The organism is Cupriavidus sp. Agwp_2 (assembly GCF_040784895.1).
Lineage (GTDB): Bacteria > Pseudomonadota > Gammaproteobacteria > Burkholderiales > Burkholderiaceae > Cupriavidus.
In genome coordinates this window covers 458,487-916,866 of the sequence record NZ_CP088084.1, presented here as the reverse complement: position 1 = coordinate 916,866, position 458,380 = coordinate 458,487, and the positions used below count along the sequence as shown (strand labels likewise).

Annotated in this window: 399 protein-coding genes and 14 pseudogenes (1 of these 413 running past the window's edge); 206 read left to right on the top strand and 207 right to left on the bottom strand. The window is 65.1% G+C overall.

The annotated features are described in order from the left end of the window. Positions 1-30: 30 nt before the first annotated feature. Both LPA45_RS21920 and LPA45_RS21915 read right to left on the bottom strand, forming a co-directional pair. Positions 31-441: a carboxymuconolactone decarboxylase family protein gene (locus LPA45_RS21920; RefSeq protein ID WP_116323429.1), complete on the bottom strand. Its 411-nt coding sequence runs from the start codon at positions 439-441 to the stop codon at positions 31-33. 5 nt (positions 442-446) lie between these two features. Continuing rightward, positions 447-1,445 carry a tripartite tricarboxylate transporter substrate binding protein gene (locus LPA45_RS21915; RefSeq protein WP_317925050.1) on the bottom strand — a complete coding sequence of 333 codons (999 nt, stop codon included), beginning with the start codon at positions 1,443-1,445 and terminating at the stop codon, positions 447-449. Between the two features lie 480 nt (positions 1,446-1,925). Between LPA45_RS21915 and LPA45_RS21910 the strand changes: the two genes are divergently transcribed. Next, positions 1,926-2,291 carry a VOC family protein gene (locus LPA45_RS21910; RefSeq protein ID WP_116323431.1) on the top strand — a complete coding sequence of 122 codons (366 nt, stop codon included), beginning with the start codon at positions 1,926-1,928 and terminating at the stop codon, positions 2,289-2,291. A gap of 54 nt (positions 2,292-2,345) precedes the next feature. On the opposite strand, the gene LPA45_RS21905 is transcribed toward LPA45_RS21910, so the two are convergent. Beyond that, complete coding sequence (locus LPA45_RS21905; RefSeq protein WP_116323460.1) at positions 2,346-3,245, bottom strand: LysR family transcriptional regulator; 900 nt, start codon at positions 3,243-3,245, stop codon at positions 2,346-2,348. Between the two features lie 161 nt (positions 3,246-3,406). Here LPA45_RS21905 and LPA45_RS21900 point away from each other — a divergent pair, with 161 nt between their 5' ends. The 7 genes from LPA45_RS21900 to LPA45_RS21870 all read left to right on the top strand — a co-directional run bounded on the left by LPA45_RS21900 (position 3,407) and on the right by LPA45_RS21870 (position 9,377). Next, on the top strand, positions 3,407-4,648 hold the full coding sequence (locus tag LPA45_RS21900; RefSeq protein ID WP_317925051.1) for an aconitase X catalytic domain-containing protein: 1,242 nt from the start codon (positions 3,407-3,409) through the stop codon (positions 4,646-4,648). A gap of 5 nt (positions 4,649-4,653) precedes the next feature. Next, positions 4,654-5,106, top strand: a complete 453-nt coding sequence (locus LPA45_RS21895) for an aconitase X swivel domain-containing protein (RefSeq protein ID WP_116323433.1) — start codon at positions 4,654-4,656, stop codon at positions 5,104-5,106. Positions 5,107-5,171: 65 nt separating this feature from the next. Continuing rightward, the gene (locus tag LPA45_RS21890) at positions 5,172-6,140 is read left to right on the top strand and encodes a tripartite tricarboxylate transporter substrate binding protein (RefSeq protein WP_116323434.1); all 969 of its coding nucleotides are present in this window, start codon (positions 5,172-5,174) and stop codon (positions 6,138-6,140) included. 17 nt (positions 6,141-6,157) lie between these two features. Then, positions 6,158-7,336 carry a YncE family protein gene (locus LPA45_RS21885; RefSeq protein WP_158577754.1) on the top strand — a complete coding sequence of 393 codons (1,179 nt, stop codon included), beginning with the start codon at positions 6,158-6,160 and terminating at the stop codon, positions 7,334-7,336. 51 nt (positions 7,337-7,387) lie between these two features. Beyond that, positions 7,388-8,056 carry an RraA family protein gene (locus LPA45_RS21880; RefSeq protein WP_116323436.1) on the top strand — a complete coding sequence of 223 codons (669 nt, stop codon included), beginning with the start codon at positions 7,388-7,390 and terminating at the stop codon, positions 8,054-8,056. An 11-nt stretch (positions 8,057-8,067) separates the two neighbouring features. Further along, on the top strand, positions 8,068-8,730 hold the full coding sequence (locus tag LPA45_RS21875) for an RraA family protein (protein WP_317925048.1): 663 nt from the start codon (positions 8,068-8,070) through the stop codon (positions 8,728-8,730). Continuing rightward, positions 8,727-9,377, top strand: a complete 651-nt coding sequence (locus LPA45_RS21870) for an RraA family protein (protein ID WP_116323437.1) — start codon at positions 8,727-8,729, stop codon at positions 9,375-9,377. Before LPA45_RS21875 ends, LPA45_RS21870 begins: the two co-directional genes overlap by 4 nt. 89 nt (positions 9,378-9,466) lie before the next feature. Here LPA45_RS21870 and LPA45_RS21865 read toward each other — a convergent pair whose 3' ends face one another. Further along, positions 9,467-10,585, bottom strand: coding sequence for an AI-2E family transporter (locus tag LPA45_RS21865; RefSeq protein WP_199414730.1), 1,119 nt, complete (start codon positions 10,583-10,585; stop codon positions 9,467-9,469). 256 nt (positions 10,586-10,841) lie between these two features. On the opposite strand from LPA45_RS21865, the gene LPA45_RS21860 reads away from it, so the two are divergent. Then, the gene (locus LPA45_RS21860) at positions 10,842-11,744 is read left to right on the top strand and encodes a PHB depolymerase family esterase (protein WP_158577755.1); all 903 of its coding nucleotides are present in this window, start codon (positions 10,842-10,844) and stop codon (positions 11,742-11,744) included. Between the two features lie 93 nt (positions 11,745-11,837). Here the strand turns inward: LPA45_RS21860 and LPA45_RS21855 are convergent, their stop codons facing one another. Then, positions 11,838-12,695 (bottom strand): transglutaminase family protein, encoded by an 858-nt coding sequence (locus tag LPA45_RS21855; RefSeq protein WP_116323440.1) that lies wholly within the window; start codon positions 12,693-12,695, stop codon positions 11,838-11,840. Between the two features lie 216 nt (positions 12,696-12,911). Here LPA45_RS21855 and LPA45_RS21850 point away from each other — a divergent pair, with 216 nt between their 5' ends. The 3 genes from LPA45_RS21850 to LPA45_RS21840 all read left to right on the top strand — a co-directional run bounded on the left by LPA45_RS21850 (position 12,912) and on the right by LPA45_RS21840 (position 14,961). Beyond that, complete coding sequence (locus LPA45_RS21850; RefSeq protein WP_116323441.1) at positions 12,912-13,181, top strand: GTP cyclohydrolase; 270 nt, start codon at positions 12,912-12,914, stop codon at positions 13,179-13,181. 565 nt (positions 13,182-13,746) lie between these two features. Then, positions 13,747-14,349, top strand: coding sequence for an isochorismatase family cysteine hydrolase (locus LPA45_RS21845; protein WP_317925041.1), 603 nt, complete (start codon positions 13,747-13,749; stop codon positions 14,347-14,349). A 180-nt stretch (positions 14,350-14,529) separates the two neighbouring features. Next, entirely contained in the window at positions 14,530-14,961 is a 432-nt protein-coding gene (locus LPA45_RS21840; protein ID WP_116323443.1) for a hypothetical protein, read from the top strand. Here LPA45_RS21840 and LPA45_RS21835 read toward each other — a convergent pair. From LPA45_RS21835 to LPA45_RS21800, 8 genes are all read right to left on the bottom strand, one after another. After that, complete coding sequence (locus tag LPA45_RS21835) at positions 14,931-15,353, bottom strand: VOC family protein (protein ID WP_116323444.1); 423 nt, start codon at positions 15,351-15,353, stop codon at positions 14,931-14,933. The genes LPA45_RS21840 and LPA45_RS21835 overlap by 31 nt on opposite strands. Positions 15,354-15,501: 148 nt before the next feature. Then, the gene (locus LPA45_RS21830; protein ID WP_116323445.1) at positions 15,502-17,595 is read right to left on the bottom strand and encodes an acetate--CoA ligase family protein; all 2,094 of its coding nucleotides are present in this window, start codon (positions 17,593-17,595) and stop codon (positions 15,502-15,504) included. A gap of 26 nt (positions 17,596-17,621) precedes the next feature. Beyond that, positions 17,622-18,608 (bottom strand): tripartite tricarboxylate transporter substrate binding protein, encoded by a 987-nt coding sequence (locus LPA45_RS21825; RefSeq protein ID WP_116323446.1) that lies wholly within the window; start codon positions 18,606-18,608, stop codon positions 17,622-17,624. A gap of 67 nt (positions 18,609-18,675) precedes the next feature. Beyond that, on the bottom strand, positions 18,676-19,041 hold the full coding sequence (locus LPA45_RS21820) for a Zn-ribbon domain-containing OB-fold protein (RefSeq protein ID WP_116323462.1): 366 nt from the start codon (positions 19,039-19,041) through the stop codon (positions 18,676-18,678). An 11-nt stretch (positions 19,042-19,052) separates the two neighbouring features. Further along, complete coding sequence (locus LPA45_RS21815; RefSeq protein ID WP_116323447.1) at positions 19,053-20,192, bottom strand: thiolase family protein; 1,140 nt, start codon at positions 20,190-20,192, stop codon at positions 19,053-19,055. 1 nt (position 20,193) lies between these two features. Then, the gene (locus LPA45_RS21810) at positions 20,194-21,435 is read right to left on the bottom strand and encodes an ABC transporter substrate-binding protein (RefSeq protein WP_116323448.1); all 1,242 of its coding nucleotides are present in this window, start codon (positions 21,433-21,435) and stop codon (positions 20,194-20,196) included. Positions 21,436-21,481: 46 nt separating this feature from the next. After that, positions 21,482-22,537: a cyclase family protein gene (locus LPA45_RS21805; protein WP_116323449.1), complete on the bottom strand. Its 1,056-nt coding sequence runs from the start codon at positions 22,535-22,537 to the stop codon at positions 21,482-21,484. A gap of 1 nt (position 22,538) precedes the next feature. Then, positions 22,539-23,375 (bottom strand): IclR family transcriptional regulator, encoded by an 837-nt coding sequence (locus LPA45_RS21800; protein ID WP_116323450.1) that lies wholly within the window; start codon positions 23,373-23,375, stop codon positions 22,539-22,541. A 514-nt stretch (positions 23,376-23,889) separates the two neighbouring features. Between LPA45_RS21800 and LPA45_RS21795 the strand changes: the two are divergent. The 3 genes and pseudogenes from LPA45_RS21795 to LPA45_RS21785 form a co-directional block, all read left to right on the top strand. Then, a pseudogene (locus LPA45_RS21795) lies at positions 23,890-24,033 on the top strand (MFS transporter); the annotation flags it as partial. 19 nt (positions 24,034-24,052) lie between these two features. Beyond that, positions 24,053-25,612, top strand: coding sequence for a galactarate dehydratase (garD, locus tag LPA45_RS21790; RefSeq protein WP_116323451.1), 1,560 nt, complete (start codon positions 24,053-24,055; stop codon positions 25,610-25,612). Positions 25,613-25,859: 247 nt separating this feature from the next. Beyond that, on the top strand, positions 25,860-26,546 hold the full coding sequence (locus LPA45_RS21785) for a hydrolase (RefSeq protein WP_116323452.1): 687 nt from the start codon (positions 25,860-25,862) through the stop codon (positions 26,544-26,546). A 167-nt stretch (positions 26,547-26,713) separates the two neighbouring features. On the opposite strand, the gene LPA45_RS21780 is transcribed toward LPA45_RS21785, so the two are convergent. Further along, positions 26,714-27,394 (bottom strand): hypothetical protein, encoded by a 681-nt coding sequence (locus tag LPA45_RS21780; protein ID WP_116323453.1) that lies wholly within the window; start codon positions 27,392-27,394, stop codon positions 26,714-26,716. Next, on the bottom strand, positions 27,391-28,797 hold the full coding sequence (locus LPA45_RS21775; RefSeq protein ID WP_116323454.1) for a selenium-binding protein SBP56-related protein: 1,407 nt from the start codon (positions 28,795-28,797) through the stop codon (positions 27,391-27,393). Before LPA45_RS21775 ends, LPA45_RS21780 begins: the two co-directional genes overlap by 4 nt. 317 nt (positions 28,798-29,114) lie before the next feature. On the opposite strand from LPA45_RS21775, the gene LPA45_RS21770 reads away from it, so the two are divergent. Then, a complete protein-coding gene (locus LPA45_RS21770) occupies positions 29,115-30,104 on the top strand; it encodes a fatty acid desaturase (protein WP_116323463.1) in 990 nt (329 codons plus the stop codon). Further along, positions 30,091-30,912, top strand: a complete 822-nt coding sequence (locus LPA45_RS21765; RefSeq protein WP_233528442.1) for a phosphate/phosphite/phosphonate ABC transporter substrate-binding protein — start codon at positions 30,091-30,093, stop codon at positions 30,910-30,912. The genes LPA45_RS21770 and LPA45_RS21765 overlap by 14 nt, the downstream gene beginning before the upstream one ends. Before the next feature lie 25 nt (positions 30,913-30,937). Here LPA45_RS21765 and LPA45_RS21760 read toward each other — a convergent pair whose 3' ends face one another. Beyond that, positions 30,938-31,876 carry a LysR family transcriptional regulator gene (locus LPA45_RS21760; RefSeq protein WP_116323455.1) on the bottom strand — a complete coding sequence of 313 codons (939 nt, stop codon included), beginning with the start codon at positions 31,874-31,876 and terminating at the stop codon, positions 30,938-30,940. A 111-nt stretch (positions 31,877-31,987) separates the two neighbouring features. Between LPA45_RS21760 and LPA45_RS21755 the strand changes: the two genes are divergently transcribed. Continuing rightward, a complete protein-coding gene (locus tag LPA45_RS21755) occupies positions 31,988-32,728 on the top strand; it encodes an SDR family oxidoreductase (RefSeq protein WP_116323456.1) in 741 nt (246 codons plus the stop codon). Positions 32,729-32,884: 156 nt separating this feature from the next. Here the strand turns inward: LPA45_RS21755 and LPA45_RS21750 are convergent, their stop codons facing one another. Further along, positions 32,885-33,580 carry a TetR/AcrR family transcriptional regulator gene (locus LPA45_RS21750; protein ID WP_116323457.1) on the bottom strand — a complete coding sequence of 232 codons (696 nt, stop codon included), beginning with the start codon at positions 33,578-33,580 and terminating at the stop codon, positions 32,885-32,887. 288 nt (positions 33,581-33,868) lie between these two features. Between LPA45_RS21750 and LPA45_RS21745 the strand changes: the two genes are divergently transcribed. The 13 genes from LPA45_RS21745 (at position 33,869) to LPA45_RS21685 (ending at position 55,141) form a co-directional block, all read left to right on the top strand. After that, complete coding sequence (locus tag LPA45_RS21745) at positions 33,869-35,593, top strand: AMP-binding protein (protein ID WP_116323458.1); 1,725 nt, start codon at positions 33,869-33,871, stop codon at positions 35,591-35,593. A 45-nt stretch (positions 35,594-35,638) separates the two neighbouring features. Beyond that, on the top strand, positions 35,639-36,820 hold the full coding sequence (locus LPA45_RS21740) for an isovaleryl-CoA dehydrogenase (protein ID WP_271815881.1): 1,182 nt from the start codon (positions 35,639-35,641) through the stop codon (positions 36,818-36,820). Between the two features lie 52 nt (positions 36,821-36,872). Next, the gene (locus LPA45_RS21735) at positions 36,873-38,480 is read left to right on the top strand and encodes a carboxyl transferase domain-containing protein (protein WP_271815882.1); all 1,608 of its coding nucleotides are present in this window, start codon (positions 36,873-36,875) and stop codon (positions 38,478-38,480) included. A 79-nt stretch (positions 38,481-38,559) separates the two neighbouring features. Then, the gene (locus LPA45_RS21730; RefSeq protein ID WP_271815883.1) at positions 38,560-40,575 is read left to right on the top strand and encodes an acetyl/propionyl/methylcrotonyl-CoA carboxylase subunit alpha; all 2,016 of its coding nucleotides are present in this window, start codon (positions 38,560-38,562) and stop codon (positions 40,573-40,575) included. A 20-nt stretch (positions 40,576-40,595) separates the two neighbouring features. Then, entirely contained in the window at positions 40,596-41,465 is an 870-nt protein-coding gene (locus LPA45_RS21725; RefSeq protein WP_116323837.1) for a hydroxymethylglutaryl-CoA lyase, read from the top strand. 345 nt (positions 41,466-41,810) lie between these two features. After that, on the top strand, positions 41,811-43,700 hold the full coding sequence (locus LPA45_RS21720) for a sigma-54-dependent Fis family transcriptional regulator (protein WP_116323838.1): 1,890 nt from the start codon (positions 41,811-41,813) through the stop codon (positions 43,698-43,700). Positions 43,701-43,968: 268 nt separating this feature from the next. Continuing rightward, positions 43,969-45,387: an aldehyde dehydrogenase family protein gene (locus tag LPA45_RS21715; protein WP_116323839.1), complete on the top strand. Its 1,419-nt coding sequence runs from the start codon at positions 43,969-43,971 to the stop codon at positions 45,385-45,387. 54 nt (positions 45,388-45,441) lie between these two features. Beyond that, positions 45,442-46,362, top strand: coding sequence for a transporter (locus LPA45_RS21710; protein ID WP_116323840.1), 921 nt, complete (start codon positions 45,442-45,444; stop codon positions 46,360-46,362). A 36-nt stretch (positions 46,363-46,398) separates the two neighbouring features. Continuing rightward, positions 46,399-48,540, top strand: a complete 2,142-nt coding sequence (locus LPA45_RS21705) for a PQQ-dependent dehydrogenase, methanol/ethanol family (RefSeq protein ID WP_116323841.1) — start codon at positions 46,399-46,401, stop codon at positions 48,538-48,540. A gap of 137 nt (positions 48,541-48,677) precedes the next feature. Further along, complete coding sequence (locus LPA45_RS21700) at positions 48,678-49,118, top strand: PaaI family thioesterase (protein ID WP_233528479.1); 441 nt, start codon at positions 48,678-48,680, stop codon at positions 49,116-49,118. A gap of 191 nt (positions 49,119-49,309) precedes the next feature. Next, complete coding sequence (imuA, locus tag LPA45_RS21695; RefSeq protein ID WP_199414758.1) at positions 49,310-50,242, top strand: translesion DNA synthesis-associated protein ImuA; 933 nt, start codon at positions 49,310-49,312, stop codon at positions 50,240-50,242. Next, entirely contained in the window at positions 50,175-51,743 is a 1,569-nt protein-coding gene (locus LPA45_RS21690) for a DNA polymerase Y family protein (RefSeq protein ID WP_317925300.1), read from the top strand. Before imuA ends, LPA45_RS21690 begins: the two co-directional genes overlap by 68 nt. Continuing rightward, complete coding sequence (locus LPA45_RS21685; RefSeq protein ID WP_116323844.1) at positions 51,740-55,141, top strand: error-prone DNA polymerase; 3,402 nt, start codon at positions 51,740-51,742, stop codon at positions 55,139-55,141. Before LPA45_RS21690 ends, LPA45_RS21685 begins: the two co-directional genes overlap by 4 nt. Before the next feature lie 35 nt (positions 55,142-55,176). On the opposite strand, the gene LPA45_RS21680 is transcribed toward LPA45_RS21685, so the two are convergent. From LPA45_RS21680 to hppD, 6 genes are all read right to left on the bottom strand, one after another. Further along, positions 55,177-57,390 (bottom strand): xanthine dehydrogenase family protein molybdopterin-binding subunit, encoded by a 2,214-nt coding sequence (locus tag LPA45_RS21680; protein WP_116323845.1) that lies wholly within the window; start codon positions 57,388-57,390, stop codon positions 55,177-55,179. A gap of 12 nt (positions 57,391-57,402) precedes the next feature. After that, complete coding sequence (locus LPA45_RS21675; RefSeq protein WP_116323846.1) at positions 57,403-58,395, bottom strand: xanthine dehydrogenase family protein subunit M; 993 nt, start codon at positions 58,393-58,395, stop codon at positions 57,403-57,405. A gap of 9 nt (positions 58,396-58,404) precedes the next feature. After that, positions 58,405-59,055, bottom strand: coding sequence for a (2Fe-2S)-binding protein (locus tag LPA45_RS21670; protein ID WP_376790691.1), 651 nt, complete (start codon positions 59,053-59,055; stop codon positions 58,405-58,407). Between the two features lie 187 nt (positions 59,056-59,242). Further along, a complete protein-coding gene (locus tag LPA45_RS21665) occupies positions 59,243-60,439 on the bottom strand; it encodes an amino acid aminotransferase (protein WP_116323848.1) in 1,197 nt (398 codons plus the stop codon). A gap of 118 nt (positions 60,440-60,557) precedes the next feature. Beyond that, positions 60,558-61,952, bottom strand: coding sequence for an amino acid permease (locus tag LPA45_RS21660; protein ID WP_116323849.1), 1,395 nt, complete (start codon positions 61,950-61,952; stop codon positions 60,558-60,560). A 184-nt stretch (positions 61,953-62,136) separates the two neighbouring features. Further along, on the bottom strand, positions 62,137-63,216 hold the full coding sequence (hppD, locus tag LPA45_RS21655) for a 4-hydroxyphenylpyruvate dioxygenase (RefSeq protein ID WP_116323850.1): 1,080 nt from the start codon (positions 63,214-63,216) through the stop codon (positions 62,137-62,139). A 400-nt stretch (positions 63,217-63,616) separates the two neighbouring features. Here hppD and LPA45_RS21650 point away from each other — a divergent pair, with 400 nt between their 5' ends. Then, positions 63,617-64,090 (top strand): Lrp/AsnC family transcriptional regulator, encoded by a 474-nt coding sequence (locus LPA45_RS21650; protein WP_116323851.1) that lies wholly within the window; start codon positions 63,617-63,619, stop codon positions 64,088-64,090. A 21-nt stretch (positions 64,091-64,111) separates the two neighbouring features. On the opposite strand, the gene LPA45_RS21645 is transcribed toward LPA45_RS21650, so the two are convergent. Continuing rightward, complete coding sequence (locus LPA45_RS21645) at positions 64,112-66,004, bottom strand: PAS domain-containing sensor histidine kinase (RefSeq protein WP_233528480.1); 1,893 nt, start codon at positions 66,002-66,004, stop codon at positions 64,112-64,114. Positions 66,005-66,247: 243 nt separating this feature from the next. Between LPA45_RS21645 and LPA45_RS21640 the strand changes: the two genes are divergently transcribed. From LPA45_RS21640 to LPA45_RS21625, 4 genes are all read left to right on the top strand, one after another. Beyond that, on the top strand, positions 66,248-67,396 hold the full coding sequence (locus tag LPA45_RS21640; RefSeq protein ID WP_116324088.1) for an IS110 family transposase: 1,149 nt from the start codon (positions 66,248-66,250) through the stop codon (positions 67,394-67,396). A gap of 768 nt (positions 67,397-68,164) precedes the next feature. Further along, positions 68,165-68,788, top strand: a complete 624-nt coding sequence (locus LPA45_RS21635; RefSeq protein ID WP_116321217.1) for a response regulator transcription factor — start codon at positions 68,165-68,167, stop codon at positions 68,786-68,788. Between the two features lie 45 nt (positions 68,789-68,833). Next, positions 68,834-69,517 carry an Hpt domain-containing protein gene (locus tag LPA45_RS21630; protein WP_116321216.1) on the top strand — a complete coding sequence of 228 codons (684 nt, stop codon included), beginning with the start codon at positions 68,834-68,836 and terminating at the stop codon, positions 69,515-69,517. 217 nt (positions 69,518-69,734) lie between these two features. Continuing rightward, on the top strand, positions 69,735-70,265 hold the full coding sequence (locus LPA45_RS21625) for a hypothetical protein (RefSeq protein WP_116321215.1): 531 nt from the start codon (positions 69,735-69,737) through the stop codon (positions 70,263-70,265). 41 nt (positions 70,266-70,306) lie between these two features. On the opposite strand, the gene LPA45_RS21620 is transcribed toward LPA45_RS21625, so the two are convergent. Together LPA45_RS21620 and LPA45_RS21615 are read right to left on the bottom strand one after the other, a co-directional pair. Then, a complete protein-coding gene (locus LPA45_RS21620; protein ID WP_116321214.1) occupies positions 70,307-71,209 on the bottom strand; it encodes a patatin-like phospholipase family protein in 903 nt (300 codons plus the stop codon). A 409-nt stretch (positions 71,210-71,618) separates the two neighbouring features. Then, positions 71,619-72,362 (bottom strand): YceH family protein, encoded by a 744-nt coding sequence (locus LPA45_RS21615; RefSeq protein ID WP_116321213.1) that lies wholly within the window; start codon positions 72,360-72,362, stop codon positions 71,619-71,621. A 213-nt stretch (positions 72,363-72,575) separates the two neighbouring features. On the opposite strand from LPA45_RS21615, the gene LPA45_RS21610 reads away from it, so the two are divergent. Continuing rightward, positions 72,576-74,333: an FAD-dependent oxidoreductase gene (locus LPA45_RS21610; protein WP_116321212.1), complete on the top strand. Its 1,758-nt coding sequence runs from the start codon at positions 72,576-72,578 to the stop codon at positions 74,331-74,333. Between the two features lie 22 nt (positions 74,334-74,355). Here LPA45_RS21610 and ada read toward each other — a convergent pair whose 3' ends face one another. Further along, the gene (gene ada, locus LPA45_RS21605; RefSeq protein WP_271815884.1) at positions 74,356-75,441 is read right to left on the bottom strand and encodes a bifunctional DNA-binding transcriptional regulator/O6-methylguanine-DNA methyltransferase Ada; all 1,086 of its coding nucleotides are present in this window, start codon (positions 75,439-75,441) and stop codon (positions 74,356-74,358) included. Positions 75,442-75,449: 8 nt separating this feature from the next. After that, a complete protein-coding gene (locus LPA45_RS21600) occupies positions 75,450-76,190 on the bottom strand; it encodes a 2OG-Fe(II) oxygenase (protein WP_317919814.1) in 741 nt (246 codons plus the stop codon). 280 nt (positions 76,191-76,470) lie between these two features. Between LPA45_RS21600 and LPA45_RS21595 the strand changes: the two genes are divergently transcribed. Continuing rightward, positions 76,471-76,950 carry a nuclear transport factor 2 family protein gene (locus LPA45_RS21595; RefSeq protein ID WP_116321210.1) on the top strand — a complete coding sequence of 160 codons (480 nt, stop codon included), beginning with the start codon at positions 76,471-76,473 and terminating at the stop codon, positions 76,948-76,950. A gap of 82 nt (positions 76,951-77,032) precedes the next feature. On the opposite strand, the gene LPA45_RS21590 is transcribed toward LPA45_RS21595, so the two are convergent. Beyond that, the gene (locus LPA45_RS21590; protein ID WP_317919723.1) at positions 77,033-78,805 is read right to left on the bottom strand and encodes a dipeptidase; all 1,773 of its coding nucleotides are present in this window, start codon (positions 78,803-78,805) and stop codon (positions 77,033-77,035) included. Between the two features lie 258 nt (positions 78,806-79,063). Here LPA45_RS21590 and LPA45_RS21585 point away from each other — a divergent pair, with 258 nt between their 5' ends. The 3 genes from LPA45_RS21585 to LPA45_RS21575 all read left to right on the top strand — a co-directional run bounded on the left by LPA45_RS21585 (position 79,064) and on the right by LPA45_RS21575 (position 82,025). Next, positions 79,064-79,795, top strand: coding sequence for a glutathione peroxidase (locus LPA45_RS21585; protein ID WP_116321208.1), 732 nt, complete (start codon positions 79,064-79,066; stop codon positions 79,793-79,795). A gap of 169 nt (positions 79,796-79,964) precedes the next feature. Continuing rightward, positions 79,965-81,356 (top strand): dihydrolipoyl dehydrogenase, encoded by a 1,392-nt coding sequence (locus tag LPA45_RS21580; RefSeq protein ID WP_317919724.1) that lies wholly within the window; start codon positions 79,965-79,967, stop codon positions 81,354-81,356. A gap of 120 nt (positions 81,357-81,476) precedes the next feature. Further along, entirely contained in the window at positions 81,477-82,025 is a 549-nt protein-coding gene (locus tag LPA45_RS21575; protein WP_317919725.1) for a TetR/AcrR family transcriptional regulator, read from the top strand. 7 nt (positions 82,026-82,032) lie between these two features. Here the strand turns inward: LPA45_RS21575 and LPA45_RS21570 are convergent, their stop codons facing one another. Both LPA45_RS21570 and LPA45_RS21565 read right to left on the bottom strand, forming a co-directional pair. After that, positions 82,033-82,383 (bottom strand): BrnA antitoxin family protein, encoded by a 351-nt coding sequence (locus tag LPA45_RS21570; protein WP_116321205.1) that lies wholly within the window; start codon positions 82,381-82,383, stop codon positions 82,033-82,035. Continuing rightward, a complete protein-coding gene (locus LPA45_RS21565; protein WP_116321204.1) occupies positions 82,367-82,636 on the bottom strand; it encodes a BrnT family toxin in 270 nt (89 codons plus the stop codon). The genes LPA45_RS21570 and LPA45_RS21565 overlap by 17 nt, the downstream gene beginning before the upstream one ends. 259 nt (positions 82,637-82,895) lie before the next feature. Between LPA45_RS21565 and LPA45_RS21560 the strand changes: the two genes are divergently transcribed. After that, a complete protein-coding gene (locus LPA45_RS21560) occupies positions 82,896-85,100 on the top strand; it encodes a TonB-dependent siderophore receptor (protein ID WP_317919726.1) in 2,205 nt (734 codons plus the stop codon). Positions 85,101-85,109: 9 nt separating this feature from the next. Here LPA45_RS21560 and LPA45_RS21555 read toward each other — a convergent pair whose 3' ends face one another. The 4 genes from LPA45_RS21555 to LPA45_RS21540 all read right to left on the bottom strand — a co-directional run bounded on the left by LPA45_RS21555 (position 85,110) and on the right by LPA45_RS21540 (position 88,097). Then, positions 85,110-85,631 (bottom strand): thioredoxin domain-containing protein, encoded by a 522-nt coding sequence (locus tag LPA45_RS21555; protein ID WP_317919728.1) that lies wholly within the window; start codon positions 85,629-85,631, stop codon positions 85,110-85,112. Between the two features lie 140 nt (positions 85,632-85,771). Continuing rightward, the gene (locus LPA45_RS21550) at positions 85,772-86,857 is read right to left on the bottom strand and encodes a calcium:proton antiporter (protein ID WP_317919730.1); all 1,086 of its coding nucleotides are present in this window, start codon (positions 86,855-86,857) and stop codon (positions 85,772-85,774) included. Between the two features lie 223 nt (positions 86,858-87,080). Beyond that, positions 87,081-87,299, bottom strand: a complete 219-nt coding sequence (locus LPA45_RS21545; protein ID WP_317919732.1) for a hypothetical protein — start codon at positions 87,297-87,299, stop codon at positions 87,081-87,083. 123 nt (positions 87,300-87,422) lie between these two features. Beyond that, a complete protein-coding gene (locus LPA45_RS21540) occupies positions 87,423-88,097 on the bottom strand; it encodes an SOS response-associated peptidase (RefSeq protein ID WP_317919734.1) in 675 nt (224 codons plus the stop codon). Between the two features lie 241 nt (positions 88,098-88,338). Here LPA45_RS21540 and LPA45_RS21535 point away from each other — a divergent pair, with 241 nt between their 5' ends. Both LPA45_RS21535 and LPA45_RS21530 read left to right on the top strand, forming a co-directional pair. Continuing rightward, a complete protein-coding gene (locus LPA45_RS21535) occupies positions 88,339-89,997 on the top strand; it encodes an AMP-binding protein (protein WP_317919736.1) in 1,659 nt (552 codons plus the stop codon). A gap of 148 nt (positions 89,998-90,145) precedes the next feature. Beyond that, entirely contained in the window at positions 90,146-90,877 is a 732-nt protein-coding gene (locus tag LPA45_RS21530) for a BON domain-containing protein (protein WP_116321197.1), read from the top strand. Here LPA45_RS21530 and LPA45_RS21525 read toward each other — a convergent pair whose 3' ends face one another. Beyond that, positions 90,878-91,978, bottom strand: coding sequence for a GlxA family transcriptional regulator (locus tag LPA45_RS21525; RefSeq protein ID WP_317919738.1), 1,101 nt, complete (start codon positions 91,976-91,978; stop codon positions 90,878-90,880). Between the two features lie 212 nt (positions 91,979-92,190). Here LPA45_RS21525 and LPA45_RS21520 point away from each other — a divergent pair, with 212 nt between their 5' ends. Together LPA45_RS21520 and LPA45_RS21515 are read left to right on the top strand one after the other, a co-directional pair. Continuing rightward, positions 92,191-93,450, top strand: a complete 1,260-nt coding sequence (locus LPA45_RS21520; RefSeq protein ID WP_317919740.1) for a M20/M25/M40 family metallo-hydrolase — start codon at positions 92,191-92,193, stop codon at positions 93,448-93,450. 175 nt (positions 93,451-93,625) lie between these two features. Next, positions 93,626-93,889: a hypothetical protein gene (locus tag LPA45_RS21515; RefSeq protein WP_116321194.1), complete on the top strand. Its 264-nt coding sequence runs from the start codon at positions 93,626-93,628 to the stop codon at positions 93,887-93,889. Between the two features lie 9 nt (positions 93,890-93,898). Here LPA45_RS21515 and LPA45_RS21510 read toward each other — a convergent pair whose 3' ends face one another. The 3 genes from LPA45_RS21510 to LPA45_RS21500 all read right to left on the bottom strand — a co-directional run bounded on the left by LPA45_RS21510 (position 93,899) and on the right by LPA45_RS21500 (position 97,382). Further along, complete coding sequence (locus LPA45_RS21510) at positions 93,899-95,479, bottom strand: phospholipase D family protein (RefSeq protein ID WP_116321227.1); 1,581 nt, start codon at positions 95,477-95,479, stop codon at positions 93,899-93,901. A 227-nt stretch (positions 95,480-95,706) separates the two neighbouring features. Then, the gene (locus LPA45_RS21505) at positions 95,707-96,303 is read right to left on the bottom strand and encodes a superoxide dismutase family protein (protein WP_116321193.1); all 597 of its coding nucleotides are present in this window, start codon (positions 96,301-96,303) and stop codon (positions 95,707-95,709) included. Positions 96,304-96,446: 143 nt separating this feature from the next. After that, complete coding sequence (locus tag LPA45_RS21500; RefSeq protein ID WP_116321192.1) at positions 96,447-97,382, bottom strand: LysR family transcriptional regulator; 936 nt, start codon at positions 97,380-97,382, stop codon at positions 96,447-96,449. 400 nt (positions 97,383-97,782) lie between these two features. Here LPA45_RS21500 and LPA45_RS21495 point away from each other — a divergent pair, with 400 nt between their 5' ends. The 7 genes from LPA45_RS21495 (at position 97,783) to LPA45_RS21465 (ending at position 106,857) form a co-directional block, all read left to right on the top strand. After that, positions 97,783-98,733, top strand: a complete 951-nt coding sequence (locus LPA45_RS21495) for an alpha/beta hydrolase (RefSeq protein WP_317919745.1) — start codon at positions 97,783-97,785, stop codon at positions 98,731-98,733. Positions 98,734-98,915: 182 nt separating this feature from the next. Continuing rightward, positions 98,916-100,160 (top strand): efflux RND transporter periplasmic adaptor subunit, encoded by a 1,245-nt coding sequence (locus LPA45_RS21490; protein WP_116321190.1) that lies wholly within the window; start codon positions 98,916-98,918, stop codon positions 100,158-100,160. Positions 100,161-100,279: 119 nt separating this feature from the next. Continuing rightward, positions 100,280-103,465, top strand: coding sequence for an efflux RND transporter permease subunit (locus tag LPA45_RS21485; protein WP_116321189.1), 3,186 nt, complete (start codon positions 100,280-100,282; stop codon positions 103,463-103,465). A 101-nt stretch (positions 103,466-103,566) separates the two neighbouring features. After that, positions 103,567-105,078, top strand: a complete 1,512-nt coding sequence (locus tag LPA45_RS21480) for an efflux transporter outer membrane subunit (protein WP_317919749.1) — start codon at positions 103,567-103,569, stop codon at positions 105,076-105,078. A 152-nt stretch (positions 105,079-105,230) separates the two neighbouring features. Continuing rightward, a complete protein-coding gene (locus LPA45_RS21475) occupies positions 105,231-105,797 on the top strand; it encodes an SRPBCC family protein (protein ID WP_116321187.1) in 567 nt (188 codons plus the stop codon). Positions 105,798-105,870: 73 nt separating this feature from the next. After that, entirely contained in the window at positions 105,871-106,308 is a 438-nt protein-coding gene (locus tag LPA45_RS21470; RefSeq protein ID WP_116321186.1) for a polymer-forming cytoskeletal protein, read from the top strand. Between the two features lie 78 nt (positions 106,309-106,386). Next, the gene (locus tag LPA45_RS21465) at positions 106,387-106,857 is read left to right on the top strand and encodes a DUF2127 domain-containing protein (RefSeq protein WP_317919752.1); all 471 of its coding nucleotides are present in this window, start codon (positions 106,387-106,389) and stop codon (positions 106,855-106,857) included. On the opposite strand, the gene LPA45_RS21460 is transcribed toward LPA45_RS21465, so the two are convergent. Then, entirely contained in the window at positions 106,854-108,653 is a 1,800-nt protein-coding gene (locus LPA45_RS21460) for an ExeM/NucH family extracellular endonuclease (RefSeq protein ID WP_376790675.1), read from the bottom strand. The two genes, LPA45_RS21465 and LPA45_RS21460, sit on opposite strands and share 4 nt — an antisense overlap. A 151-nt stretch (positions 108,654-108,804) precedes the next feature. Between LPA45_RS21460 and LPA45_RS21455 the strand changes: the two genes are divergently transcribed. Continuing rightward, on the top strand, positions 108,805-109,095 hold the full coding sequence (locus LPA45_RS21455; RefSeq protein WP_116321184.1) for an antibiotic biosynthesis monooxygenase: 291 nt from the start codon (positions 108,805-108,807) through the stop codon (positions 109,093-109,095). Positions 109,096-109,104: 9 nt separating this feature from the next. Then, positions 109,105-109,743: a phosphatidylcholine/phosphatidylserine synthase gene (locus LPA45_RS21450; RefSeq protein ID WP_116321183.1), complete on the top strand. Its 639-nt coding sequence runs from the start codon at positions 109,105-109,107 to the stop codon at positions 109,741-109,743. A 255-nt stretch (positions 109,744-109,998) separates the two neighbouring features. On the opposite strand, the gene LPA45_RS21445 is transcribed toward LPA45_RS21450, so the two are convergent. Both LPA45_RS21445 and LPA45_RS21440 read right to left on the bottom strand, forming a co-directional pair. After that, complete coding sequence (locus LPA45_RS21445; protein ID WP_116321182.1) at positions 109,999-111,300, bottom strand: MFS transporter; 1,302 nt, start codon at positions 111,298-111,300, stop codon at positions 109,999-110,001. A 110-nt stretch (positions 111,301-111,410) separates the two neighbouring features. Further along, positions 111,411-112,004 (bottom strand): TetR/AcrR family transcriptional regulator, encoded by a 594-nt coding sequence (locus LPA45_RS21440; protein ID WP_317919759.1) that lies wholly within the window; start codon positions 112,002-112,004, stop codon positions 111,411-111,413. A gap of 132 nt (positions 112,005-112,136) precedes the next feature. Here LPA45_RS21440 and LPA45_RS21435 point away from each other — a divergent pair, with 132 nt between their 5' ends. After that, positions 112,137-112,904 (top strand): SDR family NAD(P)-dependent oxidoreductase, encoded by a 768-nt coding sequence (locus LPA45_RS21435; RefSeq protein ID WP_317919760.1) that lies wholly within the window; start codon positions 112,137-112,139, stop codon positions 112,902-112,904. Positions 112,905-113,083: 179 nt separating this feature from the next. After that, positions 113,084-113,533: a cupin domain-containing protein gene (locus tag LPA45_RS21430; RefSeq protein WP_116321179.1), complete on the top strand. Its 450-nt coding sequence runs from the start codon at positions 113,084-113,086 to the stop codon at positions 113,531-113,533. On the opposite strand, the gene LPA45_RS21425 is transcribed toward LPA45_RS21430, so the two are convergent. Genes LPA45_RS21425 through LPA45_RS21415 form a run of 3 tightly spaced genes read right to left on the bottom strand, consistent with a single transcriptional unit; the run spans position 113,517 to position 117,079 of the window. Further along, positions 113,517-114,509: a tripartite tricarboxylate transporter substrate-binding protein gene (locus LPA45_RS21425; RefSeq protein ID WP_317919763.1), complete on the bottom strand. Its 993-nt coding sequence runs from the start codon at positions 114,507-114,509 to the stop codon at positions 113,517-113,519. The two genes, LPA45_RS21430 and LPA45_RS21425, sit on opposite strands and share 17 nt — an antisense overlap. 35 nt (positions 114,510-114,544) lie before the next feature. Next, complete coding sequence (locus LPA45_RS21420) at positions 114,545-116,047, bottom strand: M81 family metallopeptidase (protein WP_317919765.1); 1,503 nt, start codon at positions 116,045-116,047, stop codon at positions 114,545-114,547. 33 nt (positions 116,048-116,080) lie between these two features. Further along, positions 116,081-117,079 carry a tripartite tricarboxylate transporter substrate binding protein gene (locus tag LPA45_RS21415; protein WP_116321176.1) on the bottom strand — a complete coding sequence of 333 codons (999 nt, stop codon included), beginning with the start codon at positions 117,077-117,079 and terminating at the stop codon, positions 116,081-116,083. A 206-nt stretch (positions 117,080-117,285) separates the two neighbouring features. Here LPA45_RS21415 and LPA45_RS21410 point away from each other — a divergent pair, with 206 nt between their 5' ends. The 5 genes from LPA45_RS21410 (at position 117,286) to LPA45_RS21390 (ending at position 122,611) form a co-directional block, all read left to right on the top strand. Continuing rightward, positions 117,286-118,293, top strand: a complete 1,008-nt coding sequence (locus tag LPA45_RS21410) for a LysR family transcriptional regulator (RefSeq protein WP_233528211.1) — start codon at positions 117,286-117,288, stop codon at positions 118,291-118,293. Positions 118,294-118,611: 318 nt separating this feature from the next. Then, positions 118,612-119,646, top strand: a complete 1,035-nt coding sequence (locus LPA45_RS21405; RefSeq protein ID WP_116321174.1) for an acetamidase/formamidase family protein — start codon at positions 118,612-118,614, stop codon at positions 119,644-119,646. Between the two features lie 90 nt (positions 119,647-119,736). Beyond that, positions 119,737-119,964: a XapX domain-containing protein gene (locus LPA45_RS21400; RefSeq protein WP_317919769.1), complete on the top strand. Its 228-nt coding sequence runs from the start codon at positions 119,737-119,739 to the stop codon at positions 119,962-119,964. A gap of 16 nt (positions 119,965-119,980) precedes the next feature. Beyond that, positions 119,981-120,172, top strand: a complete 192-nt coding sequence (locus LPA45_RS21395; RefSeq protein ID WP_116321172.1) for a DUF1427 family protein — start codon at positions 119,981-119,983, stop codon at positions 120,170-120,172. A 99-nt stretch (positions 120,173-120,271) separates the two neighbouring features. After that, entirely contained in the window at positions 120,272-122,611 is a 2,340-nt protein-coding gene (locus LPA45_RS21390; RefSeq protein WP_376790690.1) for an acetamidase/formamidase family protein, read from the top strand. Between the two features lie 23 nt (positions 122,612-122,634). On the opposite strand, the gene LPA45_RS21385 is transcribed toward LPA45_RS21390, so the two are convergent. From LPA45_RS21385 to LPA45_RS21350, 8 genes and pseudogenes are all read right to left on the bottom strand, one after another. Next, positions 122,635-123,735 (bottom strand): porin, encoded by a 1,101-nt coding sequence (locus tag LPA45_RS21385; RefSeq protein WP_317919772.1) that lies wholly within the window; start codon positions 123,733-123,735, stop codon positions 122,635-122,637. A gap of 165 nt (positions 123,736-123,900) precedes the next feature. Then, complete coding sequence (locus LPA45_RS21380) at positions 123,901-124,578, bottom strand: orotate phosphoribosyltransferase (protein ID WP_317919773.1); 678 nt, start codon at positions 124,576-124,578, stop codon at positions 123,901-123,903. Positions 124,579-124,592: 14 nt separating this feature from the next. Then, on the bottom strand, positions 124,593-126,014 hold the full coding sequence (gene aspA, locus LPA45_RS21375; protein WP_376790674.1) for an aspartate ammonia-lyase: 1,422 nt from the start codon (positions 126,012-126,014) through the stop codon (positions 124,593-124,595). Positions 126,015-126,042: 28 nt separating this feature from the next. Then, positions 126,043-127,086: a dihydroorotase gene (gene pyrC, locus LPA45_RS21370; protein ID WP_317919774.1), complete on the bottom strand. Its 1,044-nt coding sequence runs from the start codon at positions 127,084-127,086 to the stop codon at positions 126,043-126,045. Beyond that, positions 127,083-128,354 carry a hydantoinase/carbamoylase family amidase gene (locus tag LPA45_RS21365; RefSeq protein ID WP_317919776.1) on the bottom strand — a complete coding sequence of 424 codons (1,272 nt, stop codon included), beginning with the start codon at positions 128,352-128,354 and terminating at the stop codon, positions 127,083-127,085. Before LPA45_RS21365 ends, pyrC begins: the two co-directional genes overlap by 4 nt. Before the next feature lie 7 nt (positions 128,355-128,361). Then, a complete protein-coding gene (locus LPA45_RS21360) occupies positions 128,362-129,312 on the bottom strand; it encodes a dihydroorotate dehydrogenase (protein WP_317919778.1) in 951 nt (316 codons plus the stop codon). After that, positions 129,305-130,153: a dihydroorotate dehydrogenase electron transfer subunit gene (locus LPA45_RS21355; protein WP_116321166.1), complete on the bottom strand. Its 849-nt coding sequence runs from the start codon at positions 130,151-130,153 to the stop codon at positions 129,305-129,307. The genes LPA45_RS21360 and LPA45_RS21355 overlap by 8 nt, the downstream gene beginning before the upstream one ends. Positions 130,154-130,221: 68 nt before the next feature. Next, positions 130,222-131,459, bottom strand: a pseudogene (locus LPA45_RS21350) (MFS transporter). 242 nt (positions 131,460-131,701) lie between these two features. On the opposite strand from LPA45_RS21350, the gene LPA45_RS21345 reads away from it, so the two are divergent. Further along, on the top strand, positions 131,702-132,583 hold the full coding sequence (locus tag LPA45_RS21345; RefSeq protein WP_317919780.1) for a helix-turn-helix domain-containing protein: 882 nt from the start codon (positions 131,702-131,704) through the stop codon (positions 132,581-132,583). A 32-nt stretch (positions 132,584-132,615) separates the two neighbouring features. Further along, on the top strand, positions 132,616-132,942 hold the full coding sequence (locus tag LPA45_RS21340) for a hypothetical protein (protein ID WP_317919781.1): 327 nt from the start codon (positions 132,616-132,618) through the stop codon (positions 132,940-132,942). A gap of 46 nt (positions 132,943-132,988) precedes the next feature. Here LPA45_RS21340 and LPA45_RS21335 read toward each other — a convergent pair whose 3' ends face one another. Further along, positions 132,989-133,999, bottom strand: a complete 1,011-nt coding sequence (locus tag LPA45_RS21335) for an MBL fold metallo-hydrolase (RefSeq protein ID WP_317919782.1) — start codon at positions 133,997-133,999, stop codon at positions 132,989-132,991. Positions 134,000-134,136: 137 nt separating this feature from the next. Then, entirely contained in the window at positions 134,137-134,430 is a 294-nt protein-coding gene (locus LPA45_RS21330; protein WP_317919783.1) for an aldehyde dehydrogenase family protein, read from the bottom strand. Between the two features lie 18 nt (positions 134,431-134,448). On the opposite strand from LPA45_RS21330, the pseudogene LPA45_RS21325 reads away from it, so the two are divergent. The 6 genes and pseudogenes from LPA45_RS21325 to LPA45_RS21300 all read left to right on the top strand — a co-directional run. Next, positions 134,449-134,628, top strand: a pseudogene (locus LPA45_RS21325) (methylmalonate-semialdehyde dehydrogenase (CoA acylating)); the annotation flags it as partial. Between the two features lie 262 nt (positions 134,629-134,890). Continuing rightward, positions 134,891-135,205, top strand: coding sequence for a DUF485 domain-containing protein (locus LPA45_RS21320; RefSeq protein WP_116321161.1), 315 nt, complete (start codon positions 134,891-134,893; stop codon positions 135,203-135,205). After that, the gene (gene actP / locus LPA45_RS21315) at positions 135,202-136,875 is read left to right on the top strand and encodes a cation/acetate symporter ActP (RefSeq protein WP_317919785.1); all 1,674 of its coding nucleotides are present in this window, start codon (positions 135,202-135,204) and stop codon (positions 136,873-136,875) included. Before LPA45_RS21320 ends, actP begins: the two co-directional genes overlap by 4 nt. A gap of 86 nt (positions 136,876-136,961) precedes the next feature. After that, entirely contained in the window at positions 136,962-137,516 is a 555-nt protein-coding gene (locus LPA45_RS21310) for a cytochrome b (protein ID WP_317919786.1), read from the top strand. Continuing rightward, positions 137,516-138,511, top strand: a complete 996-nt coding sequence (locus LPA45_RS21305) for a nitronate monooxygenase family protein (RefSeq protein WP_317919787.1) — start codon at positions 137,516-137,518, stop codon at positions 138,509-138,511. Before LPA45_RS21310 ends, LPA45_RS21305 begins: the two co-directional genes overlap by 1 nt. Further along, positions 138,512-138,937, top strand: a complete 426-nt coding sequence (locus tag LPA45_RS21300; RefSeq protein ID WP_147316228.1) for a hypothetical protein — start codon at positions 138,512-138,514, stop codon at positions 138,935-138,937. Between the two features lie 12 nt (positions 138,938-138,949). Here the strand turns inward: LPA45_RS21300 and LPA45_RS21295 are convergent, their stop codons facing one another. Then, positions 138,950-139,831 (bottom strand): LysR family transcriptional regulator, encoded by an 882-nt coding sequence (locus LPA45_RS21295; protein WP_317919790.1) that lies wholly within the window; start codon positions 139,829-139,831, stop codon positions 138,950-138,952. Between the two features lie 139 nt (positions 139,832-139,970). On the opposite strand from LPA45_RS21295, the gene LPA45_RS21290 reads away from it, so the two are divergent. Continuing rightward, positions 139,971-140,669 carry an MOSC domain-containing protein gene (locus LPA45_RS21290; RefSeq protein WP_367395108.1) on the top strand — a complete coding sequence of 233 codons (699 nt, stop codon included), beginning with the start codon at positions 139,971-139,973 and terminating at the stop codon, positions 140,667-140,669. A 22-nt stretch (positions 140,670-140,691) separates the two neighbouring features. Here LPA45_RS21290 and LPA45_RS21285 read toward each other — a convergent pair whose 3' ends face one another. The 6 genes from LPA45_RS21285 to LPA45_RS21260 form a co-directional block, all read right to left on the bottom strand. Then, positions 140,692-141,810, bottom strand: a complete 1,119-nt coding sequence (locus tag LPA45_RS21285) for a nitronate monooxygenase family protein (RefSeq protein WP_317919793.1) — start codon at positions 141,808-141,810, stop codon at positions 140,692-140,694. An 89-nt stretch (positions 141,811-141,899) separates the two neighbouring features. Further along, positions 141,900-142,787, bottom strand: coding sequence for a LysR substrate-binding domain-containing protein (locus LPA45_RS21280; protein ID WP_116321154.1), 888 nt, complete (start codon positions 142,785-142,787; stop codon positions 141,900-141,902). A gap of 214 nt (positions 142,788-143,001) precedes the next feature. Continuing rightward, positions 143,002-143,553, bottom strand: coding sequence for a substrate binding domain-containing protein (locus LPA45_RS21275; protein WP_317919818.1), 552 nt, complete (start codon positions 143,551-143,553; stop codon positions 143,002-143,004). Next, on the bottom strand, positions 143,550-143,801 hold the full coding sequence (locus tag LPA45_RS21270) for a hypothetical protein (protein WP_317919794.1): 252 nt from the start codon (positions 143,799-143,801) through the stop codon (positions 143,550-143,552). Before LPA45_RS21270 ends, LPA45_RS21275 begins: the two co-directional genes overlap by 4 nt. A gap of 4 nt (positions 143,802-143,805) precedes the next feature. Next, positions 143,806-144,120, bottom strand: coding sequence for a cupin domain-containing protein (locus tag LPA45_RS21265; protein WP_317919795.1), 315 nt, complete (start codon positions 144,118-144,120; stop codon positions 143,806-143,808). Between the two features lie 203 nt (positions 144,121-144,323). Next, positions 144,324-146,042 (bottom strand): sigma 54-interacting transcriptional regulator, encoded by a 1,719-nt coding sequence (locus LPA45_RS21260; RefSeq protein ID WP_317919820.1) that lies wholly within the window; start codon positions 146,040-146,042, stop codon positions 144,324-144,326. A gap of 205 nt (positions 146,043-146,247) precedes the next feature. Between LPA45_RS21260 and LPA45_RS21255 the strand changes: the two genes are divergently transcribed. The 4 genes from LPA45_RS21255 to LPA45_RS21240 all read left to right on the top strand — a co-directional run bounded on the left by LPA45_RS21255 (position 146,248) and on the right by LPA45_RS21240 (position 154,771). Next, on the top strand, positions 146,248-147,798 hold the full coding sequence (locus tag LPA45_RS21255; RefSeq protein ID WP_116321150.1) for an acyl-CoA carboxylase subunit beta: 1,551 nt from the start codon (positions 146,248-146,250) through the stop codon (positions 147,796-147,798). A 65-nt stretch (positions 147,799-147,863) separates the two neighbouring features. Continuing rightward, the gene (locus tag LPA45_RS21250; protein ID WP_317919796.1) at positions 147,864-151,181 is read left to right on the top strand and encodes a carboxyl transferase domain-containing protein; all 3,318 of its coding nucleotides are present in this window, start codon (positions 147,864-147,866) and stop codon (positions 151,179-151,181) included. A 44-nt stretch (positions 151,182-151,225) separates the two neighbouring features. After that, positions 151,226-153,697: a CoA transferase gene (locus tag LPA45_RS21245; RefSeq protein ID WP_317919797.1), complete on the top strand. Its 2,472-nt coding sequence runs from the start codon at positions 151,226-151,228 to the stop codon at positions 153,695-153,697. Between the two features lie 105 nt (positions 153,698-153,802). After that, on the top strand, positions 153,803-154,771 hold the full coding sequence (locus tag LPA45_RS21240; RefSeq protein ID WP_376790673.1) for a tripartite tricarboxylate transporter substrate binding protein: 969 nt from the start codon (positions 153,803-153,805) through the stop codon (positions 154,769-154,771). 33 nt (positions 154,772-154,804) lie between these two features. Here the strand turns inward: LPA45_RS21240 and LPA45_RS21235 are convergent, their stop codons facing one another. From LPA45_RS21235 to LPA45_RS21220, 4 genes are read right to left on the bottom strand one after another with little or no spacing between them, the layout of a single operon-like run. Next, on the bottom strand, positions 154,805-156,142 hold the full coding sequence (locus LPA45_RS21235; RefSeq protein ID WP_317919800.1) for an LLM class flavin-dependent oxidoreductase: 1,338 nt from the start codon (positions 156,140-156,142) through the stop codon (positions 154,805-154,807). A 46-nt stretch (positions 156,143-156,188) separates the two neighbouring features. After that, complete coding sequence (locus tag LPA45_RS21230) at positions 156,189-156,899, bottom strand: ABC transporter ATP-binding protein (protein ID WP_317919801.1); 711 nt, start codon at positions 156,897-156,899, stop codon at positions 156,189-156,191. Then, positions 156,896-157,777: an ABC transporter permease gene (locus LPA45_RS21225; protein ID WP_317919802.1), complete on the bottom strand. Its 882-nt coding sequence runs from the start codon at positions 157,775-157,777 to the stop codon at positions 156,896-156,898. The genes LPA45_RS21230 and LPA45_RS21225 overlap by 4 nt, the downstream gene beginning before the upstream one ends. Before the next feature lie 9 nt (positions 157,778-157,786). Continuing rightward, the gene (locus LPA45_RS21220; protein WP_317919804.1) at positions 157,787-158,965 is read right to left on the bottom strand and encodes an ABC transporter substrate-binding protein; all 1,179 of its coding nucleotides are present in this window, start codon (positions 158,963-158,965) and stop codon (positions 157,787-157,789) included. A gap of 135 nt (positions 158,966-159,100) precedes the next feature. On the opposite strand from LPA45_RS21220, the gene LPA45_RS21215 reads away from it, so the two are divergent. The 9 genes from LPA45_RS21215 (at position 159,101) to LPA45_RS21175 (ending at position 168,487) form a co-directional block, all read left to right on the top strand. Further along, complete coding sequence (locus LPA45_RS21215) at positions 159,101-160,087, top strand: tripartite tricarboxylate transporter substrate binding protein (protein ID WP_116321143.1); 987 nt, start codon at positions 159,101-159,103, stop codon at positions 160,085-160,087. Positions 160,088-160,130: 43 nt separating this feature from the next. Then, the gene (locus LPA45_RS21210; protein WP_116321142.1) at positions 160,131-161,414 is read left to right on the top strand and encodes an LLM class flavin-dependent oxidoreductase; all 1,284 of its coding nucleotides are present in this window, start codon (positions 160,131-160,133) and stop codon (positions 161,412-161,414) included. A 177-nt stretch (positions 161,415-161,591) separates the two neighbouring features. Then, positions 161,592-162,938 carry an MFS transporter gene (locus LPA45_RS21205; protein WP_317919805.1) on the top strand — a complete coding sequence of 449 codons (1,347 nt, stop codon included), beginning with the start codon at positions 161,592-161,594 and terminating at the stop codon, positions 162,936-162,938. An 82-nt stretch (positions 162,939-163,020) separates the two neighbouring features. Continuing rightward, the gene (locus tag LPA45_RS21200; RefSeq protein ID WP_317919807.1) at positions 163,021-163,641 is read left to right on the top strand and encodes a TetR/AcrR family transcriptional regulator; all 621 of its coding nucleotides are present in this window, start codon (positions 163,021-163,023) and stop codon (positions 163,639-163,641) included. Between the two features lie 157 nt (positions 163,642-163,798). Then, a complete protein-coding gene (locus LPA45_RS21195; protein WP_317919808.1) occupies positions 163,799-165,019 on the top strand; it encodes a YbfB/YjiJ family MFS transporter in 1,221 nt (406 codons plus the stop codon). A 90-nt stretch (positions 165,020-165,109) separates the two neighbouring features. After that, positions 165,110-166,225 carry an NADH:flavin oxidoreductase/NADH oxidase gene (locus tag LPA45_RS21190; RefSeq protein WP_116321139.1) on the top strand — a complete coding sequence of 372 codons (1,116 nt, stop codon included), beginning with the start codon at positions 165,110-165,112 and terminating at the stop codon, positions 166,223-166,225. 117 nt (positions 166,226-166,342) lie between these two features. Then, positions 166,343-167,677 (top strand): RNA-guided endonuclease TnpB family protein, encoded by a 1,335-nt coding sequence (locus LPA45_RS21185; RefSeq protein WP_317919809.1) that lies wholly within the window; start codon positions 166,343-166,345, stop codon positions 167,675-167,677. 12 nt (positions 167,678-167,689) lie between these two features. Beyond that, the gene (locus tag LPA45_RS21180) at positions 167,690-168,112 is read left to right on the top strand and encodes a VOC family protein (RefSeq protein WP_317919810.1); all 423 of its coding nucleotides are present in this window, start codon (positions 167,690-167,692) and stop codon (positions 168,110-168,112) included. 207 nt (positions 168,113-168,319) lie between these two features. Then, positions 168,320-168,487, top strand: a complete 168-nt coding sequence (locus LPA45_RS21175; protein WP_165971435.1) for a hypothetical protein — start codon at positions 168,320-168,322, stop codon at positions 168,485-168,487. Between the two features lie 44 nt (positions 168,488-168,531). On the opposite strand, the gene LPA45_RS21170 is transcribed toward LPA45_RS21175, so the two are convergent. From LPA45_RS21170 to LPA45_RS21150, 5 genes are all read right to left on the bottom strand, one after another. After that, entirely contained in the window at positions 168,532-170,388 is a 1,857-nt protein-coding gene (locus tag LPA45_RS21170; protein WP_317919811.1) for a hybrid sensor histidine kinase/response regulator, read from the bottom strand. After that, positions 170,385-171,023, bottom strand: a complete 639-nt coding sequence (locus LPA45_RS21165) for a response regulator transcription factor (RefSeq protein ID WP_317919812.1) — start codon at positions 171,021-171,023, stop codon at positions 170,385-170,387. The genes LPA45_RS21170 and LPA45_RS21165 overlap by 4 nt, the downstream gene beginning before the upstream one ends. A gap of 313 nt (positions 171,024-171,336) precedes the next feature. After that, a protein-coding gene (locus LPA45_RS21160) for an IS3 family transposase (RefSeq protein ID WP_317924294.1) occupies positions 171,337-172,580 on the bottom strand; the annotation gives its coding sequence in 2 pieces (ribosomal slippage) (positions 171,337-172,224 and positions 172,227-172,580; 1,242 coding nt in all). Positions 172,581-172,720: 140 nt separating this feature from the next. Further along, a complete protein-coding gene (locus tag LPA45_RS21155; protein WP_317925347.1) occupies positions 172,721-174,385 on the bottom strand; it encodes a hypothetical protein in 1,665 nt (554 codons plus the stop codon). 205 nt (positions 174,386-174,590) lie between these two features. Continuing rightward, complete coding sequence (locus LPA45_RS21150) at positions 174,591-175,295, bottom strand: Crp/Fnr family transcriptional regulator (RefSeq protein WP_116321134.1); 705 nt, start codon at positions 175,293-175,295, stop codon at positions 174,591-174,593. 156 nt (positions 175,296-175,451) lie between these two features. Between LPA45_RS21150 and LPA45_RS21145 the strand changes: the two genes are divergently transcribed. Continuing rightward, the gene (locus LPA45_RS21145; RefSeq protein WP_317925348.1) at positions 175,452-177,086 is read left to right on the top strand and encodes an acyl-CoA synthetase; all 1,635 of its coding nucleotides are present in this window, start codon (positions 175,452-175,454) and stop codon (positions 177,084-177,086) included. A gap of 19 nt (positions 177,087-177,105) precedes the next feature. Here the strand turns inward: LPA45_RS21145 and LPA45_RS21140 are convergent, their stop codons facing one another. The 3 genes from LPA45_RS21140 to LPA45_RS21130 all read right to left on the bottom strand — a co-directional run bounded on the left by LPA45_RS21140 (position 177,106) and on the right by LPA45_RS21130 (position 178,188). Further along, positions 177,106-177,378, bottom strand: coding sequence for a hypothetical protein (locus LPA45_RS21140; RefSeq protein ID WP_116321132.1), 273 nt, complete (start codon positions 177,376-177,378; stop codon positions 177,106-177,108). Between the two features lie 14 nt (positions 177,379-177,392). Then, on the bottom strand, positions 177,393-177,671 hold the full coding sequence (locus tag LPA45_RS21135; protein ID WP_116321131.1) for a hypothetical protein: 279 nt from the start codon (positions 177,669-177,671) through the stop codon (positions 177,393-177,395). A gap of 268 nt (positions 177,672-177,939) precedes the next feature. Next, a complete protein-coding gene (locus LPA45_RS21130; protein ID WP_116321130.1) occupies positions 177,940-178,188 on the bottom strand; it encodes a hypothetical protein in 249 nt (82 codons plus the stop codon). Between the two features lie 178 nt (positions 178,189-178,366). Here LPA45_RS21130 and LPA45_RS21125 point away from each other — a divergent pair, with 178 nt between their 5' ends. Continuing rightward, complete coding sequence (locus tag LPA45_RS21125) at positions 178,367-179,488, top strand: AGE family epimerase/isomerase (protein ID WP_317925350.1); 1,122 nt, start codon at positions 178,367-178,369, stop codon at positions 179,486-179,488. A gap of 88 nt (positions 179,489-179,576) precedes the next feature. Here LPA45_RS21125 and LPA45_RS21120 read toward each other — a convergent pair whose 3' ends face one another. From LPA45_RS21120 to LPA45_RS21100, 5 genes are all read right to left on the bottom strand, one after another. Beyond that, entirely contained in the window at positions 179,577-179,783 is a 207-nt protein-coding gene (locus LPA45_RS21120) for a hypothetical protein (RefSeq protein ID WP_116321128.1), read from the bottom strand. A gap of 180 nt (positions 179,784-179,963) precedes the next feature. After that, entirely contained in the window at positions 179,964-180,332 is a 369-nt protein-coding gene (locus tag LPA45_RS21115; RefSeq protein WP_116321127.1) for a hypothetical protein, read from the bottom strand. A 67-nt stretch (positions 180,333-180,399) separates the two neighbouring features. Beyond that, a complete protein-coding gene (locus LPA45_RS21110) occupies positions 180,400-181,083 on the bottom strand; it encodes an alpha/beta hydrolase (RefSeq protein ID WP_317925351.1) in 684 nt (227 codons plus the stop codon). Positions 181,084-181,228: 145 nt separating this feature from the next. Beyond that, positions 181,229-181,528: a hypothetical protein gene (locus LPA45_RS21105; RefSeq protein WP_116321125.1), complete on the bottom strand. Its 300-nt coding sequence runs from the start codon at positions 181,526-181,528 to the stop codon at positions 181,229-181,231. A gap of 177 nt (positions 181,529-181,705) precedes the next feature. Continuing rightward, a complete protein-coding gene (locus LPA45_RS21100; RefSeq protein WP_317925353.1) occupies positions 181,706-182,740 on the bottom strand; it encodes an alpha/beta hydrolase in 1,035 nt (344 codons plus the stop codon). A gap of 364 nt (positions 182,741-183,104) precedes the next feature. Between LPA45_RS21100 and LPA45_RS21095 the strand changes: the two genes are divergently transcribed. The 4 genes from LPA45_RS21095 (at position 183,105) to LPA45_RS21080 (ending at position 186,327) form a co-directional block, all read left to right on the top strand. Beyond that, the gene (locus LPA45_RS21095) at positions 183,105-183,533 is read left to right on the top strand and encodes a hypothetical protein (RefSeq protein WP_116321123.1); all 429 of its coding nucleotides are present in this window, start codon (positions 183,105-183,107) and stop codon (positions 183,531-183,533) included. Between the two features lie 266 nt (positions 183,534-183,799). Next, positions 183,800-184,366: a TetR/AcrR family transcriptional regulator gene (locus tag LPA45_RS21090; protein WP_116321122.1), complete on the top strand. Its 567-nt coding sequence runs from the start codon at positions 183,800-183,802 to the stop codon at positions 184,364-184,366. Positions 184,367-184,788: 422 nt separating this feature from the next. Continuing rightward, positions 184,789-185,523 carry a copper resistance protein CopQ gene (locus LPA45_RS21085; protein ID WP_116321121.1) on the top strand — a complete coding sequence of 245 codons (735 nt, stop codon included), beginning with the start codon at positions 184,789-184,791 and terminating at the stop codon, positions 185,521-185,523. A 216-nt stretch (positions 185,524-185,739) separates the two neighbouring features. Beyond that, positions 185,740-186,327 (top strand): TetR/AcrR family transcriptional regulator, encoded by a 588-nt coding sequence (locus tag LPA45_RS21080; RefSeq protein WP_317924640.1) that lies wholly within the window; start codon positions 185,740-185,742, stop codon positions 186,325-186,327. Here the strand turns inward: LPA45_RS21080 and LPA45_RS21075 are convergent. The 10 genes from LPA45_RS21075 to LPA45_RS21030 all read right to left on the bottom strand — a co-directional run bounded on the left by LPA45_RS21075 (position 186,313) and on the right by LPA45_RS21030 (position 198,460). Beyond that, positions 186,313-187,065 carry an alpha/beta fold hydrolase gene (locus LPA45_RS21075; RefSeq protein WP_116321119.1) on the bottom strand — a complete coding sequence of 251 codons (753 nt, stop codon included), beginning with the start codon at positions 187,063-187,065 and terminating at the stop codon, positions 186,313-186,315. The genes LPA45_RS21080 and LPA45_RS21075 overlap by 15 nt on opposite strands. A gap of 16 nt (positions 187,066-187,081) precedes the next feature. Further along, positions 187,082-188,107: a M14 family zinc carboxypeptidase gene (locus LPA45_RS21070; protein WP_317924641.1), complete on the bottom strand. Its 1,026-nt coding sequence runs from the start codon at positions 188,105-188,107 to the stop codon at positions 187,082-187,084. Next, positions 188,104-188,991, bottom strand: a complete 888-nt coding sequence (locus tag LPA45_RS21065) for a LysR substrate-binding domain-containing protein (RefSeq protein WP_116321220.1) — start codon at positions 188,989-188,991, stop codon at positions 188,104-188,106. Before LPA45_RS21065 ends, LPA45_RS21070 begins: the two co-directional genes overlap by 4 nt. Positions 188,992-189,198: 207 nt before the next feature. Beyond that, the gene (locus LPA45_RS21060) at positions 189,199-190,875 is read right to left on the bottom strand and encodes a hypothetical protein (RefSeq protein ID WP_317924644.1); all 1,677 of its coding nucleotides are present in this window, start codon (positions 190,873-190,875) and stop codon (positions 189,199-189,201) included. 219 nt (positions 190,876-191,094) lie between these two features. Further along, on the bottom strand, positions 191,095-193,248 hold the full coding sequence (locus LPA45_RS21055; protein ID WP_317924646.1) for a phosphocholine-specific phospholipase C: 2,154 nt from the start codon (positions 193,246-193,248) through the stop codon (positions 191,095-191,097). Between the two features lie 83 nt (positions 193,249-193,331). Beyond that, positions 193,332-193,520, bottom strand: a complete 189-nt coding sequence (locus LPA45_RS21050) for a hypothetical protein (RefSeq protein WP_116321115.1) — start codon at positions 193,518-193,520, stop codon at positions 193,332-193,334. Between the two features lie 74 nt (positions 193,521-193,594). Further along, positions 193,595-195,649: a LamG-like jellyroll fold domain-containing protein gene (locus LPA45_RS21045; RefSeq protein ID WP_317924649.1), complete on the bottom strand. Its 2,055-nt coding sequence runs from the start codon at positions 195,647-195,649 to the stop codon at positions 193,595-193,597. A gap of 237 nt (positions 195,650-195,886) precedes the next feature. Continuing rightward, positions 195,887-196,015: a DUF2474 domain-containing protein gene (locus LPA45_RS21040; RefSeq protein WP_116321113.1), complete on the bottom strand. Its 129-nt coding sequence runs from the start codon at positions 196,013-196,015 to the stop codon at positions 195,887-195,889. Continuing rightward, positions 196,015-197,022 carry a cytochrome d ubiquinol oxidase subunit II gene (cydB, locus tag LPA45_RS21035; protein WP_317924652.1) on the bottom strand — a complete coding sequence of 336 codons (1,008 nt, stop codon included), beginning with the start codon at positions 197,020-197,022 and terminating at the stop codon, positions 196,015-196,017. Before cydB ends, LPA45_RS21040 begins: the two co-directional genes overlap by 1 nt. A gap of 4 nt (positions 197,023-197,026) precedes the next feature. Further along, a complete protein-coding gene (locus LPA45_RS21030) occupies positions 197,027-198,460 on the bottom strand; it encodes a cytochrome ubiquinol oxidase subunit I (protein WP_317924654.1) in 1,434 nt (477 codons plus the stop codon). Positions 198,461-198,854: 394 nt separating this feature from the next. On the opposite strand from LPA45_RS21030, the gene LPA45_RS21025 reads away from it, so the two are divergent. Further along, entirely contained in the window at positions 198,855-199,607 is a 753-nt protein-coding gene (locus LPA45_RS21025; protein ID WP_367395107.1) for a sulfite exporter TauE/SafE family protein, read from the top strand. On the opposite strand, the gene LPA45_RS21020 is transcribed toward LPA45_RS21025, so the two are convergent. Beyond that, positions 199,604-200,539 (bottom strand): LysR substrate-binding domain-containing protein, encoded by a 936-nt coding sequence (locus tag LPA45_RS21020; RefSeq protein WP_116321109.1) that lies wholly within the window; start codon positions 200,537-200,539, stop codon positions 199,604-199,606. The two genes, LPA45_RS21025 and LPA45_RS21020, sit on opposite strands and share 4 nt — an antisense overlap. 143 nt (positions 200,540-200,682) lie before the next feature. Between LPA45_RS21020 and LPA45_RS21015 the strand changes: the two genes are divergently transcribed. The 18 genes from LPA45_RS21015 (at position 200,683) to alaC (ending at position 223,327) form a co-directional block, all read left to right on the top strand. Further along, positions 200,683-201,699, top strand: a complete 1,017-nt coding sequence (locus LPA45_RS21015) for a tripartite tricarboxylate transporter substrate binding protein (protein ID WP_116321108.1) — start codon at positions 200,683-200,685, stop codon at positions 201,697-201,699. Positions 201,700-201,764: 65 nt separating this feature from the next. Continuing rightward, positions 201,765-203,288, top strand: a complete 1,524-nt coding sequence (locus tag LPA45_RS21010; protein ID WP_317923906.1) for a UxaA family hydrolase — start codon at positions 201,765-201,767, stop codon at positions 203,286-203,288. A 36-nt stretch (positions 203,289-203,324) separates the two neighbouring features. After that, complete coding sequence (locus LPA45_RS21005) at positions 203,325-204,800, top strand: NAD-dependent succinate-semialdehyde dehydrogenase (RefSeq protein ID WP_116321106.1); 1,476 nt, start codon at positions 203,325-203,327, stop codon at positions 204,798-204,800. Positions 204,801-204,839: 39 nt separating this feature from the next. Continuing rightward, the gene (gene hpaI, locus LPA45_RS21000) at positions 204,840-205,649 is read left to right on the top strand and encodes a 4-hydroxy-2-oxoheptanedioate aldolase (protein WP_317923903.1); all 810 of its coding nucleotides are present in this window, start codon (positions 204,840-204,842) and stop codon (positions 205,647-205,649) included. A gap of 60 nt (positions 205,650-205,709) precedes the next feature. Continuing rightward, complete coding sequence (locus tag LPA45_RS20995) at positions 205,710-207,113, top strand: FAD-binding oxidoreductase (protein ID WP_376790689.1); 1,404 nt, start codon at positions 205,710-205,712, stop codon at positions 207,111-207,113. A gap of 150 nt (positions 207,114-207,263) precedes the next feature. Further along, positions 207,264-208,337, top strand: coding sequence for an MBL fold metallo-hydrolase (locus tag LPA45_RS20990; protein ID WP_317923899.1), 1,074 nt, complete (start codon positions 207,264-207,266; stop codon positions 208,335-208,337). Between the two features lie 516 nt (positions 208,338-208,853). Then, the gene (locus tag LPA45_RS20985) at positions 208,854-209,747 is read left to right on the top strand and encodes an SIS domain-containing protein (protein WP_367395106.1); all 894 of its coding nucleotides are present in this window, start codon (positions 208,854-208,856) and stop codon (positions 209,745-209,747) included. Further along, positions 209,744-210,538: an ABC transporter permease gene (locus LPA45_RS20980; protein WP_317923894.1), complete on the top strand. Its 795-nt coding sequence runs from the start codon at positions 209,744-209,746 to the stop codon at positions 210,536-210,538. The genes LPA45_RS20985 and LPA45_RS20980 overlap by 4 nt, the downstream gene beginning before the upstream one ends. Before the next feature lie 14 nt (positions 210,539-210,552). Continuing rightward, positions 210,553-211,215, top strand: coding sequence for an ABC transporter ATP-binding protein (locus LPA45_RS20975; RefSeq protein WP_317923909.1), 663 nt, complete (start codon positions 210,553-210,555; stop codon positions 211,213-211,215). A gap of 29 nt (positions 211,216-211,244) precedes the next feature. Further along, the gene (locus LPA45_RS20970; protein ID WP_376790688.1) at positions 211,245-212,336 is read left to right on the top strand and encodes a chain-length determining protein; all 1,092 of its coding nucleotides are present in this window, start codon (positions 211,245-211,247) and stop codon (positions 212,334-212,336) included. 2 nt (positions 212,337-212,338) lie between these two features. Continuing rightward, positions 212,339-214,081, top strand: a complete 1,743-nt coding sequence (locus LPA45_RS20965; RefSeq protein ID WP_317923891.1) for an SLBB domain-containing protein — start codon at positions 212,339-212,341, stop codon at positions 214,079-214,081. A gap of 17 nt (positions 214,082-214,098) precedes the next feature. Beyond that, complete coding sequence (locus LPA45_RS20960) at positions 214,099-216,303, top strand: glycosyltransferase (protein WP_317923889.1); 2,205 nt, start codon at positions 214,099-214,101, stop codon at positions 216,301-216,303. 53 nt (positions 216,304-216,356) lie between these two features. Then, positions 216,357-218,378: a capsular polysaccharide biosynthesis protein gene (locus tag LPA45_RS20955; protein WP_317923888.1), complete on the top strand. Its 2,022-nt coding sequence runs from the start codon at positions 216,357-216,359 to the stop codon at positions 218,376-218,378. Positions 218,379-218,383: 5 nt separating this feature from the next. Further along, positions 218,384-219,802, top strand: coding sequence for a capsule biosynthesis protein (locus LPA45_RS20950; RefSeq protein WP_317923887.1), 1,419 nt, complete (start codon positions 218,384-218,386; stop codon positions 219,800-219,802). A gap of 114 nt (positions 219,803-219,916) precedes the next feature. Further along, positions 219,917-220,615 (top strand): PadR family transcriptional regulator, encoded by a 699-nt coding sequence (locus LPA45_RS20945; protein ID WP_317923885.1) that lies wholly within the window; start codon positions 219,917-219,919, stop codon positions 220,613-220,615. A 78-nt stretch (positions 220,616-220,693) separates the two neighbouring features. Continuing rightward, complete coding sequence (locus LPA45_RS20940) at positions 220,694-221,521, top strand: siderophore-interacting protein (protein ID WP_317923883.1); 828 nt, start codon at positions 220,694-220,696, stop codon at positions 221,519-221,521. 78 nt (positions 221,522-221,599) lie between these two features. Beyond that, positions 221,600-221,992 (top strand): hypothetical protein, encoded by a 393-nt coding sequence (locus LPA45_RS20935; RefSeq protein ID WP_317923882.1) that lies wholly within the window; start codon positions 221,600-221,602, stop codon positions 221,990-221,992. Between the two features lie 123 nt (positions 221,993-222,115). Then, on the top strand, positions 222,116-223,327 hold the full coding sequence (alaC, locus tag LPA45_RS20930) for an alanine transaminase (RefSeq protein WP_317923881.1): 1,212 nt from the start codon (positions 222,116-222,118) through the stop codon (positions 223,325-223,327). A 52-nt stretch (positions 223,328-223,379) separates the two neighbouring features. Here the strand turns inward: alaC and LPA45_RS20925 are convergent, their stop codons facing one another. From LPA45_RS20925 to LPA45_RS20905, 5 genes are all read right to left on the bottom strand, one after another. Next, entirely contained in the window at positions 223,380-224,522 is a 1,143-nt protein-coding gene (locus tag LPA45_RS20925; protein ID WP_317923880.1) for an enoyl-CoA hydratase/isomerase family protein, read from the bottom strand. 9 nt (positions 224,523-224,531) lie between these two features. Then, positions 224,532-225,302: an enoyl-CoA hydratase gene (locus LPA45_RS20920; RefSeq protein ID WP_317923877.1), complete on the bottom strand. Its 771-nt coding sequence runs from the start codon at positions 225,300-225,302 to the stop codon at positions 224,532-224,534. Beyond that, positions 225,299-226,204 (bottom strand): 3-hydroxyisobutyrate dehydrogenase, encoded by a 906-nt coding sequence (gene mmsB / locus LPA45_RS20915; protein WP_116322192.1) that lies wholly within the window; start codon positions 226,202-226,204, stop codon positions 225,299-225,301. The genes LPA45_RS20920 and mmsB overlap by 4 nt, the downstream gene beginning before the upstream one ends. 242 nt (positions 226,205-226,446) lie before the next feature. Beyond that, complete coding sequence (locus tag LPA45_RS20910) at positions 226,447-227,970, bottom strand: CoA-acylating methylmalonate-semialdehyde dehydrogenase (protein WP_317923874.1); 1,524 nt, start codon at positions 227,968-227,970, stop codon at positions 226,447-226,449. A 44-nt stretch (positions 227,971-228,014) separates the two neighbouring features. Then, complete coding sequence (locus tag LPA45_RS20905) at positions 228,015-229,148, bottom strand: acyl-CoA dehydrogenase family protein (RefSeq protein ID WP_317923872.1); 1,134 nt, start codon at positions 229,146-229,148, stop codon at positions 228,015-228,017. Positions 229,149-229,340: 192 nt separating this feature from the next. On the opposite strand from LPA45_RS20905, the gene LPA45_RS20900 reads away from it, so the two are divergent. Then, a complete protein-coding gene (locus tag LPA45_RS20900; protein WP_317923908.1) occupies positions 229,341-230,357 on the top strand; it encodes an AraC family transcriptional regulator in 1,017 nt (338 codons plus the stop codon). Positions 230,358-230,395: 38 nt separating this feature from the next. Here the strand turns inward: LPA45_RS20900 and LPA45_RS20895 are convergent, their stop codons facing one another. The 10 genes from LPA45_RS20895 to LPA45_RS20850 form a co-directional block, all read right to left on the bottom strand. Beyond that, a complete protein-coding gene (locus tag LPA45_RS20895) occupies positions 230,396-231,613 on the bottom strand; it encodes a GGDEF domain-containing protein (RefSeq protein WP_317923871.1) in 1,218 nt (405 codons plus the stop codon). A gap of 157 nt (positions 231,614-231,770) precedes the next feature. After that, positions 231,771-231,908, bottom strand: coding sequence for a hypothetical protein (locus tag LPA45_RS20890; protein WP_199414678.1), 138 nt, complete (start codon positions 231,906-231,908; stop codon positions 231,771-231,773). A 119-nt stretch (positions 231,909-232,027) separates the two neighbouring features. Further along, positions 232,028-232,870 carry an S-formylglutathione hydrolase gene (gene fghA / locus LPA45_RS20885; RefSeq protein ID WP_317923869.1) on the bottom strand — a complete coding sequence of 281 codons (843 nt, stop codon included), beginning with the start codon at positions 232,868-232,870 and terminating at the stop codon, positions 232,028-232,030. A gap of 10 nt (positions 232,871-232,880) precedes the next feature. Then, positions 232,881-233,987 carry an S-(hydroxymethyl)glutathione dehydrogenase/class III alcohol dehydrogenase gene (locus tag LPA45_RS20880; protein WP_367395105.1) on the bottom strand — a complete coding sequence of 369 codons (1,107 nt, stop codon included), beginning with the start codon at positions 233,985-233,987 and terminating at the stop codon, positions 232,881-232,883. Positions 233,988-234,117: 130 nt separating this feature from the next. Further along, positions 234,118-235,482: an NTP/NDP exchange transporter gene (locus LPA45_RS20875; protein ID WP_317920172.1), complete on the bottom strand. Its 1,365-nt coding sequence runs from the start codon at positions 235,480-235,482 to the stop codon at positions 234,118-234,120. 15 nt (positions 235,483-235,497) lie between these two features. Further along, positions 235,498-236,406 (bottom strand): aldo/keto reductase, encoded by a 909-nt coding sequence (locus LPA45_RS20870; RefSeq protein ID WP_317920173.1) that lies wholly within the window; start codon positions 236,404-236,406, stop codon positions 235,498-235,500. Between the two features lie 154 nt (positions 236,407-236,560). After that, entirely contained in the window at positions 236,561-237,922 is a 1,362-nt protein-coding gene (locus LPA45_RS20865) for a GntP family permease (RefSeq protein WP_116322184.1), read from the bottom strand. A 233-nt stretch (positions 237,923-238,155) separates the two neighbouring features. Beyond that, positions 238,156-238,548, bottom strand: coding sequence for a RidA family protein (locus LPA45_RS20860; protein ID WP_116322183.1), 393 nt, complete (start codon positions 238,546-238,548; stop codon positions 238,156-238,158). Positions 238,549-238,612: 64 nt separating this feature from the next. After that, entirely contained in the window at positions 238,613-240,067 is a 1,455-nt protein-coding gene (locus LPA45_RS20855) for an amidohydrolase family protein (RefSeq protein ID WP_116322182.1), read from the bottom strand. 2 nt (positions 240,068-240,069) lie between these two features. Next, positions 240,070-240,975: a MurR/RpiR family transcriptional regulator gene (locus LPA45_RS20850; protein WP_116322181.1), complete on the bottom strand. Its 906-nt coding sequence runs from the start codon at positions 240,973-240,975 to the stop codon at positions 240,070-240,072. Positions 240,976-241,180: 205 nt separating this feature from the next. Between LPA45_RS20850 and LPA45_RS20845 the strand changes: the two genes are divergently transcribed. Genes LPA45_RS20845 through LPA45_RS20835 form a run of 3 tightly spaced genes read left to right on the top strand, consistent with a single transcriptional unit; the run spans position 241,181 to position 244,099 of the window. Then, positions 241,181-242,449 (top strand): amino acid deaminase, encoded by a 1,269-nt coding sequence (locus LPA45_RS20845; protein ID WP_116322211.1) that lies wholly within the window; start codon positions 241,181-241,183, stop codon positions 242,447-242,449. Between the two features lie 13 nt (positions 242,450-242,462). Beyond that, positions 242,463-243,401: a sugar kinase gene (locus LPA45_RS20840; RefSeq protein WP_317920174.1), complete on the top strand. Its 939-nt coding sequence runs from the start codon at positions 242,463-242,465 to the stop codon at positions 243,399-243,401. A gap of 53 nt (positions 243,402-243,454) precedes the next feature. Further along, positions 243,455-244,099 carry a bifunctional 4-hydroxy-2-oxoglutarate aldolase/2-dehydro-3-deoxy-phosphogluconate aldolase gene (locus tag LPA45_RS20835; RefSeq protein ID WP_116322178.1) on the top strand — a complete coding sequence of 215 codons (645 nt, stop codon included), beginning with the start codon at positions 243,455-243,457 and terminating at the stop codon, positions 244,097-244,099. 112 nt (positions 244,100-244,211) lie between these two features. Here LPA45_RS20835 and LPA45_RS20830 read toward each other — a convergent pair whose 3' ends face one another. The 3 genes from LPA45_RS20830 to LPA45_RS20820 all read right to left on the bottom strand — a co-directional run bounded on the left by LPA45_RS20830 (position 244,212) and on the right by LPA45_RS20820 (position 247,430). Further along, positions 244,212-244,343 (bottom strand): entericidin A/B family lipoprotein, encoded by a 132-nt coding sequence (locus LPA45_RS20830; RefSeq protein WP_010814145.1) that lies wholly within the window; start codon positions 244,341-244,343, stop codon positions 244,212-244,214. A 140-nt stretch (positions 244,344-244,483) separates the two neighbouring features. Beyond that, positions 244,484-245,827, bottom strand: coding sequence for a GGDEF domain-containing protein (locus LPA45_RS20825; RefSeq protein WP_317920175.1), 1,344 nt, complete (start codon positions 245,825-245,827; stop codon positions 244,484-244,486). A 289-nt stretch (positions 245,828-246,116) separates the two neighbouring features. Continuing rightward, complete coding sequence (locus tag LPA45_RS20820; RefSeq protein WP_317920176.1) at positions 246,117-247,430, bottom strand: hemolysin family protein; 1,314 nt, start codon at positions 247,428-247,430, stop codon at positions 246,117-246,119. A 223-nt stretch (positions 247,431-247,653) separates the two neighbouring features. On the opposite strand from LPA45_RS20820, the gene LPA45_RS20815 reads away from it, so the two are divergent. Further along, entirely contained in the window at positions 247,654-248,565 is a 912-nt protein-coding gene (locus LPA45_RS20815) for a helix-turn-helix domain-containing protein (protein WP_116322174.1), read from the top strand. On the opposite strand, the gene LPA45_RS20810 is transcribed toward LPA45_RS20815, so the two are convergent. Beyond that, positions 248,540-249,136, bottom strand: coding sequence for an acyloxyacyl hydrolase (locus LPA45_RS20810; RefSeq protein WP_116322173.1), 597 nt, complete (start codon positions 249,134-249,136; stop codon positions 248,540-248,542). The genes LPA45_RS20815 and LPA45_RS20810 overlap by 26 nt on opposite strands. 308 nt (positions 249,137-249,444) lie before the next feature. Here LPA45_RS20810 and LPA45_RS20805 point away from each other — a divergent pair, with 308 nt between their 5' ends. Together LPA45_RS20805 and LPA45_RS20800 are read left to right on the top strand one after the other, a co-directional pair. After that, a complete protein-coding gene (locus LPA45_RS20805; protein WP_116322172.1) occupies positions 249,445-250,008 on the top strand; it encodes a surface-adhesin E family protein in 564 nt (187 codons plus the stop codon). Positions 250,009-250,162: 154 nt separating this feature from the next. Further along, positions 250,163-250,387: a hypothetical protein gene (locus tag LPA45_RS20800; RefSeq protein ID WP_317920177.1), complete on the top strand. Its 225-nt coding sequence runs from the start codon at positions 250,163-250,165 to the stop codon at positions 250,385-250,387. Between the two features lie 268 nt (positions 250,388-250,655). Here LPA45_RS20800 and LPA45_RS20795 read toward each other — a convergent pair whose 3' ends face one another. Beyond that, the gene (locus LPA45_RS20795) at positions 250,656-251,090 is read right to left on the bottom strand and encodes an RT0821/Lpp0805 family surface protein (RefSeq protein ID WP_317920178.1); all 435 of its coding nucleotides are present in this window, start codon (positions 251,088-251,090) and stop codon (positions 250,656-250,658) included. 274 nt (positions 251,091-251,364) lie between these two features. Here LPA45_RS20795 and LPA45_RS20790 point away from each other — a divergent pair, with 274 nt between their 5' ends. The 3 genes from LPA45_RS20790 to mdoH all read left to right on the top strand — a co-directional run bounded on the left by LPA45_RS20790 (position 251,365) and on the right by mdoH (position 256,307). Then, complete coding sequence (locus tag LPA45_RS20790) at positions 251,365-251,733, top strand: hypothetical protein (RefSeq protein ID WP_116322169.1); 369 nt, start codon at positions 251,365-251,367, stop codon at positions 251,731-251,733. Between the two features lie 402 nt (positions 251,734-252,135). Next, complete coding sequence (locus LPA45_RS20785) at positions 252,136-253,725, top strand: glucan biosynthesis protein G (protein WP_116322168.1); 1,590 nt, start codon at positions 252,136-252,138, stop codon at positions 253,723-253,725. Next, on the top strand, positions 253,698-256,307 hold the full coding sequence (gene mdoH, locus LPA45_RS20780) for a glucans biosynthesis glucosyltransferase MdoH (RefSeq protein WP_317920179.1): 2,610 nt from the start codon (positions 253,698-253,700) through the stop codon (positions 256,305-256,307). The genes LPA45_RS20785 and mdoH overlap by 28 nt, the downstream gene beginning before the upstream one ends. 157 nt (positions 256,308-256,464) lie before the next feature. Here the strand turns inward: mdoH and LPA45_RS20775 are convergent, their stop codons facing one another. After that, complete coding sequence (locus tag LPA45_RS20775; RefSeq protein ID WP_116322210.1) at positions 256,465-256,956, bottom strand: hypothetical protein; 492 nt, start codon at positions 256,954-256,956, stop codon at positions 256,465-256,467. Positions 256,957-257,473: 517 nt separating this feature from the next. Here LPA45_RS20775 and LPA45_RS20770 point away from each other — a divergent pair. Continuing rightward, positions 257,474-258,691, top strand: a complete 1,218-nt coding sequence (locus tag LPA45_RS20770; protein ID WP_116322166.1) for a Bcr/CflA family multidrug efflux MFS transporter — start codon at positions 257,474-257,476, stop codon at positions 258,689-258,691. 20 nt (positions 258,692-258,711) lie between these two features. On the opposite strand, the gene LPA45_RS20765 is transcribed toward LPA45_RS20770, so the two are convergent. Further along, positions 258,712-259,557 carry a mechanosensitive ion channel family protein gene (locus LPA45_RS20765; RefSeq protein ID WP_116322165.1) on the bottom strand — a complete coding sequence of 282 codons (846 nt, stop codon included), beginning with the start codon at positions 259,555-259,557 and terminating at the stop codon, positions 258,712-258,714. Between the two features lie 222 nt (positions 259,558-259,779). Then, positions 259,780-260,982 carry an ammonium transporter gene (locus LPA45_RS20760; RefSeq protein WP_317920180.1) on the bottom strand — a complete coding sequence of 401 codons (1,203 nt, stop codon included), beginning with the start codon at positions 260,980-260,982 and terminating at the stop codon, positions 259,780-259,782. A gap of 503 nt (positions 260,983-261,485) precedes the next feature. Between LPA45_RS20760 and LPA45_RS20755 the strand changes: the two genes are divergently transcribed. From LPA45_RS20755 to LPA45_RS20745, 3 genes are all read left to right on the top strand, one after another. Further along, positions 261,486-261,767 (top strand): HU family DNA-binding protein, encoded by a 282-nt coding sequence (locus tag LPA45_RS20755; protein ID WP_029047409.1) that lies wholly within the window; start codon positions 261,486-261,488, stop codon positions 261,765-261,767. A gap of 178 nt (positions 261,768-261,945) precedes the next feature. After that, positions 261,946-262,431 (top strand): acyl-CoA thioesterase, encoded by a 486-nt coding sequence (locus LPA45_RS20750; RefSeq protein ID WP_116322163.1) that lies wholly within the window; start codon positions 261,946-261,948, stop codon positions 262,429-262,431. 16 nt (positions 262,432-262,447) lie between these two features. Continuing rightward, complete coding sequence (locus LPA45_RS20745; RefSeq protein WP_376790672.1) at positions 262,448-262,924, top strand: CreA family protein; 477 nt, start codon at positions 262,448-262,450, stop codon at positions 262,922-262,924. Between the two features lie 12 nt (positions 262,925-262,936). On the opposite strand, the gene LPA45_RS20740 is transcribed toward LPA45_RS20745, so the two are convergent. The 5 genes from LPA45_RS20740 to LPA45_RS20720 all read right to left on the bottom strand — a co-directional run bounded on the left by LPA45_RS20740 (position 262,937) and on the right by LPA45_RS20720 (position 268,390). Continuing rightward, on the bottom strand, positions 262,937-263,779 hold the full coding sequence (locus LPA45_RS20740) for a phosphatase PAP2 family protein (RefSeq protein WP_317920181.1): 843 nt from the start codon (positions 263,777-263,779) through the stop codon (positions 262,937-262,939). A gap of 40 nt (positions 263,780-263,819) precedes the next feature. After that, positions 263,820-265,568: a class I adenylate-forming enzyme family protein gene (locus tag LPA45_RS20735; RefSeq protein ID WP_317920182.1), complete on the bottom strand. Its 1,749-nt coding sequence runs from the start codon at positions 265,566-265,568 to the stop codon at positions 263,820-263,822. 136 nt (positions 265,569-265,704) lie between these two features. Next, positions 265,705-266,469 (bottom strand): SDR family oxidoreductase, encoded by a 765-nt coding sequence (locus LPA45_RS20730; RefSeq protein WP_317920183.1) that lies wholly within the window; start codon positions 266,467-266,469, stop codon positions 265,705-265,707. Positions 266,470-266,734: 265 nt separating this feature from the next. Next, entirely contained in the window at positions 266,735-267,592 is an 858-nt protein-coding gene (locus LPA45_RS20725; RefSeq protein ID WP_116322160.1) for an arylamine N-acetyltransferase, read from the bottom strand. A gap of 27 nt (positions 267,593-267,619) precedes the next feature. Then, on the bottom strand, positions 267,620-268,390 hold the full coding sequence (locus LPA45_RS20720; RefSeq protein ID WP_233528305.1) for a Crp/Fnr family transcriptional regulator: 771 nt from the start codon (positions 268,388-268,390) through the stop codon (positions 267,620-267,622). A gap of 203 nt (positions 268,391-268,593) precedes the next feature. Between LPA45_RS20720 and LPA45_RS20715 the strand changes: the two genes are divergently transcribed. Then, complete coding sequence (locus LPA45_RS20715; protein WP_317920184.1) at positions 268,594-269,091, top strand: DUF962 domain-containing protein; 498 nt, start codon at positions 268,594-268,596, stop codon at positions 269,089-269,091. Positions 269,092-269,110: 19 nt separating this feature from the next. Here LPA45_RS20715 and LPA45_RS20710 read toward each other — a convergent pair whose 3' ends face one another. The 3 genes from LPA45_RS20710 to LPA45_RS20700 are packed head-to-tail and all read right to left on the bottom strand — an operon-like array spanning position 269,111 to position 271,561. Next, positions 269,111-270,451, bottom strand: coding sequence for a sensor histidine kinase (locus LPA45_RS20710; protein WP_317920185.1), 1,341 nt, complete (start codon positions 270,449-270,451; stop codon positions 269,111-269,113). Next, positions 270,452-271,159, bottom strand: coding sequence for a response regulator transcription factor (locus LPA45_RS20705; protein WP_317920186.1), 708 nt, complete (start codon positions 271,157-271,159; stop codon positions 270,452-270,454). It abuts the gene before it with no gap. 39 nt (positions 271,160-271,198) lie between these two features. Further along, on the bottom strand, positions 271,199-271,561 hold the full coding sequence (locus LPA45_RS20700; RefSeq protein ID WP_116322156.1) for a PepSY domain-containing protein: 363 nt from the start codon (positions 271,559-271,561) through the stop codon (positions 271,199-271,201). A 107-nt stretch (positions 271,562-271,668) separates the two neighbouring features. Here LPA45_RS20700 and LPA45_RS20695 point away from each other — a divergent pair, with 107 nt between their 5' ends. The 3 genes from LPA45_RS20695 to ltrA all read left to right on the top strand — a co-directional run bounded on the left by LPA45_RS20695 (position 271,669) and on the right by ltrA (position 274,665). After that, the gene (locus LPA45_RS20695) at positions 271,669-271,908 is read left to right on the top strand and encodes a hypothetical protein (protein ID WP_116322155.1); all 240 of its coding nucleotides are present in this window, start codon (positions 271,669-271,671) and stop codon (positions 271,906-271,908) included. 271 nt (positions 271,909-272,179) lie between these two features. Then, complete coding sequence (locus LPA45_RS20690) at positions 272,180-272,638, top strand: HU family DNA-binding protein (RefSeq protein WP_116322206.1); 459 nt, start codon at positions 272,180-272,182, stop codon at positions 272,636-272,638. 629 nt (positions 272,639-273,267) lie between these two features. Further along, positions 273,268-274,665 (top strand): group II intron reverse transcriptase/maturase, encoded by a 1,398-nt coding sequence (gene ltrA / locus LPA45_RS20685; protein WP_317925466.1) that lies wholly within the window; start codon positions 273,268-273,270, stop codon positions 274,663-274,665. 72 nt (positions 274,666-274,737) lie between these two features. On the opposite strand, the gene LPA45_RS20680 is transcribed toward ltrA, so the two are convergent. The 3 genes from LPA45_RS20680 to LPA45_RS20670 form a co-directional block, all read right to left on the bottom strand. Then, positions 274,738-275,106 carry a 5-carboxymethyl-2-hydroxymuconate Delta-isomerase gene (locus LPA45_RS20680; RefSeq protein WP_116322205.1) on the bottom strand — a complete coding sequence of 123 codons (369 nt, stop codon included), beginning with the start codon at positions 275,104-275,106 and terminating at the stop codon, positions 274,738-274,740. 156 nt (positions 275,107-275,262) lie between these two features. Continuing rightward, positions 275,263-275,859: an HAD domain-containing protein gene (locus tag LPA45_RS20675; RefSeq protein WP_317925481.1), complete on the bottom strand. Its 597-nt coding sequence runs from the start codon at positions 275,857-275,859 to the stop codon at positions 275,263-275,265. Between the two features lie 245 nt (positions 275,860-276,104). After that, complete coding sequence (locus LPA45_RS20670; RefSeq protein WP_317925479.1) at positions 276,105-277,724, bottom strand: methyl-accepting chemotaxis protein; 1,620 nt, start codon at positions 277,722-277,724, stop codon at positions 276,105-276,107. A gap of 296 nt (positions 277,725-278,020) precedes the next feature. Here LPA45_RS20670 and LPA45_RS20665 point away from each other — a divergent pair. Next, positions 278,021-279,217, top strand: a pseudogene (locus tag LPA45_RS20665) (EAL domain-containing protein). On the opposite strand, the gene LPA45_RS20660 reads toward LPA45_RS20665, so the two are convergent. After that, a complete protein-coding gene (locus LPA45_RS20660) occupies positions 279,214-279,969 on the bottom strand; it encodes a response regulator transcription factor (RefSeq protein ID WP_116322204.1) in 756 nt (251 codons plus the stop codon). The pseudogene LPA45_RS20665 and the gene LPA45_RS20660 overlap by 4 nt on opposite strands. A gap of 441 nt (positions 279,970-280,410) precedes the next feature. Between LPA45_RS20660 and cls the strand changes: the two genes are divergently transcribed. From cls to LPA45_RS20640, 4 genes are all read left to right on the top strand, one after another. Continuing rightward, the gene (cls, locus tag LPA45_RS20655; RefSeq protein ID WP_116322152.1) at positions 280,411-281,847 is read left to right on the top strand and encodes a cardiolipin synthase; all 1,437 of its coding nucleotides are present in this window, start codon (positions 280,411-280,413) and stop codon (positions 281,845-281,847) included. Positions 281,848-281,959: 112 nt separating this feature from the next. After that, positions 281,960-282,604, top strand: a complete 645-nt coding sequence (locus LPA45_RS20650; protein ID WP_116322151.1) for a TetR/AcrR family transcriptional regulator — start codon at positions 281,960-281,962, stop codon at positions 282,602-282,604. 305 nt (positions 282,605-282,909) lie between these two features. Next, positions 282,910-283,236, top strand: coding sequence for a hypothetical protein (locus LPA45_RS20645; RefSeq protein WP_317925473.1), 327 nt, complete (start codon positions 282,910-282,912; stop codon positions 283,234-283,236). 124 nt (positions 283,237-283,360) lie between these two features. Next, on the top strand, positions 283,361-283,867 hold the full coding sequence (locus tag LPA45_RS20640; RefSeq protein ID WP_317925471.1) for a GNAT family N-acetyltransferase: 507 nt from the start codon (positions 283,361-283,363) through the stop codon (positions 283,865-283,867). Positions 283,868-283,890: 23 nt separating this feature from the next. Here LPA45_RS20640 and LPA45_RS20635 read toward each other — a convergent pair whose 3' ends face one another. Both LPA45_RS20635 and LPA45_RS20630 read right to left on the bottom strand, forming a co-directional pair. Further along, positions 283,891-284,316 carry a hypothetical protein gene (locus tag LPA45_RS20635; protein ID WP_116322148.1) on the bottom strand — a complete coding sequence of 142 codons (426 nt, stop codon included), beginning with the start codon at positions 284,314-284,316 and terminating at the stop codon, positions 283,891-283,893. 233 nt (positions 284,317-284,549) lie between these two features. After that, entirely contained in the window at positions 284,550-285,659 is a 1,110-nt protein-coding gene (locus LPA45_RS20630) for a site-specific integrase (protein WP_116322147.1), read from the bottom strand. Between the two features lie 101 nt (positions 285,660-285,760). Between LPA45_RS20630 and LPA45_RS20625 the strand changes: the two genes are divergently transcribed. Next, on the top strand, positions 285,761-286,753 hold the full coding sequence (locus tag LPA45_RS20625) for a DNA-binding protein (protein ID WP_367395104.1): 993 nt from the start codon (positions 285,761-285,763) through the stop codon (positions 286,751-286,753). 15 nt (positions 286,754-286,768) lie between these two features. Here the strand turns inward: LPA45_RS20625 and LPA45_RS20620 are convergent, their stop codons facing one another. Next, positions 286,769-288,355: a fatty acid--CoA ligase gene (locus LPA45_RS20620; protein ID WP_376790671.1), complete on the bottom strand. Its 1,587-nt coding sequence runs from the start codon at positions 288,353-288,355 to the stop codon at positions 286,769-286,771. 270 nt (positions 288,356-288,625) lie between these two features. Here LPA45_RS20620 and LPA45_RS20615 point away from each other — a divergent pair, with 270 nt between their 5' ends. The 4 genes from LPA45_RS20615 to LPA45_RS20600 all read left to right on the top strand — a co-directional run bounded on the left by LPA45_RS20615 (position 288,626) and on the right by LPA45_RS20600 (position 296,523). After that, the gene (locus LPA45_RS20615; RefSeq protein WP_317925775.1) at positions 288,626-290,893 is read left to right on the top strand and encodes an ATP-dependent DNA helicase; all 2,268 of its coding nucleotides are present in this window, start codon (positions 288,626-288,628) and stop codon (positions 290,891-290,893) included. 134 nt (positions 290,894-291,027) lie between these two features. Continuing rightward, complete coding sequence (locus tag LPA45_RS20610; RefSeq protein ID WP_317925773.1) at positions 291,028-291,351, top strand: thioredoxin family protein; 324 nt, start codon at positions 291,028-291,030, stop codon at positions 291,349-291,351. Positions 291,352-291,568: 217 nt separating this feature from the next. Then, positions 291,569-292,702: a two-component system response regulator gene (locus LPA45_RS20605; protein WP_317925771.1), complete on the top strand. Its 1,134-nt coding sequence runs from the start codon at positions 291,569-291,571 to the stop codon at positions 292,700-292,702. A 17-nt stretch (positions 292,703-292,719) separates the two neighbouring features. After that, entirely contained in the window at positions 292,720-296,523 is a 3,804-nt protein-coding gene (locus LPA45_RS20600; RefSeq protein ID WP_367395103.1) for a response regulator, read from the top strand. Between the two features lie 25 nt (positions 296,524-296,548). Here the strand turns inward: LPA45_RS20600 and LPA45_RS20595 are convergent, their stop codons facing one another. From LPA45_RS20595 to LPA45_RS20565, 7 genes are all read right to left on the bottom strand, one after another. Then, on the bottom strand, positions 296,549-296,884 hold the full coding sequence (locus LPA45_RS20595; RefSeq protein WP_116322140.1) for a hypothetical protein: 336 nt from the start codon (positions 296,882-296,884) through the stop codon (positions 296,549-296,551). 113 nt (positions 296,885-296,997) lie between these two features. After that, positions 296,998-297,183 carry a hypothetical protein gene (locus LPA45_RS20590; protein WP_317924895.1) on the bottom strand — a complete coding sequence of 62 codons (186 nt, stop codon included), beginning with the start codon at positions 297,181-297,183 and terminating at the stop codon, positions 296,998-297,000. Positions 297,184-297,278: 95 nt separating this feature from the next. Beyond that, entirely contained in the window at positions 297,279-297,617 is a 339-nt protein-coding gene (locus LPA45_RS20585) for a hypothetical protein (protein ID WP_116322139.1), read from the bottom strand. Positions 297,618-297,818: 201 nt separating this feature from the next. Continuing rightward, on the bottom strand, positions 297,819-299,297 hold the full coding sequence (locus LPA45_RS20580) for an efflux transporter outer membrane subunit (RefSeq protein ID WP_317924893.1): 1,479 nt from the start codon (positions 299,295-299,297) through the stop codon (positions 297,819-297,821). Further along, complete coding sequence (locus LPA45_RS20575; RefSeq protein WP_317924891.1) at positions 299,294-300,184, bottom strand: HlyD family secretion protein; 891 nt, start codon at positions 300,182-300,184, stop codon at positions 299,294-299,296. Before LPA45_RS20575 ends, LPA45_RS20580 begins: the two co-directional genes overlap by 4 nt. After that, positions 300,181-300,399 (bottom strand): DUF1656 domain-containing protein, encoded by a 219-nt coding sequence (locus tag LPA45_RS20570; RefSeq protein ID WP_317924889.1) that lies wholly within the window; start codon positions 300,397-300,399, stop codon positions 300,181-300,183. The genes LPA45_RS20575 and LPA45_RS20570 overlap by 4 nt, the downstream gene beginning before the upstream one ends. 28 nt (positions 300,400-300,427) lie before the next feature. Further along, a complete protein-coding gene (locus tag LPA45_RS20565; protein WP_317924887.1) occupies positions 300,428-302,413 on the bottom strand; it encodes an FUSC family protein in 1,986 nt (661 codons plus the stop codon). Positions 302,414-302,630: 217 nt separating this feature from the next. On the opposite strand from LPA45_RS20565, the gene LPA45_RS20560 reads away from it, so the two are divergent. Further along, positions 302,631-303,536, top strand: a complete 906-nt coding sequence (locus LPA45_RS20560) for a LysR family transcriptional regulator (RefSeq protein WP_116322134.1) — start codon at positions 302,631-302,633, stop codon at positions 303,534-303,536. Between the two features lie 16 nt (positions 303,537-303,552). Here LPA45_RS20560 and LPA45_RS20555 read toward each other — a convergent pair whose 3' ends face one another. The 3 genes from LPA45_RS20555 to LPA45_RS20545 form a co-directional block, all read right to left on the bottom strand. Continuing rightward, positions 303,553-304,107, bottom strand: coding sequence for a hypothetical protein (locus LPA45_RS20555; protein WP_233528303.1), 555 nt, complete (start codon positions 304,105-304,107; stop codon positions 303,553-303,555). A gap of 135 nt (positions 304,108-304,242) precedes the next feature. Then, entirely contained in the window at positions 304,243-306,585 is a 2,343-nt protein-coding gene (locus LPA45_RS20550) for a cytochrome P450/oxidoreductase (protein ID WP_317924886.1), read from the bottom strand. A gap of 75 nt (positions 306,586-306,660) precedes the next feature. Next, complete coding sequence (locus LPA45_RS20545) at positions 306,661-307,599, bottom strand: tripartite tricarboxylate transporter substrate binding protein (RefSeq protein ID WP_317924899.1); 939 nt, start codon at positions 307,597-307,599, stop codon at positions 306,661-306,663. A gap of 206 nt (positions 307,600-307,805) precedes the next feature. Between LPA45_RS20545 and LPA45_RS20540 the strand changes: the two genes are divergently transcribed. Both LPA45_RS20540 and ampC read left to right on the top strand, forming a co-directional pair. Further along, positions 307,806-308,663: an IclR family transcriptional regulator gene (locus tag LPA45_RS20540; RefSeq protein WP_317924885.1), complete on the top strand. Its 858-nt coding sequence runs from the start codon at positions 307,806-307,808 to the stop codon at positions 308,661-308,663. 91 nt (positions 308,664-308,754) lie between these two features. Next, the gene (gene ampC, locus LPA45_RS20535; protein ID WP_317924884.1) at positions 308,755-309,939 is read left to right on the top strand and encodes a class C beta-lactamase; all 1,185 of its coding nucleotides are present in this window, start codon (positions 308,755-308,757) and stop codon (positions 309,937-309,939) included. A gap of 76 nt (positions 309,940-310,015) precedes the next feature. Here the strand turns inward: ampC and LPA45_RS20530 are convergent, their stop codons facing one another. From LPA45_RS20530 to LPA45_RS20520, 3 genes are all read right to left on the bottom strand, one after another. Further along, positions 310,016-311,800 (bottom strand): acyl-CoA dehydrogenase, encoded by a 1,785-nt coding sequence (locus LPA45_RS20530; protein WP_116322130.1) that lies wholly within the window; start codon positions 311,798-311,800, stop codon positions 310,016-310,018. Positions 311,801-312,019: 219 nt separating this feature from the next. Then, positions 312,020-312,955 carry an AraC family transcriptional regulator gene (locus tag LPA45_RS20525; RefSeq protein ID WP_116322202.1) on the bottom strand — a complete coding sequence of 312 codons (936 nt, stop codon included), beginning with the start codon at positions 312,953-312,955 and terminating at the stop codon, positions 312,020-312,022. A gap of 207 nt (positions 312,956-313,162) precedes the next feature. Beyond that, the gene (locus LPA45_RS20520; RefSeq protein ID WP_116322129.1) at positions 313,163-313,684 is read right to left on the bottom strand and encodes a MarR family winged helix-turn-helix transcriptional regulator; all 522 of its coding nucleotides are present in this window, start codon (positions 313,682-313,684) and stop codon (positions 313,163-313,165) included. A 305-nt stretch (positions 313,685-313,989) separates the two neighbouring features. On the opposite strand from LPA45_RS20520, the gene LPA45_RS20515 reads away from it, so the two are divergent. Together LPA45_RS20515 and LPA45_RS20510 are read left to right on the top strand one after the other, a co-directional pair. Further along, complete coding sequence (locus tag LPA45_RS20515; RefSeq protein WP_158577722.1) at positions 313,990-314,160, top strand: hypothetical protein; 171 nt, start codon at positions 313,990-313,992, stop codon at positions 314,158-314,160. 34 nt (positions 314,161-314,194) lie between these two features. Continuing rightward, positions 314,195-314,587 (top strand): hypothetical protein, encoded by a 393-nt coding sequence (locus LPA45_RS20510; protein WP_147316279.1) that lies wholly within the window; start codon positions 314,195-314,197, stop codon positions 314,585-314,587. 100 nt (positions 314,588-314,687) lie between these two features. Here LPA45_RS20510 and LPA45_RS20505 read toward each other — a convergent pair whose 3' ends face one another. Further along, positions 314,688-316,067 (bottom strand): MFS transporter, encoded by a 1,380-nt coding sequence (locus LPA45_RS20505; RefSeq protein ID WP_116322127.1) that lies wholly within the window; start codon positions 316,065-316,067, stop codon positions 314,688-314,690. 378 nt (positions 316,068-316,445) lie between these two features. On the opposite strand from LPA45_RS20505, the gene LPA45_RS20500 reads away from it, so the two are divergent. Continuing rightward, complete coding sequence (locus tag LPA45_RS20500; RefSeq protein ID WP_116322201.1) at positions 316,446-317,204, top strand: SDR family oxidoreductase; 759 nt, start codon at positions 316,446-316,448, stop codon at positions 317,202-317,204. Between the two features lie 82 nt (positions 317,205-317,286). Here LPA45_RS20500 and uraD read toward each other — a convergent pair whose 3' ends face one another. Together uraD and LPA45_RS20490 are read right to left on the bottom strand one after the other, a co-directional pair. After that, the gene (uraD, locus tag LPA45_RS20495) at positions 317,287-317,811 is read right to left on the bottom strand and encodes a 2-oxo-4-hydroxy-4-carboxy-5-ureidoimidazoline decarboxylase (RefSeq protein ID WP_116322126.1); all 525 of its coding nucleotides are present in this window, start codon (positions 317,809-317,811) and stop codon (positions 317,287-317,289) included. Between the two features lie 165 nt (positions 317,812-317,976). After that, complete coding sequence (locus LPA45_RS20490) at positions 317,977-318,933, bottom strand: LysR family transcriptional regulator (protein WP_116322125.1); 957 nt, start codon at positions 318,931-318,933, stop codon at positions 317,977-317,979. A gap of 400 nt (positions 318,934-319,333) precedes the next feature. Here LPA45_RS20490 and LPA45_RS20485 point away from each other — a divergent pair, with 400 nt between their 5' ends. Genes LPA45_RS20485 through uraH form a run of 3 tightly spaced genes read left to right on the top strand, consistent with a single transcriptional unit; the run spans position 319,334 to position 321,563 of the window. Beyond that, positions 319,334-320,674, top strand: a complete 1,341-nt coding sequence (locus tag LPA45_RS20485; protein WP_116322124.1) for an MFS transporter — start codon at positions 319,334-319,336, stop codon at positions 320,672-320,674. A 1-nt stretch (position 320,675) separates the two neighbouring features. After that, complete coding sequence (locus tag LPA45_RS20480; RefSeq protein ID WP_116322123.1) at positions 320,676-321,197, top strand: hydroxyisourate hydrolase; 522 nt, start codon at positions 320,676-320,678, stop codon at positions 321,195-321,197. 30 nt (positions 321,198-321,227) lie between these two features. Beyond that, a complete protein-coding gene (gene uraH / locus LPA45_RS20475) occupies positions 321,228-321,563 on the top strand; it encodes a hydroxyisourate hydrolase (protein ID WP_116322122.1) in 336 nt (111 codons plus the stop codon). 23 nt (positions 321,564-321,586) lie between these two features. Here the strand turns inward: uraH and LPA45_RS20470 are convergent, their stop codons facing one another. From LPA45_RS20470 to LPA45_RS20425, 10 genes are all read right to left on the bottom strand, one after another. After that, positions 321,587-322,975 (bottom strand): hypothetical protein, encoded by a 1,389-nt coding sequence (locus LPA45_RS20470; RefSeq protein WP_317924878.1) that lies wholly within the window; start codon positions 322,973-322,975, stop codon positions 321,587-321,589. 13 nt (positions 322,976-322,988) lie between these two features. Next, positions 322,989-323,435 (bottom strand): DUF305 domain-containing protein, encoded by a 447-nt coding sequence (locus LPA45_RS20465; RefSeq protein ID WP_317924877.1) that lies wholly within the window; start codon positions 323,433-323,435, stop codon positions 322,989-322,991. 514 nt (positions 323,436-323,949) lie between these two features. Further along, positions 323,950-325,476 (bottom strand): Fic family protein, encoded by a 1,527-nt coding sequence (locus LPA45_RS20460; RefSeq protein ID WP_116322119.1) that lies wholly within the window; start codon positions 325,474-325,476, stop codon positions 323,950-323,952. A gap of 220 nt (positions 325,477-325,696) precedes the next feature. Further along, positions 325,697-326,722 (bottom strand): tripartite tricarboxylate transporter substrate-binding protein, encoded by a 1,026-nt coding sequence (locus LPA45_RS20455; protein WP_317924875.1) that lies wholly within the window; start codon positions 326,720-326,722, stop codon positions 325,697-325,699. 127 nt (positions 326,723-326,849) lie between these two features. Then, on the bottom strand, positions 326,850-327,203 hold the full coding sequence (locus LPA45_RS20450) for a DUF4387 domain-containing protein (RefSeq protein WP_116322118.1): 354 nt from the start codon (positions 327,201-327,203) through the stop codon (positions 326,850-326,852). Between the two features lie 26 nt (positions 327,204-327,229). After that, complete coding sequence (locus tag LPA45_RS20445) at positions 327,230-328,591, bottom strand: acyclic terpene utilization AtuA family protein (protein ID WP_116322117.1); 1,362 nt, start codon at positions 328,589-328,591, stop codon at positions 327,230-327,232. Between the two features lie 210 nt (positions 328,592-328,801). Beyond that, positions 328,802-329,833 carry a sigma-54 dependent transcriptional regulator gene (locus LPA45_RS20440; RefSeq protein WP_317924898.1) on the bottom strand — a complete coding sequence of 344 codons (1,032 nt, stop codon included), beginning with the start codon at positions 329,831-329,833 and terminating at the stop codon, positions 328,802-328,804. Positions 329,834-329,924: 91 nt separating this feature from the next. Next, positions 329,925-331,160 (bottom strand): phosphatidylserine/phosphatidylglycerophosphate/cardiolipin synthase family protein, encoded by a 1,236-nt coding sequence (locus LPA45_RS20435; protein WP_317924874.1) that lies wholly within the window; start codon positions 331,158-331,160, stop codon positions 329,925-329,927. A 244-nt stretch (positions 331,161-331,404) separates the two neighbouring features. After that, entirely contained in the window at positions 331,405-331,590 is a 186-nt protein-coding gene (locus tag LPA45_RS20430) for a hypothetical protein (protein WP_199414676.1), read from the bottom strand. A gap of 266 nt (positions 331,591-331,856) precedes the next feature. Then, the gene (locus LPA45_RS20425; RefSeq protein WP_317924872.1) at positions 331,857-332,222 is read right to left on the bottom strand and encodes an EF-hand domain-containing protein; all 366 of its coding nucleotides are present in this window, start codon (positions 332,220-332,222) and stop codon (positions 331,857-331,859) included. A 192-nt stretch (positions 332,223-332,414) separates the two neighbouring features. Here LPA45_RS20425 and LPA45_RS20420 point away from each other — a divergent pair, with 192 nt between their 5' ends. From LPA45_RS20420 to LPA45_RS20405, 4 genes are all read left to right on the top strand, one after another. Further along, positions 332,415-332,951 carry a GNAT family N-acetyltransferase gene (locus LPA45_RS20420; protein ID WP_116322199.1) on the top strand — a complete coding sequence of 179 codons (537 nt, stop codon included), beginning with the start codon at positions 332,415-332,417 and terminating at the stop codon, positions 332,949-332,951. 95 nt (positions 332,952-333,046) lie between these two features. Then, entirely contained in the window at positions 333,047-333,397 is a 351-nt protein-coding gene (locus tag LPA45_RS20415; RefSeq protein WP_317924871.1) for a hypothetical protein, read from the top strand. A 142-nt stretch (positions 333,398-333,539) separates the two neighbouring features. Further along, on the top strand, positions 333,540-333,923 hold the full coding sequence (locus LPA45_RS20410) for a hypothetical protein (RefSeq protein WP_199414675.1): 384 nt from the start codon (positions 333,540-333,542) through the stop codon (positions 333,921-333,923). 9 nt (positions 333,924-333,932) lie between these two features. After that, entirely contained in the window at positions 333,933-334,166 is a 234-nt protein-coding gene (locus LPA45_RS20405) for a YMGG-like glycine zipper-containing protein (RefSeq protein WP_116322113.1), read from the top strand. A 253-nt stretch (positions 334,167-334,419) separates the two neighbouring features. Here LPA45_RS20405 and LPA45_RS20400 read toward each other — a convergent pair whose 3' ends face one another. Beyond that, positions 334,420-335,820: an ISNCY family transposase gene (locus LPA45_RS20400; protein ID WP_317925953.1), complete on the bottom strand. Its 1,401-nt coding sequence runs from the start codon at positions 335,818-335,820 to the stop codon at positions 334,420-334,422. A gap of 780 nt (positions 335,821-336,600) precedes the next feature. On the opposite strand from LPA45_RS20400, the gene LPA45_RS20395 reads away from it, so the two are divergent. After that, on the top strand, positions 336,601-337,236 hold the full coding sequence (locus LPA45_RS20395; protein ID WP_062799459.1) for a hypothetical protein: 636 nt from the start codon (positions 336,601-336,603) through the stop codon (positions 337,234-337,236). 88 nt (positions 337,237-337,324) lie between these two features. Beyond that, on the top strand, positions 337,325-337,615 hold the full coding sequence (locus tag LPA45_RS20390; protein WP_062799457.1) for a hypothetical protein: 291 nt from the start codon (positions 337,325-337,327) through the stop codon (positions 337,613-337,615). Positions 337,616-338,135: 520 nt separating this feature from the next. Here the strand turns inward: LPA45_RS20390 and LPA45_RS20385 are convergent. Both LPA45_RS20385 and LPA45_RS20380 read right to left on the bottom strand, forming a co-directional pair. Beyond that, complete coding sequence (locus tag LPA45_RS20385) at positions 338,136-340,892, bottom strand: pPIWI_RE module domain-containing protein (RefSeq protein WP_082818933.1); 2,757 nt, start codon at positions 340,890-340,892, stop codon at positions 338,136-338,138. After that, positions 340,889-344,347 carry an ATP-binding protein gene (locus LPA45_RS20380; RefSeq protein WP_147316266.1) on the bottom strand — a complete coding sequence of 1,153 codons (3,459 nt, stop codon included), beginning with the start codon at positions 344,345-344,347 and terminating at the stop codon, positions 340,889-340,891. Before LPA45_RS20380 ends, LPA45_RS20385 begins: the two co-directional genes overlap by 4 nt. A gap of 197 nt (positions 344,348-344,544) precedes the next feature. Here LPA45_RS20380 and LPA45_RS20375 point away from each other — a divergent pair, with 197 nt between their 5' ends. After that, complete coding sequence (locus LPA45_RS20375; protein WP_116322054.1) at positions 344,545-345,771, top strand: ISL3 family transposase; 1,227 nt, start codon at positions 344,545-344,547, stop codon at positions 345,769-345,771. Here the strand turns inward: LPA45_RS20375 and LPA45_RS20370 are convergent. Continuing rightward, on the bottom strand, positions 345,752-347,149 hold the full coding sequence (locus tag LPA45_RS20370) for a hypothetical protein (RefSeq protein ID WP_147316267.1): 1,398 nt from the start codon (positions 347,147-347,149) through the stop codon (positions 345,752-345,754). The genes LPA45_RS20375 and LPA45_RS20370 overlap by 20 nt on opposite strands. A gap of 627 nt (positions 347,150-347,776) precedes the next feature. Here LPA45_RS20370 and LPA45_RS20365 point away from each other — a divergent pair. The 4 genes and pseudogenes from LPA45_RS20365 to LPA45_RS20350 form a co-directional block, all read left to right on the top strand. Further along, entirely contained in the window at positions 347,777-348,406 is a 630-nt protein-coding gene (locus tag LPA45_RS20365; protein ID WP_116322056.1) for a hypothetical protein, read from the top strand. Continuing rightward, positions 348,403-350,364, top strand: coding sequence for a hypothetical protein (locus LPA45_RS20360; protein ID WP_147316268.1), 1,962 nt, complete (start codon positions 348,403-348,405; stop codon positions 350,362-350,364). Before LPA45_RS20365 ends, LPA45_RS20360 begins: the two co-directional genes overlap by 4 nt. Continuing rightward, positions 350,351-351,346, top strand: a complete 996-nt coding sequence (locus tag LPA45_RS20355) for an ATP-binding protein (protein WP_116322058.1) — start codon at positions 350,351-350,353, stop codon at positions 351,344-351,346. Before LPA45_RS20360 ends, LPA45_RS20355 begins: the two co-directional genes overlap by 14 nt. 1,589 nt (positions 351,347-352,935) lie before the next feature. After that, a pseudogene (locus LPA45_RS20350) lies at positions 352,936-353,136 on the top strand (hypothetical protein); the annotation flags it as partial. 757 nt (positions 353,137-353,893) lie between these two features. On the opposite strand, the gene LPA45_RS20345 reads toward LPA45_RS20350, so the two are convergent. After that, complete coding sequence (locus LPA45_RS20345; protein ID WP_147316269.1) at positions 353,894-354,202, bottom strand: hypothetical protein; 309 nt, start codon at positions 354,200-354,202, stop codon at positions 353,894-353,896. A 424-nt stretch (positions 354,203-354,626) separates the two neighbouring features. Beyond that, entirely contained in the window at positions 354,627-355,022 is a 396-nt protein-coding gene (locus tag LPA45_RS20340) for a DUF305 domain-containing protein (RefSeq protein ID WP_082818930.1), read from the bottom strand. 201 nt (positions 355,023-355,223) lie between these two features. Between LPA45_RS20340 and LPA45_RS20335 the strand changes: the two genes are divergently transcribed. From LPA45_RS20335 to LPA45_RS20325, 3 genes are all read left to right on the top strand, one after another. Further along, a complete protein-coding gene (locus LPA45_RS20335; protein WP_147316270.1) occupies positions 355,224-355,448 on the top strand; it encodes a hypothetical protein in 225 nt (74 codons plus the stop codon). Positions 355,449-356,187: 739 nt separating this feature from the next. After that, entirely contained in the window at positions 356,188-357,822 is a 1,635-nt protein-coding gene (locus LPA45_RS20330) for an FAD-dependent oxidoreductase (RefSeq protein ID WP_082819048.1), read from the top strand. Beyond that, a complete protein-coding gene (locus tag LPA45_RS20325) occupies positions 357,819-358,442 on the top strand; it encodes a cytochrome c (protein WP_062799437.1) in 624 nt (207 codons plus the stop codon). Before LPA45_RS20330 ends, LPA45_RS20325 begins: the two co-directional genes overlap by 4 nt. An 832-nt stretch (positions 358,443-359,274) precedes the next feature. Here LPA45_RS20325 and LPA45_RS20320 read toward each other — a convergent pair. The 7 genes from LPA45_RS20320 to LPA45_RS20290 all read right to left on the bottom strand — a co-directional run bounded on the left by LPA45_RS20320 (position 359,275) and on the right by LPA45_RS20290 (position 367,334). Beyond that, positions 359,275-359,613, bottom strand: coding sequence for a copper-binding protein (locus LPA45_RS20320; RefSeq protein WP_062799435.1), 339 nt, complete (start codon positions 359,611-359,613; stop codon positions 359,275-359,277). Next, the gene (locus LPA45_RS20315; protein WP_062799432.1) at positions 359,610-362,783 is read right to left on the bottom strand and encodes an efflux RND transporter permease subunit; all 3,174 of its coding nucleotides are present in this window, start codon (positions 362,781-362,783) and stop codon (positions 359,610-359,612) included. Before LPA45_RS20315 ends, LPA45_RS20320 begins: the two co-directional genes overlap by 4 nt. Then, a complete protein-coding gene (locus LPA45_RS20310) occupies positions 362,780-364,357 on the bottom strand; it encodes an efflux RND transporter periplasmic adaptor subunit (RefSeq protein WP_062799430.1) in 1,578 nt (525 codons plus the stop codon). Before LPA45_RS20310 ends, LPA45_RS20315 begins: the two co-directional genes overlap by 4 nt. Then, positions 364,354-365,661 (bottom strand): TolC family protein, encoded by a 1,308-nt coding sequence (locus tag LPA45_RS20305; protein ID WP_367395102.1) that lies wholly within the window; start codon positions 365,659-365,661, stop codon positions 364,354-364,356. Before LPA45_RS20305 ends, LPA45_RS20310 begins: the two co-directional genes overlap by 4 nt. Before the next feature lie 72 nt (positions 365,662-365,733). Continuing rightward, positions 365,734-366,132, bottom strand: coding sequence for a hypothetical protein (locus LPA45_RS20300; protein WP_062799425.1), 399 nt, complete (start codon positions 366,130-366,132; stop codon positions 365,734-365,736). Between the two features lie 160 nt (positions 366,133-366,292). Further along, complete coding sequence (locus LPA45_RS20295; protein WP_062799422.1) at positions 366,293-366,514, bottom strand: hypothetical protein; 222 nt, start codon at positions 366,512-366,514, stop codon at positions 366,293-366,295. A gap of 601 nt (positions 366,515-367,115) precedes the next feature. Beyond that, on the bottom strand, positions 367,116-367,334 hold the full coding sequence (locus LPA45_RS20290; RefSeq protein WP_145987315.1) for a hypothetical protein: 219 nt from the start codon (positions 367,332-367,334) through the stop codon (positions 367,116-367,118). A 986-nt stretch (positions 367,335-368,320) separates the two neighbouring features. Between LPA45_RS20290 and LPA45_RS20285 the strand changes: the two genes are divergently transcribed. The 7 genes from LPA45_RS20285 (at position 368,321) to LPA45_RS20255 (ending at position 374,377) form a co-directional block, all read left to right on the top strand. Beyond that, positions 368,321-368,623: a hypothetical protein gene (locus tag LPA45_RS20285; protein ID WP_116322061.1), complete on the top strand. Its 303-nt coding sequence runs from the start codon at positions 368,321-368,323 to the stop codon at positions 368,621-368,623. 247 nt (positions 368,624-368,870) lie between these two features. Next, the gene (locus tag LPA45_RS20280; RefSeq protein WP_062799417.1) at positions 368,871-369,269 is read left to right on the top strand and encodes a hypothetical protein; all 399 of its coding nucleotides are present in this window, start codon (positions 368,871-368,873) and stop codon (positions 369,267-369,269) included. 290 nt (positions 369,270-369,559) lie between these two features. Continuing rightward, positions 369,560-370,327, top strand: coding sequence for a bifunctional 2-polyprenyl-6-hydroxyphenol methylase/3-demethylubiquinol 3-O-methyltransferase UbiG (locus tag LPA45_RS20275; protein WP_231909555.1), 768 nt, complete (start codon positions 369,560-369,562; stop codon positions 370,325-370,327). Positions 370,328-370,674: 347 nt separating this feature from the next. Next, positions 370,675-371,151, top strand: a complete 477-nt coding sequence (locus LPA45_RS20270; RefSeq protein WP_082819047.1) for a CzcE family metal-binding protein — start codon at positions 370,675-370,677, stop codon at positions 371,149-371,151. Between the two features lie 129 nt (positions 371,152-371,280). Then, positions 371,281-371,517 carry a hypothetical protein gene (locus LPA45_RS20265; protein WP_062799411.1) on the top strand — a complete coding sequence of 79 codons (237 nt, stop codon included), beginning with the start codon at positions 371,281-371,283 and terminating at the stop codon, positions 371,515-371,517. 216 nt (positions 371,518-371,733) lie between these two features. Then, positions 371,734-373,557, top strand: coding sequence for a phosphoethanolamine transferase (locus LPA45_RS20260; RefSeq protein ID WP_231909554.1), 1,824 nt, complete (start codon positions 371,734-371,736; stop codon positions 373,555-373,557). A gap of 7 nt (positions 373,558-373,564) precedes the next feature. Further along, positions 373,565-374,377 (top strand): phosphatase PAP2 family protein, encoded by an 813-nt coding sequence (locus LPA45_RS20255; protein WP_082818929.1) that lies wholly within the window; start codon positions 373,565-373,567, stop codon positions 374,375-374,377. Here LPA45_RS20255 and LPA45_RS20250 read toward each other — a convergent pair. Beyond that, positions 374,342-375,607 (bottom strand): type II restriction endonuclease, encoded by a 1,266-nt coding sequence (locus LPA45_RS20250; RefSeq protein WP_367395101.1) that lies wholly within the window; start codon positions 375,605-375,607, stop codon positions 374,342-374,344. The two genes, LPA45_RS20255 and LPA45_RS20250, sit on opposite strands and share 36 nt — an antisense overlap. A 175-nt stretch (positions 375,608-375,782) precedes the next feature. On the opposite strand from LPA45_RS20250, the gene LPA45_RS20245 reads away from it, so the two are divergent. The 5 genes from LPA45_RS20245 (at position 375,783) to LPA45_RS20225 (ending at position 380,403) form a co-directional block, all read left to right on the top strand. Beyond that, positions 375,783-376,058: a DUF2933 domain-containing protein gene (locus tag LPA45_RS20245; protein WP_062799407.1), complete on the top strand. Its 276-nt coding sequence runs from the start codon at positions 375,783-375,785 to the stop codon at positions 376,056-376,058. A gap of 13 nt (positions 376,059-376,071) precedes the next feature. Continuing rightward, the gene (locus LPA45_RS20240; protein WP_082818928.1) at positions 376,072-378,513 is read left to right on the top strand and encodes a heavy metal translocating P-type ATPase; all 2,442 of its coding nucleotides are present in this window, start codon (positions 376,072-376,074) and stop codon (positions 378,511-378,513) included. 64 nt (positions 378,514-378,577) lie between these two features. Next, entirely contained in the window at positions 378,578-378,994 is a 417-nt protein-coding gene (locus LPA45_RS20235) for a DUF411 domain-containing protein (protein WP_053823085.1), read from the top strand. A 61-nt stretch (positions 378,995-379,055) separates the two neighbouring features. Beyond that, a complete protein-coding gene (locus LPA45_RS20230; RefSeq protein WP_062799403.1) occupies positions 379,056-379,586 on the top strand; it encodes a cytochrome c in 531 nt (176 codons plus the stop codon). A 619-nt stretch (positions 379,587-380,205) separates the two neighbouring features. Beyond that, entirely contained in the window at positions 380,206-380,403 is a 198-nt protein-coding gene (locus tag LPA45_RS20225) for a hypothetical protein (protein ID WP_062799402.1), read from the top strand. Between the two features lie 213 nt (positions 380,404-380,616). Here LPA45_RS20225 and LPA45_RS20220 read toward each other — a convergent pair whose 3' ends face one another. The 6 genes from LPA45_RS20220 to LPA45_RS20195 all read right to left on the bottom strand — a co-directional run bounded on the left by LPA45_RS20220 (position 380,617) and on the right by LPA45_RS20195 (position 386,411). After that, a complete protein-coding gene (locus LPA45_RS20220) occupies positions 380,617-380,913 on the bottom strand; it encodes a CzcE family metal-binding protein (RefSeq protein WP_257733711.1) in 297 nt (98 codons plus the stop codon). Between the two features lie 429 nt (positions 380,914-381,342). Then, entirely contained in the window at positions 381,343-381,819 is a 477-nt protein-coding gene (locus tag LPA45_RS20215; RefSeq protein ID WP_053821774.1) for a plastocyanin/azurin family copper-binding protein, read from the bottom strand. Between the two features lie 69 nt (positions 381,820-381,888). Beyond that, positions 381,889-382,806, bottom strand: coding sequence for a copper homeostasis membrane protein CopD (gene copD / locus LPA45_RS20210; protein WP_062799400.1), 918 nt, complete (start codon positions 382,804-382,806; stop codon positions 381,889-381,891). Between the two features lie 7 nt (positions 382,807-382,813). Next, on the bottom strand, positions 382,814-383,200 hold the full coding sequence (gene copC / locus LPA45_RS20205) for a copper homeostasis periplasmic binding protein CopC (protein ID WP_053823086.1): 387 nt from the start codon (positions 383,198-383,200) through the stop codon (positions 382,814-382,816). A gap of 38 nt (positions 383,201-383,238) precedes the next feature. Continuing rightward, the gene (locus LPA45_RS20200; RefSeq protein WP_231909553.1) at positions 383,239-384,507 is read right to left on the bottom strand and encodes a copper resistance protein B; all 1,269 of its coding nucleotides are present in this window, start codon (positions 384,505-384,507) and stop codon (positions 383,239-383,241) included. 17 nt (positions 384,508-384,524) lie between these two features. After that, entirely contained in the window at positions 384,525-386,411 is a 1,887-nt protein-coding gene (locus LPA45_RS20195) for a copper resistance system multicopper oxidase (protein WP_116322062.1), read from the bottom strand. A gap of 202 nt (positions 386,412-386,613) precedes the next feature. Here LPA45_RS20195 and LPA45_RS20190 point away from each other — a divergent pair, with 202 nt between their 5' ends. Both LPA45_RS20190 and LPA45_RS20185 read left to right on the top strand, forming a co-directional pair. Then, positions 386,614-387,300, top strand: a complete 687-nt coding sequence (locus LPA45_RS20190; protein WP_053821777.1) for a heavy metal response regulator transcription factor — start codon at positions 386,614-386,616, stop codon at positions 387,298-387,300. Beyond that, on the top strand, positions 387,297-388,691 hold the full coding sequence (locus LPA45_RS20185; protein WP_116322063.1) for a heavy metal sensor histidine kinase: 1,395 nt from the start codon (positions 387,297-387,299) through the stop codon (positions 388,689-388,691). Before LPA45_RS20190 ends, LPA45_RS20185 begins: the two co-directional genes overlap by 4 nt. A 118-nt stretch (positions 388,692-388,809) precedes the next feature. On the opposite strand, the pseudogene LPA45_RS20180 reads toward LPA45_RS20185, so the two are convergent. The 6 genes and pseudogenes from LPA45_RS20180 to LPA45_RS20155 all read right to left on the bottom strand — a co-directional run bounded on the left by LPA45_RS20180 (position 388,810) and on the right by LPA45_RS20155 (position 395,841). After that, positions 388,810-389,846 (bottom strand): annotated as a pseudogene (locus tag LPA45_RS20180) (IS630 family transposase). 70 nt (positions 389,847-389,916) lie between these two features. Beyond that, a complete protein-coding gene (locus tag LPA45_RS20175) occupies positions 389,917-390,990 on the bottom strand; it encodes a porin (protein WP_062799395.1) in 1,074 nt (357 codons plus the stop codon). Positions 390,991-391,907: 917 nt separating this feature from the next. After that, positions 391,908-392,192, bottom strand: a complete 285-nt coding sequence (gene copK, locus LPA45_RS20170) for a periplasmic Cu(I)/Cu(II)-binding protein CopK (RefSeq protein ID WP_053821780.1) — start codon at positions 392,190-392,192, stop codon at positions 391,908-391,910. A gap of 88 nt (positions 392,193-392,280) precedes the next feature. Beyond that, positions 392,281-392,667 (bottom strand): hypothetical protein, encoded by a 387-nt coding sequence (locus LPA45_RS20165; protein WP_116322066.1) that lies wholly within the window; start codon positions 392,665-392,667, stop codon positions 392,281-392,283. Positions 392,668-392,905: 238 nt separating this feature from the next. After that, the gene (locus tag LPA45_RS20160) at positions 392,906-393,898 is read right to left on the bottom strand and encodes a copper resistance protein B (RefSeq protein WP_233528293.1); all 993 of its coding nucleotides are present in this window, start codon (positions 393,896-393,898) and stop codon (positions 392,906-392,908) included. Then, on the bottom strand, positions 393,895-395,841 hold the full coding sequence (locus LPA45_RS20155; RefSeq protein WP_116322067.1) for a copper resistance system multicopper oxidase: 1,947 nt from the start codon (positions 395,839-395,841) through the stop codon (positions 393,895-393,897). The genes LPA45_RS20160 and LPA45_RS20155 overlap by 4 nt, the downstream gene beginning before the upstream one ends. Positions 395,842-396,210: 369 nt before the next feature. On the opposite strand from LPA45_RS20155, the gene LPA45_RS20150 reads away from it, so the two are divergent. From LPA45_RS20150 to LPA45_RS20135, 4 genes are all read left to right on the top strand, one after another. Then, complete coding sequence (locus LPA45_RS20150) at positions 396,211-396,432, top strand: four-helix bundle copper-binding protein (protein WP_259394605.1); 222 nt, start codon at positions 396,211-396,213, stop codon at positions 396,430-396,432. Between the two features lie 300 nt (positions 396,433-396,732). Next, positions 396,733-398,460, top strand: coding sequence for a glycoside hydrolase family 15 protein (locus tag LPA45_RS20145; protein WP_116322068.1), 1,728 nt, complete (start codon positions 396,733-396,735; stop codon positions 398,458-398,460). Beyond that, complete coding sequence (locus LPA45_RS20140) at positions 398,461-399,456, top strand: SDR family oxidoreductase (RefSeq protein WP_116322069.1); 996 nt, start codon at positions 398,461-398,463, stop codon at positions 399,454-399,456. It begins immediately after the preceding gene. 21 nt (positions 399,457-399,477) lie between these two features. Next, positions 399,478-402,045 carry a vitamin K epoxide reductase family protein gene (locus tag LPA45_RS20135; RefSeq protein WP_116322070.1) on the top strand — a complete coding sequence of 856 codons (2,568 nt, stop codon included), beginning with the start codon at positions 399,478-399,480 and terminating at the stop codon, positions 402,043-402,045. A gap of 705 nt (positions 402,046-402,750) precedes the next feature. Here LPA45_RS20135 and LPA45_RS20130 read toward each other — a convergent pair. From LPA45_RS20130 to LPA45_RS20115, 4 genes and pseudogenes are all read right to left on the bottom strand, one after another. Then, on the bottom strand, positions 402,751-402,984 hold the full coding sequence (locus tag LPA45_RS20130) for a hypothetical protein (RefSeq protein ID WP_306437367.1): 234 nt from the start codon (positions 402,982-402,984) through the stop codon (positions 402,751-402,753). Between the two features lie 171 nt (positions 402,985-403,155). After that, positions 403,156-403,377: pseudogene (locus LPA45_RS20125) on the bottom strand (IS630 family transposase); the annotation flags it as partial. Beyond that, positions 403,377-403,793: pseudogene (locus LPA45_RS20120) on the bottom strand (MFS transporter); the annotation flags it as partial. The pseudogenes LPA45_RS20120 and LPA45_RS20125, both read right to left, overlap by 1 nt. Positions 403,794-404,037: 244 nt before the next feature. Further along, positions 404,038-405,966, bottom strand: a complete 1,929-nt coding sequence (locus LPA45_RS20115) for a cytochrome c/FTR1 family iron permease (protein ID WP_116322071.1) — start codon at positions 405,964-405,966, stop codon at positions 404,038-404,040. A gap of 186 nt (positions 405,967-406,152) precedes the next feature. Between LPA45_RS20115 and LPA45_RS20110 the strand changes: the two genes are divergently transcribed. Together LPA45_RS20110 and LPA45_RS20105 are read left to right on the top strand one after the other, a co-directional pair. Then, positions 406,153-406,383 (top strand): DNA-binding protein, encoded by a 231-nt coding sequence (locus tag LPA45_RS20110; protein ID WP_158577719.1) that lies wholly within the window; start codon positions 406,153-406,155, stop codon positions 406,381-406,383. A gap of 103 nt (positions 406,384-406,486) precedes the next feature. Beyond that, complete coding sequence (locus tag LPA45_RS20105) at positions 406,487-406,747, top strand: hypothetical protein (protein WP_147316271.1); 261 nt, start codon at positions 406,487-406,489, stop codon at positions 406,745-406,747. A gap of 559 nt (positions 406,748-407,306) precedes the next feature. Here LPA45_RS20105 and LPA45_RS20100 read toward each other — a convergent pair. Beyond that, complete coding sequence (locus LPA45_RS20100) at positions 407,307-407,678, bottom strand: EamA family transporter (protein WP_116322074.1); 372 nt, start codon at positions 407,676-407,678, stop codon at positions 407,307-407,309. A gap of 768 nt (positions 407,679-408,446) precedes the next feature. Here LPA45_RS20100 and LPA45_RS20095 point away from each other — a divergent pair. Beyond that, the gene (locus LPA45_RS20095) at positions 408,447-408,719 is read left to right on the top strand and encodes a hypothetical protein (RefSeq protein ID WP_158577720.1); all 273 of its coding nucleotides are present in this window, start codon (positions 408,447-408,449) and stop codon (positions 408,717-408,719) included. A 171-nt stretch (positions 408,720-408,890) separates the two neighbouring features. On the opposite strand, the gene LPA45_RS20090 is transcribed toward LPA45_RS20095, so the two are convergent. The 5 genes from LPA45_RS20090 to LPA45_RS20070 all read right to left on the bottom strand — a co-directional run bounded on the left by LPA45_RS20090 (position 408,891) and on the right by LPA45_RS20070 (position 414,145). Next, the gene (locus LPA45_RS20090; protein ID WP_116322076.1) at positions 408,891-409,655 is read right to left on the bottom strand and encodes a class I SAM-dependent methyltransferase; all 765 of its coding nucleotides are present in this window, start codon (positions 409,653-409,655) and stop codon (positions 408,891-408,893) included. A gap of 44 nt (positions 409,656-409,699) precedes the next feature. After that, positions 409,700-411,055 (bottom strand): TolC family protein, encoded by a 1,356-nt coding sequence (locus tag LPA45_RS20085; protein ID WP_116322077.1) that lies wholly within the window; start codon positions 411,053-411,055, stop codon positions 409,700-409,702. Between the two features lie 479 nt (positions 411,056-411,534). Further along, complete coding sequence (locus tag LPA45_RS20080; RefSeq protein WP_116322078.1) at positions 411,535-412,788, bottom strand: oligosaccharide flippase family protein; 1,254 nt, start codon at positions 412,786-412,788, stop codon at positions 411,535-411,537. Positions 412,789-413,075: 287 nt separating this feature from the next. Then, on the bottom strand, positions 413,076-413,321 hold the full coding sequence (locus LPA45_RS20075; RefSeq protein ID WP_116322079.1) for a hypothetical protein: 246 nt from the start codon (positions 413,319-413,321) through the stop codon (positions 413,076-413,078). A 182-nt stretch (positions 413,322-413,503) separates the two neighbouring features. After that, complete coding sequence (locus LPA45_RS20070) at positions 413,504-414,145, bottom strand: hypothetical protein (protein ID WP_147316273.1); 642 nt, start codon at positions 414,143-414,145, stop codon at positions 413,504-413,506. Between the two features lie 842 nt (positions 414,146-414,987). On the opposite strand from LPA45_RS20070, the gene LPA45_RS20065 reads away from it, so the two are divergent. The 3 genes from LPA45_RS20065 (at position 414,988) to LPA45_RS20055 (ending at position 416,262) form a co-directional block, all read left to right on the top strand. Then, entirely contained in the window at positions 414,988-415,185 is a 198-nt protein-coding gene (locus tag LPA45_RS20065) for a hypothetical protein (protein WP_116322081.1), read from the top strand. An 84-nt stretch (positions 415,186-415,269) separates the two neighbouring features. Beyond that, a complete protein-coding gene (locus tag LPA45_RS20060; protein WP_116322104.1) occupies positions 415,270-415,836 on the top strand; it encodes a phasin family protein in 567 nt (188 codons plus the stop codon). Between the two features lie 81 nt (positions 415,837-415,917). After that, complete coding sequence (locus LPA45_RS20055) at positions 415,918-416,262, top strand: universal stress protein (protein WP_233528295.1); 345 nt, start codon at positions 415,918-415,920, stop codon at positions 416,260-416,262. A gap of 114 nt (positions 416,263-416,376) precedes the next feature. Here LPA45_RS20055 and LPA45_RS20050 read toward each other — a convergent pair whose 3' ends face one another. The 3 genes from LPA45_RS20050 to LPA45_RS20040 all read right to left on the bottom strand — a co-directional run bounded on the left by LPA45_RS20050 (position 416,377) and on the right by LPA45_RS20040 (position 419,851). Next, positions 416,377-416,721, bottom strand: coding sequence for a CzcE family metal-binding protein (locus LPA45_RS20050; protein ID WP_116322082.1), 345 nt, complete (start codon positions 416,719-416,721; stop codon positions 416,377-416,379). 509 nt (positions 416,722-417,230) lie between these two features. Beyond that, entirely contained in the window at positions 417,231-419,030 is a 1,800-nt protein-coding gene (locus LPA45_RS20045) for an alpha/beta hydrolase (protein WP_116322083.1), read from the bottom strand. Positions 419,031-419,542: 512 nt separating this feature from the next. Further along, positions 419,543-419,851 carry a hypothetical protein gene (locus LPA45_RS20040; protein WP_199414674.1) on the bottom strand — a complete coding sequence of 103 codons (309 nt, stop codon included), beginning with the start codon at positions 419,849-419,851 and terminating at the stop codon, positions 419,543-419,545. 744 nt (positions 419,852-420,595) lie between these two features. Here LPA45_RS20040 and LPA45_RS20035 point away from each other — a divergent pair. Both LPA45_RS20035 and LPA45_RS20030 read left to right on the top strand, forming a co-directional pair. After that, positions 420,596-420,967, top strand: coding sequence for a hypothetical protein (locus LPA45_RS20035; RefSeq protein ID WP_147316274.1), 372 nt, complete (start codon positions 420,596-420,598; stop codon positions 420,965-420,967). A gap of 142 nt (positions 420,968-421,109) precedes the next feature. Continuing rightward, positions 421,110-421,199 (top strand): annotated as a pseudogene (locus LPA45_RS20030) (H-NS family nucleoid-associated regulatory protein); the annotation flags it as partial. Positions 421,200-421,436: 237 nt separating this feature from the next. On the opposite strand, the gene LPA45_RS20025 reads toward LPA45_RS20030, so the two are convergent. Continuing rightward, positions 421,437-423,560 carry a TonB-dependent siderophore receptor gene (locus LPA45_RS20025; RefSeq protein ID WP_116322085.1) on the bottom strand — a complete coding sequence of 708 codons (2,124 nt, stop codon included), beginning with the start codon at positions 423,558-423,560 and terminating at the stop codon, positions 421,437-421,439. A 337-nt stretch (positions 423,561-423,897) separates the two neighbouring features. Between LPA45_RS20025 and LPA45_RS20020 the strand changes: the two genes are divergently transcribed. Beyond that, complete coding sequence (locus LPA45_RS20020) at positions 423,898-425,148, top strand: diguanylate cyclase (RefSeq protein WP_116322086.1); 1,251 nt, start codon at positions 423,898-423,900, stop codon at positions 425,146-425,148. Positions 425,149-426,415: 1,267 nt separating this feature from the next. On the opposite strand, the gene LPA45_RS20015 is transcribed toward LPA45_RS20020, so the two are convergent. Further along, positions 426,416-427,357, bottom strand: coding sequence for an NAD(P)/FAD-dependent oxidoreductase (locus LPA45_RS20015; RefSeq protein WP_116322107.1), 942 nt, complete (start codon positions 427,355-427,357; stop codon positions 426,416-426,418). A gap of 905 nt (positions 427,358-428,262) precedes the next feature. On the opposite strand from LPA45_RS20015, the gene LPA45_RS20010 reads away from it, so the two are divergent. Then, a complete protein-coding gene (locus tag LPA45_RS20010; RefSeq protein ID WP_116322087.1) occupies positions 428,263-429,372 on the top strand; it encodes an acyltransferase in 1,110 nt (369 codons plus the stop codon). 320 nt (positions 429,373-429,692) lie between these two features. Here LPA45_RS20010 and LPA45_RS20005 read toward each other — a convergent pair. Next, positions 429,693-429,860: pseudogene (locus tag LPA45_RS20005) on the bottom strand (transposase); the annotation flags it as partial. Positions 429,861-429,889: 29 nt separating this feature from the next. On the opposite strand from LPA45_RS20005, the pseudogene LPA45_RS20000 reads away from it, so the two are divergent. Further along, a pseudogene (locus tag LPA45_RS20000) lies at positions 429,890-430,332 on the top strand (phage integrase family protein); the annotation flags it as partial. 303 nt (positions 430,333-430,635) lie between these two features. On the opposite strand, the gene LPA45_RS19995 reads toward LPA45_RS20000, so the two are convergent. Continuing rightward, entirely contained in the window at positions 430,636-430,866 is a 231-nt protein-coding gene (locus tag LPA45_RS19995) for a hypothetical protein (RefSeq protein WP_147316275.1), read from the bottom strand. Positions 430,867-431,590: 724 nt separating this feature from the next. On the opposite strand from LPA45_RS19995, the pseudogene LPA45_RS19990 reads away from it, so the two are divergent. From LPA45_RS19990 to LPA45_RS19980, 3 genes and pseudogenes are all read left to right on the top strand, one after another. Next, positions 431,591-431,749 (top strand): annotated as a pseudogene (locus LPA45_RS19990) (Hsp20/alpha crystallin family protein); the annotation flags it as partial. A 326-nt stretch (positions 431,750-432,075) separates the two neighbouring features. Next, positions 432,076-432,441 carry a hypothetical protein gene (locus LPA45_RS19985; RefSeq protein ID WP_116322088.1) on the top strand — a complete coding sequence of 122 codons (366 nt, stop codon included), beginning with the start codon at positions 432,076-432,078 and terminating at the stop codon, positions 432,439-432,441. Between the two features lie 27 nt (positions 432,442-432,468). Next, positions 432,469-432,789: a sigma factor-like helix-turn-helix DNA-binding protein gene (locus LPA45_RS19980; RefSeq protein WP_147316276.1), complete on the top strand. Its 321-nt coding sequence runs from the start codon at positions 432,469-432,471 to the stop codon at positions 432,787-432,789. Between the two features lie 300 nt (positions 432,790-433,089). On the opposite strand, the gene LPA45_RS19975 is transcribed toward LPA45_RS19980, so the two are convergent. The 9 genes and pseudogenes from LPA45_RS19975 to LPA45_RS19935 form a co-directional block, all read right to left on the bottom strand. Next, entirely contained in the window at positions 433,090-434,142 is a 1,053-nt protein-coding gene (locus LPA45_RS19975) for an IS630 family transposase (protein ID WP_233528296.1), read from the bottom strand. A gap of 48 nt (positions 434,143-434,190) precedes the next feature. Further along, the gene (locus LPA45_RS19970) at positions 434,191-437,376 is read right to left on the bottom strand and encodes an efflux RND transporter permease subunit (protein WP_116322091.1); all 3,186 of its coding nucleotides are present in this window, start codon (positions 437,374-437,376) and stop codon (positions 434,191-434,193) included. A gap of 8 nt (positions 437,377-437,384) precedes the next feature. Further along, on the bottom strand, positions 437,385-438,860 hold the full coding sequence (locus LPA45_RS19965; RefSeq protein ID WP_116322092.1) for an efflux RND transporter periplasmic adaptor subunit: 1,476 nt from the start codon (positions 438,858-438,860) through the stop codon (positions 437,385-437,387). Continuing rightward, positions 438,857-440,179 carry a TolC family protein gene (locus LPA45_RS19960; protein WP_147316277.1) on the bottom strand — a complete coding sequence of 441 codons (1,323 nt, stop codon included), beginning with the start codon at positions 440,177-440,179 and terminating at the stop codon, positions 438,857-438,859. Before LPA45_RS19960 ends, LPA45_RS19965 begins: the two co-directional genes overlap by 4 nt. Positions 440,180-440,276: 97 nt before the next feature. Next, complete coding sequence (locus LPA45_RS19955) at positions 440,277-440,612, bottom strand: hypothetical protein (RefSeq protein WP_116322093.1); 336 nt, start codon at positions 440,610-440,612, stop codon at positions 440,277-440,279. Positions 440,613-440,878: 266 nt separating this feature from the next. Then, a pseudogene (locus tag LPA45_RS19950) lies at positions 440,879-441,032 on the bottom strand (MFS transporter); the annotation flags it as partial. Positions 441,033-441,311: 279 nt separating this feature from the next. Next, the gene (gene dmeF / locus LPA45_RS19945) at positions 441,312-442,271 is read right to left on the bottom strand and encodes a CDF family Co(II)/Ni(II) efflux transporter DmeF (protein ID WP_116322094.1); all 960 of its coding nucleotides are present in this window, start codon (positions 442,269-442,271) and stop codon (positions 441,312-441,314) included. A 62-nt stretch (positions 442,272-442,333) separates the two neighbouring features. Beyond that, the gene (locus tag LPA45_RS19940; RefSeq protein ID WP_116322109.1) at positions 442,334-442,606 is read right to left on the bottom strand and encodes a metal/formaldehyde-sensitive transcriptional repressor; all 273 of its coding nucleotides are present in this window, start codon (positions 442,604-442,606) and stop codon (positions 442,334-442,336) included. Positions 442,607-442,892: 286 nt separating this feature from the next. Next, a complete protein-coding gene (locus LPA45_RS19935) occupies positions 442,893-443,144 on the bottom strand; it encodes a hypothetical protein (RefSeq protein ID WP_376790697.1) in 252 nt (83 codons plus the stop codon). Between the two features lie 22 nt (positions 443,145-443,166). Here LPA45_RS19935 and LPA45_RS19930 point away from each other — a divergent pair. Continuing rightward, positions 443,167-443,512 (top strand): annotated as a pseudogene (locus LPA45_RS19930) (glycosyltransferase); the annotation flags it as partial. A 30-nt stretch (positions 443,513-443,542) separates the two neighbouring features. Here LPA45_RS19930 and LPA45_RS19925 read toward each other — a convergent pair. Further along, positions 443,543-444,625, bottom strand: coding sequence for a glycosyltransferase family 4 protein (locus LPA45_RS19925; protein ID WP_199414673.1), 1,083 nt, complete (start codon positions 444,623-444,625; stop codon positions 443,543-443,545). 320 nt (positions 444,626-444,945) lie between these two features. Here LPA45_RS19925 and LPA45_RS19920 point away from each other — a divergent pair, with 320 nt between their 5' ends. The 13 genes from LPA45_RS19920 to LPA45_RS19860 form a co-directional block, all read left to right on the top strand. After that, positions 444,946-446,652 (top strand): phage integrase family protein, encoded by a 1,707-nt coding sequence (locus tag LPA45_RS19920; RefSeq protein WP_116322095.1) that lies wholly within the window; start codon positions 444,946-444,948, stop codon positions 446,650-446,652. A 45-nt stretch (positions 446,653-446,697) separates the two neighbouring features. After that, positions 446,698-448,119, top strand: coding sequence for a Shedu immune nuclease family protein (locus LPA45_RS19915; protein ID WP_233528297.1), 1,422 nt, complete (start codon positions 446,698-446,700; stop codon positions 448,117-448,119). A 67-nt stretch (positions 448,120-448,186) separates the two neighbouring features. Next, positions 448,187-450,259, top strand: coding sequence for an ATP-dependent endonuclease (locus tag LPA45_RS19910; RefSeq protein ID WP_116322096.1), 2,073 nt, complete (start codon positions 448,187-448,189; stop codon positions 450,257-450,259). After that, positions 450,252-452,246, top strand: a complete 1,995-nt coding sequence (locus LPA45_RS19905; protein ID WP_116322097.1) for a UvrD-helicase domain-containing protein — start codon at positions 450,252-450,254, stop codon at positions 452,244-452,246. Before LPA45_RS19910 ends, LPA45_RS19905 begins: the two co-directional genes overlap by 8 nt. Positions 452,247-452,779: 533 nt before the next feature. Then, positions 452,780-453,028: a helix-turn-helix domain-containing protein gene (locus LPA45_RS19900; RefSeq protein WP_116322098.1), complete on the top strand. Its 249-nt coding sequence runs from the start codon at positions 452,780-452,782 to the stop codon at positions 453,026-453,028. 197 nt (positions 453,029-453,225) lie between these two features. Continuing rightward, on the top strand, positions 453,226-453,786 hold the full coding sequence (locus LPA45_RS19895) for a hypothetical protein (protein WP_116322099.1): 561 nt from the start codon (positions 453,226-453,228) through the stop codon (positions 453,784-453,786). A gap of 9 nt (positions 453,787-453,795) precedes the next feature. Continuing rightward, a complete protein-coding gene (locus tag LPA45_RS19890; RefSeq protein ID WP_116322100.1) occupies positions 453,796-454,302 on the top strand; it encodes a hypothetical protein in 507 nt (168 codons plus the stop codon). Positions 454,303-454,409: 107 nt separating this feature from the next. Further along, positions 454,410-454,979 (top strand): hypothetical protein, encoded by a 570-nt coding sequence (locus tag LPA45_RS19885; protein WP_233528298.1) that lies wholly within the window; start codon positions 454,410-454,412, stop codon positions 454,977-454,979. After that, entirely contained in the window at positions 454,976-455,329 is a 354-nt protein-coding gene (locus LPA45_RS19880) for a hypothetical protein (protein ID WP_367395100.1), read from the top strand. The genes LPA45_RS19885 and LPA45_RS19880 overlap by 4 nt, the downstream gene beginning before the upstream one ends. A gap of 367 nt (positions 455,330-455,696) precedes the next feature. Further along, positions 455,697-456,467, top strand: coding sequence for a hypothetical protein (locus LPA45_RS19875; RefSeq protein ID WP_271816356.1), 771 nt, complete (start codon positions 455,697-455,699; stop codon positions 456,465-456,467). Between the two features lie 16 nt (positions 456,468-456,483). Continuing rightward, positions 456,484-457,449, top strand: coding sequence for a DUF2971 domain-containing protein (locus tag LPA45_RS19870; RefSeq protein WP_271816359.1), 966 nt, complete (start codon positions 456,484-456,486; stop codon positions 457,447-457,449). Positions 457,450-457,804: 355 nt separating this feature from the next. Continuing rightward, positions 457,805-458,023, top strand: a complete 219-nt coding sequence (locus LPA45_RS19865; protein ID WP_271816435.1) for a ribbon-helix-helix protein, CopG family — start codon at positions 457,805-457,807, stop codon at positions 458,021-458,023. Between the two features lie 350 nt (positions 458,024-458,373). Further along, a protein-coding gene (locus tag LPA45_RS19860; RefSeq protein ID WP_367395099.1) for a substrate binding domain-containing protein crosses the window boundary here: on the top strand, positions 458,374-458,380 show its start. It continues 692 nt past the right edge of the window; 7 of the gene's 699 nt are visible here — the first part of the coding sequence; its start codon is at positions 458,374-458,376; the stop codon falls past the right edge of the window.

Genomic DNA, 458,380 nt, shown 5'->3' with positions numbered 1-458,380 from the left:
ACTGGCATGCTTTTCCTTGATGGAAGAGATTCACTTGTTGCCTTGAGCATGCGCGTCAAAGCGCGCGACTTCTTCGAGCAGCATCGGCGCACCCATGCTGTTCGCGTGCAAGCCCAGAACGCTAACGCCCTGAAGGACAGCGGCGATCTCTTCCTTGGTGGCGCCGAGCTCGAGTGCGCGGCGGATATGGCGCCGCGTACCAGGACCGTACATGTGCGTGCAGGATACATCGACGGCTATGGAGATGAACTCCCAGACCTTTGGCTCTATCAGCCCCTTGGTCATCGGATGCATGGCCATGTCGAGGAATTTCTCGGTCCAGACGGGGTCGAGCTCCGTGAAGCTGTTCCACTCCGGATTCCAATAGCCGCTCGCGCGCAAGCTGTCGCTGATGGGCGTGGCTGGCAGGGTGCTTGTGCCGGTGTACTTGTCGTCGTGCATGGCGGTCAGTTCAAGGAGGGCTTGTAGTTGATGGCACGCAGTGCCTGACCTGTCCGCTCGTTCTCCCGCTTGAGCATCTTCTCCAGGCCGGCGGTCGTCTGCGTGGGACTTCCTGCGTTCATTCCAAGTGCCGCAAGCTGGCTCTTCGCCGAAGGGGATGAGACGGCCTTGAGTAGCTCCTGCTGCAGCTTGCCGCGGATGGCAGCCGGCACGTCGGGCGTGGACCAGACGCTGGTGCCCATGATCTGGCTGAGATCGGGGTAGCCCGCTTCCGCCATTGTCGGCACATCGGGCAGGAACGGCGAACGCTCGGCCGATGTCACCGCCAGCGCCCGGACCTTGCCGGGTTTCACGAGCGCAAGCGCGGTGCCCATGCCGTCAAACATGAACTGAATCTGGCCGCCCATCAGGTCGGTGAGCGCAGGGGGCGAGCCTTTGTAGCCGACGTGCTCCATGTCCAGCCCGGCCGCCTTGTTGAACTGCATGCCTTTGATGTGAGAAAGCGTACCCGGACTGTAGGACGCGTAGGAGACCTTTCCCGGATGTGCCTTCACGTAGGCCACCATCTCGCTGACATTGGTGACCGGCAGGCGAGGGTCGGCGACCAGCACCAGCGGCACGCTGGCCACTTCAGCGACCGGTACCACATCCTTGAACGGATCGAAGCGGAATTTGTAGCTGTACGGGTTCTCCGTCACCAGCGAGTTGGGAGACAGCACGAATGTGTAGCCATCGCGTGGCGCGCCGAGCATGGCGTCCGTGGCAATGATGCCGCCCGCGCCGGGCTTGTTTTCAACCACCACGGATTGTCTGAGGTTCTGGCGCATGCTCTCCGCAATCGTACGTGCGATCATGTCGGATGCGCCTCCCGCCGGAGCCGGAACGAGGATGCGAATGGGGCGATTGGGCCAATCCCCTTCCGCCAGCGCGCTGGAGAGGGGCAGGGCGGACAACAGCGTTGCAATGCAGGTCCGGCGTGCGATTCGAATGATGTTCGAGGTCATTTTCGCCCTTTGCGTAGGTGTTGTTACGGCGTCGTATGCGGTGGAGGTGCGAATGACGGGACCACCGTGATCACGACCTTGTCCAGGTTCTCCGGGTGCAGCGAATCTTCCAGAAAATGCATTTCGTTCTCCTTGACAGGAGGGCTTGGCTATCGGCGCCGCGACGATGTTGTTGAGGTCGAGCCGGGATTAGTCTAGTAATCACGGGTCAGTTGGTTTCTCTCACTTCATGACGTTCATGTCTCATTTCATGACAGACTGTTGGAGGTGACCGGGTTTTCCCTGAAGGAACGGATCCGGGTTACTCCCCGGTGAAGGAGAAACGATGGGTTGATTCGTACGGGGGTGCTGAAGAACTATTTCAAGGTTGCGCAGCAATTCATCTACGATGGGGGCAGCGATGCTCACGGGGACGCGCTACACTCGGTGCAAGAGCTGAACTTCAAAATTTTTATCGGTAGTTCTCTATAAGGAAAGACCATGGGAATGGAAACCATAGAAATCAAGGCCTACGTCCCGGCACGGGACTTTGCGCTGTCGCGTCGCTTCTATTCCGATCTCGGGTTCAATGAGACCTTGCTTTCCGCTGAGATGGCTTACTTCAACGCAGGCAATTGCAGTTTCCTGCTACAGAACTTCTACGTGAAGGAGCACGCCGAAAACTTCATGATGCACATGCTGGTGGCGGACGTAGAAGCATGGTGGGAAAGGGTGGTTTCGCAAGAACTGGCCAGGCGCTACGGAGTGCGAGTCGAGCCGCCGCAGAATCAGCCCTGGGGCATTCGGGATTTCTGCATTGTCGATCCCACAAGCGTGTTGTGGCGCATTGGGCAAGACCTGGGTTAGTGTCGGCCTTGGGCCGAGGGCGAGTGATGGACGTCCGTCGACCCAGGAAGTCGTTCACCCGGTCTGGAACATCTGGCCAAAGTCGCAGGTCTCCTGAGCCAGCGTGACAATTGACGATACAAGCAGGCTCTTCCTGTCGCTCTTGCAGATGGCGGCATACGGCGCTGGCGGCAACGCGGGGCTTACAGAAAGAACCTCCAGCGCGCCAGCATCGACCATCGGCGCCAGGCACTTCCTGGGCAAATAGCTGATGCCCATACCCGAGACCGTCAGGCCGATGATGGCAACCACGCTGTTGCTGAACAGCGTGTTCTCCTGGTTCACGCCTATCGATCTCAGCCAGCGGTTGTAAAGCTGGCCGGTCCCCGACCGGTCATCCTGCGTCAGCAGCCGATGCGCAGCCAGCTCGTGCATGCGCAGCCGATGGCGACGGCCTGTCAGCCCGGGCTTGCACATCCACGCATTTTCGACGACCCCAACGCGCGTCGACAGGAAGCGCTGGTCGCTGAACACATCGGGGACGATCATCAGGTCTACTTCGTCGGCCAGCAGCTTGTCGCGAAGCACGACGCTGACGTCGACGTGCGGCTCGATGATCACTCGCGGATAGCTGGCCTGGATCGCGCTCACCAGGCGCGGCAGCCAGGTCATCGCCGTCAGTTCGGTGACGCCGATACGGACGTGACGCTCGAGTACCTCCGGGCGCTGGAACTGTTCGACCGCCGCGTCGCGCTGCTCGAGCAGCCGCTTGGCCAGCAGGAACATCTCCTCTCCCTTTTCAGTCAGCCGCGCCGATCGCAACGAGCGATCGAACAAGGGCGTCTCGAACAGTGCCTCCAGCTCCTGCACTCGCTTCGATACGGCCGATTGCGTGGTGTGCATCTTGTTCGCGGCTTGCGCGAAGCCGCCGAGTTGTACCACCCAGTAGACCGCCTCCAGTTGCTTGAACGTCATCACGGCGCTCACCTCCGACTTCCTATGTATCGATTCATGGAATGTGTACAGATTCCAATTTATCGCTTTTTTTGATCGAGATCGAGTACCAGAATGAGTGCATCGATTCCGCCCCAGTACCGCTCCAATGCGACTCGGGCTTCCAGCATGGAGACACAGGTATGTTGCTGACTGAAGAAGAAACCGGGATGTTGAACGGGGACAAGGGCCTCGCCGTCAAGAAGGCAATGGAGATCCTGGTTGCCCTCGGCGAAAGCTTTGGTGCCGCAAGGCTCGTTCCGGTCAACAACGTGCATATGGCGGGTTCCTCGGTGCTGGTCGCCGAGGAAGCCGGTACGAGGTTCGTTGAAGATATCCGCAAGCAGGGCGGTACGTTCGTTACCCGGGTCACAACCAATCCTACGGCTGTCGATCCCACGCAGTGGCAGCAGATCGGCATTCCCGAGTCGGACAGCGTCCTGCAGGCGCGGCTGACCGATGCCTATGCCGGGATGGGCGCCAATACCTGCAATACCTGCATTCCTTACCTGGTCGGGAACCTGCCGCGCTTTGGCGAGCATATGGCATGGGGAGAGTCGTCAGCCGTCGTGTTCGCCAACTCCGTTTGCGGCGCCCGGACCAATCGGGAAGGGGGGCCCAGCGGGCTTGCCTCGGCCCTTACCGGCCGCACACCTGAGTATGGATTCCACCTGAAGGAAAACCGTTACGGCAAGTTTCTGGTCAAGGTCGAGACGCCGCTCGATGACATGACCGACTACGGGACGCTCGGCTATTTCGCCGGCAAGATCGCGGGGCAGGATACGCCGGTGTTTACGGGCATTCCGTCGGACCCGACGGTGGAACAGTTCAAGGCACTGAGCGCTGCGCTGGCGGCCTCCGCTTCGGTGAGCATGTTTCATGCGGTCGGCGTGACACCGGAGGCGCCAACGCTCGAAGACGCATTCGGCGGCCGCGAGCCGGAGAAGGTGCTTGTGTTCGGCGAGGCAGAGAAGGCGCAGGCAGAGGCTGCCTTGAACAAGGAGCCATCCGACCATGTGGACTGGATCCTGGTCGGCTGTCCGAATGCTTCCGTGCAGGAGATTCGGGAAGTGGCGGAAGCCCTGGAGGGCAAGAAAGTCCATCCTGATGTCTCGCTCTGGGTCACCACGGCAGGCGCCATGTACGCCATGGCCGAACGGGTTGGCTACATCAAGACGATCGAGGATGCCGGCGGCACCGTGGTGCGGGAAACCTGCCCGTTCCTGGCCCGCAGCCGGGTCATTGCGCCGAACAAGGGATACAAGACCCTCACCACCAACTCGGCAAAGATGGCATTTTATGCGCCCGGCCAGTTTGGACTCCTTACCCACTATGGGAATCTGGATCGCGTAATAAAGGCCGCAGTTGCCGGCGTCTGGAGGTAATCAGCATGACGACCCATCAATTCGTTCTGAAGGGACGCAAGATCGTCACGGGCAAGGCCAGCGGAGAGGCTGTCGTCACCAAGGAAGCGATCAGCTTCAATGGCGGGGTCGACAACATGACCGGCATCGTCACCGAGCCCGGCCATGAACTGGAGGGTGTCAGTATTGCCGGCAAGGTGCTGGTGTTCCTGACGGGGAAGGGCTCCACCGGCGGCTCGTACAAGATTTACGACATGGTGTCGCGCGGCACCGCCCCGGTTGCCTTCGTACAGGTGACTCCCGAAGCGATCACCACGATCGGCGCGATTATCGGGAATATCCCGGTCGTCGCCGGACTGGATCAGGATCCCACGCTTGCCATTTCCACCGGGGATCTTGTCGAGATGGATGCGGATGCCGGCATCGTTTCGGTGACCACTAAAAAGAAGCACCAGGAAGCCACGCCCCCGGCGGCATAGCGCATCCAGTTCGATTGCGCTGACCGCACGCAGCAGCGCACATAAAACCATTACCGGAGACAACCATGACCCGACGTTTCGTCCACGTCGCTGTTGCCGCCTGCGCGGCGTTTGCGACTTTCACCGCCCAGGCCAGCGACTGGCCTTCGAAAAAGCCGATCACGCTGGTCGTGCCGCTTGCCCCCGGCGGCAGCACCGATTCCACCGCGCGCCTGCTTGCCGACAAACTTGGCAAGGAACTGAAGCAGCAGGTCATCGTGGAAAACCGGGCCGGTGCCGGCGGCAACATCGGCGCTGCCTACGTGGCGAAGGCGGCGCCGGACGGCTACACGCTGCTGATGGCCACCAGCACGATCGCCACCAACGTCACGCTCTACAAGAACATGGGTTTCGACCTGCGCAAGGACCTGGTTCCGGTATCGCAGGTGGCGTTGATCCCGAACGTGCTCACCATCAACAACGCTGTGCCGGCCAAGACACTGCAGGAGTTCGTTGAATATGTCCGGCAGAAGAAGGGACCCGTCAGCTATGGTTCCGCCGGTAACGGCACGGCGTCGCACCTGTCCGGAGCGCTGTTCAACAGCATGGCGCATGCCGAAATGCTTCATGTTCCCTACAAGGGCGGTGCGCCCGCCAATGCCGACCTGATCGGCGGGCAGATCCAGGCGGTGTTCTCGCCCATGGTGGAGGTGCTGCCGTTCATCGACAGCGGCAAGCTGCGCGCCCTCGGCGTCACGACCAAAAGCCGCTCGTCACGCCTGCCCAACGTGCCCGCGGTCGGCGAGGTGCTGCCGGGATTCGAGGTGACGCTCTGGAACGGCGTCTTCGCGTCCGCGGCTACGCCGCAGGCCGTGGTCGACAAGCTGGCCGCGGCGATCCAGAAGGTTGCGCAGGACCCGACCTTCCGCAAGACGCTGGCCGACCAGGGCTCCACGCCGGTGGGCAATACGCCGGCGGAGTTCAGGAAGATCCTCGACCAGGAAATCGACAAGTGGGGCAAGCTCGTCAAGCTCTCGGGCGCGAGCGTCGAATAAAGCGCAGGCGCATGACCATGACCAATGCTCAGTCATTCCTCCTGCGCTGCACGCTGGCCGCCGCCGTGGCCGGTACGCTCGCCGCGTGCGCCGGTACACCCGTAGCCCCCAAGCCGTCCGCTTACTTTCTCTCCGTGCAGGATGGCCGCGCCGGGCTGGTCGACGGCAAGCCCGTGGTGCGCAACGCGGGCGACACCCTGGCCGTCGTCGAGCTTGCCGATGGACGCCTGCGCGTGGCGCAGCAGATCGAGATGCCGACCTCGCTGGTCGGGCCGCCCAGCTCCATCGCCATCGCCCCCGGCGGGCGCCTGGCGCTGGTCAGCGCGGCGACGCGACGCGACCCTTCCGATGCGACCAAGGTGGCCACGTTCGACCTCGTGTCGGTGGTGGCGCTGGATCCCGGCGCCGGTCCGCGCGTCGTCGGCAACGTGCGGACCGGCGCCGGCGCATCCGGCATCTCGATCAACCGGGCCGGCACGCTGGCGTTGGTCGCCAATCGCACCGAGGGCTCCGTTTCCGTGCTCGCCATCGAGGGGGAGCAGGTACAGGCCGTCGGCAAGCTGCAGCTCGGTGACAAGTCTGGTCCGGCGCACGTCGCCTTTACACCAGATGGCCGCCGTGCCCTCGTGAGCCGCGATGGCGATAACCGCGTCAGCCTGCTGGCCATCGACGGCCGCTCGGTCACGCTCGACCCGCGCGAATTGTATGCCGGCCTGCGTCCTTATGGACTCGACGTGTCGCCGGACGGCGCGTGGGCCGCAGTGACCAACCTCGGCGCGGGGCAGGGCGACGCCGACACGATCAGCCTTATCGACCTGCGGGTGCAACCGCCGCGCGTGGTCGATACGGTCACCGTGGGGCAGACGCCGGAAGGCATCTTCTTTTCGCCCGACGGGCGCTTGGTCGGCGTGACCGTCATCGATGGCAGCAACAAGCCGCAGGCTTCTGCCTTCCATGGCACCGCGCGCTATCGCCTGTTCAGCATCGAAGGCGGCCGTCTGCGGCAGGCCGCGCAGCTGGCTGGCGGGCAATGGCTGCAAGGCCATGCCTTCACGCCGGACGGCAACGCGGTGCTGGTGCAGGACGCCGCCAACCGTCAGATACGCCTTTACCGGAACGTGGGCGGCACGCTGGCCGACAGCGGCGAGCGCGTGCAGCTCGATGGCGCCCCCGCCGCGCTCAAGCTCTGGCGCTGAAGCAACAGCGGCCTGCCGAATGTCATCACCAATCTTTGAGGGATTCATCAAATGAAACAGCCTTCCTTGCTTGAGCGCCTTGCCGCGCTCGACACCAATACGGTCTCCGACGCGCTTGATTTCCTGGGATTGCCCGGCGCCACGCATGGCCTGCTGCCGTTGTGGGACTGCCCGAAGATCGTGGGCCGCGCCAGCACGATCCAGCTCGGGCCCAAGACCGATGCCAGGCCCACGGTGCACCTGATTTCGCCGGTGATTGACGCGGTGGACACCGATGACCGCGTACTCGTGATCGCTGGCGGTGTCGATGGCATCTCGTGCTGGGGCGACATCCTCGCCAATGCGGCCTGTGCGAAGAAGATCAGGGGTTCCGTCATCGACGGCTACAGCCGCGACATCGAGGGCAGCGAGTCGATCGACTACCCGGTCTACGGCCGCGGCATCACCATGATCAGCGCGCGCAACCGCGTGATCCAGACCGGCTCGGGCGAGCCGGTGCAGGTCAGGGGCGTGACGGTGCGCCAGGACGACTACGTGATCGCCGACCGCTGCGGCGCGGTGTTCGTGCCGGCAGCGCGCATCGAAGAGGTGCTCGGCCTTGGCGAACGCATCGCGCGCCGCCAGGACGGCATGGTGGCCGCGGTGCGCACCGGCCGCCCGGTCGCGGAAGTCATGCACGACAAAGAGTTTGAAGCCATCAATCAAGGAGGCACGAAATGAACGCACCCGCCATGCGCGCAGAAGACAAGGAACTGGTAGCCCTGTTCGAAGGACTGGATACCCCAGGCGTATCCGATGCCATGGACAAGCTGGGCCTGCCCGGCCAATGCCTGGGCATCGCGCCGCTGGACAACTACAAGGGCACGGTCGTCGGTCCGGCATTTACTGTCAAGTATGTGTCGGCGACCACGCCGGCCGGGTCGGTCGGCGACTTTATCGATGAGGTGGCCGAGGGCGACGTCATCGTGATCGACAACGACGGCCGCACCGACTGCACCGTGTGGGGCGACATCATGACCCAGTACGCCGGCCTGCGCCGGATCGGCGCCACCGTCATCGACGGTGTCTGCCGCGACGTCTCCAAGGCGCTGGGCGATGGCTACCCGCTGTTCACCAAAGGCCGCTTCATGCGCACCGGCAAGGACCGTGTGCAGGTCGAGGCCGTGGGCGTGCCGGTGTCCATCGGCACCGCTCGCGTAGCCGCGCGCGACATCGTGGTGGCGGACGCCAACGGTGTCGTGGTGGTACCGCGTGAACGCGCCCGGGAAGTGGCGGACGTCACGCGGCAGATCGAAGGCGTAGAAGCCCAGATCCGCGCGCAGATCGCACAAGGCAAGACCCTGGGCGAGGCGCGCGAAGTGCTGGGCTACCACACGCTGCAAAGGAAAGCATGATGACCGCATCCCACACCCCATACAGCGGCGCCACCCTTGAGCTGGCGCGCAAGCTGGGCTCGTCCACGCTCTATGAGGCCTCGGGCCTGCCCACCAGCGCGGTCGATCCACTGGTCCGAACCATCTGGCCCGGCGCCTCGGTTGCCGGTCCCGCTTACCCGCTGGAATGCGCACCGGGCGACAACCTGGCCATTCACGTCGCGATGGAAAAAGCGCCGTGCGGCAGCATCCTGGTCGTGTCCACAGGCGGCTTCGTGGCAGGCTATTGGGGCGAAGTGCTGACGGTCGCGGCCGAGGCGGCCGGCATCGCCGCACTGGTGATCGACGGCGGCGTGCGCGATATCGCGGCACTGACCGCTCGGCGCTTCCCGGCGTTTTCGCGCGGGATCTCCGTGCGCGGAACAATCAAGGCCAGTGTCCCGTCGGTGGGGCAGCCCCTCAGCTTCACGGGTACCCCGGTAGCCGCCGGCGACCTGGTGGTGGCGGACGATGATGGCGTGGTTGTCATTCCGGCGGCGCATGTCGAGGCGACCCTGGCCCAGGGTCAGGCTCGCTTCGACAAGGAAGCAGGGATGATGGACGAACTGCGCCAGGGGCGTACGACGCTTGACCTGATGGGCTTGTCCCGCTGGCGGGAAGGTACGTGACGGCCCAGGCCCGCAGGGTTTGCCGGTGCAACTGCAGCTACCCTTGATTCGCAAGGGGTAGGTGCTGCGTAAGCAGAAAGGCACGAAACTCACTTATCTGGATGATGGTGGTCCGGGATGGGCATTGTTTCCGGCGGCGGGCATTCCGGTACCGTTGTGTCGTCGCGCTCTTCAATTACCGAAATATCCCAGCAGGAGATGAACAGAGCGGCGATCAGAGGACCTATCACAAAGCCGTTGATGCCGAAAACGGACATGCCGCCCAATGTCGAAATCAGGACGACCCAGTCCGGCAGCTTGGTGTCCTTGCCGACAAGGAGAGGGCGTAGCAAGTTGTCCACGGCGCCAATAACAAGGGTGCCGATGGCAATGAGCGCGATCCCTTTCCAAACCGGGCCTGCCAGCAAAAAATAAACCGCCGTCGGACCCCAGACCAGTGCAGCACCGATGGCCGGTAGCAGGGAGAGAAACGCCATCAGCGTGCCCCATAGCAACACCCCGTTGATTCCCAGCAGCAGGAAAGCCAGGCCGCCCAGTATTCCCTGGATTACGGCCACTGCGACGTTGCCCTTGACCGTTGCGCGGACTACCGTGGTGAACCGGCTGACCAGCCTGCGAGTATGCGCTTCATCTAGTGGCACGGCCTCGCGGATGCGGTGCGAAATGATCGTGCCATCACGCAGCAGGAAGAACACCAGGTAAAGCATGATGCCAAGGCCGGCAGCGAACTGCAGCGTGTTCTGCCCAATGGTGACAGCCTGGGCCGCCATGAACTGGCTGATCCGGGCGGCGCCTTCGGTCAGTTTCGCTTGCAACCCCGCTACGTCGGCCAATCCGATTTCGCCCAGCCAGTTCGCAACGGAAGCCGGCAAGGCCTGTACTGCCGTCCGGAAATACTGTCCGAAATTCCACTCGCCTGTCTTGATCTGGTTATAGGCAAACGCGACTTCCTGGGCGAGTGTGGCAATCATCAGGAAGACCGGAACAATGGCCATCAGCAGGCAGACAAGCAGGGTCGTCAGCGCAGCGACATTTTCCCGGTTGCCAAATCTCACCGTCAGTTTGCGGTGCATCGGATGAAATAGGATCGCGAGTATCGTGCCCCAGAGGATCGCACTGAAGAAGGGCAACAGGATCCAGATGAACGCAACGGAGACAGCGAACAGAAGGATGTAAAAGCCTTTCAGATTGCGCATTGGATTGTCCATGAATTCGGCAATACGGCATATGACGAGCAGCGCTGCGGAAGATCATAGCAGCCAGGGCAGGAATGACCACGAGTCTCCGGCATCCCGACACAGCTTAGTACGTGTCGGCGATTTCCTACCGGGCATGCTTCCTGTGCCCTACATCGTTGGGCGGTCCTATGTGGTCTAGTGATACGCAACAACGGAGTTGTCTCACTTCACCAAGGAGCGAGGAAGCGCCATGTCTAGCTCGTTAGCGGGATTCAGGGTTGACCCAATGCTGGTGACGATTTCAGGACTGTCGGCTGGAGCGTTCATGGCGCATCAGCTCCACGTTGCATACTCGGAGATGTTCAAGGGCGCTGCGTTTATAGCAGGCGGTCCATACTTTGCGTCAAAAGGTAGCTTGAGCCACGCTTTGTCCTCTGTACTCGGGCTGACTGGACTTCCGGATACTGCCTTCTCCATTTCGGTCGCGCGAGAGGCTGACGCCGAGGGGAAGATCGCACCGCTGGCTAACCTGCGTTCCTCGCGCGTTTGGGTGTTTCACGGTCGTGCCGACACGATTTCCTCCCGCTCGGCAGCGGAAGCATTGGTATCGTTCTATGACGAGTGCGGGAATCGCAGCGCATTGGAGTACGTGTACGACCTGGAGGTGGGGCATGCCATGCCTGTTGCATGTGAGGAAGAGTTGCCGCCGTACTTCTCCAATTGTGGTTTCGATGCTGCCGGTAGCTTGTTGGCCCATCTATACGGACCTCTGCGCAACCGAGCGTCTTCCGCGCCGGGCGAGTTGCGCGCGTTCTCTCAACTAGAATTCAATGATGCATCGCGGTGTTACGGCCTGGCGGAAAGAGGCCTGGTCTACCTTCCGATCGCGGCGTTGGCGGGGCGAAAGTGCGGCCTTCACGTCGCACTACATGGCTGCCAGCAAACGCTCGACGACATTGGCGACGGCTTCGCGAGGATGGCAGGCTACAACGAGTGGGCAGAAGCCAATGACCTGATCGTCCTGTATCCTCAAGTGTCGAGGTCATACAGTATGTCAGCCTTTAACCCATTAGGTGCCTGGGACTGGTGGGGATATAGTGACCCGGATTTCCATCTTCGTGCCGGTGGGCAGATGCAGAGCATAGCGTCGATGGTTCAGACTTTGTGCGGCACGTCCGGCCTTCACTGAGTTCCATGCGTGCGCGCAGCTTCATGCCGGCCGGGTTGAAGTTCTTGCCAGCACCGCGTGTAAATTAGCGCGATGGTGGCCGTCTGGTGCCTGCTACCAGGTCGAGATGGCGCTTGTCGTTGCCAGCGGCATGCCAATCCCGGCAGCGGGGTCGGGCATTGCCTGGATTTCGATATAGGGACGCTCCGACTCGACCTTGCCAAATATGGCGGCGAACGGAATGTCGCCGGCATCCCGGCCGGTGCCGATGCGCAGCAGGCCGGTCGGAATGGAAACGCCTGACGGATCGAGCAGATACCAGCCGCCCGAAAGATACACCTCGACCACCGCGTGAAAATCGGGTGCGCCCATCGCTGGATCCGCGCCGTAGTCCAGGCTGCTGGACATACGGGCGGGAATACTCAGGGCGCGGCAAATTGCGATCATCAGGTGGGAAAAATCCCGGCAAACTCCGGTGCGCTCGACAATCGTATCGATTGCCGAAGTGCGCTCATTGGTGGAGCGCGAGAGAAAGCGCACATGGTTGCGTACCCACTCCCGTATGGCATACACACGCGAATAGCCCCGCGGCATGCTGCCAAACTCGCGCAGGGCGAACTCCATCATGCGGTCAGATTCGCAATAGCGGCTGGGTGCCAGGTACGAAAGCACATCGAAGGGAAGCTCCGCAACCGGCACCTCGTTCAGCGACGCTCCATCGTCCAGGCGATGGTCGATGTCCACCACAGCTTCATAGCGGATGGCCAGTGGGCCCTGGCTCGCACGAATCCTGAGCATGCGGTTGCATAGCGGGTCAGTGTAGCGGGCAGCGTGGATCGGTGGCGTGAGCGTAAGGTGCTCGGAGACAACCGACTGCCTTCCGGTCTTGGCAGCTTCGACAATCAGCAGAAAGTCTGCCGTGGGATCCAGGATCTTATAGGACAGGTTCACCAAGTACCGAAGGCGGTTCATTGCTGATCTTGCGTCGACGTGGAGACGGTCCTGGCCGTGGGACTGACTCTGGCCATCCAGGTAAGTGTACTGCGACTCAGCGAGCAGCAAGGCCGTACTCCGACGTCTCTTGTTCGATACCTGTCATGGCGTATGGAAAGCGTTTGCTTCGTGGCGGAACGGAAATCGGACACATCCTGGCTTTCAGCGTATGCTCGGTGATGAAAGGAGACCAACATGTCTCAGAACAACGCAATCTACAAAGGCTTCCGGGTATCCGCGAACGTGCGTCGCGCACCCCGTGCGGTTCCCGATGGCGAGCCGCTTCAGCCGGGATTCCTCGCTACTGTGACGATCACGCAAGTCAGTACAGGAATGGGCTCCCAGAGACTGGTGCCACCGCTGATCCAGCATTTCGCAAACGCGCCGCACGCTGCCATCGCGCTGGCTTTGTCGTCCGCCAGGGAAGCGATCGACGCCATGTCCACCTTCGTCAAGGCGAAGTAGTCCGTCGGCAATGCCACAGGCGCTGATCGAAAGAGCATTCCGGCCACCTCGCGAGTGACCGGTACGGTGGTTGCCATTATTGCCGCGAATACTGTTCCAGGTTTTGTCGCAACAGGTTCCGGTGAATCAGGCACGCGCTTCCGGAACAAATAGGTCCAGACTCACTTGCGCGGCTCGCGAACTTGGCTTTCCGCTGTGCAGGAATCAAACACGGCTCGCACAACAGACAGGGGCGCGGCCCCGAGAAGCGCGGCTGCCTCTGCCTGGCAGTCGCGTGCGGGGCCAACTGGCACGCCAGGCGGCTCGCCCGCGGGTGTCTTGCCGGGCTGGCTACCGCCGTTCGTCGACGCGCAGGCGTTCAGCAGGGCCAGGGCGGCGAGCAATTGCACGGATCTGAGGCGCATATTGCAAGGTACTCCATGGCGAGCGTAGGGATGGCTTATTGCCCACCCGGAACGGTCGACCGATTGGTCGTGGTAGAGTCGATCATCATACTTTGTCGCGTAGCCTTATGTCGCCACCCGTTGAACGTGGATCCGTCGATTCAGCAGGCCATCAACAGGCCATGGAAAGCGCCGCGGATGCGGATAGCGTGAGCGTGCGGATTCCGGCCATCGTTCCAGCGCAAACCGCTCTGGTGGTCATGCATTATCAGACCGACATCCTTGCGTTGTTTCCATCGGTCGCGCCCACTTTGCTCTCCAATACGCGCAAGCTGTGTAACGCTGCGCGGGCCAAGGGCGTCAGCGTCTATTTCGCCAAGATCCACTTTCAGCCGGGCTATCCGGAAGTCAGTCCGTTGAACAGGAACGGGCAGGGAATCAAGCGACTTGGTCTTTTCGTCGACGACCAGATCTCGCCGGAACTCGGCCAGTTGGCCACGGAGCCGCTCATCATCGCGCATCGTGCCAGCGTGTTCTTTGGTACCGACCTGCAGGTGCGGCTTTCCGCGCAGGGTATCGATACCCTGCTCATGGTCGGCATTGCGTCAACCGGTGTAGTGCTGTCGTCGGTCGCGTACGCGAGCGATGCGGACTTCCGTTTATTTACCGTCAAGGATTGCTGCTACGACCCAGATCAGGTCGTGCACGATCATCTTTTTTCAACGGCGTTCGATTCGCGCACAACGGTGCTCACGCTCGCTGATGCCTTGCGGTTGCTTGCCTAGCATTTGCTGGCATTTCGACGGTTGGCAAGCAATGCGGGCGATCCCCGCGGCATGCCGGTAGCTAGCCGCCGTCATCCGAGCACGAGATGGCGTCCTATGGTAACTTCGGCAAATGAATTCATTGACTTCACCTGGTGCTGCATAGGCGGCACTTATGTGCTGTTGGGAGAGTGACGCAGTGTGAGCAATGCGAAACAGGACACGCGGCGTATGTTGCGGACTGAGAAGGTTTCAATCAGCAGGGCGTTGCGCCTGAGCGTGCCGCCAGAAGCCAGGCCTGCGCCGGTCAACAGGAGAGACTGGCTGCGGCAGAGGAAAGAGCAATTGCAGGCTGCCCGTGCCGCTGCCAAGCAAAGGCGCGATCTGCTGAAAGCCGAAATCATGTCGGCCGCGCAAGATGTTGCGCGTGAGGAACGCGTTGCTGCGCGGCTGGAAGCGGAACGCCTGAAGGCGGAAACCAAGGCCGCGCGAAGCAACGCGCGGGAAGACGCACGCGCTGCCGCCAAGTTCGAGCGCGGCCAACCAGCCCGCCCGGCGTCAAAACGAAAGGCACTGCCCGAGGAAAGAGGCAAGCTTGTCTCTTACGCCGATCTGTTGCGGATGCGCAGGTGATCTGGCGGAAGGTCGACGGGACTGACCGCTTCGTGGCAAACCACTTCGATGTTGTGCCCGTCCGGACCAATGACGAATGCTGCATAGTAGTTCGCGTGGTAGTGCGGGCGCAGACCAGGCGCACCATTGTCTTTGCCCCCCGCCTCCAGAGCCGCGCGATAGAACGCTTCGACCTGCTGGCGAGTCTCGGCCGTGAATGCCAGGTGAAGATGCGCCGGCTTCTCGTCGGTCTGGTACAGGCACAATGAAGCCTTGCCCTTTGGGCTAAGCTCGACACCGTACGCCGGCGGCCCCTCCGAGACAACCGCTACGCCGAGCGGTTCGAGTGCCTTGAGGAAGAACGCCTTGCTCGCTGCATAGTCGCTGACTCCGAATTTGACGTGGTCAAACATGAGCTCTCCTGAAGAGTTTCGGCCTGCGCGAGGATCCTAACCCTTTCATCGAGGGGACGTCCGCAAGCGGGCTTCGCCCACTTGCGGCCGCTTCTCATGTCAAACGTCGAGCGTCCGGCAACGGCCCGCTATGGTGGTAGGAATCGCTTCACACACCTGCCACCTCGATCAGCGCATCGACCACCACCACGCCGTCGGCGTTCGCCATGACCGGGTTGAGGTCGATCGAGCGGATCGCACCGCCGGCAGCATGGACCAGCTGGCCGACTTGCACCGCCAGTCGGCACAGCGCGGCGACATCGACCGCAGGCTCGTTGCGCACCCCATGCAGCAGCGGCGCGATGCGCAGGCCGTCCAGCGCACGGGCGACATCGGCTTGGCTGCACGGCGCCAGCAGCACGGCGGTGTCGCGCAGCACCTCGACATACTTGCCGCCGTCGCCGACCACCAGCACCGCGCCGAATACGGGATCCCAGTGCGCGCCGATCATGCATTCGCGCTGGCCGCGCACCATGCGCGCGACGACGATGCCTTCGCAATGGGCGTCCATGGCCTGCAGCGTGCGCGTCTGGGCGGTGAATGCGCTCGCTACCGCTTCCGGATCATTGCAGTGCAGGGCGACCAGCCCGTGCTCGCTCTTGTGCGGCACCTGGGGCGAGCTCGCCTTGACCGCCACCGGCGCGCCGATGCGCTGCCACGCGGCCACCACGGCGTCCACGTCGCGGCAAAGATAGTGTTCCACCACCGGCATGCCGGCCGCGGCGAGACGTGCCAGGCTGGCGGCTTCGCTCAGCGTCTTGCCTTTCGCCGGCGACGCGGGCAAGGCAGGTGCAGCGGGAGGTGGCGGCTCGCCGTCAGCCGCGATCTGCCGCAGCCGCTGCTGGTGCGAGACCAGCTGCGAGAACGCCGCCAGCGCTTCGGCAGCGCTGGCGTAGGTCGGTACGTTGGCTTGCCGGAAGGCTTCGGCCACCGGCGGCTGCCAGACGGCGACCGCGATGGGCTTGCCCGCGGTATCGGCAAATGCGGCGGCGTCGCGGGCAAAGCGCAGCACGTCATAGCCCATGCCGGACACCGGGATATCGAGCAGGAACAGGTCGGCGGCGGAATCGCGCGCGACCACTGGCAGCACCTCGCCGAACAGCGCGCTGTTGGTCAGCAGTGCGGCGGTGACATCGACCGGGTTGGCGGTAGCGGCAAAACCGGGCAGGCGCTCGGCCAGCGCGGCCTGCGTGGCACCGGACAGCGGCGCGAGCGTCAGGCCGCACGCGGGCGCTGCGTCGGCGGCCATCACGCAGCTTGCTCCGGAATTGCTGACGACCACCAGCCGCCGCCCCGTGGCTTGCCAGCCGCGCAGGTACATGGGCGCGCAGCGTGCCAGCGCGTGCGCATCGTCCACGCGCCAGATGCCATGGCGCTGCAGGAAGGCATCGACCGCGCGGTCCTCGTTGGCGATGGCACCGGTGTGCGACGCCGCGGCCCGCTGCCCGTCGTCTGAGCGGCCGGCCTTGACCGCCACCACCGGCACATTGCGCGCCCGCGCCACGCGCGCGGCCTCGGCCAGCACCTCGGGGTCGGTCAGGCTTTCCAGGTACAGCAGCACCAGCCGCACACCGGGATCGTGCGCTACCGCCAACGCCAGTTCGCTGACGGTGATATCGGCCTGGTTGCCGGTGGCATGCATGTGGCGCACGCCAATGCCCTGGCCGCGCAGCAGCCCGTAGACCATCGCCGCCACGCCGCCGCTCTGGCTGACCACGGCGACCGGGCCGTCCTGCGGCGGCACCTCGATGAACATGGTCGAAAAACTGGCGATCGCGCCACTCCCGAAGTTGGCCAGTCCCTGGCTGTTCGGGCCGACCAGCCGCAGCCCGGTGGCGCGGGCGGCGCGCACCATCTCGTCCTGCTGGCGCCGGCCTTCGGCCCCGGCTTCGCCGAAGCCCGATGCAATCACAATGGCCGCCGCCACGCCCAGCCGGGCGCAGTCCTGCACGGCCTGCACCGCGGCGTCGCCGGCGACGATGATGATCGCGAGCTCAGGGACTTCCGGCAGCGCGTCCAGCGTGGGATAGGCGCGCAGGCCCTGGATGGTGTCGCGCTGCGGGTTGACCGGGTAGAGCGTGCCGGCGTAGCCGTGCGTCCTCATGTAGTGGATGGGCCGGCCGCCGATCTTGTGGATGTTGTCAGAGGCGCCGATCACGGCGATGGAGCGGGGAGCGAGCAGGGACTGGAGCGAGTTGTTCATGACTGGGCGGGGGTGTGCGTGGGGAATCAGTCGACGGTGGCGCCGGAGGCCTTGACGACGCGGGCCCATTTGTCGATTTCCTGGTCGAGGAACTGCGCGGTGGCTGGTGGGGATGTCCATTCCGTGGCAAAGCCCTGCGTGGCGAAGCGCGCGCGCACGTCGGCGTCGTCGAGCACGGATTTCAGCGCCGTGCCGATCGTATTGAGCACCGCGGGCGGCGTGCCGGCGGGGGCCAGCAGCGCGTTCCAGGCGCTGGCCTCGTAGCCCGGCAATCCTGACTGCGCGATGGTCGGCGTGTCCGGCGCGGCCGGCGAACGCGCCGCGCCCGTGACCGCCAGCGCCTTGAGCTTGCCGTCGCGCACGAACGGCATGGCCGACAGCATGGTGTCGAACATCACCGTGGCCTGGCCGCCCATCACGTCGGTCAGCGCGGGCGCGCTGCCCTTGTACGGTACGTGCGTCATGCGCACGCCGGCCATGCTGTTGAACAGTTCCGCGGCAAGATGGGTGGACTGGCCATTGCCGGAGCTGGCAAAGGTGACCTCGCCGGGCCTGGTCCTGGCCAGCGCGATCAGCTCGGCGACATTGCCCGCGGGCATGGCGGGCGCGGTCACCAGCACCAGCGGGCCGCGCGTGAGCAGGCTTACCGGCGTGAAGTCCTTGCGCGTGTCGTAGCCGGGCTTGCGGAACAGCGTCATGTTGATGGCATGTGCGGTGGTGGCGACCAGCAGCGTGTAGCCGTCGGGCGCGGCCCTGGCCACGGCCTCGGCGCCGATGTTGCCGCCGGCGCCGGGACGGTTCTCCACCACCAGCGGCTGGCCGAGCTTGTCCGAGAGCTTCTGGCCGACCACGCGCGCGACGATGTCGGTGGGACCGCCGGGCGGGTACGGCACAACCAGCCGGATCGGCTTGACTGGGAAGGACTGGGCCAGAACTGTCGGCACGGCGGCCGCGGACAGGGCGAGGCAGGAAAGCAGGGCGAGCGCGTGCCGCCGGGATCGATTCGGTGCCAAGGGGTTTCTCCGGTTGTGGGTGCCGGCTGGGATGGAGACGGGCGCGCCGGCTGGCGCCGGAAGGCCGCTATTCGCGCAGGAAGCGCAGCAACGTCCCTTCCCCGAATCGCAGGAACCCTGCGCGCACGCGCTCGCCGATCGCCACGCCGGGCTCGGCATGGCCCATCACGCGCGGACCTTCGTCCAGCGTGGCCAGCACCAGCGTGTAGGGCGCGAGGGCACGGAAGGCCTCCGTCGGGGCGCGGCTGATCTCGGTGACCGCATACACCGTGGCCAGTCCGCTGGCATCGCGCCAGTGCAGTTGCACGCTGCCGCAGGTGCGGCAGGCGTGGCGCTCCAGCGGCTGCCACGCCCCGCAGCCGTCGCAGCACTGGTAGCGCACCACGCCGGAATCGAGTCCGTCGGCATAGGGATGGCTTATGGTATGGCTCATGGCATGGCTCATCACGTAGCCTCCAGCACCAGGCTGACATGCGACGACAGCACGCCGCCGTCGGCATGGAACAGCGCGCGGCGGCGCTTGCTCAGTTGGCGTTCCCCGGCGCGCCCGGCGAGCTGGCGCGCGGCTTCGGCAAGATGCATCAGCCCGCCCGCCACGCCGGAATGGCCGAAGGCAAGCAGCCCGCCATGCGTATTGAGCGGCAGCGCGCCGCCGCGGCTGAATTCGCCGGCTTGCAGCCGCGCATGCGCTTGCCCGCGCGGCGCCAGTCCGAGCTCTTCCAGCAGCATCACCAGGGTGATGGTGAACGAGTCATAGATTGCCAGGCAGTCAATGCCGTCCACGCCGCGGCCCGCCTCGGCAAAGGCGCGCCGCGCGGCGTCGGCGGCGCCGGTCTGCATCACGTCTTCGATCGCGCCCAGGTGCTGGTGCCGGTGCGCCTGCCCCGCGCCGGCGATGCGCACCGGCGTGCCGGCGCCGGGTTCCGCGGATACGATCACCGCCACCGCGCCATCGGAAATCGGGCAGCAGTCGGACAGCCGCAGCGGCGTGGCGATCGGGCGGGAGGCGCGTGCCTCTGCGAGCGACAGCGGCTCGCGCAGGTGCGCATCCGGATGGCCGGCGGCATGCTCGCGCATCAGCACCGCAAAGCCGGACAGCGCATCGGCATCCATGCCGGTCTCATGCAGGTAGCGCGACGCCAGCAGCGCGTAGTAGGCCGGCACCGAGGCGCCGTTGGGCACCTCGGCATGCGGCTCGCCCACCTGCGCCAGCGTCTGGATCGACTGGTCGCGGCTCTGGCCGCTGAGGCGGTTCTCGCCAGCCACCACCAGCACGTGGCGGCAGCGGCCGGCGCGCACCAGTTCGTGCGCCAGCATGGCCATCACGCCGCCGGTGGCGCCGCCCGCGGCCACGCCGTGGGCGTAGGCGGGAGTGAGCGAGGCGTATTCGCAGAAGCGGTCGGCCAACATCAGGTGCGGCAGCGTGGTGGCATAGCCGCACAGCACGCCGTCGATGTCGGCGCGCGCCAGCCCGGCATCGGCCAGCGCGGCATCGGCGGCCTGCGCCATCAGCGCCAGCGGCGTGCTGCCCTCGATGCGGCCGAAGCGGGTGTTGCCGCTGCCGCGCAGGTAGGTGGTGCGCATGTCAGTGTTTGAGCAGCGGGCATTGCGACTTCGATGCCGGCATGAAGGCCTGCTCGCCGGGCACCGTCGCCACGACCTTGTAGTAGTCCCATGGGTACTTTGATTCGGCCGGCGTCTTCACCTCGAACAGGTACATGTCGTGGATCATGCGGCCGTCCTCGCGGATGCGGCCGTTCCTGGCGAAGAAGTCGTTGACCGGCATGGCTTTCATCTTCTTCATCACCGCCGACGTCTCGTCGGTACCCGCCGCCTGCACCGCCTTCAGATAGTGCATCACCGACGAATACGCGCCGGCCTGGCTCATGTTGGGCATCTTCTTCAGCTTCTCGAAATAGCGGCGCGACCACGCGCGGGTGGCATCATTCATGTCCCAGTAGAAGGCTTCGGTCAGCACCAGGCCGCCCGCGGTCTTCAGGCCGATGGCATGGATGTCGTTGATGTAGAGCAGCAGTCCCGCCATGCGCTGCGCGCCGTTGCGCGTGAGGCCGAACTCCGACGCCGCCTTGATCGCGTTGATGGTGTCGCCGCCCGCATTGGCCAGTCCCACGACCTGCGCCTTGCTGGCCTGTGCCTGCAGCAGGTAAGAGGCAAAGTCGCTGGCGCCGATCGGGTGGCGCGCGGCGCCCAGCACCTTGCCGCCGGTTTCGTTGATGACCGACGTGGCGGAGTCCTGCAGCGTATGCCCGAAGGCGTAGTCGGCGGTCAGGAAGAACCAGGTCTTGCCGCCGCGCTGCACCGTGGCGCGCGCGGTGGTGTTGGCAAGCGCGTAGGTGTCGTAGGCGTAGTGCACCGACACTGGCGTGCACAGGTCGTTGGTAATGCGCTCGGTGCCTGGTCCCGAGAACACCACGATGCGGTTTTTCTGCTTCGCCACTTCCAGCACGGCCAGCGCCGGCGCCGAGGCGGCCACGTCGAGGATGGCGTCGACATTGCCGGTGTCGTACCACTCGCGCGCCTTGTTGGCGGCGATATCGGCCTTGTTCTGGTGATCGACCACCACCAGCTCGATCTTCTTGCCGAGCACCTTGCCGCCGAAATCGTCGATGGCCATCTGCGCCGCGGTGGCGCTGCCGCGGCCGGTGACGTCGGCGTACAGGCCGCTCATGTCGAGCAGCATGCCGAGCTTGACCACGTCGTCGGAGATCGCTGCCTTGGGCTGCGCGTGCGCGCTGCCGCAGGCAAGCGCCGCGGCCACGGCGAAGGCGCCGGCGGCCCGGCGGCGGATCGAATGGCGAAGCTTCATGTTGTCTCCTCTGGCTTGTTGTGGTTCTTGTTTTGGCTTTGCCTGGCTAGACCGTGGCGATCGGTGTCACCGGCGACCCGACTGCCCCCGGCAGCCGAAGCGGCGGCGCGGTCAGCTGGAAGCGGGTGCGGCCGCTGGCGCGCAGCCAGTCGGCCAGCTCGCGCAGGTACCACAGCTCGCCCAGCGGCAGGCCCAGCTTGAACAGGCAGTGGTGGTGCAGCGGCAGCAGCGGGTGGTGCTTGTCGCCATCGGGCGCGGGGCGGGCCGGGTAGCGCTCGACTGCGTAGTTGTCGGCGATCAGCGCGGCGATGCCGGCGTCGGTGATCCACTGCAACAGCTTGTCGTCGCGGCCGTCGAGCGCGCAGCAGCTGTGGTGCAGCACGGCTTCGTCGGGCTCGCGCTGCATCGACAGCACCACTTCGGCAAAGCCGGTGCGCAGCAGCAGCATGTCACCGGACTCGACCTCGGCCTTGCCGGCGTCCATCGCGCGCATCAGGTCGTCATAGCCGACGGTGCGGAAGTCCTTGCCATACACGTGCGCCAGGTCCACCAGCACGCCGCGACCCTGCATGCCCTTGACGGCAAAATTCTCGATGCCGAGCGCCTGCGCGGCGCTGTGGTCGTGGCCGCATGGATGGGCGGCGAAGTGGTCGTCGTCGGCGTAGTCCACCGGGCCGACGATATGCTCATTGGCACGGAAGCCGTTGTAGTAGACGCGCTCGGGCCGGCCGTCGCCGTCAGCATCGAACAGTGCGCCCACATGCGCCAGCGCATCCCACTGCGTGCTGTACTGCAGGCACATCAGGACCTGGTCGTCGCTGATTACATCGGTGGCGGCCGGATCGACCCTGGCCAGCGGGAAGTTGAGGTAGGGGCTGTCGTCGCGGAAGGTGGGGCGCAGTTGCGGCGGGTGGCGGCGCGGGTTGAGCTTGTTGCCGCCCGGGTAGTCCAGCGGCAGCGACAGGCAGAAGCTGATGCCGGCCTGCACCTCGCGCGCGCCCTTGACGACCTGCTCGGGGCCGATCAGGTTGACGCGGCCCAGCTGGTCGTCGGGGCCGAAATCACCCCAGTTGGAACCCTGCGGACGTTGCTTCCAGCGCATGTCATGCCTCCTCTTGCGTACGTGGCCGGGTGGCCGGTTTGTGTAGGTTGGGTCGTGGGTCGGGCCTGGTGTCCGGATGCGCGCCGGCGTGCGATCGCCAGTGCTGGCAGATGGCGTCGGCTTCGCGCCGCAGCGCGCGCGCCATGGCCGCCTCGCGGGTGGTGATGCGGTCATTGAGCGCGGCGATGCTGATCGCGCCCAGCGGGTAGCCGCCGGGGCCGGGCAGGGCGACGGCGATGCCGCCCATGCGCTCCACCACGACGTCCAGCAATACGGCGTAGCCGCGCTCGCGCGTGGCCTGCACATGGCCCAGCAGCATGTCCCGGCTGAAGCGCGGGTAGCGGCGCATGGCCGGCGCGATGCCGTCGAGCACGGCGTCGATCTCGGCATCGGGCAGCGCGGCCAGCAGCGCCAGGCTGCCCGCACCGATGCCCAGCGGCCGGCGGCTGCCGATGTCCAGGTAATTGGCGCGGATCGGGAAGGTGCCCAGGCGCAGCTCGATGCAGACCGATTCGCAGCCGCTCGGCACCGACAGGATGGCGCTGTCCTCGAAGGCATTGGCCAGCCGGATCAGTGCGGGGCGTACCAACGGGCGCAGGTCGGTGCGCTGCAGGGTGGCAGCATGCAGCGCGAGCCATTCAGGCCCCGGCGCAAAGGCCTTGGTGGCGGGATCGCGGTGTACCAGGCCCTCGGCCGCCAGCGTTTCCAGCAGGCGCAGCGCCGAGGCCTTGTCGACGCCTGCGGCCAGCGCCAGGTCGGTAAGGCGGCTGTTGCGGGCATCGGTCAGCGCGCGCAGCAGGCGGCAGGCTTTCTGCAGCGAGGTGCTCGGGGTGGTCACGCCGGTGGTCTCCTTGTCCGGTTTTCGTCACGTGAAACCGGTCAGGGGAGTTTATAGGCCATAGGAAAGGGCTGGTCATTCTGCGGTGCGGGAAAGTTTTGCCGGATGAAACTGGCCGTCAGGGCTTTGCGAAACCAGCGCCGAATTCGTCACATGAAAGCTTGTTGTAAGTCATCGTATGACATGGCGGATCGAAAATGTTATTCCGAAGGGAACCCGTCCAGTAGTACCGGCGGCGCCAGAGACGCGCACCAGCAGTGGGATTGCAGCCAGGAAGCCGTCACGCCGGTGGCGCGTTCCGTGTACCGACCTAGGGAAATCCCGGAGTCATTCGTCCGTATGACACATTACAATGTCATCAGACAACGTAACACTGGCAAGGCCCACATTGCCGATCCGGAGATGACATGGCAGTAAACGCGACAGCGGCGCGCACAGCGACCGCGGCAGCTGGTGGGCGTGGACCTCGGCCAGTACTGTATCAACGTGCTGGCGTGCCGGGCGGGCGCTTCTCCCGCTGGTGATCGGCTACATCCTCAGCGTTACGGGTTCGTTCAACGGCGCGCTGGTGTTCGTGGGCGTGAATGCACTGGTGACCGTGTTCTGCTACCTGGTCATCGTCAAGGATATCCGTCGGGTGGAACTGCAGCCCGCCTGAGCTTTCTGGAACAAGCAAAATGAGTGAAGCCAATTCCTCGCAAGCGGTGCGTCCGCTGTACATCACGATGCACCCCGACGACAACGTCGCCATCGTCGCCAACGACGGCGGGCTGCCTGCCGGCGCCACGTTCCCGTGCGGCCTTACGCTGGTCGAGGGCGTGCCCCAGGGCCACAAGGTCGCACTGGCCGACCTGCGCGAAGGCGACGAGGTGATCCGCTACAACGTGGTGATCGGCTACGCGCTGAAGGACCTGCCGCGCGGCAGCTGGATCAACGAACGCGTGATCCGCATGCCGGCCGCGCCTGAGCTGCACGACCTGCCGGTCGGCACGCGCGTCACGCCGCTGCCGCCGCTGGAGGGCTACACCTTCGAGGGCTACCGCAATGCCGACGGTTCGGTCGGTACGCGCAATATCCTCGGCATCACCACCACCGTGCAATGCGTGGAGGGCGTGGTCGAGTTTGCCGTGCGGCGCATCAAGGAAGAGCTGCTGCCGAAGTATCCCAACGTCGATGACGTGGTGGGCCTGGAGCACACCTACGGCTGCGGCGTGGCGATCGACGCGCCGGACGCCGGCATTCCCATCCGCACCATCCGCAATATCGCGCTAAACCCCAACTTCGGCGGCGAAGTGATGATCGTCAGCCTGGGCTGCGAAAAGCTGCAGCCCACGCGGCTGGTCAGCGCCGGCACCATCCCGATCCAGAAGGAAGGCGAGCCGGACGTGGTCTGCCTGCAGGACGAACAGCACGTGGGCTTTGCGTCGATGATCGATTCGATCATGACGACCGCCGAGAAACACCTGCAACGCCTGGATGCGCGCCGGCGCGAGACCTGCCCCGCATCCGACCTGGTGGTCGGCGTGCAGTGCGGCGGCAGCGATGCCTTCTCCGGCGTGACCGCCAACCCGGCGGTGGGCTTTGCCACCGACCTGCTGGTGCGCGCCGGCGGCACGGTGATGTTCTCCGAGGTGACCGAAGTCCGTGATGGCATCGATCAGCTCACCGCGCGCGCGGCCACGCCGGAAGTGGCCGAGGCCCTGATGAAGCAGATGGCCTGGTACGACGCCTACCTCGAAAAAGGCAAGGTCGACCGCAGCGCCAACACCACGCCCGGCAACAAGAAGGGCGGGCTGTCCAATATCGTGGAAAAGGCCATGGGCTCGATCGTCAAGTCCGGCACCGGCCCGATCCATGGCGTCAGCGGCCCGGGCGAGAAGGTGACGCAGAAGGGCCTGATCTATGCCGCCACGCCGGCTGGCGACTTTGTCTGCGGCACGCTGCAGCTGGCCGCCGGCATGAACCTGCACGTCTTCACCACCGGCCGCGGCACGCCGTACGGCCTGGCCGAGGTGCCGGTGATCAAGGTCTCGACGCGCAACGACCTGGCGCGCCGCTGGCACGACCTGATGGACGTCAACGCCGGCCGCATCGCCACCGGCGAAGCCACCATCGAAGAGGTGGGCTGGGAGCTGTTCCACACGCTGCTGGCGGTGGCCAGCGGCAAGAAGTCGTGGGCGGAACACTGGAAGATCAAGAACGCGCTGGTGCTGTTCAATCCGGCGCCGGTGACCTGAGGCCTCGGCTTCCGGTTCTTCTCGTCGCTCGTCGTCGTCGTCGAAGGATTATTCATGGCTCTTGAGTGGGCGGCCGAAAAGGCCGCTCTTTTTTGCTTGAAAACTATATTCAAAATATTTGAACAACTATGTGATGATTCGAGTAATTTTTCAGGCACTTCGTTACGTATAGTTCATCCCATCGCAGCGCCACAGGCACAGAGACGTTGCGGGAAATTAACCAATCTACTTAACGGAGCGCCCCATTATGTCGAACGCCAAACTGGAAGTCCTGACCCCGCAAAACAGCCAGCTGATCATCATCGACCACCAGCCGCAGATGGCGTTCGGCGTCCAGTCGATGGACCGCCAGCTGATGAAGAACAACGTGGTCGGGCTGGCCAAGGCGGCAAAGATCTTCGACATCCCGACCACGATCACCACGGTCGAGTCGGATTCGTTCTCCGGCTACACCTACCCCGAACTGCTCGACGTATTCCCCGGCAAGGAAACGCTGGAACGCACCTCGATGAACTCGTGGGACGACCAGAAGGTGCGCGACGCGCTGGCCGCCGCCGGCCGCAGGAAGATCATCGTCGCCGGACTGTGGACCGAGGTGTGCAACACCACCTTCGCGCTGTCGGCCATGCATGACAGCGACTACGAGATCTACATAGTTGCCGACGCCTCGGGCGGTACCAGCAAGGAAGCGCACGACTACGCCATGCAGCGCATGGTGCAGGCCGGCGTGGTGCCGGTGACCTGGCAGCAGGTGGTGCTGGAGTGGCAGCGCGACTGGGCCCGCCGCGACTCGTACGACGCCGTGATGGCGCTGGTCAAGGAACACTCCGGCGCCTACGGCATGGGCGTGGACTACGCCTACACCATGGTGCACAAGGCCGCGCAGCGCACCGCGTCGCAGCACGTGTCGCTGGCCCCCGTTCCCGCGGTCTGACCGATCGCTGTTGCACTGGCATCCCGGACAAGGAGAACAACATGAATATCGGTGCAAGGCTTGGCCGCGGCGCTTGCCTGCTGGGATGCTGGCTTGCAGTGATGATGGGCAGCGTCGGCGCCGCGGCGGTGGTGGCGCAGACGCTGGCGGTGTGAGGCGATCCGGGGCTAGCGCAGCCATGGAAGCTGGACGCCGCTGAACGCCAGCGCCAGCCCGCCGACCACGACCAGGCTGAGCGCCCACACCACGTCGAGGTTGAACCAGCTGCGCGACACGAATTTAAGCCCGACGTAGCGATAGACCAGCCACGCTACCACGCCGCCTGTCGCGATCATGGCCGCGGCATGCACGACGGACACGAGCAGCGCCATGGAAACATTAGCGCCCATCAGCGCGGCGGCGGCCTGGTGGCCGGCATCCTCGTCGGCGCGGCACAGCCCGAGATAGATCGGCACCAGCATCAGCCCAGCGCCGTGCGCGATCGCCACGGCGAAGGACCATAGCGCGAGGCGCGACGGCGGAATGCGCGCCAGTGCGCGCGGATGGCGGCGCCACACCAGCAGCGCCACGCCCCAGCCGATTACCAGCAGCCCCGCGGCAAACTGCAGCGGCGCCTGCCAGCGCACCAGCATGGCCAGCACGCCGAACGGCAGCATGACCGCGATCATCGCCAGCAGATGGCCCAGCGCCAGCGAACCGAGCGCCGACACCACCGCGCGATCCTGCTGCGCCAGCAAACCGTTCGATACAGCAAGCGGCCATCCCATCGCGGGATTCAGGCCGTGATAGATGCCGCTTGCCAGGACCGCCGACCACAGGCCGGCATGCTCCCAGGAGAGCGCGGTCAAGTCCGGACCGACGGGTAGCAGAACGAGTCAGTCGAGCAGTCGCCGCCTTCCAGCCGCACCTGGTGGGCGCGGTAGCCGTCGGGGAAGTCCACCCAGTAGTCGTCGGCCAGCGCCAGCCCGCCCTCCGGCTCGGCACGCCCCATCACCTGCACGCCGGGAACACCGTTGGGATAGAACTGGTTGTCCCAGGTGGAGTAGAGCGAATTGGTCCAGTAGACGCGCCTGCCGTCGCGGCTGATTTCGACCATCTGCGGGCCGCCGGCGAAGGTCTTGCCGTTCGGGTGCGGCGTGCGCCGCGCAATGCCGCCAAGATGGACCGAGCCCGACAGCCGGGGCTTGCGCGGGTCGCTGACGTCGTACTGGCGCATCTCGCCGGTGCCCCAGCAGGCCACGTAAAGAAACTTGTCGTCGATGGACAAATCGATATCGGTCACCAGCGGCGGCACCGCGCCGAAGCCTTGCAGCAAGGGCGGCAGCTGGTCGGCCGAAGCCGGCTCGGGCGGAATGGTCGCGGTCTTCTCCACATGGAACTTGCCGCCTTCGCGCCACCAGGTCCAGATCGAGCCTTCCAGGTTGGTGGTGTCGACCACCACGCCGACAAAGCCGTATTCGCGCACCGGATCGTGCGCGGGCCGGACTTCCAGCGCCATCTGGTGGTTGGCGCCGAGGTCGATGGTCTGCACGTTGCGGCGCCCGCGCAGGTCCCAGAAATGCAGCTTGTGGCCGTACTTGTTGGCAAGCAGGTCCTCGGCCACCAGGCCGTTCTCGAACTGCGGCGGCAATGCCCATTCGCTCGACACCATGTAGTCGCGCGGCAGGTTCCACCAGAAGTCGTAGTGCTTCTCCTGCTCGCCGCGGTCGATTTCCCAGCGCCCGAGCACCTCGAAGGTCTCGCAGTCCATGATGAAGATGCCGGGCAGCCCGTCGGTGCCGTCCTGGCCGGCGCCGCCGAGCGTGCTCACGTAGATCCCTTCCGGGCCGCAATGCACGGTGTGCGGCCGCGAGTAGCCGGTCTTGCTGATGATCTCGTCCGGCTCGATGATCTTGTGGATGCGCGCCTGCGTGGGATGCGGCTTGGTGTCTACGATATAAATGCGGGACGAGCGCATGCCCGGGATGATCAGGTAGCGCCGCTCCAGGAACGCGTGGCCGGTCAGCGGCGACAGCGCGGAGGAACAGGCATTCCAGCCGAAGTGATGCAGCTCGTCGCCCTTGTTGGTCATCGGCACGGTATGCACCACCGTGCTGTAGGTGGGCGAGCCGGGCTTGACGTCGATCACGGCCAGCGCGTCAGGGCGCGAGCCGTCGGGGCTCAGCAGCAGGGTGTAGGCAAATTCTTCCGGCGGCGCGCTCATCGCGAGCTGGGGCGACGGGTAAAACGTGGGATCCGGCCGCATGTTCATGGTTAGCCCTCCTTGTTCTACGCCGGTCACATGCCGCGAGATCGCGCAGGCCGGCATGGCAGCGTCCGCGCACGTAAGTGGAGTTCGAGCCTACTTAGCCTAGGTCGTTCTCCAACCCTAGTCAAACGCGGCCAGGGCGGCGGCGCAGGGCCGTTCTCGTCACGCTAAAGACGCCTGGCGCGTGAGCAAATGCGATGGTGCACCGCACGTGCGCTGCCCGTGCCGGCAGGCATATCGTTATCGGCAATCGTTCGTTCCGGCCGCGGGCATCGCGCCCGTATGCTTTGGCTTCGATTCCGACCGATGCCCCGCGAGCCATGGCCAACTATCTCGACGACCGACAGCGCAGCGAACTCGCGCACGCCGCGCGTCACTGGCTGTGGCGCACCGAACTGCCGACCTGGCTGCTGATCGTGGCGGTGTACGGCGCATGGTTCGGCGTAGCCACGCAGGCGAGCCGGTTGGGCCTGCCGCTGGCATGCGTGCTGCTGACGCTGTGCACCACCTGGTACCTGTCGCTGCAGCATGAACTGATGCATGGCCATCCGACCCGGCTGCCCTGGCTGAACGCGCTGATCGGCGCGGCGCCGCTGGGCGTGTGGCTGCCGTATGGCCTGTACCGGCGCTGGCACCTGCAGCACCATGAAGCCGAACTGACGCATCCCGGCGGCGATCCGGAGAGCTATTTTCTGTACGCGGCGGACTGGCATGCGTCGGGCCCGTTCGCACGCAGGCTCTATGCCGTGCGCAACACGCTGGCGGGCCGCGTGCTGCTGCAACCCGCATTTTCGATCCTGGCCATCGGTGCCGATGCGTGGAGCAAGCTGCGCGCCGGCGACTGGCGCGATGTGCCGATGTGGCTGGCGCACCTGCTGGCGCTGGGCGTGCTGCTGGCCTGGCTGCAGGTGTACTGCGGCATGCCGGCATGGCTGATGCTGGCGGGCGTTGCGTATCCCGCGCTGTCGCTGTCGGCGATCCGTTCCTTCCATGAGCATCGCGCCACCGGCCCGCAGGCGGCGCGCAGCGTGATCAACGACGCCGGGCTGGCCTGGCGCCTGCTGTTCCTGAACAACAACTATCACCTGGTGCACCACGATCTGCCGTCGGTGCCGTGGTTTGTGCTGGGCCGGGTCTATCGGCGCCGCGCCGACGATTACCTGGCGCGCAACGACGGCTTCCTGGTGCGCGGCTATGGCGAATGGCTGGTGCGGTATGCGCTGCGCGCGGCCGCGCCGGTGGTCCATCCCCTGTTCCACGGGCCGTCCGACGGACCCCACTACGCGGCGAGGCCCTATGGCGAAGCCTGAGCACTGGGTCGCGGCGCTGCCGATGTACAACGTGTCGGCGTCCTTGCGCGCTGACTGGATCACGCTGATCGAGCGCGTGGCGCAATCGCTGCAACGCGCGGGCGTCGTGCTTACCGCCGTCGACCCCGGCGACGATGCCGCCGCGCTGCACGCATTCTGGCGGCGCGACGACGTGCTGCTGTCGCAGGCATGCGGCTATCCGCTGGTGCAGGGGCTGGCGCCGCATGTGCGGCTGATCGGCACGCCGCGCTTCCGGGTGCCGGGCTGCCAGTGGCATACCTATCGCAGCGCGATCGTGGTACGGGCAGGCGACGGGCCCGGCACGCTCGATGCCTGCCGTGGCGCGCGGGCTGCCTGCAATGCGCCCGACTCACACAGCGGCATGAATGCGCTGCGCCATGCGGTGGCGCCGCTGGCGCGTGCAGGGCGCTTCTTTGGCGAGGTGGTCCACACCGGCTCGCACCTGGCGTCGTTGGCGGCCGTGACCGCCGGCGAGGCAGACGTGGCGGCGATCGATTGCGTGACGCTGGCCTATGCCGCCGAGCACCATCCCGATCTGGTGGCGGGCGTGCGGCAGATCGGCACCACGCGGGCGGTGGCGGGATTGCCGTTCATCGCATCGCGGCGGGCGGGTGCGCCGCTGGTGCAACGGGTGCGGGCGGCCATGCGGCAGGCCCTGCACGACGACGTGGCGCTGCGCGCCCGGCTGCGGCTGGAAGATGTGGTGCCCAGCGCGGTGGCGGACTACCAGCCGGTGTCCAGCATGGCGCTGGAGGCAAGCCTGCGGGGGTACAGCGCGCTCAACTGAGGCCGCGCCCGCCCTAATACCCGCCCTAATGCGCCGGCCCGATGCCGGCATCGAAGCGCGCGGCCAATCCCCGGTCGCGGAACGCCGCCACCACGAAGTCGATGAACACGCGCGTCTTGGGCGGCAGCAGCGTCTTGTTCGGGTAGTAGAGCGAGATCGGCCCGTTGTCGGCATGCCATTCCGGAAGCAGCCGCACCAGCGCACCGCTTTCCAGCCATTGCGCCGCATGCGGCGTCGGCAGCAGCGCCACGCCGTAGCCGAGCATGGCCGCGTGCGCCATTGCCTCGGGATCGTCAAAGATCATGCGCGTGCGCTGCGTGACCGGCGCCTCTTCGCCTGACTCGCTGCGCAGCGTCCATGCGCGCAGCCTGCCGGTCGGGCCGGAGCGCCGCACGATGCCGTCCATCGCGGCCAGCTCGCTGGGATGGCCCGGCATGGGCCTGCCTTCCATGTAGGACGGCGATGCCGCGGCCACGATGCAGGTCCGCGCCAGTTCGCGCGCGACCACGCCATCGGTCAGTTCGATCCCGCCGCCGATAGCCGCGTCAAAGCCGTCCTGGATCAGTTCCGCGGGGCGGTTGTCGAAATGCCAGTCCGGCACGATCGCCGGATAGCGCCGCAGGAATTCGCCCAGCATCGGCACCAGGTGTTCGCGGCCGAAGGCGAGCGCCATGCTGACCTTGAGCGTGCCCGCGGGTTTGCCGGCGTCTTGCGAGGCGCTGGCAAAGGCATCGCGCAAGGTCGAGAACGGATCCGAGACCTGCCGCAGGAACTGTTCGCCGCTGGCGGTCAGCGTCAGCTGGCGCGTGCTGCGCTGGAACAGCCGCAGGCCCAGGTGCGACTCCAGCCGCGCCACGTTCTTGCTGACCGCCGCCGGCGTCATGCCGAGCTGGCGCGCCGCTGCGGAAAAACTGCCGGCTTCGGCACTCCGGACAAAGGATTCGAGCAGATTGAGGGCCTCCATGGCCTCAGCTTATACCAATGGTTGAAAAAGCTGATGCCGATTTATGGCTACCGACGGGGTAATCCACGCACGATACTGCTTTCACCAACCAACCATTTCCCGGAGCAATCCATGGCCAACCTGACTGGAAAAACTGCATTCGTAACCGGCGGCGCCCGCGGCATCGGCGCGGCAATCGTGCGCCGGCTGGCGCGCGAGGGCGCCGCCGTCGCCTTCACCTACCAGAACTCCGCAGCGGGTGCCAACGCGCTGGCCGCGGAAGTGGAAGCCGCCGGCGGCCGCGCGCTGGCGCTGCAGGCCAACGCCGCCGATGCCGCCGCGCTGACCCGCGCCATTGACGGCGCCGCGCGCCAGTTCGGCAAGCTCGACATCCTGGTCAACAATGCCGGCGTGCTGCGGCTGGGATCGGTCGAGACCCTGTCGCTGGAAGACTTCGACGAGACCCTGGCCGTCAACGTGCGCGCGGTGTTCGTCGCGGCAAAGGCCGCTCTGGCGCACATGGGCGAAGGCGGCCGCATCATCAACATCGGCAGCACCAATGCCGAACGCATGCCGTTCCCCGGCGGCAGCGCGTATGCGATGAGCAAGTCCGCGCTGCTGGGGCTGGTGCAAGGCATGGCGCGCGACCTGGGGCCGCGCGGCATCACCGTGAACAACATCCAGCCGGGACCGACCAATACCGACATGAACCCGGAAGCCGGGGAATTCGGCGCGGCGCTGCATGGCCTGATGGCACTGCAGCGGCACGCCACGCCGGACGAGATTGCCGGCATGGTGGCTTATGTCGCGGGTCCGGAAGCGGGCTTTGTGACCGGTGCCAGCCTGATGATCGACGGCGGCTTCAGCGCCTGAGCGATGGCGGTGTGGGCGCCGGGCCATCCTCCCGTGACCACGCTGATGCTGGTCAAGCCGGATGGTATCGAGCCGCTGCCCGCCGGCCCGGCCGCCACGCCGAACAAGTAAGCCTTACGCTGCCCCGCCAGCACGCCGGCCCGGCGCCGGCGTGCCTCAGTCTTCCGCCGCCTTGCGCATCGCCGCGCTGACCTCGCCGTAAAAGCCCCGCAGCTTTTCCAGTTCCAGGTCTACCGGCTGCAGCGCCGGCCACAGCAGCGCCACCATGTCGCGGGCGGTCTTCTCGATATCGACCTCGCGCTGCCGCGCGATCGCATCCCACAGGATGTGCTCCATCGGCCCCAGGATGGCCGAGCGCAGCAGGCTCAGCGGCAGGTCGCCCCGGATCTCGCCATTGGTGCGCGCCCGCGCCAGCAGGTCCATCAGCGGCGCCGTGTAGCGGCGCTGCAGCGGCAGGAACATCTCGCCCAGCCCCGGCCCCTTGGCCCGGCCTTCCGACAGCACCAGCGCACACAGCCCGGTCCCCTGGATCAGGAACAGGCGCAGGTGCGTCTTCACGTAGAACTCAAGCTGCACCTTGGTGGGCTGGCCATGCGGCATGCCCTGTTCCAGCGTGCTGATGATCTCGTCGTACCAGTCCTCGATCACGCGCACGCACAGTTCGCGCTTGCCGTGGAAATAGGTAAAGACCGTCCCCTCGGAGACGCCCAGGCGCTGGGCGATCTCGGTGGTGGTGGCGCGCTCGTAGCCAAGCTCGGCGAACACGTCGCGGCTTACGCGCAGGATGTCGCGGATGCGCTGCTCGGCCTTGGCTCCGGCGGGTACGCGGCGCCGGGAACTGGTGTCTTCCATGCTGTCGGGGGTGTGGACGTCTCTCTCGTGGCGAGGATTATAGTGCGCCGTTAGTGAAAACTTGAGTAAAGCTCAAAATTATTATTGCGTTCTGCCTGCCGAGCGTGTACTTTTCACTCGTCGGCGCCACAGGCTGCGCCGGCGGGCGGGGAGCAGATGCGGCGGATTTAAGGGATTTCCCTGATGCAATTGCCCGCCAGCCCATCTAAGACAATGAACACGGCATGAATTGAGTGATACTCACAAAACGCCGGGCGCACGGAACGCCACCGAGCTTTGGAGACCAGTATGACGATGCAGGGCGAGTCCCAACCCACCATCCTGCCCCTGGGCGGGCTGTCGCATGTGCGAGGCGAAACCAATATCCCGCTGTCCGAGCAGACGGTGCCGGAGTTGCTGGCGCAGACCGTCGCCCGCTTTGCGCAGCGCGACGCGGTGGCTTTCCGCGAGCAGGGCGTGCGCTGGACCTGGCAGCAGTTCGCCGAGGCCATCGATGCGCTGGCAGCGGGGCTGCACGCGCTCGGCCTGGTGCGCGGCGATCGGGTCGGCATCTGGTCGCCCAACCGCGTGGAATGGGTGGTGACGCAGTTCGCCACCGCGCGGCTCGGGCTGGTGCTGGTCAATATCAACCCGGCCTACCGCTTGTCCGAGCTGGAGTACGCGCTGAACAAGGTCGGCGTCAAGGCGATCGTCGCGGCCGAGGCGTTCAAGACCTCGCGCTACCTGGAGATGCTGCAGGCGCTGGCCCCTGAACTCGCCACCAGCGAGCCTGGCGCACTGCAGGCCGCGCGGCTGCCGGCGCTGCGCTGGGTAATCCGCATGGGCGCGGGCGAGACGCCGGGCATGATCCGCTATGACGATGTGGTGGCGCGCGGCGCAGGCGTAGCGCGTGAAACGCTCGACGCCATCACCGTGCAGCTCGACCGCAACGACCCGATCAACGTGCAGTTCACCAGCGGCACCACGGGCGCGCCCAAGGGCGCCACGCTGACGCACCGGAATATCGTCAACAACGCGCGCTTTATCGCCATGGCGATGCGCTTTACCGAACAGGACAAGCTGTGCATCCCGGTGCCGTTCTACCACTGCTTCGGCATGGTGCTGGCGGTGCTGGCGTGCGTCTCCACGGGCGCCGCGATGGTGTTCCCGGGCGAAGCGTTCGATCCGGAAGCCACCATGCAGGCCGTCAGCGAAGAGCGCTGCACCGCGCTGCATGGCGTGCCGACCATGTTCATCGCGCAGCTCGACCATCCGCGCTTTGGCAACTATGACTTCTCGTCGCTGCGCACCGGCATCATGGCCGGCTCGCCGTGCCCGATCGAGACCATGAAGCGCGTGGTGTCGCAGATGCATATGTCGGAGGTGACGATCGCCTACGGCATGACCGAGACCAGCCCGGTCTCGTTCCAGAGCAGCACCACCGATCCGCTGGACAAGCGCACCACCACCGTCGGCCGCATCCAGCCGCACCTGGAGGTCAGGATCGTCGACGGCACCGGCGCCACGGTGCCGGTGGGCGAGAAGGGCGAGCTGTGCACGCGCGGCTACTCGGTCATGCTGGGCTACTGGGACGACGAGGCCCGCACCGCGGAGACCATCCGCGATGGCTGGATGCACACCGGCGATCTCGCCACCATCGACGAAGAGGGCTACTGCAATATCGTCGGCCGCGTGAAGGACATGCTGATCCGCGGTGGCGAGAACATCTATCCGCGCGAGATCGAGGAATTCCTGTTCCGCCATCCGAAGGTGCAGGCCGTGCAGGTGTTCGGCGTGCCGGACCAGAAGTACGGCGAGGAAGTGTGCGCGTGGATCGTGCTCAAGCCGGGCGAAAGCGCCACCGAGGAAGAGATCCGCGAGTTCTGCCGCAACCAGATCGCCCACTACAAGATTCCGCGCTACATCCGCTTCGTGGACGAAATGCCCCTGACCGTGACCGGCAAGGTGCAGAAATTCGTGATGCGCGACCAGATGGTGCGCGACCTGAACCTCAGCGAATCGAAGACGGCCTGAACGCGCCGCCCCCAGTACGACATTGATTACCAAGACGACACTGCCATGACTACCTTGCCCGGCCTGAAATTCGACCTCGGCGAAGACATCGAGATGCTGCGCGATTCCGTGCGTACGTGGGCCCAGGCCGAACTGGCCCCGCGCGCGGGCGAGATCGACCGCACCGACCAGTTCCCGATGGACGCCTGGAAGAAGATGGGCGACCTCGGCGTGCTCGGCATCACCGTGGCCGAGGAATACGGCGGCGCCAATATGGGCTACCTGGCGCACATGATCGCGATGGAAGAGATCAGCCGCGCGTCGGCGTCGGTCGGCCTGTCGTACGGCGCGCATTCCAACCTGTGCGTGAACCAGATCCACCGCAACGGCACGCCGGCGCAGAAGGCCAAATACCTGCCCAAGCTGGTGTCGGGCGAATGGATCGGCGCGCTGGCGATGAGCGAGCCCAACGCCGGCTCCGACGTGGTCAGCATGAAGCTGCGCGCGGAATTCAAGGGCGACCGCTACGTGCTCAACGGCACCAAGATGTGGATCACCAACGGCCCGGACTGCGACGTGCTGGTGGTGTACGCCAAGACCGAGCCCGAGCTGGGCGCGCGCGGCATGACCGCATTTATCGTCGAGAAGGGCATGAAGGGCTTCTCGGTGGCGCAGAAGCTAGACAAGCTGGGCATGCGCGGCTCGCACACCGGCGAGCTGGTGTTCGAGGACGTGGAAGTGCCGGCGGAAAACATCCTTGGTGCCGAGAACAGTGGCGCCAGGGTGCTGATGAGCGGGCTGGACTACGAGCGCGCGGTGCTGTCGGGCGGCCCGGTCGGCATCATGCAGGCGTGCATGGACGTGGTTACGCCGTATATCCATGACCGCAAGCAGTTCGGCCAGAGCATCGGCGAGTTCCAGCTGATCCAGGGCAAGGTGGCGGACATGTACACCACGCTGCAGGCGGCGCGCAGCTACCTGTACACGGTCGGCAAGAACCTGGACGCGCTCGGCAGCGGCCACGTGCGCCAGGTGCGCAAGGACTGCGCCGCGGTGATCCTGTACACGGCGGAAAAGGCCACCTGGATGGCGGGCGAGACCGTGCAGATCCTGGGCGGCAACGGCTATATCAACGAATACCCGGCCGGGCGCCTGTGGCGCGATGCCAAGCTGTACGAGATCGGCGCCGGCACGTCGGAGATCCGCCGCATGCTGATCGGCCGCGAGCTGTTCGCGGAAACGATGTAAGCACCCCACGCGATGGCTGCACCCTACAACGAACTGACTGGCCGAGGCTGATATGGCGGCAATTGAGACAAAGCTGAACGCACGCTCCGAAGCGTTCAAGACGAACGCGCAGGCAATGCAGGCACTGGTTGCCGACCTGGAAGCGAAGATCGCCAGGCTGGCGGAAGGCGGCGGCGAGGCCGCGCGCGACAAGCACCTGTCGCGCGGCAAGCTGCTGCCGCGCGACCGCGTGCAGCAACTGCTGGATCCGGGCACCCCGTTCCTGGAGCTGTCGCAGCTCGCGGCCTACGACATGTATGACGATGCCGCGCCGGGCGCCGGCATTATCACCGGCATCGGCCGCGTGGCCGGGCAGGAGTGCGTGATCGTCTGCAACGACGCCACCGTCAAGGGCGGCACGTATTATCCGATCACGGTCAAGAAGCATGTGCGCGCGCAGGAGATCGCCGAGCAGAACAACCTGCCGTGCATCTACCTGGTCGATTCCGGGGGCGCCAACCTGCCCAACCAGGACGACGTGTTCCCCGACCGCGACCACTTCGGCCGCATCTTCTACAACCAGGCCAACCTGTCCAAGCAGGGCATCCCGCAGATCGCGGTGGTGATGGGTTCCTGCACCGCAGGTGGCGCCTACGTGCCGGCGATGAGCGACGAGTCAATCATCGTCAAGAACCAGGGCACCATCTTCCTGGGCGGGCCGCCGCTGGTGAAGGCCGCCACCGGCGAGGAAGTCAGCGCCGAGGACCTGGGCGGCGCCGACGTGCATACGCGCCTGTCCGGCGTGGCCGACTACTTCGCGCAGAACGACCACCACGCGCTGAGCCTGGCGCGCAATATCGTGCAGCACCTGAACCGCCGCAAGCCGGACCAGATCCGCCTGCACGAGCCGGCCGAACCGCTGTACCCGGTGGAAGAACTGTACGGCGTGATCCCCACCGACACGCGCAAGCCCTATGACGTGCGCGAGGTGATCGCGCGCATCGTCGACGGCTCCGAGTTCGACGAGTTCAAGGCGCGCTACGGCACCACGCTGGTATGCGGCTTCGCGCGCATCTGGGGCTACCCGGTCGGCATCGTCGCCAACAACGGCATCCTGTTCTCCGAGTCGGCGCTGAAGGGCGCGCACTTTATCGAGCTGTGCTGCCAGCGCAAGATCCCGCTGGTGTTCCTGCAGAACATCACCGGCTTCATGGTGGGGCGCAAGTACGAGAACGAAGGCATCGCCCGCAACGGCGCCAAGATGGTGACCGCGGTGGCGACGGCGCAGGTGCCCAAGTTCACCGTGATCATCGGCGGCTCGTTCGGTGCCGGCAACTACGGCATGTGCGGCCGTGCCTATTCGCCGCGCTTCCTGTGGATGTGGCCGAACGCGCGCATCTCGGTGATGGGCGGCGAGCAGGCCGCGAGCGTGCTGGCGACGGTGCGCCGCGATGGCATCGAGGGCAAGGGCGGCAAGTGGAGCGCGGAAGAGGAAGACGCCTTCAAGCAGCCGATCCGCGACCAGTACGAGCACCAGGGCCACCCGTACTACGCCAGCGCGCGGCTGTGGGACGACGGCGTGATCGATCCCGCGCAGACGCGCACGGTGCTGGGGCTGGGCCTGTCGGCCAGCCTGAACGCGCCGATCGAGGACATGAAGTTCGGCGTCTTCCGTATGTAATTCGGCATGTAATCCTGCCCTCCAGGTATCCCAGAATCGTTGTCAAGAACGCTCCCCGCGAGGAGCGAAAGGCGAAGTCATGTTCACCAAAGTCCTGATCGCAAACCGCGGCGAGATCGCCTGCCGCGTGGCCGCCACCTGCCGCCGGCTCGGCATCCGCACCGTCGCGGTGTACTCGGATGCCGACGCCAATGCACGCCACGTCGCCTTCTGCGACGAGGCGGTCCATATCGGCGCCGCCGCCGCGCGCGACAGCTACCTGCGCGCCGACCACATCATCGAGATGGCGAAGGCGACCGGCGCCCAGGCGATCCACCCGGGCTACGGCTTCCTGTCCGAGAACGAAGCCTTCGCCGAGGCCTGCGCCGCGGCCGGGCTGGTCTTCATTGGCCCGCCGGCCTCCGCCATCCACGCCATGGGCAGCAAGAGCGCGGCCAAGCAGTTGATGGAAAAGGCGTCGGTGCCGCTGGTGCCGGGCTATCACGGCGAAGACCAGGACGCGGCGCTGCTGCGCCGCGAGGCCGACCGCATCGGCTACCCGGTGCTGCTCAAGGCCAGCGCGGGCGGCGGCGGCAAGGGCATGCGCGTGGTCGAGTCGGGCGATGGCTTCGAGGCCGCGCTGGCGTCGGTCAAGCGCGAGGCCAGCGCCAGCTTCGGCGACGACAAGGTGCTGGTCGAGAAGTACCTGACCCGCCCGCGCCATATCGAAATCCAGGTGTTCGCCGATACCCACGGCAACTGCGTCTACCTGTTCGAGCGCGACTGCTCGGTGCAGCGCCGCCACCAGAAGGTGCTGGAAGAGGCGCCCGCGCCGGGCATGACAGAAGAACGCCGCCGCGCCATGGGCGAAGCGGCAGTCGCCGCCGCCAAGGCGGTGGGCTATGTCGGCGCCGGCACCGTCGAGTTCATCGCCAACCAGGATGGCTCGTTCTATTTCATGGAGATGAACACGCGCCTGCAGGTCGAGCACCCGGTCACCGAGATGATCACCGGGCAGGACCTGGTCGAATGGCAACTGCGCGTCGCCGCCGGCGAGCCGCTGCCGCTCACGCAGCAGCAACTGCGCATCGACGGCCATGCGCTGGAAGCGCGCATCTACGCCGAGAACCCCGACAAGCAGTTCCTGCCCTCCACCGGCACGCTGCGCTTCCTGCGCACGCCGCCGGCGGTGCAGTTCATGCGTGGCGAAGATGCGCATGGCCCGGCCGGCATCCGCATCGATGCCGGCGTGCGCGAAGGCGACACCATCAGCCCGTACTACGACCCGATGATCGCCAAGCTGATCGTCTGGGGCAAGGACCGCGACGAGGCGCTGGCGCGCATGCGCCAGGCGCTGGCGGCATACCATGTGGTCGGCCTGTCGACCAACGTGGCGTTCCTGCAGCGGCTGGTGTCGTCGCAGGCGTTCCGCACCGCGGACCTCGATACCGGCCTGATCGAGCGCAACGAGAGCGAACTGTTCCCGCTGCCTGAGCCGGTCGGCATCGACACCGTCGCGCTGGCGGTGGCTGCGCTGCTGGACCGCGAAACGCGCGAGCGCCGCATCGACGCCGCCGACCAGCATTCGCCGTGGACCCACGGCGGTGCCTGGCGGCTGAACGGCAGCGCATCGCGGCAGCTGCGCTTTGGCTACGGCGACCAGGTGCTCGACGTGACGCTGCACGTCAACGCGCGCGGCAGCACCCTGGCCTACGCTGGCGAGTCTGTGCCATTCGCCGCGGTATGCAAGGCCGACGATATCCGCATCGATCTCGGCACGCGCCGCGTGCACGGGCACGTGCATGCGGAAGCGGACGACTTCCACGTCTTCGCCGCGGGCCGGCAGGTGCTGCTGGGCTGGATCGATCCGCTGTCCCACGCCGGCGAAGCCGAAGGCGAGGGCGGCAAGCTGACCGCGCCAATGCCGGGCAAGGTCATCGCGGTGATGGTCGAAGCCGGCAGCACCGTCACACGCGGCACGCCGCTGCTGGTGATGGAGGCGATGAAGATGGAGCACACCATCAGCGCACCGGCCGACGGCGTGATCAGCGAAGTGCTTTACGGCGTAGGCGAACAGGTGACCGAGGGCGCGCAACTGCTCGCGTTCGGTACCTGAAACACTGACGGAGACGACACATGCATGCGGACAAGGTCAAGGTCGTTGAAGTCGGCCCGCGCGATGGCTTGCAGAATGAGAAGAGCCTGATCCCCACCGAGACCAAGGTGGCGTTGATCGACCAACTCACCGACGCGGGCTTCCCCAATATCGAAGTGGCATCGTTCGTCTCGCCGAAGTGGGTGCCGCAGATGGCCGACGGTGCGCAGGTCATGGCTGCGATCAGGCGGCGGCCCGGCACCATCTACTCTGCGCTGACGCCGAACATGAAGGGCCTGGAAGGCGCGCTTGCGGCGGGCGCCGACGAGGTCGTGATTTTCGGCGCGGCCAGCGAGGCGTTCTCGCAGAAGAACATCAACTGCTCGATCGCCGAGTCGATGGCGCGCTTCGAGCCCGTTGCCGCGGCCGCCAAGGCGAAGGGCGTGCGGCTTCGCGCCAGCGTGTCGTGCGCGCTGGGCTGCCCTTACCAGGGCGAGGTGCCGATCGATGCCGTGGTCGACGTGGTGAGGCGCATGCGCGAACTGGGCTGCGACGAGATCGATATCGCAGACACCATCGGCGTTGGCACGCCAGACAAGGTAAAGGCCGTGATGCGTGCCGCGGCCACGGAATTCCCGCTGGCGCAGCTTTCCGGGCATTTCCACGACACGTATGGGCATGCGCTGGCCAATGTCGAGGCGAGCCTGGAAGCCGGCATCCGCATCTTCCATGCTTCGGTCGCCGGGCTTGGTGGGTGCCCGTATGCGAAGGGCGCGACCGGTAACGTGGCGACGGAGGCATTGCTGCAGCGCCTGGCGAGCCTGGGGATGGAGACCGGGGTTGATCTGGACAAGGTTATTGCGGCTGCCGGACTGATCTCCAGGGCCATCGGCAAGCCGGTACTGCAATAGTCCGAGCGCGGAGGTTGCGCCCTTCTCCCGCGTGCGGGAGGGGGGAGACCACATGTGCAATTCCAGCGTTGGAACGTACCGTCCTGCGTCGCTTTCGCAACCCACCTGTCTCATATTGAGACACCGCCCGCATTATCCTGAGACAGCCTCGCCAAACCTGCCACACAACGCTTGAATTCGCCCGGGGGCTCTCTTAAAGTACCTTTCCAGTTCGCGCCGCCCCAACTACAGCACAGGCAGCGCACATAGATGACCTGGCCGCAACGACGGCCGGGCGTGCCACCGGCATCGGCGCAATTAGCCCTCATACGGCAGCGCGCGACACCGACCACTGGAGACAAGGTAATGCCACCCGCACCGACAAGCCTGCTGTGCGATGCCAACGTTGCACGGCGGGAGTTCCTCGACGGAAAGGACGTGCCCGCCGGCGTCGTGTCCGACCTGATCGTGCGTTCGTGGCAACGTGCCGCGCGCGCGGGCGTGCGTCCCGAGCAGCGCATGCTGTTTTCGGATGTCATCACGCATAGCGAAGTCCGGCGCAGCGAAGAAGAGAACCGCACGCTGATCGAACTGGCCGGCGCCGACATGGAGGTGCTGGCCGGCGCCTTTCCGTCGCAGCAGTGGATCGTGCTGTGCACCAATGCCGAAGGCATGATCGTGTCATCCCACGGGCGCCTGGGCGCGGGGCCGGGCGGGCCGTCGCCGCTGCAGCATGGCCGGCGCATCTGCGAGACCGGCATCGGCACCAACGCGCCCGGCTGCCTGCTGGCTGAGGGCGGCAGCGCCGTCGAGATTCGCCGCGGCGAGCATTTCCTGCATGAACTGGTCGACGTGGTCTGTGCCGCCGCGCCGATCTACGATTGCCACGACCGCCTGATCGGCGTGCTCGATATCACTGGCTTCGGCGTCGACTTGCCGGCCTACGCGGTCAGCCACGTGCGCGCGGCGGCCACGTCGATCGGCAACCGCACCTTTGAGCGGCTGCCTGGCTGCTGCATCGTGCGCCTGCACCACGACCGGCGCATGCTGCATACACCGGCGGAAGGCATCGTCGCGGTCTCCGCCGACGGCGTGATCGTGGCGGCAAACCATACCGCGCGCGACATGCTGCGGCTCGGCAACGCCGAGATCGGCGCGATCGATATCGGCAGCGTCTTTGCCGAAGGCATGTATGGCCCGGGAGGCGCGGTGCAAAGCGTCGTGCGCACGGTCGCCGGCGGGCGCCTGCATGTGTCGGCAAGTGAAACCCAGCGTGCGCGTTCCCCCGGCGCCGCGCCGCGCGCCGACGACACCGGTCCGCTGGCTGGCCACCTGATTGCCGATGCCACGCTGGCGCGCGCCTTCGACAAGGCCAGCATGGCGGTCGGCGCGCAGGTGCCGGTGATCCTGCTGGGAGAGACCGGCACCGGCAAGACCATGCTGGCGCGCGCGCTGCACGAGGCCAGCCGGCCGGCCGGCAGCTTTGTCTCGATCAACTGCTCGGCCATTCCCGAAGGGCTGGCCGAAGCCGAGCTGTTCGGCTATGCCGACGGCGCCTTTACCGGCAGCCGCCGTGGCGGCAGCGCGGGCAAGATCGAGCAGGCCAACCATGGCACGCTGTTCCTGGACGAGATCGGCGACATGCCGCTGGCATTGCAGACGCGGCTGCTGAGCGTGCTGCAGGAGCGCTGCGTAACACGTGTGGGCGCGACCAAGGCGATCCCTGTCGACCTGTCGGTGATCTGCGCCACGCACCGCAGCCTGCCGGAACTGGTGCGGCAGGGCGCCTTCCGCGAAGACCTGTATTTCCGCATCAACGGCATGTCGGTGCGCGTTCCAGCGCTGCGCGACCGCACCGACCTGCCCGAGCTGATCGCGGCGATGCTGCAGACGCTGGCGCGCGGCCGGCGCAAGGCGCTCGACGCCGACGTGATGGCGCTGCTGATGTCGCATCCCTGGCCGGGCAACGTGCGCGAGCTGCACCAGGTGCTGCGCACCGCGGTGGCGCTGTCTGGCCTCAGCGAGGCAATCCGGCGCGAGCATCTCGACGAAAGCTGGCTGGATGCGGCAACACGCGCGACGGTGGCGGACCTGCTGCCCACGGCAGGCCAGCCGATGCTGCTGGCGCAGGCGCAGGACGCGCTGATCCAGCGCACCCTCGACGAACTCAGCGGCAACCGCTCCGAAGCCGCGCGCGCACTCGGCATCTCGCGCGCGACGCTGTACCGCAAGATGGCGCGCGCCAAGATCCGCTAGAACGGTTCTCCCACCTCCCATCCCTCCATCGAACCCCCGCTCGCCACGCCGTGGCAGCGGGGGTTTTTTATTGACCGCCTGTCTTGGCTGTATCGAGACATTGGCTCAGATTGCGACATCCCAGGCAGCCTCGCGACGACGTTGCAGGCGAAAACTGGCGCAAAAACACGCACCTGTGCGCGATTTGGGCGGCGGGCACGGCGCTTGCGTTGCAGGGCATCGCATACCAACAGGGTTCGACCCAAGGATCAACATGAGGAGACAGGCGATGCACGGCAATGCAGGACTGCTGATCAACGGAAAAATCGTGCAGGGCAGCACCACGCTCGACGTGGTCAACCCCGCCACCGGCAAGGTGTTCACCACGGTATCGCGCGCCACCGAGCGCGAGGCCGCCGCCGCGGTCGCTGCCGCCAAGGCCGCGCAACCCGCCTGGGCCGCGCTGGAACTGGCGCAGCGGCGCGCGTTGCTGCTGCGCTTTGCCGACGAGCTGCACGGCAACGCCGAAGACCTAGCCGCCACGCTGGTGCTGGAGCAGGGCAAGCCACTGGCCGAAGCGCGCCAGGAGCTGCAGTTCGCCGCAGCCTTCGTGCGCCATATCGCCGGGCTGGAGCTGCCGGTCTCGCTGGTGCAGGACGATGCCACCCACCGCATCGAACTGCACCACAAGCCGCTGGGCGTGGTGGCCGCGATCGCGGCTTGGAATTTCCCGGTGCTGATCGCCGCCTACAAGCTCGCGCCGGCGCTGCTGATGGGCAATGCCGTGGTGCTCAAGCCCGCGCCGACCACGCCGGTGGCAACGCTGCAACTCGGCGCGATCCTGTCCGACCTGCTGCCGCCGGGCGTGGTCAATGTCATCACCGATGCCAATGACCTGGGCAGCTACCTGACCTCGCATCCCGACGTGGCCAAGGTCTCGTTCACGGGCTCGACCGCGACCGGCAAGAAGGTGATGGCAAGTGCCGGCCCGGGGCTGAAGCGCATCACGCTGGAACTGGGCGGCAACGACGCGGCCATCGTGCTCGACGATGCCGACGTGGCGGACATCGCGCCGAAGATCTTTGGGAGCGCCTTCTACAACTGCGGGCAGGTATGCCTGGCACTGAAGCGGCTGTACGTGCATGCCTCGGTCCATGACGCGCTGTGCGACGCGCTGGCCGACCTGGCCGGGCGCGCGGTGGTCGGCAACGGCGCCGAAGCCGGCGTCACGATGGGGCCGCTGCAGAACGCCATGCAGTACGACAAGGCCGGCCGCTTTCTGGCCAGCGCGCGGCGCGACGGCAAGATCCTGGCGGGCGGTGCATTGCTCAAGGGCGATGGCTACTTCGTCGCCCCGACCATCGTGCGCGATCTGACTGACCGCAGCGAACTGGTGGCCGAGGAGCAGTTCGCCCCGATCCTGCCGGTGCTGAAGTTCGACAGCATCGACGAAGCTGTGGCGCGCGCCAACGGCACGCCCTACGGACTCGGTGGCTCGGTGTGGTCCCGCGACGAAGAGCGCGCCTGTGGGGTGGCGTGGCGTCTCGACGTGGGCACGGCATGGGTCAACCACCACCTGCATTTCGGCCCGCATATCCCGCTGGTGGGCGCCAAGGAGTCTGGCGTCGGCGTGGAATTCGGGCCGGAAGGGCTGGCCGAGTATGCGCAACTGAGCGTGATCAATATCGCGCGGGCACAGGCGGGCTGATGCCGCATGCCCGCCGCCCGGCGGGCCACAGACAAGAAGAAAACCGGAGGAGACATGCATCAAACCAGAACGGCCGGTGGCCGGGGACTGCGCTCGCCTGTACGCAGCGCTGCAGCGCCGGCGGCCGGCTTGGCATTGGCCCTGCTGCTCGGCGCATCCCCCGCGCGCGCCATTGACGTAGACGCGGGCGATTACACCGCATTGCCCGCGGGCACCAATCTCGGCCTGTTGTACTACCAGCATGCGCAGCGCGACCGCGTCTATGCCGGCGGCAACCGCGTCGCGGGCGGCAACCTGGATTCGGACGTGGGCATCGTGCGCTATGTGCGGTTCATGGAAGTCGGCGGCATCACCATCGACCCGCAGTTCCTGCTGCCGTTCGGCAAGCTGCGCGCCACCGACAACCTCAGCGCGCTGGGCAGTGCCAGCGGCGTGGGCGACCTGATCCTGGCGTCGACGGTGTGGCTGGTGAACCAGCCCGACAGGAAGCGCTATTTCGGCATCACGCCGTTCCTGTTCGTGCCGACCGGCAGCTACGACCAGAACCGTCCGCTGAACCTCGGCGAGCACCGCTGGAAGTTTGCGCTGCAGGCAGGCTATATCACGCCGATTACCGACAAGGTCACGCTCGACCTGGTGGCGGACGTCACGGTGTTCGGCAACAACAGCAAGTACGGCCCGAACTCGGCCACGCTCAGGCAGGACGCCCTGGTGCAGGGGCAGGGCTGGCTGCGCTACCACTTCACCGAACGCTTCGATGTGCGCGGCGGGCTGTCGTATGCCTTCGGCGGCGAGACCTCGGTCAACAACGTATCGCGCGACGACCGCACCAATACGTCGAAGTTCCTGGTCGGTTTCGCCTGGTTCCCGGCAGCGACGTTCCAGGTCCTCGGCACCTTCGGCCGCGATATCTCGGTGCGCAACGGGCCGATGGAGAACCTGCGCGCCAACCTGCGCCTGCTCAAGGTGTTCTGACACGCCATATCAAGAAAGAAGACAGAGGAGATCAAGATGCATAGCAACAAGCTACGCCTGTTAGTGAGCGTGATGGCCGCCGCCAGTGTGGCGCTGCCCGCGCCGATGGTATTCGGCGCCGACGGCATCGCCACCACTCGCTCGGCAAAAGCGAACAAGCCGGCCAACGCCGCCGCGCGCGTGGATGGCGCCGCCATCCGCGCCAACGAGGCCGGCACGCCGAACTGGCCCAGTTACGGCCTGGATTACGCCGAGACCCGCTTCAGCAAGCTTGAGCAGGTGAACGCGGGCAACGTCAAGGGCCTGGGGCTGGCGTGGTCCTACGACCTGGAATCAACGCGCGGCGTGGAAGCAACGCCGCTGGTGGTCGATGGCGTGATGTATGTCTCCGCGCCGTGGAGCGTGGTGCATGCCATCGACGCGCGTACCGGCAAGCGCCTGTGGACCTATGACCCGCAGGTGCCGCGCGACCAGGCCTACAAGGGTTGCTGCGACGTGGTCAACCGCGGCGTGGCGCTGTACAAGGGCAAGGTCTTCGTCGGCGCGTTCGATGGCCGGCTGGTGGCGATCGACGCCGCCACCGGCAAGAAGGTCTGGGAGCAGGACACCATTGTCGACCGCAGCAAGTCCTACACCATTACCGGCGCGCCGCGCGTCTACAACGGCAAGGTGATCATCGGCAACGGCGGCGCGGAATACGGCGTGCGCGGCTATATCACCGCCTACGATGCCGAGACCGGCAAGCAGCAATGGCGCTGGTACACGGTGCCGGGCGACCCCGCCAGGCCCTTCGAGAATGAAGCCATGGCAAAGGCCGCGGCCACCTGGGATCCCAGCGGCAAGTACTGGGTCAACGGCGGCGGCGGCACGGTGTGGAACACCATGGCGTTCGACCCCGAGCTGAACCTGATGTACATCGGCACCGGCAATGCCGGTCCGTGGAGCCGCAAGCTGCGCAGCCCGAAGGGCGGCGACAACCTCTACGCGGCCTCCGTGGTGGCGCTGAACCCCGACACCGGCGAATACGTCTGGCACTACCAGGAAACCCCGGGCGACAACTGGGACTACACTTCGACGCAGGACATCATCCTGGCCGACCTGAAGATCGACGGCCAGCCGCGCAAGGTGATCCTGCACGCGCCCAAGAACGGCTTCTTCTTCGTGATCGACCGGACCAACGGCAAGTTCATCTCGGCGAAGAACTTCGTCGACGTCAACTGGGCCTCGGGCTATGACAAGGACGGCCGGCCGATCGAGACGCCGCAGTCGGACACATCGGGCAAGCCGGCGGATATCGTGCCGGGGCCGTTCGGCGCGCACAACTGGCATTCGATGTCGTTCCACCCGAAGCTGGGGCTGGCCTTTATCCCGGCGCAGCACGTGCCGCTGACGCTGGCCGACAACAAGGAGTGGGCCCACAACCAGAAGGACTCGCCGGAGGCGCATCGCGGCGTGGGCTGGAACCTGGGCATGCTGGTCAATGCCGAGCCGCCCAGGAGCAAGCCGATGGGGCGGCTGATCGCCTGGGATCCGCTGGCGCAGAAGGCGGTATGGCACCAGGACCATGCCGGGCCGTGGAATGGCGGCACGCTCGCGACCGCTGGCAACCTGGTGTTCCAGGGCACCGCGGACGGGCGGCTGGTGGCGTATCACGCCGGCACCGGCGAGAAGCTGTGGCAGGCGCCGACCGGCTCCGGCGTGGTGGCGGCGCCGGTGACCTACCTGCTCGACGGCAAGCAGTACGTCTCGGTGGCGGTGGGCTGGGGCGGCGTGTATGGCCTGAGCCAGCGCGGCAGCGACAGGCAGGCGCCGGGGCGGGTCTACACCTTTGTGCTCAACGGCAAGAAGCCGATGCCAGAGTCGGCGCCGTACGCGATGGCGCCGCTGCTGAGCGGGGTGAAGTACGACCCGGCCAAGGTCGCCGACGGGCAGAAGCTCTACGTCAACAACTGCGTCTTCTGCCATGGCGTGCCAGGTGTCGACAAGGGTGGCAATATCCCCAACCTGGCTTATGTCGGCGCGCCGATGATCGAGCACCTGGACAAGATCCTGTTCAACGGGCCGTTCGTGCAGAAGGGCATGCCGGATTTCACCGGCAAGCTGACGGCCGAGGACGTGGTCAAGATCCAGGCGTTCATCCAGGGCACCGCGGACGCGGTGCGGCCTAAGAAGCCCTGACGGGGGCGCGCGCGGGCCGGCGCTGGCCCGCGCGCTTCATGCGTGCAAAAGTGGCTGTTCGCCAAATCGGAATTGCTCAGAGCCGCGAATCGCGAGGAAATACCGCCTGGACAATTTGAGTCGTGGTGAGCAGTGAAATGAAAATCCAATCAACGGAAACCGTGACGGAGGGTGGCGCCGGCGGCGCCCTCGACAACCTCTCCCTCGACAATCCCGCCCTCGAAAGCATCGGTGTCCGCATCACGCAGTGGCGCCCCGATTACGTCGAGCTTGAGCTGCCGGTCACATCCAGCATGCTGAACCGCAGCCGCGTGGTCCATGGCGGCACGATCTGCACGCTACTGGACGCCGCCACCGGCTATGCCGGCCTGTTCTCGGCACCGGGCGAGGCGGCGCGGCATGCGGTGACGCTGTCGCTGACTTCCAACTTCCTGAGCAATGGCACGGGCAGTGTGCTGACGGCGAAGGGCACCGTCGACCGGCGCGGGCGCTCGATCTTCTTCTCGCGCGCGGAGGTCTGGCTCGATGATGAATTGCTGGTGGCGACGGGCGTTGCCACGATGAAGTACCTGAAGTAAGGCGAGGGGGCGTGCCCCTTTCTCCTCGTAAGCGGACGCTCGTCCGCCCGATCCCTTCCTCCGGTGCCCCGCGCACCACCTCGGGTGTCCTTCGCGCGACTACCCCTTGCGCTCGCCTCGATACTGTATAAATATACAGTTATCGTAAATATCCTATGTCTCTCGCTTCCCGCGAGCGATCCCGACTTCACATGCCTGCGCAATCGTACGCAGCCCCGCCCATGGCGGCGGAGGGCCTTCTTTTCCCTGCGCCGACGCCGGCCAGGCCCGCAGCCCCGGCAGCCCACGCTACGCGGCAGCAGGCGCTGTCAGCGCTCGAGCAGCGCTATCCCGGCCTGTGGCGCGCCGGCCAGCTTGGCCGCGCCGGCAGCGCCGCGGTGTGCCCGACCGGGTATGACGCGCTCTCTGCCGAACTGCCCGGCGGGGGCTGGCCGGCCGGCGGCCTGACCGAACTGCTGACCACGCAGGCCGGCGCGGGCGAGTTGCGCCTGCTGCTGCCGGCGCTGCGCGCGCTGGCCGGGGCGGGGCGCCGCATTGCGCTGGTGGCGCCGCCTTGCCTGCCCAATGCGATGGGCCTGGCCGCGGCCGGCCTGCCGGCGCGCCAGCTGTACTGGCTGCGCCCGCCTGCAGGCGCGGCCAAGGGCGCGCAGCAGGCCGACATGCTGTGGGCGGCCGAGCAGGTGCTGCGCAGCCAGGCCTTCGGCGGCGTGCTGGTGTGGCTGCCCACGGCCCGGCCCGGGGCGCTGCGCCGGCTGCAGGTGCTGGCGCAGGCCGGCGACGCGGTGGTGTGGGCGCTGCGCCCGGCCGCGGCGTTGCGCGAGTCGTCGCCAGCGGTGCTGCGCCTGCTGCTGGCGCCGCAACCCGGCAATGCGCTGTCGATCACCTTCCACAAGCGGCGCGGGCCGGTGCGCGATACGCCGTTGCTGCTGCACCTGGGCGGGATGGAGGCAGCCACGCGCACGGCCGCCTGGCCCGTGCCCGCCGGCGCCCCGGCCGCCGCGCGTTCCGTTATGCCTTCGCCTTCTCAGTCTTCTCAGTCTTCTCAGTCTTCTCCCGATGCCGTACTGGATCGCGGTGCACCTGCCGCGCCTGCCCCTGGACGCACTGCAGCCCAACTGGCCTGAGCCCGCTGCTGCCGGCCCATCCTCCGCCACTGGCACGCTGCACCATGCGCTGCCGGTGGCGGTGATGGCGCAGGAGCAGGTGGTGCTGGCCAACGGTCCCGCGATGCAGCTGGGCGTGCGCTACGGCATGCGCCGCGGCGGCGTGCAGGCGCTGTCGGCGGACATCGTGCAGCTGGAGCGCGACCCGGTCGCGGAAGACGCGTTGATGGAAACGGTGGCGCTGGCGCTGCTGCGCTTCACGCCGGCCGTGACGTTCGACGAGGAGCCCGAATCGGCCACGGTGATGCTCGACGTCACCGCCAGCCTGCGCCTCTTCGGCGGCCACCGCGCAATGTGCCGCGCGGTGCGCGCCTGCGTGCGCCAGCTTGGCACCATTGCCCAGGTGGGCAGCGGCCCGACCGCGCACGGCGCCGCCTGGCTGGCGCGCCAGCCGCTGCGGCGCACCCGCCGCGGCGTGGTGCGGCCCGCGCGCCGGGCGGTGGGCATGGCGCGCCTGCACCGGCTGCTCGACCGCCTGCCGGTCGAGGCGCTGCACACGCTGGCCGACCCGGCCTGGCTCGAAGGCATCGGCTGCCGCACGCTGGGCGAGGTGCGGCGCCTGCCGCGCGCCGGCCTGACGCGGCGGCTGGGCCCGGCACTGCTGGCGCGGCTGGACCAGGCCTATGGCGAGATCCCGGCGCGCTTTGCCTGGTACGCGGCGCCGCCCACGTTCGCGCAGCGCATGGACCTGCCGGGGCGCATCGAATCCGCCGAAGGCGTGCTGGCGGGCGCGCAGCGCCTGCTGCTGGCGCTGGCCGGCTGGCTGGCGCTGCTGCAGGCCGGCGTCACGCGTTGCGTGCTGGTGCTGGAGCATGAGCGCTACCGGCGCGGCGTCGATACTGAAGGGACGCCGGTCGCGCTAGGCCTGGCCCAGCCCAGCCGCGATCCCGCGCACCTGTCGCGGCTGCTGCGGGAGAAGCTCGACAAGCTCAGCTTCCACGCCCCCGTCACCGGACTGGCGCTGCGGGTGGAGGCGATGCAGGCGTGCGTGCCGCAAAGCGATGCGCTGTTCCCCGAACCCGGCGGCACGCCGGAAGACCTGGGCCGCCTGCTCGATACGCTGATGGCGCGGCTGGGCCGCGACAACGTGCTGCAGCCGCGGCCGCTGGCGGACCACCGTCCAGAGCGCGCCAACCGCTGGATGCCGGTCGACGAACCCCAGCCCGGCGGCAAGGCGGCCGCCATGCCGGGCCCGCTGCCAGAGCGCCCGCTGTGGCTGCTGCCGCAACCGCTGCCGTTGCCGGTGCAGCAGCACCGCCCCAGCCACGGCGGGCCGCTGGCGCTGCTGAGCCGGCCCGAGCGCATCGAGGCCGGCTGGTGGGACGGCGCGCTGGCCACGCGCGATTACTTCATCGCCGAGCGCGCCGATGGCCTGCGCTGCTGGATCTATCGCGAGCGTCCCGGCCACGGCGCGGACGAGGGCAGCGAGTACCGCTGGTTCCTGCACGGGTTGTTCGCATGACGCCGGTGATCTCTTCGCTGCCCGGCCTGCTGCCGGCGCTGCCCGACTACGTGGAGCTGCACTGCATCTCCAACTTCACCTTCCTCACCGGCGCCTCGCACCCGGGCGAGCTGATCGAGCGCGCCTTCGGCCTGGGCTACCGCGGACTGGCGCTGACCGATGAATGCTCGGTGGCCGGCACCGCGCGCGCCCACGATGCGATCCAGACGCTGCGCAAGCGCCTGCACGATGCGGTGGCACGCAGCGCGGCGCGCGGCGCGGAGGCAGACATCGACGAGCCGCTGCTCGATCCCGAAGGCGACGCCGATACCGACGAGGACGACCCCGCCGCGCACGCCAGCCGCCACCAGCGGCTGCAGGCGCTGGTGGCCGCCGCCGACAGCTTCGCGCTGCTGATCGGCAGCCGCTTCAGCCTGCCGCCGGCCGATGGCGCCGATGATGCCGATGGTGCCGACCGGCCGCCGCTGCGGCTGGTGCTGATCGCCCAGCACCGCGACGGCTTCGGCAACCTGTCCGAGCTGATCACGCTGGGCCGCCGCCGCGCGCAGAAGGGCAGCTACCGGCTGCACCCCGAAGACATCGCCGCGCCGACCGGCGACGAAGCCCACCTGCGCGGCATGCCGGGCTGCCTGGCGCTGCTGCTGCCCGACTATTGCGCCGATCCCGAGTTGCTGCGCGAACAGGCGCAGTGGTGCCGTGACGTCTTCGGCGAGCGCGTATGGATCGCACTGGAGTTGCTGCAGGGCCATGCAGACGGGCTGCACCGCGCGCGCCTGGAAGCAGTGTCGGCACAGACCGGCGTGCCGTTGGCCGCCGCCGGCGCGGTCACCATGCACGTGCGCTCGCGCAAGCCGCTGTCCGACGTGATGTCCGCGATCCGGCTTGGCCAGCCGCTGGCCGAATGCGGCATGGCGCTGGCACCCAATGCCGAGCAGCACCTGCGCATGCGCCAGGTGCTGTCGCGCCTGTACCCGCGCGATGCGCTGGCGCAGACGCTGAAGATTGCCGCGCAGTGCGATTTTTCGCTGGGCATGCTGCGTTACGAATATCCCGAAGAGCTGGTGCCGCCGGGCTATACGCCGATCTCTTACCTGCGCGACGAAGTGAAGCGCGGCAAGGTGGAACGTTTTCCAAATGGCCTGAAGCCGGAATGGGAAGCGCAGCTGGAGGAAGAACTGCTACTGATCGAGGAAAAACAGTACGAGCCCTTTTTCCTCACCGTGCACGACATCGTGCGCTTTGCCCGCGCCAACGGCATCCTGTGCCAGGGCCGCGGCTCGGCCGCCAATTCGCTGGTGTGCTTCTGCCTGTATGTGACCGAGGTCAGCCCCGAGCAGGCCAACCTGCTGTTCGGCCGCTTCCTGTCGCGCGAGCGCGATGAGCCGCCCGATATCGACGTCGACTTCGAGCACCAGCGGCGCGAGGAGGTGATCCAGTACATCTACCAGAAGTACGGCCGCCACCGTGCCGCGCTGGCGGCGTCGCTGATCACCTACCGTTCGCGCAGCGCGCTGCGCGACGTGGGCCGCGCGCTGGGCATCGACGCGAGTGTGGTCGAGCAGGTGGTCAAGGGCCAGGCCTGGTGGGACGGCCCCGGCTTCGTGGAGAAGATCACGCGCTACGGGCTCGATCCCGACTCGCCCGCGGTGCAGCAGTGGGCCAGCCTGACTGCGCAGCTGCGTGGCTTTCCGCGCCATTTGTCGCAGCACGTCGGCGGCTTCGTGATCGCGCGACACAAGTTGTCGCGGCTGGTGCCGATCGAGAACGCGGCCATGGCGGACCGCAGCGTGATCCAGTGGGACAAGGATGACCTGGAATCGCTGGGCTTGCTCAAGGTCGATGTGCTGGCGCTTGGGATGTTGTCAGCGATCCGGCGGGCGTTGGAGATGATCCCCAATCCCGACGAAACGCGTGCGGGATTGCCTGCGCGCATGGAGGACATCCCCAAGGAGGATCCGGAAACTTACGACATGATCTGCAAGGCCGATACCATCGGCGTGTTCCAGATCGAGTCGAGGGCGCAGCAGTCGATGCTGCCAAGGCTGCAGCCGCGTGCGTACTACGACCTTGTGGTGGAAGTGGCGATCGTGCGCCCCGGCCCGATCCAGGGTGGCATGGTGCACCCTTACCTCAAGCGGCGCGAGGCGTTCCGTTTGACGAAGAAGCCGCCGGTCTTCTTCAACGCCGTGATCGAGAAAGTGCTGGGCCGCACGCTGGGCGTGCCGATCTTCCAGGAACAGGTGATGCAACTGGCCATCGACGCGGCGGGTTTCTCACCGGGGCAGGCCGACCAGCTGCGGCGCTCGATGGCGGCGTGGCGCAGGCGCGGCGATCTCCGCCAGCATCAGGACGCGCTGGTGCGTGCGCTGACCCGCAATGGCTATCCCGAATCGTTCGCGCTGGCGATCTGCAAGCAGATCGAGGGGTTTGGTGAATATGGCTTCCCGGAAAGCCATGCGGCCAGCTTCGCCAAGCTGGTGTATGTCAGCTCCTGGCTCAAGTGCCATCGTCCGTCGGCCTTCCTGTGCGCGCTGCTGAACAGCCAGCCGATGGGGTTCTATTCGCCATCGCAGCTGGTGCAGGATGCGCAGCGGCATGGGGTGGAGGTCTTGCCGGTGGACGTCACGTTGAGCCGGTGGGAAAGCACGCTGGAGCCGGTGGAGGCCGATGCCGCGCAAACGCATCCGCACGTGCGCCTCGGCCTGAGCCGCGTCAAGGGCATGCGCGAGGAGGCCGCGCTGCGGATCGAGGATGCGCGTGCGCAGCGTGCGTTCGACAGCGTGGAAGACCTGGCGCTGCGAGCCGCGCTGGACCGGCATGATATCGACGTGCTGGCCGCTTCAGACGCGCTGGCGCCGCTTGCGGGTCATCGCCGGCAGGCGCGATGGCAGGCACGCGCGGCGGCTGAACACGCGGCGCACCGCGATCTTCTGTATGAGGCGCCGCCGGCAGAAGATGCGCTCGTACTGCCTGCGCCGCGGCTGGGAGAGGATGTGACGGCGGACTACGCCAGCCTCGGGCTCTCGCTCAAATCTCATCCGCTGGCGTTGTTGCGGGACAGGTTGAAGGCGATGCGGTTTGCTACCGCCAGTCAGCTGCAGCGCTGTGGCAATGGGCGGCGGGTGCGGGCTTGCGGGATCGTCACGGTGCGGCAGCGGCCATCTACGGCCAGTGGGACTATTTTTGCGACGATCGAGGATGAGACTGGTACGGTCAATCTGATTTTATGGCCGGATCTGGTGGAGAGGCAGCGGAAGGAGGTGTTGGGGGCTACGTTGCTGGGGGTGGTGGGGACGTGGCAGCGGCAGGGGGACGTGCGGCATCTTGTGGCCAAGGAACTGGTGGATCTTAGTCCTTTGCTGGGGAGGTTGATGGTGGGGAGTCGGGATTTTCATTGAGATTTTTTGTTGTTTTGGTGTTGCTGCGGCTTACCTCAGTCCAGCAACTTGTCAACCGTCATCGGCAGATCGCGCACACGCCGTCCAGTCGCGTGATACACAGCATTGGCAATGGCCGCGGCCACCCCCACGATGCCGATTTCGCCGATACCCTTGGTGCCCAGCGCATTGATATGCGGATCGTGCCCGTCCAGCATGTCGACCTCGATCTCCCCCACGTCGGCGCTGACCGGCACATGGTATTCGGCAAGGTTGGCATTGGCCACGCGGCCGGTGGCCAGGTCCAGTTCGCTTTTCTCATGCAGCGCCATGCCGATGCCCCAGACGATGCCACCCACCAGCTGGCTATGCGCGGTCTTGCGGTTCAGCACGCGGCCCACGTCGTAGCAGCCGGCCACGCGATGCACGCGGACCTCGCCAAGGTCGGGATCGACATGCACTTCGGCAAAGACGGCGCCGAAGGCATGCATCGAGTATTGCTTGCGCTCGTCGCCCGGCGCGGCGCTGGCGTGGGCCTCGATGGGCTTGCCGCCAGCGCGCGTGATGGCCGCGCCGACCTGCTCCCGGCGCGACGGGTCGCTGCGCAGCCGCAACCAGCCGTCCACGACTTCCACATCATCCGGGCGCGCGCCTGACAGCGGCGAGGCGGGATCGGCCACGGACCGCGCCACCAGCTTCCCAAGTGCGGCGGCGGCTGCCTGTTGCACCGCCGGGGCGACGCTGGCCACCGATTGCGAGCCGCCCGACACCGGCGCCTCCGGGAAATCCGTATCGCCCAGCTCAAAGCGCACGCGCTCCGGCGGCAGGCCCAGCGCGTCGGCGGCCACCTGTGTCATCACGGTATAGGTGCCGGTGCCCAGGTCCTGCGACCCGCTGCGCACCAGCGCCGTGCCATCCGGCAGGATGCGCGCCATGGCGCTGGCGCCCGAGCGGTTGGCAGGGTAGGTGGCGGTGGCCATGCCCAGTCCGACCAGCATGCCGCCGGCCTGCATCGAGCGCGGCTTCGGATCGCGGCGCGACCAGCCAAAGCGCTCTGCCGCCACGCGATAGCATTCGCGCAGCGATTTGCTGGAGAAGGGCTTCTGCTTGTGCGGATCGGCATCGGCGTGGTTGCGCAAACGCAACTCGACCGGATCGATGCCGAGCCGATCGGCCAGTTCATCCAGCGCGCACTCCAATGCAAAGCTCCCCGGCGCTTCGCCCGGCGCACGCATGAAGGTCATGGTGCCGATCTGCAGCCGTGCCACCCGGTGGCTGGTTTGCAGGTTGGGGCATGCGTAGAGCGAGCGCGTCAGCACGGCGCAAGTCTCGAGCCATTCCTCGAGTTGCGCGCTGCCGATGATGACGTCGTGCCGCAGCGCCTGCAGGCGGCCATCGTCACCGCTGGCGGCGACCACGTGCTGCTCGGTGACTGGCCGCGCGCCGACCGGGCCGAACATCTGCACGCGGTCGACCACCAGCTTGACCGGCCTGCCGGCCGCTTGCGCCGCCATGGCCGCCAGCACCACGTGCGACCACATCGAACCCTTGCAGCCGAAGCCGCCGCCGACGAAGGGGCAGCGCACGCGTACCTTGTCGGCGGGGATGCCGAGGGTGGCCGCCACCGCCTTGCGCACGCCGGTGATGTACTGGGTCGAGTCATACAGCGTCAAGGCGTCGCCATCCCAGGCGGCGATGGTCGCGTGGGGCTCCATCGGGTTGTGGTGCTCCATCGGCGTGGTGTAGACCTCGTCGACGGTCGTGGACACTGAGCGCAGCGCGGCGTCGACATCGCCGCGATGGCTGTCGGCCTGGCCGGCGTCTTCGCCCTTCGGCTTGCCGGCGCGCGCGCGCGCCTGCGCGAAGTCCAGCACGGCTGCCTCCTCGCGGTAGCGGAACACCAGTCGCGTCGCTGCTTCACGCGCCTGCTCCAGCGTATCGGCCACGACCACGGCGATGGGCTGGTTGTTGTAATGCACCGAGGTGTCCTGCAGCAGCGCCATCACGTGGCCGGCGGTCGGCGTATCGGCCCCGGCCTTGCCGCCCTTGGGCAGTTTCGGTGCGTTGAAAGGTGTCATCACCAGCCGCACGCCGGGCAGCTGCTCGCATGCGGCGCTGTCGATCGATTCCACCTTGCCATGCGGGATGGTGCTGGTGACCATTACCGCGTGGACCATCCCTGGCACGACATGGTCGGCTGCGTAGCGTGCGCGGCCGGTGACCTTGAGCACGCCGTCGGTGCGGTCGATGGGGGCGCCGGTAACGCTCATTGCCATGCTCCTTCATGCGCCTTGCGGGCGGGCCGCGACCTGCAGCGCACGCACCACGGCGCGTTGCGCCAGCCCGACCTTGAAGGCGTTGTGCTCATAGGACCGGGCGCCATCTAGCAGCAGGCGGGCGGCCTCGGCCGCGCTGTGCGCGCTCAGCGGCCGGCCGGTCAGTGCCTGCTCGGCAGCGGGCACGCGCCACGGCTTGTGTGCCACGCCGCCGAGCGCCAGACGCGCGCTGCGCACGGTATGGTCGGCAAATTCGAGCGCCGCGGCCACCGAGACCAGCGCGAAGGCGAAACTGGCCCGGTCGCGCACCTTCAGGTAATGCGCATGGGCGGCATAGGGCGAGGGTGGCAGCTCCAGCGCCACGACCAGCTCGCCGGGCGCCAGCGTCGTGTCGATCTCCGGCTTGTCTTCCGGCAAGCGATGGAAGTCGGCGATCCGGATCCTGCGCTCGCCGCCTGGCGCACGCACGACAATAACGGCCTCCAGCGCGGCCAGCGCCACGCACATATCGGACGGATGCACGGCAATGCAATGCTCGCTGGCGCCAAGGATCGCGTGCATCCGGTTGATGCCGTCGCGCGCGCTGCAGCCCGAGCCAGGCTTGCGCTTGTTGCAGGCCGGGAAGCCGGTGTCGTAGAAGTAGTGGCAACGCGTGCGCTGCAGCAGATTGCCGCCCACGGTCGCCATATTGCGCAACTGCCCGGAAGCGCCGGACAGCAGCGCCTGCGCCAGCAGCGGATAGCGTTGGCGCACCAGCGGCTGGTTGGCGGCGTCGGTGTTGGTGAGCATCGCGCCGATGCGCAGGCCACCGTCGGGCAGCGCCTCGACCTGCGCCAGCGGCAGCCGGCTGACGTCGACCAGTTGCTGCGGCGATTCAACACCGGCCTTGACCAGGTCGAGCAGGTTGGTGCCGCCGCCAACATAGCGAGCGCCCGGCTGGCTGCCCAGTTGCAGGGCTTCGTCGACGGTATCGGGCCGCGCGTAGGAGAAGGGCTGCATGCCGCTGCCTCAGCGCGCGCCTTGCTTGCCGCCAACCTCGCGGATCGCGGCGACGATCCTGGGGTAGGCACCGCAGCGGCACAGGTTGCCGCTCATGCGCTCGCGGATCTCGTCGTCGCTGAGCGGAAGTGTGGGCGAGGCCAGCGGCTGCACCATGCTGGCCTCGCCGGCGCGCGCTTCGGCCAGCATGCCAACTGCCGAGCAGATCTGGCCTGGCGTGCAGAAGCCGCACTGCAGTGCGTCATGGGCGACAAAAGCGGCCTGCATGGGATGCAGCCTATCACCGTCGGCCAGGCCTTCGATGGTGGTCAGGTCGCGGTCTTCCTGCATCACAGCAAGTGTCAGGCAGGACTGGATGCGCCGCCCGTCGCTCAGCACGGTGCAGGCGCCGCACTGGCCGCGGTCGCAGCCCTTCTTGGTGCCCATCAGGTGCATCACTTCGCGCAATGCGTCGAGCAGGGTGGTGCGCGGCTCAAGCTGCAGGGTGTGGGTCTGGCCGTTGATACGGAGCGTGACGGGGCGCGCGGCGGCGCCCGCAGGCGCGGTGGCGTCGCGCCGGGTGGAGTCCTTGTGTTCGGACATTGTGCTGGCCTTTTGTGGAAGGGGCGGCACCGTGGGGAGAGCGCCGCGCCTGACAGTGCAGCAAGAAGGACAGCAAATTCGGTGCCCGGCAGCGAGGCGGGCCAGGAACGGGAGAGGGAGGGAAGAGGTGAGGGAACGGTGCCGCCGCGTGCGTCAGAACTCCACGGCGGCTTGTAGAAATTACGCTCGCGCCACGCGGGCCGCACAAAGAAAAGGCGGCGCACAATGGCGCCGCCCTGGCATTGACCGTAAGGCCGCAGAGGCCTTAGCCCTTCAGCACGCTGCCGATGGCCTTCGCCACGATTTCCACGTTGCGCTCGTTCAGGCCGGCCACGCACATGCGGCCCGAGCGCAGCAGGTAAACACCGTACTGCTCGCGCAGGCGCTCGGCCTGGTCGGCGGTCAGGCCGGTATAGGTAAACATGCCGCGCTGCGTCAGGTAGCGCGACAGCGCTTCGCCGCTGACATGGTCGCGCAGGTTGTGGTGGATCGCTTCACGCATGCGCGCGATGCGGCCGCACATCTGGGCCAGTTCTTCCTCCCACAGCTGGCGCAGCTCGGGCGTGGTCAGCACCTTGGCCACCACGCGCGCGCCGTGCGTCGGCGGGTTGCTGTAGTTGGCGCGCACCGCGCCGGTCAGCTGGCCGAGCACGTTGGCGGCTTCCCCCGCGGTGTTGCAGAACACGCTCAGGCCGCCGCAGCGCTCGCCGTACAGCGAGAAGTTCTTCGAGAACGAGTTCGCCACGAGGCAGGGCACGTCCTGCGCGACCAGCTCGCGGATCGCAAAGGCATCGTCTTCCAGTCCGGCGCCGAAGCCCTGGTAGGCCATGTCGACGAAGGGCAGCAGGTTGTTGGCATTGACCAGCGCGATCAGCTGGCGCCACTGGTCCTGGTTCAGGTCCACGCCGGTCGGGTTGTGGCAGCAGGCGTGCAGCAGCACGATGCTTTGCGCGGGGATGGTGCGCAGCGCGTCCATCATCGCGTCGAACTTCAGGCCGCCGGTGGCGTCGTCGTAGTACGGGTAGGTGTTGACCGTGAAGCCCGCGCGCTCGAACACCACGCGATGGTTTTCCCAGCTCGGGTCGCTGATCCACACCTGCGATTGTGGGTAGTAGCGCTTGAGGAAATCCGCGCCCACGCGCAGCGCGCCGGAGCCGCCCAGCGTCTGCAGCGTGGCGATGCGGCCGGCGGCGCGCGCCGGCGAGTCTTCGCCAAATACCAGCGCCTGCACCGCGCTGCGGTAGCCCACCAGGCCCGACATCGGCAGGTAGGGGCGCGGGCCCATGTCAGCCAGCAGCGCAGCCTCGGCCTTGGCGACGGCCTGCATCACCGGCAGGCGGCCGTCATCGTCAAAATAGATGCCGATGCTCAGGTTGACCTTGTCGGTGCGGGGATCTTTCTGGAAGTCCTCGTTGAGCGAGAGGATCGGGTCGCCGGGAAAGGCTTCGATGTGTGCGAACATGGGATGCGATGGAATCAGGTCGGAGGGGGCTGCTGCGTGGCGCAGGCAGGCGCCGGGCACCGCGCAGCAAGGATTCTAACCGGCGGCGCCCGCGGGCTGCGGGCGCCGCGCCGGCCGGTCAGCGCAGTTGCTGGGTGGCGACGCCGTCCTGCAGCGGGGCGGCCGCGTTCTTCTGGCGCACCAGGTAGCTGATGGCAAGGACCACCAGCCACACCGGGATCAGGTAGACCGAGAGGCGCAGGCCTTCGGTCAGGTACATCACCACCAGGATGCCGGCCAGGAACACCAGGCACAGGTAGTTGGTCAGCGGGTAGCCCCAGCTCTGGAACTTTGTGGCCTGGCCGGCCTTTCGCTTGTCGGCGCGGAATTTCAGGTGGATCAGGCTGATCATGGCCCAGTTGATGATCAGGGCCGACACCACCAGGCCCATCAGCAGCTCGAAAGCCTTGCCCGGCATGAAGTAGTTGATCACCACGCAGGCCGCGGTGGCCAGCGCCGAAAAGCCCAGTGCCGCCAGCGGGATGCCGCGCTTGTTGACCTTGAGCAGCGCCTTGGGCGCATTGCCTTGCTGGGCCAGGCCGTACAGCATGCGGCTGTTGCAGTACACACCGCTGTTGTAGACCGACAGCGCGGCGGTCAGCACCACCACGTTCAGCACGTTGGCAACCCAGTTGCTGTTCAGCGCATGGAAGATCAGTACGAACGGGCTGCCGCCGGTGACCACGTTTTCCCACGGGTACAGCGACAGCAGCACTGCCAGCGCGCCCACATAGAAGATCAGGATGCGGTAGATCACCTGGTTGGTGGCCTTGGGAATGGTCTTCTCGGGCGAATCGGCTTCCGCCGCGGTAATGCCCACCAGCTCCAGGCCGCCGAACGAGAACATGATGACAGCCATGGCCATCACCAGGCCGCCCATGCCGTTGGGGAAGAAGCCGCCGTGCTGCCACAGGTTGGCCACGCTGGCTTGCGGGCCGGCATTGCCGGACATCAGCAGGTAGCCGCCAAAGCCGATCATGCCGATGATGGCCACGACCTTGATGATCGAGAACCAGAATTCCATCTCGCCGAAGGACTTCACGCTCGACAGGTTGATCGCATTGATCACCAGGAAGAACACCAGCGCCGAGACCCACGTCGGGATTTCCGGCCACCAGTACTGCACGTAGATGCCGACGGCCGACAGCTCGGCCATGCTTACAAGGATGTACAGCACCCAGTAGTTCCAGCCGGAGAGAAAGCCGGCGAAGTGGCCGCAGTACTTGTCGGCGAAGTAGCTGAACGAACCGGCGACGGGCTCGTCCACCACCATCTCGCCGAGCTGGCGCATGATAAAGAACGCCACGATGCCGGCGATCGCGTAGCCCAGCAGGACCGACGGCCCCGCCATCTTGATGGTCTGGGCGATGCCCAGGAAAAGGCCGGTGCCGATGGCCCCGCCCAGCGCGATCAGCTGGATATGCCGGTTCTTCAGGCCACGCTTGAGCGTGCCGTCATTGCTGCTTGCATGCATTCAGTTGTTTCCTCTACCCATTCTCATGGAATGTGGGCCCGCGCCTCTGGCTGTTTTGAGTCGGACGCTTGGGCCGGGGGGACGCCACCACCCGCACGGCAGGGTGACTGCCGCGTGGGTGGTTCGCTTACCGGAACCGGCTGGTGCCTGTCACAGGCGGCCGGTCAGGGAAGGCCGATGCCGGTCAGGCCTCGACCTTGAGCGTGCCGCGCTCGATCTGGTCGCGTTCCAGCGACTCGAACAGCGCTTTGAAGTTGCCTTCGCCGAAGCCTTCGTCACCGCGGCGCTGGATGAACTCGAAGAACACCGGACCCAGTGCGGTCTTGGAGAAGATCTGCAGCAGCAGGCGGGGCTTGCCGCCTTCCGTGGTGCCGTCCAGCAAGATGCCGCGCGACTTCAGTTGCTCGACGGGCTGGCCGTGGCCGGGCAGGCGCGTTGCCAGCGCGTCGTAGTAATAGTCGTTCGGCGCGGTCATCAGCGGCACGCCTGCGAGTTGCAGGTTGTCGATGACTTCGATCAGGTTGTCGGTCAGGAAGGCGATGTGCTGGATACCCTCGCCATTGAAGGCCATCAGGAACTCTTCGATCTGGCCGGCGCCCTTGGACGATTCCTCGTTCAGCGGAATGCGGATTTTACCATCCGGCGCGGTCATGGCCTTGGAGGTCAGGCCGGTGTATTCGCCCTGGATGTCGAAGTAGCGGATTTCACGGAAGTTGAACAGCTTTTCGTAGAAGTTGGCCCAATAAGCCATGCGGCCACGGTAGACGTTGTGCGTCAGGTGGTCGATCAGCTTGAGGCCGTGGCCAACCGGGTGGCGGTCGACGCCTTCGACGAACTCGAAGTCGATGTCATAGATCGACTTGCCTTCCTCGAACCGGTCGATCAGGTACAGCGGCGCGCCGCCGATGCCCTTGATAGCAGGCAGGCGCAGTTCCATGGGGCCGGTCGGGATTTCAACCGGCTGGGCGCCCAGTTCCAGCGCGCGGGCGTAGGCCTTGTGCGAATCCTTGACGCGGAAAGCCATGCCGCAGGCGCTCGGGCCGTGTTCGGCGGCAAAGTAGGCGGCGTGGCTGTTCGGCTCGCGGTTGACGATGAAATTCACCTCGCCCTGGCGGTACAGCACCACATCCTTGGAGCGGTGCTTTGCCACCAGCGTAAAGCCCATCTGCTCGAACAGCGGCTCGAGCACGTTGGGGGTGGGCGAGGCGAATTCAACGAATTCAAATCCCATCAGCTGCATCGGGTTGTCAAACAGGTCGGCCATGGCTTTCTCACTAGAGGGGAGGTTAAGTGATTGGATCGGTGCGGCGCCGGCAGAGTGCCGTGAGGCAGGGCGGGCGCGCACCGGAGATCGGAATTCCGGTTCAGCACTCCGCGCCATCGGCGCTGGCGCCTGGCGTGCCAGGCAAGGAAGGCAGGTTCATGGTCATGGGGGCGTTCAGAACCGGTCAGTCGGGAAATATTATTGCAGTGGCGACTTTGCCCGGATCGGGTGCCGCCGCCGCCAGTCAGTGCCGCGCAAACTGTTTGCCGCGCTGGCTTTATGTCGCTGGCTTGGGATGCAGTGTATATTCTGGCCAGCAAAATTGGATTTCGTTAGCCACGCAGGGAAACCCTAGATTATGAAATTCAATTGCAAAAATCTTTGAAATGAGGAAATCAAAGTGCAAACGATCGACCTGGACCGTACCGATCGCCGCCTGCTGGCGGTATTGCAGGAGAACGCGCGCGCCTCGAACCTGGAGCTGGCGGAGGCAATTGCGCTGTCTCCGGCACAAACGCTGCGGCGTCACCGTCGCCTGGAAGAGGCCGGGCTGGTCAAGCGCTACGAAGCGCGGCTGGATGCCGCTGCACTTGGCCTGGGCGTGGTCGCCTTCATCCATGTGACGATGGAGCGTGGCCATATCCGCGAGCTGTCCAACTTCAAGCGGCTGGTGGCGGAGCTCGCGCAGATCCAGGAGTGCTTTTCCGTGACCGGAGATATCGACTACGTGCTGAAGGTGGTCGCCAGGGACCTGAAGGCGTTGTCTGACTTCCTGCTCGATACGCTGATGCGCATCCCGGGCGTCAGCGCGGTCAAATCCAGCGTCTGCCTGGACGAGATCAAGTGCACCAGCGCCGTGCCGGTGGAAGCCTGAAACCGCGCGTCGGTGTTTCCGTCACTCCGGGCCGTTGCCGGTCCGGTCGCATGCCACGTTCATCTCGCGGCATATGGCGCACCACGCGGGGCATGAGCCGGGTTTGTTGGCGTCCGGCGCATCCGTAGCGGGCAGGTCGGATGGCGCCACATGCACCGTCATCGCCGGCCGCGGCGGCCGGCAACCGCTGCAGGCGCGCGCCACTGCTTCGTACAGGGCTTGCAGCCCCACCGGCTTGACGATCACCGCATTCATGCCGGCAGCCAGCGCCGCGGCGTGGTCTTCCGCCACGGCACTGGCGGTGCAGCCGACGATCGGCACATCGCGGGCGGCGCCATCGCGGGCCCGCACCGCGCGCGCGAAGGCCAGGCCGTCCATCACCGGCATCGCGCAGTCGCAGACGACGACATCGAACACGGCGCCATCCAGCCTGGCCAGCCCGTCGCGGCCGTCCCCGGCGGTCGCCACATGGTGGCCCAGGTACTCCAGCTGGCGCTGCAGCAGCAGGCGGTTGGGCGCATGGTCGTCGATCACCAGGATGCGGGCGTGGCAACGCGCGCAGCCTGGCACCGGCACAGGCTGCGCCGGCGAGGCCGCGACGGCGTCGGCCAGCGCCAGCGCCAGCGACACCGTCACGCGCGTGCCGTGGCCCGGCTGGCTGGACAACGAGATCCGTCCGCCCATCGCGCTCGCCAGGCGCTGGCAGATCGCCAGGCCGAGCCCGGTGCCGCCTGCATGGGTGCGCGACTGGTCGTGTACCTGCACGAACGGCTCGAACAGCCGCGCCTGCGCTTCGGGTGGTATGCCGATGCCGGTATCCGCAACGGCCAGCGTCACGGCCTGCTTGCCGTCGGCGGCTGGCTCGGCTTCCAGCCGGACCCGGATCGCCCCGCGGTCGGTGAAGCGCACTGCGTTGGACACCAGGTTGCCCAGGATTTGCCGGAAGCGCAGGCCGTCGACCTGGTGCAGCGGCGCCACGCCAGTGCCAAGCTCGCTGGTCAGCGCCAGCCCCTTCTGCCCGGCCACAGGGCCAAAGATCAGCAAGGTGTCCTTGATCAGCGCCGGCAGCGACGCGGGTGCCGGGTGGATGCTGAACTTGCCGGCTTCCATCTTGGACAGGTCGAGGATGTCGTCGATCAGTGCCAGCAGGCCGAGCGCCGACTCATGCGCGGTCACCAGTTGCAGGCGTTGGTGGTCGGGCAACTGGCATTGCGCCAGCGTCAGTTCCAGCATGCCGGTGATGGCGTTCATCGGCGTGCGGATCTCATGGCTGACCGAAGCCAGGAAGGTGGACTTGGCGCGGTTGGCGGCCTCGGCCTCGGCCTTGGCGTGCGCCAGTTCGGCCAGCATGTCGTGGCGCTCGGTCAGGTCGACGCAGCCGCCCGCGAGGCCCTTGACCTTGCCGTCAGCGCCCCGCAGCGGGGTAACCCAGTTCAGGACATGATGGCTGCGCCCGTTGAGCAGCAGGCAACGGTCCTTGCGCAGCGGCTCGCCCTCGTCGAGGACCTTGCGGTAGTCGCGCGCCAGTTCGGCCATGTCGGTGACGATGGGATGCGCATGGCCTGGCGCATCGAGCGGCTGCCCGCGAAGCATGCTGCGCGTGGCGCCGACGAGTTCCTCATAGTTGCGGTTGCACGTGATGAGGCGCAGCGAGGCATCGCGCAGGTAGACCGGCTGCGGGATACCGTCGAGCAGCGCCGACTGGATCGCAATGTGGTCCTTCAGCGCGCTCTCGGCGGCGCGGCGCCGGCGCACCTCGCGGTGGAGCACGGCGATCCATGCCAGCAGGCATGCGCTGAGGCCGCAGAACAGCATCGCGGCCCAGCCGTACAGGCGTTCATGGGCCAACGGGGTGGCGTACACGGGCGCCATGGTCTGGCCCGTGGCACCAGTCGAGAAGGCGATCAGGAGCATCGCTGCCCAACGGTATAACGCGGCGCTTGCGTGGCGGGGTTGCGACCGGGCGAGGGGTGCCGTGCGGAGGGATTTCGAACGGACCGGCAAGCGAGACAGGCAGGACAGGCAGGACAGAGGGGGCAAGGTGAACCAGGAAAATACGGCTGGTATTCACTCTAGATCCTATGAGATAGAGGGAGCCATCGACAAGCGCCCATACCTAAAATCAGCGTGTCGTGCTTGGGCTCACAGGAGAGCATCATGCGTACAGATCAGACCACGGGTACCGAGGAGCGGGTGTTGGCGGTGTCGCTCGAACTGGCGGCCGCGAAGTGGAAAGTGGCGTTACACGACGGGCACCGCGAGAAGCCTGCGGTGCATACCGTCGCGCAGCCGCAAGCCTCAGCGCGTCTGCAGGCCGTCATGGAGCTAATCGAACAACACAAAGACAAGTGGTCGCTGCCAGCAGGTGTGCGCGTCGTCATAAGCTACGAGGCAGGCCAGGACGGGTTCTGGATCTGTCGCGCGCTTCAGGCACGCGGCATCGAGTGCTACGTCATCGATCCGGCCAGCATTCCGGTCGAACGCCACAAGCGGCGCGCGAAGACCGACCGGCTCGATGTCATCAAGCTGGTGATCAGCCTGCGCGCCTGGCTACGCGGCGAGCGCGACCGCATGCACGTCGTTCACGTGCCATCCCCGCAGGACGAAGCGTCGCGGCACCTGATGCGCGATCGCGGGCAACTGCAGAAGGAAGTGCTGCAGCACTGCGACCGCATGCGCAAACTGTTGGCCACCTTCGGCTGCTGGGATGAGGTGCATCACAGGCACTTCGCCGGCCGGCTCGCCCGTGACGAGGTGAAGTGTCACGACGGCGCGCCGTTGCCGCCCGAAATGCGCGAGCGGCTGCTGCGCGAGTGCGATCGGCTGGCGCTAGCGCAGCAGCAACTCGCGGCGCTGGAGAAGACGCGGCAGGCAAGCCTGCCCGCACCCGCGTGCCAGCGACGCGATAACCTGGCGCGCCTGAAAGGAATTGGCGAAGTGGGCGCGTCACGCCTCGCGCTCGAACTGTTCTGGAGGGAGTTCGGCAACCGGCGCCAAGTGGGTGCCTGTACGGGGCTGGTGCCCCAGCCTTACGACAGCGGCGAGAGCCAGGTCGACCAGGGCATTAGCAAACAGGGGAACCGACGAGTGCGCGCGTTACTGATCGAGATGGCATGGTGCTGGCTCCGCTACCAGCCCGACAGCGCACTCACGCGCTGGTTCAACGAGCGGACCCAGAGCACGGGACCAAACCGGCGCGCCCGGCGTATCGCGATCGTTGCAGTCGCACGGCGACTGGCCATTGCGCTGTGGCGCTATCTGAAAGACGGTGAGATTCCCGAAGGCGCACGGCTGAAGTCGGCATAGGCCTCCTAAAAGCTTGCAGGAAAGAGGTAACGCTCGGTCAGGGCAACTACGCAAGCACAAACGGTCTGAGGTGAACATGCCCGTTAGGCTCCTGGGTTGCTGAAGCAACCGATTTATCTAGATGGGGCATTTGTTCCTGGTTGATGATTCCGGCGTAATGCGCATGCAGGATGAGGCCGGCCAAGCGCCGGCGGATAGAAGGTGGTCGGACGTCACGTCTGACGCGCGCACACAAACGGACTTCAGACCTATGCACCTACCAAAGTAGGAATGTTCGATCGCCCGGTCGACTTAGCCAGTTCTGCAAAAGGATTTGACAAACCACTGTTCATAGAAGGAGCCTCGCTGCGCCACCTCATTCAGACGACTCCGAAAGTGCTTGTGGAAATTTCCGAATCGAATGGAGATATTGCCTAACGCGCTGCCATTACCTCACCTGCAGCGCGAGGTTTTGCCGCCCTCCAGCCGACGGAACGTATCGCGGGTGAGCCCTCGGTACATTTGCAAGCGCAACCGCGGCGCTATGATTCGCCTTGCGGATCGCGATGCATGTGCTCTCCATTAGCACTGCATCGGCCGCGGCCGATGCACGTGATTGCATGGGACAAATGGGACAGCTAATTGCCAGTTCAGGAATGTTGGGAAGATTCGTGGCGCACCTCGGAAGCTTCAGGTGTATTCGTGAGCAAATGCTGAGCACAATGCTGCAACGCCTGACTGCGTGCCGCTTCACGCGGGCACAAAAAAGTTTGCTATGGAGGGAATGCAGTGGCCACTATCCTGATCGTCGACGATCATCCGCCCGTGCGAATCGTCCTCAAGACCCACTTGTCCCAGGTGCTAGGCATCACGCATGTACTGGAAGCGGACAACGGCCAGGCCGCCGTGGAAATCGTGCGGCAGTATGCGCCGGACGTGGTGATCCTCGACCTGGACATACCGAAGATCAACGGCCTTGAAGTGATCCCCCGTCTGATGGCCGTGCATCCGGGCGTGCGCATCCTGGTGATCTCGGGCCAGGACCAGAATACCTTTGCCCCGCGCGCGCGCCAGGCCGGCGCGCATGGCTACGTGAGCAAGACCCAGGAACTGGCGGAAATCGTGCGCTGCGCCGAGTCGGTGCTGGCCGGCTATACCGTGATGCCCGAACTCGAACGCGGCAAATCTGAGTTCGGCGATGAGGCAGTGCGCCTGGCCAGCCTGTCGGACAAGGAGCTGATTATCATGCAAATGCTGGCCAAAGGCATGAGCAACAAGGAAATCGGCGAAGCCCTGTTTATTTCCAACAAGACCGTCAGTACCCACAAGACGCGGATCATGGAAAAACTCGGGGCGCGCTCGCTTGTGGATGTCATCGATTTTGCGCGGCGCCACCATATTGCAATCGGCTAGCATGGCGAACCTGGTTTCTTTTGCATCGTCCGGGGGCGCGCTGCCATGACCGGCGCGCTTCTGTTTGCCGCGCTCCACGACGGACAGTGGGCCGCCAGCCTGGCGGCGCTGCTGCAGCGGCTGGGATTTGCACCGCAGGCGGCCGCGCCGGCAGCGGCGCTTGCGCCGGCATCGGCTGGCAAGGTCGGGTTGGTGATCGCCGGGCCCGGCACGCCCGTGCCGCCAACGCTGCTGGAAGGCTGGCATGCCGTCGGCGCGTTGTGCGCGGTCGCGGTCCCGCCGGGGGAGCGCTCGGAACATGGTGCCTTCGTGGCCCGATTGCCGGTGCCGGCAACCGAGGCGGCGATTCTCGCGATGCTGGCCGAGCGCCACTACGTTGCGCTGCCCGCGTACGAGGCGGCCGCGATCCCCGCTGCGATTGCCGCGCAGACCTTCGGCGATGCGGCCTTCGCGGACGAATTGCTGCAGGCGCTGGTGATGTCGGCGCAGGCTGACCTGGCACAACTGCGCGGCGCCGGCACCAACCTGGAAACATGCGGCAGCATTGCGCATCGGATGAAATCGTCGGCGCATTATGTCGGTTGCGACACGTTGCGCGTGCTGGCACAACGCATTGAGGACGCTGCCCGCAGCGGCGATGCCGGCACGGTCGCGGCACTCCGCGCGATCTTCGAGCCGACCTGCGTGCGGCTGGTTGGACTGCTGACGGCACTGGCGGCCAGGACATAATGCCGGGCCAATTGGCGTGATTATCAGGCACGGTAATTTTCCGGATTGGCGCAAGCGCGCCGCTCGATTATTCTGGATTAACGGCGGCTGGGTATCCTGAATATCCGGTAATGAATGCTGCCGATTCATTCGGCGCGGTCATGGATGGATTTTGGCGCGGCAATTTTCCGCCAGGATTCCCCCGGGCACCGGCGCCGTCATTTTCCGGGAACGGGTCATGAACCATGCGTTGGCGGCATTGCCGGAATCGGCCTTCTACTTCCACCTGGCCGCGGTGGCGCTGCTGCTGCTGTCGTTTTTTACCGGCCGCGCCATCCTGCAGGTGCTGGCCACGCGCGAGGGGCGCCGCGAACGGGCGCAGCGCCTGGTGCGCGTCGCATTTGGCCGGCTGGTCGCGCTCGGCGCCATCTGGACCGCGATCGTCTACGGGCACGGCGCCTGGGAGCGTGCCGGTGCCCACAACTGCCGGCACCTGCCGGCGGTGGATGCGGCTGCGCGTTACGCCGCCGAATTCTGCTACCTGCGCCATGACCGGCTGCTGCTGCGCGTCTATGGCGACGGGCGCGGTACGGCACGCGGGGAAGGGCGCGAGGGCTTGCTGGCCCATCGCACCATCACCAGCGTCGGTCCGGTACACGTGAGCTGGGACGGCCACGCGCTGGTCTATGCATCCCAGGCGGGGGGCGCACAAGGCCGGCTGGCGCTGCCACCCACATGGCGCGACCGGCTGCTGGCGCGGTTGCCCTGAAGCCGGCCCCGGCTGGCCCTTTCTACGCCACGCGGGACGCGTCAGTGCGGGGCGGCCGCCGGAAGATCGGTGCTGCAGCTGGGCGCACCGTCATCGTGCGAGTGGACGTGCAGCGCGCCCGGGACATGGCGACTATCCAGGCCATTGCCCTGCAGCCATTGGGCGGTGGTGGCGGCGGCACGGTCGATCAGCTCGCCGCAGCGTGTGTAGTCGTAGGGCGAGATATCGAGCGGGCACAGCGGCGGCACCACGCTGATATACGCGCGGTCGGCAAAGTGCTGCAGGTCGTTCACCAACTGGCGTGCTACCAGCAGCGACAGCGCATTGAAGGCATGCTCGAGCGCGCCGCGCGGCGCCCGGCGCTCGGCGCAGGTAAAGCCGGCGGGCAGCACAATCACGCGGGTGGCGCCGAGGGCGACCGCGGTGGATACCGGTGTATTGTTGGCCACGCCGCCGTCGATCAGCGTGCGGCCTTCGAACTGCACCGGCGGGAACACGCCGGGAATGGCGGCGCTGGCCAGCACCGCATCGACGATATTGCCCTGGGATAGCAGCACCTCGTCCCCGCTTTGCATATCCGTGGCAACCACATGCAGCGGCAACTCCGCCGCTTCGAGCCGGCGCGGACCGAAATGGCGCGCCAGCAGCGCGCGCAGGCCCGCCGACTCGACCAGGTGGCCGCGGCTGCCTCCAACCATGCCAAGCACGCTGCGCCAGCCCCACGGCATGATGTCGGCGCGGCGGATGCCGCGCCACAGCTGGTCCAGGCGGCCAGCGCCGGCGACGCCAGGGTTGCAGGCGAAATAGGCCCCGTTGATGGCGCCCGCCGAGGCGCCGATGACGATGTCGGGCGTCACGCCCCATGCCACCAGCTCGCGCAGCATGCCGACCTGGATCGCACCGAGGCTGCCGCCGCCGGCGAATACGAAGGCTGTCTTGTCCATGGCTGTCGTAATGGCGCGGTGCGTCCGCGCCGTCTCCCCTTGCATGTTGGCTCGTGTGCCCCCGACCCTAGCAAAGCATAGGCGACACCGGGCCCGCTGGGCAGGATGGCTCCCCGCGCTGACATCATCCTGGCGCGCTTCAACGGCTCGGCGCGGCGGCCATGATGGCCGTTGCGCAAGCGGGCGAGATCGTCCAGACCATCCGGCACAAGCAGCATTGATCGAAGCCTGCCTGCGCACCGCGGGCCTGACGCTGCCGGGGACATGCTTCGCCAATAAAATGCAATTAACCGCCAAAAATTTTCCGCAACCTCCAAGTTGGGCTGGCAGTGGGGTGGGGCAGACCTTCTGGCAGTACCCTCGGCCGCGACACGGCATGCAGGGCCGCGGCGTAAGGTGTCGGGACGCGCTATTCGAGGAATTCGTCCGCGGAGATCCCCAGCTGGCCGGCCATATGCTCGACCAGCGCCTGCAGCCGGGCGACCTTTTCCGATAGCGCCTGGTGTTCCGCGCGCAGTTGCGCCAGTTCGGTGGAAGTCCCCGCACCCGCTTCGGCACCGCCCAGGCTGCCTCCGTAAGCAGACTCCTGCGCCGCTTCCAGTCCGGCGTCGCCGCTCAGCAGGTGCATCCAGCGATGCTCGCGCGCGCCGGGCGCACGCGCCAGACGCACCACGAAGGGCGGCTCGCGCTCCGCCAGTTCTTCCAGGAAAGCCTCCACCGACGAAATATCGGCAAACGCGTGCAGGCGCGCCGTATTCAGGCGCAACTCCGCCGCGGTCTGCGGCCCGCGCAGCAGCAGCATCGCCAGCAGCGCGACCGACTGGCTCGGTACACCGAGCCCGCGCTGCATATTGTGCTCGAAGCGTGGCACGCGGCTGCTGCTCCCCTCGAAGACCAGGCTCAGGTGCTTGAGCCCGTCGATGGCGTCGAGGATCTCGGGTTCGCTCACATTCATGACCGGGGCACGGGCGGTCTTCTGGTTGCAGCCGGACGCGAGGGCGTTGAGCGACAGCGGATAGGTATCGGGGACGGTGTGCTGTTTTTCCACCAGCACGCCGAGTACGCGGCCTTCCACTGCAGACAGGGGCCGCGGCGCGGGGCGGGCGGGGCGTTCGCCAGGCTGGCTGGCGTCGGAGACGGAATCGGGTTGCATCAAGACTCTGGTGTGGACTCGGGCCGCGCCTGCCGGCCTGGCGGCGCGCTCCCATTCAAGCGCAAGGCAGCGCCAGGCGCAACTATGCCATGCCGGGGCCGCCGCGCCGCTGCTTGCGACCCGTTCGCCCCTCGCATTCTGCGGCGTGCCGTCTACTATCGATAGGCCGCGCCGCCGCCGGCTGGCGCGCGCACCGACCACTGGGGGGCCGAAATGGCGATTTCGCAGGCGGAAGCGATGGCAACGGGCGCCACCGACGGCGAGGCTGGCAGCGCGGGCGCAGCGCCTGACGGTGGCGGACTGGAAGCGCCGTATTCCACGCTGGAGTCGCGCTGGCACCAGATGTTCCCGAAGCTCGGTGCCGAAGACATGGCACGGGTGCAGCGCTTCGGCACGCCGCAGCGCTGGCGCGCCGGAGAAAAACTGTTCTCGATCGGCCAGAGCGGGCGCGGCATGTACCTCGTGACCAGCGGCTGCGTGCGCCTTGTGCGTCGAGACGGACTGGGCCGCGAATCCACGATCACCGAGCAGGGGCCGGGCCACTTCCTGGCCGAGGTCGGCACGCTGAGCGGCCGGCCGGCACTGGTCGACGGCATTGCCGTGACCGACACCGACGGCTACGCCATCACGCCCGAGCGCCTGCGCGCGCTGCTGGTGGCCGAGGCCGAACTGGGCGAGCGCATCATGCGCGCCCTGATCCTGCGCCGCGTGGGCCTGATCGAGTTTGGCAGCGGGCCGGTGCTGGTCGGCCACGGCACCGAGCCGCTGCTGCTGGCGCTGCAGGCATTCCTGCGGCGCAACGGCTATCCCCACACCGTGATCGACATGGACGTGGATGGCGAGTGCTCGTTGCTGCTGGAGTACGCCAACGCGCCCGCCAGCGACTTCCCGCTGGTGATCTGCCCTGACGGCAGCGTGCTGCGCGCGCCCGATGAGGGCCAGCTGGCCTCATGCCTGGGGCTGTTGCCTGAGTTCGATCCGCACCATGTCTATGACGTGATCGTGGTGGGTGCAGGGCCGGCAGGCCTGGCGACGGCGGTGTATGCGGCGTCCGAAGGGCTGTCGGTCGCGGTGATCGACTGCCGCTCGCCCGGCGGCCAGGCCGGTGCCAGCGCGCGCATCGAGAACTACCTGGGCTTTCCCACCGGCATTTCCGGGCAGGCACTGGCCGGACGCGCCTTCGTGCAGGCGCTGAAGTTCGGCGCGCATATCGCCATCCCGCTGGAAGTGAAGGCCCTGCATTGCGGCGCCGATCCAATCCAGCTGGAGCTTGTCGACGGACGCATGATCCCGACCCATACCGTAGTGATCGCCACCGGCGCGCAATACCGCCGGCCCGGCATTGAAGCGCTGGAGCGCTTCGAGGGACGCGGCGTCTACTACTGGGCTTCGCCGGTGGAGGCCAAGCTGTGCCGCAACGAGCCCGCGATGCTGGTCGGCGGTGGCAATTCAGCCGGGCAGGCGGCGGTCTACCTGGCATCCAATGCCGCGCACGTGCATATGCTGGTGCGCGGGCCCGGGCTGGCCGCGACCATGTCGCGCTACCTGATCGACCGCATTGGTTCGCTGCGCAACGTCACGCTGCATACCCATGCGCACATCACCGCGCTGACGGGCAACGGCTGGCTGTCGCGGGTGCGCTACGACGCGCCGGGCGAAAGCCCGACGCCGGTGGAAATGAACGTGCGCCACCTGTTCCTGTTCATCGGCGCGGACCCCAACGCGGCCTGGCTACGCACCTGCCATGTCGAGGTCGACGACAAGGGCTTCGTGCGCACCGGAGGCGGCGACCTCGGTTGCGCCGCGGCGGTCCCGTATCCGCTGCAGACCAGCGTGCCGGGCGTGTTCGCCATCGGCGATGTGCGCTCGGGCTCGACCAAGCGCGTCGCGGCCGCAGTGGGCGAGGGCGCCGCGGTGGTGGCGCAGATCCACGATTACCTGGCGAAGGCCCAGCTGGCGGCGGCCCGATAGCGCAAGTACCCAGGGCACGCGCCTAGCCTTGCGCTTCGCGCTCAAGCAGTTCGCGCTTGCGCGCCACGCCCCAACGGTAGCCGGACAGGGCGCCATCGCTGCGTACCACGCGATGGCATGGAATCGCGACCGCCAGGTGATTGGCCGCGCAGGCCTGCGCCACTGCTCGCACCGCCCGCGGCGCGCCGATGCGGGCCGCGATCTCGGCATAGCTGGCGGTGCTGCCCGGCGGGATCTCTTGCAGCGCCTGCCAGACGCGCTGCTGGAAGGCGGTGCCGCGCACGTCCAGCGGCAGCGCCAGCCCGGTCGATGGCGCCTCGACAAAGCCGACCACCTGCGCCACCAGTTGCTCGAACCGCGCGTCGCCGCCGATCAGGTTGGCGCGCGGGAACTGGTCCTGCAGATCCTGCAGCAGTCCCTGCGGATCGTCGCCCAGCAGGATCGCGCAGACGCCGCGGTCGCTCTGCGCGACAAGGATCGCGCCCAGCGCCGATTGGCCGATGGCGAAGCGGATATCGGTGTCGGCACCGCCCGCGCGATAGCGCGACGGCGTCATGCCGAGCACCGCGTCCGCGGTTTCGTAGAAGCGGCTGTTGGAGCCAAAGCCGGCGTCGTAGATGGCTTCGGTTACCGATTCGCTGCTGCCCAGCTGCGTGCGCAGTTTGCTGGCACGGTGTGCGGCCGCGTAGGCGCGCGGGGTCAGGCCGGTGGCGGCCTTGAACAGCCGGTGGAAGTGATAGGGGCTGACGCCGGCGGCACGCGCCAACCCGGGCAGCGTAGGCAAGGTGTCGGCGGCCTCGATGCGGCGGCATGCGTCGGCCACGATGGCGGCGTGCTGCGCGGCCAGCGCGGGCGGCGCGGCGCGGCGGCTGGGCCGGTAACCGGCGGCTTCGGCCGCCGAGGCGTTGTCGAAGAACTCGACATTGGCCGGATGCGGCAGCCGCGACGGGCTGCTGGGCAGGCAATAGACGCCGGTGGTCTTGACCGCGTAGACGAAGCTGCCGTCGGCGGCGGGATCGCGCGCCAGCACGCGCGCCCAGCGCGGGTCGTTCTCGATGGCGGTGGCGCTGCCGGTATTGCGGCGCGGTCTTGGCATGGATACAGGCATGTCGTTGCTCAGCTGGCGTCGTGGAAGATGATGCCGAGCGTGTAGCGCTGGCCCGCGTGCAGCCGGCTGACGCCATGGCGCAGGTTTACCCGGTAGCTGCCGCGGCTGCCTTGCACCGGCCGCTGGCTGACGGCGAACACCACCGCGTCGCCCTGGCGCAGCGACACCACTTCGGCTCGAGACTGCATGCGCGGGCGCTGCTCGGTCATCACGAACTCGCCGCCGGTGAAATCGCGTCCGGGCTCGGACAGCAGCACCGCCACCTGCAGCGGAAAAACATGTTCGCCGTACAGGTCCTGGTGCAGGCAGTTGTAGTCGCCGGGGCCGTAACGCAGCAGCAGCGGCGTGGGACGCGACTGGCCTGCCTGGTGGCAACGCGCCAGGTAGTCCGCGTGCACCGCGGGGTAACGCGTGTCGATGCCCATCGCGGCGTTCCAGCGGTTGGCAACGGGCACGAGGTGCGGGTACAGCGCCGTGCGCAAGGCGCCGACGATGTCGGGCAAGGGATAGGCAAAGTACTTGTACTCGCCCTGGCCGAAGCCGTGCCGCGCCATCACGATGCGCGAGCGATACAGCCCCTCCTGCTCGTAGCGCGCAGCGAGCGCCCGGCATTCCGCTTCGGCCAGCAGGCCGCGGATGGCGGCGCAGCCGTAGTCATCAAGGCCGCGCTCCAGCGTGGGCCAGTCGACGCCATCGACGCGCACTCCGACGGGCGCATGCGCAGGCGGCTGGCGCCTGTCTTCCCGCAGGTCCGGCACGGGGCGGCGCGGTCCGCCTACCGCCGTCGCGTATGCCTGGGGGCGCTGTGCCTGCTTGATTGTCACTGCCGTTCTCCGGTTTTGGCTTGCATGGTGCCCACTTTAGGCCGCGTCGGTCGCCGTGGCACTCCGAGTCTTGCTTTTGAATTCTGCACAACAAATTGCCTTGACAAGACAGGTCTGTCTACAAATAATGAGACAGGTCTGTATCATTGTCGAGAGGCAAGCAGGCCGCCAACCCGAACATCCTTTGCCTTGCAGGAGAAACCCGATGTCCGCCCAACCCGAAATCCGCCCGCCACTGCCGCCGTTCACCCACGATTCCGCCATCGCCAAGGTCCGCGCCGCCGAGGACGGCTGGAACAGCCGCGACCCGGAGCGCGTGGCGCTGGCCTACACCGTCGACAGCGCCTGGCGCAACCGTGCCGAGTTCGTCAACGGCCGCGCCGATATCGTCGCGTTCCTGCAGCGCAAGTGGCAGAAGGAACTGGATTACCGCCTGATCAAGGAGTTATGGGCGCATGACGGCAACCGCATCGCGGTGCGCTTTGCCTATGAATGGCATGACGATTCCGGCAACTGGTACCGGTCGTATGGCAACGAGAACTGGGAATTCGATGAGGCGGGACTGATGCGGCGCCGCTTCGCCTGCATCAACGATGCGCCGATCCGCGAGGCGGACCGCAAGTTCCATTGGCCGCTGGGGCGGCGCCCGGACGGGCATTCGGGGTTGAGCGATTTGGGCCTGTAAGCGAAAAACCGCTGTTGCTTTTCTCCCCTCTCCCGCGCGCGGGAGAGGGGAGAAAGCCAGCGGCTTGCGGGTCTGCACAGCCTTACTGCATCTTGTCCAGGTTGCCGATCCGCACCAGCATTTCCGTGAACATCTGCATGTCGAGGTTCAGGTCGGCTACTTCCTTGTACTCGCGCGCATTGTGCGCGGTGTACTTCTTGCCCGGCATCGCCGGCCCGAAGTTGATCGCGTTGGGCATCAGCTTGGCGGTGGTGCTGCCCGCGGTGGCGACCGGCTTGGCTTCCAGCCCGGTGGTGTCGCCGAAGATATTGAGCAGCGTGGACAGCCAGGCGCCCTTGGGGTCGCGCGCCATCCAGTTGCCCTGGTCGTACTTGATCTCCACCGGCCCGTGCGTCGCGGCCCAGCCGAAGATGCGCTTGGTGATCCGGGCACCCAGCTCGTCGGGCGTGCGGCCGCGCGGCATGCGCACATTGGTGACCACGTCGACATACTCGCCGCGCTCGCGCACCAGCGTGGGCGACATCGTCAGCGGACCCATGAAGGCGTCGCGATATGCCACTTCCATCCTGGTGCCGAGGTAGTCCAGCCCATACAGGTCGTTCAGGTAGCGCACCGCGTTCAGGTAATGATTGTCGGCAAAGCGGACGCCGCTGGCCTGCAGGAACAGCGCCAGCCGCGGCAGCGGGTTGACGCCTTCTTCCGGGCGCGAGCCGTGCGCGGAAGCGCCGGTGACCTTAACCTCGACTTCATTGCCCTCGCGCTTCACGTCGATCGAGAACTTGCCGCGTGGCGCATTGCGGCGCACGAAATCCGCCTTGGCCTGCTCGAGCGCCGCGGCCACGGCGGCGGCATCGCCGCCGGCAATGCGCGCGGTGGCGGTCTCGGGAATGGCATTGGCCGAGGCTGCGCCGCGCATGGCCACGATAGCGGGGCCCTTGTCGTCTCCCTTGCCGCGTTCGGCCTTGCCGTCGGCGGACTTGATGCCGAACGAGACGGTCAGCGTGCCGGCGCCTTTCTCCGCGACCACGGCCGGGTACTTGCTGTCGAGCACGATGTTGTACTCCGGCAGCGTGGTGTGCTGGCGGTAGTACTTCATGCCGTCGCCGCCGGTCTCCTCGGTGGTTTCGATCATCAGGCGGATGGTGCGCTCCAGCGGCACGCCGCTTTCCTTGACGGTCTTCATCGCATACAGCACGGCCGCGATCGAGCCCTTGTCGTCGATGGTGCCGCGCCCGTAGAGCGTGTCGCCCACGCGCGTGAGCCGGAACGGATCGAGGCGGGTGCCGTCCTCCAGCACCCATTCCTCGGCCACGGCCGGAACCACGTCGGCGTGGGTCAGGATGCCGAAGGTATCCTTGCTGCCGCCAGGCAGCGTGACTTCGAACACGCGGTTGTCCACGTTGCGGTAGGCCAGCCCGAAGTCGCGCGCCATGCCTTCCACCATCTTGCCGAACTCCACGATGGCGGGGTTATCGTGCTGGGCGATCTTTTCATCGCGTACGGTGCGCAGCGCCACCATCTTGCCGATGGTGTCGATCACCGCGGCCTCGTTGCGGACGCGGTTGTAGACGCCCAGCAGGCGTCCGATATTGACCAGGTTCTCGCCAGCCAGCGGTGCCTTGGCCTGCCAGGCAGCCACGGCCGGGGCGACCGAAGGTTCCGCCCTGGCGGCGGCCGCCATGAAGGCCTGCAGGTCGGCCGGCGCGGCCGCGCGGGTGCTGCTGACCAGCGCATCGAGCGCCGGCTTCTTCAGGGTTTGCGCCTGCCCCGGGTGCGCGATCAGGAGCGATAGCGCAAGCAGGGCAGCCCACCGGCGAGGCGTCGGCCGGTGGTGCGGGCGGCAAGATCTGGTCATTGCGAAGCAGGGAGTCAGGTTGGATGCCGCATGATAGGGCACTCACAGGGGTTTGCCGAAGAAATATGCCGTGCAGTGCGCGCACGGGGTGTGTCCCAGGCCGCAATAGCGGATTCCTATGCCGTCATCATAGAGTAAGGCAATCGTTTCGGTTGAAGCGATGAATTGTACAAATCACATCGCGGTCGACAGAATGAGGCCTTCGCTGCAACACGCAGCCGAAACAACCGAATGAATCCAGACCAAGGAGTGATTCCGATGCTGCAATCCCGTGAAGGCCAACGCGTTCCCAATGTTTCGTTCCGCGTCCGTCAGGACAACGAGTGGAAGACCATCACCACCGGCGAACTGTTCAGCGGCAAGACCGTGGCCGTGTTTTCTCTGCCGGGCGCCTTCACGCCGACGTGTTCGTCCACCCACCTGCCGCGCTACAACGAACTGGCGCCGGTGTTCGCCAGGCACGGCGTCGACGACATCCTGTGCGTGTCGGTCAACGACACCTTCGTGATGAACGAATGGGCCAAGGACCAGGAGTCGGAAAACATCACCATGATCCCCGACGGCAACGGCGAATTCACCGAAGGCATGGGCATGCTGGTGGACAAGGCCGACCTGGGCTTCGGCAAGCGCAGCTGGCGCTATTCGATGCTGGTGCGCGACGGCGTGGTCGAGAAGATGTTCATCGAGCCGGAAGAGCCGGGCGACCCGTTCAAGGTCTCCGACGCCGACACCATGCTGAACCACATCGCTCCGGGCGCGCGCAAGCCTGACCAGGTGGTGGTGTTCTCGAAGGTGGGCTGCTCGTTTTGCGCCAAGGCCAAGCAGCTGCTCGACGACAACGGCTTCGACTACATCGACGTGCCGCTGGACAACAAGGTGCGCGGCAAGGTGCTGGGCGCCGTGTCGGGCGAGATGACCGCGCCGCAGGTCTTCATCAACGGCAAGCTGGTCGGCGGCGCCGAGGCGCTGCAGCAGTACCTGGCCAGCTGAGTGGCCAACTAAACCGCTCAAATCCCTTCTCTGCCGCTTGCGCGGACCGGCAGTCGCCGGAGCCGATGGCACCGCCTTGCCCGCAATTGCTGGCAAAGGGCAGGGCGGTGCCATCCAGCCCGCTGATTGATCCCTGATTCACGCCATGACAACCAAGGAACCGTACGCCATGACTACCATCCAGACCGACGTCGCCGTGATCGGCGCAGGCACTGCCGGCCTTGCTGCCTACCGGGCTGCGATCGCCGCCGGCAAGCGCGCCGTGATCATCGAAGGCGGCCAGTACGGCACCACCTGCGCCCGCGTGGGCTGCATGCCTTCGAAGCTGCTGATCGCTGCCGCCGAGGCCGCGCACGAACTGCGCCACACCGCGCCGTTCGGCGTGCACGTGGATGGCCAGGTTCGCATCGACGGCCGCGAGGTCATGGCCCGCGTGCGCAGCGAGCGGGACCGCTTTGTCGGCTTTGTCGTACGCGGCGTCGAGAATATCCCGGAAGCCGACCGGCTCCGCGGCTACGCCCGCTTTATCGACAACACCACGCTGGAGGTGGACGGCCACACGACCGTGCGCGCCAGCCGCGTGGTCATCGCCACCGGCTCCAAGCCTTCGCTGCCGGCACCGTTCCAGGCGTTTGGCGACCGCCTCATCGTCAATGACGATGTGTTCGCATGGGAAGACCTGCCGGGCAGCGTGGTGGTGTTCGGCCCGGGCGTGATCGGGCTGGAACTTGGCCAGGCGCTGTCGCGCCTTGGCGTGCGGGTGCGCGTGTTTGGCGTCAGCGGTTCGCTCGGGCCGCTGACCGATCCGGTGATCCGCGACTATGCGGCCAAGGCATTCAACGACGAGTTCTACCTCGACCCGCACGCCAGGGTGAGCGAAATGGGCCGCGACGGCGACCAGGTGGTGATGACCTATGCCGACCGCGAAGGGCGCAGGGTGACCGAGCGCTTCGACTACGCGCTGGCCGCCACCGGCCGCGAGCCGAACGTGCGCGGCCTCGGCCTGGAAAACACCGGCCTGGCGCTGGACCAGCGTGGTGTGCCTGTGTTCGACCCGGAAACGCTCCAGTGCGGCAACTCCCCGGTGTTTATCGCAGGCGATGCCAACAATATCCTGCCGCTGCTGCACGAAGCCGCGGACGAGGGCAAGGCCGCCGGCGAGAACGCCGCCAGCTATCCGCAGGTAAAGCGGCTGGCGCGCCGGGCGCCGCTGGCAGTGGTGTTCTCCGACCCGCAGATCGCGATGGTCGGCCAGCGCCACGCCGATCTGGCAGACGGCAGCTTCGTCACCGGCGAGGTCAGCTTCGAGGACCAGGGCCGCAGCCGCGTCATGCTGAAAAACCGCGGGCTGATGCATGTCTACGCGGACAAGGCGAGCGGCCGCTTCCTCGGGGCGGAATGGATCGGCCCGCGTGCGGAGAATATCGCGCACTTGCTGGCGTGGTCATACCAGCAGGGGCTGACCATCGAGCAGATGCTTGGCATGCCGTTCTACCACCCGGTGGTGGAAGAGGGGCTGCGCACGGCGCTGCGCGACGCGGCGGCCAGGCTTGCGGCGTGAACGTTACCTTGGTTGCTAGACAGGTCTGTCTGTCATAGTATTCCTTATGCAGGCCGGCTTGCGCTACCTCGCCGCCGGCCCTGCTATTGATTTCCCTCACTTGCCTTTCGCCGCGCCCCCATGGCCAACCCCTCCGCCCGCGACCGCATCCTGGACACCGCCGCCCGCCTGTTCTACCAGGAGGGGTATCGCGCCACCGGCATCGACCGGATCATTGCCGAGTCGGGTGTGGCCAAGATGTCGCTGTACCGGCATTTCGCCTCCAAGAACGACCTGATCTCCGCCTTCCTGGACCGGCGCCATGAGGAGTGGATGGTCTGGTTCCGCGGCGACGTCGAGGCACGCCTGGCCACTCGCCCGCATCTGGAGGTGATTGCCGATGCGCTGGCAGACTGGTTCGCCGCGGATTTCCGCGGCTGCGCCTTTATCAACGTGGTGGCCGAGGTCGGCGGTGATGCCCGCGCGGCCGATCAGGCTGCCGCGCACAAGGCAGAACTGGCGGCGTTCGTCGCCGATATCGCCGCGCGGCTCGGGCTGCGCCAGCCAGCACAGGTGGCGGAGGAAGCCATGCTGTGCATCGAAGGCATGATCGTGCGCTACCAGATGCACCGCGACCCGGCGGTGATCGAGGCTGGGCGGCGGTTGCTGGGGCGATTGCAGGGCGGCTGAGGGCAGCTTAACTCCGGGGCATCATACGATGCGCCGTGGCATAGTCGCGCAGCGCGTCGTTCATCAGCGTTTGCCAGCCGCTGCCGGTAGCCTTAAAGGCATCGAGCACATCCGGATCGATCCTGAGTGTCTGGTTTACCTTGCGCTCGCCTGCCGGTTTGGCCGGGCGGCCCCGGCGCCTAACCAGTGCCTCGGCCTTCTCCTTCCCCATCGCCTGCTCAAGCACCTCAATGGCCGGGCGCATCTGCCTGATCTGCTCTGTGGACAGCGACACAGCATCCGGATCGGCATCAATGCCGCGGGCGATCGCGGCGTCTTCCGCGGGTGTCGGGGTAATCAGCTTAGCTTTCCTGTTCATAGTCTCGCACCTCGCGGGAATTGGCTTTTCGAAGGCTGATCGCACGCAATGTGTTGCCGCGCATGGTGAAGACCAGGCAATACAGGCGAGATCCAATTGGCCCATACGCGATGTAGCGCGTCTCGCCATATTGCTTGCGTGTATCGGTCTTCAGCAGCGCGCGTCCAAATTCGAACAGGCCAGCAGCGGCCAGTGACAACCCATGTTGGTGTTGGTTGATGACGTCCTTCGCCAAGTCAAACTCGATGTCCATTTACTGTAGCAGCAAAAAATACCTCAGGCAAAATTTAATGCTGCAGCGTAAATTCTTAACCCGATATCGCAAAAATGCGGAAGTTAAGTCACTCCTTTCTAGTGCTCTCCATCAATTCCGCGAAAATGTATCGCCTCTGACACATTCAGGTTACAATCCAAATGTAATTACGAATTGTTCGCATTCGTAATCAGAAATTTCCACTGGCGATCCGTCACCGTTCCTGGTGCACGGCACGCTACATTTCCGTTCCTGAGTGATGTCCTTTCATCCGATCTCCCGGGCCAAGCCGCGCTTTGCCCGTTCCCGGCTGACGCCTCCCCGCGGCCTTTCGCTGACCACCCTGGCCCTGAGCCTGCACGCCGGGGGTGTGTTTGCCCAGCCGGCAGCCACGCCCCAGCCTGCTTCTGGCGCGGCAGCCGAACTGCCGGCCGTGACGGTGCGTGCGTCCGGCGCGGATGAAACCGCAACCGGGCCGGTGCACGGCTTCGTTGCCAAGCGCAGCGCCACCGCGACCAAGACCGATACGCCGGTGATGGAGACGCCGCAGTCGATCACGGTGATCACGCGCGACCGGATGGAAGCGCAGGGTGCGCAGTCGGTCCAGCAGGCCATCGGCTATACCGCCGGAGTCTATGCCGGGCCGTATGGCAATGACGCGCGCGGCGACTGGGGCAAGTTCCGCGGCACGGACTTCACGCAGTACCGCGACGGCCTGCTCAACCAGGTCGGCTTCTACAACAACGTGCGTGCCGACGTCTACGCGCTGGAGCGCATCGATGTGCTGCGCGGCCCGTCGTCGATGCTGTTCGGGCAGGGCGCCGTCGGTGGCATCTTGAACCTGGTCAGCAAGCGTCCGCAGGCCGAGGCTGCGCGCGAGGTTGGCGTGCAGTTCGGCAACTACAACCGCAAGCAGGTGCAGGCCGACCTGACCGGCCCGCTCGATGCCGAGGGCAAGTGGACGTACCGGCTGGTGGCGCTGGCGCGCGACAGCGACACGCAGGTGGACTACGTGCCCGACAACCGCTACCTGATCGCACCGTCGCTGACCTACCGTCCCAATGCCGATACCTCGTTCACGCTGCTGACCAATTTCCAGCGCGACGAAAGCGGGACCTCGGTCGGCTTCTTCCCGTGGCGCGGCACGCTCTATCCGAACCCGGGCGGGCAGATTCCCGACCACCTGTTCATCAGCGAGCCGGGCTACGACCGCTACAACGCCGAGCAGACTTCGGTGGGCTATGAGTTCCAGCACAAGGTCAACGATGCGCTCACGGTCCGCCAGAACCTGCGCTACTCGCACAGTACCGTGGACTACCGCAGCATCTATGCGGCCGGCTTCACCGGCGCGACGCACGGCTGGGTGCCGGGCAGCAGCACGCTGATGCGCCGCACGGTCTACCTGAACCAGCCGACGCTGAATGCCTTCGTGGTCGACACGCAGGCGCAAGGCAACTTCCGCACGGGCCCGGTCGATCATACGCTGCTGGCCGGGATGGACTACCAGCATGCCGAGATCACGGGCCGCGCCGGCGTAGGCGGCACCGCTGCGCCGCTGAATGTGTTCAACCCGGTCTACGGCAATTTCACCTTGCCGGGCACACGCGACCTGAACCCCAGCAAGCAGATCCAGACCGGCGTGTACCTGCAGGACCAGCTGTCATGGAACAAGTGGCTGCTGATGCTGGGCCTGCGCTATGACTGGTCGCGCGCAGCACAGGACAACACGCCTGCGGGCAGCCGCGAAGACAATGAGCTGACCAAGCGCGCCGGCCTGATGTACCGCTCGGACATCGGCCTGAACCCGTACGTCAGCTACACCGAGTCGTTCCAGGGCCTGCCCGGCTTCAACCGCTCCAACCAGGCGTTCAAGCCGCTGCGCGGTTCGCAGTGGGAAGCGGGGATCAAGTACCAGCCGCCGGGCAAGAACGCTTCGCTGACCGTGGCGGCGTTCGACATGCGCGAGAAGAACCGGAAGACCGCTGGCGTGGTGAACGGCATTCCTGACCAGGTGCAGGTGGGCGAGGCCCGCACGCGTGGCATCGAGGTCGAGGCACTGGCTTCGCTGACCAGCCGCCTGGACCTGATCGCGACCTATACCTACCTGGATGCGCGCGTGATCGAGGGCAGTGCCGCCGAGGTCGGCAAGCGCCTGGCCAGCACGCCGTCGAACATGGCGTCGCTGTGGGCCAACTACCGCTTCAAGATGTTCGGGCTGCCGGGCTTCGTTGCCGGCGGCGGCGTGCGCTATGTCGGCCCGAGCTATGACGGCACCGACCAGAACCGCGTCGGCGGAGTCACGCTGTACGACGCCATGATCGCCTACGATCACGGCCCGCTGCGCGTCGCGCTGAACGCCAACAACCTGTTCGACAAGCAGTACGTAACCACCTGCCTGTCACGTGGCGATTGCTACTTCGGCGCGCGCCGGACGGTGGTCGGCAGCGTGACGTACCGCTTCTGACGCGGCGGGCTAGGCTGCCAGCGCGGTATCGATGGCGCGCTGCAGCCGCTCCATGCCGAAGGTCACGTCCTGCACCGTGCCGTTGACGAAGAACGACGGCGTGCCGCGCACCCGGCAGCGCGTGCCGCCGTGCTGGTCGGCGCGGATGCGTGGCAGGTGCCGGTGGGTCCACATGTCGGTGTCGTAGCGGTCAAGATCCAGGCCGGCCATGCCGGCGTATTGGCGCAGGGCGTCGGGCTTCAGGCCTTGCGGGTGCTCGTAGAGCATGCGGTACATCTGCCAGAAGCGGTCCTGCGCCGCCGCGGCCTCGGCGCATTCGGCCGCCGGCTCGGCGGACGGGTGCCAGCTGGCCATCGGGTAGTGCCGGTAGACAAAGCGCACCTGCGGGCCATAGTGCTCCAGCAGGATCTTCATGGCTCCGTAGGCGATGCGGCAGTAGGAGCATTCGAAGTCGCCGTATTCGACGACGGTGACCCTGGCGGTATCGGGGCCGACGGCATGGTCGGCGGCGGTGACGGCGACTTCCAGCATTGGCGTTCTCCGGTGCGTGCGCGGCAAGCAAGCGCGGATTCCCGGTGGGGGAGGTTCCAGTGTAGTCGCCGCCGGCGCCAGGCAAAGGCCCCGGCACCTGCCCGGAATGCGCGGCGGTTGCGGACGGAAGGACCGGGGCGCTACGGCACGATCGACAGGAACAGGTAGGCCGCCAGGATCACCAGATGCACCACGCCTTGCAGGATGGTGGTGCGGCCCATGCCCAGCGTCAGCGACGACACCACCAGCGTCAGCATCAGCAGCACCATGTCCTTGGTGCCCAGCCCCAGTTCCAGCGGCTGGCCGATCCAGATAAAGACGGCGGCCACGGTGGGAATGGTCAGCCCGATGCTGGCCAGCGCCGAACCCAGGGCCAGGTTCAGGCTGGTCTGGATACGGTCGGCGCGCGCCGCGCGCAGCGCCGCCAGCCCCTCGGGCAATAGCACCATGGCGGCAATCACGATCCCGACCACCGCGGCCGGCGCACCGGCTTTCAGCACTGCCGCCTCGACCGACGGCGACAGCAGCTTGGCCAGCCCCACCACCAGCACCAGGCAAGCCACCAGCAGCACGCCGCTGGCGAGCGCCACGCGCGCGGGCGGTGGCGGCGCGTGCACGCTCTCGTCCGAACTGCCTTCGGCCAGGAAGTAATCGCGGTGGCGGATGGTCTGCACGAACACGAACGAGCCGTACAGCACCAGCGACATCACGCCCGAGAACGCCAGTTGCGCCGGCGTCAGCACCGGCCCCGGCGACGAACTGGTGTAGTTTGGCAGCACCATTGTCAGCACCAGCAGCGCCGCCAGCACCGCCATCGCGGCATTGGCGCCGGGCGCCTGGAACGCCTGCTCGCGGTGGTGCAGGCCGCCGACGAACAGGCACAGCCCGACAATGCCGTTGCAGATCAGCATGACCGCGGCAAATACCGTGTCACGCGCCAGGCCCGCTTTCTCCGGCCCGGACGACAACATCACGGAGACGATCAGCGCCACTTCGATCACGGTCACGGCAATCGCCAGCACCAGCGTGCCGAACGGTTCGCCCACCTTGTGCGCGACCACCTCGGCGTGGTGCACGGCGGCAAAGACCGCGCCGGCCAGCGCCACGGCCACCAGTGCGATCAGCCAGCCCTGCCCCGGCATCAGCCAGGCCACGCCCAGCGTCGCCGCTGCGGCGACTGGCGCCCCGATGGTCCATGGCGGCAGCTTGTTGGAAGTCAGTGCCATCCCTGTGTGTCCTTTCTTGTCGTTATGCCGTACCGGGTGGCACGGGCGTGCCATGCAGGCACGCATTGTAGCTTTGAGATATGACGCAAGCACCACTTTACAGGCTGCGGCGACAGGGATATGGCAAGCGTGAAGGCTATGAGTTCCCGCTAGTTGATAGATGTTGACGGAATTTGGTGCGGATTCTGCGGCATTGGCCGGCGCAATGTCGCGTCGGGAATGGTCAGCCAGGCCCCGGTGGGTCGTCGTGGGCAACGCACGGCGGCCGGGCGGGCGGCCGCTCGCGCAGCGCCGGATGATTACGCAGGATCCAGCGCGCAGCAACCAGCAAGGCGAGGAAGCACGCGAAAAAATACGCGCACAAGGCGACGACGTTTTGCATGATGAATTGACCCTGGATGTCGGCTCTTGCGGCCGGTGTGCGCGGCAGTATGCGCAGCATTCGTAACGCCTGACACCCTCATGAGGGAGGGCAGGACGCGCGCTTAAGCCAGTCTCGCCAGTCTCACCGGTCTCGCTGCTCTCGCCGGCAATCTGCCGGCCATCTGCCGGCTTCGCGGGCGGGTCAGTCCGCGTCCGGAATCGGTGCGCCGGTGATCTTGGGGGCCGGCTCGGCCTGCAGGGCATCGGCGGGAAGCAGCTTCAGGAAGGTGCGGGCAACTTCGGGGTCGCGGCAGGCGAGCCAGTCGTCCCATTGCTCGCGCGGCACGATGACCACGGAACGTTTTTCGTCGCCCGGCTTGTGGAAGCGGTCCATCACCGGGTGCCGCGCGGAGTTCACCGTCAGCATGGTGAAGGACAGCGCTTCGTCGGGCCAGCCACGCCACAGGCCGGCGATGCCGAAGGCGGGCTCGCCGGGCAGCCAGATGCGCCAGCGCACCGGCTTGCCGGGCGGGCCGCCCGGCATCGCGTCTTCGGGATAGGCGTACTCGTAGAACGCGGTGGCCGGAACCAGGCAAAGCTGTCCCTGCCGCCAGTAGCGGGCGAAGGCAGGGCGCTCGCCGACGGTCTCGCTGCGCGCGTTGGTGGTGTCATAGCGGCGTGTGCCGGGCGGGATGCGCGGCCGCGGCACCATGCCGAACGACGCCAGCGCGGCATGCCGCACGCCGTCGTCGGTGGCGCGCACGATCGGCGCCAGGTAATCGGGATAGGTTTCGGCCTTGAAGATGCCCGGCGGCGGCTCCACGCCGAAGATGTCGCGCAGGATCTGGCGCTGGACCGGGGCGTAGTTGGTGCACATGCGCTGATCTCCCTGGCGTGATGCCCGCCGTGTTCTGCGTATCGTCGGCGCCGGGCCGCATGGCGTCAAGCGCACCGCGCGTGATGTCCGGGCATGGCAAAAACAGTCAGGCGCGCTGGCGGATTCGGTTATTGCCCGCCGCCCCGGCACAGGCGCACACTCCTGCGACCATTACAGACGATAACAGGCACCATGACGCGGGCGGCGTCCGCGGCAGGCTGCCGGACATACAGGAGACACCATGCGCGACTACGCCCAGGCCTACGACGGCTTTTCCTATGACGAGACGGTGGCCCGGCAACTGCACGGCAGCCTCGATGCGATCAACGCCTGTGTCGAATGCTGCGACCGTCATGCCGGGCCCGGGCGCATCGCGCTGTTCTGGGAGGGCCGCGACGGCAACGCGCGCAGCTGGACGTTTGCCGAGCTGCAGGCGCTGTCGGCGCAGTTTGCCGGCTTCCTGAAAGCGCAGGGCGTGCAGCCGGGCGATCGCGTTGCCGGGCTGCTGCCGCGCACGGCCGAGCTGCTCGTGACCATCCTGGGCACCTGGCGCGCCGGCGCCGTGTACCAGCCGCTGTTCACGGCGTTCGGTCCCAAGGCCATCGAGCACCGGCTCAACAGCTCGGGCGCGAAAGTGGTGGTCACGGATACTGTCAACCGTCCCAAGCTGGATGATGTGGAGGGCGCGCCGCCCGTCGTCACCGTGGCCGGCACCAGCGAAGCGCCTGGCGACGCAGCCACCGGCGATTTCAGCTTCTGGGCCGAGCTGGCGCGCCAGCCCGCCACGTTCGAGCCGGTCATGCGCCGCGGCGACGATCCCTTCCTGATGATGTTCACCTCGGGCACCACCGGGCCGGCCAAGCCGCTGCTGGTGCCGCTCAAGGCCATCGCCGCGTTCGCCGGCTACATGCGCGACGCCGTCGACCTGCGCGACGAAGACGCGTTCTGGAACCTGGCTGACCCGGGCTGGGCCTACGGCCTCTACTACGCGGTGACGGGGCCGCTGTCGCTGGGGCATGCCACCACCTTCTACGACGGCCCGTTCACCGTGGAAAGCACGTGCCGCGTGATCCGCAAGTACGGCATCACCAACCTGGCCGGCTCGCCCACCGCCTACCGCCTGCTGATCGCCGCCGGCCAGGCCGTGTCGGAGCAGTTGCGCGGGCAGTTGCGCGCCGTCAGCAGCGCCGGTGAGCCGCTCAACCCCGAAGTGATCCGCTGGTTCGCCAGCGAGCTGGATGCGACCATCCACGACCACTATGGGCAGACCGAACTCGGCATGGTGCTGTGCAACCACCACGCGCTGTCGCACGCGGTGCGCATGGGTGCTGCGGGCTTTGCCAGCCCGGGGCACCGCGTGGTCGTGGTCGACGACGAGCAGCGCGAACTGCCCGCCGGACAGCCCGGCACGCTGGCGCTGGACCTGGAGCGCTCGCCGATGTGCTGGTTCGGCGGCTACCATGGCACGCCCACCAGCGCGTTCGCGGGCCACTATTACCTGACCGGCGATTCCGCCGAACTCAACGACGACGGCAGCATCAGCTTTATCGGCCGCGCCGACGATGTCATCACCACTTCGGGCTACCGCGTCGGGCCGTTCGACGTGGAAAGCGCGCTGATCGAGCACCCCGCCGTGGTCGAGGCCGCGGTGATCGGCAAGCCTGACCCCGAGCGCACCGAACTGATCAAGGCCTTCGTCGTGCTCGACCGGCAATACCCGGCCACGCCCGAACTCGCCGAGGCACTGCGCCAGCATGTGCGCAAGCGCCTGGCTGCCCACTCCTACCCGCGCGAGATCGAATTCGTCGCCGAACTGCCCAAGACCCCCAGCGGCAAGGTCCAGCGTTTCATCCTGCGCAACCAGGAGGTGGCGCGCGCCCGCGAATCGGCCTCGGCCTGAGTCCGAACGCCCCTGGCATGCTTCCTATAATGAGGAAGCGGATGCCAGGGCCCCCGGCGGTGATGGAGGCCGCGGCGCCGCGCCAGGCGCGCCCGCAGGCCGGGCGCACGTCTTTTCATCTCCAGACCATTCGGGCGAGGCGATCAAAATGCAGACTAGCGAAGCGGTGCTGACGCAGGCGCGCGCAGCCTTGGCGCATGTGCCTTATCAGGGGCATGTACTCCATCCCACCATCCAGTTGCGGCTGTCGGACGGCGCGCTGATCCTGGAAGGCGAGGTAGCCGATATCGTCGACAAGACCCGCGCGGCCACCGCGCTGAGGCGCGTGGACGGCGTGACCAGCGTGATCGACCACCTGCGCGTGACAAACGGTGGCGTGCCAGTCGGCGACGGCGAACTGCGCGACGCGGTATGCGAGCGCCTGCTCAATGCCATCGATTTCCGCAACTGCAGGATCTGCGCACGCGTCAAGGGCCAGCACGAGACCGTGCGCGAGGCCGTGGGCGAACGCAGCGGCTGGATCGAGGTCGAGGCGCACGACGGCGTGGTGACGCTGTGGGGCCAGGTGATCAGCCTGTCGCACATGCGCCTGGCCGGCGTGCTGGCCTGGTGGTCGGGCGGCTGCCGCTGCGTGGTCAACGAACTGGTGGTGGCGCCCGCCGAAGCCGACCGCGACGATGAGATCACCGAGGCGCTGATGCTGGTGCTGGAGACCGATCCCTTCGTCGACGCCGGCCAGGTCAGCGTGCATACCGAGAACCGCGTCGTCACGCTGGAAGGCTGCGTCGCCAGCGAGAACACGCGCCGGCAGGTCGAGCGCGACGCGTGGTACGTGCAGGGCGTGGAGGACGTGGTCAACCGCATCTCGCTGCGCGCCTGATTAGCCCGGCATGCCGCGCCGGGCCGCCGCATCCTCCATGCGCCAGTAACGCCGCCGCGCCCGCAGCGCAAAGCGGGCGCGATAGTCCGACATCGACATTCCCGTGATGCGCTGGAACAGCCGCCGGAACGCGGCCGCGTCGCTGTAGCCGCAGGCTTCGGCGATGGCCTGCGTGCCGTGCAGCGTCACTTCCAGCAGCATGCGCGCGCGCTCCACGCGCAGTGTGTGCAGGTAATCCAGCGGCGTCATGCCGGTAACCTGCCGGAAATGCCGCAGCAGGGTCCGCTCGCTGACCGCAGCAGCCTGCGCCACCGCGGCCAGCTGGTAGGGCTCGGCCACATGTTCCTGCAGCCACTGGATGGCCCGGTACACCGGGCTGTCCGCCGTGCGGCTGAGCCAGCGCTGCGAGACCAGCGCCGGCACGCTGCGCTGGCGTTCGGGCTGGTACAGCATCAGCTGCGCGGCAGCCTGAGCCAGGTCGGGGTCGTGCAGATGCCCCAGCACGCGCAGCATGAATTCCACCTGCAGCGCGGGGGCCACGCAAGAGAACACTTGCCCGTGCACGCTCATGGCCTGGTCGCCGGCCAGGTCGGCGTGCGGGAACTGGTGCGTCATCCAGCTCTGGTACATCCACGGCGCCCCGGTACGGGCCTGGTCCAGCAGGCCGAGCTGCAGCGGCAACACCATCCCCGACGAGCAGGCGGCGAGCCACCCGCCCGCGGCCACATGGCGCTCGACCATGCGCAGCGCGGCGGTATCGCGGCGGACGATATCGCCGAGCTGGTGCGCATTGCTGGCCAGCAGTGCCGGGATCACCAGCAGCGAGCGGCTGCCCGTCGCGCGGATGCGGCGCGTGGAGGCTTCCAGGCCCGGCAGGTCCGTCGTTAGCATGCGCCCGTTGGCGCCGCACAGTTGCCAGCTCAGCGTCGGCGCGGCATCCGGGCGCTGCAGGCTGGCCACGCCGGCGACGGTACGCAGCACGTCGAGCGTGGTGAAGAGGGTGCCGGGTATCGCATGGGGCAGCCAGAGCAGGCGGACATGTAATGGACTTGCGGGCGCGGTGGGGATGTCGGAAACCAGCGGATTAGTGGGGGCGCGCATATCAGGGACAGTTCGGGCATGGTCCGACCCCCGCCCCAGTCGTGGCGGGATCGGCATTGTGATTGGCGATATTGATCCTCCCCATGCCCGCTGGCAAGGGCTAGCATCGTGCCGTTGTGCCGTGGACGCCGGCGTTGCCGCACGGCATGGCCCCAACAAGACGCCAACAAGATCCCAACAAGATCCCAATAAATCCAGACCGAGGAGATTCCATGCCGTTTTCCGTTCGACAAGTTGCTGTCGCCGCCGCCCTGTCACTTGCCGGCGCCGGCCAGCTGGCCGCTGCCGCCCAGCCCGATGCCGCGCTGCTGGCCGCCGCCCGCACCGCCCAGCCGGCGGTGGTGCAGTCGCTCAAGGAGATGGTGTCGATCGAATCCGGCAGCGCCAACGCGCAGGGCCTGGCCCAGATGGCCAGCTACACCGAGAAGCGGCTGCAGGCGCTGGGCGCCAAGGTGGAGCGCGTGCCGGTCGCCAGGGGACCGGGCACCATGGTCAAGGGCACGTTTATCGGCAACGGCAAGCGCCGCATCATGCTGATCGCCCACATGGACACGGTCTATCCGGAAAACACGCTGGCGACCCAGCCGATCCGCGAGGAAGGCAACCGGCTCTACGGCCCCGGCATTGCCGACGACAAGGGCGGCATTGCGGTCATCCTGCATTCGCTGGAGATCCTGAAGAACAAGGGCTGGAGCGACTACGCGCAGATCACCGTGCTGTTCAACCCGGACGAGGAAGTGGGCTCGGTCGGCTCCGGCGAGACCATTGCCGCGCTGGCCGCGCAGCATGACGTGGTGCTGTCCTGCGAGCCCACCGCCGCCAAGGACGTGGTCAAGGCCGAGTCGCTGCTGCTGGGCGCGTCCGGCACCGCCACCGCCACCATGCAGGTCACGGGCCGCGCCTCGCATGCCGGCGCCGCGCCCGAGCGCGGCCGCAATGCGCTGGTCGAGCTGGCCTACCAGCTGCAGCAGACCCGCGACGTCGCCACGCAGGTGCCTGGCTCGCAGCTGAACTGGACCCAGGCGCAGGCCGGCACCGTGCGCAACCAGATCCCGGAAAGCGCGGTGGCCTACGGCGACGTCCGCACCACCGCCAGCGGCGCCGCCGAGAAGCTGAAGGTCGCGCTGCAGGACAAGGTCAGGTCGGGCCAGCTGGTGCCCGATACCCAGACCACGGTGACCATGGAAGAGGGGCGCCCGCCGTTCGTGGCCGACGCCCGCGGGCGCGCGCTGGCCAGGCGCGCGCAGGAAATCTACGCCGAGCTGGACGGCCGCACGCTGGCGCTGGCAGAAGGCACCGGCGGTGCCACCGACGCCAGCTATGCCGCACGCTCGGGCAAGCCGGCGGTGGTGGAGAGCTTCGGCCTCGCGGGCTTCGGCTACCACGCGCGTGACGAGTACATCGAGCTGGATTCGATCGTGCCGCGGCTGTACCTGATGACGCGGATCCTGGAGGATATCGGGCGCAACTGAGAACCTCGTGCCGGTGTGCCGCGGATGGCACCCGGGCTGCTCCGAAGCGGCGCTTCGCATACGCTCCGGACACCTCTCCCCGCGCGCGTGAAGGCCACTGGCCCCGGCATCCTGCTACAGTGTCAACGCCGCCCCAATGGCGGCCATGACAAAGACATAGTGGGGAGACCGCAGCATGAACCGCAAAGGCCTGGTCGATGCCGCCTCGGCATTGGAAGACCTGGCGGCCGGCAATGTGCCGGCTGCCGCGCAAGTGGCGGCAGGCGCCGCCGCGCTGGAAAAGATCCATACCGATTACCCGGGCTGGCGCGATGTCGGCGATGCCCTGTTCGGCCTCAAGGCCCTCGCCAGCGGCTGCGGCATGGAGCTGGACGCCAACGGCCGCCAGCGCGCGGGCCGGCTGGCCGACGTCGTGCGCAGCCTGATCGACCAGATCTGACGCAGTGGACTAGAGCATCGACTCGATCGGCAGGATCGACAGGAACCAGATGCCAAGCCGGCGCCACCAGCTGGTGTTGGGCTCGGTGTCGTGGCGCACAACCTCGTCGCCGCGCCGCTCCAGCCAGTAGAGCTTGCCTTGCTCGTCGAGCTTGACCTGGTAGGCCGCTTGCGGCACCACCGTGGCAAAGGTCGATTCGATGCGGCCGGCCAGCGTCGGGCTGTCGATCACGAAGCCGAGCTCGGTATTGAGGTTGGCCGAGCGCGGGTCGAAATTGAACGAGCCCACGAACACGCGGCTGGCATCGACGGCAAAGGTCTTGGCATGGAGGCTGGAGCCGGAACTGCCGAACGGGCCGGCGGCGCGGTCCTCCTTCCTGGCCGGTGCCGCCGACCGCCGCAGTTCGTACAGGTCCACGCCGGCCTCCAGCAGCGCCTTGCGGCGCTTGGCATAGCCGGAATGGACGGCGGCGACGTCGGTGGCCTCTAGCGCGTTGGTCAGCACGCGCACGGCAACGCCCTTTTCGGCCAGCTGCGAGAAGTAGGCGGTGCCGGCGGTGGACGGGACGAAGTAGGGCGAGACCAGGTCCAGCTCGCGCTGCGGCTCGCCCAGGATCTCGCGCAGCTGGTGCGCGACCAGCGTGTCGCGCGATGCTTCGCCGAGGGCCTTGACCGGGTCGTCGCTGACGATGCGTGTCGCGGCCCACTCGAACTCCAGCGTGCCGTTGAGCATGTGCTGCACGTCGGGCACCTCGCGCAGCGCGGCCACGTAGGTGCCGGCGGCGGGGTTCTGCTCGACCGCGCGGGCGCTGCCGGCCAGCTCGTGCAGGCGCTCCACGCTGACCGGTGGCACCAGCCGGTCCACCGGGTAGGCCGAGGCGCTGGTCCAGTAGCGGTCGAAATCGTGCGCCACGTCTGCGGCGGCGGGGCCGATCGCAATCACGTCGAGGTCGGCGAACAGCACGCCGTCGGTAGCGCCGAAGTACTCGTCGCCGACGTTGCGTCCGCCGATGATCGTGGCGACGCCATCGGCGGTAAACGACTTGTTGTGCATGCGCCGGTTCAGGCGCCGGAAATCGGTCAGGAAATTGAGCGCCTTGGGCTGGCGCAGCACGAACGGGTTGAAGATCCGCACTTCGACCTGCGGATGCGCGTCCATGGCCGCCAGCAGCTCGTCCATGCCCGAAAGGCCGTTGTCATCGAGCAGCAGGCGCACGCGTACGCCGCGGTCGGCGGCCTCGTGCAGCGCCTCTAGCAGCAGGGTGCCGGTCAGGTCGTTACGCCAGATGTAGTACTGCACGTCGAGCGTGCGCTGCGCCGTGCGCGCCAGGTGTATGCGCGCGGCGAAGGCGGCGTGGGCGTTGTTCAGCGGGTGGATGCCGCTGAGTCCGGGATGGCCGGCCAGCGCGGCGGCTACCGCGCGGCCCAGCGGCGTGGCCGCTGCCTCGGCGGGCGTGATGGCGGTGGATTCGGTGCGGTGGTCCAGCGGCGGCAGCGCACAGCCGCCCATCAGGGTGGCGCAGCACAGCAGCAGCGAACTGGCGTGCTGGCGGCGGTGGGGCACGAACGCGGCGTCTGTGGGCAATGGCATGGCGGTGGTCGGCGCGTCCCGCTGGCGGTCCGCGCGTTGCGTCAATGTACGCCATGTTGCCATGCCGGCGTGCATGACGGCATCAGCTGCCTGCGAATGACGCAGCGGGTGAATGCGAATTTCGAGGGGGATTGAAGAGCGGCGAGGTTTGCCGCTGCACAGGGCTTGCGTCCCTCTCCCGCGAGCGGGAGAGGGACAACACCAGCAGGATCCGAAACGCTTGCGACTTAGGAAGCCGCCGCCACCACCCCGCAAGCAATGCGCCCGCCCGCATTGCCCGTCGGCTGCGTCTTGTAGTCGTCCGGATCCTTGTGCACGACCACCGCGCGCCCGATCACGCTGTTGGCGCCGGTGCCGACCGACAGCGCCGGCAGCAGCATGCCGACGCGCACGTTGCCGTTGGCGTCCGCGGTGACGTTGTTCATGTCGCCGGCATGGTGCTCACCCGAGGTCATCTGGCCGTGCGGCTTGCCGCCCGGGTTGAAATGGCCGCCCGCGCTCATCGCGTCGGGCGCCGAGCAGTCGCCCTTTTCATGGACGTGGAAGCCATGGACGGTATTGGGCGGCAGGCCGGTGATCGAGGCGGTCATCAAGACTCCGCCCTGCTGCTGCTGGAAAGTCACGGTGCCGCCGGTGTTGGTGCCACTCTTGGGCTGCAGCTGCGCGGTGGCACGGGCCCCGCTCGTGCTGGCCGAGGCCGCGGTGGCAGCGGTAGCACCGCTGGCGCTGGACGAGGCCGAGGAGCTCATGCCGGAGCCGCCGCAGCCGGCCAGGAACACCGTTGCGGCAACGCAGGCAGCCAGGGGGGTAAGCACTTGTTTCATCGGAATCCTCTTCTGGTCGTGATTTCGGATGAAACAGTATAGGTCGGCCAACGCGCTTGCGGCTTCCGGTTTTGTCCTACTAGGCACGTTCCGGATGCGCCTGCGCTTGCTGCCTGCACTTGCCGGTCGCGCCAGGAGGGAAGTCAGGCCGCTACCGCGAGGCGCTGCTGTGCCGCACCAAAATGCGGGTGGCGCGAGAACTGGTCCGCCGCCCAGTTGACGAACACCCGCACCTTGGCCGACAGGTGCCGGTTCTGCGGATACATCGCCGAGATCGGCAGCTCGTCGGTCTGCCAGTCGGCCATGATCTCGACCAGCCGGCCGCTGGCCACGTAAGGCTCGGCCATGGCGCGCGAGATGCGGGCGATGCCGTGGCCTTCGAGTGTGCAGCCCACATAGACTTCGGGGTCGTTGGTCGAGATCGCCGAGGGCAGCAGTACCTCGCCGCGCTCCGTGCCGCGCGCCATCGGCCACGGCATCTCGCGCCCGGTGCGGTTGGACAGGTAGTTCACCGCCTTGTGCTGCGCCAGCTCGGCAAGGTCGCTCGGCGTGCCGGCGCGGTTCAGGTAGATCGGCGAGGCGTAGAACGCCAGCTTTACGTGGCCGATGCGGCGGGCCACCATCGATTCGTCCAGCGGAATCCCCACGCGCAACACCACGTCGACGCCTTCCTGCAGCAGGTCGATGGGCTTGCCGTTGATGGTCAGCTCGAGCTTCAGGTCGGGGTAGGCCTGCAGGAAGTCATTCAGGGCAGGCACCAGGACCATGTTGGCCAGCGGCGCGGTGGTGTCGACCGACAATGTGCCGCGCGGCGAATTGTTCTGCCGCGTCAGCGACTGTTCGGCTTCTTCCACGTCCGCGAGGATGCGCACGCAGCGTTCGTAATAGGCCGCGCCGTCGTTGGTCACGCTGATGCGGCGCGTGGTCCGGTGCAGCAGCTTGACGCCGAGGTGCGTCTCCAGGTTCTGGATCAGGCGGGTCAGCGTGGCCTTGGGCAGGTCCAGCGATTCGGCGGCGCGCGCAAAGCTGCCGACGTCCACGACCCGTGTGAATGCCTGCATTGATACGAGACGGTCCATGATGAGGTTCCGACGATAGATCCGAACGGCGTACCGCGCGCGCTCGTGACGCGCACGGCGTGGTTTGTTGTTGTGATTGGGGAAGTGCTGCCGGCTGGCTGGCGCCGGGGTGCGCGGGGGCGCTGGTCCGGCGTGGGTTTGTCAGGGCGTGCAGCGCCCGCAATGAATGAAAAGCAAGGTTGCGGATCGCCATGCGTGCCGAGAACCGGAGTGAATCACATTTCCGATGACCTTGTCACGCGTGGGGTTTCGGTTCCGTGCTTCCGTTGCACTGCGCCCGATTATTCCAATCCGGGAACAGTGCATTGGCGATCTCTCGCTTTATCCCATCCTCGTCAATCACCATAATCCGTTGCATCGCAACACTCAAGCGCATTGTTTTCCCCGTGCGCCGGACGCCATGCCAAACAAGCCAGGCCAACGCCAGAATGCCGCTTTCGCCGCCACCGGCCAGGGCGAGCCGCGCGTGGCCGAGCACACGGTAACGAGCGACGGCCGCGAGATCGCGGTGTGCGTGTGCTACCCGCCGGGCTATCCCGCGCCGGGCGCCGAGGCGGCCACGTGGTTGCCCTGGCTGGTGTACCTGCATGCCGGCGGCTTTGTCGATGGCGGCGTGGAGCGGGCGCGCAAGCTGGTGCAGGACCTGGCCCGCGCGGTGCCGGCCGTGGTGGTGACGCCGGCCTATTCGCTGGCGCCCGAAAACCCCTTCCCGGCGGCGCCCGAAGACGCGCACAGCACGGTGCAGTGGGTGCTGCGCAATGCCCGGCGCCTGAAGCTGGACAAGACCCGCTTCGCGCTGGTGGGCGAGGAAGCCGGCGGCAACCTGGCGATCGCGCTGGCGCAGATGCTGCGCGACCGCGGCACTGCGCAGCCACGCGGCCAGTGGCTGATCCGGCCGGTGACCGACCCATGCCTGCAGCACGCGTCGTGCGCGGGCTTCGGCAGCGGCCAGGTGCTGATGGAAACGTTGCGGCGCATGGCCTGCAACTATCGCGATTACTTGCCGACGCCGGCGGACAGCGTGCATCCCTATGCCGCGCCGGCCATGGCTTCGCGCCTGACCGGGCTGCCGCCCACGCTGGTCCAGGTCGCGGAACAGGATGCGCTGCGTGCCGAAGGCGAAGCCTTCGCGCAGCGGCTGGGCAAGGCCGGTGTGCCGGCCCAGGCCATGATCATGCCCGGCGCCTGTGGCGACGGCGTGGAAGAGGCCCATGACGCGTGTCAGGCATGGGTCGACGAAGGTGCGCGGTTCCTGCAGCGATGTCTGGCTGCGGCCGACGATACCTCACCCCTGACCGAACGCCAGGCTGGCGCAAGCGCCAGCCGGCCTGGAGCCAAGCCCGCCGGCTGAGCCGCTCCAGCCAATCGCCAGCCGGCTCTGTATCGGCCAGAGCCAGGTCCGCCGGTTTGCATGGGCGGCCCTAAGTCCGACTATCCAATCTGACCAGATTCCGGTCCGCCCCCGCGGACCGGCAGGCGGCGTTCGGCCATTTGCTTTTCCGGTTGAAGAAAACCCGAACAGGAGTTTGAGAAATGCAGCAGCAGAAGCGACGTACCCTGATTGCCCTTGCCATCGTCGTGGTGCTCGGTGCCGGCGTGGCCGGCTCGGTCCTGCGCCCGTGGCACAGCGGCGAGGCCCATGCCAACACCCCGCCGCCGGCCCCGTCGATCGAAGTGGCCGCCGCGGTGGGCCAGACCATCACCGAGTGGGATGAGTTTTCCGGGCGCCTGGAGGCGGTCGACCGCGTGGAGATCCGGCCGCGCGTGGGTGGCACCATCGATGCCGTCCATTTCCGCGAGGGCGCGCTGGTGAAGAAGGGCGATCCGCTCTTCACCATCGACCCGCGCCCCTACGCAGCGGAAGTGGCACGCGCCGAGGCCGCGCTGGCCGCCGCGCAGGTTCGCGCCGCGCACGCCAAGAGCGAAGGCGAACGCGCACAGCGGTTGCTGGACGACAACGCCATCTCGCGGCGCGAGTTCGACGAGCGCATCCACGCCGCGCGCGAAACCAGCGCCAACGTGCGCGCCGCGCAAGCGCAGCTGGAAACCGCGCGCCTGAACCTGGCCTACACCCGCATCACCGCGCCGGTGTCTGGCCGCGTATCGCGCGCCGAAATCACGGTGGGCAACCTGGTGGCGCCGGGCGTGGCGACGCCGCCGCTGACCACGGTAGTGTCGGTGTCGCCGATCTACGCGAGCTTTGAGATCGACGAGCAGAGCTACCTGCGCTACACCGCTCCCGGCGCCGGCGGCGGGCAGGCCAACCTGCCGGTCTACCTCGGCCTGGCCAACGAAGACGGCCATCCGCACCAGGGCAAGATCCAGTCGGTCGACAACCGGCTCGATACGCGCAGCGGCACCATCCGCGTGCGCGCCGTGTTCGACAACGACGACGGCCGCCTGCTGCCGGGCCTGTACGCCAAGGTCAAGATGGGCGGCGGCGCGCCGCATGCGGCGGTGCTGGTCAACGACCGCGCTGTCGGCACCGACCAGGGCAAGAAGTTCGTGCTGGTGGTCGACAAGACCAGCAAGCTGGTCTACCGCGAAGTCGAGCTCGGGCCCAACTACGAGGGCCTGCGCGTGATCCGCAAGGGGCTGAAGCCGGGCGAGAGCATCGTCGTCAACGGGCTGCAGCGCGTGCGCCCCGGCGACACGGTGCAGCCCAAGACGGTGGCGATGGCCTACCGCAGCGAGCTGGAGCCGCGCCAGGCAGCGCCTGACCGCAAGCAGGCCGCCAGCGGCAAGGGCGACGGCAACGAAGGCAAACCGGTGAGCTGATCCGCCTACCGACAGCAGAAAACCCCTGGCGCTCCCCTTCATTTGTGGATGGCGCCCGCCACGGCGGGCCGCCAGGGGGCGCGCTACGCCAACGCAGGCCAACGCAGGCAGAGACCAAGATGAATCTCTCTAAATTCTTTATCGACCGCCCCATCTTCGCGGGGGTGCTGTCGGTGCTGATCTTCCTGATTGGCGCCATCTCGATGTTCAAGTTGCCGATCTCGGAGTACCCGGAAGTCGTGCCGCCGTCGGTGGTGGTACGGGCCCAGTTCCCCGGCGCCAACCCGAAGGTGATCGCCGAGACGGTGGCCACGCCGCTTGAGGAACAGATCAACGGCGTCGAGGACATGCTCTACATGAACTCGCAGGCTAACAGTGACGGCACGCTGACGCTGACCGTGACCTTCAAGCTGGGTACCGACCCGGACAAGGCCCAGCAGCTGGTGCAGAACCGCGTCTCGCAGGCCGAGCCGCGCCTGCCCGAGGACGTGCGCCGGCTGGGCATCACCACCGTCAAGAGCTCGCCGGACCTGACCATGGTGGTGCACCTGGTCTCGCCGAACGACCGCTATGACATGACGTACCTGCGCAACTACGCGCTGATCAACGTGAAGGACCGCCTCGCGCGGATCCAGGGCGTGGGCCAGGTGCAGATGTTCGGCTCGGGTGACTACTCGATGCGCGTCTGGGTGAACCCGGAGAAGATCGCCGAGCGCGGCCTTGCCGCGTCCGACGTGGTGCGCGCGATCCGCGAGCAGAACGTGCAGGTGGCGGCCGGTGTGATCGGCCAGTCGCCGTCGCTGCCGGGCACCGACCTGCAGCTGTCGGTGAATGCGCAGGGCCGTCTGCAGACCGTGGAGGAGTTTGGCGACATCATCGTCAAGACCTCGCCCGACGGCGTGGTCACGTACCTGAAGGATATCGCCCGCATCGAACTGGGCGCGTCGGAGTACGCACTGCGCTCGCTGCTGGACAACAAGTCCGCCGTGGCGCTGCCGATCTTCCAGTCGCCGGGTTCGAACGCCATCCAGATCTCGGATGACGTGCGCAAGACCATGGCCGAGCTGAAGCAGAACATGCCGGAAGGCGTGGACTACAGCATCGTCTATGACCCGACGCAGTTCGTGCGCCACAGCATCGAGGCCGTGGTCCACACGCTGTTCGAGGCCATAGCGCTGGTGGTGCTGGTGGTGATCCTGTTCCTGCAGACGTGGCGCGCATCGATCATCCCGCTGCTGGCGGTGCCGGTGTCGATCGTCGGTACATTCGGCCTGATGTATGCATTCGGCTTCTCGATCAACGCGCTGAGCCTGTTCGGCCTGGTGCTGGCGATCGGTATCGTGGTGGACGATGCGATCGTGGTGGTGGAAAACGTCGAGCGGAACATCGAGGAAGGGCTGTCCCCGAAGGAGGCCACGTACAAGGCCATGCGCGAAGTGAGCGGCCCCATCATCGCCATCGCGCTGACGCTGATCGCCGTGTTCGTGCCGCTGGCCTTCATGACGGGCCTGACCGGCCAGTTCTACAAGCAGTTCGCGCTGACGATCTCGATCTCGACCATCATCTCGGCCTTCAACTCGCTGACGCTGTCGCCGGCCCTGTCCGCGTTGCTGCTTAAGCGCCACGATGCGCCCAAGGACTGGCTGACGCGTGGCATGGATCGTGTATTTGGCAAGTTCTTCGTGCGCTTCAACCGCTTCTTCGGCCGCAGCTCGGATAGCTATGGCCGTGGCGTGAAGGGTGTGATCCGACGCAAGGGCTCGGTGTTCGGCGTCTACGCCGTGATGCTGGTGGCCACGTGGGGCGTGTTCCAGCTGGTGCCCAAGGGTTTCGTGCCGGCGCAGGACAAGCAGTACCTGGTGAGCTTTGCCAAGCTGCCTGATGGCGCCACGCTGGACCGCACAGAGGACGTGATCCGCCGTATGTCGGAGATCGCACTCAAGCATCCGGGCGTGGAGTCCGCCGTGGCTTTCCCGGGCCTGTCGATCAACGGCTTCACCAACAGCCCGAGCGCCGGCATCGTGTTCGTCACGCTCGATCCGTTCGACAAGCGCAAGAGCGATGAGCTGTCCGGCAATGCGATTGCCGCGGACCTGAACAAGCAGTATGGCTCGATCCAGGATGCCTTCATCGCCGTGTTCCCGCCCCCGCCGGTGCAGGGCCTGGGTACGATCGGCGGGTTCAAGATGATGATCGAGGATCGCGCCGCGCTGGGCTATGACGCGCTGTTCGACGCCACCAACGCATTCATGACCAAGGCGCGCGCCACGCCGGAGCTCGCCGGCATCTTCAGCAACTACCAGGTGAACGTGCCGCAGCTGGACGTGCAGCTCGACCGCACCAAGGCCAAGCAGCTGGGCGTGCCGGTGACCGATGTGTTCGAGACGCTGCAGACCTATCTGGGCTCGTCGTACGTGAACGACTTCAACAAGTTCGGTCGTACGTACCAGGTCAAGGTGCAGGCCGACGCCCAGTTCCGCCAGCATGCCGAGGACATCCTGCAGCTGAAGGCGCGCAGCGCCAGCGGGGAAATGGTGCCGCTGTCGTCGCTGGTAAAGGTCAAGCAGAGCTTTGGTCCGGACAGCGTGATCCGCTACAACGCCTTCACGGCCGCGGACATGAACGGTGGGCCGGCGCCAGGGATCTCGTCGGGCCAGGCACAGGCCGCCGCCGAGCGCATTGCCGCCGAAACGCTGCCCAAGGGCATCGGCTTCGAATGGACCGAGCTGACGTACCAGGACATCCTGGCCGGCAACGCGGGGGTGTGGATCTTCCCGCTGTGCGTGCTGCTGGTGTTCCTGGTGCTGGCTGCGCAGTATGAAAGCCTGACGCTGCCGCTGGCGGTGATCCTGATCGTGCCGATGAGCCTGCTGGCGGCGATGACCGGGGTGTGGCTGACGCAAGGCGACAACAACATCTTCACGCAGATCGGTTTCATCGTGCTGGTGGGGCTATCCGCGAAGAACGCGATCCTGATCGTGGAGTTTGCGCGCGAGCTTGAACATCACGGCCGCACGGTGGTGCAGGCCGCGATCGAAGCCAGCCGCCTGCGCCTGCGCCCGATCCTGATGACGTCGTTCGCGTTCATCATGGGCGTGGTGCCGCTGGTGTTGTCCAGCGGTGCCGGCTCGGAGATGCGCCATGCGATGGGCGTGGCGGTGTTCGCGGGCATGCTCGGCGTGACGTTCTTCGGGCTGTTCCTGACGCCGGTGTTCTACGTGGCGCTGCGCTTGCTGGCCACCCGGGGCCAGCGCCGCGCGCAGACGGCGCAAGTCGGACACGAGGCTGTGGCATCGGCTGAATAACGCATGTTTGCTCCCCTCGCCCTCTGGGTCCCTCTGGGAGAGGGGAGCTACCTCGGCGGCATTGATTCCGCCGAAGCACAGAACAGTCAAGGAATGCACAAATGATTGCCCAGATGACAAGGCAGTTCCCCCGCATCGCTACGCTGGCCGCCGCGCTGATCCTGGCCGGCTGCTCGCTGGCCCCGACCTACAAGGTGCCGGAAACCGCCACGGTGCCGGCCTACAAGGAAGCCGAGGCCGCGCAGGCCGAAGGCGCGCCATGGAAGACCGCGACGCCCGCCGAAGGCCAGCATCGCGGCGAATGGTGGAAGATCTTCGGCGACGGCGAACTGGACCGGTTAATGGTTGCCTCCGGCGAATCCAACCAGGATCTCGCCATCGCCGCGGCCCGTCTGAAGCAGGCGCGCGCCTTCACCGGCGCGACCGAGGCGGATCTCTACCCGCAGCTCAGCGTGGGCTTCGATCCGACCCGCTCGCAGCCCTCGGCCGCGTCGCAAGGCCTGCCCGACGGCACGCGGGTCTCGCCGCAGACCGTGCTGAAGGCACGCGCCTTCGCCAGCTATGAGCTGGACCTGTTCGGCCGCGTCGCGTCCAGCGTCAATGCCGCGCGCGCCGAAGGCGAGGCCGCCGAGGACCTGTACCGCTCGGTGCAGCTCGCGTTGCAGGCCGACGTGGCGCAGGCGTATTTCGCGCTGCGCACGCTGGACAGCGAGCGCGACCTGCTGAATGCGACCATCCGGCTGCGTGAAGACGCGCTGAAGCTGCTGAAAAAGCGCTATGACGCTGGCGAGACGACCGACCTGGATCCGGCCCGCGCCGAGGCCGAGCTCGGCACCGCGCGCGCCGACCTGGCCGGCATCGAGCGCCGCCGCGCCAACCAGGAGCATGCGCTGGCGGTGCTGACCGGCGTGCCGCCCGCGGCGTTCTCGCTGCCGGCGCGGCCGTTCGATGCCGCGCCGATCGCGATCCCGGCCGGGCTGCCGTCCGAGCTGCTGGAGCGGCGCCCGGACATCGCTGCGGCTGAGCGCCAGATGGCTGCCGCCAACGCCCGCATCGGCGTGGCCAAGGCGGCGTTCTTCCCGCGCATCACGCTGACCGGGCTGTTCGGCTTTGAATCGGCCGACCTGTCGAACCTGTTCAAATGGTCGTCGCGTACGTGGATGCTGGGGCCGCTGATCGGCTCGACCATCGCGCAGACGGTGTTCGACGGTGGCCGCAACAGTTCCAACCTGGCCGGCGCGCGGGCCGCGCATGAGGAGAGCGTGGCCGCATACCGGCAGACCGTGCTGGTGGCCTTCCGCGAAGTCGAGGACAGCCTGGCCGACGTGCGCTGGCTGAGCCAGCAGGCGGGCGCGCTGGACGGCGCGCTGGGCGGCGCGCGCCGCGCGGCGCGGATCTCGCGCAGTCGCTACGATGCCGGCGCGGTTGACTACCTTACCGTGATCGACGCCGACCGCACCGTGCTGCAATCGCAGCGCGAGGCCAATGCCGTGGCCGGCTTGCGCGCTGCCGCAACGGTATCGCTGATCCGCCGGCTGGGTGGCGGCTGGGGTCCGTTGCCGGAGACGGTGGCGGCCACGCAGCCTGCGACGGCCACGGTGCCCGCGCAATGACGCGCTGCAGCGCCGCGCCATGACGCGCTGCAACCGCGCGCCATCAGCGCGGCGATGCTGGCGCGATGCCCCGGAATCACTACACTGGAAGCATCGCGCCACGCATCCCGGGCGCCCCCGGGCAGATTTGCGGGCGCCTGGGTTGCGTCGTCATGCTTCGCTTCAGGAAACCGGTCTGGGGATTGATCTTTGCCGCGCTTACGGTGGCGCTGCTGCTGGTGCCATTGCCGTGGGCGGACCGCACCAGCATCCATGACGAAGTAGTGATCGCCCGGACGCCGGCCGAGGTGTTCGACTACATTGCCACGCCGCAGCACTGGCCGGCTTGGTATCCCGCCTCGGGCGCGGTGGCAGGGGCGACGGACCATCCGCTGGGGCCTGGCGAGCGCGTGGCCGAGAGCTTCGTGGCAGGCGAGCGCAGCGCCGTGGTCATCTGGACCGTCACCATCAGCCAGCGGCCGCGCCTCTGGGCGATCGCCGGCGACGTGCCGGGCGGGCGCCGGGCCGGCACCATCACCTACAAGCTTACGCCGGCCATGACGCCGTCGCTGACACCGTCGGCGGAAAGCACGCGTTTCGAACGGGAATTCAGCTACCAGTCGCCCACGCTGCTCTTTGCGCTGATCAATCGCCTGATGCTGCGCTCGCGCCTGCAGTCAGAGTCCGGCGAGGCGCTCAGGCGCCTGAAGGCGAGGCTGGAAGCACCGCAGGCGCCATAGCCTTGCACGGCGGGTCGATCGGCACTAAGTTGGAAACAGCCGCCAGTGCGGCTGCAGGAGGTTTGCCATCACCATGACGCCCCATACCCTTGGCCTCGATCCCGCAGCATGGATGTGGCGGCTGGCATTGGGCGCCACGCTGGCGCTGGCGTTGCAGTTCGGCGCCGGGCCATCGCGCGCCCAGCCACATGAGTCGGGCTCGATCACGATCGGCGGATCGGCGCAAGTGCAGGGGCCGGTTCGGGTCCATGGCACGCTCACCGTCGCCGGCCATGTCTTTGCCAGCGGTCCGTTGACCGCGGCGTATTTCACCGGCCCGGTCAGCGCCCGCGCCGTGCCATATCGCGGCGGCTACCTGAAGGTATTCAATGGACCGTTGACGGTGCATGGCGACATGGTGGTCAAGGGCGACCTGACCGTTGCCGGGCCGCTGACCGTCGATGGCCCGCTTGCCGCCAGCGGCGGCATCGATGCCGACGGACCGATGCGCGAGCGCGACTACGGCCGCTGAGCCGAGCCCGGCTGCGCGGCGTTTCCCTGTTGCACAATACCGGCTTTGCAGTCGCTGCAATCCGGACGGGGAACACGCATGGCAAAGCAGGGCGAGGGCGCACTGGGCCTGAAGGGCATCGCAATGTTCGAGGCGGCCAAGGGCGTGCTGGTGATCGTCGCCGGCCTGGGGCTGGCCGCGCTGCTGCACCGCGATGCGCAGGCGCTGGCCGAAGCCATCATCCAGCGCCTGCACGTCAATCCCGCCAGCCGCTATCCCACCATCTTCCTGTCGCTGCTCGCGCATCCTGACAACGCGCGCCTGTGGGCGATCGGCGGGTCGGCGGCGGTCTATGCGCTGATGCGCTTTGCCGAAGCCTACGGGCTTTGGCGCGGGCTCGCGTGGGGCAACTGGATCGGCGTCTGGTCCGGCGGCATCTATATCCCGCTGGAGCTGTACGAGGCCTTGGTCCATCCGAGCTGGCTGCATGGCGGGCTGGCGGCGGCCAACCTGCTGGTGGTGCTATACCTTGCGCGGGGATTGCTGTTGCGGCGCGTGTCCGCCGGCTAGGGCGATCCGGCGGTCAGTGCGAGATCGATCAGCAGCGGGTCGTGGTCGGAAGACCGGTAGGCATCGGGGGCGTAGTAGGCAGGCACCGAAGGCGCCCCCGGGCCCGGCGCATACGAGAACGCAGCCGGCTCGTCGGCATTGATATGCCAGGCCTGCACGGCAATGACGTGCCTTGCGGCCGCGGCATCGGCCAGCACATGGTCAAGATATCCGGCCTGCCCGTTATAGACGTAGCTGTAGGCTTGCGGCCCCGCCAGCTTTGCCACCATGTCCGCGTAGCCGCGCCGTGCCAGCAATCGTACCGGATCTTCCATCGCATAGCTGTTCAGGTCGCCAATCACCAGCACGCCCGCGCCAGCCGCGCCGGTCGGCACCGTGGCAAGCCAGTCGGCCAGGGCGCCGGCGGCCTGTACGCGTGACGGGTTCCAGCATCCTTGCCCATCGCCCCGGTCGGCTTGTGCGCCACCGGCTTCCACGCAGTTCTTTGACTTGAGGTGGTTGACCACGAGCGTCACAGGCGCGCCGCCGGCCTTTGCCCGGAAGCTGGCGGCGAGTGGCTGCCGGCTGCGGGCGCCCAGCCACGTGGTGGCGGCACGGCCGACGATCTCCGCGGCGCGGGCGTTGTACAGCAGGCCCACCGCGATCGCATCGCCGCCGAGCGCGGGCGTTCCGGGATCGACGACGCGCCAGTCGGGCCCAAGCCGCGTCGCCAGTTGCCGCACCGCGCTGTCCGGGCCAAAGCCGTTGTTCTGCAGTTCCATCAGGCCGATCACGTCGGCATCCAGCGCGCGCAGTGCGGCGACCAGCTTGGCCTCCTGCCGGGCCAGCGCCGCGGCGCTCCGCGCACCGCGGTTGTCGGCCGCAGCGAGACCACCAGTGCCGTTGAAGTAGTTCTGCAGATTGAATGCCGCCACCCGCAGCGTTGCCGCGGGATGGCGCGCCGGCGCAACCGGGCGCGGATTGGCGGATTGGAACGCCGGTGCCTGCGCGCCGCGCACCGGCTGCAGGCGCCACTGACCGTGGCGCTTCTCCAGCACGCCAATGACGCCGCTGACGGTATCGCCCGCACGCAGCGGACGGGTGGCGGCAAGCTGCGGCGGCGGGTAGGGCACTACCTCGGGATACTGGCGCGTCGAGCCGTCATCGAGCAGCAGCCGGTTGCGCGAATTGGCGGCCGCGATCTGCGCTGCCGCCGCGCCAGGCAAGGCAGCTTGCGTCGGCGCGAGCGGCCGCCCGAAGCTCAGCGCAAGGGTGCCGTAGCGCGCCAGTTCATGGGTGTCGCTGACCGTCAGCGTCTGCGGCAGCCTGACCAGCATGCCAGCCCGGGCACGCAGGTCGGCATCGCCACGGACGGGCAGCGTCAGCGAGGCCGGCGTGACCGGGATGCCGCTGGCGCAGACCGTCGGCGCCTCTGACAGGGTCAGTTGCGTTTGTCCGAATTTGTCCTCGACCGTTCCGGACAGGCGCACGAGGTCGCCTGCGCGCGCCACGGCTCGCGGCGCGTAGACGAACAAGCCTTCGGAAATGCCCGGCCGGTGCTGGCGACTGGCGTCAGCCTGCTGCACAAAGAAACCGCGCAGGCCGCGCTCGCCGCTGAAATCCGCGGTGACGACCGCTTCAATTTCGACCATGCGCCCGGACAATGCACCGCCATCCTGGACCTGGGTAATGGCTGTCGCCGGCGCGCCACATGGCTGCACGGCGCCGAACGCCGGCGCGGCACCCGGTAGGCTAATCAGGACGGCGAGGGCACGGACGCAAAGGTTTCCGGTCAAGGGGCGCAAGCGTGTCGGCATGGCGGCTCTGGCAACGAAGTGGCAAGGTCCACGATGCTAGCCGAGCCGTGTAACGGAATGCTTTCCGCGGCATCTGGCGCCGCGATCGTGCTAAGGTAATAGGAACCCGCCGGCGCGCGCCGGCCTCCTACCCAAAGGTAATAGAACCGCCATGATCAAGGAAATCGCTCAACTCACCATCAAGCCCGGCATGGAGCAGCAGTTCGAACAGGGCGTCAGCGAGGCCAAGCCGCTGTTCCTGCGCTCGCGTGGCTGCCACGATGTGCAGCTGTTCCGCTCGATCGAGCAGCCCGAGCAGTACACGCTGGTGGTCGACTGGGAAACCGTCGAGGACCATATGGTCCACTTCCGCGAATCGCCCGAATTCCAGCAGTGGCGTGCGCTGGTGGGCGATACCTTCGCCGCGCCGCCGAATGTGCATCACGTAGCCAAGGCTCTGTAAGCGCGACCGATGAACACACGGCCCGAGCGTCCCCGCCATTTCTCGATGCTGCGCGAGCTGCAGCTTGCCGATGTGTTCACGCTCGGCAATGCGGCCTGCGGCATGGGGTCGGTATTCTTCGCCATGTTCTACGTGGCGGACCAGCAACTGTCGCACTTCTACACGGCCGCGGCGCTGGCGCCGCTGGCCTTTATCTTCGATGTGCTCGACGGCCGCATCGCGCGCTGGCGTCATGCGCATTCGGCGCTGGGGCGCGAGCTCGATTCGCTGGCCGACGTGATCTCGTTTGGCGTCGGCCCGGCCACGCTGGCGTTCGCCGCCGGCATGCGCGGCGGCTGGGATCTGGCCATCCTGATCTACTTTGTCTGCTGCGGCGTGAGCCGGCTGGCGCGCTTCAACGTCACCGCCGAAACGCTGGCCGCCGGCAGCGACAGCGGCAAGGTGGCGTATTTCGAAGGCACGCCGATCCCGACCAGCGTGCTGCTCACGGCCGTGCTGGCATGGTGTGCCTGGCAAGGACGGCTGGCCGGCGACCTGCCCGGCGGCGCCTGGGTGCTGGGGCCTGCCGTGCTGCATCCGCTCGCGTTGCTGTTCGCGCTGTCGGGCACGCTGATGGTCAGCAAGACGCTGCGCATCCCCAAGTTCTGAGTCCGCCGGCGCGCGAAGCGCCGTTTCGGATAAACGTCGGTCCTGCAGAATGGACCAGCGCCAGCGCGGAAACCCCGCGCTGGCGCTGCCTGGCTGTCCGGTTTTTATTGATGGTTTAAGCCGGTGCGCCAAGCCAGGATGGCGTGCCGCCGAGCGCACGGCGTTCTGTGAACACCCCGCACCATGCGCGAGGCGAAGTCTATCAATTGACAAGTCAAAAGAGAAACGCCGTGTGGACGACGTTTGCGCTCCGGCTCATGCGCGTGCCGGCTCCGCCACACCCGCGGCGCGCTTGCGGCTGACCATCAACGCCAGCAGCGCCGCCACCAGGCAGGCCGCGCCGGCGGCATACAGCGCCGGCGTATAGGTCAGCAGCAGCGTGCGAGTCATCCCCGCGCCGAAGGCTGCCACGGCCGCGCCGATCTGGTGGGCCGCGAAGATCCAGCCGAACACCATCGGCGCGCGCTCGCGCCCGAAGGTGGTTGCGGCCAGCTTGACCGTCGGCGGCACCGTGGCGATCCAGTCCAGCCCGTAGAACATGGCAAAGATCGACAGGCCGTAGAGCGTGAAGGTCGAATGCGGCAGCCAGAACAGCGACAGGCCGCGCAGCGCGTAGTACCAGAACAGCAGCTTGCGGCTGTCATAACGGTCCGACAGCCAGCCCGACAGGATGGTGCCGACAAAGTCGAAGGCGCCCATCATCGCCAGCGCCGACGCGGCCGGCACCGGACCCATGCCGAAGTCGCCGCACAGCGCGATGAAGTGCGTCTGGATCAGGCCGTTGGTGCTCAGGCCGCAGATAAAGAAGGTGCCGGCCAGGACCCAGAAGGCCTGCGTGCGCGCGGCGTCGCGCAACACCACGAAGGGGCCGCGCAGCGTCAGCGGTGCCGGGGGCGCGGGCGGCTGCACCGGCGTCGCGGCCGGAACTTCGCCGAACGCCGCCAGGCCCACATCGGCGGGGCGGTTGCGCATCAGGCTCAGCACCAGCACTGCCAGCAGCGCGCACGCGGCCAGCACGGGCAGCACCGCGACACGCCAGCCCATATGCTCGATCAGCCAGGCTGCCACCGGCAGGAACGCAAGCTGGCCGGTGGCCGAACTGGCGGTCAGGAGGCCGATGACCAGCCCGCGCCGGGCGCTGAACCAGCGGTTGGCAACCACGGCCGCCAGCACCAGCGCGGTCATCCCGGAGCCGACGCCCAGCATCAGCCCCCATGCGACGAAGAGCTGCCACAGTTCGGTCGACACCGTTGCCAGCGCCATGCCGCCCGCGATCAGCGCCAGCGCCGCGCAGACCACGTTGCGCACGCCGAAGCGCTCCATCAGGATGGCCGAGAACGGCGCCATCAGCCCGAACAGCGCAAAGCGGAAGGCCAGGATCGACGAGATCTCGTCGGTGTTCCAGCCCATCTCGCGTGCCAGCGGCGACAGGAACGCGCCGGGCAGGCCGAGCGCGGCCGAGGTGGTGAGCATCACCAGGAAAGTAAGGGCGGCGACCAGCCACGCGTAGTGGATGCCGCGCCGGTCGAGCCGGCTGGATAAGGCTTGCGCAAACATTGGATTTCTCTGACCTGGGTTGGGGTAGCGACAGGCGAAAGGGGGCCTGCCCGCCGGCCCCGAAGGCGGCAGGGAGAAGGCCCGGCACGTGGTTGAAAACGGGTTTGGGGCTAGGCGGAACTACCCAGCAGGCGGTTGCGGACGGCGTCGAGCATGGTGCCAGAGAGCGGATCGCCCTCGGTTGCGCGCGCCAGCGTCAGCGCGCCGACCAGCATGGCCATGCGGACCAGCGCTTCTTCCTCGCGCACCTGCGGGTCATCGCTGGGTACGGTCGTGGCCATGTCGTCGACCAGTACCTTGAAGCCGTCCAGGAAGGCCTGTCGCACCGGCTTGCCGGCGGGCTCGCGCGCCACGTCCACCGCCAGCGACGAGGCCGCGCAGCCAGCGCCCGGGTTGGCGCAGTGCGCAGCCGTCAGGTAAGGCTCGACCAGGTTGGCCAGCATCACGTGCCGGTCGCCGCCGGCGCGCGCCAGGCGGCGCTCCCAGCGCGCGGCGGACTCTTCAAAGGCGCGCTTGCAGGCCTGCGCGGCGAGGGCGTCCTTGGACGCGAAGTGGCCATAGAAGCCGCCGTGGGTCAGGCCGGCACCGGCCATCAGCTCGGCGACGCTGACGCCATTCAGCCCGCGCTCGCGGAACAGGCGGGACGACGCCTGCTCGATCGCTTCGCGGTTCTTGTCGACTTGTTCGCGTGATGCGCGTGCCATGTGAAGGACTCCTCGGATTTCTGCCTTGACCGCAGTTTAGATGATGGCCATACTTTATTCAATAGATGTCAGGCATCATCTATAAGCAAGCCGCAGGGCAAACTAACCGTCACCTTCAGGAGTCACCCCGTCATGCAAAACCTTTTCGATTTGAGCGGCCGCGTTGCCGTCGTCACCGGATCCACCCGCGGCATGGGCCTCGCCATGGCGCGGGCGCTGGGCAGCGCCGGCGCCGCGGTGGTGGTGTCGGGACGCGACGGCGAAGCGGCGCGCACCGTCGCCACCCAACTGGAAGCGGAAGGCATCCGTGCCACCGGCATCGCCTGTGACATTGCCGACGTCGACAGCGTGCGCGCCTTCGCCGAGCAGGCGCTGGCCGCCTACGGCCGGGTCGATGCGCTGGTCCTCAATGCGGCGGCCGGCGCCACGCCGGGTTCCATGCTGGCGCAAGGCCCTGAGTTGTTCGATGCGGCCATGGCCGGCAACGTGCGCGGCAACCTGATGCTGGTGAACGCGCTGGCGCCGCAGATGGCCGAGCGCCGCGATGGTTCGATCACTTTCATGTCGAGTATCGCGGCGAAGCGCGGCTCGGCGTTCCTTGGCCTGTACAGCGTGACCAAGGCAGCGATCGACCAGGCCATGCGCAGCCTGGCGCTGGAGCTTGGCCCGTCAGGCATCAACGTCAATGCGATCAACCCGGGCCCGGTGCGCACGGAATTCTCTCGTGAAGCCCTGTGGGGCGATCCCGAGCGCGAAGCGCGGCTGGCCGCGGGCGTGCCGATGCGGCGCATCGGCGAGGCGGAGGACGTGGCGGGGCTGACGGTGCTGCTGGCTGCGCCGGCCGGACGCTTTATCCACGGCCAGAGCATCGGGGTAGATGGGGGCTTGTCGGCACAATAAGGCGACGCGCGCCAGGCGAAGCGGCACGATTTGAACGGCCATCGGCAAATCACTATGATGAATTTCCCGATGGCCGTCAGAGTGCCGTCAGAGCGCGGTTAGGGCGCCGTTACAGCGCCGTTGGAGCCTGGAAATGCCGGCCTGGCGCCCAGCCTGCCGGGACAGCGGAGCATTGCATCATGCAGACAACCAGCCCGAGCGTTGCGTCGACCCTGGTGGCGGTGCGGCCCGACAGCGCAATTGCCACCAGCCAGAAGCTGCCGTATTTTGTTGGCATTTCCGCCACGACGACAGGCGCCAGGGCTTTGTCGATGCACCTGGTCGTGGTCCCGCCCGGCGCGCACGCGGAAGCCCATGTGCATTGCGAGCATGAGACTGCTATCTACGTGCTGGAGGGCAGGGTCGAAACCCGCTACGGCCCCGGCCTGCGAGACTCCGTGGTCACTGAAGCGGGTGACTTCCTGTTTATTCCACCCGGCGTTCCGCACCAGCCGTTCAATCTCAGTGCCACCGAGCCGGCCCGCGCCATCGTTGCCCGGAACAGTCCGGACGAGCAGGAGAGGGTACTGCCGTACGACCCGGCCGCGGACCACGAGGCCTCTGGCGATACAACTATTCGGTCGCCGTGAACCCGGAAGCCATGACCACAGGCCTCCATCGCGCCCGCTGGTCCTGGATCGTCTGACGCAGTGCCGTCGCCGGCTGGCCATTCAGTTCCATGCCCAACGTCGCCATCTTGTCGCGGATGTCGCGCGCACGGACCGCCTCCAGCAGCGCTTTCTCCAGTCGGGCAACGGTGGCGGGCGGGGTGCCCGCCGGCAAGAACGCCGAGTACCACCCGGAGGCAGTCTCAAAGCCGGGTGCCCCGGCTTCTGCCAGCGTCGGCACGTCAGGCAACAGTGATGAGCGCCTGGTGCCGGTAACGCCGAGGAAGCGGATCTTGCCGGCGCGATACAACTCCATCTGCCCGGCAATGGCGTCGATGCCAATAGGCAGCGTGCCACCGATTTCGTCGGTCAGCATCATCACCACGCCCCGGTACGCCGTCGGTGTCAGCGGCACACCGATTTCCTTGCTGAGGGTGACGACGCCGAAATGAATGCTGCCGCCGAGGGTAACCAGTCCGACTCCGCCTTTTGACGGATCGCGCTTCACCCACGCCAGGTATTCCTGCATGGTCCGGTACGGCTGGCTGACGCTGGTCGATGCCACCAGCGGAACATCGGCCAGGTAGGCGACAGGGACCAGGTCCTTGTCCGGATCGTAGGGCAGTTGCTTGTAGGTCAGCGGGAAGATCGTGAACGGGGGCGCCGGCGAAATCAGCAGCGTCTTGCCGTCAGGCGGCGAGCGCCGGACATTGTCCAGCGCCAGGCGGGCTGAAGCGCCCGGACGATTCTCCACCAGCACCGGCGTGTCGAGGGAGACGCGCAGCTTCTCCGCCAGCGCGCGGGCAAAGATGTCGAGTGCGCCGCCAGGCGCGAATCCAACCACGATGCGCAGCGGGGTATCGGTTGGGGCCGCGAGCGCGGTGGCCGGCAAGGTGCCCATGCCCAACGCGAGGGAAATGCCGACTGCAAGGTTGCGCAGTGCGAATCGGACCGGCATGGTGTCTCCTTTTGGAAGCAAGAATACTTCGATGGTCAGGCAGGCTGGATCGCGGCGTGTTTGTCCAGCGGATAGATAGGGCGGCGCAGGTTGCGGAAAGGGAACTGGCTGTAGTCCGAACTGCAGACGCCAGGGCCGGCCACCAGGACGATGTCCTTCGCAATCGGCTCGAAGCCGGCGCGGAAATGCTGGCGCGACTTGATCAGGACGTACTTTCGGCGTGACAAATCGATCCCGGCGTGGGTGAACACGCCCGTATCGAATGGCTCCTGCGGCTTCTCGCAGACGACGACCAGCGCGCCGTCCACGTCAAGCACGGCAGTACGGCCCAGGCTGAGCCGCATGCCGGTGAACATCGGCCCGGTCACCTGGTAGGCGCCATCGGTGATGCATCGAACCTGTCCCGTCAGGCGCAGCGGCTTGCCCTTGAGTCCGAGCGCAGGCATATCGGTCTTTCCGCCGACGTCGACCATTACCGTCTTGCCGACCCCCGCCTCGATCATCAGGGCCACGGCACCCGGATCCCAGAAGGGGCCGGCGACAACGTCCTTCAGCCCCTGCCGCAGCACTTCACCAAGGACCGTCATTTCGTCGGTCGGCCCACCCGCCCCGCAGTTGTCGCCGTGATCGACGAGGATCACGGGGCCCGCCTCGGCGTCTCGGGCGCGTGCGATGGACGTCTCCATGGGCTCGAGCGGAAAGACGAAGTCGGCGCGGCGCTCCCATGCGGCGGTGCAGAGTTCGTCGAGCAGTTGCGCGCCCGCGTCGGCATGGTCCGCATCGGCCACCACGACCACCGTGAGGCCGACATGCGGAATATCCGCAAGCGGGAAGCCGCCGAAAATGGAGACGTTCAGCACCTCGCCGTCGCGCTCCGCGGCGATGGCCCGATCCATGATGTCCTTCATCGGCTGCTCGCGCGGCGTCTGGCGCAGCATATGGGTAAGCATCGGCAGCGTCCGCCACAGCATGACCGGGCGGACTTCGTCACGAAGCGCCGCCATCAACGTCTGCGCCGCGCGCGCCCCGGTCTCGTACACGTCCACGTGCGGGTAGGTCCGATAGCCGGCAATGACGGTGGCGTTTTCCACCAGTGCCTTGCTGAAGTTGGCATGGAAATCGAGCGATACCGCGATCGGTACTTCCGGCGCGGCGGCGCGGATCCGTGCAAGCAGTTCGCCTTCGGCATCCGCAAGGCCCTCGGCCACCATCGCACCGTGCAGGTCGAGCATGACCGCGTCGCAGCCTTCGCGCACGGCCTCGACGATCGTGGCCGACATCGATTCGAAGGCTTCCCGCGTCACCACCCCGCTCGGTACGGCATTTGCCATCAGCGGCATCACGAACTCGTCGCCCTGGGCAACAACCAGGTCCATGAACGCCGCCGCGGCGCTGTTGGTGCCCTGGCAGGCGCGCACCGCGTCGTCGCCATAGAGCGGGCCATCGGTGCTGCTGCCGCGGCTGAAGGCAGAGAGCGGCGTGGGAATCGGCGAGAAGGTATTGGTCTCATGCCGCATCAGGGCGATGACGAAGCGCATTGGTGGGCTCCAGAAATTGAGTCGGACGTAATGTCAGTTGGATTCGAGATTGACCATGCGGGCGATGGCGCCATAGCGCACGGTTTCGGCATGGATCAGGCGCCGGCTTTCCGCGGGCGTGGTGAGGACCGGCTCGTAGGCGAGCGCCTGGAGCCGTTCGAGAAAATCAGGCTCCTGCACGCTGGCGCGCACTTCCCGGTACAGCCGTTCCACGATGGCATCCGGCGTGCCGGTCTTGGCCACGAGTGCCAGGTTGGCGCGCACGAGCAGGGCATCCTTGCTGTCGGCAGCCTGCCGCTCCAGCCTGGGGAACTGCGTGACCGTCGCCGCTTGCAGCACGGCCAGCGGCTTGACCTTGCCGTCACCGACATAGCTGATGGATGAGCCGATGACATCCACATGGGCATCGGTCTGGCCGCCAATCAGGTCCGACATGGCCGGCGGAGAGCCGCGATACGGCACGATGGTGAAGTCCAGCCCGTTGCGGCGCTTCCAGTCCGCAAGGCCGAGATGCGCCGCGCCGGCGACTGCATTGATGCTGATCGAGACCTTGCCCGGGTGCTTGACGATGTAGTCCCTGAGTTCGGTCAGGTTCATCTGCTTGCGGTCCGCCCGCGTGACGATCCAGTGCGGCACGGTGTTCACGATGGTGATGGGCGTGAAATCCCGATCGGGGTTGTAGCGCAATCCCTTGACGGTATGCGGATTGATGTTCAGCGTGCCATCGCTCGCGAGCAGCAGGGTATTGCCGTCGGCCTTCTCCTTCAGTACCGACATGACGCCCGGCACGGTAGCGCCGCCGGCGATGTTCTCCACCACCACCGGCTGCCCGAGCCGCTGTTCCAGCTTGCGAGCCAGGGTGCGGCCCACGATGTCGTAGGAACCGCCCGCGGGAAAGGGCACCACCAGCCGCAGCGGCCGATCCGGCCATGCCGCGGCAGCGGCGGGATGCATCGCGACAAGCATGGTGCCCATCATGGCGCCTGCCATCGCCCCGCGTACGATCCTGGCAAAAGTGTTCAGTGTGATCATCGGTCCTCCTCCTGGGGGTCTTGCGCCGCGCTTGTATTGATGGAATGGCGCCGACTATAAGGGATCGATGTCTCTACCAAAAGCGAATAAAAGTCTTTGTAGATCAACCAAATGGTTAACTCTTAGAATGCGGCTATCCCACTGCTACTTGTTGTCCAGCGATGCCCAATGATCCCGCCCGTACTGTCCAGGAATCCGCCCAGTCCATGCTTGGCCGCCTCAAGCTGCGTCATCTCCGCCTCGTTCTCGCACTCAGCGAAGCGGGTACGGCGGCGGCGGTGGCCGAGCGCCTGCATGTCAGTCCGGCTGCGGTGTCGAAGTCATTGGGGGAAATCGAGGACATCGTCGGCACGCCGCTCTATGTCAGGGGCCGGCGCGGCCTGGTGCTGACCGAGCCAGGCCGCGAGATGGCGGCGCACGCCAAGGTGATGCTGGCGCAGTTCGAGCGGCTGGCGGAATCGCTGCACGCGGTGCGTGCGGGCAGCCAGGGCGAATTGCGCATTGCCTTTCGGACGATCTCGGTGCAGCCGCTGCTGGCGCAGGCGATGACCGATTTCCACCGCGACAATCCGCGCGTCGAAATCAGCGTGATCGAGGGCGGCATCGGCGAAATGACGGAGCAGCTGATCGACGGCTCGCTCGACATGCTGTTCGCCTACGACGATCCTCGCCTGTCGCGGCCGGCATTGCGGACCACGCCGGTGGTCCCGGCCCAGAAGGTCGTCATCGTGGCCAGCCGCGACCACCCGTTGCTGGCGCGCCGGAAGATTGCGGCACAGGCATTGTCATCCGAGCGGTGGTGCATACCAGCGGCCGGTTCACGCATGCTCCACCTGCTTCACACGGCGTTCCACGCCTTTGGCGTCGCGCCGCCGGCATCGGGCATCCGCACCAGCGATGTCGCCGCTACCGCAAGCCTGATGCAGACCGGGCACTACCTTGCCGTCTTCCCCGAGCGGATCGCCGCGCAGCTCTGCGAGGCCAAGGTTGCGCGCATCCTCCGCTTCGACCTGTGCAGCCACGTGGAGCCGGTCGTCGTGGTCTGGAATGGCGATGTCACGCCGCGGCCGGCGGCGCAGCGTTTCCGTGACCTGGTCGTGGAGCGGGCCAACCTGGGCGCCTGGCAGCACGAAGACGTGCCGGTGCTGGGCGCGCGCGCCGTGGCTGCGGCGGGCATGGTGGACCGGAAACCGAAGCCGTCAGCGAAACCGTAAGCAACGCGGGTCCGATGCATGCCCCGATCGCTCCCGCCCCCGCGCAGGTTTACCCTGGTACGCACCAACACAAGTCATTGGGGCGTATCGCCCTATTGGTCCTGCACCGGCCATTTCTAGTATGGAGTCACCGCGCGGCACCGCAAGCACTGCGGCGCGGTATCCAGGCTTTCCTGCCCGGACGTGAATCGCCGAGTTCAATCATGGCGATTCATGAGAAACACGAATAGCCGATATCACCCCTCTGCCTGACCGGGTACAGCTGAGCACCGAGTGAGCGGCTGGGGATGCGGCTGCAAAAAATATCCAGGAGACAACATGCTGCATGACCTGCCCGCTCGCCCAGAGACCATCCATTGGGGCTACTTCGATGCCACCAAGGCGCCCGCCCTGACCGTGAAGAGCGGCGACCTCATTCGTGCCGAGGCCGTGACCCATCACGCGGGAGATGCGCCAGAGCTGATGATGGATGACGCCATCCGCGAGATCTACCAGAAGGTTCCCCATGACGACCGCAACCCGGGTGTGCACATCATGACCGGGCCGATCTATGTCGAGGGTGCCAGGCCCGGCGATGTGCTGGAGGTGCGCTATCTCCAGATGATCCCGCGCTTCCGCTTCGGCGCCAACGTTGCGGCGCACTGGGGGCAGCTCTACAGGGAGTTCGAGAAGGAGCGGGTCACGATCTATGAGCTGGACCAGGCTTCCAACACCGCGCATGCCCTCTATGCCTTCGACTACCCCGGCAAGCTGACCACGCCCGGCAAGGTGGTCGACGAACGCGAATGCTGCCGCCAGCCGGCGCTTGCCGGTGTGCGCGTGCCCGTGCGGCCCCATCTTGGCACCGCTGGGGTCGCGCCCGATAAACGCGGCCGGGTCACTACCGTGGAGCCAGGGCTGCATGGCGGCAATATCGACAACTGGCGCATCGGTGCGGGTGCCACCATGTACTACCCGGTCCAGGTCGACGGCGCCCTGTTCTCGATCGGCGACCCGCATATCTCGCAGGGCGACGGCGAAATCAGCGGTACGGCGATCGAAGCCTCGCTGAACGTGCTGTTCCAGGTCATCCTGCGCAAGGACTTCCACTTCCCGTCGCCGCTTCTGGAAACGCCCGATTGCTGGGTCGTGCACGGCTTCCATGAAGACCTTGATGAGGCCGGCAAGAACGCGGCCCGCGACATGATCCAGTTGCTGACCGAGCAGCAGGGCCTCTCGCGCGATGATGCCTACTCGCTGATGAGCGTCTCGGCCGACTTCGGTGTGACGCAGGTCGTCGATGGCACGCAGGGCATCCATTGCACCATGCCTCGCGCGATCTTCCCACCCAAAGGCGGCAAAGGCAAAGGCTGAGCTGGCATCATCATCGAATCCACGCACCGCCGGACGCCCGCCGCCGCAAGGCGGGGTGCCCCGCGCGGCTGCCGAACCGGAGAACGCGGCATGCAATACGTCTACGTAGGACGCAACGAATGGGTTGCCCTGATCGTCGGCCTGGTCACCGGCTCCCTGTATTCCTGGCTGAATTTGCCGATTCCCGCGCCCAATGTCACCGGCGGGATCTGCGCCATCCTTTTTACTTACCTCGGCTACCTGATCGTGCAAGCGTTGCGCAAGACCATCGCCTTCGGGCGCCCGCCGCAAGGCAGCCAGGGCAACGGAATTTCCTGAGAGCGGGGAGAACGACATGGTAGAAATTGCATTGGGGACGACCGAACTGCAGGCAGCCGCCGTCGGACTGGTCACCGGTATTGTCTACACTGCTGTCCGTGCACCGATACCGGCGCCTAACGTGCTTGGCGGCATTTTCGCCATCTTCGGCACATTTGCGGGTTTCGTGCTGGTTGCCGCCATGCGAGGCCAGTTGATGGTCGGATGACTTGACGGATTGATGGCCTTTGCATGAAATGCCTGGAGCGTTGGCGGACAGCCCTGTCCGCCAATTGCGCTGTTGCAGAATGCTGCCTGGGAGGCTGAATTGCACCTTTTGCGCTTTTCCACCGAAGCCTATCCGCACAACCGGCGGGGCGCCGCCTGGCGCGACGAACTCAGGATCGCGCGCCTGCATTGCGAAAGCCTGTGCGCGGATCACACCCTGCACGGCACGATCCAGTCGCGGACAACCCCGGCAGGGATAGAACTGGCCTGTGTCGCGTCGGTTCCCCAGACCCTGGGCGTTGCTGCGGGAGACGGACGAGGCATGACGCTGCTGATGCTGGCCGAAGGCAACGCCACCCTCGCCGCGCCAGAGCTGCGCGAGCCCCTACGGCCTGGCCAGCTGGTCTGCGTGCCGCAACAGGATTCCCGGAAGCTGGTGCTCAGCACTGGCTTCCGGCTGCTGGCGGTACACATCGGCCAGGCATTGCTCAGTGCACGGGTCACGGCACCGCTGCCAGGCGCCGCGCAGGTGCTTGCCGGCGACTCGGCCGAACTGTTCTCCCGGCTGCTGCAGTCGATGGTGCTCGGTTTCGATACCGTGGTGTCCGCTGACGGCAAGGCCATCCAGCCGTTCGAAAACACCATTCTGTCGTGCCTGGGCGCCGTCCTTGCGGAGAGCCGGGCTGCCCCGGCGGTGGACATGACGCGATCGCGTTCCGCCATTTTTTTCCGGGTTTGCAGCCGCATCAACGCTCGTCTCTCGGAACCGGATCTCAGCCTGGCCACCATCGCCGCGGACGAGCGCCTGTCGGCTCGCTATTTGCAGAAGCTGTTCGAGAAATCGGGCAGCAGCTTTTCATCCTTCCTGCGCACCAGCCGGCTTGACCGATGCCGGGCCGATCTGGCGAACGCGCAGTACGACAAGCTTTCCATTTCCGATATCTGCTATCGCTGGGGTTTCAACGATCCCTCCTATTTCAGCCACGCGTTTCGCGAACAGTTCGGGATTTCCCCGCGCGCATACCGCGACCAGATGGCGATCGCGCCGGCACCCCGGCCACCCCAGAATGTGTCGCGCGGACTTCCCGCTCACGCGAAACCCGCGCCTGTCATGCGCGCGGCGCCAGCCGACCAGCCCGCTGTCGTTTCCATTGCGCAGGCGCGATCGCATGCCGCACGCCACGAAGGCCAGCACCACTGGCTGCAAGCAACGGACAAGACCGTGCATTGGGGCTACCTGAGCCATGAGCTGCCGCCAGCGCTGGAGGTCAGGTCCGGCGACACGGTCACCATCGAGACGCTGACCCAACACGCGTCGGACGACCGCGAGCGCATGATTGACGGCGATCCCGGCGCGGAAAGCGTCTTCCACTGGACGGCCGAACAAAAGAACGTCAACCGGCGCGGCGCAGGGCCGATCGATGCTTCGGTCTATGGCCGGGGCGCGGGAGAAGGCTTCGGCGTCCATATCTGCACCGGTCCGATCGCGGTTCGTGGTGCCATGCCCGGCGATGTCCTTGAGGTGCGAATACTCGACGTACGCCCGCGGCCGTGCGCGAACCCGCGATTTGCCGGAAAGGCTTTCGGCAGCAACGCTTCGACCTGGTGGGGATTTCACTACCGCGACATGCTGACGGAACCGCGCGAGCGGGAGGTGGTGACCGTCTTCGAGATCGATTGCGAACGTGCCGACGGTTGCGCGCGCGCGGTCTACAGCTTTCGCTGGACGCCGCAGCGCGATCCCTTCGGCGTGCTGCATCCGACCATCGATTATCCCGGCGTGCCGGTCGACCATGCCACCATTACCAAAAACTACGACGTACTGCGGAATGTCTCCATACCGATCCGGCCGCACTTCGGTGTCATTGCCGTGGCGCCGGCGCAGGACGGGCTGATCGACTCCATCCCGCCATCAAGCTTCGCCGGGAACCTGGACAACTGGCGCGTCACGCGAGGTGCCACCGTTTACCTCAGGGTTGCCGTGCCGGGCGCGCTACTGTCGATCGGTGACCCCCATGCTTCACAAGGCGACTCCGAGCTGTGCGGAACCGCCATCGAATGCTCGCTCACCGGCGACTTCCAGCTGGTCCTGCACAAGAGCACCATGATCGAACGCGGTGCGCCCTTTGCCGACCTGAGCTACCCATTGGTGGAGACTGCCGGGGAGTGGATACTGCATGGCTTCAGTTCACCGAACCATCTGACCGAGCTGGGCAAGATGGCGCAGAGCGATATCTACCTGAAATCCACGCTCGACGATGCCATGCGCGATGCCTTCCGCAAAGCGCGCCGCTTCCTGATGACGGTCAAGGGACTGACCGAAGACGAGGCGGTCACCCTGATATCGGTCGCCGTGGATTTCGGGGTGACACAGGTCGTCAATGGCAACTGGGGCATTCACGCCATCATCAGGAAGTCCTTGTTTTCGGGTTCGGCGTAACGGTCCGACTCATTGGCGGCACGCTAGAACCGATGCCGCATGCCAGCACCCAGTGTCTCGGCATGCGGCCGCCCGGTCACGCGGTCGTAGAAATACGCGGCATACAGGTCAGTCCGCTTCGACAAGTTGTAGTCATAGGCAATGGCGGCCGTGTGCCGGCCCATTGCCGCCACGTCGTTGCGCGTATTCGCATAGGCGTACGAGGCCAGCACGCTGCCGGCGCCGGCAGGAATCGAAGTGCCAACCTGGCCGTTGGCATGGCGGATGTCGCCCTGCGCGCCATTGACCGCGGTACGGATGTACTGCGCCTGGCCGAACAGCTTGGCGACGCCCAGGTCGTAGCTCACGCCAAGCTGGGCCGCGGTCTGCTTGTCGAAGCCCGCGAGTGCCGCGGGTGCCGCCGGTGCCGTCACATCGCCGGGAACGGCGTTGAAACTGACCTGCTGGAACGCGGCGGTCGCGGCGAAGGCGCCGCTGAACCAGGTCACGTTGCCGCCCCATTTATTCTGGCCGGTGCTGCCCGCCTGCTCGCCGAACGCATAGGTCAGGTTTACCGTCAGGCCCCCGGCCGTAGGCGACGAATACACGACCGAGTTCGACCACCCGGAATCGCCGATGATGCCGGGATCGAACACGCGTCCATCGGTGGCCGTCTTGTAGGTGTGAAAGATCGACGGGCCGAAATTGTAGGAATCAACCAGCGGGTTGAACAGGATCGTCGACAGGAAATACGGCGTGGTATTGCGCCCGAGCCGCACCGTGCCGTACTTCGACGATTGCAGCCCGGCATAGGCGCTGCGCGTCAGGAAGCCGTCGGTGTCGGAGCGGCCGAAGCGCCCCGTGTCGACACGGTAGAACCCATTCAGGTCGAAGATGGCCTTGAGCCCGTTACCCAGGTCTTCGTTGCCGCGCATGCCCCAGTACGAGGTCTGCATGCCGCCCGCGCCGACGATTGCCGTGCGCTCGCCGCCCGAGGCGCGGGTGCTGCCGACGAAGGCGTCGACCTGGCCGTAAAGTGTGACGCCCGAGGTGACGCCCGGGGTGACGCCCGATTGCGCCAGGGCAGGCTGTGCAAGGCTCGCGGCCATGGCGGCCGCGGCCAGGGCCCGGTGTTTCAGATGCATGGTCTCCTCCGGTTTTTTTTCAGTGGGTATGGCGTGGAAAGGCTTGCAGGCGACGCGCGGGCCTGAAGGCGTCGTCCATGGCGGGTTTCAAGGAAAATCGGGCAAAAGGGGGCCACCGCCCGTGCATGACGGGCGAGAGGCCGGAACACAAAACGTCGTTGAGGGCTACGCGGCGATGCCGCCGTGCCGGCTGGACCAGCGCGGCGGGTCGGCCAGGAAGGCTTGCAATTCGGCCAGGTCGGCCTCGGCAACGTCGCCCGACTCGTGCAGCGCGTCGAGGATGTCGCGCCACGTGGCCAGCGCATGGATGGCTGGCTGCCAGCGGTACAGGGCCGCCTGCGTCGGGAACGTGGCGTAGTCGAACAGGACCAGGATGTCCTGCACGACTGCCCCGGCGTCGGACAGTGCCGCGCAGAAGGCGGCCTTGGACCGGCCCGCTGCCATCATGTCGTCGACCAGCAGCACGCGGTCGCCGGCGCGGATGTCGCCCACGACCTGCGCGGCAGGGCCGATGCCGCGCGCTTCCTTGCGCACGTAGACCAGCGGCAGGTCGAGCAGTTCGGCCACCCACGCGGCGAACGCGATCCCGCTGGATTCCGCGCCGGCGACCGCGTCGATGCCGGCCAAACGGCCGCGCTCGCGCAGCAGCTGCAGGCCACGCTGCACCAGCGCGCGGCGCAGTGCCGGGTACGAGATCAGCCGACGGCAATCGATATAGACCGGGCTGGCCCAGCCCGAGGGCAGCCGGAAGGGCTCGTCGCGGCGAAAGCGGACGCAGCCGGCCTCGATCAGCGCGCGGCCGACGGACGCCTGCAGCGTGAGTGCGGTGCGAGGGCGGGGCATGAAGACTCCCTCGTTCATGGCTTGCCGCCGAGCTTGTCGGCACGCGGCCGGATCAGCGTTTCGGGGCGCAGTGCTTCGTCCAGCGCCTCGGCGGTCATCAGGCCCCGTGCCAGCACCACTTCGCGGATGGTGGTGCCCTTGGCATGGGCCTCGGCGGCGACCGAGGTCGCGTTCTTGTAGCCGATCACGGGATTGAGCGCCGTCACCAGTGCGATCGAGCGCTCGATGGTCTCGCGCAGGCGTTCCGGGTTGGCGGTAATGCCGTCGACGCATTTCTGCGCCAGCGTCAGGCAGCCATTGGTCAGGTGCCGGAAGCTGCGCAGCAGGCTGGCGGCAATCACCGGCTCGAAGGCATTGAGCTGCAGCTGGCCGGCTTCCGCGGCAAAGGTGATGGTGATGTCGTTGCCGAACACTTCGAAGGCGATCTGGTTCACGACCTCCGGGATGACCGGGTTGACCTTGCCCGGCATGATCGACGACCCCGCCTGCATCGGCGGCAGGTTGATCTCGCCGAAGCCCGCGCGCGGCCCGCTCGACAGCAGGCGCAGGTCGTTGCAGGTCTTGGACAGCTTGACGGCGATGCGCTTGAGCACGCCGGAGATCTGCACGAAGGCGCCGCAATCCTGCGTGGCTTCCACCAGGTTGGGCGCGAGACACAGGTCGATGCCGGTGATGCGGCGCAATGCGGCCAGGGCCTTTGGCGCATAGTCGGGGTGCGCGGTGATGCCGGTGCCGATCGCGGTGGCGCCGAGGTTGATCTCGCGGATCAGCAACGCGGTTTCGCGCAGGCGTGCCATGTCTTCTTCGAGCATGACCGCGTACGTGGAGAATTCCTGGCCGAGCGTCATCGGCACGGCATCCTGCAACTGGGTGCGCCCGAGCTTGAGCAGGCCGGAAAACTCCGTCGACTTGCGGTCGAACGCGGCGTGCAGCACTTGCATGGCTTCAAGCAGGTGCTCGATGGCGAAGTACGTGGCAATGCGCAGCGCGGTCGGATAGACGTCGTTGGTGCTCTGCGCCATGTTGACGTGCTCGTTCGGGTGCAGGAACTGGTATTCGCCCTTGCTGTGCCCCATGTGCTCGAGCGCGCGGTTGCAGACGACCTCGTTGGCATTCATGTTCGTCGACGTGCCGGCTCCGCCCTGGATCGTGTCGACAATGAACTGGTCATGCAGCATGCCTTCGCTCACGTCATGGCAGGCGGCCAGGATGGCGTCGCGCAAGTTGGCCGGCAGCAGGCCGAGTTCGGCGTTAGCCTCGGCGGCAGCCTGCTTGACGGAGGCCAGCGCGATGATCAGTTCGGGCCATGAGGAGATCGGGGTGCCGCTGATCTGGAAGTTCTCCCAGGCCCGCAGGGTGTGGACGCCGTAGTAAGCGTCGGCCGGCACCTGGCGTTCGCCAAGCAGGTCGGCTTCGGTGCGATAGGTATTGGTCATGATGCGATCCGATAAGAGTTGGCGTCGGCTAGGCGAGCGTCCAGGGCAATGTCTCGCCGGCGAGGAACTGACGGATGTGCCGCCCGTCCGGCAGTTCGGTCTGCTCCGTCACGTGCATGGGGCTGCGGTGGAACGTGATCGTCTCCTGGTGCGGCGGCATGCCGTAGAAGCGCGCGCCGTGTTCGCTGGCGAAGGCTTCGAAGCGGTGTATGGCCTGTTCCTCGTCGAACACGGTCAGGTAGGCCTGCAATGCAACGGGCGCGCTGAAGATGCCGGCACAACCGCAGGCGGATTCCTTGGCGCCGGTATCGTGCGGCGCCGAATCGGTGCCGAGGAAGAACGCCGGCGAGCCCGAGGTGGCCGCGCGCCGCAGCGCCAGCCGGTGCCGCTCGCGCTTCAGTACCGGCAGGCAGTAGTAGTGCGGCCGGATGCCGCCCGCGAACATGGCATTGCGGTTGAACATCAGGTGCTGCGGCGTGATGGTGGCCGCCAGCCTGCCGCTCGCGTCGCGCATGACGAAGTCGGCCGCTTCGGCGGTGGTGATGTGTTCCAGCACCACTTTCAGGCGCGGGTAGCGGGCCAGCAGCGGCCGCAAGGTGGCCTGCAGGAATGCCGCCTCGCGGTCGAAGACATCGACCGCGGGATCGGTGCTTTCGCCATGGATCAGCAGCGGCATGCCGATGTCCTGCATGACGGCCAGCACGCCGGCAACGCGGCCGATCGACGTCACGCCATACTCGGAGTGGGTGGTGGCGCCGGCGGGATACAGCTTTGCGGCGGCAAAGGCACCGGCGTCAAAGCCGGCGCGGATGTCCGCCGGATCGGTGGTGTCGCACAGGTAGCAGGTCATCAGCGGCGTGAACGCGGACCCCGGCCGCAATGCGCCAAGGATACGTTCACGATAGGCCATGGCCGCCTCCGCCGTGGTGACCGGCGGCTTCAGATTGGGCATCACGATGGCCCGGCCGAACTGGCGGGCGGACGCCGGCAGCACCGCGCGCAGCAGGTCGCCGTCGCGCAGGTGCAGGTGCCAGTCGTCCGGGCGGCGGATGGTCAGGGTCTGCACGGTCATGCCTGCCTCCTGGCCGGGATGCCTTCGAGTGCCCGATACATGACTTGCGTGCCGAGCATGAAATCATCCAGGTCCATCGCCTCGTCCGGATTGTGCGAGCCGTTTTCGTTGCGGACAAAGAGCATGGCGGTGGGGATGCCGGCATTGGCGAACAGCGAGGCATCGTGCCCGGCGCCGCTCGGCACCATCTCGACCGGCAGTCCGGCGCCGGCACACGCCTCACGCAGCAGGTTTGACAGTGCAAGGTCCATCGTCGCCGGAGCCGATTCGATGCGGCGGTCGAACTCGAAATGCACCCCGCGATCGCGGCCGATGGCCTTGCATTCCGTACGCAGCAGCTGGTAGAAGCCTTCCAGCGTATCCACGCTCTTGCTGCGCGCCTCGAAGCTGAATTCGACCTTGCCCGGAATCCGTGAAATCGAATGCTCGGCGGGATCGGTGGACACCACCCCGGTGGTCACAACCAGGTCAATGCCGCGTTCGAGCAGCACCTTCCAGTGTTCGTCGAGCCGCGTGATCAGCTCCGCCACGGCAAACATCGCATCCTTGCGCAGCCAACGCGGCACCGCGCCGGAATGCCCGGGTTCGCCGAGGCAGGCGATGCGGTTGTGCCTGACGTTGCCGCGAATGCCGGGCACCACGGCCAGCGGCAGCTTGCGGGCCACCATCACCGGGCCCTGCTCGATATGCAGCTCCAGGTATGCCGCTGCGGCGGCACGGTCGAACAAGGGTTGCTGCGCGGCGATGGCCTCGACGTCGGCGCCGGCCGCCGCCATGCAATCGGCGAGCGTCTTGCCCGAACTGCGGTGCTTCAGCGCCAGATCGTCCGTGCCGAGCTTGCCCAGCGCCGCGCCCGATCCCATGTAGGCCTTGCCGAACCACGCGCTCTCCTCGCCGCGGAAGGCGATCACGCGCAGCGGCGCGGCACCGGACCCACCTTGCGCCTTTCGCGCGGCCAGGCACAGCAGCCCGGCGACGATCCCCGCGAGGCCGTCGAAGTTGCCGCCCTGCGGGACAGAATCGAGATGCGAGCCGACCCACGCGGCCGGTGCGCCGGCGTCCTCCTCGGGCAGGGTGAACACGAGGTTTGCCGCGCGATCGCTTTGCACGTGCAGCCCGTGCAGCGCGGCAAAGCGCCGCAGGTAATCGGCGGCGGCCGATTCGCCGGCGCCATAGCTGTCGCGGGTAATGCCGACGCCATCGAACGACAGCGCGCCGATGTCGGCGAACAACTGTTCGGCCAGCAGCCTGAGTTCCAGGATTTCCATAGACAAGTCAGCCGGATTGCTGGGCAAAGCGCAGCCAGCGGTCGCTGAGCTGGCGGTCGAGGATCACCTGCCCGGTCAGGTCGCGGATCGATGCGATGCCGGCCTGCTCGCAGTACGCATCGAGCCCGTCGATGATCTTCTGCATGACCGCCGGATCCCGGAACGAGGCCGTGCCGACCTGGATCGCCGACGCCCCCGCGAGCATGAACTCGACCGCGTCCTCGGCGCTCTGGATGCCGCCGCAGCCGATGATGGGGATGCGCACGGCGCGATAGCACTGATGCACCAGCCGCAGGGCAATCGGCTTGATCGCAGGCCCGGACAGGCCACCCATGACATTGCCGAGCCTGGGCTTGCGCGTGCGGATATCGATCGCCATGCCCAGCACGGTGTTGCCCATCACGATCGCATCGGCACCGGCTTCCTCGGCAGCGCGGGCGACGGCGGCGATGTTGCCGGCGTTGGGCGTCAGCTTGACCCAGAACGGGTGCCGGGTGCGGCGGCGAATCGCGGAGACTGCCTTGTAGGTGGTCTCGGGCAGCATGGCGAAGGCCATGCCGTCCGCTTCCAGGTTGGGGCAGGAGATATTGGCCTCGATCACGTCGACTTCGGGCAGCGACATCTCCTCGCAGGCGGTGCCGAACTCCTCGGCCGTATCGGCGGAAATCGATACCACCACCGGCGTGTCGTACTGTGTGTAGGCCGGCAGGACTTCCTTGCGGTAGTAGTCGAGTCCCTTGCTGGGGATGCCGATCGAGTTGAGCATGCCGCTGAAGGTTTCGGCCACGCGCGGGGTGGGGTTGCCCGCGCGCGACTTCGGCGAGACGCTCTTGATGACCAGCGCGCCAAGCCGGTTCAGATCCATCGCCTCGCGGTACTCGATGGCGAAGCATCCGGATGCGGGCATCACGGGGTTGCGCAACGTCAGGTCGCCAACCCGGACAGTCAGATTAGCCAAATTCCACCTCCCCAACCACTTCACTGATCTTGAAAACAGGACCCTCGCGGCAGACGCGCAGGAACTGCTTGTCGCCATCGCAATCGAACAGCCGCACGCACGACAGGCACACACCCATGCCGCATGCCATGCGCTGCTCCATCGCGACTTCCCCCTGGATGCCGGGGTGGTCCTCGAGTACGCGCTGGAGCAGCATCAGCAGGCGGTGCGAGCCGCAGGTGTAGATGGCATCAGGGCGTTGCGTGTCGATCAGGCGGCGGGTCAAGGCTTCGACCGCCTCGACCGACGATGTGCCGTCGGCATCGAACACGGCGTGCACCTCGGCGCTGGCGCCGCGCAGGAATTCCTTCTCCATCAGGTCGCCCGAGGTACGCGCCGACATGACCGCGGTGATGGCGGTGCCGGCCTCGGCAGCCTGGCGGATCAAGGGCGCCATCGTCGCCAGCCCGACGCCGCGCGCGACCACGAGGATGCGGCGGAACGACGGCTTGAACGTAAACGTATTGCCGAGCGGGCCGACGATGTCCAGCCGGCCGTCGACCGGCAGCGTGGCCATCGCCCGCGTGCCAACGCCGGTGACGTTGTAGAGGAATTCGATGCGCCCGCTTTCCGGACCGGCGCCATAGACGCTCATCGGCCGCAGCAGGAACGGCTGCGCTTCGGCCGTGGCGGGGCAACTGAGTTGATAGAACTGTCCGGGCCGCGTCATCGCCGCGATCGGGGCGTCCGATTCGAGCCGGATGTACTTGTAGCGCTGGTTGACCCAGTAGTGTTCAACGATTCGACAGCGATAGGAGGCTACGGTAGCCGCGGAATCCGCGCTACACACGGTGGCACACATGTTGGTGACTCCTGAGGATGGCGCTGCGCCGGACGGCGCAGCGAAGGAATGCCTGGAGGGCTCCGGCGTTATTCCAGTTCCACGCCCTTCAGTTCGGGGATGAGGAAGACGGTGGCGATCATGTCGATCACATAAATGCTCGCAAGCAGCGCGATGGCAAGCTGGAACGAATACGCTGCAGCGATGGCGCCGACCACGATCGGCCCCAGCCCGCCCACGGCACGGCCGATGTTGAACAGCACGTTCTGGGCCGTGGCGCGGGCCGCGGTCGGGTAAGCCTCGGAAATCAGCGCGCCGTAGCCGCCGATCATGCCGTTGACGAACATGCCCATGACGGCGCCGGCCCAGAGCATGGTCATGGGGTCGGACAACCTGGCATAGGTCAGCACCATCGCCACCGCGCCTGCCTGGAAGATCAGGAACGTCGGCTTGCGCCCGATGCGGTCGGCCAGGTGGCCAAAGACGTAGACGCCGATCATCATGCCCACGATGGTCACCGAGGTCCACAAGGCCGACTTGGTCAGCGAAAAGCCCAGCGCCCTGGACAGGTAGGTCGGCAGCCAGATCATGATGCCGTAGTAGCCGAAGTTCTGGACCGAGCACAGGATCACGATGCCCAGGCTGGTGCGCGTGGTCTTGCGATCCGCGACCAGCAGCTTGAATGCATTGGGCTTCTTTCCGTGCGCGCACTGCGCACGAACACTTCGGGCTCATGCAGGCGGTTGCGGATAAACCATGCCACCAGCGCCGGCAGCACCCCGATCACGAACATCCCGCGCCAACCCACCACGGGAAGCAGCAACGGCGTCAGCAACGCAGCCATCAGCACGCCCGATTGCCAGCCCAGCGCGACATAGGACGAAACGCGCGCGCGCTTGCTCGCTGGCCACGCCTCGGCGGCCAGCGCCATGCCGATGCCGAATTCGCCGCCGAGCCCGATGCCGGCAATGGTGCGGTAGACCAGCAGGTCCCAGAAGCCCTGGGCCAGGGCGCACATGCCGGTAAACACCGCGAACAGCACGATGGTCCACGTCAGCACCCGCACGCGGCCATAACGGTCGCTCAGCGCGCCGAAGATGATGCCGCCGGCGACGGCGCCGACCAGCGTCCACGTGACCAGCGCGCCAGACTGGCCGGTGGTGAGCGCAAGCGCGGCGCTGATCGCGGGCAGCATGAAGCCCAGGATCAGAAGGTCGAACCCGTCCATGGCGTAGCCGATGGCGGATCCGGCCAGGGCTTTCCACGCGTAGGGCGAAGTCGGCGCCTCCGTCGCGGCTACAGGTTGGGTCATTGGCTGGCTTGTCATGCTGTCTCCATTTTTAGACTGTAAGGGCCTCAGAAAGCACTGCATTACTTCCCTTGCCGTGCATGGCGGGTGGGGACTGTGCAGCGGTTCTTAGAATCTATTTTTTTAGACTATGCGGCGCATGGCGGGATGGCAAGTGTTTTTGCTGTCGCCCCGGGTTTTTCCCTAGCCCGTGTCAACAGGCGATGCGCACGCCGACCGCCCCATGCTATAGTGGCTTTGATCTAATTATTGAGACTGAAATGGAACGTCGCGCCACCGGCACAGGCGGAATCGACTTCGAGGCACTGGGCGCGCGGCTGCGGGCCTACCGGCTCGGGGCGCAACTGCGGGCCGAGCAGATTGCCGAAGTGCTGGGCATTTCCCGCGCGGCGGTCTATCGCATGGAGAAGGGCGAGATCGTCAAGATCGAGACGCTCGAGCGCCTGGCCGGCATCCTCGACACCTCGCTGGAATCGCTGCTCGGCGCCGGCACGGAATACTACCCATCGGCCATCGCCTACATCGAACGGATGCGCCAGCTCGAGCAGGGCGCCACCCGGATCCTTGCGCACTTCGAGCCGATTTCGTTCCTGCTGACCTCGCCGGACTACGACCGCTATCTTGAGCAGATGCTGAGGGAGAGCGGCGACAACGACGACGGCCGTATCCAGTCCATCATGGCCTTGCTGCGCGAGCGCAAGGATTCGTATGCATCGCATCCGGCGCCAATCCTGAGCCTGATCGGATTGCGCGAACTCGAACGCTTCGTCCATTTTGGGCTGATCGGCCGGATGGACCTGCCGCCCGCGACCCGCATGGAGCGATCGCTGGCGGCGCGCGCGGAAGTGGAGCGCATTGCGGTGTTGCTTGACGAACAGCGTGCCGGCATGCAGATCGGCATCGTCAACGAGAGCATGCCAAACGCCACGTTCCAGGTTTTCGAGCGGCCTACCGGCTCGTACGTGGCGATCAGTCCGTTCCGCTTCGGCGAGTTTCCCAATATTTCGGCGGGCATCGCCTCGGTGACTGCCGCGCCGGAGGCTGTGTCGCTTTACACAAACATGGTCGAGGCTCTCTGGCAGCGTGCCTACAAGGGTCCCGACGGCGCCAGCCTGTTGCGGCGCATGTTGCAGCAGGTCTGAACGGTTCGATTTTTTCCTCTGAGAGACACTCCATGGACTTCAAGACGGTTACCGAGCAGTTTGCCAACAGCGTTCCGGGAACGGACGCATTCCTCAAGGTCAAGCAGCAATCGCTGGCGCTGATGTCCGCCGATCCCGGCCACGCGGCGGCTTACTTCCTGATCTACGGCTTCGCGCGGTCGTACGTGATCCTGCACGATGACGAAGGGATTACCACCGAGGTAGCCAATGCCGCGCAGGCGCAGTTGCTGGGCTATATGCGCGCGATCGGGCAGTCGCTCGGCGGCGGCGATCCGGCGCTGCTGGGCGCGATGAACCAGATCGTTCTCGACTACGATGGCCGGCGCCAGCTTTTTTAAGTCAGCCGATCCAGGCAGCCAATCCAGGCAGCCGATCAAGGCAACGTCAGGGGTGCTCCCAGGCAGCCCGTACTTCACCAGCCAGCTCCGCCGCGCGGCCACGGTAGCGCGGCGAGAAGTGAAATGGCGTCACCGCACGGGCGCCGATGCAGCGCGCGATCCGGCCAGCCTGCGCGGCGGTAAGGTGGTTCTTGCGTAGCGCATGCGCGCGATCTTCATCCAGGAACACGCTCTCGATAAAGAGCTGGTCGACGCCTTGCATCAAGTTGGACAGCGCTTGCACGTTGTCGCTGGTATCGCGCAGGTCCGTCGCGTAGCCGATGCGCTGGCCGGGCTCGGCGTCGAGAATCAGGCGGCTTAATTCACCGACCGTTCGTGTCACCGCACGGTCGCCGCTTCTGTCGCGCCATTGCACGAGCATCGGCGTGTCCGGGGGGACACCGGTCAGGACCGCATGCTTCAGCTCGCGCAGCCAGGCGCCTTTTGTCATGCCCGATGCTTCCAGGCGCGCCTTGTTGATGCCGAGCCGCACCTTCTCCTCGACCAGGTAGGACAGGCACGGAATGCCATGGTCGACAAAGCCGGCGTGCACGCGGAACGTCGTCTCGTCGTGAACGATATCGTCGGTCTGTTCAGTCGTCGCGCCGGTCACGCCGGCGAATCGATCCCGGCTGGAAAACCGGGCGCTCCGCAGGTGCCCGTCCAGTGCAAGTTCAGTCGCCTCCACGACCAGTTCCATGTCGTAGCGATGCACGACATTCCAGGTATAGGCACGCAGCTTGTGCCCGACCTGCGCCAAGAACCCTGGCCCGCCATACAGGGCGATGGACGGCTTGCGCCCGAGCAGTACCCGCAACAAGTGGTCGAAGCCGGAAAAGTGATCCATATGCGCATGCGTGACGAACACGTGCGAGACGCGCATCAGCTCGCGCGGCATCAGCACGGGGATGTCGCCCAGGTCGAACAGCAGCGCGCGCCGTTCGTCCAAAAAGTCAATGAACAAGGCGGGGTCGCCGAAGACATCGTTGACGAGGCGGGCTTGCAGCAGGGGACGCATGGTCACTCGCGGTGCGGAAGGCAGCCGGGATTTCCGGCCCTTTCTATCGAGAAGTATAAAAGGCGACAATTTGCGGCGCGTCGCGCCTTCCCGAATCGTTGCCTCGCTGTGCCCTGGAAATCCAGCCTGCGCATTGTTTAAAACAGTGAATCGAGCCACAGCCTATTGTTCGCGACCAGGTCGCCGCGCGTTCCCAGCACGACCTGTCGCGACACGGCACCGGTCGCCGGATTGAAGACATCCTGTCGCCGCAGGGCTTCCCCATGGGTCTTGCTGCCGGCGATGATCATCAGCTGCAGGAAGCGCTGCATGATCCGCACGCGATGGATGGGAGGCGTCTCCGACCACGCCGGGAACGCCCTGGCGGCAGCGGCAACCGCGGCGTCCGAAGTGGACGACTTCACGCTCATCGTCATAGCGGTTCGGTGCACTCATGATTCGCTCCTGAACCGATCCCGGTGCCCATGGCCTGGCACGGCTTTGGCGGCTGGAAGCGCAGCCTGTTCGGCGACATGCATGCCTATGGCGAGGAAGGCGTCCGGTTCTACACGCGCCAGAAGTCCGTGATGCAGCGCTGGCCCGACAGCATTGCAAAGGGTGCGGAGTTCGCCATGCCGACGGCGAAGTAGCCGCTGCGGGCCGCACGGTCCTCGCCGTCCGCCCCGTCCGCCCCGTCCGCGCCATCGCGCGTCAATCCAAGCACCAGGCCGCATGTCTCTGACAGGCGGCCTTTTTTCGCATGCACCCGGCCGTTTCCGCAGGGTTTTATCCCTCACCGGCAGTGATGGAAGGCATCACCAAAGATCGTTTTACATGAGGGCTCCGGCCACCTAATTTAGGCGTACCCAACCTTATCTGCATCACTGCTGCACGATCAAAAAAGGAGGAGACATGCCCCATACAACCGCCTATTCCATCATTGGCGAACATCCACTCTTCGAGGAACTGGTCCGGCGACGAAAGCGGCTGGTGGTGGTGCTATCCGCCGTCACGCTGGTGCCGTACTACCTTTTCATTCTCGTCGCGGCGCTGAGCCCCGATACGCTGGCCGCACGGATCTCCGCGCAAAGCAGCGTCAGCGTCGGCTGGCTGGTCGGGGTGCTGATCATCCTCGGCGCGTGGCTGCTGACCGGCCTCTACGTAAGCCGTGCCAACAATGAGTTCGACGGCCTCACCAGCAAGCTGATCCGGGAGGCCTCGAAATGAAGTCCATCGCCACCCTGTTCCTGGCATCGGGCGCGTTGCTGGGCGCCGCCGGCGTCCATGCCGCCCCGGCTGCCCTGCAGTCGGGGCAGACCCAGCCGATCAACGTGGTCGCCATCGTCATGTTCCTGATGTTCGTGCTGGCGACACTGGGCATTACCTACTGGGCCGCGTCCCGGACCAAATCGCTGGAGGACTTCTACACCTGCAATGGCGGCATCACCGGCTTCCAGAATGGCCTGGCACTGGCCGGTGACTATATGTCGGCGGCCGCGCTGCTGGGTGTCACCAGCATGATCTTCGCCAAGGGCTACGACGGCTTCATCTATGCAATCAGCTTCTTCGTCGCATGGCCGCTGCTGCTGTTCCTGCTCGCGGAGAAGATCCGCAATCTCGGCAAGGTGACGATCGCCGATATCGCCTCCTACCGGTTGGACCAGGACAGGATCCGTACCTTCATGTCCTTCGGCTCGCTGACGATCGTGTGCTTCTACCTGGTCGTCCAGATGGTTGGGGCGGGGCAACTGATCCAGCTGCTGTTCGGGCTCGACTACAACTACGCCGTGATTGGCGTTGGCCTGCTGATGATGATCTATGTCACCTTCGGCGGCATGGTCGCGACTACCTGGGTGCAGATCATCAAGGCGGTCCTGCTGCTTGCCGGCGGCACGCTGCTGGCGATCCTTGCGCTGTGGCGGTTCGGCTTCTCGTTTGAAACGCTGCTGACGGAGGCGGTGGCCAGCCACAAGGACGGCGTGAAGATCCTCGCGCCCGGCGCGCTCGTCTCCGATCCGCTTTCGATGCTGTCGCTGTCGGTGGGCCTGGTGTTCGGCACGGCGGGGCTGCCGCACATCCTGATGCGCTTCTTCACGGTGCCCGATGCGCAGCAAGCCCGCAAGTCGGTCTTTATCGCGACCGGGTTCATCGGGTTCTTCTTTCTTATCGTCGCGGTGCTGGGGCTCTCTGCCATCGTCATCGTCGGACAGGATGCGGCGTTCTTCGAGGGGGGCGTGCCGGGCGGCAAGATGATCGGCGGCAGCAACATGGCGGTCATGCATCTGGCCAAGGCGCTCGGTGGCGACTTGTTCCTGGGCTTCCTGTCAGCGGTTGCCTTCGCCACCATCCTGGCGGTCGTCGCGGGCCTGACCATGGCCGGCACCTCTGCGATTTCCCACGACCTGTATGCCAGGGTGCTCAGGAAGAATACCGCCAGCCCTGCGCAAGAGATGCGTGTGTCGCGCGTGGCGTCGGTGTCGATCGGCGTGGTTGCGGTAGCGCTCGGGATCCTGTTCAAGGAGCAGAACATCGCCTTCCTGGTGGCGCTGACCTTCGGCGTGGCAGCTTCGGTCAATTTCCCGATCCTGGTGCTTTCCATCTACTGGAAGGGGCTGACCACGCGCGGGGCGCTCGCGGGCGGCATCGCCGGGCTGGTTTGCGCGGTCGGGCTGGTCGTTCTGTCGCCCGCGGTCTGGGTCAAGATCCTTGGCTTCAAGGCAGCCGTCTTTCCCTACGACTATCCCGCCATCGTCTCGATGAATGTAGCGCTGCTGTGCACCTGGCTGGTCTCGGTCACAGATCGCAGCGCGCGCAGCCGCCGCGAGCGGGATGCCTATGGCGACCAGTTCGTCCGTGCGCAAACCGGCATCGGCGCGTCCGGCGCGGTGAGCCACTGAGGCAGCGGGTCGGTGGCGCAGGCGCTTGCCTGTCACGATTCGCCGATCCGCACAGACATGGATTTGAGTTCATTTGGAGTGGAACGATGCAGATGAGAGACACAGGACTGGGCTTTTCGCCCATCACGATCGGCCTGCACTGGCTGATCGCAGCCGCGGTGTCGGTAATGGTCTGGCTTGGCCTGTCGGCGGGCCAGATGGACGCAGGCGCTGCCAAGGCAGAGCTGATCGCGATGCACAGCACGCTGGGCACGGTGCTCTTCGTCGTGGCGGCATACCGGCTGTGGGCGCGGCTCACGTCCTATCACCCGCTGCCGGTGGGCACCCCGAATCCCATCGAAGTGATGATCAGCCGCTCGGTCGCCGTCGCGCTGGCGTTGGCGCCCGTGCTGCTGCCGCTTGACGGCTGGCTGGCCATGTCGGCAGCCGGTGACGTGGTGCGGCTGCCGGGAGGGATCGCGCTGCCTGCCATCGTGGGGCGCAACCCGGAGGTGGAGTACGTAGCCAGGCTCCTGCACAAGATCGGCGCGTACGCGTTCCTGGCCGGACTGGCGCTCCATATTTTCGGGGCCATGAAGAATCATTTCGTTCTCAAGAATGACACGCTGAAGCGCATGCTCGGCAAGCGAGTGGAGCTCTGATGATGCAACCGATCCAACAAGACACCCTGCACGCCGCGCCGATGGGGCCGGCGGCAGCCCTGTGCGGCATCCGCTATCCCGTGTTCCAGGCTGGCATGGCCGGCATATCGGGGCCGGCGCTGACCGCTGCCGTGTCCAATGCGGGTGGCCTGGGGCATATCGGCGGGCTGCGGCTGCCGCCGCTGGCATTGCGCAGGTGGATCCGGGAGACCAAGGCACTTACCGACAAGCCGTTTGGCGTGAACATCGTCCCATCTTTTGGCGGCCCGGAGGTTTTCGAGGCGCAGTTCCGCGTGATCCTCGAAGAGAAGCCGCGGGTGGTCTCGCTGTTCTATGGCGACTTTGCCGAGATGATCCCCCGCGCGAAAGCGGTCGGCATCACGGTGATCGTGCAAGTGGGTTCGGTTGCGCTTGCCCGGCAGGCGATAGCCTGGGGCGCCGACATCCTGGTCGCGCAGGGCGCCGAAGGCGGTGGCCACCTCAACCGCGGCACCATCGGCGTGCTGTCGCTGGTACCTGCCTTCGTCGAAATTGCCGAGGGCCGGCCGGTGCTGGCTGCCGGCGGCATCACCGATCGTGCCGACGTGCGGGCCGTGCTGGAAGTGGGCGCCGCCGGGGTGTGGGTGGGCACCGCCTTTGTCGCCAGCAACGAGTCCCTGGCGCACGACCTCTATAAACAGAAGATCGTGGAGGCGACCATCGATGACACCGAGTATCGGACCGGCTATTCGTTCGGATGGAAGTTCGGCACGCCGCACCGGGTGATCCCCAACCGCAAGAAGTGGAATCCGATCAAGTACGTCGGCGGCGGCGCGCGCGTCATCGACAAGCCGGAGATGGCGGAGAAACTGTCGCTGTACGCGGGGCAGGGGGTAGGCAAGATCCACGGTATCGTTCCCGCCGCCGAGCGCGTCGTGGAGCTGGTGGCGGGGTTCTCGGGCTGGCATGCGGGCGAACACCGTACCGCAGCGCCGCTCCTGCAGGCCGTCGCCTGAATGGCGCCACTCCTCAGGGCATTGCTGGTCTGCACCCTCGGCATGCCGCTGGCCGCCGTGTGGGCATCGGAAGCGGCGGTGTTTCCGCTGGTGATCACTGCACTGACTGCCGGCGTCCCGGCGCGGGTCGGGGCAAGGCGCATCGCGGGCTTTGCCGCTTCCCACCTGGTAAGCAGTGCAGCCGCATTCATCGTCGGCGCGCTGATGACTTCCCTGCCGGCAGCCCAGATCAGTCACCAGCCACTGCTATGGCTGCCTGGATGCATCGTGCTGCTGGGCATCCAGGCAACGATGCTGCGCCATCCTCCCGCGCTGGCCAGCGGCGGCGCGGTCCTGCTGGGCCTGCCGCTGCCGGCCGTCGTTGCCTGTACGGTGCTGACCGCGATCTTGCTGGGACTGGAAAGCCGGCTGGCGCGCGCCGGCTGACCGGCCGGCACATCAACCGGACACTGCGAATTGCTCATGCGCCAGGCTAGCCATCGCCCGCAGCGCCGCCGTTTCGAACGAGTCCTTGCGCCGGATAAAAACCGTCGCCACCTTCGCAAATTCGTCGGGCAAGCGATGGCATGAAATCTGGTCGCGCGATTCATGGTGCTCGACCACCGCCTTGGGCAGGATCGTGACGCCCATGCCCGCCGCGGTGCAGGACAGGATGCCGTCAAGCGTTCCGAGTTCCAGGATCTGCCCCGGGATCAGCCCGGCCTGGTAGAGCCATTGTTCCAGCGTGGAGCGATAAAAGCAGCCGGAGCGAAACACCAGCACGGTCTGCTGGGTCATCTCGTTGGCCAGCGCGGCAAGCGAGACGTACCTGTTGCTGCTGACCAGCACCAGTTCCTCATTGAAGATCGCTTCCTGGTGGAGCGAGGGGTTCTGGTGAAAGCCGCCGACAAAGGCGCCATCCAGCCGATGCGCCTCGACGGCCTTGATCAGCTCCGCCGTGGTGCCGGTGGCCAGCGATAGCTGCACCTCGGGATAGCGCTCGCGATACCGTGCCAGCACCCTTGGCAACCGCACCGCGGCGGTCGTCTCCATGGAGCCGAGCCGCAACGGACCGGCGGGCACGGAGCTGTCCAGCAGCGCGCTGCGGCTTTCCTCCGTGAGCTGGAGGATCCGCTGTGCATAGCCAAGGAAGACCTGTCCGGCCGAGGTCAGCGTGATGCCGGTCTTGCGGCGGATAAAGAGCGGCTGCTGCAGTTCGGCCTCAAGCTCCTTGACGCGCATGGTGATGTTCGATTGCACGCAGTGCACCTTTTCCGCGGCAGCCGTGAAGCTGCCATACTCCGCAGCCGCGCAGAACATCTTCAGCTGGCGCAGTTCCATGTCGCCGGGCCTCCATCCATGATTGGTAGTGATGCATGGAATGCCTATAAAGCATTAGCCATGCTGGCTGCTGTGAATCTATAGTCCGACCAGATGCATGACGGAGTCACCAATGCCTGAGACGACAAGCAACGTACCCATGGACGCGATCTTTGCCGGCGGCATCGGCATACTCGGCGAAGAAGGGCATCGCAGCGGCATCTTCAAGCGGCGCATCGACGGCGAGGTCCGGGTCGCCGCGGATGGCATCGTTGGCGATCAGCATGCGGATAGGCGGGTGCATGGCGGGCCGGAGAAGGCCGTCCACCATTTCGCCACGGAAAACTATGCCATCCTGGCGAGCGGCTTTCCCCCGGTTGCCGATGCGCTGGTTCCCGGCAGCCTTGGCGAGAACATTGCCACGGTCGGGCTCGACGAGTGCAGCGTGCATATCGGCGATATCTATCGGGCCGGCAGCGTGGTGCTGCAGGTTTCGCAGCCGCGCAGTCCTTGCTGGAAGATCAATCATCGTTTCGCTGTCGAAGGGATGTCGTTGCTGGTGGCCAGGGAACGCATCACCGGGTGGTATTACCGCGTGCTCCGGCCGGGATCGATCCGGCAGGGAGATGTTCTGGAGCGCCTCGAACGCGCGACCGGCCGGTTTTCGATCAGCGAGTTCTGGCAGGTCGTGTCGGCGCACGTCCCGGAAGTCGATGACATGCTGGCGCTGATTGCCGTGGATGGACTGGCCGATGACTGGAAGCGGCGGCTGACCGAACGCGTGCGGTGGATACGCGAGCGCCGTGCCACTTGTGCCGCCGCTAGTGCCACTACGCAGGCCGGACCGCTGCATCGCTGACACAGCGTCTGGCCCGGCAAGGCTAGGCGGTCACGCGTTGCAGCGAGGCCAGGCGCGCGATCGCGTCCTGGAGTTCCGACCGCAGCTGTTCGACCAGCGCGGCAGCGGGCAGCGATCGGGCCAGCGGTACCGCCTGTCCTGCCCACTGGGCCGCGTAGTCGGCGCTTCCCGTGGCCTTGGCGGCAGCGTGGAGCGCTTTGCCGGCGTCATACGTGATGGGATAGTCGGGAATGGCCGGCGCGTCCGGATGCTCGCCGAGCGCCGTGAAGCGGTTCGTGAAGCCCCGGGCGGCGCGGCCGGAGATGGCGCGCGTGAGCGTGGTAGGGCGCTTGCTGTCCGCCGCGAGCGCGCTGCGATAGGCGGCATCGACCGATGTCTCGGGGCTGGCGACGAAAGCCGTGCCAAGTTGCGCCGCTTGCGCGCCGAGCGCCAGTACCGCCGCAATGCCCGCGCCGTCCATGATGCCGCCGGCTGCAATCACCGGCAAGCCGGTGTTCTGCACCAGGACACGCACGAGCGCCAGCGTACCGAGCCCTTCGTCGTAGGCGGCCGGATCGAACACGCCGCGATGGCCGCCCGCTTCGATGCCCTGCGCAACAACGGCGTCGATACCCGCGGCTTCGATCTGGCGAGCCTCCTGCAGCGACGTCGCGCTGGCCAGCAGCACGATGCCCGCGTCGCGCAGCGCATCGATCTTGTGCTGGGCGGGAAGGCCGAAATGGAAGCTCACGACCGCGGGCTTTTCTTCCAGCAGCATCCGGAACATGTCCTCGTCTTCGACGAAGCTCTTGTAGATCTCACGCAGCGTGGCAGGGGCCGTGCCGTCGTGCTCCGCGAAGTGCGGGGCGAGGTAGTCGAGCCAGGCCTTCTCGCGCGCGGGATCGGAATGGGCCGGCGCATGGCAGAACAGGTTGACGTTGAACGGCTTGCCGGTCAGGGCACGCGTGTCGCGGATCGCCTTGCGCGCGCCCTCGGCGTCCATGGCGCCGACGCCGAGCGAACCCAGGCCGCCGGCTTCGGACACGGCTGCCGCCAGCGCGGGCGTACCGACGCCTGCCATCGGCGCCTGGATGATCGGCGTGGAAATTTGCAGCCGTGCAAGCAGGTTGCGGCGGTTGTCCAGGGGCTTCGATGTTTCCATGATGCAGTTCCTTTGTTGAATTGCCGGGCGCCTAGGCGCACCGGGCAGAAAACAGTTGCAGCCTGCAATGGCGCGCAGGCAGGCGTCCGTCAGTCATGGCGCAGTTCCCGCAGGAAGGCTTCATATCCCGACGTGCTGAAGCCGGATCGCCTGACCAGGAAGGTATGGACCGGCCTGATCGGTACCGTGTGGAATTCCGCCGCATCCGGATGCAGTGCCAGCAGGGAGCGCGGCACGATGCCGACGGCGGATCCTGCGGAGACATAGGCAAAGATCGCATGATAGGAAGGCATTTCCACCACGGAGAGCCGGCGCCGCATCTCCTCGCCGCCTGCCTCCAGCCAGGCTTCCGCGCATTGCCGATAGGTGCAGCCCCTGGCGAAGGCCGCCAGATGCCGCAGCGTGACGTCCCTGGGCTGGCGTACCTTCGGGTGCGTGGCGGGCAGCACCAGTACAAGCTCTTCGGTGCGCAGGAAAACGCCGTCAAGCCCTTCACCCAGCGCGGCGACATCGAGGCTGCGCGGCGCGCCCGTGCCCGGATGCGCCACCACCGCGCAATCGAGACGGTGCGCCAGCACGGCGTCGACCAGGAATTGCGTGGTGCCCGTCGTGACGGTCAGTTCGACATCCGGCCAGGCCGCGTGATAACGCCCCAGCGGCTTTGGCAGCAGCGTTGCCGCCGAGCTTTCCATCGAGCCCAGGCGCAGCCTGCCGCTTGGCGCATTGGTGCGCATGGACTGGCGTGCCTCCTCGGCCAGCGCGAGCAATTGCTCGGCATAGCCCAGCAGGCGCTGGCCCTCGGGCGTCAGGATCATCTTCTTGCTGTCACGCTGGAACAGCGCCACGCCCAGGCTTTCCTCCAGCTGCTTGATGCGCGTGGTGACGTTGGATTGCACCCGTTCCAGGGTCTTGGCCGCACGCGTGATGCTTTGTTCGCGTGCGACGGCCTGGAAGATTTCAAGTTCAGCAAGTTCCACACCGGCTTCGGCACCTTGCGGTGACGTTCTCAAAAAAAGAATGAAAGGTTATTTAGTATTGTGGATAGAGAATATTATGTCAAGGCGGATTCAGCCCGGCGTTCCGCCGGGATTCCACCGGGGATTCCGCCGGCGAAGCAGCGGCTTGCCAGAAATGGGCGGTGTGCCTTTGGATCGGTGGCGCCGGTCGCCTGCCGCGCCGGCAGGGATGGCGCTACGTGCTGACGGTAAAGCCGTCCTTCATCGCCTGCCGCAGATAGTCCACGAAGCTGCGCACTGCACGGGGCACGAACGGGCTATAGGGCCGGATGGCGAAGATGAAGTCCCCGAAGGCGCCGGCGGCACGCCAACCCGGCAGGACGCGGATAAGCTTGCCGCTTGCCAGGTCGGCCTGGGCGGTGAAGTCCGGCACCAGCGCAATCCCCAGGTGGTTCAGGGCCGCATCGCGCAGCGCTTCGCTATTGTTGGCCGCAAAGCTGCGGCGAATGCCGACGCTTTGCCGGCTCGGCGCGCCACGGGTCGGCACAAAGCTCCAGCTCGGCTGTTCGCCGCGGCGGAAGTAGTGCAGGCAGTTGTGTACGGCCAGGTCGGCCGGGGCTTGCGGTGTGCCGGACTTGCGCAGGTAAGCGCGGGAAGCAACCAGCACGGCCTGGGTGCGGCACAGCGTCCAGGCAATATGCGTATCCGGCGCCGCCGAAGCATGCCGGACCGCGAGGTCGAAGCCCTCGCGGGCGAGCGACGCGAAGGCCGCCGGGCATGTGTTCAGTAGTCGCTGAGTTTGTTGCCGTCGACTTCGACCAGCCGGTCGAGCCGCACGGTCTCGCCAGAGCTAAGCAGTACGTATTCGGCGCCGCCGCGGTTGAACACGTCCTTGACGGTAGCATTGCGATGCTGCAGAACGCCGTTGTCGTCGAGGTAGCTGACGCTGGTCCGCTTGCGCAGTGTCGCGAGATCTTCGAGACGGTCGTGGAACTCGCAGCTGATCGGGCTGTAGTCGTTGTGTTGGCTGCTCATGGTCTTACTCCTGGATAATCGCGCCGCCGACGTGCGCGAGGAAGAACACGGAATCTTCGAGGGCCTCGGCATCATGCTGTTCGCCGTTGCCGATCTTCATAAAGTCACCCGCGGACAGCACCAGGTCGCCGAAGCGGATGCGTCCCGACAGCACGAGGATCTGTTCAGGGCCTTCATGGTCATGCAGCGGGAAGCGGGCGCCCGCCTTGAATTCGATGATGTCTGCACCTTCGCCGTTCTCTGCCCAGATCGTTGCCACCCGGATGCCGGGGAAGCCAGTTTCAACGAATTCGCGGGCGGCGTTGGTGAAGTGAAGCATGTGGATCTCCTGCAGTGTGACTGGATCAGGCCATGAAGGTAGGTGAATCAGGCCTTCGTACATCGCTTACGATTCAATCGCATGCGATGAATATAAGATGATTCATGCCGGCATCGAAGTCAAGGTTTTTTTGAGGAGGTTTGCTTGCTGTGCACGCGTGCGGCCAACGTCACCACCGGGTGATATTGCCCTTATTTCGATCGCTATGCGTGCGGCCCGCGCTCCAGGATCTTGTACAGGTGCGAGCGGGAGATCCGCAGTTGCTCGGCCGCGCGCTTCTTGTTGCCGCCATGTCGCGCGACGGCGTCCATCACCGCGGCATAGGCAAGCTCCTTCATCCCCGCGGCGGGCTCGCTGGTTGATCGAAGTGCGGGAGAGGTCGATGGCGGGTCGTCTGCCGAGGACGTTTCGTGCGGATACGCTGGTTCGGCCGCATGCACGGAGGCGTGGCTTTCCAGGCCCGAAAGCTGCCCGCGTGCGGATTCGCCACGTGCAAAATCCGCCACGCGCAGCGTACGGCCGTCGCAGAAGACCAACGCTTCCTCGATGCGCTGGCGCAACTGGCGCACATTGCCGGGCCATGGCTGGCCGGCAAGATGGCGCGCCACCTCGTGGTCGATGCCCGGCGCCGGCATGCCGTTGCGCGCGCAGAAGGCATCGACGAAATGCTGCAGCAGGGCGGGAATGTCCTCGCGCCGCTGGCGCAGGGCAGGGATGCGCAGCACCACGCCACTGAGCCGGTAGTACAAGTCGAGGCGGAACCGCCCGGCGTCGATCAGTTCGGGAATGTCGCGGTTGGTGGCCGAAACCAGCCGGAAGTCGACCCGCTGCGCGCGGCGGCTGCCAAGGCGTTCCACCATGTGGTCTTCGAGCACGCGCAACAGCTTGACCTGCATCTCCATCGGGATATCGGCGACCTCGTCCAGAAAGACCGTGCCGCCGGCTGCCTGTTCGAGCTTGCCCGCCTGCCCCTGGCGCTGGCTCCCGGTGAAGGCGCCGGGCGCGTGGCCGAACAGCTCGGATTCGATCAGCGTGGCGGGCAGCGCGGCCAGGTTCAGGCTGACCAGCGGCCGTTCGCTTGCCGGCTCGGGCCCGGCACCGTGGATGGCGCGGGCCACCAGTTCCTTGCCGGTGCCGCTTTCGCCCAGGATCAGCACCGGCACGTCAAGGCGTGCCACAGTCTGGATTTCGCGGCGCAGCCGCTGCATCGGCGCGCTTTCGCCGATCAGGCCGAACGCCGGTTGCCGCTCGCGCACGCCGTCGAACTCACGCTGGTAGCGCGCCACTTCCGAGCGCAATTCGACCAGCTCCTTGTGCATGCGCCCAATGGCTTCCGGCCCCTTGAACATGACCTGGCCGATGGCCCCCACCACTTCGCCATCCTGGCGGATTGGCATGCGGTTGACCACCCGTGTGGCGCCATCCAGCTGCTGCAACTGCCCGATCTCGGCCTTGCCGCTGGCCACCACCTGCGGCAGCCGCGAGTTGGGGATGACGTCCGCTGCCGGGCGGCCGGTGCCGGCACCGCGCGCCAGGCCCAGGAATTTCTCGTGGACAGGGCTGATGAAGCGCACCAGGCCATCCCTGTCGACCACGGTGATGGCCTGGTATGGGTCGTTCAGGAAATAGTCGAGGATCGCGCCGGCGAAAGGCACCGTGCCAAGGAAGTCGAACAGAACGGCCTGTGGGTCGGCGCGGTGCAGGAGGATCAACTGGTGGTCGCTGTCTTCCAGGCACACGCCGATGAATCGCCGCGCGCCGGCTTCGACGGGGAACAGCTTGCGTCCCTGGCTCGGCTCCGCGGCGCGGGCGCATGCGGAGAACGCCGCGTCGGCGATGGCGGGGTCGGCGCAGGCCCCTAACGCCGCCAGCCGGGCGCCCTCGCGCGAGCAAACCAGGGCGCCAAGCGCGGCCCTGTCCATGCCTTCCACTGGTGTCTTCAATGAGGACACTGCCGTCTCCGTGCGTGCCTGTGTTGCGGACACGTCTGTGTAGTCATGGCGGACATCCTAACGGCGCTCAGGAAATTGTTCAATGAAATCAATGTGTTTTCGAGCCTGGTGTGGCTGGCACGGCTCCTGCGGAGAGTTGGCGAGCATGTACCGCGAAAAGACACAGGAGAGGACAGTGAGCTGGCAGCCTGAAATCGACGAACTGGCCTACCGACGGCGGCTTGCCGCCCGGATGGGCGGCGAAGGCAAGGTGGAACGCCACAAGGCGGCTGGCAAGCTGACGGTGCGCGAGCGTATCGATGCACTTGCCGATCCCGGCTCGTTCCGCGAAGTGGGAGGCCTGAGCGGCAGCGGCCGCTATGACAGCAACGGGCGGCTGGTGGACCTCATTCCGTCGAACTTGGTGATGGGCCGCGCGCAGGTCGGCGGCCGGCCGGCCGTGCTGGTGGGCGACGACTTCACCGTGCGCGGCGGCGCCAACGAGGGCGCAGTGGGCGACAAGCTGATCCACGCCGAAAAGATGGCGCACGACCTGCGGCTGCCGATGATCCGGCTGGTCGACGGCACCGGTGGCGGCGGTTCGGTGCGCAATATCGAGATCAAGGGCCATACCCTGATTCCCACCATGAAGGTCTGGCAACACGTGGTGGAGAACATGTCCGTGGTGCCGGTGGTGTCGCTGGCATTGGGATCCGTGGCGGGCATGGGCGCGGCCCGCGTGGCCGCCAGCCACTATTCGGTGATGGTCAGGGAAACCTCGCAACTGTTCAACGAGGGTCCGCCATCGGTGGTGGCCCGCTTCGGCGAGGAACTGAGCAAGAACGAGCTGGGCGGCAGCCAGATCCACACCCGCAACGGCGTGGTGGACGACGAGGTCGGCACCGAGCAGGAGGCCTTCGCGCGCGCGCGGCGGTTCCTGTCCTATCTCCCGGCTTCCGTGTTTGAACTGCCGCCGCGGATCGAGCCCAGCGACGACCCGGCGCGCCGCGACGAATGGCTGCTGTCGGCGATTCCGCGGGATGGCCGGGCCGACTACAAGATCCGGCCCATCGTGCAGGCGCTGGTGGATGCCGATTCGTTTTTCGAGATCGGCATGCACTGGGGCTGCGCTGTCATCACCGCCCTGGCCCGGCTCGATGGCTGGCCGGTGGCCGTGATCGCCAGCGACCCGTCCTTCCATGGCGGCAGCTGGGACAGCGACAGCGCCGAGAAATTCACGCGCTTTGTCGACATGGCCCAGGCGTTTCACCTGCCCGTGGTCAACCTGGTCGATACGGCCGGGTTCCAGGTCGGCCTGGAGGCCGAGAAGGCAGGGATCATGCGCTACGGCGTACGCGCGCTGGCCGCCCTCTACCAGGCCACGGTGCCGTGGTGCTCGGTGATCCTGCGCCGTGCCTACGGCGTGTCGGCAGCGGGCCACCAGCACATGGGGCGCTTCAACTTCCGCTATGCCTGGCCATCGGCCAACTGGGGCGCATTGCCGATCGAAGGCGGCCTCGACGTCGCCTACAAGGCCGAGATCGAAGGCGCCGACGATCCGGTGCAGAAGCGTGCCGAGATCGAGCTGCGCGTGCGCAGCCTGACGTCACCGTTCCGCAGCGCGGAAGCCTTTGTCATCGAAGACATCATCGACCCGCGCGAGACCCGCACGCTGCTGTGCGAGTTCGCCAACCTCGCGGCACCGCTGCGCGAAGCCGGCACCAGCCGGTTTGGCATCCGGCCTTGAACGGGCCGCTGCTACAGCGCGTGCCTGCCCGGCACTGACATCCAAATACAAACGAGGAGACTGCATTGAAAAAGCTGTTGATTGCCAATCGCGGGGAGATCGCGCTGCGCGTCCTGCGCGCCGCACGCGATCTCGAGATCGGGACCGTCGCGGTCTATTCGCAGGACGACCAGGGCGCCTTGCACCGGATCTTGGCCGACGAGGCCGTCGCCCTCGACGGCGCCGGTCCGGCCGCGTACATCGACATCGCTGGCATCATCGCCGCGGCGAAGGCATCCGGCTGCGATGCGATCCACCCGGGCTATGGCTTCCTCAGCGAACGGGCGGATTTTGCGCAGGCCTGCCACGACGCCGGCATCCGCTTTATCGGTCCCACGGTCGAGCATCTTGCGCTGTTTGGCGACAAGGGGCGTGCGCTTGAGTTGGCGGCCGACAGCGACGTCCCGGTCATGCCGGCGACACGTGGCGCAGCGTCGCTCGATGAAATCACCAGCTTCTTCGACCAGCAAGGCGGCGCCGGCGTGGTGATCAAGGCGGTCGGCGGCGGCGGCGGCCGCGGCATGCGTGTGGTCCGCCGGCGTGAGGACCTGGCCGAGGCCTATGCGCGCTGCCGCTCCGAGGCGGGTTCGGCGTTCGGCATCGATGCGGTCTATGCCGAGCGGCTGGTGGCGCGCGCGCGCCATATCGAAGTACAGATCGCCGGCGACGGCGCGCACGTCATCGCCCTCGGCGAACGTGACTGCACCTTGCAGCGCCGCTTCCAGAAGCTGGTGGAAATCGCGCCCAGCCCGGTACTCAAGCCGCAACTGCGCGAGCAGATCATCAAGGCGGCGCTCAGGCTGGCGCGCCGCGTCAACTACCAGAGCCTGGGTACCTTCGAGTTCCTGGTCGAGGAAACCGAATCCGGCGAGCAGAAGGATTTTGTCTTTATCGAAGCCAATCCCCGCTTGCAGGTCGAGCACACCATCACCGAGCAGGTCACCGGCGTCGATCTCGTCGCGCTGCAGATCGGGCTCGCCGCGGGGCAGACGCTCGCCGAGCTCGGCCTGGATCCCGCTGCGCCGCCGCAGCCCAGGGGATACGCCATCCAGGTGCGCATCAACGCGGAAATGACCGATGCACAAGGCCTGGCACGTCCGGCGCACGGCCGCCTGGAGCGTTTCGACCCGCCCTCGGGTCCCGACGTCCGCGTCGATTCCCATGGCTACACCGGATATGAACCGTCGCCCAATTTCGACACCTTGCTGGCGAAACTGATCGTCAGCAGCGCAACACCCAGGTTCGAAGCGGCCGTGCGGCGCCTGCAGCGCAGCCTGGCAGAATTCCGCATCGCCGGCGTGCCGACCAACCTCAATTTGCTGCGTGCGCTGGTGCAGCGCGACGACTTCCTCACCCAGGACGTCCATACCCGGCACTTCGAGGCGATCATGCAGGAGCTGGCCGCATCGGCGGAGGCCATTGCGCAAGCCGGACGCGCGCAGGAAGCCTTGCTGGGCGGCGCGGCCCGTCCATCGCAGGCCCACACGCCCCATCATGCCGATCCGGAAGAGGAAATCAGCGAAGGGCTGGCGGCGATCCGCGCACCGCTGACCGGCCGGGTGGTAGAGATTGCCGTCGCGCTGGACGACATCGTCAAGCCCGGCCAGACCATCGCGGTGCTGGACGCCATGAAGATGGAGCACGCCATCGTCGCGGAGTGCGGCGGGCGCGTGGTCGACCTGCGGCTGGAGCCGGGCGCACTGGCCGCCGAAAACCAGGTGCTGATCGTGCTGGAGCAGCTCGAGGCCGATGGCATTTCCGTGGCTGCCGTGCAGCAGGTCGATCCGAATGCGATCCGCGCGGACCTGCAGCGCGTGCTGGACCGGCATGCCTACCTGGATGACGCCGCGCGTCCCGATGCCGTTGCCAGGCGCCGCTCGCGCGGGCAGCGCACGGCCCGTGAAAACCTCGCCGACCTGTGCGATCCGGATACCTTCGTCGAGTATGGCGCGCTGGCGCTGGCGGCACAGGCTTCACGCCGCAGCCAGCAGGACCTGATCGTCAACACCCCGGCGGATGGCCTGATCACGGGCATCGGCAATATCAATGGCGAACTGGTCGGCAAGGAGCGGGCCCGCAGTGCGGTGATGGCCTACGACGCCACGGTGATGGCCGGCACGCAGGGCAAGCGCAACCATATCAAGACCGACCGCATCGTGGAGGTCGCGCTGCGTGACGAACTGCCCCTGGTGCTGTTTGGTGAAGGCGGTGGCGGCCGGCCCGGTGACGTGGATTTCCCTTCGGTGTCGGGGTTGTACCAGCCGTCGTTCGCCGCCTTTGCGGAGTTGAGCGGCAATGTGCCGGTGGTGGGCATTGTCTCGGGGCGCTGCTTTGCCGGCAACGCGGCCTTCCTCGGCTGCTGCGACGTCATCATTGCCGACAAGTCGGCCAATATCGGCATGGCGGGACCGGCCATGATCGAAGGCGGCGGCCTTGGCATCTACAGCCCCGAAGAAGTCGGCCCGGCATCGGTGCAGCTTGCCAATGGCGTGATCGATGTCCTGGTCGACAACGAGGCTGAAGCCGTGCAGGCAGCCAAGCACTACCTGTCGATGTTCCAGGGCCGCGTGGCGCACTGGAGCGCGCCGCAAGCGCTGGCGCTGCGCCATGTCGTCCCCGAGAACCGGCTGCGCGTGTACGACACCCGCAAGGCCATCGAGGGCATCGCCGACGTCGGCAGCGTGCTGATGCTGCGCAGCGGCTTCGGCGCGGGTATCCACACCGCGCTGGCGCGCGTGGAAGGGCAGCCGGTCGGCATCATGGCCAACAACCCCTATCACCTTGGCGGAGCCATCGACGCGGATGCCGCGGACAAGGCGTCGCGCTTCATGCAGCTGTGCGATGCGCACGGGCTGCCGATCGTCTCGCTGATCGACACCCCCGGGTTCATGGTCGGGCCGGAGGTCGAGGCCCGCGCACAGGTGCGGCACGTGTCGCGCATGTTCCTGACGGCCGCCAAGCTGCGCGTCGCCTTGCTGGCGGTGACGCTGCGCAAGGGCTACGGCCTCGGCGCCATGGCCATGGCGGGCGGTGGCTTCCGCTCGGCGAGCTTCACCGTGTCGTGGCCGACCGGCGAGTTTGGCCCGATGGGACTGGAAGGCGCGGTCAGGCTGGGCTTCAAGAAAGAGCTGGAGGCGGTGCCGGATGGCCCCGAGCGCAAGGCGCTGTTCGACAGGCTGGTCGCCCAGTCCTATGAGCGCGGCCACGCGATCAACACGGCGGCTGCCGTCGAGATCGACGCGGTGATCGACCCTGCGCAGACACGGAAATGGATCGCACAGGGCATTGCGTCCGCTGACGTGCGCAGCCGCAGGGAACGCCGCGGCTTCATCGATGCGTGGTAAGCGCCGTACTCCGACGAGTCCATACACAGAGCCAGGAGGTTTGCATGATCAAGCATGGGTTTGACCCGGCGCAGCTGGCGCTGGGTGGGTTGCGCGTGCTGGAGGTCGGCAGCGGGCCGGCGCTGGCGTACGCGGGCAAGCTGTTTGCCGATTTCGGCGCCGAAGTCATCAAGGTGGAGAGCCCGGCTGGCGACGCGTGGCGGCAGATGCCGCCCATGGTCAGCGCCCCGGGTGCCGCGCAGCCGGAAAGCGCGCTGTTCGCCTGGCTGAACACCAACAAGCGCAGCGTCACCGCGGCGGACGGGAAGGCCGAGGATGGCGCATGGCTGGCCCAGCTGGCGCGGACGTGCGACGTTGTGCTGGATGCCCGTGCCCTGACTGAAGGCCCGGGCATTCTTGGCGCGCCGGTCTGGCAGGGTACGGCCGAAGATCCGCAGGAACACGAGCCGATCGAGGTGGCGCTGACCTGGTTCGGCGAGACCGGGCCGTACAGCCACCATGCAGGCGCCGAAGCGGTGTGCCGCGGGCTTGCCGGCGCCGTGCACGGCAGTGGCCCGGCAGATGGCCCGCCACACATGCCGCACGACGTGCAGACGGCGATCGTGGTCGGGCTGAGCGCATTCTCGGCCGCTGTCGCGGCGGTGATCGGTAGCGGGCAGGGGAGCCGCCGTTATGTGCTGAGTGCCCACGAAGCCATCTTCAGCGTGGTCGAGATGGAGGCCGGCATGGTGCAGGACAACCGCCACCCGCTCCGGCGTCTTGGCGTCAACCGGTTCTGCGGCACGCATCCGGCCGGCATTTATCGGACTGCCGAGGGGTGGATCGGCATCTTCACGCACACGCTGCCGCAGTGGACGGGGCTGTGCGAGGCCATCGGACGTCCGGACCTCGCCAGCGATCCTCGCTACGCGAACGGCCAGGAGCGGATGAACCGGGCGGACGAGATCGACGACCTGCTCGTTCCCGCGTTCCTGACACGCACGGCTGAGCAGTGGTTCGAGATCCTGGGTGACAAGAAGCATCCGGCAGTCATCGTGCCGACCATGGAAACGCTGCTTGGCCAGGCGGTGCATCGCCAGCGCGGTGCCTTCGTCCCGGTCGGCGTGGGCGGCGCTTCGTTCGAAGGCCCGGTCGTGCCGCTACCCCTCGATGCGGCGGGACCGCTGCCGGGCGGTGCTGCGCCGGCAAAGGGCGCGCACGACCTGCACTATCGGACGTCGGGACTGGATCATCGCCCGCGTTTGCAGCTTGCGCGAACGGCCAGCGAGCGCTTGCCGCTGCAAGGCATCCGCGTCGTCGACCTGACCATGGGCTGGGCGGGGCCGCTTGCGGCCAGGACGCTGGCCGACTTCGGCGCGGAGATCATCAAGGTGGAAAGCACCGGCTATCCCGACTGGTGGCGCGGCGCCAATTTCACCGAGGCGTTTTACCGGGACAGGTTGTACGAGAAGAACTCGAACTTCAACCTGATGAACCGCAACAAGCTGGGCATCACGCTGGACCTGACACGGCCGGAAGGCAAGCAACTGCTGCTGCAACTGGTCGAAGGCGCCGACGCGGTCATCGAGAATTACTCCGCCGAGGTCTTGCCCAAGCTGGGGCTGGACTACGAGGCATTGCGCGCCAGGAACGACCGGCTGGTCATGCTGTCGATGCCGGCATTCGGGCTCGGCAATGCGTGGAGCAATACCCGCGCTTATGGCGGCACGCTTGAGCAGGCCAGCGGGCTGCCGCTATACACGGGGCACCCCGATGGCCCGCCCGCCATGACGTCATACGCCTATGGCGACCCGATCGGCGGCCTGAACGGTGGCGCGGCGATCCTGCTGGCGCTGTTTGCCCAGCAAGCGACGGGGCAGGGGCGGCATATCAACCTGTCACAGGTCGAGGCCATGTTGCCGATGGCCGCACCGTTCATCCTGGAGCAATCCATCTCCGGCGCCGTGTCGCCTCGGCAGGGCAACCGGCATCCGATGTACGCGCCGCATGGCTGCTTCCGTTGCACGGGCGAGGACGCTTGGATCATGCTCACGGTGGCCGATGCGGACTGGCCCGCGCTGGGCCGGGCGATCGGCCGCGCAGACCTCGCTGCCGATCCACGGCTGGCGCAAGCAGCAGGGCGGCGGGTCGAGGAAGAACGAATCGACGAAGCCATCAAAGTCTGGTGCGCAGGCAGGGACCCTGAAGCGGCAATGCACCTGCTGCAACAGGCCGGGGTCGCTGCCGGCGTGGTCCGGCCCATGTCGCAGGTGCTGGAGGACATCCATCTGCGTGCGCGGGGATTCTGGCGTGAAGTGGAGCGCGCCCACATCGGCACTTACACGGCCAGCACACCCTGGTTTCGGACCGGTCCGCAGCCAACGCCAGTGCGGAATGTCGCGCCGACGCTGGGCGAACACACCGAAGCCGTGTTGAGTCGCGTGCTTGGACTGGGCGCGGACCAGATCGCAGACCTGGAGCGACAGGGCATCACCGGCACGGTCGCAAAGCCAAAGCGCGCGAAGGAAACGCCGTAGGCCCGGCAAGCATTCAGAACATCATTATTACGATACGGAGACGACGTGAATAAACCGACAGGGATGCCGCGCTGCCAGGCCAGCGCAAAGACCAGCAAGTTCAGCATGGCGGCAGTCACGCTGGCCGTGGTGGCCACGGCCATGGCCGCGCCGGCAGCGGCGCAGGGTACCGGCTGGCCCAACAAGCCAATCCGGATGATCGTTCCCTTCCCGGCGGGGTCGTTCACCGATACCGTGGCACGGGTGCTTTCGGAGCGCCTGACCAAGTCCCTCGGCCAGCCCGTGGTCGTGGAAAACAAGGCGGGCGCGAACGGACTGATCGGTGTCGGCGAGGCGGCCAGGGCAGCGCCGGACGGGTACACCTTGCTGGTCACCAACTCCAGCAGCATCACCATCAACCCGCAAATCTACAAGAAGGGCACTTACTCGCCGAAAGACTTTACGCCAGTCACCCTGGTCCTTGAAGCGCCATTTATCCTCGTCACGAATCCAGAATGGTCGCAGAAAAACGCTGTGGGTTCGGTACCGGAACTCATACGCTACGCCACGCAGCATCCCGGCAAGGTCAGCTATGGCTCGGCCGGACCGGGCAATATCGCGCATCTCAGCTTCGCCATGCTGAACAACCGGGCGAAGATCAAGACCACGCACATTCCGTACAAGTCGGCTGCACAGGCGCAATTGGCGGTGATCAGCGGCGAGCTGGATACGGCCTTCGACACCTGGACGGCGCTGCCTCAGATCAAGGCCGGCAAGCTGAAGCCCATCGCCGTCAGCGCATCGAAGCGCATGACGCAGTTGCCGGATGTGCCGACGCTGGAGGAGCTTGGCATCTCGCCGTTCAATGTGACCTTCTGGATCGGGATGCTGGCGCCGGCCGGCACGCCGCCGCAGATCGTACAGAAGCTCCATTCGGTCACGCAGGGGCTTCTCGAAGACGCGAAGGCAAAGGCAGCCTTGGGCCAGCAAGGCGATGTCGTGATGATCGATCCCGCAAACTTCGCGAAGCGCGTGGAGAAGGAAGAAAGCAGCTGGACGGCGGTGATCCAGCGTGAGGGCATCACGCTGGATTGACCCGGCAGGCGGCCCGGCCGGGACGTCGCCGCATCAGCGTGCGGAGACGCCCGGCCGTTCCAGGCCGTAGTGGCCGCGCAGCGTGCGCGCGTCATATTCGTACCGGAACAGCCCCTTGCGTTGCAGGATGGGAACCACATGCTCGACGAAATCGTCGAGGTGGGCGGGCAGCACAGGCGGCATCACGTTGAAGCCATCGGCGGCGCCGCTGGCAAACCAGTCCTCGATCGTATCGGCGATGCGTTGCGGCGAGCCTGCGATCGTGTAGTGGCCGCGCGCGCCGGCGAGCTTGTGGAGCAGTTCGCGCAAGGTCGGGCGTTCACGCTCCACCAGTGCGGTGATGACCACGGCGCGGCTCTGTGCCGCCTGTACCGTGGCCGGGTCGGGAAAGTCCTGCACCGACAAGGTCTTGTCCAGGTCGAGATGGGAGAAGTCGTGGCCGCCGAACCGGTTCGACAGGCGCGCCAGGCCGACGGAAGGCGCCGTGAGCGCGTTCAGCTCGTCCCAATGCCGCTGCGCTTCGTCGTCGGTCGATCCGATCACCGGGCTGATGCCCGGCAGGATGATGATCTGGCCGGGTTCGCGCCCGAGCAGCCGGGCCCTTTCCTTCAGCTCGCGATAGAAGCTGATGGCGGTGTCCTTTTGCAGATGGGCGGTGAATACGGCTTCCGCATGGCGGGCGGCAAAGGCCTTGCCCGCGTCGGACGAGCCGGCCTGGACCAGCACCGGTCGACCCTGGGGGCCGCGCGGCAGGTTCAGCGGGCCGGCAACGCGATGGAACGGGCCGACGTGGTCGACCGGGCGTACGCCTGCAGGCCGGACATACTGGCCGCCATGCGGATCGTCGATGACGGCGTCGTCGTCCCAGCTGTCCCACAGCTTCGTGACCGCTTCGAGGAAGTCATGCGAGCGGGCGTAGCGCTCCGCATGCGGCGGTTGCGTGTCCAGGCCGAAGTTGCGGTTTGCGCCCTGCACCCAGGAGGTCACGATATTCCAGCCAACCCGGCCGCCGCTGAGATGGTCGAGCGAAGCGAACTGGCGTGCCAGGTTGAACGGCTCGGAATAGGTTGTCGATGCGGTGGCGATCAGGCCGATCCGCTCGGTCGCTCCGGCCAGCGCGGCGACTGCCGTCAGCGGCTCCAGCGCGCCGCCGGCGACGTGCTCGATGCCGTCGCCCAGCGCGAGCGCATCGGCCAGGAATACCGAATCAAAGCAGCCTGCCTCGGCAGTGCGCGCCAGCTGCCTGAAATAACCGATATCCGTCAGTGCCTGGCGCGTCGCGCGCGGATGGCGCCAGCCGGCTTCGTGGTGGCCGCGGCCGTGGATGAAGAGGTTCAGGTGCAGGCGCCTGTTGTGCAGATTGTTCGACATGATCGGAGTGAGGCTGGCGAATGAGGCTCGGCTTGTGCCGGTGGATTTACGCGACGATCTCGACGCCGAGCGCGGCCAGCAGCGCGTCGCGCAGTTCGTTGCAGGCGTCCTTGTTGGCCTTGCGTGGATGGGAAAGCGAGATACGCTGGTCGACGCGGATGCGACCCGCGTCCATCACCATGACGCGGTCGGCGAGGGCGAGCGCCTCGTGGACATCGTGGGTGACAAAGACCACTGCCGGCCGGTGCTGGTGGACAAGCCCGTGCAGGAGTTGCTGCATCTTCAGCCGCGTCAGTGCATCCAGCGCGCCGAACGGCTCGTCGGCAAGCAGCAGCGCGGGCTTGCGTACCAGCGAGCGCGCCAACGCCACGCGCTGCTGCTCGCCGCCGGACAGCGCAACCGGCCAGGCATTCTCGCGGCCGGCAAGGCCGACGCTGGCCAGGGCGCTGCGTGCGCGGGCGGTGGCGTCCGCGTCATGCAGCCCCAGCGTGACGTTGGCCAGCACGGGTTCCCATGGCAGCAGCCGCGAGTCCTGGAACAGCACCGAACGCGCCTGCGGAACACGGATCCGGCCCTCGCCGGCAACGTCCGTGTCCAGTTCTGCCAGCGCGCGCAGCAGCGTGCTCTTGCCCGAGCCGCTCTTGCCGATCAGCGCGACGAATTCGCCGGGTTCGATGCGGAAGCTTAGGTCGTCCAGTACCTTGCGCTCGCCATAGCGGCGCGTGAGGTGCTCGACTTCGACGCCAACGTTGCTCATGATCCGATCACCCTGCGGTAGGACAAGGCCTTGCGTTGCCACAGGCGCACCAGCAGGTCGGAACTGAGGCCGAGCAGTGCGTAGATCAGCAGGCCTACCACGATGACATCGGTCTGGCCGTAGTCGCGTGCGCGATTCATCAGGTAGCCGATGCCTTCGGTGGTATTGATCTGCTCCAGCACCACCAGGGCAGCCCAGCAGGTGGTCACGGCGAGCCGCAGGCCGGTAAAGAAGCCGGGCAGGGCGCCCGGCAGCGCCACCCTGCGGATAAACTCGGCGCGCGACAGCCCCACGCTTTGCGCCAGCTCGACAAAGCGGATGTCGAGGCCGCGCAGGCCCGCATGGGTATTGATATAGACCGGCACCATCACGCTGGCGGCGATCAGCGTGACCTTCAGCGTTTCACCGATGCCGAGCCACAGGATGGCCAGTGGCAGCAGCGCCAGCGTCGGTACCGCACGCTTGATCTGGACCAGACCGTCAAAGCACGCCTCGCCCCAGCGGCTCAGGCCTGACAGCAGCGCCAGCGCCACGCCAACGGCCACGCCGGACAGCAGCCCCGCGTAGGCGCGCTGCGCGGAGGCCCACAGTTGCGGCAGCAGCGTGCCGTCGCCAAGCATCTGCAATCCGGTCTCGATTGCCGTCGAAGGCGCCGCGAGCAGCCGGGGGGGCAACAGGCCGGTACGGGACGCCAGTTCCCACGTGATCAGCAGGAGCAAGGGCCCGGTCAACAGGCCCAGGCCGCCCAGGCGGCCCGGTACCAGCCGGGGCGTGCGCGACCGGGACGGTTTGCCGGCGGGTGGCGCCGTGGTTCCGGGCGTGGATATCCAGGGCGCCTGCGCGCGCGTGTCGGCAGCGGAGGAAAGCGGGGCGGTCATGTCTGTCTCCTACTGTCGCGTGGCCGGCAGGCTTGCCACGGCCGCACGGATCACGGGATCGAAACGCAGGTCGAATTCCTGGCGTGCGTCGAGGCGCCGCGGAATATCGCCAGCCTCCTGGATCAAATCGATCAGTCCCTGCTGCGGAGCGATCGAATCGGCGAGCAACGGATAGGTGGCCTGGCCATCGGCGCGAACGATGGCCAGGCCGTCCTCCTCACGCAGCCCCTGTTGCTTCACGTAGTAGGCCTGGACCCATTGCTGGGGATGCTTTTCCGCCCAGTCGTTGGCCCGGATCCACGCCTCGACGAACTGGCGGATCGCCGCGGTCTTGCCCGGGTCCGACAGCGCCTTGGGGCTGGCGTACAGATAGGCGAGGCGCGTGGGCAACTGGCGGTGCTCGGAAGCCGGGATCGCGCTCGCCTTGCGGTCGGCGAAGTCGCGCAGGTAGCGGCTGAAGTGCGGTTCGTTCAGCGCAGCAACGTCTACCTGGCCGGCGCGGATCGCCGTGGGAAAGTCGCCGGCGCGCAGCGGCACCAGCTTCACGTCGCGCCGCGACAGGCCGGCCACCTTCAGCGCCGTCAGCACGAAGGGCTGGCGGCCGGTGCCTTCGGCGTAGGCGATCGACTTGCCTTTCAGGTCCTTCAGCGAAGCAATGGTCAGCCCCGGCCGCACCGCGAGCTGGTAGTCGGGCGCGCTGGTCTTGCGTACCGCGACGATCGGCAGGGGCTCGCCAGCTGCATGGGCCTGGATCGGCGGCGTGTTGCCCACGACGGCGAGATCGAGCGCGCCGGCCCGGAAGGCCTCAAGGATCGAAGGGCCGCCCAGGAAGTTGGCATAGCTGACCTGCGCGGTCAGTCTGGATTGCTCGCCGGAAACGCGCAGCAAGGTCTGCAGGGCTTCATTCTGGTCGGCGACGACGAGTTTGGTTCCGGCGGGCACGACAGTGGGCAGGGCGCCGGTTTGTGCCAGCGAAAGTCCCGGTGCGACCGTGCCGGCAAGGGCGGCAAGCCAGGTGAGCGCGCCCAGCGAACGGCGCAGGCGGGATACGTAACGAACGATCATGGAAACAACGTGGGGCGTCAGCAGAACCTGCATTATTTCGGTGGCGATCACGCCCCGATAAGGAATGTTTTCGGTGATCGTTATGCGCAAATCCGGCTGGCACCGTGCAAACGCTTTACGCATGCCGATATGAGGCGCCGGCGTCTATGCACATGCCGAATCGGCATTTCGTTCGTCAGTCGCGGCACCGTACGATGGCCGCTTGCCGCCCGCCAACCCTGCATCCGATTCATGGCGGCAGAAGCACCGACGATAACCATGCCCTCCGTAACGCCCTCCGCCCTGTCCCGCACCTTTGCTTCCCTTCTGCTTGCGTTCTGCGTAACGGCCCGCGCACTGGCCGAGCCGGGCTTTCCGCAGAAGCCCATCACCTACGTGGTGCCCTACACCCCGGGTGGCACGAACGACAACGTCGCGCGCATCATCACCAGGCGGCTGTCGGAGAAGACCGGCCAGCCGGTCGTGATCGAGTACAAGCCAGGAGCCGGTGGCACGCTGGGCGCGGGGTATGTCGCCGCGGCGGCACCGGACGGCTATACGCTGCTGAGCACGTCGATCGGCAACCTCGCCATCGCCCCGCAGCTGATGCAGGTGAAGTTCGACCCGTTCACCGACCTGGTGCCGGTGTCCTATATCGGCAATTCGTTGGCAACGGTGGCGGTCAATCCCGCCGTGCCGGCGCAGACGCTGCCACAACTGATCGCGTATGCCCGTGCCCATCCGGGGGCGTTGACGTACTCGAGCTCGGGTAACGGCACGCCCGGCCACCTCGCGGGCGAGCTGCTCAAGCGCGTGGCCAACATCGACATCCGCCATGTCCCGTACAAGGGCAGTGCGCCGGCGGTGGCCGATGTGGTGGCGGGCCATGTCGATATCGTTTTCGATCCGCTGAGCGCGTCGTATATCAAGGCGGGCAAGCTGCGCGCGCTGGCGTATTTCGGCGGCGCCAAGGCGCAGGGGCTGCCCAATGTGCCGTCGATTCGCGAAGCCGGCGTCAAGGGCTGGGAAGACGCGCTGGCCGGCGCCTTCTTTATCAGCGCGCCCAAGGGCGTGCCGCCGGAGGTGCTGGCGAACCTGCGCCGCCTGATTGGCGAGATCCTCAAGGAACCCGACACCATCTCCGCGCTGAACCGTGTGCAGGTGGACGTGCAGCCGTTGACGCCGGAGCAGGCGTCGCAGCGCATCCGCCAGGTCCATGACATTGCCGCACGCGTGGTCAAGGACGGCGCGCTGCAATCCAACTAAGAAAGAGTCCCGCCTTTCCTGCCTTTTCAGAGATTGTTCCCCCATGAAGCTTGGCCTGTTCCTGCTCGCCGCCGGCCACCATGCCGCCGGCTGGCGCTATCCCGACGCTGAATCCGGCACCGAAAATATCGACCTGGTCGTGCGCATGACGCAGGCCGCCGAGCGCGCGAAATTCGACATGGTGTTCTTCGGCGACCGCCTGCTGACATCGGCCGATGCGCATCCGTCGATGATCACGCGCCCGGATCCGCTGGCCATGCTCGCCGCCCTGTCGATGGTGACTTCGCATATCGGCCTGGCCGGTACGGCATCGACCACCTACAGCGAGCCGTTCAACCTGGCGCGCACGCTGGCCACGGTCGACAAGCTGTCACGGGGCCGTGCCGCCTGGAATATCGTCACGACCTTCGCCGACGGTTCAGTCAATTTCAGCCGCAGCCGGCATCCCGATCACGCCCAGCGCTATGAGATTGCCGACGAGTTTGTCTCGGTCGTCAAGGGCTTGTGGCGCTCCTGGGATGCCAATCCCTACGTGCAGGACAAGGAGGCCGGCATCTATGTCGATGTGGCCAGGATGCATGCGCTCAATCACCAGGGGAAGCATTTCTCCGTCGCGGGCCCGTTGAACGTCACCGGCAGCCAGCAGGGCCATCCGGTACTGATCCAGGCGGGATCGTCCGGGCCGGGGCAGGCCCTCGCGGCTCGCCATGCCGAGGTGGTGTTCACCGCGCAGCAGGACCTGGAGGCGGCGCGCGATTTTGCGCAGGGATTGAAGGCACAGGTCAGGGCCCAGGGCCGCAACCCGGCGCAATGCCTGATCATGCCCGGCCTGATGCCCATCATCGGGCGCACCGAGGCGGAAGCGCACGACAAGCTGGCGCAGCTGCAATCGTTTACCGACCAGTCCAATGCACTGGCCATCCTGAGCGAGCAGCTGACGATCGATGTATCGGGCCATGACCTGGACGAGCCGCTGCCGCCGCTGGCACCGCAACAGGTGGTGCACAGCCGCAGCGCGCTGCTGCTCAGGCTTGCCGAAGAGCGCGGGCTGACGCTGCGCCAGCTCTACCACCTCGTAGCCAGCGCCCGTGGCCACCAGATCGTGGTCGGGACAGCGGAGCAGGTTGCGCAACACATGATCCAGTGGGTCGCTGCGGGTGCTGCGGACGGGTTCAACATCATGCCGGCGTATTTTCCCGGCGGCTTAGAGGACTTCACGCGCGAGGTGGTGCCGATCCTGCAGGAGCGGAACGCTTTCCGGCGCGACTACGAGGCTGACACGTTGCGCGGCAACCTCGGTCTGCCGGTGCCAGGCGGGCTTGACTGAAGAGGGCGTGAGCGGTCGGCAAATGTGCATACATATGAAGCTGTCTTCAGCGCGCTGAAGGATTTTCCCGTATCGTGTCGGACGGATGCCGCCACTGGCGGCATCCGGTAACCGGTAACGACAGTGTCCAACACAGCGCCCCTCCCGTCCGCCCCTGCAGCCGCCGCAGACAACGCCATGACCGCGCGCGAGCGGCGCGGCATGGCCGCCATCCTGATCGCCGTCGCCCTGGCGACCCTCGATACCGCCATCGCCAATACGGCGCTGCCATCGATCGCCGCCGACCTGCACGCCACGCCGGCGGCGTCGGTCTGGGTGATCAATGCCTACCAGCTGGCCATGGTCGCCACGCTGCTGCCGTTTGCGGCACTCGGCGGCATCCTGGGGCACCGGCGCATTTATCTTGGCGGCGTCGCAGTGTTCACCGTTGCGTCGGTCGTGTGCGCGCTGGCGTGGTCATTGCCGACGCTGGCGGCGGCACGTGCGCTGCAAGGCATCGGCGCGGCCGCGATCATGAGCGTCAACACGGCGCTGATCAGTTCCATCTTCCCGATGCACCGGCTCGGGCGCGGGCTGGGATTGAATGCGCTGGTGGTGGGCGTGTCGTTCGCGGTCGGGCCGACGGTGGCGTCGGTGATCCTGTCGTTCGGCACCTGGCCATGGCTGTTTGCCGTCAACCTGCCGATCGGACTGCTGGCCCTGGGGATCGCGCGTGGCGCGCTGCCGCAGACGCCGCGCAGCACGCAGACGTTCGACCGTGTGGCGGCGCTGCTGAACGTGGTGGCGTTTGCTGCGCTGATCTTTGCACTTGGCGAGGGCGCGCAGCGCGCGCCGCTGCACGAGTCGCTGGCGGCCGCCGGGGTGTTCGTGGTGGCGTTCGGCCTGCTGGTCTGGCGCGAACGCGGGCGGGCCGCGCCGATGCTGCCGCTGGACCTGTTCCGGCGGCCCATGTTCGCGCTGTCGACGCTGACCGCGGTGTGCTCGTTCGCGGCGCAGGGGCTGGCGTTCGTGTCGTTGCCGTTCTACTTCCAGCATGTGCTGGGGCGAGGGCAGGTCGAGACCGGTTTCCTGCTGACGCCATGGTCGGTGGTGGTGGCGCTGATCGCGCCGCTGGCTGGCCGGCTCTCCGACCGCTATCCGCCGGGCCTGCTCGGTGGCGTGGGGCTGGCGGTGCTGAGCGCGGGCATGGTCTCGCTGGCGCTGCTGCCCGCCAATCCCAGTGCGCTCGATATTGGCATCCGCATGTGCATCTGCGGCGCCGGCTTCGGCTTCTTCCAGTCGCCCAACCTGAAAGCCTTGATGGCCAGCGCGCCGCGCGAACGCAGCGGCGGTGCCAGCGGGGTGATTGCCACCGCACGCCTGCTGGGCCAGGCCACCGGCGCCGCGCTGGTGGCGTTGTGCTTTGGCATTGGCGGGACGCACGGTCCGGGCCTGGCCCTGGCGCTGGGCGCCGGGTTTGCGGCCGTGGCGGCGGTCGCGAGCTGGCTGCGGCTGGTCGCGCCCGACCCGCTGGCGACGGCTTGACCCTTGCATAAGCATGGCCTTGTGTTTTGTATCGATCGATCTATAATTCGTTTCATAGCGAACGATACAAAATCGAGCGACCATGGCCAGACCCCGCAAATTCGATGAGCAGGCCGCGCTGACGGCAGCGCTGGACGCCTTCTGGGCGCGCGGCTATGAAGCCACTTCCACGCGCGACCTGACTAACGTGATGGGCCTGACCCAGCCCAGCCTGTACAACGCTTTCGGCGACAAGCGCACGCTGTTCCTGCTGGCGCTGGAGGGTTATCTCGAAGCCAGCATGCGCGAGCGGATCGCCCGGCTGGGCGCAACGCTGCCACCCGGCGCGGCCATTTCGGCATACCTGTCGGAGAGCCTGGAGCGCTCGCTGGCGGATCCGCTGCATCGCGGCTGCCTGCTGGTCAATACCGCATTGGAAGCCACGCCTGAAGCTCCCGACGTGCAGCAGAAGGTCGCGGACGCGTTCGCGGAAATCCGCGCGTTCTTCCGGGACCGGTTTGCCACGGCACAGCAGCAGGGCGCGGCCAACGCCGGCGTGTCGGCCGACGATGCTTCCGCACAGCTGCTGGCGACGCTGCTCGGCATGCGCGTGCTGGCCCGCGCTGCCCCGCAGCGCGCGTTGCTGGAGGCTGCTGTGCGGCCGACGCTGGCACTGCTCGGCTTGCCACCGTTGAGCACGGCTTCCGTGCCCGGCACCGGCTGATTCTCGCCATTCCTCCCTGACCTTTCCCGTTTGTAGTTCCCGGACACGCCGCCCCGGCAGCGTGACGGGCGGCTGCATGCCATTTTCCGGTGCCATGCCCGGCGCCGATGGCCCCGTTTTGCCCGGCGCAAGGGCAGGGGCCGAACCGGAGATTCCCATGTCCAGACCTGCCGGCCTCTGCGCCGCTCACACGGCGCCCGATCCTTTGGCATGGCGCGAGATCTACGCCGCGCTGTGCGGCCTCTGTGCAAGCCTCGTGGCCATCGGCCTCGCGCGCTTTGCCTACACCGCGCTGATTCCTCCGCTGATCCAGGCCCACTGGTTCCCGGCCTCGCAAACCGTCGCGCTGGGCGCGGCCAATTTCGCCGGCTACCTGGCCGGTGCGTTGCTGGGGCGGCCGCTGGTGTCGGTCTGGTCCAGCCGCACGGTGCTGCGTGCGTTGATGCTCGCCGCCACGCTGGCATTCTTTGCCTGCGCCTGGCCCCTGTCGGTGGCGTGGTTCTTTGGCTGGCGCTTTGTCTCCGGGCTGGCCGGGGGCGGGATCATGGTGCTGGTGGCGACCTCGATCCTGCCGCATATCCCGGCGCCGCGCCGCGGGCTGGCGATGGGCACGATCTTCGTCGGGCTCGGGCTGGGTATCGCCGCGTCGGGCACGCTGGTGCCGCGCTTGCTGCAGTTCGGCCTGCGCGAGACCTGGCTAGGCCTTGGCGCCGTAGCGCTGGCGCTGACCGCGTTCAGCTGGTTCGGCTGGCCCGGTCCGCTGCCGCAATCCGCCGCGGGCACGGCGGCCACGGCAGCACCGCCGGCAGGGGCGCGCCGCCGGCTGCAATGGCTTTATGCGCAATACGCCATCAACGCGTTCGGCCTGGTGCCGGCCATGATGCTGCTGGTCGACCTTGTCGCGCGTGGTCTTGGACGCGGCAGTGCCGTCGGCGCGTCCTACTGGGTGCTCTATGGCCTGGGCGCGATCGCCGGGCCGCTGGTGTGCGGCTTTGCCGGCGAACGCATCGGCTTCGGCGTGGCCTATCGCGTCGCGCTGCTGCTGCAGGGTCTCGCCACGGCGATGCTGGCATTGTGTGGCGATCCGCTGGCGCTTGGCGTGGCGGCGGTGGTGCTCGGCGCCTTCACGCCCGGCATTGCGCCGCTGGGACTGGGCGCGATCCAGGAGACGCTGCCGCACGACCCGGCCGCACAGCGCGCGGCGTGGAGCCATGCCACCAGTGCATTCGCGCTGTTCCAGGCGGTGGCCGGCTATGGCTATGCGTGGATGTTTGCGCATTCGCATGAAAACTACGCGCTGATCTTCGGCTGCGGCGCGGTGGCGCTGGTACTGGCGCTCGTGTTGAGCCTGGCCGGCGAACGCCGCGCGGCACCGTGAACGCCGCCGGCAGCAATCCCGGCATCGGCCTAGAATCCAGATTTCCCCGGCCCCGCTGCGGGCCAGCAAGACCTGCAAGGAACAGCACGCATGAGCCATCTGTTTGAACCTCTCGAAATCGGCAACCTCCGCCTCGCCAACCGCATCATGATTGCGCCGATGTGCCAGTACTCGGCGCACGACGGCAACGCCGGCGACTGGCACATGATCCACCTCGGCACGCTGGCGCTGTCCGGCGCCGGCATGCTGATCGTGGAAGCGACCGCGGTCTCGCCGGAAGGGCGCATCACGCCGCAGGACCTGGGCCTGTACTCGGACGACAACGAGGCGGCGCTGGGACGCGTGGTGCAGGCGATGCGCGCGCATTCGCCGATCGGCATCGCGATCCAGCTTGGCCATGCCGGGCGCAAGGCCTCGAGCCACGCGCCGTGGGATGGCGGGCAGCAGATCGCGCCGGACGCGCCCCGCGGCTGGCACGCCGTGGCGCCATCGGCGGTGCCGCATGGCGACGGCGAAGTGCCGCCGGCCGCGCTCGACCGCGCCGGCATGGACAAGGTGCGCGACGACTTTGTCGCTGCGGCACTGCGCGCGGCGCGGCTCGGGCTGGACGGCATCGAGATCCATGCGGCGCACGGCTACCTGCTGCACCAGTTCCTGTCGCCGCTGGCCAACCATCGCGACGACGAATACGGCGGCAGCCTGGAAAACCGCATGCGCTTCCCCATCGAAGTCTTCGACGCGGTGCGCGCCGCGTTTCCCGCGGAGCGGCCGGTGTGGATGCGCATCTCGGCCACCGACTGGGTGCCGGGCGGATGGGACATCGATGGCACCGTGGCCTTGTCCAGGGCAGTGAAGGCGCGCGGCTGCGCGGCCATCCACGTCACCACCGGCGGCGTCTCGCCGCAGCAGGCCATCAAGCTCGGCCCAGGCTACCAGGTGCCATACGCACAGCGCGTCAAGGCCGAAGTCGGGCTGCCGACGATCGCGGTCGGCCTGATCACCGAGCCCGAGCAGGCCGAAGCGATCATCGCCAACCAGGAGGCCGATGCCGTCTCGCTGGCGCGCGCGATGCTGTACGACCCGCGCTGGCCGTGGCATGCGGCCGCTCGGCTGGGCGCCAGCGTCCATGCGCCGAAGCAGTACTGGCGCTCGCAGCCGCGCGAGCTGAAGGACCTGTTTGCCGGCGCAGCGTTCGGGATGCGCTAGGCCCACGACATGTTCAGGAGATGCCTCTAGGTAGCATGAACGTGTCGATAGGTGCATAATCGTGCATGCCCAGCGTACGCTCTTAAGCCGCGATCTGGAACACAAAGGCCGCTGCCAATGCTGCTCGCCCATACGATCGAACTTGTGACCAGCCAGCGCGAAGTCGATTACTTCGCGAGGGCGGCTGGGTGTGCGCGTTTCGTATGGAACTGGGCGCTGGCAGAATGGAACCGCCAACGCGCAGCCGGCGGTAAGCCGAGCGCAATGGCGCTGAAGAAGTCCTTTAACGCCATCAAGTATCAACAGTACCCGTGGATGGCCGACATCCATCGTGACGCGCATGCCCAGCCATTCGCTAATCTATCCAAGGCTTGGTCGAAATTCTTCTCTGACATTAAGTCGGGGATAAAAGCGCATGCCCCGAGGTTCAAGAAGAAAGGTCAATGCAAGGACGGATTCTACGTCGCCAATGATAAGGTAAGGTTTGACGGACGGTCGGTTGTGCTGCCATTGATTGGGCGGGTTGCCATGCGGGAGGCGCTGCGGTTCCCCGGGCGAGTCATTGGCGCCACCGTGAGCCGACGCGCTGATCGTTGGTTCATCTCGGTCCAGGTAGAGGTGGCGGACGACGTGGCGTTCGTCCCTCGCACCGGCAATGGCGTGGTTGGCGTGGACCTTGGGATCAAATCGGCCGTCACGCTTTCGACGGGGGAAACGTTCGAGGGCCCAAAGCCATTGAAAGCAGCGCTACGGCGCCTGCGAATCCGGTCTCGACGCCTTTCCCGGAAGGTTGAGATGGCGAAGCCAGGGCGCGCGGCCTTCAGCCGAGATTTCATTGGGCCGCTACGTCCGAACACCAAACCACAGCCGGCGCGGTCTTCTGGCCAGATCGACAGTGCTGCACGGCTGGCACGCCTGCACGCCCGCGTCGCTAATATCAGGCAGGATTTCCTGCACAAGACAACCACCAGGCTATGCCGTGAAAACCAAGCGATTGGCCTGGAGGATCTCAACGTCGGCGGTATGCTCAAGAATGAGCGTCTTGCACGCTCACTATCAGACATGGGGCTGAGTGTGTTTCGCCGGCAAATGGAATACAAGGCGAAGAAATACGGCACGCACCTTGTGTTTGCCGATCGCTGGTTTCCCTCGAGTAAGCTGATGTCCTGCTGTGGCCATAAGCTCGACAGGCTTGCGCTTAGCGAGCGTCGTGTCGTGTGCCCGGCCTGCGGCATGAGTCATGACCGCGATTACAACGCAGCGATCAACCTTGAACGGCTCGCAACCGAAACTGCGCTACCCGTGGCGAGTGATTCGGCAACGAATCGCACTGCGAGAGGCATGTTGCCAATCGCAGGCGGGAAAGTTACGTCCGTCAGAGACGAGGTCGGCCAGCAAGGAGCCACGGGGCGGGAAGGAAACGGCGCGCACATTTGCGCGCGTTTTTCATAGCAGGGTAGTGCCATGAAGCCTCGCATCACACTCATCACGCTGGGCGTCGACGACCTTGAGCGCGCCGTGCGCTTCTATCGCGACGGTTTGGGATTGTCGACACCCGGCATTGTCGGCCAGCAGTTCGAGCACGGCGCGGTCGCGTTCTTCGACCTGCAGTCCGGGCTGAAGCTGGCGCTGTGGCCGCGCGCGAGCCTGGCGCACGATGCCGGCCTGACGGTGACACCGCGGGCGTCCACCGATTTTTCGCTGGCCCACAACGTTGGCGACAAGGCGGAAGTCGATGCCGTGATGGCGCAGGCCCTTGCAGCGGGCGCCACCGAGGTCAAGCCGGCGCAGGACACGTTCTGGGGCGGTTATGCCGGCTATTTCCAGGATCCCGACGGACACCTGTGGGAGGTCGCCTGGAACCCGGAAATGCCGCCTGCCAGCTGATTTGCCACGACTCCTTGTTGCGGCGCCGCACCAGCCGTGGTGCGGCGCCGCAAAGGGATTTCCATGATTGCCACGACCCCGCGAACTCCCGACTATCCTTGTAGACAGCCATAGCATGTCGGCGGAGCGCCCCCCACGCATTGCATCACGCTTCGTCGGCAGACCACCGAAGTAAAGCAATAAGAACAAATGGCAAGGGAGACATCCATGCAAGTCTATGACAGCCTGCTGTATGTGACTGCGATGGTGCTGGTGTGCTTATATGTGTACCTTGGCGTGCTGTCGCGCAGCGCCGCGATTCGCCTGGGTTCACCGGCGATCGTGGCGGGCCTGGTGCTCGCCTATTCGCTGTCCCCGCTGCATTCGGGCGGTTGACACCCGCAGCGGTGCGCGGCCTTCCTTGATGCGGAAGGGCCGTCCTACTCAGCCTCGGCCTGAGTCTGGCCGTGGTGTGTCTCGCCCTGCGTCTGCTGCGCTGGTGCCTCGCGCAGCAGCGTGTCGATCGCTGCATGCAATTCCTGCGGAACCACTGGCTTGTGCAGCAGCAAGGTGCCGGTTGCATGCGCGCTGCGCAGCCGGTCCGCCGCCGTATCGCCTGTGATGATGATCGCCGGCACATGGTGGCCCACCTGCTGCCGGATCGCGTCCAGCGCTTCCTGGCCGGTGCGGTGGCCGCGCAGGCGGTAGTCCGCAAGCACCAATGCGGGTTGAAAGGCCGCAAGCATGGCCAGTGCCTCGTCCTCGGATTCGGCCGTGCGGCACTCGCATTGCCATGCGCCCAGCAACTCCGACATGGCAGTGCGGATCGCTTCGTCATCGTCGATCACCAGTACGCGCAACCCGTCCAGGCCACGAGGCGCGAGGGGCCGTGGTACGTTTTCCGGCGTGCTCCAGGCCAGTGGCATGCTGAAGCGGAACACAGACCCGCGCCCGGGGCGCGAGCCCAGCGTCACGCGCGTGCGGATCGTGCGCGCCAGCCCGTCGACGATGGCCAGGCCCAGCCCCAGCCCCTTGCGCTGGTCGCGCTCCGGATTGCCGAGCTGGTGGAACTCGCGGAAGATCTCGCGATGCTGCGCGGCAGGGATGCCGATGCCGGTGTCCCACACCTCGATCACGGCATGCAGCCGGCGCCGGCGGCAGGCCACCAGCACGCCGCCGTGCCGGGTATAGCGGATCGCATTGGCGATCAGGTTGCGCAGCACCAGTTCGACCAGCGTGGGATCGCCATATAGCGTCGTGGTGGTATCGCGCGTGCGGTACACCAGCCCGCGCGCATCGGCCTGCGGCGCGAATTCGTTCTCCAGCTTGTGCAGCAGCGGCTGCAGGCGGAACGGCCGCAGCCGCGGCGTGATGACCCCGGCTTCGAGCTTGGAAAAGTCGAGCAGCGAGTTCAGCATCTCGCGCGCGGCGCCGGACGACGCCTCGATATGCGCCAGCAACTGGCGCTGGCGCGCATCCAGCGCGGTGCGGCCCAGCGACACCAGGAACAGCCCCATCGCATGCAGCGGCTGGCGCAGGTCATGACTGGCCGAGGCCAGGAACACCGACTTGGCGCGGCTCGCTTCCTCGGCCGCGTGCTGCGCCGCCTCGGCGCGCGCGGTCTGCTCGCGCAGCTGTGAAATCAGCTCGACATTCTCGAAGCGCAGCGCGATCGAATGCCGCGCCACGCGCGAATAGTTGCGCGCGAACATGATCAGCACGAACAGGTACAGCGGCGTGCCGAGGAACATCGGCAGGTATTCGATATCGCCGGTGGCCAGGAAGGCAATCCAGACCGGCACGATCGACGGGACAAAGAAGCCGATCGCCACCGGCAGGCAGGCGGAGAATACCGCCAGCGCTGCCGCGCTCATGCCGGCGATCAGCGACAGCACGCAGATCACCACCGCCGGCGTGCGCACGTCCAGGTACAACCACGCCACCCATCCCCACAGCGCGCCGATCAGCGCGAGCATGGCGGTCATGCCGCGCGCATAGCGGTACGCGCCGGATTCGGTCAGCCGCGCGGGCAACGCCAGCCGCCCGAAGTACGCCACCGCGCAGGCCGCTGCCATGGCGCAGGCCCAGGGCAGGGCGCCGGGGCGGTCGCCCGACAGCGTCAGGCCCGCGGCGAGGATAAAGGCCGCCAGCGAGCAGCCCAGCATGGCGATGCCGAAGCTCTGGTCGATCAGCTCCATCTGCGCGGCCAGCAGCCGGGGCGCATCGAAGCGCGGCAGCAGCCGCAGGCCTTGAGGGCAATCTTCCCTTACGCGCGGCGGCGCCTTGTCCGCGCTCATCGCGCCGCCTGCACCAGCCCGCGGCGCTGCGCTTCCAGGATGGCTTCGACACGGCTGACCACGCCGAGGTGGTCGAGGATGGCGGCCACGTGGACGCGCACGGTGTTTTCGGACAGGCCCATATGGTAGGCAATGACCTTGTTCGAGCGGCCCAGCGTCAACTGGTGCAGCACCTCCAGCTGGCGCGGCGTCAGTGCGCTGGCAGCATACGGTGCCTGCGCGACGGCCCGGCCGGCGGTATTGGCGTCATCGGAGAAATGGGTGCCGCCGGTCAGGCAGCAGGCGATCGCTTCCTCGATCTCGCGCGCATCGGCTGACTTGGGCAGGAAGCCGGCGATCTCGCGCCGGACATCGGCCGGAATGATTTCAAGGCCGGAGGTGCCGGACACGATCAGGATGCGCGCCGTCGGGAAATGCCGGCGCAGCACCTTGACGCCCTCGATGCCGTTCAGTCCGGGCATCTGGATATCGAGCAGCAGGATATCGACCACGGCGCCGCCGTGATCCTGTACCGCCTGCATCACGGATCCCGCTTCGATGATCTGCCCGACGCTCGGGCTGTCGGCCAGGACCAGGCGCAGGCCGGTGCGGAACAGGGTGTGGTCGTCGATCAGCAGCAGGCGGGCTTGTGGCATTGGGGGCAGGGCACCGCGTATGGCCGGTGCAGGACAGTGGATGCCGTCGCAGCCGGCACGGTGCGACAGGTATTGGACAAGAATCCGCCGCGCTTGTCCATGCAACAGACGCGTGAGCGCGACTAGTCCGGAAAGATTATTGGCCGTGCGCGCCGTCAGTGCGAAGATCCTCGGCGTGGACAGTTCCGCGACGTGTCCACAACCACTTTTCGTTACCCACTACCACCCGGCTGTGGGTATTTTTTTTGCCTGCGGTGTACAACGGGTGTCAAGTCCTGACATAGGTTGACAGGTTCTGCTGGGTCATTTGAACCTAGCAACCCATAGCAACGGACGCCCGATGAACCTCATCGGGCGTTTTGTATTTCAGGGCTTGATGGGGGCGTTCACGGTTATAGATCTCAACTGACTCCCTTACCATGCGAGCCGCTTGCTGCAGATCAGCCGGTCGGTTCAGCAGGAATTCGCTCTTGAGGATGCCGTTGATGCGCTCTGCCATGGCGTTCTGGTAGCAGTCGTAGCCGTCGGTCATGGAACAGGTCAGGCCATGCCGCTGATGGATGGCCTGGTAGTAGGTGGCGCAGTATTGAATTCCTCGGTCCGAATGGTGCACCAGCGCCTGCCGGGACTGGCGCGAGCGTAGCGCCATCTTCAGCGCCTGGCTTACTTGCTCGGTCTGCAGGCCGTCATGGACGTGGTAGCCCACGATCTTTCGCGACCAGGCATCCGTGACGAGGCTCAGATAGACCGTCTGCCCGGCGGTGGGAAGATACGTAATGTCAGCCACCCAGACCTGTTCGGCGGCGGTAGGCACCACCTTCTGCGGCCCGTCCTTGAGTAGGTTGGGATGGCGTCGGAAGCGGTGATGGCTGTTGGTGGTCTTGTGATACGCCCGATGCGGCTTCACAAGCAGCCGCGCCGCGCGCAGGACATCGAACAGCCGATCACGGCCCACTCGGATATCCGCCTTCTCCAACGGCACCTGCAGCACCCGCTGCAGTTTGCGAGTGCCTATGCGCGGCTGGCGCAGTCGCACCTCGGTGACCAGCGCGCAAATCCTGGCATCCCGGGCGGCCTGCCTAAGCTCACTGTCGCGGCGCTTGTAGTATGCCTGGCGGCTGATGCCGAAGTAACGGCAAGCCCTGCTAACGCTTAGCCCTTGGATGAGCTCTTGCGCGAGGACTTGCCCGAAGGCTTTTTTACGATGCGAACCCCGTGCTCCTTCTGAATCACGTCGATCACCGTCTCGAACAGCCGCGCTTTCTCCTGCGCTTCGCGCAACTGAGCCTCCAGCTCCTTGATCCGCTGCTCAGGGGTACGGGGCTTGGCTTTGTCTTGTTTTCCCATCGTGGCGTACCGGGTGCCCTGTGGCAACGTGCCGCTCCAGTCCTGTAGTCCGTGCTTGCGTAACCATACCAGCACCGTGGACCGGCCCTGGATTCCATACTTGCTTTGCGCCTGCTTGTACGTCAACTCGCCTCTTTCTACTTCCTCCACAACCGCCAGCTTAAAAGCCAGCGTGTAATCACGCTGGGTTCGCTTTCGATCCGTCTCCAAGGCACTCTCCTCGTCACAGCCAGAAAAGTGTCAACCTTATTCAGGACGGGTCAGGGAAAAGAAAAAAGGCCGGCGTCGCGGGGCGGCGCCGGCCTGGAGCGTCTCCGGACAACATTTGTCCGGATTCGCCATGCAGTCAATTACGGACGATTGACCGAGATGCTGTAGAAGTTGGCGTTGTTCACGCCGATCGACACGTTCACGCCGGTGTTGCCCAGCACCATCGCGATCGACTCGGATGCGGCGGTGCTCGGTTCGCGATAGCGCAGGCCAGGCGCCGGGACGTTTTGCTTCCAGCTGTCCAGGCGGCCGTCTTCGACGCGCTTGCGGGTATAGATGCCGGTTTGCGTGTCGGCCGATTCCACCACCGTGCTCCACTTCTCCGTACCGGTGAAGTTCAGCACAGGCGTGCCACCGCCCAGGGGCGGCAGGTACATCACCGCGTTATCCCAATAGGCGTTGCTGGTGCCGACTACCGGCAGCGCGCGGTCGGCCTGCTTGTTGAAGACCATGAAACCGTCTTCATGCGGGATTACCGCCATCACCTGGCCGTCGGTGCCCTTGAACGTGTAGACGGGCTGCGCGGTGGCATAGAGGTCGTTGAAGCCGAAGATGCCGTTGCCGATTGCGGAGAAGGTCGGCAGCTCGGCTGCCGGCCAGCTTTCGCAGCTGTTGAGGCCCGTGCAGTCGGCGCCCGCGGTCGCCTTGCCGGCGGCATCCAGGCTCAGCGTGACGCGGCTCGGCTTGAGCGGCGAGCCGGCGTCCTCGCGCTCGTAGCCAAGGCCGTTCCAGTTGCCGGCGAGGTCGGCCAGGGTCAGGGACTGGGCAGGAATCAGCATGCCCACCGCCACGCTGCTCGTGGCCACTGCCGGTACAACCAGGCCAACGCCGGACTTCGACATCAGCACAGTCGACGCACTGCCGCCTGACGCCACGGTGAAGCGGCAGGCTTCGGCGGCATCCGGGGTCAGCGTCAGCGACGGGCCGGAGGTCGCATCGGCGCCGAAGCTGGACTTCTGGGTGATCGTCAGCGCGCTGGCGTCGACCTCGGCAATCGTGCCGGACGGATAGCTCAGGCCCACCAGGTGGTACTTGCCCGTGCGCAGCCCCGCGCAGCTAGCCGCCGCCGGTTGCAGCGCAGTCTGGACCGCCGTTGCGCCCGCATTGGAAGCCACCGCCGAAGACAGCTCGTCGAGCGTGGTCTTCGACGATTCCAGCCGCTCGCCGAGCTGGTCGAGCAGCTTGTCCTGCGCGTTGCCCGCAGTGTTGCCGTTGGCCGCCACCAGCGCGCCCTTGAGCGGGTCGACGCCGGTCAGGTCGACCACGCCGGTCAGCACCAGCTTCACTGCCTCGGTGGCCGTGCTCAGGCCGCTGGGGGTCAGCCTGGCTTGGGCGCTGGCGTCGAACTGGTTGAAGAAGGCGTCGGTGTCGCCCTGTGCCAGCGAGGCGGTGATCAGCTCGGTCAGCGGCGTGATGTTGGCCGTGGCGGTGGTGCCGCTGCCGGCTTCCACGACCGAATGCAGCGTGGTGCCGTCCGGCGTCGTGACGCTCAGCACGCACGGGCGCGTGGCGTTCGGGATATCGATGGTGAAGGTGCCGTCCGCCGCGGTGGTGGCGGTGCCGCTGCCCGATGCGCACTTGGCCTGCACGCTGGCATTGCCCAGCGCTGCACCCACTGCGGCGGTGCCGCTGATCTTGGTGGTGGCCGGCGCCGAAGCCGCCGGAGCCTGGCTATCTCCTCCACCGCCGCATGCCGTCAGCACTGCAGCAGCCAGACCCGTCAGAAACAAGTTTGTGGTTTTCATCCCTGTATTTGCTTTGTGTGATGCTAGTTATGGCAGGGATTGCGCTGGTCGACCCGTGGCTCATGCGAGCCCTGCCAACAGGGTGGCTGGCCCGCCCTGCGGGCGCGAGTGTGCGCGAACGGCGGGGTGCAAGGTAACCCGTGTTCTGGTGATTGACACACAAATAAGACATGTGGCTGGCAGCCGGCGCCGCCAACCTCGGCGGCTACAGCTCTGACAGCCCGTAGCTGCGCAACCGCGGCAGGTCGGTCACGCGGATGCTCTGGTAGGACAGGTGAACCATGCCGGCCTCGGCCAGCCGGCGCAGCGCCTGGTTGACGCGTTGCCGTGACAGCCCGGTAAGCAGGCCAATTTCTTCCTGCGACAGCTCCAGCACGGGGCTGGTGCGCGGATACAGGTCGGGATGGAACAACTGTGCGATCGCCTGCGCCACGCGCGCATCGGCACCGAGCAGGCGGTCGTTCTGCACCGTGGCGATGAACTGGCCCATGCGCTCGTTGAGCTGGCGTACGACAAAGCTTGCAAACGGCAGGCTCTGCGCCAGCAGCGTGTTGAAGACCGGCTCGGGCACCAGCAGCACCTGCGAATCGCGGATGGCGATCACGTCGTAGCGGCGGTCTTCGCGCTTGATCACGCTGCCTTCGCCGCACCAGCCGCCGGCCGGCACGCCGGAAAAAGTGCAGCCGCGCCCGTCCGGCGTGTACACCGCCAGCTTGATCAGGCCGCTGTCGACCCCGATCCAGTAGCGCGATGGCTCGCCGCGCCGGGCAATGAAGGCGCCCGCGGCAAAGGCCTGCAGCAGCGTTTCGCGCGCGGCCAGCGCCTGGTGTTCAGCCGCCAGCGCGGCGTACCACGCATGGCTGGCCAGCGTGCTTTCCGGGGCGCGGGCAGGGTTCTGGGATGCGGTCATGACATCGGCGCGAGCGGCTGCGCGGCACTTTGTAAGATTTGCGTAAGCCTTGGCTGGCGCGGGTTTGCGGGGAGTTTGTCATCCGGACGACAGTGCGCCGGGCGTGTGCGATGATAGCCTTGCCCCAGAAAAAGTGCGACAAGCGGAGACACAGCAATGCCAACTGATTTCGACAGCGGCCTGGCCCGCAATGCGGCCAATTTCGTACCGCTCACTCCCATCGACTTCCTGGTCCGCGCCGCCGAGGTGTACGGCGACCGCCTGGCCATCGTGCACGGTCCGGTGCGCCAGAACTGGCGCGACACCTATGCGCGCGCGCGCCGCATGGCCAGCGCGCTGGCGCGTGCCGGCGTCGGCAAGGGCGACACCGTGGCCGCGCTGCTGCCCAACACGCCGGCCATGGTCGAGGCGCATTTCGGCGTGCCGATGGCGGGCGCCGTGCTCAATGCGCTCAACATCCGGCTCGATGCCGCCAACCTGGTCTTCATGCTGCGCCATGGCGAGGCGCGCGTGCTGCTCGCCGATACCGAGTTTGCCGACCTTGCGCGGCAGGTTGCGCTGGAAATTCCCGGGCTCAAGGTGATCGCGGTCCATGATGCGCTGGGCCCGCAGGCCGAGCCTTTCGGCGAAACCGACTACGAATCCTTCCTGGCTGCAGGCGACCCGGCCTACGCATGGCGCATGCCCGCCGACGAGTGGGAAGCGATCGCACTGAACTACACCTCCGGCACCACCGGCGATCCCAAGGGCGTGGTCTATCACCATCGCGGCGCGGCCATCAACGCGATCTCCAACATCCTGGAATGGGACCTGCCCAAGCATCCGGTCTACCTGTGGACGCTGCCGATGTTCCACTGCAATGGCTGGTGCTTTCCGTGGACCATCGCGGCGCGCGCGGGCGTCAACGTCTGCCTGCGCAAGTTCGAACCCGGCCTTGTCTTCGAGCTGATGCGCGCGGAAGGCGTGACGCACTACTGTGCCGCGCCGATCGTGCATACCGCGCTGGTCAACGCGCCCGCATCGTGGCGCGAGGGTGTGCGCGGCCCGGTGCGCGGCATGGTCGCCGGCGCGCCGCCCCCGGCAGCGGTGCTCGCGCAGATGGAGGCGATGGGCTTCGAACTCACGCACGTATACGGCCTGACCGAGGTCTATGGCCCGGCCGCGGTCTGTGCCGAGCAGGATGACTGGCGTGCGCTGTCGGAACAGGACCGCGCCGTGCGCAAGGCGCGCCAGGGCGTGCGCTATCACCTGCAGTCGCAGGTGGCCGTGCTCGACCCCGACTCGATGCAGCCCGTGCCCGCCGACGGCGAGACCATCGGCGAGATCATGTTCCGCGGCAATATCTGCATGAAGGGCTACCTGAAGAACGAGAAGGCCACGCGCGAGGCCTTCGCCGGCGGCTGGTTCCATACCGGCGACCTCGGTGTGTGCATGCCCGACGGCTATATCAAGATCAAGGACCGCAGCAAGGACATCATCATTTCCGGCGGCGAGAACATCTCCAGCGTGGAAGTGGAAGATGCGCTCTATCGCCATCCCGCGGTGCTTGCCGCGGCGGTGGTGGCGCAGCCTGATGCCAAGTGGGGCGAGACGCCGTGCGCCTTTGTCGAGTTGAAGGACGGTGCCAATGCTACCGCGGAGGATCTGATCGCGCATTGCCGCACGCTGCTGGCCGGCTTCAAGGTGCCCAGGGCGGTGTACTTCGGGCCGCTGCCCAAGACCTCGACCGGCAAGATCCAGAAGTTCGAGTTGCGCCGCAAGGTGAAGTCGGACTCCGCCATCGATGTCTGAACGCGGCGGTTGCCAGGGCCTAGGGCTGCACGGCTTCCTCGGCATCGCGCAGGCCGGCGATATAGGAGTCGATGGCTTCGCGGCCCCACGCCATGCCCGCGCGCGTGGCATCGCTGGCACAGCCAAAGCGCATCTGCATCACGGGGCACGGCCATGGCAGCCGCGCGCCGTGATGCCAGACCTCGGCACGCAGCGTCCACCAGCCGTCGTGCTGGCTGCCATAGCGCAGCGCCGCGACATGGATGCGATAGCCGCGGTAGCTGGCGTTCTCGTCATGGCATCCGCTGGGCATGCGCTATCGGGCGTTCAGCGTGCCCGTGTTTCGTGCGGACTTCCATGGATGCGTGGGCGATGCCAGTCCTGGGCAAGGTCCGGAAACACCTCGCATTCGCCACGCACGATGTTCTCGATGGTGGCGCACACGCATTCGGTACCGCGCGGCCCCACGCACACCAGGCTGCGCGGATGATCCGTGTGCTGCGGAATGGCATAGACGCGCATGCCCTCCTGGTACAACGGATGCTTGCTCAGGCGCTCGTTCATCAGCTCGACGAAGCGCTGCGGAGAGACGACCGGCTTTTCCATTTCATGCTCCTGCGGCCCTGCCCACCCCACCGATGGCAAGCGCGGCGAGGCGACCAGGTCAGTTAAGGCCAGGAAGATGACAGGCAGGTGGCAGGGAACCACCCGGGCCGCGGGACGGCCAGGGCGTGGCCGGAACGGAGAATCGCGGGCAAACAGCCAGCCCGCGTTGCCACTGCCACGATTCCAGACTAGGACATGCGTGGCAGCGCGCAAGGATTCGTGCCGCCCATACGCCCGCGCCTGCACATGGCAGCGCGGGCGGCGGGCTTCAGGTGGTGCGCAGTTCGCTCGCGGAGCGCGGGCCATCCAGCATGCCATTGCCGGCGGCCCAGCAGGCTGCCTCGGCCTCGGCATGCGAACCGTAAGTGGAGGGCGCTTCGACGGTGCAGTCGGCGTCCGCCGCGCCGCACAGTTCTTCCATGATGATGCGCCAGGTGTACTGGCCGGATGGCTCCTCCAGCACGTGCAGTACCAGCGTGCGGTGATGGTCCGAAAGCGTAAGGGGCAGGGTCGACATTGGCGCCTCCCGTAGGCAGGTGGGACGCATTGATGCTAGCAACTGCAAGCGCCCGGTGCCATCAGAGAATTGCAACCGCGGCATGGCAAGATAAGCGTGCCGCGGCTTCCCCCGCTGCACCGAATCCAGTAACCTTCTGCGCCTGACGCCACGTGCCGCCTGCTTCTCGCCACCGATCATGCAAAATTCGCCCGCGCTCAACCAACAGGTCGCCGCCCTGACGGCTCACTACGACGCCACGGTGTTGCCGCTGTGGACCGCCAGCGGCTGGAATGCCGGCCTGTTCCTGCCCTATGAGGCCCTTGACGGCGCCACGGCCACGGCGCTGCCGGCGGCACGCTACCGCGCCATGGCATGCGCGCGGCAGCTTTATGCATTTTCGGTGGCGGGCCAGCATGCGCATGCCGATACGCTGTTCGGCTCGCTGCAGGCGTATTTCGGCGACGGGGCGGGTGGCTGGATCTACAGCGTCGGCCCGGACGGCTCGCCACTGGACACCACGCGCGACCTCTATACGCATGCCTTCGTGGTCTTTGCATGCGCCAGCTACCACGCGCTGCGCGGCAATCCCGATGCACTGGAGGTGCTCGACGAAACCGTCGACATCGTCGAAGACCGCTTCGCCGAAGGTGGCGGGCTCTACCACGCCGCGCTCAGCGAGCACTTCCGCCCGAAAGGCGCAGGCGTGTTGCAGAACCCCGTGATGCACCTCACCGAGGCCTACCTGGCAGCGCTCGATGCCACCGGCGACGAATGGTATGCCGAACGCCTGCGTGAAATCGCGATGGCGGTGTACGAGCGCTTCGTCGATCCGGCCACGGGTTGCATTGCAGAACTGCCGCAGGGCACTGCGGACAACCGCATCGAACCGGGCCACCAGTTCGAATGGTTCTCGCTGGTCGCAAGCCGGCCGCAACTGTTCGGCGACTTGCCGCTGGAAGGCGCGCTGCGCCAGGCCTTCGACTTTGCGCAACGCCACGGTGTCACGCCTGGCACGCTGGGCGTCGGCGCGGCGCTGGATGCGCGTGGCGGGTTGCTGGACGGCACCCAGCGCATCTGGGCGCAGACCGAGTATGCACGCGCACTGGCGCTGCATGGACAATCCGAGTCGCTGGCCACGCTGGAAGCCTGGGCCGGGCAGTTCCGCAGCCGCTTCCTGCATGCGCAGGGTTGGCACGAATGCCTGGCACCGTCCGGCGACGTGGTGCGCGCCGAGATGCCGTCGACTTCGCCGTACCACCTGGCAACGTCCTACCTGGCGCTGGCACAAGTCGCCGGTGTGCCCTGGCCGACCAGATAACGCGACGCAATCGTTATCAATTCTTTGCAGTCGCGGCCGGGGGGCGCAAATAGACTCAAGCCCGCGCTCCGCCCGTGCCTTGTCCTTCTTAACTACCTGGTCGTCGTTCTGAAGTCGCGGGCCGGGGCGCATCCGCCGGCGATGATGGCTGCGCGCCTACGCGGACTTCCATCTGCCGTACCCTGGTGGCGGCGCGGGTTTCTGCGTGGTCATCGAGGATCAGGCAAAGCAGCGTCAGCAACGTCGCTGCGATCATGCTCAGCGCGATCCAGGCGAGGCAGTGCTTGCGTTCCATGGCGGAATGGATAGGGCATTATGGGAGCGCGCAGTGTAAGCGCCCGTCCGCAAAGCGATTGTCAACCTTTGCAAACGTAGCGCTTAGGCCATGTCTGGACACTTTGGGCCAATCGCTCCCTTCCACCAATTTGGCGTTTTCGCCAGTTCCGGCAATGCTGGCGAGAGTGGCGTATCAGCTTTATTCGGTCACGCCATGCTCGCGCAGCAGCCGTTCGCATTCATCGAGCATGTCGTGCGCAAAGGCTGACTGGTAATTGGGATCGAGCGCTTCCATCATTTCATGCGCGGCATACAGGCCCGCTTCGCGCGACAGCGTCTCGGCCAGCTGGCGTGCGAACTGGTCGCTGAGTTCGGACAGCAGGCGCCGCTCGGACAGCGGCAGCTGCAGCCGCGAACGCGACAGCCACTCGCCCGCGAGCGTCGCGCCCTGCGCGTCCGTCATCCACTGGCGGTGCTCGTAATAGGCCGACAGGCGCTCGGCGGCCAGCGCGAACAGCAGCGCCTTGCGGGTGTTGAAGTCGATGCGGGGCAGTGGGGCGAGGCTCATGGGTACGGCTTGCTGCCCGGCGCAAGGCCTGCAGCGATCTTGTCAGGGTGTCAGCGTTTTGGTGAGGTCAGGCAGCGGCAGGGCCGAAGCGTTCCGCCAGCCATGCGCCGATGGCAACGATTTCTTCCAGGCAGACCGAATGCCCCATCGGGTAGGTCTGCCATGTCAGCGGATGCTCGCGCGCCTGGATAAAGTCGCGTGCGGCAACACCCAGCTGCAACGACACCACATCGTCCTGGGTGCCGTGCGCGGCAAACACCGGCGTGGCGGCATTCGCCGTGCTGGCCTGCGCCGCCAGCGCGGCGGGCGCGGGAATATAGGTGGATAGCGCCACGATGCCGGCAAGCGGTTCGGGATGCGTCAGGCCCGCGGTGTACGCGATGGCCCCGCCTTGCGAAAACCCGGCCAGCACGATGCGGTGGCAGGGGATGCCGCGCGCATTCTCGCGCGCGACCAGCGCACGGATGGCGTTGCACGAGGCCTGGATGCCGGCCTCATCGGCACGGCGGCCTGCCTCATCGAGGGAGTAAATGTCATACCATGCCGGCATGACATAACCGCCGTTGCAGGTCACGGGAATCGCCGGCGCGTGCGGGAAAATAAAACGCACGCCAGGTGAGGCGGGCAGCCGCAATTCCGGCGCCACGGGGGCGAAGTCACTGCCGTCGGCACCCAGCCCGTGCATCCAGATCACGGCGCAGCGGGGATCGGGCGCGGTTTCGATTTCAATGGCAGGCAGCAGTTCGCTCATGGGCAGGTTCCTGTGTGACGGCGTGCCCGCGCGCCGGTGGGCGCGGCAGGCAGCGCGAGTATCGCACAGGTCAGGCCCGCTGATGGCGCAAGCAGCCGCAAGCCGCCCTGCGCCCGCTACGCGGGCAGGGCGGCGTACTGCCCGCTCAGGCAGCCGACGGAACGATCGGCACAGTAGTCAGGCCCGGCGCGCGCGCACTGTGCGCGGCGGCAGGCAACTCCGGCATTGCAGGCATGGCGGCGCGGCGCTTGTCCACCACGTCTTCCACGCCCTTGGCCGAGACATCTTCCAGGAACGCGACCATGTCGCGGTAGTAGGCCACCTGCATCTGCGCCTCCAGCATCCGCCGTTCGGCCTGGAATAGCGTCAGCCTCATGTCTTGCAGTTCCCTTTCGGCGATTTTTTCCGGGGTCGGCGGACTGAACAAGTTTGCAAGCCAACGCATGGCAGAACCTCCAGTGCTGTCAAAGCGAAATTGCGATGCTTGTGCGACGAGGACAAATATAGACAAGAAATCGACAAAAGGCCTCTTGGCCACTTTGCCGTGGCGCCTCGCCCACAAGGATGATTGCCGCTGGCGGAAGTCTGCGGTAGATTGTCCGGCGACTTCGTGGCGCCCCCCTCACTGCTTGCCTGGCACGCGCATCGAACCGCTGTTTTCGCGGGGATTTTCGTGCAAATTTTCGTGCAAATGCCCGCCCTGGCTGCCTTCCCTGCCTGCTTCCACCACGTCCACGCGCGCGCCGGTTTCGACTAGCGTGCCGCTGTCCATATCCTGCACGTAACGCACGATCGGCGCCCAGAATGCGGCGAGATGATCCGGCGCGATGGCCGCTCCATGCGGCATGGCGTCGTGCATGACCAATCGATGCAAGTGCCGCGCGGCAGCGGCCACGCGCTCTGCATGGCCGTGCGCGAACACGGCATCGGCACGGCTGTGCACCACCAGCAGCGGGCGTTCGAGGCGGCTGGCGCGCGCGACATTGTCCCAGGGATCGGGCAGCAACCACGCGGCCCATGCCGGCACGCGGCCGGTCTGGACCGCGGCGCGGCGCGCCGAACTGAAGCCGGCGGCGATGACGTAGCCATCGGGCTGCGGCGCGAAGAGCCGTGCCACATCCAGCAGGATGCCCGAGCCCAGCGAATGGCCCAATACCACGCGGCGCGACGCCGCGGGCGCGGCCGCAAGAAACTGCCGGTACGCAGTGATGGCGTCCTGGCGCAGGTGGCGCACGGAAGGGCGTCCGCTGCTGCGGCCATAGCCGCTGTAATCGAACACGAATGAAGCAATGCCGGACTCCACCAGCATGGCCTGTACCGGCAGCCAGTCGGCCAGGGTTTCGTTGTCGCCATGGCAGACCATCAGCGCGGGCGCGTCGGGCCACGCGGCGGGAACGAAGCGGGCATGCAGCTCGCGATCGCCGCTGGCGAACGTGGTATGCCGCACAGGCATGGATGACCACGGCACAGGAATCTCGGTGCTTGTTTCATCCATTCGCGTGACAAATGCATTGCGCTCCACCGCACGAAACAGTAGGTGGCGTGCAACTCCGGCGGCCAGCGCGACCCCGGCCGCCACGGCGAGCCAGCGCAGCGTGCCTGGCGCCGCCGGCGTGGGCGAGGGTGCGACGGGGTCGGGATGCGAAGTCTCGAACATGAGATAAGGGCGTGCCGTGGTGAGGGGCCTGTGTATTCAGGCTAGCAGGCGACTGTGAACATGTGAAGAAACGTCCATCCCGGGCAAGGGAATTGTCGGGCTGGGCCGATCGGCTATCGCGCCAATAGAAAAGTTTTACCTTGACTATCTACCTAGTAGTAGATAGCATTCTCTCCATGGAACCGCTGCACCGCCAGCAACAAGCAGGAAGGGCGGAGAAGTGGCGATCCCATTGCAATACCGCTAGGCGGTCTTTTTTTAACACAGGCTCTCTATCTACTAGTAGATGCGAGTCATGAAAGAGACCCCAGGAAGCCACTGACACCGATAGACGCGATCCGAAACATCGCCCCAGGAGCCCATCATGACCAAGTTTGCCAAGACTCTGATCACCGCCGCTACTCTTGCCGCCGCCTTCGCCGGTGGTGCCGCCCATGCTGCTGGCGTGCAGGACAGCAGCTTTGCCGGTGACAAGTACGGTTACCAGTTCCGCGTCGGCAAGACCGACGCCTTCACCGACGGTGCCCGCACCGGCAAGTTCGATCCGTTCACTGAAGGCGCCCGTACTGGCCAGTTCGACGTGTTCACCGAAGGCGCGCGTGTCGGCAAGACCGATCCCTACACCGAAGGCTTCCGCACGGTAGCGGGCCTGGACCGTAGCGGTGTGTCGTCCGAGCCGTCGCGCAGCATCGATCCGTACACGGACGGCGCGCGCGTTGGCAAGTTCGATCCGTACACCGACGGCAGGCGCGTGGGCAAGTTCGATCCGTACACCGACGGCGCGCGGGCCTGATCGCTGCCGGCCAGCGGGCCGGCGGCTTCACCACTTTTACGGCAAGCGGCCACTGAGGCCGCTGCCCGATGGAGTCCATCATGAGTTTGCGTGACAGCATCCTGCTGCTTGGCGGATGGCTGGTACTTTGCGTGACGAGTGGCTCGATGATCACCTTCGCCGCGCAGGTCTTGCCTGGCTAAAGCCGATGCCTCGGCGCTAGGGGATTACCCGGCGCCGGGGCATTTCAACTTGAGCGCCTATCTTCGCGTAGATAAACTGCTTTCATGAAAACGCAATCCGTACGCGAGCAGTTGCTCGAGCACACCCTTGTCCTGATCCGCCGCCGCGGCTTCAACGGCTTCAGCTATCGCGACCTGGCCGAGTTGGTGGGGGTAAAAACCTCCAGCATCCACTATTACTTCCCGACCAAGGACGACCTCGTCCTCGAGGCGGTGAAGGAATACAGCGCGCGCCTGAGCGAGCACCTGCGCGCCATCGACACCAAACTGCCGGTGACCGAGCAGGCCGCGATCTACCTGGCGCCGTTCCGCAACAGCTGCGGCTCTGACCAGATCTGCCTGTGCGGCATGCTGTCGACGGAGACCCTGTGCCTGCCTGAATCCGTGCACAAGCTGCTGCAGGGCTTCTACCAGATGCACGAGCAGTGGCTGACGGGGCTGCTGGAGCGGGCGCAGCCGCTGCGCAGCACGCCGTTCCCGGTGCCGCCGCCGCGGCTGGCGCAGGTCGTGTTTGGTTCGCTGCAAAGCGGCTTGATCGCGGCGCGCCTGTTTGGCACGTCCGACCGGGTCGAGGCTGCGGCCGATACGCTGATGGCAGCGGTGGCCGGCTAAGGATTTCATGTCGTATTTTTCGCGCAGTCAGTGGCGCGTCCGGAGCCGTCGTGTGGCGAAAGCTGCCCGACGGCTCTTTTCATTGACGAGGCACGACGTCGCATCGCGCTGCTCCATTCTTCCGTAACTCCTTGCAAATCAATGACTTGACTGCTGGATCCCGTTTCACTATCGGCCCGATAGAAATATTCTTCCTTGACTATCTACCTAGTAGTAGATAGTATTTGACTCATGGAAGCGCCGCAGCGCCAGCAGCAAGCAAGAAAGCAGGGCCCAGCGACGATCCCATTGCATGACCGGAGGCGGTCATTTTTTCAGGACCGGTTATCTATCTACTAGTAGATAACCGGCCCGGAAGAAAAAGCCGCAAGCCACTGACACCGATATACGCAATCCGAAACATCGCCCCCCAGGAGCCCATCATGACCAAGTTCGCCAAGACCCTGATCACCGCCGCTACCCTTGCTGCCGCCTTCGCCGGTGGCGCCGCCCACGCCGCAGGCGTGCAGGACAGCAGCTTTGCCGGTGACAAGTACGGCTACCAGTTCCGCGTCGGCAAGGCCGATGCCTTCACCGACGGTGCCCGCACCGGCAAGTTCGATCCGTTCACCGAAGGCGCCCGTGCCGGCAAGTTCGACCCGTTCACCGAAGGTGCGCGCGTCGGCAAGGCCGACCCCTACACCGACGGTGCCCGCATCGTCGCCGGCCTCGACCGCAGCGGTGTCTCGGCTTCTCCGGCACGCAGCGTCGACCCGTACACCGATGGCGCGCGCGTCGGCAAGCCTGATCCGTACACCGACGGCGCCCGCACCGTAGCCGGCCTGGACCGCAGCGGTGTCTCGGCTTCTCCGGCACGCAGCATCGACCCGTACACCGATGGCGCACGCGTCGGCAAGGCTGATCCGTACACCGACGGCGCCCGCACCGTAGCCGGCCTCGACCGCAGCGGTGTCTCGGCTTCTCCGGCACGCAGCATCGACCCGTACACCGATGGCGCACGCGTCGGCAAGGCTGATCCGTACACCGACGGTGCCCGCATCGTCGCCGGCCTGGATCGCAGCGGTGTCTCGGCTTCTCCGGCACGCAGCGTTGACCCGTACACCGATGGCGCACGTGTCGGCAAGGCTGACCCCTACACCGACGGCGCGCTCGCCTGAGGCAAGCGTCTGAAAAGCGGCCGGTAATTCGCCGGCCCCCTGTAACCGCCGGGCCGCCAGCGCGGCCCGGTACTTGGAGTCGATCATGCGTTGGCGTGACACTGCGCTGATTCTGGGCGGATGGGTAGGGCTTTGCCTTGTGAGCGGGTCTCTCATCACGCTCGTCGCACGCGCGACGGCCTGAGCCGCGCGGTACCGAAAGAAGGAGCTGAAACAATGAAAACCCGGTCTGTACGCGAAGAGCTGGTCGAACATGCACTGGTGCTAATCCGCCGTCGGGGGTTCAACGGGTTCAGCTACCGCGACCTGGCCGAACTGGTCGGGGTCAAGACCTCGAGCATCCACTACTACTTTCCGACGAAGGACGACCTGGTGCTGGAAGCGGTGCGCGAATACAGCACACGCAAGCAGGCGCGCCTGGACGGCATCGACAGCAGCCTGCCGACGGCCGAGCAGGCACGCCAATACCTGGCGCCGCTGCGAGCCGGCTCCGGCACTGAAGAGGCCTGCCTGGTCGGCATGCTGGCGGCGGATGTGCTGATGCTGCCGGAATCCGTGCGCAGCGCGATGCGCGACTTTGTCCGCCTCAACGAGCAATGGCTCGCGCGGCTGTTCGAGCGCGCGGCGTCGCAGCGGCAGGCGCCTTACCCGGCGTCGCCGCAGCAGTTGGCACAGATCGCATTCGGCGCGCTGCAGAACGGCCTGATCAGTGCGCGGTTGTTCGGCACCACCGAGCGGCTGGATGCCGCCGCCGCAATGCTGGCGAGCCTGATGCCGGCGGAGCAGGCGTTAGCGCTTGCCTGACGCCATCGTGGATACGGCCTCGCACAACCACTTCGGATCGTCGTGGGGCAGGTCGTGGCCGGCCCAGTGGTGCACCAGCACCGGCGCGTCCCAGGCCTGACCGATTTTTGTGGAACAGGCCGGGTCGACCAGCCGGTCCGATGACGACGCGATCAGCAGCACAGGGCAGTGAGGCGCGTTGGCCGGCGCGCAATAGCGCGCCGCGGCCACCAGTTGCGCCAGTGCGGCGCTGCGGCTGACCGGCGCATCGGCGGCAATGGCACGCCAGGCCGCGATGTCGGCCGCGAGCGTATCCGCGCGCGCGCAGGTGATGGCATGGATTGTGCGCTCGCAATAGGCGCGGTCGTGCCAGCGCTGCGCGATGCGCAGCAGCTTGCCCCAGTTGCGCGGCCGCAGCCGCTGCGTCGGCGTGCAGAAGGGCCGCATGCTGGTATTGACCAGCGCCAGTCCGGCGACTTCGTCCGGATAACTGCAGGCCCACTCGGTGGCGACCATAGCGCCCAGCGACATGGCCAGCACGCGGTACGGTCCGCGCGCTCCGGCGGTCGACAGCTGGCGCCGCACCGCGCTGACCATGTCGCGCACGCTCCAGGGCGCGGGCTGCACCGACAGCGCGCCATTGCCCGGCAGGTCGGGCAGCAGCGGCCGGCCCAGCCCGGCTGCTTCCCACTGCGCGGGCAGGTCCCCCCAATGGCGCGTCTCGCGCGTCAGGCCCCGCAGGAATACCCATCGGCTCATGCCATCCTCATCCAGCTCATGGCAACGCTTCCGTCTGCCAGTGCGCGCGCGCCTGCCGGAGCAGCGCCTCGCGCTGCGGCCCGCGCGGCAGCCAGCGTTCCGGCGCAAATGCGACGCGCCCGAGGAAATCGAACAGGCTCACGTGGCGGCGCAGCACGCGCGCGGTGCGGTGCGCCTTGATCGGGTTGAACATCCCCTCGCGCGAGAACAGCTGGCGGGGGTTCTTCTTGATCCACAGCCAGGAGCCCAGTTCCAGCGTCATCGGCAGGAACAGGCTGCCCGACGGCGCAAGGTCATACGCGTGGTCCCACAGGTCGCCATGCAGCAGGTACTGGTGGCTTTGCGGCTCGAAGGTGTAGCCGTGGTGCGGGTGCGCCTGCTCGAACAGGCTCTTGAGCAGGTACATCTCGGCCAGGTGCGCCATCGGCCGGCGCGTGCGCGCGTACGGGAACCAGATGCTGTCGCGCCAGCCGTAGCCGGAGTGGCAATCGACCGCAAAACTGAGCGGACGCGGCAGCAGTTCTTCCTGCACCACACGCAGCAGCGCGCGGCTCTCCAGCTCCATCGGCCCGCCTTCCGGGCCGCGATACCAGGGCAGCCAGGCGCCAACGCGCTGCCCGCCGGCCAGGAACGGCACGCGCGCGTCGGCTTCCTGCGGGCCGTTGCGCATCAGGTCGACGCCGTTGGGATTGGCCCGGGTGCCGGCCCACATGCCGCCGGGATTGACGATCGGCATGAACACCAGCCGCACCGCCTGCAGTTCGCGATGCAGCAACTCGTCCCACGCCAGCCGGCCCAGCACCGAGCGCAGGTAATCCAGCACCAGCTGCGTGCCGATGCGCTCCAGCCCATGGATGCCACCGAAGATGCCGATGGCCGGCGCCTGCGGGTCGCGGCTGCCGAGCGTGGCCACATGCACGCCGAAGCGGTGCCCCTGCACCGTGGTTTCGCACACCACGCGGCAGTCGAGCACATGGCTGCCGCTGTCGAGCAGCGCCAGCAGCTGGTCGTATTCAGGAAAGCCGGCGGCGCGGGCGATCATGCAGCCTGCGGCTCGGCGGCGGCATCGGCCGCCGTCACGCAGGCCAGGAAGGCACCCACCAGACGCGTGCCGTGCCGGCTCTGCAGGCAATAGAGATACTCGTTCAGCACCGGCGCGCCGTGCGCGAACGGCACCACCCGCAGCAGCGGGTCTTGCGGCACTTCGCCCAGCGGCACCACGCTCGCGCCCAGGTTCTGGCGGATCGCTTCGTAGATGGCCTCGCGGCTGCCGATCACGGTATGCCGCGGCAGCTTCTGCGCGCAGGCGGCGAGCGCATCCTCGGTCGCCTTGCGTGTCATCGAGCCGTGCTCGCGCACCAGCAGGTGGCAGCCGTGCAGCTGGGCCAGGTCCACCTGCGGCAGGCGCGCCAGCGCATGGTCCGGATGCACCACCAGCACCATCGGCGCCGAGGCCAGGCGGATGCGCGCAAGGCGGTCGTCTTCCACCGGATGAGACGACACGGCCGCGTCGATGCGGTACTCGAACAAGGCTTCGAGCATCTGCTGCGAGTTGCCGATGTCCAGGCTCACCTCGATCGCCGGATAGCGCTGCCGGAACGCGGCCACCGCGCGCAGGATGTAATAGGGCCCCGTGGCGCCGAGCCGCAGGTTGCCGAAGCGCAGGTCGCCGGCGTTGCGCAGCAGGTAGTCGGCCTGCCCTTCGTGCTGCATCAACTGCTCGACCACCGGCATCAGCGCCAGGCCCACGTCGCTCAGGTCGACCCGGCTGGCGCGGCGGTGGAACAGCTCGACGCCATACGACTCTTCAAGCTGGCGGATGCGGCCGGTGACGGTGGGCTGGCTCACGCGCAGCTGCCTGGCCGCCATGGTGATGCTGCCCTGGCGCGCCACTTCGAAAAAGGTCATCAGCAGGTCGCCGAGCATGGTCATCCGCGTAGAAGTTGGGGGAGGCGGACCGGACAGGTCCGGACGACCGCGCAGTCTAGCGGGGCAATATGACAAAACGGCGACGCCCGGTGAGGCCTGACCGTGTTCAACACCGGGGACCAAGACGTGCGCATGGCCAACGGCGCGGCTGATGTGCATGGCCAGGCCAGTGCGCCGGCGCGGCGGCACCACGGCCGCACGCCACTACACTTCCAACACGCATCGCAGCAAGGGATCGTTGCAATGCTGGTAGATGCCAACGCAAAGCAAGCGCTGCGCCGCGCGGGTGATGCGAGAGGTAATGCGAGATGTGATGCGCGACGTGATCCTGCGTCGCAGGACCCAATAGTTGATAACGGAGTGCTTGCCATCCACCAGCGTACGATCTCCCAAAGCCGACATCGTGTGGATACCATGTGGATTCAGTTGATCTCGTTCCGGGCTGACAGTTCGAATCACCTCCTCTCTATAGAGGGTTGGCGTGCAATGCAGTATTCGATTGACAGCGATCGCCTGCCCATATCCGCTCTTGCATACCTGCGCGACACGCAATAGCTCATCGCCGTCCTTGATGACGGCGCCCGCGGAGCGGGATGACTGGTGATCGATCTTCACCGGATTCTGTGGATGGGCGTGCCATGGCCCGAGAAGATCGGAGGCATAGCACAGGCAAAGGTTGTCGAACGCACCCAGTGATACGTCGGTGTACGCCAGCCAGAAGTATCCCTGGTGCCTGAAGATCGTGGGGTCGGCGACCTCGGTATTGTCAAGGATCACCGCGACCTGCGCCCAGCGCCCGCCTTCGTCGAGCCGGTTCAGCACGCAGCGACGGCTTTGCGCTGATTCCGCGACGCAATACAACGCGCCCTTGTGAGGGAACAGATACGGGTACGACAAGTGCCCCGCCAGCCCGAGGTCGACATGCTCCGGCGGATCCGGCTCGGCAGACCCGTTAAGCTTCAACCTGACAATGCGGCCAACGTTCCGCTTGAGATCGAACTCCTCGCAATAGATCTCATCCTTGCTGCCGGGCACGCCAAACGGGTCAGCCCAATACTGGGTCCCCCTGCGCTTGCCGATCCATCGTACCGGCAAGTGTTGCGAACGCATTGCTTCGGTCAGCCGCATGTCGACGATGCCCACCATCCAGTAGTCGACCAGCAGGCAGCCCCTGAGCAAGCGCAACAGGCGGTTGCTCAGTTCTCGCAATTTCCACATCATCCGTTGCACCAACGTCGCACGCTTGCCGTCTGGCTTCCATGCGGGACGCGGCTGCAGGGTGCCGAGCACAGCAATCTCGCGCGCTGCCGAAAGCAACAAGGTTGCCGCAAAACCGCACAATCGCTGCATCGATACGCGCTCGCCCGGACATGCAAAGGCGCCCGCCTTGTCGATCAGGGTGGTTCCCGCTGACGTGCTCGCAACCAGGTGCAGGTGAATGCCAACGCCCGCCGCTATGGTTTCGAGTCCGTGGTGCTCTTCACCCAGTACTACCCCTTGTCGATCGCAAATGCGCCATACACCCTCGGCGGCATCGCCGTGGCAGTCCGTGCCAAAGTGGCCGGTGAGGTCGACGATTGCAGTGATGTCGCGAACCTGGGGTGCAGCGTCATCGCGACTGGGACGCGCCGAGCCTGCGCAGCTGCCATGTTGCGCTGCAAGCTCCCAGACCAGGGTCTCGCAGATGCCGGACGCCCGCAGCCGATTGACCAACTCGTGCTCCCAGGACGTACCATGGCGTGAGTTGAGCACGAAAACCAGGACGGGGAGCACGGCAGCACCTGGCACTTCGCTCACGCTCCGGGAGCTATCCCTCCTCGGCTCGCGAACCAAAGCAGATTCTGTATGCATCACGTCGCTTTCTGTGGCGATTTCTTGCATGAGAACTCCTTCTTCCCTTGCAGTCAATTGTTGCTCATGCGCTCGCCGCAATCAAAACGCAAACGGGTGGTTGGTCTACCTGTTTTGTGCGCGGCCATACAAAGAATGCCGCCATGACAGCCGCGGGCCGCGTCTAACGCGGCCTCTCTGGAAAGTTGTCTTGTCAAGAAGGCGAGTGCGGCCCGCGTGGAAACTGCGGGGCCGCACCAGGGCCAGGCGTCAGCCGGCCACACCCATCGCCGGATCGGACACGCTGTCCTTGCCGGTCTCGATGCGCCCGGCAAAGCGCCGCGTGAAGCCGCCTTGCGCCGTGGTCACCGTGAAGTCGTACCAGTTGCCCTGCAGGCCCACTGGCCAGTGCTGCTGCAGTTGCTTTCCGGCCGGCACTTCGAAGCTCCATGGGCCGTCATTGCGATAGGCATTGGGCCGGACGGTGAAGGTGGTGGCCGCGCTGCCGGTGTTGATCAGGTCCAGGTAGACTGCCGCGTTGGCGATGTCATAGCAGACGCGGATCTCCGGCGCGCTGGCGCCAGCGGCGCCGGCCGCGGCAACGTCGCCGCTGAAGGCGCGATGGAAGCCGTTCGGTCCCAGTACCCACAGGTCGTACTTGCCGGCATCGCTGGCGAAGACGTCCCAGCTGCCGTGCAGTTCCTTGCCGGGCTCAACCATATAGCGGCGCGGCACGCGGTCCAGGTGCAGGCGGTCATAGACATGGAACACCGCGGCGGCCTTGCCGGTGTTGGCGAACAGCAGCCGCATCACGCGTTCGCGGGCGTCCTCGCGGGCGCTGACATGGAGTTCGTAGGGCAATGCGCGCGACGGACGCGTGCCGCGCTCCTGCGGCGGCAGCGGCTGGCTGCCTGCCGCGGGCAGCGGCACTTGCGGCAGCGCGCCCTGCGCGGTGCGGATCGCGTCGGCACTGACCTTGTCCCGGTTCGGTAGCGACGGCAGCGGATTCGCGTTCGGGCTGATGAAGTTGAACGCCGAGGTCAGGTCCCCCGCCACCGCGCGGCGGAAGCTGCTGATATTGGTCTCGGCGACGCCAAAGCGGGCTTCCAGGAAGCGCAGCACCGAAGTGTGGTCGAACACCTGCGAGCTGACCCAGCCGCCGCGGCTCCAGGGCGACACCACGTACATCGGCACGCGCGGGCCGGGGCCGTAGGGATGCTTGTCGACGTGGTATTCGGGCGCCAGTTCGCCAGCGTCCAGCGTGGTCGCGCCGGCCAGCGTATCGCCGTCGTAGGCGGGGGCGCACGGCGGCGGCACGTGGTCGAAGTAGCCGTCGTTCTCGTCGAAGTTGATCAGCAGTACGGTCTTGCTCCAGATGGCGGGGTTGGCGGTGAGCGCGTTGAGCACCTCCTGCGTATACCACGCGCCCTGCACCGGGCTGGACGGCCCGGGATGCTCCGAATAGGTGGCCGGAGCCACGATCCACGACACCTGCGGCAGCGTGCCGGCGGCAACGTCGTCGCGCAGTGCCTGCAGGAAGCCGCCGTCCGGCATGGTGTTGGCCACGCCCCTGAGCAGCGGGCTGATGGCGTCGTCGGCGCTGGTATACGGGGGGTAGGGGCTGCCGTTGGCGAGGTTGCCGCGTGCCGCGTTGGCGTCGCGGTATTGCTTGAAACCCGCGAGCGGGTTGTCGGTGAAATTGTCCGGCATGTTCTGGTAGACCTTCCAGTTGACGCCGGCCGCGTTCAGCCGCTCAGGGTAGGTGGTCCAGGTGTAGGGCGTGTTCGAGCCGGTGAACGAGTCGCCGCTGTTGTCGATCACCGGGCCCCCTTGCGTGCCGGCCGGATCGTTGGTGCCGGTCCAGTGGAACAGCCGGTTCGGATTGGTGCCGCCGTGGAAGCTGCAGTGGTAGGCATCGCACAGCGTAAAGGCATTGGCCAGCGCCACCTGGAAATCCAGCTCGGCCTCGGTGTAGTAGCCCATCGACTGGGTCTGCTTGTAGGTCGGCCACTTGTTCATGCGGCCCAGGTCCCAGGCGGCTTGCGCATCGGGATAGGAGTGCGGCGTGCCGCTGACGCGCTGCGCATTGCCGGCGCTGCTGTCGAGGTGGTAAGGCAGCACGGTGCGCGTGGTGCCGCCGTTGGTATAAGTCTGCTGCCAGACGTTGAGGCCGCCAGCCAGCGGGATCGGGAAGCGGTCGCCGAAGCCGCGCACGCCGCGCAGCGTGCCGAAGTAGTTGTCGAACGAGCGGTTCTCCTGCATCAGGATGACCACGTGCTCGACGTCGCGGATGGTGCCGGTGGCATTGTTGGCGGGGATCGCCAGCGCGCGGCGGATGGCCGGCGGGAACGCGGCCAGCGCGGCGGTCGCGGCGGCGCTGCTGCCGGCGAGCTTGAGGAAGTTGCGTCTGCTATGCGAATTCATTGGGTTCTGGGCCGGATGGGTTCAGGATAGACGGCGATGCGGGCGGCTGAGCTCGTTGGCCGCAGTCGTTGGCCGCAGTCGGTTCAGGGCGCGCAGCGCAGCTGCGGCGTGACGGCGGGCGGCTGGCCGGGTTCGTTGCCGCCACCGCCTGGGGTGCCGCCCGGTGTGCCGCCTGGCGTGCCGGGGGCCGGGCTGTCGCCGGAGTCGCCGCCGCAGGCGGCAAGCGCCAGGCACAGCAGCAGGGCGGCCAGCGTGGAAGATCGGAGAGTCATGGTGTCGTGCTCCTGCAGGGGGCGGGGCGGCGCTGCGCCCCGGAGAGTTGTCGGCGGTTCAGCGGTTCAGCGGTTCAGGGGTTGAGGCTGGACAGCGGCTGGCGCGCGCCGGTGATGGTCTTCAGCTCGTCGAGCGTCAGCACCCGCGTCCACATCGCCAGGTCGTTGAAGCCCATCACGCCCTTGAGCGCGCCGGGGTTGTTGCCCACGTAGTTGTGCGTGGCGTCGTCGTTCACGCCCCAGCCGGTGCCGAGCCCGGCCAGCTTGGTGACGTCGGTATTGGCGATGGCCTTGTTCTCTGTCTTCTGCAGGCCCAGCACCGGGTCGATGACATAGGCGCTGAAGCGTTTGGCGGCAGCATCGACCGACAGCGCCAGGTAGGCCCACTGGTTGGCCGATACCTTCATGCCGTTGATATCGTCGCGCTTGCCGCCGCTGCCAAGGTTGAAGCGGAGTTCGCAGCTGCCGAACAGGCCGATGGCGATGCCCGGGTTGCTGCCAGAGAAGTAGTTCTTGTTGGCCACTACCGGCGCACCGGTGCCGTTGCCCTGGGTGCAGTCGGTGCGGAACCAGAAGCCGATGGTGAATTGCGGGCTCAGCGCGATATCGGCGCCGTTATGCACCAGCTTGTAGGCGTCGACGTTGGAATCGACCCGCAGCGACTTGCCGGTGAAGTTGTCGTCGGCAAGCGAGCCGCCGTCGGTGCCGGCAACCCATGGGCCGAGCGTGGCGCCGCCCTTGCTGTCGACAAACGGCTTGCTGTCCATGCTGAAGTACGTGGCCAGGCCATCGCGCAGCGTCGCCGCCAGCGTGACGGGTTTGACGTAGTGGATCTGCGCCAGGTACGACACCGGCACGTCGTTGCGCACCAGCGTGTAGTTGAAGCGGTACAGGCCGGTGGGCATGTCGAAGGCGCTGTCGGTAAACTCGCGCGCACCCGGCGCCAGCGAAGCCACTACCACGCCGTCGCGCAGCACGCGCATGGTGCCGAAGGATTCGGTGGGGTTCTGCCAGCTCAGCGTGATGGCGTCGCCGTAGCGGCCCACGCTGGCGCCGATCGCCCGCACGCCGGCGGCGGCCGTCTGCAGCGGTGCGCCGTCGAGCCGGCTGGCTGCCGGATTGGCGGCAACGCCGGCATGCGCGAGCATCGTCGGGACCAGATCGGCCTCGGTCGGCAGCGCCGACAGTTCCGCCGCGGTGATGGGCATGGCTGCGCCGGGCCGGGCCAGCGCGGCGTTCAGCGTCTTGTTGGTGGCGAGGAATGCGGTGCGGTTTTCCACGGTCGGCGCGGCGGTTGTGACGCCGGTGGCATCGAGGCCGTGGCTGGTGGTGACCAGCACCAGCCAGTCTTCGCCCGGCTGCGCCTGGCGGCGCGCGGCGACGGCGGCCAGCAGTTCGCCCACCGCCTTGTCGGTGTCGGCCAGCGCGCGCGCATAGGCGCCACCGCCGAAACCGCCGGTCTCCGCGGCGGCTGCCGGTGCGCTGTACTGGGCAAACACCACGCCATAGCCGGATTGGAGCTGGCGCAGCGCGCTCTGCGTGACGCAGTTGTCCACGCCGATACAGTCGACCAGCGTATCGAGCGCGCCGGCTTCCTGTTCTGCCTTGAGCAGGGCCGGCAGTATCGTCGAGCTGGTCACGGCGCCTTGCTGCAGGCCGGGCTTGCCGGCGTCGCGCAGATGCCGGAAGACGGTGGGCGCCTGCAGCGGCGTGCTGCCGGTGTCGTCGTCGACGCCGTGGCGGTTTACCCAGGTGCCGGTGAGTACCGTGGCCCAGCTGGGCGCGTCCAGCGTCGGCTGTGCGGTGACGGTGCCGGGCGCGCCGCCGGTGGCGGCCGGCACCACATTCAGCTGGGCCAGGTTGGGCAGCTCGCGCCGCAGGATCGCGCCCTGGACTTGCGCGTAGGTGGCACCGTCGATGCCCACCAGCAGCACACGCGGCCCGCTCTGGCCGGCGGGCGCCGGGGCCGTGGTGACGGTGTCGGCCGGTGCGGGCCCGCTGGCCGCGGTGTCATCGCCGCCGCAAGCCGAAAGCGTAGCGGCCAGTGTCGCCGCCAGCGCGCTCAGCATCGCGCCGGCCCGCGCGCGCCCGTTGCCGTGTGCGCCACGCGCTGCATGGTTGCCTGCCATTTGTCATTCCCCTGTCTGTCTGCGTTGTTCTGCGCCGGCGACTGGTGTCGCGTGGCGGATTGCGCTTCCCGCAATGCGCTCGCAGAGTAAGAACCGGGGTTGTCACCGTGGTGACAGAGGGGGAAAGAATGCTGATGGGGCTATTCAGATTCTTGCAGGCATTGCAGACAATGCAGATGTGACAAGGCCGCGCGGAGGCCGGGAACCGCCGCGCGGCATCGGGGAAAAGAGGGGCCGTCAGCTACGGAAGCCGACGCCCTGCATGATGATGCGCAGCACCCACGCCGCCACGCCCAGCGCCGCCACGCTCGCGACCCAGATCAGCACCAGCCAGCCCAGCCGGCGCAGCCATGTCGGCGCGGCCATCAGTGATAGCCCTCGCCGTGGCGGACCTTGCCGCGGAACACGTAGTAGGCCCACACCGTGTACATCAGGATGAAGGGGATGATGAACAGCGCCCCGACCAGCGCAAAGCCCTGGCTCTGCGGCGGCGCGGCGGCGTCCCAGATCGAGATCCCGGGCGGGATGATATTGGGCCAGACGCTGATCGCCAGCCCGCTGTAGCCGAGGAACACCAGCCCCAGCGCATACAGGAACGGCGCCATGTTCGGCTCGTGGCGCAGCGCGCGCATCAGCATCAGCATGCACAGCGCCACCAGGATCGGCACCGGCGAGAACCAGAACAGGTTCGGCAGGCTGAACCAGCGCTCGGCGATTTCCGCGTGCGTCAGCGGCGTCCACAGGCTGATCACCGCGATCACCGCCAGCAGCAGCCACGCCAGCGCCCCAGTCAGCCTGATCATGCGCTGCTGAAGGTCGCCTTCGGTCTTCATGATCAGCCAGGTGCTGCCCAGCACGGTGTACGCCGCCACCAGCCCGACGCCGCAGAACAGCGGGAAGGGCGCCAGCCAGTCCAGCGGACCGCCGGCAAAACGGTGGCCTTCCATCTTGATGCCGTCGATAAAGGCGCCCAGCGCCACGCCCTGGAAGAAGCTGGCGGTGGCAGAGCCGAGGATAAAGGACGCGTCCCACACGGGGCGTTCGCGGTCGTTGGCCTTGAAGCGGAATTCGAACGCCACGCCGCGGAAGATCAGTCCCAGCAGCATCAGCATCAGCGGCAGGTAGAGCGCGCTCAGCACGACCGAGTACGCCAGCGGGAACGCTGCCAGCAGCCCGGCGCCGCCCAGCACCAGCCAGGTTTCATTGCCGTCCCAGACCGGCGCCACCGTGTTCATCATCACGTCGCGGTCATGGCGGTCGGGAACGAACGGAAAGAGCATGCCGATGCCCAGGTCAAAGCCGTCCATCACCACGTACATCATCACGCCAAAAAAGATGATGATGATCCAGAGAAGAGAGAGATCGATGCCCATGGTGTCAGCTCCGGGTGCGCGCGGTGGGGTTGGGGGCAAGGACTTCGTCGTCGTCCACGGCGGACAGCGGGCGCGCCGGCGTATGCTCGCGCCCCGGACCGCCTTCCGGCCTTGGCGCTTCCAGCACCGGCCCCTTGCGCACCAGCCGCATCATGTAGGCGATGCCGACGCCGAACACAAAGAAGTACGCGATCACGAAGATCCCCAGCGTCAGCGCCAGTTCGGGCACGCCGTGCGGCGAGACCGCGTCGGCGGTGCGCTGCAGGCCGTAGACCACCCACGGCTGGCGGCCGACTTCGGTGGTGTACCAGCCGGCCAGGATCGCGATCACGCCGGCCGGGCCCATCCACAGCGCCATGTGCAGGAAAGCGCGGGCGCGGTACAGCCGTTCGCGACGGCGCAACAGCAGGCTCCAGGCGCCCAGCGCGATCATCAGCAGCCCCAGCCCCACCATTACGCGGAAGGACCAGAACAGGATGGTCGAATTGGGCCGGTCCTCCGGGGCGAATTCCTTCAGGCCCTGGATCTGGCCGTCCCAGGTGTGCGTCAGGATCAGGCTGCCCAGGCGCGGCACTTCCACCGCGAAGCGGGTTTCCTCGCGCTGCATGTCGGGCCAGCCGAACAGCAGCAGCGGCAGCCCTTCGTTGCCGTGGTTTTCCCAGTGGCCTTCCAGTGCAGCGATCTTGGCGGGCTGGTGCTTGAGCGTGTTCAGGCCGTGCAGGTCGCCGATCACGGCCTGGATCGGCGCGACGATCAGCAGCATCCACATCGCCATCGACAGCATCTTGCGGATGGCCTGGTTGTCGCGGCCGCGCAGAAGGTGCCAGGCCGCCGAGGCGCCCACGAACAGCGCGGTGGCCAGGAACGCGGCCACGCTCATATGCAGCAGGCGGTAGGGGAAGGACGGGTTGAAGATGACCGCGAACCAGTCAGTCGGAACCACGCGGCCGTTGATGATCTCGAAGCCGGCCGGCGTCTGCATCCAGCTGTTCGACGCGAGGATCCACGTGGCGGAAATCAGCGTGCCCAGCGCCACCATCACCGTGGCAAAGAAATGCAGGCCGGGCCCGACGCGGTTCCAGCCGAACAGCATCACGCCCAGGAAACCGGCTTCCAGGAAGAAGGCGGTGAGCACTTCATAGGTCAGCAACGGCCCGGTGATGCTGCCGGCGAACTCGGAGAAGAAGCTCCAGTTGGTGCCGAACTGGTAGGCCATCACCAGCCCGGAGACGACCCCCATGCCGAAGTTGACGGCGAAGATCTTGGACCAGAAGTGGTAAAGGTCGCGGTAGTGCGGGCGCTTGGTGCGCAGCCAGCAGCCTTCCAGCACCGCCAGGTAGGCGGCAAGGCCGATGGTGATCGCGGGAAAGATGATGTGGAACGAAACGGTAAAGGCAAACTGGATGCGGGCGAGGTCTAGCGCGGTCAAACCAAACATAGTTGTTCTCCGTGGCGCTGGCCTGGCGCACGCCTGCGGACGGCGTGGCGCTGCGGGGGCAGGCCGGCCAGCCGGGGGGCGCGCCGGGGCGCGGGCCGTAGGCGCGTGCGGTGAGCGTAGTGTACGCCGCATACAGCGCGATGGGCAGCGGGGCGGGCGGGTGACATTTCGCCGCAGCGGGCGGCGCGGGCACTGCCTTTTGCCAACTGCCGGGGATCATCCTACCCATCGAGGCGCGGCAATAACAGCATCACTTTCAAGAGAAAAGACCGTATCAGTTTTGCGCGGTGCAGCAGCGTCCGCTACTGACATGCCAGGCAAAGAAGTGCATAGTGACGCGCTTGCCCCAATGCTCCTGTCTGGCGCCCACACCCGTGGCGCGCGTCCTGCCTCCATGGATTCCACCTTGCTGATCGTGATCACCGGCGCCGCCGTCGCCGGTTTTGTCCAGGGCCTGTCTGGCTTTGCCTTCGGCATGGTGGCGATGTCGTTCTGGGCCTGGGCCATCGAGCCCCGGCTGGCGGCGGCGATGACAGTGTTCGGCGCGCTCACCGGTCAGTTGCTGGCGGCGGCTTCGGTGCGGCGGGGGCTGTCGTGGCGGCGGCTGTGGCCGTTCGTGGCCGGCGGCGTGGCCGGCATTCCGCTGGGCGTGGCGGTCCTGCCAATGCTCGATGCCCTGTGGTTCAAGGTAGTGCTGGGCGGCTTCCTGACGCTGTGGTGCCCGGTCATGCTGATGGCGGGCCAGTTGCCGCGCATCGGCGTGGGCGGCCGCGTGGCCGACGGCGTGGCCGGCGCGGCAGGCGGCGTCATGGGCGGCATCGGCGGCTTCACCGGCGTGATCCCGACACTGTGGTGCACGCTGCGCGGCTTCGACAAGGATGAGCAGCGCGCGGTGATCCAGAACTTCAACCTCGCCACGCTGGCGGTGACGATGGCCGCCTACGTCGGCAAGGGCATCGTCACGCGCGAGATGCTGCCGATGTTCCTGGTGGTGGCGCCTGCCATGCTGGTGCCGACGCTGCTCGGCACGCGCCTGTACCTGGGTATCAGCGAGGCCACCTTCCGCAAGGTGGTGCTGACGCTGCTGACGGCTTCGGGCGTGGCCTTGCTCGCGACTTCCGTGCCGGCGCTGCTGGCGCGCGGCTAGGCGCCTTCCGCGGCGGCCTGGCGCAGGCAGGCCAGCAACTGCTCCGCGCTGAGCGACGGTGCGCGTTCGCGCAGCGTAATGATGCCGACCGGCGGCAGTTCCACTGGCACCTCCATCGCCAGCACCTGCAGCTTCCCTTCTGCCTGCATCGCACGCGCGACCGATTGCGCCATGAACCCGGCCGCGCCGCGCTGGGCGACGAAGGTCGTCATCGCCAGATAGGAAGACGTCTCGATCACGTCCTGCGGCGGATGCAGCCCGTAACGGTAGAACGCCTGCTCGATCTTCACCCGCAGCGATGCCCAGGGCGGCGGCAGCACGCAGGGCATTGCCGCCAGGTCGGACCAGCCGGGCCGGGTCTTGCGCCCGAGCTTGTGGCCGCGCTTGACCACCACCACCATCGGCTCTTCATACAAGGCTTCGGTCACGAGGTCAGGCGCCGCATAGCCGGGCTCCAGCCGGCCGAGGATCAGGTCCAGTTCGCGCAGGCGCAGCTTGGGCAGCAGGTGCGTCAGGTCGCCTTCCTCCACCAGCACGGTGGCACGCGCGTGGCGGTCCTTGAGCAGCCCCACCGCGCGCGCCAGCAGGACCGGCAGGGCGGCGCCCATCGAGCCCACCTGCACGCGCCCCGACGCGCCGCTCTGAACCGCCGCGATCTCATCGCGGGTCTGCTCGTACTGCGCCAGCACCGAGCGCGCGAAACGCACCAGCGATTCGCCGGCGGGCGTGGGCTCGGTGCCGCGCGTCGAGCGCGTGAACAGCGTCAGCCCCAGCATCTTCTCGACTTCGGTCAGCACCCGCGACACCGCGGGCTGGCTCACCGACAAAAACTCCGCGGTACGGCCGAGGTGGCGGAATTCATCCAGTGCCACCAGCAATTGCAGATGGCGCAGCTTGATATTGGAGCGCAGCGCGCGATCGATCTTGACCATGCCCGCAGTCTACCTAACGAAAACGTTATGAAGCAATGCTAGTTTTTGATTGGATTGTTATGTTCCGCAGCCACAAAATGCGTGACATGACAAAGCCGGCCATGCACCGGTCGCCCATAATCAAAACACGGAGACACCCGCAAATGACCCAAGGACTCCCCATCGACCTGAAGCGCCGCAACCTGCTCATCGGCGCTGCCGCCGGCGTGGCTGCCGGTGCCGCCGGCGTGCTGCTGCCGGGCTCGCGTGCGCTGGCCTCCGCGTATCCCGAGCGTCCCATCACCTTCATCTGCCCGTGGCCGGTCGGCGGCACCGCTGACCAGTCCATGCGCGCGCTGTGCCAGGTGGCCGGCGGCATCCTCAAGCAGTCGATCGTGGTGGAGAACCGTGCAGGCGCCTCCGGCATGATCGGCACCAAGGCGCTGGCGCGTGCCACGCCGGATGGCTACACCATCGGGCAGATCCCGATCTCGGTCACTCGCTTTGCCCAGCTCGGCATGCTGCAGCTGGACCCGCGCACCGAGCTGACCTACCTGGCGCGCACGTCGGGCCAGACCTTCGGCATCGCCGTGCCGGCCAACTCGCGCTACAAGACGCTGCAGGACGTGGTGGCGGCGGCCAAGGCTAGCCCGGGCAAGATCACCTATGCGCACGCCGGCATCGGCGGCGCGACCCATGTCGGCATGGAGCAGTTTGCGCTGGCCGCTGGCGTGCAGTTCAACGCGATCGCCTACAAGGGTGGCGCCGCCGCGCTGCAGGACGTGCTGGCGGGTCAGGTGGACCTGCTGGCCGATTCCAGCTCGTGGGCACCGCATGTGGAAGCCGGCAAGCTGCGCCTGCTGGCAACCTGGGGCGAGCAGCGCGCGTCGCGCTTCAAGGACACGCCCACGCTGAAGGAACTTGGCTACAACGTGGTGGTGGAAGCGCCCAATGGCATCGGCGCGCCCAAGGGCCTGCCGCCCGCGGTGGAGAAGACGCTGCGCGATGCCTTCCGCGCAGCGGTGGCGAGCAATGAATTCAAGCAGGTCGCGGCACGGCTGGATGCACCGCTGATGTACCTGGACGGCCCCGACTACAAGAAGTACGTGGCCAGCGTCTATGCCCAGGAAACCGAGCTGATCAAGCGCCTCAAGCTCAAGGAACTGCTGCAGCAAAGCTGAGCTTAGTTGCAACCCCAGCCGCCCCACCTGTCGCACCACCAGCCGTCCACCAAAGCGAAGCCCAAGTGAAGCCCAATCCCGTCATCCGCCTGCACGCCAACGACAACGTGCTGGTCGCCCGGCATGAACTGTCGCTGGGCCAGCAGCTTGTCGAACCCGCGGTGCGCGTGCGCGCGCAGGTGCCGGCCGGACACAAGATCGCGGCCTGCGCCATTGCCGCGGGCACGCCGGTGCGCAAGTTCGATACCGTGATCGGCGTGGCGGCGCGCGATATCGTGCCCGGCGAGCACGTGCATTCGCACAACCTGACATTGGTCGATTTCTATCGCGACCCGGCGTTCTGCCAGGACGTGCGCCCGGTCGACTACGTGCCCGAGGCGCAGCGCGCCACGTTCAACGGCTTCGTGCGCGCCGATGGCCGCGTCGGCACGCGCAATTTCATCGGCATCCTGTCTTCGGTCAATTGCTCGTCCACGGTGATCCGGCAGATTGCCGCGCATTTCACCCCGGAACGGCTGGCTGCCTATCCCAACGTCGATGGCGTGGTCGCATTCGCGCAGACCAGCGGCTGCGGCATGTCGTCGCCGAGCGAGCATTTCGACGTGCTGCGGCGCACGCTGGCCGGCTATGCGCGGCATCCCAACCTGGCGGGCGTGCTCATCGTCGGGCTGGGCTGCGAGCGCAACCAGGTCGCATCGCTGGTCGAGTCGCAGGGTCTCGAGCCCGGACCCGCGGTGCATACGCTGGTGATGCAGGACACCGGCGGCACGCGCGCCACCATCGCGGCGGGCATCCGCGCGGTCGAGGCGATGCTGCCCGCGGCCAATGCCGCGAAGCGCCAGCCGGTGCCGGCCAGCCATCTCAAGATCGGCCTGGAGTGCGGCGGCTCGGACGGTTTCTCGGGCATCAGCGCCAACCCGGCTCTGGGCGCGGCCATGGACCTCCTGGTGCGCCACGGCGGCACCGCCATCCTGTCGGAGACGCCTGAGATCCACGGCGTTGAATTCATGCTGACGCGCCGCGCTGTCTCGCCGGAAGTCGGGCAGAAGCTGCTCGACCGGCTGGCCTGGTGGGAGCGCTACACCGCCGGCCATAACGCGCAGTTCAACGGCGTGGTCGGCCACGGCAACCAGCAGGGCGGCCTGGCCAATATCTTCGAGAAGTCGCTGGGCTCCGCGATGAAGGGCGGCACCACGCCGCTGCAGGCGGTGTACGAGTATGCCGAACCGATCGACCGCGCCGGCTTTGTCTTCATGGACTCGCCCGGCTATGACCCGGTCGCCGTAACCGGCCAGATCGCCAGCGGCGCCAACCTGATCTGCTTCACCACCGGCCGCGGCTCGATGTTCGGCTCCAAGCCCGCCCCGACGATCAAGCTCGCGTCCAACTCCGCCATGTTCCAGCGGCTGGAAGAGGACATGGACATCAACTGCGGGCTGGTGCTCGATGGCGAGCTGACCGTGTCCCAGATGGGCGAGCGCATTTTCCAGCATATCCTGCGTGCCGCTTCCGGCGAGCCGACCAAGAGCGAGATGCTGGGTTTGGGCGACAACGAGTTCGTACCCTGGCACCTCGGCATCGTCAGCTGATTGCTGGCTTTCCCACCATTTTTGAATCGACATCCGATGGCCCTGAACCTTGCCGAGCCCGCGCTGCTGCGCAGCCAGAACCTGATCGACGACCACTGGCGCGATGCCGGCCTGGGCGGTCGCCTGTCCGTCACCGATCCCGCCACCTGCGAGGCCTTTGCCTTCGTGCCCGACAGTGATGCCGGCGATGCGCGCCTGGCGGTCGATGCGGCCGCCGCCGCATTCCCGGCCTGGAGCCGGCGCACCGCACGCGAGCGTGCGCAGCTGATCAAGCGCTGGCATGCACTGATCCTGCAGCACCAGGAAGACCTGGCCCGCATCATCTCCACCGAGCAAGGCAAGCCCCTCAAGGAAGCGCGCGGCGAAGTGCTGTACGGCGCGTCCTACGTCGAATGGTTCGCCGAGGAAGCGACCCGCATCTGCGGCGACATCGTCGCGGAAGCTGTGCCGGGCCGCAAACTGCTGGTTCTCAAGGAGCCGGTAGGCGTGGTCGCCGCGATCACGCCGTGGAATTTCCCGCTGGCAATGATCGCCCGCAAGATCGCTCCCGCGCTGGCCGCCGGCTGCACCGTGGTGGCCAAGCCCGCCGAAGACACGCCGCTGACGGCTCTGGCGCTGGCATGGCTGGCACAGCAGGCCGGCATTCCGGCGGGCGTGCTCAACATGGTCACCGCCTCGCGCGAGCATACGCCCGGCGTGGTCGATGCCTGGCTGGTCGACAGCCGTGTGCGCAAGGTCACGTTCACCGGCTCCACGCCGGTCGGCAAGCACCTGGCGCGCGAATCCGCCGCCACGCTGAAGAAGCTGTCGCTGGAACTGGGAGGCAACGCACCGTTCATCGTGTTCGAGGATGCCGACCTGGATGCCGCGGTCGACGGCCTGATGGCGTCGAAGTTCCGCAACGGCGGCCAGACCTGCGTTTGCCCGAACCGCGTCTATGTCCATGAGGCGGTCCACGACGACTTTGTCGGGCGGCTGGCTCAGCGCGTTGGCGCGCTCCACGTCGGCCCCGCGACGGAAGACGCCGCGCAGATCGGCCCGATGATCAATGCGCGCGCCGTCGACAAGATCGCCCGCCACGTCGATGACGCCGTCGCCCGCGGCGCGCGCGTGGTCACCGGTGGAAAGCGCGTGCGCACCGACGACGGCCCGAACTACTACGCGCCGACCGTGCTGGTCGATGCCACGCCGGCGATGGAGCTGTCGTGCGAAGAGACCTTCGGCCCGGTCGCGCCGATCTTCCGCTTCCGCGACGAAGCCGAGGTCATCCGCGACGCCAACGACACGCCGTTCGGACTGGCCGCCTATTTCTATTCCAACGATATCCGCCGCATCTGGCGCGTGGCGCAGGCGCTGGAAACCGGCATGGTCGGCATCAACGAAGGCGCGATCGCCGCGGAGGCAGCGCCGTTCGGCGGCGTCAAGGAGTCCGGCTACGGCCGTGAAGGCTCGCGCCATGGCCTGGACGACTACATGCACACCAAGTACCTTTGCCAGGGTCAGCTCGGCTGAAGCGCCGGGCAACCGTCAGATCGAACAGGAAGAATCCACATGCCCGCAGACAACCCCTTCAAGACCGCGCTGGCCGCGCGCCAGCCGCAGATCGGCCTGTGGCTGTCGATGGCCACGCCGTACCTGGCCGAAGTGTCGGCCACCGCCGGTTTCGACTGGCTGCTGATCGACGGCGAGCACGCGCCCAACGACCTGCAAACCACGCTGCAGGCGCTGCAGACGCTGGGCGCCTATCCGTCGCAGCCGGTGGTGCGCGCCGTGTCCGGCGACGTGGCACTGATCAAGCAACTGCTCGATATCGGCGCCAAGACGTTGCTGGTGCCGATGGTCGACACCGCCGAGCAGGCACGCACGCTGGTCAGCGCGACCCGCTACCCGCCGCAAGGCATCCGCGGCGTGGGCAGCGCGGTGGCACGGGCTTCGCGCTGGAGTTCGCGCACCGATTACCTCGACGTGGCCGATGACGAAGTCTGCCTGCTGGTGCAGGCCGAGACCGTCACCGCGCTGCAGAACCTGGAAGCCATCTGCGCGGTGGACGGCGTCGACGGCGTCTTTATCGGCCCCGCCGACCTCGCCGCATCGATGGGCCATCGCGGCCGCCCCGGCCATCCCGAAGTACAGGCTGCGATCGAAGGGGCGATGCGCACCATCATCGCCAGTGGCAAGGCCGCCGGCACGCTGACCTCCGATCCCGCGCTGGCGCGCCGCTACCTCGAACTCGGCTGCACCTTCGTGGCTACCGGCGTCGACGTGCTGGTCTATGCCAATGCCGCGCGCAAGCTGGCGGCATCGTTCCGCGAGCAACCGGCCGACGCTGCCGCCGACACCAAGCCCTCCGCCGCGTACTGACCCGCTTCAGGACTAACCATGCAAGCCGTCCCCCAGACTCACGAATCCACGCTGCGCGCGATGGAAGCCATCGTCGGCGCCAACGCCTGCCGCACCGGCGAGGCCGACACCCAGGCCTACGTCACCGACTACCGCGGCATCTACCGCGGCCAGGCGCAGGTGGTGGTGCTGCCGTCGTCGACGGAACAGGTCAGCCAGGTGCTGCAGTGGTGCCATGCCAACCGCGTGCCGGTGGTGCCGCAGGGCGGCAATACCTCGCTGATGGGCGGCGCGGTGCCCGACGACAGCGGTACCGCGGTGGTGGTCAACCTGGGCCGCATGAACCGCGTGCTGGAAGTCGACACCATCAACGACACCATGACCGTGCAGGCCGGCGTGACGCTGAGCGCCGCACGCGGTGCAGCCGAAGGGGAAGGGCGCCTGTTCCCGCTGCGCATCGGTTCTGAAGGCTCGTGCCAGATCGGCGGCAACCTGTCGACCAATGCCGGCGGCACCGCGGTGCTGCGCTACGGCAATATGCGCGACCTCGTGCTCGGCATCGAAGCGGTGCTGCCCGACGGGCGCATCTTCTCGTCGCTGCGAGGCCTGCGCAAGGACAACACCGGCTACGACCTCAAGCATTTGTTCATCGGCGCCGAAGGCACGCTTGGCATCATCACCGGTGCCGTGCTCAAGCTGATGCCGCAGCCGCGCAGCACCGCCGTGGCGCTGGTTGCGGTCAAGGACCCGGCTGCCGCCGTGGCGCTGCTCGGCGAAGCCAAGCGGCTCTCCGGCCAGGCCGTCAGCGCATTCGAGCTGATTTCGCGGCCCGCGCTGGAACTGGTGCTGGAATTCCTCGGCAACGTAGCCGCGCCGCTGCAGGACCGCCACGACTGGATGGTGCTGGTCGAACTGACTTCCGGCACCGACGCTGAAAGCCTCAACGCCACGCTGATGGAAATCCTCGAGTCCGGCTTCGGCCAGGGGCTTGTGCTGGATGCCGCCGTCGCCTCCAGCCTGTCCGACGTCCAGACCTTCTGGCGCATCCGCGAAGAGATCTCCGACGCGCAGACGCGCACCGGCGGCAGCATCAAGTGCGATGTCTCGGTGCCGCTGTCGCGCATCGCGGCCTTTGTCGAAGAGGCTTCGGCCAAGGTGCTGGAACTGGTGCCGGACGCGCGCATGGTGATCTACGGGCACATGGGCGACGGCAATGTCCACTTCAACCCGCTGCGGCCCAGGGAGCAGGCGGCCAAGGATTTCCTGGCGCGGTGGTATGAGCCGGTGTCGACGCTGGTGGATGGCCTGGCCTACGCCGGCAACGGCTCGGTGTCGGCCGAGCATGGCATCGGGGTGGCCAAGCGGGACGACCTGGTGCGGTACAAGTCGCAGGTGGAGCTGGAACTGATGTGGCAGGTGAAGCGGGCGCTTGATCCGATGAATCTGCTGAATCCGGGGAAGGTGCTGCCGGCGCCTCGCACATAAGGGGCGGCGCAACGCAAGCCCTGGCGGCGGGGGCGCGAGGGCTGGCCAGGCGGCCGTGGCAAGAATCGTCCATCTCGGCTAAGGTGTGTCCTATTGACAAGGTCCGGCCCGTGCGAGTGGCCGGCCCGCACAACACCGCCCCCGACCACCATGAGCGCCCACGCCAGCCCCAGCGTCCCCGCCATCGAGAAGCCCGAACTTCAGTATCCCTGTGGCGAACCGCCCGAACCAGGACGCGCCATCGAAGTCGCGCCCGGCGTGATGTGGCTGCGGATGCCGATGCCGCTCGGCCTGAACCATATCAACCTGTGGGCGATCCGCGACGAAGGCGGCTGGGCCGCGGTCGATTCCGGGCTGCAGACCCCCGAAACAGCGCAGGCCTGGCGCACGCTGTTTGGCACGGATGGCGCGCTGGCCGGTGGCCTGACGCGGTTGTTCGTCACCCACATGCATCCGGACCACGTCGGCATGGCCGGCTGGCTGACCAGCAAGTTCGGCTGCCAGTTGTGGATGACCCGGCTGGAATACCTGATGTGCCGGGTTCTTGCCGCGGACACCGGCAGGGCAGCCCCGGCCGACGCGATCGAGTTCTACCGGCGCGCCGGCTGGGACGACGAGGCCATCGAGGTCTATCGCGCCCGCTTCGGCGGTTTCGGCAAATATGTGCATGCCTTGCCGGAGAGTTTCCGCCGGCTGACCGATGGCGACACCGTTCGCATCGGCGCGCATGACTGGCAGGTCATTGTCGGCACCGGCCACTCTCCCGAGCACGCTTGCCTGTACTGTCCCGCGCTGAAGGTGCTGGTATCGGGCGACCAGGTGCTGCCGCGCATTTCCTCCAACGTTTCGGTGTTCCCGACCGAGCCGGATGGCGATCCGATGCAGGACTGGCTGGCTTCGCTAGAAAAGGTCAAGGCCGCCGTGCCGGATGATGTGCTGGTGTTGCCGGCGCATAACGAGCCATTCCGCGGCCTGCATGCCCGGCTGGACTACCTGCGCGCCAGCCAGCTGCAGGCGCTGGACCGGTTGCGTGCGGCGCTGGCCGAGCCGAAACGGGCGGTCGACGTGTTCGGCGAACTGTTCTCGCGTCCGATTACGGGCAGCGGCGGCTTGCTTGGCATGGCCACCGGGGAAAGCATCGCGCACCTGAATTACTTGCTTGAACGCAAGGAGGTTGTGCGCGAGCTTGGCAGCGACAATTGCTATCGGTATCGACTGAAGTAGGGGGCCTTTTCCCGTGCTCCTTTCAATGGACGCGGTCGGCTGTATGGGAAAGTTGCAGATTGGTTGCTGTGAAGCTTCTCATCGCACTTAGGAATTTTCTGAATTTTGTCGTGGCACCATGCGAATGGCTGGGCACGATGTGGTTTCTATTTTCGTCATTGCTGTTCGATTGCAATATTCTCAAAACAATCTGACCGATAAATCCCGGGAATAACGCGGATCAATTCCGAAAAATGCGTCACAGGCATGTGAGAATCGAAAAAAAGCGCGCATACGCGTCCGTTTAAGCGCCATTCCTGGGGGTGTCGCCGCCAGTAGTCACTCCCCATCGCCAAACCTTATTATTTGCGCTCGCAAGAATGTGCCCAACCGGGGCATCGCGGCGGGTCGGATAATAAGGGCACGATGGAAACAGGTTTTCGGGACGAAGTAGCGGGTGCGGTCAAAATCGGCGGGGAACGCCCCTCGGCCATCGCCCGGTCGGTACTCTGCCAACAGGCCGAGGCCGTCGGCGCAATGGCCCAGGCGGTCGGTCCAGAGCTGGATGTGGCGGTTGCGTTGCTGCTCGAATGCCGCGGTAACGTCATTGTCTGCGGCATGGGCAAATCGGGCCTCGTTGGCCGCAAGATGGCAGCGACCTTCAGTTCCACCGGCACGCCCAGCTATTTCCTCCACCCCGCCGAGGCCCTGCACGGCGACCTCGGCGTGGTCAGGCCGCAGGACATCCTGATCCTGATCTCCAACAGCGGCGAGACCGAAGAAATCCTGCGGCTGTTGCCCTCCCTGCAGGAGTTCGGCAACCGCATCATCGGCATTGGCAGCGCGAGGTCTTCGACGCTGGCGCGCCACAGCACGGTGTTCCTGCACCTGCCCATGGAGCGCGAGGTCTGCCCCAACAACCTGGCGCCGACCACGTCGACGCTGCTGACCATGGCGCTGGGCGATGCGCTGGCGGTGAGCCTGATCACCCTGCGCGGCTTCCAGCCATTGGATTTCGCGCGCTTCCATCCTGGCGGCAGCCTCGGCCGCAAGTTGCTGGCGCGCGTGCGCGACGCCATGCACCGGCACGTGCCGGCGGTAGCGCCGGCGACACCGCTGCGTGAGGCTATTGACGCCATGACGACCGGGCGGCTCGGGCTGACCGTGGTCCTGGAGGATGGCCGCTTGTGTGGGCTGTTCACCGACGGCGACCTGCGGCGCGCGATCGAACGCGACCGGCAGGCACTGGACCGGCCGGTGGCGGACTTCATGAGCCCGCATCCCGTGACGATCCGTGCCGATGCGCGCCTGGCCGAAGCCGAGCAGGCCATGCACGCGCGCGGCATCCGGGCACTGGTGGTGCTGGATGCGCAACGGCAGGTGGCCGGCATCCTCGACTTGTTCGATCGCCACGGCGTACCGCAGCAATGAGCGGGTCCGCGGTAGTCCGGTCTGATGTTTCCGTGGCGCTGTCGGTCTGGCGCGCGCTGTTCCTGCGCGAGGCCGGTGCCCGCCTTGCCGCCAGCCGTGCCGCGTGGCTCTGGATATTGCTGGAGCCCGCCGCGCATATCGTCTTCCTGATGGTGATGTTCGGCATGATCCGGCACCGGGTGATGGCGGGCGCGAACGTGGAGATCTTCATCCTGCTCGGCGTGTGGGGCTTCTTTCTGGTGCGCAATGTGGCCATCCGCTGCATGGAGGCGGTCAACGCCAACCAGGCGCTGTTCGCCTACCGGCAGGTGCGCCCGGTCGATACCGTGCTGGTACGCGCAGTCCTCGAAGCGTTTCTCTACCTGATGGTCGGCGTGGCGCTGCTGGCCGCGCTGGCGTTGTGCGGGATCGCGGTGCGTCCGGCCGACCCGCTCCGGGTGTTCCGTTCGGCATGCATGTTATGGACCCTCGGCCTGGGCCTAGGACTGGCCTTTTCGGTCGTTGGCACGCTGTTGCCGGAAGGCGTCAGGCTGGTACGGCTGGCCTTCACGCCGCTCTATTTCATGTCGGCCGTCATGTATCCGGTGTCGACGCTGCCACACGGCTTGCGCCAGGCGGTGCTGCTGAACCCGATCACGCACGGGCTTGAAGCCATGCGCAGCGGCTACTTCACGGGGTATCACGGCGATTCGCACGTCTGCCTGGGGTACCTGGCATTCTGGGCGCTGGCCGGCACCTGTCTCGGACTGGCGCTGCATGCACGCTTTGCTGCGAGGCTGCGCGCGCAATGAGCGCCTTGATTGCGATGATCGAAGTCCGGGACGTTTACAAGCGCTATCGCGCAGCGGCCAGCGCGGGATGGGTACTGGAGGGCGTGTCGTTCAGCATTCCCAAAAAGAGCAGGGTGGCGCTGATCGGCGCCAACGGTGCCGGCAAGTCCACGCTGCTGCGCCTGATCGGCGGTACCGACCAGCCCGATCGCGGGCAAGTTGCGCGCCATTGCCGGGTGTCCTGGCCGCTGGGCCTGGCGGGCGGCTTCCAGGGTTCGCTCAGCGGGCGCCAGAACACCAAGTTCGTGTGTCGGATCCACGGTGCAGGGGCCAGCATTTCGGCCGCGCAGGCGTTCGTGCGCGAATACTCCGGGCTGGACGGCGCGTTCGACGCGCCCGTGAAGACCTATTCGTCGGGCATGCGTTCCCGGCTGGCGTTCGCGCTCTCGCTCGCGTTCGACTTCGACATGTATCTTGTCGACGAACTGACCGCGGTCGGCGACACGGCCTTCCGGCGCAAATCACAGAAGGCGTTCGAGGACCTTGCCGGGCGTGCCGGGCTGGTCATGGTGTCGCACAGCGAATCGACGCTGCGTGGTTTCTGTGACGCCGCGGTATGGCTGCACCGTGGCCGCGCGCAATGGTTCGACTCCGTTGATGAAGCCTTGCGCCGCTACAGGGAAAGCATTCCGGCATGACCACGACGTTCAGGTCCGCGGCCCTGGCGATGCGCGGCAAGCTCTTCGATCTCAGTCCCGTCTGGCGCGCTGCACTCGGGGCGTGCCTGCTGGCGATCCTGTATTGGGGAGCGATTGCCTCTGACCTGTACGTGTCCGAGGCGCGCGTCGTGATCGAGCGCAGCGACGGTATCGGCGCCAATGCCGCGGACTTTTCCTCCTTGCTGAGCGGTAGTGCGGCGCCACAGGACTTGCTGCTGCTGCGTGAATACCTGCTCTCCACCGACATGCTCGCCAAGCTGGAATCCAGGCTCGGCCTGCGCAAGCACTATGCCGACAGCCGCCGTGACCCGCTGTCGCGGCTCTGGTTCGACGACGCTTCGCTGGAGCGGTTCCATGCCTACTATCTCAGCCGCGTCAGCGTCGAATATGACGATTTTTCGCGCGTGCTGGTGGTTAGCGCCGAGGCCTACAGCCCCGCGATGTCACACGCCATCGCCAGCGCACTGGTCAGCGAAGGGGAGCGCTTCATGAACGAGATGACGCACCGGATCGCCGCGGAGCAGGTGGTGTTCATCGAAAGACAGGTGCACGAGCAGGGCGAGCGGCTCGGCAGCGCACGCCAGGCACTGGTCGCCTACCAGGACGCCAACGGGCTGGTGTCGCCGCGGGGGGAAGTAGAAAGCCTGTCGAATGTGGTGGCCAATGCGGAAGGGACGCTGGCGGATCTGCAGGTCAAGCGCGATGCGCTCAGGGATGTCTTCACGCCGGAATCGCCCGCGATCCAGCAACTCGATGCGCAGATCGCCGCGGTGCAGCGGCAAATTGCCGGGCAGCGTGGGCGCATGGTGTCGACCCGCGGGCGGGGGCTGAACAAGGTGCTGGAGGAGCATGAACGCCTGCAGGCCGCCGCGGAGTTTGCGCAAGACCTCTACAAGACCGCGCTGGGCGCCCTGGAAAAGGCACGCATCGAATCGACCCGCAAGCTCAAGAACGTGGCGGTGGTGCAGAGCCCGACCCGGCCCGAATACCCGCTGCAACCCCGCCGCCTCTACAACATCGTGGTGTTCGTGCTGACGGCGCTGATGGCTGCCGGGGTGGTCGAACTGCTCCGCGCCATCATTCGCGATCACCGGGACTAATGATGCTCGCAAGACGCCTGATTGACTTCCTTGCATGCGCCGCCCTTGCCGCCATTGCCGCCATCGCCAATCCCGGCGTTGTCCATGCGCAGGGCGGCACCGGCTTGCCCGCTTTCCCGCGGGCAACGGCGCTCGTCCCGATGGAACTGCCCGCGCCGGCCGCACAGGGTGGAACCGTGACAGCGCCGGTATTGCCGGCGCAGACAGTGCAGCCGCTTCCCGACAACGCGCCGCAGAACAATGACTACGCCGCGAACATGGCCAGCGACGCCTTTGGCGCGCAACTGTTCACCGGCGCGTTCAGCCGCGACAGCGCCGCTGTGTTCAATCCGAGCCATGTGATCGCCGTTGGCGACCGCATCCAGTTGCGCATCTGGAACGGCTACAACGTCGACACCGTGCTGACGGTCGATGCCGGCGGCAACATCCTGCTGCCGGAAGTGGGACCATTCCGCGTGCAGGGCACCACCAATGGCGCGCTGCAGGCTGCCGTCAGCAATGCGTTGCGCCGGGTGTTCGCCAGCAAGGTGTCGATCTACGCCAGCTTGCTCGCGGCCCAGCCGGTGCGGGTCTACGTGACCGGGGCGGTGCGGCGGCCAGGCCTGTACGACGGCACGTCCAGCGACAGCGTGCTGCGCTACCTGGACCAGGCCGGCGGCATCGACCCGGAGCGCGGTTCGTTCCTGGATGTCGCCATCCGGCGCGGCAACCAGACCCTGGAGGTGGTCAACCTCTATGAGTTCCTGTTGCGGGGTGAGCTGCCCGCGCGCCAGCTGAACAACGGCGACGTCATCCTGGTCCGGTCGCGCAAGAAGACGGTCAAGGTCACGGGACTGGCCGATTACGCCCGGCGCTTCGAGTTTCCCGGCGAGCAGACGCGGCTGGCTGACCTGATGAGACTGGCGCGGCCGTTGCCGCAAGCGACCAATGTGCGCGTGGTGCGCAACACCGGCACCGTCAGGGATGTGGAGTACTTCCCCATCACGCACGAAACCCAGGTCGCCCTGTTCGACGGCGACGAGATCGAGTTCACGGCTGACAAGCGCCCGGGCACCATCACCGTGCGGGTGGAAGGCGCGCACGACGGGCCGCAGGAGTATGTCCTGCCTTACGGCAGCCGCATGGGCCAGTTGGTTGGCCGCCTGCGTTTCACCCCTGTGTCGGATGCGGACAGCATCCAGTTGTTCCGGCAGAGCGTCAAGGCGCGCCAGAAGGTGTTGCTGAGCACCACCCTGCAAAGCCTGGAAGCGAGCGTGCTGACCGCCCGCGCGGGTACCGCGGAAGAGGCGCAACTGCGGCGGGAAGAGGCCGCGCTGGTGCTGCAATGGGTGGAGCGCGCCCGCAAGATCGAGCCCAGCGGCCAGACCCTGATCGCGAAAGCGTCGGGACGCGACCGGCTGCTGCTGGAGAACGGCGACCTCCTGCGCGTGCCGGTCAAGGACGGCCTGGTGCTGATCAGCGGGGAGGTCCTGTTTCCGAACGCGGTCGCCTACGACCCAGGCATGGACCTGGACGAATTCATCCGACAGGCGGGCGGATTCTCTCAGAACGCCGACACCTCCCGCGTGCTGATCGCGCACCGGGACGGCAGCTTCTCCGACGGCAAGCGCGATGACACGGTGCGCCCGGGCGATGACATCATGGTGCTGCCCAGGGTGGATTTCAAGACGCGGCAGTTTGCCAAGGACGTTTTCCAGATTCTTTACCAGATTGCTATCAGCGCCAAGGTTGTCCTCGGCCTCTGAACGATAGGACCGGATCCATGCTGACCATCATCACACCCTTCTATGCCAGGCAGCGCGATGACTACCTCTATGAGCGGCTGCGACGTTTCGTTGCCTGCGAGCCGGTAGTTCCGGGCATACACAGGTTGATCGTCGACTTCGGGTCGCCGCAGCATATCGTCGATGATGTCGCGGCATCCTGTCAGGCGTCGGGTTATCGCCTGTTGAGGCTGGATCGGCTGGGCGAGCCGTTTTCCGCCGGCGCCTGCCGCAATCACGGGGCGCAGGTGGCATCCACCGAATTCATTGCGTTCCAGGACGTCGACCTGACGGCGCCGCCATCCGTGTACCAGCGGCTGGCGGAGAGCCTGCGGCTCGCGTCACCCAACTTCAATCACCTGGAATGTCTTCCATGCCTCTACCTGACGCCGGCGGGTACCGCCGAGTACGAATCGATGGCGCCCGAAGCGGCCAGGGCGCGCTTTCAGGAGTACTTCGCCGAGGGCGATGCCGAACGCATCCAGATGTATGCCCCGGCCACGTCGGCCATCGTCCTGCGACGGGCCTTTTATCTTTCGATGGGCGGCATGCGCCAGGAATTCTTTGGTCATGGCTACGAAGACTTCGAACTGATGAACCGGCTTGCCTGGAAAGCCCGGCGCTTTATCCGGTCGCACGACTACTATTCCCACGATTACAAGTACGGCGCGCTGGAGTACAAGGGCTATCGCAGCTTCTTTTCGCTGTTCGGGCGCCAGAATATGGCCTCGGGCATGTTCTTCTGCCATCTGTATCACCCGACGCCGTCGCTGCCGGGCTATGCAAAGCGCAATGCCGCTAACCGCATGCTGTTCGAACGCTTTGTCAAGGCGCTCGATACGGACCTGGAACTGCCGCCCGCGCTGTGCGATGGCGCCTCGGCGCAACGGACGCTGGCACTGTCGGGCCGGAACACGATACCGATGAAGAGCATTCGCATGGCGATCGCGCATCTTGGCAACGTGGCGTACATGGAGCCCGGCGACTTTGTCGATGCGCAGGCTTTCGTCAGCTACGTGCGAGAGCACCGCTTCAACCGGGTTCTTTTCCTGACGCCCTACGGGAACGATCAGCGGCTGGCGCTGTATCTCGCCTGCAAGGCCGCTGGCATCCCGTTGCTCGTTTTCGATCGTGGCGCATTGCCTGGCTCCTGGTTCTTCGACCCTTGCGGTTTCAACGCCGACAGCGCGTCGTATGCGCCATCGAAATGGAATTTCCCGCTGTCGGCAGAGGCGAAGGAGGCGGCCGAGCGCTATGTCGATGCACTGGTCTCATCCGAAGAGACCCTGGAAAAGAATGGCGACCGGATCGGCGCGGAAAATCTGCGCGCGAAATATAACCTGCAGGGCAAGAAGGTGCTGTTTGTTCCGATGCAGCGCCCGGGCGATTCGGTAATCCGTCATTTTGCCGGCCATGCGGAAAGCATGGAGAACTTCTGCTTCGTGTTGTCCCAGCTGTCGCTGCGGCTACCTCCGGACTGGCGCGTCGTGGTGAAGCGGCATCCGCTTGAAACAACCATGCCGCCGGTTCCTGGCGCCATCGAGCTGGCTCCGGCAACCCACGTCTACGATGCGTTGTCAGCGTGCGACGCGGTCCTGACGGTTAACTCCGGCGTCGGGTTGCTGTCGCTGTTGTTCGGCAAGCCTACCTACAACTTCGGATCCGCGTTCTATTGCCATGCCGGGCTGTCCACGCAGGTGCGCGGGCTGGAGGATATCGTGAACAGTGTGTCGGAGCTGCGGGTGCCATCGCAGGAGCACGCGCTGCGGTTTGTGCATTACCTCACCAATGCGTTCTATTCCTTCGCCGATACGCAATACCGCAAGGTCAACGACGGTGGGGCCACGCGCAATGTCGCAATGAACCTGGACTTCACCGAACTGAGGCTTCCGGGACAGCCGCTCCGCACATTCTTCTGGCGCACCGAGCCTGCCAGGAAGAACTCGCCGGTCTATGACTTTTACCGCGAGTACATCGCACGGATGGGCAAGCCCGCCGCGATACCGCCCAAGGTCGCCGCATCGAAAGCCGCGGCTACCCGGGCGCCGGTCAAGGCTGCAGTGACCGAAGTGCCGAAGGCAGGTACCGCCAGCAACGTACCCGCCGTCAGGCGGATGCCGGGCACGACCGCTCGCAAGCTGTCGAAGCTGATTCGCGATCCTCGGCGATTCTTCGTGGATGCCCTGAGGAACCGGGCTGGCTGAAGCCGCGGATGCCGGCGCACAGCCGTCCGCTTCGGCCGCCAACAGAGACAAGCATGCTTGCGATTCTGTCGAGGGGAATACTGCGTACGCCGCACCTGGACGCCTTCCTGGGCGAGGAATTTGTCTTTCTCCGGCCCGGAGCCAGGTCAGCTGGCGTTGACGGCGTGGTGGCCTGGGGCCGGCGTCCGAGCGCGCGCAGCGCCGAGTCGTATGCCGCCCGGCATGGCATCACGCGAGTGCTGTGGCTGGAAGATGGCTTTATCCGTTCGGTCGGCCCGGGACAAGGTTTCCCGGCCTGCTCGATGGTCATCGACGATCTCGGCATCTACTATGACGCCGCAAGTCCCTCCCGATTCGAGCACCTGGTGGCGATGCCGCTGTCAGGGCGGGAGCATGCACGGGCCCGCCAGCTGATCGCGCGATGGCGCGAAGCCGGCGTCTCCAAGTACAACCATGCGCCCGCTCCTGCCATGCTGCCGCAGTCGCCATACGTACTGGTGGTGGACCAGACGATCGATGATGCCTCGGTGCGCCATGGACTAGCCGATGCAGGCAGCTTTCAACGCATGTTGCACGCAGCGATCGAGAGCTATCCCGGCTGCCGGATCGTGGTCAAGGAGCATCCGGAAGTGTTTGCCGGCCGCAAGCGCGGCTATCTTGGCGAATTGCTGGACAAGTGCCCGGATGCGCGCGTGCAGCGCTTGGCCGAGGATGTCCACGTGGTGCCACTGCTGCGCGCGGCCACGGCGGTGTTCACCGTGACCTCGCAGGTCGGCTTCGAGGCATTGCTGCATGGCAAGCCCGTCCATACGTTTGGCATGCCGTTCTACGCCGGATGGGGACTGACCGCGGACTGCCTGCCGCGCCCGGAGCGGCGCCGCCCTGTATCGCTGGACCAGTTGAGCTATGCCGCCCTGGTGCGATATACCCGCTATGTACATCCCCACACCGCAGATCGGTGCGAAGCCGAAGACATCATCGATTATCTGGCGCTGCAACGCCGGATGCGCCAGCAGTTTCCTGTGCAGTTGCACGCCGTGGGCTTTTCCCGCTGGAAGCGGCCCATCCTGCGTGGCTTCCTGCAAGGCAGCCAGGTGCGGTTCCATCGCAGCATCCGTAATGTGCCGCGCGGAGCACAAGTACTCATCTGGGGCAGAACACATGACCTGGCAGGTCGGCATGACTTGTCCGCCATCACGGTGGAGGATGGCTTCCTGCGCTCGGTCGGGCTCGGCGCGCAGTGCGTTCGTCCGATCTCATGGGTATTCGATCGCAGCGGCATCTACTACGACGCCTCGATGCCGTCGGAACTGGAGCGGCTGCTGAACGAGGCGGAATTCGATAAAGCGATCCTGACGCGTGCGGCGCACCTGCGCGCGGCCATTGTCCAGGGCGGATTGACCAAATACAACGTCGGGCAAGGCAACTGGAGACGTCCCGCCGGCGGACGCGAGGTCATCCTCGTGGTAGGCCAGGTCGAGGCGGATGCCTCGTTGCGCTATGGTTCGCCCGGCATCCGCACCAACCGCGACTTGCTGGAAGCGGTTCGCGCGCACGCCCCCAACGCTTACCTTGCCTACAAGGCCCATCCCGACGTACATGGCGGTCTGCGCGGGAGACGTACCGCGGAGGCAGGCCTGCGCGCATGGTGTGATGAGATGGTGTCCGGCTATCCCATGCAGCAACTCATCGGAGAAGTCGACGAAGTCCATGTGATGACCTCGCTGGCCGGCTTCGAGGCGCTGCTGCGCGGCAAGCGGGTCACCGTGCATGGCGCGCCGTTCTATGCGGGATGGGGACTTACCGAGGACTGCTGCACACCGCCGCGGCGGCGCCGCAAGCTGTCGCTCGACATGCTGGTCGCGGCGGCACTGATCTTGTATCCGCGCTATCTCCTGCGCGATGCCGCTATGGGTTTCGCGACGCCAGAGGAAGCCATCGCCCACCTGCTGCGCTGGCGGCAGGAACCGGCTGCGCGCGGGCGGCGATTGCTGCGCCAGGTCGTCCATCCGTTCTGGCAGTGCTGGCACCGGTGGCGCGATGCGCGCGGCCAGTCGGCCAAGACACCGACATAGCCGCGATGCAAGCCATCGATTCATGCAAGCCACGGGCGGGCATGCTGTCGCCAGCCGATGACGAGGCAGCGGGCCCTGCAGCCGTCAGGACAATCGAAGCCAGCTTCGACAACATTGCCAGGCACCGGCGCATCCTGCTGCTCCAGGGCCCCAACGGCCCGTTTTTCGCCCGACTGCGCGACCTGTTAGTTGGGCGTGGGGGCCTGGTCACGAAGGTCAATTTCAACGGCGGCGATGACTTGTACTACCGCGGCGGAGATATCGTCCGTTTTTCTGATGCCATGCCGGCGTGGGAGGCATATCTGCGCGGGCTTTTGCAAGCGCGCCGGATCGATGCCATCGTGGTATTCGGCTCGGCCCGGCGACAGCATCGCATCGCTGCGCGTGTGGCGCGCGAGTTGGGCATTGCGTATTGGGTGTTCGAGGAGGGCTATGTCCGTCCTGACTACATTACGCTTGAGGCCGGCGGGGTCAACGCGGAGTCGCCGCTGGCGAGCGTGCAGCTCGGCGCGATCCCGCAGGCGGGGCGCACAACGCGGCCGTGCCGGTTTAAACATGCCTTCGGGCTGATGGCGTGGCATTCGTTCTGGTATTTCGTTGCCGGCAGGCTGGGTCGGGGCGGGTATCCGCACTACCGTCACCACAAGCCGTTCACCGTGCCGGAGCTGGGCCGGTGGCTGCGCGCCGGCTACCGCAAGATCCGGTTCCGCTGGCAGGAACGTGATTTGCGCCGCCGGCTGCTGGCCAGCGACCATCCGCATTTCTTCATGGTGGCGCTGCAGGTCAGCAGCGACAGCCAAATCCGGCAGCATAGCCCGTGGCGACGGATTGAAGACTTCATCGAAGCGACGATCCACTCGTTTGCCTGGCATGCGCCGCCGGACAGCCAGCTGGTGCTCAAGCACCACCCGATGGACCGGGGCCATACCGACTACGCTGTGACGATTGACGCGATCTGCGCGCGATATGGCGTGGCGGAGAGGGTGTTCTACCTGCATGACGCACGGCTGCCTTCGCTGCTGCATCGCTGCGTGGGCCTGGTGACCATCAATTCGACCACAGGCCTGCAGGCGCTCTTACATCGGGTACCGGTGATCGCGCTGGGGCGCTGCTTCTATGACAAGCCGGGACTGACCTTCCAGGGCTCGCTCGAGCTGTTCTGGAGCGATCCGCCGGCGGTGGACATGCGGGCGTTTTCGCGGTTCCGGCACTACCTGCTACGCGTGTCGCAAATCAACGCATCGTTCTATGCGGACCGTCCTGTGTCCTCCCGCGGCGTGCTGTCGCCCAGGCCAAGCCGGTTGCGGCAATTGCCGCGGCGCGTGCTTTCCGTCTTCTGCCTGGTGATGGCGGATGCCTACAGCGGGCGCGCCTGCAATATCGGCGCTGTGCTGGACTGGCTTGTGCAGATGGCTGCAGGCTGAGTTCGCTGGGGGTGCCTGGCGGGCACGGATCGCATCTGGTGCAGGCTTCTGCTTGACAATTCAAGTCCGCATTTATATCGTAAGATATGTTTTACGACATATCGGAGATCGTTCATGCGGCACCATCATCACTTGTCATCCATGTCAGGGCACGGTCGCCACATCCTGCGGCGGCTGGCCCCGCACCTCGCCCGCATTGCCATGAGCCGGCACCAGCGCGGAGGCTTCTGGGGCGGTGGCCCGTCAGACGGCTTCGGGCCGGGCGGGCCGGATGGCCCCGGCGGCTTCGACAACGAAGGCTGGCGCCGTGGCCGCAAGTTCAGCGCCGATGACCTGCAGCTGCTGCTGCTCAGCCTGCTCGAAGAAAAACCCAGCCACGGCTACGAGCTGATCAAGGCGCTCGAAACCCGCACCAACGGCTTTTACAAGCCGAGCCCTGGCGTGGTTTACCCCGCGCTGACTTACCTGGAAGAAGTTGGCTACGCCACCGTCGACACCGAAGGCAACAAGAAGCGCTACCAGCTGTCCGAAACCGGCAAAGCGCATCTCGCGGCAAATCGCGAGCGTGTCGATGTGATGGTGGCCAAGCTGCGTCACGTCGCCCGCAAGATGGAATGGATGCGCCGGGCCATGAGTGGCGAGCCGCAGCCCGAACCGGAGCAGGGCGGCTGGCTGCCCGAGCTGATGCAGGCGCGGGCCGCGATCAAGCGCGCGATGGTGATGCGCAGCGAAGCAGGCGCGGACGAGCAGCGCCGCATTGCCGCGATCCTGATGCGCGCCGCAGCCGAGATCGAAGCCGGCCCTCAGGCCTGAGCCGTGGCGCTGACGCTGGCATCTGCCATCGGCACCCGGGCCCGGCAGGTGCCGGACCCTCAACCAAGGAATTCCTCAATGACTGCAGACGCCCCTGAATCCAACCGCGATCTTTCCGTGCAGCGCGTGCGCCATCCGCTGAAGATGCGCCTGCTGCAAGTAGTGCGCACCACGCAGGTCACGCCGCAACTGCTGCGCGTCACGCTGGGCGGCGCCGAGCTGGAAGACTTTGTCTCCGCCTCGTTCGACGACCACGTCAAGCTGTTTTTCCCCGTGGATGGCGCCGACAAGCCGGTGCTGCCGCAGGTAGGCCCCGACGGCATCAGCTTCCCCGAAGGCCAGCCGCGTCCGGCCGCGCGTGACTACACGCCGCGCCGCTACGATGCCGCCGCGCAGGAGCTGGATATCGAGTTCGTGCTGCACGGCGACGGCCCTGCCTCGACGTGGGCGGCGCAGGCGCGGCCGGGCCAGTACCTGGGCGTGGGCGGGCCGCGCGGCTCGTTCGTGGTGCCGGCGGACTTCGACTGGCATCTGCTGATCGGCGACGATACGGCGCTGCCCGCAGTGGGACGCCGGCTGGAGGAGCTGGGCGCGGATTCGCGTGCCATCGTCGTCATGGAAGTTGGCGATGAGACCGCGCAGATCGCACTGCCGAGCCGGGCTGATGTCGAGGTGCATTGGCTGCATCGCGGCGATGCGCCCGAGGGCAGCCTGCTGGAGGGGGCGCTGCGCCGGGTCACGCTGCCGCAGGGCGAGGGCTATGTCTGGGCGGCGGGAGAAGCGGCGGCGATGAAGGCCGTGCGCTGGTATCTGGTCGGCGAGCGTGGCATCGACAAGAAGCGCATCCGCGCATCGGCCTATTGGAAGCGCGGCGACGCGGCGGTGCACGAGACGCTGGACGACTGAGCAACACGGGCGACATGGTGTACGCGGGCGATGCGTTGCCATAAGATGGCAGGCAACGTCAACGCCGGGAGGACTGCCGTGCTGCCTGCATCCAAGCCGTTGCGCATCATCGCCGCCGCCGCGGCATCTGTTGCCTTGCTCGCCGCCTGTGCGCCGGACGCCGTTCGCAACCGCGAGGCCACTGACTTCAATGCCTATCTCGATTCGCTGAAGACCGCGTGCCCGAACATGATCGTCGGAACGAACAATATCAGCGACTGGCTGCGCACCAGCGGCAGCCGCGGCGACGACGATTACGTCTACTGGCTGGATCAGACTTCGCGCCTGTACTACCAGCGCATCTCTGCCCAGCAGTACCGCGATTCGGTCAGCGCGGCGCTGGGTGGGCGCTCCGATTCTCCCGCGCTGGACTGCATTGTGCGCCATCTGCCCGCCAACCGGCCGACCGGTCTGCCGGGTGGCAGGCTCTAGGTATCTGCTCACACGCCCGTTGTGCAACGGCGGCATCCCCGCTAACATAAGTCCCCAGGCAACTGAGACAGCAGTTGCCGACGTCGCTCGGACGGTTCCGGGCGCTTACGTAAAGGACCCCACATGACTGCCGCTTCCTCCGGCAAGCGCCGCTTCGCGCGCATCGATCGCCTTCCCCCGTACGTTTTCAACATCACCGCTGAGCTGAAGATGGCCGCCCGCCGCCGTGGCGAGGACATCATCGACATGAGCATGGGCAATCCGGATGGCGCCACGCCGGCGCATATCGTGGCCAAGCTCACCGAGGCGGCGCAGCGGCCCGACACGCACGGCTATTCCGCATCGAAGGGCATTCCGCGGCTGCGGCGCGCGATCTCGCACTGGTATCGCGAGCGGTATGACGTCGAGATCGACCCGGATACCGAGGCCATCGTCACCATCGGCTCCAAGGAAGGCCTGGCGCACCTGATGCTGGCCACGCTGGATCGCGGCGACACGGTGCTGGTGCCCGATCCCAGCTACCCGATCCATATCTACGGCGCGGTGATTGCCGGCGCCGATATCCGTTCGGTGCCGCTGGTGCCGGGCATCGATTTCTTCGCCGAGCTGGAGCGCGCGATCCGGGGCAGCTATCCCAAGCCCAAGATGATCGTGCTGGGCTTTCCGTCGAATCCGACTGCGCAATGCGTGGAGCTGGATTTCTTCGAGCGCGTGATCGCGCTTGCGCGTAAGCACGACATTTTTGTGGTGCATGACCTCGCGTATGCGGACATCGTCTTTGACGGCTGGAAGGCGCCTTCTATCATGCAGGTGCCGGGCGCCAAGGATATCGCGGTGGAGTTCTTCACGCTGTCCAAGAGCTACAACATGGCGGGATGGCGCATCGGCTTCATGGTGGGCAACCCCGACCTGGTGGCGGCGCTGACGCGCATCAAGAGCTATCACGACTACGGCACCTTCACGCCGGTGCAGATCGCGGCCATCGCTGCACTGGAAGGCGACCAGCAATGCGTGCAGGAGATCGCCGCGCAATACCAGTCGCGTCGCGACGTGCTGGCGAAGGGGCTGATCGAGGCAGGCTGGCCGGTCGAGATTCCGAAGGCGTCGATGTATATCTGGGCGCGCATTCCCGAGCCTTACCGCGCGCTGGGCTCGCTGGAGTTCGCCAAGCAGCTGCTGGCCAAGGCCAAGGTATCGGTGTCGCCGGGCATCGGCTTTGGCGACTACGGCGACGAGTACGTGCGCTTTGCGCTGATCGAAAACGAATCGCGTATCCGGCAGGCCGTGCGGGGCATCAAGGCGATGTTCCGTGCGGACGGGCTGATCAAGGCCTGATGCCGAAGCGACCTGCGCCTGATGCGCGGCGCAGGTCTTGTGGCGCTTGCCTTCAGGCAGGCAAGTCCAGCGGCAACGGCTGCTCGCCGGGCGCCCACCATGGCCGGAACAGCGCCTGCACATCGTCCGGCGCCACGCCCTCGTAGCTGGTGACGCGCCAGCGCGGCGCGTTGTCCTTGTCGACGATCAGCGCGCGCACGCCTTCGATAAAGTCGCCTTGCGAGAACGTATTGACCACCACCGCCAGTTCCATGCGGAAGCAGTCGGCCAGGTCCATGCGCCGGCCGCGCAGCAACAGTTCGCGGGTCGCACAGGCCGATAGCGGCGAGCGCGTACGCAACACGTCGATGGTGCGCGTGGCCCAGGCGGTGTAGCGCGGATCGTCCTGGCACGCCAGGCTGGCCAGGATTTCCGGCAACGTTGCATGCGCGGGGAAGTGGCGCAGCAGCGCTGGCAGCACCTGCAGCAGCGGGGCGTCGGCGGCGCTGGCCACCGGCTCGCGCACCAGCGCATGACGCAGGTCGGCGAGCACGTCGCTGCCCCAGTTGATGCCGGCCAGCGCCTGCTCCAGTTCGGCCAGCGTGCCGCTGTCGACGGCGGCATCGGCCAGTCCGCATAGCAACGCGTCGGCGGCACCGATGGTGACACCGGTCAGGCCAAGATACAGCGCCAGCTGCACCGGCAACTTCGACAGGAAATGGCTGGCGCCGACATCCGGCACGAGTCCGATGCCGGTCTCGGGCATGGCCACCCGCGAGCGCTCGGTCACGATGCGCAGGTGCGCGGCCTGCGCCAGGCCCATGCCGCCGCCCATGACGACGCCGTCCATCAGCGCCACCAGCGGCTTAGGATAGCGATGCAGGCGGTAGTCCAGCGTGTATTCGTCGATGAAGAAGCGGCGGTGCAGCGGTGTGCCGTCGCGGTAGCTGTCGGTCAGCGCGCGGATATCGCCACCGGCACAGAACGCCTTGGGGCCGGCGCCACGCAGCACCACGGCGCGGATGGCGTCGTCGCGGGCCCAGGCTTCCAGTTGCGCGCCCAGCGCGACGATCATGGGGTACGACAGCGCATTGAGCTGGCGCGGCCGGTTCAGCGTGGCGATGCCGACGCCGTTGACGACGTCGAACAGGACCTCAGGCCCGGCACCCTGCGTGCCAGCATTGCCCGGTGAGATGGCCGATTCAGTCAGGCGCATAACAGGCTCCTAGGCGTTGCGCCATTGCGGCGCGCGTTTTTCGAGGAAGGCGTTGACGCCTTCGCGCTGGTCGGCACCGTCGAACAGGTCGACAAAGCGCTCGCGTTCCAGCGCCAGCGCGGCCTGGCGCGGCACGCCCTGGCGTGCGAGATGCACCAGTTGCTTGCTGTACGCCGCGGCGCGCGGGCTGACCTTGCCGGCGCGTTGCGCCATCTCCAGCGCAGTGGACAGCGCCTTTCCGCGCGGCACGACTTGCTCGACCAGTCCGATGTGCAGCGCGGTGGCCGCGTCGATGCGTTCGTTGGTCAGGATCATGCGCTTGGCCCAGCCTTCGCCGACCAGCCACGGCAGCGTCTGCGTGCCGCAGCCGCACGGCAGCAGGCCGACGGCGGCTTCGGGCAGCGCCATCTGCGCGTGTTCTTCGGCGATGCGGATATCGCAGGCCAGCGCGCATTCCAGGCCGCCACCCATGGCGTAGCCGTTGATGGCGGCGATCACGACCGGGCGCGCGTTCTGCAGCGCTTCAAAGGCGCTGCCGAACTGCTGGGCCATCGCGCGCGCATGGGCGCGGTCGCCTTCCGCGAAGCCGTTCAGGTCGGCGCCGGCGCTGAAGAATTTCTCGCCGGCACCGGTGACGACGACGGCGCGGATCTCGGGATTGGCATCGATCTTTGCCACCAGCTCGCGCAACTGCTGCAGGCCTTCGGCGGTGAAGGCGTTGGCGGGCGGGCGGCTCAGCGTCAGCGTGGCGACGTGGCCATCGAGTACGAATTCGATCATGGCTGGCGTTCCTTGTCGGTGGCGGACAGGTACTGGCGGATGACGCCGGAGAAATCGAGCTGGCCTTCGCCGGCGTGGCTCATGGCCTGGTAGACCTGCTGCGCCAGCGCGCCGAGGAACAACGGCTGCTTGACGCTGCGCGCGGCATCGGCGGCAAGGCCCAGGTCCTTGAGCATCAGGTCGGCGCCGAAGCCGCCGCTGTAGCCACGGCCGGCCGGGGCGGTTTCGATCACGCCGGGCCAGGGGTTGCAGGTATCCGACGCCCAGCAGCGCCCGGTCGAGGTATTGACGATGCCGGCCAGCACATTGGCGTCGATGCCCAGCTTCACGCCCAGCGCCATCGCCTCCGACACGCCGATCATCGAGATGCCGAGGATCAGGTTGTTGCAGATCTTGGCGACCTGGCCGGTGCCGGTGCCGCCGCAATGGACCAGGTTGCGGCCCATGCCGGCCAGCACCGGACGCACCTGCTCGAACAGCGCCTCGGTGGCGCCGACCATGAAGGTCAGCGTGCCCGCCTGCGCGCCTACGGTGCCGCCGGAAACGGGGGCGTCTGCCAGCGCATTGCCGTGGGCCTGCGCGGCGGCCGCGAGCTCGCGCACGGTGGCCGGATCGATGGTGCTGGAGTCGACCAGCGGCACGCCGGGGCGCACGCCGGCGAGCACGCCGTCTTCGCCAAGGTAGGCGCTGCGCACGTGCGCGGCGGCGGGCAGCATGGTGATGACAAAGTCGGCTTCCGCCACGGCCTTGCGCGCGGTATCCGCGCTGGCGGCGCCTTCTGCGCACAGCGCGGCCACGGCGGTGGCATTGAGGTCGAATACGGTCAGGGTATGGCCGGCCTTGAGCAGGTTGCGCGCCATGGGCGCGCCCATGTTGCCGAGGCCGATGAAGGCGATATGCATGGATGTCTCCTAGCTACGGTTGTTCGCGTCCCGCTTGTTTTCTCCCCTCTCCCGCTCGCGGGAGAGGGGCGGGGGAGAGGGCGGGAGCGTCAGTGGCTACTGCATTGGTCGAGTATGGCAAGCGTCGTGCGCGATTGGTTTACTGGGCAAATCGGTCCTGCAAGTGCCGGCCCTCTCCCCCAACCCCTCTCCCGCATGCGGGAGAGGGGAGCAAACCGTCGGCGGTTGCGACGCGCCACGCATCACTTCAGGCTGATCGTCGTATTCACCCCGTCATTCACCGTCGCGTCGTCGAACCACCGCGCCGTCACCGTCTTGGTCTGCGTATAGAACTGCACCACCTGCTTGCCGTACGGCCCCAGGTCGCCCAGCTTGGAGCCGCGCGAGCCGGTGAAGCTGAAATAGGGCACCGGCACCGGGATCGGGATATTGATGCCGACCTGGCCGACGTCGATTTCGCTCTGGAACTTGCGGGCCGCGGCGCCGCTCTGCGTGAACACGCCGGTGCCGTTGCCGAACGGGTTGCGGTTGACCAGCGCGATGGCGTCATCCAGCGTCTCGACGCCGATCACCACCAGCACCGGCCCGAAGATCTCTTCGGTGTAGATCGCCATGTCGGTGCCAACATCGGTGAAGATGGTCGGCCCGATGAAGTTGCCTTGCGGATAGCCCGGCACCTGCACGTCGCGGCCGTCGAGCACCAGCTTCGCGCCTTCGCGCTCGCCGGCGGCGATCAGGCCGAGGATGCGCTCCTTAGCCGCCATCGAGACCACCGGGCCGACATCTGTGCTAGGCTCCGCGCCGGCGCCGACCTTCAGGGTCTTGGCGCGCTCGACCAGGTCAGGCACCCAGTCGCGCGCCGCCCCGACCAGCACCACCACGGAGGTGGCCATGCAGCGCTGGCCGGCCGCGCCGAAGCCCGCGCCCGCCAGTGCGTTCAGCGTCTGTTCCTTGTGCGCGTCGGGCAGCACCACGGCGTGGTTCTTGGCGCCCATCATCGACTGCACGCGCTTGCCGTGCGCGCCCGCCAGGTTGTAGACGTGCGTGCCGACCGCGGTCGAGCCCACGAACGACACCGCCTTGATGTCCGGGTGCGTGCACAGGGCATCGACCACGTCCTTGGCGCCGTGCACCACGTTCAGCACGCCCGGCGGCACGCCGGCTTCCAGCGCCAGCTTGACCAGTTCCATGGTCGACAGCGGATCCTGTTCCGACGGCTTGAGCACGAAGGTGTTGCCGCACACGATCGCCATCGGGAACATCCACAGCGGGATCATCGCCGGGAAGTTGAACGGCGTGATGCCGGCGCAGACGCCGATCGGCTGCTGCAGCGTGTAGGTGTCGACGGTGGAGGCGACGTTTTCTGCGAAGCCGCCTTGCTGCAGCGTGCCGATCGAACAGGCATGCTCGACCACTTCCAGGCCGCGGAAGATATCGCCTTCGGCATCGGCCAGGGTCTTGCCCTGCTCGGCGGTCAGGATGGCGGCGATGCGCTTGCTGTGCTCGCGGATCAGTGCCTGGTAGCGCAGCATGATGCGCAGCCGCGCGCCGATGGGCGTGTGGCGCCACGTGGCAAAGGCGCGGTGCGCCGCGCCAACGGCGGCGGCGACTTCGCTGGCCGTGGCCAGCGGCACGCGTGCCAGCACTTCCTGGGTGGCGGGGTTGACCACCTGGCGGAACTCGGTGGCGGACGATTCCACCCATTCGCCGTTGATCAGCAGCGGTACGGTCGGCACGGCATTGTCGGTCTTGGGCACTGCGCTCATGGTTGTCTCCGGACGGTGTGGTTGTATGAGAAGCAATTGTTGGGTCACAGGCTGCGCGCGATCAGCATGCGCTGGATCTCGCTGGTGCCTTCGTAGATCTGGGTGATGCGGGCGTCGCGGTAGTGGCGCTCGACCGGGTAGTCCTCCAGGTAGCCATAGCCGCCGTGGATCTGCAGCGCCTTGGAGCAGACGCGCTCGGCCAGTTCGGACGCGTACAGCTTGGCCTGCGAGGCTTCGGACAGGCACGGCAGGCCCTCGCTGCGCATGCGCGCGGCGCGGTGCACCAGCAGGCGCGCGGCGTTCAGCTCGGTGGCCATGTCGGCCAGCATGTTGGCGATGGGCGGGTGCTCGCGCAGCGGGCGGCCGAACTGGATGCGTTCGGATGCGTAGCGGCAGGCGGCTTCGAACGCCGAACGCGCAATGCCGATCGCCTGCGCGGCAATGCCGATCCGGCCGCCTTCGAGGTTGGACAGCGCGATGCGCAGCCCCTCGCCAGGCTCGCCCAGCAACGCGTCGTGCGGCACGGTGCAGTCTTCCAGCGTGATGGCGCAGGTATCCGAGGCGCGGATGCCGAGCTTCTTCTCCGGCGCATGGACCAGGAATCCGGGCGTGTCGGTCGGTACCAGGAAGGCCGAGATGCCTTTCTTGCCGCGCTCGGGTTCGGTCGAGGCAAAGACCACCGCGACGCCGGCGCGCTGGCCGTTGGTGACGAACTGCTTGCTGCCGTTGAGCACCCAGCCGTTGTCGGTAAAGCGGGCGCGCGTGCGCAGGTTATGGGCTTCGGAACCGGCCTGCGGTTCGGTCAGGCAGAAGGCGCCGATCAGTTCGCCGCTGGCCAGCCGCGCCAAATAGCGCTCTTTCTGCGCATCGGTGCCGTAGTGCAGGATCGGGCCGCAGCCGACCGAGTTGTGCACGCTCATCAGCGTGGCGCAGGCCGCGCAGCCGGCGGCGACTTCTTCAATGGCGAGCGCATACGCGACATAGTCGGTGTAGGTGCCGCCCCAGTCTTCGGGCACGATCATGCCGAGCAGGCCCAGCGCGCCCATCTCGGCGACCACCTCGTCGGGCAGGCGGCCATCGCGGTCCCACTGGGCGGCGCCGGCGGCCAGCCGCTCGCTGGCGAAGGCGCGCGCGCTGTCGCGGATCATCTGTTGCTGTTCGGTGTAGTCGCTGTGCATGGCAGGTTGGCGGTGGTGTTCCGCGGTGGGATTCCGCAGGGGTATTCCTGTAAAGCGCGTTGGCGCGGCGCAGCATCTCAGGCAGAATGCGCGCTCGGCGTCTAGGCCTGCGGGCAGTGTAGGAACGCCGGGGGCGGGCTCCTATGCCAAAATCCGCCAATCTTCATGAACTCGTTTGCCACCCGCCGGACCATGGAAAAAGGCAGCGTCGCGCTTTGTTTTGTCCACCATGCCATCGCCGGGCTGCAGGCGCGCGGGATCGACCCGGGGCCGGTGCTGCGCAGCGCCGGCATCGCGCCGGAATTGCTGGCGGTGCCGCAGGCGCGCGTCTCGGCGGCCAGCTACAGCGAGCTGTGGCTGGGGGTGGCCGCCGCGCTGGATGACGAGTTCTTCGGCCAGGACTCGCGCAGCATGAAGTGCGGCAGCTTTGCCATGCTGTGCCACGCGGTGGTCGGCAGCCGCACGCTGGGGCAGGGGCTGGAGCGCATTACCCGGTATTTCCGCCTGCTGCTGGACGATATCGGCGTGCGCCTGGACCGCCACGGGGACGAGGCGGCGCTGGTGCTGACCGCGCCCAATGCGGCGCTGGGGCGGCAGCCCGGCGTGTTCGCCAAGGAAACCATGCTCATCATGCTGCACGGCCTGATGAGCTGGCTGCTGCGCCGGCGCGTGCCGGTACGGCTCGCGGCGTTTGACTACGCGGAGCCGCCTTACAGCGCCGAATACCGCGTGATGTACTCGCGCCAGCTCGCCTTTGACCAGCCGGCCACGGCGCTGGTGTTCGACGCCGCCCTGCTGGACCAGCCGGTGCGCCAGGACGAGCGCAGCCTGAAGGCTTTCCTGCGCGATGCCCCGCACAACGTGGTGGTGAAGTATTCCGACCGCAGCAGCGTGGGCGCGCGCGTGCGCCGGCTGCTGCGCAACCAGCAGCCCGAGCTGTGGCCGACGTTCGAGGCGCTGGCGGTCAGCCTGAACCTGTCGGCGTCATCGCTGCGGCGCCGGCTGATGGACGAGGGCGTGAGCTACCAGGACCTGAAGGACGGGCTGCGCCGGGACCTTGCCATCGAGGCGCTGAGCCACTCCGGTCGGCCCGTGGCGGATATCGCGGCGGAACTGGGTTTTGCCGAGCCCGGCGCTTTCCACCGGGCATTCCGGCGCTGGACCGGCTCGCGGCCCGGCGCGTACCGGCGCGTGGCGGACGAGGACTGACGGGGGCTGAGGAGGGCTGATGGGGGCTGACGGAGGCGTCAGGCATCGAGCGCTTGCGCGGCCTCCGGTGCCGCCTGCGTAGCCGAGGCAGGCCCGCTGTGCGCCACCACGCGGTTGCGCCCGCCCACCTTGGCGCGATACAGCGCCGCATCGGCAAGCGCGCTCAGTTGCGCCAGTGTCAGGCCCGGATGCCAGCCGGCCGTGCCGCCGCTAACGGTATAGCGCACGGTGTGGCTGTCGCCGTCCGACGCTACCGTCGTGACCGCATGACGCTGCACGCTGGCGCGGATGCGCTCCGCCACCGCACTGGCGCCGGCCTCGGCGGTTGCGGGCAACAGCACCATGAACTCTTCGCCGCCAAGACGGCCCAGCAGGTCGCCGGGCCGCAGCTGCGCCGCCGCCAGCTTTGCGAACGCCTGCAGCACGGCATCGCCGGCGGCATGCCCGTAGGTATCGTTGACTGACTTGAAATGGTCGATGTCGACGATCAGCAGCGCAGGGGCGGGCTTGCCGCCAGCAGCGCGCGCCAGCTCGCGCCGGGCACTTTCCTCGAACGCCTTGCGCGACAGCACGCCGGTCAGCGTGTCGGTATTGGCCACCGCTTCCAGCCGGCGCACGATGGCGTCATGGATCATCAGCACCGCGCCCATGGTCATCGCGGGCATCACCAGTGCCCCCAGCGTCAGGAACACCGTGTTGAGCAGCATGGATTCCTGCATGTAGGGGTTGCCCAGCCACTGCAGCGCCGACAGCGTGCCGCGCACCGCATGCCCGGTGGCGAAGAAGAGCGCAAAACAGGCGGTCGTGATGAAGAAGCGCGCGGACGTTCCGCGCGGTCGCCGGCGCAGCAAGGTCAGCCCGACCAGCGCGCAGAGCGCCGCGTGGAAGGCGGAGACGATCACGACGCGCGTGGTGAATTCGTCGACGGCATAGCGCCATACGATCACGCCGGCGGTGGTCACGGCCGTGGCCGCCACTAACCGCCGCCAGGGCGGCACGCCGCCGCAGAAGCGCACGCTGCCGGCATAGAACAGCGCCAGCGACCACGCCAGCGCAGCGTTGGCAACGCCGACCGACAACAGGTCCGGGATCATGCCGCGCATCGAGAACAGCACCAGCGCCCCGGTCGCGGTCAGGTTGGCGTTGCACCACTCACCGACGCCGGGCAGCCCGCAGCGCCGCAGCGACCACACGATGGCCAGCATCATGGCGCTGAGGGCGGTCGTGATGGTGAGCAGGGCAAATGGGACGGACATCGGACAGGGGCTGGGTACGCGGGGCTGGTGCGCCGGTCGGGCGCAAACCGCAATGATACGGGGCGAGCAGGGCCCGCGGGCACCGGCAAGGGTGCTCCGTCGCGCTGTCCGTGGGATGTAAGGCCGCCGCCGCCTGTGCAGGCGGCGCGGCGCAAGCCTAGTCGGTTCGCCGCTGCGGTTTCTGGGGCTCGTCGGCGCGCAGCACCGGGTCGTTGCGCAACAGCCATCGCGCCGCGAACAGCAGCGCTGCCAGGCAGCCGAGGATATAGGCGCCGAGGGAGACGACGTGGTTCATGATGTGACCCCATCTTGTTCCGGCTCTGAGGCCGGTCGAGCTGCCATTATGGGATCGGGCCCGGCACCGGGCATCCCCTGTTTGGGGGCCGGTGTCGGGTTGCGCTGGCGCGCCGAGCGCTAGAGCTGTCCGGCGTGGTGCCGGATATGGTCGGCGATAAAGGTCGTGATGAAGTAATAGCCGTGGTCGTAGCCGCTGTGACGGCGCAGCAGCAGCGGCTGGCCCACGGCCTGGCAGGCGGCCTCGAACGCATCCGGGTGCAACTGGGTCTGCAGGAACTGGTCATCCAGGCCCTGGTCGACCAGGATGCCGGCCGGGAACGGCGCGCCTTGCTGGCGCACCATCAGCTCGGTGGCGTCAAACTGGGCCCAGGCCGAACGCTCGCCGCCGAGATAACCGGTGAAGGCCTTTTCGCCCCACGGGCAGCGCGTCGGCGCGGCGATCGGCGCGAACGCCGACACCGAGCGGAAGCGCTCCGGATGGCGCTGCGCCAGCACCAGCGCGCCGTGGCCGCCCATCGAATGCCCGAAGATCCCCACGCGCGAGGCCTCGCCGGGCAGCGCGGTGGTGACCAGGTCGAACAGTTCTTCGGCGACGTAGCTCTCCATGCGCCAGTGCTTGTTCCAGGGCGCCTCGGTGGCATCGACGTAGAAGCCCGCACCCACGCCGAAGTCCCACGCATCGGCCTCGCCCGCCACGCCCGCGCCGCGCGGGCTGGTGTCGGGCGCCACCAGCATCAGGCCGTGCTCGGCGGCAAAGCGCTGCGCGCCGGCCTTGATCATGAAGGTCTCTTCAGTGCAGGTCAGGCCGGCCAGGTAGAACAGCACCGGCACCTTCGCGCCGCCCTGTGCCTGCGGCGGCAGGAACACCGAGAAGCGCATCGGCAGCCCGATCGCCGCCGAATCATGGCGGTAGAAGCGCTGCACGCCCCCATGACAGCCGTGTTGCGAGATCAGTTCCATGGCGAGCGCCTCAGTACAGCACTACCGAGCGGATCGACTCGCCGCGCTTCATCAGGTCGAAGCCTTCGTTGATGCGCTCCAGCGGCAGCGTGTGCGTGATCAGGTCGTCGATATTGAGCTTGCCTTCCATGTACCAGTCGACGATCTTCGGCACATCGGTGCGGCCGCGCGCGCCGCCGAAGGCCGAGCCTTTCCACTCGCGCCCGGTCACCAGCTGGAACGGACGCGTCGAGATCTCGGCGCCGGCCTCGGCCACGCCGATGATGATCGACTTGCCCCAGCCCTTGTGGCAGCACTCCAGCGCCTGGCGCATGACCTGCGTGTTGCCGATGCATTCGAACGAGTAGTCCGCACCGCCGTCGGTCAGCTGGATGATGTGGTCGACGACGTTCTCGACCTGCTTCGGGTTGATGAAATGCGTCATGCCGAACTTGCGTGCCATGGCTTCGCGCGCCGGGTTCAGGTCCACGCCGATGATCTTGTCGGCGCCAACCATTTTCGCTGCCTGGATCACGTTCAGGCCGATGCCGCCGAGGCCGAACACCACCACGTTGGCGCCGGCTTCCACCTTGGCGGTGAACAGTACCGCGCCCACGCCGGTGGTCACGCCGCAGCCGATGTAGCAGACCTTGTCGAACGGCGCATCGGGGCGGATCTTCGCCAGCGCGATCTCCGGCACCACGATGTGGTTGGCGAAGGTCGAGGTGCCCATGTAGTGGAAAATCGGCTTGCCGTCGATGGAGAAGCGCGAGGTGCCGTCCGGCATCAGGCCCTTGCCCTGCGTGGCGCGGATCGCCTGGCACAGGTTGGTCTTGCGCGACAGGCAGAACTTGCACTGGCGGCATTCTGGCGTGTACAGCGGAATCACGTGGTCGCCGGGCTTGAGCGAGGTCACGCCGGGGCCGACGTCGGTGACGATGCCGGCGCCTTCATGCCCCAGGATCGCCGGGAAAATGCCTTCCGGATCGGCGCCGGACAGCGTGTAGTAGTCGGTATGGCAGATACCGGTGGCCTTCACTTCCACCAGCACTTCCCCGGCGCGCGGGCCGTCCAGGTCCACGTCTTCGATGGTCAGCGGGGCGCCGGCTTTCCAGGCGATGGCGGCTTTGGTCTTCATGGGGTCCTCCGGGGAAAAGATGTACGGATGGGCTCGGTGGCGGGCAAAAGACACCGGCGACGCGGGCCCGAGCGCAAGACTATACGGCCATCCGGTGTCGGCAGGCCAGTGGCAGGCTTGAAAGCAGGGTTTAGCGCAAAGTCGTGGTCGCGCCTTCGGCCTCGGCGTGGAGGTTTGCCTCCCGCGGCGTCAGCTCGGTCTCGTGCCGCCGCCCCAGCCACCATCCCAGCGCCGCCCATGCCAGCGCCAGCGCGGCGCCGGCCAGCGCGACCGTGGCAGGATGGCCGGAGATTGCGTCGATCGCGGTTTTCACCCAGGCGCTGACCGCATCGCCGGCACGATAGACGGCGGTGTCGATCACGTTCTTGGCCTTGTACTTGGTCTCGGGATCGACCACCGTGAACAGCATCTCGCGCCCGGGCCGCAGCAGCGCATATTCGCCCACGCGCCGCAGGATCATGACCCCGGCGAGCACGCCGAAGGTCGGCATCAGCGCCAGCACCACGAAGCCGGCGGCGACCGCCAGCGGCACCGCGGTCAGCAGCAGCGTGACGCCATAGCGCCGCGCCATGCGGCCTGTGAAGAAGAGCTGGACCAGGATGGTCAGGGCCTGCACGGAGGCATCGAGCGCGCTGAAAACCTGGGTCTGCCGGGTGCGCTCGGGGAAGGCTTCGGCCACCAGCCGCGCCTGCTCGAAATACAGGAAGGTGCTGGCCGTGGCGAGCAGGATCACGAACAGCCCGATGCCGAGCAGATAGCGCGAGCGCAGCAGCAAGGCCAGCCCCGCCCACAGGCCGCCGCCGACCGGGTTGGCGGGGTCGCTGGCCGCATCGGCCGGCACTTCATGGCCCGCGCCGGCGCGGCGGCGCCAGCCGAACAGCCAGCCCACGCCTGGCAGCGTCGCCGCCAGCAGCGCGGCGGACAACAGCATCAGCCCGGTCAGCCCGATCTGCGGCACCAGCCAGCCGCCCAGCATCGGCCCGGCCAGCCCGCCCGCGCTGGCCCCGGCGGCCAGCAGCGCGAACAGGCGCCGCGCCTGCTCGGGCCGGAACACATCAGCCATCAGGCTCCATGCCACCGAGACCACGAACAGGTTGAACACCGACAGCCACACGTAGAACACGCGCGCCAGCCAGACATCGTCTGGCCACACACGCGTGGCGAAGGCGAAGGCGAGCAGGTTGGCGATAAAGAACGCGTAGACCCACGGCACGAAGCGCCGCCGCGGCAGCCGCGCGCATACGGCGCCGTATATCGGGATCGCGGCCAGCATGACCACGAAGGTGGCGGTGAACAGCCATTGCAGGTTCTTCACGCCGCCGGCGATGCCCATGGTCTCGCGCACCGGGCGCAGCATGAAATAGCTGGCGAACAGGCAGAAGAAGAACAGGAAGCCCGCCACTACCGCGCCAGACTCGCCGGGGCGGATGCCGAAGCCGCGCCGCAGCCGTGCCAGGCCGCCGCCGGCGGGTGTGTCGCGGCCGGGTTCGTCCATGCGGCCCGCCGCGCCTCAGGCCAGCAACGCGGCGATGCGCTCGCGCTGGCCCGGATCCGGCATGCGCCCCAGCGCGGCGCCGAGGTTGTCGGCCATGTTGCGCGGCTTGGAGGTAGCGGGGATGGCGGCGGTCACGGCGGGGTGGCTGACGATGAATTTCAGGAACAGCTGGCCCCAGGAGCCGCAGTCGATGTCGCCCGCCCACGGCGGCAGCGGCCGGTCCTTGACCGCGCGGAACAGCCGGCCGTCCTGGAACGGACGGTTGACCAGCACCGCCACGCCGCGCTCCTGGCACAGCGGCAGCAGCGTTCGCTCTGCATTGCGCTCGGCCACCGAGTAGTTGACCTGGACGAAATCGATGCGCTCGTTGCGCACGATGCGCTCCAGCGCCTCGTGCGCGTCTTCGCGGTAGTGGGTGATGCCCAGGTAGCGGGTGCGGCCTTGCTCCTTCAGCTCGCGCAGGAAGCGCAGGTTGCCTTGCCAGTCGATCAGGTTGTGCACCTGCAGCAGGTCGACCTTGTCGACGCGCAGGTCAGCCAGCGAGCGCCCCCACTGCGCCTGCGCGGGGGCGCCGGACTGGGCCGAGATCTTGGTTGCAAGGAACACGCGCTGCCGGGCGTTGGCCGCGCGCAGCAGGTCGCCGGTCACTGCCTCGGCGCTGCCATAGCTGGGCGCGGTGTCGATGACCGAGCCTTCGGTGCGCAACAGCATCGCCATGACTTCAGCCAGCGGCTTGCGCTCGGTGGCTTCGCTGCTGACGTTGAAGGTGTCGGCCGTGCCCATGCCCACGACGGGCAGGGCCTCGGTGGTGCCGGGTATGTTGCGGCGCAAAGGCACGGCCACGGTGGCGGCGCCGGCGGGCAGGGCGGCGGTGGCGGTCAGCCCGGCGGCCAGGGCCAGGAACGAGCGGCGGTCGATTGGCATGGAAACGGTTCGAGGCGGGTCACACACTGGTTGACCTTAGGCGCTCGCCGCACCCTTGTAAACCGTTGCTTCAGTGCGCTTTCCGGCACGCCGCGCAGTGCGGGCACCGCCGCGCGCACCCTGCGGACGGGGTGCGCGGTACGTCTTTCGCGCCTCAGACCACCGTGGCCAGCCCCAGCGTCAGCAGCAGCGCCACCACCGAGATGATGGTCTCGCACACCGACCAGGTCTGGAAGGTCTGGGTCACGGTCATGTTGAAGTACTCCTTGACCAGCCAGAAGCCACCGTCGTTCACGTGCGACAGGATCAGCGAGCCGGCGCCGGTCGTCAGCACCAGCAGCTCGGGGCGGGTGCCCGGCACGCTGGCGGCGATCGGTGCGACGATGCCGGCGGCGGTGGTCATGGCGACCGTGGCCGAGCCGGTGGCGATGCGGATCATCACGGCGACCAGCCAGCCCAGCACCAGCACCGACACCTGCGCGCTGGTGGCGACATCGACGATGGCGGTGGAGATCCCCGAGTCGCGCAGGATGCGGCCGAAGCCGCCGCCGGCGCCGACCACCAGCGTGATGATGGCGGTGGGCGCCACGCACTCGTTGGTGAACTTCAGGATGGTCTCGCGATTGAACCCGCGCGCCTTGCCGAAGGTGTAGAAGCTCACCAGCGCGGCGATCAGCAGCGCCATCACCGAGTTGCCGATCAGCTTGAGAAAGTCGTTGGCAAAGGTCTTGGGCGTGGTGAAGACGTCGGCCCAACTGCCGATCAGCATCAGCATCACCGGCAGCAGGATGGTGAACACCGTGATGCCGAAGCTCGGCAATTCGTGCGATTCCTTGACGCGCTCATCCTCTTCGGTGAACTGGTCGGCCAGCGGGTTGACCGCGGGCAGCTTGACATAGCGGTCCATCAGCTTGGCAAACAGCGGGCCGGCGATGGCGGCCGTGGGAATGCCCACGATCAGCGCGTACATGATGGTCTTGCCAATGTCCGCGCCGTACGCGGTCACAGCCAGCAGCGCGGCCGGATGCGGCGGGATCAGGCCGTGCACCACCGACAGGCCGGCCACCATCGGAATGCCGACCACTACCATGGACGTGCCGGTGCGCTTGGCTACGTTGAAGGCGATCGGCACCAGCAGCACGAAGCCGACCTCGAAGAACACCGGCAGGCCGACGATAAAGGCGATGGTCGCCATGGCCCAGTGCACATTCTTCGCGCCGAAGAAGTCGATCAGCGTGTTGGCGATGCGTTCGGCGCCGCCCGACTCGGCCATCATCTTGCCGAGCATCGTGCCCAGGCCCACCACCAGCGCGATATGGCCAAGGGTGCCGCCGACACCGGCTTCGAATGACTTGACGATGTCGCCCATCGGCATGCCCACGGCAAAGCCGAGCAGCACCGAGACGACGACCAGGGTAATGAAGGGGTTGAGCTTGTAGCGCGCGATCAGCACCACCAGGGCGATCACGGCGATCAGCGCATACACCAAGAGCGTGGTTCCGGTGACGGCACCCATATTGTCTCCTTGCGTGGAAAAAAGGCCGCCTGTGGCGGCAGCAGAGGTTCAGGCTTGTTGTTTTCTCCCCTCTCCCACTTGCGGGAGAGGGGTTGGGAGAGAGGGGCGGGCGCGTGGCAAGCACCGTGGCGGCTCACTTCGTGGTGACGCCGGCCCTCTTCCCCGGCCCCTCTCCCGCGCGCGGGAGAGGGGAGCAAACAGTCGGGAAGCAGTCAATCAAGCAGGCAGCAGGCTCAGGCCGCCGGCTTCTTGTAGGCGATGCAGTCGACTTCGACCTTGCAGTCCACCACCATGCTCGATTGCACGCAGGCGCGTGCGGGCGGGTTTGCGCCGAAATATTCCTTGAAGATCTTGTTGAAAGAGGAAAAGTCGCGCGCATCGTCCAGCCAGACGCCGCAGCGGACCACGTGCTCGGGGCCGTAGCCGGCCTCGGCGAGGATCGCCAGCACGTTCTTGATGGCCTGGTGGGTCTGCGGCACGATGCCGCCGTCGATCAGCTCGCCGTTGACCATCGGCACCTGGCCGGAAACGTAGAGCCAGCCGTCGGCCGCCACTGCGCGGGCAAAGGGCATGTGTGCGCCACCCTGGCCGGTGCCGCCTTCCACGCCGAATCGTTTGATGTCCATGGGTACTCCTGGAATTTGTTGCCTGGGAAAAATCGAAAGAATCGAAGAAAAAAGGGGGAGCGAATCAGTCCGCGCCGCGCGCCAGGAAACGTCCGGCACGGATCCCGGTCGACTGGCGCTGCTGCCATGACAGCTCGCCGTTCACCCAGACCGCGGCAATGCCTTCGGCCGGCTGCATCGGGTCGGTGAAGCTGGCGGCGTCGCGGATGGTGGCGGCGTCGAACAGCACCAGGTCGGCCCAGTAGCCTTCGCGCACAAAACCGCGGCCATGCAGGCCGAAGCGCTCGGCCGACAGGCCGGTCATCTTGTTCACGGCGACGGTGAGCGGGAACAGCTCGCGGTCGCGCGCATAGTGGCCCAGCACGCGCGGGAACGCGCCCCACAGCCGCGGATGCGGCAGCGGGTCGTTGGGCAGCCCATCCGAGCCGACTACCGTGGCGGGGTGGCTCAGGATGCGGTCGACGTCGGCATCTTCCATGCAGTGGTAGACGGCGCCGGCGGGCATCAGCCTGCGCGCGGCCTCGTGCAGGTCGACTTGCCATTCGGTGGCGATATCGGCCAGCAGCCGGCCGCCCATCTCGGGCGCGCCTTCGGACCACGTCACCATGATGTCGAAGTCGCTGGTGACCTGCTTCAGGTCCAGCGTCGACGAGCTGGCGGTATAGGGATAGCAGTCGCAGCCGACCGGCTGCCAGCGCTGGGCGCCGTCGAGCGCGTCGAGCACTTCGGTGCTGCGGCCCCAGTTGTCCACGCCGGCGCACTTCAGGTGCGAGATCACCACCGGCACGCGTGCATGGCGGCCGATGCGGAAGGCTTCGTCCATGGCGTCGAGGATCTCGGCGAACTCGCTGCGCAGGTGAGTGGCGTAGAGCGCGCCGGCATGGGCCAGCGGCTCGGCCAGCGCGAGCACTTCCTCGGTCGGCGCGTTGAAGGCATTGGCGTAGGCCAGTCCGGTGGACAGGCCCAGCGCGCCGTGCTGCAGCGATTCTTCCAGCTGCGCGCGCATGGCCGCGATTTCCGCGGGCGTGGCGGCGCGGTCGAGCCGGTCCATATGGTTGCTGCGCAGCGCAGTATGGCCAACCAGCGCGGCAACGTTGATCGCGGGCTGGGCGGCATCGACGGCGTCGACGTAGGCCTTGAAACTGGGGTAGCGGAACGCGTCGGCATGGCCGAGCAGGTTCATCGGGTCGGGCGGATCGCCCGAGAGCGTCACCGGCGCGGCGCTGATGCCGCAGTTGCCGACAATCACGGTGGTCACGCCCTGCGACAGCTTGGGCGTCATCTCGGGCTGGCGCACGACGTTGGTATCGTCGTGCGTATGCACGTCGATAAAGCCCGGCGCCAGCACCAGGCCGTGGCCTTCGACCACGTGCGCGGCGGCATCGGGATCGATCGCGCCGCCTTCATCGATGCGGGCAATGCGGCCGTCGCGCAGCGCCACGTCGGCCAGGCGCGCTGCGGCGCCGGAGCCGTCGATCAGCGTGACGAGGCGGATCAGGGTATCGAACAGGTGTGGCATGGTCAGTCTCCCAGCGGCTGGCGGCTGTCCGGGCCCAGGCTTGGACCGGCTTCGCCCCGGTGGCTGTCCAGCACGTACTTGAGCCGGCGCAGCCGCTCCTTGCTCAGGTCCGGCTGCAGCAACGCGCACTGGGTGGCCAGCACGTCCAGCACCATCAGCATCGCGTAGCGCGACGCCGACGGCTTGAAAATGAAATCCGTCTCCAGCGTGCGCACCGGCAGCAGCACGTCGGCGCGCGCGGCCAGCGGCGAGCCCAGCGCGGTCACCGCGACCAGCTTCGCGCCGTATTCGCGTGCGATCTCGCAGCTGGCCAGCATCTCCGGCACGCGGCCGCTGGCCGAGAATGCCAGCACCACGTCGTCGCGGCTCAGCGTGGCCGCCACCATCTTCTGCAGCAGCCCGTCCTGGTAGCTCGCCACCGGCTGGCCCAGCCGCGCGAGGCGGTGGCGCGCCTCGTCGGCCATGAATGACGAGCCGCCGCCCATGCCAAAAGCGTAGACCATGCGTGCGCCCAGCAACAGGCGCGCGGCGTCTTCGATCCGCTGCGCGTCCAGCAGGCCGCGGTTGACTTCAAGCGCGGTCAGGATGTCGGCATGGATGCTGTCGGCCAGCGTCGCCGGGGCTTCGGCGGCTGCATCGGCGCCGCCAGGTTGCAGGAATCGCGCGCCCACGGCGGTGGCCTGCGCCAGGCGCAGCTTCAGGTCGCGCACGTCGCGGCAGCCGATGGCCTTGGCAAAGCGGGTCACGCTGGCCTCGCTGACGCCGGCCTTGCGCGCCAGCTCGTTGATGCTCGCCGCGGCGGCGCCGGCCAGGTCTTCCAGCACCACCTGCGCGACCTTCTGCTCGGCCAGGCGCAGCGCGGGGCCGCGCTCGGCGATGCGGGTCAGGATGTCGAAGGGCGCGGTCATGGTCGGTAGCTGGGCGGGGGGCGGAGGCAAAGTGGCGCAGGCGGCAGATGCTGCCGGCAGGGGCTATAACAGTGACTGGCGCGGCCTTGCGCGTCGTCGCCGTAGCCGTGGCTGCCATCTGCGTGTTACTTTATAACAAGGATGAAATATCTTATTTTCAGGGCTATCATTACGTCAATCAGATTTTTTCAGGGTGATGACAAGCATGCGTGAAATAAAGTATCAGGCCGGCGTGATCGATCCGCTCAACAAGGCGCTGGGACGCCTGGAAGCCCCGCTGGCACCAGACGCCGCCCGCACCGGCTGGAGCCTGCTGCAGGAAGAGCTGAGCCTGCCGGCCGCGGTGCTTTATGAAGACCGGCTTGCGCATAACCTGGAATGGATGCGCCGCTTCATGGGCGAGTACGGCGTGCAGCTTGCGCCGCATGGCAAGACCACCATGGCGCCCAAGCTGTTCGCGCGCCAGCTCGGCGCCGGCGCGTGGGGCATCACGCTGGCGACCGCGCACCAGACCGCCGCGGCGCATGCGCACGGCGTCAAACGCGTGCTGATGGCCAACCAGCTGGTGGGCCGCCGCAACATGGAAATCATTGCGGACCTGCTGCGCGACGATCCTGGCTTCGAGTTCTTCGCGCTGGTCGATTCCGCCGCGCTGGTCGACCAGCTCGGCAAGTTTTTCCAGGAGCGCGAACAGACGCTGCAGGTGCTGCTCGAACTGGGCGTGGCCGGCGGCCGCACCGGCGTGCGCGACGACGCGCAACAACAGGCCGTGCTCGACGCGCTGGCGCGCTGGCCGCAGGCGCTGTCGCTGGCGGGCGTGGAGATCTATGAAGGCGTGCTGAAAGAAGAGGCCGATATCCGCAGCTTCCTGCAGCGTACCGTGGCGGTGACGCGGCAACTGGCGCAGCAGGGCCGCTTCGGCCGCAGCCCGGTGGTGATGTCGGGCGCCGGCTCGGCCTGGTATGACGTGGTGGCCGAGGAATTCGCGCGCACCGACATCGGCACGCCGATCGACATCGTGCTGCGCCCCGGCTGCTACCTGACCCATGATGTGGGCATCTACCGGGCCGCGCAGCAGCGCATCCTGGCCAGCAACCCGGTCGCGCAGAAAATGCGCGAGGGATTGCTGCCGGCGCTGCAGCTATGGGCCTACGTGCAGTCGATTCCGGAGCCGGACCGCGTCATCATCGGCATGGGCAAGCGCGACGCCGCCTTCGACGCAGGCATGCCGATCCCCGCGCGGCTGTACCGCCCGGGCAGCGAGGCGCCGGTCGACGTGCCCGCGCACTGGGAGGTGACCGGCATGATGGACCAGCACGCCTACCTGCAGGTCAAGCCGGGCGACGACATCCAGGTCGGCGACATGGTCGCCTTCGATATCTCGCACCCGTGCCTGACCTTCGACAAGTGGCGCCATATCCCGGTGCTGGATCGCGACCTGCGCGTGATCGACATCGTGCAAACCTTCTTCTGAGGCGGGCCGCCCCATGAGCATCGATATCCTGGCCTACGGCGAGCCGCTGGTCGAATTCAACCAGCAGCCCGACGATCCCGACCGCTACCTGCAGGGCTTTGGCGGCGATACCTCCAACTTCTGCATCGCCGCGGCCCGGCAGGGCGCGAGCACCGGCTATATCAGCGCGGTCGGCGCCGATACCTTCGGCGAGCGCCTGCGCGCGCTGTGGACGCACGAGCGGGTCGATACGCGCCACGTGCACGTGGACCCGTCCGCGCCCACCGGCGTCTATTTTGTCTCGCACGACAACCACGGCCACCGCTTCGACTACCTGCGCGAAGGGTCCGCCGCCAGCCGCTACCAGCATGAGCAGCTGCCGCTGGGCGCGATCGCCGCGGCGGGCTACCTGCACCTGTCGGGCATCAGCCTGGCCATCAGCACCAGCGCCTGCGATGCGGGCCTGGCGGCGATGGAACATGCGGGCAAGGCCGGCACCAAGGTCACGCTCGACACCAACCTGCGCCTGCGGCTGTGGTCGCTGGCGCGCGCGCGCGGCATCATGCGCGAAGCGTTCACGCTGACCGACGTGTGCCTGCCCAGCTGGGACGACATCACCGTGCTGACCGGGCTGGACGACCGCGATGCCATCGCCGATTACCTGCTCGGCTGCGGCATCGGCCTGGTGGCGCTGAAGCTGGGCGAGGAGGGCGCTTACGTGGCCACGCCCGAAGCGCGCACGCTGGTGGCGCCATATCCGGTCAAGCCGGTCGATGCCACGGGTGCCGGCGATTGCTTCGGCGGCAGCTTCGTCGCGCGCCTGGCGGCGGGCGCCGACCCGTTCGAGGCCGCGCGCTACGCCAACGTGGCGGCGGCGCTGTCCACCACCGGCTATGGCGCGGTGGCGCCGATCCCCGATGCGCAGACCGTCATGGCCCGGCTGGCCGAGTCGGTCTCGGTGATCGGCGGCTGAGCCGTCTGCATTCCCTGACTTTGCCTTCCTGAACCCTTCACCCCGAGACAGACATGCAAAACCAGACTTCCCCGCTGCTCCCCCTGCTGGCCGACGTGCCGGTGATCCCGGTGCTGGAATTCCACTCGGTCGACGAGGCCTTGCACGTGAGCGAGGCGCTGGTCACCGGCGGCCTGCCGCTGCTGGAGATCACGCTGCGCACGCCCGTGGCGATGGACGCCATCAAGGCCGTGGCGGCCGCGCTGCCGCAAGCGTGCGTGGGCGCGGGCACGGTGCTGACGGTCGAGCAGCTGCATGCCGTGCGCGATGCCGGCGCGCAGTTCGCCGTGTCGCCGGGCCTGACCCCGGCGCTGGCGGAGGGCGCGCAGGGCGCGGGGATCTCGCTGTTGCCGGGCGTGGCCACGGCCAGCGAGGCGATGCTGGCGCTGGAAGCCGGCTTTACCTTCCTGAAGTTCTTCCCGGCGCAGGCGGCCGGCGGAGTGCCGATGCTCAAGTCGCTGGGCGGACCGCTGCCGCAGTTGCGCTTCTGCCCGACCGGCGGCATCGATGCCGCGCTGGCGCCGACCTACCTGGCACTGCCTAACGTGGTGTGCGTGGGCGGGTCGTGGGTGGTGCCCAAGGACGCGGTGGCTGGAAAGGACTGGGGCCGCATCCGCTCGCTGGCCGAGCAGGCGCGGGCGCTGCGCAGCAAGGGCTGAGCGCGCGGGCTGGGCGCCCTGGCGCAAGTCAATGCAAAACGGCACGCAGGGCGTGCCGTTTTTTCCTGCCGATGCGGCCACGCCGCATCGTTGCGCGGTTTGGCGATCCGGCTTACTTGTGCCGGTCCGCCGAGCTTTCCAGCTTCTGGCCGCCGCGCTGAATGTCTTGTCCGAGTCCTGCCATCGTGTTGCAGCCAGCCAACAGGGTGGCAAACAGAACGCACCAGATCCAACCTTTCTTCACGCCGGGCTCCTTTCCATTCGGTTGAGGGTTTGACGCAGATTTTACCGTCGCTGTCAGCGCGGTTGATATCTGGTATGTGCCAATTTGTAAATCGTGCAATCGGTGCAACAGTTGCCGGTGGCCGGGCCGGCTGGATTTGTTCAGCCAGCCGGCGTCAGCAGATCGCGGGCGCGCTGCTGGATTGCGCCATGTGTCTGCATCAGCCATGCCGCCGGGAACGGCTGCGCCAGCAGGTAGCCTTGCACGCTGTGGCAGCCCCAGGCGCGCACCGCTTCCAGTTGCTGCCGGGTTTCCACGCCCTTGGCGCAAACCGCCGCGCCGGCACGGCGCGCCATGACGCAGGCGTCGCGCAGGCGCTCGGCCGGCCCCGGGTTGCCCCCGCGCGTGGCGGTGTGGCCCAGCCGGCGTACGTCAAGCGTGACGCTGTCGGGCCGCAGTGCCTCCAGGGCGAGCCGGTTGCCGAGGCTGTCGTCAAAGTCGCCCAGTGCCAGTTGCACCCCCAGCCGGCGCAAGCCGGCAAAGCGCCCGAGGATGCCGGCATCCTGGGGCACCGCGCTGGCAGGCAGCTCGATGGACAGCCGCTCCGGGGCAATGGCGCCGGCATCGAGGGCGCGCGCCAGGGCATCGACCATCTCCGGGCGGTGCAGCTGCGCACTGGACGCCAGCAGCGTAAATTGCAGCGGTGCGAGGGCCTCTGTACTACGTACCAGCGGCAGGACGCCGTCGAGCAGCCAGGCGCCGATACGCCCGACCAGCCCGAGCGCTTCAACCGCCGGCAGGAAGTCCTGCGGCGCCACCCGGCCGAGCACGGGGCTGTGCCAGCGCAGGCGCACGGTATAGCCGCTGACACGGGCGCCATCAAAGTGGGCGCGCGGTTGCAGCTGCAGGCTCAGTTCGCCGCGCTCCAGCGCCTCGGGCAGGGCCGCCAGCAGCGGGGCGGAGGGCGGGGCGGCGGGCTTGTCGGCGCGCGCAAGGCCAGCGCCGCCCTGGCGAACGACGCGCAGCATGGCATCGAAGGCCTGCTGCACCCTGCGCTCGGCGGGGATATCAGGGTGGTCGGTGGCGACACCGATGCTGCAGGAGATAAACAGCTCGAAGCCGTCCAGCAGGAACGGGCGGGACAGGTCGCCGGCAATGCGCTCGGCAACTGGCCCGGCATCGGCGCAGCCGGCCGGCAACGCCGTGACCACGCCCAGGTCGGACACAGCCACCCAGTGCATGACCGCTCCGGGCGGCAGCAGCGCGGCAATGCGGGCCTGCACCAGCGCCTGCAGGCGGGCGGCGCGGTGCGGGCCAAGGGTCTCGCATGCGCTGGCAAAGCGGTCGAGCCGGATCGCCAGCACGGCGGCCAGCGGCGCGCCATCGGCGCGTCGCGCGGCCAGCGCGGACAGCAGTCCGGCCGGGCGCGCCGGGACCATCGCATCGGGCGGCGCCTGCTCGTCCCCCGCTGGCGTCCCGCCGAGATCGTCGGCATCTGGATGCATGAATCGTATTGCGGGCGTCGCCGTGCTGGCAGCGCTGTCCCGCCTCTCCCCGTTGTCAGTGTTCCACGTCTGGCAGGACCGCTGGCGCGGGCCGGCTCCTATCGTCAGGCGTGGCGGCGCACGCCTGCTGCAGCCGCACAACGGGCTGCAAGGCCCGATCATAAGCCAAGCCAGGCGGCAGGGCCTTGCAAGTTGCGACAAGTTGCGGACTGCGCACCTGTTGCTTGACGGGAATCAACGCGGCGCCAAGTGGCCACGGGATGGGGTTTGACTGACCAGATGCGCGGCATCAGCCGGTCGTCTCTTCCTCCGGACCGTCTTCGGGCGGCAGGCGCGAGGCCAGCACCTTGTCGATGCGCTTGCCATCCATGTCGATGATCTCGAAGCGCCAGTCGCCCCATTGGACGTTGTCGGCGATCTGCGGCAGGCGTCCGAGCAGCAACAGCAACATGCCCGACAGCGTGTGATAGCGTTCCTTTTCTTCCTCCGGCACCTGGCGCAGCCCGATGCGGTCCTTCAGTTCGAGGATGGGGATCAGGCCATCGAGCAGCCATGAGCCATCCTCGCGCTGCACTGCCCATTCCTCGCCGGCGGCCTCCGCCTTGAACTCGCCGGTGATGGCCTCGATCAGGTCCTGCAGTGTCACCAGCCCCAGCACCTCGCCGTATTCGTCGATGACAAAGGCCACCTGGCCGCCGGATATGCGGAAATTTTCCAGCAACTCCATCCCGGTCACGCTTTCGGGCACGAACACCGCCGGCTGCACCACCGCCATCAGGTCGGCTTCTTCGCCGCGCAGCCGGCGTGCCAGCAGCTGGCGTGCGCTGACCACCCCGACGATGTCGTGCATGCCGCCGCGCACCGCCGGGAAGCGGGAGTGATCGGATTCCTCGATACGGCGCAGGTTTTCGTCCAGCGGCGCCTCGACGTCCAGGTAGACGACGTCGCCGCGCGGCACCATCAGCGAGGCAAGTTGGCGGTCGTCGAGGCGGAACACGTTACGCACCATGGTGTGCTCATGCTGCTCGATCACGCCCGCCTCGGAACCTTCCACCAGAAGTGCGTGGATTTCTTCCTGGGTCACGCCGGGGCCACGGTCGGTCTTGCTGCCAATCAGCCGCAGTACCAGCCGGGTGGAACTCGACAGCAGCTTGACGAACGGGGTGGATGCCACCGCCAGCCAGGAAATCGGGCGCGCCACCAGGCGCGCGATCGCTTCTGGGGCCATCTGGCCCAGGCGCTTGGGCACCAGTTCGCCCAGCACGATGGAAAAGTAAGTCAGGCCCGCCACCACGATCGCCGTGGCGACGTAGCCAGCGGTGGAAGATGCCATGCCAACGCTTTGCAGCCAAACGCCGAAAGGCTGTGCCAGCGTCGATTCGCCGACCACGCCGTTGAGCACGCCGATCGACGTGATGCCGATCTGCACCGTCGACAGGAAGCGCGTGGGATCTTCGCCCAGCTTGGCGGCTGCGATCGCCCCCCGGTCGCCGTTCTCGATCTGGCGTTGCAGGCGCGCCTTGCGCGCAGTGACCAGCGCGATCTCCGACATCGCGAACAGGCCGTTCAGCAAGATCAGCGCCAGTAATATGGCAATTTCCATCAAAGTGCGCGCCCTTTGCGCGCCCGGTGTTCCAAAAGATCAAGCATACCATTCGGCCGTTACAGGAAGCCTGCACAGTGACGCCCGCGCCGCAAAGCTGTCAACGCACTCCTGCAAGGCAGCAAACGCCGCACCACCGCACTACGCAACGAGGCGGCAGGGAATTGCGGTCATTACCTGGCAGGTAGTCGCTCCCGCCGTCCGACCATGCTGTAATAGGCGCATGGAAACGCTGACACCCGCCTCCGAAGCTACCCTCGACTTCCCCGGCCTGCTGCGCTACTGGCGCGGCAAGCGCGGCTACAGCCAGCTCGCGCTGTCGCTGGCCGCCGGGGTTTCGCAGCGCCATATCTCCTTCCTGGAATCCGGCCGTGCCCGGCCCAGCCGCGAAATGGTGCTGGCGCTGGCCGAGCGCCTGGGCGTGCCGCTGCGGCAGCGCAACCGCATGCTGCTGGCGGGCGGCTTCGCGCCGGCGTACAGCGAGCACGCGCTGGCGTCGCCGCCGCTGCAAATGGTGCAGCAGGCGATCGCGCTGATCCTGTCCAAGCAGGAGCCGTACCCGGCCGTGGTGCTGGACCGTTTCTGGAACCTGGTCGATGCCAACCATGCCTACCGGCGCATGCTTGATACGCTGCTCGACGGACGCGCGCCCGCGTCGCTGGCGGATGGCGACGGGCAGGCCGGCGGTCCGCGCCGCGTCAATCTGATGCTGTCGGTGTTCGACCCGAAGGGGCTGTGGCCGGTGATCGAGAACGCGCGCCAGGTCGGACGCTACCTGCTGCGGCGCGTCTGGCAGGAACTGCAAGTGCAGGCGCACGACCAGATCGCGCGCGAGATCTTTCGGCGCATCGCCGCGTGGCACCCCGACATGGTCGGCCCCGGTGGCGTGCTGCTGCCCGACGAAGACGGCGGCGAAGGACCACCGCCACCGGTACTGCCGGTGGTGCTGCACGCCGGCGCGTTCCGTGCGTCGCTGTTCTCGACGCTGACCACGCTTGGCATTCCGCAGGACATCACGCTGCAGGAGCTGCGCATCGAGTCCTTCTTCCCTGCCGACGAAGCGACGCGCGCCCTGTTCGAAACGCTGGGCGCCGCGCAGCCACCGGCGCTCAGAAGCGGTAGCGCAGGTAGATGACGTGGAAGGTGGTGCCAGGATTGGGCTCCTTGATGCCGCCGTTGGACAGGTGCTGGAAGCGGTAGCCGGCGGTAAAGCGCCGGTCCGAGCCGAAGGTCACGCCGACACCGGCGGATTCCGCGAACTGGAACGCAGTGGAAATGACATGGTCGTCCGAGGTTCGCGTCCCGGTCATCAGGCGCGGGCCGACAGACAGTTCCAGGAACGGCGCCCACGCGTGCTTCCACCAGCCGATCCGCACCACCGGCGAGGCACCGAACTCCCACAGGTCATGCGGATTGTTGTCGCTGCTGCTGTTCCAGCGCGCGATATTGACTTCCCATTGAAGATCGACCAGCCAGCCCTGCGGATTGCCCCACGCAAAGCCTGAATCCCACAGCATGGCCACTTCGGCCTTCTGCACGTGATGGGTTTCGTCGAAGCCGTACCCCAGCTGCACGGCCGGCGCGGCGTGGGCCGTGCCGTGAACCAGGTGCAAGGCCAGCAGACCCGCGGCGGCGGCCTGGCGCACCGCCTGCAGCGCTATGCGCCGCTGTCGATGCCATGGAGACCTCGCGCGTGCCGGTGACATGGGGTGGAGGTCGGCAAGACTGGCTCGGCGATCTTGTCCGGCTTCTTGGTCTTGTTGGCGCATGGAAAGCAAGCTTGGGTTGCTGCGTTGCTGTCGGACTTCGCATCGGGCGGCATCCGTCACGGGCGCCGCCATGCAAGGCCGGCCTCCATACCCTATTTGTAGTACACCGGCAGGCACATTGCTGGCGTGGGGTGCGGAGCTGCGCAATCCAGGCGCCTGTGCGCAACGCATGCAAAGCGACCAGATGGTACCTGTCGTGTGCGACAATGCGGCTCGCTTTTTCCCGTCTATACGAGGGCAATTCAATGATGTTCCGCATGTTTGGGCATGCTGCCGCGCTCGCCGGTTGCATGTTCGGTCTGGCCGTGCCGACCGCCCACGCTGAAGGCAGTGCCATGCCCGCCCAGCGTCCGGCCGCAGCGGCCGGCCTCTATGAGTGCCAGATGCCCGGCGCTGGCACCGTCTTCCGCGCCACGCCCAAGGAAGGCTGCCGCCAGGTCGCCGCGCCCGACGCCGGCGCACCCGACCCGCAGCGCTGGTTGCCGCTGATGGGCGCCAACGGCGTGATCTCGTATGTCGACCAGTCCGCGACCCGGCGCCAGGGTAGCCAGGTCGGCGTCGTGCTGATGCGCAATTCACCGTCCGGCGTCATCCGCACCGCCAGCGGCGAGCCGATCCGTTCTTCGCTCAGGCGCATGGTGCTTGACTGCGCCACCTCGATGTTCGCGGTGGTCGAGCAGACGCTGTACAGCAAGCGCTATGCGCGCGGCAACCCGCTCTATACGATCCGCGCGCCGCAGTCCGGCACCTTCCAGCCTGCCGGCCCCGGCACGATCGCGGGTGAACTGCTGCGCAGGTTGTGCCGCTGAGCTGAGTGGCCTGCGCCCGGTCACCGGCGCCCTTGTCAGGGTTTGTCCCGGTCAACCGCGTGCAAAGCGTCCTCGTTGATGCAAATGAACCGGCGCGATGGCGTGCCGGTCATTGCAGGCATTACCACACGCAGGGCTCAAGAGGAGACCGAAAATGAAGAAGTGGATCGTCATGCTGTCGCTGGCAATGTTCGGTGCAGGCGCGATGGCGCAGGCAACGCCGGCAACCCCCGCCACGCCGGCGGCACCGGCTGCCGACAAGGCCGCCCCGGCCAAGGCCGACAGCAAGAACAAGGCGAAGGCCAAGAAGACCAGCGCCAAGAAAAAGAAGAGCCACGCACCCGGAACCAAGGACCCGATGACGAACAAAGGCGCCTGAGCGCGCTGCCGATGGCGTGGGACGCCCGGCTCCCCGGCAAGCGGGGAAGCAGGCGGTGTCCGTAGCGCCATGCCGCCGCGCTGCGAGAGCGTGACACGCCAGGCGGGGATATGCGCCCGCCGCGCGCACGACAAACCTGTGGCACGCCATGCAGTGCCTTCCGGGGGGGAAAGGCAGGGTCGTCGCGGTGGATCGAGACAGGAGGCTACGGCCTCCTTCTTTTTATTCCGGCGCGCGGCGTTGCTGGCTCAGTCGCCGTTCGCGCCGCTCAGCCGTCGACGTGGCGCGCCTTCCATTGCCCGCTGGGCTGCTTGCAGAACCAGCCTTTCCAGTGCTCCTGCGAGCTGCCGCGCTTGAGTTCCGACTCCAGCCGCCGGCACTGCTGGCCCTTGTCGGTCTTGCTTTCAACGGGGGTGATGGTGCCATCGACCTGCGGGCGCCGGCCGTTGGCTGGATAGGTCCACGTCACCGACTGGCCGTCGGCAGTATCGTTCAGCGCCTTGCGCACCGATTGCGACAGCGAGGCGCCTTCCTTCTCGTTGAGCGTGCCGATGATGGATCCGCTCAGGTAGTTGTCGAAGTACGCGTGGGCCGGCGTGGCCATGGCGAGCAGCACCGTGGAGCCGAGCACGCTGGCGATGGCGGCGCGGATGGAGGGACGGGTGGCCGGGCGGGCAGTGCGGTCTGGTTGCCGAGGTAGCATGACGATTCCTTTGGCTTCGTGTTGGCATGCCGCGAGCCGCGGGGAGGGCATTGCGCGGGCAAGCCGGATGGGTCGTTTGGGTGGCATTGTAAGCGCAATGCCGCGCTGGCGACGACCACTTTGCCGCATTGCGGCGGCGCCGGCGCGGTTGACACCGGCATGGCGCTGACCTAGCGTTGATTGCTGCCCCAACGCTTGCCATCCCTTGTTCCGCAGCAGCTGTCAGCGGTGCCCGCCGCAATGAGCAAGCGCCTTTCCCCCGAGAGGAGACCTCATGAAGCTGCGCTATCTCATCATCGGTCTGGCCGGTGCCTGCGCCTTCGGCGCGCTGCACGCCCAGACCGGCAAGGCCGACAAGTTCAACCCCTACACCGACGGCGCCAGGCAGGACAAGTTCAGCACGTACACGGACGGGGCCAGGCAGGACAAGTTCAGTCCCTATTCGGATGGCGCAAAGAGCGACAACGTGACCTCGCTCAACCCCGGTGCTCGGCCGGACCAGATGGAACCGATCCAGGGCGGGGCGCAGAAGTCGTTTGATTCCTACAGCCAGGGCGGCATGAAGAGCGGCAAGTTCGATACGTACTCCGAAGGCGCCAAGAGCGGGAAGTTCGACCCCTACAGCGAAGGGGCCAAAAAGTAACACTGTATTAAAAGTGTGGAGCGCGGGGTGTCGGCGGGCACCCCGGTCAATCACGCTTGCCGCGAGGTCCGACGAGCTTAACGCTCGCCCGCACTCGAGGCGGTGTGACCCTAACGCCCGGAAACCCTTGCCCGGAGCGGCTTTCGGGCAACCTCACCAACATTTTGTTTCAAACCTTGCGTGATCGAAACGTGACTTTCGCGTCTCGAATTGTTATGGTTTATTTCGCATCGCAACAAACCGGACACAGTGCCCCGCGGGCGCCGAGACCCATGTCTGGGCCACGCCATGTTTGGCCGGGCCCGTCTCTTGCTGTGCCCTGCCTTGCTGCGCCGCCTGCAAGGTCCTTCGTCCCGACCGTCGATGCCGGTCACCCCGATTTAACCGTTCACCCTGGCATACATGTCACAGATCGCCACGCCACGCTTGTCCGTAATTTTCACCGTGCCTGCCTCGGGTCAGGCCCGTCGCCGCAGCGTGGGCGTACGGATCGCGGCATGGCTGGGCGGCGGCGTCCTGGCCCTATGCGCCATGACGGCGCAGGCGTTCGACTTCGATACCGTCGCGGCGCGCGCCAAGCAACTTGCCTCATCGCCGTACAAAGCCCCGCCGCAGAACCTGCCGCGCGAACTGCGCGAACTCACGTACGAGCGCTACCGCGAAATCGAATACAAGCCCGAGCGTTTCGCCTGGCGCGGCACGCGCTCGCCGTTCGAGCTGTCGTTCTTCCATGAGGGCATGGTGTTCGACCAGCCGGTGCGCATCCATGAAGTGGTGGGCAACAGCGTGCGTGAGTTCCGCTTCGATCCCGCCGCGTTCAACTATGGTCCGCACAAGGTCGACGCCGCCAAGCTCAAGGGGCTGGGCTTCGCCGGCTTCCGTATCCTGTATCCGCTGAACCAGGGCAAGCGCAAGGACGAACTGGCGTCGTTCCTCGGCGCCAGTTATTTCCGTGCGCTCGGCAAGGACCAGTGGTACGGCTTGTCGGCGCGTGGCCTGGCGGTGGACACCGCGCTCAATTCGGGCGAGGAATTCCCGCGCTTCGTTGAATACTGGATCGAACGGCCGGGCCCCAACGCCAAGGAAATCACCATCTACGCGCTGATGGATTCGCGCCGCATGAGCGGCGCCTACCGTTTCACCATCAAGCCGGGCGCGGAGACCGCGATGGAGGTCAAGTCGCGCCTGTTCCTGCGCGAGAACGTGACCAAGCTGGGCCTGGCACCGCTGACCAGCATGTATCTGTTCGGAGAAAACCAGCCGGCGCCGGCGCAGGATTTCCGTCCCGAGGTGCATGACTCGGACGGCCTGTCGATCCACCTGGGTACTGGCGAATGGGTCTGGCGCCCGCTGGTCAATCCCAAGCGCCTGCTGGTGACGTCCTTCTCCGCCACCAATCCGCAGGGCTTTGGACTGATGCAGCGCGACCGCAGCTTCAACAGCTACCAGGAACTGGGTGCATGGTATGAACGCCGCCCCAGCGGGTGGGTGCAGCCGCGCGGCAACTGGGGCTCGGGCCGGGTCGAGCTGGTGCAGATCCCGACGCCGGACGAGACCAACGACAACATTGTCGCGTACTGGGTGCCGGACAACCCGCCCAAGCCCAGGCAGCCCTTCGATTATGAGTACCGGTTGCTGTGGCAGAAGGACGGCGAACAACTGCCGCCGCTGTCGTGGGTGAGCCAGACCCGACTGGGCCAGGGCCAGTCAGCCAGCAAGGAGGACACGAGCTTTTCGCTGGTGGTGGACTTTGAAGGCCCGGGCTTCCGCAAGCTGCCCGCGGACGTTCGCATCGACCCGGTGGTTTCGGCCGATGCCAACGGTGAACTGCTCAAGACGTCGGTACAGCGCAATGAAGCGACCGGCGGCTGGCGCATGACCATGTTGATGCGCCGCAAGGATGAAACCAAGCCGGTAGAGTTGCGCGGCTATCTTCGCAACGGCAATACAACCCTATCCGAGACGTGGAGCTACATCTTACCCCCAGGCTAAAGCAGCGACCGGCCCAGGCAGCGGCATGCGAGCGCTATGTCGACCGCCTGCCCGTATCGCCTGAAATCCGCAACGAACTGCTGGCCGATGTGCCCGGTGCGGCCGTAGTGCCGGTGGCATCGCTGGCGCCGGTGAGTCCGGTCGTGCCGGTCGGCAGCGACGGCCGCGACGCGCAGGAAGCGATCTCGCGCCTGCAGTCGCGCCTTGCCGCCAAGGACGCGCCCGCCGCGCAGGGCGGCGGCGCCTACGCTTCGGTCGGCCGCCGTTTCACCATCGCTTACGGCAACCCGCAGGTTGGCGGCGAGCCGCTGCTGCAGCGGCGCGAAGATGGCACCGTCAAGGTCGATACCGGCCCGGAGCCCGAGCGCAGCTCGATGGTGCCGCGCCAGTGGCCGCCGCATATCGTCACCGGCTGGCTGCGCAATACCTGGCGCCGCATGCTGGGCCGCCCCCCCGTGCCCGAAACCTGGGACACGCTGCACGACGGCCCCGATGCCGAAGGCAAGTGGCACCCGGCCGGTTCGCATCGCCGCTGGTTCCTGCTGGCGCTGGTCGTGATCCAGACCGTGCTGGCCACCTACTTCATGACCAGCGTGCTGCCGTACCACGGCGCCGATCCGCTCGAGATCGCTATCCTGGGCCTGTTCGCCATCCTGTTCTCGTGGGTGTCGGCGGGCTTCTGGACCGCGATGATGGGTTTCCTGGTGCTGGCCAAGGGCGGCGACCGCCATCTGGTCTCGCGTTCCGCAGCGCCCGACGGGCCGCTCGCACCCGAGGCGCGCACCGCGATCATCATGCCGATCTGCAATGAGGACGTGACGCGGGTGTTCGCGGGGCTGCGCGCGACCTATGAATCGATGGCACGCACCAGCCACCTGTCCAATTTCGACTTCATCGTGCTATCGGACAGTGGCAACCCGGACCTGCGCACCGCCGAGCACGATGCGTGGATGGAACTGTGCCGCGCGGTCGGCGGCTTCGGCCGCATCTTCTATCGCTGGCGCCGCCACCGCGTGAAGCGCAAGACCGGCAACGTCGCCGACTTCTGCCGCCGCTGGGGCAGCAAGTACCGCTACATGGTGGTGCTCGATGCCGACAGCGTGATGAGCGGCGACTGCCTGGCCACGCTGGTGCGGCTGATGGAGGCCAACCCCGGTGCCGGCATCATCCAGACCGCGCCGCTGGCAGTGGGCCGCGAGACGCTCTATGCGCGCGTGCAGCAGTTCGCCACGCGCGTGTACGGGCCGCTGTTCACCGCGGGCCTGCACTACTGGCAGTTGGGCGAATCGCACTACTGGGGCCACAACGCCATCATCCGGGTCAAGCCGTTCATCGAGCATTGCGCGCTGGCGCCGCTGCCGGGCCGCGGCCCGCTGTCCGGCGAAATCCTGTCGCACGACTTCGTCGAAGCCGCGCTGATGCGCCGTGCCGGCTGGGGCGTGTGGATTGCCTACGACCTCGAAGGCTCGTACGAAGAACTGCCGCCCAACCTGCTCGACGAAGTCAAGCGCGACCGCCGCTGGTGCCAGGGCAACCTGATGAATTTCCGGCTGTGGCTCAAGCAGGGCTTCCACGTGGTGCACCGCGCGGTGTTCCTGACCGGCATCATGGCCTACCTGTCGGCGCCGCTGTGGCTGTTGTTCCTGCTGCTGTCCACCGCGATGCTGGCCAAGCATGCACTGGTGCCGCCGGAGTACTTCACGCAGCAGTACCAGCTGTTCCCGACCTGGCCCGAGTGGCATCCGGAGAAGGCGCTGGCGCTGTTCTCGGCGACCGCCACGCTGCTGTTCCTGCCCAAGCTCGCCAGCGTGGTGTTGCTGATGAAGCAGGCGCGGCGCTACGGCGGCGCGGTGCAGCTCTTTGCCAGCATGCTGGTCGAGGTGCTGCTGTCGGCGCTGCTGGCGCCGACGCGGATGCTGTTCCATACCAAGTTCGTGATCGCCGCCTATAGCGGCTGGGGTATCTCGTGGAAATCGCCGCCGCGCGAAGACGCCGAGACCACCTGGGGCGAGGCGTTCCGCCGCCACGGCTGGCATACCGCGCTGGGACTGGCGTGGGGCGGGCTGGTCTACTGGCTGAACCCGTCGTACGTGCTGTGGCTGTTGCCGATCGTCGGATCGCTGGCATTGTCGATCCCGTTGTCGGTGATGTTGTCGCGGGTGTCGCTGGGCCGCGCCTCCCGCAATGCGGGCCTGTTCATGATCCCGGAAGAAACGCTGGTGCCGCGCGAGATCGTCGAAACGCAGCAGCATGTCGAGAACGCCGCCGACACGCCTGACTTTGTCGATGCGGTGGTGGACCCGGTCACCAATGCGCTCATGTGCGCGACCGCGTCGGCGCGGCTGGTACAGCCGGAATCGGCAAGGCAGCGCCACCAGACGCTGGTCGAACACGCGCTGACCCACGGCCCGCGCGCGCTGACACCGGCGCAGAAACACCTGCTGCTGGGCAACCCGTTCGCGCTGGCCCGGCTGCATGAGCTGGTGTGGGGTTCGCCGCTGGCAGATGCCGGCTGGAAGGATACGCGCATGCTGGTGCGCAGGGCGGCCAATGTGCTGCCATTGCGGCCGCGCGCGGCGTGATGCCGATCGCCTGCTGAACAAAATCGGCCCGCTGCATGCGGGCCGATTTTCTTTGCGGACAGGGTGCCGGCATCTGCCAACATCTGCCAACATCAACCGGCACCGCCGAAGTGCCAGTTGCAACCGATTTTTGTTTCCCGGATGGTTGTTGCTTGCTTCAGCGCAGCGCCGACGTGCAGATCGGCGCGTTGATGTAGACATCGCCGATACGGCGCTCGCCGCGGTCCTTGCGCGTCATGTAGCGGAACATCAGGCTGACGCCGAGCTTGGTCAGGATTTCCACGTCGCGGTTGGCGCAGATATTGCGCTGCAACGGCGCGGCATAATTCACCTCGAAGCTGGCGAGGTCCAGCATCGGCCCGCGGTAGTTGGTCAGTTCCAGCTGGAACAGCACGTGCTTGCCCGGCACTGACTGGCAGCGTCGCAGCCGCGTCTCGCCGTCGATCTCGATCGGCAGGGCATCGTTGAGCTGGCGGCAGGCGCGCGCCAGCACGCTGTCGGGACGGGTGGTGTTGCGCAACAATTCGGGCACGCCGGCGGCGCCGGTATTCTGGCCCGTGGCCGCCCCCTTGAGCATGCGCGACAGGGCTTCGGCTTCGTCGATCACGGGCGCCGGCGCCGAAGCCGCGGTGGCATTGCGCGCCGGCATCGGTGTCGGTGCCGCATGCAGCTGCAGCGGCCACAGCAGCGCTGCCACCCATGCAAGGGTGGCCAGGCCAGGCGAAGCGGAATGCAGCGTATGTCGTGTTCTCATGCAGGCTAACGTTGCCGTGAGCGGTACTGTAGTCCGACTCTGCGAGGCCGGCGGCGCATGTCACGCGAGACTTACGCCGTCAGGCTGGCATTGTACCCTTCACCTTGCCACGCGTGAAAGGCGCGCCACACTTGTCATCCTGGCCAGCGTCAGCACAACGCATGTCAAGCATTTGGGGCAACGGCTCGCTTGATTCCACTATCTGGCAAGTTTGCCAATCCTGCCAGCTTCATCGAACTCGACCGTAACAGGGCAATATTCCTGAACGAGTGTTTCAAACCAGTGCAACCCACCGCGGCTTCGCTTTCGTTATGCTGTGCAACAATTGCGCCTTCCCAACGGCTTGCGAAGGCGCTCCCGGCATTGCCCCCGGCGGCCAGCGCCGCGCAACCCTGTTTTTCGGATCTGTTACATGTCCCGTTCCCCAAGCGCCGTGTCGACCGCGCGCTTTCCTGCCTGGCTCCTGATCTGCGGCTCGCTGATGGCGATCGCGCCGCTGTCGATCGACATGTACCTGCCGAGCTTTCCGGCGCTTGCGGGCGACCTTGGCGTCGATATCGGCCAGGTGCAGCTGACCCTCGGCACCTTCCTGGTCGGCCTTGCGCTGGGGCAGGCCTTCTACGGGCCGTTCAGCGACCGCTTCGGGCGCAAGCCGCCGCTGTATGTGGGGCTGGGACTCTATGTGGCTGCCGCGGTCGGATGTGCACTGGCGCGCAGCGCCGAATCGTTGATGCTGTGGCGCTTCCTGCAGGCGCTGGGCGGTTGCGCCGGCATGGTGATGGCGCGCGCCGTGATCCGCGACCGGCTTGAGGCGCATGAATCGGCGCGCGCGTTCTCGTCGCTGATGCTGGTGATGGGGCTGGCGCCGATCCTGGCGCCGATCATCGGCGGCGCAATCCTGACGGCGGCTGGCTGGCGCACGATCTTCTGGGTGCTGGCGGCGGCCGGCCTGGCCATCCTGCTGCTGGTGCACTGGCGCATGGAGGAATCGCTGGACCGCCGCCAGGCGGCGCCGCTGCGGCTGGGCACCGTAGCCAGGAGCTATGGCGAACTGCTGCGCGACCGTGAATTCGTCGGCTACTCGCTGTCGGCCGGCTTTGGTTCGGCGGGGATGTTCGCGTATATCTCGGGCTCGCCGTTCGTGCTGATCGAGTTGCACGGCATTGCGCCGTCGCACTATGGCTTTGTGTTTGGCGCCAACGCGCTGGGCCTGATCGCGATGTCGCAGCTTAACGGCAGGCTGGTGCGCGGCCGCACGCTCGACCACGTGCTGGGACGGGCGCTGCTGGCGCCCTGTGCGGCCGGCGTAGTGCTGGCCATGGCCGCATTGGCCGGGCTGGCGACGCTGCCGGTGCTGCTGGCGTCGTTCTTCGTCTTTATCGGTGCGCTGGGTTGCGTCACGCCCAATGCTTCCGCGCTGGCGCTGGCGCACCAGGGGCATCGCGCCGGCACGGCGTCGGCGCTGATGGGTACGCTGCAGTTTTCGCTGGGCACGCTGGGCGGCGCCGCCGTCAGCGTGTGGCGCGACGGCACCGCGCTGCCGCTGGCCGTGGTGATGGCGCTATGCGGCGCGGGCGCGGTGCTGATGCGTTACTACGGCCGCTCCGGCGCTGGCCGGGCGGCTGCCTGAGGCATGCAGGCGCCGTGGGCTCAGGCAGCGGCCTGCTGCAGGGCGGCGGCCTGCTGTACGACCACCATGTGGGCCGGCATTGGCGCGGCATAGCCGGCCTGGCCAAAGCACTCGCGGATGATGCGGTTGGAGTCGAAGTAGACCTGCCAGTAGTGGTCGTTGTGGCAATACGGGCGTACCGCCAGCACCGGCCCGACCAGCGTGAACTCCAGGATCTCGACGTCGACCGCGGGTTCGGCCAGCACGTTCGGGATCTGCGCGATGCGCGACTTGAGCAGCGCCACCGCATCGGCCGCGTCGGTGCTGCCCGCCAGCTGGGCCTTCAGTTCCACGCGCCGGTACGGGTTGGCGGTGAAGTTCTGGATCGTGTCGCTGAATATCTTGTTGTTGCCGATCACGGTCTGCACGTTGTCCGGCGTATCGAGCGAGGTGGCGAACAGCCCGATCTCGCGCACCGTGCCGGTGACCCCGCCGATGGTGACGAAGTCGCCCACCTTGAACGGCCGCAGCACCACCAGGAAGGCGCCGGCCGCGAAATTCGACATCAGCCCCGACCATGCCATGCCAATGGCCACGCCGGCGGCTGCAATCAGTGCGGCGAAGGTGGTGGTCTGGATGCCGAAGTAGCCGAGGATGCCGATCACCAGCACCACGTTCAGCGTGACCGTGACGATCGAACCCACATAACGCAGCAGCGTCGGGTCGACCTTCTGCTTGCCGAGCGCGTTCTGCACCATCCGTACGACAAAATGGATCAGCCATCGGCCGATGACCCAGAATGCTAGCGCTGCCAGGATCTTGACCCCGAACTGCGTGGCATAGGCGACAACCAGGGTCTTGAGGTTGTCGAAAGTAGTGGCATCCATCGGCGTGTCCTCTCGGTTTGGGTAAGTGCCGCCCGGCGGCCGGCGGCGACATCCCAACCGACCCCGCCGGCAACTGGGTGCAAGCCCTGCGCGCTGACGCGGCGCAATACGTGGGCACGGCAATTATTGGAATGCCGTGCCTGGAAGCGCAAGCAAATAATTGTCAAGACAAGCTGGCCGGCAGGCCAGCTTGTCCAGGCGCCGGGGGGCGGCGCTTCCGCCTTACCAGTTGGTTTCGCGCTCCGGCGTGGCGGAAATGCGGTGCAGCGTCAGGTCCGCGCCGTTGAATTCGCCTTCGGCATCGAGCCGGATGCCGACCAGCTTCTTGAGCGCGCCGTAGACCAGGGTGCCGCCCACCAGTGCCACCACGATGCCCAGCACCGTGCCGATCAGCTGCGCGCCGAGCGACACGCCGCCCAGCCCGCCCAGCGCCTTAGTTCCGAAAATGCCCGCGGCAATGCCACCCCAGGCGCCGCAGAGCCCGTGCAGCGGCCAGACGCCGAGCACATCGTCGATATGCCATTCGTTCTGCGCCAGCGTAAACATATAGACGAAGAGGGCGCCCGCGATCCCGCCGGTGATCAGCGCGCCCAGCGGATGCATCAGGTCCGAGCCGGCGCATACCGCCACCAGCCCGGCCAGCGGGCCGTTGTACGCAAAGCCCGGATCATTGCGCCCGGCGGCCCAGGCCGCCAGCGTGCCGCCGGCCATCGCCATCAGCGAATTGATCGCGACCAGGCCGCTGATTTTGTCGACGGTCTGCGCGCTCATCACGTTGAAACCGAACCAGCCCACCGCCAGGATCCATGCGCCCAGCGCCAGGAACGGGATATTGGAAGGCGGATGCGCGCTGATGCGCCCGTCCTTCTGGTAGCGCCCGCGCCGCGCGCCGAGCAGCAGCACCGCCGGCAGCGCGATCCAGCCGCCCAGCGCGTGCACGACTACCGACCCGGCAAAGTCATGGAATGGCGCGCCGGCAATTTGCGTGATCCAGTCCTGGACGCCGTAGCGCTGGTTCCACGCAATGCCTTCGAAGAAGGGATAGACAAAACCGACCAGTATGAACGTCGCCACCAGTTGCGGATTGAAGCGCGAACGTTCGGCAATACCGCCCGAGATAATCGCCGGAATGGCGGCGGCAAAAGTGGCCAGGAAAAAGAACTTGACCAGGTCGTAACCGCTTTTTTGCGCCAGCGTTTCCGCCCCGGACATGAATTGCACGCCGTAGGCAATGGTGTAGCCGATAAAGAAATAGGCAATTGTGGAAACTGCGAAATCCACCAGGATCTTTACCAATGCATTGACCTGGTTTTTCTTGCGCACCGTGCCCAGTTCGAGGAAAGCAAAGCCGGCGTGCATGGCCAGCACCATGATGGCGCCAAGCAGGATAAACATGGCGTCGGTGCCGGTCTTCCAGTTGTCCATAGTGACCTCATGCTCAAAATGGGCGCATGGGTATGCAAAAAGCATTCCAGTGCTGGCTGCATCCTGGTGCCGGCTGCACCGGAGTGGGCAGAAACCGCACCGGAATGCCGCGTGCGGGGAATCGGGCGCGGACGACCTTGGGCGAGAGAGGTGGCAGCCGTGCCGCCAATGCGCCAGAATGGCGCGTCGCAGGCGTCCGCGGCTGATCCGTTGTGGTGCGACGCCCCAATTTCGGGCATTTGTCCCATCGGGGCCCAGGCCGGCCGGTGAAACTGGCTCCTTGCGACACAACGCCGCAGCCCGGCGAATCCGGCCGGTGGCAAGCGCAAAAAGAGTGGGAAATTGCCCGCTAACCGGCCTCAAGCAAGGATTTGCGGGTTTTTTCGTTGCATTGGTGCCACTGGGGATTGCTCAACGCACAAGGGGCAGATTAGACTGCGCCGATCGATGTTTTGGCGCCAGGCCGGCACATCGGTGACGACGACCAACAAGGGAAATCAGCCATGAATAAAGGTGAACTGGTATCGGCCATCGCCACGGAAGCAGAACTGAGCAATGCGGCCGCTGAGCGCGCGCTCAATGCAGCGTTGGACAGTATCAAGAAGGCAGTGGCAAAGGGTGATTCGGTCACGCTGGTGGGTTTTGGAAGCTTCAGTGCCGGCAAGCGCGCCGCCCGCACCGGCCGCAATCCGCGCACCGGCGAAACCATCAAGATCCCGGCCGCAAAGACGGTCAAGTTTTCCGCCGGACAGGGTTTCAAGGACGCGGTGAACAAGAAGAAGTAAGCAGTTTGCGTCCACAGCGTGAGAAGGCGGCCAGGCAGGCCGCTTTTTTGTTTGTGTGCCGTTTGCGTGCCGTGCCGCGACGACTGGCAACGGCGGGCCCGATCCGGGTTAAACTGCCGGCGCCCGGAGCCGCCAGCCGGCCCGGGCGACCGCCCCCGCAATCCAGACCTCACGCATCATGAACGACCAGTCCCACCAGCTTTCCATGACCGTGCTGATGACGCCGGACATGGCCAACTTCTCCGGCAACGTCCACGGCGGCACCATCCTGAAGTACCTGGACATGGTCGCCTATGCCTGCGCCAGCCGCTATGCCGGCCGCTACGTGGTGACACTGTCGGTGGACCAGGTGGTATTCCGCCAGCCGATCCACGTGGGCGAGCTGGTGACCTTCCTGGCGTCGGTCAACTTTACCGGCCGCAGTTCGATGGAGATCGGCATCAAGGTCGTGACCGAGAATATCCGCAGCAAGCTGGTGCGCCACACCAACAGCTGCTACTTCACCATGGTGGCGGTCGACGACAACGGCAGCCCGGCCGAAGTGCCGCCGCTGGAGCCGCGCGATGAAGTCGAGCGCCAGCGTTTTGCCGCCGCCCAGCAGCGCCGGGCGCTGCGCCAGGAAATGGAAAAGCGCCACGGCGACATCAAGTCGTCGGTGACCTGACACGTTGCCACCCGCCATGATGAAACGATCCTGCACGATCCTGGCCCTGGCCGCCTGCGCGGCGGCCACGGGCGGCGCGCATGCCGAGGAGATCGGCAGCGTCAGCACCAATTTCCGCATGACCGGCTCCGACAAGGTCGTCATCGAAGCCTATGACGACCCGCAGGTGGACGGCATTACCTGCTACGTGTCGCGTGCCCGCACCGGCGGCATCAAGGGCCAGCTGGGCATGGCGGAAGACCCGCCGGAAGCCTCGATCGCGTGCCGGCAGGTGGGAACCATTGCCTTCAAGGGGCCGCTGAAGCAGCAGGACCACGTTTTTTCCGAGCGCATGTCGGTGCTGTTCAAGACCCTGCACGTGGTGCGCGCGGTCGACCGCAAGCGCAATACGCTGGTCTACCTGACGTATTCGGACCGTATCGTCAGCGGCAGCCCGCAGAACAGCGTGACCGCCGTGCCGGTCCCGGCCGGCACGACGATCCCCGTCAAGTAAGCGCCGGCGCGCTCAGGGCGCCAGTGCCGCGGCTTCTGCCTGGCAATCGCCCGCGGGGCGGGCGCCGGCGGCACGTGCGGCGGCCACTTCGCGGCGGGCCTGTTCGAGGTCGGCGCGGAAGGTCGGGTCGGCATGCAGGCGCGCCACCGTTGCGGCGGCCATCATGCGGCCTTCGTTGACATCGCTCTGCCAGTGCACGTTGCACACCACCCGGCTCTGGCCGAAGGCGCGCCCGCGCGCCAGGATGGCGTCCGCGCGGGCCGGTTCCACCTCGGCCAGGATCAGCGCCCAGGCCCAGCCGATGGCGCTGTGTCCCGACGGGTAGGATCCGTCCTTCTCCAGCTTGGCGGCTTCGTCTGGCGTGCACATCCCGGTCTTGTTGGCGACGAATGGCCGCGTGCGCTTGTAGCGGTCCTTGGCGCCATAGGTGGACAGGCCGGCATCGACCAGGCTGCGGCGCAGCAGGATATTCAGGTAAGGCGTGTCCCTGGCACTGACCGGCACCCCCAACGCGCATGAAAAGGTGCTGGCTGCCTGCGGAAAGTTCAGCACGGCGTCGGTGCTGGCAACCTGCCAGCGCGGCGAGCCGCGCAGCGTGCCCGCCTGGCGCGCCGCATCGTCATCCAGCGCCTGCGCGGGCGAGCCCTGTGCCGGCGGGCCGGGCAGCAGCTTCAGGCTGTCCGGGCGCGCATCGGCGGCCAGGTAGCCGGCGGGCACACCCGGGCGGAATTCCGGCACCGCGGACAGGTTAGTGCCGCCGGCCGCGCAGCCGGCCAGCAGCGCGGCTGCCGCCACGGTGGCGCCAAGGCGCAAGGGATTGGACAGGTTTCGATCCCGCTTTGCTTGGTCCGTCAATTTTTTTTATTCCTTGTCGTGATGGTTTGCCGCCGGCCGGTCAGGCTGCCGGGTCGAACAGCTTGCGCAGGTTCGACTTGAGTATCTTGCCATTGGCATTGCGCGGCAGCATCTCCTGGTACAGCAGGATGCGCACCGGCACTTTGAACGCCGCCAGCCGCTCGCGCACGAAGTCCTGCAATCCCGCCTCGGTTGCCTGCATGCCTGGCTTCAGGCTGACCACGGCGGCCGGTTCTTCGCCCAGCGTCTTGTGCGCGATGCCTACCACCGCTGCGTCCATCACCGCCGGGTGTTCGTACAGTGTGCTTTCCACCTCGATGCAGTAGATGTTCTCGCCGCCGCGGATCAGCATGTCCTTCATGCGGTCGACGATATAGACATAGCCTTCCTCGTCCATCCGCGCGATGTCGCCGGTGCGCAGCCAGCCGTCGACAAAGGTCTGCGCGGTGGCTTCGGGCTTGTTCCAGTAGCCGCGCACGACGTTGGCGCCGCGTACCAGCAGTTCGCCGGTCTCGCCCGGCGGCAGTGCGTGGCCGCGTCCGTCGACCACCTTCATCTCGCCGATCGGCAGCGCCGGGCCGCTGCTGTCGGGGCGCAGCACGTATTCTTCGGCGCTGTGGCTGGTGAAGGTCGACGAGGTTTCGGTCATGCCCCAGCCGATGCCAGGCGCGGCCATCGGGAACACGTCGCCGATGCGCCGCACCAGTTCCGGCGACGCCGGCGCGCCGCCGTAGTTGACGTTCTCCAGCGAAGACAGGTCGAAGCGCGCGCGCTCCGGATGCTCCAGGATCTGCCAGGCGATGGTGGGCACGCCGCCGGCGGCGGTGCAGCGCTCGCGCTCGATCAACTCCATGCCGCGCAGCGCGTCCCAGCGGTGCATCAGCACGATCTTGCCGCCGGTGGCGAGCGCGCCGTTGAGCACCGCCATGCAGCCGGTGACATGGAAGAACGGCACCGCCAGCAGCATGCCTTTCTGCGGCGCCGTGGGATCGGGAGCCGGAATCGGCTCGCCGCGGCGCAGCAGGTTGCGCAGCGGGCTGAAGCTGCCAGCGGCCGCGACGGTCGCGGAGTTGCGATGCGTGCCCAGCGCGCCCTTGGGTTTGCCGGTGGTGCCCGAGGTATAGAAGATGGTGGCATCGTCCTCGGGATCGATCTCGATCTGCGGGGGCGACTGCTGCGGCAGCGCGGCCCAGTCTGAGCTGGTGCCGATCACGCTTTCGAGTGCGGCGACGCGGGCATCGCCCGTGGCCGCGCCGGTGCGCGAAACATAGACACGTTCCAGCGCCGGGCAGCCGGGCAGGTGCTCGAGGATGCGGTCGAGCCGTTCGGCATCGACGATGGCCACGCGGCTGCCGGAATCGGCCAGGCCATATTCCAGCTCGGCGCCGGTCCACCAGGCATTCAGCGGCGTCACGATCGCGCCGGCGAGCAGGGCGCCGTAGAACGCCACCGGCCATTCCGGCAGGTTACGCATCGCCAGCGCCACGCGGTCGCCCTTGCGCACGCCGTCGCGCACCAGCGCGTGTGCCAGCGCGATGGCCGCGCGCCGGAAGGCATCGTAGGAAACGCGCTCGTCCTCGTAGACCACGAAGGTGCGGTCGCCGAAGGCACTGGTCGCGTGGAACAGGTCGCACAGCGTGGCGGGTGCGTGTTTCCAGACTGTGGTGGGGATGCCGCGGATCACGCGCGACTCGGTCTCGAAGGGCGAGCCGGGCGCGGTCAGCCGGGCATGGGCCTCGGCCAGGGACATGACCGGCCAGTTGCCGGCCGTTTGCGGATTGCTTGACATGACTGCCTCCCGTAACTGCGCTGCAGGTTGAGGGCAATGCAAAGAAAGCGGCGCCGGACAGGCCGGCGCACCGCGACGCTTGCGTCAGAAGCTCAGGTACAACTCAGGTACAACTCAGGTACGGCCGAGATGCGGCTCAGATCGTCACGCCGCCGTCGACCACCAGTGCCTGGCCGGTCATGAAGCTGCTTGCCGCAGAAGCGAGGTATACGGCCGCGCCGGCGATCTCGACTGGCTCGCCGATGCGGCGCAGCGGCGCGCCCTGCGTGGACTGCTTGTAGCGCTCCGGGTCTTCCCACAGCGCGCGCGCAAAGTCAGTCTTGATCAGGCCCGGCGCGATGCAGTTGACGCGCACGTTGTGCGGCCCGAATTCCACCGCAAGATTGCGCGCCAGCTGGAAATCCGCAGCCTTGGATATGTTGTACACGCCGATGGTCGGCGAGCCGCGCAGGCCGCCGATCGACGACACGATGATGATCGAGCCGTCCTTGCGGTCGATCATCTGCGGCGCCACCATCTGGATCAGCCAGTGGTTGGAAATGACGTTGTTGTCCAGCACCTTGCGGAACTGGTCGTCCGAGACGCCGCCCATCGGCCCGTAGTACGGGTTGGACGCGGCATTGCAGACCAGCACGTCGATCCGGCCGAAGGTGCGGTTGGTTTCGTCGACCAGCCGCTGCAGGTCTTCTTTCGACGAGATATTGGCCGGCACCGCGATGGCGGTGCCGTCGCCATGGCGTGCATTGATGGCGTCAACCACTTCCTGGCAGGCCTCGGCCTTGCGCGAAGAAATCACTACCTTGGCGCCCTGGACGGCCATCTGCTCGGCGATGGCGCGGCCGATGCCGCGCGATGAACCGGTGACGATGGCAACCTTGCCCGTCAGATCGAACAATGACATGGAGTCTCCTGTATCTGCGCCGGCGTCAGCGGCCGGCTTCATGCAGGCGGCGAGTCTGCCGCGCTGTTGTCCTGGCGATGCGGCGCAAACGCTGCATCGCCAGGACATTATGGTGTTGCCGCGCCGGCCGAGTCCACAGCGCCAAGGGCCGGATGGCTGCCATATCAGCATTCTTTCTGCGGGCAATGCGCGGCGTGCATGAAGGCTTCTGGTGCGGCGCCGCATGGGCAGCACCGGAAGGTGGCGCACAAGCCGCGCAATGCCTTCACGTGCGCGCATTGCGGGCAAGCAGCGGCGGCAGCGCCACCATCAGCCCGTGCCGCAGCGCATCGTCGAGCCGTATGCCGAAGCGCTCGTCCAAGACCCGCACCACGGCGTCGGGCGTTTCCAGGTGCTGGCGCCGTACGCTGCCATCGGGCGCGCGCTCGGCCAACTCGCTATCGGCCAGTGTCACGCGCGTGCCGCCGTCGGTGCGCGCGGCCATCAGCCGATGCAGGAACACGCTGTCCGGATGGGTCGAGACATACCAGTTGCGCGGCCCGAAATCGATCCATGGCTGCGGCGTCAGGTCGAAGCGGTAGACCTTGATCCAGCCGGCATCGCCGCGTGCTTCCAGGTCGAAGCTGTGGAACGCAGTGGCGGCCGCCTGCGGCGGAGCGCTGGCGAGCCGGTATGGGAAGTCATCGTCGGCAGGCACGGACAGCGCCATCGCGCGGAACGGCGTGGGCCCGCCGAAGCCAACGTCGGCAAGATAGCTGCGATGCGCCACTTCCACGCGCAGCAGCATGTGCGACGCCACCGTCTCGACCGCATCGGGCACACCCCAGCGCACGCGCGCGGCCAGCGGCGTTACGCTGAAGCCGAGCGCGCCCAGCGCCGCTGCCAGCAGCGTGTTGAGCTCGAAGCAGTAGCCGCCGCGCCCGCGCGTGACCAGCTTGTCAAACACGGCGTCGAGGTCGATGCTGACCGGCCGCCGCAGCAGCGGGTCGATGTTCTCGAACGGAATGCTGGCCAGTTGCGCGCCGAGCACGGCGTCGAGTGCTTCGAGCGTGGGCGAGGGCGGGGCGGCGATGCCCAGCCGCGCGCAGTAGGCGTCCAGTTGGGCAGCATCGAGTGTGGTCATGGCAGGCAAGGCTCCACGGTGGTGGATTCAGTTAAGCGCTTCCAGCGCGGCCAGGTCGAGCAGCTCGATGCCGCCGTATTCCAGCCGCAGCAGGCCGCGCGCCTCGAGTTCGCGCAGGGCGTGGTTGACGGTCTGGCGCGACAGCCCCAGCATCTGCGCCAGCTGTTCCTGCGGTATGCGCACGCGCAGCACCGCATCGGCATGCGCCGGCAGGTTGCCATAGCCATGCGCGATCGCGGCCAGGCGCCGGGCAATGCGTGCCGCCGGCGGCAGCAGCTGCGTTTCCTCGACATAGTCGAAGGCCTGGCGCGTCTTCGCCGCGAGCAGTTGTCCGAATGCCTGCCACCATGCCGGATGCTGCGCCAGGCGCCGCTCCAGCGGCGCGCGCGGCACGTGCCAGAGGGCCGCAGCGCTGACCGCGCGCGCGTCGTGTGTGCGCGGCAGCCCGTCGAACAGGCAGATCTCGCCGAACCAGGTGCCGGGTTCGAGCAGGCCCAGCAGCGCCGCCTTGCCCGATTCGCCGCTGGCGTGGATCTGCACGGTGCCGCTGGCCACGCAGTACAGGCCGTCGAAGCGGTCGCCTCGGGCAAACAAGGTCTCGCCAGGCACCAGCCGGCGCAGGCTGCCGTCGTCGAGCAGTGCCTGGCGCAACGCCGGCGGCAGCTGGCTGAACCATGCGCCGGCGCGCACCGCGGCGAGCGGGTCGTCACCCGGCGGTGCGGCGTCCGGCTGCGCGCTTGCGTGCGCGGGACTGGCCGGCAGCGGTGCGTGGCGGTGCGGCGGGGGCGCGGATCCCATGCCGGTCTCCTGTGGGGGCGGAAAGTCTGGCAAAGCCGTTGTGTCGGATGGACACACAGCGGCGCCTGCGCGCCAGGCGGATTGTCAAAAACCAGACAGACCCGCGGGTGCGCGCTCATTACTATAAGTCCACATCGCGACCTGAGCGCGGACAGCAGCAGGCGGCAGCTTCCGCGCACGCCTGCGCACAATGGAGACGCCCCGTGAAAACCCTGATCGAGCACCTGGCCAGCTACGCCGCCTACCACCGTGATCCGCGCAATATCCTCACGCATTTCATCGGCATCCCGATGATCGTGCTGGCGGTTACCACGCTGCTGGCGCGGCCGGCCATGCCTCTGGGCGACGGCTCCGCCCACCTGACCCCGGCGATGCTGCTGTATATCCTGTCGTGCCTGTTCTACCTGCGCCTGTCGCTTGGCTTCGGCGTGGCGATGGCGTCGATCCTGGCGCTTTTCCTCTATGCCGGGGCGCACATCGCCGCCATGCCCACCGCTGCGTGGCTGGCCATCGGCGTCGGCCTGTTCGTGGCGGGGTGGATTATCCAGTTCATCGGCCATTACTACGAAGGCCGCAAGCCGGCGTTCGTCGACGACCTGGTAGGGCTGCTGATCGGCCCGCTGTTCCTGGTCGCCGAGACTGCTTTTGCGCTGGGGCTGGCGCGCGACACGCGTGACGCGATGGCGGCACGCGCGCACTGACAAGGCGTTTCCAAGCGGATCAGGGCAGGCCTGCCGGCAGTCGCAGCCGCGCCGAAAGCCCGCCCAGCGGGCTGGTCGCCAGCGCCAGGCTGCCCTCGTACATCGCGGCGATCTCGGTGACGATCGCCAGGCCCAGCCCGCTGCCGGCGGCCGCCTCGTCCAGCCTGCCGAAGCGGGCGGTGGCCAGTTCGCGCGCCTCGGGCGGCATGCCCGGTCCATCGTCCTCGACCAGGATTTCCAGTTCGCCGCCGGCCTCGCGTAGCGTGGCGTGCACGCGCGTGCGCGCCCACTGGCAGGCGTTGTCCAGCAGGTTGCCCAGCATCTCGACCAGGTCCTGGCGATCGCCGGCAAAATGCCCGTTGCCTTCGACTTCCAGCGCCAGCGCGCGCCCGGCATGCAGCCGCGACAGCGCTCGCACCAGCTCGCGTACGGCGGGGCCGGCCTCGATGCGCATGCCGCGTGCGCCCGCCGCCCCCGCGGCGCGGGCCCGTGCCAGATGGCGGTCGACCTGGCGGCGCATCGCTTCCACCTGCGCAGCGACGGCCGAGGCGGCGCTGCCCGGCAGCGCTGCGGACTCATTGGCCAGTACCGCCAGCGGGGTCTTGACGGCATGTGCGAGGTCGGCCGCCTGGCGGCGTGAGCGCTCCAGCGCCTGCGCGTTGCGTGCCAGCAGCGCGTTGATCTCGCTGACCAGCGGTTCCACTTCCGTTGGCCAGTCGCCACCCAGGCGCGCTTCGCGGCGCGCCTGCATCGCTTCCAGCGCGCGCCGCAGCCGTGCCAGCGGCGCCAGGCCGAATTTCACCTGTGCCGCCACGGCGAGCATCAGGCCCAGCCCCAGCGCCGTCAGTGACCACGCCAGCGTGCGGTTGAAGTTGCGGCGCGCGGCGCGCAGTTCAGTACGGTCCAGCGCTACCGCGATTTCCACCGGGGTATCCGCCGAGGCCAGCACCAGCTGCCGAGACACCACCAGCAGTGACTGATGGTTAGGCCCGAGACGCACTTGCGCCTGCGCGCCGGGTACGCGCCGCTCCACCGCGGTCGGCATCTCCGTGTCCCACAGCGAGCGCGAGCGCAGCAGCGCACCCGGCGCGCGCGCCTGCCAGTACGCGCCGGAGTAAGGGAGTTCGTAGCGGGGATCGGCCGGAGTGCGCGTCAGTACCAGCTTGCCGTCGGCGCTCCAGTCCAGCGCTGCAGCCAGGCTGGCCAGCTGGTGGTCGAGCTGCCGCACATAGGTATCGTTGACGTGGCGCTCGAACAGGGTCGACAGCAACCAGCCGCTGCCGCCAAGTGCCGCGGCCAGCCAGATCGCGGCCAGCGCCAGCAGGCGCAGCGCAAGCGAACGGCGCAGGCGGGCGGGCATTTATGCCTGGTTCGAAGGGGTGCCGGCACTGCCGGCATTGTCGGCGCATGGCGGCGGCCGCAGCCGGTAACCCTGGCCGCGCACCGTCTCGATCACGTCCACGCCCAGCTTGCGGCGCAGCCGGCCGACGAAAACCTCGATGGTATTGCTGTCGCGGTCGAAGTCCTGGGCGTAGATGTGTTCGGTCAGCGCGGTCTTGCTGACGATCGCGCCCGGATGATGCATCAGGTAGTCCAGCACGCGGAATTCATGCGAGGTCAGCACGACGGTCGCGCCGTCGACGGTGACGGTGCCAGCGCGCGGGTTCATCCGCACCGGGCCGCATTGCAGCTCCGGCACGGCCATGCCGTGTGCGCGCCGGATCAGCGCGCGGATGCGTGCCAGCAATTCTTCCATGCGGAACGGCTTGGCCAGGTAGTCGTCAGCGCCCGCGTCGATGCCTTCGACCTTTTCAGTCCAGCTGTCGCGCGCGGTCAGGATCAGTACCGGCACGTTCACCTGCCCGGCGCGCCAGCGGCGCAGCACGGATAGCCCGTCGAGCCGGGGTAGTCCCAGGTCCAGGACGACGGCGTCGTAGGGTTCCTGCTCGCCGAGGTGGCAGGCATCGATGCCGTCGGTGGCGATGTCGACCGCATAGCCCGCCTCGGCCAGGCTGGCGCGGACCTGCGCGGCCAGGGCAGCTTCGTCTTCAACCAGCAGGATGCGCATCAGTGTCTTCCGGTGGGCAGGTTGGCGGGCGGGGCACGCTCACGGTTTCTTGCGCGCCTCTTCCAGGCCGCGGCCCTTGGCCTTGATCAGCGCGGCGGTGCGCGCATCGTATTCCAGCTTGGCCACCGAGCCGCCCGGCAGCAACAGCTTGACTTCGTATTGCCAGACGCCATCGTCGCGGTCCAGCTCGACGCCGATCACGTCGCCGGCAAACTGGCGCGAGACGGTTTCAAGGATGCGCGACAGCGGCAGGATCTCGCCCGACTGCACCGCGGCGCGGGCACGGTCGGCATCCTTGTCGGCATGCGCGGCAGGCATGGCCGCGAGCGCCAGCAGCGCTGCCAGTGCGGCGGCAGACAGCAGGCGGACAGGGCGGGGCAGCGGCGCGGAGAATCGCTTCATGGCCCGAAGTTTGCATCAAAAAGCCTGAACGCGGGCTGAACAGAACGCTCAGGCCGGGTTCAGCCAGCGCTGCCGACAATGCCCGCATCCCACTCAAGGAACCGGACATGTCCCGACTCAGGCCCCTCGCCAGCCTTTCGCCGACTCTTCGCGGCAGGCGTCTGCGCACGCTTGCGCTCGCCGCGGTCGGACCGCTTTCGCTGCTGTGCGTGGCCAGCGTGTTCGGCATGCAGGCCGGGCTGCCGGCACTGTCGCACGCATGGACGCAGGCCGATGCATCGCTGCCGCTGCTCGCGCTCGGCGCGCTGTTTGCAGGCCCTTTGCTTGCGCTTTCGGTGCGCGACTGAGGCACGGAATCCGGGCCGCGCAGTCGTGTTGCGCTGCGCGTGAAAGCGCCAAAACGGGGGTACGTAGGCCCTCTTTGCGTGTTCACTGAGGCAAAGCCGCGACAAAACCCGGGGTTTTCACGGGGTTTTGCGTTTCGCATGCACGAAAACCCCTTGACTTACGGTTGTTTCCGCTATGATTCAGTGGGCGCCGACAAGGCGTTTTGCGCAGCGCTGCTGAGCGATGCAAAACGATGAGCCGGCATCCATCGTTCAACTTACGTATATCGATATGGCGACCAAAGCTAAACCGACCGCGAAGACTGCAACCAAGCCCGCTGCCAAGAAGGCTGCGGCAACCAAGGCACCCGTGAAGGCTGCCGCCAAGAAGGCCGCGCCGGCCAAGAAGGCTGCTCCCGCCGCTGCGCCCGTTGCGCGCCCGCTGAAGGACACCTTCAACAAGTCGAGCCTGGTCGCTCACCTGGTAACCCAGACGGAACTGGAAGCCAAGACCGTGAAGACGGTGCTGGCCCATCTGGAAAACACCATCGTCAGCGCGCTGAACAAGAAGGGCGCTGGTGAATTCACGCTGCCGGGCCTGCTGAAGGTGACGGCACAGCAAGTCCCCGCCAAGAAGAAGCGCTTCGGCAAGGACCCGTTCACCGGTGAAGAGCGTTGGTTCCCGGCCAAGCCGGCCAGCGTCAAGGTGAAGGTGCGCCCGCTGAAGAAGCTGAAGGACGCCGCGGCCTGATCTGCGCCAGCCAGTCCCAATAAAAAAAGGAGCCGCTCGCGGCTCCTTTTTTTATGGCTGGGACAATGCGCAGCATTTAATCAAGGTCAATCCGCCGGCGCGCCTCGCCACCTAGAATCTCAAACGTCATGGGTGCGGGGGCGCTCCCCGTGACAGGCTTCGGCGTCTTCCCCGAAGCTGGTGCCCGCGGCCTGCGAAGGCCGCGGGTTTTTTATTGGGTGCGCCCGGCAGGGCGCACTTACTTGGGGGTGCAAGTCCCCTACACACCCGGCAAGGGGAAGTGTTAGCCGGAGGCAAGGGTTCCCCGGGCGACTGGGGGTCTGAAGGAAGCCCGAGGCAAAGCGCTGGCCTGACGAACAGGAAGCGGATACGAGGCGACGCATCGGGGTGAGGCGGCCCAAAGAGCCAAAGCCCGGTACTTGCACGGAACGGTGCGGCGTATATCCGACAGGCATAAGCGTGAAGGTGAGTGTGTCATACCCGGGGAGATCTGCACTGCTGCCATGGTGTGCTACCGGCGTCGAGAGGCGCTGGGATGGCAGTGCAGAAGTCAGCAGAGGCCATATTAGGTGCGCGGTTGGCACTGAAGGGCCGAACATGAATGAGCGCGATTAGGACGACCGGCCTCGATGCTTACCGACGAAGCCCAAATGCACGAACGAGTGCAGCCCACAGCGGAGGAAGGCGGGCGGAACCTGCCTGGTGCCGATGGGGGTGCGGAGGCTGGCACGGCGGCTGTTGGGCAAACGAAAGCGCAGGCGCCATCGCTGATGGAGGCGGTGGTCGAGAGAAGCAACATGTGGCTGGCGTACCGGAGGGTGGTCAGCAATGGCGGCGCGGCTGGGGTGGATGCCCTGGCGGTGACGGCGTTGCGCGACTGGCTGAAGGTGCACTGGCCGAGCGTCAGGGCGGCGCTGCTGGCCGGCCAGTACATCCCGCAGGCGGTGCGCGCGGTGGACATCCCCAAGCCTTCGGGTGGGATGAGGACACTGGGCATCCCGACGGTGGTGGACCGGCTGATCCAGCAGGCGTTGTTGCAAGTACTCCAACCGATTTACGAACCGGGATTCTCCGAGTCGAGCTACGGCTTCCGGCCGGGGCGCAGCGCTCAGCAGGCGGTCTTGCAGGCACAGCGGTACGTGCAGGAAGGACGGCGCTGGGTGGTGGACATCGACCTGGAGAAGTTCTTCGATAGGGTCAACCACGACATCCTGATGTCGAGGGTGGCCCGGCAGGTGAAGGATGCCCGGGTGCTCAAGCTGATCCGGCGGTATCTGGAAGCGGGGTTGATGCGTAGCGGGGTGGTCGAGGCAAGGAGGCAGGGCACGCCACAGGGCGGGCCGCTGTCGCCACTGCTGTCGAACATCCTGTTGACGGATTGGGACCGCGAACTGGAGAAGCGTGGGCTGGCGTTCTGCCGTTACGCGGATGACTGCAATATCTACGTCCGAAGCAAGGCGGCGGGACAGAAGCTGTTGGCCGGGATGACGGCGTTCCTTGCGGAACGGCTCAAACTGCAAGTCAACGAAGGCAAGAGCACGTGTGGTCGCCCGTGGGCGCGCAAGTTCCTAGGCTACAGCGTGACAGCACATCGTCAGGCCAAGCTGCGTATTGCACCGGAAAGTCTGCAAAGGCTGGCCGGACGAATCAAGGAACTGATGCGCAAGGGGCGAGGGAGGAGCCTGGCTCATACGATAGCGGTGCTGAATCCGGTGCTGCGCGGATGGATTGGCTACTTCCAGTACTCGCAGAGCAAGAGGCCATTGGAGGAACTGGACGGGTGGGTGCGCCGGCGGTTGCGCTGTCTGATATGGCGGCAAGCCAAAGGCTGGCGAACTCGACTGGCGCTCATGCGGCGTCAAGGGCTGGCCCCCAAGCGGGCAGCCCAGTCCGCCCTCAATGGGCGCGGGCCATGGTGGAGCGCAGGTGCCCTACACATGCGCGATGCCTTCCCCAAAAGCTACTTCGACGCCATGGGGCTGATCTCGCTGCTTGATACTCAGCGGCGCTTGCAGTCTCGTTCGTGAACCGCCGTATGCGGAACCGCACGTACGGTGGTGTGAGAGGGCTGAGGGGGTAACCCCTCACCCTACTCGATCTCAGGCAATGACCTGCTTGGCGAAAGTGGCGCGCTGCATCTCGCACACTTCCACCGATACCTGTACCGATTGCCCGCCGTCCACGCCGGTGCGCACGGCATCGGCGATCACGTCGCAGACGGCCTGGCCGAGCGCCTGGCGCACGGCGGTGTCGCGCCCATCCAGGATCGACAGGCGCGCATGCACGAAAGCGCGATCAGCGGCGTCCACGCCCTGGCGGTAGGTCGAAAGCGTGATGCAGCGCGACTTGATATCGGCCTCCTGGAACTGCCCCGATGCCAGCAGCGCGGCGTTGGCTTCATCGAGCAACTCTTCCTGCGAGCAGTTCAGGCGGGTGTTTTCCGTGAGTTCGATGACGAGGTGGGGCATGGCAGTGTCCTGGATGATCCTGGCGATGGTGCCGGCGGGATTGCCGGCGACAGCGAGCATGATACGGGATCACGCGGGGATCGAGCGCCACGCGGAATGCAACAGGGCGCCCGAAGGCGCCCCGCTTGGCTTGCCGCAAAGGTGGTTGGCTGCGGATCAGGCGTGCACGTACTCGCGCATGACTTGCGTGGCCTGCTCCGGGGCGAAGCGCGCCGGGTTCTCGCGCGCCAGTTGCTGCAGTTGCGCGAGCTTGGCCTTCAGGCCCGCATCGAGCTTGGGCGCGGGCATCACCGTGGACGGGCAGGCCACGCCCAGGATGCCGAGCGCCTGCTGGAAGTTTTCCAGCGTCAGGCCGAGCGCGGGGTCAACGCTGACCAGGTGGTCGCGCAGGGCTTCCGGCATGGACTCGGGCGCAGCGCAGGACAGGATCACAAAATGGACGGGCGCCGCAGCCTGCGCAAAATAGGCGGCGATCTCTGCGCCGTGGCCGCCAGCGGTGGCCGGGGTCATGGCTTCGATCTGCAAGTCCAGTTGCTGCAGGATCGCGGCCGGCGTGCCGCGACGCCAGGCATCGGATACCACGACGCGTGCACCGGCGACACCGAACAGCCTGCGGACAAATCCGAGCGCGATCGGATCGAAGAACCTGACATCGCGCAGCGTGCCCGAATCCGGAATGCCGCCGAGGCGGGCGCGGGAGCGGTCGGAATACAGGACGCCGGGTACGTCCAGCATGATCAGTCGTTCAGCCATGGTTTCCTGGGCGGATGCCAGTTCAGTTGGTGTGAGGCAAGATTACTCGTCAGTTAGCGGCCTACACGTAACTGGCTTCGCTTCAGTTGAAACAGATCTGTAACTTTGTCGAGGAAGTCGTAAATGCCGGTTACCTCGCCATGTCAAATGTTTCGCGCTGACACATCTGCCTGACACAAAACCGCGACGGGGCAGCAACCCGGGCCCTAATCAGGCCCCTACCAGGCAGCAACAAACCTCGCCGCTCAGAAGCGGAATCGCGCCACATCCTCGGCCAGGACCGCAGCCTGGTGGTCGAGGCGCCCGGCCTGCCCGCCCAGCTCGTCCACCAGGGCGGCATTCTGCTGGGCGGTCTGGCGCAGCTGCGTGACGGATCCTGCAGCCGCCTGCACACTGGCGGCCTGCTGGTCGGCCAGCGTGCACAGCGTGCCGGCCAGCGCATGGCTATGCCGTACCGCGCTGGCGATGCGCTCCATGGCCGCGACCACGTCGCCGCTCAGGCGCGCGCCCGTGCCAATTTCATGCGTGGCTGTGCCGATGATGCCGCCGATCTCGCGCGCGGCATCGGCGCTGCGCTGGGCCAGCGCGCGCACTTCCTGCGCCACCACTGCAAAGCCGCGCCCGGCCGGGCCGGCGCGGGCCGCTTCGACGGCCGCGTTGAGGGCCAGGATATTGGTCTGGAACGCGATGCCCTCGATCACGCTGACGATTTCGGCGATGTGGCGCGAGTGCCCGTGCAGCGCGTCCATGGCGCCTCGCATCTGCCGCACCACCTCCGCGCCGGCATCGGTCGCGGTGCGCGCCTGGTCGGCCAGCAGGCTCGATTCGGTTGCCTGCGCGTGTGCCTCGGCAACGCGTCCGGCAAGTGCCTGCATGTTGGCGCCCGCGGCATCGAGTGCGGTGGCCTGCAGCTGCGTCCGCGCAGACAAGGCCTGGTTGTCCGCGGCGATCTGCTGGCTGGCCGCGGCAATCTCCTGCGCAGAGCCATGTATGCGTGCCAGCACGCCGGCGAGCTGGTCGCGCATGCCTGCCACGTGGTGCAGCATGCTGCTGCGATCCGAGGGGTGCAGCGCAATCGTGGCGGTCAGGTCGCCGCTGGCAATGCGCCGCGCAATCTCGGCGGCGTCGCGCGGCTCGCCACCCAGTTCGGCCCGCAGGCTGCGTGCGGCGATCCACGCCAGCGCTGCCGCGGCCAGCAGGCTGGCGCCAAGCAGGGCCACCATCCACGCCTGCGCGCGCAGCTGGCTGGCGGCGACGCTCCCCACCGTGGCGGCAGCCTGCCGCTCCTGCAGCACGCGCACTGCCTCGATGCGCTGGCTCAGCGCCTGCAATTGCTCGGTGACAAAGTGGCCCTCGACCGAGACCGCGCTGTCGAACTGCAACAGATCGAGCGGTTGCTTGCGCAGCAGCGCTACATAGCCTTGCACCAGCTCGGCGGCGCGTTGCCGCGCGTCGAGCAGCGGCCCGGCCTGTGCGGCATTGGCCCGGCGCACGCCTGCCAGCGCCGCGTCGAGACGCGCCAATGCTTCGTCGATTTCGCTGGCGGCGGTGTCGCGCTCGGCGCCGCTGGTGGCCATGGTCAGCGCCAACTGGGCGCGGCCGAGTGCGGCCAGCGCCGAATGCGCGCGCTCGGCCGATATGGCGCCGTGCATGTCTTGCTGGTAGAGGGTATCGGTGCGCGCCTTGATCGACACCAGGTTGGCGATGCCGGTCAACCCGACCGCGGCCCCGAACAGGTAGACCAGGGCAAAGGCGATGCACAGGCGTGCGACCAGCGGCAGGCGGCCCAGGCGCGAGGCGGCCCGACCCAGCGCGGCAAAAGCCGGGCGGCGGCCCGGCAGGCTTGACTTGATGACGTGCAACACGGAGATGACTCCTGACGGGCGCGCGTCCAGCCAACCGCAGCGGGTGGCAGCGCAGCCCGGGCTTGACCCGGTTTGCCGTTGCGCCTTCCTCGTGCGGGAGGGTCGCTGGCGGCGCACGGATGGTGGCCGATCAACGTGACGCCGGCGTGACATGACAGGCACGGGATTGTCATCGTGCTGTCATATCCATGTCATGCAATGTGGCCCGCTTCCACGCCTTTTGCTCTGCCAATCTGCTCTGCCAATCTGCTCTGCCAACCTGCTCCGCCAAATTGCTTCGCCTTCCGGATCCGCTCATGCCCGGCCACGATGCCGCACTGCCACCGCTCCACCTCGCGCCAAGCCTTGCTGCCGGGCCAGCGGTGCCACGCGCGCAGATTCCGCCGCTGCATGCGGTGTTCCAGCCGATCGTACAGGCTGGCACCCGAATTGCTCGGCTACGAAGCCCTGGTCCGCGGCCCGGCGGGCTCGCCGTACGCAATGCCGGAAGCCTTGTTCCGCCTGGCGCAGGGGGTGGAGACCACTGTCGCGCTGGAAATCGAGGCGGCGCGCACCGCGCTGGCTGCCTGGCGCGGCCTCGACCTGCCGGGCAAGCTGTTCCTGAATTTCAGTCCGATGACCTTGCGGCACCTGCTGGCCGATCGCGAGCGCTTGTCGGCGGCATTGCTGCGCGCCGGCATTGCACCATCGCGGCTGGTGGTCGAGGTCACCGAGCAGACCCCGATCGGCGATGCTGCCAGTTTCGGCACGGCCATGTCGGTGCTGCGCGAGTTGGGCATGCAGTATGCGCTGGACGATTTTGGCTCCGGGCATGCCAATCTGGATCTGCTGGCGCACCTGTCGCCGCAGTTCGTCAAGATCGACAAGTCGCTGGTGCGCGGCATCGCCTCGTGTTCCCGGCGGCTGGAGATATTGCGTGCCGTGATGCGCATGATGAGCGCCTTCGGCGGGCGCGTCATCGCCGAAGGGATCGAGCATGAGGAAGAACTTGCACGTCAGCGGATTGGCATAGCGTGCCGCTTCCATGCGCACTTCGGTGATCGCGCGGATCAGGCGGCTACTGGAAGGGCGACGAAATGCTCAAGGGCGCCGCCGCCATCCTGGCCGAGGCGTGCGACCCCGCGCGCGATTTCCTTGGCCATGTCGGCGGCGACGACTTCCTGGTGCTGTTCCAGAGCAACGACTGGCCGGCGCGAATGCACGAGGCGATTCGCCGCTTCAACGACGCGGCACTCGCCATGTATGCGCCGGGGGATCGTGCTGCCGGTGGCATGCAGGGAGAAGACCGGCACGGCCACGCGGTGTTCTTTCCGCCGGTGTCGATGGCGGCGGGAGTCGTGTGCGTGAGCGGGGAGGGCGTGGCTGCGCTGCAGCGCCTGGGCAGCCAGCATATCGGCGCTGCCGCCGCAGCCGCCAAGCGCGAGGCCAAGCGTTCGGCCACGGGCATGGCGGTGCTCGACTTCCTTTCGCTGGCGGCAGCGCTGCCGGCCTAGCAGCCGGAGGGCTTGCGTGCGGGCAGGTTGCGGCCGGATGACGGCAGGCGCGGCAGGCTGCTTTCCTCCAGCACGTCTAGCCGATAGCCGTGGGCATAGACGACGGTGACGATGATGCCGTTCTCGATGCCAAGCCGCAGCGTCTTGCGCAGCCGCGACATCAATCCCGCCAGCGCCCGCGACAGCGGCGGCAATTCATGGCGCCATACCGCCTGCTCGATGCGGCTGTTTGGCAGCATCCGGCCGACATTGGAAAACAGCAGCATGGCCAGGTCGAATTCCTTCGGCGTCAGTTCGATGCGCTCGTCGCGCAGCGTGGCGAAGCGCCCGACGCTGTTGAGCTGGTACGGGCCGGCACGTACCACGAGCCCCTGGCGTAATCGTTCGCCTGTCACGCGACGGCGCAGCGCGGCGATGCGCGCCAGCAGTACGCGGTGGCTGAGTGGGCGGCACATGTAGTCGTCGGCACCGGCGTCGAGCGCATCGACCAGGCGGTCTTCGCTGCTGTCACTGCCCAGCATCATGATCGGTACATCACGCGAGCGCGCGCTGCGCACCGCGCGGATCACGTCGACGGCCGGAATGTCGGCAACTTCGTCGGGAAGCAGCAGCATGTCGTAGGTCTGCTGCAGGGCGCTGTGGATCAGGTCGCGGCCCGCATCGAAGATGCTGCAGCGAAAACCTGAACGCATCAGCAGGTCTGGAACGTCCTGGAGCTGGGATGACCTGCCCAGCAGCAGCGCAATAGTGATCGGCGACGGCATATGAAGCGTGACGGCGTGTGGAGACGGCTGGCACCGGACAGGTACCGGGCAGCGTTTGAACTGGATCGGAACCGAAGCGCCGCGCATGACAGGCTGCGGAAGGCGGAGCACTGTGCGGCCTCAAAGAGTAAAAAGCCGCGTGCCGTGGAACAATCGGACATTTCCGAAAATGCTTGCCGTTTTTTGCCATTTCTTTGCCGGCGCGATACCCGGGAGCGGGTAGCGCCCGGCCGGGCGTGCGCGGGCGACGAAGTTGTCCACAGATCCTGTGGACAACGGGCTAGCCCCGGGCCTGGCGGCCGCCTGGCGCCGTCATCCCATCGGCGTGCCAAAAAAGAAGGCAGCCCGGGCGTCGCGCTATCAACATCCGGCCGGCGGGTGTGCCAAAATAGCGCGCATCGTGTTCCGGTGCGGGGACTCAAGCCACCGATGCTGCAGAGCCCGAGTGTCATCGCCGTCATCCTCCTGGCCTTTCACGTCGTCGGCGTGGTGGCGGCGCTGCACGCCGTCATGACGGTGCGCACCGCGCCGGGCGCCATTGCCTGGGCGGGGTCGCTGCTGATGATGCCGTACTTCACGCTGGTCCCGTACCTGATCTTCGGGCGCAGCACCTTTGCCGGCTATGTCGACGCGCGCCGCTTCAATGACGACCGGCTGCGCGAGATCCGCCATGGCATGACCCCGCGCGAACGCGAGGCCCGCAGCGCCTGTGTGGTGCATGCGCCCACGCAGGTCTGCATGCGCGCGCTGCCGAGGCTGACCGGCATGCCTTGCCTGGCCAACAACGACGTGCGGCTGCTGGTCAACGGCACGCAGACCTTCGATGCCATCCTTGCGGCGATCGGCCAGGCGCGGCAGGTATTGATCGTGCAGTTCTTCATCGTTCACGACGATGCGTTGGGCCAGCGCCTGCAGGCGCTGCTGTGCGAACGTGCTCAGGCTGGCGTCAAGGTGTACTTCCTGTTCGACAGTATCGGCTGCCATGCGCTGCCGCGTCGCTATGTGCGCACGCTGCTCGAGGCGGGCGTCGATGCCCGGCCGTTCTCCACGCATCGCGGTTTCGTCAACCGCTTCCAGCTCAACTTCCGCAACCACCGCAAGCTGGTCATCGTGGACGGGCGCGAGGCATTTATCGGCGGCCACAACGTTGGCGTGGAATATCTGGGCGAGCGTCCGCCGCTGGCGCCGTGGCGCGACACCCATATCGCATTGCGCGGCAGTGCCGTGCTGGATCTGCAGATGGCCTTTGCCGAAGACTGGTACTGGGCCGCGCGCGAAGTCCCGCACTTGCTGATGCCGCCACCCGAGGTGGGCGGCCGCATGACCTGCCAGGTGGTCCCCACCGGCCCCGCGGACTCGCAGGAAACGTGTTCCCTGTTCTTTGTCGAGGCGATCCAGTCGGCGCGGCACCGGCTGTGGATCACCTCGCCATATTTCGTGCCGGACGAGGCGGTGTTCGCCGTGCTGCGGCTGGCGGTCTTGCGTGGCGTCGATGTACGCATCCTGATACCGGCGCGCCCCGACCACCTGGTCGTCTACGCCGCGTCGACCATCTATGCGTACCAGGCAGTCGCAGCGGGGATCAAGCTGTATCGCTACCAGCCGGGCTTCCTGCACCAGAAAGTGATCCTGATCGACGACGAAGCCGCCGCGGTGGGCACGGCGAACCTCGACAACCGCTCGTTCCGGCTCAACTTCGAACTGATGGTGATGACGGCGGACAAGGGCTTCGCTACCGACGTGGCGGCGATGCTGGAAACCGACTTCGCCAATGCCACCCGCATCGGGCTGGATGAGTTCCTGGGCGCGCCCGCGCCACTGCGCGTGGCCATGCACGTGGCCAAGCTGTTCGCCCCGATCCTTTGATACCGGCCGCGGATGCGGAGATGCATTGAGCCGGTGGCGTCTTGTTTGTGTACACTGTTCACTATAAGCGCCTACAGATAATGAACCGAATCCAGCATCACAGGGGAGCCGCATGAAGCCGGCCGTCCCCGCGCCACCGGCGCGCGCCACCTATCGTCACGGCGACCTGCGCCGCGCCTTGCTTGACGCCGGCATCGACCTCGCCCGCGAAGGCGGCCCCGACGCCATCGTGCTGCGCGAAGCCACGCGCCGTGCCGGCGTCGTTCCCAATGCCGCTTACCGGCACTTTGCCAGCCGACAGGACCTGCTGCAGGCGGTACGAGCCTCCGCGTTGTCATCGCTGGCGATCGCCATGGAGGCCGAGATCGGCGGCCTGCGCCCGGGCCGTGGCGCCGCCGCCCATGCGCGTGCATGCCTGCGCGCGGTCGGCACGGGCTACCTGCGCTTTGCGCTGTCGGAAACCGGTCTGTTCCGCACGGCCTTTTCCGTGCCGGATGAAGTCGAGGATGACGCCGATCCCGCCAAGGCGGGCAACAGCGGACTCAACCCTTTCCAGTTGCTTGGCGCCACGCTCGACAAGCTGGTCGAGGCCGGCGTCATGCCGCCGGAGCGGAGGCCCGGTGCCGAATACCTGGCCTGGTCCGCCGTGCATGGCCTGGCGATCCTGCTGATCGACGGCCCGTTGCGCAGCCGCGCGCAGGAGATGGCCGAGGCGCTCGGCCAACGGCTGCTGGACATGGTCGAGAAGGGCCTGTAATCCCGCGCTGTGGCAAAAAAATTGCCACGATGGCGGGGACCATCGTGGCAGTGCAAGGAACCAGGAAGGGGGTCAACCTGGCTCTGTCGGGGCACCCGCGGGCCGGGTGCAAGGGGCAATGTAATACGGGGTTTCTCATGCCAATATCGGATAACTCCTAAATATGTCCTTGAATTGCCATGAGTCGCGTGGTATTGCTCGTCAAGGGATCGCCACTACCGCCGGGTGGCAGTGGAATTGCGTGGCAGCCGCCGCGGTCTAACCCTGTGCCCGCAAACCAGGCAGGCGATGCAAGGAGGGGACCCATGCGCTACGGATATGGTGTGTTGCTTGCGGCAGCGCTGGCCGCTGGATGCGTGGCCTATCCCTATGCCAGCGACGACTATCTGGCCTATCCCGCGTACCCGGTCAGCTCGCCGTACTACAGCGGCTACCCGGTCGCGCCGGGCTACCCCTATTACGGGCCGGGATATGGCAGCTATTACGGCAGCTTTGCCTTTATTTATGGCGGCGGTGGCCGAGGCTGGAACCACGGACATCACGGGCATCACGGACACCGCGGCTGGCATGGCGGGGGGCGTGGCAAAGGCGGCTGGGCCGCAGGGGGACGTGGCGGCGGCAGGAGCCGGTGACGGATGGCTGGCGAGGGTGGCCAGGGCGCACGGCCAGGCATAACATCCGGTCTTGCCCAAAACGGCGCACGATCGCCATGAGCCATGCAGCACTATCGCGCCATCCGGCACACTTCATCGACACATGGAAATTCGCACCCGGAATGAACGGCCGGCCGACGCCGACGCCATCACGCAACTGACCGAAGCCGCCTTCCGCAGCGAGCCGTACTCGAGCCATACCGAGCAATTCACCGTCAATGCGCTGCGCCGCGCCGGTCAGCTGACAATATCGCTGGTGGCCGTGGACGGCGATGCCATCGTCGGCCATGTCGCGGTCTCGCCGGTCATGGTCTCGTCTGGGGCAACGCGATGGTATGGGCTTGGTCCGATCTCTGTCTGGCCAGAGCGGCAAAGGCAGGGTATCGGCACCAGCCTGATGGAGGCGGCGCTGGACGAACTGCGGCGCCTGGGCGGCGCTGGCTGCGTGGTGCTAGGCGACCCCGCTTACTACGGCCGCTTCGGCTTCCAGGTGCATGCCGGTCTGGTCCTCCCCGGCGTACCGCCTGAGTACTTCCAGGCCATCTCGTTTGGCGGCCCGGTGCCGGTCGGCGAGGTGCGCTACCACCAGGCGTTCGACGCCACGTCCTGACGCCTGACCGCGCGCCACGATAGCTAAGGCAGCTGCCGCAACTGCCCGATCACGGACATCAGGCGCCCGTGCGCCACGATGACACCCGACTCGTCCTGCAATGCTTCCTGGTAGCGCCTGCGAAAGCCGGGATCGGCGCCGTCGCTGAACAGTTTTTCGGCGGCACGCGCCACGGCGCGGCAGGTGTCGTCGTGATGTTCCTTCGATTCAAGTTCTTCGTCGACCTCGATGATCAGCCGAGACAGCGGATCGAGCCAGCGAAAGAAGTTGTCCTCCGTGACCAGCTGGACAAACAGTCCGGCCGGGATCGGGCCGTTCAGCCGTTCGTACTGGCTGCGGTCGTAGCCGATGACTTCCTTGTGAACTTGCAGCAAGGCCGCCCGCAAGGCTTGAAGCCCCGAGCGGCGAGTTTCCTGGGTGGCGAGGAATTGTTCGTTGGGCATGCCCATCTCCGCGTTTCCACTGGGTTGGACCGGCAGCCGGTCCGGTCGCTCCGGCAGGCGCTCCGGCGCACATCGTGGGCTCGTCCGGGCGGGTCGCCATCACCTGCCGGACCTTCGGGTGCTGCCGGCCAGCGCATCTGGCAATGTCCGGCGCGCCTGCCAGTATAGGCACCTGACGCATCCCGGGCCAGCGTGCGGGGATAGCGAAATACCCGCATTTGCGGCGCGTTCTGCGCCCACTAGCCTTTTTTCTCTTCCGCTTGTGCTGGCCCGAGCAGGTCCGCCGCGCGCGAGCGCTGCATGTCGGCCGCACGGAAATAACGCACCACCGTGGCGACGCTGGCGTGGCCAGTCATTGCCATGGTCTCGGCCAGCGGCACCTGTTGCGCTGCCGCTTCAGTGACGAATCCCGCGCGCAGCGAATGCGCGGAGTAGTTGCCCTCCAGTCCCGCCTGCTCGCAGCGCGCCTTGACGATGCGGCTCACGGCAGCGTCGGACAACCCTTCACCCACATGGCCGCCGCGCCGGATGCGCCGGAACAGCGGCCCGCTGCCAAGGCCCGACGCGGCCAGCCACGCCTCCAGCGCCTGTCCGGCCGCGCCCGTCACGGGCTTGGTGGCATCGGCATGATCGCGGCCTGACTGGTTGGTCTTGGACCAGCCCAGCACGTAGACGAATTCGCCCGGCGCAACGCGCGTCAGATTCTCCACCGTGGCGCGCGCGACCTCGGACCGGCGGCGGCCGCCGCTGGCCCATGCAAACAGCAGCAGCGCGCGGTCGCGCACGCCGCGCAATGAGTCATCGCAGGTAGCGAGCAGCTGCAGCAGCGGGTCGCGTGTCAGCGCGGCCTTGCGCGTCTGGCGTTGCCCGCGGCGTGCATAGGCGCGGCGGATGCCGGACATCAGCTCGCGCACCGACGCGTCGGCACAGGGATTGGGTAACTGCTGCAGGCGATGGGCCTTGGCCAATACCGCAAGGCGGTGCGTCAGCGTGGACAGCGCGGGCGCGCCGGGTCGGGCCTTGTATCCATCAGCGACCAGCGCCTGGTCGATCGCCTGGGGCAGTTCACAGACAGGCCCCTGCGGCGTCTGCCGCGTGGCGTGGTCGACGATGAACTGAACCACGACGGCAGGAGCAAGCGGAAGCCGGACCGGCTGCCGGTAGCGCAGCCCATGCCAGGCAGCCCAGTAACGCAGGGCGGAACGGTAGCTCGCCACGGTGTTGGGCGACTCGCCTTCGCGCTGAAGCGCGTTCGCGGCCTGTTCGGCAAGGGGATCCAGTTCAGACGGGCGAAGCGGCGCCGGGAATTCGACATCGGAGGCAATCTGGGGTGGGTTGGCTGCGATCATAATAAATATGATGTATGCTGTAGTATATCATACATACACATCGAATAGCGTTCGATAAGTATCCATTATCGAACCTTATTTTGGCTTTCTTCGGACCCACCATGGAAACGCTCAGCACCCGAGGCACCCGAGGCACCCGAGGCACCCGAGGCATTACCCGCGACGATGTCTGGAACGCCGCCGACAGCCTGCTCAAGGCAGGACAGCGTCCGACCATCGAACGCATCCGCCTGCACCTCGGGCGCGGCTCGCCGAATACGGTGAGCCCCCACCTCGACGCATGGTTTGCCGCATTGGGCGGGCGATTACAGGATCCGCAAGGTTTCACGCCGAAGCCGGGTTGTCCGGAACCAGTTACCGAAGCGGCGCGTTATTTGTGGGAAGCCGCGATGCAGGTCGCCCGGGCCCAGGCGGAGGCAGCGCTGACCGTGCGCGAAACGGCGCTGGCCGAGACTCAGGCGGCGTTAGCCACGGAACGGGAAGCGCTGGAGCAGGAGCGCCTGGTCATGCAGGCGCGGCTGGACGGTGCCGAAGCGGCGATGGCGGCGTTGACGCGCGCGCGGGACGAGGCGCTGGAGCGCGGCGCGCAGGCCGAAGCCCGCGCTGCAGGCCTGCAGCAGCAGGTCGAGACACTACGCGCCGAGGCCGGCGTCGCGCTGGAGGCGCGCGCCGCCTTGCAGCGGGAATTCACCGCGGAACGCGCCGCGTGGGACCAGGAGCGCGAAACCATGACCGCCCGCGCCACGGCCAATGAGCGGCGGCTGGCGCTGGAACTGGATGCGGCCCGCGTGGCGGGCAAGGAAGCGCAGAAGTTGCTGGAAGCGGAACGCAAGGCCGCGCTGGAGCGGCTTGCGCATGCTGCCGAAGCGGCGTCGCGCCAGGGCAGCGAAATGACGCGCCTGAGCCAGTCGATTGCCGTACTGGAAGAACGCGTCCGCCAGCGCGAGGCGATGCTTGTCGAGTATCGCGAACAGAAGAAGGAGGCAGCCAGCGCTGGCGCTGCCGCGGTGGGCCGGCGTGGGCGCCCGGCCCGGGGTACATTGGCCGGCGGCGCCAGCGGCCTGCTGCGTATCCGCGCGGTGCCGGGCGGATGAGCCGCGGCCGGCGCGCTACGCCGCCTGCGCGCCGGCGCGCAGCATGTGCTTCTGGATCTTGCCGCTGGTCGTCTTGGGCAACGCGTCCAGGAAGTGATAGCGACGCGGCCGCTTGTAGGCCGCCAGCCGGTCGCCCTGCAACAGGAAGGCGTCGAGCTGTTCGGCGCTGACCGGTGCATCGCCGCGCACCACCACATACGCACCTACCACCTGGCCCCAGGTGGGATCGGGCTCGCCCAGTACCGCGACTTCCAGCACGGCCGGGTGCTCGATCAGCGCGTCCTCGACTTCGCGCGGGTACACGTTCTCCGCGCCGGAGTTGATCATGTAGTCGATGCGGTCGCGGATCCACAGGTAGCCGTCGGCGTCCAGGCTGCCGAGGTCGCCGGTGTGGTACCAGCCATGCGCCAGCGCGCGCGCATTGGCGTCGGGCCGGTTCAGGTAGCCCTGCATCATGCAGGCGCCGCGCACCAGCACCTCGCCGACTTCACCGGGCGCGCACTGCTGCGCCGGATCGGTCGGCGCGCCATCGTCGCGCAGCTTTGCCACCACCAGGTCATGGCCGAGCGCGGGCAGGCCCGCCGAGCCGGCACGGCTGAGCTGCTCGTGGGGATAGAGCACCGACATGCACGGGCCCATCTCGGTGGTGCCGTACACCTGTACCAGGCCAGCGCCGATCTTGCGGTCCCATTCGCGGATCAGGTGCGGCGCCATCGAGGCGCCGCCGTATTCGACCAGCCGCAGCGACGAGAGGTCGCGCGTTTCCGCCTCGGGGTGGTTCAGCAGCATGCCGATCATGGTCGGGGCGGCGAAGAAGTGGGTCACGCCCTCGCTTTCCACCAGCTGCCAGGCCTCGCCCGCATCGAAGCGCCGCTGCAGCACCTGCGTGGCGCCGACCTGCAGCCGCGGCAGGAAGCTGGTGTGCAGCTCGGCGGTATGGTTCAGCGGCGCGACCGACAAGCCCACGTCCTCGCGCGACAGCGTCATGGCCTGGTGCATGATCGCGTTGTGCTGCACCTTGCTGCGATGGGTGTGCAGCACGCCCTTGGGGCGGCCGGTGGTGCCGCTGGTGTACATCAGGATGCAAGGGTCGTCCTCGCGGATGTCGGCCGCGGGCAGCGTGGACGGCTGGCCGGCAGCGATTGCATCGAGGCGGTGCGTGGCAAATGCCGGGGCTGCGTCCGCGTCGGCATAGATGCGCAGCGCGGTGCCCGGCGACAGTTCCGCAGCCTTCTCCACCACCGCGGCGCCTTCCTGCTCGAACAGCACCGCCTTGGCGGCGCCGTCGTTCAGGATGTAAGCCAGCTCCTGTGCCGCCAGCCGGTAGTTGACGGGGTTGAACACCGCGCCCAGGCGCGCCGTCGCCAGCAGCGTGAAGACAAAGGCCGGCGTGTTGTAGAGGAACGCGGCCACCACGTCGCCCTTGCCGATGCCGAGCGCCCGCAGCCCGTGTGCGTGGCGGTTGACCTCGGCATCGAGTTCCGCATACGTCCAGGCCTGCCGCGCGGCGCCGATGCCGCTGACCAGTGCGGTCTTGCGGGGCAGGTAGCGCGCCGGCCAGGAAAGGGTGTCGCCAAGGGTGATGCCGCGGGTCAAGGTCATGCTCCAGTCGTGTGCCGGCCGCCGGTCGGGCGCTGGCGGCCGATATTCTTGTGAACCGAAGACTATAGGGCGCAGTACGGGGCACATGGAAATAACGATTTGCTCTTTCCTTATGCCGCCGCTGCCTCGCGCGGCCGGCGGAGCGGCTCGGATACTGTATATTCATACAGCCTTCAGCCGTTCCCGCTCGTGTCCGTCGACTCACCTGCCGCCCCCGTTCCGGTCCCTGCTCCAGCCCCAGCGCCAGCCCCAGCGCAGGCCGCTGCCTACGTGGTCGCCGTGCGCGCCTTGTGCGAGTTCACCGCCAAGGCCGGCGACCTCGACCTGCGCTTCGTGCCGACACCAACCGCGCAGGAAGGCGTGGCCGGCCACGCCCTGGTGACCGGCAGGCGCGGGCCGGGCTACCAGGCGGAAGTGTCACTGTCCGCGGATTTCGGCCCCTTGCATGTTCGCGGCCGGGCCGACGGCTACGATCCGGTCGCCAACCGCCTCGAAGAAATCAAGACCGTGCGCGGAGACGCCGCCGTGCCGGACAACCACCGCCACCTGCACTGGGCGCAGGCAAAGATCTACGGCTGCCTGTTGTGCCGCAAGCTCGGCCTGCCCGGGCTCGACGTGGCCGTGGTCTATTTCGACATCGTCAACCAGCGCGAGCACCCCGTAGTGGAGCATTTCACCGCGGACGCGCTCGATGCGTTCTTCGTCCAGACCTGCGAACGCTTCCTGCAGTGGGCCCAGGCCGAACTGGCTCACCGGCAGGCCCGCGATGCCGCGCTGGCGCGGCTGGCTTTTCCGCATCCTGCATTCCGCACCGGCCAGCGTGAGCTGGCGCAGGCGGTCTACAACGCCAACCGCGCCGGGCGCACCCTGCTGGCCCAGGCGCCCACGGGCATCGGCAAGTCAATCGGCACGCTGTTCCCGCTGCTCAAGGCGATGCCGGGGCAGGGCATCGACAAGGCGTTCTTCCTGTCGGCGCGCTCCACCGGGCGCGGCGTGGCGTTGCACGCGGCGCAGGCACTGCGCAACCATGGCGCACAGCCGCTGCGGGTAATCGAGCTGGTGGCGCGCGACAAGGCCTGCGAGCATCCCGAGCTGGCCTGCCATGGCGAATCCTGCCCGCTCGCGCGCGGCTTCTACGACCGCCTGCCCGCCGCGCGCGAAGCCGCCTGCGAGGTGCCGGTGCGTGACCGGGCCGCAGTGCGCACGCTGGCGCTGGCGCATGGCATCTGCCCCTACTACCTGGCGCAGGAACTGGTGCGGTGGAGCGATGTGGTCGTGGCGGACTACAACTATTACTTCGACCGTAGCGCGCTGCTGTACGCGCTGACCGTCGTCAACGGCTGGCGCGCGGGCGTGCTGGTCGACGAGGCGCACAACCTGGTCGAGCGCGGCCGCGCCATGTACACCGCCGGACTGGATCCGCAGGCACTGCGTGAAGCCCGGCGCGGCGCGCCCGCGGCGGTGGCCCGGCCCCTGGCACGGCTGGCACGCCACTGGAGCGCACTGGCGCGGCAGGCCGACGATGCCTATGAAGTCTTGCCGGACGTGCCCGCGCCCCTGCGGCGCGCGCTCGACGACTGCTGCGCCGCCGTGCTGGCGCAAATGACCGAGCACCCCGCGGCGATCGACCCGGCGCTGCAGCGGTTTTATTTCGATGCGCTGCATTTCAGCCGGCTGGCCGAGCAGCTCGATGCCAATTCGCTGTTCGATATCCAGCGGCCCGCCCGCGCCGCCGGCCCCACCCGCCCCGGTCGCGGCAATCATGCGCGGCTGTGCCTGCGCAACGTCATTCCGGCGCCATTCCTGCAGCCGCGCTTTGCCGCGGCGCATTCCGTCACGCTGTTCTCGGCGACGCTGGACCCGGCGGCGTTCTATCTTGATACGCTGGGTTTGCCCGCCGACTGCGCGCGCGTGGTCGTGCCGTCGCCGTTCCGGGCCGAACAGTTGTCGGTACGCATCGCCAGCCGGATTTCCACCCGCTATGCCCGGCGCGGCCAGTCGCTGCCGGCTATCGCCGCGCTGATGGCGAACCAGTTCCGCGCCCGCCGCGGCAATTACCTGGCGTTCTTCAGCAGCCACGAATACCTGCAGCAGGCCGTGTCCAGTTTCACGCAGGCCCATCCCGACATCCCGCACTGGGTCCAGTCGCGCGGCATGGACGAGGCGGCGCAGGCCGCGTTCCTGGCCGCCTTCGTGCCGGGCGGCGAAGGCATCGGCTTCGCGGTGCTGGGCGGCGCCTTTGCCGAGGGCGTGGACCTGCCGGGCGAGCGGCTGATCGGCGCCTTCGTCGCGACGCTGGGGCTGCCGCAGTTCAACGCGGTCAACGAACAGTTCCGCGCGCGCATGCAGTCGGCCTTCGGGCAAGGCTACGACTATGCGTACCTCTATCCCGGCCTGCGCAAGGTGATACAGGCCGCTGGCAGGGTGATCCGCACGCAGCAGGACGAAGGCGTGGTCTACCTGATCGACGACCGTTTTGCCGCGGCGGAGGTGCGCCGGCTGCTGCCGGAATGGTGGCAAATCGGCCCGGCGGCGTAGAAATTACACGGCGGGCGCGCCTGGTGCAGGCCGCATGCTCGTACCGTGGGGCTGGAACGAATCTGGCAGGAATCCGGCAGCAATGCGACGATGCGTGCCGACTGCACGTCGTTTTCGATCCCAAGGACCCGACCATGACCATGACCCAACATTACGCGGCCAGCGAGCCGCCCCGGACCGAAGTCGATGCGCTGACCGGCGGCACCGTGCTGGAGTTCGGCGCCCCGTGGTGCGGCTTCTGCCAGCGTGCGCAGCCCGCGCTCGCCGAAGCCTTCGCCGTGCACCCGGCACTGCGCCATATCAAGGTCGAGGACGGCAGCGGACGCCCGCTCGGCCGTTCGTTCCGCATCAAGCTGTGGCCGACGCTGGTGTTCCTGCGCGATGGGCAGGAAGTCGCCAGGCTGGTCAGGCCGACCGAGGCGGATCCGATCCGGGAAGCGATGCGACGCATTAGTTGATGGTTTTGAGTGGCTGAAGCGGCACTTCTCGGCAACTTTCTGCCGCTCATCGCCGATCAACCCCGCTTAGGGAGGGAGCAAGCCGGGCCATTTCTGCCGATTGTGCAGAAGTCGCCCCCGCGCAATGGCCGATGGCCGCGCGCGCGACCAGCCCGGCAACGGCCCGCGCCCCCCGGCGCGCAGGAAACAAGACGGTCTCAACCGCCAATTTCGACAAATGAGCGCCCTTAGCCCCGACCAGCGGCCGACAGTCCTGGTCGTCGACGACGTTCCCGAAAACATTGCGACCATGGTCGCGCTGCTGCAGGACCCGTACCGCGTCAAGGTGGCAACCCGGGCGGCCACGGCGCTGCAACTGGCGCGGGAAGCGCCGCCCGACCTGATCCTGATGGACGTGTCGATGCCTGGCATGGACGGCTACGAGGCGTGCCGCCAGCTCAAGGCCGATCCGCGCACTGCCTGCGTACCGGTAATCTTCCTGACGGCACGGGCCGAGGCCCACGACGAGGCGCTCGGCTTCGAGGTCGGTGCCGTCGACTACATCATGAAGCCGGTCAGCGCGCCGGTGGCGCGCGCGCGCATTGCCAGCCAGCTGGCGCTCAAGCAGGCGCACGATTTCCTGCGCGACCGCTCGGCCTGGCTCGAGGCCGAGGTGCAGCGCCGCACGCGCGAGATCGAGCTGATCGAGGATGCCACCATCATCGCGCTGGCGGCGCTGGCCGAGACCCGCGACAACGAGACCGGCAACCATATCCGCCGCACCCAGCACTATGTGCGCGCACTGGCGCGCAAGCTGCAGCACGAGCCGCCGTTCGCCGACCGGCTCGACGACAAGACCATCGACCTGATGTTCAAGTCCGCGCCGCTGCACGATATCGGCAAGGTCGGCATCCCTGACCGGATCCTGCTCAAGCCCGGCAAGCTCACCGCCGAAGAATTCGAGGTCATGAAGACCCATACCACGCTGGGCCGCGATGCCATCGCCGATGCCGAGGCCCAGTGCGGCACCACCAGTTCCTTCCTGCGCTACGCGCGCGAGATCGCGCACCATCACCACGAGAAGTGGGACGGCAGCGGCTATCCCGACGGCCTGGCCGGCGAAGCCATCCCGCTGTCGGCGCGGCTGATGGCGGTGGCCGATGTCTACGACGCGCTGATTTCGCGCCGCGTCTACAAGCCCGCGTTTGCGCACGATGACGCGGTGCGCATCATCGCCGAGGGCCGCGGCCGCCATTTCGATCCGCGCGTGATCGACGCCTTCCTGGCGATCACCGGCGAATTCCGTGCGATCGCACTGGAGTATGCCGATCCGGCCGCTGCCGAGCCGGTGCCGGCCCCCGCGCAAGGCTGACCCGCATGTCACTGCGCATGGCATTTCGCCGCCGCGTCGGCGCGGGGCTGTTCGGCCCGCTGCTCGCCTATGCCGCGCTGCTGGCGGTGGCGGTATGGCTGCTCGCACTCGGCGCCGCTTCGATGGTGCGCGAGAACGAGCAGGCCAGCGTGGGCGCGCGCCTGGGTGCCACCGTCAATACCACCGCGCGGCTGCTGGAGGTCTGGGCGGGCGAACAACGCCGCCGCGCCGTGTCGATCGCCGCGCTGGACGACACCGTGCGGCTGGCGGGGCCGCTGCTGGCCAGCCATGGCGATGCCACCCCGGCGCAGGCGGCCGAGTTTGCCGGCTGGATGGCGCCGCTGCTGCGTTCCCACGGATATATCGGCTTTGCGCTGGTGACCGCGGACGACCGCATCGTAGTTTCCGAACTGCCCGACCGCAATCGCCAGTTGCTGTTGCCCGAGTCCGCCCGCACCGCGCAGCGTGCCCGCCACGACGGGGCCGCCGTGTCCGCGCCATATCCCGGCCCGCAACTGATGCCCGATGCGAGCGGGCGTGCCGCCGTATCGACGTTCCAGGTGGTATGCGCGCGGCTGTGGGATGCGGAGCGGGATAGCGGACGCGTGGCCGGCACCCTGTGCCTGCGCATCGACCCGAACGCGGTCATGCTGCAGATCGTGACGGCGGCGCGCTATGGCCGCAGCGGCGACCTGTACATGATCGACGGCAATGGCCGCCTGGTGTCGCCCGCGCGCTTCGATGAAGAGCTGGCCGCGCAAGGACTGCTGGCGCCTGGCATGGCGTCGATGTTCCATACCGTGGCGCGCGTTCCCGTGGCGGACGGCAACGGCACCTACCGTTTGCCGCCGGGCGCGCCGCTGACCCGGCTGGCGCAGCAGGTGCTGGCGCACCAGACACTGCAGCTTGGCTTCGGCTATCGCGACTACCGCGGCCGGCGCGTGGCCGGTGCCGGGCTGTGGGTGCCGGCGCTGGCGAGCGGGCTGATCCTCGAGCAGGACATGGACGAGGCCTTCCTCTCGTATCTGTCGACGCGCACCGTGGTCATCGGCATGGCGCTGGCGATCCTGCTGCTGATCGGCCTGGCCGCGTGGGCGCTGCGCCGTGGCCAGTTGCGCCTGGCGCACAGCGAGGAACGGCTGCGCGCGATGCTCGACCATTCTCCTGCGATCATCCACCTGAAGGACCGCAACCACGCCTTCCTGGCGCTGAACCCCGCCACGCAGGCGCTGATCGGACAGACCGAGCGCGGGGCGCTGGGCCGCACCGACCGCGAATTGCCGGTGATGCCCGACGGCACGCAGGAGCGCTGGGACATCGAGGAGCGGGTCATGTCCACCGGCGCGGCGGAGGAGCACATTTACACGATGCAAGCCGCGGAAGGTACGCGCGACCTGCAGGTGATGCGCTTCCCGGTGCGCAATCCGGCCACCAACGAAGTGGTCGGCGTGGGGTCGGTCGGTATCGACATCACCAGCCAGGTGCGCGCGCACCGCGAGCTGAAGGAGCTGTCGCAGACGCTGGAGCACAAGGTGTCCGAGCGCACGCGCGAACTCGCCATCGCCAACGCCGAACTGGCCGAGGCCAAGCATGAGGCGGAATCCGCGGCGCAGGCCAAGGCCAGCTTCCTCGCCAACATGAGCCATGAGATCCGCACGCCGATGAACGCGGTGATCGGCATGGCCCACCTGGCGCTGGGCACGCCGCTCGATCCCAAGCAGCGCGACTATATCGAGAAGATCCAGCGCTCCGGCCAGCACCTGCTGGGCATCCTCAACGACATCCTCGACCTGTCCAAGATCGAGGCCGGCAAGCTGGAAGTGGAAGAGATCGACTTCTCGCTGGAGCGCGTGCTGCGCACCGTGGGCGACCTGGTGTCGGAGCGGGCCGCGGCCAAGCAGCTGGAGCTGATCGTCGAGGTTGCGCCGGACGTGCCCGACGCGCTGCGCGGCGATCCGCTGCGGATCCGCCAGGTGCTGATCAATTTCACCACCAACGCGGTCAAGTTCACCGAGCGCGGCGAGATCGTGGTGCGCGTGGCGCGCTGCACCGGCGATGGCGACCTGCCGCGCGTGCGGCTGCATTTTGCCGTGCGCGACACCGGCATCGGCATCGCGCCCGAGGCGATCGGACGCCTGTTCCAGAACTTCGAGCAGGCCGACAGCTCGACCACCCGCCGCTACGGCGGCAGCGGCCTGGGCCTGGCGATCAGCCAGCGGCTGGTGCAGTTGATGGGCGGCACGCTGGGCGTGGAAAGCACACCGGGCGAGGGCAGCACGTTCTGGTTCGAGCTGTCGCTGCTGCCGGGCAGCCAGCGCGCGCCGGCGCTGCTGGTGCGGCCGGAACTGGCCGGCCGCCGCCTGCTGGTGGTGGACGACCACGGCTACGCGCGCCAGGTCCTCGCCGCGATGCTGCGCCGCTTCGGCTTCCGCGCTGACCAGGCCGCCTCGGGCGAAGCGGCGCTGGCTGCGATCGAAGCCGCCGATGCCGAGGGCGATCCTTACCACGCCGCCTTTATCGACTGGCGCATGCCCGGCTTGGACGGCATCGAGACCGCCCGCCGGCTGGCCCGGCTGGCGCTGCGTGGTCCGCGCCCGCGGCCGCTGATGGTGACGGCCAACGGCAGCGAGGCGGCGATGCGGGCCGGCGAGCATGGCGGCTTCGAAGCGCTGCTGCTCAAGCCGGTCAGCGCGTCGGTGCTGTTCGATGCCACGCTGCGCGTGCTGGCCGCCGAGCCTGGCACGCCGCTACAGGCCGAACCGGAGCGCCCCGCGCCTGGCCCAGGCTGGTCGCTGCCGCAGCGGCGCGTGCTGCTGGTCGAGGACAACGAAATCAACCGCGAGGTCGCCGTACACCTGCTGCAGCAGGCCGGCATCACGCCGGACACCGCCGAAAACGGGCGCGTAGCGCTGGAGCGGCTGGCCGCGCATGCGTACGACCTGGTGCTGATGGATATGCAGATGCCGGTGATGGACGGCGTCGAGGCCACGCGCCGCATCCGAGCCGATGCGCGGCTCGCCGCGCTGCCGGTGGTTGCCATGACCGCCAATGCCTTGCCCGAGGACCGCGAACGCTGCCTGGCCGCGGGCATGGACGACCATATCGCCAAGCCGATCAGTCCGCCGGTGTTTTTTGCCACCGTGCATCGCTGGTTGACCCACGGCGACTCAGTGCCGGCGGTGGCACCGGCGGCGCAGGCATGGCCGGTATTGCCGACATGGCTTGGGGCGCTCGCCGCGACAGGCTTGCTGGATGTCGATGGTGCACTGGCGCGCGCAGGGGGACAGCCGGAGACGTACCGTGGCCTGCTGGCGCGGCTGCGGGACCGCTACGCCGATGCCGGCACACGCGCTGGCCGGGCCGCGCAGCTTGCGCACGAGCTGGCCGGTGTGGCCGGCAATCTCGGCGCGATGGCAGTGTCGCGCGCCGCCGCGGCGCTGGAATGCACGCTGCGGGATGGCGGCGATGGCGCCGCGCGGCAGGCCGCCGCGCTTGAAGCTGCGATGTCGGACCTGCTCGCGGCACTGCACCGGCACCTGCCGGAGGCGCCGGACCCGCAAGACGAGCCAGCAGCGCCGGCAGCGCCGATCGAGCCTTCCGCCGCGTCCGCCGCGCAGGCAATGGCCCGGCTGCGGCGGCAGTTGCGCGAAGGCGCCAGCGAAGCCGGCTCGACCCTCGCCACGCATCGCGCCGCGCTGGCCGCGGCGGCGCCTGCCAGCATGCTGGCCGAGCTGGAAGCCGCGATCGAAGCGTACGACTACGCCGCGGCGCTGGCCGTCCTCGACGACATGCTGCCTGTCATGGCCTCTGGCCAGGGCTGATGTCTGGCCCCGGGCCCCAGGCCCGTCAGCGGCCGGCCGGCAGCACCATCGTCACCAGCACCGATGCATCGGTGTCAGCGGTCAGGTCATAGCGCACGCACGGGCCGACATAGAGCAAGTCGCCCTGGCACAGTCCGCGTTCGGCGCCGTCCACGCGCAGGCGGACTTTTCCTTCCAGGCATTGCACAGTCATCGGGCCATCGACCGAATGGGGCGGCACATGCTTGCCCGCCTTCAGCACCAGCCGCATCACTTCCAGCGGACCTTCCTTGAACAGGGCTTGGGTGACAGTCTGGTCCAGGCGCGTGCCCAGGGGCAACACGCTGGCGATCTGTCCGGAAGCTAGGTGGGGGAGGGACATGCGCGGCTCCTCGCTGTAGTGGGTCGTTTGATTTGTGCCTTGTCAGGCGCTGCTGGCATTTGCCGCCAGCAAGCCTTTCCAATCTAGCACCGGAGCGCGCGACTCAATAGCGTTCAGCGTGACGTAGCCGGCGTAGCTGACGCGGGCGACGTGCCGGCGTCTTGTGCGCAGGGGGGCGCATGGCGGGCCTGTGCCTGCGCGCGGGCGCGCTCGATCACGGTCCAGTCAGGGCCCGCACTGGCAGGCAGGGATACGGCAATGGCGCCAAGCGCGAGCATGGCGAGCAGGATGGTCTTCACGGGAATGTCGTCGAACTGGGATGGGGGCTGGCCGGAACAGGTCTTTCCGGCCAGCGGTGCCGCCACGGCGAGCGCCGCGGCGGGCGGGGGCCGTATCAGGCGGCGTGAGCCGGCGGCGCCGAGACGCCGGTGCGGTCCAGGCCCGCCAGGTCCATGCCGGCTGCCGGCTGGTTGGCGCCGTCGGTGAACGGGTCGCGCTTGCCATTGACGTGCGCGCCGTCGCTGAACGGATCGCGCTTGCCGTTGACGTGCGCGCCTTCGGTGAAGGGATCGCGCTTGCCGTTGTGCTGCAGGTTGTAGCCGTAGCGGTCGGCTTCGGTGCCGTGGTCATTCATGCCTTGGGCGGCAGCGGGGCCGCAGGCGAGCACGCTGGCACCGAGGGCGGCGATGGAGAGCGTCGTGGCAAGGAGGGCTTTGAGATCGTTGTTATGCATGTCTGCTGTGTCTTGGGTGAGGGGACGGCACGGCCCTGCAGCTTCCTGCGGGCCGTGCGGGGTGGGCGGATCTGCCTGGCCGCCAGCCGTCCGGTTCGCCTTGTGGGCGGTGCCGGGGCGCAGCAGCGACTGCAGCGCCGGGGCACGGGACGAAGTGTAGTCACGCCGATCCATTCCTGTGATGATTTAAAATGACAAAAATCAGTCGCTTTTTTCATCGTTATGCGAAGACGTTGCCGAGGTCCCTGCCGACACCTTGCGGGCGGCTTGCCAGCCGCCGCCGAGGGTCAGGAAGAGGTCTACCTGGCGGTATGACACCTGGGCCTCGGCCGCGGCCAGCGCGGCGTCGGCATCGGCCAGCGCCTGCTCGGCATCGAGGCGGTCGAGGTACGGGATGCGCCCGGCCTGCTGCAGCCGCACCTGCTGGCGCGCGGCGTCGCCGGCCTGCTCGCGCGCCGCATGCAGCAATTCCCGCCGCTCCAGCGCTCGGGTATAGGCGGACAGCGCCGTTTCCGTTTCCTGCAGCGCGCGCAGCACGGTGCCGTCGAAGCGCGCCAGCGCGGCGTCGGCGGCCGCCTCATGGCCGTGGATGCGGTGGCGCACGCCGTTGGTCGGCAGCGACCAGCTCAGCATGGGGCCCAGGCTCCAGCGCGCCGTCGGGCCGCTGCCCAGGTCGCTGAGCACGCCGGTCAGGCCGGCGCTGGCGCCGATGCGGATCGACGGGTACAGGTCCGCCGTGGCAACGCCTACGCGCGCGGTCGCCGCAGCCAGTTCGCGCTCGGCCTGGCGGATATCGGGACGGCGCCGCAGCAGCGCGGCGCCGTCACCCACGGGCAGAGGCGCGCGCAATTCCGGCTCGGCATGGCAATCGACCTCGTCCGGCGCCAATGCTGACGGTGGCTTGCCCAGCAGCAGGGCCAGGCGGTAATGCGCCGCGGCGCGCTCCGCCGCGAAGGCCGGCAAGGCGGCGCGCACCGCTTCCGTGCGGGCGCGCTCGCGTGCCACGTCCGGCGGCTGCGCGCGGCCGGCAGCGACCAGCCGGCGGGTTGCGTCCAGCGTTCGCTCCCGCACCGCAAGCTGCTGCGTGGCCACGGCCAGTTCATGAGTGGCCGCGCAGCCTTGCACGTAGGCGCGCACGGTCTGCGCGGCCACGCTGACGCGCACCATGTCGAGGGTGGCTTCGCTGGCTTCGGCGCCCGCCAGCGCGGCCTCGTCGGCACGCGCCAGCTTGCCGAAGAAATCGATGAGGTAAGACACGCCGAAGCCGAAGTCGCCCAGGTTGAACACCGGCGGCTTGACGGTCTGCAGGAAGCTCTGGGCCGACAACTGCGCGCGCGACACGCTGGCGTCGACGCCGCCTTGTGGCAGGTTCTCGGACTCGACTTCATGCAGCAGCGCCACTGCGCGCCGCAGGTTGGCCGAGGCGGCGCGGATGTCGGTGTTGGCCGCCAGCGCCTGACGCACCAGCCGGTCGATCCGCGCGTCGTCATAGAGGTGCCACCAGTCGTCCGGGACCGGGCCGATGTCGACGCCATGCGCGTTGCCGCCCTGCAGCGCGCCGTTGGCCTGCGGCGCCTTGATCGCGGCGCGCTCGGGCACGCGGTAGTCCGGGCCCACCGTGGTGCAGGCGCACAGGCACGCGGCCGCGGCGCACGCCAGCCAGCGACGGCGTGCGCTCATGATCGCGCTGCGGCAGGGCGCCGCAGTTCACGCACCGACACCGTCGCGGTGCGGCCCGACACCAGCCTGACGTCGGCGGGCACGTCTTCCAGCACGATGCGCACCGGCACGCGCTGCGCCAGGCGCACCCAGTTGAAGGTCGGGTTGACGTTGGGCAGCAGGTTCGAGCCGGCACTGCGGTCGCGGTCCTCGATGCCGGCGGCGATGCTCTGCACATGCCCGCGCAGGTGCCGCGGCTCGCCCATGATATGGACGTCCACCGGGCTGCCGATATGGATGCGGTGCAGCTTGGTTTCCTCGAAATACCCTTCCACATGGAACGACGCCGCGTCGACCATCGACAGCACCGGGCGGCCTGTGGACACGTAGTCGCCCAGCCGCGGCAGGCGGTCGTTGAGGTTGCCCGCCACCGGGCTGCGCACGCTGGTGCGCTCCAGGTTCAGCCGCGCCAGCCGCACCGTAGCCTCGGCCTGCGCCAGCGCGGCTTCGCCGTGTTCCACGCGGGCGCGGCCCTGTTCGGCGACTTCGCCGGCCACCAGCCCGTCGAGCGTGCGGTTGCGCGCGGCTTCGCGCCGCGCCTGCGCCAGCGTTGCGCGCAGCGTGGCGGCGGCGGCCAGCGCCTGCTGCAGCGCCAGCGCGTAGCGGTCGCGGTCGATCTCGAACAGCACCTCGCCGCGCTGCACGTACTGGTTGTCGCGCACCAGCACGCGCGTCACCAGGCCGGAGACGTCAGGGGCGACCTGGACGATATCGGCGCGCACATGGCCGTCGCGCGTCCAGGGCGCGGCGGTGTAGTAGTCCCACAAATGGCGCAGCACCAGCACGGCGGCCAGCACGGCCAGCAGCGTCGGCAGCAAGGGAAGCAGGGGGCGGAGTCGGAGTGTCATGACGGCAGTCCCGGCACCGCGGCGAAGACCGCCGCCACGCCGCCCAGGACGATCACATAGAGGGAAAGGTTGAACAGCGAGCGGTGCCAGATATGCCGGTAGCAGCCCAGCGCCGCCAGCGCCATGCGGATCGCGGTGGTGACGGCGAAGGCCAGCACCATCAGCACCAGCACGCCTGGCACGAATACGCCATAGAGATCGATTTCACTGAGCATCGGGGAGCAGCAAGGGCGGTGAGTGAGGTCAGGCCGCGCGCGCTGGCGGGCACGCCCCGGGGTGTAGCGTGACCTGCAGCACCACCAGCGCGCCCAGCGCGCCACTGTCCTGCCGTGGCAGCGCGGCGATGGCATCGGCCACCCAGCGTGACAGCACCGCCGGTGCCGCCACGGCATGGCCGCCGCGCAGGCGCGACCGGTAATGCCGCGCAACTGCCGCCAGCACCCGGCGCACCGGCTTGCGTGCGGCAGGCGGGAGGCCCGGCAGCGCCTTGTGCAGCGCCAGCGCGCAATAGCCGACCTGCAGCGCATGGAAGCCGTCCGACGAGAGCGGGTCGCCGGCCGCGCCCAGGCGAGGCACCAGCTGGCCGAGCCGGTCCAGCATGCGCGCGCCCAGCCGCGCGTCGCCGTCCGCCGCGCGCAGCGTGGCCGCCTGCGCCAGGTCCTGCCAGCTTGCGCGCACCAGCCGGTGCGCCGCCGCGCGCGCGCCGAACGGGCGCACCGCCATCGACCACAGCGGCGCGAACAGCATCGCCGCGGCGCTGGCCAGGCAGGCATTGAAGGTGCCGAGGAAATCCGCGTCGAACACAGCCTGCACATTGGCGAACGAGGCGGTGTTGACCGACAGCAGCATCGCGATCAGCTGGAAGCCCGGCCGCGCCACCAGCAGGCCGATGCCCAGATAAGGCAACGCCAGCATCGCCGCCAGCGCCTCGAAGGTATGCGCATGTGGCACCACCACGAACAGGTAGCCGGAGGCCACCAGCAGGCACACCAGGCTCCAGCGCAGGAAAGGTGCGGCCATGCGGCGCGGCTCGTCGATGGCGGCAAAGAAGCAGCAGGCGATCGACGCCACCGCCACCGCGCCGGCACCGTCTTCCCAGCCCGAGAAAATCCACAGCAAACCGGCGCAGAACACCGCCAGCCCGCTGGACGCGGCGCCGAACAGCAGCATGCCGTGGTCATGGTGATGGCCGGCGCCGTCAGGTGCCTCCGGTGCCGCCCGGCTGGTGGCGGACGGCGCCTCGGGGCCGCGTTCGCCGATGCCGCGTTGCAGCGCCAGGCATTCCGCGTACAGCGAGCACAGGCGTTGCAGCTGGTCGGCGGCGGTCGTGGCGAGCCGCGCCGGCCAGCCGCCATCCCCTCCGTCCAGACGCCAGTCGCGTTGCAGGAGCGGAGCCGGCTGCGGAGCACCGCTGCCCAGCCACGAAGCGGTAGCGGCCAGCGCCTGCTGCAGCGGCGCGGGCATGCCGCCGGGCAGGGCGCGCAGCGCCTGCAGCACGCTTTCCAGCGACGACAGCAACGGCATCAGCATGGTCATGCGCTGGCGCAGCGCGCGCGCATGGCGCAGCGTGCGGCTGCCCTCGGTGTCGTAGGCGAGCTGGCTGATCAGCTGGTCCAGCGCCAGGATGTCGGTGGCAAGCCGATGGCGGCCATCGTCGGCGCCGGGGCTGCCGCGCAGGATCGCCGCGGCCCAGCCGCTGGCGTCGGCAAGCCAGGTCGCCGCGCGCTGGCGCAGCGCGGGCGCCACCTTGGCCGGGAACACGACCGACCCGACCAGTCCGGCGCAGACAATGCCGATCACGATCTCCTCGATGCGCGCCACGGCGATATCGAAGATCTCGGCCGGCTGGCTGACCGCCGGCAGCGCCACGATCGGCAGCGTGTATGCCGCCAGCAGGAACACATAGCTGCGCGGCGAGCGCTGCAGCAGGGACAGATACACCAGCGCGGTGATCCACAGCCCGATCGCGGCCATCAGCACGATCGGCATGTTGACCAGCTGCGGCACCGTCGCCACCGCGGCGGTCGCGCCGAGCACCGTGCCGGCGACGCGGTACGCCGCCTTGGAGCGGGTCGCGCCGGTCAGCGGGTGCGAGACGAAATACACGGTAGCCATGGCCCAGTACGGCCGCGGCAGGCCGAGCGCCAGCGCGATATAGAGTGCCAGCATCGCGGCGGCGAATGCCTTCAGCGAGAACAGCCACTGTCGTGCATTCGGCCAGCTAGCCATGGGGCGAGGTCTTGAAGACAAGGAGTTTGGGGGCGCGCAACGCTACCTGCCGCCCCACGCTTCATGGTGGCGCAGTCGGGCAGGGGCGATGTGTGGAAGCGAAGTGTAGCCGCACCTTTTGCATTCCATTCATGATTTAATATTGGCTTTTCCATTCGCTTTGTTCATGGAAGCGTGCCGCCAGGGCCAGACGCCCGGCGGTGCGGCCCATTTGCCCATGCCTATCGATATCCGCGCGCTGCGCTACTTCGTCGAGACCGCGCGCCTGCACAGCTTCACGCAGGCGGCGAGTTCACTGTTCGTCACCCAGTCGACCATCAGCAAGATGGTGAAGCAGCTTGAAGACGAGGTCGGCCAGCCGCTGCTGATCCGCGAAGGCAAGAGCGTGCGCCTGACCGACGTGGGGCGCGTGGTCTACGAGCGCGGTCAGGAAGCGCTCGGCGTGGTCCACCGGCTCACGCTGGAAGTGGCCGACCTGTCATCGCTGGGCCGCGGGCAGCTGACGGTGGGTATCCCGCCGATGGTCAACCTGTTTTTCTCGCCGGCGGTCAGCGCGTTCCGGCAGCGCTATCCCAACCTGCAGCTGACGCTGGACGAGCATGGCGGGCAGGTGGTCGAGCAACTGGTCGCCAGCGGCGAACTGGAGGTCGGCGCCACGGTGCTGCCCGGCGACAGCGGCCTCGCGCTGGAGGCACGGCAGTTTGGCCGCTACCCGATCTGGGCGGTCGGGCCGCGCAAGGCGAAGTGGGCACGCGGGCGTACCGTCACGCTGGGCGCGCTGGGCGACGAGCCGCTGGTGATGCTGACCGACGACTTCTCGCTGACGCGCAAGCTTAACCAGGCCTTCCTGGAAGCGCGCATCGAGCCACGCGTGGTGGCGCGCAGCGGCCACTGGGATTTCCTGGCGTCGATGGCGGCGGCGGGTCTGGGCACCACGTTCCTGCCGCAGCCGCTGGCCGAGCGCCTGCAGGGGCAGGACACGCTCGCCATGGCGCGCCTGACCGAGCCGGCAATGGACTGGACCATGGCGCATATCTGGTCGCCCGGACGCTACCTGTCGCACGCGGCACGCGCGTGGCTGGCGGTCTGCGACGAGGTACTGGGGGAAGCCGAAAAGCGCTAGCGCGGCGAGTTCGCGCCTATTTGCCCAGGCACTGGTCCGGCGCGATATCCAGCCGCACCAGCGACTGGCGCCCGGCGGTGTAGTGGTAGAGCAGCGTCACGCCGAGCTTGCCCAGCACCGGCACGTCCGGATTGCGGCAGATGCCGCGCTCCAGGATCGGCTTGGCCGATGCCATGTACTCGCGCGTGCCGTCGCGCGTGGCATCGACGCCCGACACTTTCAGCTGGAACTCGACGATCTTGCCGGGCCGGACCACGCAGCCGTCAAAGCGCGTGGTGTCGTCCAGGTCCAGCGGGCCGGCGCGCATCAGTTCCTGGCAGGCCATTCGCAACTGCCGGTCGGCATCGCCCGCGGTCAGCCGCGTGACGCCGGTCATGCCGGTCGGCTTGCCGCGCACGGTGCCGAGCAGCAGGGTGGCGAGGCCGGAGAGTTGCGGGCTTGGCGCGGGCGTCGCTGCCGGGGCGGCAGTGGTGGCAGTAGTGGCCACCGCGGCGACCAGGACAACGAGGGCCGCCAGCGACGGCAGAAGGCGGTGAGGCGTGGCCGTCGGGGCGGCTGGGGCAAGGCGCATAAAGGGGGCGGGGGTGGTGAACCTGTAGCGCTGCTACTTTAGCCGCTGGCACTTGACGCCGTTGTCAGGCGTTGTCCTACGCGGCCACGCGGCCGGCGCAGTGCGCAGCACATTGTGCCGGGACGGCCGCCGCCGTTACAGCTCCAGCACCAGCCGGCATCCGCCGGCCGCACGCGAACAGCACGCCATCATCCGGTCGTTGGCGTCGCGCTCGGTGCGCGTCAGCACCACGTCGCGATGATCGACCTGGCCGGCCAGCACGCGCACTTCGCACGAGCCGCACAGGCCTTCCTCGCAATCGCTCTGCACGTCGATATTGGCGCCGCGCAGCGCAGCGAGCAGGGTCTGGCCGGCGGGCACCTCCATGACCAGGCCGGAGTCCTTCAGCTCGACCGTGAAGGGCTGCTCCTGCGATGCGTCCAGCGCGCCCAGCCGCGACACGAAGTGCTCGACCCGCAGCGCGTCCTCCGGCCACGCGGCGCAGCCGTCGGCCAGCGCGTCGAGCAGCCGTTGCGGGCCGCAGGCGTAGACGTGGGTGCGCGGCGCCGGCGTGGCCAGCAATGCCCCGAAGTCGGCGCGCCGGCCTTCGTCGCCGGCATAGACGCGCAGGCGCTCGCCATGCAGGGCCTGCAGCGTGTCCAGCATTGCCATCGACCGCCGCGAGCGGCCGCAGTAATGGATCTCGTAGTCGATGCCGAGCTGGCGCGCGCGCCGCGCCATCGCGCTGACCGGCGTGATGCCGATGCCGCCGGCAATGAAGATGGCGCGCCCGCAACCCTCGTCGAAGCGGAAGTGGTTGCGCGGGCCGCGGATGCGCAGGCGGTCGCCCGCCTTGACGCTGTCGTGCACCCAGGCCGAGCCGCCGCGGCTCCCGCGCTCGCGCAGCACGGCGATTTCCAGCGCGCCGGCATCGTCGGGATCGCCGCACAGCGAATACTGGCGCGACAGCCCGGTATCGCCGCACTCCACATCGATATGCGAGCCCGGCGCCCAGCGCGGCAGCGGCTTGCCGTCCGGCGCCGCCAGCCGCAGCCGCACCACGCCGTCGGCGGCGGGGGCGATGCTTTCCACCACCACGGTGCGCGCGCTGGTGTGCGCCGACGGCTCGCCAATGCGCACGGGCTGCCGCTGCAGCAGCAGCGCGGGGTCGCGGCGCTCCGGATTCTGAGCGGGATCCCACTCGACCAGCAGGTGCTCCGGGCCGCGGAAAGAGGTGTTGGGCACGTAGGTGAAGGACTGTTCCGCCAGCCGCATATGCGGCAGCCGGCGCGTCAGCTCTTCCAGGAAGATCTGCATCTCCATGCGCGCCAGGTTCTTGCCCATGCACTGGTGCGAGCCGTAGCCGAAGGTCAGCTGCTCGCTGGCGTTGTCGCGGCGGATGTCGAACAGGTCGGCATCGGCGAAGTGGCGCTCGTCATGGTTGGCCGACGAGGTCACGATCAGCAGCTTGCTGCCCGCGGCCAGGCGGATGCCGCCCACTTCCGTGTCGCGCGTGACCAGCCGGCGCCACGCCGCCACCGAGCCGTTGTGGCGCAGGCATTCCTCCACCGCGTTGGGGATCAGCGAGGGGTCCTCGCAGATCTCGCGCCACGTATCCGGATGCTGCAGCAGCAGCTTGAGGGCATTGGCCGAGGCATTGGCGGTGGTTTCGTGCGCGGCGACGATGCCGGCCATCATCATCGAATGCAGGTAGGAGTCGGTGACGACCTCGGGCAGCGCCTTCTGCTTGCGCAGGCCGTACTGCATCCAGCCCGGGCCCGACGGGTCCTCGCGCATCTTGTCGAGGATGCGCCCGGCCAGCTGCCAGAAATTGCCCACGGCATGCGCCACCGCGACCTGTTCCTCCGGCTTTGGCCGGCCCCAGGTGTTGACCGTGTGGGCGATGGAGTACTGGCGCAGCAGGTCCATGTCCTCTTCGGGCACGCCCAGGAAATGCAGCGCCACGGTCAGCGGCACTTCCCAGAGCATCTGGTCGACCAGGTCGGCGCGGCCATCGTCGATAAAGCGGTCGACGTATTCGCGCGCCAGGCGCCGCACCATGGGCTCGTGATGCGCCAGCTCGGCGGGCGTGAACGGGTCCATCAGCGCGCGCCGGCGCGGCATGTGGGCGGGCTCGTCCTCGTTGACCAGCGTGCGGTTCATGGCATAGCCGTACGAGGCCAGCACCGCGTTGGCCTCGTCGCCGGTGGGCGTGATTTTCTCCAGCGCGATCGACGGGCTGAAGGTGAGGTTGTCGCGGAAGATCGCCTTGATGTCGTCGTAGCGCGTGACGACCCAGTAGCCCAGCCTGGGGCTGTAGAACACCGGTTCCTGCTCGCGCGACCAGCGTACGTATTCGGGCGGGTCCTGCTGGTAGCCGTCGCCGAAGGGATCGAATTCCGCCGCGTCATGGCTGACGGGGCAGCCGTTGGGTGCCTTGAAAGCGGAATGGTCGACGGGGCAGCCGCCGCGCGCGGCACCGTGTGAGAGGTTGGCCATACTGCGTACTCCTGGCTAAAGCACTTGCCGTCCGGTCGGTGCCGGACGGGCTTGGGGGTCAGATGATTGCCGGCCTTAGTTGTCCAGCGTGATCTTCAGGTCGCGGATCAGCCTGGTCCAGCGTGCCGACTCGGTGCGCAGCAGCTCGCTGAACTGCGCCGGCGTATTGCCCACCGGCTCCACGCCGAAATCCACCAGCCGCTTGTTCACCGCCGGCTCGCGGATCGCCGCGACCACATCCTTGTTCAGCGTGTTGATGACCTCGGGCGGCGTGGCGGCCGGCACCACCATGCCGACCAGCGCGGCGGCTTCCACGCGTGGGTAGCCCAGTTCGGCAAAGGTCGGCACGTCGGGCAACTGCGGCAGGCGGGTGGCATTGGCCACGGCCAGCGGCCGCACCTTGCCGCCCTTGATAAAGCCGGCGCCGGCGGCATAGTCGACCATCATCGCGGCGACCTGGCCAGCGGCGACGTCCGACAGCGCGGGCGCGGCGCCGCGGTAGGGCGCGTGCGTCATCGGCAGGCCGCCGGCTTCCACCTTCAGCAATTCCATGGCCAGGTGGTGCGGGCTGCCCGCTCCGGCGGATCCATAGCTGACGCCGCCCTGCGTGGACTTCGCCTGCGCGATGAAGTCCCTGGCGTTCTTCACCGGGCTGTTCGCGCCGACCACCAGGATCATCGGGAAGCGGCCCAGCAGCGTGACCGGTGCCAGGTCCTTGCCCGGGTTATAGGAAAGCGTCTTGTACAGGACCGGGTTGAACACCAGCGTGCCGTTGTCGGCGGACAGCACGGTGTAGCCGTCGGCGGCCGAGCGCACCGTCTCGGCCGCGCCGATCGCCGTATTGCCGCCGGGCTTGTTGTCCACCACGACCGGCTGGCCGACCTTGGCCGACAGTCCCTGGCCAATGGTGCGCGCGAGGAAGTCCGAGCCGCCGCCGGCGGCGTACGGCACGATCCAGCGGATCGGCTTGGCGGGGTAGGTGTCGGCGGCGTGCGCCGGCAGGGCGGACAGCATGGGCGGGACGAGCGCGCCAAAAGCGCCGATGGCCAGGCGCGGCAACAGGGTGCGGGGCATGTGGTTGTCTCCGATGAATTTCTGTTTTGCGTAAATCTTATACGCATTGCGTAATCATTGAATGAGGGTTAACCTTGAAGCCGACCGCCCTATCGTCGCCAAACCAGGCGTGGCCTAATCTGCCTGCCATTGCCCACACCATTGCCATGCCCGCATCCCGTTCCAAGCCCGCTGCCCCCGCCGCCCCCGATGCGTCTGCCGATGCCTCGCCCCGCACACGAGAGCGTCGCCAGCGGGTGCAGTCCGCCGTCACGGGCATGGCGGTGCTCAAAGGGCTGGCCCGGCTCGGCGGGCGCGCCAGCCTGACCGCGCTGGCCGCGCAGATCGACGAAAGCCCGGCCAAGGTGCACCGCTACCTGGTCAGCCTGCTGGAAGAGGGACTGGTTGCGCAGGAATCCGGTACGCAGCAGTACCACCTGGGCTACGAGGCGCTGCAGATCGGCATGGCGGCCATGCGCCAGGCCGACCCCATCCGGCTGGCCGAGGCCTCGCTGGTGCGGCTGCGCGAGACGCTGGAAGTGACGTGCTTTGTCGCGGTGATGGGCAACAAAGGGCCGACCATCATGCGTTTTGAGGAACCGGGCTTGCCGGTCACGGTGAACGTGCGCGCGGGGTCGGTGATGCCGCTGCTGTGGTCGGCCACCGGGCGCGTGTTCCTGGGCCTGCTGGACGAAACCCGGGTGCAGGAGCAGGCGAAAGAAGAACTGGCACAGGCTGCCGAGGCGCGGCTGGTTTCGCTCGACCGCGAGGACCCGATCGGCGTGCTGCGCCGTGCCGTGCAGGACGATGACTGCGCCTGGGTGCGCGACACCAACCTGACCGGCATCAGCGCCGTGGCCGCGCCGGTGCGCGACTACACCGGCCGCGTGTGCGCGGTGCTGACGGCGCTGGGCGCCACCGGCGGCTTCGATCCGTCGATCGACGGGCCGGTCGGCACCGCCGTGCGGCACGAGGCCCGCGTGGTCAGCGCCGCGCTCGGCTTCCACCCGGAAGCGGCGGGCTGAGGCGCCGCCGGGAAGGGCGTGGCCATTGTGCAAGCCGCGCGCAGACGCGTATATTCCTCGCGGTTTGCCGACACTCCTTCCACTGCCTGACATGAAGATCCTTGCCCCCACGCGCCTCGCGGCGCTTGCCGCCGCCGGCCTGCTGTGCACGCCGGCCACGTACGCCGCCGACAAGGCCGACCCGCGCCAGCTCGAACGCGCCGTCAACGAGGCGATCGCGCCGATGATGAAGGCGCACAACATACCGGGCATGGCCATCGCGGTGACGGCCGGCGGCAAGCAGTATTTCTTCAACTATGGCGTGACCGCGAAGCGGGGCGGCAAGCCCGTCACCGAGTCGACCCTGTTCGAGATCGGCTCGGTCAGCAAGACCTTCACGGCGACGCTGGCGGGCTATGCGCAGGCGCGCGGTGCCATGTCGCTGTCGGATCCCGCCGGCAAGTACCTGCCGGCGCTTGCCGGCAGCGCCCTGGGCACGACCAGCCTGCTGGACCTTGGCACCTACGCGGCCGGCGGCCTGCCGCTGCAGTTTCCCGAGGCGGTCAACAATCCGCAGGCAATGGTCGATTACTTCAGGGCCTGGCAACCCGCCTACGCGGCTGGAACCCATCGACGTTACTCGAACCCCAGCATCGGCCTGTTCGGCTACCTCGCCGCGCGCAGCCTGGGCGAGCCGTTCGATGACCTGATGGAGAAGACCCTGTTTCCGGCGTTCGGCCTGAAACGTACCTATATCCGGGTGCCGAAGCCGTTGATGGCGGACTACGCATGGGGTTACACCAAGGACGACAAGCCGACCCGCGTGACGCCGGGCGTACTGGATTCCGAAGCCTACGGCGTGAAGACGACGTCGGCCGACATGATCCGCTTCGTCGAGGCCAACCTGTCGCCGGCGGGGCTTGACGACAAGATGCAGCGCGCCATCGCCACCGCGCGTACCGGCTACTTCAAGGTCGGCAGCATGGTGCAGGGGCTGGGATGGGAGATGTATGCCTATCCGACGCCGGTCAGCGCCATCCTCGCGGGCAGCTCGCCGCAGGTGGTATTCGAGGCCAACAAGGTCGACAGGCTGGAGCCGCCGCAGGCACAAAGCGCCGATGTGCTGGTCAACAAGACCGGGTCGACCAACGGGTTTGGCGCCTACGTCGTGTTCGTGCCGGCCAAACGCATCGGGCTGGTGATGCTCGGCAACAAGAACATGCCGGTGCCGGCGCGGGTGGAAGCGGCGTATCACATCCTGACGGTGCTGGACGCCGCGCTGGCGGCAAAACGCTAGGTACACAACCGCCAGTCGCTGCCAGAAAAAAGGGCGGCCCGAAGGCCGCCCTTGTCTGCTGCGCGCCCGGGCGCCGTCAGAACTGCTCGGCCGTCAGCGCATTGACCGGCGCAGCACCGCCAACGACAGCATCGCGCAGCGCCGTTGCCTGCGACAGGATGTGCTGTGCGAAGAAATGCGCGGTGGCGATCTTGGCGTCGTGGAAGCCCGGATCCTCGGCCCGCTTCGCATCCGCGGCCAGCATCGCCCGGCCCAGCTGCCAGCCCGAGAACACGATGCCGCAAAGCTTCAGGTACGGCACGCTGCCGGCGAACACGGCATTCGGGTCCGACTTGGCATTGGCCACCACAAACTCGACCACCGCTTCCAGCGCCGCGCGGCCATTGGCCAGCTGCGCCTGGACCGCGGTGAAGGCCGCGCCGCCATGCCGGCCCAGCGCGGCCTCGGTCTCGGCGATCTGCGCGCAGATCGCGCGCGCCACGGCGCCGCCGTCACGCACGGTCTTGCGGCCGACCAGGTCGTTGGCCTGGATGGCCGTGGTGCCTTCGTAGATCGGCAGGATGCGGGCGTCGCGGTAGTGCTGCGCCGCGCCGGTTTCCTCGATGAAGCCCATGCCGCCGTGCACCTGCACGCCGAGGCTGGTGACGTCGATCGACAGTTCGGTGCTCCAGCCCTTGACCACCGGCACCAGGAATTCATAGAACGCCTGGTTCTGCTTGCGCACGGCTTCGTCGGGATGCTGGTGCGCAGTGTCGCTGGCGGCCGCGGCCACATAGGCGACGGCGCGGGCGCCTTCGGTCAGCGCGCGCATCGTCATCAGCATGCGCTTGACGTCGGGGTGGTGGATGATGGTGACGGCCTCGCGCGCCGAGCCGTCGACCGGGCGGCTTTGCACGCGCTCGCGCGCATATCCCACGGCCTGCTGGTAGGCACGCTCGGACACCGCGACGCCCTGCATGCCGACCGCGAAGCGGGCCGAGTTCATCATGATGAACATGTACTCCAGGCCGCGGTTCTCTTCACCCACCAGCGTACCGATGGCGCCGCCGTGGTCGCCGAACTGCAGCACGGCGGTCGGGCTGGCCTTGATGCCGAGCTTGTGCTCGATCGACACGCACTGCACGTCGTTGCGCTCGCCCAGGCTGCCGTCGGCATTGACCAGGAACTTGGGCACGATGAACAGCGAGATGCCCTTGACGCCCTCGGGCGCATCGGGCGTACGGGCCAGCACCAGATGGACGATGTTCTTCGCCATGTCGTGCTCGCCGTAGGTGATGAAGATCTTGGTGCCGAAAACCTTGTAGGTGCCGTCGCCCTGCGGCTCGGCGCGGGTGCGCACGGCGGCCAGGTCCGAGCCCGCCTGCGGCTCGGTCAGGTTCATGGTGCCGGTCCACTCGCCATTGATCAGCTTGGGCAGGAAGGCGGCCTTCTGTTCGTCCGAGCCGGCGGTCAGCAGGGCTTCGATGGCGCCGTCGGTCAGCAGCGGGCACAGCGCGAACGAGAGGTTGGCGCTGTTCAGCATTTCGATACAGGCGGTGGAGATCAGCTTGGGCAGGCCCTGGCCGCCAAACTCCTGCGGATGCAGCACGCCCTGCCAGCCGCCTTCGCCGAACTGGCGGAAGGCGTCCTTGAAGCCGGGTGTCGTGGTGACCACGCCATCCTTCCAGCTGCTCGGATCCAGGTCGCCGGTACGGTTGAGCGGCGTCAACACCTGTTCGTTGAACTTGGCGGCTTCGTCGAGCACGGCCCCGGCCGTTTCCGGCGTGGCTTCCTCGAAGCCGGGCAGGCCGCTGACAGCTTCAAGACCTGCGAGCTCGTTCATCACGAACAACATGTCTTTGAGCGGGGCACGGTAGGTCATGGATGTCTCCTGTCTGTACGTCTGTAAGCTTGTTTGGGGTGGCGCGCAAGGCATGGCGCCTGGCCGCAACGCGGGCCGATATGAGATCGTACCGCCGGAAGCGCCGGGCGCGGTTACCCAATGCTGCCCATTCATTGACGAAACCTGCCGCCCTGCACAAACCGGCGCGCGGGGATGCCCCACTGGCCGGCCGCTGCCGCCACCGGGTGGCAGCATTTGTCAGGCGTGCGCGGGCATGGTCCGGTAGGCCTTGGGCGTGCTGCCGGTCCAGTTGCGGAAGGCGCGATGAAAGGCGGTGGGGTTGTCGAAGCCGATATCGAAGGCGATTGCCGCGATGGCGTCCGTGGTGCGCGTCAGCCGCTGGATGGCGATGTCCCGGCGCACCTCGTCCTTGATGGCCTGGAAGGTGGTGCCCTCGGCGGTGAGCCGGCGGCACAGCGTGCGGACGGAGAAGTGCAGGTCCTGCGCCACCGCCTCGATGGTCGGCGTCGCCGGCAGGCAGTCGGCCAGGTACTGGCGCACATGGTGGCACACCATCTGGTCGGCGAACGCGACGAAGATCCAGTCTTCGGGCGCGCGCGCCAGGAATTTCTGCAGGTCGGCCTTGCGCCGGCGGACCGGCATGTCCAGGTAGGCTTCGTCGAACCTGAGCAGCGTCTGGCGGCCGCCAAACTGCACCGGGCCGGGAAACAGGTACAGGGAATCGCTGGCGCGCGGCGGCCGCGGGAAATCGAACTCCACCCTGACCAGCGGAATGCGCCTGCCGATCAGCCATGACGCGACCCCGTGGACCAGCTTGAGCATCAGCTCGCAGCCCAGCGCGCTGACGCCGGGGCCGGCCGGGTCGGCCCGTAGCATGACATCGCCGAAGCCGTCATCACGCCCGGATTCAAGCCGGAAATCGTCCAGGATCAGGTGGAAGAACTGGCCGAAGCGGCGCAGCGCCACCTCCAGCCGCGGGGCATCCAGCAAGCTCAGGCACAGGTACTTGAGCGTGCCGTTGCGCAGCGGCCGGCTGAAGATGCCCGGCATCTCGTCGTCCAGTTCCATGGCGAGTTCGCGGTAGAGCGTGGAAAACTGTTCCTCGGTCACGCGGGCAGCCGGCGCCTGCAACAGGCCGCCCGGGATCCCCGCACGCTCCGCCAGCCGCGCCATGGCGGCCGGATCGGCACCGGACAGGAAGCCGTTGACCAGCGAAATGGGGACGGTGGCGGTGAACTGGGTCAATGTTGCAGGGCCGGTAAGACGGTCCGGCCGGAAGCGGGGGCGGGCCGGGTCGTGGCATATTTTGTCATACCCGGGAAGGCTTGGGCGGCCCCTTCGGCGTGGCCGTGCCGCCCGTGTCGAGCGCTGTGGCCGCGGTCAGTCCTGCGCGGAACGTACCGGTTCCTCCGGCGCCTGCACGCCCGGGTCCGCGTCCATGTGGACGCCGGCCAGGCCGGCATTGAGCTGGTTCAGGAAATGCACCAGCGAAACCTTGTCATCAAAGCGGAAACTCGCCAATGCCTGGCGGTAGAACTCATAGATCCGCGGTTGCAGGCCGTTCCAGAACTCGCGCCCCTTCGGCGTCAGCACGACCTTCTTGGCGCGGCGGTCCACCGTGTCGGCGACGCGTTGGACATGCTTTTCCCGCTCCAGCCGCTTGAGTACGCCATCGAGGCTCTGCCGGCTCACCACCAGGTATTCCGTCAACTCCGAGAATGACATGCCTTCCGGCACCTGCGGCCGCGACAGCGCCCCGAGCACCGACCATTGCACGGTGGTGATGCCGAGCGACTTGCTCGTCTGCCGGTCCAGCGTATTGCCAGCCTGGAACAGCCGGAAGAACAGCCGGTTATGGACGGAGACGTCGGATGGGTCGTAGGTTGAATCGGGTTTGGTCATGGTGTGGGATCGACACTGGCCGCCCTGGGGCTTGCCATGGGTGTGCCTATTCTAAGGCGGCGCGGAGCACACACGTGCGCGGGGTGAAGGGTGGGGTGGGCGCGGGGGGCTGCAGCAGGGCTCGCAGGGATGTGTATCAAAGCCAACTTTTACTGCATTTGAGCAAGGATCTTGATCATTATTTCTCGATGTAAGCAGCATATTTAGCCATTGTGGCGGATTCATAGGTAAAGATAAGTAATGATATTGACGTACACACGCGGCGTGCCTAGTATCTCCCGGACGCCTGCCATAAAAGTTCAGCCATGACCATCACGCTCCACCACGCCCGCGATGCCGCCGTCCTGACCATCGACCGCCCCGCCGGCCTGCGGGCGCAAGCGGATCTGTTCGTGCAGACGGCCCGGACTGCCGGCGCGAGCGAAGGCATCGCCGCCTTCGTCGTAAAGCGTCCGTCGCGCTTCCTCGGCCGCTGAGCGGTCGGTTCTCCGGCGCGCTGGGACACAAATCATGGAAGTGGCACAAGCCGTGCGACCCCAACGGACTACACAGCCGGAAATGGGCATCGCCGACATGCTCCATCACATCCGCGCCGCGGCCCGCACAATCCAGGCCGAGGCCAGGCGCCAATGGCCCGGCGACGCCAACGCGGTGACCCGCCGCCTCAGCCGCCTGCTGACGCTGGCCATGCGGCAGCAATCCGCGCTGGATATCGCCGTGATCCTGGGCAGCGCCGCCGAGCTTCGCTATTTCCCGGACGACGCGGCCCTGGAGCGGTGTACCAGCATGGTCGAGTCCCATGGCGGCAAGGCCATGCGCGCGGTGGTCTGGGCGGTGCGGCATCGGCGCGTGCGGGCCGGCGCTACCATCACCCGGCGCTTTATCGTCGACGCCGTCGACTGACCTCAAAAAAAATGGCGGGCCCCGGCATCGTGCCGGGCCCGCCATCTGTTCCATCTGTTTCCAGCGGCGCACCGAGGCGCCGCCCGCCAGCAAGACTCCCTTAGCTGCGCGCTTCAGCCACGGCCGGCATCACCGATGCCGGCGCCGGGCTTGCCGCCTCATCGGCATGCTGCGCGGATGCCGACAGCCTGTGGTTGATGCACGCCAGTGCCAGCGCGCCCACGATGCCCGCCGCGCCGATGACCAGGAAGTTCTGCGCCAGCGGCAACTGCAGCGAAACGATCAGCCCGATCAGTACCGGCGCCGCGATGGCACCCAGGCGTCCGATGCCAGAGGCCATGCCCACGCCCGTCGAACGGATCGACACCGGATAAAACTGGCCGCTATACGCATACGCGACGATCTGCGCGCCGGTGGTGCAGGCCCCTACCGCGCCGATCAGCAGGTAGAGCATCTCGGTCGAGGTCTTGAACGTCATCAGGTACAGGAACGCGGCGCCGAGCGCGTACATCACCACCAGCACCCACTTGATATGGAAGCGGTCGGCCAGCCAGCCGCCGCCAATCGCTCCGACCACCGCGCCCACGTTCAGCGCGATCACGAAGCTGAGCGCCGAGCCCAGGCTGTAGCCCGACATCGCCATCAGCTTGGTCAGCCAGGTGCTGAGCGCATAGACCATGAACAGGCCGGTGAAGAAGGCGATCCAGAACATGATCGTGCTGAAGCCACGCCCGTCCTGGAACAGGCGGGCCACCGGCACGCCGGTTGCACGGTCCTGCTGCGGCAAGCGGAAGGTAGCGCCGGCACCCAGCCGCAGTTGCGGATCGATGCGCTGCGCGAGGGCGCGCAGGTCCTTTTCGTTCTGGCGCGACACCAGGAACGACAGCGACTCCGGCATCGTCTTCAGGATGAACGGGATCAGCAGCACCGGCACGCCGGCGGCGAAGAACACGATCTGCCAGCCAAAACCGGCAATGAACTGCTTGCCGATCACCGCGGCCAGGATGCCGCCAATGGCATAGCCGGAAAACATCACCGTGGTCATGAAGCTGCGGATCTTGCGCGGCGAGTACTCCGTCATCTGCGCGACGATGTTCGGCATGACGCCGCCGATGCCAAGGCCGGCGATAAACCGCATCACGCTGAACGAGACCGGATCGTTGGTCAGGCCCGCGGCAGCGGTGAATACGCTGAACAGGAATACGCACAGCGAGATGGTCCAGCGGCGGCCGATCTTGTCGGAAAGGGCGCCCAGGAAGATGGCGCCGAACATCATGCCGAACAGCGCGGAGCTCGCCATGAAGCCGGCCGTCGATGCCGTGACGCCCATCTCCTTCATGATCGACGGCAGGGCGGCGCCTGCGACGGCGATGTCGTAGCCGTCGATGATGATTACCAGCAGGCACCAGGCCAGCACGCGCGCATGGAATCGGTTAAAGCGGGCGTCATCGGCCAGCTTTTGTACATCAATGTGCTGCATCGTATGTCTCCTTCACCAATCTTCTTTTGAACGCTCAACAAGCGGCGAGGCCCTCTGAACCGGCCCCCGGCCTGGGCTGGACGGAATATGGTTGAAGCGAGGTTATACGTCAAGATCATTACTTATTGAATCGGCAAAAACTAGGGTAATTACGGTAAATATGTGCCTATTTCGCCTTTACTAGGTCAATAAGTTGATTTATCAAGGTTGGCGCTGGCGTTAGCTTGGCGCAGCCTGCGCGCGCTGACAGGGGCACCGCTCGCATTGTTGCCAGCCCGGCAACACGATGCGCTCCACCGGGGCCTACCGCCTCCCGCCTCCAGTCACCTAGGATTCCAGCGGGGTCGTCCCAAACTGTTCGAAAAATCGAGGTGCATGATGAAGATTGTCGTAATCGGTGGTACCGGACTGATCGGCAGCAAGGTCGTGGCGCGGCTGAAGGCGAAAGGCCATGAGGTGGTTGCCGCGTCGCCGCAGACGGGTGTGAACGCGCTGACCGGCGAAGGCCTCGCCGAGGCCCTGGCGGGTGCGAAGGTGGTCGTGGATGTCGCCAATTCACCCTCGTTCGAGGACGAGGCCGTGCTGAATTTTTTCAAGACATCCGGGCGCAATCTCGCGGCCGCCGAGAAGGCCGCGGGTGTCGGGCACCATGTTGCGCTGTCGGTGGTGGGCACCGACAAGCTGTCGGAGAGCGGTTACTTCCGTGCAAAAATTGCCCAGGAAGGGCTGATCCGGGAGGCCGGCATTCCCTATACCGTCGTCCGGTCCACGCAGTTCCTCGAGTTCCTGGGCGGAATCGTCCAGTCCGGGGCGGACGGCGATTCCGTGCGCTTGTCCGCCGCGCTGATCCAGCCCATTGCGTCGGACGATGTTGCCGAGGCGGTTGCGGACCGTGCGCTGGCCGCGCCAGTGAATGGCATGGTCGACATTGCCGGGCCGGAACGATGCCGCATGGACGAGCTGGTGCAGCGCTATCTCGACGCCACTGCCGATTCCCGCAAGGTAGTGACCGATCCCAAAGCCCGGTATTTCGGGGCCGCGCTCAAGGACGATACGCTGGTGCCAGAGGGTGAGGCGTGGCTGGGCAAGACCACATTCGAGGCATGGATGGCGCAAAGCCGCGCCGCGCAGCGCTGAACGCCCTGATGCGCGGCGTCTTGTGCACCGGCCGCGCTGTCCGGATGCCCGACCGGCGTCGGGCATCCGTCATGGCATTTTTTCAGGCCAGCGCGCTGAGCCGTGCCTGGAGCCTGCCACGCGTGATCGCGCCGATCTGCGCCAGCGCCTCATCCAGTTCCTGCTGCGTGCTGCGGTCGATACGCCGCTCCAGCGCTGCAAAGATGCCTTCGCGCGTGTAGTGCCGCACGCAGATGATGAAGGGAAAGCCGTGCCGCGCTAGGTAGGCGGCATTCATGCGATCGAGCGTGGCTTCCTGCTGCGCCGACATCGCGTCCAGCCCTGCGCTCTTCTGTTCGGCATTGGAATCCGCGGTCATGGTGCCAGCGCGGATATTGCCGGCGGACAGCATCGGATGCAGGTTCAGGAAATCGCACTGGGATTTCGCATCCAGCTTGCGGATGACATCCATCATCGCATCATGCAGCGCATTGGCCGATGCAAAGGGCCGCTGCGCCCAAGCGCGCTCGGCCGCCAGCGGAAAATGTTCAAACACGCTGCCGAACGCGTGCATAAAGCCGGACTGGTCCAGCGCGTTGACCGGCGCCAGATCGAGTGACTGTGACATGGACTGCTCTCCCGTTAGGCCCGACGCGCAGGCCAGGCATGGAAACCGAATACGGGCCGAGTATAGGAAGCGGGCATGGCCGCGGCGAGGGGCGCGGCCATATAAGACGCATAACAGAATCCGATACCGCTATGGATACCGCTGTGGATACCGCTATGGACACCACTACGCGCGCGCGGCAGGGTCCAGGTCGCGCAGGTCCCGCAGCGCCTGTGATGCGGACGTGAGCATGCCGCGCAGCCACGCATGCGAAGCCGAGCGGTGGCGCGCGGGATGCCAGAGCTGGTAAAAGCGCATGAACGGAAACTCGATTGGCGGCTTGAGCACCGCCACCGGCACATGCTGCGCGTGATAGTTGGCAAAGTGACGGCCCGTGGTCAGGATCAGGTCCGTGCCCGGGATCAGGCTCGGCGCCAGGTTGAAGTAAGGGCAGCTGATGCGGTTGTCCCGGTGCACGCGCATCGTGCTGAGGCCCGTGTCCACCAGCCCGCGCTGGTCGCGCGAGTAGGGCGTGGGCACGATATGCGCCGCGCCCAGGTAGGACTGCGCGGTGAACTTGCCCGGCTGGTTATGCACGCTGTCGGGTGCCACCATGCAGACCACCTCGTCTTCCAGCAAAACCGACAGGTGCAGGTGCTCCGGCGGATTGGGCCAGTTGCCGATCACGATATCGATGGTGCCCTCCGACAGCGCCTGCTCGTAGTCGAACGTAGCGCTCAGCGGAATCGCCGCCAGCCGCGCGTGGGGCGCCATGCGCCGGAATTCCCGCACGACGTGGGCAAAGAAGGGCGGCGCCAGGTAGTCGGGCATGGCTACCGTAAAGCTCTGCTCGGTGGTGGCGGGATCGAAGCGGTCGTCCGATACCAGCAGGTTGTCCAGCGCGCTGAGTGCCGCCTGCGCGTTGCGGGCGAGCTGCAGGGCGCGCTCGGTCGGCACCATGACGTTCTTCTCGCGCGTGAGCAGCGGGTCGTTGAAGATGGCGCGCAGCCGCTTGAGCGCCGAGCTGATGGCGGGCTGCGACTGGTTCAGGCGGATGGCGGTGCGCGAGACGCTCTGCTCGGCAATCAGGATGCACAGCACGCGCAGCAGGTAGGTATCGAAGGGGTCGTCGGCGCGGATCATGCGGAGTCTCGGGCATCTGGTCGGTAAGTCGGCGTGGGCAGCAGGCGGCGCAACCGGTGCGCATTGCTTGCTGCCCATGGCGGATTTGTAGCCTTTTGCGCACCGCACGGCAACGCGGTCGAACCCGCACGCGGCCGGGGTGCCATCGCCAACGGACGCCGTGCGAGCGCGGAAAAGCCAGCCCACTAGGGTAATCCATAGGTCTGCCAACGCGCCCGTCAATAGCCCCGAAACCCGCGCCAGACAAGGCATTCCGACCCATATCCAAGCTGATATAGGGCCTATACCAGCCCCCCCGTTCCGCATTCCGGGCCCGTTCCTATACTTGCACCCAATCCAGCCGCCGCACCATCCCCGGGGCATCGGCTGCAAAACACAAACCGACAAGACAGGAGACTCCATGTCCATCACAAAACAGGGCGTTCCGCTGTTCGCCGGCACGGCGGACGATGCGGAAGCCAGCGTCTTTCGCAAAGTGTCGTGGCGCCTGCTGCCATTCCTTGGCGTGCTGTGGGTGCTCGCGTGGCTGGACCGCGTCAACATCGGCTTCGCCAAGCTGCAGATGCTGGATTCGCTGCGCTTCAGCGAGGCGGTCTACGGCCTGGGTGCCGGCATCTTCTTCCTCGGCTACTTCTTCTTCGAAGTGCCGTCGAACATGCTGCTGCAGAAGATCGGCGCCAAGAAGACGATCATGCGCATCACCATCTGCTGGGGCGTGATCTGCATGCTGCAGACCTATGTCACCACGCCGACGCAGTTCTATATCCTGCGCTTCCTGCTGGGCGCATTCGAGGCGGGCTTCTATCCCGGCGTGATCCTTTACCTGACCTACTGGTATCCGTCCGAGCGGCGCGCCCGCGCCTTCGGCACCTTCATGTCGGCGTCGGCCATCGCAGGTGTGCTTGGCGGCCCGCTGGCCGGCTGGATCATGACCTCGATGGGCGGCGTGCACGGCATGCACGGCTGGCAATGGCTGTTCATCCTGGAAGGCATTCCTTCCGTGCTGGCCGGCATCTTCGCGTGGTTCTACATGACCGACAAGCCGGAGCAGGCCAACTGGCTGACCGACAACGAGAAGCGCGTGGTGCTCGATGCCCTGAAGCGCGACAACGCCACCATGGGCGAGCGTGGGCACGACTGGCGTACGCTGTTCACCAACCGCAAGGTGTGGCTGCTGATCGCCATCTTCTTCTGCCTGCTGTGCGCCAACTCCACGCTGACCTTCTGGATCCCGACCATCATCAAGGAAGTCGGCTTCACCACGCCGATGGCGGTGGGCTGGATCGCGGCGGTGGCCTACCTCTGCGGCGCTGTCGGCATGATCGTCAACGGTGCCCACTCTGACCGCCGCAACGAGGTGCGCTGGCACTTCAGCGGCGCCGCGCTGGTCGGCGGTGCAGCAATGGCCGCGCTGGCCGTGCTGCTGGGCGTGCAGGCGCTGTCGCCGGTGATCACCTTGCTGGCCATGACCGCCGCGCTGGTCGGCACCATGAGCGCGATCCCCGTGTTCTGGCAACTGCCCAACCGCTACCTGGCGGGCAGCGCCGCCGCGGTGGGCGTGGCCCTGATCAATTCCGTCTCCAACCTGGCCGGCTTTGGCGCGCCCTATGTGATGGGCCTGATCAAGACCGCGACCGGCACGGTCAGCAGCGGCCTGTACCTGGTGGCCGCCATCGAAATCCTGGCTGCGGTGCTGGTCCTGTTCGGCATCCGCCGCCTCCATCACAAGCGCGAGGCCTGACATGCACGACGACCACGATCCCGGCTTCAACGCCGCCCGCCGCCGCTTCGGCCTGCAATCGATCACGCTGGGAGGCAGTGCGCTGCTGGCTGGCAACGCATTGGCCGCCAGCCCGGCACCGGCAGCGGCCCCTAACCAGACTTCAGGTCCGGTGCAGCAGGGCGGCCTCAGCCCCCGGCTGACCATGCACGCGCTCGACACCTGGCACGGCACGCCTGCCTCCGGCATGCGCGTGGACATGTACCGCGTCGACGAAGGCCCGCCACGCTTGCTGCAGACGGTCACGCTGGCCGCCAACGGCCGCAGCGAACCGCCGCTGCTGATCGGCGACACCTACCGCACCGGCACCTACGAACTGGTGCTGCACGTGGACGAATATTTCGCGGCCCGCAAGGCCAACCTGCCGCAGCCGCTGTTCCTGTCGAAGATCCCGCTGCGCTTGCGCGTGACGGACGCCAGCCAGCGCATCCACCTGCCCGTGCTGTTCGGGCCGTGGAGCTACAACTACTACCGCGGCAGCTGATGCCGGCGTTGCATTGAAAGGAGACAGATCATGGCAGGCATCAGCACTCACGTACTCGACGTATCGCTTGGCAAACCGATTGCCGGCATGCAGATCGAACTGTTCGACGTCGGCACGCAGCCCCCGAAGCTGATCGCAAAGGCGCGGACCAACAAGGACGGCCGCACCGACACGCCCATGCTTCCCCCCACCCAGGCGCGCACCGGCGATTTCGAACTGCGTTTCCGGGTGGCGGACTACTTCAAGACGCCGGACATCTTCTCCGACATCGTGCCCGTGCGCTTCACCATTGCGGACGCCGCGCAGCACTACCACGTGCCGCTGCTGTGTTCGCCATGGAGCTTCGGCACATATCGGGGCAGTTGAAGCCGGGGCCGCTGAAGCGCAACCTACTGCGTGCTGGTCAGCACGGCACGTGTGGCGGTCGGGGGCGCGTTACCCTCGACCACCAGCAGCGTGGCGGCGGCCGGCTTCTTCCCGGACAGCGCCGACACCGCCTCGCGCATTGGCCCGATGGCGGTGCCATTGGCCGCGCCTGCTGCATTGGTCCTGAAGCTTGCAACCGGAGTCCGTTGTCCCGACACGTAGACGTCATAGACCGTCTGCGGCTTGAGCTGGTAGAGGAACACTTCCAGCGCATCGACCAGGCCGAGGTTGCGCGCCACCACAAAGCCGCGCCCGGCGGCACCGGTCGCCTTCAGCGGAATGTTGATGGGATCGCTGTTTGCACGCGGCGTGAGATTGGCCTTGCCGTCGCCGGCCGGTACGGCGTTGGAAACATAGACCAGGGCCTGCGGTGCCTGTCCCACCGGGGTGCGCGCGATCACGCGGTCGGTGGCGGTATCGATCACGTCGACACCGTCGCCGTTCTCAAGGCCCACGTACATCCTGCTACCGTCGTCGGACGGCCAGATGCCATGCGGCAGCGCGCCGACGGGGATCGTCGCGAGCAGCCGCGGGCTGGCGTCGGTCGTGTAGACCTTGACCGCGTTCTCGCCGCCGACCGTCACGTAGGCGAGCGTGCCGCGCGCGGTCCTGGCAAAGCCGAGGTGATTGGTGATAAAGCCGGTGTCGATCACCCCCTTGACCTGGAGGCTTTGCGTGTCGATGCGGGTGACCTTGCCGACGTCCTTGTGCGTCATCCACACTTCGCTGAAATCCGGGGTGAACTGCAGGAAGGGCGAAAACGGGCTGGCCACGGGAATGCGCCGGACGACCTGGTGCGTGGCGACATCGATCACATCGACCTCGGGCGTAAAGCTGGAAACCACGAAGGCAAGCTTGCCATCGGGATGGAACAGCACCATGCCGGGCCCCGGTGCGGTCGGGATGCGGCGGATTTCCTTGTAGCTGGCCGGGTCGATCACCGAGATATAGTCCTCGCCGCGCACGACCACCCAGGCTTCCTTGCCATCCGCGGTAAAGAAGCCCTCGTGCGGCGAGCGGCCGATATAGGCGATGCCCTTGACCCGGTTCGTGGCGGTATCGATGAACGTTGCCGAGTTCGAGCCATTGGAGACCACGAGCAGCGTCTTGTGATCCGGCGAGAAGCCCAGGCCGTGCACGTTGATCTCGCCCTTGTAGAGCGGCGAAAGGATATCGGGCCGTGCATTGCCAAGGCGGATCTGGCCCAGCAGCGTATTGGTGCCGGGGTCGATGACCGAGACGGTGTTGCTGTTCTGGTCCGCCGTGTAGACGCGGTCGCTGGCGGCAGGCGCCGCGACGGCAAGCGACGATACCGTGCCCAGCACCAGCGCAAGCTGCAATGTCTGCTTCATGTAGAAATTCCTTTCAGTGAGAATTGGCGGGCGCCGGGGTGATGCCTGGCGCGGGCTTCGGATGGCGGGCGAGCCAGGCTTGCATCAGGCGGATTTCGTTTTGCTGGTCGGTAATGATGCCCTGCGCGAGGTTGCGCAGTTCCGGATCGCGGGTGTCGAGCAGCAATGCCTTGGCCATGTCGATGGCCCCCTGGTGATGCGGGATCATCATCGCGACGAAGTCATGGTCCGGCTCGCCGTTCATGGCTGCCGCGCGCATGCCTGCATCCATGACAGCCATGGCGTCGTCCATGCGTTGCGCGAAAGGCTTCGCGGTGCTGGCGACATAGGGTTCCGGCTGCCGCGCCATGGGCGCATGGGCATGACCATCCGGCACCGCAGGCACGCCGCCTGCCAGGCAGGTCGACCCGACCGTCAAGGCCATGGCGGCGAGCACGATAACGGGCAGGGGCTTCTTCATGTGGCGTTCTCCAGGTTGTCGTTGCTACGTCGCAGTAAACAAACCTGGGGCCGGTTTTATTCCATGCAGGCCAAATTTTTTTTTCGCGCTGTCGTCGGGACGCCAACCGCACTGGTACGGCGCGCTTGCCGCCAGGGCTTTGCGATGACGGCGCCAGAGGGCGACGCTCAGGGTTCTCCCCCTCCCATGAGCCTGCCGCCGTTCGCTAAACTGACCTGCCGCCAGCGGCCGGCGAGACGCCAGCATCCTGGCGCTGTGCGAACGCCTGGGCGTATCGCGCCGCACGCTGCAGTATGAACTGGCGGGGACAGGGGGTTAGCCGGAATCGGCAACCGGCGTACCGGGAAATGTACTGAGTCGCAGCGCGTGTGCGAAGGGCGGGGCGGGGCGCAGGGCGCCGCTGCCGGGCAATCAGGGCGTCGGCGCGCCTTTACATGGCCATGCCGGCGCCGCTACGGATATCCGATTTTGGCAAGCGTGCGGCGCCCGAGGCGCCTGGAACACGCGGGCGAAGTCAGGCCGCCTTCGCCGTGGCTTCGAAGTAGTCCGCGAATTCGTCGCGCACCACCTCTTCTATCCGCGCAATCTCCGCATCGGACAACTCGGTGAATTTCGCGCGCTTGCGGTTCGATAGCTCGCCGTGGTTCTGCACGACCAGGTCGATCAGGTTGGTGAGTCGCGGCTGGCGCAGGTCCAGCCATCCTTCGATCCGGGCCACGCTGGCATCGAACGCCTTCAGGTAGCGGATCTCCATCGCAAGGTCTTCCTCGACGCACTGCTGGATGCATTCGAAGACAAACTCGCAAAGCGCTGTCGCATCGAACGACGCATAGAGCCAATAGGGCTGCGGCGACTTGATGAGGATCGTATCGCTGTCCGTGTCCAGGACGTAGTTCAGCAGCCCCGTGCGGGGCGCCGAGTAGTCCTTCAGCAGACCTGCGTAGACCGGCAGGTTCTTCAGCATGCTGGCCGATACTGGCAACACCACCCCTTCCGGCGTCACGCCGGCCTGGCGCAACAGATGGTGGATCAGGAAGCGGTGAAGCCGCCCGTTGCCGTCATAGAACGGGTGGATGTAGACAAAGCCGAATGAAACGCATGCCGCGATGACCAACGGGTGCGCCGCTTTCGTCTTGATCAGGCCAGCAACCTGTGCCAGGCCATCCATCATCGCCTCGACCTGCTGCGGGGGCGGAGGGATGTAGTCGGCGATATTGCGCAGCCGTCCGCCGCGCGAGAGCCAGTTCTGGCGATCGCGATAGGCAAACTCCGCCCGGATCGATGAAATGATCTCGTTCTGCCATTCGCAGAACTGCGCCTCGTCGAGCGGCACCGCGGCACCGGCAAACTCCAGCAGGCGCCTGAACCTGGCGACCCGCTGGTTGTCGGGCAGCTCCTTCTCGATCGAATAGGTCGACCGGGTTTCGGCGAGGTAGAGATAGTCCACCGCGCGGGCGAGGACTTCCGGTTCAAGCCGGTTGATCGCGGCGGCGATCTTGCCCGGAAGGTCCGCGCCGATGAATGCTTCCAGGCGCCCGGTGCGACGTACCAGGGGGCAGAATGCCGCCGGGCCGAGGTGGTTGTTCAGGATGCCGAACTGGGCGTCGAGCTGGCTGGTGCCGGTGACATAGTCCGCTTCGTCCAGCGCCGCAACCCGGGCGGTTCCCGCCGGCAGCTTGTAGTCGAACTCGGCGCCGGCAAGCCACTTCGCGTAGAAGCCGCCGAGCCGGGCATACCGCGAGCCGGGCGAAGCGGCCAGCCACTGGCGCACCTCTTCAACCGCCGCCTGGTGCTCGAATAGCGCAGCGAGTACCGTCAGGTTCAACGGTTCCCTGCGCAACGCAAAAGTAAGGTGGTCGACCGTCGTGTCGTCGCCGCGGTAACGGTTCCTCGGATAGACGGTCTTCACGCTGCCGTCCGCTCCGGTATGCGTGCTCAGCACCCCCGTCTTGTCTGAAAGCTCCGAGGTGGAATGCAGGGGCGGTACGCGAAGCTTGAATTTTGCAATCAGGGCGCTGTAGCCGAGTGGAGCGTGAGCCATAGGCGAACTGCGGTGTGAGGTAATGGATGCATGGTGGATTACCAGAGTTTATACGCGGCTTACCAGTTCGTCTATTTTCGAGGGGATGGCTTACCAGTTTTCATATTACCGCTGCGCATCCCGACCTACCAGATTGCCTATAGGGCTTACCAATCCACCTATCCTTGGCCGCTCCAATCACCAGTTTGCATGTGATTCCGGGGGCAGCCAGCACAGGCGCTTACTCGGCAACGATCTTGCGTTCCGCGGCGATCCGCTTCCATTGCACAAGATCGTGCTTCATCCGGGCGCCAAACTCGGCGGGCGACACGGCCAACGGACGCGAGCCATCCGGTTCCAGCACCGCGCGCACCTCCTGCGAGGCAGCAATCTCGCCGATCTCGCGATTGAGCCGGTGCACCAGCGCTGCCGGCGTGCCGGCGGGCGCCAGCACGCCCACCCAGATCTCGATGCCATAGCCCGGCACCGACGCCGCCAGCGGCGGCAACTCCGGAAAAGCCGGATTCGGCGAGGCCGACGTCACGGCCAGCGGCTTGACCTTGCCGGACTTGATCTGCGTGGCGATCGAACTGTAGTTCGACATCATCACATCGATCTGCCCGGCGGCCAGGTCGATCAGCGCATTGGCCGCGCCCTTGTATGGCACGTGCATCATCTGCACCTTGGACGTGTCGCACAGCAGTTCGGTGGCAAGCTGCCCCAGCGAGCCGACGCCGGCCGAGCCATAGGTGATGGCACCCGGCTTCGCACGCGCGGCGGCGATCAGTTCCGCGGGCGTGCGGATCGACTTCGACGCCGCGATGGTGGACGACACCGCCAGCAGCAGCGGCCCGTCGGCCACCAGCGCCACCGGCGCGAACGCGGTCAACGGGTCATACGGCGAGCGCGCCTGCGTGGCCGCCGCGGTCAGGAAGGTCGACGACGTCAGCAACAGCACCGATCCGTCGCGCGGCGACTTGGCGACGTAATCCGCGCCCAGCACACCGGCCACGCCGGGCCGGTTCTCGACGATCACGGTGTTGCCGAGCCGCCTGGCCAACGCCGGCGCCATCGCGCGCGCGATCACGTCGTTGCTGGCGCCTGCCGAGAACGGCACCACGATCCGCATCAGTGGCGGCACGGCGGCCGCAGTGTCCGCGGGCGCCGCGCCGGCCATGGGGGAGAGCGCCAGCGCGGCCGTGGCGATTGCCGGCGGCAGGGTGCGCGCCAGGCGGGTCCAAATGCGCTTGAAAGAGGTCTTCTTCATACGTCTGTCCGAACTCATCGTAGTGCAGCAAGGCTGCAGGACGGCGCCACGGGAGCAACCGGGCGGCGCCGGTGGTGCCACAGGCCCGCGCGGCCAGCCGTGCCGGCCGCGGCAGGTTGTGCGCAGGTCAGGCGGGGATCTCCAGTTCCAGCAGCGGCGCGTACTGCTGGGCGCCGAAGATGTCGCCGTCGCCGGCGCTGCCGCTCGGGCGCTTCCGGTACATGGTGAACTTGATCGCGAAGGCCGGATCGTATTCGACGAAATCGCTGATGCGCGCCACCGGTACACCGAACAGCGCGGCCATGCTGTCGCGGCTCAGGACCCGCGAGCGCTTGACGCGCTCATACTGCGCCGCCTCGCGGAAGATGATGTCGAAGGTGATCTTGTTGACGCCGGCGTTCTTGCTGCGGATGGTCTTGGCAAGTTCGTGCAGCTTCTGTGCGGGCGCCGGGGGAAGGGTGGATGAATTGGCAGTAGTCATGATGGATATCCTGGAAGCCTGGCGCGTCAGATGCCGGCCTCGACAACATGGGTGGGGAACAGTGCCAGCGGATCGTGCACCGCCATCGTGTGGTTCAGCGTCCAGCGATAGGCGGGGCTGGCGCGCAGCACCTCGTCCAGCGGGAACGACACGGAGCCGGCCGTGCCTTTGACGTCAGGCAGGCGCGCGTAGAACATCTGGCGCAGGCCGATCATCGCCACTTCCTCCGCCATCTCGCGGGTGGGCGCCACGCCTTGCACCATGACGCACAGTTCATGGCCGGGACGGTCGCGCAGCGGCTCCAGTTCGCCCATCACGCCGTCGCGTCCGTAGACGTTGTAGTGCAGCTCGTAGCCGGTGTCGCCAAAGCGCGCGCGCACCTGGTCCCGGGCCCAGGCAATCACGCGGTCCACATTGGCAATCGTGTACGGGTCGCGGATGCCGCAAAGTCCCACGTACCGTTCGCCGACCTTGCCGGCGCCTTCCAGCTTGACGCGCACGACCTGGTCAGGTTCGAAACGCGAGCCGGTAATGCGCGTCGTGCGCGGGTCGAGCTGCTCGTAGCGGCAATGGCGCATGTCGAGCCTGCCGCCCGCGACGAATTCCTCGAATGGATTGGACCGCTCGTACATGGCATGCCCGGCCACCGAGGCAACGGTGCAGCGCTGGTCCGGGTGCATCGCCGTGACACGGACGTCGTCACCGGTGATCTCGCCCAGTACCGTTTCCTTGCCGCCATACGGTTCCGCGCAGAAAGACGCACACTCCAGCACCTTGCCCAGGTAGTAGGCATGGTCCGCCGCGAAGCCGTGGTGCAGCGCCGGCGCGGCAAACACGGCGGCGTCGGAACTGCGGCCGCCGATGATCACGTCCGCCCCCTGGCGCAGCAGTTCGAGATACGGATGCACGCCCGCCATGGCGACGATGCGGTCGGTGCTGTCCAGCTCGGACAGCGTCAGGTCGGCAAAGCCGTCGAGGCCCCGGATGGTCTCGCCTGCGCCGAGCTTTTCACGCACCAGCGACGTCGGAACCTCGGAGTAGAAATAGCCGATGCGAAAGCGCTTGAGTCCGTGCCGTTGCGCCAGCTCGCGGATGATGTTGACGTAGAGGTCGACCCGGCTGTTGGTGCCCGTGTCGCCAGCCGAGCCGATGATCATCGGCACGCCCAGGCGCCGCGAGGCCAGCAGCATGTGTTCCAGGTCGTGGCGCTGCCACGCCTCGGGGCTGGTCGAGGTATCCGAGCCGAGCGGCACCGGGCCCACGTCATCGCTGCCCGAATCGGCCGCGATGTAGTCCGGCCCCGCGGCCACGCCGATCTCGAAGCTGCCGGTGCGAAGCGGCGCAAAGCCGAGATGGCCGTTGGGGCAAATGATCTTCAGCGACTGCATGCAAGGTTCTCCAGTTAGGTGTCGCTTCATTGATTAAGCGAGTCACACGACACTTACTGAGCAGAAGCCGTGCCAGCCGAAGAGGTCAGATTTTTTCCTTTGAAATCAAAGATCTGCAGGCTTATGGGAGGAGGCTGCGTGAAGGACGCGCGCATGCAGCCCCCCGGAGAGCGCGTGTATCCCACGCGGCTGCGTGAAATGCACGCCGGCTCAGCCTGCGGCCAGGCCGAGCTTGGTCATCTGGTGCCGGAGGGCGTGGCGGCTCAGGCCAAGCCGGCGCGCCGCCTCGGCAAGGTTGCCGTGGCATGTTGCCAGCGCCTGACCGACCAGCGCGGCCTGGAATTGCGCCGTGGCGGCGTGGTAGTCCAGGCCATCCGCCAGCGCCGCGCTTGCCGCGGGGGATGCGGCGCCGGCAACCGGCGCGAGATCGGCCAGGGGCGCGGTGGTCGTGCCAGGGGTGTCAGCCCCGCCGGTCGCGCGCAGGATCCGCGCCGGCAGATGCACCGGCAGCACGCTATCGCCTTGCTCGAGCAGGCAGATGCGTTCCAGCAGGTTTTCCAGCTCGCGCACATTGCCCGGCCAGCGATACGCGCGGAAGATCCGCTCGACTTCCGGGTCGAGCCGTTCCATCCGGCTGCCGTACTGGCGGTTGTAGCGCTGCAGCGCGGCATGCGCGAGCAGCAGGATGTCGTCGCCGCGCTCACGCAAGGGCGGGATATTGATAGCGATGACCTGCAGCCGGTAGTACAGGTCTTCGCGGAACTTGCCGGCGTTGACCTCGCTGAGCAGGATCTTGTTGGTGGCGGCGATAAAGCGCGCATCCACGCTGATCGGCTTGACCGCGCCGACCCGGCGGAAACGCCGGGTATCGAGCAGCGTCAGCAGCTTGGACTGCATCACCAGGTCCAACTCCCGTACCTCGTCCAGGAATACGGTGCCGCCATTGCCGGCCTCGATCAACCCTTCCTTCTTGCCGACTGCACCGGTGAAGGCGCCGCGCTCGTGGCCGAACAGCTCGGATTCCAGCAATTGCGCCGGGATCGCCGCGCAGTTGATGTCGATAAATTCCGCACCGGCGCGGCTTGATTGCTCATGCAGCATGCGAGCCACCAGGCTCTTGCCGGTGCCGGTCTCGCCGTACAGCAAGACCGTGCGGGCCTGGCTGCTGGCCACGCGGGCAATGAGGTCGCGCAAGGCGACGATCGATGGATGGTTTCCGACGAGTTGCAGTGGGGCGTTCATCGCTGGCGGATGGCCGAGCAGGGCGCGCATGGCTGGCGCGCTCTGGCATGACCATGGGGGCGGGCCTGAATCGCCAGCATCATAACCCGCGTCAGAGTTGGGAACCGATCAGCGATGCCATCCGGTCGCGCAGCTTTTCGGTCCAGGGACGGTTGGCCCACTGTTCATGCGTCTGCGGGTGCGATAGTTTCAGGTCTTCCTCGAAGATCCTGGTTTGCTCCGCGGCAAATCCGGCATCCAGGATATTCAGCGTGGCTTCGTCATTGAGACGGAATGACCGGTTGTCGAAATTGGTCGACCCGACCGACACCAGCAGGCCATCGACGATCAACACCTTGCAGTGGTACATCGTGGGCGCATATTCGGCGATCAGCGCGCCAGCCTTGAGCAACCGGCCCCAGCGCCGGCGCGACGCGGCGCGCACCGTTTCCGAATCGATATGCTCGCCCGGCACGATCACGCGCAGCCTGACACCTCTTTCCAGGGCCGCCAGCAATGCCTTTTCCGTCAACTCGTCGGGCACGAAGTAGGCCGCCGACAGGTCGATGGTCTGCGCGGCTGCCGTGATGGCAAGGTGGTACATCAGCGCCATGCTCTCGCTGCCGCCGGTGGGCGAACTGCTGAACATCTGGGCGCGGCCGTCGCCGAGCGGCGGCAATTCTGGGAAATACTCCGGACCATGCGGCACCTGGCCGCTGACCTTGATCCAGTTGTCCAGGAATATGGACTGCATCTGGCCAACCACGGGGCCTTCCACCTGGAAATGCGTATCGCGCCAGTGGTCGGGATCCTGGGCATTGCCGGTCCATTCCGGCGCAATGCCGACGCCGCCGGTAAAGCCAATCGCGCCATCGACCACCAGCACCTTGCGGTGCGTGCGGTTGTTGAGCTTGCCGATTGTGTACCACCGCACCGGATGGTAGCGGCGCACGTCCACGCCGGCGCTGGTCATGATGTCCATGGCGGATTCGTCGATCTTGGAACTGCCGACGGCATCCAGCAGTACCTTTACCTTGACGCCCGCCCTGGCGCGTTCGGAAAGGGCCTGCGCGAACTCGTTGCCGATTTCTCCGGACCAGTAGATGTACGACTCGAAATTGATCGTCTTCTTCGCGCCGCGGATCGCGCCCAGCATCGCGGGAAAGATTTCGTCGCCATTCCTGAGCACGCGATAGCGGTTGCCATCGACGACCGGCGGCCCTAGCAGCACGCCCAGTTCGTGGGCAAACTGCGGGTCGGCCAGGCTGTAGAGCCGGTCGAGACGCCGCTCGATACGCTTTTCGCCGCCAATCAGGTTGTACGCAACAATGCCGCCGAGCGCGGCCATGAGAATGACGGCTAGCAGCGCGAGTATTCGGCCCCTTCTGCGCGCGCCTGGAAAGGCGTGGCGACGGCGGATCACGCAAGCACCATGATGTCTGGCCCGAGGGTTGCACCGGCAAGCTGGCGACTATGAAAGCATACGTCGTTTTTATGGGCTGGCGGTTTCCAGGGTGGACATCCGAGCCTGGCCGGAAGAGGGCAGCTTGCGGGGCGCCGGGCGCTCCCGATTGAGCACTACCCCTTTCGTGTCAGGCTTCCTGCGGCGCGACGACGGACCGGCTCCGCTTCTTGTCGAGGACAGCTACGATTATCAAGCCGAGGGACGGGCTGAAGATCAGCGAGAAGGCCATCCAGACGGCAGCGGAGCGTCCCAGCGCATTGGCAATGAAGCCAACCGAAACGGAGAAAATCAACCAGCAAGCAATAGCGAACATGACGGCAGCTCAAATGGTTTTCCAGTGCGTCGCGCGGGGCTGCGCGTTGCATCCACGGGCCGCGTTTATTCGATCCGACCAAGGTCGATCGAGAGCGACGGCTGCCTTCAGTATGAGAAATCTTTGCGTCCGCGTTTTGCTATGCGGGACATAAATTTTGCAGTTCGGGGCAGCCAGGCACAGCACCGGGCAAACTTCGATTGGCACAAGCCGCTTCCGCCACGTTTGCCCGTGGCTGACCCTTTGGGTGAACCTACCTTGCGACTTCAGTTCCAGATCGGATCTTCCTTCTGCATCTGATCCTTTGTCTTCTTCATCCAATACGAACCGATCTGGCGTTCCGTGACATATCCCTTCTTCCTGGCGTCGATCTTGTCGAAGTTTTCGTAGACCTGCGGCATGCCCGCCTGCGCTTCGTCACGGCTCAGCTTGCCGTCATGATTGGCATCCGCCGCCTTGAATCGTTCGGCAATCAAGGCCTTGGCTTGTGCCGTGGTCGGTGGTGCTTTCGGAACCTCGCCCGGCGCCGCTGCCGGTGGGGATGATCCCTGCGCCGGCTGGGCGATTGCACTTAAAGAAGTGAATGCCATCAGGACGGCGAAACCAACTGCGGGCAATTTGCGTACGGTCATGTCGCTCACCTCCAGTCACGATGTTGTTTGAGTCGTTGCAAAGGGAGATATCCAGGCCAGTGAACCTGTGCTCACTCAGCATTCTAGGCGCTGGGGCGAAAACTGCGCGCCATATCCGGCGACGACGATTTAGAGCCTACTATGGAACGCTGCGAACTCTTAAACGCGGCTTTCTCTTACGGCACCGACGTCATGCAAAACAAGCCAGATGCGACAACATTCCCGGCGTTCAACATAGTCCTGCGCGATGGACGGGAGGTGCTGGTTCGGGCGATTGCCGAAGACGACAAGGCCGGCCTGATCGCGGCATTCAGCAGGCTTTCTGCCGATGCGCGTTATGCCAGATTCATGGCTGCCATGCAGCAACTGCCCGAAGCCATGCTTGAGCAGGCGACACACCCGGCCGCCGAGCGCGAGTTCGCCCTGGTGGCGCTTGCCAGGACGGAAAAGAATCCCGCTATCGTTGGCGGCGCGCGCTACGCTGCGGCGGCGGGCAGCGATACCTGTGAGTTTGCCGTGACGGTAGTGGATGACTGGCATGGGCTTGGCCTTGCCAGCCGACTGCTGGGCGCTTTGATCGACATTGCCCGCCGTCGCGGATATCGATGCATGGAAGGTTACGTTCTGTCATCGAATACTGCGATGCGGCGACTGGCCAGGCGGTTGGGATTTGCCGACGTACCGTGTCCCGACGATGCCACGCTGCGCGTGGTAACCCTTGTGCTGTAAGGCCGGATGTCAGTTCGGAAGCGAACAGAAGCGACGCTGAGGCTGATACAGGCTGATACAGGCTTTTTCACCTGCCGGACCCTTGAGGACTTCCAATGCGCACCCAGTTTGCCTTCCTTTTTGCATTCGCTGCGTTAATGCTTGCCGGATGTAACACCGCACCGATCCCGCCAGGCAAGCCAGTTGATATCCCCACCGCCTTGCAGCAAGTCTCCGCCGGACTGTGCGCATTCAAGAAGGACGCCGAGGCAAAAGGGCAGGGGTCTTTCGACGCGGTCAATGTGGAGCTCGACCTGACCATCGATGGCGCAAAGAATCCGCCGGTAGCTGTAGCACCCGACATTCAATTCATGCCGACTGTCAGCTACGGACAGACCATATCTGTAACCAAGGGAAGCAAGCTGACGCTGACGCTCAAGATGCCAGCGACATGCCCGGGTAGTTAGCCAGGGAGGCTTGCCAGCCTGGCGTGGGAGCAGGCCCAGCGACTCGCTTGAGCTCCGCAAGGAGTGGATCAGCAGACGCCTGCACACCAACTAATATGGATCAAGACAAAGTCCTGTGCATGGCCCAACTGAGGAGGATGCGATGGCAACAAGGCTGATCGGGCTCGCGGTGACAGCCATGGCGTGGACGGCGCTGACGATGGGCGCCAGCATTGCCCGTGCGGATGAAATCCCATTGATCACCGGCAAGCAGTGGACTGAATCGTCAGATCAGATGAAGAAGGCTTACCTTGTCGGCATCGCCAACGTCGTCCAGGTTGACGTGGCCTATCACGCCGGTAATTCACCGCCCGACTCGGCAAGCATCGTCCCGCGTTTTGCAAGGGGGCTGAAAGCGCACTCGCTGGATTCGGTGCGCCAGGGCCTGGATCGTTGGTACGCCGCACATCCGGACCAGTTGCAGCGGCCGGTCATTGAAACCATCTGGTTCGAGATGGTTGTCCCCGGATTAGCCGGCAAAAAGTAAGGCAATGCCATGAAACGACTCCATCTCATTGGCGCAACGCTGGCCGTCGCTGGCGTTGTCGGATGCACGAACATGACGCCGCAGCAGCAAGGCACGGTATCAGGTGCCGCAATCGGCGCAGCGGCCGGCGCGGGCATTGCGGCCATTGCCGGAGGCAGCGGCTGGACCGGCGCCGCGATCGGCGCTGTTGCCGGCGGGGTTGCGGGCAATATCAAGGGAGGCAAGCAGCAACAACCTTGGTAGCTGTTCGCCGCACAGGGTACCCGGATCAACTCGGACATTACCGCTTTGCCGCTACATAAATTGTCCAGGCAAAGTTGAAATGTCCGGGCGCCAGCAAAGTTGAAATGTCCGGTTGTCCGGTGTCATTTCAGCTTTGTTTGTTCTGTTTTTGGGGTGCCCGTCGGGCAGTGGTGCTGGCCTGACACGACTGAGTCCAGCTCAGAGTGAAGCCGTCCTGCCAGGGCCGCGTTGAACTGCCAGTCGCAAGCTGAGGTTAGCTCTCCGTTCCGTTAAGTGGCCACGGCTGCTCTTGCAACCGTTTCAGAGCTTCCAACATATCGTTCTGGCCCAGCGATCGCTGCGACTTCTTGCCGGGCGGTCGTCCTCGCTTGCGGGGAGCCCCCTCCGTGCCAGGCACAGATAGCGACCGTGTGTTGTCGCGCTTCTCCTGAACGTATTGGGCCATCTGCAGCACATGTCCCAGGCGCTTGTTGTCCACGATCGCGCCCTGGTCCACTTCCGACAGCCGGTCATAGGTGGTATAGGGCAGGGCGGCGCCATTCGCCCGCGGCTCGATCCTGCCATCCGGGTAGTGATAGACATCAATGTAGCGGCCGGCCAGCTTGCGGTGCTCCGGGGTGTCCGCCAGCAGGTAGAGCATCTTGTCGTACTGGATCGTCAGGCTCTTGGACACGCAGCGTGGCTCGCGCCAAGCGAAGATCAGATCCAGGTTCTCATCCGGTCGCAGTGGCCGATGGGCGTTGTGGTTATTGCGCGGCACCTTGGCAAAGCGCGCGTTGTAGTCGGCGATGAACTCCGCCATGAAGGCATTGGCGGCCTCCATGGTGCTGATGCCACGCAGGCGTAGCTCCTTGACCAACCGGTCCTGCAGGGTCAGGTGAGTCCGCTCGACGCGGCCCTTGGCCTGGCTGCTGTTGGCGCAGATGCCTTCGATGTTCAGCTCAAACAACGCCCGGGCAAACTGGGTGTGGCCGTCGCCGCTGGTCGCCCCTTGTTTGTTGACCCGGAAAACGCTGGCCTTGTCACTGTAAAACGCCACCGGCTTGCCATGGCGCTCCAGATAGGCACGGGTCGCCGCGAAATACGTGAACGTGGATTCCGAATGAGTGAAGCGCAGTTCCATGATCCGGCTGGTGGCGTCGTCGACGTACACCAGCAGCGTGCAGGCTGGCGCGCGCTCCTCAAACCAGCGGTGATCGCTGCCGTCGATCTGGATCAGTTCGCCATAGCAGGCGCGCCGGTTACGAGGCTGGTAGACCTTGGGCGGCCGCTGTTTGCGCGGCACCCACAGGCCGGCTGCCGTCATCAGTCGGCGGATCGTTTCTTTGGACAAGGTCAGTCCATGGCGCTCGTGCAGCTTCTCGGCCGCCAGCGTTGGGCCGAAGTCGGCGTAGTGTTCCCGGATCAGGCCAAGGGCTACAGATTCGCGGTCCGCAGGCATGCGATTGTTGCTGGGTCGCCCGCGCCGTCGCGACACTAGCCCGGACGGGCCTTCCTGTTTATAGCGTTCCAGCAGCCGCCGGAACTGCCGGTCCGTGATCTCCAACCGTTCGGCGGCCACACCGGGCCGTAACTGACCATCTACGACCGCCTGGACGGTCTTGAGCCTGTCTAACTCATGCATGCTGACTGTAATGACCTCGGATTTAGCCATCCTCTGGCGTCTCCATCGTGTTCAACCGGGCAGGCTAAATACCACGAATGGAGCACTCAAGCGGACATTTCAGTCCTCTAACGCAAAGTTGTCGGAACCGATTTGGGGCTCTTGCTGCCTCACGCGCGATCCTTCGCAATGCACGTCAACTTTCCTCCCACGCTCTATCAGCGGAAAAGAGGTATGACAAGAAAGGCGTAGCGCAAAACTGCGGTTAAAAATTGGAAGAGCAACGGTGCGGAGGATTACTGGTGGGCAGTGGAGTTGAATTGCTAGGCGGCCGTTGCTCCAACTGCTCCAATCCTGCTGTCAGGATGTAAGATACGCTCTCGTCACCCCAATAAACGAAGCCTCCGCATGGGAGGCTGTGTTAGCGGGACCAACGCTGCTCCAGATATTGCGTCTGTTCGGTTTGCCGGATCGGCGCGCTACCCCTGGTGGTCATTGGCCGCCACGCAGAACAACGGCGCAATTTTTCTCATTTCACTAAGGTTACGCTCTTGAGGAGGTGATCTATGAGGTACTCAACCTCCCATTCCTCAGTGCGCGAGACAAAAAATCCGATCGCGGCGCCCCGGGGCCACACGCAGCGTTTCCGAACAATGGCGTCGATTTACAATGTGGAACGGGACCTCGTTAGTCCCATGCAGTTGGTCGGCATGGCGCTCGGCGTCGTTGCGCCGGTCACGCGCACTATGCAGCGGTCGCAGGAAGAACCGCAGCACCGTGCTATTGCGCGAATCCATCTAAGAGGGTTTCGAGTTTGCTTGGAGTGGTGCCATGGCTGAAAAATTTGTGTTCAGAGACATGGAGTTTCGCGCGGGCGCGCACCTGTGGTCCAACCCAAAACTGCGCGGTACCCCGGCGGAGATTCCCATCATTCTCGGACGTCCGACCCTGTTCGATGTGGTCCGACTCGCCCGTCGCTACCCGCTGGAAACGTTGTATGAGACGAATCGGCGACTCCGAGCGAGCCGGGAAATTTCCGAGCGCCAGTTTCTTCGCACGCAGGAGATCCTGCGCAACGTCGAGCGTGTCGAGACTCGGACGACTTCAACTCTCGACGACGTCGCCCGGGCGGTCGCCAACCGCTATGAAGATCCGCCCGTTCCGGTCGAGTGCATCCCGACGGCCGCACAAACCAGGCGCGCCTTGTCCCACTGGCTGCCGGCCGGACTACCCACCATAGCGCAGGGCGAGCAGTATATCTATCTGACCGATGTCCCATTCGAGTTGGAAACTGTGATCATGCGATGGCTACGCTGGCAACTCGATAATGAGCCGGAGAGATCGTCCACTTGGTTGATCCAGGGCAGCGGCGGGCTGGCGCTCTCGCACGGCGGATGGTGTGCATTCGTGCTCTGGCTAACCGATGCCTTACACCACCGACTGGATCAAATTGAAATTGGACTGTAACTAGATCGCGGGGCTCGCGGACCACGTGGGCCACAATTCGGAGTACATTGACAGCCATCTGTCGAGGACACCCATCGGAAAATCTGCCATGCACGCCCGGGACGTGGAAGCTGCGCTTATGATCCGCTGCGCGGCGGTCGCACGCGAGCCTGCGGCGTCCGCGCTGGACCAGCGCGAGGCCAACGTGTTCCGGCTGGCCGCTATGGTTGTGCAATCGCGCTTCCCGAGCGAAGCCTTGCACCTGATGCAGGCCAGCGAGCGCTACTTTGCTTCGCATCCCACCGAACGACTGCCTGCGCAAGTGGTGGTTGCCAAGGGCTGGGTGACCAACCTGCCTTGCCTGCGCGACCGGCTCAGCCACACTTTCCGATTTCATTGAAGCCAGGCCGCGGACGATCAAATAGCGCCTGTCTTTGTCGCGGTTGGCCAAGTCCAGACAGCGCGCTCTGGTCGCTTGCTCGTCCATGATGCCGTGTCTGATGTCGGCATTGTCATCCGCAACTCATAAGTCGCAAATCATTGGAGGGCGCTTTTTGTGTAGCCGTGGACTGGAGACCGCGCCGCCGGGACAGACGACAACGAGGCCTGCGCGGGATGAAGGCCTTGTTGTCGATGGTCCTGTGCTAGCCAGAAAGATGACAACGGCCAAATGACTTTGTTGTCGCAATCAATTACTCAGAATTCCTTCCAATCACTAACAATGTTGATAATTAGGCGCACTGAGGCCGAGCACTGGTTAGGTGCCCAGCGGGATCCTCTGCGTCGTCCGAGCTTCGCCGCACGATGCATCGTGAGATAGCCAGGCGCCCCCAGTCCCGCAGTTAGCGATGCGGCGGCGCTAGTTGCTGAGTCGTTTCGGACGCTCCAGTTGTAAGGAAGCGGTTCTGAACAGCGGATTTCTATGTGCGCATGTACTCGGAGAGCTTTTCGATAATTCGCAACGGAGTCGGGGTCGTGACCCAGGGCTCATTCCTCGCCGTCAACATCCCGGCACGCAAATGCTGGGCAAAGGAGGCGAGTTGTAGGTTCGAGTCCTGTGGCTGCTTCTGGAGGATCACGATCTCCACCGCTCGCGAGGTCAAATGCTGCTTGTCGGGTTGCGCGGGAAACATCGCATACGCTTCACTCGCTTCGCTTGCTTTTGATGAAGCGGGAAGGAGAATTGAGCGGTAGCAGCTTGCGCCACGTTTGTGGTGTGTCGAAGGCTTGGCCAATGACCAAAACGTCGGCGCCGATGTACCCTCCACCTCAAACAATCTCTGTGTGGATGTCCAGGAGCGGATGAGCATCCCGTGTTCGGTGCTATGCCCGTGAAATTTTTCTTGCCCGATAGATGGCGCTTGTTCTCGCACCCTCAGCACCCGTAGCATCGGCCAACGCTGTGACAGCACGATGCCAGCAACTATTTGGCGTTGAGGTGTACGCACGCCGACGTCGCCGAGCCAAGAGGCCAGACGAGCCGTACGCGTAGAGTCAATAAACACGACTGCGCTGGGATCGAGCGACGTAATGTCATCGAACGTGTCCGCGAAAAAATTGGCCAGCAGCATGCGTTGATCGGCATTCGTTCGCGGGAGTTCGACGCGGCGAGAGGCGAGATACTTTGCACCTTGGTCAAACCGCATCCAAGGCGACATGACGTGCTCTGCCTCAGCATGGGCAAAACGCACCCAAGATTCACCCGTGGCGCATTCCAAGCGCGTGGCAACGAACACCGACTGTTGACGGTCCCACTCGGTGTGTACCTGAAGCGAGCTCACCGCGCATGCCCACCGTGGTGCCTCCGGTTGGGAGCCGAAGCAGGCTTCCCGCGCCTGTCTCAAGCCCCAGACAAAGCCGGCGTGCCCAAACGCCAGGTCCAGGACAGACGCCTGTAAGCGGGGAAGGAATCGATCCATTCTGCCGGGCTCGCTGGGCAATAGGTACTGTACCGTGCAACCCGTGCTGCTCAGCGCCTTTCGCGCGGCCAATTTGTTGACATTATCATCGGGCTTCCTCTGCCCGTCCCGGGTCTCATAGAACAGAGGAGCTTGGATGAGGATCATCGCGCGTTCAGGCACGCCAATTTGATCGACAAACTTTTGCCATTCACGCACTCGTGCATCGAATCGCTGCTTCCTTGATCCCGTGTCGACTGGCAATAGGCTCCTAGGCCCGTGCGTGTTCAGCGGCAAGGGGGCACTGATTACCTCGGTATTGTCTCCGAGGATTGCGCTTGCAGTCGTCTTGACCCACTCGATATCGTCGGCGGTATAGCTTAAGAAGTAAATTCTTTGTCTTCCCGCATCAGCTTCATACGCTGTGTCTTTGACTAGCGTTTGAATGGCCTTAACGACTCGATCGTGCGCAGCATCCGGGGTGGGCGGCTGTAATCTGAACCAACGATTCGAAGGCGCCAAGGTTGCATTCTCAATTGCGCTCTCGGTGTCGGCATCGCTAAAGCCATGACGGGCAAGCAGTCTCGCCACGACAACCTCGGCCTTCAGAACGCTCAGTGGAGGAGCCTTATGCCGGATTGGCTTCCTCGTACTGAATCCCGAGAAGGGCCGTAGACCGAATCCTTCGAGCGCGTTGGTGGCGGATGCAAACGCATCGGCTTGGTCGACGAGAGGGACGCCAGCTTGAAGGTTGGAGCGACTTGCCTCGGCAACTTCAGCCTTCACCATTACGACCACGCTGGCGCGCTCGTCGCAAGGGTAGCGAAGCACATCTTCATCCTGATAGCCCATCGCCAGGTCTAATGCATGCTCGTACACGGGATAGCCAAGATCGGTGACCCAGGCGTCTTTGCGTCGCATCACGCTAAAGCGATAAGCACTGTTCGGCCGAGCATGATGGGGAAACACGTATCCCCCGATGGTAGGACTGGCAGGATACCGATTATTCAAACTATCGGCCCACCGGCGCCGCTTAAACTTCAGATAGACGATCGGCTTAGTCGCTCCAGGAAGCGTCTCTAGTGAGATTTCGCAGACCAAACTGAAGTACCCGCCAGCCGCATGGTGAGGGCGTGTCATGACTTCCGCCTTGTTTCCATCTGGGCTCCCGACGACCCGCACCACCGGGCCCAATTCTGGAAACAGTTCCTTACCGGCAAGCTGCGATGCGAGCCAGCCTGCTGTGATATTGAACGGCGAGAACGTCCCAGACTTTCCAGCCGTATCCCATGGAAACACTTGTACCTGCGACTGGGCGAATTGAATCACCTGATTGCATTCATTGAGCTTGCGCAGTGCGGCAATGCCGAGCGTATACGCGTCTCGACCTTGGCTAAAATGGGACAATGCGCCTTCCGACCACCGAGCAAATGCATCACGCACGCATTCGCTATAGTCCTGTGCTTTCTGGTAGGGCAGGAAACCCCATGGCCCGGGCTCCTTACTGAGGTCGGGGAAAGAGCGCAGTCCAATGTCATCCTTCAGAGCGGTCCAATCTTCAATCTCCAATTGAAGCTGCGCGCGTAGACTGGCGAAGGGCAGGTGAACAAATGCTTCTTCATCCTTGTCTCTCGCGCGATTCGTTGCCTCGTCACGAATTTGCTTCAGAATACGAAGGACGTCTGTGGTCCAGCGGATGGCCACAACGTCATGGACCAACGGTGGAGCCTGTTCGGCAAACTCGAGCGCGAATGCCACATCTCGGACAACGGTCGTCATGCTCCTGCCTCTTGTTGGATGGGAGAGTCTGCAACCCACAGGGGGTTATCCGTCCAAGGCTCATCCTGGTGAGCGTCTTCTCGCGCGAAGGCAACTTTCAGGCCCTTGGTCTTCGATAACGGATCAAGGAAAGCGCCGTAGAGAGCTCGGTATAGCGCAGCTTCCTTGGGGTCCTCAGACGCCGCACCACGCTCGAGCAGCCGGCGAAGTTGAACGAGCATGCTGCTGGTCTCCGTATCCGCTTCGCCCTTGGCCGAGCGCTCCGCCCATGCGCGATCAATGAAGAAGCACTGAACAGGGCAGCCATTGCGCATCGCACGGCCAATCGTCTGTAACAGTGAGACAGCGATATTTGCTGTGAAAGGCTCAAACAGGTCGCCCAGTGCACGTGCGTATAGGGGGCGCCGCAGCAGCCTGCCAACCTTTCGATAGGCTTGCCGGCGTGCAGCCAGCAAGCGCTTACCGATCTCTTCGACGGACACGGAGTCATCGTCGCAAAGATCGAAGTCGAGCGTGGCGCGTGCCGCCATGCTTACAGGCAGGCTCATGTCATTGGGCGCAGGGTGTGGACGCGTCAAAAAGTACAGCGACCCGAGAGCCGCATCGCGCAGACGCGGACCGGATGTGAAGACAATATTTGTGCCGCGACCCAGCGCGCCGGCGGGAAATATGAGCAACCTCCATGCATCATCATCGCCCAAACTTTCGACGCGAGACGACGTCACATACCCTTCGGTTGGTCCAACGTCAGGTAAGTCATCCACAACCGCAACAACGCGGCCGCGCCATGCGGGTAGCCGCTGATCAATAAACTGCTTCAATCGGCGAGCTTGATCATAGCTGTTGACAACGAATGCGGCGCGCCGTGCTATGCCATGGCGCACGTCAAAGTGGTCGCAATCGCGGGCGAGTTGAGAGTCCGTTAGTCCCCCGTCTAACAATGCGAAGGCCATTTTCTCAAGGTTCGCCATGCGCACGCTGTCCGATCTTTCGCCGCTGAAGCGCAGGAAGGTGGGCGAATCTGAGACATGTCCATCCGCGATGGGACGAAACTCGTACATTGAGGGGGCGACGTCCTCACGCTCAGGTGAAACGCGCTGCAGGACGTAGTGGGGGGGCACAGCGATATGGTGAGCGGGGCTGGGCGGTAGGTAACTCGTCGCGCTGGTAAGCAGTACCGCGGGACCATCGAACATGCCATTCGGTCGCCGAATCCACTCATGTAGCCGGTACATTAGCAGTCGAGGTGTACCAGCGAACACGACATACTGTAGTTGTACGTCTGTGGCATGCGCCAAAGGGTCGCGTTGAGAGGGCGTCGAGAAGAAGCGAACCCCACTCAAACTGCCCAAGATATTGTCGGGTGTTGCCAGCAGCAAGGATCGCGATGCGAGTTCGTCGATGCGGACAGGATCAAGCAAGCCCTGTGCTGTCATGTCGCTGAGCTTTGGGGAAAGGCGACGATAGCTCAGGATCGTGAACGTGACTGGCAGCAGCAGCCCAACCAATTGCTGCGCCTCTGCCTCACTCGACACTCGCCGAACATCACGTAAGCGTCGAGCAATTTGTTTGACGAGGTTGGATAGTTCCTGCAGGCTTGACTCGGCGAGCCAGTTGGTCATCAACTGGCAGAGATCGCTGTGCAGGCTTGATGCCTCTTCCGCGGACATGTGAAAGGCGCTAACCAAGCGCATTGTCACATCAGCGGGAATCGCGACGCTTACGGATCTCGTACCTCGCAGTTGGAATGCTTGAATCGCGGCACTCTCCCACAACTCACACAGCGCATCCTTTGACTGCGCCTGCGGATCCGCTCCAAAGTCGTCGCTCAACGAACTGACTCGCCTAGGAGAGAGCCAGTCGCCAATAATTCGTAAGGGGGACATCAGCAACCCGTCGAACGCCTTGCGCAGATCTTCCGTTAGGCGCAGGATGGCATGTGTCAACGCGACGTTCAGTTTCTCGAACTCTGCGATCTCGATTGCCAGTTGGGCATACTCGACTCCATGTAAGACCGCGTTTTGTCCGGATGCGATGGGCTGTAGTGTACTTCGTTGAACTTGTCGATGAAATGAACGGTCGTGGCCTGAAAGACTAAGTTCCGCAATACCACCTCGATCGAGATCCTGTTGCGCTCGGTCTGCCTCATCGAAGATCACGAGGTCAAAGGATCGTGCAATCAGCTCGAAGTAGCGCTCATCGAGAAGTGTCGTATGAGCTGGGACGCGGGTATCCGCGGACAAGATGTGTCCTAACCAAATATTTGCGTTTGGCAAGTCTGCGGCGGCGCGTGTGTACCCGCACAGGGACCAAACAGGGCATAGCCTGCGCTTCAGTGTGCCATCGCTGGTCGCTTTGCCAGTGTTGTCGTTGACGGGATTCTGCAGAACCCTGGTGCAAAAGGAGTCGGCGATGCCAAAGGCAGAATTTGGTGCTTCGGTGAGGGACGGCAGAGCGCAGACGCCTTCAAACAGATGAGCACTGTCGCAGGACGTTCCGAAACCACGGAGGGGGTCGCCTGTTGCCAGTGATTCAGCAAGCTTGTGAGCATGTCGAAGTCGCGTTTCGCGTGACTGCCCGACTAGCAGGCCAGCACGGACATCGTATCGACGCAAGTCATCGAGATACTGGCGGCATACCTCGATGGATGGAAAGAAGACTGCAACCTTGAGTCCCCGGCTGCCGAGATAGCGCAGCAAACACATGAGAAGCGTTGTTTTTCCTGCCCCTGGTAACCCTATCAGGTGCTTCAGACCTTCTAGGTTCAACGTCGATTCGACGTTGAAGTCGCCGTTGTTGTCGATGCTATGCAGCGCAACGGACTGCAGACGTTGCTGCCAGTTGCCACGCCTCGGTGATTGGAGTCGTTCGTCAATGGCGTCCATTTCACTTGCTTCCGCCAGCAAGTCAGTCCACGGAATCAAATGGCGCCGCTGCGGTGGTCGGCTGGTTTCATGAGCGCGAGGTAACGGCAAGTTCGCGGGCAATGCATGAACCGGATAGCGGCGCGATTCACCGCCAAATTTGACGTGAATGGCGATCGGCTTGTCGGATTCCGCCAACGTCTGATCATGTGCATCGGGCGTGTGAGGCGTCTTTAGTGCAGCCAGTGCCTCGCTGAGCTCCGGCGCGACGATGTCGAATCTCGGCTTGATGGCCAGAGAGCGCTCATCGATGCGAAATAGACGGCGGTGCGTCAATGCTAAGGCGGAATCGTTGTACCGCACCGCAGCGGCCTTCAGTGCGGCAACCGTCGAGAGTCCATTGCATGCTCGACGGAGATTGTCGAGTTCAATCTCCCGATCACGCAACAAGGGTGCACGAGCCACACTACGGAAGCCCATGAGCAGCGCCGGTGCGTGCTGGAGCGTATGCAGATCAAGCTCGTGGACGAAGTAGGCGCACAATAGGTCCAGCCGATGTAGTCCGAGGGATTGTAGACGTTTGACGATCACGAACGAGTCCTAAGCTTTCGGCGAAGAGCACCAACTGCTATGAATTCGATGTCCGTTCTATTGCACTCCCGGCGCAAGGTATCCAAATAGCCGGGGAAGCGCGACAGGGCCTGATCGTTGATGGCTATGTATTTGCCTCTTTTGAATTTCAAGTGGGTGGTATCGTGGCGGGTTTCAGGTAAAGAGCAACACGATCGATGCATAGCAAACTGTTTGAAGCAGCCCTTGGCGTAAGCGCTCCGTGGTTCGTCCGGGAAGTCGACTTCAACGCGCAAACCAAGACGTTGACGATCCAGATTGACTTTGTCTCCGGCAGCCGCTTTTCCCACCCGGAGGTCGCCGGTGGGCACCCGGTTCACGACACGGTGACCAAACGCTATCGGCACCTGAACTTCTTCGAGCACGACTGCTATCTGGAAGTCCGCACGCCACGCGTGAAGCTTCCCGACGGCCGCGTGGCGTTGGTCGAGCCGGACTGGGCTGGCAAGCTCTCTGGCTTCACGTTGCTGTTTGAAGCCATGGTGGTGGCGCTTGCGCAGCAGATGCCGTTTTCTGCTGTAGCCAGAACGGTGGGTGAGTCGTGGCATCGCGTGTACGCGATCTGCGAGCGCTATGTCGACCTCGCGGTGGCCGAACTCGATCTGGCCGGCATGACCGCTGCCGCCGTTGACGAAACGTCCTACAGGCGCGGTCACAACTACCTGACGCTTGTCGCTGATGCCGACGCGCGTAACGTCGTGTTTGTGACCGAAGGCAAGGATGCTGCCACGGTTGGCAAGTTCGCTGAACATCTGCGCGAGCACAACGCTGCGCCCGAGCAGATCGGGGTGGTCAGTATCGATATGTCGCCGGCGTTCATCAAGGGCCTCAGCGAGCATTTGCCCAACGCGCGCATCACCTTCGACAAGTTCCATGTCGTGGCTCACGCTTCGGCAGCCGTGGACAAGACCCGGCGTATCGAACAGAAGACCGATCCAAGCCTCAAAGGCCTGCGCTGGACGCTGCTCAAGGATCGGGACGGCTTGCCAGCCGCACAGCGTGCCGATCTCGACGCGTTGATCGCCAACGTCACGACCAAACGCACCGCCCGTGCCTGGCTGTATCGCGAGCAGTTGCGCGACATCCTTGGGCGCAAGCAGATCAACGTTGTTTCCGCAATGCTCGAGCAGTGGTGCACGAACGTCATGCGATCCAAGGTCGAGCCAATGAAGGAGGTCGCGCGCATGATCCGCAAGCATTTTGATGGCATCGTTGCATGGACCCAGACTCGCCAGACCAATGGCTTCCTGGAGGCGCTCAACGGCCTGTTCCAAGCCGCCAAGCGCAAGGCTCGCGGCTATGTGAGCTTCAAAACCATGCGCACCGTGATCTTCCTGATCGCCGGAAAGCTCGACTTCTCCGCGATCAACCCGCATGCCGCATAACCCACTCATTTTTCAAAAGAGCCATGTATTTCTTTGGGAATAGTTCCAAGCCCCCGACGTTTCGGTTCAGGGTGTCCGCAAGAAGGAACGGGCTGGCATGGCTCTTGACATCGATCCCGATGGTCTCGTTATCCAGGCTGACGTCGCACTTATCCCGACCGGGATACAGTGTAGCCACTAGTCCCGGAGGATTTGCGGTAGCGGTGTCATACAGAGCAATCTCGTCTTGGCCTGGGCCGCACCAGTAAACGAGAATATGCGACTTCGCGATTAGGACATCTTGTACTGGCACCTGCCGAGCCGATCGACAGGGTACCGGTACGTCGAACGCGCTGCATTGACGTACCGCGCAACACGCATGACCTTTGATCACTGAGTTGGCCATCGGCGCGCCGCAAGTCGCGCAGCGTAGCAGGGCGCCATTTACGAGGTGGTGAGGTTGAACCGACTCGTAACAGGTCGCCATAAAGGGTGCTGCCAGTTGCATGCTGGATGCACTCAAAAATCGGCGTATCTCTGTGGGGGAGGAGATGGGATGTCGCGTGATGAACTCTCGAAGCTTGGAGTAAACGTCGCTTCCACGCATCCCGAACTGGTCGCAAGCCGAATTCAGTTGTGCAAACGCCTGCTGCTCATTCAGGTCGATCTCGGAACCCGACTGCCGTGCCAAGTCAATGCACTCGATCGTCGGAAGGCAAGTCTGCGCATCGAGCAAGCGAATACCGTAAAAGCGACAGTCCGGGCGGTCAAAAATCGGTATGCCCCACTCGCGGGCGCGCAAAGTGTGGCGACATTGTGCAACTAGGGTGTGGGCGCCATCAGATCGAACCGGCATGCCGAACATAACGTGCAAGCTGGCCATCCGCAACATCGCTCCGCGCAGGGCGGGCGAGAGCGCTGGATCATGAACGAGCAAGCGACCGGATCGCGCTCGCTGGAAATGGTCGACCAGGCCGACCGCAAGCAAGCATACGGCTTCGTGGGCAAGTCCCAAGGCGCGCGCGTGATCCACGGTGGGAATGCCTGGTTCAACGATCTCGGCTGAACCAGGCCCGTTGTGTTGCATCAGCAGCGCAATCAGCTCAGTGGGATCCATCGACTGCATCCGCTTTGCTGCGGACTTCCTGCTGTGGCCTGACTGCACCAGCACGCAGGCGACAACCAACTGCACCAGATGTGCCCACTGATACCGTTTGCGGATGGCTGGAGCTATTAGCCCCACAGAGCGATAGTCCACGACAACGGAGCGTGATGGTGGACGCAGCGTCTGACCTTGCCAGGGGTGAGTGCCGATCAGCTCTGAAGCGGCGAGCGTCAACTCATCCAGGGATCCCTCCCATGTTTTGTGACTTCCCAGCCGCAATAGCAATGCCGACATCAGAACGCCTCCGCAAGGCTCGTCAGAACCGACGTTCTAATATCCTAGTCGAGCCTTGCTTTCGGCACAAATGCCAAAGGGATTCCGGAAATCTCGGGGGCGGGCTGCGCAACGGCACTCCGGCACAGAATGTGCTTTATTCAGCGCCTTCGGGTGCGTATAGCCTCAAAAAATCCCCGAAAACCGCTAATGTAGGCACGAATTAATGCCTATCTACGATTATCGAATAATAAAAAAATGATTTATTTCCGTGCCGGACGGGAAACCAAGCATCCTCCTCCCGTTAAGTAACTGATAATCACCTCGGCTGGCTTCTGGCAAATCCGATAGTGCTTGCGTATTTCCGGGGAGGCAGCTATGACAAATATGATCACGATTCGCTCGTGGTCAAGACGCAACAAGGCGCGAGATCAGTAACGGCTGATCTCGCGCCGAATTTGAAATCATCCGACCCGATGAAGGGGAGCATTATCGCCTGAAAAAATCCTGGCCAGTGCCTTTCGCGCGCTTGCCCAAAATTTCTCCAAGTCTGGATTGACTCTGCTTCATTTTTGCCAGGAAGTCAAGGGGATCTTTGTTTGCCGCCGCGTTAAGCCTGGTCTCATCCCTCAAATCCGAGGAGCTGCGATGAAACACGAGGCACATGCGGTAGTTTTGCCGCGAACGATCGCTGCGCGGCATTATGTTGACTTGCCTGGACGAGGCTTGCGCAATCTGTACGTCTTTGAGTCGCCCAAGAACGACAAGCGGTTGGCGGTATTTGGGCAAGTTTGCTTCTGGCACCTCATGTTGGCGGAGGGGAATCCCGAGATTCGCCGGTATCTCTTGTGCTCAGATTTTGCCGGCGATGTTTCCGCTTCCAACGCCGTGGACGTCCATTTTATGGATGAATCCATTGAGCGCTGGTACTTCAGTCGGCGTGGCTTGCCAAAGGAAGATCAGTGCCCCTATCCCATCATTGTTAAGACCGAAGCACAAATTCGCGCTGCCGGGCTACTCCCGCACAATTGGAGGTTCCTCTGCGCAGCACGTACCCGTGCTCATGGCAAGTACGCAGGCAAAGAGCTGTTAGTGCTCAGAGCCCTCTTTGAGGACCGCCATACCGTTGCGCTGAGCGAAGTCATTGCTCAACCCGGCATAGATGTTGCCATTATGCTGGCTGCCGTTGCACATCAACTGGCGGTAGGGGTTTTGCGAACCGAGCTCAAGAAGCAATTGTTTTCACGTCGTTCCTTGATCTCGAGGATCGAAAAATGAAAGCAGGTGCGAGACGTTCTTTGATTCCTGCCGCATTGCAAGATATTGAAGCTTGGCCAGATATTGACGTATCTCAACTCGATGAAAATGCACGTCGTGGAGTAGCCCGCAAAAAAGAAGCAGTCGCCCTCTACATGGCAGGATACAGTTTCCCGGACATTGCAGCACAAACGCTGATTTCGGATGATAATCTACGTCGCATCATCAAGCGTTGCATCGCCGTCGCTCCGGATAAGCGGATCTTCGGTTTTCGTGCGCTCCATCCCGGGCTTCACGTGGTGGCATACACGCGCAACAAACCGGTCGTGCGTAATTTCGTATTGGGCACAAGTTGCTCAAACGGATTTGCTGGTGCACTCGGACAGCTGTTTCTCCGGTTTCCCTGGCTACGTAAGCGAGTCATAAAACAGTTTCTGGGTCAGAATGATGATGGCGAGTATGTCGAGGCCAGGAAGTCAATTGCCAACATTCACAGGGAGTTCCTTGAGGAATTAAAAGGAAAGCTCAAGCCGGGCGAGTGGCCATTGAATACGCGCAATCTCGGATACTCTGCGCTGCAGAAGTATTTGCACGCGCTGTTGAAAACCAGTCCTACCGCATACATCCGGGAGCGCAGTGGGGAGGAGGCCGCGTGGCACTTGAGGATCGGGAAAGGGCATCCACGCTTGATCCAAGCGTGGATGCCATTTTCGATCTTGGAATTAGATTATGTCCGGCAGGATGCGCCCGGGTACATCGAATTCGAGGACCGCTATGGCCACCTACATAGGTTGCTTGTCGCTCGTTGGTATGTCGGGGTGTTGGCCGACGAGTGCAGTGGGGGCGTATGCGGCTATCACGTCGCTTATGAGGCCGAGCCGTCGTCCGATACGGCCCTCCAGACTGTCCTTAGTTCGTTGATGCCGGCAGCACAGGACGACGACGCACCGTTGATGCGCGATGTCGTACCTGACCAGGCTTCACTCCTGCCGAATCTGATTCCCCTATGCGCCCGCCAGGGGTGTTGCCTACTTAAAGTCGACAATGGGTGGGCGAACGTTGCCAATGACTTTGTGAACAATGTCATCGATGTACTTGGTTGCGCTGTCGAGTTCGGCGTTCCACGTGCCTGGTGGCTTCGCCCCTTTATTGAACGACTCAATGGAAAGCTTGCTGAGCGGGGCCTCCATCGACTTCGGTGTACCTATGGCAGCGGGCCGCATGACCCGCGGCGCCGCGAGCCAGAGAAGGAGGCAGCACGGTACACGCTGCGTGACAGGGATCTTACGGCAATTCTCGATGCCGTCATCGCAGAACATCACACGGTATTTACCCCGGAAAAACTCTTCCGAAGCACGATTCGGGACACATTGGAAGACTATGCGATGCGGCCGGAACTCGATTGGGTACCACAGCCTTTGCCAAACGCGAGCGAGCCAGAATTACGACTACTGATGCATAAGGTGGTGGCCAGTGTCCGTGGCTCAGTGAAGAAGGGCGTGCGGCCCTATGTTCAATTTGATCGATGCCGCTATACAAATGAGCGACTTTCCTCTGACTTCACGTTGATCGGACAGAAAGTGGAGCTTCAAGTCCAGCGGATGGACATTCGCAAAGCATGGGCCGTCGTCCTCGGTACTGGGCGGGACCTCGGGCAATTAAATCCGGACGCCCGCTGGGCAGACTGGAAGTATTCGATTCTGGCTCGGAGAGTCATGAATCGGGACGCCTTGGCAAGTCCAGCAGATCGAGACCCTCAGGCTGTGCATGAAACTTTAAAGGCGAGGCGTCAGGCACTCCTCGACCAGAAGCCCAAAAAGCGAAGCAAACGCGAGGCCTTGAGAATCGCCAAACTACAGCGGGAGATCGCGTACGACCCAGCGGAGAAGCCAACCACGTCGTCTCCTGAGCATCGCAGCAGAGACCTCCGGGGAGTGTTCACGGCATTCCGCAACACAAGGAGAGATGATGATGTCTGAAAAGAATGTCGATAGTCTCCGTAGCCGTCTGCAAACCGGTACACATCCACTTCTCGCGCACGACACCAATAGTCCCTTGTGGACGCCGCCGATAAGACACGCGTATGCCGCATGCAAGCTATGCGTATTGCAGCGTCGAAGCTTCTACATCTCCGAGGATAGGGGAGAAGGGAAAACGTCATTTCTGCGGGCGTTGCGTGAACAGTTGCCAAACGACTTTGAAGATAGCTTTGCAATACTATTCTATGCAGCGGCAAACAGACACGCCAATTCGATTCGTGCATATTTCATCGAATTCCTACGATCGATAGATCATCCTACTCTCACCGGAGAGACTGCTAGGCTCAAAGCGCGAGTCGTCGATAAGTTGGAGGTGTTGGCTAGCATGACGCTGTGGAAAATGGTGGTCTTGCTTCTTGATGAAGCACAGGCATTTCTACCCGAGGACTTTGGATTTCTAAAAGACATACAAAATGAACTGGAAAAAAAGGGGATATCATTGACCGTGGTGACCTGTGGCGAGGAACCATTTATGAAGAATATGCTGACAACCATGATAGAGATAGGACCTGCCGGTGCATGTGCCGATAGGTTCGGTCTTCATAGAGTGAGACTGCGTGGCTACGACAAAGATTCCCTGCGAGAGGTGCTTCGCGCTGTCGATTCCAAGATCTGGCCGCCGGGCTCCGGATGCACGTGGACTCGATATTTTTTTCCCAAAGCGTTTTCAAACGGATTTCGGTTCGAGAATCACGTGGACGACCTCTGGGCAGCATTCACGGAGTTTGGTCAAATTAGAAAGAAGGAAATAGAAGACGAAAATGGCCATAGAGAGGAGGAATGCCTGCTAAGCCGTCGAATTTTCGAAGCGCTGCCATATTTGGCTGTTCGTGTTGCGGACGACGACTTTGACCACGGGTACTTGAAGAAGAGATTTTGGACTGCGGCGGCAGCGCATGCTGTCGGTAAGTTAGACGACTAGAAACTGGTGGTCCGCATGGTTACGGTAGCGACCGACAAAGGCAAGCGACTGCTGGGTTGGACAGGCGTCGAGTGGGGCCCGCTTCCCTATGAGTCGACCCTGTCTGTGTTGATGCGATGGGTTCAATTGAATGACCTAGGCGAGGGCGAGCTAAGAAGGCTGCATGTCAAACGTTACTGGGGTATTAGGCATGAATCTTACTTCGAAGTGTCTGATGCCTTAGCCGGAGCCTTGGAGACTGCTGCGGTCATACTGCAGCGCCCGGCTGAGGAAGCGAACACCATGAGTGGGCGCGCGGCCTGCCTCTTAAATGCAATGTTCTCGTCGACGCTGAGGATATGTCCGCTGTGTTTGGAGTCGGGATACCACAGCTTTTGGTTCCAATGCGTTGCGCTTCCATTGTGCCCTGTCCATGCGGTACCGCTAACTTCCCTTTGTCAGAGCTGTGGGCACCCCTTACCTCCCGTGGTTGACGCCTGCAGCTCGTGGAAACCTTATCAGTGCAACTATTGCCTATCGTGGATTTCAGGCGCGGAGTTTGTCCCCGCAATGCATCACGAATTTCGAGATCACGGACGAGAACTTCACCGACGGTTTGACAACCTAATGGCTTGGACAAACCGTCTGCATATGGCTCATGCTGAGGTTGGGTCTGCCGATGCTGCGGTAAGTCGGTACTGGCAATGGCGTGAAACACTTGCCTACGCGTTATGCGTGCGTCTTGCCCCAGTCCTACCCCCAAGCCTGGAGAATTCGAAGCACGCTGTAACGATACTCAGTTGGTGTTTGCGTCGAGATGGAACGCAATTGTTTTACGGTAGACGTCGGACGGAGGAGCGACATTACGTCGATCTCGTGTATCGCGCTACGCTACGCATGCTGGCGAAATGGCTGTTATCAAGATTGCTACTGTTCCCGGAGCGACAATGTTCGATAGTGTGGACCGACGGTGTTCAATTGAGACTACGGTCGCTAGATCGTCACGTTGCAGCCCTTCACATTCTCCGGTATTTTTTTGACGGCGGGGCGGCTTCGTGCCGGTACGCATTGACAGACGGTCTTCGACATGTCTACGCGGGAAGGGAGGTGCAATCTTTGTACGGCCGCTGCCTAACCCGCTTGTCCGTGCGCGCCGTGACGCTCTGCCTCTATGCCACCATCTTCAAAATCCTTGGTCGCGGAAAGCCATTGTATTGGCAAAGTGTTCTGGTTGAACTCATGGAAAGTTCGACTATGGCTATTTTTGGGAATGAAGGGTGTTGCCGGGGCTTCATCGCATTCGAGAGTGTGGCGGGTATGCCGTTAAGGCCGTTTCAGTGAACGGAGTCATACTGAGGAAACGCGGACGGCAGCGCGCATTGGAGGGGATGTTGCCAGAGCTGAAAATACTCGATCGGCCCGGTCGCCAGATGATGTTCGCCCTAATTTTTGCGCCGTAGCGCATCGATAGTCAACAAGCCAGAATTGGCGTGCAGCTTGGCTTTTCTGATCAATGGCTTCTGTTATTAGTTGTAAGCTTACGCGCTGGCGAGGCGCGTAGCGCCGCCACGCAACCGCCGTTGTGCATTCTCGACGTCGTCGAGCGCCTGATTGACCTTAAGATGTCCATGTTCCTCGAGGTCGAAGGCGCGGCGCACTACCTGCCCGCCTATGCCGGCAACCTGGACGCCATGACCAGCGCGGCGTTGCGCACGGCCGAGACCCCGGCCAAGGCAGCTGGCACGCACCGGTTTGAGAGGCGATACATGAAGACGCTCTATATCTCGTGGGCTAAACCTCATTACGACTAGCATCACCGAAGCTGTACGTGGCGAGCCTGGTTGACCTGGTCAACGGCTGCAAGGCGAATATCAAGACGAACAGTAAGGCGACAATGTGGAGATCGTTTTGCTAGGCACCAACTGCGTATTCGCGGATGCGACGAAAAATCGATCCGGGCGTTGTTGCAAGCAATCGACGTTGCGTGCTGGCCCGCAGGAACTAATCGGACGTGGCCGGGATTCTTTTTCCCGTGTGCCGTCGCACACGGACTTTTACTAAAGAGGCATGCGGAGATGTTGTGGAAGGACCTTCAGTATGCCGGATTAGTGCGTCCTTGGGAGCCCAATTGGCGCCAATGACAGAGGAAAAAAACCGTCCAAAGTCGAAAGGTATTTGACGCAATCGTCTGAGCCGTCACAGCGCATGCTGAACAGGATAGTGATTCATTTACCGCTTACCGAGCGGGATTGGCAACGAGCAGCTGTGTTTGCGGCCGGCGTGCCAGACGCTTGAGAAGTAAGCAAAATGAGCAAGAACAACTCAGTAGGAAGAGCGCCTCTGGAGGAATGGACGGGCGCCCGATAGCGCTCTCTTCCTGGGGAATCCCACGCCTCCCTAATTCTGCGGTTCGCTTGGCTAAACGTTCTTCGTTCTCCTGGTTTAAGGCCGTTTACCGAGCCGATGATGAGCGCCTCGTGTGCTGTGCTGAGGGATGCTCAGGCATCGGTGGCCTATCCCGAAATGGACAGCGTGTCATGTATAGCGGTGCGTCATACACCTTATGCATCACTTGGTCGGCCTATTGCCGCTATTGCAGAGGACAGTAGCGCGGGCGCGATTCGCATTGGCGATACGATCCAGAAAGTCCTGTGTGTTGGCATGCTGTCGGGCGGTGATCTCGCCTCGCGTCAATAACTGATCGTTGATGCATTCCGGTTCGGCGATTGCCCATTGCTCCGCAAGCACGACTAGGTCAAACAGCGTCGGCGCTCGCATGACGGTTGGCAGAGCGGCCTCGGTACCGCGTCGTCTTGGATTGGACCAAAGATGCATGCCTGCACGCAGCGTGATGCCATGCCAACTGAACGATTTCATCTTCGACTCATGGGAACGTGGTCTCGTTACCACTGCCTGTTGAGCATCGGCTGCGGGATGGCAGCTCCGCGTGCCAAGGTAGCCAGGCGGCTAGGGCCTTCCGCGCATACTGAAGACCCCCGGATTCGATTGCTAAGTTGTAATGCGTGCGCAACATCACGGTTAACTCGTGCGTTCTATATTTGATAGTGCCTGATCGACGCTGGCGGGGTAAGCGGCGCGTCCATCTTGCCATAGCTGGTGCCTCTCTCCCCGGGGTCCAGCATGCTTAAAAGTCCCCGCAGCACCTAGGCTGCGGGGACTTCGTTTTTTTCGATGCACAGATTTCGACGAAAAAGCCCGAAATCGGCATCCGGCGTACCAACCCCGGATGCCGTTGTGCCGCTTGTGCTCCTCAGATCAATTGGGGCGCCAGAGGCCAGGGTCACCCGGGTGTCTTGCCTTGGTCTAACCAGCGATCGAACTTGCCGATATCGCGTTGTGCATCCTTGATGATCTGTTTCGCCAAGGCTTTCATTTCTTTCGAGTCGCCTTTTGCCAGTTCAGTCTTGGCCATGTCGATCGCCATCTGGTGGTGCATCTTCATCATCGTGGCAAAATCCTTGTCAACGTTGCCTGACGGTTGCATCGCCAACATTTTGTCCATGCCTGGCGCCATCGAGCCGTGAATCTCTTGTGCGGCGGAGCCGCCTGGCACGGCGCTTTGACCGTGTTCACCGGAAGCATGTTGCGCAAGGCCGGATGAGATGCCCGTCAGCAAAAGGCAAGCCGCCACAACAAGCCGGCGATTCGTATGCAGTTTGGGTTGTAGGATCAGCATGACGGATGCTCCGCAAGAAAGAAGACATTGGCTGTGCACCGCTCCTTTTCAAGCGCACATACATCTTCAGTCATCCCCGCGATGTTGGCCGCGAGGGCTACCGTGTAGCGGCATGCAGCGGCTGCATGCCGCTAAACGGCTGGTAGTCTGGAATGTTAAAGTCACGCTCCAGCATTTCGCGTCAATGCCCATGCCTTCGGCATGCCACGTCTCGTTGCACATCCGGATGAGCGCATCATGCCGCCGATCTGCGCCGGTGATGCGGACATTGAGCGGCTCCAGCGAAGTGAAGTGGTGCCTGCTAAAGACTTCGAGAAAGGCGTGCTCAAAGCCCTTGCCCAGTTGAACTCGTTCGAGGATCTCGATGGCGGCCTGCTGCTTCGGCCGGGCTCGGGGCTGATAGGGAACGCCATACCAATCGCGTAGCATCGCGAGTAATCGCAGGATCTCTTCCCGCTGGGCACGATTCTCCTGACGAGCATTTGACTTGATCTTGTTCTAAAGTTGGCCGCTACGGCGCGGGTCGGTACCAGGTAGCCAACTCGGTCATGCGCAAGGCGGAGTAGTGATGGTCGATCAGGAGCACCATCAGCGCAACTTCAAAGTTGGCTGTGATGGCGCGACCAAGGACGGCAGACCAAGTGGGCAGGGCCGACATTGTGAAGAGTCCCGCCGCCATACAGATGCGCCACGTGGGGAGATACTGAGCGCGGCGGCTTGATCGTGGGTGCCAGCCCCTCCCTCTGCGATGCGTCGTTGGGCCGTGTGCGGTTCATGGCAGCCTCTCCTCATCGATCTCTCGTTGGTATGCGGACCATTGTAGAAGGCACATCGTTTCAATCAAGAAGTAGTCAGGTTTGACTTTGCTCACATGGCGAAACATACAAGGACACGTAGTAGAACATGCGCGCGCGTGGCGGATGGCAACGGAGCAATATGAAAGTGGCAGCGTGGTAAATCGCGATTTCTCTTAATTTTCCGATCCGTCGCAATGTTTTCGCTCGCATTGATTACACGATAATGACGCGCGCGTAAGGTTCCCCTTGGCAAGCGTCATGCGTGCATAAGCCGACTGACGACGACATTGAGTTGGCACTTTAAATGCCGTGCTGGTGGAAGTGTCACCAAACTGCGCATGGCCAACTGAGGGAGGCTACGGATGGGCATGACATCACTGTGGGCGGCGACTTCTACATTGCCGCACCGGGCGGCGCTGACCGGCCGGATTCAGGTTGAGGTCATCGTGGTCGGCGCGGGCATTGTCGGCCTGACTACCGCGCTGATTTTGGCCCAGCAAGGGCGTTCGGTGGCTGTCATTGATGCGCATCGCATTGGGCGCGGCGCTACGGGCGGTTCGACAGGCAATCTCTATGCAACGGTCGCTGACGGTCTTGCGGCCCTTGTCAAGAAATGGGATGCCCAGACAGCGCGAGCAGTGGTGGCTTCACGCACTGAAGCCATCGCCTGGATCGAGCAGCAAACCACTGTCAGGCATTCAGACTGCGCGTTTCGGCGCTGCCCGATGTTCCAATACGCGATTAGTGAGCAAGCAGAAGGGCGACTTCAGGACGAGTTGGACGCGGCGAGATTGGCGGGCATGGCCGTTGACTGGACTGACCACGTGCCAAAGCCGCTACCTGTACCTTACGGGCGGGTTCTGGTGTTGCCCGGGCAAGCCCAATTCCATCCACTGCGCTACATGCATGCCCTGGCCGCGCACGCCGAGCAATGTGGAGTGCAGGTCTACGAGCACAGTCCAGCCATGGAGCTGGATGCGGGGTCAGGGGTCGTGCGGACCCCCGCTGGCAGGCTGGTCGGTCGCCACATCGTGCTGGCGACGCATACTCCCATTGGGTTTCATTTTATCCAGGCGGGCATGCAAGTTCGCCGCGAGTATGGCCTCGCCTTTCGGCTTGGGGGAGATGTTCTAGCGCCAGGCATATTCTGGGCCTTGGGCATGCCGCGTTTATCCGTGCGTTCATTCGAAACCGACGGCCAGCGGTATTTGCTTTGCATTGGTGAACATCACGAAACGGGTCGTCATGATGCCGCCGCGGCTCTGGCGCGATTGATCGCCGAAGCGCAGACCGCCTTGCAGTTAGGCGAGCCGGCCTGGCGGTGGTCGGCGCAACACTATCACTCGCCCGACGAATTGCCCTATATCGGTCAGGACAGTGCTGGCTTCTATGTCGCCACGGGCTTCTCTACCGACGGCCTTGTGTACGGCACGCTGGCCGGTCGACTGATTGCTGACCAAATCAATGGGCGTGAGAATCGTTGGAGCGAATTGTATCGCGTGCGTCGGTTTCATCCTGGGCGGGCAGGGTCGGACATGTTCAAGGCGAACACCGGCGTTGCCAAGGAGTTCTTCCACGACTATGTGACGTACCGCAGCGCCAAGCCGGCGCAGGCGCTGGCGCCGGGGCAAGGGGCGATCGTGCGGCTGGGGCACGAACGGGTGGCGGCCTATCGCGACGCAGCCGGCGCGCTTCACGTGGTATCGGCAGTTTGCACCCACATGAAGTGCATGGTGCACTGGAATGCCGTCGAACGCAGTTGGGATTGTCCATGTCATGGCAGCCGGTACTCCCCCGATGGCCAAGTGCTAGAAGGCCCGGCGCTGTCCCCGCTGCGCAATCAACTGGTCCTCCTTCAAAACCACGAAGTCGGGGAGTGCCATACAACCGAGACGGCGTCAAATGACACGCGCGGGCGTCCCGCTATGTCAGCACGCCAGTCCGATGACGAAGGTGCGCGGCGTAACGCTTCCGACGCGGCCAGCGACAGAGACTCGCAATGAGAACCTTCACAATTTCGATCATTGCGCTGCTGCTCCTTGCCGCCGCAGCTGTATTCGGGATCGCGTACTCGGGCGCCTATAGTGTGGCCGCCGACGAACCGCACTGGCCGATTACAGAGAAAGTCCTGGCGATGGTGCGTTCGCGCGCCATTGGCCAGCAAGCCGACAAACTGGAGCCGCCGAATCTGAATGATGCCCAGCGCGTTCTCAAAGGCGCCGGCCAATATGCATCCATGTGCGTGGCGTGCCACCGCGCACCGGGCTTGCCCGACAGCCAGTTGACGCGTGGACTGTATCCCGCGCCGCCGCGCCTGGACCAGGGCCGGGCCGATCCGAAGCATGCCTTTGTTGTGATCAAACACGGCTTGAAGATGACCGGCATGCCAGCGTGGGGCAGCGATCACGACGACGAGGCAATCTGGGATCTCGTCGCTTTTCTGGATAAGCTGCCCGCCCTGACGCCAACCGAGTACCGCGACATGGTCGATCGGTCGGCTGGCGACAACAATGAACAGTTCGGTGCAGAGATTGGTGGGCACCGTGCGGCTGGCCCGCGCCAGCCCGCAGCGCAGGCATCGGGCCAATCAGGAGCAGAAAAAGGGGGGCAGCACAGGCAGTAGCCATGATGCCGCGCAACATTGATCATCATCCCGAACGCGAGCATGCTCCCAAGGGCAAGTTGCACACAGCGGTACCAAGTACAGCCCACATCTTGGCGCGGTTTGCCGACCTCCCCCTCATTCCGTCAAGCTCATGCCGCGTCGATGACGAGGTTGCCATTAGGCATTGGGCGCGTCCGTTCGACCAAGCGCCATTGCCCGGGAGATCGCGACGGCGATGATGGCAACGCAAGGTGACGTCAGGAAGGGAGCGCCATGAATAGATCGACCATTTGGAGAATCATCTTGACCGTACGCGCTACCATCGGCGTGATCGCCCTCTTGGGTGCGGTCGGCATGCTGTTGATGCACCAGCGCATGATGGGCGGACTGAGTTGTTGCTAGTCTGGGCGGCAGCGTAGTGCGCCGAGCAAGGGCATGACCGCCCCGTCGATGCCGAGGCAGGCACGAACCGGTGCTGCATCGAATTCCGCTGCGAACGAACCGTTGTGGCCGCTATTTGCGACGTCTCGTCGATTTTCTGTTGCGCTTACGCGACGCCGCGCCGCGCGGATTGCGCATTCTCGAGGCAGGGCCATGTCGGCGTCTGACATACCAGGCAAACAGGCCGAGCATACAAAGGATGATTGCCAGTGAGCTCAGGACGACAACAAGGACATCGTGGGGCAGATCAAAAAGGGAGCGGGGCACGATAGGGGTTCGATTTGGATCTGGCCTGTCAGGGACTCTGCGCAATGCAACGCGAAACCAGGCGGCTTGATATTAGCAAGCCTGCCAGGAGCTAGGGCGCGCACGGCCTGCTTGGCAGCAAACCGTGCGCGCATGGCGTGAATTATTTGCGCTGCATGTCCACGACCGTGGGCGCGCCATCCACCTTGTCGAAGGTCACCGACACGGCTTCGCCTTCCTTGAACTGGCTAAGCGAGGCGCGATCCTTGACCGGAAACGCCATGGTCATTCCGGGCATGCCCAGGTTCTCGATGGGGCCGTGCTTGAGCGTAACCTTGCCGGCTTGCGCATCGATCTTCTTGATCTCTGCGGGCACCGGTCGAGGTGCCTGTGGTGAGGCGGCCGGGGCCTTCATGTCCATGCCGTCCATTGAACCCGCGGCGAATGCGACCGGCCCAGTAAGGATGGCCACGACGGCCGCGAGGGTTTTGAGGTATTTCATTGCGATTCCTCCTGAGGTGAGAGGTGGTGGGGGGAAAGGGAAGTCTGCTTGAGCTGGCGGCGGCGTAACAGCAGGTACACCGCCGGCACCACAAACATGGACAGCAGCGGCGCCGTCACCATGCCACCAACCATCGGGGCAGCGATGCGCTGCATTACTTCTGAGCCGGTGCCGTGCGACCACATGATCGGAAGCAGGCCGGCCAGAATCACCGCCACGGTCATCGCCTTCGGGCGCACACGCAGCACGGCGCCTTCCTGGATCGCATCGAGCAGGGCCGCGAGATTGCTTTGACCATCCTCAAGCCGTTCCTGCCAAGCGTGTTTCAGATAGAGCAGCATGATGACGCCAAATTCCGCAGCGACCCCGGCGAGTGCGATGAAGCCGACAATCCCGGCTACCGACAGGTTATAGCCCAGCAGATAGAGTAGCCAGAAGCCGCCGATCAAGGCGAGCGGTAGCGTCCCCATGATGAGCAGCGCCTCATCCAGCCGGCCGAACACCAGATAAAGCAAGACGAAGATGATCAACAGGGTGAACGGCACCACCACCTTCAGCTTGGCGGTAGCGCGCTCGAGATACTCGAACTGCCCTGACCAGCTCAGGGAGTATCCGCCTGGCATCGGGACGGCTTTGGCCACCGCCGCCTGCATGTCCAGCACGGCCGAGCGCAGGTCCCTGCCGCGAATGTCGACGTAGATCCATCCGGAGAGCCGCGCATTTTCACTGCGCAGCATTGGCGGTCCTTGCACGACCTGGATGCGCGCAACGTCGGCCAGGGTTATCTGCAGCCCCTTGTCGGTCACGATCGGCAGACTGCGCAGTTGCTCGATGGAGTCCCGATAGTCGCGCGGATACCGGACATTGATTGGATAGCGCGCGAGCCCGTCGACCACTTCACCGACGTTTTCGCCGCCGATGGCCGAGGAGACGATGGCCTGAACGTCTTCAATGTTCAGGCCATACCGGCCGGCAACCGCCCGGTCGATATCCACGTCGATGTACCGGCCGCCAGTGAGCCGTTCGGCCAGCGCGGAGGTGACTCCGGGGACCGTCTTGACGGCCTCCTCGATGCGAGTAGCCAAGCGATCGATTTCCTTCAGATCCGTACCGGCGACCTTGATCCCCACTGGGCTTTTTATGCCGGTGGCGAGCATGTCGATGCGGTTGCGGATCGGCGGCACCCAGATGTTAGACAGCCCTGGCACCCTGACGACCCGATCGAGTTCCTCCACCAGCTTGTCGGTGGTCATGCCGGCACGCCATTGGTCCTTGGGCTTGAACTGAATGGTGGTCTCGAACATCTCGATTGGCGCTGGATCAGTAGCGGTATCGGCGCGGCCCGCCTTGCCATACACCGTCGCGACCTCCGGCACGGTCTTGATGAGCCGATCGGTCTGTTGCAGGAGCTGGGAGGCCTTGCCTGCGGAGAGACCTGGCAACGCCGAGGGCATGTAGAGCAGATCGCCTTCATCCAGGGGCGGCATGAATTCGCCGCCGATGCGCATAATGGGCCACGCGGTGGCGACGAGCAGTACGGCGGCAATCGCCAGAGTGGTCTTCGGATAGGTGAGCACCTTGCCAAGCAGCGGCTGGTAGCCGCGAATCAGCCAGCGATTGAGCGGATTGGCCTGTTCCGACGGAATCTTGCCGCGGATCATGTAGCCCATCAGCACCGGTACTAAGGTGACGGACAATCCCGCAGCGGCCGCCATGGAATAGGTCTTGGTGAAGGCCAGCGGCGAAAAGAGACGGCCCTCCTGCGCCTCCAGCGTGAACACCGGGATGAACGACAGCGTGATGATTAACAGCGAAAAGAACAGGGCAGGCCCGACCTCGGCGGCAGATTCGCCAATGACGCGCCAGCGCTCCTGCGCGCTGAGTTCGCGTTGTGGGTTATCGGCATGCCAATGCTCAAGATGCTTGTGCGCGTTCTCGATCATCACCACCGCGGCATCGACCATCGCGCCAATGGCGATGGCAATGCCGCCCAGCGACATGATGTTGGCATTCACGCCCTGGTAGCGCATCACCAGGAAGGCGGCCAGCACGCCCAGCGGCAGCGAGACGATGGCCACCAGCGCCGAGCGCAGGTGAAACAGAAACACCAGGCAGACCAGCGCCACGACCGCAAATTCCTCGATCAGTTTGGTGGTGAGGTTGTCCACCGCCCGCTTGATCAGTGCCGACCGGTCGTACGTCGTGACGATCTCGACGCCCTTGGGTAGGCTCTTCTGTAAGGTGGCGAGCTTGGCCTTGACCGCTTCGATGGTTTCCAGGGCATTTTTGCCCGAGCGCAGCACGATGACGCCACCGGCCACTTCGCCCTGGCCATTCAGTTCGGCAATACCGCGCCGCATCTCGGGGCCGAGCTGCACGGTGGCAATGTCGCCCAGCCGTACCGGGATGCCCGCGTCGCGGGTGACCAGCGGAATCTGGCGAAAGTCGTCCAGCGTTTTCAGATAACCGGTCGCCCGGACCATGTATTCCGCTTCGCCCAACTCCAGCACCGAGCCGCCGGTTTCCTGGTTGGCGCCCTTGAGCGCTGCCAGCACCTTGGCTTGGGACAGGTTATAGGCGCGCAGCCGATCCGGCATCAGCACGATCTGGTACTGCTTGACCATGCCGCCGAGCGAGGCCACTTCGGCGACGTTAGGCAGGGACTTGAGCTCGAAGCGCAGGAACCAGTCCTGCAGTCCCCGTAGCTGGCTGAGGTCATGCTGGCCGGTCTTGTCGACCAAGGCATACTCGTAGATCCAGCCGACGCCGGTTGCATCGGGCCCGAGCGCGGGCTTGGCTGCCGCGGGCAATCGCGACTGCACTTGGTTCAGGTACTCGAGCACGCGTGAGCGCGCCCAGTACAGGTCAGTCCCGTCTTCGAACAGCACATAGACATAGGAGTCACCGAAGAACGAGTAGCCGCGCACGGTCTTCGCCCCGGGCACCGACAGCATGGTCGTGGTGAGCGGATAGGTCACCTGGTTTTCTACGATTTGCGGCGCCTGGCCAGGGAATGGCGTGCGGATGATCACTTGCACATCGGACAGGTCTGGCAAGGCGTCAAGCGGTGTACTTTGTACCGCCCAAAGTCCCCACGCGGTCACCATGACGGTGGCGAGCAGTACCAGGAAGCGATTGCGGATGGAGGCGAGAATGAGTCGGGCGATCATGGCTTGGCTCCCGCAGTGGTGTCGGCCGTCTCGACCGCCGACAGGGTCGCCACGCCGTCCTTATCCAGTCGGAAGCGGAACCTGACCTGATCCCCGGACTTGAATCCCTTGGGCATGCCGGCCGGCGGCGCGCCAAACTCCATCGCCATGGCGCCCCACTGCGCCGAGGGAATGGCGCCATGGGAGATCGTCATGCTCTGCTCGGTCACGGCCTCGATTCGCCCAACGCCTTGATGTTCCGGCCCGGGCGCCGCAGCGGCGCCAGGCGCCGACGCGCCGGCTGCAGAGGCGGCTGTGGGCGCGGTCATGCGCTGAGTAGTGCCGCGCAGGCTCGCCTCCGAGTCGATCAGGAACTGTCCTGATACGACCACCTTCTGACCCGCTTTGAGCCCTTCAATGACTTCGGTTTCACCGCCTGCCGCCGCGCCGGTCTTGACCTCCACGGGGCTGAAGCCGCCTTGGCCGGATGCGACCATGGCGATGGTGCGCGTGCCGGTGCGAATCAGCGCCTCGGTTGGCACGAGCACACGATCTGGCCCTGGGGCGGCGTCAAAGCGCACCGAGACAAACATGCCGGGCAATAGCTGACGGGCCTTGTTCTGCAATTCGATGCGCACCTTGACCGTGCGGGTGCCGGCGCTGATATCTGGCAAGATGGCGTCGACCTTGCCCGACAGCGGGTGGCCGGGCAAGGCTGCCGCGGTGGCCGACACTGTCTGGCCGGGCCGCAACGGGGCGGCCTGGCTCTCAGGCACCTCGGCGATGACCCAAACGGTTGCTAGGCTCGCAATGCGAAACAGAGTCGTTCCCGGCGAAACCGTCATGCCATCGCGCGCCCCGATTTCGGTGACGATGCCGTCGACCGAACTGGTGATCGCCAGCCGCGGCTGCAGTTTGCCGGTGGACTGGACCAACCGGATATGGCTCTCGGTCATACCCACCTGACGCATGCGCGCAATGGCGGCCTCACGCAGATCGCGCTGGAGGCTGCCGTCCATCCGGCTCACGGCCAGATATTCCTCCTGCGCGGCGACCCATTCCGGCGCATAGATTTGCGCCAACGCTTGACCTTTGCGGACCGGATCGAGGGTGGTCCGGGCATACGCGTGTTCCACGAACCCGCTGGTGCGCGCCTGGAGCACTTCGATGCCGCGTTCATTGATCGCGACATTGCCCGGGACCTGCAAAGCGGCCTCCAGCCGGCCGGTCTTGACCTCGGCCGTGCGAATGCCAAGGTTCTGTGTCACGCGGCTGTCAATCGTGACGGCCGCACCGCCGCTGGCTTCTTCGTATACCGGCGACAACGGCATGTCCATGTACGGTGACTTGCCCGGCTTGTCAAAGCGCTGTCCTGGCACCATCGGGTCATGCCAGTAGAGGATGCGCTTGCCAGTTTTCGGGTCGATATCGCCCGCCTTGAGCGCGGCACCGCTGGCGCCGCTCGTGTCCCTGCCAAAGCTCGCCGATGCGGGCGACTGCTGGCGCCCTTGCTGTTGACCGAGGAAATAGGCCGCTCCAACGCTTGCCACCACCATCAGGCCTGCCACCGTCCGTGCGATCGTGGTCTTGTTCATGGTTGAGCTCCTTGCAGTGACGTGGGCTGGGCTGCCGTGGGTAATGGCATCAGGAAAGCCAGATCCGCCCAGAGTCGGGCGGTAGCGGCTTCAAGCTTGAGGCGCTCGAGCGAAATATTGAGCGCCTTGCGACTGGCATCGGCGACGGCGGTCAGGGTGCCTGCGCCCGCGCGATAGGCGGTCAGGGCCGCTTCGGTCTGGGCCTTAGCCAGTGGCACGGTGGTGTTCCGATAGCGCTCGAGCCGCGACTGGCTGAGCGACAGCCCCGCCTGCTTGCCACGCAACTGTCCGATCAAGCCGCGGCGTATGACCTCGGCTTGCGCGCGCGCGGCGTCGGCCTGCGCCAGCTTTGCGGCGAGTTCCCGATCCTGGCGCTGCTTCTGGTCCCAGGGAAGCGGCAGTGAGACATTGAGAGAAACCATGTTGGAGTAAGCGGGGCCACGCTGGCTGTACATCAGTTCCACGCTCACATCCGGGATCTTGTTCTCCCGGGCGACGCGGCTTTCGGCCTCGGCGACGCCGACCTGGGCCTCGGCCGCCGCCACGTCTGGCAGTTGCGCCACGCCGTCGGCCTCCAGGGTGTTGAGCCAAGCCGGCGCCTCGAGCGCCGGGCGTTCGGTCAGCGGGCGCTCGGCCGCCTGGCCCACCCAGCGGCGCAGCATCGCACGGGCTGATGCCAGCGCCGCGCGAGCCTCGTCTTCGCGATCCTGCAGTTGCTGGAGTTCCAGTTCGGCGGCCACGATGTCGGCACGGGAGCCGCGGTTGCCGCGATAGGCGGCCTGCGCCGCGTCTACCATCAACTGGATGGAGTGCGCCTGTTCGGAGAGCACACTGTAGGCGCGCTCGGCATACCAGCGGTCCAGCCAGGCCGTCGCGGCGCCGCGCTGCACCGTGGCGAGCGCCGCCGTACGCTGGGCCTCCGCCGACGACGCCTCGGCTTCGAAGCGCTGGGCGCGAGCCTCACGCTTGGCCGATCTCGTGAACTCCTGCATCAGGCTGATCGAGCGCATCGTCATCGATTCCGTGCCGAGGGAAAACCGGTCGGGTCCGTTCGCCGGTACGTTATTGACACCGACTTTGAGCACCGGATCCGGCAATTGCCGGCCAGCGACCGCCATCTCGATGGCGGACTGGACCGCCGAGCGCGATGTTTCGGCGTCCGACGAGCCGGAAGACGCGAGGGCTACCGCTTCCTGCAAGGAGAGTGCGGCCGCCGGCTGCGCCCATCCGGGATGGGCAGCGGCGAACAGCGTAAGGGCCAGCGTCAGCCGGCACCCATACGCAAAGGGAGAACGCAAATGCATAAAGCCTCCGCAAAGCAACGACCACCCTGAACACCATGGTTCAGGGCACGATAGTAGGCGTTGCTGCGGAGGCTAGTTTCGGAAACAGCAGTGGAGGATGGGCAGCGGGCGAGGGGGCCCGCGTGGCACCGCGTCGGCGTAGGCGGCTCGCTGGCTGACGACTACCGGCACCAACGCCGGCTCAACCAGATTGACGAGCACGGGCTGGAACGCTGGAATCTGCGGGCTGGGGTGGTCGGCCGATTTGGAGCCAAGCTGGCAGTGCTCCAGGCACAAGCCGTCATGGGCAGCCGGCGCTTCGGCCTTCTGCGTCATGTCGGGACAGGACTCGGTCATACCGGCCATGTCCGTCATACCGTCCATCGAATACCGGCTGCCCGCGCAGGCGTAGGCCGCCGCTGCCAGCTGAACTGTCAGGAAGGTACTCAGCAGGAAGGCGGCAAGGCAAAGCCGGCGAAAGCGGATACGCACGTGGGAAACTCGGTTTGAGCCAAATGGTAGCAGCGTTTGGCCGCTTTCGGCACTTTGCCCTCGCGGCCGTTTGCCGCAGATCAAATGCGACCCACTTGTGGCATCGCCCAATCGAGGCGCTCCGATGCGCCACGCCAACGCAGCGCATCGGAGAAGCCGGTTACTTGGGCTGACCCATCATTTCGCGGCACTTTTGCATCATGGCGGCATGGTCACGCCTCATCGCGGTGTGGTCCTCTGCCTGCTGCGCCTTCAATTGTTGCGCCTCAGCCCGCTTGGCGTTGCGAGCCTTTTCGATCACATACCAGTCCGGACCTGCGACTGCTGACAGCGAGAGCCCAAGGGCGACGGCGCCCCCTAGCGCGTGAAAAAAGAATTTCATGATGTTCCTCGTTCTGGGTATGCAGCGCGCCGCTTAAACTCACCAGCGAGCGGCAGGCGACACTGCAAATGTCGAAATCAGACAGGAGCACGTTGGTGCGATGGCACCAAGCGCGGCACCCTGCCGTGCGGGACCGCCCTACAGACAGAACCGTTTGGGCGGGCGCTCGAGGCGAGGCGGAACGACGGAGCGATATGCGAACTCCGGATGCGCGACCAACACGCTGGTCCATGCATCCGTGGGGGCGGCGGTGGCCAACGGCGTGCCCGCGAGGATTGCACAAGCGGAAATCGTGCAGGGAAGACGAGACGGGCCGCTGACATGTCGGTCACCGGCGCAACCGAATTGACTGACGCAGTCATGGGGACTGCCGGCCTCGACACTGGCTTGCGCCGCTTGAGCAGGTCCGTGTGCTGGCATTTGAGCGATGCCAGCGATACAGCAGCTGTCCAACGGTCCGGCCTGAGCTCGTAGAGGCAAAGCCAGCGCCAGGGTCAGGAGCACGACGAGACGCCAAAGGCGATTCATAGGCTTACGCATTGAACCTCTCCGAGCCGACGTGCGGTAGCGCCGTCGCGGGAACCATATTGAGTATAGAACTTCATCTTGCGCGCGGCACGGTTGAGTCCGACAGCGCGTTGCCTGCAGGGCAGGTCGACGCGAACGACAGGTAGACCTCGTCGAGCATGCGATGGTTGTCGCCGGCCAATTGTTCCAGGGCAGCCAGCAGGTGCTCGGCCACGCTGTACTGCTGCTGTGCGCAGGCCAGACGGAACGCAGCGAACACGTCATCAAATAACGTTGGCGTTGCAGTCGTCATGCTTTCCCCGCTGGATGCGTGGTACGGCCAAGGCGTGATCGCCGCGATGCCGTCCTCATTTGCACTATGGACCTTCCCACGGGGGTAAGGTCAAGCAGTGCGCAGGCTGGCGTCGCGCTTCGATTGAAAACGACCGGTAAGCGCCACCCATCCGCAGCCGCTAGGCGTCGGGTGTAGAGAACGAACTCGCCGCGAATTGCCCCGCCATACGCGGGGCATGCGTTTCAAAACCGTCGATGCATACACGGTCCACTTCCGGCACTGAGGCGTAACACGCAGTCACGCCACGGATCCGAGTCTTTCTGATAGCCGAGCTTTTCGCAAGCGGGGCCCTCAACGCGTAATGAGGTCTCCATATCGCGCTCGGCGTGCGCGGTACGTTCTGCGACGGTCGCGCACCCGGCCAACATGACGGTAATGAGTAATAAGACACGCATGATTTCTCCTTTGCCCTAGATGACGAGAGTCCGTTGCGGTGGTTCAGGGCGCGACACGACCGGGAAGCCAGCGAAGCGGTGTGCAAACGGCAATGCCGTTATCGTGAATCTAGGTTCTGATTGCTTTTGCACCAAGATCTGCCTTTGCAGAAGGGCCCCGCAGCGTGCCATCTTTCAGCGACCTTACTTCACATTGCTATGCAATGACCCAACCATTACATGCTGGGCATCCATGTTCGGTTGGGCTTTCGTCCTAGTGATGTTCATCGGCAGGGGATTGCGACATTCACGACCCGCCAATATTACGCGACCATTACGTGCAGGAATTTTTTCTGTGTTGTCTTGGCCGGCGGGAATGGCAGCAAGCGTTCCCGTTTGGAAATTGCCGCCATCATTACCCAACCATTACGCGGCACTCATCGAGTTCGACTCGCGCGTCATTGCTGGGGTAATACCGTTACAACCGCTCACATTTGTAGGGAAACGCGAACACTGCCGGCAATGCAGAAGTCGTATGCTCCCACCCTCTACGCACGCAAAGGAGAAAACATGAAAAAGCTTCCCATCCTAGTCGGCACCGCGCTGGTCATCGGGTTCAGTTACGCCAATGCGCAGACGCATGGCTACACGCAAGATGGCTATGGTCGGGCCGGCCTCTACCCGTCACGGCCGGCGCCTGCCGCTGTGCACGTCGTGCCCGCGGTTGCGGTGGTACATGATGCCCAGCCCTCGTACGGGCATGGCACTGCGCTGCGCGAGTCGCATCGCCAGCCGCGCCACGGCATCGAACATGGGCGACGTGAGCCTGAGCGCCGCCGGCACAATGCCCCTCACGGTTCACGCGACCACTGACGCACTCGCCTGTTATTGATTGCCCGCTGGCGTGCCGACACCGGCCGGAGCGGGGGACTCCCGCATGATACGGATGCTTTCATCAGAGGCATCGCTTCTAGGCTTCCTTCGTTACCGTGACGCCGGCGTCCGTTGGAAAAAGTCAGGGGAAGCGCCGCGTCTGTCATGTCCACGTCATTCTACTGACAGGCGGCTCGTATAGACTCTCGACTCAATTGATGCTTGATGCCGCCGGATGAGAAGGCTGTTGCGCCACCTATCGCTTTGGCTCGTTGTATTGGCATTGCCGATTCAGAACGTTGGCGCAGCGGCTACTCTTTCGTGCGGCGAGCTGACCGAGTTGCGGCAGGGCGCCGGTCTCTTCGCCATCGTTGCCACCATCGACGTCGCTGACGAGGCGAGCGCCGACCAGGCCGACGCACACTGCGATCCGAGGTCGCATCACTGTCCGGCAAGCAAAGAGCGCGGCAAGGGGCGCGGTTGTCATGCGTGTTCTGCCTGCTCGGCCGCCTCGACACTTGCCATCTTTGCCTTCTCGGGGACCCAAGCATTGTCCATGAACAGCATGCTACCGGCGTCTCTGCAGTGGATATTTGCCAGCACAACGCCTGAAACGCTGCTGCGCCCGCCTTCCCATCATCTCTGACGCCGCCCAAGCAACTCCTGGGCTGGCTACCTCCACCTTCCTAGATCTCGTCCTTCGGCCTGACCGAAGACGAAACAAGCCTGCCTGCGCTCGTCCCTGTGCGAGAGCAAGGTAGGGCAATTATGGTGCGGCGTGCGATTGTCGCCTGGCGGTCGCCCGCGCACATATTGGAGACAGCGATGCGCATCTGTAATCAATGTAAGGCCCCGCTCAAAATTGACGTGTGGGCGTGCACCGCGTGCGGTTGGCAGCCCCGTGTTCTGGCCGGCGTGCTCTGCCTGGCACCCGCCATGATGGTCGACCATGATGGCTTTCACGAACCGCTCTTTGTCGAGTACGAGAAGCTCGAAGCGACGCACTTCTGGTTCGTCTATCGCCGCAAACTGATCCTGGACGCGCTGCAGCGCTACTTTCCGGCCTTGCGCTCGTTCATGGACGTCGGTTGCGGGACCGCGGAGAACCTGCGCGCGATCCAGGCCCGCTTCCCGCGTGCACGCTTGGTCGGCGGCGAGGCATCGTTGCGCGCCCTGATGCAGGGACAGCGCAAATGCAAAGCTCAGTTGTTGCAAATGGATGCCCGTGCCATTCCCTTTGCCCAAGCCTTCGATGTCCTGGGGGCGTTTGACGTCATCGAACACGTCGACGACGACGCCCAAGTATTGGCGGAGATGTACCGGGCCTGCAGGAATGATGGGGGAATCGTATTGACAGTGCCCCAGCATCCGTCGCTGTGGAGCCATATGGACGATGCGGCCAAGCATAAGCGGCGCTATACGCGCCAAGAACTGGTGAAGAAAGTGGAGGCGGCCGGGTTCGAAATCGTGGACGTCACCTCCTTCATGACGCTGCTGCTGCCTGCGATGGCCATCTCCCGGGTGTGGCAGCGCGCCAAGCCGCCCGGCGATGCCATGGACGACGGGTTTCGCATTGGGGCGGCCATGAACGGCATGCTCGGGGGTGTTTGCACCCTCGAGCACAACCTAATACGGGCCGGTTTGCGTTTCCCGGCAGGCGGCTCGCTGCTGCTGGTGGCCAGGAAGAAGGGCTGGACTTTGTAGAGGACGCAGTCACGCGTGGGCCCATCGCGGCGTTTAACGTCAATGACGAGGACGCCGCGGGCCGCGTCTCAAGCGTTCGCCAGGCTCGTCTGTGGCGCAAGAGCGGACGCGTCGGCTTGGGTTCTTCCGAAATGCCTTGGCTCGCGCGGCCGTCAGGGCAGCGTCGCAGGCGCGGCCCTCGCGCCTGACAATCCAGGTCGTTAGCCTCGCCGACGTACCCATTTCTGCGGCGCAGATGGATGCGGGAAAGCTTACGGGGATGTAATTCGCGAGTAACGTCCGCGTGAGTGCCGGTTGCCTACCATGACACTTAAGAGGTTACGCCTCGAAACGTTATGGAGCGCATCATGAACACCAAGAAGACCGCTTTGACCGCATTGGCGCTGGCGGCCGTTTCCGTCCTATCCAGTTCACCGGCGTGGAGTGCGGACCAGACCAGAACCAATGCGGGCGACAACTGGGCGGAGCACGTGCGGCGGCAAGCCGCCGACCAAACCAGCTCATCGGCATCGCTCACAGTGCCCAGCGCAATGGCTACGGCGCAGGCTGCTACCCCATTGGGGCCGCAGGCGACGCTCTTCGGTAGCCTGGCGCCGGCGAACACGGCCGCACGCGCGGTGACGCTCGCTCCCGGCCTGAAGTCTGTCAATGTGGCCTCCGGCGACACCGTTACCTTCCGCAGCGGCGCGCAGGAGGCCACCTGGACGTTCGCCGAATTTGTTCAAGGAAAATCCGTGGATCTTGGCGTCCTGTTCCCGGCAATGCCCAACGCCCAAGGCGTGCGCGTCTATATCGAGCGCAGCAAGCTCTTTACCGGTGGCTAAGAATGGCCGGTTTGCCAGGAGTGACAACATGACACATTTGTAATTTTGTCGTCAGGCCCTGGTGGGGTACATCTTTCTACACTGCAAATGCAGGCTCACTGAGCCACTATCGAAACAAGGAGAAATAGAATGCGTACATTGAAGAAGACTGCCTTGGTGGCATTGACCGTGGCAACCCTTGGTGGCGTCGCGGGCATCGCGAACGCTGGCGTCAATTCGCCGCGCGATACCTTTACCGATGGAGCGCATGCCATGGGCACGCGCGATCCGTTCACCGATGGCAGTCACGCCATGGGCACGCGGGACCCGTTCACCGACGGTAGCCACGCCGTAGGCCCTCGCGACACGTTCAGCGACGGCGCCTAAATCTCGGCAACGCGCCGACTCGTCGGGGCGATGGGCCGCTCGGTGGGCCGGTGCGTTGACGCGGGGCGGGTATCGGGGAAACTGTCCCGATACCCGTTATCGTGCTTGCGCACGCGCCGAGATTCAGCCTTGCCGATGCGCCGGCTCGGGTCGGACCAGGCCTGATCCAGGCAGACGGCATAGGCTGCAGCGGTCGGACCGCACCCAGCCCAGCGAGTGATCATCGCGCCTTCGGCGCGATTCTTTTTGTCCACCACTGGCTCAACACAGCGTTGCGTACTGCAACGCCTGCGGCTGGTAATGTCCCGCCTTTCGCGCCATGCGCCAATGATGGAACCGAATCTAAACCGGTCGCGCCGTGACCCGGCTTCGCCCGGCACACCACCGAGCGGGGCGCGCGCAAATTGGGTGGGTCGCGCCTGGCGTCTGGAGGTCGGCGTCGAGACCTTGCTACTCGGCTTCTGCCTATACTTTGTTCTCGTCCTGAACGGTCCGTTCTGGCGGGCGCTATTTGCCGAACGGACGTTGAGCGGGCTCCGTGATCTGGGCTACGGCGTGGCAGTGGGCACCGCGCTGGTCACGGCGCATTTTGTGCTGCTGGCGCCGTTCATAAACCGCTGGACGGCCAAACCGTTGCTGACAATTTTGGTCGTAGTGGCCGCCGGTGCCAGCTATTTCATGGGTCAATACGGCATCTACCTTGACCCCAGCATGGCCCGCAATGTGCTGCGCACCGACGTGGCGGAAGCTCGCGAGTTGCTAACGCTGCGTATGATGGGCAGCATCGCGCTCTTGGCACTACCACCATTGTTGTTGTTGCCCTGGGTGACGCTGCGCCAGCGCGCACTGACACGAAGCGTCGGCCTGCGCCTGGTCGCGATTTTGGTGGCGATTGTTGCCGGCGTGGGGACGCTGTCCTTGGTGTTTAAGGACTTCGCAGCCCAGATGCGCAATCATAAAGAGATCCGCTATCTGCTCGCGCCGGTCAATGTGGTGTACGCCTTCACCGGGGCGCTGGCACGCGATGCCAGTACCGCGAACCGGCCGCGCCAGCCGGTTGGCACCGACGCCCGGCTCGGCGCTAGCTGGAGCGAGCACAACAAGCCCCTGCTCTTCGTCGTGGTCGTGGGAGAAACCGCACGAGCGGCGGACTGGGGGCTCAGTGGCAGGTCGCCCCATGACACGACGCCGAAGCTGGCGCAGCGCGCTGTGATCAATTTCGCTCAAGTCACCAGTTGCGGCACCAATACCGAGGTCTCGTTGCCCTGTATGTTCTCGCCCCAGGGACGGCGCAATTACGACGAAGATGCCATCAAGGCCAGCGAGTCTTTGCTACACGTCATCGGACGAGCGGGAATGAAGGTGGGGTGGGCAGACAATCAATCAGGATGCAAAGGCGTCTGCGCAGGCCTGCCCACGTGGCAGCCGGATCCTCAGGCTATGTCGGCATTATGCGATCGCGACCGCTGCCTGGATGAAGTGTTGTTAGCCGGGGCGGAAGCTTTGCGGCACCAGCTACCTGGCAGCTTGGTCGTGGTCCTGCACCAACTTGGCAATCATGGTCCCGCGTACTACCGGCGGTATCCGGCCCAATTCGCGCAGTTCGGTCCGACTTGCGACACCGATGATCTCTCGCGCTGTACCCCAGAGCAAATTCGCAACGCGTACGACAATGCATTGCTGTACACCGATCATGTGCTCGCACGCACCATCGACTGGCTCGAACAACTCGAGGCGCGCTATGACACGGCCATGATCTATGTATCAGACCATGGCGAGTCGTTGGGAGAGCGCGGACTGTTCTTGCATGGCATGCCTTACGCGATTGCTCCGCGGGAGCAGACCGAGGTACCGATGGTGATGTGGTTCTCAGACTCATTCGCCCAGCGCATGCGGCTCGATGTCTCCTGCCTGCGCGCGCGGGCGCACGAACCGGCCACACATGACCACCTATTCTCCACAGTCCTGGGCCTGCTGGATATCCGTACCCAGACCCAGGATGCCACCATGGATTTGTCGGCACGCTGCCGCAACGGATAATGCCCCCATGAGAGAAATGCCGTTGGTTCAGACGCCCGCCAGTCAGCGTTGGCTGCGCCAGCAATGGTGGATGCTGGCATCGGCCGCGTTGGTGCTGGCCTACGTGTTCCAGCGCACCGAACTCGACCTCTGGCTCGAGGGCCGTTTCTACGATGTCGGTCGGACGGTCTTCCCGTTGCGCCAGCACTGGCTATTTGAAGCGGTGCTCCACAAGGGCGCGAAGTGGCTCACTTACGTCGCCGTAGCCGCGGCCATGGGTGTCTGCTGGCGGGGCTGGCGGGGGCGTCTGCCTTGGCTGCCGCGTCGCAATGCGTTGCTTGCCGCTGCGGGCATGGTGGTGATCCCGTTGAGCGTCACGCTCCTGAAGCTCATGACGGGACGCCACTGTCCCTGGGACATGGCTCAATTCGGCGGCAGCTTGCCCTATATGCGGTTGCTGGATCCGCTGCCAGCAGACGTCAAGCCGGGACAATGCTTTCCTGCCGGCCACGCCGCTACCGGCTTTCTCTGGGTCGTCTGGGGGATCGCATTGCGTCCTGCCGGCCGTCGCTGGGCGTGGGTTGGGCTGGCTGGCGGACTGCTGCTGGGCGGCACGCTTGGCGCGGCGCGCATGGCGCAGGGCGCGCACTTCTTGTCGCACACGCTCGCAACCCTCTGGGTGGCGTGGGCGGTCAGCTTGCTACTCGCGCGGGGGCTGCGGGCCAACGTCCGGCTAGGCAGCGCCGCGCCGCACCAGGGCCCGAAAGCTTGCCCGCGCCGTCGCCGACCACCGCCAGGACCGGACTCACAACTGTCTCGCGATGGCCTCGATCGGCTTTAAGCCACTGCCAAAGCGCGCAATGCTTTCGCGATGCTCGCGCAGGCTGGAATAGGGGACATAGCGGATATTGAGTGCCGAGACGCGGCTAAAGGCCGGGCGGCTCAATTGCGCGCGCACGTCGCCTTCGCGATCATCCGGCGCGACCAGGAAAAGATGCTTGCGGGCGGACGGGTCGGAGCCGAGGGCCAGATCGAGCAAGCGCACGATACCGGAATAGATCGAGGTGGTATGTTCGACTTCAAAGGCGGCTTCGACCTCGAGGGTGGTGGCATTTAGCCAGACAGTGTCAATCCATGGAACGGTATCGCCTCCCGCCACCAGCAGCGCCGGCGGCAACGTTGAGAGACAGCCCTGGCTCAAGGGCTCGCCCTTGTACAGCCGACTTCGGTCGTTGGTGGCAATCCAAACGGCAAAGCCGAGCGACTTGCCGAGATCGCGCAGCCATCCCTGCACTTCGGTATGGGTGGCGTCTTCGGCCTGCCCCAGCTGAATCTGCCTGGCAAGCGCGGCAGCCTGCTCGCGCACCTTGGCCAGTTCCTGCTGCCAGACGGCCACATCGTCGGCCTGCGCTTGCCGCGGTGGCAGCGGATAGCGCTGCATGCCGATGTCAAACAGTAGGCCCGCGATCGCGCCAAGGTCATTGGAGAGCAAATCCCGATAACGCTGATTCAGGGTGAGTACCCCCTCGCGCATCGCCAGATAGTGATCCCATTTGCCAAGCTTGACCGCCGATCCGGTCAGGGCGTTATAGCCGTTGACAATTGCGGTGTTGAACGGCATCACCAGCGTGGGATGAATGAAATACAGCAGGTTGGCCGCCGCCGGCCCGAGACCCTTGATGCCGAGGCTGCTCAGCTGACGAATCGCATCAAGGACTTCGGATTCGGTGTCACAGCAGTTGCAGGTATGGAGCAGTCTGGCAAAGGCACGCTGATTGTCGGCATGCTCATAGATATCTGGAATGCGCAGTTTTGGCTTCCACAGAAAGGCGTGATCCGCGCCTTTGAAAATCTGCCGTTGCTCTGCGATTGACGACACCACGGTCTCGAGCGATGAGCCCCGATACGCGTTGCCGAATGTACCGGCGTGGATCTCGTCGACCACCGCGCCGATGCCACGCCGAATCGAGCGGAAATTCTTCAGCCGCTCCGGCCAAAGAAACCAGGTTTGATAGGCGCCGGCGGGATCGGTCTTCCAGCGCTCAATGAGGATACGGATGGTGTCGGTCATGGTGTGCATTTTTGCCGGGCAGTGTATCACCGTGAGGCCTTTTGACTTGGCGCAATGTTGACGCGAACCGGCTTGACCTTCCCATTATCGGAAGCTCTACCGTTATCACAAGAAAGCTGGGCGCGGCGATTGACTGCCGGTCAGCTTCCCGTCATGGTCAAGTAAGGAGTCTGTCATGAAAGCATGTCATTCCCAATCGACGCATCACGGCGCCATCGCCGGCCAAGTCCGTCGGTTTCGCTGGTCGCTGCGTTGGGGGATCGTCCTCGCCGCCCTGGCAATCTTCGCCGCCATCGCGCTCGGGATGCCCCGTTGGAGCGCGGTTGCCTCCTGGTTGCCGTTTGCACTAGTGTTATTGTGCCCGTTGATGCATCTATTCCATGGCGGCCACGGGCGCAGCGCGCCGTCGAAAGAGGGCGGCGACTCAGTGGACGGACAGCGCCACGACTAACAGGAGGCCTTCCATGAATGAACCCAGCAGCCAGCGCCACCCACCGAAAGCGGGCCACCCTGACAAGGCAACAGGCCCCGGTCCTGGCGCGCATGCTGACCAGCACCATTCCCATCGCCACGGTGCGCCGCACGACAGCCCAGTGTCGGGCGTCGGCACCGCCAAGGATCCAGTTTGTGGCATGGTGGTGTCGGCCGGCTCGGCATTCCACAGCGAACACGCTGGCATTCCCTATTACTTTTGCAGTGCATCGTGTCAGCGCAAGTTCGAGGCGGACCCGGCCAAGCACGCCGCGGCTGCGGCAGCTCCTACCGCGGCCCCTTCAGCCGCCCCGGATGCGGAATCGGGGCCTCCCGGCACGATCTACACCTGTCCGATGCACCCCGAGATCCGGCAGGATCATCCCGGCAACTGTCCGAAATGCGGCATGGCGCTGGAGCCGCTGTTGCCGGACCTGGACGAGACCGAGAATCCGGAGCTGGTGGATTTTCGGCACCGTTTTTGGTGGACGCTGCCATTGACGGTGGTGACCACGGTGTTGGCCATGCTCGGGCATCGATTTGGGTGGATGGAGGCGGCGACGCAGAGCTGGGTCGAACTGGTCCTGTCGACGCCGGTGGTGCTGTGGGCGGGTTGGCCCTTTTTCGTGCGGTGCATCCAGTCGTTTCTGCATCGCAGCCCCAATATGTGGACGCTGATCGGTCTCGGCACGGGTGCGGCCTATGCCTATAGCGTGGTCGCAACCGTGGCACCGGATGCGTTCCCGCAGACCTTTGCCGCCCACGGCCGCATCGGCGTGTACTTTGAGGCCGCCGCCGTCATCATCTCGTTGACGCTGCTCGGCCAGCTGCTTGAACTTAAGGCGCGATCCCAAACCTCCGCAGCGATAAAATCGTTGCTCGGGCTCGCGCCCAAGACGGCGCGCCGCATCGGACGCGATGGCGCCGAGGAGGATGTGCCCCTCACTCATGTGCATGTCGGCGACTTGTTGCGCGTAAGGCCCGGGGAGAAGGTGCCCGTCGACGGCATCGTGACCGAAGGCAGCAGTTCGGTGGACGAATCCATGATCACCGGTGAACCGATGCCGGTCACCAAGCGCGAGGGCGACCCCGTTATTGGCGCCACCATGAATACCTCAGGCAGCCTGATCATCCGATCGGAGAAGGTTGGCGCACAAACAGTGCTCTCCCAGATCGTACAGATGGTGGCGCAGGCGCAACGCTCAAAGGCGCCGATGCAACGCATGGCCGACAAGGTCGCGGGCGTGTTCGTGCTCGGCGTCATCGGCGTCGCCGTGGTGACGTTCTTTGCCTGGGGCCTGTTCGGTCCACAGCCCAGCTGGGTGTTCGGTCTGATCAATGCAGTTGCGGTCTTGATCATCGCCTGTCCCTGTGCATTGGGGCTGGCCACGCCGATGTCGATCATGGTTGCCAGCGGCAAGGGCGCCACCAACGGCGTGCTGTTCCGCGACGCCGCCGCGATCGAGAACCTGCGCAAGGTCGACACCCTGATCGTCGACAAGACCGGTACCCTGACCGAGGGGCGGCCGGCTTTCGAGCGTGCAATTGGCGCCAATGGCTATGCCGACGACGAAGTCCTGCGGCTGGCGGCGAGCCTGGACCAGGGCAGCGAACATCCGCTGGCCGCGGCGCTGGTTAAGGCGGCCCGCATTCGTGGCTTGGCGCTGGAGAAGTCACAGGACTTTGAGTCGAGCACGGGCATCGGTGTGCGCGGTACGGTCGGTGGGAAGACACTCGCCATTGGTAATACGGCGCTGATGCAAGCCGACGGCATCGACACCGAGGCGCTGCGCGCCCAAGCCGATACGCTGCGCGCACAAGGCGCGAGCGTTATGTATCTCGGCGTCGATGGCCGTCTGGCCGGCCTGCTTGCGGTGTCGGATCCCGTCAAAGGCTCAACGCCCGAGGCGCTGGCGGCCCTGAAGGCCGAAGGCATCCGCGTGGTCATGGCCACCGGCGACGGCGTGGCCACGGCAAAGGCGGTGGCCGCAAGGCTGGACATTGCGGAGTTCCACGGCGAAGTGAAGCCCGCGGACAAGCTTCAACTGGTGAGCCAACTGCAGCAAAGCGGAGCGGTGGTCGCCATGGCCGGTGACGGCATCAATGATGCCCCGGCGCTGGCCAAGTCGGATGTGGGCATCGCCATGGGCACCGGCACCGATGTGGCGATGAACAGTGCGCAGGTGACGTTGGTCAAAGGCGACCTGCGTGGCATTGCGCGCGCACGCGAGCTATCCGAGGCAACCATTCGCAACATGAAACAAAACCTTGGCTTCGCGTTTATCTATAACGCGCTCGGGGTACCGTTAGCGGCAGGGGTGCTGTACCCGTTCACCGGTTTGCTGCTTTCGCCTATGATTGCCGCGTTGGCAATGAGCCTGAGCTCGGCCTCGGTGATCTCCAATGCGCTACGCCTGCGGCAGGCAGAGATTTAAGCTGGCGATGAGGCACTCGACCGGTGCTGACTTGTCTATTGACATGATGTTTTTCGGAGAATCCATGAAGTATTTCTTGGCCACTGCCGCTTTGCTCGCGGCCGCCACCGGCGCGCAAGCGGCCTCGCCGACGCTAACGGTGTACAAGGATCCCAGTTGTGGCTGCTGTGCAGAATGGGTCAAACACGTGAACCAGGCCGGCATTCAGACCAAGGTCATTGATTCGTCCGACATGACGGCGGTCAAAGCCAGGCTCGGCGTCCCGACCCAGTTCGGCTCCTGCCATACCGCGGTGATCGATGGCAGCGCGCAGGTGGTGGAGGGGCACGTGCCGGCAGCAGCGGTGCGCAAGCTCGCTGCGAAGCCGACCTTGAAAGGGGTCGCAGTGCCCGGCATGCCGGCAAACTCGCCAGGCATGGGGCAGATGGACGGAAAGCTTGTGACAGTGGATTTTAGCGGCAAGCCATTCTCGAAAGACTAGGACTGCAGCGGGGCTGCGCGGGTAAGCGTTGCCAGAACTTCAGAACTGCCAGACAAAGGACATGGAAGAGTCAACTCAGTCGCGCTGGATCGTGGCCTGCGGGTTGGTGGTGGCCGCCGCGGCGGCCACCGGGGTCGCGCTCAAGGCGAAACGCTATCTGGAGCCACCCTCCGGTGGACCGCAGACGCTCAGGGAAGGGCGCCAACTGCGCATCGATGCCACGGATGCCGCGCAGCTCGGTCGCGGCAGGCAGCTGTACGCACAGGCCTGCGCGTCGTGCCATGGCGTCAAGCTCGAAGGCCAGCCTAACTGGCGCGAGCGGCTCGCAAATGGCCGGATGCCGGCGCCCCCGCATGATGCATCGGGTCATACCTGGCACCATGCGGACGCGGTGCTGTTTGCCATTACCAAGAACGGGCTCGTTGCCGGCGTGACCGCGCCGAGAGGCTATGTCAGTGACATGCCAGCCTTCGGCCAGTCGATGTCGGATGACGACATCATTGCCGTGCTCGCGTACATCAAGAGCACTTGGCCTGAGAAAATGGCAGTAGCGCAGCGCGAAGCGACCGCGCAGTATGCGAGCCCGAAGTAGCGACCCAAGCAAACACCGCAAGCAGGCGCTTCGGTCAGCGATGGCGCCTACGTCCGTTTCGAGCCTAGCCTGGGCTGCTGCAGTGACCCTGCACGAGCTGTCGCGGTGTGTACGCCACAGCTGACGAACATGTCGCGTTGAGCGGCCGGCTTGCTGGTATTCAGGCGCTTGGATCGGCCTGGTAATTTCTGTCTCTTGCCTGCCTGCCCGCTCGCGCGTGGCACACAGCTGTATGCGAGCAGCGGTCGCGCGCCGTCGAAACGGCTCGAACACGCGTGCCGCTACGCCGATGACTCGTCGTGGGCGAAGATCGGCGAACGCTGCGCCGCACTAATCCCCTTACGTCGTCCAGAAGAGATACAAAAGCCCAAGCACGACCAGCGCCGCCCCAATGATCGAGTAGTAGCGCATGCCATGCAGGGGCTGGTCTGGATGGCCTCGCCGGTGAAAGACGAGTCTCATAGCCGTTATGGAAAGTCGAGCATTGCCATATGGTAGACCCAGCGCCGGTGATTTACCTTGACGTGTCTGCACGGCGGTCATTGAATGAATGCTGAAACGCGTCGCCACGAGAGCGGAACCATCCGCCGATTCACTTCTAGGGGTCCTGGAGACTACGATGCTGACACCACATGAAGTGGCCACCCTTATGCTGATCGACGACGCAGCCCCCAATCTCGCCGACCTCGATCACGCGTCGATCGAGGCATTGATTGAGCGGCAGCTGGTGCATCTGGAAAAATTGGCTTACGGCGATCGTCTGCACATCACGCCGCGGGGCAGTGACTTTTTGCATGCTCTCGATAAATTGCATTAGGCTGGTCTGCAAACGCACTTGCGCACTGAAGGCTATGCGTTGCGCGTTGCGCAGTATGTCGCGATATGGCTAGACCGGCGGTGCCCCTCGGGTCTGCAAGCGCCAAGTCAGCGGACCAAGGCGGACGTTCCACCGCCTACTGGTCCGGATGCGGCGTGGGGGATGGCTGTCGAAGTGGTCGTCTGGCATAGCGTCCAGTAAGCAACCAATACGTCATGAGCTGCCCCGATAGAGCGGGCTTGGCGCGATGATGGCCGTGATGCCTTTGGCTTCCGGCAGATCCGGCAAAAGGAAGTTCAGCGCAACTGCCGATCGTCCACTACTTGTGGTCATAAAGGTCCAAGCCACCGTGCGGTTGGCGCCCCGGAAAGCAACGGTTTCTCCAGAGGTGACATTAACGTATCGCGCACCTGGCCGCAGCGTGATCGACCGAGTCGCCGTCTCGACGGCAGCGGCGGTACCATACAAATCGGCCCTAGCAGGTGGCAAAGGCGCGCACGCCGACGCCATGCCGAAGGCAGAGAGTGCCAGTGTGATCCGTAAAGCCTGCGTAGTAGTCATAATGAGACATCCCTGTCGATGTGCGCAAGGTCTAACGGACCCGCCTGCGACAAACCGACTTCCACCCGCGCCAAGGACGCACGCAGCTTGGTGCTGCGCTGATCTGTGGGCAACTGGCAACCGGCACCCAAACGCGAGTTGCCGCACGATCTAGTCTAATCAGGGCATTCCAACGATAACGTTGCCCAAACGTTACATTCTGGACAGGTAACAATGTGGTCCACGTCATGCCCCACAAGTCAACGCTTCCAAGTGGGGAGGATCACGCGCAGTAAACGGGTCCGCCACGGCGGCACCATGACCCAACCTACGCTGTCGAACCCTCAGCATCGGTGCCGCCGTTTTGTTCGCCGCCGGACGCACCCGTCGTCGCGCTTTTTACTTGACGGCCACCTTGCCGACCATGCCGGCTTCGAAATGGCCCGGCACCAGACAAGCGAAGTCGACGGTCCCAGGACCGTCGAACTGCCACACGAGTGTGCCTTGTTTGCCAGGTGCGAGCATAATCTGGTTCGGGATAGAGTGCTTAGCATCAGGCATGCTGCGCATCATCTGCGCGTGCTCTTTCAACTCAGCGGCGGTACCGATCACCATTTCGTGCTCCACTTTGCCGACATTCCGGACGACAAAACGCACGGTTTCACCGCGCTTGACCTGAATCGAGTCGGGCGCGAAGCGCATCGTGTCGCTCATGGTCACGTTAACCGTGCGTGAGACCTTGGCCGGCTTGCCCGGCTGACCGGCAGCGGACTTACTGGCGCTAGCTGGGCTCGCATGGCCCTCCATGCTGCCGGCAGCCCACACCAGCATCGGCGACAGCCCCAACACCAGCAGCAACGACTTGAGCGTCTTCATGGCATCTCCTTGGCGGTTGTTTGAGAGCAAGACAAGCGCAGCCTTGCTGCGCGGTTCGTGAAAACGTGGCTACATGCCCGCGGGGGATAGGATGCCGAGCGAGGCGACAAGAGCCAGAATGAGCGTTGCCGCACTGGTCTCGAACATCAGGCTGCGCCGCAAGGTACGAACGGCGACGGCATGGTCGCCCGTCCGTACGGCATGCTCCAGGCGCGGGCTCAGATGAAAACGGTTAGCCGCGGCAAGGGCGAGCATGGTACCGAACAGCGCCAGCTTGGACGCCAGCAGTCCACCGTATGAGTTCAGCGACAGTTCTGGCAAGACCGGACCGACAATCAACCAATAGTTCACTGCGCCGGTAATGACCAAGGTTGCGACAACGATCGTACCCACCTGAGCGAAGCCGTTCGAGGTGCGGCTCAGTAGGGCAACCTTGGCAGGTGTGGCAGAGGGATGCGACAACAACACGAACGCGAGCAGAGCGCCGACCCATGCGCCGGCGGCCATTAGATGCGCGATATCCGAGGCAAGGTGAATGTAGCGTCGAATGCCATCATCCATGGCGCCATGGCCGCCCCAGGCAAGCGTGGACAGCGCGACGCCGCCCGCTGCAGCCAGAACCCAGAATTGAAGTTCTGGCCGTTTGCGGACAAACAACGCGACCAGCACGCAGAGGACCAAGGCAACGAGTCGCACGACCCAGGCCGCGCCAAACGCGGTGCCTGTCACAATCATTTCGAAGACATGGCCTTGCAGTTCGGCGTAGGATGCGGCACCGGTCATGCCCTTGGCCATGATGGTGATATTGGCCAGCGACAGGACGATGCCCAGGGCCGCGACCGCCGCGCCAAGCGTCAAAAAGCGCGCACCCGTTGGCGACGCCATTTCCTCACGGCGCAGTGCGTACAAGCCAAACAGCGGCAGACCAAACAGTGCAGTCAGGCCGAAATAGAGTGCGAAACGCACTGCAACAGTTGCCCAGTCCATCGGCGGATCACTTCACGGTGAACGCGATGTTGCCATTAATCGGGTGCGTGTCGGACGACACTGCACGCCAATCGACGCGGTAGCTGCCAGGCGCCAGCGTCTGGGCCGGGGTGATCACCATGGTCTTGGGGTCGTCGCTGCCGGCAACCTTGGCGGCAATTTTCATCGGCGCATGGTTGGCCATGCCGGGCATGCTGGTCATGACGAGGCTGGCCCCGGAGAATTGGGTCGCGAGGTTCTCTGAAAACTTCAGCTCGATCTTCTGCGGCGCCGCCACCTCGGCCTTGTCGGCGGGCATGGACGATACCAGCTTTGGATGGGCGAAGGCTGCAGTACTAGCCAGCACAGCGGCGGCTGCCAGAGCGGCACGAATGGTGAAGCGGGGCGCTTGCATGGTGAACTCCAAATATGAGTGTGGATTGAAATACGTGGTTAGAACCACATGCGAACACCCGCTACAAAACGGGTTTCGCCACTTCGGCCGCCGGCGGTGCGAACCATGTCGGCGGTATTGCCAAAGGTTTGGTACCGTTCAATGCCGATATAGGGAGCGAACTGACGGCTGAACTCATAGCGCAGGCGCAGACCCACGGCACCGCTGGAAAGCCCGCTGCCCACGCCGACCTCGGGATCGTTCTTGCCATAAAGATTGGCCTCGATTCGGGGTTGCAGGATCAGGCGCTGGGTAATTAGCAATTCATACTCGGCTGACAGGCGCAGTGCAGTGCGACCTTCGGTGCCGATATAGCCAGTAGCGTCGACCTCGAACCAGTATGGCGCCAGGCCCTGGATACCGAAGGCCAGCCAGTTTCGGGTTGGCCGGCCATAGCCGGCATCGTTGCGGATACCCAGTTGCGTGTCCCAATAGGTGGCAATGGCATGACCCCACAGCAATTCGGTCCGCGCCTCGTGGATCTTGCGCCTCTCGGATTCGCCTTCGGCCTTGATCACGAGGCGGTTAAAGCTGCTGCCAATCCACGCTTGCGCCTCATAGGCAGCGGCATTGCTCTCATTTCCCTTGACCCATTCCAGCCGGTCAACGAGTACCGAGGCAAATAGGTGTTCGTCTGCCATGTGCAGCGAACGGTGCGGACCAATGGCGTATTGACCCACGCCGAGCTGATAGCCCCCTGAGTAACCGTGCGGGTCGCGCGCATCCGCGGGCGCGCTCCCCCCTTGCATCTGCATGTCACCATGATCCATGCCCTGCATCGAACCCGTGCCTTGCATCTGGCTGTGGTCCATGCCCTGCATCGAACCCATGCCCTGCATCTGGCTGTGGTCCATGCCCTGCATCTGGCTGTGGTCCATGCCCTGCATCGAGTCCATGCCTTGCATCTGGCTGTGGTCCATGCCCTGCATCGAGTCCATGCCTTGCATCTGGCTGTGGTCCATGCCCTGCATCGAGTCCATGCCCTGCATCTGGCCGTGGTCCATGCCCTGCATCGAGTCCATGCCTTGCATCTGGCTGTGGTCCATGCCCTGCATCGAGTCCATGCCTTGCATCTGGCCGTCGGTCGCAGCGGTGCCGCCAACCTTGCCCGAAGACTTTGCTTTCGGAATGGACTTCGCCTTTTCCGCAACGGCGGGCGACGAAGTTTGCGTTGGAACCGCTTCGGTGTGGGCGTGCTGGGCCCAAGCTGCGCTCATGCCAGCGGAAGCAAGCACGGCGGCAAGTACTGTTCTTGTTGGTTTTTCCATGTGCATATCGGTTAGGGTCAGGCCACCACCACTTCGCGGAACATCCCGGCGTCCATGTGCAACATCAGGTGGCAATGCCAGGCCCACCGGCCCAAGGCGTCGGCGGTGACGAGAAAGCTGATGCGTTGCGCCGGCTGCACCGCGATCGTGTGTCGACGCGCGAGGAAGGCGCCATCCGGCGATTCGAGTTCGCTCCACATGCCATGCATGTGCATTGGGTGCGTCATCATGGTGTCGTTGTGCAAAATGACGCGCAGCCGCTCGCCGTACTTAAAGTGCACCGGCGTCGAATTTCCGAACTCCACCCCGTCGATGGACCACGAGTAACGCTCCATATTGCCGGTCAAGTGCAGTTCCACTTCGCGCCCGGGACCGCGTTTGTCCAATGGACCGCCAATGGTGTGCTGATCGGCCAGTGTCAGGACGCGGCGCCCGGTGTCGCGCAAACCGATGCCCGGGTCGTCCAAGTTGGTGCGCGCCATGTCAACGCGCATATCGGTGGTGGCGCCATACTCGGTCTTGGCGTGGCGCGCCTTGGTGCTGGGCACCTTCAGCGACGCACCGGTCGCCATGCCCCCCGACATGCTACCCATGGCATGCTGGCTGTGATCCATGGCCATAGCGCCATGGTTCATGCCTTGCATGCCCATCGAGCCGTGGTCCATGCCTTGCATGGCCATGCCGCCATGGCTCATTCCGCCCATGGCGCCGTGATCCATGCCGCCCATGCCTCCCATACTGCCCATCATGTCGGCCATGGTGAGCCACTGCGGCTTATCCACGGCGGGCACCGGTGCCGCCAGCCCGGCTCGAGTCGCCAGGGTGCCGCGGGCATAGCCGGTGCGATCCATCGACTGCGAGAAAATGGTATAGGCCTCGTCGCGCGGCTCGACCAGCACGTCACAGGTCTCGCCCGGGCCGAAGCGGAACTCATCGACGGTTACCGGTTCGATGTTCTGTCCATCGACTTGGATGACCTTAAGCTTGAGGCCGGGAATGCGCACATCGTAGAACGTGTTGCCTGCGCCGTTGATAAACCGCAGACGAACCTTCTCGCCCGGCTTAAACACGCCGGTCCAGTTGCCGGCCGGTGTGACGCCGTTCATCAAGTAAGTCAGCGTGGCGCCCGAGAGATCCGCCAGATCGGTCGGGCTCATCCGCATCTCGTTCCACATCTTGCGCTTGGCGAGTGCGCTCTTCATCCCTTCACTGGAGACGTCGCGGAAAAAATCGATAACCGTCGGCTGGTTATAGTTGTAGTAGTCGCTCTGAACCTTCAGTTTCGAGAGCACGCGCATCGGATCTTCGTCGGTCCAATCCGAGAGCAGCACGGTATAATCGCGATCGGCTCGCACGCCATCCACGCCGGTGGCCGGATCGATGACAATGCCGCCATACACGCCGGTCATCTCCTGGAAGCCCGAATGCGAGTGATACCAATAGCTACCAATCTGGTCGACCTTGAAGCGGTAGGTGAAGGTCTCGCCCGGCGCAATGCCGGCAAAGCTGATCCCCGGCACGCCGTCCATCTCGAACGGCAGAATGATCCCGTGCCAATGAATCGACGTGTGCTCGCGCAACCGGTTCGTGACCCGAATCGTCACCGTTTCGCCTTGACGCCAGCGCAGCGTCGGCCCCGGCAACATGCCATTGATGGTGGTCGCGACGCGTGGCGTCCCGGTGAAGTTGACCACCGACTCGCCGATCACGAGGTCGAAGTCGGTCCCGCGCAGCACTGGTGCTGTGCCGGATAAGACATCTGCCGGTCGGCCTGACGGCTGAGCCCAGGCCGCACCGCCCAAGCCAGACAGCCCCGCCATCACGCCACCGGCGGCCAGACCCTGTACAAAACGGCGGCGCAGCAGATTAGGCAGCACAAGGCCAGACGGTCGATCACGTCGCATGAAATAGTCCTTTTTTGCTTGAATGGCCGCGTCGGAAGGCGGCAGCAAGAGAGTAACGAGAGCGAGGCTACCGTCAACTTACCCAAACATTACATTCCGGTAAGGTCTGGGTTACCCACAGAGCGTCTCGGTAGACTACCCCGTATTAGAGCCGGTCCAACAGGCGGGCACATAATCCGAAAGACGAGGGGGAGGGACGAAGATGAAGCTGCTGGTGGTAGAAGATGAATCCAAGACCGGCGAGTACCTGCGCCAGGGGCTGACCGAGGCTGGATTCGTGGTCGACTTGGTCGCCAACGGGCTGGACGGACAGCACTTGGCGCTTAACGAAGCGTACGACCTGATTATCCTCGACGTCATGCTACCCGATCTCGATGGCTGGCGTATTTTGCAGACGATCCGCGCCGCGGACAACCCGGTTCCGGTGTTATTTCTGACCGCCCGCGACAGCGTGGCCGATCGGGTCAGGGGGTTGGAGTTGGGCGCTGACGACTATCTGGTCAAGCCATTCGCGTTCTCGGAACTACTGGCGCGCGTACGTACGCTATTGCGGCGCGGTACTGTACAGCTAGCGATGGACCGCATTCAGGTGGGCGACCTGGTGCTGGATTTGGGCAGGCGCCGGGCGTCGCGGGCCGGGCGCCGCATCACGCTGACCAGCAAGGAGTTTGCGCTGCTGGAGTTGCTCGCTCGCCGGCGCGGCGAGGTGCTGCCACGCTCGTTAATTGCCTCCCAGGTCTGGGACATGAACTTTGACAGCGATAGCAACGTGATCGATGTGGCCATTCGCCGCTTGCGGGCGAAGATCGACGATGACTTTGATATTAAGCTGATTCAGACCGTGCGCGGCATGGGCTACGTGCTGGAAGCGCCGGAGGAGCAGGCATGACGCATCGCCTGTCCCTGACGATGCGTCTGACCATCCTGTTTTCGCTCTGCTCGGCCGTGGTGCTGCTGGGCTTGGGCGTTCTCATCTGGCTGGCGATGGACCGCCACTTCGCCACCGAGGATTATGTGGTGCTCGGCGACAATATTCGCCTGATCGAAAAGATCGCGCAGGAAACGCCGGCCGAGCGGTTGCCCCAGCGGCTTCGGGAAATGGTCGATCACCATCCTGGCTTCGTCGCGCAGGTGCAGACCGCACAAGGCCACAAGCTGTATGCGACCAAGGACTTCGATTTTGCGATTGCTTTCGAGGCGATTCCGCGCGAATTGGCGCGTGACAATACCTTCGTCTGGCAGCAAGGCGAGCAGGAGTATCGCGGCATGCGCGCGCAGGTGAGTGCGGCTGACCCGCGCATTGCACCTTTGCGCGTCGTGGTTGGCATGGACACGGAAATCCACGCGCACTTCATGCATGCATTTCGTCGTTCGCTGGCGTTCTATACCACATTGGCGGTGCTCGCCAGCGGTCTCTTTGGTTGGTGGGCGGCGCGACGCGGGCTCGCACCCCTGCGCATGATGGCCTCACGCGCCAAGGGCGTCACCGCGAACAAACTGGATGCGCGCATGCCGGTCGAAGCCGTGCCGGTCGAGATGGCAGATCTGGCGATCACGTTAAACGCGATGCTGGAGCGACTGCAGGATGATTTTCGGCGGCTCTCGGAATTCTCCTCCGATTTGGCGCATGAGCTGCGCACGCCCATCACCAACCTGATGACGCAGACGCATGTCGTGCTATCGCAGCCGCGAGATGCCGCCAAATATCGAGAGGTCCTGGCCTCGAATGCCGAGGAATTGCAGCGGCTTGGGCGCATGGTGTCCGATATGCTGTACTTGGCCAAGATGGAGCACGGCATCACACTGCCGAATGAGGAAGCGATCAACGTGGCTGATGAAGTACAGGCGCTGTTCGAATTCTACGACGCGCTGGCAGAGGACAAGGGCGTCAATCTACGGCTTGATGGGCAAGCGAAAATTACCGGCGACCGTCTGATGTTACGCCGAGCGCTCAGCAATCTGCTCTCGAACGCTCTACGCTATACGCCGTCCGGCAAAGAGATCCGGGTCGAGACGCGCGAGCAGGGCGGCAGCACGTCGATCGTAGTCGAGAATGAGGGCGAGGAAATCAGTCCCGAGTTGCTGCCATCGCTATTCGACCGCTTTTTCCGTGCCGACAAATCAAGGACCCGTGCGGAGTCCGAAAGCGTGGGACTGGGTCTCTCCATCACGCAAGCCATCATGTTTGCGCACGGGGGCCAGATTTCGGCGGAATCGTCGGAAGGCACTACGCGCTTCATTTTGACGTTTCCCCGCCAGCGAAACGCCGCCCGGAGCTAGACGGTTGGCCTCCAGCGCGTCGCCGCATAAAAATAGCCACGGCGTTGCGGCGCCGTGGCTAGTGGTCCTTCGGTAAAAGGACCGTTCAACCTATTGATCCGGCATTGTATCTACAATCTCATGCGGCATCACGAAGCGGTTTGGGCTCGAAACTCGTTTTTGGTCCGCTCGGGCTGTCGTTGACACCTTCACAGGTACATGGACGTCGCCTTGACCAGTTGCAGCTTGGTGCGCGCCGGCGTCAGCGTTGTGACGGCCGGCTTGAGGTCGGCGAAGGCCCTCTCGTCCGGGGTTGAGTTCGGGTCTGTAGCTTGGCCGGTAGAAGACTTCGATTTCGCGCTTGTGCTCGGCCAACCACGCCTTTACCCGCTTGCTGTGATGCACGCGCAGATTGTCCAGGATCAGGTAGACCTTGCGCTTGGCGCCCTTGACCAGCCGTTTCACGAAATTGATCAGGATGTCGGAATTGAGCGCGCCGTCGAATACCAACCAGCGCATCGTTCCCTGGTTGGTAACGCTGGAGATGACCGACAGTCCATGGCGCTCGTTGTTCACCCGTACCACCGGAGTCTGGCCGTGCGGAGCATGGCCGGGCCCGCGTACGTCATTGCTGCGCAAGCCGGTATCATCGCCCCAGTGGATCTCGGCGGCTTCTGCCTTGGCGCTCGCCACAATGACCGGATATTCCTCATCGAGCCACTGCTTCACTGCCGCTGGCGGCTCGTAGGCCTTCTGGATCGGCCTCTGCGGCGTGAAGCCCCAGCGCTCGTGGTAAAGACCTAGGGTGCGTGCAGCGAGTTCGATGCCGTAGCGATCGCGGATCAGTTTGGCCACCGCCTGGCGCTGCCACAGCGGGTACCCCAGCTTCATCTGATCGGGCGTACGGTCGCGAATCAGGCGCAGCACTTCACGCTCCTGCTCGGCCGTCAGCGTGCGTCCAATGCCGCGGGGTCGTCCCGGCCGCGTAGTGTCCACCGCCTTCCAGCCGCCCGCTTCATACGCCTTGAATGCCGCACTCACCGTCGCGCGCGTCAGCTCGCACTGCGCCGCCGCCTCGTTCACGCTCACGCCTTGAAGCCGCATTCTCACCGCTCGCCGTCGCCGCTCGTTCAACGCGTCGACCGACAGCGTCCTCGAGTCGATTTTGTCATGCATCATCTGACTAACCCTCTCGAGAACGTCCCCTATTTGTGTGCCGGATCAACAGGTATTCAGGCGGCTTTGCTTAAAACTTATGGCGTAGACCCAGCACGACACCGGTCTGGTTGTCGCCCGGCACGACATTGACCGGCGCGCCACTGCTGGCGTTAAAGCCGTTCAAGCCCAACTGTGAGCCACCTTTGTTACGGACATAGCCGACATTGAAGTACATGTCGGTGCGTTTGGAAAACGCGTAATCGGTCGAGGCCACGAACATCAGCGGATCGGCGCCGGAACCCCGCACATCGGTATAGTACGCTGCGCCGGTGAGCGACAGCGCCGAGGTCAGCTGATAACGCAGGCCTGCCCAATACAAGTTGGAGCGCATTGCGCTTACCGCGCTCGAGATATTTCCGTTGAGCCAACGATAACCGGCATACAGCTTTGCTGGTCCGATCCCATAGCTGATCCCCACTAACGCGCGCCGGTCCTTTTGCCCCTGCGATGCAACGGTTGACCCCTGGTACTCGTCGTACAGGGCGCCCAGGGAAAGCGGTCCAGTCGAATACACCAGACCCGCACTCATCTCCCGGTCCACCTTCGGCTCGCCGGGGACTTCGCCGCCGCCAGTGCGGCCGAAGCTGTACAGTGCCATGGCGGTCACGCCGCCAAACGTGCCCTTGTACTTGACGGAATTGTCCGCGCGACCGGCAATGGTATCGTCGCTCTTGAAAAGCGAGTATCGCGGCGCGAAACCCATGGGATCAAACTGAATGGCGGTGTCGTATAGCACCGTGGTCTGGCGACCAAGGGTCAACTGACCATATGGGCTGGACAGCCCGACCAGCGCGCCCCGGTCAAACAACCGGCCGGCGCTACTCGACTGCGCGGTATCAAGGGCGAAGCCGCTCTCCAGTTCGAACACCGCTTTGAGGCCACCGCCGAGATCTTCCGTACCCCGCAAGCCCCAACGCGAGGTCGACATATTGCCGGCCGACATGCGCACCTGGTTGGTGCCGCCGCTCGACGATGGCACATTCGATAAATATTCGATGCCGACATCGGCGACGCCGTATAGCGTAACACTCGTCTGCGCATAAGCCCCCAATGACAGCAACCCCAGCAGCATGCCAGCGGCGGTCATCTTTCTTCTTTTCATAGCGTCTCCAGTTCGCCACGTTATTGGTATTCGATAGGCACTGAAGTCTAGTGAGACCAAGCTTACTGCGACATTGCAAGCCGGTTACATTGTTGGGGCGGATGCAACTTGTGCAGCGCGCAGCGGTCGCCCCTTCCCACGGAATTAGCAGGCATGCGCTCGCGCTGGGCTAATGGGAAGTAGACGACAGGGGAGTGCGCGACGGCGGGATGATGTCTTGTCATGTTCTCGTAATCTCTGTGACAGACCGGCCGCCCTAGAATCAATGGCGTTGCCGCCTTGGGTCAACAGGAGCGCCCCGTTCTTTCAGGTGCCAGGTGGCATGCCGCGTCATGATGCTGGCCGTCAGATCCCACGAAGACAGCCTGCGTCCAGTTCTTTTTTAGGGAGACTTCGATTGAATCTGATCCGAACCGGCTTATCGGCGTTGCTTGTTAGTCTTAGCGCTTCTGCGTTGGCGCACGCCCCCATTTTGGATCTCGATCGGGGCCCTGCCGCTTTCGTGCCCGGTGGCCTGGCCGAGCCGCGCCCTACGGAGTGGCTGATCGACGTCGGGGCGCGGGTCGACGCGACCTGGCGCCGAACACTTGGTGCGGGGGAGGGGTGTGTGCTGGTTCTGGACAATCCCCGCAACGAGCCAGCCGAGGTCACCGTAGTGATTTCCCAGGATGACGCCGGACACGCGATGCCCGGAACGCGCCCGGTATCGCTGCGCATCCCTGCTCATGGTCGCCATGCCCTGACACTGCAGGCCTCTCGGTCGCTTAGCGTGTCCGTATACGCTGAGAAATAATGCAGCGCCCGCTCATCGCTCGGGCCGCGTGGGTGACGCTGAGCATGGCAAGCGGCCCCGACGGGCTCCGAGCAAGGGCACTGCACGGCGCCCGCTTGCTCAGAGCCCGTGTCAGGTCGCCCGCTTAGCCGCCTTCGCGGTGACCTTTGATGAGGGCGTCGTCCAGACGGAACACCTCATTGCCCTTCATCAGGATCTTGCTACCGTCTTTGGTCTCCATGACCTTGCCTTCTGGCATGCTGACGGACTTGCCGTACTTGTTCTCCATGCCCATCTTGCCGTCTTTGAAAACGTGGACTTTTGATCCGTCTTTGAGCTCATAGGTCTTCACGACCGTGCTCAAATCGGTCGCGGCGGCAGTAAGCGATACCGCGGCAATCAGGCTTGCAACGACAAGTTTGCTTTTCATCTTCAAGATCTCCTTTGGCTCGGTGGCACAGGTTGAGACTGCGTTGGCACACGCGGAAAGCGCGTACCGAAAAGGGGGAACGTCTAGACTATTGCGGTGGCGCCGGTCGGGGCTGGCCGCAGTCACGGTTTTGTCGCTTCGCCTCTCGCGACGGCTTAGATTTGGCAGTATTCGATGGCGCCGCGGCGCCGTTGCCGTGCTTGAATAAGCGGTGCCGGGGGTTCACGGCAAGCGCATACTGCGGGGTTTCCTTGTCCCGCTGCGCTGTACAGTCCAGCGACCTGCTTTCCCATTCATGGTCCACGGCAGGCCACATCGCGGGCGCGGCAGGAGCCGGCACGCCACCGCACTGCAGCCACCAGTTACTGCTGAGCTCTTGCCTGGGCTCCCAGCCGATTTGAATGGCGCCAATCGCACCGGGCGCGATGCCCATTGCCGCGCCACCGAGCAGGACCAGCAGCTTTCCGACTTTCATGGGTCCTTTCCTGAGTTGGCCGGCGACGTGTGCCACGCGCGCCAGCATGGCACGCGGAGAGGACGCAGACTAACGCCCCATCAAACGGGGCCCCCCTATGGCTGCTTGCACGTGCGTCATAATGACCATTCTATTTTCCCGCGCGCGGCCTTCGCAGGCGTGATACGAAATGTAATCGCACAGTAAGTTGGCGGTTAACCAGCAGCGGGCTTGAACCTGGCCGGCGTCTCAAATGGGTTCAGAACCAGATTCGCACGCCGGCAACGATTTGCTTGTCGGTGGTCCGCTCTCCGGCAGCACGCGCAAAATCCGCGGTATTGCCCAGCTTCTTGCCCCACACCACGCCTAGGTAGGGGGCGAACTGGCGACGGATCTCGTATCGCAGTCGCAAGCCAAGCTTGAACTCGGACACGCCGCTGCCAATGCCTCGCGCCTCATCTGCCTTGCTATAGGCGTTCGCCTCGAACTCCGGCGTCAACAGCAGACGTTGGGTGAAGCGAATATCGTAGGTAGCCCGCACTCGGGCGGCAGCGCGTCCCGACGACCCCAGATAAGCCGTGGCTTCGATATCAAACCAATAAGGCGCCAGGCCTTGCACGCCAAAGGCGCCCCAGGTCCGCGGCGGCCCATTGCCGAAATCCTGGCGCACGCCCAGTTGCCAATCCCAGAACGGCGCAAAGGCGTGTCCCCACAGTGCCTCAGCTCTGGCATCCTCTGTGTTGCCATACAGACGCGTGCCTTCCGACTTGACCCATAACCGGTTCAGATCCCGTCCTACCCAGGCGAGCATGTCCCAGGCCAGTCCAGAGCCGCCGGGTGCCTTGACGTACTCGAGGCGATCGAATAGCACCTGATAGTAGACATCGTTATCGGCCATCGTATCCCCAGGCATGGGAATGCCTCGGTTCGGATCTGCCATCGGCACCGGGGCCTCCTTCACCTGGATGATCGCATTCGCGCCGCCGGGCACTGAGGCAGATTCTGTCGGACTGACTGCGGGATGGCTTGGCGCTGGCTTCCCGGCTGGAGCTGCGGTCTTTGGTGGCATCGGGGCATCGTGCGCCATGCCCGGCATCGGCGTATCGTGTGTCATACCTGGCATCGGCGCCATCGTCTGCGCCGCCACGCTGTGGCACTGCACGCTGGCCAAGAGAGCCAGGCTTGCGAGAAGGATGAGACGGTGGTTGGGCACGTCAATCTCCCTGGCGTTGGCGCGGTTCAACCCGCTCATGCGACCACGACCTTGCGGAACATGCCGGCTTCCATGTGGTAAAGCAAGTGACAATGAAAGGCCCATTGTCCCGGCGCATCGGCCGTCACCAGGAAGCTGACTTGTTTGGACGGCTGGACGTTGATCGTGTGCTTTCTGACCAGCGCCTGGCCTTCGTGATTTTCCAGCTCGCTGAACATCCCGTGCAGGTGCATCGGGTGGTTCATCATGGTGTCGTTGATCAGCGTGATGCGCAGGCGCTCCCCGTAGTAGAGCCGGATCGGTTCGGCTTGGGAAAACTTCTTGCCGTCGAGGCCCCAGATGAAACGGCGCATATTGCCGGTCAAGTGCAGTTCCAACTCCCGGCTGGGCGGGCGCTTGTCGATCACCGGGCCGAGCGTTTTAAGGTCCGCGTAGGTCAACACTCGCCTGCCGTTGTTGCGCAGTCTTGGCCCCGGATCCGACAGCGAGCGGGAAGGGTTCATCGAGCGCATGTCGACCTGTGGCCCCATGCCAGGCATATTGCCCATCTTGCCCATGTCATGCCCCATCTCGCCACCGGTTTTTTGCATCCCCGGCTTCGCGTCGGACTTGCCGTGGTCCATGCCGGCCATTCCGGCATGGGCGTCCTTCGCTGGCCCGGACATGGTCGACATGTCATGCCCCCCCATGCCCCCCATGCCCCCCATGGCGCCCATGCCCGCCTCCGGCGTCATTGGTTGCATCGTGGGTGCGCCACCCATGGACTCCATCCCCATGCGATCCATGGCCATGGATGGTTTCTGATCCATCTTCATGGCCCCCATTTCCATGCTGCCCATATCCATGTCCGCCATGTCGCCCATGCCCATATCGGCCATGGTGAGCCAGGTCTTCGGATCGAGCTTGGGCACGTCGGCTTCCATCCCGACTTCCGGTGCGAGTGTCGCCCTGGCGTAGCCGCTGCGATCGATCGACTGAGCAAAGATGGTGTGCGCCTTATCGTCCGGCATCTGCACCACTACGTCATAAGTCTCGGCGACGGCAATGCGGATTTCATCCACCGGTACCGGTTCGACATCCTGCCCATCAGCCGATACCACCGTCATCTTCACGCCGGGAATTCGGACGTCAAAGTTGCTGGTCGCCGAGCCGTTGATAAAGCGCAACCGCACGCGCTCCCCGGCTTTAGCGATCGCTGTCCAATTTTTATCCGCGGGCGTGCCGTTGATCAGGTAGGTAAAAGTGGCTCCCGAAACATCGGCCAAATCGGTCGGATTCATTCGCATCTGGTTCCACATCGCGCGCTTAGCCAAGGCCTCGGACAGCCCCATTTCGGACACATCTCGGGCAAAGTCGCCCACCGTCGGCATCTGAAAGTTATAGACGTCGCTCATCTTCTTGAGCTTCGCGAACACCATTTCCGGGTTTTCATCCGTCCATTCGCTGAGCATCACGACATAGTCGCGATCGACCTTGATCGGGTCTGGATGCATTGGCTCGATGACCAGCGGTCCATACAAGCCGGTCTGCTCCTGAAAACGGGTATGCGCGTGGTACCAATAGGTGCCGGCTTGCCGCACTTGAAAGCGATACACGAACGTCTCGCCCGGCCCGATGCCGGGAAAGGAGATACCCGGCACGCCGTCCATCTGAAACGGCAGCAAGATGCCGTGCCAGTGAATTGATGTTTGGGTATCGAGCAAGTTGGTCACGCGCAGCGTGACCTCGGTGCCTTGCTTCCAATGCAGAATCGGCGCGGGGATGGAGCCGTTCACACTGGTGGTAGGCCGGATACGGCCGGTAAACGACATGGGCGTCGCGCCAATGGCCAGCTCAAACGTGGTCCCTGTCAGCACGACCGGATGGCCTTGGCTCTTCAAGGCCCAAGCGGTGCGTGGATACGCGCCCAGGCTCGCCAAGCCGCCTCCGGCGATCAGGCTTCCCAGCAGTCGGCGGCGGCCCAGTGAGACGGGGCGAAGCATGGCATCGCTAGGGCGTTCGAACACGTTGTCTCCTCGCGCAATGGTGAAACGTCCACTTAGCATAGTGCGCGCCACGTCGAAGCAAAAGCTCCTTTAGCGTCATCAGCCTGGACAAAACATGTGCTGTCACCGGTTGCGTCATCGTCGCGTAATGCTCCTGTAAGGTAGCCGCTCCCAGGCTGTCGTCTGCTTCCTGTGGCGCGCGAATTGCTCTCAATTTGGCGGCGTCTCGCACGCTGGTCGAATTTCTTTAGGAGCTTTGCCATGCCACATGAAAACTATCTATCTTGTATTGAAGCCTGTCACGCCTGCACAGTCGCCTGTCATCACTGTGCGGCGTCTTGTCTGCGTGAGCCAGAGGTTGAGGCCATGAAACGCTGCATCGCACTCGACCTGGACTGTGCCGAAACATGTGCCTATGCCGCGGCGATGATGGCGCGCGATAGCCAGTACGCGCGCGCGATTTGCGCGCTGTGCGCGAAGGTCTGTGAAGAGTGTGGGACGGAGTGCGCCAAGCACGAGGCGCAGCATTGCCAAGAGTGCGCACGTGCCTGTCAGGAGTGCGCGCAGGTCTGTCGCGCCATGGCGTAGATCCAGGTAGCCCAACGACTCGATCTTGGACGGCAACGCGCGGCTCGGCGGTGAAGCCATGGCACGCCGCGAACTTGAGCCGTGTAACGGCAGGCATAGCGCGTTGTAGTTCTTTCCCGCGCTAGCGCCAGATGTAAGCCAGGATCCCGACCTCGGCAATGCGTGTTGCCAGCGTGGCGAGGGTCAAGGAGACGGAGTGTTCACCAACCCCAGGTATCCGCCCATTGCCGACTATGCCGTCATTGGCAACACGCATAGCGTGGCGTTGGTGAGCACGTCGGGGTCCATCGACTGGGCTGTATGCCGCACTTTGACGCCGGCGCCGTATTTTGCAGATTGCTCGATGCTAACCGTGGAGGCTACTTTCAAATCCGGCCGACGGGTCGTGCGATCAGTTCGCGCAATTACCGGGTCCCAGGGGGCGTACTGGAAACCATGTTTGAAGCCAGCGGCGGGATCCTTCGCCTGACCGACTTCATGCATAGCGAGCGGCTCGCACGCAGTCGGCTGGACCATGACTCACCCGAGTGCCATCGGCTGTTGCGGCGCATTGAGGCGATCGTTGGCGAGGTGAGGGTGGAACTTGTGTTCAGTCCGAGCTTTGACTATGCGCGCAAGCCCCACCAATGGGAAGTCGGTTCGCATGGCGTGACCGCTGTATGCGAACACCAACGTCTCAGCCTGGTATGTTCGCCGCCGCTGCCGCTGCCGCTGCCGCTGCCGCTGGCGACCGAAGCGCACCGCGCCAAAGGTGTGGCCATCGTGCGGCCCGGCGCGCCGCTGTGGGCGATTGCGTCCTTCCAACAAGACGGGCCGGACCGCCCTGTGCACGACCCCCAGGCGGTCCTTGATGAGACCCTACGACATTGGGGCGAGTGGCAGCAGCAATGCACCTATCGCGGTCCCTTCGAACGAGAAGTGCGCACCAGCGCCTGTGTTCTCAAGTTGCTGACGTTTGGCCCGACCGGAGCACTGGTGGCGGCGCCAACCACCTCGCTGCCGGAGTGGATCGGTAGCAGCCGCAATTGGGACTATCGGTTTTGTTGGCTGCGCGACTCGGCCATGGTGCTGCGCGCGTTGATGGCGCTGGGCCATCACGAGGCCGCAATGGACTTCTTTCGTTGGATCGAGCGATTTTGCGATCTCGAACGACTGCAGATCATGTACCGGATCGATGGCAGCCCGAACCTGCCTGAGCAGGAGCTTCGCCATCTTGACGGGTACCGTGCGTCCCGTCCGGTGCGTATCGGCAATGCGGCGGCGGAACAGGTGCAACTGGATGTCTATGGGCATGTCCTCGACGCGGCCTGGGTGTGCCAACAGGGCATGCCAATGACACTGTCCGCCCCAATGCGGCGCGTGCTCGCCCGGCTAGCCGACGCCGCCGCGGCGCGCTGGCGTGAGCCGGACCAAGGATTCTGGGAGACGCGCGGGGTGCCCCAGCATTTCGTATCATCCAAGCTGATGTGCTGGGTGGCGTTGGACCGTGCCATTGCGCTGGCACAGGCTGGGCAACTCGACGGAAACGTTGCTGTCTGGAAGCTCGAACGGGACGCGCTGCGTCGCGTCATCGAGGGGCAGGGGTTTCACCACGGGACTGACGCGTTCACGCAAAGTTTCGGATCGCCAGCTTTGGATGCGAGCGCGCTACTGATCCCGCTGACCGGCTTTCTCCCCGCGACTGACGCGCGCGTGAAAGCAACCGTGGCCCGTATTCAGCGGGATCTCACCAAGGATTCGCTGGTCTATCGGTACCGCATCCACGATGGCGTGCCAGGAGAAGAGGCGACCCTCGCCATCTGCAGCTTCTGGCTGGTACAAGTCCTGGCCCGACAAGGCCGGGCCAAGGAGGCGATCAAACTCTTTCGGCACATCTGCTCGTTTGCCAGCGATCTCGGCTTATTCGCGGAAGAGATCGACCCGGATAGCAAGGCGCTGCTGGGCAACTATCCGCAAGGCTATACCCATCTGGCACTGATCCAGGCTGCGCTGGACATTCAGCAAGCGCAGCAACGCGGGGAGGCCTGAATGCATCCGCCCAACATTGTTGTCGTCACCGGTGGCACCGCAGGCGTGGGGCTCGCTGCCGTGCGGGCCTTTGCGCAGCGCGGGGACTGGATCGCGATCCTGGCAAGAGAGCCGGATCGCCTGGCCCGGGTCTGTAGCGAATTGCGCGACCTGGGGATCCTGGCGCTGGGCATCCCCGTCGATGTCGCCGATGCCCAGCAGGTGGAGGCAGCAGCGTCGCGCATTGAGCTCGAACTGGGACTGATCACGATTTGGGTGAACAATGTCTCTACGACCGTGTTTGCGCCGGTCGCCGAAACAACGGCGGCCGAGTATCGCCGCGTCACGGAAGTGGTCTATCTGGGCGCGGTGCATGGCACGTTGGCCGCGCTGAAACGCATGTCGGCGCGCAATCATGGCTGTATTGTGCAGACCGGCTCGGCGCTGGCCTATCGGTCCATCCCGCTACAGTCAGCATACTGTGGGGCGAAGGCGGCGATCCGTGGCTTTACCGATTCCCTGCGTTCGGAACTCGTTCACGATCATTCGTCGGTGAGACTGACGATGGTGCATTTATCGGCGTTCAATACGCCGCAATTCGATTGGTGCCGCAGCAAGTTGCCACGCCGTGCCCAACCAGTGCCGCCAATATTCCAGCCGGAAATCGCCGGCGAGGCCATTGTCTGGGCAGCCACGCACGGCCCTCGCGAGGTATGGGTGGGCTGGCCAGCCGCCAAAACCATTCTGTCCAGTCGATTTTTCCCAGGCCTGGGTGATCGTGTGGCGGCCAGACAGGCGTATGAGGCACAGCAGACCCAGGAACCCGCCCACCCCGATCGGCCCGATAACCTGTTTGTACCGGTCGTGGGCTTGTTTGCAGCACATGGCCGCTTTGACAATCAAGCGAAGTCAACCAGTGCGCAGTGGTGGATCTGCGTGCATCGCTGGCAAGTGTCCGCAGCGATCGGTGTGGCCGCCGTGGCTGGCCTGCTCGGTCTCTTCATGATAGTCAGATAGCACCCCGGCAAGGAGTCGGCGTTGGCACATAGCACGGACACGATTGTGGTAGTGGGGGCAGGATCGCTGCTCGGCCGCGCCGTAGTGGCGCGCCTGTTGGAGCAATACCGTGTGGTCGCGCTCGATGGCGAAGACCTTGCCGCAGCGTTCCCCAGTGCGCTAGCGCTTCGCATCGACGCGACACGTGAAAAAGATATGGCGCAGGCATTCGATGCGGTGATAGCCGGTCACGGCGAGCTTATAACGTCGGTCGTCTATGTGGTCAGCGAGATGGAAGACGCGCCCAATGCGGACGGCAGCGTGCAGCGGATCGCGGCGGAACTCGACCTTGTCGGCAACCTGCAACGCATCATTGTTGAATTGCAGCGGTGCGCGGTGGGTCAATTCGTGCTGGCCGGCACCTTGCTAGTCCATGCCCCGTCGCAACCCGGCAATCCGATCAATGAAGCCTCGCCCATCGATCCCAAATCGCCATTGCGGGCGATGATGATCAGGGCGGAGCACCTGCTCCAGCACGAACTCGGCGCCGTACCGCGGTTGATGCTGCGGCTCGCGCCGCTCTACGACGATCTCGGTCATAACGCTTTCCTGGTGCAGCAGATCGCGGCAAGCTACGAGTCCAGCCTTGTCGCCCGGGCCGACACACGTCCGGACACCGCCCATGTGTTCCTGCACGTCGATGACGCGGCAGCGGCGGTCGCGCACGCTGTCGCAGCGCGCGGCCAGTTGCCTTGCAAGTTGTCGTTAGTGCTTGCCGAGGAGGAGGCAGTGACACCAAGGCAACTGCGGGCGGCAATTTTGCACGCACTGGATGGCCCGGGCGAAGCGATGCGGCCGCAGGCCGGCGTCGGGGCGCGCCTTTACTCACGCTGCCAGCATGCGCGAAATGTCGGTGACGCCTCTGACCCGGAACTGCGATGGCTGGCAAGCGATCATTATGAAGTGGACAGCGCCAGCGCGCGCGAGAGGCTAAATTGGCGGCCTGAGCGCCGAATTCTAGAAACGATGCCTCGCATCATCGCGGCGCTGAAGCAGGACCCGGTCAGTTGGTATCGCGCTAACCGGCTAAACACGGCCATCATCGCCGACCATCACCCCGTGGTGCGACACGGCAGCGTGACCGTCAAGGGCGCGCCGGAAATCAGCGGCTCCGCCGCTAAGCACGAGCACGAGCACGAGCACGAGCAGCATATGCGCGACGCCCATTACAGCCTGTTATGGGCGCATTATCTCAACATCTTGCTTGGTGCCTGGTTACTCACAAGCCCTTTTGTCTTGGGCGCCTTTGATACTCGGGAGTTTGGCACGCTGGTAATGCAAGTGACCGCAGAACGCGGTCTTGCGCCCCCTGCGTTGCGCATGACGTGGCTGGGCTGGAGCGACATGGCCAGCGGCAGCCTGATCATGGGCTTCGCCACATTGTCTCTTTCGCGTCGCTTTTCATGGGCGCAGTGGGGCAACGCCTGTGTCGGGCTCTGGTTGCTGTTCGCGCCACTGGTGTTCTGGGCGCCGTCCTCGGCCGTCTACAACAACGATGTGATCGTCGGCGGCTTCCTCATCGCCTTTGCCATCCTCGTACCCATGATGCCAGGCATGAGCATGGCGTCGATGAAGGACCAGTCCGATCTGCCGGTCGGGTGGACGTACTCGCCGTCCACCTATTTGCAGCGGCTGCCCATTATCGGGCTGGCCCTGTTCGGGTTCCTGATCGCACGCCAGCTCACGGCGTATCAACTCGGCCATGCGGCGGCGGTTTGGGAGCCGTTCTTTTCTCCTGACGCGCAAAAAAACGGGACGGAAACCATTATTACCTCCGCCGTGTCCCGGTCCTGGCCGATTCCGGACGGTGGCCTTGGCGCGGTCAGTTATCTGCTGGAGGTGTTGATGGGCGCGATGGGTGGGCGCCAGCGTTGGCGCACCATGCCTTGGATGGTGGCGGCATTTGGGATCGTCGTCGTGCCCCTTGGCGTGGTGAGCATCTATTTCATCATTATCCAGCCAATCGTGATCGGGACCTGGTGCACGTTGTGCCTGATCGCTGCGGGCGCAATGACGCTGATGATCCCTTATACGTTGGATGAACTGGTTGCAATGGGTCAGTTTCTGGGACAAGCGCATCGGCGCGGCGAGCCGGTACTTCGCCTCTTCTTCGTGGGCGGCGCCTCGCCAGGAAGCCAGCGCGACCGGCGTCCCGGTTTCGATAGCGCATTGTCCGACGCGATGGCGTCGGCGTTGCGTGGTGTGCAATGGCCCTGGACACTGGTTGCGTGTGTCGGAGTTGGCATCGCGCTGATGTTCACGCGCCTGTTGTTTGGCACCATTCCGCCGTTAGCGGACAGCGATCATTTGATCGGTGCGCTCGTAATTGTTGTCGCTGTGGCCGCGCTCGCAGAGGTAGCAAGGTTACTGCGCTGGATCAATGTCGGCTTTGGCGCTTGGTTGGTCATCGCACCGTGGGTGCTCAGCGGCGGAAATTCCGCGGCGGCGGCATTTGGGGCCGTCGCAGGGCTTGCGTTGATCGGATTGAGCCTGCCGCGCGGCTGGCGCAGCCGGGAGCACTATGGTAGCTGGGATCGGCTCATTCGGTAGCGGAATGCGGCGAACTGGCGGCGGAGTCGCCGCCAGTTTGACCGTCGGCCAGCGTGCCTTTGTTATCGGACCTCGCCTTCATGCATCATGCCTAACAATCATCTAGCCATCATTAACCTCTCCCGCCTTGACATCCTGATTGCGTCGCTTCAGGCAAACGCCGCCTTGCAACGTCGCCGACTTGTGCGCAGTCGGCCAGCAGCAGCGAAGGACGGCCGGGCGCAAAACTTGCTGGAAGTACAACTCGCAGCGCTCACCGCCCTACGGGCGATACGCTTTAATCTAGTCGAGTCGGCGCCAGCGCCACGCAATGTTGATGGCGCCGCAATATTTGATCAGGCCGCACGGCGGCAGTCTTTGCCCTTCGGAGCACTATGCCCAGTGGTCGCCGCTGTGGCGAATTGCGCCTGACGGGGCGTTCTTATCCCTTTATCAGTAACGAATCCAGCCAGCTTTGAATGCAAGAGCTGCGCCGACGCTTTGTCAGCGTACCGTGGCGGCCGGCAGCGGATGACAAGCCTTGTTCCGCAGGGCCCGCCCCGCGGGACAGCTTACGCTTGCACGATGGCCAGTCGACGGCAGCGGTTGGCATCGTGCAACAACGAACAAAATGGGCACCCCCGCCTGCTTCAGATAGGCGTTTTTGCCATCCCGTCGAAGCAAATGCAGTCGTCGGAGGGGACGGCCCCACGAGAAACTGCCCGGTTACAGCGGAGCCCCATCGGAAGACGACATATATCTTCCAGCGTTCGCGCCATCGGTGTATGGGTCGAACTTGCCCGCTCTGGCGTCATCGGTATATGAATCGAATTTGCCTGTCTTCGCGCCATCGGTGTACGGCCCAAACTTGCCGGCCGAGGCCATGGCCGGCACTGTGGAAAGCACACCTGCAACGGCAACAATGGTGGCAATGACAGCGCAACGTTGGATCATCGTCATGATCGTCTCCCCCAACTCTACACGCGGCTTCTTCAGCCTTGTAAACCACTCTAGCCGGTCATGACTCACGCAAGCATGATGCTCGCGTTACGAATCTGTCACGTTACGCGCTGCGCGAAGCGGAATTCAACAATCCGCCTTCGCGCAGCCCGCCTTCACGTTCAGGGTCAACTAGTCCGCTGAACCAGAAGATTCGCACCGGATGCGGCGCGTCGGATCGGAGTACTTCCATTTCAGCGGGGCGGCCAGCTTGTTGTATTGACGGATCCAGCGCTTGAGCTTTTTATCGAGGTCCTTCGTACTGGTGAACACGCCACACGTGATGACGTCGCGCTGGATACGGGCAAACCAGTTCTCGGCCTGATTCAGCCACGATGAGTACGTGGGGGTGTGCTCATTGCCAGCACGAGGTGGGCCAGAATCAGAATCACAAGACCCCATGCCAGCAGCGTGGTATGACGCAGGCGATCGGAGAGCTTGCCAAACGGATAGGCCGACAACGAATATACGACGTTCATCTCGACCAACACCAGCGGCGCCAAGTACGGAGGCAGGCCGACCTGCTGGGCACGCAGGACCAGAACGCCTCGCTGAAGCGAGCAAGCGTAAACAGCGCCCCAATCGCGATGACTTGCCACTATGAGCCGAGACGGACAAGGTTTGCCCACTTGATCGGATTGGTTCGCTTGGCGCCGACATGAGGCTCGGGTTCTCGCACCCCCACCCATCAGCAGCAGCACGGAGAGAATGCCCGGGATGACCGCCACCCAGAAGACGGCGCGGAAATCGTTCGCCCACAGAATCATCAGCACCAGATCGCCGAAGGGATCTGGCTTAACGTGATGCGAGGGGATGCGGTCACGGCGATTCCTTTGAGGCCAGGTTGGCGCCGGGACGATGTGCGCTCCCATGCGAGGCGCACGGGAGCGGCACGGCTGAATCGTGGCGCCCGGATTCACACAGTTGGGGCGAAAAGGCGAGGCGCCCGACGTTCTATGGCAGGGAAATCAGCCGTGGAGCCGTGCTCCCTAGCGTGGCACCGCCTTGGCGGCGTTAGGCCTGGGTAGATGCCCGCTGCGACCGGAAATTGTAGGCGATGCTTGCCGCGATAATGAGCAGAATCAGAATTTGCGCGGTGACGGTCTGGACAGACGGGTAGACGCCGAGGACGTCGATACGGGGCAGCGAGATCGGCGTAACCTGCAGGAAGCCGACTTTCTGTAGCGCTGCCACGCCTTTGCCGATCAGGACGACCGCCAACACGCCGACCAGTGCCGAGCTGAAACCGAAGAACTGACGGATTGGAAGGCGCGCCGAGGAGCGGAGGAGGACAATGGCGATCACAGCCAGGATGGCGATACCCGACGCAAGCCCTGCGAGCAAGTAAACGCCGTTGTCCTCTGTCCACAGAGCAGCGTAAAAGAGGACCGTTTCAAACACTTCTCGGTAGACTGTAACGAACGACAGCAGGAAAAGCATCAGCGCCGATTTCTTGTTCAAGGCCGACGACAGCTTTTCTTTCACATAGGCTTGCCATCGACCCGCAAGACTCTTCTGGTGCATCCACATGCCCACGCCGAGCAATACGATCGCAGCAAACACTGCGGAGAACCCTTCCGTCATCTCGCGGCTGGCGCCGCTCAGGTCGACGACGTAGGTGGCGACCGCCCAGGTCAACCCGCCAGCCGCCAGCGCGGCAATCCAGCCCCCATGCACGTAGGGCAGGACATCGGTGCGATCCGCTTTCTTCAGGAACGCCATCATCGCGACGACCACCAACAGGGCTTCAAGCCCTTCTCGCAGCAGGATTGTCAGGGCGCCGAGGAAGGTCGAGACGGCGTCATTGGTGCCGCCCAGTGCCTCCTGTGCCTCGTCAAGCTGTGATTGCAACTGCTGTGCAATCTCGTGGGCACGTTCCACTTGGCCCGCGGTCACGGCATTGCGATAGAGCCCCATCGTCTTCTCGATATCCTGGAAGAGCGTCTGGTTCTTGGCAGCGAGCGCCGGCTCGACGGGCTCGAAGCCGTCGAGGTAGGCGGCCAACGCCAAGCGCGAAGCCGCCTGCCTGTCGTCCTTGTCCAAGGCGGACACGCTTTCCTTCAGCTTATCTTTGGCAATCACCAGGCTGTCGGTGTTTGATGTCGCGAGTGAACCTGGCGTACTCCTCAGGTAGGCCGTCAACTGGCGCGAGACGTCCGCCCCGATCGTCTTGGCGAGCGAAGCTTCGGAGGCCTGGCTTAACATGGCCAGCGTGGGCACGGCTGCATGGAGAGCCGGTTGCGATGCCCACAACTTGGCACCAGCCTGGCGGTCGGCATCCGAATACGAGAGGGTCGAGGCAAAATAGGCGAGCGCCCAGCGATCGTCGTCCGAGAGCTGGGCAAAACCCGGCATCGACGTTCCCTCCACCCCGCGCGTGATGATCTGCTGGAGCGCAAAGACGCTGCGCTCCTGGGCCCGCTCATGATCGGCCAGGGCGATCGGCGGCGGGCTCAGCTTTGCAGCCAGTGGGCCGTCTGCGTGCCCGGAGACGCCGTGGCACGAAGCACATTGGCTTTGGTAGAGCTTTGCCCCTTGTTGCAGATCGGGCAGCTTGCCAGGGGCCATCGGAACCGGATAGGCCGCGAGGAGTCCACCGGCCAGTCTGCGGGCTTGCTCCCCGACCGTTTCGGGCGGTGCTTTCTCCGAAATGGCTGCACGCAACGCCGCCGCTTCCTTGGCCAGCTCTGGCGCGGCTGGCGTTGGCGGCAACTCGGCTAGCTGCCGTTCGGCTGCCTGCGCGAACTCCTGCATCTCAGCATATTCGGCCTCGTTGGCGACGTGGCCATCCTTGACGGACCGACCATAGTCGACAGCAAGGTAGTCCAGCAATTGCCAGATTTGCTTGGCCTTGTCTTGCGTCGCCAGAGGATCGGCATGCGCGGTCGAGACCGTCACGAACAGAGAACACAGAACAAGGGAGAGAATGCGCAGCGCTTGCATGGGGGGCTTACCGGCGGAACGGTGAATTCGCGAACAAATGCGAATGATTGTAATTCATATTTTTGGCGCGACGTCACTATCCGGCCAAGGATGGGGGCGGCCGGTAGTCGCGTATATGCGAAGTCTCACATATCCTCAGGGTGGCTTCCTGATGTGACAGCTCATCGTGAAAAAGCAAGCAGCCGTATGACCATCAACGACGAGTTGAAGCTCTGGAACGATGAGCGGACGCGCTTCGCTGCCCTCAGCGCGGCTTTGCCGCCGGCGGTGGCCAAAGCGATGATCTCCGCCTGGGCGGAGGCCGTGGAGCACGGCGAGCGCGTGTTTGCTGAGCGGCATGAGGAAATGGAGGCTGAGCTGGCCGCGGTCGTCGAGCAGGCAAAGCGCTGGTCATCGCCAACGAAGGCTCCAGGATGAAGTGCGCGCGCTCCGGGTCCAGCTCCCTGAGCGCCAGGCAGCACCGATCGCGCCTTGTCCAAGCTAGCAGGCGAGTGCTGCCAAGGAGGCCGCGTTTGGTCACTTGCAGAACGTCGAAAGGCGCTGGCAAGCCAGCGTAATGAGGCAACTCAGGTCCTGGCGGGATGCCAAGCGTGACAGCGCATGCGAATTGGAAGATCTGCGCGCCGCGCTGGCAGAACGAGAAGCGGCGGCACGGGCCGAGATCGACAAGGCGACCGCACTGTTGGAAGGCGTGCAGAAGCAAGTCATGCTGCAAGCCAAAGAGGCCAACACGCGCAGCAGCGCGCGGAACCACGCTCACGAAGGTGCAGCAGCGAAATGAGCAGCTTGTCAGCCAAGTCCAGCAGTTGTCGGCCGAAGTGGCGAGCCAGCATCGTTAGGCGGAGCGTATGCAGCAGCAGTTCACGGGCGCCGCAGAGGAGGCGGGAAGATTCGGAAGGAGCGTGATTCCATGGCACAGAAACTTGCCTTACAGCAGGGCCGGATGGAAGCGCAATCCGAACCGGTGACCGCGCGAACTGCAAGGCGAGCATGCGGTTAGTGGGCAAAGCAGACGCTCTCTGCTTCGCCGCAATTCAATGCGTCCACCCTTTAACAATCAACAGGTCGGGTCGAAAAGCGGCGGATTTCATCAGGATTCCGGCCGACCCTCTCTTTGGCTTCGCGCCGCCAATCTGACATGCGGTGGGTCGTTGAGCCTTCACATGTTGTCGATGGTTGCCGTCCTGCATGTCGCGCTTGGTTCTCCATCGAGACCAGCGCCAGTGCCGCGGTGAAGAAACGCATGACTAGAAAACCGGGAATGCATGGCCAAAATGCCATTGATAACGACTGGACGCCGGTTGAAAAATGGGTGCGTGGCGGTACGGCGCGCGGCCACTTCAGGAGCGGGCAACCAAAAGCACGCCACCCAAAATCAGCAGCATGCCGGCCACTCGCATTGGGCCAATCATTTCACCCAGTAGCCAGGAGGCGGCCATGGCATTGAGCACATAGCCGACCGACAACATGGGGTAAGCCACCGACACCTCGATGCGCGAGAGACCCACGATCCAAACCACCACGCCAATCCCATATAACGCAAGGCCTGCAACTACTTGCCATTGGATCAGCACCTGCAATAGGGCATTCACGAGCGCCGCACGCTCCAGCGGGATAGCTCCCACGGTGCTGACACCGGCCTTCAACAACAACTGTGCCGCCGCGTTGCACAGGACGCCGGCAAAAAGGAAAGCAAAGCTGGATAGCGCCATCAAGCGATGTGTCATTCAGGACAAATGGAATACGCCAGCATCACCGCTCCCGCTGGACGAAGAATGGTCGGCCGCGCCATTGCCCCGAACTGGCCTAAGCTCGTCACAAGGCGGACTATGGCGTGGTGAAAGTGCGTTCGCTACGTCGCTGGACCAGTAGCAATCTCGCCAAGCGCTACTTGCTGCAAAACTTACCGAACTGCCATTTTTAAGTGCTACCTGCGCGCGCGCCTTTGGCCTCGGCCTACTATGACCGACGGCGGAGAGCGCCCCAAAAGAACAAAATTGCGAACCGATGCGTTAAATATAACGGCACAAATGGAAAATTATATCCACACCAAGCTGACGGGAAGATGACACCAACGTTACCCAAGGACGACATCCCACCACGTCAATTCCATATCCTACCGTCATTGCTTTAAATCGGCGACTAAACGGCACATTTTCAGCCGCGATGTCTCTTACTCTAAACTCAGGATTACATTCGCGAAAGGAATCGAATTGTTGAGTGCCAAAGAGTAAAGTTTACTATGCGAGTGGTTGATATAGGCTCAATGTTCGACGGCGCCGGAAAATTGAATCGGTACCAAGAGCAGGGGGGCGTAATAGAGGGTGAAAACATGAATGCCATCCAAGTTGCCGCACCTGCCGCAACACTTTTGATATTGATGTCCGGATGCATTGCGAGTCCAGTCGCACCCTACGACGATGCGCTCTACCCGTATGCGTATTATGGCGCAAGATCTCCATATTACTCGAGCCAGACTTATGATCCGTATCATCCCTATAGTGGGACGATGCTATATTACCAGCGGCATCGCTCCGGTGGAAGGCATTTTGGCGATAATCGCGACGGGCATTTCGGCGGCCCCTACGGCCAACATTTTGGAGGGCACTACGGTAACCCGGCCGGCGCGCACAGTGAAAGCGGCCATGGTGCCGGCCATGGTGGAAGCGATGGGGGCGGGCATGGCGGTGGGCATGGCGGAGGCGGCCATGGTGGCGGACATTAGTTCAGTGGCGATTGATGATGCGGGCTAACGGGGAGGCCGGTGCATTCCCGAACGCCAATTAGCTAAGATCTCTGGCCAACCCGCGATATAGACTGCCAAGGACGGGGGAGACGGCGGTGTTCTTTCCGCCAGAGCATTAGTTGCTTCGCTTAACGGGCATCGTCGCGATAATGAATAACCGCAGCGTCGCCAATCCCATTCAGTCAAGATTCTTGTCAATCGTCGCGTGTACGGCGCCAGGTCGCGTCATTAAACTCGACAAGAAAAATGGTCGACGCTGTTCTTCTAGCAGCATCAATGCGGGCGACCAATGAAATGCATTATGTATGCGTCGTGTCAGGCGACTATCTGCTGTGGGAATGGGGAAGAAATGATTGACAACAAGCAGGAGACCGCCGGGAAGGAGCAGCTGACCAAGCCGAGATGCGATCTCTTTTAAAGTTTTATCATCAATAGGATGGGGTAGATAGTATAAGGTGTCCGCCACAACAATAAGATCAAATCTGGCGTTCAATTCCTGCCCAAGAGAAACAATGTCACCGCGCTGGAAGCTAACGTTATCCAGGGCCATATTTCTTCGCTTTGCGCACGAAATAGCCACGCTGGAAATATCCATTCCCAATACATGGTCGGCACAAGAGGCTAGGCGCTCTGTGAATAGTCCGATGCCGCACCCCAAATCGAGTGCATGCCGGAATGTCTTGCCTTGCAGCAAGCTCATCATGGCATCGTACTTGCGCCTTTGATATTGATACTTCGATGATCCGGAAACCCAAGGGTCATTTTGTGGCGCTTCGGCGTAAAGCTGATCGAAGGCGGTGCACGGCGCCTTAACTTCAGATCGAAGCGCTTCGAGGCGGGCGTCGCTTCTGGCGCTAATTAGAAAGAGCCTCACATCACGACCGACTGAAAGAAGCAGGAAGATGTGTTGCGCGATCTCTTTTAAAGCTCGATACCTTGCCATCTCGTTCGCTCCAGTCGAAGGGAATTCCTGCCACCAAAATAGGCTTACCACCGAAAGTCCGTCTCAATGAGAGTGGACTCGAGCCTCGTACGTGCGTTGACAAAGTCCTTACGCGATTCCAGCAGTTCACGTTGCGTGGCATAGAGTTGCCGACGGGCATCCAGCAGATCAGTCAATGGAATGCCCCCTTTTTTGTACGCGAATTCGGCCGCTTGAGACGCGGAGAGGGCGTCGGGGAGCATTTGCGCCTCGAAGCGCATGAGTTGCTGGCGCGCAGATTCAAATTGCGCTAGTGCACGGTCGACGTCCGCATGTACGTTACTGCGCAATTTTTCAAGGTTAATTTGGGCGCTCGTTAGTTCCGCCTCGGCGCGTACGATGTCGCCAAAATAGTCGTTGTTGATAAAAATCGGCATCGACAACTGTACAACCAGCGTGGTACCGCCATTGGCGGGAAGATTGCGCTCAGCAATCACCGCCACATTGACATCACGAATACGCTGCGCCTTGGCCAAGCCGAATGCTGCTTCGAGGCTGTGTACTCGTGCAATGGCGGCGCGTATATCTGGTCGTTTGTCCACCAAGGCCTCGATACGGTCGCTTTGTAGCATACTATCGCCGGGAACAGGCCATGGATCGACGGCTCGGATGGAGGGAGCCTCTTGTTCTCGCGCAAGCAACGTGGCAAGCATCACTTGCGCAACGGCAAGGTCGGTGTGCGCCTGTAGCAATTCATTCTCGCTGCGGCCCTCCTCGACGCGAAGTCGTATCAGGTCCACGCGCGCGATGTCGCCAGCTTTGAGTCGGAGCTCGGCCGCCTCGCGGCTTCGCGCGAACGCATTTCTAGTGGCCTGCGCAAGATTCACGTAGTCTTGCGCCTGTTTCACTGCGAAGTAGGCATTGGCCAATGCCAGGCGCACTTGGCGAAATATGTCCTCGATATCGAACTGGGCGGCATCGGCCGCCAGACTTGCCACTTCGCTGCGCAGCTCCCGCTTGTTGCCGCGCTCAACAAGCTGCGATACGTTGACCAGTACGTCGGCATCGCGAGGTTGGTATCGGCCAATTAAGCCAGGCCCCGCACCTACCGTCAGCATTGGATTCGGCCGCTTTCCGGCATTAACCAGAATCCCTTTTGCGGCAGTTAATGCGGCTCGCGCGATTTGCACATCCCGATTCTGCGCTAAGCCAGCGTCGATGGTGTTGTGCAGCGTTAAGGCGCCAAGGGAAACGTCGATTGGTTCGGCTTGGATGACGGGCTTCGCGAAAGGAGACGCCCGGTGGAAGGGGGTAGGCGCGCCATTGAAGGGAGTGGCGCCGGTAGCAGGTTGACCGATAGCAGGAATTACCGCGCAACATGAGGCTATCACGGCGAGCAGTCTTATTGCGCGATCAATCATGGCCTGACCTATAAGACTCTGCGCAACCGTCTCGGCAAGGCAGCGCTTGTTCGCACACGTGGTAGGGCACTGCTGTATAGCCGGATGGCGCGTTGCATTTGTCTCAGCCTAGAAAGGCGGGAGGGCACTACCAGCGCATCCAGCCCTGTTGTCGGGCAGGATACGGTGTAAATGTTGGGCTGATTCTAATATGGGCACCTGACAGGAACATGACGCCGACATTGCGAGCGATCGCAGTACTAGAGGAAGTCGCCGGAAGGTGGTGGCGTAGCGGGATCGGGCTGCGACGTAGCGTCTTCCATGCGCGATGCGAAAAAAACCCCCGCACGGACGGACCGGCGGGGGAGGGAAACACATCCTGCGGGGGGCTCTGTTAAGCGCCGACCGGGGATCAGGATGTGGGGTTTCGTGCTGATTCGGTGTGTCCGCGTTGCAGGCGCCGGCGACACATCGGCGGAAAGCATCGGCATATCTGCATGTCACACGGCTTGCTGGACGGCTACCGGTTCACGGGAGCGGAGGAAGAACCCGATGCCGGCAATTACCGCCATCGCATTGCCCGCAATATAGCCATAGATGGCACCCCGGGCACCGTGAATCGGGATCGCAATGACGTCCACTACGATCATGGTGAACAGCACCAAGAACCATTTCTCGACCAACCAGTTCGGCTTGCGTAGATAGATCACCAGTAGCGACAGGGCCGCATCGGCGAACACCAGTCCGGATGCCATCGCAGAAAGCCGCAACAGGTTTGCCGCGACTTCATAGTGTTCGCCGTAGATCAAGGCGATGATCCAGGGCGCGCAGTAAGCCAGCACTGCGCCGCCCGCGACGCCTAAGGCGACCATGCCTGCGGCAACATACAACACATTGCGCCGCACCAGCGCTAGACTTGGCTGCGCGTAGATCATCAACGGCGCCACCGAGGTGGCAACGATGGCGCCGAGCATCATGAAATTGTCCAGCACCTGCATGGAAGCGGAATAGCCCCCAAGCTCGAACAGGGAAATGTGCGGCTTGAGCAAAAGCTGATCGACGCGCTTGGCGCAGAGCATCAAAATCATGCTCACCCAAAACACCATGCCATCGCGCAGCAGCAGCCTGGCTAGCGGCCAGTTCAGGTGCACCGCCACGCGAAGGCTGCGTTGTCTGTAATACCGGGCCAATAGCATGGCACACAGCAAGGACTCCACCGCGAACGCCCAGGCAAACGCCGGAGCCGAGTCCAAGCCTGCCAAGTAGAGCGCCGCGACCGCGATCACTCGGAAGGTCAGGCCCACCATGCCGTAGACCACCGCTGGGCGACTATCAGTCCGCGCTTGCAGCCAGGCTCGGACTGCGCCAAAGGGTTCGTACAGCAATATGGGGATGCCCATGACGATTGCGGTCAGGACAATGACCTTGTCCCCCTCCGTCATCGTAATCACCCCCACGAGCAGCAGGTAGCCCGTCACTGCCGCGAGCGCTCGCAAGCCGAACACATGGGCCAGCAACCGGTATTGCGCCTCCGGCGCAGGGTTGCCGACAAGCCGCGGGACAACGACTTCACCGCCACAAATCAGCGCGATCGAAGCCGCGATCAACACCAGGGACTGGGCGTACTGGAACTTGGCAAAACCTTCCGGACCAACTGCGCGCGCGATCAGCCCAATGGCGACGATGCCGAACACCACTTGCAGGCCGCGCTCAAGAACGAGCCAAAGCACATTGCGGGCGATCTTCATACGCATTGCGAGGTCTCTCTCCCGACAGATGATCGGTGAACTCTGCGCTGGCATGGCCGCTTGATCTATTGCTCGCTTCCCGCCTGCCAGTCTTGCTGGTCTACTTTGCTACCGAAGCTTCAGGGCACCGCCTATTGTCGCGAACCGGTGCTGGGAGCCGGTGCTGGCGCCGACTGCACTTCGGCATGCCATCGCACGCACCGTGGCTTTCCGCACACTGCAAGGACATCTAGGAGTCAGCAACGCTCCCGTTCGGCCCACCGCCAGTCCCGAGCATAGCTGAGCGCTTAGCTTTACCTTTTGCATGTCGCCTGGCTCAACGCTTCGAGGATGGCCGTCCGGTTCGTGCGCAAATCGCGCAGGAACTCGCGTTGCGCACGAAGCAGCTCCAGCATCTGCGTCTGCGCCCGCACCGTGTCGAATGGCGCGCCGCGCAGCCATCGCACGAACTCAATATGCTGACGGATACGATCGCGGCAGACAGCGATGCTGACGGCAGCTTGAGCGAGACGGGAGCGTTCTTCGGTGGCATGCGACATGTGGACAGGCTCCCAGGCCGTACGCGGCCCCCATAGCAATATGCCCGGCAGCGTGGCCCCCAAGCAAAGGCATTGCCCATTGCTCGGCTACCTGCGCCGGCACGATCAAGCACACCGGCTGAATTCTAAGGAGATAACCTGACCGGAACATGACGCGAGCATTGCAAGCGCTGCATCAGCCTTTACCAGTTGCGGTGGACGATCAGCGGCATGGGGGAAAGTCTAACGAAACACTTCGTCGCTAGCACAGATAGCCGTGTGCGTCGACATTGCAGTGTTTGCGTTGCCGCGACATGGTTTTCCACGGAAGCTGCGTCGATATACTCGAACGCGCGCCCCTGCTGATGCTGCACGTCAAAATGAAAACCGTTGGGCATGCAGGTCGAATACTTCCAATCGCGGGGGAACGGCGCATCTCCGTGATACGGGCCCTCATCCTTCCAGACGTGCTGGTTCACATCGATAAAGAAGCATTCGCTGTGCTTGTCCCATTTCTTCAGATGATGGTTCTTGAACGCCTGGACGCGGCGGGCCACGCCTTCAAAAAAGCCATCCTCCTTGTTGAAGGCTTCGCACATCGACCAAACCGCCGAGAGCGATTTCTCGGCGCAAAAGCCGCGTTCAGGCAGGGCTAAAGGCGAGCTTTTCAATACCGGATGCAAGGCGGCGCGCCAACACTCTTCTTCCGTCAGGGCTTGATTGAGTTGGCTAACGAGCGGCGGCAACGCACTGGTTGCCGCTCGGACAACCTCGGAGGAAAGCCAGCGAAAGCGAAAATGCGCCCGAATGGCCGCCGCAATCGGTTGTCGATCGCGATCGCCCACCAAAGATGTGCGCGCCCTTTCGCTGCGCCGCCTCTTGGAACAACTGCGAAAGTTGCCTGGGATCGATGCCAGTTGTCGGTCCTGCAGGCCGGGCAGGATGGAATGCGTCCAGCCATCCCCTTTTTGTCTGCTCTAGAGGGCTGCGATCAGGTTCCACGGCTTACCCTCGGCGACTCCAGGCTATTGCCACCAGATCCAGCGGAATGCTGATGCGCGCCAGATTCACTTCCTGCATCACTCCGGCGAGCGCCGTGAAGAGTTCTTCGATATTCATTTGCGCCGGTGCGGACACCGACATGCCGGGTAGCTCTCTGGTAGTGGGCTCTCCCTGGCGAACCAGTTGTGCCACGGCACGTCATCGTTGCGTAATGCTCCCGTAAGGTAACGAACCTAATACAGCCGATTTAATCATCTGGCGCGAGAATTGCTGCCACTTGGTCGCGTCTCGATCGCATCCCGTCGGCTTAATCAAGGAGCTTTGCCATGCAACGACGGCATGCGCGCCCCGTTGCACTCGGGTACCAGACGTCACTAGCCTAGTCAGTCCAGAAGCGTCGACCACATTGCCGTGCAGCGGACACCCTTTGCCTGGCACCTTCAACGCACGGTCCGATGTCCTGCCGCGTTAGGCTGGCGAGGATTTGATCCAAAGCCTTCACAGAATCTTCATGTCACACCTTGATCAATCGACGTTCGGGGTATTGAATGGAGTCTCCCGGCGCGCAGCGCAGGCACGCAGGCCAGCAAGAACCTCGACGTCTTCGCCCCTTGAATCGAGCTCCTCTGCGACAGCTATCAATGCAACTTCCCAGCAGTCCAAAACCGAAATCCAGGAGACAAGGATGCTGAGTCCTCATGAAGTGGCCACCCTCTTACTCGTCAAGGATGCACCGGATCACGCTGAATTGGACAGTTCGGACCTGGATGCCCTCCTCGAGCGCGAACTGGTGCAACTGGAAAGGCTTGACTCGGGCCAGCGGCGCCCCTGTATCACCGCCAGAGGCGGCGTCCTCCTCAACGCCATTACACGCATTCGCTAACTAGCCCATCCCGACGTCCCGCCGACGCTCCACGTCGTTCTATTCCGCGCGAGCGTGTCTTGGTCAATTCTGAGGAGACCCATGATGACTCCGTGGTCCGCTGAGCAAATCGCTGCGGCGCAACAAGCCAATCTCGCCATCGTGCTTGGCCTGACCAACAAGGCCATCGAAGGCTTTGAGAGGCTGGTCCAGCTTAACCTGCAAGCAATGAAGTCGACGCTGACAGAAACGCGGGAGAACACACAAAAGGCGCTTAGCGCCGAAGACCAGCAGGAGTTACTAGCCTTGCAGGCGAGCATGATCCCGCAGATCGGCGAGAAGGCGCTGTTATACCAGCGCCAGCTCATTGAGATCGGAACGGCCACTCAAGCCGAATTCGCCAAGGTCGCCGAAGCGCAATATGAAGCGCACAGCCGCCGGATGCAGGAGCTCGTCGACAATCTCGCAAACAGCACACCGGCGGGTTCGGAGAACGCGGTGGGGGCGCTGACCTCGGTGATGACCGCCACTAATAAGTTCTGTGAAGCGATGTACCAGACCACAAAGCAAGCAGTGGAGGTCGCCGAACAGAGCCTCGGTGCGGCGAGCCACGCGGCGTCAAAGGCAGGGAAGCAGGAGGTCGAGCACACCTCGCTGGCCGCGAAGGCATAACCCTGGCGACACGCCGCTGCGGCTGTCGTCCTACCACCGTCGCGACCGGCGAACCCGCTTCGTTTTTGAGGAAGCGGCTGGTTGAGACGATCGGCCTTCGGTGGCCAAGGATGGCCGCTGTCTCTGATCTGTGCGCAGCGTTATAACCAGCAGGTGCCGATGCAGCGGCGGGCGAAGCGTGAAGAGGCAACGCTGTTCCAGCATCTCTTGGTGCCAACCGGCGGGTGGGCACCCTCGGAAGGTGCGGTCCGTGTAGCGGTACAACTCGCCAAGGCAATTCAGGCCAAGCTCACCTGCCTGCATGTCGACCGCGTCTTCAGCCACCGCATCGACATGCTTGAGGATACCCGAGAGCGCTACGCGCAGCTTGCTGAGCAGCAACGTGGAGCAGTATCAGCAGACTGCGTGCTGGCCGGACACGATTGAACCCAATATCGCCATGCCGTCTACAGAAAAAAATGCCCCCGCAACTAGCAGTTCTTCGGGGGCGAGAAACGGGCCGGACCACCGGGAGATGGGCGCCAGCCATTGCTTGCTCGATTAGCCACCGGTAAGGAACTTGCTCCGCTCGATGTAGACCTTGACTCCACTCGCTTCAGGCACATCCGGGAGGATTACACTCAGCTGCGATGACGTGCCATGGATTGACTCCAGGAACGTCCATGCCAGCGTCCGACTTCCCGCCCTGAACGCAACGGTTTCACCGGAATCCACGTTCACATACTTCATCCCTGGTGCCAGGGTAATCGTCCGACTAGCGGTCGAGACAGCGGCGGGGCTGCCGAGAAGCGCAGCGGCCTTCGCCGGTGTTAAGGGCGCGCAGGCCGAGGCAATGCCGAGGACTGGGAGTGCAAGCGCAATGAGGAGAGTTTGCTTGGTGTTCATGATTAGCCCCCCATTCAGGAATGCGGAAATGCTCTTCCTAGAAGAAGTCTACGCAGCCAATAGCCACGGAAGCCTTACGCAGAGATTACATTTGGTAACGGGTGGCGACAGACGCCTTGAATGACTAAAACTTTGAGCGAGCCCCCAAGCCCATCCGGTTACACGCATCTCTGATCTGACCAGGGGGCACCCTGGAAATGCCACTTACGTTCCCTGACTTGAAGCGGCACTAGTGAACCAAGGCAAGAGACCAGAGATGGCCAAGCCCTGCGGGCGCGGGCGCCGGCGTGGTTGGGAAAGAATCCGAAGCGTTTGTTGATTGCAGCAGAGTAGGCTTTCCTCATTTCAGACAACGCAAGAGGACCTACAACCGCCATGCCACCAACGCGTATCGAACGCAAGGCGGCGCTGATACATCGCGGCCGGCGCAGTGGACCTTCGAGATGCTCAGTCGCATTTGGTTATGCCTGGTGGCTCAATGAGGCGGGTCAATTGGCATGGGGGGAGTCTCAGGGTGCGAGTACGTAAGTGCCCGGAGCATCTTCCAGCACTGTGCCCCCACCTAACACCGGCGGTGCGCATTTTTCGCTGGAGTGTGCGGCCAGCCACTGGTGCCAGCACGGCCACCAGGAACCTTCGCAGACCGGTGTCTGCGCGAACCATTCGTTCGGATTCAAAGAGGGGCCGTCCTTGGGCCGCGTGCTGAAGCGATAGCGACGTCCGGCATGCCCAGGTTCGGAGACGATGCCCGCATTGTGTCCGCCTGAGGCGAGAAGAAAACTGACTTCAGTACGGGTCAACAGGTGGAGTTTGTACACGGAGCGCCAAGGTGACACGTGATCCCGTTCGGTGCCGATGACAAAGATGGGCTGCTTGAGATCGGCGAGTGACACCGGCCGGCCCTTCACGCAGTACCTGCTCTCGGCCAGATCATTGTGCACATACAGCCATTGCAGATTTTCACTATGCATGCGGTAAGGCAAGCGCGTGGTATCGGCATTCCAGGCCATCAGATCGGTCTGCTCGGTGCGCTGGCCCAGGAGGTATTCGCGCGTCAATCGGGACCAGATTAGATCGCGCGAGTGCAGCAACTGGAAGGCGGCCGCCATCTGGGCCCCATCCAGATAGCCTTGCTCCCACATCAGCGCGTCGAGGTCGGCAAGTTCGCTCGCATCGATGAATAGGCCGAGTTCACCCGGCTCGCTGAAGTCGGTCTGCGCGGCGAACAGCGTGATCGTCTTGAAGGGGGGCGATGTGGACTCGATGTCGCGGCCAAGTGCCGCTGCGCCGATCGCCAACAATGTGCCGCCGAGGCAGTAGCCGGCCGCATGGACCGATATCCCGCCAAAAATGCTGCGCACCTGCGCCAGGGCATCAAGCAGGCCCAGTTCGAGGTAGTCATTCATGCCGAGGTCGCGCGCCTCCTCATGCGGATTTTTCCACGAGATCAGGAAAACCGTATGCCCCCGCTTAACCAGATAGCGTACAAGCGAATTGTGAGGCGACAGGTCCAGCACGTAATACTTCAAGAGCCATGAGGGAACGATCAGCACCGGCTCGTGCCAGACGGTCGCGGTCTGCGGCGCGTACTGGATCAGCTCGATCAAGGCATTGCGATAGACGACCTTACCGGGCGTGATCGCGACGTCTCGCCCGACACAATGGGGGCCGCATCGCCCCCGGGAGGTATGCAGGACGCGGCCAGCGAAGATGTCATGCTGGTCGTCCAGCCAATGGCAAGCGCCTGCGAGGAAGTTGCGTCCACCCGTCTCGGCCAGCGTCCGCAGCACTTCGGGGTTCAGCCACCAACAGTTGCTCGGCGACAGCATGTCGGTCCATTGCCGGGCCGAAAAACTGACGACACGTTCATGGTGTGGAGAGACGCCGCGCAGGTCGGTGGTCGCTTCCTGCCAAAACGCCTCGGCTTGCAAAAACATGTCACGCAACAGATGGAACGGCCAGCGATCCCACTCCGGATGGGCGAAGCGCGGGTCGTCTGGCTCAACGGGGGGCGAGGGCCGGCCTGTAAGGCCGGCTGGTTGCGCGACGCGGTGGAACAGTGCCATCTGCTTACCTGGCGAGCCGGTCAGGTGCCAGGCCCAATCCAGCCACGCCAGCCACAGCGCGGCCGGCGAAACGCCGCCGGTGGCGCGGGCAATGGTCGCGTGCAGGAACTGGTCGATCGGCGGCGCCGGCCGGTCGAGCGCAGCGCCCGGGTATGACCGCGCACAATCGGATCCAGCTGAGACGCCTGCCGCGAACCTGCCAGACCCTGGGATAGCGGGAGGATGTGTCACGGTCTCATCCATCGCAAGCTCCAACCCTCTTTTTCCTAGCGTATCTCAGCTCCAGCGTCATCACGGCGAAACGCGCGTTATTTGTTTTCTGGCAGCAGATATGGCTTGGCGGCTTCCGGGGATGGCATGCTCGGCCGCCCCGCGCTTTGTGCCGGCTGTGCCGGCGTGACATCCTTTACGTCAGCTGCCCGCGGGCTCATGTGCTGTCCCACGCGGGGCCTTGCTGCAGGCGCAGAACTTGGCACCCCGCTAGTCGGCTTGCTTGGAGAGGGCTGCGTATGGGCCGCAACGCTGTACATGGTCGCCAAGCCAATTAGCGCGATAGGTAATGATGTCCTCATCATAACGAACTTCACTCCCCCCTCATACACAGACACAGCGCGGTTCCTGGAATTGACCACAGCACCGGACCCTCGCTTACCGGATGGCCGGTACAGGGACTAGTGTCTCCTAAATAGGGTACTCGGTTCAATGATGACAATGAAGCCTTCGTTTCCGGAAGGTCCGGGAACATGAAGCTCATGTCAACCGACCGGTCGCCGATCGCCTCCAGCAACGTCCACCGTCTTTTGCCCGCGCGTAATGCAATGGTTTCTCCTGAGCCGACCCGGAGATACTTCATATCTGCTGTCAGCAGTAATGGCTCGGGCAGCTCTGTCGAGGGAAGCTGGGCCTCCAAATAGGGCGGGCGTCTGGTTCGCCGGCATCATCGACGCAAGTTTTTGTTCACGAACATGCTCGAGCCAATTGCCGCCACCATCACCCAGCCGCTTGTCAGCGCTCCATGCCAACAGTAACCGCGCGGTAGCGGTGATAATTTTCTTCGTGGCCATGATTGGCTCCAGCACGATGAAAAGATTTTAGCCTGAATCACTCTATTGCGCCCATGCCGACGATATCGTTACTCATACATTACAATCTGGTCACGAAGCAAACTGTTCCTGCGCCAGTAGTCGATTGATGTTTGCCAGGTATCTCGGGGCGACGCGGCTGCGCTCTGCATCGTTCTCACGCGGGCACGCGCGCAGACGACAGGACCCGCAGGCAGGGGACTCAGCGTCAGGTCAGGAGCTTGATTGGCGCAATCCATGGGCCGGGCGATCACCGTTACCTGCCTGCTCGCGAACAGCGCGCCGTTGGGATCGGAGGCCGCCGGGGGCACTATGGCCTCGGTGATCACCCGCACCAACAATTGGTGTGGGATGTGGTACCAGACCGCGACACAAAAAAGTAGAGGCAGCTGAACGAAACGTGCTCGCGGCTGCGGCACAGCAAGCGGTCGAGCGGGCCCCACATACCGCGAAGCGCTGACGAGTGCAGGGCGCTCGTCGGGCCTATGCAGTCATAGCTTCGATTAATGCGCGCCCCTGGCTGGCCTTGTCGCGATGCTGTGCCGGCATATATTGAAGTGTGTGCAGTCGACCTGTGCGCGCAGTGATGGTGACCTGTTGCCTGCTGTCCATGCCAAGGGGCGCGGTGGTTGCAGCGTGTCGCGCCGGATGTCATGCCTGCCTCGGAAGACGTTAGCGAGGTCAGACTTGGCAGCGGTGCTAACTGGCCCTCGTTGGGGAGCTCACATGCTGAATCCATTCATTGAATATCAGCGCTCGCTGTTTGCACCGTGGACGGCGTGGGCGGAGACAGTCGCAAGCGCGTGGATCGAGCCGGGCAGTCCCTGGTTGCCGTTCCCCGCTGCGTCGTGTTTTGCCGCCGGCTGGGACATGCTGAACCGGTTTGGTAAGGCCTATCAGAAGCCCGCCTTCGGCATCAGTGCGGTCAACCATGACGGCCATGAGATCACTGTGGTCGAGGATGTGGCACTGGACCGTCCATTCTGCCGTCTGCTGCGCTTCGCGCCAGAGGCGCCCGGCGGACGTGTTGGCACGCGAGAGCCACAACCACCAGCAACGAAACGGCTGCCAGCGCCGGTACGGACGCCTGGCAAATAGCCAGCACGTGCAGCTGTTCCACGCCAACATGGCGAATACCTGTCTGCAGCTCTGCCACGCAATCGTCCAGGGTGAACGGACCGTCCACCGCCGGCACGCGGCGTGCATCATTCCAGTCCGTCACGTACACCACATGCTTAGGGATCCCAAAACAGGAAAGACCTGGTCTGGGCGCGGTCGAACGCCTGCATGGCTTGGAAAGCGACCAGAGCGCTTTCTGATCCAAGCATAAGCCAACAACAGGATGCTTTCGCAAGCCGACCACGAGGTCGCTTGATGGCATTCAAGTTCGCTCGCAGGACAGACGACCGGTTTTTAGAAGGATCGCCTTTTTGCGAACATGAGATGGCTAGGAAATCGCAAGCAGGTAAGCTCATCCCCGCATCAACGATGACGCAGTTGCCAGTACAGCTTGACGGCCGCATCAAAAAGGGAACCACGCAGGCCGAGCCCGCGGGGTTCGTGGCGCTTACATCCGGTACCGCAGCGTTGCCATCACGCTGCGCGGCGCACCCGGCATGTTCAGGTTGGGGTTAGTGCCATGCGCTGAGACGATATAACCCTTGTCGAACAGGTTGTACACGTTCAGCTGCGCCTCGAAGGCGCCGCGGCGGTACCAGGCCATGGCATCGGCAGTGACGTAGCCGGGCAGCGTCACGGTGTTGAGCGGATCGGCATAGCGCGCGCCCACCAGGTTGACGCCGGCGCCCACGCCGAAGCCGTAGCCCAGGTCCTTGGTCACCCAAGCGTTGCCCGAGTGGCGCGGCGTGATGGTGGCGCGCTTGCCTTGCAGCGCGGCGGTGGACTTGGTGATGGTGGCATCCAGGTAGGCGTAGCCTGCCAGCATGCGCCAGCCGCCGCCCAGCTCGGCCGCGCCGGAGAGCTCTACGCCGTCGGTGCGCTGCTCGCCGATCGGCAGCAGTGCCGTGTTGGTGGCGTTGGCCACCTTGATATTGCTGCGCTCCAGTCGGAACACCGAGATCGTGGTGCTGGCCTTGCCGTTCAGCCAGTCATACTTGGCGCCGACTTCGGTGTTGTTGGTGGTCTCCGGTGCCAGGTCGGCGTTGTTGGCCGCCAGCGCAAAGGCCTCGCCCGACGGCTGGAACGACTTGCTCCACGACACGTAGTACGACTGCGCCTTCGACGGCTGCCACACCAGGCCGGCGCGCGGGCTCCAGGCGGTGTCGGTGCGCGACAGGTCGCGCTGGCCGGCGATCCGGTTCTTGGTCTCCTGCTGGAAGTTGTCGTAGCGCACCCCGATCAGCGCCTTCCACTGCTCGCTGAACTTGATCATGTCCTGGGTGTAGAACGCCAGGGTGTCGAAGACGCCCAGGTTCGACGTGGTCGGCGAACCCGGTGCCTTCAGCGGCAGCGTCATCAGCACCGGGTTGAACAGGTCGAACACCGCGGGGCGGCCGTTGGCCCCCAGCACCGGCTTGGTGTTGTTGACCTGGTCCTTGTTCTGTTGCCCGATCTCCATGCCATACAGGATTTCGTGCTCCATGCCCAGGAAGGTCGCCTTCTGGGTCAGGTCGGTCTGGTTGAACCAGCCATGTTCCTCGCGGCGGACATTGCCGTGGTTCATGGTTAGCGTGCGCGCCGCTTCGTTGACGGCGCTGGTCAGTGTGTTGTTGCGATCCAGCGAATAGTGATAGTAGCGCGTGGCGTTGCGGATCGACCAGTTCTCATTGAAGCGGTGATTGATCGTGGCGGTGCCGGAGAACACGCGTGACTGCGAATAGTCGGCATCGCGCGCATTGGCCGCGCCGTAGTAGCGCGAGGCCGGCACGTCGACCGGGCGGCCCTGGTAGGCCGGGATGCCGAAGTCGGTAACGCGGCGGTCTTCCAGGTAGTCGGCCTGGAACAGCACGGTGGTCTCGGGCGCTACGCGCAGCTCGAGCGACGGCGCGATCGCCTTGCGGTCCAGGAACTGCTGCGAGCGGTAGCTGTTGGCCTTTTCCACGGCGCCAGTGATGCGGAACGCGGCGGCGCCATCGGCGAACACGCGGCCGACGTCGGCCTCGGCGCGGCGGTCGGCCCACATGCCGTAGCTCAGCGCGAAGTCGGTGACGTCGATGCCGGGCTTCTTGGTAACGCGGTTGATCAGGCCGCCGGCCGAGCCGCGGCCATACAGCACCGCCGCCGGGCCCTTGATCACTTCGACGCGGTCCACGTTGGACAGGTCGCGGAAGTACAGTGCGTCATCGCGGATGCCATCGACGAACTGGTCGGCGATCGCGGTAAAGCCGCGGATCGAGACCTGGTCGCGCTGGCCGTCGCCATGCGAGAACGACACGCCCGGCACGTTCTTCAGCGCATCCTGCATCGACGTGGCGTGCTGGTCGCGCATCACGTCCGCGGTGACCACGTTGACGGTCTGCGGGACATCGCGCAGCGGCGCTTCGGTCTTGGTCGCGCTGACGGCATTGGGCGGGTTGTACCCCTCGCCAAGCTCCCGGCTCACGTCGACTTTGACGATGACCTCCGGCAACTGCGCCGACGGCGCCGGCACGGTCTCGGCTCGCGCCAGCATCGGGGGAAAAAGGAAGCTCGCGGCTACCGCGGCGTAAATCGGGTGAAGTTTTGTTCTCATTTTGCTGTTCATGTCCCTGCTGCTGCTTTTAATGACCCGCTATTTGTATAAAAATGCGACGCATTATCATTTACAAAGAGGCAGTTGGTCAACAAACTCCTTGGCCCGACTGGGTGAAAAAAATGAGCCTTGCGACGCACATATGAAGTACACGGTGGGGGTGACTAGTCGCGTCTGAAACCGATGGCTTGGGCAAAAGACAAGTCCGAACCTGAGCCAAGCGTTTAGACATATCGAGCCCCCGCCGACTTTGGTTGCCCTAGGTGATTAATTGCTTGCATTCGGAGCCCTTTCAGATTGAAATGCGCCGTCACAAAATTTCGCCACGGGCTCCTGAATGAACGCCGATTTGATGACTTCTTTGTATATCCGGACGAGTTACGTTTTCGCCTTTGCTTCGCACGCCATGCTGGCCGGTATTTTGGCTAATTTTTGGCGCAAGAAACGCCCCGACATGGGATTGGGTTGGTGGGTCCTCGATGGCCTGCAACTTTCCATCGCATCGCTGCTGTTACTCGCCTGGGGCAAGCTGCCGCCGTGGCTAATTCTGGTCGGATCGAATTTTCTGATTTTCTGCAATATGCCGACAATCGAATCCGGATTGCGGGCATTTTTGCGAGACGACATCTGGCCCGGCCTGACTACGCGGTGGTTGATCGCCGGCCTTGCCTTCATTGGTTGGGCTCTGACTTGGAGCGAAGGATGGACCTACGCACAGCGCGTTATTGGGTTTTCGGTCGCTTTTCTGATCCAGCTCGCGCTTTTTCTGGCATACGTGCTGAGCCTGCGTGGCGCCGGTCTGCGCTTCGTGCAGAGCCTGCTGCTGTTCGCTACCTTGCTGGTGGCGGCAGCGCTCTTCGCACGCATGTTTCATATCCTTCGCCGCATGGATACCGTGACATCGTGGCAGCAAGACGTTTGGCTACCGCTGCAAACATTCACCGCCGTATTTGCCGCATTTCTGCGCGTCTGCTGCGTCCTTTATCTGATCCAACACCGGACCGAACAGCGGCTGCGCGCTGCCCACCAGGATATTGAACGACGCGCCAACTTTGATCTTCAAACCGGCGTCATGTCACGGTCGTATTTCGAGATTCAGGTGCACGCGGCAATTGCCACGGCACAACGACAACAGCACCCCTTGACGCTCCTCCTGCTTGATGTGGACCACTTCAAGACTGTCAACGATACGTTCGGTCACCAGCAAGGCGATGAGGTACTCGCCAGCATTGGCAAGGCTGTGCGGGACAATACACGGAGCAATGACCTTGTCGGCCGCCTTGGTGGCGATGAATTCGCGATCCTTTTGCTGAATATGGAGATTGACGACGCCATCGAACTGGCCGAGCGGATTCGCACCGAAGTCGCGTCGATGCAGACGCGCTGCGGCGCTCTGTCTCTCAGCATCGGCCTGTGTGGCCTTCCGCCTGCAAAGAATTTTGAGTCGGCGTATCGCTTGGCCGACGCAGCGCTCTATACAGCAAAGCAGGCTGGTCGCGGACGGGTGGTCGCGCACGATCCGCTCAAGCTATCGCACGGCAGTCTTGCTACGGCAGGGGCATCCAAGGCATGCCTTGATCCAACGTGAATTGGAGTCCTCGCCCAGCTTTCTCGCATGCCTCGCAGGGGCACCAGGCGCAATGATCGTGGTGCTGGCGAACGCCTTCTAGCAGCCTCGAGGGCGAGAATATCGGTGGTGCTGACGATAGCTAAGCGTTACTCGAGTGCTAGTCATCATATCCGTGGCGGCCGTGATGTCCGCGCTGGCCATGGCCTCCATAGTAGGACGAGTCACCGTGGTAGCCGCCGCCGTATGGAGCCACAACACAGCCAGCCAGTAGTGCGGTTGCAGTGAATAGGAGGGCAAGGGTTTTCATTACAGTTTCCTTACTAAACGACAGCGGTCTGAGCAAGACTTCCGGGAGGAAGCAGGTCTGGATCGGTTCGGCGCGAACCCATCGTACGTCAAATCCGTTAATCATCGTCGCGCCAACGACGCATTCGCGGTACTGGCGACGCCCGATAGCTCGTGAAGTTTCATTCGCACTTTATGCCGTTTGTAGCCAATGGGTTTTAGCGAAGCTATACAGGCGTTACTGCCTGTAACGGAACGGGCCGATGATCGCGCCGATGACTTGCCAGAGAAGGCAACCGGATCCTGTGTGCCAGTTCGGGTTGGATCGGCTGCAGGCAGTACCCGAGGCCGGCGTGCCCCCTAGCAACTCACGGCCGGCAATCTGGTGTGCGCAATTCGGTTTTGTAACTCTTGTCCAGTGTGCAGAGCCTGGAGACCGCATGCCGTAGCAAGTCTCTTTTTTTTGGCTTGTGGAAACAAATGCGATGCGCGCCGTGCAGATTCTTCAGCGGGCGCACCTTGACGTTCACACTGGCAGTTTCGCTGATAACCGTTGGCCCTGGCAGGAGAAGGGATCCGCGGCAAAGCGCCGAACAGTCTTCTTTACCAGCGCCAACGCTGTCTTGAGGCTCGCACCTGCCACGCTGAAACGAACGCACAGGCTATGCGGTGACCACGCTGACGTTTGATGAGTTCTGCCGCGCCTTCCGCTCAAGCCCTGCCAACCAAGCTATGCGCAGATTCTCAGTCGTGCGGGCGGCGCTAGCCCGGCAGCCGGATCCTGCGAGCACGGCGGAAGCACCGTAGTTGGCAGTGGGGCAGGTCCATGTGTCTTGTATGCGCGCGCGAAACGAGGGGAGAGCCGTGCGGACCGCCACAAGCACTCCCGCTGTGTTTTCCGCCACTCTGGCAAACCGGCATACGCAAGGACCAGCATTGGCTCACCTCGCGTGTTGGCTTCGTCAGTCGCAAGCTCGGCGGAACTTGGACTGACACGGCACTATTCTAAATCTTCACGGAGCAGCGCAGTATGAATCCCAATGGCCGCTTGGACGCCTTCCCCGGCAGCAACGACGGCCTGTAGGACGTCGCGCGAGGCATCACCTGCCACGTACAAACCGGGTACGTGGGTCATCTGCTGGTCGTTATCTATGATGCAACCTTGGGGGGCGTACATATCGCAACCGAGGCGCTCTGCGAGGTCTGTGGACTGCTGCCTGCCAGTGTTGAAGAAAATGGCAGACCGCGGCAAACGGGCCCCTGAATCAAAAACGATATCAAAGGAGGCTTGGTACGGGACTTTGCTACGAATATCAAGGCACACTATCTTTTCTTCCCGCACGGCGACCCCATGCTGACCCAAACGTCTGCAAAGGTCAGCGCTCAATTCCGAGGGCCCATCAGTGCACAGGACTGTGTCTTTACTCCAATGCATCAGTTCTAGCGCCAGTCCACCCCCCTTGTCGTCTCCGCGACCGTAGACAGCAAGTGGCTGGTCACGCATCTCCCAGCCATCACAAAAAGGACAGTGAAATAGCCCGGTCCCGTAGAGTTCGCGAAACCCCGGCTGTTCCGGTAATTTGTCGACCACGCCGGCGGCTAGCAGCAGTTTGCGCGCAAAAAAAACGCGCCCATCGCGCGTGGTTACCGAAAAGCCAGTATCGGCGCGCCTGGCGTCTATCACCCGGGCCTTCACAAACCTGACCGATGGGTACGCAGCAATTTGCTCCCGCGCAATGGCGCGCAAGTCGGTTGGTGAAATACCGTCCCTGCTCAGAAACCCGTGCAACGCATGCGAGACGGCATTGCGCGGCGCTCCATCGTCAAAGAGAATGATATTTCTTCGGCATCTCCCTAATATCAGCGCCGCATTGAGTCCGGCTGGCCCTCCGCCCACCACTATTACGTCCCATTGACCCGCTTGCTTGTCCCTAATACTCATGATTACTTCTTCCATATGCAAAAAAAAGATCGGTAACCGATGCTAAATCTGCAGGTAATCCGTTCCTGGTCGAAGTGGTGCTTGTTCGGTACTGTCTCAACGGTCCGTTCGTGGAGGGGTAATGCTAAGGTCGGCATTCCGGCCCGGCCGGCATCAGGGTCATCACTGCGGCGGCATCGTCCTGCAACAGTGGCATCTTCTGCATGGGCCGTATGTTCTACGCTGCCGCAGTCAGACGGTGGCAGCGCTCCACGCAGACGCGCAACGAGCGGGTCAAAAAGACGCAGCTTGCCTTTAGGTTTCACAAGACACTGGTTAGGCCGATTTTAGGAAATGATACCTGACCGGAAGATGACGCCGACATTGCAGACGTTTTTACGCTCATTGAACTCCAGCAAATGCCAAACAGCGGAACGAGTAACCCGTAACGCGCAAGCCATAAGATTCTAGTGTGCGATAACCCACATAGATCCCCCTTGGATTATTGACTACCACGGAAAAACCTGAAGAAGCTGGCAAAGCTTGCTGAGTAAACTCCGATGATGCCGTCTGGCGCACAGAACCGAGTTTGAAAATCGCCAACTTGCCCTCCCTCGATGAAATAGAAGTTGCGAAAAGTGCAGTTTGGCGTTTCGGACAAACTAACTAGACAGGATTCTCGGTTGCTAGCGCGATGACCAGACATTATCGCAAGTAAACTAACGCAATCGCAGCAACATACGCAGTTTGTGCGGGCCCGCACGGAAGTCTTGCTGACGCAACCCGAAAATGCACAACACTCATTTTCGTTGATTACCGACAGCGGCGGCCCCGTGACTGATGACCCCCCTTAGGCTAATAAAATGACAAGAAGACGCTAGTGAGGACTGGCAACAAACATCAATAGCATTGTTCAGGGAACGGAGATGCGTCAATTCAGGCCCCTCACCAGCTTACGTCTGTTTCTGGCGCTTTGGGTATTAAGCCTACACTGGTTCCACGACTATGGTGACGACGGGACCTTGATTAATATTGGCTTTACGAGCTCGCTCGTTGATCATGGCTATCTCGGTGTGGATGGATTTTTCATCCTGAGTGGCTTCATTCTCGCTTACAACTACGATCCATCGCCTAACTGCCGCCTAGACTTGAAGAAGTTTATTGTTGCGCGCATCGCGCGAATCTATCCTGTCTATGTCGTCTGTCTATTGGCATTTGCGGCCGCGGTAGTTATTCGCGACTTGACGTTGCATAAGGATTTGGTTGGGTCCACAAACTATACATTGTCGGACTTTATGCTGGGGCTTTCCCTGCTTAGTGCATGGCGATACGCGGGAACAACGGGGTGGAACGACGTCGGCTGGTCAGTCAGTGCCGAATGGTTTGCCTATGTTTGGTTTCCCGTGTTCCTGTTGATGGCTCCGCGTCTTAATCGGGGGCGCATCGTGCTGATGGCATGGGTCGCTCTGACAGTGCTTGGCGTGGTAGAGTCAACCTCGCCTCAACATCTATCGCTCAGCGGCGGCATTGCCCGCTTGATTCCCGAATTTTATTTAGGTGTCCTGGTCTGCCGCTTACGAGCAGCACTACCGAATTATGACGGTTGCGCAGTGGGGGCGTTGCTGTCGTTGCTCATTTGCGCGATTGGGGTGAAGCTCGGTGCAGATACGATTTTTGTCGCCGGGGCTGCCGGACTGGTCTTCTCACTTTCGTATGAGAAAGATGCTCTGACTCGCGTTCTCTCAATGAGGACGCTAGTATTTCTTGGCGAGATCTCGTATTGCATCTACATCGTACAGCGAATACCGCAGCACCTGTTCATGTTTGTTAGATCCCGGCTGCCCGATATTGCTGCGATGCCAGGCGCGATGCAGGCGCTTCTTCTGTTGTCGCTCACGCTAGTTTTTTCGATCTTGCTCCACTATATAGTTGAAAGGCCGGTGCGATCATGGATCAATCATCAGTTCGGCTCACGGAGCCGACATAAATCGCCGAGTGCGAGCGAGAATAAACCGCAGTATAAAACCATCTTATAGCGAGGCAGATTCGTCGCGGATAGTTATGTGGCGCACCGGGAAATTTTCTAACAAGCTGTTGAAATTTGCTCCTGCGAATGCGATTGAGCAACAATTCGCATATCGCGTCGCGCCTTATCACTCTCAGGCTGGAAACTGGGAACAGCATGGACATGTCAGACCCCTGTCAATCTCGATTGACACGAGGGTCGTACGGGCGGTTGAAATTCAGTGGTCAAAAGACGTAACAGTAAATTTCGACGAAGGCTCGTGCCGATCTACGCGGGTCGGTTTACCACATTTCAGAAGTCCGCCCAATGAATCAGCCGTTCTAAGGCCGTACTGCTGCGTTGCAGCCGTTTCACCGATGAGTGTTCGGCGGGGTCCGGCCTGGCCAGGCAATTGGTTGGCGCGGATGCGTGAATCGCAGAGAGATCGCCCAACTCAGCGAGCATGCCCACCGCCGTAGTGAAGTCTACGGCGCGCGTGGCCTGCAAGCCCAGTGCAGCCCCGGTGGCCGCGCTGCGGGCGCGGCGGCGCGCGGACCGTGCGGGTGCCGCGACGGCGCCGCTGGTGGGCCACCAAGGCAGGACTGGGTGTCGCCAGCGCGCGGCAGGTGGAGGTCTTCATTGCCAGGCATCAGCAGCTGACCGAGCGGGCGCAGGCGCTGGTCGCGCAATCCCCGCGTGGCGTGGTAGTTCCGTGGGAGCCACTGCGCCTGCTGCAGCAAGTCGACGGCTCGCAAGGGCAGTTCCGCGCGCCGCGCGCGACCTGCACGCTCAACGCGGACAACGATTACGCCTGCCGTGCAGGCATGGCTGGCGCTGCATGAAGCGCCGGCAACCCAGCGGATTTACCGCAAGGAGGCCGAGCGTCTGACCCCGCGGACGATTATTGAGCGCGAACGGCCGTTGTCGTCCCTCAACACGGAGGATGCGACGGCCTACCGCTTTCTGCGGCAGCCCGATACCCCGTGAGTGCTAGGTCAGGCCGGGGAGAACGCGTAGCACCCCCGACTGGCGCCCGTTCACCGGCTGAGGCGCCGGCACGCTGATTTGCCGCGCCGGCGCCCACGCCCGAGTCAGTGTACTCTAAGCGACTGGCGCATTGCAGGCCTTTCGCAGGCACTCCCGGTCAACCCCACGGACAAATCCGATTTTCAGGGAGGGTATCGACAGGCTTGGGCGCTGCGGGCCCGATGAACCGTGACTCACTGGACCGGCTGCTATCGACAGCTGCATTGTCCAAAATCCGCATGTCTGCTCTCCAAGAACGACTCGGTACTCAACCGCGAGCTGAAGCGGCATTGGTAGCATGCAGCGTGTCAATAACATACCTAGCCCATAGTATCCCTTGCAGTTGCGCGCCGTCGCTGGTCTCATGGTAGCCCAGTACGTCGGCCTCTCTAATTGTTTGGAAATCCAAGCTCACGCGACCTACCGCCTCGAACTTACCGTTTTCCCGCGGGTTCGCAAATCCCTCTGCAATGTAACCTCGATATTTTTCAATTGACATTTAGAAGCGCTCTCCTTACAGCGGGAAGGTATTCGGTCATGTAAGGACCAGCTTAATAGCGCTACTTTGATATGCCAAGTTTTGACTGGGCTTGGCAGATTGCGCCACATGCGATGACCCGGTAGCGCCAGCCCGCCCTTGCCAACGATTGTGCAGTTCCGAGTGTCCGCCAGCCGTGCCGCCCAGCGCCGCTTTGCGCTTCTGATGGCCCAGTCGCGGATGTCGTGGACGGACTGCCCCAGCAGGTCAAAAGCGGCGAGGGAGCAGGGCACCCGCCACGATACCTAGCCAGCGCGTCGCCAGTGAGATTCTGCGCGGTAGCGCGAGCCGGTCGACGCTCTCACCTAAGGTGAGCAGCATGTTCGGGGCGGGCCGTTGACGCAATGAGCAACGAGTCTTGCCGAAGGTTAGCATCGGGTTCCCTGGCATGGCTCTCGACGCTGTTCCCACTAGGCCTGGGGGCGCCATGGATGCGCCTCATACGGCATAAAAATGGAGAGCGGAGCACCGCCGGAGGTGGCACGCCTAGCGAGCATGCCCAAACCTGCGCAGGCCAGGAAGCCACAGCCGGCATCCTTCGTGAAAAATCCGCAGGTCTCCCCCTTGAAATTTGGCTGCGCGCTTACTATTTTATTTTCGCTCAGGCAGTCGCGACGTTGCGCGCTGCGTGTTTCTGTTTGTTTGCCACCAGCTTGGCAGGCGGGTGGGAGCGCGTATGCCCCTTCGCCCCGGGCTGCGGGTGCGACACGCGGAAATTCGCCAGCCGCACTTCGCACGCGCTTTCTCGCTGAGTTCCGACCTTGAGGCGTCGAAGATCGAGGCGGACCTGCAGGACGGCGTGCTCAAGCTGACGATCCCGCGCCGCCGCCAGGCGGCCACTTGAGCACGTGTAGGGTCATCATGAGAACGACGATCCATTACCGGACATTCCCGAGCGTTCCAATTCCGACTGGAAGGCCTGATCGGGTAAGCTCGTGACTCGCTACCTCCAGCGGCATTTGTCCCATTTTCCCTCGGAACTCCCCGTTGCGGGCGACCCTGGAACGAAGTAGCCACCACCGTCTCTATCGAGCCAGGCTTAGGCTGGGATTGCCGAGCACCATACTCGCCTCCGACTGCCAGGCGCCCGAACTTCGCAAAGCCCTCGAGCAGTCCTTCGCAGAACTGGAGCAGTGCGAGCCACCTCGTGCATTTTCGCCAAGAGGACGAGTGGCGCGCTCGTTACTGTCCGATCTCAAGCGCTTCGTGCAGCGTGAGCTCGCGTATTTACAGACGAGCGGCGATCTCCTGCCGGGGGATCTCGAAGTTGACGAGGTCATCGACGAGTCGCTGGCCCGCGCCTTCGAAAACGTGACGCGGCTCCCGCGCCGGCTCGCGCGGCTCCCCTGGCTCTACCAGATCGCGATCACCCTGTCAGCCGAGGAAGTGACGCGTCGACAGGCCGAAGAGGGCCGAGGGATTTCCCTGGAAGGCAGGCTTCGCTTCCAGCTATGGGAGACCCAGGAAGCCGATGACGAGATCCTGTTCGAGTATTGGCAGCCCGACGAGGTTCTGCGGCTTGAGGACGTAATGTAGGTGCGAGGCAGCATCCCCGAGGAGGAGGTGAGTGCCAAGGAGATGCGCCGGGTCGCGACGGCCCTCATTGCGGAGATGCCAACGTCCTGGCGCCGGGCCCTGGAGTTCTGTCGTGTAGAAGGCTTGTCCAAAGCCGCTGCCGCGCAGGTGCTCGGCGCCAGCGAGCAGGAGATCGAGAACTGGCTCGTGCAAGTCGATACCTTTCTCCAGGCCAAGCTTACCGTACTGCGGCTAACGACCAACGGGCTGGACATAGCCATAACCGACAATGTCCTCGGGGAGCCGCCACCGGCGCGCCAGCCGACCCGGGACTTTGACGCGGTGACCGGGCGCGGAGCGCCGACGTAAGGATTGAGTTGGAAGTCAGCGGTTGTCCCGAGTTGAACCCCGCGCCCCCGGTCTGCGGCACGCCATGGCCATCCAGCCGTCCAGGCGCGTGGCCTATGGGGCAACGTATCGATCTTCACGGATCATTCGTCGCAGTTGCAGTAATCGCGGTAAAGACGGCGGAATCGGGTACCAAACCGTAAAAAAGTCGATGCAGTGACGCCCGCTTCCAGATTGTGAAAGATCGAGCCTAACTGCCTTGCGGGGAAAGTTTCGCCCCTTGTGCGATGAGTACTTCAGAAAGTGGCCTAGTCCATCGCGTCAGTGAATTGGCACCGGGCGAATTCGCCGCGATGGATCGTCGTACTTCCACTTGATTGGCTTGGGATTCTTGTTGTGTTGACGGATATAACGCATCAGCTTGCGATCCAGGTCCTTCACCGAAGTGAAGACGCCTCGTGCGATCACATCGCGCTGAATGCGCGCAAACCAGTTCTCGACCTGATTGAGCCAGGACGTGTAGGTCGGCGTGTGGTGCATGTGGACGTTGGGGTGTTCGCTGAGGAAGTCGCGCACGCGCTCGGTCTTGTGACTGCTCACGTTATCGCAGATGACGTGGATTTCTTGCTCCGGTCGCTGACTGGCTACAACGTCAGTGAGGAAGGCTACGAACTGCTCACTGGTATGACGTGGCGCAGTCTTGCCGATCACCTCCCCGGTTGCCGTGTTGAGTGCGGCAAACAGGCTGAGCGTGCCGTTACGCTTGTATTCGAAGCCGTGGCTCTCGGCACGTCCTGGCGACAATGGCAGCATCCGATCCTTGCGATCCAGGGCCTGGATCGCGGTCTTCTCATCCACGCAGAACACCGCCGCATGCGCGGGCGGGTTCAGATACAGCCCGATCACGTCTGCAGCCTTCGTTTCGAAGTGGGGATCGTTGGAAATCATGTGCCGCTCCAACCTGTGCGGGCGCACGCCATGTTTGCGCCAGATGCGCTGCACGGTCGAGATGGACACGTCACCCAGCTCCGCGGCAAGCTTGTAGCTGCTCCAGTGTGTCGATCCGTCCGAGGGCTTGCGCTTGAGCGTGTAGCTCAGAACACGCGCCTCGAGTTTCTCAGGCGGCTGCATGGGCGCTCGTCCAGGATGGCGCGCGTACAAGCCCGCCAGCCGCTCCGCCAGAAACCGACTCGACCAACGCGAGATGAAACGCGAATCGCACCCCAGCCGCTCAATGATCGCGTCGCGCGATTCACCGTCTTCAAGCATCAGGATCAGCTTGGCCCGGCGCGCGTCGGCTGCCCGAATGGTTCGGCTGCAAGTCGCCGACAGCAATTGTTCACGCTCGAGCTCGGTCAGATTCATTTTTCCCATGCACCTGATCTAACCATAAATGGGGTGCTTTTTCAATGACGCACTGGACTAGGAAGGCGTACGCCCAAGTTGCCGATCTTCGCTTCCCGTGGGGATCGGTTGTTTCGCGCTTCGGCTATACGCCCAGCGGTACAAGAGCGGCAACACCAGCAAGGTCAGCAGCGTGGACGAGACGATACCCCCGATCACGACCGTGGCCAGCGGCCGTTGCACCTCGGCGCCAGCGCCGGTTGCGATGGCCATTGGAATGAAACCGAGCGATGCCACCAGCGCTGTGCAGAGCACGGGGCGCAGGCGCAGCAGAGCACCATCGCGCACGGCTTCTGGAACGGGTCGTCCCTCCTCGCGCAACTGGCGGATGAACGAGACCATCACCAGGCCATTCAGCACCGCCACTCCGGACAGTGCAATGAAGCCGACGCCTGCGGAAATCGAGAACGGGATATCGCGCAGCCAGAGTGCAATGACGCCACCGGTCAGGGCAAACGGCACGCCGGTAAAGACCAGCAGCCCGTCCTTGACGCTCGCGAACATCCCATACAGCAGCAGCAGGATCAGGCCAAGCGCAACGGGTACCACGATCTTGAGCCGGTTCGAGGCGGATTGCAGCTGCTCATACTGCCCGCCCCAGACGGACCAATAGCCAGCCGGCAGCTTAACTTCGCTGGCCATGCGCGACTGCGCATCCTGCACGAACGAGCCAAGATCGCGTCCACGGACGTTGGCGGTGACCACGACGCGCCGTTTGCCGTTTTCGCGACTCAGCTGATTGGGACCCTGCGTGACTTCAAGCGTCGCAACATCGCCGAGCGTGATGAAGTTGATAGCCGCATTGCTGCCGTTGCCGCCGTTGCCGATCGGGATGGGCAACATGCGGAGCCGCTCCGGATCGGTACGGACATGCTCCTGCAGGCGTACTACGATATCGAAGCGGCGATCCCCTTCGAACAGCGTGCCGCTGGTCTGGCCGCCGATTGCCGCATTGACGATGCGCTGTGCGCTGGCCTGAGAAATACCATAGCGCGCCAGCTTCTGGCGGTCGAAGGTGATCGACAGCATCGGCAGGCCCGTCAATTGTTCCGCCTTGACGTCTGCGGCGCCCGGGATCGACTTCAGGACCGCCTCGGTCCGTTTGCCAAGACTTTCCAGCGTTTCCATGTCGTCGCCAAACACCTTGAATGCCACGTCGGCACGGACGCCGGACAACAATTCGTTGAAGCGCATCTGGATTGGCTGCGTGAACTCATAGTTGTTGCCAGGGATGCGCTTGACCGCGGCCTCCATTTCGGCCACCAGCACCTCCTTGCGTTTGCCTGGGTCCGGCCACTCCGACTGGGGCTTCATGATGACGAAGTTGTCGGCCACGCTCGGCGGCACCGGGTCGGTGGCGATCTCCGCCGTACCGATCTTGGCAAAGACCCGGTCCACTTCGGGGAAGGCCTTGATGCGTTTCTCCAGCGCCGTCTGCATCTGAATCGCCTGCGACAGGCTAGTGCCCGGGATGCGCAAGGCGTGCAGCGCGATGTCGCCTTCGTTCAGGCTCGGGATAAACTCCGAGCCCATCCGCGTGGCCAGTGCGCCGCTGATTACCAGCATCAGGCCGGCGATCGTCAAGGCCATGACTGGCCGCTTCAGGGCACGGTCCAACTGGCGCGCGTAGAAGTTGCGAACCGCCGCGTACGCCTTGCTCTCCCCCGCGCGGATCGCGCCCGCCATGGTCATGGCGACCGCGGCGGGCACGAAGACCATCGACAGGATGATGGCCCCGGCCAGGGCGAGCACGACCGTGATCGCCATCGGGTGGAACATTTTTCCTTCGACCCCGGACAGCGCGAAGATCGGCAGGTAGACGACCATGATGATAAGTTGGCCGTACAGAATGGCCTTGCGGGCTTCCCGCGACGCTTCATAGACCACGGAGAACCGCTCCTCGCGTGTCAGCGGGCGGCCCAGCGCGCGTTGGCGCTCCGCCAGGTGGCGTATGCAGTTTTCGACGATGACGATGGCACCGTCGATGATGATGCCGAAATCAAGCGCCCCAAGGCTCATCAGGTTTGCGCTGATGTTGTTGTTGGCCATGCCCGTCACCGTGAACAACATCGACAGGGGGATAACCAGTGCCGTGATGATGGCCGCGCGCATATTGCCAAGCAGCACGAAGAGCACGGCGATGACCAGCGCCGCGCCTTCGAGCAGGTTCTTGCTGACGGTGTTGATGGTCCGGTCCACCAGCGTCGTGCGATCGTAGACCGGTTCTGCGACAATGCCGGCCGGAAGGCTGCCGTTGATCTCTTCAAGCTTTTTCGCCGCGGCCGACGCGACGGTACGGCTATTCTCGCCGATCAGCATGAAGACCGTGCCCAGCACCACTTCCTGCCCATTCTCGGTGGCCGCGCCATTGCGCAGTTCCTGCCCCAGATGCACCGTGGCGACATCCCCAACGCGGATCGGCGTGCCGCCGCGCGTGTCGACCACGATTGCAGCCAGTTCATCGAGGCCGGCTACTTGGCCGGGCGAGCGCACAAGATACTGTTCACCCTGGCGCTCGATGTAGCCGGCACCGACGTTCGCGTTGTTTTCGGCGAGCGCCTTGGAAACGTCGGCGAGTGTCAGTCCGACGCCAGCCAGCCTGGTGAGGTCCGGCGTCACGTGGAATTGCTTGACGAAGCCGCCGACCGAGTTGACTTCCGTTACGCCCTTGACGGTGCGCAACTGCGGGCGGATGACCCAGTCCTGGACTTCGCGCAAGTCGGTGGGCGTGTAGGCTGAGCCGTCCTCCTTGCGCGCGCCGGGCTTGGCCTTAACCGTGTACATGAAGATCTCGCCAAGGCCGGTAGCGATCGGACCCATTGTGGGTGTGACGTTGCCCGGCAGGCGCTCGCGTGCCGCGGTGATCCGTTCGTTGACAAGCTGCCGTGCGAAGTAAATGTCGGTGCCATCCTTGAAGGTGACCGTCACCTGCGACAGGCCGTAGCGGGACACCGAGCGTGTCGACTCCAGCCTGGGTAGGCCCGCCATCACTGTTTCGATCGGAAAAGTAATGCGCTGTTCGACCTCGAGCGGCGAATAGCCCTCGGCAGTCGTGTTGATTTGGACCTGGACATTGGTGATGTCGGGCACGGCGTCAATGGGCAGTTTCAGCAAGCTATGTACGCCGATGCCGACTAGGGCCAGCACGCCGAGCATCACGAACCAGCGACGCCGGATCGAAAACTTCAGGAGATTGTCTAACATGATGTGCCTTAGTGGTCGTGCGTCGCACCGGCCTTGCCGAGCTCTGCCTTGACGGTGAAGCTGTTGCCAGCGGCGTATTTCTCACCGGCCCTCAGGCCTTCCAGGACCTCGACCATCGTGTCGTCGCTGCGGCCGAGCTCCAGCGGGCGGGCTTCGAAGTACTTGCCATAGCGGCCAAACACAACCTTCCAGTCCCGGACGGTCTGGATCGCGCTCTTGTTCACGGCCACGGCAACTTTCTGCTCCTCAGTGGTAAGCGTGGCGTTCACCACGGTACCCGGCCGCCAGGCTCGCTTGGGATTCGGTAGGACCACGCGCGCCGTGGCGGTGCGCGTCTGCTCGCCGGCCAGCGGACTGACCATTTCCACCTTGCCCTCGGCCTCGAGGGCGCCATCGGTCGATTTCACGACAACCGCTTGGCCGAGACGAACGATAGCCATGTCCTTCGGATACACGGGCAGCTCGACCCAGACGGTTTCGGTATCGGCAACCGACATCAGCACTGAGCCGGCATCGACGGCCTGACCTGGCGCGACCGACTTTGCCGTGACGACGCCATCAATGGGCGCGCGCAGTTCGACGCGCGCAATGTTGCCGCTGCCGCCGGCCGTCACGCGCATGGCCTCCAGGCTACGTGCGGCCGCGTTTGCCGCGATCTGCGCTTCCCGGTAGGCCTGCCGTGCAGCCAGCACGTCTTGCTCTGGCGAGATGCGTTCGGCGAACAGCTTTTCTTCTCGCTCGACAGTCTTGCGGTACAGCTCTGCCTTGTCCCGTGCCACCGCCAGCGTGCTGCGCAGCTGGCCCACCTCGGGACTCTCCACGACCGCAAGCAAGTCGCCGTGCCGCACGCGCGATCCCTCTCCAACGGCGATGGACACCACCGTGCCCTTGAACTGCTGCAAGACGGGCACAAAGCGATCGGCGTTGGGCTTAACGGTGCCAGGAAGTTCCAACACCGAACGGATGCGCGCCGGAGCGGCGGCGAGGATGTCCACGCCGGCTTCCTTCAGTTGCGCATCGTCCATCTCGACGCGGGCCTCCACCTGCGAATACTTCCAAGAGGCGGCCTTCCCTTTGTAGTTGGCCGTCACGTTCACATCGAACGAGTGCGGTTCCACGATGGTCTTGTCGCCGCGCAGGTAATCGCGCTCCACGCGGAAGGCAATCGGCTCGGCCGGCCGGCCAAGCCGCTTCAGCGTGATGCCGAGCTGGGCAGCGCCAGGCGTCAGCGCCTTGCCGTCCTCATAGAGAAAGAGGCGGAAATGCGGTGGCACGCCTTGCTCGAAAATGGTCACTTCAACCTGGAACTTGCCGTCTGCAAGCAGGCGCCCCCCATGCGGGCCCCGTACCGCGTCCTCCGCGGCGGAGGGATCTGCAATGGCCGAAACGCCGGTCCCAGTGCCGCGGTGAGCAAGCTGGTAGCCCGCAGCGGCGCCAAGCAGGAGCGTGACGACGGCAAGAATGATGGCGGATCTCGTTTTCATTGTGCATCCAACTGGTGGCTGGCCGGCGTCGCGGCGAGTTCAAGCAAAGCGTTCTTCAGTCGCTCATAACGCGCAGCGGCGGCGCTGTACAGCGCTTCGTTGCGGAAGTAATTGCGCTGGGCGTCAAGGGCGTCCAGGTATGAGAATTTCCCCAGCTCGTACCCTTTGGTCACGGCACGGACGGCCTCGCGAGAGGCGGGCAGCACCTGCTCGCGCATTGACTGCAGCTCCTGTGCTGCCACGCCCGCGCCGTCGAGGAGTTCCAATGCCCGGAGCTGCAACTCGTTGCGCGTGGCGTCTGCCTCGAGCCTGGCGCGGTCGAGCTGCTGGGTGGCTTCGTAGATATTGCCCTGATTGCGGTCCAAGAGCGGCAGGGGAATGCCGACGGAGACCATCAGCGTGTTCTGCGCGGCCAGGCCAGTGCTTGGCGGCTGGTGAATACGCTTGACGCCCGCCGCGAGTGTAATGTCGCCAAACCGCCGCGCGCGCTCGAGGTCCAGCCGCGCTTCCTGCTCCCGAATCGCCTGCTGCCGCGCCATGTATTCCGGGCGGTGCGGCAATCGCTGCAGAAGCACTTGCCGGTTAGGAAGGATCGCCGGCTCGCCGAATGGACCGCTAAGCAGCGAGAAATCCGGCGCCTCGGCGCGTCCCCACAGACTGGCAAGACGCCGGCGAGCCACTACGGTGCGCTGTGCCGCATCCTGCAATTCGATCAGGGCAAGGCTGGCTTCCGCTCCGACCTTTTCCCGTTCGATCGGCGAAACCTTGCCCGCCTCGACCCGACGCGCCACAGCACCGCGGAAGTCATTGAAGACGTCTAGCTTCTGCTGTGCCAGGCGCTCGAACGCTTCTGCCTCCTGCAGGCCGACAAAGGCATTGGCCACAGCGGTGCGCAATTCGACACGCTGTGCCGCGAGGGTGGCCTCGGTGCGGTCGCGTCCTGCCTCGGCGACGGCGGTTCGTGCGCGGCGTTTGCCGCTGATATCGAGCGGCTGGATCAGGCGGATCGCCTCGGTCCGGCTCTCGCTACGTAGTTGGTCCCCCTCGAGTAGCAGTTCGGGGTTGGCAAGGGCGCCGGCTTGGCGCACGGTGCCGTCCCAGGCAAGCCGATCCTTTTCGGCCGCGAGCAGCGATGGATTTGCCAAGAGCGCGCGCGCCTGAGCGGCCTGCAGTGTGAGGGTGGTCTGTGCGGATGCCAGGCTGGTCGGCGCTGCAGCGCTGCCCGCCTGCTGCTGGGCAAGGGCGAGCGGTGCAAGCGCAAGGCCTAGCGCGGCCAACGCAGTCGCACGCAGCCCGCGAGGACATGGGAATGCAATCATGTTCAGATTCAGGAACGATGGAGACGCGCCACCTCCCGGCTCGGCCAGGTGTGGCGAAGGCAGTGCGGGCGGAGTTGCGCCCGACGCTCGACGGTCGTCAGGCGCGAGGGGGCTTGAATGGCTGGCCGTCCGCGTGGTCGGTCAGCAAGTGGCAGACGTCGGGCAGTGGGCGACTGCGCGCAAGTAGCGGGATGGGAATGGTAAGGCTCGAGGCGAGCGTGGCCGGCAGCTGCGCGAAGGCGTGCAGCGCACCGTGCGGAATACCAGAATCGTCGTTATGCTCCGGTTCGGCGACGGCCATGATGAGCTCTTCTGCCGCATGACCGCCATCCATCCCGGCAGCCTCCAGCGCGTGCTCCATTTCGTGATGCAGCCATTGGTGCGACGCGGCCAGGCTCGCGCCGCAGTTCAAGATGAACAGCAGCGAGACCATACGGACCACGAATCGCGAAAGGAGGCGTTGCACGATGGGAATTTTGGCGGTCTGGATCAGGCTCGGTAGTCAGCGGTCAGGATGCTTCTTGAGATGCTGGCCGCTATTCTGTGCAAACGATCCGCAACTGGCAATCATGGGAAGCATCCGGACGGTGATTTTAGTGATTATCTGGCCACTTTGGATGAAGGTCATCGATGGTGAAGGGGTGTCGATGGCTGTGAGGGCCCGTGCGCTCGCCTTCGTCCAGGTGTTCCTCGAACGCCTAAGGGCCGTACCCAGGACGCTTCCGGCGTTCGCACCAGCCAGGTCATAGGCGAGCAGTCCCAGGGCGACCGTCGCGAGGCCCGTGCCGACGAGCGCAATGACCTGGGCCAGGAACAGGTGCCGATAGATGCGGTTGGTCAAAACATCCAGCATGGCCGCGATCCCTACAGATCCTTGCTGAGGGTGTTGAACTCGTGCAATGCCTCCTCTGCCTTACGGGTGCCGCTGGGAATTGCGTCGTCGAGACCATGATCGCTATGGTCATGGACAGGCGTCCTCGCGGCGTTCGCCACGGCAGCTTCCACGGCTAGCACGTTGCTACGACCCCGTTGGCCTGCGAGACGACCTGCTGCGCTTACGCGGCATGGCGCCCACTGGGGTTTCGCGGCGAAAGAGAGAGGGCGGCAAGTACTCAAGCCAGGTGCCGCCCGGCTATGCCCCACAGTGGTGGATCTCGACCGTAACATGGACGACTTCGTCATGAATTTGGATGGCTTTCTTGACCATTGTCGGGGTAAGCGTCGCATCGTGGCTCACGAGGCTTACGATACAGGAGAACTTCTCCTTGCCAACGCGCCATACATGAAGATCAACCATGCGGGCTCCTTTTTCACCGTCTTTGAAGGTGTCGAGCACCTCGCGGATCTCGTCCACGACTGAGTGGTCCATTTCGCGATCGAGCAGGACCACCGCAGTGCTTTTGAGCAACCGCAGCGCCCACGACCCGACCAGCGCTGCACCGACGATGCCCATGATCGGATCCAGCCAGCCCCAGCCTAGCCACCACCCGCCTGCCAGCGCTAACAGTGCCAGAACCGAAGTCGCAGCATCTGCAAGCACGTGCAGATATGCTGACCGTAGATTGAGGTCGTGCTGATGATCCTCGCGATGACGGTGGTGCCGGTGTTCATCATGCTCGCCGCCATGCCCATGATCGTGCCTGCCGCCGAGAATCAGCGCGCAGCCGAGGTTGACCAGCAGGCCAAATACGGTGACGGCCATTGCTTCCTTGTAGTGGATGGCCTGGGGCGAGAAAATCCGCTCGAAGGAGCCAAATACCATCAGTGCCGCAATGCCGAGCAAGAATACAGCGCTCGCGAAGCCGGCTAGGACCTCGATCTTCCATGCGCCGAATGCGAAGCGCTGGTCCTTCGCATAGGTGCGGGCCGCCGCATAGGCGAATGCCGTCAGACCAATGGCGAAGGCATGCGAGCTCATGTGCCAGCCGTCTGCGAGCAGCGCCATCGAATTAAACCAGAGTCCTGCCGCGATCTCCATCACCATCGTGATGGCGGTGAGGATCATTACCAGCCGCGTTTTGCGCTCGGCCACCTCGTTTCCGTCATCAAAGACATGGGTGTGGGTCCATCTGGAGAGGTCGGTTGCATGCATGCTATTTGCTATCGAGGAGGTGGCAAGGCAAGGATCATTCGTGGGGCCGCGGACTGGGACTGCTATTTGAAGTATGTTTTGACGATCTCGATGAGCTCTTCCTTCGCGTCACGATGACCTTCGTGCTCGCTGGCCTCGGCTAGGTGAGTGCGAATGTGGTCTTCGAGCACGACGGCAAGCAACCCGTTCATCGCACCTCGACAACTGACGATTTGCTGAAGGACCTCGACGCAGCCCTGCTCATCCTCGAGTGAGCGCTCGATTGCGTCGACTTGCCCGCGAATGCGCCGGACACGGTTAAGCAGTTTCTGTTTCTCTCGGACGGTATGACTCATGGCCTCACAAGTATAGTATAGGGGGGTATAGTACCACGGCCTGCATAATGGGACATGTGGAATCGCCGCCGCCATGGCGAAGACGCCAGAACCGGGCGCAGAGAGGGGGGCATGCCAAGACATAGGCTGCAGCGTCGCGACGACCTCCTGGGCCATCTCCTCGAGCGAGCCTGCGCCGGCCACGGTTCCCAGCGCCCGCTATGGCTGCTAAAGGCGGCGTCATAACGATTGCGGCCGAATTCGATCGGCCGAGCCACCACGATCGGTTCGTCGTCCAGACGTTCAATCAACAGGTAACGGCCGTGGACTGATTATCTGCTCGTGGCCAGGCAGGCTGCGCAATTGCCGCTTCCAGCGCACTGCGACGCTCGACCGTAAAGCCCGTGCGTGCCGCGATCGCAGCCACTTCATCGAAGCGCCGTGGATGACGCGGGATCAGCAGCATCGCCGGACGCGACGCTCCGGCGGCGAGCGATTGCCAGCGCGAGAAGGCGTCGAGCAGCAACGGCTCCTCGCCTTCAAGCGTGCTGGCCAGCACGGATCTCGACAACGTGCAGGCGCCGCTGGCGGCGGATATCGTGCTGGGCGATTCGCCGGGCGCGATGGCGATGTACTTTGCCGCGTCGGATCTCGTCTTTATCGGCGGCAGCCTGTTGCCGCTGGGCGTGTACCTGATCGAGGCCAGCGCGCTCGGCACGCCCATTCTGATCGGTCCGACACATACAATTTCGCGCAGCCGACGCAAGATGCCGTTGCCGCGGGGGCCTGTTTGCGCGTGAGCAATGCCGATCAGCTGGTGGGTACTGCAGCGGGCGTGCTGGCGATCCGGCGCGGCGGTCGGACATACGTGCGCATGCGCAGGCCTTTGCCGGCTTGCATCGCGGCGCCACCGTACGCACGCTTGCTGGCCCCCGTGCTCGAGAACCGGACCGGCAGCTAGCGCGACTTCACCAGCGCGTCCCACTGCAGGGCAAGCCGCTCCAGCGCAAACCGGCTTGCCTTGCGGCGGCCTTCGGCGCCAAGGCGGCTGGCCGTGTCCGGCTGGCGGATCGCGGTCAGCAGCGCTTCGGCCAGCGCATCGGCATTGTCCGCCGGCACCATCAGCGAATCTTGTCCCGGTGCGAGCAGTTCGCGCGGGCCGGTCTCGCAATCGGTCGATACGATCGGCAGACCAAAGGCCATCGCTTCGATCAGCACCAGCCCGAAGCCCTCGTAGCGCGAACTCAGGCAGAAGACCGATGCGCGCCCATAGGCCTGCGCGGGATCGTGGCAGATGCCCGGCAGGCTGGCCCGGCCTTCCAGCCCAAGCTTGCCGATCAGTGCGGCGAGGGCAGAGCGCTCTTCGCCTTCACCGTGGATGACCAGTTGCCAATCCGGCGCCTGCCTGGCCACCGTATGCCAGGCGTGCAGCAAGACATCGAAACCCTTGGCGGCCACCAGCCGCCCCATCGCCAGCACGGTCTTCTGCGAGCGTGGTGCCGGTTCGGCAGGCAGCGGGAACGGCAGCGGATTGGGCAGGCAAACCACCTCGCTGCGTGGATGCAGCGCTTCCAGCCAGCGGCTGCGGTCCCGTTCCGTCAGCACCACCACCTGTCGGCAGTATCGCGCCGCCAGCCGGCGCGCCAGCTTGCGCACCGGCTTGCCAAGATCTTCGTCAAAGTGGCAATGCTCCCAGGCGATATGGTGCAGGCGCAGGCCGACGGTGGCGGGCCGTACGAAGAGTTCGAGCAGGGGGTCGACCTGCACCAGCACATCGGTCCGGTGCGCCGCGCAATGGCGCCGGATGCCTGCCGCGGTGGCGAAGTATGCGCGCTTGAAGGAACGTCGCTGCGCAAACAACGCCTCATGGCGGATACGCGGATGCAGGGCAAACTGACTATGTGCATCCACCAAGCTCAGGATGGTGACGTTGTGGCCAAGCCCGGCCAGCGCATTGGCAATGGTCGCCGCCACGCGCTCAGCGCCGGCCATCGCGTTTAGCGTGCCGGTCAGGAAACAGATATTGAGGGCTGTCACCATGGGCAATTCTCGAAGAAGTGTCGATCATGGCTGGCAAGGCGATCAGATCGAAACGCTGCCGGGCCAGCCAGGTCTGCAACGTGTGCGCGAGCCGTATCGCTGGATCCGAGGGCAAGCCTCATCGCGCCAGCTCGCTGTGGATACCGCGCATGACAAAGACCGGTCGCTCTTTATGTCTCACGGCGACAAGCATCACCGATGCTAGGGTAGGCCGCCTGTCACAGGGATTACGGGGACATGACAATCTTTCGTGGTCACCTCGGCTATTGTGATAACTATCCTTATCGTAATAGCACTGTTAGTGCGCTAAACTGGCGGGCATGCAATCCCGCCTCACTCAGACCGAGCCGCCACCGCGTGCGCAAGCCGGCTTCCCGGATGCCGCCGCGCTCGCCGCGCTGCGCGCCTGGCATGCCGGCCTGTCGAGCCGGGAGGCCGTTGTCCGCTACTTGGGTGAGGCGCGGGCGCAAGGGCAGTCGTCGCGCGGCGTCCTGGGTCGGATCCGGCGCCAGCTGGCGGGGTATGCCCGCAGCCGCCAGCGCGAGGACCTGGCCCGGCTGTTTGAGATGCCCGCGGCCGAGCGGGCGCAGCGGGGCCGGGTGGCCGACCAGGCGATCGAATGGTTGCGCGCACTGCCGGCACCGGTGCCGGCCATCAGCGACGACATCGGCCTGTGGCTGGCGCCGCGCGCGGTCGCGGCGCTGCGGGCACAAGGCATCGACACCCTGGCGGCGCTGACGGTGCGGGTGCCGCGCCGGCGCCGCTGGTGGGCGGCAATCCCGGGCCTGGGCGCGGCCGGGGCCCGGCAGGTCGAGGCCTTCTTTGCCCAGCACCCGCAGCTGACCGAACGCGCCCGGGCGCTGGTCACACTGCCGGCGCATCCCATCGTGGTGCCCTGGGAGCAGTTGCGCCTGCCGCATCAGGTCGACGGCTCGCGCGGTCAGTTTCGCGCGCCGCGCGAGACCTGCACGCTGAACGCGGACAACGACTACGCGGCGATCCAGGCCTGGCTGGCGTTGCACGAGGCCCCGGCCACGCAGCGGACGTACCGCAAGGAGGCCGAACGCCTGATCCTGTGGGCGATGATCGAGCGCGGGCGGCCGCTATCGTCACTGACGACGGAAGACGCGACGGCCTACCGTAGCTTCCTGCGTCGTCCGGCGCCCCATGCGCGCTGGGTCGGGCCCGCGCGGGCGCGGAGCGCGCCCGATTGGCGCCCATTCACCGGCGCCTTGTCAGCGCACTCCACCGCCCATGCTTTGTCCATCCTCGGGGCGATGTTCCGCTGGCTGATCCAGCAACGCTATGTGCTGGCCAATCCGTTTGCCGGCATCAAGGTGCGGGGCGGGGGACGTACGGCGGCCTTGGACCGCTCGCATGCCTTCACCGAAGGCGAATGGCTGCTGATTCGCACCCTTGCCGATGGCCTGGAGTGGTCGTATGGTTGGGACGCGTCGGCCGCGCAGCGGCTGCGCTTTGTGCTGGACTTTGGCTATGCCACCGGGCTGCGCGCCAGCGAGTTGGTCGGTGCAAGCCTCGGTGATATCGAGACCGACGACCAGGGCGACCACTGGCTCAAGCTGGTCGGCAAGGGCAGTCGCGCCGGCCGGGTGGCGCTGCCGCCGTTGGCCCGGGCGGCGCTGGATCATTACCTCGTCGCGCGCGCCTTGCCGGTGTCGGCGGCGCGATGGGATCCCACGACGCCGCTCGTGGGCGGGCTGGGCCAGGACATGGCAGCCGGTATCACCAGCACACGTCTGTGGCACGTGCTGCGGCGATTTTTTGCGCAAGCTGGCGCGCTGATCGCCAACGACCATCCGGCTGCGGCAGACAAGCTGCTGCGTGCCAGCCCGCATTGGATGCGCCATACGCATGCGACCCACGCGCTGGCACGAGGCGCGGAACTGACGACGGTTCGGGACAACCTGCGTCATGCCTCAATTTCTACGACCTCAACCTATCTGCACGGTGACGAAGTGAAGCGGGCACGACAGCTTGGGACAGCCTTCCCAGCCCATCGTGACTAGCCGAGTGATCCGTTGCAAAAAAAGGAACCCGCGTGAGGGGAACATATGGAAGGTGAACCAGTGCGTGGCGCCGAGTCAGCCGCCGTCTACGACCACGGCGAAGTCATGAATCCGAGCTTCCGGCTGGCAGTAGGTGCCGACGGAAGTCTTCCCTGCAGGGATCTCTACGTCCAGACCTTTGCACGGTCGGAACATGGGCCGGATGATTGGATTTCGCAGCCGGAGGGGCAGTGGCATTTGCTGGCGCGGATTCTGCCGCACAGCATCGTGACGTATCCCGTTCACACCAATCCCCATGCGCAGCGCTATTTGAGGCCTCGGCATGGGCGCATTCGGACAATCATCCTCCAGGGTGGCGAAGACCATGCGATGCCCGATAGTCCGGAGGCCGCGGTCTCGCTCATTGAAGCGGTGCTGCCCTGGCGTGCCTCCAATGATTGCGCTTACGGCCTTGGACTGACGAAGGAGCTGGATGCAATCTGGTTGGGCATCCAGCAGATTTCTGGTGTCGACACGCTCATCGTGACAAAAGACGGTGAGACCAAGCTCGAAGGCAGTGCGGTTGTGATGCCCGAGCGAGAATTGGACAGGCTGCGGCGCGCGCTGGACAGGGCGAATCGGCATGTGCGCAGTCGTGTCCAGTTGGCGAAGACCACTCACATCCGGAATACCCTGCTGACCCAACTAATCCCCGAGCGCTTTCCGCCGATCGTCCAAGTCGGAGCCACCGGCGAACTGGTCGAGGTGCGTCTGGATCGAGCGCGTCAATCGACTGCGGCAGTTCGCGCGCAGCGACGCGCTACCGTTCGGGCCGTGCGCGAGAATGCCGCGCTGATTGCCCACGAAGCCCCCGAGGAGCTAATGGAGCTCCACGCGGAAATCGAGCGGGTAACCTTGGCCAGCATGATCGAGCGTTATGAGGGGATGCTGGCACAGACGCTACCGGAAGGCCGGTGGCAGTCCTTTTTCGAGCACAACATCTTCATCCTGACGATGCTGTTCGCTCGGCCCGTTCGCCTGCTTCATACCCAGTTTCACGCCCAAGGGTCGAGTTTGAGTGGCTCTGGGGCGCAAGTTGGCGATTTCTTGCTCGGGGAACAGGGGCAATCGCTGGCGATTGTCGAGATCAAGAAGCCTTCGACCATGCTCATGCTGAACGCCGCGTACCGGAACAGCGAGGTGTATGGACCAAGTGCCGAGCTGAGCGGGGCCATTACGCAGGTGCTGTACCAGCAGAGTGCCCTGCACAGTAACTGGCTGGCTCACCAGATTCGGTCGGAGCTACGTGATTCCCGGCCCGACGCGACGAAATGCGTGATTATTGCCGGCTTGACGCCCACGGAGGAACGGCAGCGGCGCAGCTTCGAAATTTTCCGCAACGCGTGCAAGAATGTCGAGGTGGTAACGTTTGACGAGCTATTAGGCAAGCTGCGGGTTCTGTTGCAGCACCTGGCGCCCGCGAGTTGAGCAGACAACACCGATCCCTGTACTAAGCCGGTTTGCTGCGTCACCGGAATCTGAGAAGGTCGAATTCGTGTATATCTCCAAGATCCATATCGAGAATTTTCGCCGGTTTGGCGCGGGCGATGACGCCTTTGAGCTGTCGCTGAACCCCGGCCTGACAGCCTTGGTCGGGGAAAATGACGCTGGCAAGACGGCCATCATCGACGCGTTACGTCTGGTGATTGGCACGCGAGACCAGGAGTCGCTGAGACTGGATAGTACCGATTTTCATCAGTCACCCGCGGGGGCGCGTGCCAAGGACATCAGAATTCAGCTCACGTTTTCGGCGTTGACGCCAAGCGACAGAGCCGCATTTGCCGAGTATCTGACCTACCACGAAGACGGCCTTGTCGAGCCGCGTCTCATTGTGACGTGGATTGCTCGGCGGACGGAGGGTGGGGCAGGATTGCGCAAATACCTGCCGGTGGAATGGCGGACGGGAGCCATTGGTGATGGCCCCTCACTGGACTCGGAAGCCCGCTTCCAGCTTCAGGCAACCTATCTACGGCCGTTGCGTGACGCCGAACGCGCGATGTCGGCAGGGCGGGGGTCCCGGCTATCGCAGATTCTGCAGCATACAAAGGAGATCAAGGACGGCGTCGAGTTTGACGTCCAGGCGCTCCACACGCTGAAGCCCGAACATCTTAGCGTATTAGGCGTCGGTGACTACACGAATTACCTAATCGAAACGTCGCGCGGTGTGACAGTGACCCGCCAACGGCTGAACGACGACTATCTCAGGCATCTGTCCTTCTCTGGGGATACTCTGAATGCTCGCGTCCGCATTAACGGACATCGCGACGACAGTACCCGGTTGCGAACGCTGCTCGAGAAGCTTGAAGTCGCATTGGGCTCAAACGACCTGTCGGAAGACGCACACTCTCGTGGCCTGGGTTCGAACAATGTCCTGTTTATGGCCTGTGAGCTTCTGCTTCTAGGCACGGAGGAGGATGGCTTTCCGCTGCTAATCATTGAGGAACCGGAGGCTCACTTGCATCCGCAACGTCAGCTGCGGCTGATGGGCTTCCTCGCGGATCAGGCATCTCAGGTGCGGCCGGATGGCCAGCAAATTCAAGTCATCCTGACCACGCACAGTCCGAATCTGGCTTCCCACGTGAAACTGGACAACCTCGTACTCGTACGGGACGGTCGCGCCTATCCGATGGGCGAGGGCCAGACCAAGCTGGAGAGAACCGATTACCGCTTCCTGCAACGGTTCCTTGACGTGACGAAGGCAAACCTGTTCTTCGCCCGTGGGGTCGTGATCGTCGAGGGGGATGCGGAAAACATCCTGCTTCCGACGCTAGCCAGGCTTGTGGGACGTGATTTCGAACGGTTTGGGGTGTCCGTCGTCAATGTTGGGGGTGTCGGACTCAGCCGTTATGGTCGGATCTTCATGCGTCGGAATCCAGGCATTAGCCGCGAGCTGAAAGTCCCGGTCGCGTGCATTACCGACATGGATGTGATGCCCGATTGTGCGCCGCAAATTGTGGGGAAGATCGAGGCGGGCGCGACCATCCCCAAGCTGCCCGGTTCCAAGCGCCGCTGGAGGGTAAAGAGCGACTTCTTGCCGGGAGGGCTCGAATCGAGGCGGCACAAGATCCGCGATAAAGCACAGGAGCAGCAGGTTCGCACCTTCGTGGCGGACGAATGGACGCTTGAGTACGATCTTGCGTACTTCGGCTTGGAGAAGGAACTGTGGTTGGCGGCTGCCCTGGCCGACGCCGATGACAAGCTGAACGAGAAGAAGGCGACGCCATTTCGGGTTATGTGGGTCGCTTTGCATGCCTACGAGGAGATCGCTAGCCTGTCGCAAGAGGAACGTTGCTCGCACGTGTACGAGCCCTTCGCCAGATCAGGGGGCGTGTCGAAGGCGATTGCCGCGCAGTATTTGGCGGAACTGTTGGAGTCGAGCGTGCGGCGGGACGAGAAGGAACGGGATCGTTTGCTTTGGCGCCTTCCTCAATATATCCGGGATGCGATCGCTCATGTGACGGAGCCGTTTGAACCGCTACCTACGTCGACGCCTGAGGCGAAGGCTGCTGACAATGCGCTTGACGACGCGAGCTGCCCAGCGATGACACAGGGGGCCGATCATGCGTGAACCGATTGCGCCAAGCTTCAGCCCTATCAGCGATACGGAAATCGCGTGGGCCTGTGCCATCATGGGGTTGCCAGATAACGCCTTCTCGGCCGAGGGGAGCGAGGATCCGCGGCTTACCGTCATGCGGTCCCTGGACACGCTAGATGTCGAGGCCTGTCCTGGCAGCGGGAAGACAACCTTGTTGGTCGCGAAACTGGCAATTCTCGCCAACCGATGGACATCGAGCCGCCATGGGATCTGTGTGCTATCGCATACCAATGCCGCCAGAACTGAAATTGGCGATCGCTTGAGCGTATCAAGCGCCGGCGTACGCCTGCTGCGCCACCCACACTTCGTTGGCACAATCCATTCGTTCGTGAATGAGTTCCTGGCAGTGCCTTGGCTGCGTTCCAAGGGATTCCCCATCAGGGCGATTGATACCGACATTGCACTGCAGGATCGGTGGCGCCGGATCCCATGGAACATTCGACTCGGTCTCGGCAAAAAGCGTATGGGATGGTGGTCCCTGACGTACACCAGACCGGATTACACGGGAGGGCCGAAGGAAGAGTATTCCAGTGCAACGCCGACATACAAGGCCATGCTTGACGCCTGCCAGGAGTCGACAGCGGCGGGGTACTATTGCTTTGATGAAATGTTCATTTGGGCATCGGAATTGCTCGATCGTCACCCGCATGTCATCCACACGATTCGTCGTCGCTTTCCCTTCGTGTTTATTGACGAAGTCCAAGATAATTGTGAGTTGCAAGCAGCATTTCTGCACCGGCTGCTCGTGGACGGCGAGGATCCTGTGATTCGTCAACGCTTCGGTGATTCTAATCAGGCGATCTATCATGCATCAGGTGCCGGCGGCGCCGTAACCGATTGCTTTCCGGGGTCCCAAAAGGCCGATTTGCCGAATAGTTTTCGATTTGGGAACGAAATTGCCTTGGTGTCTGCGCCGCTGGGGGTTCGCCCCCAAGCGCTTGTTGGGCAGGGACCGACGCCAGCGAAAGTCCAGCACGCCACCTGCAAGAACACGCTCTTTCTGTTCGATGACACGTCGGTATTGGATGTGCTTCCCGCCTATGCGCGCCATTTGCTCAAATCCTTTGATCACGAGGCGCTCGCGAGAGGCGAGTTCACCGCGGTCGCTGGAGTGCATCGGTCCGATAAAGACGATCATTTGCCACGGTTCATGGGGCACTATGCGCCTGACTACCTTCCCGAACTCGCCGGCCGTCAGCCCAAACCAGCCTCGTTTCTCCAGTTTCTCGCGCGCGCAAGGCTGGAGCTGGAGGAAACCCGAAGCACCCATCCAGTAACGCGATATTGCGCGGAGGCAATGCTCAAGCTCATTGAGCTTTCAAGTCCGGATCAAACCATCCCGACTGGCCGCCATGCTCATCGGCACCTGCTCTCGCTACTCAACAGCGACGGGGATCGCAGCAGCTATCTGACGATTCTGGATAGTCTCATCGTACAGAGAGGTCAGGTGTCTGCGGACCAATGGCAGGACACGATCCACCCAAAGTTGATTGCCTTAGCCGCTGGCGTCACGGGAGGCCCCATCACCAACGGGGCGGCCCTCCAGTTTCTCGCATGGACAGATGAGTCGACTGCCCAAGAGAGTGCTGACGCGAAACGTTTGGTCAATCAATTTCAGTACCCTGACAAGAATCCAAAAGTGTCGATTCGCCTCGCATCGATTCACGGGGTGAAAGGGGAGACGCATACCGCCACGCTAGTCCTCGAGTCCTTTCAGAAGACGCACCAACTGAAGGCGCTGCTTCCGTGGCTCACCGGAAAAAAGCCAGAAGCGAAGAGCGACAACACGGCAGAAACTCCGACGCTACAGGAACGTCTGAAATTGCACTACGTTGCCATGACCCGACCTTCCCATATGCTGTGTTTGGCGATGCGACGCGATACCCTGGGCAAGGGCGATCTAGCGGCTTTTCAGGGAAGAGGGTGGCATATCGTTGACTGCAATGCTGCCGAAACCTAGCGCGCTACGCCGGTACCCCCGTAGCCTGGTTGATTACGCCCGATTTAGATTGCCATCTTGTAATGCGTGCGCAACATCACGGTTAGCTACCGCCTTGTACATTGGAGACTGATGGGCGCTTCCGAGCTTGGCGGGGTAAGCGGAGACATCCATCGCGCCAGCTGACGCCTCTCTCCCAGGGGCCCAGCATTCTATAAGTCCCCGCAGCATCCTAGGCTGCGGGGACTCTGTTTTTTCTGACGCACACAGATCGCGGCGAAAAGCCAAAGGTGTCATCCGGCGTATCGCCGTAAATGCCGTCTTGTTGCGCGAGTTCAGTCGGGTCGCTAGAGCCCATGATTACCTGGTTTCGTTCAAGAAGATCGCCATGTGGTGGCACATCTTCATCATTGTGCTCGGTCAGAGCGCAGCGGCCGCTCGCGACTTCCGGGAGGCGTCCGCCAGCTTCGATTCCCTCATTTATAGGGGTTGACGATAATCCCCGCTGGGGATATAAGTGACCAGGAAAATTAGACCAATATAAATTGGAATAAATGGGATCCAAGCAGAAACGCTATCCAGCCGCCCAGCAGGATTTTCTGCGGGAGGCAATGAACCAACTCGGGATGACGCGCGAAGAGTTTGCGGCACGCCTCAGCGTGGCCAAGCGGACGCTCGACAAGTGGCTCTTACCGAGTGAGTCATCTGACTCCCGGGGCTTGCCAGAGATGGGCCGTGCATACATCCAAGAGATTCTGGCGTGGCACCACAATTCAAGTTCAGATTCGGGGTCGCCTCGATAGGGTGTAAATGACAGGGGACCCGGCGGCGGTCTTTCGACAGGGCTGCCGGCGAAATGTCTACTGGTCCGACATCATGCATGAGCAAGTTTCCTCCTTCACCAGCGATCGTTCAGGAGCCGGAAAAGAGGGTAGCAATGCGGTCAAATGGCTCGGGCCCGATTGTCATACCCGTTGTGAGAGCAATAGGAAATGCGAGAATGGATAAGAACATGCTCAGGCTTCTCCAGGAGCGTTTAGGCAGAACAGCGATTGGCGCTTCGACTGCCCGTGGAATGGGGCCTGTCGGGACGATTCAAGCAGCGAGGTCCTTCCTGCAGGCGTGCGACCTGAGGTCCATCAAGGCGAACTCCCCGCAGGCCTATCGCCGACGACTGGATGAGTTGACCGACGCATTGATCGAACGTCTCCCGGCGGACGCACAGCATTGGGGGAGCGCGCGAAAGTTCGTCAACATCTTTCTGCGCAACTGTGCCTACAACCGTTTCATGTGTGAAGCATATCGCCTTGACCGGGTGGAGGCGTGGATGGAAGTGCCGCTAGATAGCCACGTCGCGGCTGGTCTGAAGCACGACGCGCTGGAGGCCAATCTTGACCTAACGTTGCCACGCTGGAAAACGGTAATCGGCCTGACGCCGGAACTTAGCGATAGCTGGCAGAGGGTGGCCCATGCTATTGCGCAGAGGGGAGGAATCCACCGCGTGCACCTCGACGTCAGGTATTGGAACGGGGCGCATTTGCAGCTTCAGGCGAGGCATTAGGAACGAGCAATGGACTCATCGCTGGCCAAGGCGGGGCGTATGGAAGCCGCTTCAAACGAAGATGCGGTATTGAAAGCATTTGCTGCGGAACATTCCCATGATCAGTTTTCGATCAACCGGAGCGCGAGCCTCGGTGCTGCCGGCGTATGCGTCGCAATTGCACTGACCATGGTACAAACTCAACTCAGGACGAATGATGCGGTAGCCAGCGTCATCTGTTCCTGCATCGCAATTCCACTTTTTCTTCTTTCCGCGTTTATTAACGAGTACTTCTTGTTCTTGGGGGAGAAGTCGTATGGTTTTTACGAACATGTGCGTATCCCGCTACGTCTGATCAATGCATCTGCCGGCGGATTGCTCCTGATTTCTTTTGCATACGCCTCGCACAGTGTTTCGTCGTATGCTTTTTATGTGGTACTGGTTGCGTCGGTCGCGGCCGCTGTTGGCTTTGGGCGATTTCACCGTAAGCTGGAATCTTGGCTTGCGAAACAAGCTATTGAACGACTCGAGCCCTAAGACCCAGATGGCTATCTATGATCGTAATGTCGAATGGCCCCGCTGCGTGGCTGCGCCGTTCGAGGTCGGCGCACAACGAAGAACCCCTGAGATGCGAAGAAGCTAACATGCCGAAGGCCAATGCGAAACGCTTGTCTGAACTGAGATTCGGCAATGATGTAGGGGCGATCAACGCAGCCCTGGCTAAAGGCGAGATTACCGAACGGCAAGCACAGAACATGCTGAAGTTCATCGCGACTGCGACTGCAATCAGGGAGCATCCTTTGCAGACATATCCCATCCAGGACCAGGCTGGTCAGTTTTTGGGAGAGGTCACTGCTCGCCCTGATGGGACCTGGTCAGCGCGTCGATATGGACCCGAGTACAAGGCAGGCGGCGCGGTCCTCGCAAGCGCGGAGGAGGCCGAGCGTTACGTCCGCGGCGTCCCTCAGGCGACTGGGACGGAGGTGGGTGTCGAGATCGGCGACCTTGATCTGGCAGCATTGCTTGGTGAGCCCACCAGTGCGCTGCTCGTAGCGGGACTCCAGGCGCTCTGGCGCGAGCGCGTGGCCGCACGCAGCGCGACGTTGTCTGTTGCGACCATGCGCGGCGTAGAGCCACCTGCAGAAGAGATGTTTGGCATTGAAGAAGTTGCTGCGCTACTACGGCGCCTCGGGGCCGCGCCGGCTTCAATTTGATCGAAAAAGCAATCGAAATCACAACGACGATAGGCCCCGCATCGCTGATACGGGCGTGGCGGAAGCCGTGCGATAGTCAGCGAACACGGCGGGCGCTTTACCCGAAGTTGCGCGCCGTCGTTACAGCTGAGTCACCACCGAAAATGAGGGAATCGATGAGTTTAGCGGCAAACAATGGCACGGTGCTCGAACGTCTGATGAACGCTGCCACTGACATCTTCCTCGGCGCACTGAAGCACACTGACCATGGCGGTCGCTTCAAGGGGCTGTTTACACTGAACGTCGATGGGGTACCAAAGCCTGTGTTATTGGTCGGCAGCGCGCATGGCAGCCACGAAGACGGTGAGTGATTGCGGTCCTTAACCCGGATTCCGAGGTGAACGAAAAGCTGCGCCCGGGGGTTGCCTACAATGGTGCGTCCTTAAAGGAAATCGTCGCGGGTAGGTGTGATGCCATGGTCCATGTATGGATTGACGCGTACAAGAGCGACTCTTTCACGATGCTCGAGAAGTACACGGCGCGTGCGTCTGTCGGGCCGAAGTTCAAAGTCTGAAATGGGCTGGAGACGCCATGCCGGCACTGACTCTTGCGGATTCGCCTAGACTTGCGATCAACGTTCCGCGGGAGGCCGCAGGGTCCCGTAGTCAAGACGCCGACCGGGCCAATGTTCTGCTAGCGATGCATGGCGAACCGCCGGAACACCTGTAAAGCAGCGAAATGAAAACACTTCAGTGGGAAGAGCGCCTCCACTATCGCGACCGCTTGCGCGCATCGCGCTATGCAGCTTTGGCAGACGCCGAGGCGTTCAGCGAGATCTGTTTCGCTGTGGAGGCAATAGGTCTTCGCCTGGATGGAAGGGAGGCGACGATGAATCAATACTTCCACCGGATACGAGCATTAGCGGAAGACTCTGTTGCATTCAGCGAAATGCCTCACCGATTTCCGCAACTGTTCTCTCGCTTTGATGCCCTATACAAAACCGTGCAAATCGCGCGCAACGACGCCATGCACGCCGGCATATACGCGCGACATGTCACCACCGCAGCGATTGAATTGTGCATAGGTTTGGAGGAGGCCTTGATGAAAGAGCAACAGTTGGTACGAACGAAGGTCAAGGACTACATGGTCCGGTCACCCATCATCGTGCATCCCTGGCAGCCAGTTGCATACGCTCGCCAGCTGATGCTGATGCATTCGTTCACGTTCCTCCCTGTCAAGATCGGCGATTGGAAGCTGGTTCCAGAGGTATCCATGGCGAAATTCTTGCGACGACATGATGACAGGAAGTTGGCCCTGGGCATATCTATTCAAGACGCTGCGGGCTTGGAGAACAATGCTCTCGACCTCCTTACGGCGCACGTGGTGGGGCCGGAGGACGAGGTGTCTGACCTCCTCAGCGGTGCGCAAGCGAATCAACCAACACTGTGGTTAGTCGACGATGGTCATGCTGGGCTCGCTGGCGTGCTGTCCCCGTTCGAACTGATGTGACGCGGAAAAGAACGATATGCAAGGGACAGAGTTATACAACGCGCTCGTGCCCGCACTGTGGGGCGATGTGGACGAGGACAAGCACTTTCCTGTGGCGCAGCCGTTGCTCGCCCACTATACGTCGGTGGCAAACTTGGTCAATATCGTGAAGGGAGCGGAGCTTTGGTTCTCCAATCCTCTCAACATGAATGACTACGAGGAGATGCGGTACGGGTTGAGTGAGGGCATGCGCGCGGCGGAATCGCATGCGCTCCTCCGGGCGACTTGCGAAGAGCACGGCTACTATGCGGAGTTCATCGAAAGCCTATCGACTTGCTACCGGCGGTTTGAGAGTGAGCACGCGTTTGACACGTATGTCGTTTGCTTTTCGAAGCATGATGAGGCCAAGGATGTCGATGGTCGCCTATCGATGTGGCGCGGGTACGGTGGAAATGGTAGTGGCGCAGCCATCGTGATTGATACAAAGAAGATCAATGCAAACGAACAGTCACCATTCATCATCGCCCCCGTCGATTATGGCACCGCCGAAGAGCGAAGGGCATGGATAAGTGAAAGGCTTGATGTTCTCGCCGCGGAATTGAAGCGGCAACAGGTGCGAAAGGACGGTGCCCCAATGGCCGCAGCGGCGTTCTTCGAGCGCTTAAAGCAGTTCGCCTTGTTCTCGAAGCATCGCGGATTTGAGGAAGAGAAGGAGTGGCGGGTCGTCTATTTCAGAGATAGAGATTCGGCGGGGCGTCTTTCCGCCATGTTCGGCTACCACATTGGCGCAGACGGAGTGCATCCGAAGCTGAAGCTCAAGTTGGCGCCGATCGACGGAGTCACCGGCGATGACTTCGGTCTTGACAATATTGTGCACCAAATCATTCTCGGGCCGACGCATACAGGTGTATCAAGGCTGGCCGCACTTAGGATGCTGCAACTTGAACGCCCCGCGCTTGCAAGTCGATTGAGGGCCTCCTCGACGCCATTCCGGCCGTCGTAACCAGAAACAATCCACCAACGGAATCTTACAATGGAAGAGCAGTTGTTGAACGACGCTGCTCAGGGGTTGGTACACCTCACCGGCGTGGGTAACGTCTCGGTGTGGACGGAGCAGGTCTATATTGCGTGACGGGCACGTAAGGACGAGGTAGGCCGCGCACCCTCCGTTGATCGAAGGAAAAGGCATGATCACCGCAGAATCGAAATCACGGTTCCGACTTTGGTGAAAGATGGTGTTGCACTAACCGCTCAAGTTGAGAAGCTCTTTAGTACCGTCGCGGCAGCGATACGGGGAGCCAAGTTTGAAGACGCTTGCAGTGTGGTATATCGTGCATATTGCGCAATCGGAGACAGATGTGGGCCGAATCTTGATCGATTTACCTGATACGCAAATAGAGGAATTAGCGGCAATAGCGGAGGCCGAGCATCGTTCACGGGCCGCTGTCATCCGCGATGCCGTCAAGACGTACATTTCGCAGCGAAAGCTGGGGCTTGGGGCTGACGTATTCGGGCTGTGGAAGGACAAGAAGATCGACGGCCTCGAATACCAGCTGGAGCGGCGCTCGGAGTGGTGAACGGCGCTCAATATGCGCCAAATGTCACTTTCGTCCAATGACGCCCCTTGGCCAGCTCGAGCTAGTCACGCCGGTGGGCTCTCTGGTCGATGATATTCCGATGTTCCGGTGCAGCTAGGCACCCTATGCTGAAAGTGCCCGATCCCAGCCCATCTGCTCCCGGTTCATTCAGACTCCCATCCTGCGAATTGACGTTCAAAATCCGCGGGGTTGAAGTAATCGCGCTCATACAGTGATCTTGTCGTCCACCACTGTGCGCGTTCCCGTCAGCACCTGGCGCCGGCGGCAGTCTGGACACGCTGCAGTCGGCGATCGAGGAGACCGCCTCAGGCGCGGCCGAACCCGCGGGCGTGCTGA

Excerpts from the sequence above, each read along its gene's own strand:
- LPA45_RS21920 (WP_116323429.1), bottom strand. The coding sequence starts at position 441 with ATGCACGACGACAAGTACACCGGCACAAGCACCCTGCCAGCCACGCCC.
- LPA45_RS21915 (WP_317925050.1), bottom strand. The coding sequence starts at position 1,445 with ATGACCTCGAACATCATTCGAATCGCACGCCGGACCTGCATTGCAACG.
- LPA45_RS21910 (WP_116323431.1), top strand. The coding sequence starts at position 1,926 with ATGGGAATGGAAACCATAGAAATCAAGGCCTACGTCCCGGCACGGGAC.
- LPA45_RS21905 (WP_116323460.1), bottom strand. The coding sequence starts at position 3,245 with ATGACGTTCAAGCAACTGGAGGCGGTCTACTGGGTGGTACAACTCGGC.
- LPA45_RS21900 (WP_317925051.1), top strand. The coding sequence starts at position 3,407 with ATGTTGCTGACTGAAGAAGAAACCGGGATGTTGAACGGGGACAAGGGC.
- LPA45_RS21895 (WP_116323433.1), top strand. The coding sequence starts at position 4,654 with ATGACGACCCATCAATTCGTTCTGAAGGGACGCAAGATCGTCACGGGC.
- LPA45_RS21890 (WP_116323434.1), top strand. The coding sequence starts at position 5,172 with ATGACCCGACGTTTCGTCCACGTCGCTGTTGCCGCCTGCGCGGCGTTT.
- LPA45_RS21885 (WP_158577754.1), top strand. The coding sequence starts at position 6,158 with ATGACCAATGCTCAGTCATTCCTCCTGCGCTGCACGCTGGCCGCCGCC.
- LPA45_RS21880 (WP_116323436.1), top strand. The coding sequence starts at position 7,388 with ATGAAACAGCCTTCCTTGCTTGAGCGCCTTGCCGCGCTCGACACCAAT.
- LPA45_RS21875 (WP_317925048.1), top strand. The coding sequence starts at position 8,068 with ATGCGCGCAGAAGACAAGGAACTGGTAGCCCTGTTCGAAGGACTGGAT.
- LPA45_RS21870 (WP_116323437.1), top strand. The coding sequence starts at position 8,727 with ATGATGACCGCATCCCACACCCCATACAGCGGCGCCACCCTTGAGCTG.
- LPA45_RS21865 (WP_199414730.1), bottom strand. The coding sequence starts at position 10,585 with ATGGACAATCCAATGCGCAATCTGAAAGGCTTTTACATCCTTCTGTTC.
- LPA45_RS21860 (WP_158577755.1), top strand. The coding sequence starts at position 10,842 with ATGCTGGTGACGATTTCAGGACTGTCGGCTGGAGCGTTCATGGCGCAT.
- LPA45_RS21855 (WP_116323440.1), bottom strand. The coding sequence starts at position 12,695 with ATGAACCGCCTTCGGTACTTGGTGAACCTGTCCTATAAGATCCTGGAT.
- LPA45_RS21850 (WP_116323441.1), top strand. The coding sequence starts at position 12,912 with ATGTCTCAGAACAACGCAATCTACAAAGGCTTCCGGGTATCCGCGAAC.
- LPA45_RS21845 (WP_317925041.1), top strand. The coding sequence starts at position 13,747 with ATGGAAAGCGCCGCGGATGCGGATAGCGTGAGCGTGCGGATTCCGGCC.
- LPA45_RS21835 (WP_116323444.1), bottom strand. The coding sequence starts at position 15,353 with ATGTTTGACCACGTCAAATTCGGAGTCAGCGACTATGCAGCGAGCAAG.
- LPA45_RS21830 (WP_116323445.1), bottom strand. The coding sequence starts at position 17,595 with ATGAACAACTCGCTCCAGTCCCTGCTCGCTCCCCGCTCCATCGCCGTG.
- LPA45_RS21820 (WP_116323462.1), bottom strand. The coding sequence starts at position 19,041 with ATGAGCCATACCATAAGCCATCCCTATGCCGACGGACTCGATTCCGGC.
- LPA45_RS21815 (WP_116323447.1), bottom strand. The coding sequence starts at position 20,192 with ATGCGCACCACCTACCTGCGCGGCAGCGGCAACACCCGCTTCGGCCGC.
- LPA45_RS21810 (WP_116323448.1), bottom strand. The coding sequence starts at position 21,435 with ATGAAGCTTCGCCATTCGATCCGCCGCCGGGCCGCCGGCGCCTTCGCC.
- LPA45_RS21805 (WP_116323449.1), bottom strand. The coding sequence starts at position 22,537 with ATGCGCTGGAAGCAACGTCCGCAGGGTTCCAACTGGGGTGATTTCGGC.
- garD (WP_116323451.1), top strand. The coding sequence starts at position 24,053 with ATGAGTGAAGCCAATTCCTCGCAAGCGGTGCGTCCGCTGTACATCACG.
- LPA45_RS21785 (WP_116323452.1), top strand. The coding sequence starts at position 25,860 with ATGTCGAACGCCAAACTGGAAGTCCTGACCCCGCAAAACAGCCAGCTG.
- LPA45_RS21775 (WP_116323454.1), bottom strand. The coding sequence starts at position 28,797 with ATGAACATGCGGCCGGATCCCACGTTTTACCCGTCGCCCCAGCTCGCG.
- LPA45_RS21770 (WP_116323463.1), top strand. The coding sequence starts at position 29,115 with ATGGCCAACTATCTCGACGACCGACAGCGCAGCGAACTCGCGCACGCC.
- LPA45_RS21765 (WP_233528442.1), top strand. The coding sequence starts at position 30,091 with ATGGCGAAGCCTGAGCACTGGGTCGCGGCGCTGCCGATGTACAACGTG.
- LPA45_RS21760 (WP_116323455.1), bottom strand. The coding sequence starts at position 31,876 with ATGGAGGCCCTCAATCTGCTCGAATCCTTTGTCCGGAGTGCCGAAGCC.
- LPA45_RS21755 (WP_116323456.1), top strand. The coding sequence starts at position 31,988 with ATGGCCAACCTGACTGGAAAAACTGCATTCGTAACCGGCGGCGCCCGC.
- LPA45_RS21750 (WP_116323457.1), bottom strand. The coding sequence starts at position 33,580 with ATGGAAGACACCAGTTCCCGGCGCCGCGTACCCGCCGGAGCCAAGGCC.
- LPA45_RS21745 (WP_116323458.1), top strand. The coding sequence starts at position 33,869 with ATGACGATGCAGGGCGAGTCCCAACCCACCATCCTGCCCCTGGGCGGG.
- LPA45_RS21740 (WP_271815881.1), top strand. The coding sequence starts at position 35,639 with ATGACTACCTTGCCCGGCCTGAAATTCGACCTCGGCGAAGACATCGAG.
- LPA45_RS21735 (WP_271815882.1), top strand. The coding sequence starts at position 36,873 with ATGGCGGCAATTGAGACAAAGCTGAACGCACGCTCCGAAGCGTTCAAG.
- LPA45_RS21730 (WP_271815883.1), top strand. The coding sequence starts at position 38,560 with ATGTTCACCAAAGTCCTGATCGCAAACCGCGGCGAGATCGCCTGCCGC.
- LPA45_RS21725 (WP_116323837.1), top strand. The coding sequence starts at position 40,596 with ATGCATGCGGACAAGGTCAAGGTCGTTGAAGTCGGCCCGCGCGATGGC.
- LPA45_RS21720 (WP_116323838.1), top strand. The coding sequence starts at position 41,811 with ATGCCACCCGCACCGACAAGCCTGCTGTGCGATGCCAACGTTGCACGG.
- LPA45_RS21715 (WP_116323839.1), top strand. The coding sequence starts at position 43,969 with ATGCACGGCAATGCAGGACTGCTGATCAACGGAAAAATCGTGCAGGGC.
- LPA45_RS21710 (WP_116323840.1), top strand. The coding sequence starts at position 45,442 with ATGCATCAAACCAGAACGGCCGGTGGCCGGGGACTGCGCTCGCCTGTA.
- LPA45_RS21705 (WP_116323841.1), top strand. The coding sequence starts at position 46,399 with ATGCATAGCAACAAGCTACGCCTGTTAGTGAGCGTGATGGCCGCCGCC.
- LPA45_RS21700 (WP_233528479.1), top strand. The coding sequence starts at position 48,678 with ATGAAAATCCAATCAACGGAAACCGTGACGGAGGGTGGCGCCGGCGGC.
- imuA (WP_199414758.1), top strand. The coding sequence starts at position 49,310 with ATGCCTGCGCAATCGTACGCAGCCCCGCCCATGGCGGCGGAGGGCCTT.
- LPA45_RS21690 (WP_317925300.1), top strand. The coding sequence starts at position 50,175 with ATGCCGTACTGGATCGCGGTGCACCTGCCGCGCCTGCCCCTGGACGCA.
- LPA45_RS21685 (WP_116323844.1), top strand. The coding sequence starts at position 51,740 with ATGACGCCGGTGATCTCTTCGCTGCCCGGCCTGCTGCCGGCGCTGCCC.
- LPA45_RS21680 (WP_116323845.1), bottom strand. The coding sequence starts at position 57,390 with ATGAGCGTTACCGGCGCCCCCATCGACCGCACCGACGGCGTGCTCAAG.
- LPA45_RS21675 (WP_116323846.1), bottom strand. The coding sequence starts at position 58,395 with ATGCAGCCCTTCTCCTACGCGCGGCCCGATACCGTCGACGAAGCCCTG.
- LPA45_RS21665 (WP_116323848.1), bottom strand. The coding sequence starts at position 60,439 with ATGTTCGCACACATCGAAGCCTTTCCCGGCGACCCGATCCTCTCGCTC.
- LPA45_RS21660 (WP_116323849.1), bottom strand. The coding sequence starts at position 61,952 with ATGCATGCAAGCAGCAATGACGGCACGCTCAAGCGTGGCCTGAAGAAC.
- hppD (WP_116323850.1), bottom strand. The coding sequence starts at position 63,216 with ATGGCCGACCTGTTTGACAACCCGATGCAGCTGATGGGATTTGAATTC.
- LPA45_RS21645 (WP_233528480.1), bottom strand. The coding sequence starts at position 66,004 with ATGCTCCTGATCGCCTTCTCGACTGGTGCCACGGGCCAGACCATGGCG.
- LPA45_RS21640 (WP_116324088.1), top strand. The coding sequence starts at position 66,248 with ATGCGTACAGATCAGACCACGGGTACCGAGGAGCGGGTGTTGGCGGTG.
- LPA45_RS21630 (WP_116321216.1), top strand. The coding sequence starts at position 68,834 with ATGACCGGCGCGCTTCTGTTTGCCGCGCTCCACGACGGACAGTGGGCC.
- LPA45_RS21625 (WP_116321215.1), top strand. The coding sequence starts at position 69,735 with ATGAACCATGCGTTGGCGGCATTGCCGGAATCGGCCTTCTACTTCCAC.
- LPA45_RS21620 (WP_116321214.1), bottom strand. The coding sequence starts at position 71,209 with ATGGACAAGACAGCCTTCGTATTCGCCGGCGGCGGCAGCCTCGGTGCG.
- LPA45_RS21615 (WP_116321213.1), bottom strand. The coding sequence starts at position 72,362 with ATGCAACCCGATTCCGTCTCCGACGCCAGCCAGCCTGGCGAACGCCCC.
- LPA45_RS21610 (WP_116321212.1), top strand. The coding sequence starts at position 72,576 with ATGGCGATTTCGCAGGCGGAAGCGATGGCAACGGGCGCCACCGACGGC.
- ada (WP_271815884.1), bottom strand. The coding sequence starts at position 75,441 with ATGCCTGTATCCATGCCAAGACCGCGCCGCAATACCGGCAGCGCCACC.
- LPA45_RS21595 (WP_116321210.1), top strand. The coding sequence starts at position 76,471 with ATGTCCGCCCAACCCGAAATCCGCCCGCCACTGCCGCCGTTCACCCAC.
- LPA45_RS21590 (WP_317919723.1), bottom strand. The coding sequence starts at position 78,805 with ATGACCAGATCTTGCCGCCCGCACCACCGGCCGACGCCTCGCCGGTGG.
- LPA45_RS21585 (WP_116321208.1), top strand. The coding sequence starts at position 79,064 with ATGCTGCAATCCCGTGAAGGCCAACGCGTTCCCAATGTTTCGTTCCGC.
- LPA45_RS21580 (WP_317919724.1), top strand. The coding sequence starts at position 79,965 with ATGACTACCATCCAGACCGACGTCGCCGTGATCGGCGCAGGCACTGCC.
- LPA45_RS21575 (WP_317919725.1), top strand. The coding sequence starts at position 81,477 with ATGGCCAACCCCTCCGCCCGCGACCGCATCCTGGACACCGCCGCCCGC.
- LPA45_RS21570 (WP_116321205.1), bottom strand. The coding sequence starts at position 82,383 with ATGAACAGGAAAGCTAAGCTGATTACCCCGACACCCGCGGAAGACGCC.
- LPA45_RS21565 (WP_116321204.1), bottom strand. The coding sequence starts at position 82,636 with ATGGACATCGAGTTTGACTTGGCGAAGGACGTCATCAACCAACACCAA.
- LPA45_RS21560 (WP_317919726.1), top strand. The coding sequence starts at position 82,896 with ATGTCCTTTCATCCGATCTCCCGGGCCAAGCCGCGCTTTGCCCGTTCC.
- LPA45_RS21555 (WP_317919728.1), bottom strand. The coding sequence starts at position 85,631 with ATGCTGGAAGTCGCCGTCACCGCCGCCGACCATGCCGTCGGCCCCGAT.
- LPA45_RS21550 (WP_317919730.1), bottom strand. The coding sequence starts at position 86,857 with ATGGCACTGACTTCCAACAAGCTGCCGCCATGGACCATCGGGGCGCCA.
- LPA45_RS21545 (WP_317919732.1), bottom strand. The coding sequence starts at position 87,299 with ATGCTGCGCATACTGCCGCGCACACCGGCCGCAAGAGCCGACATCCAG.
- LPA45_RS21540 (WP_317919734.1), bottom strand. The coding sequence starts at position 88,097 with ATGTGCACCAACTACGCCCCGGTCCAGCGCCAGATCCTGCGCGACATC.
- LPA45_RS21535 (WP_317919736.1), top strand. The coding sequence starts at position 88,339 with ATGCGCGACTACGCCCAGGCCTACGACGGCTTTTCCTATGACGAGACG.
- LPA45_RS21530 (WP_116321197.1), top strand. The coding sequence starts at position 90,146 with ATGCAGACTAGCGAAGCGGTGCTGACGCAGGCGCGCGCAGCCTTGGCG.
- LPA45_RS21525 (WP_317919738.1), bottom strand. The coding sequence starts at position 91,978 with ATGCGCGCCCCCACTAATCCGCTGGTTTCCGACATCCCCACCGCGCCC.
- LPA45_RS21520 (WP_317919740.1), top strand. The coding sequence starts at position 92,191 with ATGCCGTTTTCCGTTCGACAAGTTGCTGTCGCCGCCGCCCTGTCACTT.
- LPA45_RS21515 (WP_116321194.1), top strand. The coding sequence starts at position 93,626 with ATGAACCGCAAAGGCCTGGTCGATGCCGCCTCGGCATTGGAAGACCTG.
- LPA45_RS21510 (WP_116321227.1), bottom strand. The coding sequence starts at position 95,479 with ATGCCATTGCCCACAGACGCCGCGTTCGTGCCCCACCGCCGCCAGCAC.
- LPA45_RS21505 (WP_116321193.1), bottom strand. The coding sequence starts at position 96,303 with ATGAAACAAGTGCTTACCCCCCTGGCTGCCTGCGTTGCCGCAACGGTG.
- LPA45_RS21500 (WP_116321192.1), bottom strand. The coding sequence starts at position 97,382 with ATGGACCGTCTCGTATCAATGCAGGCATTCACACGGGTCGTGGACGTC.
- LPA45_RS21495 (WP_317919745.1), top strand. The coding sequence starts at position 97,783 with ATGCCAAACAAGCCAGGCCAACGCCAGAATGCCGCTTTCGCCGCCACC.
- LPA45_RS21490 (WP_116321190.1), top strand. The coding sequence starts at position 98,916 with ATGCAGCAGCAGAAGCGACGTACCCTGATTGCCCTTGCCATCGTCGTG.
- LPA45_RS21485 (WP_116321189.1), top strand. The coding sequence starts at position 100,280 with ATGAATCTCTCTAAATTCTTTATCGACCGCCCCATCTTCGCGGGGGTG.
- LPA45_RS21480 (WP_317919749.1), top strand. The coding sequence starts at position 103,567 with ATGATTGCCCAGATGACAAGGCAGTTCCCCCGCATCGCTACGCTGGCC.
- LPA45_RS21475 (WP_116321187.1), top strand. The coding sequence starts at position 105,231 with ATGCTTCGCTTCAGGAAACCGGTCTGGGGATTGATCTTTGCCGCGCTT.
- LPA45_RS21470 (WP_116321186.1), top strand. The coding sequence starts at position 105,871 with ATGACGCCCCATACCCTTGGCCTCGATCCCGCAGCATGGATGTGGCGG.
- LPA45_RS21465 (WP_317919752.1), top strand. The coding sequence starts at position 106,387 with ATGGCAAAGCAGGGCGAGGGCGCACTGGGCCTGAAGGGCATCGCAATG.
- LPA45_RS21460 (WP_376790675.1), bottom strand. The coding sequence starts at position 108,653 with ATGCCGACACGCTTGCGCCCCTTGACCGGAAACCTTTGCGTCCGTGCC.
- LPA45_RS21455 (WP_116321184.1), top strand. The coding sequence starts at position 108,805 with ATGATCAAGGAAATCGCTCAACTCACCATCAAGCCCGGCATGGAGCAG.
- LPA45_RS21450 (WP_116321183.1), top strand. The coding sequence starts at position 109,105 with ATGAACACACGGCCCGAGCGTCCCCGCCATTTCTCGATGCTGCGCGAG.
- LPA45_RS21445 (WP_116321182.1), bottom strand. The coding sequence starts at position 111,300 with ATGTTTGCGCAAGCCTTATCCAGCCGGCTCGACCGGCGCGGCATCCAC.
- LPA45_RS21440 (WP_317919759.1), bottom strand. The coding sequence starts at position 112,004 with ATGGCACGCGCATCACGCGAACAAGTCGACAAGAACCGCGAAGCGATC.
- LPA45_RS21435 (WP_317919760.1), top strand. The coding sequence starts at position 112,137 with ATGCAAAACCTTTTCGATTTGAGCGGCCGCGTTGCCGTCGTCACCGGA.
- LPA45_RS21430 (WP_116321179.1), top strand. The coding sequence starts at position 113,084 with ATGCAGACAACCAGCCCGAGCGTTGCGTCGACCCTGGTGGCGGTGCGG.
- LPA45_RS21425 (WP_317919763.1), bottom strand. The coding sequence starts at position 114,509 with ATGCCGGTCCGATTCGCACTGCGCAACCTTGCAGTCGGCATTTCCCTC.
- LPA45_RS21420 (WP_317919765.1), bottom strand. The coding sequence starts at position 116,047 with ATGCGCTTCGTCATCGCCCTGATGCGGCATGAGACCAATACCTTCTCG.
- LPA45_RS21415 (WP_116321176.1), bottom strand. The coding sequence starts at position 117,079 with ATGATCACACTGAACACTTTTGCCAGGATCGTACGCGGGGCGATGGCA.
- LPA45_RS21410 (WP_233528211.1), top strand. The coding sequence starts at position 117,286 with ATGCTTGGCCGCCTCAAGCTGCGTCATCTCCGCCTCGTTCTCGCACTC.
- LPA45_RS21405 (WP_116321174.1), top strand. The coding sequence starts at position 118,612 with ATGCTGCATGACCTGCCCGCTCGCCCAGAGACCATCCATTGGGGCTAC.
- LPA45_RS21400 (WP_317919769.1), top strand. The coding sequence starts at position 119,737 with ATGCAATACGTCTACGTAGGACGCAACGAATGGGTTGCCCTGATCGTC.
- LPA45_RS21395 (WP_116321172.1), top strand. The coding sequence starts at position 119,981 with ATGGTAGAAATTGCATTGGGGACGACCGAACTGCAGGCAGCCGCCGTC.
- LPA45_RS21385 (WP_317919772.1), bottom strand. The coding sequence starts at position 123,735 with ATGCATCTGAAACACCGGGCCCTGGCCGCGGCCGCCATGGCCGCGAGC.
- LPA45_RS21380 (WP_317919773.1), bottom strand. The coding sequence starts at position 124,578 with ATGCCCCGCCCTCGCACCGCACTCACGCTGCAGGCGTCCGTCGGCCGC.
- aspA (WP_376790674.1), bottom strand. The coding sequence starts at position 126,014 with ATGACCAATACCTATCGCACCGAAGCCGACCTGCTTGGCGAACGCCAG.
- pyrC (WP_317919774.1), bottom strand. The coding sequence starts at position 127,086 with ATGACCGTGCAGACCCTGACCATCCGCCGCCCGGACGACTGGCACCTG.
- LPA45_RS21365 (WP_317919776.1), bottom strand. The coding sequence starts at position 128,354 with ATGGAAATCCTGGAACTCAGGCTGCTGGCCGAACAGTTGTTCGCCGAC.
- LPA45_RS21355 (WP_116321166.1), bottom strand. The coding sequence starts at position 130,153 with ATGTGTGCCACCGTGTGTAGCGCGGATTCCGCGGCTACCGTAGCCTCC.
- LPA45_RS21345 (WP_317919780.1), top strand. The coding sequence starts at position 131,702 with ATGGAACGTCGCGCCACCGGCACAGGCGGAATCGACTTCGAGGCACTG.
- LPA45_RS21340 (WP_317919781.1), top strand. The coding sequence starts at position 132,616 with ATGGACTTCAAGACGGTTACCGAGCAGTTTGCCAACAGCGTTCCGGGA.
- LPA45_RS21335 (WP_317919782.1), bottom strand. The coding sequence starts at position 133,999 with ATGCGTCCCCTGCTGCAAGCCCGCCTCGTCAACGATGTCTTCGGCGAC.
- LPA45_RS21320 (WP_116321161.1), top strand. The coding sequence starts at position 134,891 with ATGCCCCATACAACCGCCTATTCCATCATTGGCGAACATCCACTCTTC.
- actP (WP_317919785.1), top strand. The coding sequence starts at position 135,202 with ATGAAGTCCATCGCCACCCTGTTCCTGGCATCGGGCGCGTTGCTGGGC.
- LPA45_RS21310 (WP_317919786.1), top strand. The coding sequence starts at position 136,962 with ATGCAGATGAGAGACACAGGACTGGGCTTTTCGCCCATCACGATCGGC.
- LPA45_RS21305 (WP_317919787.1), top strand. The coding sequence starts at position 137,516 with ATGATGCAACCGATCCAACAAGACACCCTGCACGCCGCGCCGATGGGG.
- LPA45_RS21300 (WP_147316228.1), top strand. The coding sequence starts at position 138,512 with ATGGCGCCACTCCTCAGGGCATTGCTGGTCTGCACCCTCGGCATGCCG.
- LPA45_RS21295 (WP_317919790.1), bottom strand. The coding sequence starts at position 139,831 with ATGGAACTGCGCCAGCTGAAGATGTTCTGCGCGGCTGCGGAGTATGGC.
- LPA45_RS21290 (WP_367395108.1), top strand. The coding sequence starts at position 139,971 with ATGGACGCGATCTTTGCCGGCGGCATCGGCATACTCGGCGAAGAAGGG.
- LPA45_RS21285 (WP_317919793.1), bottom strand. The coding sequence starts at position 141,810 with ATGGAAACATCGAAGCCCCTGGACAACCGCCGCAACCTGCTTGCACGG.
- LPA45_RS21270 (WP_317919794.1), bottom strand. The coding sequence starts at position 143,801 with ATGAGCAGCCAACACAACGACTACAGCCCGATCAGCTGCGAGTTCCAC.
- LPA45_RS21265 (WP_317919795.1), bottom strand. The coding sequence starts at position 144,120 with ATGCTTCACTTCACCAACGCCGCCCGCGAATTCGTTGAAACTGGCTTC.
- LPA45_RS21260 (WP_317919820.1), bottom strand. The coding sequence starts at position 146,042 with ATGGACAGGGCCGCGCTTGGCGCCCTGGTTTGCTCGCGCGAGGGCGCC.
- LPA45_RS21245 (WP_317919797.1), top strand. The coding sequence starts at position 151,226 with ATGATCAAGCATGGGTTTGACCCGGCGCAGCTGGCGCTGGGTGGGTTG.
- LPA45_RS21240 (WP_376790673.1), top strand. The coding sequence starts at position 153,803 with ATGGCGGCAGTCACGCTGGCCGTGGTGGCCACGGCCATGGCCGCGCCG.
- LPA45_RS21235 (WP_317919800.1), bottom strand. The coding sequence starts at position 156,142 with ATGTCGAACAATCTGCACAACAGGCGCCTGCACCTGAACCTCTTCATC.
- LPA45_RS21230 (WP_317919801.1), bottom strand. The coding sequence starts at position 156,899 with ATGAGCAACGTTGGCGTCGAAGTCGAGCACCTCACGCGCCGCTATGGC.
- LPA45_RS21225 (WP_317919802.1), bottom strand. The coding sequence starts at position 157,777 with ATGACCGCCCCGCTTTCCTCCGCTGCCGACACGCGCGCGCAGGCGCCC.
- LPA45_RS21220 (WP_317919804.1), bottom strand. The coding sequence starts at position 158,965 with ATGCGTAAAGCGTTTGCACGGTGCCAGCCGGATTTGCGCATAACGATC.
- LPA45_RS21215 (WP_116321143.1), top strand. The coding sequence starts at position 159,101 with ATGCCCTCCGTAACGCCCTCCGCCCTGTCCCGCACCTTTGCTTCCCTT.
- LPA45_RS21210 (WP_116321142.1), top strand. The coding sequence starts at position 160,131 with ATGAAGCTTGGCCTGTTCCTGCTCGCCGCCGGCCACCATGCCGCCGGC.
- LPA45_RS21205 (WP_317919805.1), top strand. The coding sequence starts at position 161,592 with ATGACCGCGCGCGAGCGGCGCGGCATGGCCGCCATCCTGATCGCCGTC.
- LPA45_RS21200 (WP_317919807.1), top strand. The coding sequence starts at position 163,021 with ATGGCCAGACCCCGCAAATTCGATGAGCAGGCCGCGCTGACGGCAGCG.
- LPA45_RS21195 (WP_317919808.1), top strand. The coding sequence starts at position 163,799 with ATGTCCAGACCTGCCGGCCTCTGCGCCGCTCACACGGCGCCCGATCCT.
- LPA45_RS21190 (WP_116321139.1), top strand. The coding sequence starts at position 165,110 with ATGAGCCATCTGTTTGAACCTCTCGAAATCGGCAACCTCCGCCTCGCC.
- LPA45_RS21185 (WP_317919809.1), top strand. The coding sequence starts at position 166,343 with ATGCTGCTCGCCCATACGATCGAACTTGTGACCAGCCAGCGCGAAGTC.
- LPA45_RS21180 (WP_317919810.1), top strand. The coding sequence starts at position 167,690 with ATGAAGCCTCGCATCACACTCATCACGCTGGGCGTCGACGACCTTGAG.
- LPA45_RS21175 (WP_165971435.1), top strand. The coding sequence starts at position 168,320 with ATGCAAGTCTATGACAGCCTGCTGTATGTGACTGCGATGGTGCTGGTG.
- LPA45_RS21170 (WP_317919811.1), bottom strand. The coding sequence starts at position 170,388 with ATGAGCGCGGACAAGGCGCCGCCGCGCGTAAGGGAAGATTGCCCTCAA.
- LPA45_RS21165 (WP_317919812.1), bottom strand. The coding sequence starts at position 171,023 with ATGCCACAAGCCCGCCTGCTGCTGATCGACGACCACACCCTGTTCCGC.
- LPA45_RS21155 (WP_317925347.1), bottom strand. The coding sequence starts at position 174,385 with ATGAAAACCACAAACTTGTTTCTGACGGGTCTGGCTGCTGCAGTGCTG.
- LPA45_RS21150 (WP_116321134.1), bottom strand. The coding sequence starts at position 175,295 with ATGACCGCATCCCAGAACCCTGCCCGCGCCCCGGAAAGCACGCTGGCC.
- LPA45_RS21145 (WP_317925348.1), top strand. The coding sequence starts at position 175,452 with ATGCCAACTGATTTCGACAGCGGCCTGGCCCGCAATGCGGCCAATTTC.
- LPA45_RS21140 (WP_116321132.1), bottom strand. The coding sequence starts at position 177,378 with ATGCCCAGCGGATGCCATGACGAGAACGCCAGCTACCGCGGCTATCGC.
- LPA45_RS21135 (WP_116321131.1), bottom strand. The coding sequence starts at position 177,671 with ATGGAAAAGCCGGTCGTCTCTCCGCAGCGCTTCGTCGAGCTGATGAAC.
- LPA45_RS21130 (WP_116321130.1), bottom strand. The coding sequence starts at position 178,188 with ATGTCGACCCTGCCCCTTACGCTTTCGGACCATCACCGCACGCTGGTA.
- LPA45_RS21125 (WP_317925350.1), top strand. The coding sequence starts at position 178,367 with ATGCAAAATTCGCCCGCGCTCAACCAACAGGTCGCCGCCCTGACGGCT.
- LPA45_RS21120 (WP_116321128.1), bottom strand. The coding sequence starts at position 179,783 with ATGGAACGCAAGCACTGCCTCGCCTGGATCGCGCTGAGCATGATCGCA.
- LPA45_RS21115 (WP_116321127.1), bottom strand. The coding sequence starts at position 180,332 with ATGAGCCTCGCCCCACTGCCCCGCATCGACTTCAACACCCGCAAGGCG.
- LPA45_RS21110 (WP_317925351.1), bottom strand. The coding sequence starts at position 181,083 with ATGAGCGAACTGCTGCCTGCCATTGAAATCGAAACCGCGCCCGATCCC.
- LPA45_RS21105 (WP_116321125.1), bottom strand. The coding sequence starts at position 181,528 with ATGCGTTGGCTTGCAAACTTGTTCAGTCCGCCGACCCCGGAAAAAATC.
- LPA45_RS21100 (WP_317925353.1), bottom strand. The coding sequence starts at position 182,740 with ATGTTCGAGACTTCGCATCCCGACCCCGTCGCACCCTCGCCCACGCCG.
- LPA45_RS21095 (WP_116321123.1), top strand. The coding sequence starts at position 183,105 with ATGACCAAGTTTGCCAAGACTCTGATCACCGCCGCTACTCTTGCCGCC.
- LPA45_RS21090 (WP_116321122.1), top strand. The coding sequence starts at position 183,800 with ATGAAAACGCAATCCGTACGCGAGCAGTTGCTCGAGCACACCCTTGTC.
- LPA45_RS21085 (WP_116321121.1), top strand. The coding sequence starts at position 184,789 with ATGACCAAGTTCGCCAAGACCCTGATCACCGCCGCTACCCTTGCTGCC.
- LPA45_RS21080 (WP_317924640.1), top strand. The coding sequence starts at position 185,740 with ATGAAAACCCGGTCTGTACGCGAAGAGCTGGTCGAACATGCACTGGTG.
- LPA45_RS21075 (WP_116321119.1), bottom strand. The coding sequence starts at position 187,065 with ATGAGCCGATGGGTATTCCTGCGGGGCCTGACGCGCGAGACGCGCCAT.
- LPA45_RS21070 (WP_317924641.1), bottom strand. The coding sequence starts at position 188,107 with ATGATCGCCCGCGCCGCCGGCTTTCCTGAATACGACCAGCTGCTGGCG.
- LPA45_RS21065 (WP_116321220.1), bottom strand. The coding sequence starts at position 188,991 with ATGCTCGGCGACCTGCTGATGACCTTTTTCGAAGTGGCGCGCCAGGGC.
- LPA45_RS21060 (WP_317924644.1), bottom strand. The coding sequence starts at position 190,875 with ATGCAAGAAATCGCCACAGAAAGCGACGTGATGCATACAGAATCTGCT.
- LPA45_RS21055 (WP_317924646.1), bottom strand. The coding sequence starts at position 193,248 with ATGAATTCGCATAGCAGACGCAACTTCCTCAAGCTCGCCGGCAGCAGC.
- LPA45_RS21050 (WP_116321115.1), bottom strand. The coding sequence starts at position 193,520 with ATGACTCTCCGATCTTCCACGCTGGCCGCCCTGCTGCTGTGCCTGGCG.
- LPA45_RS21045 (WP_317924649.1), bottom strand. The coding sequence starts at position 195,649 with ATGGCAGGCAACCATGCAGCGCGTGGCGCACACGGCAACGGGCGCGCG.
- LPA45_RS21040 (WP_116321113.1), bottom strand. The coding sequence starts at position 196,015 with ATGGCCGCGCCGACATGGCTGCGCCGGCTGGGCTGGCTGGTGCTGATC.
- cydB (WP_317924652.1), bottom strand. The coding sequence starts at position 197,022 with ATGGGCATCGATCTCTCTCTTCTCTGGATCATCATCATCTTTTTTGGC.
- LPA45_RS21030 (WP_317924654.1), bottom strand. The coding sequence starts at position 198,460 with ATGTTTGGTTTGACCGCGCTAGACCTCGCCCGCATCCAGTTTGCCTTT.
- LPA45_RS21025 (WP_367395107.1), top strand. The coding sequence starts at position 198,855 with ATGGATTCCACCTTGCTGATCGTGATCACCGGCGCCGCCGTCGCCGGT.
- LPA45_RS21020 (WP_116321109.1), bottom strand. The coding sequence starts at position 200,539 with ATGGTCAAGATCGATCGCGCGCTGCGCTCCAATATCAAGCTGCGCCAT.
- LPA45_RS21015 (WP_116321108.1), top strand. The coding sequence starts at position 200,683 with ATGACCCAAGGACTCCCCATCGACCTGAAGCGCCGCAACCTGCTCATC.
- LPA45_RS21005 (WP_116321106.1), top strand. The coding sequence starts at position 203,325 with ATGGCCCTGAACCTTGCCGAGCCCGCGCTGCTGCGCAGCCAGAACCTG.
- hpaI (WP_317923903.1), top strand. The coding sequence starts at position 204,840 with ATGCCCGCAGACAACCCCTTCAAGACCGCGCTGGCCGCGCGCCAGCCG.
- LPA45_RS20995 (WP_376790689.1), top strand. The coding sequence starts at position 205,710 with ATGGAAGCCATCGTCGGCGCCAACGCCTGCCGCACCGGCGAGGCCGAC.
- LPA45_RS20990 (WP_317923899.1), top strand. The coding sequence starts at position 207,264 with ATGAGCGCCCACGCCAGCCCCAGCGTCCCCGCCATCGAGAAGCCCGAA.
- LPA45_RS20985 (WP_367395106.1), top strand. The coding sequence starts at position 208,854 with ATGGCCCAGGCGGTCGGTCCAGAGCTGGATGTGGCGGTTGCGTTGCTG.
- LPA45_RS20980 (WP_317923894.1), top strand. The coding sequence starts at position 209,744 with ATGAGCGGGTCCGCGGTAGTCCGGTCTGATGTTTCCGTGGCGCTGTCG.
- LPA45_RS20975 (WP_317923909.1), top strand. The coding sequence starts at position 210,553 with ATGATCGAAGTCCGGGACGTTTACAAGCGCTATCGCGCAGCGGCCAGC.
- LPA45_RS20970 (WP_376790688.1), top strand. The coding sequence starts at position 211,245 with ATGCGCGGCAAGCTCTTCGATCTCAGTCCCGTCTGGCGCGCTGCACTC.
- LPA45_RS20965 (WP_317923891.1), top strand. The coding sequence starts at position 212,339 with ATGCTCGCAAGACGCCTGATTGACTTCCTTGCATGCGCCGCCCTTGCC.
- LPA45_RS20960 (WP_317923889.1), top strand. The coding sequence starts at position 214,099 with ATGCTGACCATCATCACACCCTTCTATGCCAGGCAGCGCGATGACTAC.
- LPA45_RS20955 (WP_317923888.1), top strand. The coding sequence starts at position 216,357 with ATGCTTGCGATTCTGTCGAGGGGAATACTGCGTACGCCGCACCTGGAC.
- LPA45_RS20950 (WP_317923887.1), top strand. The coding sequence starts at position 218,384 with ATGCAAGCCATCGATTCATGCAAGCCACGGGCGGGCATGCTGTCGCCA.
- LPA45_RS20945 (WP_317923885.1), top strand. The coding sequence starts at position 219,917 with ATGCGGCACCATCATCACTTGTCATCCATGTCAGGGCACGGTCGCCAC.
- LPA45_RS20940 (WP_317923883.1), top strand. The coding sequence starts at position 220,694 with ATGACTGCAGACGCCCCTGAATCCAACCGCGATCTTTCCGTGCAGCGC.
- alaC (WP_317923881.1), top strand. The coding sequence starts at position 222,116 with ATGACTGCCGCTTCCTCCGGCAAGCGCCGCTTCGCGCGCATCGATCGC.
- LPA45_RS20925 (WP_317923880.1), bottom strand. The coding sequence starts at position 224,522 with ATGCGCCTGACTGAATCGGCCATCTCACCGGGCAATGCTGGCACGCAG.
- LPA45_RS20920 (WP_317923877.1), bottom strand. The coding sequence starts at position 225,302 with ATGATCGAATTCGTACTCGATGGCCACGTCGCCACGCTGACGCTGAGC.
- mmsB (WP_116322192.1), bottom strand. The coding sequence starts at position 226,204 with ATGCATATCGCCTTCATCGGCCTCGGCAACATGGGCGCGCCCATGGCG.
- LPA45_RS20910 (WP_317923874.1), bottom strand. The coding sequence starts at position 227,970 with ATGAGCGCAGTGCCCAAGACCGACAATGCCGTGCCGACCGTACCGCTG.
- LPA45_RS20905 (WP_317923872.1), bottom strand. The coding sequence starts at position 229,148 with ATGCACAGCGACTACACCGAACAGCAACAGATGATCCGCGACAGCGCG.
- LPA45_RS20900 (WP_317923908.1), top strand. The coding sequence starts at position 229,341 with ATGGAAAAAGGCAGCGTCGCGCTTTGTTTTGTCCACCATGCCATCGCC.
- LPA45_RS20895 (WP_317923871.1), bottom strand. The coding sequence starts at position 231,613 with ATGTCCGTCCCATTTGCCCTGCTCACCATCACGACCGCCCTCAGCGCC.
- LPA45_RS20890 (WP_199414678.1), bottom strand. The coding sequence starts at position 231,908 with ATGAACCACGTCGTCTCCCTCGGCGCCTATATCCTCGGCTGCCTGGCA.
- fghA (WP_317923869.1), bottom strand. The coding sequence starts at position 232,870 with ATGGAACTGATCTCGCAACACGGCTGTCATGGGGGCGTGCAGCGCTTC.
- LPA45_RS20880 (WP_367395105.1), bottom strand. The coding sequence starts at position 233,987 with ATGAAGACCAAAGCCGCCATCGCCTGGAAAGCCGGCGCCCCGCTGACC.
- LPA45_RS20875 (WP_317920172.1), bottom strand. The coding sequence starts at position 235,482 with ATGGACGAACCCGGCCGCGACACACCCGCCGGCGGCGGCCTGGCACGG.
- LPA45_RS20870 (WP_317920173.1), bottom strand. The coding sequence starts at position 236,406 with ATGCCAATCGACCGCCGCTCGTTCCTGGCCCTGGCCGCCGGGCTGACC.
- LPA45_RS20865 (WP_116322184.1), bottom strand. The coding sequence starts at position 237,922 with ATGGGTGCCGTCACCGGAACCACGCTCTTGGTGTATGCGCTGATCGCC.
- LPA45_RS20860 (WP_116322183.1), bottom strand. The coding sequence starts at position 238,548 with ATGGACATCAAACGATTCGGCGTGGAAGGCGGCACCGGCCAGGGTGGC.
- LPA45_RS20855 (WP_116322182.1), bottom strand. The coding sequence starts at position 240,067 with ATGCCACACCTGTTCGATACCCTGATCCGCCTCGTCACGCTGATCGAC.
- LPA45_RS20850 (WP_116322181.1), bottom strand. The coding sequence starts at position 240,975 with ATGACCGCGCCCTTCGACATCCTGACCCGCATCGCCGAGCGCGGCCCC.
- LPA45_RS20845 (WP_116322211.1), top strand. The coding sequence starts at position 241,181 with ATGCGTGAAATAAAGTATCAGGCCGGCGTGATCGATCCGCTCAACAAG.
- LPA45_RS20840 (WP_317920174.1), top strand. The coding sequence starts at position 242,463 with ATGAGCATCGATATCCTGGCCTACGGCGAGCCGCTGGTCGAATTCAAC.
- LPA45_RS20835 (WP_116322178.1), top strand. The coding sequence starts at position 243,455 with ATGCAAAACCAGACTTCCCCGCTGCTCCCCCTGCTGGCCGACGTGCCG.
- LPA45_RS20825 (WP_317920175.1), bottom strand. The coding sequence starts at position 245,827 with ATGCATCCAGATGCCGACGATCTCGGCGGGACGCCAGCGGGGGACGAG.
- LPA45_RS20820 (WP_317920176.1), bottom strand. The coding sequence starts at position 247,430 with ATGGAAATTGCCATATTACTGGCGCTGATCTTGCTGAACGGCCTGTTC.
- LPA45_RS20815 (WP_116322174.1), top strand. The coding sequence starts at position 247,654 with ATGGAAACGCTGACACCCGCCTCCGAAGCTACCCTCGACTTCCCCGGC.
- LPA45_RS20810 (WP_116322173.1), bottom strand. The coding sequence starts at position 249,136 with ATGTCACCGGCACGCGCGAGGTCTCCATGGCATCGACAGCGGCGCATA.
- LPA45_RS20805 (WP_116322172.1), top strand. The coding sequence starts at position 249,445 with ATGATGTTCCGCATGTTTGGGCATGCTGCCGCGCTCGCCGGTTGCATG.
- LPA45_RS20800 (WP_317920177.1), top strand. The coding sequence starts at position 250,163 with ATGAAGAAGTGGATCGTCATGCTGTCGCTGGCAATGTTCGGTGCAGGC.
- LPA45_RS20795 (WP_317920178.1), bottom strand. The coding sequence starts at position 251,090 with ATGCTACCTCGGCAACCAGACCGCACTGCCCGCCCGGCCACCCGTCCC.
- LPA45_RS20790 (WP_116322169.1), top strand. The coding sequence starts at position 251,365 with ATGAAGCTGCGCTATCTCATCATCGGTCTGGCCGGTGCCTGCGCCTTC.
- LPA45_RS20785 (WP_116322168.1), top strand. The coding sequence starts at position 252,136 with ATGTCACAGATCGCCACGCCACGCTTGTCCGTAATTTTCACCGTGCCT.
- LPA45_RS20775 (WP_116322210.1), bottom strand. The coding sequence starts at position 256,956 with ATGCCGGCGCGCAATGCCACCGCGGCTTCGGCGCCGGCGCCCGTGATC.
- LPA45_RS20770 (WP_116322166.1), top strand. The coding sequence starts at position 257,474 with ATGTCCCGTTCCCCAAGCGCCGTGTCGACCGCGCGCTTTCCTGCCTGG.
- LPA45_RS20765 (WP_116322165.1), bottom strand. The coding sequence starts at position 259,557 with ATGGATGCCACTACTTTCGACAACCTCAAGACCCTGGTTGTCGCCTAT.
- LPA45_RS20760 (WP_317920180.1), bottom strand. The coding sequence starts at position 260,982 with ATGGACAACTGGAAGACCGGCACCGACGCCATGTTTATCCTGCTTGGC.
- LPA45_RS20755 (WP_029047409.1), top strand. The coding sequence starts at position 261,486 with ATGAATAAAGGTGAACTGGTATCGGCCATCGCCACGGAAGCAGAACTG.
- LPA45_RS20750 (WP_116322163.1), top strand. The coding sequence starts at position 261,946 with ATGAACGACCAGTCCCACCAGCTTTCCATGACCGTGCTGATGACGCCG.
- LPA45_RS20745 (WP_376790672.1), top strand. The coding sequence starts at position 262,448 with ATGATGAAACGATCCTGCACGATCCTGGCCCTGGCCGCCTGCGCGGCG.
- LPA45_RS20735 (WP_317920182.1), bottom strand. The coding sequence starts at position 265,568 with ATGTCAAGCAATCCGCAAACGGCCGGCAACTGGCCGGTCATGTCCCTG.
- LPA45_RS20730 (WP_317920183.1), bottom strand. The coding sequence starts at position 266,469 with ATGTCATTGTTCGATCTGACGGGCAAGGTTGCCATCGTCACCGGTTCA.
- LPA45_RS20725 (WP_116322160.1), bottom strand. The coding sequence starts at position 267,592 with ATGACCACACTCGATGCTGCCCAACTGGACGCCTACTGCGCGCGGCTG.
- LPA45_RS20720 (WP_233528305.1), bottom strand. The coding sequence starts at position 268,390 with ATGGGATCCGCGCCCCCGCCGCACCGCCACGCACCGCTGCCGGCCAGT.
- LPA45_RS20710 (WP_317920185.1), bottom strand. The coding sequence starts at position 270,451 with ATGCCCGCCCGCCTGCGCCGTTCGCTTGCGCTGCGCCTGCTGGCGCTG.
- LPA45_RS20705 (WP_317920186.1), bottom strand. The coding sequence starts at position 271,159 with ATGCGCATCCTGCTGGTTGAAGACGAAGCTGCCCTGGCCGCGCAGGTC.
- LPA45_RS20700 (WP_116322156.1), bottom strand. The coding sequence starts at position 271,561 with ATGAAGCGATTCTCCGCGCCGCTGCCCCGCCCTGTCCGCCTGCTGTCT.
- LPA45_RS20695 (WP_116322155.1), top strand. The coding sequence starts at position 271,669 with ATGTCCCGACTCAGGCCCCTCGCCAGCCTTTCGCCGACTCTTCGCGGC.
- LPA45_RS20690 (WP_116322206.1), top strand. The coding sequence starts at position 272,180 with ATGGCGACCAAAGCTAAACCGACCGCGAAGACTGCAACCAAGCCCGCT.
- ltrA (WP_317925466.1), top strand. The coding sequence starts at position 273,268 with ATGCTTACCGACGAAGCCCAAATGCACGAACGAGTGCAGCCCACAGCG.
- LPA45_RS20680 (WP_116322205.1), bottom strand. The coding sequence starts at position 275,106 with ATGCCCCACCTCGTCATCGAACTCACGGAAAACACCCGCCTGAACTGC.
- LPA45_RS20675 (WP_317925481.1), bottom strand. The coding sequence starts at position 275,859 with ATGGCTGAACGACTGATCATGCTGGACGTACCCGGCGTCCTGTATTCC.
- cls (WP_116322152.1), top strand. The coding sequence starts at position 280,411 with ATGCTGCAGAGCCCGAGTGTCATCGCCGTCATCCTCCTGGCCTTTCAC.
- LPA45_RS20650 (WP_116322151.1), top strand. The coding sequence starts at position 281,960 with ATGAAGCCGGCCGTCCCCGCGCCACCGGCGCGCGCCACCTATCGTCAC.
- LPA45_RS20645 (WP_317925473.1), top strand. The coding sequence starts at position 282,910 with ATGCGCTACGGATATGGTGTGTTGCTTGCGGCAGCGCTGGCCGCTGGA.
- LPA45_RS20640 (WP_317925471.1), top strand. The coding sequence starts at position 283,361 with ATGGAAATTCGCACCCGGAATGAACGGCCGGCCGACGCCGACGCCATC.
- LPA45_RS20635 (WP_116322148.1), bottom strand. The coding sequence starts at position 284,316 with ATGGGCATGCCCAACGAACAATTCCTCGCCACCCAGGAAACTCGCCGC.
- LPA45_RS20630 (WP_116322147.1), bottom strand. The coding sequence starts at position 285,659 with ATGATCGCAGCCAACCCACCCCAGATTGCCTCCGATGTCGAATTCCCG.
- LPA45_RS20625 (WP_367395104.1), top strand. The coding sequence starts at position 285,761 with ATGGAAACGCTCAGCACCCGAGGCACCCGAGGCACCCGAGGCACCCGA.
- LPA45_RS20620 (WP_376790671.1), bottom strand. The coding sequence starts at position 288,355 with ATGACCTTGACCCGCGGCATCACCCTTGGCGACACCCTTTCCTGGCCG.
- LPA45_RS20610 (WP_317925773.1), top strand. The coding sequence starts at position 291,028 with ATGACCATGACCCAACATTACGCGGCCAGCGAGCCGCCCCGGACCGAA.
- LPA45_RS20605 (WP_317925771.1), top strand. The coding sequence starts at position 291,569 with ATGAGCGCCCTTAGCCCCGACCAGCGGCCGACAGTCCTGGTCGTCGAC.
- LPA45_RS20600 (WP_367395103.1), top strand. The coding sequence starts at position 292,720 with ATGGCATTTCGCCGCCGCGTCGGCGCGGGGCTGTTCGGCCCGCTGCTC.
- LPA45_RS20595 (WP_116322140.1), bottom strand. The coding sequence starts at position 296,884 with ATGTCCCTCCCCCACCTAGCTTCCGGACAGATCGCCAGCGTGTTGCCC.
- LPA45_RS20585 (WP_116322139.1), bottom strand. The coding sequence starts at position 297,617 with ATGCATAACAACGATCTCAAAGCCCTCCTTGCCACGACGCTCTCCATC.
- LPA45_RS20580 (WP_317924893.1), bottom strand. The coding sequence starts at position 299,297 with ATGAGCGCACGCCGTCGCTGGCTGGCGTGCGCCGCGGCCGCGTGCCTG.
- LPA45_RS20575 (WP_317924891.1), bottom strand. The coding sequence starts at position 300,184 with ATGACACTCCGACTCCGCCCCCTGCTTCCCTTGCTGCCGACGCTGCTG.
- LPA45_RS20570 (WP_317924889.1), bottom strand. The coding sequence starts at position 300,399 with ATGCTCAGTGAAATCGATCTCTATGGCGTATTCGTGCCAGGCGTGCTG.
- LPA45_RS20565 (WP_317924887.1), bottom strand. The coding sequence starts at position 302,413 with ATGGCTAGCTGGCCGAATGCACGACAGTGGCTGTTCTCGCTGAAGGCA.
- LPA45_RS20560 (WP_116322134.1), top strand. The coding sequence starts at position 302,631 with ATGCCTATCGATATCCGCGCGCTGCGCTACTTCGTCGAGACCGCGCGC.
- LPA45_RS20555 (WP_233528303.1), bottom strand. The coding sequence starts at position 304,107 with ATGCGCCTTGCCCCAGCCGCCCCGACGGCCACGCCTCACCGCCTTCTG.
- LPA45_RS20550 (WP_317924886.1), bottom strand. The coding sequence starts at position 306,585 with ATGGCCAACCTCTCACACGGTGCCGCGCGCGGCGGCTGCCCCGTCGAC.
- LPA45_RS20545 (WP_317924899.1), bottom strand. The coding sequence starts at position 307,599 with ATGCTGTCCGCCCTGCCGGCGCACGCCGCCGACACCTACCCCGCCAAG.
- LPA45_RS20540 (WP_317924885.1), top strand. The coding sequence starts at position 307,806 with ATGCCCGCATCCCGTTCCAAGCCCGCTGCCCCCGCCGCCCCCGATGCG.
- ampC (WP_317924884.1), top strand. The coding sequence starts at position 308,755 with ATGAAGATCCTTGCCCCCACGCGCCTCGCGGCGCTTGCCGCCGCCGGC.
- LPA45_RS20530 (WP_116322130.1), bottom strand. The coding sequence starts at position 311,800 with ATGACCTACCGTGCCCCGCTCAAAGACATGTTGTTCGTGATGAACGAG.
- LPA45_RS20525 (WP_116322202.1), bottom strand. The coding sequence starts at position 312,955 with ATGGCGCGGCTGGCGGAGCGTGCGGGGATCCCGGGCGGCCTGTTGCAG.
- LPA45_RS20520 (WP_116322129.1), bottom strand. The coding sequence starts at position 313,684 with ATGACCAAACCCGATTCAACCTACGACCCATCCGACGTCTCCGTCCAT.
- LPA45_RS20515 (WP_158577722.1), top strand. The coding sequence starts at position 313,990 with ATGACCATCACGCTCCACCACGCCCGCGATGCCGCCGTCCTGACCATC.
- LPA45_RS20510 (WP_147316279.1), top strand. The coding sequence starts at position 314,195 with ATGGAAGTGGCACAAGCCGTGCGACCCCAACGGACTACACAGCCGGAA.
- LPA45_RS20505 (WP_116322127.1), bottom strand. The coding sequence starts at position 316,067 with ATGCAGCACATTGATGTACAAAAGCTGGCCGATGACGCCCGCTTTAAC.
- LPA45_RS20500 (WP_116322201.1), top strand. The coding sequence starts at position 316,446 with ATGAAGATTGTCGTAATCGGTGGTACCGGACTGATCGGCAGCAAGGTC.
- uraD (WP_116322126.1), bottom strand. The coding sequence starts at position 317,811 with ATGTCACAGTCACTCGATCTGGCGCCGGTCAACGCGCTGGACCAGTCC.
- LPA45_RS20490 (WP_116322125.1), bottom strand. The coding sequence starts at position 318,933 with ATGATCCGCGCCGACGACCCCTTCGATACCTACCTGCTGCGCGTGCTG.
- LPA45_RS20485 (WP_116322124.1), top strand. The coding sequence starts at position 319,334 with ATGTCCATCACAAAACAGGGCGTTCCGCTGTTCGCCGGCACGGCGGAC.
- LPA45_RS20480 (WP_116322123.1), top strand. The coding sequence starts at position 320,676 with ATGCACGACGACCACGATCCCGGCTTCAACGCCGCCCGCCGCCGCTTC.
- uraH (WP_116322122.1), top strand. The coding sequence starts at position 321,228 with ATGGCAGGCATCAGCACTCACGTACTCGACGTATCGCTTGGCAAACCG.
- LPA45_RS20470 (WP_317924878.1), bottom strand. The coding sequence starts at position 322,975 with ATGAAGCAGACATTGCAGCTTGCGCTGGTGCTGGGCACGGTATCGTCG.
- LPA45_RS20465 (WP_317924877.1), bottom strand. The coding sequence starts at position 323,435 with ATGAAGAAGCCCCTGCCCGTTATCGTGCTCGCCGCCATGGCCTTGACG.
- LPA45_RS20460 (WP_116322119.1), bottom strand. The coding sequence starts at position 325,476 with ATGGCTCACGCTCCACTCGGCTACAGCGCCCTGATTGCAAAATTCAAG.
- LPA45_RS20455 (WP_317924875.1), bottom strand. The coding sequence starts at position 326,722 with ATGAAGAAGACCTCTTTCAAGCGCATTTGGACCCGCCTGGCGCGCACC.
- LPA45_RS20450 (WP_116322118.1), bottom strand. The coding sequence starts at position 327,203 with ATGACTACTGCCAATTCATCCACCCTTCCCCCGGCGCCCGCACAGAAG.
- LPA45_RS20445 (WP_116322117.1), bottom strand. The coding sequence starts at position 328,591 with ATGCAGTCGCTGAAGATCATTTGCCCCAACGGCCATCTCGGCTTTGCG.
- LPA45_RS20440 (WP_317924898.1), bottom strand. The coding sequence starts at position 329,833 with ATGAACGCCCCACTGCAACTCGTCGGAAACCATCCATCGATCGTCGCC.
- LPA45_RS20435 (WP_317924874.1), bottom strand. The coding sequence starts at position 331,160 with ATGGCCGCGCTCGGCGGCATTGTTGCGTACAACCTGATTGGCGGCGAA.
- LPA45_RS20430 (WP_199414676.1), bottom strand. The coding sequence starts at position 331,590 with ATGTTCGCTATTGCTTGCTGGTTGATTTTCTCCGTTTCGGTTGGCTTC.
- LPA45_RS20425 (WP_317924872.1), bottom strand. The coding sequence starts at position 332,222 with ATGACCGTACGCAAATTGCCCGCAGTTGGTTTCGCCGTCCTGATGGCA.
- LPA45_RS20420 (WP_116322199.1), top strand. The coding sequence starts at position 332,415 with ATGCAAAACAAGCCAGATGCGACAACATTCCCGGCGTTCAACATAGTC.
- LPA45_RS20415 (WP_317924871.1), top strand. The coding sequence starts at position 333,047 with ATGCGCACCCAGTTTGCCTTCCTTTTTGCATTCGCTGCGTTAATGCTT.
- LPA45_RS20410 (WP_199414675.1), top strand. The coding sequence starts at position 333,540 with ATGGCAACAAGGCTGATCGGGCTCGCGGTGACAGCCATGGCGTGGACG.
- LPA45_RS20405 (WP_116322113.1), top strand. The coding sequence starts at position 333,933 with ATGAAACGACTCCATCTCATTGGCGCAACGCTGGCCGTCGCTGGCGTT.
- LPA45_RS20400 (WP_317925953.1), bottom strand. The coding sequence starts at position 335,820 with ATGGCTAAATCCGAGGTCATTACAGTCAGCATGCATGAGTTAGACAGG.
- LPA45_RS20395 (WP_062799459.1), top strand. The coding sequence starts at position 336,601 with ATGGCTGAAAAATTTGTGTTCAGAGACATGGAGTTTCGCGCGGGCGCG.
- LPA45_RS20390 (WP_062799457.1), top strand. The coding sequence starts at position 337,325 with ATGCACGCCCGGGACGTGGAAGCTGCGCTTATGATCCGCTGCGCGGCG.
- LPA45_RS20385 (WP_082818933.1), bottom strand. The coding sequence starts at position 340,892 with ATGACGACCGTTGTCCGAGATGTGGCATTCGCGCTCGAGTTTGCCGAA.
- LPA45_RS20375 (WP_116322054.1), top strand. The coding sequence starts at position 344,545 with ATGCATAGCAAACTGTTTGAAGCAGCCCTTGGCGTAAGCGCTCCGTGG.
- LPA45_RS20370 (WP_147316267.1), bottom strand. The coding sequence starts at position 347,149 with ATGTCGGCATTGCTATTGCGGCTGGGAAGTCACAAAACATGGGAGGGA.
- LPA45_RS20365 (WP_116322056.1), top strand. The coding sequence starts at position 347,777 with ATGAAACACGAGGCACATGCGGTAGTTTTGCCGCGAACGATCGCTGCG.
- LPA45_RS20360 (WP_147316268.1), top strand. The coding sequence starts at position 348,403 with ATGAAAGCAGGTGCGAGACGTTCTTTGATTCCTGCCGCATTGCAAGAT.
- LPA45_RS20355 (WP_116322058.1), top strand. The coding sequence starts at position 350,351 with ATGATGATGTCTGAAAAGAATGTCGATAGTCTCCGTAGCCGTCTGCAA.
- LPA45_RS20345 (WP_147316269.1), bottom strand. The coding sequence starts at position 354,202 with ATGAAATCGTTCAGTTGGCATGGCATCACGCTGCGTGCAGGCATGCAT.
- LPA45_RS20340 (WP_082818930.1), bottom strand. The coding sequence starts at position 355,022 with ATGCTGATCCTACAACCCAAACTGCATACGAATCGCCGGCTTGTTGTG.
- LPA45_RS20335 (WP_147316270.1), top strand. The coding sequence starts at position 355,224 with ATGCCACGTCTCGTTGCACATCCGGATGAGCGCATCATGCCGCCGATC.
- LPA45_RS20330 (WP_082819048.1), top strand. The coding sequence starts at position 356,188 with ATGACATCACTGTGGGCGGCGACTTCTACATTGCCGCACCGGGCGGCG.
- LPA45_RS20325 (WP_062799437.1), top strand. The coding sequence starts at position 357,819 with ATGAGAACCTTCACAATTTCGATCATTGCGCTGCTGCTCCTTGCCGCC.
- LPA45_RS20320 (WP_062799435.1), bottom strand. The coding sequence starts at position 359,613 with ATGAAATACCTCAAAACCCTCGCGGCCGTCGTGGCCATCCTTACTGGG.
- LPA45_RS20315 (WP_062799432.1), bottom strand. The coding sequence starts at position 362,783 with ATGATCGCCCGACTCATTCTCGCCTCCATCCGCAATCGCTTCCTGGTA.
- LPA45_RS20310 (WP_062799430.1), bottom strand. The coding sequence starts at position 364,357 with ATGAACAAGACCACGATCGCACGGACGGTGGCAGGCCTGATGGTGGTG.
- LPA45_RS20305 (WP_367395102.1), bottom strand. The coding sequence starts at position 365,661 with ATGCATTTGCGTTCTCCCTTTGCGTATGGGTGCCGGCTGACGCTGGCC.
- LPA45_RS20295 (WP_062799422.1), bottom strand. The coding sequence starts at position 366,514 with ATGAAATTCTTTTTTCACGCGCTAGGGGGCGCCGTCGCCCTTGGGCTC.
- LPA45_RS20290 (WP_145987315.1), bottom strand. The coding sequence starts at position 367,334 with ATGACGACTGCAACGCCAACGTTATTTGATGACGTGTTCGCTGCGTTC.
- LPA45_RS20285 (WP_116322061.1), top strand. The coding sequence starts at position 368,321 with ATGAAAAAGCTTCCCATCCTAGTCGGCACCGCGCTGGTCATCGGGTTC.
- LPA45_RS20275 (WP_231909555.1), top strand. The coding sequence starts at position 369,560 with ATGATGGTCGACCATGATGGCTTTCACGAACCGCTCTTTGTCGAGTAC.
- LPA45_RS20270 (WP_082819047.1), top strand. The coding sequence starts at position 370,675 with ATGAACACCAAGAAGACCGCTTTGACCGCATTGGCGCTGGCGGCCGTT.
- LPA45_RS20265 (WP_062799411.1), top strand. The coding sequence starts at position 371,281 with ATGCGTACATTGAAGAAGACTGCCTTGGTGGCATTGACCGTGGCAACC.
- LPA45_RS20255 (WP_082818929.1), top strand. The coding sequence starts at position 373,565 with ATGAGAGAAATGCCGTTGGTTCAGACGCCCGCCAGTCAGCGTTGGCTG.
- LPA45_RS20250 (WP_367395101.1), bottom strand. The coding sequence starts at position 375,607 with ATGACCGACACCATCCGTATCCTCATTGAGCGCTGGAAGACCGATCCC.
- LPA45_RS20245 (WP_062799407.1), top strand. The coding sequence starts at position 375,783 with ATGAAAGCATGTCATTCCCAATCGACGCATCACGGCGCCATCGCCGGC.
- LPA45_RS20240 (WP_082818928.1), top strand. The coding sequence starts at position 376,072 with ATGAATGAACCCAGCAGCCAGCGCCACCCACCGAAAGCGGGCCACCCT.
- LPA45_RS20235 (WP_053823085.1), top strand. The coding sequence starts at position 378,578 with ATGAAGTATTTCTTGGCCACTGCCGCTTTGCTCGCGGCCGCCACCGGC.
- LPA45_RS20230 (WP_062799403.1), top strand. The coding sequence starts at position 379,056 with ATGGAAGAGTCAACTCAGTCGCGCTGGATCGTGGCCTGCGGGTTGGTG.
- LPA45_RS20225 (WP_062799402.1), top strand. The coding sequence starts at position 380,206 with ATGCTGACACCACATGAAGTGGCCACCCTTATGCTGATCGACGACGCA.
- LPA45_RS20220 (WP_257733711.1), bottom strand. The coding sequence starts at position 380,913 with ATGGCGTCGGCGTGCGCGCCTTTGCCACCTGCTAGGGCCGATTTGTAT.
- LPA45_RS20215 (WP_053821774.1), bottom strand. The coding sequence starts at position 381,819 with ATGAAGACGCTCAAGTCGTTGCTGCTGGTGTTGGGGCTGTCGCCGATG.
- copD (WP_062799400.1), bottom strand. The coding sequence starts at position 382,806 with ATGGACTGGGCAACTGTTGCAGTGCGTTTCGCACTCTATTTCGGCCTG.
- copC (WP_053823086.1), bottom strand. The coding sequence starts at position 383,200 with ATGCAAGCGCCCCGCTTCACCATTCGTGCCGCTCTGGCAGCCGCCGCT.
- LPA45_RS20200 (WP_231909553.1), bottom strand. The coding sequence starts at position 384,507 with ATGGAAAAACCAACAAGAACAGTACTTGCCGCCGTGCTTGCTTCCGCT.
- LPA45_RS20195 (WP_116322062.1), bottom strand. The coding sequence starts at position 386,411 with ATGCGACGTGATCGACCGTCTGGCCTTGTGCTGCCTAATCTGCTGCGC.
- LPA45_RS20190 (WP_053821777.1), top strand. The coding sequence starts at position 386,614 with ATGAAGCTGCTGGTGGTAGAAGATGAATCCAAGACCGGCGAGTACCTG.
- LPA45_RS20185 (WP_116322063.1), top strand. The coding sequence starts at position 387,297 with ATGACGCATCGCCTGTCCCTGACGATGCGTCTGACCATCCTGTTTTCG.
- LPA45_RS20175 (WP_062799395.1), bottom strand. The coding sequence starts at position 390,990 with ATGAAAAGAAGAAAGATGACCGCCGCTGGCATGCTGCTGGGGTTGCTG.
- copK (WP_053821780.1), bottom strand. The coding sequence starts at position 392,192 with ATGAAAAGCAAACTTGTCGTTGCAAGCCTGATTGCCGCGGTATCGCTT.
- LPA45_RS20165 (WP_116322066.1), bottom strand. The coding sequence starts at position 392,667 with ATGAAAGTCGGAAAGCTGCTGGTCCTGCTCGGTGGCGCGGCAATGGGC.
- LPA45_RS20160 (WP_233528293.1), bottom strand. The coding sequence starts at position 393,898 with ATGAGCGGGTTGAACCGCGCCAACGCCAGGGAGATTGACGTGCCCAAC.
- LPA45_RS20155 (WP_116322067.1), bottom strand. The coding sequence starts at position 395,841 with ATGCTTCGCCCCGTCTCACTGGGCCGCCGCCGACTGCTGGGAAGCCTG.
- LPA45_RS20150 (WP_259394605.1), top strand. The coding sequence starts at position 396,211 with ATGAAACGCTGCATCGCACTCGACCTGGACTGTGCCGAAACATGTGCC.
- LPA45_RS20145 (WP_116322068.1), top strand. The coding sequence starts at position 396,733 with ATGCCGCACTTTGACGCCGGCGCCGTATTTTGCAGATTGCTCGATGCT.
- LPA45_RS20140 (WP_116322069.1), top strand. The coding sequence starts at position 398,461 with ATGCATCCGCCCAACATTGTTGTCGTCACCGGTGGCACCGCAGGCGTG.
- LPA45_RS20130 (WP_306437367.1), bottom strand. The coding sequence starts at position 402,984 with ATGACGATGATCCAACGTTGCGCTGTCATTGCCACCATTGTTGCCGTT.
- LPA45_RS20115 (WP_116322071.1), bottom strand. The coding sequence starts at position 405,966 with ATGCAAGCGCTGCGCATTCTCTCCCTTGTTCTGTGTTCTCTGTTCGTG.
- LPA45_RS20110 (WP_158577719.1), top strand. The coding sequence starts at position 406,153 with ATGACCATCAACGACGAGTTGAAGCTCTGGAACGATGAGCGGACGCGC.
- LPA45_RS20100 (WP_116322074.1), bottom strand. The coding sequence starts at position 407,678 with ATGGCGCTATCCAGCTTTGCTTTCCTTTTTGCCGGCGTCCTGTGCAAC.
- LPA45_RS20095 (WP_158577720.1), top strand. The coding sequence starts at position 408,447 with ATGATCCGTATCATCCCTATAGTGGGACGATGCTATATTACCAGCGGC.
- LPA45_RS20090 (WP_116322076.1), bottom strand. The coding sequence starts at position 409,655 with ATGGCAAGGTATCGAGCTTTAAAAGAGATCGCGCAACACATCTTCCTG.
- LPA45_RS20085 (WP_116322077.1), bottom strand. The coding sequence starts at position 411,055 with ATGATTGATCGCGCAATAAGACTGCTCGCCGTGATAGCCTCATGTTGC.
- LPA45_RS20080 (WP_116322078.1), bottom strand. The coding sequence starts at position 412,788 with ATGCGTATGAAGATCGCCCGCAATGTGCTTTGGCTCGTTCTTGAGCGC.
- LPA45_RS20075 (WP_116322079.1), bottom strand. The coding sequence starts at position 413,321 with ATGTCGCATGCCACCGAAGAACGCTCCCGTCTCGCTCAAGCTGCCGTC.
- LPA45_RS20065 (WP_116322081.1), top strand. The coding sequence starts at position 414,988 with ATGCTGAGTCCTCATGAAGTGGCCACCCTCTTACTCGTCAAGGATGCA.
- LPA45_RS20060 (WP_116322104.1), top strand. The coding sequence starts at position 415,270 with ATGACTCCGTGGTCCGCTGAGCAAATCGCTGCGGCGCAACAAGCCAAT.
- LPA45_RS20050 (WP_116322082.1), bottom strand. The coding sequence starts at position 416,721 with ATGAACACCAAGCAAACTCTCCTCATTGCGCTTGCACTCCCAGTCCTC.
- LPA45_RS20045 (WP_116322083.1), bottom strand. The coding sequence starts at position 419,030 with ATGGATGAGACCGTGACACATCCTCCCGCTATCCCAGGGTCTGGCAGG.
- LPA45_RS20040 (WP_199414674.1), bottom strand. The coding sequence starts at position 419,851 with ATGGCCACGAAGAAAATTATCACCGCTACCGCGCGGTTACTGTTGGCA.
- LPA45_RS20035 (WP_147316274.1), top strand. The coding sequence starts at position 420,596 with ATGCTGAATCCATTCATTGAATATCAGCGCTCGCTGTTTGCACCGTGG.
- LPA45_RS20025 (WP_116322085.1), bottom strand. The coding sequence starts at position 423,560 with ATGAGAACAAAACTTCACCCGATTTACGCCGCGGTAGCCGCGAGCTTC.
- LPA45_RS20020 (WP_116322086.1), top strand. The coding sequence starts at position 423,898 with ATGAACGCCGATTTGATGACTTCTTTGTATATCCGGACGAGTTACGTT.
- LPA45_RS20015 (WP_116322107.1), bottom strand. The coding sequence starts at position 427,357 with ATGAGTATTAGGGACAAGCAAGCGGGTCAATGGGACGTAATAGTGGTG.
- LPA45_RS20010 (WP_116322087.1), top strand. The coding sequence starts at position 428,263 with ATGCGTCAATTCAGGCCCCTCACCAGCTTACGTCTGTTTCTGGCGCTT.
- LPA45_RS19995 (WP_147316275.1), bottom strand. The coding sequence starts at position 430,866 with ATGTCAATTGAAAAATATCGAGGTTACATTGCAGAGGGATTTGCGAAC.
- LPA45_RS19975 (WP_233528296.1), bottom strand. The coding sequence starts at position 434,142 with ATGGGAAAAATGAATCTGACCGAGCTCGAGCGTGAACAATTGCTGTCG.
- LPA45_RS19970 (WP_116322091.1), bottom strand. The coding sequence starts at position 437,376 with ATGTTAGACAATCTCCTGAAGTTTTCGATCCGGCGTCGCTGGTTCGTG.
- LPA45_RS19965 (WP_116322092.1), bottom strand. The coding sequence starts at position 438,860 with ATGAAAACGAGATCCGCCATCATTCTTGCCGTCGTCACGCTCCTGCTT.
- LPA45_RS19960 (WP_147316277.1), bottom strand. The coding sequence starts at position 440,179 with ATGATTGCATTCCCATGTCCTCGCGGGCTGCGTGCGACTGCGTTGGCC.
- LPA45_RS19955 (WP_116322093.1), bottom strand. The coding sequence starts at position 440,612 with ATGGTCTCGCTGCTGTTCATCTTGAACTGCGGCGCGAGCCTGGCCGCG.
- dmeF (WP_116322094.1), bottom strand. The coding sequence starts at position 442,271 with ATGCATGCAACCGACCTCTCCAGATGGACCCACACCCATGTCTTTGAT.
- LPA45_RS19940 (WP_116322109.1), bottom strand. The coding sequence starts at position 442,606 with ATGAGTCATACCGTCCGAGAGAAACAGAAACTGCTTAACCGTGTCCGG.
- LPA45_RS19925 (WP_199414673.1), bottom strand. The coding sequence starts at position 444,625 with ATGGTGACAGCCCTCAATATCTGTTTCCTGACCGGCACGCTAAACGCG.
- LPA45_RS19920 (WP_116322095.1), top strand. The coding sequence starts at position 444,946 with ATGCAATCCCGCCTCACTCAGACCGAGCCGCCACCGCGTGCGCAAGCC.
- LPA45_RS19915 (WP_233528297.1), top strand. The coding sequence starts at position 446,698 with ATGGAAGGTGAACCAGTGCGTGGCGCCGAGTCAGCCGCCGTCTACGAC.
- LPA45_RS19905 (WP_116322097.1), top strand. The coding sequence starts at position 450,252 with ATGCGTGAACCGATTGCGCCAAGCTTCAGCCCTATCAGCGATACGGAA.
- LPA45_RS19900 (WP_116322098.1), top strand. The coding sequence starts at position 452,780 with ATGGGATCCAAGCAGAAACGCTATCCAGCCGCCCAGCAGGATTTTCTG.
- LPA45_RS19895 (WP_116322099.1), top strand. The coding sequence starts at position 453,226 with ATGGATAAGAACATGCTCAGGCTTCTCCAGGAGCGTTTAGGCAGAACA.
- LPA45_RS19890 (WP_116322100.1), top strand. The coding sequence starts at position 453,796 with ATGGACTCATCGCTGGCCAAGGCGGGGCGTATGGAAGCCGCTTCAAAC.
- LPA45_RS19885 (WP_233528298.1), top strand. The coding sequence starts at position 454,410 with ATGCCGAAGGCCAATGCGAAACGCTTGTCTGAACTGAGATTCGGCAAT.
- LPA45_RS19875 (WP_271816356.1), top strand. The coding sequence starts at position 455,697 with ATGAAAACACTTCAGTGGGAAGAGCGCCTCCACTATCGCGACCGCTTG.
- LPA45_RS19870 (WP_271816359.1), top strand. The coding sequence starts at position 456,484 with ATGCAAGGGACAGAGTTATACAACGCGCTCGTGCCCGCACTGTGGGGC.